We start from the raw sequence: 454,666 nt of genomic DNA on the forward strand, positions 1-454,666 counted from the left end.
GACAGGCACACCTGCATCGTGCCTAGCCAGGGATGCACGAGCGTCCCCGGCCCGGCCGTCTCCAGCGCCGACAGTAGGCGATTGGTTTGATCGATGTAGTCCGCACCGATCAGAAAGGCGTCCAGCGCGATCTCGCGGGTGGCACGGCCCAGGTCCTCCACCCAGGGCATGTCGCGCTGGGGGTATTCATGGACCTGCACGCGACGGCCGGCGCCGAAGTCGGCGCCATTGACCTGGAACGCCACGCCGCGAAAGGATGCCGGATGCAGAGAATCGAAATACTTGGCCATGACAATGATCCTGCGCTATGGCATCAGCAGCGCATGCGCGCTGTAGCCGGCATCGACATTGATCGGCATGGTTCCGCCGCGCACCTGTTCGACGCGTGAGCCTGTGGGCAGGCCGTCGATCTTGATGTTCACCTGGCCCTCCACCTTGGCGGCGCTCGCAGCCGTCCCCAGCAAGGAGGGCCGCTCACCGGCAACCGGGGATGCCATCGCCCCCAGAGGCGTGCCCCGGGAGGGGTTGCCTGGCTCGGGACTCGCCGATCTTTCGTCGCCGCCACCGATACCGAAGGCATGGCCCACGGATTTGGCGGCATCGACCATCCAGCGCAGTTTGTCCGACAGCCAGCGCACGAAATCGCCGAACCAGGCCTTGAGCGGCTCCCAGTGGCCGATGATCGTGTTGGCGATCCAGCCGATCGGTCCCAGGCAGGTGAGGATCAGTTCGGCATGGGCTTTGATCCAGTTCCAGAAGCCGGTGAACCAGCCTTTGACGGTGTCCCAGTTCTCATAGATCAGCCACGCGGCCGAAGCGATGGCGAGGATGATGCCGAGCGGGTTGGCCATCAGCGCCGCGCCTACGGCACGAATGCCCCCGGCGACCAGGCCGAAGGCACCGGACATCAAGCCGCTCATGGAGATGGTGGTGGTCGTCAGCAGCGCCCAGCCCGCGCGCAGGAAGGCGAGCGGTCCGGCCACCAAGCCCGAGGCAGCCAGTCCGGTGCGCATCATGGACAGCAGCGCTGCGTTACTCGCTACATAGGCCTTGGCCGCCATGCCCAGGAACGCCAGGCCCGCGCGCCCGACGGCGGCCACCAATCCACCCAGGGCCATGATGGTCTGGGCATTCATCATCACCGCCAGGCCGATCAGCGCATTGCGCGGTCCGCCGACGAAATCGACCAGTTTGCCTATGCCCTGTCCGAAGGCCAGTACGCTCCTGGCCATGCCGCGCCAGTCGATGCTGGACAGCCAATGTCCGAGGTCCTTGGCCATGCGGCCCACCTCGGCGGACACCAGCTTCTTGTTGGCCGCCATCCAATCGTTGAAGCCATCGAGCAGTGGTTTGATCGCGGGCACCAGGTTTTTGGCGATGGTCATCTGAAAACCCTTGCTGACCATCTCCAGATCGCGCAGCGACTTGGCGAATTCGCGCGATCGGTCGATGTCTTCCTCGTTCATGACGCCCTTGAAGCGCGACATGCGCGCCTGGGCTTCCTCGATGCCTTTGCCGCCGGCTTCCAAGAGTGGCACGATCTCCTGCCACTTCTTGCCGAACAAGGCCATGCCCATGCGCGCACGCACGGCCGGGTTCTCGTTGCGAACGAAGGCGTCGGCCAGCTCGGGCAGGACTTGCATCCCGGTGCGCAGCTGACCGGACGCGTCGCGCATGGCGATGCCCAGGCGGGCAAAGAGCGCAGCCGCTTCCTTGCCCCGGCCGCTGGCGGCGCGTCCCAGCGCGAGGTTGAGCTTGCCCATGGCGCCTTCCATCTGCTCGACGGCGACGCCGTTTTGCTCGGCCACATACTTCATGCGCTGGAACTGCTCGACGCTCATGCCTGCGCGCGTGGCACCGTGGTGCACGGCCTCGCCCAACTCGGCATACGCATGCACGGCGTCCTTGACCTTGGCCAGGCCGAAGCCGGCGGCCAGGCCACCGGCGATCCCGACGGGCAGCCCGAACTTTCCGGCGATACCCGTGGCGCTCTTGCCGATGTCGGTCAGGTATTTGCGCGCAGCCTTGGCGGGCGCCTCGACGGACTTGAGCGCGCCGATCAGGCTTTCCGCATTGGCCGACAGAATGGCTTTGAGTTCGAATCGGTCAGACATGAATCAACCGTCGTGAAGTTGGCGCGCGATGCGTTCGGCCTGCTGGTGCCACAGGTCGAATTCGGCCAGGGTCAGACTCAAGACGTCGCGCGGGGATGTTTTGAAGAACCAGGCGACTTCGAAGACGCGGTCGGCGAACTGCTCATCCGATCCGCCGGCGCACCGTCTTCTCCGAAAAAACCCAGCACCGCCTGCGTCGCACGGCCAAAGTCACCGAGCGACAGCGCCTTGACGCTCGAGAGCGGAACGGCCGCCAGCCGCGCCACGTAATGCGCGACCACGTTCATGCGCACCTCGACGGCGGGGTCCTCCATGCCGTTGCCCGGCAAGAGCCGCATCGGCTGCCCCAGGTCGATCAGATCGGCCGTGGTCGGCTGACGAAGGACCAGGCAATCGATCTCCTCACCATGCGCCATCACCGGCGCGGACAGGGGGATGGTCAGTGCTTGATCGCTCATTGGTTGTTACTCCACTGTCCCTGGCTTCCCGAGAATTCGATCTCGATCGTGCCGTCGATGGGTTTGGCTTTGGGCTCGCCGCGCACGAAGGCGTTGGAGAGCGTGTAGACGACACCGTTGGCAAGTTCGGCCGTCACGGTGAGCGTGGTGTTGGTGCGCAGGGTGTTCACCGGAAAATCCGGCGTGAACAGCGCTACCACCTTGATGTAGGGCTCCAGCGCCGTTTCCTTGTAGCCGGCCGGCCCGGACAGGCCCATGACGGCCTCGCGCTTGAACTCGGTCAACGGGATTTCGATGTCGCCGGAGATCTCGAATTGGGCGCCGTTGACCTTGACGAAACAGATGCCTGCAATGCGTTGAGCCATGTTCTCCTCCTGGTCAGCTGACGATCTGGTTGGCCGGGTACTGCAGGCGGAACTGGTTCAGGACCGCGAACACCCGCAGTTGATTGACGTAGTCCGGCGGGAACAGGACGTTGACCCGGTTCGGATCAGTCGTGTCGCGCTCGACGATCAGGTACTGCTTGAAGGTGTCGAGGTTTTCGACGATGCCCAGGTATTCCATCTGCCCGTAGATCGCGCAGAGCTCGCCCTTGATGACGGCGGGCGTCACGATGGCCTGGCCGGCGGCGAAACGTGTGCCGTCACTGGCCAGCTTGTGCCGGGGATACTTGGATGTGATCACGCCCTTGAGCGCACGAAGCACATAGGCCGAGGTGTGCATGGTTTCCGAGTCAAGGTAGCTCGTGTCCGGCGCGCCGAAGGCGTTCTGCTGATAGGTCGTGATCGCGCGCTCCACGCGCAACTGGCCACCAGAGACGAAGCTCGTCGCGATCCCGAAATTGAGCAGCGCCTGGCGATCTTCGAACAGGAAGCGATTGCCGGCGCGCGGCGCAAGCAGGCCCAGCAGCGGCGTCGTCTGGGTGGGACGCGCCGGATCGGCGGCGATGTCGACCGCGTTGGCACCGCCATAGGCTGCCGCGTATTCCCAGCAGGGATTTGGGCAATCGGCATCGATGGCGGCAACGGTGTGGTGCTGGTCGTTGCGCGTCATGCCGAAGGCGACCAGATCACTGAGCATGCCGCGCAAGGCGGTATAGCCGTGTCCGTAGATCTGCTTGGCGTAGGACCAACGCCCGGTAACGTCGTTGAGCTCCAGTTGCAGGTCATTCAGGGCTTGCGCCTGGCCATAGGGGTGGATGATGAAGTCATAGGGGTCATCGCCCATGCCCGGGATGGCAGTGGCCGCCAGCGTCGGGTCGGTGGACCCCCCGGATAGCGTGGGGCCGGAATAACTCAGCGTCACACCGGCGGGCACGCGCTCACCGGCACTCCACCCCAGGAAAGAGTCGAGGATGGTGATGTCGTTGGCTGTCTGCCCAGCCCACTTGCTGGTGAGCGTGACGACGGCCGAGCCCTCGGCGATCGCCGACATGGGGCGCACGGCGGCGTAGGCATACGCACCCGTCGTTGCGGTCACCGGCAGATCGGGATTGGCGTTGATGTTGCTGACCATGTTGGCGGCGATGCTGGACGGGCTGTCACCCAGCTGGACGCCGACATTCACGCGCTGGCCCGCGATGTAGAGAGCGATGGCGCCTGCAGCATTGGCGAAGCCGTTGATGGTGATCGTGGCGCTGGCGATTGATGCCGCCGGATCGTCCTGCATCGGGATGCACCACAGGTTGCAGGAGCCGGCATCCTGCAGCCGGTAGCTGGCGACCATGCGCGCGAGCATCGAGCCCTGACCGAACAGGGAGAGTGCCGACTTGGGATCGGTGACCAACACCGCCTTGTTCGGTGTCGCGGTCCCGGTGGGCAGCATCTGCCCGATCAGCAGCGCATTGAGCGCCTGGTCGCCCAGGTTGGCCTGGCTGTTGTCCATCTCCGCATAGAACAGCGGTACGCGCAGGTTGGACGGGATGTGCTCGAAGGACACGCCGCTCATGTCGTGCTCCTTGCAGGAGCCGGCGATTCAGGTGCTGCGGCGGTGGCCGGTGCGGATGACGGTGCCGGCGATGCGGCAGGGGGCGACGCTGTCGTTGATGCGGTCTTTGCTGCTTCCGTCGCCGCCGGGGCTGCAGCGGGAGGCGCCTCGCTCAGCGTGATATCGCCCTCATGCAGCCGGCGCTGCCAGTACTGGGTGACCTGGCCGATGTTCTGGCCGGTGGCCGGCAACAGCGTCCTGGTTCCAGGGATGGGGACCGATCGGCCCGGTGTGGGAATGGCATACATGCTTGGCTCCAATGCAAAAAGCCCGCGACGACGCGAGTCGTGGCGGGCGGTCATGAAAATCCGTCGTGGCCTGGGCAGCCAGGTCAGGGAACGGAAATGTCGAACTCGATGCGTCCGTCCGGGCCGTGCGTGCGCGGCGCGCTCACGGTGGCTTGGGCAAAGTCCGCGATGGGGTTGGCCGGGTAATCGGCCGTGGGGTCGAAGATCGGCGTGCCGACATCGACCTCCACGTTGGCGGCCGAGCCCGGCAGCCAATGGCCCTGGGCATCCTGCTCGCCGAAGTCTGGCAAGGCACGCAGTGCCCCCGCCTCCCAGCCATCGGTGGCGCCGATCCACATCTGCGCGCCGAACTCGAACTGGTACCAGAGCCGCGCTCGGTCCATGGCCAGCAGACTGCCGCCCTCATAGAAGATGCCGTTGTAGTCGGTGGCTGGGTTGACCGTGTTGACCGGCCCCGGCACCCAGCCGAGCAAGGCCCGCCAAATCTCTCCCCGAATGGCATGCACGCCCGTGAATGCGGATTGGCCTTTTTCGTCGGCACGGTTGTCCAGCGCGACGATCACGCCGAAGCTGTCGGTCATTTCCTGACCCACGGCATTGAGCGCCTTGGGCTGCTCAGGGCGGTCGTCGAGCGGGATGACGAAGGCGCAGGGCACCGGCAAAGCGGCAGCTTCCTGCACCGGCTTGAATTCGGCGGCGCCGGCCACCCGGCCACTGAACGACGGGCACAGCGCGCGCAGCTGCGCAATGACGAGTTCGAGTTGCATTACCTGGGCACCAGCGCATGACGCAGCGCGTCACGCACCTGTTCGCGGATCTCGCCGCCAAGATTGGCCAGCGCCGCCGTCATGAAGTTGCCGCGCGCCGCGATGTTGCGTTTCGTGCTGCCGTAGAACAGCACCGCCGGATAGTAGAAGCTGCCCGGTATCGCGCGCACGCCCACCTTGATCCAGCCACCCTTGGAGCCCTTGCCGATCACGCCGATGGCGCGGCGCATCGCGCCAGTCACCTCGCCGGGGAACTCTCCAGGCTGGGAGACCACGCGGCGGGAAACCAGGGTGCGCGCTTCCTTGCGCACCGCGGCCGCACCCTTGACCAGCGCTCGGCGCATAGCCTTGCGGTCGTAGTCGATCGTGCGGTGAAACTCGAGCCCGACGTGCAGCTTGATGCCTGCCACCTGGGCTTCTGTACTGTCTCGCTCCATGTTAGACCTCAGGGTGTGGGTGTGCCGGACGTCATCGCGTCGATGGCGCCCAGGTCCTTAGTGGTGATGCGGATGAAGCGGTCCGCATCCTGGAAGTTCTGCGCATCGAGAATGCGATAGCGCCGCGCGCGGTACTCGATGACCCGGTCCTGCGCAAAATACTCGGCTGGCGTCTCGAAGCTGAAGCGCACCCAGAAGAAGTGGGTGGGCTCTTCTCCGGTCGTGACACCCATGCGTGAGGCGATACCGCGCACCGGTTCTACCTTGGCCCAGCGGCTGATGCCGACATCGAAGGTCTGATCGACGTTGAAGCTGGCATTGGGCGCGTCGGTCCAACGGCGAATGACGATGCGGCGGTTGAGCTCCCCGGTATCGGGCAGCATCAGCGCTTCGCTCATAACAGGGCAATCCGGTAGGGATCGAGCAGCGCGTCCACGTAGGGCAGTTTGTCCATGCGCCCGCGTGCGAAGGCGACCTCGCCGCGCTGGTTGTAGAGGCTGTCGACGCGCAGCTTGATCCAGTGCTTGATGCCCTCGGGCACCTGCGTCGAATCGCCATAGCCGGCCACGAACTGCACGTTGACGGCGCCGATTTGTGGCAGCGTTGGCTGCCATATCTGGCCGAAGATCGGTGTGATGCGGGTCAGATCGTCGGTGGACGTCACCACGTAGTTCTGCGGCGGCATCGTGATCTGGTCGAAGTTCATGTCCAGGTAGGTGATGGCTTGCACCGCCTGGACAGGCCCCTTGGCGATCAGGATGGCGTGATCCGGTAGCGAGTACGGCGTGCCCGCCGGAACGCCCATCAGGCTCGGCCCCGGGAACGCATCGAGCACCAGATTCCAGGTGGCCGAGAGCAACTGACGGTTGGTCAGCGTCTCGGCCATCTGCCGCGCAGTGCTGATGAGCGCCAGGATCAGCGCGTCGTCATCCGGGATGTCGACGCGCAGGTGCAGCTTGACCTCGCTAAGCGCCACCGGCTCGGCAATGCCGGTGGTGGCATCGACGGCCGGTGGTGTCACCAGATGGAAGGGCATCAGCCTTGGGCAGCCGGTGCCGGTTGCGCGGCGGGTTGCGAGGCGTCGGCCTGTGCAGTGGGCGCGGTGGCCGGGGCACTGCCGTCAGCCGGTGCCGGTTGCGTGGACGCATCGGGTGCGGCATTCGGTGCGGAACCGTTCGCCGGTGCCGAGTCGGCCGTCGCCGACGTAGCAGCGGGCGGCTGGGCGGCAGTGTCGGCTGACGCAGCGACCGGTGCTGCAGGACTTGCCGGCGCTTGCGTCGCATCGTCCGCGCTCGGTGCGGCGGTATTGCCGTTCGCGTTGTCCGACGCTGGTGTATCGCCGCTCGCCGTGTCCGGTGCCGACGCACTGGCATCCTCCTGCGACGCGTCGTCCGCCTGCGCGGCGCTATCCGCCGGTGCCGTATCGTTGGTCACGGTGGCGTTGGTGTCGGTATCGTCCTCCGACACGACCTCGGCGTAGCCGGCCACGACGTGCGACAGGGTTTCGTCGGTGGCCGGATAGGTCTCGCCCTTGGCGTACTTGACCGACTGCACGCCGGCGCTGTTGACGTGGAAGAAATCGAGGATGTAGCGGATCAGGTTCATGCTGAGGCTCCTATTGAAGGGGTGGTTGAGGGAAAGAATTCAGCCGGCGATCTGCGCGACCGAGGCTGCGTTGAGTGAACTGGCCGGCGCGAAGCGGGCGTTGATGCCCAAGAGCAGGCCGGCGAACTGGCCTGCCCCCTGCTGTGCAACCTGCAGTTGCACGAAGGCGTAGCCGTTGTTGGCGTCGAGTTCCTCGATCGCGCAGTCGATCAGCGCCTGGATGTTGGCGGCGTTGCCGGCGGCGATCGGAGACAACGCCTTTGCTAGGCCATTGACGCCTGTGATCGGCTTGGCGCCGGTGCCGGTCGCGTCCTGCGCCTGCAGCAGCTGCGCGTTCAACGGGCCGTTCGCGTTAGCGCCGGTTTGGATCAGCGCCAGCAGGCGATGGAAGTTGCCGACCGCGATCCAGGCGGTCTGGCCGTTGGAGGCATTGATGGGGCCGGTGCTGCCGAGGATGGCGAACTGCTCCGAGCCCTTGGTGTTGGGAAAGCCCATGGGACGTCCTTCTGTGAGAGTGAAGAAAAATCAGCGCGCGCCGAGCTGGACGAAGGGCGAGAGCGTGGCCGCGCCCTTGGCCGGAGCGACCGCCTGCGCGATCTTGCTTTGCCCGTCCATGCGGAAGGTGGTGCGGAAGGCCACCGCGTCGGCGTCGAAGTACAGATGCATGCTGGTGGCGGTCTGCAGGCCGCCCGCCTTGGTGATCGTGTGGTAGTACTGCAGGTCCACCAGCAGCACATCGCCCTGACTCGAGAACGGTGCCGGGTGCTGCGAGAAGATCACCGGCAGGCCCAGCAGCGTGTTGCGTTGCACCTGCGCGAGCGAACCACCGAGGTTGACCTGGTAGCCGATCGGCATGAAGGCCGGCATGCCGTTCCAGGTGATGCCGTAGAGCGCCGCCTGGACCGACTTGTTGATGATCCACACCCCCTTGTTCTCCGAGCCCGGCATGAAGCGCGACTGCATGTTGAGCAGGTTCGTGAGCGTCAACGTCTGGGTCGGCTGGCCCTGGTCCTTGGGCACGGTAATCACCGCACCGGACTGGAAGGCGCCCAGCGGCACGCCATCGCCCTGGCCGTTGAGGATGGCCTCGTTGGTCTTCCAGCGGATACGCTCGGCGATCTGCTTGGGCAAGTACGACGTGAGCGCGTTGGTGTCCTCCAGAAGTTCGGAGGTGATGGGCACCAAGGCCATGAGCTTCTTGAGGCGCAGGGTGGTCAGGCCCAGTTGCGGCTTGGTCGCCTGCGCGACGGAGGCCTCGCCTTGCCAATAGGCACGCACACCGTTCGATCCCCAAGGCGTGGTCTCGTCCTTCGGGAAGGACATGCTGTTGCCGGAGATCTCGACGTTGTCGGTCATCGGCAGCAGGCCATCCTCGCCCAGCGAGAGCGTGAAGATCTCCTGGGCGAACTGCGGCGGCACGGCAAAGCCGCCGTCCACACCGGCCGATTCGTTCGCCGCCAGGCCGGGGGCGACGGCACCGATCCCGGAGCCGACCAGCAGCCGCTCGTCGACCACGCCACCCGCGCGGCGCGCGATTTCGGCCTGTCGCACCGACTTCAGGAAGTCGCCGACGCTGGCAAAACCGCGCCGGGGATCGAGTTCGCGGTTGTCGCTGACGGAGATGGTGCTCGCGCCTGCCGGCGCACTGGCGGTAGTGGGATTGGGCCGGGCGCCGCCGCTCGATGCCAGCGCCACGGCGACGCTGGCCGAGCGCGCCTCCTCGGTGATCAGCGCCATTTCCCGGTCGATGGCCGCAGACGCCGTCTCGATCTGAGCGCGCAGGGTATCGAAGCGACTGGCCTCTTCGGCCGTGAGATCGCGATTCTCGGCAGCGGCGCCCTCGGTCAAGGCGCGGGCGTCCTTGACCAGATTCGCTTTCCTGGCCTGAAGCTCTCGTAGGTGTTTGCTCATTGCGGGTTCTCCAAATGAAAAAACCCGCGCGGGTGAGCCACCTGAGCGGGTATGAAAAAAGCCGCCGAGGTTTCCCTGGGCGGCTGTTCGTTGGTCCTGCCGAGCATTGCCCGGCAGGCAGAAATCAAATCAAGGCCAGCGTGTTCCTGGCTTGCGTGAGACGGGACGTGGCACGGTTCTGCGCCCGGCCACGCTTCTGCATCATCGAGACCACCTCGTCGAAGGTGGCGATGCCGTCGACCATCTTTTGCGCGAGCGCGGCGTCCGCACCGAGCACACGGCCTTGGCCCATGCCCTCGCGCACACTGGCGATTGGCTGGCCGCGCCCCTTGGCGACGGCTTTCGTAAACGCGCCGTAGTAGTCATCCACGCGCGATTGCATGAAGCCACGCGCCTCCTCGTTCAGCGGCTCGTAGGGGTTGCCCTCGACCTTGTACTTGCCGGCCGAGATCAGCGTGGGCGTCACGCCGTCGGTGGCCAGCGCCTGCGAATAGTCGAAATGCGCCTGCCACACGCCGATGGAGCCGACTTCGCCACCGGGCGTGACGTAGAGCTCGGCGGCGGCACAGCCGATCCAATAGGCCGCACTGGCCGCCAGGCTGTTGGCGATCGCCACCACAGGTTTGGCCGCGCGCGCCGACTGGATCTGATCGGCAAGCTCGGCCACGCCGTAGACACTGCCGCCTGGGCTGTCGATGTCGATCAGGATCTGGCCGACAGTGTCGTCAGCGAGCGCTTGGCGCAAGGCGGCGCCAAACATCTGTGTGCTGGTGGTGCCCGGGCCGGAGACGTCGTCGACCATGTTGCCGCGCTGGGTGACGACGCCATACAGCGGCAGCACCGCGATGCCATTGCCGCCGGCGGACTGTGCCGCTTGGCGTTTGAGTTGGCGTGCATCACGGTCCGCCATCACGCGAGCGAGGATGTCGTCGCCGGCCGGCTCATTTCTGGCCCACCGCCCGAAGACGGCGGTCAGTGCATTCAGCCGCTCCGGCATCAAGGCCCACGGCGTGGCCAGGAACTCGGCCAGCAGCAGTTCACGTTTCATCGTCATCTTCTCTGTCGTTGATCTTGTTGGGCTCTGCGTTGTCGTCGTCCGGCGGCGGCGCCTGGGCCGGTTGCTGGTTGGGACCCGTCGCGCCCATGTTGAGCGCGACCAGCGGCTCGTCCAGTCCTGGCAGCGGCGCGTAGTTCTCCGCCAGGCGCACCTCGTTGCGCGTGAGCGCGCCCATACTGACCATCGCCGAGTAATAGGTCGCCCGGCTGTTGGCATCACCGCGCATCAAGGCGGCGAAGTCGAATTCGCAGTCCAGGCCTTCGTCGTCGAGCATCAGGTCGGCGCGGATGCTGGCCTCCCAGCGCTCGGCCCACGGCCGCATGGTGTAGCGCACGAACTCGATCGACTGCTGCTCGATGTTGTTGTTGGTCGCCCGGTCCAGGTCCGCGATCATGTGCGGCGGCACGCGGAACAGGCGCGCGATGTCTGTGACCTGGAATTTCCTGAGCTCCAGGAACTGCGCCTCCTTGTTGGTGACGCCGACTTCGTGGTATTTCATGCCGGCTTCCAGCACCAGCACTTTGCCGCGATTCATTGCGCCTTGCGCGTTCTGGTAGGACTCGCGGAAGTTGTCGCGGGCGGGCTTGTCCTTGAAGGTGCCTGGATATTCGATCCAGCCACCGGTGGGCTTGGCGTCGTTGGCGAAGAAGCGCGAGCCGTAGTCTTGGGCGGCCAGGGCCAGCCCGAAACTCTCTCGTGCCATCTCGATGGGCGATAGGCCGATCATGCCGTCGGAGGACAGACCCCGCAGGTGCCACACCGCACCGCGCGGCAATATGGTCTGGTTTCCAAAACGGTCGAGGATTCGGTAGCTGTAGTCATCTGCCTGCGTGTTCGAGAGCACCAGGCTCACCCGATCCGGGTGGACCGGAATCAGGTCGGTGATCTCGCCAGCGGCGTTGCTGACGATGCGACAGAACGCATTGCCGCGCAGCGCCAGATGCCCCATCAGCATCTCGCGCCACTCGAACGGGTTCTGGAACCGGTTCGGTCGGATGTGGAACAGCCGGTACAGCCAGTGATCCGTCACTTCGACCTTGCCACCCTTCTTGCCTGGTCGGTACAGGATGAACGGCAGCGACGCCATGCTCTCGGCCAGGATGCGCACGCAGGCGTAGACGGCCGACAGCCGCAGGGCTGTCTCAGATGAGATGCGCGCGCCGCTGGTGGTACGCATCGTGACCGGCTCAAACCAGAACGATCCCCACGGGCTGCGGTCGTCGGAGTCGGCGCTGGGACCGAAGCGGCGGAAGAAATCGGCGAGCCGGCCCATCACAGCACCATCACTTCGTAGCTGCTGTCGATCACGATGCCGTCACCCGGTTTGATCGCGCGCGAGATCGCCATGATCAGGGCGACGATGCCGTCGATCTTGTTCTCCGGGCGCTCCTTCCTCGGGTAGATGTTGTCCTTGGCGTCCAGATGCGCGACCACGTTGCTGGCCATCCACGCCAGCACCGGATCGCCGTCGTGAACGAGCTTCTTCTGCAGCACCAGCGCCTCCAGCGTCTTCATCGGCTCGCTGAAATTGAGCACCGTCGGGCGCACCTCGATCATCGGCAAGCCTTCGGCCAGCATTCGCGTCGACAGCTGCGTGGCCTGGAATGGATCGAAGGCCACGGCTTGCACAGAGAAGCGCGATGCCATGGCGGTCAGGTCGGCCTCGATCCAGCTGAAATCGATGACGTTGCCCGGTGTCACCGTTAGGCGCCCAGTGCGCATCCAGCCGGGATACTGGCTGTTGCCGGCGGCCTGGACCGTGTCCTCCGGCAGGTAGTACTTGCCGAACACCGCGTAGGCATCAGCGATATCCGGATGCTGGAACACCAGCACGAGGGCAGCAATGTCGGTCTTGCTGGCCAGATCCAGGCCGATCCAGCACGGCTGGCCCTCAAAGGCATCCAGGTCCAGCGTGGAGTCGCCACAGGCATCCCAGGCCCGCATGTCCATCCACGCCGTGTCGGCGTTGACCCACTCGTTGAGGTGCTTGGTCTTGAAGTTGTTGATGGCGCTGGGCAATTGCATGGCCTTGGCCTGCAGCGGCCCCAACACCTCCGGACGCACCGAGATGCCCCAGTTGGGATTTGCCTTGATCAGCGCCGGCTCGGTATCCCAGGCGTCGTCGTCATCCAGTCCGTAGATGATTCCGAACTGGGTGTCGTCCTGGATCACCCCGTCGAGTAGCTTGGTGACGAAGGTGCGCACCTCGTAGCAGATGCCGGCGCGGTTGCTGCCGGCGGTCGTGATCACCCAGAGCAGCGAGTTGTCGCGTTTACCGGTACCAGTTTCGACCACGTCGTAGACCGTGCGCGTCTTGTGCGCGTGCAGCTCATCGACGCAGCCGAAATGGATGTTCAGGCCGTCCAGCGTCGAGCCCTCGGCTGACAGCGCCTCGAACTTGGAACCGCTGGCCAGCACATGCATGTTGTGCGCGCCCACGTTCACTGAAAACCGGCTGCGAAAACCGGCGCTGCGCCGTGCCATCGTCTGTGCGTCGCCGAACACGATGCGTGCCTGGTCCCGTGTGGTGGCGAGGCTATACACCTCGGCGCCACCCTCGCCATCGGCGGCCAGCATGTACAGGCCCACAGCCGAGGACAATGTGGACTTGGCATTGCCGCGCGGCACCTCGATGTAGGAGCGCCGAAAGCGCCGCTTACCATCGGACTTCACCCAGCCGAATACGGTGGACAGGATGAATACCTGCCACGGCTCCAGGCTGATCGGTTCGCCGGCCAGCGGCCCCTTGACGTGTGGCAGCCGCTCGATGAAGGCACACAGGTTGTCGGCCGGCTGAAAGGTGCGGCCTTCCTTGTCCTTCAACTTCGGGTTGAAGCGATAAGGACTGGCCTTGCCCGTGTACCGCGCCAGGTCATCCAGTTGACGCTGGCAGGCCCGCTGCACCCAGCGGCAAGCCAGAATTTCTCCGGCGACCACGGCTTCGGCGTAGCGACGGGCGGCGGTGGCGTAGTTCGTGGTTGCCATCAGCCCGCCTACCCAGCGATGTCCGCCCAGGGATCGAGGTCGTCCTCGGCCGCCTCCATGGGCAGCGTGACACGCGAGCGCGAGGCCGGCGTGAAGCCCATCTCGGTCGCCGCCTTGGTCATGATCTGCGCCTGCTTGTTGGCGATGGCCAAGTACGGCGACTGCATCGGCACGCCGGTGTTGGGCGCCTTCACCAGCAATCCCGTCTTGCTGATGCCGGCTTGCGCTTTGCGGTACAGGTCGGCGGCGCAGGCCCACACTTCCAGTACCGACATGTCGAGGCGCTTCAGGAGATGCGGCGGCGCGCATTCCAGCGCGTAGCGCCAGGCGGACTTCGCGCCCTCGCTCATGTACTCGGGCGGCTCGACCAGATCCCCTTGCGGTTTGGGCTCGCGCAGGTTGGTGCGGCACTTCTGCAGCGTTCCCTTGATTTGCTTGACGGTGGTGGGCAGCGGCTTGCGTCCGGCCATGGAAGTCGGGTCCTCGAAGGGGGAGTCCCCCCTGTTTCAATTTGCACGCGAAAAAATTTGACTGGGCGCGCGGTCTTTTGCGATTAGCGCCCAAGGAATTCACCCCCCTACCGGGGAGCATCAAAAGCTGTCGTTGCCGGGCACCCCGGGCTTGGCCACCGGATCACGCGGCTGGCGCGATTCCTGGGCCGTCTTGAGCACGTGGCAGCGGTGGCAGATCGCCTGGCAGTTGTCGGGGTGATCGGTGCCGCCTTGTGACTTGGGCACGACGTGGTCCACCGCTACGGCCGGCGTCAGGCGTCCGGAACGTTTGCACGGCTGGCACAGTCCTTGGTCGCGTCGCATGACGAAGGCGCGCAGCTTCTGCCATTTCGCGCCGTACCCGCGCTGGTGCGCGTTGCGCCGGTCCTGGTACCAGCCAACCTTCTCGCGTTGGTGGTCGGCGCAGTAGCCGGAGCCGTCCTGGACCAGCTTGCCGCAACCGGGGTGGCGACAGGGCGTGGGAGCTTTGCGGGGCATCGAGGGCCAGTTCAAGAAAGAAGCGACGAATGCGGAAACAGTGCTTGGCTTCTCGGCGGAATGAAGCGTTCATACGAACACCATCAACCACCCGAAGGAGTCCAGCGAATGGCCTACACCAGCAACGAATTCACGGTCGACGAGATCGGCTTCATCCAGACCGCGCTGACCAAGGTGCTCGCCGCCGCAGCCCGAGGTGAGATCGACCTCAACCGACTGGCCCGCGAAGAACTCGCATCGCGCGGCCTCGATGACAAAGGCAACTGGGTCGGCTTCGACCGTGCCAAACAAATCCACAACGTCTGAACTTCAGGAGATCGCCATGACCATGCAACTCACTCCCGCCCAGCACGCCATCCTGGCCTACGCCCATCAACACACCGAGGGCAAGATCACCTGGTTCCCGGACCACATCAAAGGCGGCGCGCGCAAGAAGGTGCTCGGCGGACTGTCCAATCGCGCCCTGATCACGAACACGGGCGGCGACTGGTTCATCGCCGCCGAGGGTTACGACGCGCTGGGTGTTCCGCGCAAGGCGCCGGTCAGCGCCAAAGTGATCGACGAAGCCATCGAGCAGGCCAAGCCACGCACCCGGGAGAACAGCAAGCAAGCCCAGGTGATCGCGATGCTCAAGCGACCCGAAGGCGCCACGATCGCGCAGATCTGCGAGGCCACGGGATGGCAGGCGCATACCGTGCGCGGCACCTTTGCCGGCGCCTTCAAGAAGAAGCTCGGCCTGACGATCACATCGACCAAGGAGAGCGGTGGCGAACGGATTTACGCCATCACCGGCTGATCAGCCTCGAGCGTCGGACCGAATTTCGCGCCATCGCTGGCGCGTATCGCTTCTTGCCCGGTGTAGTCCTGCCAGCGGCGCACGATCACGTCGACGTACTTCGGATCGAGTTCGATCAGGCGTGCCCGTCGGCCAGATCTTTCGCAGGCGATCAGCGTCGAGCCGGAACCGCCGAACGGATCGAGCACGATGTCTTTCGTCTTGCTGCTGTTGCGCACCGCGCGTTCGACGAGTTCCACCGGCTTCATGGTCGGGTGCAAGTCGTTCTTGGCTGGCTTCTTGATGTTCCAGACATCGCCCTGATCGCGGGCGCCACACCAGTAGTGATCGGTGCCATCGCGCCAACCGTAGAGAATGGGCTCGTACTGGCGCTGATAGTCGGCGCGGCCGAGGGTGAAGGTGTTCTTGGCCCAGATGATGAAGGTCGACCAACGACCGCCGGCAGAGCGGAAGGCCGATTGCAGGGTGTCGAGTTCGCTGGAACTCATGGCCACGTAGACCGCGCCCTTGGTCACGCCCAAGATGTTCTGACAGGCGGCAAGCAGGAATGCTTCGAAGCCGTCGCCCAGGTTGTCGTTCAGGATCGGACGGTTCTTGCCGCGCAATTTGTCCTTGGCGGTGTTGGCGTAGTTCACGTTGTAGGGTGGATCGGTGAAAGCCATGTCTGGCAATTCGTCACCGAGCAGCAGCTTGTAGTCGTCCGCCTTGGTGGCGTCGCCACACAGCAGCTTGTGATCGCCCAGCAACCACACGTCGCCCGTCTTGGAGATGGGTGTCTCGGGCACCTCCGGCACGGCATCGTCGTCGGCGAGCCCGTCCTTGGTGGCTTCGTCGCCTGCGATCAGCGCTTCCCATTCTTCCGGAGAAAAGCCCGTCAGTCCGAGATCGAAGCCGGCGTCCTTCAATTCGGACAACTCAATGCCCAGCAGTTCGTCTTCCCAGGAGGCGTTCTCGCCGATCTTGTTGTCGGCCAGGATCAGTGCCCGGCGCTGCGTGTCCGTCAGATGATCCAGAGGGACGACCGGCACCTCCGTCATGCCCAGCTTGCGGGCCGCCAGCAGGCGGCCGTGGCCGGCGATCACATTGTTCTTGCCATCGATCAGGATCGGCGCACCCCAACCGAACTCGCGTATGCTGGCGGCGATCTGCGCGACCTGGGCATCCGAGTGCTGCTTGGCATTGCGGGCATACGGGATCAGCGAGTCGATCGATCGGTAGTGGATCTGCAGTGCGCTCATCGGCATCCATAAATGAAAAAACCCGCCGAGAGCGATGCTCCGGGCGGGCTACAAGTCGATTCGATGCGAGACACAGCTCTCGCAACCATAGAGAGAATTTACCCCTGATCGCCGCAAAACGCGACACCCCGGAAAGCGTGCAATCCCATCAAGCGTTAGCAATGGCTGGCGCTCGTCAGCAGCCACCAGCAACTTCACTTAATTTCCCGATGCCAGATGGAGTGCCACGAGATGCAGGGCCATGTCCCATCGTCGTTGTGCCGTGCGCGGTGCACAGCCGAAGCGCTTGGCGATCTCTGACCAGCGATACCGCTCCGCCCGCATCCACACGAGGTGTCGTTGCTCCATCTCCAGACACTGCACCCACCGCATGACCTCCAGCATTCGGTCGACATCGGCAGGGCTCGGCGGAAAACGGACTGGTGCAGGATCGTCGCAGGCCAGGCGTTCGAACTCCGTGCGCACGATCGTCGGCCAGACGTTGAAATAGCCTTGCACCCGCACAGGAGGCAATCGATGTGCAGTGCGTGCAGCCTCGACAAAACGATCTGCCAGTTCATCGATGCTCCATTCAGCCATGGCGATGCTCCTTGTTCCCATACAGGCGGTTGCCAATGCGACGGAGCAGCTCACGCTCGAACCAGTCGAGTCGTGTGTCCTCGGGTGAAATGACGAGGATGTGCTGGTCGAGCCATCCCTCGCGTTTGATCTCTTCGGGATCTCGTCGGGGCTCTGGCACGAGCCGTCCCAGCGGGCTGCGGTACCGAGGTGTGGGGATCTTCATGTCACACCTCCTGTCCATCGTGGTAGATCTGGATGGCCCAGTGCAGGATCGCCAGGGCATCGGCCTCGTTGTCATCCGTAGGCGCATGTCCACGGAGCCGGGCGGCAGCGACCATCTCGTCCTTGCTCGCATTGCCTTTTCCGGTGGCGTGCTTCTTGATCGTGCCGACCGGCACACCCTGGTACGGGATCTGGTGGTGTTCGCACCACGCGGTCAAATGGGCCATGAAGCCGCCGTATGCGTGAGCGGCATCGACGCCGGCATGGCGACGGACCTCTTCGAAGAACACGGCATCCAAACCATCCGCAACCTGCTTGAGTTCGGTGAGCCAGCGTTTGAAGCGGAGGTAGCGCATGCCACCGCCCTCAAAACGCTGCGGCTTGAACCCTTCGGTTCCACTACTGATGTCGCAGTCACGGCACAGCAGCGCCCAACCGGTCTGAGTGCCGAGATCCAGCGCCAAGATCGAGTTGCCGTTCGCCGGCAGATCGACCCCATCCCGACCTCCAGGCAACCCTCCTCGTAAGGTAGAGGGAACTGCTGTTCCCTCTCCTACGTAGTAGGAGGGGGAGTTTTCGCCAACTTGGAATTCCCGGAAAACCCAGCATCCATGCGGGTTTGCTGAAGTTGGCAATTTGGCGGCGCTGCCAACTTGCCAATTTGCCGACAGCTCCGCAACGCGTTGATTTGAAATGGATTGAAGTTGGCAGTCGTTTGCCAACTTGCCGACGTCGGCAAAAAACAGGGGGAAGTTGGCAATGGTTTTGCCAACTTGTCGGTGCGTGTTCATGCGGGCTCCTCAGGATCGTTGATGTCATCTTGGTAAACCCACACCTCGGGGTTCTCGACCGGCAAGGCGGCCCCCGATTGCGGGCATTTGAAGTGGGTGGGCTGTACGGCGAGTTCGCGTAACGGCACTTCGCCGGTGTCTGGATCGGGCTCGCCTGCCACCGAGCGCAGGACCATGCCTTCCACGCAGAGGTAACCGAATTTGGTTCGGGCTGGCGGCAGACCATAGTCCGCTGCATTGCGGAAATACTTGATGTAGCCCTGCGTCGAGAGCGCTGAAAGCCGCTCGCGGATCGTGCGCTCGCCGCCGAGTCCCGCCTTGCCCTCAAAGCCTTCCGCGAACTGATTGGCGGTGTAGCAGTGCCCCTGCGCAGCCTCGTCGAACAAGATCTGCAGGATCGCGTCGCGTTTGCGACGACGTTCGGCATCCAGCCGCTGGCCATACTCCTGCATGACCAATCGCTCGTTGGGTTCGACCTCGCGCCACTCCCCCTGTACCTTGTCCACGTGCTTGAGGGGGATGCCAGGCCCATTGCGCAACTCGAAGATGATTTGCCGTGTCGTGCGCAGTTCGTCAGGCCGGTACAGCAGCATTCCGCTCGAGTAATAGCCGCGCAGACTGCCTGCGCCAGCCAAGGCCTGGAACGGGTCCTCCTCGAGCTGCTTCTTGCCCAGCTTCTTCGTGTGGTGTGCCAGGATCACGCCCGCATCGGGATTCACCGCCTGGCGAAGGCGGTCCACCCGCTGCGAGAGAAAAAACAGCATCGCGCCGTTGTCGTTTTCGCCACCGGCGTCGCCGCCATCGAACACATTGCGGATGGGATCGATGGCGATGATGTCCGGAGGCTCGCCGCCAAACGCATTCGCAATGGCAGGAATCACCTGCGCGAGGCCGGCGTCGTCCAGCACGAGGCGCAGCTGGGGCGTGGCCACGAAGTTTGCGCGGGCATCCAGGAGCCGGCTGGGTGGAATGTGCAGCTCTTTGACCCGTTCGCGCAGGTAGTGGTACTGCACCTCTGCCTGCAGGTAGAACACGCGCAAAGGGCGTGACGGGCGCATGCCGAGAAAGGCGGCACCAGCGGCCATGTGGGTCAGCCACGCTAGCAGGAAGTCGCTCTTGCCAACCTTGGGCGCGCCGCCGAAGACCAGCATTCCGGCCGGCGTCAGCACGCGCGGCGTGATGAGATCGGGCGGCAGCGGCGAATCGTCATCCAGCAGTGCGCCCAGCGTGAACGTCGGCAGCATGGGCAATGCCGCCTTGACCACACGGCGCTCGCCCTGTGCGATGAACCCGCAGCAGTCAAAGCCTTCGGCGACGGCATCAGCCGCGTCCCACTTGTCGGGCTTGTCGGAGGGCGGCACCAGAATGGCTACGGAAGTGCAGCCCGCCGCGACACAAGCGCGTGCGGCGTTCTCGGCGTAGTCCCAGCCTGGCGCGTCGCGGTCGGGCCAGATCAGCACCGCGCGGCCAGCGAGCGGTCGCCAGTCGGTCTTGTCGATGGGCGCCCTGGCCCCGTTCATCGCGGTAGTAGCCGCAATGCCGCTGGCGATCAGCGCATCGGCGCATTTCTCGCCCTCGACCAGCACCACGTCCTGCAGCTTTGAGATTGCCGGCAGGTTGTAGAGCGGGCGCGGATCGGGTGCCCGCCACATCCGGGCGCGCACGTCCCAGGGGCGGTATTCCTTGCCGGTCGGTGGGTCGTAGCGGTACACGCAGGCGATCAGCTCGCCCTCGGGCGTGAGATAGTCCCATTTCGCGGTGTAGGGGCCGAGCTCATCGACAGCAACGGTACGGACCGCGTGAGGAGCAATGGACGGTGCAGGCGGTGCGACACCCAGCCACTGGCGAATCTCCGTGGCAAGACGGGGAAAATCCTGGCGCGTGGACAGCCCATGGGATCGCGCCCACAGGTCGATGACGTCACCCCCGTCGTCGGTCGCGAAGTCCTTCCACAAACCGCGACGAGGACCATCGAGCTCGACGACCAAGCTTTTGCCGGGCGAGCCGTCGGTGTCGCCGACGTAGAACTTGCCGCTCCGGATGCGGCCTTGCGGGAACAGGTAGTGCAAGACGGCTTCGAGCCGATCCAGCAACCCAGTACGCAACGTCTCCGTGTCATTCACGAGTTCATTGCGAGGTTCGGCCGCATCGTTGAAGTCCAGCCACACGATATCGTTCGTCGTCACTTCGTCCCCCAGCAGCGGTCTTGCCAGGAGCACGACTTGCACTCGAAATGGGTAGGGGTCGTCGCATGGCGTGGCAACAGCTCGCCGGCATCGGATGCGGAAATCACCCGGACCGCGCGATCGGACATGCGCTGGGCCAGTCCGCCATCGAATGGCACCAGATCGAACCAGATCTCCTGCGAGTCTTTGTTGATGGCGGTGAACAGCGCGGGGTTGCGCGATATGCCGGGAATGGCGGCTTCCATGTAGGCCTGGTAGACAGCCATCTGCGCCGCGTACACCGGCTTGGATCGGGCGACGCCGAGCTTGACCGTGTCCCGCCAGGACTTGTCGTTCATGGTCTTGCATTCCCACAGCGACGGGCACCGGAGCCCGAGCTCGCGGGGGGCGGCGTTGATCACGCCGTCGACGTGGCCCTGGATGCGCCCGCTCGCCACGGAAAAGCCGAATTGACCTCCACTGGCCTTGCGCGTGTACAGGTCGAAGCCGGCCAACCGCAGCCAGCGAATGGCCAAATCTTCGAGCGCATGCCCGACCTCAAACACGCGCAGGATGCGACCGGGAATTTCGCGGCCGGGATCGACAGGTGTGCGCAGGTACTCGTACTGCAGCGCGCGCTCGCAGGCCACACCCAGCCGCGAAGCGCCGAGGTAGGTACGCGGAGCCTGTCCATCACGATCGCTGGCGAGCGCGGCATCGATGAGAGCGCCGATCTGCTCATGGATCTTGGGACGGTGGTTGAAATCCAACATCAGAACGGCACCCCCCTCGGAGTGGCTTGCCCTTGACGGGCCAGGCGCTCCTCCAGGAAGGCACGATCCTTGGCGGCCATGCGCTCGTGCTCGTCGATCATCTGGTCCTGATAGGCGGTGACGACGACATCGATCAGGGTCAGCACCTCATCCCGGGTGTAGTCCGCCAAGGGTCGCTCCATGCCGATGGAACCGACGTACTCACCCAGCGGCGACAGGCACGCTCGCATGGCCGCCAGCTCCATGTCACTCGGATCGATCATGCGTGCCTCCGTCTTGTTCATCAGCTTGCAGAACGCGTCCTGACAACGCCGCGAACAGAACACCCACTCGCTCGAGTAGCGATTGGGGTCGCCCGGTTTGATCTGAGGGTTGAACCAGCCGTACCCCTTGGCCTTGCGGTAGCAGATCGCGCATTTCAAGCGGCCTCCCGATGGCCGTCGTTGGCCGCTACCACCAGCCGCTGAATCGACGACTTGTTGAACTGGAACGCCAACAGGGCCGATGCCTGATAGCGGGTCATCCCGAAGTCCGCACGCATCTGCTCGGGGAGGTAGCGCAGTTGCTTGTCGGTCGGCGGCTCGTTCAGCCAGCGCCGGGTCTTGTGCGCGGAGTCGGCGGATTCGTGCTCGTTGAGCCAGTCGTCGGCCTTGGCCATGCACACCGTGCGCTCGCCGACGGCCAACAGGTGCGGCCTCAAGTCCTTGCCGCCGCCGACGGCGTGCCAGCGGCCATTGAGAAAGAAGATGCCGCCCCAGGCGCTGAAACCCGTGGCCATCAGCGCGTCGTCATGCCCGAACAGGTCGCACCAGCGGAAGTTGGAGCGCTTGAGCAGATCGATCTCGCTCATGACGAAGTCCGCCAGCACGCCAAGCTCCTGCGGCTCGCGCTCCCACACGTGGCCGCACAGAGGGCACTCCATGCAGGCCAGCGGAACGATGGCGCCGCACTCCGGGCAGTCCTTGGTCGGCGCATCACCGTCGCCCTGATGCCCGTCGAGGCTGATTTCCTGTTCGAGAGATCCATGCATCAAGCTGGCCGTACCGAAGTCCAGCACGATGCAATCGGTCTTGATGACGCCAGGGAACTCCTCGGGGTCCACGGTGCGCAGACCACGGCCGACCATCTGGATGAAGGTGGACTTGTAGGAACTGGGGCGAAGCAGAACGACGCAGCTGGTGGGCGTGTAGTCATAGCCCTCGGTCAGCACCGCGACATTGACCACGACCTGGGCGTACCCAGACTCGTACTCGGCCAGGCGCGCTTTTCGGTCCGCGTCGGACAACTCGCCGTGGACGAGCACGGCGTGTACGCCCGATTCGACAAAGGCATCGCAGACGTTTTGCGCATGGGCGACCGTCGAGCAGAAGACGATGGTCTTGCGCGACGACGCATTCGCCTTCCAGTGCTTGATCACCGCTTCGGTGATCAGCCGCTTGTCGAGAATGGACGCGACCTCGTCCATGTCGAAGTCCATCGCGGTGCGGCGGACGTTGCGCAGTGCGTCCTGCACGCCGACGTCGATCACGAACGTGCGCGGCGGAACGAGGTGCCCGGCGGTGATCATTTCGCCCAAGGTGATCTGGTCTGCCACGTTGGAGAAGACCTCGCGCAGCCCCTTGCCATCACCGCGATTCGGGGTGGCGGTCAGGCCGCAGATGCCAGTCCGAGGATTGCGGGCCAGCACCGTGTCGATGATGGCGCGGTAGGTCGGTGACGAAGCGTGGTGCGCCTCGTCGATCACGAGCAGATCCAAGGTCGGCATCTGGTCGAGGTGCGCCTGGCGCGATAGGGTCTGCACCATCGCGAACGTCGCCTGACCGCGCCAGGACTTCTCGTTGGCATCGAACACGGACGTGCTCATGCCGGGATTGACACGCGAGAACTTGTCGCGGTTCTGACCGGTCAGTTCAGTGCGGTGGGCAAGGATGCAGGCCTTCGCATCGGGCTCGGCCAACACACTGCCGGTGACCGCCGACAGCATGATGGTCTTGCCCGACCCGGTCGGCGCGACAGCCAGCGTGTTCCCGTGCTCATCGAGCGCCGCAAGCGTGCGCTCGACCAGGAGGGATTGGCGGGGACGGAGCATCATGAGCGTGGCCCTCCGTCACTGCGCCCAGCTGGGGCGGCCCGGAACGGGTGCCCGGCCGGTTGCCTGCGCATAGGCGTTGGGGGCGCTGGCAGCGGGGGCCGTAGGTGCTGGCTGGCGCGCACCGCCCATCAGCGCGGCGTAGTCCTTGTGGTCCGGCGTGATGGCGGCCTTGATGACGCTCTTGTCTTGGCCGTTCTGGTCCTTCTCCCAGTCGACCTTGCCCAGGAACTCGATGCCATCCAGATCGGTGAATCCGCCGATGCGGCGCGCGTTCTGTGCAGCAGGACTGTTGTCGCCGGGGTGCACCCCACGCGCCGAGTTGAGAATCGCCTTGACGAAGGTGCGGCCCATGTTGGCCCATTCCGGCCCCTTGGGGCTGTGCAGGCCGATGAGCGACCACATCTTGCGGCGGGCGAACTCGCCGTCCGTCACGACGAACTCGCAGTTCAGGTAGACCGAACCGGTGTTGTCGTTGCGGGTGGCGTAGCCGCCAGTCCAACCCTGGGATGCGTCGTCGAAGCCGCCCGGGCGGATGGTCATGCGAACGCGGACCAAGGTGCCCTTCGGGATCAGGTCGAAGGACGTCTGTTCGGAAGCGGAATTGAAATCGAAATAGGTCATGATCAAGACTCCTGAGTCGAAGTGGATTCGGGGGCGGCGGCTGAATCAGACGCTGAGGCAGACGCTGGATTGGGGCGAGCGAAATCGAGTCGCTCGGTGGCGGGCTTGGCAGGGCCGGCGATCTTTTCCATCAGGCGGCCGAGATGGGGCTCCTCGATGGCATCGAGCCGACCGGAACGGTCCTTGGCCGGGTAGTTCCATGGGTTGAGCGTGTGGCAGACGAATGCGCGGTAGCCGCTGCCGTCGTCGGCCTTGATCTCGGCCAGGGTCACGACCTCGTCGACGATCCCGGGCAGTTCGAGGCCGGTCTTGGAGCCGTCGATCTGTAGCGAGAACACCCGGCGGTTGAAGTCATCCAGGGCCTCGTTCAAGATGCCGACGAACCACACGTTCTTGCGGCGGGTGTGCTGCAAGTGGGTGAGCCAGCCGATCATTTCCTGGCCCATCAAACCGTAGGCGCCACGGCTGTCGGGCTTGCCGGTCTTCTCCGAGTAGGCCTGTGGCTGGCCCTTGCACCACTGCAGGCACAAGCGTCCGGCCACGGTGATCGAATCGACGAAGACGGTCTCGTACTTGTCCAGAGCCGACGGGTCGCCAAAGCGCGCGCAGACTGCATCGAAGTGCGCCTGGCTGTAGGGCTGGTCCTCGCGCAGTGCCGGGTTCGGGCCACCGATGAAGACGGCGAAGTCGCGGCATTCCTGCCATGTCCGAGGGCGGATCGCATCGCCCGCCCAGCCTTCGACGGCGAGATCGCCGGCCTCGAGGTCGAAGAACAGCGTCGCCGTGGGCTTCAAGGTCCACAGCTGCGAGGTCTTGCCGATGCCGCTCTTGCCGACGAGCACGCCCTTGACGCCACGACGCTCGGCGAGACGCTGGTCGGCTGTGATGATGGGCAGGCTCATTTCCGGCCTCCGTCAGCACCCAAGTCGGCGAACGCAGTAGCGACCGTGGTGACGCCCAGGGCACCGCGCTTGCGGGCGAGGTCATAGAGGTCACGCAGACCTTGCAGGCGGCGGTGATGGGCGCGGGACTCTGCCTCCATGCCTTGAATCGCGAAGGCCAGGTCATCGACGGTCGCATCCTCCAAGGGGCGCACCACTTCATCGGCACGGTTGTCAGCGAGCGCCGGGATGCGGATCGTCTCCGGCAGATCCCGCAGGTACATCTCGGACTGCTTGCGCAGCAGATCGAGCAGCGTAGGTTTGGTTTTCATGGGGATCACTCCTGAATCAGCGCAAGGCGGAACCCGGGCTTGCCGGTCTTGAGCGTTCGCGCCGGGGCGAACGCGCTCTTCAGCGTCTCGGGCCAGGCGTTGAACTTGGTCTCGGAGACGCGGTAGCTGATCTCGACGTACTCGGCGGGGTCTTCGCCGTTGGCCGCGATGCGGCGGGTGATGTCGTTGAGCTTTGCTTGATCCCACTCGACCTTCTTGGGCAGGTCGGCAGTGATGCGGACACGGCCGTCATCGAAGTGCACGACGCCGGTGTCCTTGCCGGTCGCCAGACGCAGTTGATGAGCGCGTTGGGCGTACTTGAGATCCAAGGCGCGATCGACGTGCTCGACGATGGCTTTGGCAGCGGCCAGCAGATCGGCCGCATCGTTCTTCAGTTGGAAAAGCGACTCGCCGGATCGCTGGGCGAGTTCACCGGCTGGCGTGGCCAGCACTTGATCGGGTGTGAGGTGGCTCATGCCGCACCTCCCGCTTCGACGCGCTCGGACGTGCTCTTGCGCAGGCTCTCGGACTCGAAGGCTTCGACGTCCTCAAGGCGGTACAGGACACGCCCTTGCAGTTTCAGAAAGACCGGACCGATTCCTTCGGACCGCCAGCGTTCCAGCGTTGCTTCGCTGACGTCCCAACGGTCCGCCAGTTGGCGTTGGTTGAGGTGTTTGACATTCACGATTAGCTCCTTCAGGTGGTTGCGAACTCGTGAATGAATGGTCGAATTCGACGCGTGGGGGCGTCGATCAGCACCATGTGGGGGCCGATGTGGGGGCGCAGGATTTAGGGGGTTCTACTGGTTCCAGAAAGCAAAACACCGCCCGAAGGCGGTGTTTTGGAGTGGCTGTGATAGCTTTGGGTCAGGACAGATTGAACGCGTACTTGCCCTTGGTCGGGTTGGCGATGAACTCGCGCCACTTGTCATTGCCCTTGAACAGGTCTTGCATCTTGAGTCCCTTGCGGTCCTCCTCAGTCCTGCGCGCGGGATAGGCCGCAGCGAGGATCTCGCTGGCATCCAACTCCCAACGGCCCTGCCGTGCCTGCTCGTACATGTAGGCCACGGCGAGTGGCTGGTGCTCGCCCTTGACTGTCCAGGTATCCGTCTTCGTGCGAATCCGCAGGACGCCATTGGCAAATTCGACCGGCAGCGCGCTAGGTTTGATGCCGTCCTCGTTCGAGGTCAGGATGCGCTCAAGGTAGTGCACATCCAGACGCGGCATGGGTGAGTAATCAACCAGTGCATCACGGAGGTAGGCGACGCGGTAATGGCGTGGCGGCCGAACGGTGGGCGGCAGGTCATGGCCAGCACTCAGAATCAAGCCCTGGTCAGGCAGCCTCGTGTCGAGAAGCGACTGGTAGACCTCATCGACGTGGGCGCTCAGCCCACGTACCAGCCACACAGGCGTCAGAGCCGGGCCGATGCGTGCGTCGCCCAGATTCCATAGCTTGCGCTCGATTCTTGGCTTTTGGATGCGCGCGCGGAGAACCTGTGCGATGTTCAGCAGGTCGGCCAACTCATTGAGGAGCCGGTTCGTGTTGACGTCAAACACCGCGACAGCATCCGCGCCGACTCGCTTCATCCGGAAGGTCTCGGGGCACCGGTAACTGTAGAAATTCGGGTCTTCAGTTTCCTGCAGGTCGACATGCGTCCGCTCGTCACCATGAGGCACGGAATAGCTGCCTGAGTAACCAACTCGATCGGACCAGGCCGTCAAGTCCCTCTGGTCCAGCGAGGTGGTCGCGGCCACAGTCCACCCCGGTACGCCGTACAGACGATTGCCATCGGCGTCCAGGATCGGGCTGTCTGACTGTTCAAACAGCACCAGCAGGTCAAGCAACGAGCGCGTCGACAGGCTCTTCGGCGACATCACTGATCTCCTTCACCAACTGCCACTTGGCCAGCAAACGGTCGCACAGCGCCCGGTCCTTTTCACGCTTGGTCTTAATGTTGCACTTGTTGTCCTCGCGCAGGATGACCGCGATCGTGCGCGCGCGCTCTTTGCCTACCTTCTTGATGCGGATCGACAGCTTCGCGTAGTTGAGGTGGTGGTTGCGGAAATCGAACGACAGGGAAATCAGGGATCGGGCGGCGGTGTAGATGTCGTCAACATCCTTGGCCCAGATCTTCACCAGCAAGGACCGATGGTTGGCTGCGGTGTAGCCGAGCTCGATCACCTTGACCGATGCCACGTTCTCGCCGGACAGGTCGAAGGCGCGAGGCGCGGCCAGGCTCTGGTAGTCATACTGCTTCAGCGGAATCTTGTCGCCGCTGATGGGCGACTGCAGCAGCGAATCCGCCACGATCCGTGCCAGCGCCTCGCGGCCGTCGGTGTCTTTGGACAAGACCTCCAGATGGCCGTTGGCTGGCTCATACGTGATGTGAGAGGAGACCGCACGGATCACCTCCTGCGGCACGAGTTCGCTGGCCTGGACGCGATCGATGATCTCGGGCGGGCGGTTGTGATGCACGCTGACCTGGTAAAGATCGACGTCTTCGCCGGTGAGTGTGTCGGGGCGCAGCCGCTTGAAGATCTGGACGGCGACAGTGTCCGCCGCGCAACCAAGGTGCTGAGCGACGGCCTGATGGAATGCCTGCCGCGCTGCCGCGTCGTCCAGCACCGTGAGGTCCTTGGGTGCGACGTAACCGGAATAGCACGACGCGCTCTGGCGGAACACATCGGCCTGACGGGCGTTCAATGCCTCCTCCAACAGTGCAGGCTCGTGGAGGTGAAGCCACAGCGCGCGTTCATATTGGTTCGGGATGGCGGCAAACGCCGCTTTTTCAGCGTCGCCGAAGATGTCCTGACTGATGCCTTCGATGACGTCCTGCCCGGCGCCGTCCGACAGCAGCACGATGCGCTCGGCCACTTCCTCGATCTTTTGGCGCTCGCTCACCGTCAGGGCTGACAGTACCTGCTCCATGACGGCGCGCTGTTCCTGCTTGCCCTGCTTTTTGTCCAGTTCCGGCATGGCCAGACTGAACTCCCCCACCATGAACTCACGGAAGACTGCCGGCGGCAGGTGGCCGAGCAGCTTGGACAGATTTTCAGCATCGTTCATCGACATTCCCCCTTTGCAAGGTTTTGATTGGGTTGGCACCAGCCCAGGCCCCCGTCTTCTTGTTGGGGATTTCAGACCGATAACGTTCGGCGTACCGAACGATTCAGATTATTTCCGGTCGGATAGTGGTTTGTCAAGCAGGTACAGTTTTGTTCGGTGTAGTGGTATCATTTTTGGATTGAAGCAGACGAATGAGGAGAAAACGGTGCCATCCCCCCTGGGCGACAAGATCCGTGCACTGCGCAAGCAGAAAAAGCTCAGCCTTGAACAATTGGCCGAGCTGACCGAGTCCAGCAAGAGCTATATATGGGAGCTGGAAAACAAGGACGATCCGAAGCCGTCGGCCGACAAGATCAGCAAGATCGCGGCGGTGCTTGAGGTCACCACCGAGTTCCTGCTCACGGAGTCCTCGGCCACGCCGGACGAGGCGGTACTCGATGAGGCGTTCTTCCGCAAATTCAAAGCCATGTCCGAGCCGGACAAGAAGAAGATCCGCAAAATCCTCGATGCATGGGAAGACGAATGACAGATGCGAAAAGGCCCATGGCCGAGGCCAACCGCATCTCGAAGATGCTCAACGCGGTGCTGGGCACCGAACGATTTCCGGTGAAGGTCGATGAACTGGCGCTGGAGTATTCGCGCCAGTGTTTTGCCGCCTCGCCGATCGACAAGGTTCAGGGAGAAGACCTGGACGGTTTCGACGGCATGTTGGCGGCCAACAAGTCGCGCTCGAAATGGCTGATCCTCTACAACAGTGCAACAGCCTCGGAAGGTCGGAAGCGTTTCACCATTGCGCACGAGTTTGGACACTACCTCCTGCACCGCCACCAACAGGATCGCTTCGAGTGCGGTGGCGACGACATCGAAACCGGGGACAACAATGGGCGCGACATCGAGGCCGAATCCGACTCGTTCGCCTCGACCCTGTTGATGCCGCTGGATGATTTCCGGCGCCAGGTGGATGGGCAGCCGATCAGCTTCGATCTGCTGGGCCACTGCGCCGATCGCTACGGTGTTTCGCTGACAGCCGCCGCCTTGCGCTGGACCGAAATCGCTCCGAAGCGTGCCGTGTTGGTGGCCAGCCGGGATGATCACATGCTGTGGGCCAAGTCGAACGAGGCGGCACTTCGGTCCGGCGCTTACTTCGCCACCCGCAAGAACACCATCGAGTTGCCTCGCCAGGCGCTGGCACACAGCTACAACGGCTGGGACGCAGGCGATCAACAGACGGGCCGGGCACAGGACTGGTTTCCACGCGAACCTGGCAGCATGCCCGTCACCGAAATGACACGCGTGGCCGGGCAGTACGACTACACGCTGACGCTGCTGCTGATGCCCGACGCCGAATGGCAGCGGCCTCGGCATGATGATGAAGAGGCGGAGGAGGATACCTTCGATCGATTCATCCGCAACGGCCAATACCCTGCGCGATAGATTATGAGCGCGCACAAATGGCAGTTCAGTTCCCGCTTCCGCCGTCACGCCTTCGGCTGGCGATCTGACACGCCGATTCAGCGCATCAAGGAAGCCCTCGCGGAAATCAAGCAGGTCGCGCGCAAGGAGCCGTTGCTCGCTGCCGAGGGCGCCGTGACCCTGCTGGAGAAGCTCTCACCGGCGCTGGAGCAGGTCGACAGCTCGTCGGGCGCCCTGGGCTCGGCGGTCAACAAGGCCATCGAGACCGTGGTGCCGATCATTGCCAAGGCTGATGTCGAAACGCGTGTTCGACAACGTTGGCTCGAACGCCTGTGGCAGGCCCTGCAGGACGACGAGATGCCCTACATCGAATCCCTCGGGGAGCACTGGGGCGAGTTGTGCGTCACGCCGGAAATGGCGCTCGCGTGGGTCGACGAGTTCTTGCCGTTGGTCGAACACGTCTGGAGTCCCCGGTCCGCCGGCCACGGATTCTTCAAGGGGACGAGCGCATGCCTGGCTTCGCTCTACGCCGCCGGTCGCCATGATCAACTGCTCGCGCTGCTGGAGCGCGCGCCCTTCAAGTGGTGGCACGACCGCCAGTGGGGCGTCAAAGCGCTGGCAGCGATGGGGAAGAAAGCGGAGGCGGTTCGATATGCCGAGCAGTCGCGCGGTCTGAACGACCCCGGCTGGCAGATTGCCGAGGCCTGCGAAGCCATCCTGCTGTCATCGGGCATGGCGGAGGATGCGTACCGGCGCTATGCGATCGAAGCCAATCAAGGCACGACCAATCTCGCCACCTTTCGCGCCATCGCCAAAAAATATCCGGGCATTCCGCCGGAACAGATCCTGCGCGATCTGATTGCCAGCACCCCAGGTGCTGAAGGCAAGTGGTTCGCCGCCGCAAAGGATGCCGGCCTGTTCGACGTTGCCATCGAATTGGTCACCCACAGCCCGACCGACCCGCGCACACTGGCTCGCGCGGCCAGGGATTTTGCCGAAAGTCAGCCTGACTTTGCTGTCGCTGCCGGCCTTGCATCACTGCGCTGGATTTCGCTCGGGCACGGCTATGACATCACCGGCCTCGATGTGCTCGACGCCTACTCGGCCGTGATGCAGGCGGCATCAAAGGCCGGGGTGGATGCCCAGCAGGTCAAGGCGCAGATCAGGAACCTGCTGTCGTCCGCGCCCGTGGGCAACCAGTTCATGAAAACGGTTCTGGCCCATCATTTGACGGGCTGATTCGCGCGGCGTTTTCGCAGAGGCCCGCACCAGTACGCCCGCGCCCGAAACTCCCTCATGGTGTCGGTCAGCGTTCGTCCGGAGAATTTCGCTATTCAAGCGAGTTTGACGGAGAGGACCGATACCGATGCATGTAATCAACCAAATACCACCCGGCCGGATGACTCCGGAACAGCGTCGGCGCGAGCTCGCGTCGTTGCTGGCAAATGGGATCGCGCGCCTTCGACTGGCTGACGATCTCCGGTCCGCAGATAGTGCCGAAGATAGCGAAGTTTTACTTGGCTTTCATGGCAACCAGAGCGTTCATTCAGACCCGTCAACAACATAAAAACGGAGTCCTGATGAGCACGACCGTCAAAGTCAACACCGGCACCTTCGCCACGCCACCATCGGTTGCCGCACAGATCGCACGATTGCCCGAGCTGCCCATGTCGGAAATCAAACATCTCTGGCTGCGGCTCTTCGGCGGCGACACGCCCACTCACAACCGCCAGTTTCTCGAACGCCGCATTGCCTACCGCCTGCAGGAGATGGAGTTCCGCAAGGTCGATGCCGGCCTGCTGGAGCGCAACAAGCGCCGGATCGCATCCTTGATCGAGACCGGCAAAGTCAAGAAACGCGATCGCGACTACCGGCCGGCAGCGGGTACCGTGCTCACCCGCGAGTACCAGGGCGTCGAACACCGCGTGATCGTGACCCAGGACGGTCAGTACGACTTCCAAGGCCGGATGTATCCGAGCCTGTCGATGATCGCCCGTGAAATCACCGGAACCAGGTGGTCCGGGCCGCTGTTCTTCGGGCTCAAGGCCCCCGCCACACCCAAGACGAAGGCGAAGAAGGGAGCGCGGCGATGAGCGAAGTTTTGAAGCGCCGCATGCGTTGCGCCGTCTACACCCGCAAGTCCACCGATGAGGGGCTGGACCAGGAATACAACTCCATCGATGCCCAGCGCGATGCCGGCCATGCCTACATCGCCAGCCAACGCGCCGAGGGTTGGATTCCTGTCGCCGATGACTACGACGATCCGGCGTTCTCCGGCGGCAACATGGATCGTCCCGCACTCAAGCGGCTGATGGCGGACATCGAGGCCGGCAAGATCGATGTGGTCGTCATTTACAAGATCGACCGCCTGACACGCAGCCTCGCCGATTTTTCCAAGATGGTCGAGGTGTTCGAGCGCTACGGTGTGTCCTTCGTGTCGGTCACCCAGCAGTTCAACACCACCACGTCGATGGGGCGGCTGATGTTGAACATCCTGCTGTCCTTCGCCCAGTTCGAGCGCGAGGTCACCGGCGAGCGCATCCGCGACAAAATCGCCGCCAGCAAGCGCAAGGGCATGTGGATGGGTGGTGTACCGCCGCTCGGCTACGACGTCGAGAACCGGCGGCTAGTGCCCAACGAACGCGAGGCCAAGCTCATTCGGCACATCTTCCAGCGTTTCGTCGAACTCGGCTCCGGGACGCTGTTGTTCAAGGAGCTGAAGCTGGACGGCGTGACCTCCAAGGCGTGGACCACGCAGGACGGCAAGACCCGCGAAGGCAAGCCGATCGACAAGGGGCTGATCTACAAGCTGCTCAATAACCGCACCTACCTCGGCGAACTGCGCCACAAGGAGCAGTGGTACCAGGCCGAGCACCCGCCCATCATCGACCGCGCGTTGTGGGATCAGGTGCACGCCATCCTGGCTACCAACGGACGGGTGCGCGGCAATGCCACCCGGGCGACTGTGCCGTATCTGCTCAAGGGCATCGTATTCGGCAACGACGGCCGGGCCTTGTCACCGTTTCACACCACCAAGAAGAATGGCCGCCGCTACCGCTATTACGTGCCGCAGCGCGAGAACAAGGAGCACGCGGGCGCATCGGGGCTGCCGCGATTGCCAGCCGCTGAACTCGAATCCGCCGTACTGGACCAGCTGCGCGTTCTGCTGCGGTCGCCGGCTCTCCTGGGCGATGTACTGCCGCGCGCCATCGCACTGGATCCCAGTCTTGACGAAGCAAAAGTAACTGTCGCCATGACGCGCCTGGACGTCATTTGGGATCAACTCTTTCCGGCCGAGCAAACGCGCATCGTCAAGCTGCTGGTTGAGAAGGTGATCGTGTCACCCAACGACCTCGAAGTGCGGCTGCGCGCCAACGGCATCGAGCGCTTGGTGCTTGAACTGCAGCCAACGGGCGTCGCCCAGCCCGAGGAGGCATTGGTATGAGCGAGATCCGCATCCAGAAGACGGGCGAACCCGACGTCATCGAGGCCAGCGATGGCCGACTGACCTTGTCAGTGCCGATCCAGATCAAGCGGCGCAGCGGGCGCAAGCTGGTCACGCTGCCCAATGGCGAAACAACCAAGGCCAGGCCGTGGGATACGGCGGCCACGCCGCTGCAACTGGCGCTGGCCAGAGGCCATCGGTGGCTGGCCATGCTGGAGTCGGGCGAGGCCAAGTCCCTCAAGGAGATCGCCGCTGCTGAAGGGATCGATAACAGCTACGTGAGCCGGATGGTCAACTTGACCACGCTGGCGCCGGACATCGTTGCCGCTATCCTGGACGATGCCATGCCGAACCATGTCACGCTATTTGACTTGGCGGTGGACCCGCCGGCGCTGTGGGAGGAGCAGCGGGAGCAGCTGCGGTCGTGACTTTCTCATTGCAGGTTGGCAGCCGCCCCGCAGCATTTCTTGAACTTTTTCCCACTGCCGCACGGGCAGGGATCATTGCGGCCCACCTTGGATTGCATGGCCTTGGCCACCTCCCGTTGATAGGCGGCATGTCGAAGTGGGAGCCAGAAGGCATGCATGGCCAAAACAGCCTCAGGAATCTGCGACGCGAGCTTCGCGCGCCGAGCCGGGGTCTTGGTGAGTTCGTCCTGATCTGGCCCGAAATCATCTTCACCTAGCAAACCGATCGGACGAAACCAAGCTTGGCCTTCGGGCGTTTCCAACATCGGCTGCCAGGCATTCCAGCTAAGCCTCATGCCTTCGACAAAGCCATAGGCCCAACCTTCGGCTTCTTCGTAATCCTTGCCTCTGTATGCCCTCGTTGCTAAAACCAGATTGATTTCGCATGGGTCGTTTTGCAGTCCGGCGATGATACCGTTGAAGTGGCGCATGACCAAGCCCATGACGTGGTTCAACTGATCGATCGACTCCATCGGTGGCATCATTTCTTCGGTACCCCAAATCTTAGGCAACCACTGTTTTGGGTGGAGGGAGGTCGGCCCTATGGCGATTGCATGCAGGAATCCATCCATCATGTCGATCGTCATGACCTCATCGGTGTCGACGTCGTAACGTAGGAACAGGTCGAGTTCGGTGAACTCGTCATCGGTCAAGGGGGGCGGAATATTCATCGGGCGCATTTGCAATTGCTGGTGATTGTGATGTGGATGTGTGGAACGTACATGAAACCGTTACTCTGACGCCAGTTAGAACGATCAAAGCGATACAAGTCGTTCCTTGAGTTTGGACCAACGGCGTTCCACCTGCTTGCCTTTGACGGCCATGGCCAACGCCTTCTTCTGGCCGACTAGCACGACCAGATTTTTCCCGCGAGTGATGCCGGTGTAGATCAGGTTCCGCTTTAACATCATGAAATGTTGGGTCGATACCGGGATGACCACGACCGGGTATTCCGAGCCCTGTGACTTGTGGATGGTCGTGGCGTAGCACAGCACCAATTCGTCGAGTTCACCAAAGGGATAGATCACGCTGCGGCCGTCAAAGTCGACAACGAGCTCTTCTTCCTCTCGATCAATGCCCGTGACGAATCCGATATCGCCGTTGTACACGTCGCGGTCGTAGTTGTTCTCAATCTGCATGACCTTATCACCGACGCTGAAGGCATAACCGAATTTCTCCACGCTGTTCTCGTTGGGCGGGTTCAGTGCCGCCTGCAACGCCTGGTTGATGCCTCGTGCACCGGTCATGCCCCGATTCATCGGGCACAGCACCTGAATATCGCGCACGGGATCAACGGCATATTTCTTTGGCAAGCGTGTTTTGACCAGGTCGACGACGATCGAGGCAATGGTTTCAGGCTCATCAGCGTGCACAAAATAAAAATCGGATTCCTCTCCTTTTTGAGGAAACGATGGATATACCCCCTGATTAATCTGGTGGGCACTGCGCACAATGCGTGACGACGCGGCTTGCCGAAACACTTCGGTAAGCCGGATGACGGGTACCGCGCCCGAGTCAATCAGGTCTGCCAACACCTGGCCTGGGCCAACCGAGGGAAGTTGATCGACGTCGCCCACCAAGATCACGGCCGAGCGGCTGGCGACTGCTTTGAGCAACTGGTTTGCCAAGGGGACGTCGATCATCGAACATTCGTCCGCGACCAGGAGGTCACAATCCAGCGGGGAATCTTCATTGCGCTTGAACTGGCCTGTCAGCGGATCAATCTCCAGCAAGCGGTGAATGGTCTTGGCTTCCAGGCCCGTCGATTCCGACAGCCGTTTGGCGGCGCGGCCGGTCGGCGCACAAAGCAAGGCCTTCACCTGCTTGGCGCGCATGATGGTCAGGATGGAGTTGACCAACGTCGTTTTGCCAACGCCAGGCCCGCCGGTGATCACTAACAGCTTGGATGCCAGGGCCAGGCGAATGGCGGCCTTCTGACTGTCAGCCAGAGTGATCGCCAACTTGTGTTCGACCCAGGGGATGGCCTTGTCTGCATCAAAATCGGGCCATGGTGGGCTCCCCCTTTTAAGGCGGTCGAGCTGTGTGGCAATCGATTGCTCGGCGTGATACAGCTGGGCGAGGAAGACGCAGGGGGCGCCGTCGACAGTCTCGGAAATCACCACTTCCTGCGCGATTTCCTCGGCAATGGCGGCTTCAATCGCCTGAGCAGGAATGTCCAGCAGCTTGACGGCAAGCTTGACCAATTCTGTGTAAGGCAGGCCGCAGTGTCCCTGCGAGGACGCTTCCGACAACGCGTAGGACACCCCCGCCTGGGCACGCATTGGCGCGTCTTTGGCGATGCCGATTTTCTGCGCAATGGTGTCGGCAGATAAAAACCCGATGCCCCGGATATCGCGCGCCAGCCGGTACGGATTCTCCGATACCACGGCAACGGCGTCCTGCCCGTAGGTTTTAAAAATCCGTACGGCCCGCGAGGTGGAAACACCATGGGCATGCAGGAAGACCATGATTTCGCGCACGATCTTCTGGTCGGCCCATCCGGACGTAATCTTTTTGGCCCGCTTGGCGCCGATACCATCGACTTCAAAGAGACGCTCCGGCGTGCGCTCGATGACGTCAAACACCTCGGCTCCAAACGCCTTGACCAGGCGGCCGGCGTAGATGGGGCCGATCCCCTTGACCATCCCGGAGCCGAGATAGCGTTCAATTCCAGTCAGGGTATTGGGAGGCGAAATTTTAAGGAACACGGCGCGGAATTGCCTGCCGTGCTCTCTGTCTGTGACCCAATTTCCAGAAGCGGAGGCATATTCGCCGGGAGTCACCGTTGGCGTGTAGCCCAGCACGGTGACCAGGTCGCGTTCACCCTTCACTTTCAGCCGTAGAACACAATAGCCGTTCTCACCGTTATGGTAGGTCACCCGCTCGACCAAGCCGGATAGCCGGTCCAGTTCCGTGCCGGAATTGGGAGCATGGTCGGTCATTTATGCATAGCCAATAGTCGTTAGTAATTTTTATGCGGTCACTAACTAACATAGATTGCTGTCGATGCGCACCAGGGCTACGCTACCATTTCCTCTTCAACCATCGTCCCGATCAAATCGGCAAAGATGCGCATCATATTTCGATCCCGCTCGTTCAGTGATTGGTCCGCGCTATAGCTAAAGCAACAGTAGGTACCGTATATTTTTCCGCTCTTTAGCACGATGGGGACACTGAGGTGAGCTCTCACCGGAAGCAATCGTGTTGCCGGGAGACTGAGCGCCTCATCGTTCAAAAACGCGTCAGGCATAATTTCGGGTAGTCTGCCGTCAACCACACGCTGGCAGTAACTCTCTTCCAGGCGATCCGCCCCTCCTGGGGCAATTGGCGGATTTTCCGCTTCGGCATCGACAAAGAGAAATTCCCGTTTGCCATCCGTAAATCGTGAAACGAATGCGACGTCCATGTTCAAATGCGTACGAATGGCTCGCAGCGATTCTTGAATGAAGTCAGGATTTTTTCTGTTCACTTGCGGTTTTACTAAAAAATTCGACAGAGGCGCCCTAATGACCTTTTGAGCAGCACTATCGTGCCTGTTGTCGTGGACGAATCGGAAGGTATTGCGACCGGATCTTTTTGCCTGGTACATGGCTTGGTCGGCTTGTCTGATTAAATCATCCACGCCAAGCGCCTGCCCTTCATACAACGCGATGCCAATGCTCGTTGTAATGTGCAGCCGGTCGCAGTCATTGACCGCAAAGTCGGTGGCCATGCTATCGATGATTTTTCGGGCGATGACACCTGCGCTGTCTTGGCCTGCTTGTTCTTCGGCAATCACCATGAACTCATCGCCACCCAAGCGGGCTACGAAATCGACTTGCCGTACTGCGCGCTTGAGACGCGCTCCGAATTCCTGTAGTACCAGGTCACCTATATCGTGTCCTAAACTATCATTCACACTTTTAAAATGGTCAATGTCCATAAACATGACAGCTACTGGACGTTTCGTACGCTGGACGCGATTCATCGTTTCCTGCAGTCTTTCATACAGAAAGCGTCGATTCGGTAATGACGTCAATGCATCAGTCCTAGCTAATTCTAATAAGGCACTTTCAGTGGCGTAACGTTCCTGTGCGTCGTGCAAAAAAGCAAAGAAGCTTGGCTGAGCGTTCGCCGTATAAACTGAAATGGTCATCTCGACCGAAAACAGGTCGCCTGAGCGACGTTGTGCCTGCAAGGTAACTCGGCGATTCAGCACTTTTTCGGCGCCTGTTGCAAGATAGCGCTCCATGCCTTCTGAGTGCGCTGCGCGCAGGTGCGGAGGGACGATCAGGTCGCCAAGCTTATGGCCAACGGCCTCAGTACGCTTCCAGCCAAAAATTGCCTCGGCTTGGGCATTCCAGTGAGTGATGCATCCGTGCGCATCCATGCCGATGAAGGCATCATGTGAGGTTTCAATGATTACATCGATCAGACCGCCATTTGCCGACGCAGCTTGCCTATTTGTTTTGCTCATCATCAAGTTCCATTTCACAAAAACGCCAATCTCTGCAATCCGTCCCTTCCCAATACCCAAAAACAAACTGCTTGATTCGTCCGCGCGTAAGTCATTGAATTATAATGTCATTGGTGTCACGCGTTGCGGACTTCCAGCGACTTAAATAGGGTTGAGCCGGAGAGAAAAACAGCCTGGAGAGAGAAGAAAGAGGCTCTTAGCGATCATTCCGGCCATGGGATGCAGTCCGCAAACACCCGCGCCAGCCCCCGCGAACACGCGGCGTTTTGCAAAAAAACGCCAACGGAGAGCCGTTGGCGTGGGTGTATTGGTGGAGGCGGCGGGAATCGAACCCGCGTCCGCAAGCACTCTACAGACAGTTCTACATACTTAGCACTATCTTTTAATTTAACCTGGACATCGGGGATGTGCACCCTCTGTACAAGCGAGTTACCTTAAATTTCGGAAGCAACCAAGTAACCCGGTTGAATCCTAGCCTCTGTAAATGACTCTACTTGCCTTGCGGCCCACCCCAGAGGCGAGGTAGTGTAGAGCTAGCAGCGATTAGGCTGCGAGTGCGTACGAGTTATCGTTTGCAGTTATTGATTTCTGGATGTATTTACGAGGTAACCAGTCCTCGGTATGCCCTGTTCTGCTTTGCAACCCACGTCGAAACCAGGTCGCCCCCAGAAAGAGAATGTTCATTGTACCGCAATCGGCCAGTGAACGGAGAGCCCTTGACGCGCCCTCACACCCGATATGGGTGCGAGGTGCGGAGAATCAAGTGATGCTTAACGACCCTGGTTCTGGTTGGCGATCTGGTTGCCCAGCATGCCGCCGCCGATGATGCCGGCGACCGTCGCCAGTTTGCGGCCGTTGCCGCTGCCGACCTGGTTGCCCAGCAGGCCACCCACGACGGCGCCGGTGCCGATGGCGACGTAGTTCGGCTGCGGTGCCGGACGCGGTGCCGGCTCACGATAGACCGGTGCATCGTTCTGGACATAGTTCGTGTGGTGCACGGTGTGGCGCGGAGCCGGTTTTGCCGGGACTTCCCTGATCACGGTTTCCTTGATCACGACCGGGGCCGGCTGGGCGCTTGCGACTGCCGGCTGGGCATAAGCAGCTTGCGTCGGCTGGGCGTAAGCACCTTGTGTCGGCTGGGCGTAAGCACCTTGTGTCGGCTGGGCGTAGGCCGCTTGCGTCGGCTGGGCGTATGTACCTTGCGTCGGCTGGCCGTAAGCGGCCTGCACCGGTTGCATGCCTTGCGGCGCTTCCGCAGCCATCGGCAGGGCGCCGGCCTGGGCCGTCGTGGCACCTGCCTCAGGTGCGCTGTGCGAGCTCGGCAGGAAGCCGGTGATCGCGGCCGTGCCGGCCAGGCTGACGACGATGACGGACACTGCGGCAGCGGCCATCAGCGGGTGGATGCGGGAAGTGGCGGTCTTGATCGTTTCCATGTTATCTGCTCCTGAGACGTTGTTGTCGTATGGCTGTAGATTACCGAGGGGAATTGCGGAGAGATAGACGATTCCCTGTATCAATCGTAAAGATATGTAAATGGCGGGCTGGAACGGTCTAACGAAGAGCGAGAAAGTGGCGGAATATTGCAACTAACCGACCAGCGAGGCCATGGCAGGGCGCAAACAAGACGCGAAATCGACCGGTCCGCGTCACAGCCCATGATCGTGGGCAGGACGCGGACATGGAAACAATGGATTTAAGCGGCCGTTTGCGCCGCCCTGGCCGCGTCGGCCAGCTCGAGCAGCATCTGCAGCAGATCACGCGGCGTATCGAGCTGATAGTCCGCACCCCACGTCGCCGGATCGATGGAGCCACAATAGCCCCAGTTACACGCCACCGTGACCATGCCCGCGGCCCGGCCTGCTTCGATGTCGCGCTGGTCGTCGCCCACGTACCAGCAACGGGTCGGATCGATGTCCAGGCGGCGGGCGGCTTCCAGCAGCGGGGCGGGGTGGGGTTTCGGGTGCGGCGTCGTGTCGCCCGAGATCACGCAGCCCGCGTGCGCCAGGCCGATCATCGGCACGAGCGGATCGGTAAAACGCGCCGGCTTGTTGGTGACGATGCCCCAGGCCATGCCGGCCGCGGCGAGGCCGTCCAGCAGGTCCGTGATGCCGTCGAACAAGGTGCTGTGCACGGCCATGTTGGACTGGTAGCGTTCGAACCATTGCACGCGCAGTTCTTCATAGCCCTCGTCGCCCGGAGCGAGGCCGAAGGCGGCGCCGATCATGCCGCGGGCGCCGGCCGAGGCGGTCGGACGCAGGAGGGCATACGGCGTCAGCTCCAGGCCGCGCTCGGCGCGCATCCAGTTGACGGCGGCCGCGAGGTCGGGGGCGGTGTCGGCCAGGGTGCCGTCGAGGTCGAACAGGACGGCGCGCGGCGCGGGCAGGGCAGAAGAAAATGTCATGAGTCGGTACTTAAAGCGGTTTGCTGCAGGCCATCATGTAGTTGACGTCGGTGTCCTGGTTCAGCGAGTAGATCTTGGTCAGCGGGTTGTACGTCAAGCCCTTCAGCCCGTCGACGATGAGGCCGGCGTCGCGCACGAAGTTCGACAGTTCGGCCGGCGTGATGAATTTGGCATAGTCGTGGGTGCCGCGCGGCAGCATGCGCAGCACGTATTCGGCGCCGACGACGGCGAACAGATACGATTTGACGTTGCGGTTCAGGGTCGAGAAGAACACGCGGCCGCCCGGTTTGACGAGGGTCGCAGCGGCGCGCACGATGGCGGCCGGGTCGGGGACGTGCTCGAGCATTTCCATGCAGGTCACGACGTCGTACTGGCCCGGTTCTTCTGCGGCCATGTCCTCGGCGGCGATCAGTTTATAGCGCACTTCCACGCCCGATTCCAGGCTGTGCAGGTCGGCCACCTTGAGGGCCTTCTTCGACAAATCGATGCCGGTGACCTTGGCGCCCTTGCGCGCCATGGATTCGGCCAGGATGCCGCCGCCGCAGCCGATGTCGATGACGTTCTTGCCGGCCAGCGGCACGCGCGCGTTGATCCATTCCAGGCGCAACGGGTTGATGTCGTGCAGCGGACGGAATTCGGACGTCGGGTCCCACCAGCGGTGGGCCAGTTCACTGAATTTCTGGATCTCTAAGGGATCGGCGTTGGTCGTCGTAGTCATAGGACGGAATGATAGCGGAAATGGGTAGCCGGCACGGATGGGATCGCGAAAAAAAGCGTGTCCACCCAGACATAAAAAAACCCCGCCGAAGCGGGGTTGTTCTGGCGTCCGGCAGGATTACTGCTGCTGGGTGCTGCGGGTACCGACGACTTCGATTTCCACGCGGCGGTTCTTCGCACGGCCGGCGGCGGTCTTGTTGTCGGCGACCGGCTGCTTCTCGCCTTTGCCTTCGGTGTACACGCGGTTTGCTTCCACGCCCTTGCTCTGCAGGTAAGCCTTGACGGCTTCAGCGCGGCGCACGGACAGTTTCTGGTTGTAGGCATCGGTGCCGACCGAGTCGGTGTGGCCGACGGCGATGATGACTTCCAGGTTGATGTCTTTCAGCTTCGTGACCAGGTCATCCAGCGATGCCTTGCCGGCCGGCTTCAGCACGGCTTTGTCGAAGTCGAAGAAGGCGTCGGCCGAGTAGCTCACTTTTTCCGAGGTCGGGACCGGAGCCGGTGCCGCGGCCGGAGCCGGGGCGGCAGGTGCCGGAGCGGCGACCGGCGGCGGCGGCGGTGCGACGCACTTGCCGTTTTCCAGACGCTCGGGTTCCACGCACAGCGGTGCGTCGCAGCCCGGGACCGCGTCGGCCGGGGTCCAGTAGCCGGTGCGCCAGCACAGACCGAAGGGATTACGGGCGATGACACCACGGGCATCCTGCACGTAAGCGCTGTACGGCGTGCGAGCCTGAATATCGGTGGTCAGCGGCGCATACGGCGGCGCACTTTGCGCGGATGCGCTGCCCGCCATCGCGGCCGTAGCTGCGAATACGAGGGTTGCCAATTTATTCATATTATTTCTTCCTTTCGGTAAAATCTTCTAGCAGCGAAACTGCTCAGAGGCAATAAGACGTGAGCATAATAGTAACACTCGAGACAACATGTCAGTTCCGCATTGTGAAACAAGCAATTAACGTCTCGGCCATTTTGCCACATACGCCACATCCGCACGAACCGGCGGCGACCAATTGCCGTGCATGCTATTTGCTGCGTTGTTTCTGCGCAACAAGGTGTCGGCAAGCGCCTGCAAGCTTGACGAATATTTATGACAGGCATGTGTCATTGCGCTAATTGTGCCAGTTTGCTATCGCCTCCGCTTGCGGCCGAAATGCGTTGCTGATAGGTCTGCCGTGATAAAATCATGGGCTTGGAATTTAAATTTTTAGCCTGAAGGCGTCGACCCGCACAATGGATCAATTCGCAAAAGAAACAGTTCCAATTTCACTGGAAGAAGAGATGCGCAAGAGCTACCTCGATTACGCCATGAGCGTGATCGTGGGCCGTGCTCTGCCGGACGTGCGCGACGGTTTGAAGCCCGTGCACCGCCGCGTGCTGTACGCGATGCACGAGATGAACAACGTGTGGAACCGCCCCTACCTGAAGTGCGCGCGCGTGGTCGGCGACACGATGGGTAAATACCACCCGCACGGCGACGCGTCGATCTACGACACCCTGGTCCGCATGGCCCAGGATTTCTCGCTGCGCTACACGCTCGTGGACGGGCAGGGCAACTTCGGTTCGATCGACGGCGACTCCGCCGCGGCGATGCGTTACACCGAGTGCCGCCTGGACAAGATCTCGAACGAACTGCTGGCCGACATCGACAAGGACACCGTCGACTTCCAGCCGAATTATGACGGCAAGGAAAAAGAACCGACGGTCCTGCCGACGCGCATCCCGAACCTGCTGATCAACGGCTCGTCCGGCATCGCGGTCGGCATGGCGACGAACATCCCGCCGCACAACCTGTCGGAAGTGATCAACGGCGCGCTGCACGTCCTCAGGAATCCCGATTGCACGATCGACGAGCTGATCGAGCTGATCCCCGCGCCGGACTTCCCGACGGCCGGCATCATCTACGGCGTCTCGGGCGTGCGCGACGGTTACCGCACGGGCCGCGGCCGCGTCGTGATGCGCGCCAAGACCCACTTCGAGGAATACGGCAAGGACGGCGGCCGCATCGCGATCATCGTCGACGAGCTGCCGTACCAGGTCAACAAGAAATCGCTGCTGGAGCGCATCGCCGAAAACGTGCGCGACAAGAAGCTGGAAGGCATTTCCGATATCCGCGACGAGTCCGACAAGTCGGGCATGCGCGTCGTGATCGAGCTGAAGCGCGGCGAAGTGCCGGAAGTCGTGCTGAACAACCTGTACAAGCAGACCCAGTTGCAGGATACATTCGGCATGAACATGGTGGCGCTTGTCAACGGCCAGCCGAAGCTGCTGAACCTCAAGCAGATGCTGGAGTGCTTCCTGTCGCACCGCCGCGAAGTGGTCACGCGCCGCACCGTGTTCGAACTGCGCAAGGCGCGCGAACGCGGCCACATGCTGGAAGGCTTGGCCGTCGCACTGGCCAACATCGACGACTTCATCGCGATCATCAAGGCCGCGCCGACGCCGCCGGTCGCGAAGACGGAGCTGATGGCGCGCGCCTGGGATTCGTCGCTCGTGCGCGAGATGCTGAACCGCACCGAACTGGGTGCCTCCGGCGGCATCGAGGCGTTCCGTCCGGAGCACCTGCCGAAGCACTACGGCATGCAGACCGACGGCCTGTATAAACTGTCGGACGAGCAGGCCCAGGAAATCCTGCAGATGCGCCTGCAGCGCCTGACGGGCCTGGAGCAGGACAAGATCATCAACGAGTACCGGGACGTGATGCTGCACATCGCCGACCTGCTCGACATCCTGGCCCGCCCGGAGCGCGTCACGCAGATCATCACGGACGAGATGCTGCACGTGAAGTCCGAGTACGCCGACAACGGCAAGGACACGCGCCGTTCCGCGATCGAGCAGAACGCGTCCGACCTGGAAACGGAAGACCTGATCACGCCGCAGGACATGGTCGTCACGCTGTCGCACACGGGCTATATGAAATCGCAGCCGATTTCCGAATACCGCGCGCAGAAGCGCGGCGGCCGCGGCAAGCAGGCGATGGCGACGAAGGACGAGGACTGGATCGACCAGCTGTTCATCGCGAACACGCACGACTACATGCTGTGCTTCAGTAACCGCGGCCGGATGTACTGGCTGAAGGTGTGGGAAGTGCCGCAAGGTTCGCGCAACTCGCGCGGCAAGCCGATCGTGAACATGTTCCCGCTGCAGGACGGCGAGAAGATCACGGTGATCCTGCCGCTGTCGGGCGAGAACTCGACGTTCCCGGAAGACCATTACGTGTTCATGTCGACGAGCCTCGGCACGGTCAAGAAGACGCCGCTGCGCGACTTTTCCAACCCACGCAAGGCCGGCATCATCGCCGTCGACCTGGACGAGGGCGACTTCCTGATCGGCGCGGCGCTGACCGACGGCAAGCACGACGTGATGCTGTTCTCGGACGCCGGCAAGGCCGTGCGCTTCGACGAGAACGACGTGCGTCCGATGGGCCGTACGGCGCGCGGCGTGCGCGGCATGAACTTGGAAGAGGGCCAGAACGTGATCGCGCTGCTGGTCGCCGAGAACGAGCAGCAGTCGGTGCTGACCGCGACCGAGAACGGCTTCGGCAAGCGTACCCCGATCACGGAGTACACGCGCCACGGCCGCGGCACCAAAGGCATGATCGCGATCCAGACGTCGGAACGCAACGGTAAAGTCGTCGCCGCGACGCTGGTCGACCAGACGGACGAGATCATGCTGATCACGACCGGCGGCGTGCTGATCCGCACCCGCGTGGCCGAGATCCGCGAGATGGGCCGCGCCACCCAAGGCGTGACCCTGATCGCGGTGGAAGACGGCACCAAGCTGTCCGGCCTGCAGCGCGTCGTCGAGACCGATCTCGAGGAAACCGAGCTGGAGCCGGCACCGGAATAAGCCGGTTCATGCGCCAAAAAGCCGCCCCGACGCTTGCGTCCTGGCGGCTTTTTTTTAGTCGGAAGCCATCGAGCCGCCACTCCCGCCATGCTGAAGCACAATTCGGAGTCTTGAAGGCATCGCAGCGGGCTTAATAGCCGACTTCGGAAGTCAGTATGGATTCCCGCTTTTGCGGGAACGACGTAGAAATCCGGGCGGTTGAGGATTTTTTGCAAGTTTCGTGCGAAAATCGAGGTCCCCGCATTGTCTATGCCGGAAATGCAAGCCCCCAGCTCCAGCTCTCATCAAGGATATTCGTGAAGAAATCTCTCGCCGCCATCGCCTCCGCCATCATCGTCACCTGTGCCCCCGCCGCGTTTGCCGCGACGCCGGTGCCGTCCGCCGACCCGGCCGTCGTCGCCGCCACCAAGCAGATGATGGCGTCGATGAAGCTGCGCGACGTGATGCTGGCGTCGCTGAAGCAGGCGGACCAGCAGATCCCGGCCCAGATGGCCGCGTCGCTGAACGCGATGATCGACGGCGACGCGACCATGAGTCCCGACGAGAAGGCCGACGCGCGCAAGAAGCTCGAGCACGCGCTGCCGACGCTGACCGCGGAGATGCATTCAACGCTGACCGACCCGGGCCTCGTCGACGACATGCTGGCGGAAATGGTGCCGCTGTACGCCGAAACCTATACGCTGAACGAGATCCGCCAGCTGTCCGCGTTCTACGCGTCGCCGCTGGGTCAGAAGATGCTGGCCAACATGCCGACGCTGATGAGCCGCAGCGTGGAGATCAGCAACCGCCTGATGGTGCCGCGCATCCAGAAGATGATGGCGCAAAGCGCGCAAAGCATCGTCGGCAAGTAAGGAGCAGGCGATGACCCACGTTTATAACTACTCCGCCGGCCCGGCCGTCCTGCCGAAAGAAGTCCTGCGCCAGGCCGCCGAAGAGATGCTGGACTGGCACGGCAGCGGCATGTCCGTGATGGAGATGAGCCACCGCGGCCCCGAATTCATTTCGATCGCGAAGCAGGCCGAAGCCGACCTGCGCGAACTGCTGGCCATCCCGGCCAACTATAAAGTCTTGTTCATGCAGGGCGGCGGCTTGGGCCAGAACGCCATCACGCCGCTGAACATGCTGGGCCGCAAGGCGCAGCCCGCGACCATCGATTTCGTCCACACGGGGTCGTGGTCCGGCAAGTCGATCAAGGAAGCGAAGCGCTATGCGAACGTGAACGTCGCCGCGTCGGGCGAAGCGAGCCGCTTCACGACCGTGCCGCCGCAGGACACGTGGCAGCTGAGCGACAACGCCGCCTACCTGCACCTGTGCACCAACGAGACCATCGACGGCGTCGAGATCGACTTCGTGCCGACGGTGCAGGGCGATACGCCGCTGGTCGTCGACATGTCGTCGCATATCCTGTCGCGCACGATCGACGTGTCGAAGTACGGCGTGATCTTCGCCGGCGCGCAGAAGAACATCGGCCCGGCGGGCCTGACGATCACCATCGTGCGCGAGGACCTGCTCGATCACGCGCTGCCGATCTGCCCGGGCGTGTTCAACTGGCGCGCCGTGGCCGAGGCGGACTCGATGCTGAACACGCCGCCGACGTATGCGATCTATATCGCGGGCCTCGTGTTCGCGCACCTGAAAAAACTGGGCGGCGTGGCCGAGATGGAACGCCGCAACATCGAAAAAGCGCGCCTGCTGTACGCGGCGCTGGACGCCGACGATTTTTACCGGAATCGTGTGGCGCCCGAATATCGCTCGCGCATGAACGTACCGTTCTACCTGCGCGATGAGTCGTTGAACGAACAATTCCTGGCCGGCGCCAAAGCGCGCGGCCTGCTGCAACTGAAGGGCCACAAGTCCGTCGGCGGTATGCGGGCATCGATCTACAACGCGATGCCGATCGAGGGCGTGCAAGCCCTGGTCGATTATTTGAACGAGTTCGCGGGGCGCTGAGGCGCCGCCAACCGTCGTTCCCGCGCAGGCGGGAACCCATGCGGAGCTTCCGAAGGCGGGCTACCAGGCGCGCCGCGATGTTTCCAGGATATCGGCTCCTGCGCCTCAGTATATGGATCCCCGCGAAGGCGCCCGCCAGGGCGGGGATGACGGGCGAACCGAAACCCATGAGCAGACAATGACAGACAAACTCAAACCCCTGCGTGAACAGATCGATGCGATCGACGCGCAAATCCTCGAACTCCTCTCCCGCCGCGGCAAGGTCGCGCAGGAGGTCGGCTACGTCAAGGCCGAGACGAACGCTCCCGTGTTCCGCCCCGAGCGCGAGGCGCAGGTGCTGCGCGGCGTCGCCGAGCGCAATCCCGGTCCGCTGAAAAACCAGGACGTGCAGACGATCTTCCGCGAGATCATGTCGGCCTGCCGCGCGCTGGAAAAGCGCGTGACGGTCGCGTTCCTCGGCCCCACCGGCACGTTCAGCGAGCAGGCGGTGTTCCAGCAGTTCGGCAGCGCCGTCGAAGGCCTGCCGTGCGTGTCGATCGACGAAGTGTTCCGGGCCACCGAGGCCGGCACCGCCGACTACGGCGTCGTCCCCGTCGAGAACTCGTCCGAGGGCGCCATCAACCGCACGCTCGACCTGATGCTCGCGACGACCACCATCATCAGCGGCGAGGTGTCGATCCCCGTGCACCACAGCCTCATGACGAAGACGGGCAGCATGGATGGCGTGAAGGTCGTCTGCGCCCACTCGCAGGCGCTGGCCCAGTGCCAGGTGTGGCTCAACCTGCACCACCCGGGCATCGAGCGCCGCGCCGTCGCGTCGAATGCCGAAGCCGCCGTGCTGGCGAGCCAGGATCCGACCGTCGCCGCGATCGCCAGCGAGATGGCCGGCGAACAGTACAAATTGGGCGTGGTGCAGGCCCACATCCAGGACGACCCGCACAACCGCACGCGCTTCGTGATCATCGGCAGCCAGGCCACGGGCCCGTCCGGCCGTGACCGCACGTCGATCGTGCTGGCCGTGCCGAACAAGGCCGGCGCCGTCTACAGCCTGCTCGCGCCGCTGGCCAAGCACGGCGTGTCGATGACGCGCTTCGAATCGCGGCCCGCGCGCATCGGCACGTGGGAGTACTACTTCTACGTCGACGTCGAAGGCCATATCGCCGATGCCGCCGTCGGCCGTGCGCTCGAAGAGCTCAAGGACAACGCCGCCTTCTTCAAGGTATTGGGGTCGTACCCCGTTGGCCTCTGAGTCACAGAATCATCCTATATAGCCAAGAGAATCCAAGAGAATCCCATGTCGCAATTCGGTCCAGACTACGTCCGCGCCATCGCCCCTTACCAGGCCGGCAAACCCATTTCCGAAGTCGCCCGCGAGTTCGGCCTCGATGAAGCCAATATCGTCAAGCTGGCCTCCAACGAAAACCCGTTCGGCGTTCCCGAATCGGCCAAGGCCGCGATGCTTGCAGCCGCCGCTGAACTCGGCCGCTATCCGGACGCCAACGGTTTCGAGCTGAAAGCCGCGCTGGCCAAGCGCTACGACGTGCCGGCCGACTGGATCACGCTCGGCAACGGCTCCAACGACATCCTCGAGATCGCCGCCCACGCCTTCGTGCAGAAGGGCCAGGCCGTCGTCTATGCGCAGTACTCGTTCGCCGTGTACGCGCTGGCCACGCAAGGCGTCGGCGCGCGCGGCATCGTGGTTCCGGCCAAGAACCACGGCCACGACCTCGAGGCGATGGCGGCCGCCATCGACGCGGACACGCGCCTCGTCTACATCGCCAACCCGAACAACCCGACCGGCACGTTCATCCCGGCAGCCGAGATCGAAGCGTTCCTGGCCAAGGTGCCGGCGTCGGTCGTCGTCGTGCTGGACGAGGCGTACAACGAATATCTGGAACCGAAGGACCAGTTCGAATCGACGCAGTGGGTGCGCAAATACCCGAACCTGATCGTGTCGCGCACGTTCTCGAAAGCGTACGGCCTCGCGGGCCTGCGCGTCGGTTTCGCGATCGCGCAGCCGGCCGTGACGGACCTGATGAACCGCATCCGCCAGCCGTTCAACGTGAACTCGCTGGCGCAGGCGGCCGCTATCGCGGCGCTGAACGATAAGGAATTCCTGCAGAAGGGCTTCGACAACAACCGCGCCGGTTACAAGCAGCTAACAAAGGTGTTCGAGGAACTCGGCCTGGAATACGTCCCGTCGTACGGCAACTTCGTGCTGGTGAAAGTGGGCGACGACGAAGGCGCGGGCGCCCGCGTGAACGTGGCGCTGCTGAAGCAGGGCGTGATCGTGCGTCCGGTCGGCGCGTACGGCCTGCCGCAATGGCTGCGCATCTCGATCGGCCTGCCGGAAGAGAATGCGCGCTTCATCGAGGCGCTCAAGCGAGCGCTCGTCACGACGAGCGCGAGCGCGCAGGGCTGATGTTTACGAAAATTGTCATCGTCGGCGTCGGCCTGATCGGCGGCTCGTTCGCGCTGGGCCTGAAGGCGGCCGGCGCTGCGGGCCACGTGGTGGGCCTGGGACGCTCCGCGCAGGCGCTGGCGCGCGCGCGCGAACTCGGGATCATCGACGAAGCGGCGGCCTCGCCGCAGGACGCCATGCGCGGTGCCGACCTCGTGCTGCTGGCGGCGCCCGTCGCGCAGACGGGGCCGATTCTGGCCTCGTTGCTGCCGTATCTGGAGCCGCAGACGATCGTCACGGATGCCGGCAGCACCAAGTCGGACGTCGTGGCGGCCGCGCGCGCCGCGCTGGGCGACCGCATCGACCAGTTCGTGCCGGGCCACCCGATCGCGGGCCGCGAGTCGAACGGTCCGGACGCCGCGATCCCCGACCTGTACCGCGGCAAGAAGACGGTCCTCGCGCCGCTCGCCGAAAATGCACCGGAAGCGATCGAGCGCGTGGCCGCCGCGTGGCGCACCTGCGGTGCCGTCATCCACATGCTCACGCCGCAGGAACACGACAAGGTGTTCGCCGCCGTCAGCCATCTGCCGCATCTGCTGGCGTATGCGCTCGTCGACGACATCGCCAACAAGCCGCACGCCGATCTGCTGTTCCAATATGCCGCCAGCGGTTTCCGCGACTTCACCCGCATTGCCGGGTCGTCGCCCGAAATGTGGCGCGACATCAGCCTCGCGAACCGCGACGCGCTGCTCGGCGAACTGGATGCCTATCTCGCTCAATTGACACACCTCCGCGCACGGCTCGCCGCCGGCGACGGTGCCGCGCTGGAGGCGACCTACGCCAACGCCCAGCGCGCCCGCCGCGCGTGGAACGAAGCGATCGAAGCCGCGGAAAAACCGCCGGCGCCCGATCAGGAATCAGGAAAATGACACAGTCTAAAATCTATCCCCAGCACATCGACCTCGAACCCGTGATGCGCGTGCAGGGCACCGTACGCCTGCCGGGATCGAAGAGCATCTCCAACCGCACCTTGCTGCTGGCCGCCCTGTCCGAAGGCACGACGACCATCCACGACCTGCTCGCGTCGGACGACACGTCCGTCATGCTGGATGCCCTCAAAAAGCTCGGCATCCGGTGGGAGCAGATCGACGACCGCACGCACGTCGTGCACGGCGCGGGCGGCTTGCTGCCCGTCGGCCAGGCCGACCTGTTCATGGGGAATGCGGGCACCGCGATCCGTCCGCTGACGGCGGCGCTGGCCGTGATCGGCGGCGACTACACCTTGCACGGCGTCGAGCGCATGCACGAGCGTCCGATCGGCGACCTGGTCGACGCGTTGAACGCCGTGGGCGCGAACATCGAATACACGGGCAACCCGGGCTACCCGCCGCTGCACATCCGCGCGGGCAAGGTGCAGCCGGACCGCATCGCCGTGCGCGGCAACGTGTCGAGCCAGTTCCTCACCGCGCTGTTGATGTCCGCGCCGTTGATGGCGGTGTCGCACCCGGTCACGATCGAGGTCGTGGGCGAACTGATTTCGAAGCCGTACATCGAGATCACGCTGAACCTGATGCGCCGCTTCGGCGTGACGGTCGGCCAGGACGGCTGGGCGTCGTTCACCGTGCAGCCGGGCCAGAAGTACCAGAGTCCGGGCAGCATCCACGTCGAGGGCGATGCGTCGTCGGCGTCGTACTTCCTGGCCGCGGGCGCGATCGCCGGCGGTCCGGTGCGCGTGGAAGGCGTCGGCAAGGATTCGATCCAGGGCGACGTGCGCTTCGCCGACGCGCTGGCCGCGATGGGCGCGACGATCACGAAGGGCGACAACTGGATCGAGGCGAAGTCGAACGGCGTCCTGAAAGCCATCGACGCGGACTTCAACCACATTCCGGACGCCGCGATGACGATCGCCGTCGCCGCGCTGTACGCGGACGGCACGAGCCTGCTCCGCAACATCGCCAGCTGGCGCGTGAAGGAGACGGACCGCCTGGCCGCGATGGCGACGGAGCTGCGCAAGGTCGGCGCGACGGTGGAAGAGGGCCCGGACTACCTCCGCGTGACGCCGCCCGACACGCTGTCGCCGGCGACGATCGACACCTACGACGATCACCGGATGGCAATGTGCTTCTCGCTGGCGTCGCTCGATGGCGCGGCGCGGCGCGGCAATGCCATGCGCATCAACGATCCGAAGTGCGTGGCCAAGACGTTTCCGGATTATTTCGAAACATTTTCCGGGATCGCCCAAGACGATTTATCCTGACGGGATCGCGCGGTCGTTAAACGTTGGTTGAACGCGTGGACGACGGAATCGTCCACCCTGCGGTAGGGTGGACGGGTTCCCCGTCCACGCGTTCATATATATATTGTGCACATCGCATAAATCGAAGAATCACATGTCGAACTCGAATATTCCCGTCATTACGATCGACGGCCCGACCGCCTCGGGCAAGGGCACGGTGGCCCACAAGGTCGCCGACCGCCTGGGTTTCCACCTGCTGGATTCCGGGGCGCTGTACCGCCTCACGGCGCTGTCCGCGCTGCGCCGCGGCACCGACATGCGCGACGAGCACGCGCTCGCCAAGGTGGCCGAACACCTGAACGTCCGCTTCAACGGCGACCACATCTACCTGGGCACGGAAGAGGTGAGCAACGCCATCCGCCTCGAGGACGTGGGCAACATGGCGTCGAAGATCGCCGCGCTGCCGGGTGTCCGCCAGGCGTTGTACGCTTTGCAACTGAGCTTCCGCGAGACGCCCGGCCTGGTCGCCGACGGCCGCGATATGGGCACGGTGATCTTTCCTGGCGCGAAGCTGAAGGTGTTCTTGACGGCAAGTGTTGAGGCACGTGCGCAACGCCGGTATAAGCAATTGATTGACAAAGGTTTTTCTGCTAATATGGACGATCTGCTGGCGGATTTGCAGGCCCGCGACGCGCGCGATACGCAGCGCGCCGTGGCGCCGCTGGTGCCGGCAGAAGGGGCGCACATCCTCGATACCTCGCAAATGACGGCTGACGAAGCCGTCGAACAGGTACTTGCCTGGTATGCGCATCCCTGATTAGCAGCAAGCGCCGCGCGAGCGGCGTGTTGGGTGCCCGGGGCCGGTTGCCGCGGGTGTGGTTCAACTTGACCCAGTTCAGATCGCATATGGCCGATCTGCTGGCTAACATCTCAAAACTTATGGCTACTGCAGCAAATCAAGATACCGGTATGGAAAGCTTCGCAGCACTCTTCGAAGAGTCGCTGGCCCGTCAAGACATGCGTTCGGGCGAAGTCATCTCCGCCGAAGTCGTGCGTCTGGATCACAACTTCGTGATCGTCAACGCCGGCCTGAAGTCGGAAGCTTTCATCCCCATCGAAGAATTCAAGAATGACCAGGGCGAACTGGAAGTCAACGTGGGTGACTTCGTTTCCGTGGCCATCGAATCGCTGGAAAACGGTTTCGGCGATACCATCCTGTCGCGCGACAAGGCCAAGCGCCTGGCTTCGTGGCTGGCTCTGGAAAAAGCAATGGAATCGGGCGAAATCGTCACCGGTACCGTGAACGGTAAAGTCAAAGGCGGCCTGACCGTCCTGACCAACGGCATCCGCGCATTCCTGCCGGGTTCGCTGGTCGACACCCGTCCGGTCAAGGACACGACCCCGTTCGAAGGCAAGACCCTGGAATTCAAGGTCATCAAGCTGGACCGCAAGCGTAACAACGTCGTGCTGTCGCGTCGCGCCGTCATCGAAGCATCGATGGGCGAAGAGCGTGCGAAGCTGATGGAAACGCTGAAGGAAGGCACGGTCGTCACCGGCGTCGTCAAGAACATCACCGACTACGGTGCGTTCGTCGACCTGGGCGGCATCGACGGCCTGCTGCACATCACCGACCTGGCATGGCGCCGTGTGCGTCACCCGTCGGAAGTCCTGTCGGTCGGTCAAGAGATCACCGCCAAGGTCCTCAAGTACGATCAGGAAAAGAACCGCGTCTCGCTGGGCGTCAAGCAACTGGGCGACGATCCGTGGACCGGCCTGTCGCGTCGCTACCCGCAAGGCACCCGCCTGTTCGGCAAGGTCACGAACCTGACCGACTACGGTGCGTTCGTGGAAGTCGAGCAGGGCATCGAAGGCCTGGTGCACGTCTCGGAAATGGACTGGACCAACAAGAACGTGGCGCCGAACAAGGTTGTCCAGCTGGGCGACGAAGTCGAAGTCATGGTCCTGGAAATCGACGAAGAGCGTCGCCGTATCTCGCTGGGCATGAAGCAGTGCAAGGCGAATCCGTGGGACGATTTCGGCATGACCCACAAGAAGGGCGACAAGGTCAAAGGTCTGATCAAGTCGATCACCGACTTCGGCGTGTTCATCGGCCTGCCGGGCAACATCGACGGCCTGGTGCACCTGTCCGACCTGTCGTGGACCGAGCCGGGCGAAGAAGCCGTCCGCCGCTTCAAGAAGGGCGACGAGCTGGAAGCCGTCGTGCTGGCGATCGACGTCGAGCGCGAGCGTGTCTCGCTGGGCGTCAAGCAGCTGGAAGGCGACCCGTTCAACACCTTCGCATCGCTGAACGACAAGGGCACCCTGGTCACCGGCACGGTGAAATCGGTTGAGCCGAAAGGCGCCGTGATCGCGCTGAACGACGAAGTCGAAGGCTACCTGCGCGCTTCGGAAATCTCGCGCGACCGCGTGGAAGATGCCGGCACCCACCTGAAAGTGGGCGACAAGGTCGAAGCCCTGGTCATCAACATCGACCGCAAGGCACGCAGCATCCAGCTGTCGATCAAGGCCAAGGACAACGCCGAGACCCAGGAAGCCATGCAGAAGCTGGCTTCGGACAACAGCGCAGCAACCGGCACCACGTCGCTGGGCGCCCTGCTGAAGGCCAAGTTCGACAACAAAGGCTAATCCCTTTCGGAAGCTAAGCAGATGACCAAGTCCGAGCTGATCAACCGCCTCGCCGAGCGCTATTCTCAGCTGGTGGCAAAAGACGCCGAGTTTGCCGTCAAGACCATCCTCGATGCGATGACCAACGCTCTGTCGAGCGGCCAGCGCATCGAGATCCGCGGTTTCGGCAGCTTTGCACTGAACAGCCGGCCGCCCCGCATCGGCCGCAATCCGAAGTCCGGCGACAAGGTGATGGTGCCCGAAAAACGGGTGCCCCACTTCAAACCGGGCAAGCAGTTGCGCGAGCGGGTCGACGCGATGGTCGGGCAGCCGATCATCGAAGACTGAAGCGTCTGCGTCGAGCCGACAAAAACGGCGTCCCTCACGGGCGCCGTTTTTTTTTGTGCCGCGGCAGTGCCGCTGGCAGCCGGACAGTCTTGGGAATAGAATGATCTTGCCATTTCCCCATGAGATGGAAGAATCCGGCGATGAAACAGAAAGAATTACGGCTGGCTATCGTATTCTTCGGCGGCGTGTCGCTGGCCGTCTATCAGCACGGTATCAACCGCGAAATCCTCAACCTGGTGCGCACCTCGAACCTGTACGACCGGGGCCGGACAGGGATGGAAGGCAGCCCGTCGCCGATGCACCGGCACTACCCCGACGAGCCGGAGCGATCGACGGGCGACGTTTATTATCGGTTCCTCGACACGGTCGGCAAGGAACTCGACCTGCACGTGATCGTCGACGTGGTGTCCGGCGCCTCCGCCGGCGCAATGAACGGGGTCGCGCTCAGCCGGGCCCTCGCCCACGATCTCAGCCTGGCGCCCTTGACCGACATGTGGTTGGCCGAGGCGGACATCAGTGAATTGCTGGACGAGCAGGCCAAGGCGAAGCGCTGGAGCAAATGGTTTTTCTGGCCCTTCGTCGGACCGCTGCTGTCCCGGCTCAAGCACGAAGGCCTCATCATCGGCCCCGTCGACGCCGAAATGCGGGAACGGGTGTCGTTATTCCTCCGCTCGCGCTGGTTCAAGCCGCCGCTCGACGGCCGCCGCCTCACGACCCTGATCCTCGACGGCCTCACCATGATGGAGCGTCCGGGCACTGCCGGCGCATCGCTGGTTCCCGCGGGCACGCGATTGGACTTGCTGGTCACGGCGACGGATTTCCGCGGCCTCGACCGCTCGATCTTCATCCACGACCCGCCCGTGCTGACCGAACGCGAACACAGGCGGCCCTTCCATTTCCAGCTCTACCATGAAAAGAGCGGGCATCTGCGCAGCGACTTCGACCTCGACAGCGTGCCGTCGCTCGCATTCGCCGCACGCGCCTCGGCATCGTATCCCGGGGCGTTTCCTCCCGCCCAGATCCGTGAAGTGGATGATCTGTTGGCAAAGCGTCACCGGCCATGGCCCGCGCGTGCGCAATTTATTAAACAGAATTTCGGTGGATATCGCGATCAAAGAAAGGATCCCGAGGACGCCGTGCTGGTCGACGGCAGCATCCTCGACAACAAGCCGATCAAGGCGACCCTGGAGGCGATCCGCGCGCATAGCGCATTCCGCGAGGTCGACCGCCGCCTGATCTTCATCGACCCGCACTCCCAGCTCGACAAGCCGGCGCCGGGCACGGAGGTGCCGGGTTTCTTCGCGACCCTGCGCGGGGCGCTCTCCGACCTGCCGCGCACCGATCCGACCTACAAGGAGCTGGCCGACGTCGGGCGTTACAACAAGCAAGTGCGGCGACTGAAGCAGGCGATCGCCTACGCCCGCCCGCAAGTGGCGAAACTGGTCGACCAGGCCACCGAGGGCAAGTCCAACGGCCGGTTTACCGTGAACGATCTCCGCCACTGGCGCCTCAGCTCGACCAACGCCCTGGCCGCCACGCCGATCGTTTACGATTCCTTCATGCGGACCCTGGTGCTGGAGTCGCTGGATTTTGTCGCTGACCTCATCGCCGGCGCGTGCGGCTTCGCGAGCGAATCGACCGCGACGCACCGGGTGCACGAGGCGGTGGAACTGTGGGCCGCACAACACGCCATCCTGCTTGCGGACTCTTACTACGCAGCGGAAAACGCCTATGAAAACGTCGACATGCCTGCGTTCGCCAAAATGACGATCGACTTCGGCGTCGTGTACAAGAAACGCCGCCTGAATTTCGTGCTGCACGAGATTAACGACCTGTACGACACGGGCGAGGCGGGCGCGGCGGCGGCGGAAGACCTCGATCTCATCAATATCCAAGTCCACAAGCTCATCGATGCAATGTCGATGTACGACGATGCCGGTTTCCTCAGCGAGCGCGCGGTTGCCATGTGCCGCAAGCTCTTCACGCCCCTGACCGCAAGCCGGGTGGACATCGCCCGGTTCGTCGCCGACCGGGACGCGGACTTGACCGCGCTGGTCCGGCGCCTGGGCTTCGAATGCGACCTGGCGGGCAAGAACGATGACGCGGACACGTTGCTGTCGTCGGCGCTGGTGCAGAACCTGGAACCGCGCTACCGGACCGCCATCCTCACCGGGTACCTCGGCTATTTTTATTGGGACGTCATCCTGCACCCCGTCGTCAGCGCGCTGGCGCTGGAAACCGGACCGATCGAAGAGATCCTGGTCGATCGCATCAGCCCCGACGACGCGCTCAGCCTCGCTCCGCCCGGCAACCCGCGCGTCCTCCTGGGCGGGACGTTCGCCGGTTTCGGCGGTTTTCTCAATCGCGCGACGCGGGAAAACGACTACCTGTGGGGCCGGTTGCATGCGGTCGACCGGCTGTTCGACATCCTGGCCAGCACCTTGCCGAGCGCAATCTGGGCCACGATCGACCTTCACGCATTGAAGAAGGCGGGGTTCGAATGCGTGATCGAGGAGGAGGCGCGGCGGTTGCGCCTCGTCCCGGACCTGGTGGGCCGGCTGCGCGACGCCATCGCGGCGTTTTGACTTGCCCATCCCGGCAAAGATGTAACCGCACATTGCATCCCCGATGCCGTTCGTGCAACCCACGTATAATCACGCCGCATGCGCACAACGGCCGGGCTGGCCGTCCTATGAATATCGTTTCAAATATGCGACACTGCGCCTTTGCCGTCTTTCCACTCGGGACCTGCTGATGAAACTCGTCTCCACCATCGTCGGTTGCCTGCTGTTCGTCCTGTTTTTCAGCTTCGCCCTGAAGAACACGCACCAGGTCGACCTGCACTTCTTCCTGAACTACGAGGTGAGGGGGCCGCTGGTGCTGATGCTGCTGGCGTTTTTCATCGCCGGCGCCTTCCTCGGCATCCTGGCCGTGACGCCGACCGTGTTCCGCCACCGCCGCGAAAGCTCGCAGCACAAGCACACGATCCAGGCCCTGCAAAACGCGGCCGGCACCGCCGCCGGCGCACCGCAGCCGGACGGCATCGCGCCGCGCGGCTGAACGAAACTGAGTAATCAATAAGAACAACATATGGAATTTGAAATCTGGTGGCTGCTCGGCATCCCCGTCTTTTTTGCACTTGGCTGGATCGCCGCCCGTGTCGACATCAAGCAACTCGTCTCCGAATCGCGCAGCCTCCCGCGCGGCTATTTCAAGGGCCTGAATTTCCTCCTCAACGAGCAGCCGGACAAGGCGATCGACGCGTTCATCGAGATCGTCAAGCTGGACCCGGAAACGGCCGACATGCACTTCGCGCTCGGCAACCTGTTCCGCCGCCGCGGCGAGACCGAGCGCGCGATCCGCGTCCACCAGAACCTGTTGTCGCGTCCCGACCTGCCGATCGAGCAGCAGGTGCACGCCCAGTACGAACTGGGGATGGACTACCTGAAGGCGGGCCTCCTCGACCGCGCCGAGGAAACGTTCAATCTGCTCGTCGACACGCAATACGGCGTGCAGGCGCGCCGCGCGCTGCTGGAGATCTTCCAGCGCGAAAAGGAATGGCGCCGCGCGATCGCCGCCGCCGAAGGCTTGCAGGAATCGGGCGCCGGCGCCCACCACAAGGAGATCGCCCAGTTTTATTGCGAGCTGGCGCAGGACGCCCTCGTGCACATGCAGTCGGACGAAGCGAAGGCCTTGCTGGACAAGGCCCTGCAGGCCGACCGCAAGAGCGTGCGCGCGACGATGCTGTACGGCGACGCGCTGGTGGCCGAGGGCGATATCGAGGGTGCGCTGAAGACGTGGCGCCGCGTCGAGCAGCAGAGCGTGCCGCACGTGGCCCTCGTCGCCACGCGTCTGATGGACGGCTACCGCAAGGTCGGCCGGCCGCAGGAAGGCGTCAACCTGCTGCGCTCCTACCTGGAAGAAGTGTCGTCGATTGATCTGATCGAGGTTGTCTTCAAGGCCGTCATTGAACTCAACGGCGTCGACGCTGCCAAACAGCTGGTGGTGGAAGAGCTGCGCCGCAATCCGACCCTGCTCGGTCTCGACAAATTGCTGGAAGCGCGCCTGATGGACGCGCCGGCGAACGTCTGGGAAGAGCTGTCGATGGTGAAGAATCTGGTGCACGGATACACGCAGAAACTGGCGCGTTACCAGTGCAGCCACTGTGGTTTCAAGGCGCGCCAGTATTATTGGCAATGCCCGGGGTGCAGCAAGTGGGAGACCTACCCGCCGCGCCGTACCGAAGAACTGAATGTGATGAACTAAGCTAAAGCGAACCATGAAGATTACGATTATCGGCACCGGCTACGTCGGTCTCGTCACCGGCGCGTGCCTGGCGGAACTCGGCAACGACGTCTTTTGCCTCGACGTCGACCAACGCAAGATCGACCTGCTGAACAACGGCGGCATCCCCATCCACGAACCGGGCCTGGAAGAAGTCGTCGCGCGCAACCGCGCGGCCGGCCGCCTGCAGTTCTCGACGGACGTCGCCGCCAGCGTCGCGCACGGCCAGCTGCAGTTCATCGCCGTCGGCACCCCGCCGGACGAAGACGGCTCCGCCGACCTGCAATACGTGCTGGCCGCCGCCCGCAACATCGGCCGCCACATGGACGGCTACAAGGTCATCGTCGACAAGTCCACGGTGCCCGTCGGCACGGCCGACCGCGTCGCCGCCGCGCTGCGCGAAGAGTTGCGTGCGCGCGGCGAGGAGAGCATGGAATTCGCCGTCGTCTCGAATCCCGAATTCCTGAAGGAAGGCGCGGCCGTCGAAGACTTCATGCGTCCGGACCGCATCGTCATCGGCCACGACGACACGCCAGCGGGCCACCGCGCGCGCGACCTCATGAAGCTGCTGTACGCGCCGTTCAACCGCAACCACGAGCGCGTCTACTGGATGGACGTGCGCTCGGCGGAGTTCACGAAATACGCCGCCAACGCGATGCTGGCCACGCGCATCTCGTTCATGAACGAACTGGCGAACCTGGCCGACCAGGTGGGCGCCGACATCGAAGCCGTCCGCCACGGCATCGGTTCCGACCCGCGCATCGGCCACAGCTTCCTGTACGCCGGCGCCGGCTACGGCGGCTCGTGCTTCCCGAAGGATGTGCAGGCGCTCGAGCGCACGGCGCGCCAGTACGACCAGGAACTGTTGATCCTGCGCGCCGTGGAAGCCGTCAACGACCGCCAGAAGCAGGTGCTGGGCCGCAAGGTCGTGCAGCGCTTCGGCGCAGACCTGACGGGCATGAAGTTCGCGGTCTGGGGCCTCGCATTCAAGCCGAACACGGACGATATGCGCGAAGCGCCGTCGCGCGTGCTGCTGAAGGAACTGATCGAGCGCGGTGCCACCGTCGCCGTGCACGACCCGGTCGCGATGGACGAGGCAAAGCGCGTGCTGGCGCTCGACCTGAACGACGCCCAGCTGGCGCGCATCGATTTCAAAAAGACGCCGATGGAAGCGCTGGATGGTGCCGAAGCTCTGGTGATCGTCACCGAATGGAAGGCGTTCCGCAGCCCGGACTTCGAGCAGATCAAGGCGCGCCTCAAGCACCCCGTGATCATCGACGGCCGCAACCTGTTCGAGCCGCCGCTGATGACGGGCCTCGGCATCGAATACCACGGCATCGGCCGCTCCGTCCTGACGGGCAAGTGAGGCGCGCATGACCAGCACCATCGCCAGCCGCCTGCTGCCGACCGACAGCTACCGCCAGGCCGAGGCGCCGCAACTCGACAGCGTGCGCCTGCTCGTCGTGGGCGACGTCATGCTCGACCGCTACTGGTTCGGCGACGTCTCGCGCATTTCGCCGGAAGCGCCGGTGCCCGTCGTGCGCATCGAGCGCCGCGAGGAGCGCCTGGGCGGCGCCGCCAACGTGGCGCGCAACGCGGCGGCCCTGGGCACGCATTGCGGCCTGCTGGGCGTGGTCGGTGCCGACGAGGCGGGCGACCACGTCGAGCGCATCCTGCGCGAATCGAGCATCCACAGCTACCTCAAGCGCGACGAGGCGATCTCCACGATCATCAAGCTGCGCGTGATCGGCCGCCAGCAGCAGATGGTGCGCATCGACTTCGAGGACGCGCCGACGGAAACGACCTTGCGCGACAAGCTCACGCAGTTCAAGGCGCTGCTGCCGGACTACGACGTGATCATCCTGTCCGACTACAACAAGGGCAGCCTGGTCAACGTGGCGGAGATGATCCGCGCCGCGCGCGCGGCCGGCAAGACCGTCATGGTCGACCCGAAAGGCGACGATTTCACGCCGTACGCGGGCGCCACGATGCTCACGCCGAACAAGTCGGAACTCAAGCGCATCGTCGGCAGCTGGAAGACGGAAGACCAGCTGACGGAAAAGGCGCAGCAGCTGCGCACCGACCTGGGCCTGGAAGCGCTGCTGCTGACCCGCTCGGAAGAGGGCATGAGCCTGTACACGGCGAACGAGGTCCTGCACGTCCACGCGGACGCGCGCGAAGTGTTCGACGTCTCCGGCGCCGGCGACACCGTCATCGCGACGATGGCCGCCATGCTGGGGGCCGGCGCGTCGTTGCCGGAAGCGCTGGCGACCGCGAACCGCGCGGGCGGCATCGTCGTCGGCAAGCTGGGCACGGCGACCGTCACCCGCGACGAGTTGTTCGCGCAGCGCCGCAAGGACGACGGCTACGCGTGATTGCGGAATCGCACATCGCGCCGTCAACCCATCGTCACGTCCATCCGTTATGGCAACAGGCGGCCCTCCGCGGCCGCCATCCAAGCCAACGACCAACGCGAATATTAACGGAGAAAACGAGATGATCAAGAAGCTGATGCTTGCAGTCGCCACGCTGGTGGCGTCGATGGGCTTTGCATTCGCCCAGGTGGACGTTAACAAGGCCGACGCCGCCGCGCTGGATTCGGTCAAAGGCGTTGGTCCGGCCATGTCGAAGGCAATCATCGACGAACGCACCAAGGCGGGTCCGTTCAAGGACTGGAGCGATTTCCAGAAGCGCGTGAAAGGCGTGGCCGACAAGCGCGCGACCCAGCTGTCGAAGGCCGGCCTGCAGGTGAACGGGCAATCCAAGGACGGCGCACCCATGGCTGCCGCACCGGCCGAGAAGGCCGCCAAGCCGGCCAAGAGCAGCGCCAAGCCGGCCGACATGAAGGCCAAGCCGGCCGACACGAAAGCCAAGCCCGAGGCCGCCAAGTCGGCGACCTGATCGGCCGCATGCCGCATGAAACCCCGCCGAGCGCGGGGTTTTTCTTTGGCGTACGCGCCGGCACCGACCCCGCCCCGTACGCGCTGCCGCAACTCGGATTAGAATGGCGCTTTCGCGTTCGCAAAAGAGTAAGCAATGGCATACAAGACCATCGAAGACACGATCGGCAATACCCCGCTGGTGCAACTGGTGCGCATCCCCGGGCCGGAAGCGGCGGCCCGCAACAACATCATCCTCGGCAAGCTCGAAGGCAACAACCCGGCGGGTTCCGTGAAGGACCGGGCGGCGATGTCGATGCTGCGCGGGGCCGAGGCGCGCGGCCAGATCAAACCCGGCGACACGCTGATCGAAGCGACGAGCGGCAACACGGGCATCGCGCTGTCGATGGCTGCGGCGATCCGCGGCTACAAGATGGTGCTGGTCATGCCGGACAACCTGTCGGTCGAGCGCCGCCAGAGCATGGCCGCGTACGGCGCCCGCATCATCCTGACGCCGAAGACGGGCGGCATGGAATACGCGCGCGACCTGGCCGAGCAGATGCAGAAGGACGGGCAGGGCATCATCCTCGACCAGTTCGGCAACCAGGACAATCCGCGCGCCCACTACGAGACGACGGGTCCGGAAATCTGGCGCGACACGGAAGGCCGCGTCACCCACTTCGTCAGCGCGATGGGCACCACCGGCACGATCATGGGCGTGTCGCGCTATCTGAAGGAACAGAACGAGGGCGTGCGCATCATCGGCGCGCAGCCGGAAGAAGGATCGTCGATTCCCGGCATCCGCAAATGGCCGGAAGCCTATATGCCGAAGATCTTCGACAAGTCGCGCATCGACCAGGTCGAGAGCGTGACCCAGGCCGCGGCGGAACAGATGGCGCGCCGTCTGGCGGCCGAAGAGGGTATTTTCTGCGGTATTTCCGCAGCCGGCGCCTGCGAAATCGCCTTGCGCATTTCGCAGACGGTCGAGAATGCGACGATCGTGTTCATCGTCTGCGACCGCGGTGATCGTTATTTGTCGACGGGTGTGTTTCCCGCCTGATTGTCGTGTTGCCCGGCGCGGGTTCGCGGCGCTGGGTCTCCCACCCCACGCGATGTGGGTCGAACATGCCTGCTCCGGTGCGGCGGCATCAAAGGCCGCCGTCCGGTCCGACGCGTTGCATTATTGCTCGGCGCCGCTGCCGCCAGCGTCCTTGTCTTTCGGCTTGAACTGCTTGTCGCTGATGCGGAACTTGGCGCGGCGGTCGCCCATCAGGTAACGCAGGTCACGGATCGACAGGTCCGAGACTTCGTGCATGCGGATCAGCAGCGAGGCGCCGACCGGCAGGCGGTGGTGGCGGATTTTCGAGATCACCGGCGGTGCGACTTCCAGAGCGCGCGACAGGGCCGCGTCGTTTTTCAGGCGCAGGTTCTCGATCAGGGTGTCGAGCAGGCGATTCGGGTTGTATTGCAGCAGTTCGTCATTTTCCGAATCGCTGTTCATATCGATACCGACTTGGTTCGTCATGATGTCACTATTCCTATGAGAGTTTGTCAGAGCTCGGGGCGAACTTCCAGGTCCTTGAGGATATGAAAGTTTCTACTAAATTATACAACTAATTTCAAATTTAGTACTCAAGAGCAATAAATTTCGGTGGCTTTCGTTGAGTTCGTTGTCCCATCGCAACAATAGCCGCAATGCAATTCTCTCACAAACTCACCGGAGGGGATAATTGTTTTTTGTTTAAAATTAAGTGTAAAGCAATTATCGATGCGCCGCCGCACGTTTAGGAATTGAATGGTGGAATGACAATTTGAGAGGGGGTATCGAGGAATACCTACAGTTTCCTAGAAGAACTGCAAAACGGAAACCGTGGTACACCCCGGGAGTATAACGTTGTCACGACTGCATTAACTCAGCAGTATTTATGACAAGCTTGTTACAAATTGATACAAATTTGTTGGTTCTGAGCAGCTAAATCCCGCGTGCCAGGCGCACGGCACGGCCCAGTTCCACGACCGACATGGCATAAAAATAACTGCGATTGTATTTCGTGATAGCAAAAAAGTTAGCGTTCGCCACCCAATACTCCGTCGGGTCCGCACCGTTTTGCAAGTCGACGAGACCGTACAGGCGGCCGTCCGGGAGCGCAGTATGCGTCGCGACGCCGGCGCCGTCCAGTTCGGCCGGACGGTAGCGGGCTTCCAGGCCGCCCAGCAGCGGCTGCCAGGCGAGGCTGGGCGCCACGGCGGCCGGGAACACGGCCGGTCCCGTGTTGGTGCGGTCCCAGCCATGCTGGACGAGGAAGTTGGCCACGCTGCCGATCGCATCCGCCGCCGAGCCGCGCAGGTCTACGATGCCGTCGCCGTCGAAATCCACGCCATATTTGAGGATATTGCCCGGCATGAATTGCGGCATGCCGACGGCGCCCGCGAACGAGCCCAGCAGCGAGAACGGGTCGATGTGTTCCTTGCGCGCGAGCAGCAGCGTGTTTTCCAGTTCGCTGCGGAAGAACGCCATGCGCTCGAGCCGGTTCGGCGCTTCCGGGTAGGCGAAGGCGAGGGTGGTCAGCACGTCGACGACGCGGAAGCGGCCGGTATCGCGGCCGTAAATCGTTTCCACGCCAAGGATGCCGACGATGATCTCGGCCGGCACGCCATACGTCGCCTCCGCGCGCGCGAGGGTGGCCGCGTTCTCGCCCCAGAAGCGCACGCCGGCATTGATGCGGATCGGCTCGATGAAGCGGTCGCTGTACGCGCTCCAGTTTTTGGGCTTGCCCGGCGGGGCCGGTTTCACGAGCTGGACGGCGGAGTCGATGAAGCGCGCGTGCCGGATCACGTCCTCGACCTGGGCGCGATCGAAACCGTCGCGGGCGACCATCTCGTCCTCGAAGTCGCGCACGGCCTGCCATTCACTGAAATTGACCGTTTCGCCGTCGTAGTCGATGGCGGGGCGGGCGGCGATGGCGGTCGCGGCTTTGCCGGACTTTTTCGCGGCCTTGGCGGATTTGGCCTTGGCTTTGGCCGTATGGGAATGATGCAGCGAGGATGCGGCGACCGCATCCACCGCTCCCCCGGCGCCGACGGCAAGGGTAAGCAGCAGTGGAACGAAGGATTTCATCGAACTCGGGACAGCAAATCTCTCAGGGTAGACAGGAGGCCGGTGCCCGGACTCTGCGGTCCGTAGCGGTAAGCGCTGTAGCGCCGCAGGAACTCGGTCGCTGCCGCGCTCTGCTCGGGCGTCAGACCGGCGTCGGCAAAGGATCGAGCTTCAATACGGCTGGCGTACGCGGTCGGCCCTTCGTCCGGCGCACGCGGCAGGCCAAGCTGGCCGAGGCGCTGGCACAGGACCGAGTATAGCGCATCGGCAGGATCGGTTTTCTGCCGTAACGAGAATTTTCTGACCAGAAACAACACGAGGCAGAGCATGCCGATCAGCGCCAGGCTTTGCCAATGGGACAATCCTTCTTGCAAGCGTTGCACGAGATTCTGCTGGCGCTGCGGCGTGTAATTCAGCACCCACTGGTTCCAGCCATTGTTGACCGCGCCGAACATGTAACGGATGCGGCCCAGTAGCGAATCCGGATCGGGCTGCAGCAGCCGGCCCAGGCCTTCGAGACCGAACGGCGCCGGGGCCGGCAGCGCCCGCGCGAGGCTGCGCCGGACGCGTTCCGGCGCCACGGCCGCCGTCGGGTCGACGCGCACCCAGCCTTGACGCGGCAGCCAGACTTCGGCCCACGCATGCGCATCGGACTGGCGCACGGTCAGATAGCCGTCGAGCGGATTCAGGTCGCCGCCCTGGTAGCCCGTGACGACGCGCGCCGGCACGCCGGCCGCGCGCATCAGGAACACGAAGGCGCCGGCGTAGTGCTCGCAAAAGCCGGCGCGTGTGCCGTACAGGAAGTCGTCGACGGCGTCCGGCCCCGGCAGCAGCGGCGGCTGCAGGGTGTAGACGAAGCCGCCTTGCGAAAACTCGCGCAGCACGGCCGCCACGCGCCGCGCCGGATCGGGCTCGTTGGCTGTCGCCTGGCCCTCGGCCCGCGCCCGCGGATTGATCCCGTAGGGCAGCGTCAGCCATTGGCCGTCGACGGGCGATGCCTCCGGCTGCAGGTTGTAGTGCACGTAGGAGACGAGGTCGTAGCGCACGCGCTCCGCGATCGGGGCCAGCGTCTGGATCTCCAGCTCGCCGGACAGCGCCACGTCATGGCCCGGCACGGCGGGCAGGGCGCGCGGCATCTCGAGGGCGAACAGCCAGCGCGTGTTCGACGGTTCCAGGGTGACCTGGTAACCGAGCGGTTTGCCGCCCACGGACAGCGACAGCGGCTGCGGGCGCACGTGGCGCGACGGCCGGATGCGGGTCCAGGTGCGGCCGTCGTAGCTGCCCAGCACCGGGCCGCGCCAGTACAGCTGCGGTTGCGGCGGAGGCGCGCCATCGAATTTCACGCGGAACGCGACGTCCTCGGACTGCGCCAGGTTCGACATCTGGCCGGGAGACATCGTGTCCGACAGGCCGCTCCTGGCACTGTGCGCATCGTCCGGCATGCCCCACAGCGGGCCTTCGACGCGGGGGAACAGGACGAATGCCGCGCCCGCCAGCGGCAGCGCCAGGCCCAGCAGTTTGGCGCCCATCCACAGGCGCGTGCGCAGCGGCGGGACCGCGCCCGTCAGCTGGAACGACAGCTGCGTCGCGAGCAGGGCCACGAGCGACACGAGCATCAGCAGCGCCGTCGGGATCGTCTGCGAATAAAAGAAGTTGGTGAGCACGAGGAAATAGCATAGGAACACGACGACGAACAGGTCGCGCCGCGCGTGCATTTCCAGCATCTTGAAGGCGACGAGCAGCACGAGCATGGCGACGCCCGCATCGCGTCCCAACAAGGTGTGATAGCTGTGCAGCACCCCGAACATCGCGGCCGCGGCGATCGGCACGAGGATGACGTTCGACGGCATGCGCCGGCCCAGCAGCGTGACCCCGGCGCGCCAGGCCAGCGTCGCGCCGCACAGCAGGCTTACCCACGGCGGCAGGTGGGCCGCGTGCGGCACCAGTACGAGCAGGCTGCTGGCGATCAGGAGCAGCGTATCCTGCTTGTCGCGTGACAGCGGCGTCATGCCGTGCCCTCCGGCAGACCGTACAGCGCCAACGCGCGCAGGCAGGCCGCCTGGTGCGCCGCGCCGAGGGCGGAATCGTAGCGGATCCGGCCGAGCCGGAACGCGTAGGGCAGGGCGCGCTGCTCCGCCTCCAGGACCCAGCGGGCCATGCGCGCGAGGCGCAGCTCTTCGTCGAGCCGCGGGGGCAGCGCGTCGAAGTCGAGCACGAGCTCGTCGACGGTGCCGCCCTCGAAGTGTTTCGTGACGAGCTGGCCGCCCAGTGCCGGATCGAGGCGCGCGATCTGGCGCCACGCGAGGTAGCGCATCGGGTCGCCCGGCTGGTAGCTGCGCACGCCCGCGAAATCGTCGCTGCCCGTGCTGCCCACGCCGTCGGGGCTGGGGCGCCCGGTCATCGGCAGCGGTGGCGCGTCCTGCTCGGGGAACGGATAGACGAGGGCGCGGCTGTCCGGCTGCCACCAGCTCCAGGCGCGGAACAGGCCCAGCGGGAAGCGCGTGGACAGGCGCACGCGCGGCGGCCGCATCCATCCGCGCGTGCGCGTCGGCGTGCGCAACACCAGCGTCGTGCTGCCGCCGGCCGTCACGTCGACGGCCTGGCGCGGTTCCCGCTCGTGCTCGAAATCGATCCAGACGGCGTAGCGGGGCAGGCGCGTGGGATTCTCGACGCGCAACTCGAACGGCGCGTCCTCGCCGGCGAACACGTCGGGCGCGCGGCCGGGGCTGAGCACGAGGCCGGCCAGGTTGCGCGTCGTCTGCACCATGTCGACGAGGGCGCAGGCGCCGGCGACGAACGTCAGGCCGAAGCCGAGGCCGAGGCTGTAGTTGATGGAACCGACCAGCAGCACGAGCAGCAACGCGCAGAAGCCGAGCCCGGCGCGCGTGGGCAGGATGTAGACGCGCCGCTGGCTCAGCAGCACGCTGCCCGTGTCGCGCGCCGTCGCCTTCGTGCGCCACAGCGCGCGCTTGCGGTGCAGCCAGCGCATCGGCCAACCCTTGGGCCGTGCCATCGCTGGATCGGCAAGTCCGGCCATCAGACCGGGACCGACTTCTGCAACTGCAGCACGAGGTCGCGGCTGGCCATCGCCACGCCCTGCGCGGACCGCAGCGGCCGCAGGCGGTGCGCGCACACGGGGACGAGCAGGGCCTGCACGTCTTCCGGGATCACGTGGTCGCGCCCTTCCAGCGCGGCCCACGCGCGCGCCGCCTGCAGCAGGGCCAGCGTCGCGCGCGGCGACAGCCCTTCCGCGAACAGCTTGCCCGAGCGCGACGCCTGCGCGAGGGCCTGCAAATAGTCGATGAGCTTGTCGGACGCGTGGATCGCGCGCAGCGAGCGCTGGGCATCCATGAGTTCCTCCGGCCGCATCACGGGGGCAATCGACTTGAGCATCGCGCGCCGGTCCTCGCCCATCAGCAGGGCGCGCTCGGCGGCGGGGTCCGGATAGCCCAGCGACAGGCACATCAGGAAGCGGTCGAGCTGCGATTCCGGCAGGGGGAACGTGCCAACCTGGTGCGCGGGATTCTGCGTCGCGATGACGAAGAAGGGTTCCGGCAGCATACGGGTGACGCCGTCGGCCGTGACCTGGCGCTCTTCCATCGCTTCGAGCAGGCCCGACTGCGTCTTGGGCGTGGCGCGGTTGATCTCGTCCGCCAGCAGCACCTGGGTGAAGATCGGTCCCGGGTGAAAGACGAAGCCGTTCTTTTCGCGCTCGTAGACGGAGATGCCGGCCACGTCGGCCGGCAGCAGGTCGCTCGTGAACTGGACGCGGTTGAATTTCAATCCCAGCGCCAGCGCCAGCGCGTGGGCCAGGGTCGTCTTGCCGACGCCGGGCACGTCGTCGATGAGCAGGTGGCCGCCGGCCAGCAGACAGGTCAGGGCGAGGCGGACCTGCTGGTCCTTGCCGACCACGATCTGGCTGACCTGGCGCGCGGCGGCGTGCAATTTGTTGAACATGGATGGCTTCCGATGGTCGTTCAGGGGTGGCGGGGTGCGCAGGCGTGGTAGATTAGCGTGGTTAGCAATCTCGATATGCACTGCGTCAGCGCCTTTCCCGTCGATTCTATGCGAGAACGGAGGGACTTGCGGTACGGATGAGCATTAACCAGCAATCATGAGTACAGCCATTTACAGCCACCCGGACTGTTCCCTGCACGAGATGGGCAGCTGGCATCCCGAAACGCCCGAGCGCCTGCGCGCCATCGAGGACCAGCTGATCCTCGCGCGCCTGGACGGGCTCGTCGAACACGTGAGCGCGCCGCTGGCCGACGAGGCCGACATCCTGCGCAACCACACGCAGGCCGCCCTCGACCTCGTGCGCGACAACCTGCCGGCGGCACCCGGCGCACACTATCCGCTCGACGGCGACACGCTGCTGTGCAAGGACAGTTACCGCGCCGCCCTGCGCGCTGCCGGGGCCGCCGTGGCCGCGACGGACGCCGTCATCGCCGGCACCGTCGACAACGCGTTCTGCGCCGTCCGGCCGCCGGGGCACCACGCGCGGCCGAATGAACCGATGGGCTTCTGCCTCTTCAACAACGTCGCCATCGCCATGCGCCGTGCGCTCGACGTGCACGGTCTCGACCGCGTCGCCGTCATCGACTTCGACGTCCACCACGGCAACGGCACGGCCGAATCGTTCCGCGGCGATCCGCGCGTGCTGATGGCCAGCTTCTTCCAGCACCCGTTTTACCCGTACACCGACCCGGAACCTATCACCGCTACGAGTATCAATGTGCCGGTCCCGGCGTACACTGGTGGCGACGTCGTCCGCAAGCTCGTCGCCGAACAATGGCTGCCCGCGCTGCACGCGTTCCGCCCGCAGATGATCTTCATCTCGGCCGGCTTCGACGCCCACAAGGAAGACGATATGGGCGGCATGGCGCTGGTTGAGGCGGACTACGCGTGGATCACGCACCGGGTCGCCGACATCGCGCGGCAGTACGCGGGCGGACGCATCGTCAGCTGCCTCGAAGGCGGCTATGCGCTGTCGGCGTTGGGACGCAGTGTCGTGGCTCACATCAAAGCCCTCGCGGAACTCGACTGAACCCGCGAACTCGCGCAGCGCAGCAGTATCTAATTTCCACGTTATCGATGAGTGGAGGGATTGATGAGAACGCTGCGTTGCTTTGTGGCGCTATGCCTGCTGGCGTGCGCCGGCCTGGCGTCGGCGACCAATTACACCTTGTGGATCAACGGCCGCAAGGGCGGCGGCGCGGTCGGCAACTACGCCGACTTCGCTTATTGGGGGCCGGCCGCGATGGACGCCGGCGTCAACAAGAAGGCCGTCAACTGGGACGGCCGCAGCAGCATCGCCTCCCAGAGCGGCATCCTGCGCAACGCCCTCGACTGCTTCTGCACGGGCGCCAACTGGTGCTACATCGCCACGCACAGCGCGGGTGACCTGCTCATCGGCTACACGCTCGCGAACTACGGCGGCTCGACGCGCGTGAAGAAGAACGCCCGGCCGAACGCCTCGGGCGTGTGCGGCAACGCCGACGGATCGATGGGGGCCACTGGGCAGACCGGCTGGAACATCAAGTGGATCGCGTCGGCCGCCGGCTCGGGCGGTGGCTCGGAACTCGCGGACATCGGCGCCTGGACCACGTCCGAGCCGCTCGTGCAGGACCTGCGGGTCCGTACCGCACGCGCCATGTACAACCACAACGACACGCGCGGCATCTGGTTCTGGATGTACGCCGGCGCCGACGGCGGCCTGACGTCGGTCTTCCTGCCTGGGCAGGACGATGGGGTCGAGGCCTACCACAGCGCGGGCGCCGTCGCCGGCTCGGCGGGCGGGTCGTATTGCAACCCGCGCGACTGGTTCTGCCATGTGCTGACCCTGGGGCCCGACCCGGCCGAGGGCGGCCATGCCAAGTGGGCCAACCACTGGGTGGCCTTCCGCGACGACGGCGAGAACTACCACCATTACACGGACGGGAACTGGGGCGGCATCGTCGCCGTCATGCGGGCGGCGGTCGCGGTGAACGCGCGTTGAACATGGACGCGCGGGCCATCACTCTGGCTCGCGCGGCAATTGACACACTTGGGGACCCTCTCTACAGTCGACTCGGCCGTAAGCCACGGCGACCTCATCAGTTCGGCACCGGCACGGCGCACGGCGACACCATCCAACGACGACAAGCATGGAGGAGAGGGAGATGACACTGATGCGCTGGCTGACGGCGCTGTGCCTGCTCGGAATTACCGGGTTCGCATCGGCGACGAATTACACGCTGTGGATCAACGGCCGCACGGGCGGCGGCACGATCGGCGACTACAACAGCTTCACGTACTGGGGCCCGTCTTCCACGGCGGCGGGCGTCAACAAGAAGGCCGTCAACTGGGACGGCTACAACACCATCGCATCGCAGAACTACCACATCCGCGACGCCCTCGACTGCTTCTGCACCGGCAGCAACTGGTGCTATATCGCGACCCACAGCGCGGGCGACCTCATGATGGGCTACACGCTCGCGAACTACGGCGGCTCGGCGCGCATGAAGAAGAACGCGGCGCCGAACTCGTCGGGCGTATGCGGCAACAGCGACGGTACGTCGCAGACCGGCTGGAACATCAAATGGGTGCGCGCCGCGTCCGGCGCGGGCGGCGGCTCCGAGCTGGCCGATTACGGATCGTGGGCTACCTCCGACCCGCTGACGCAAGACCTCAAGACGACGACCGCGCGCGCCATGTACAACCACAACGATACGCGCGGCATCTGGTTCTACATGTACGCGGGCGCCAAGGGCACCGCGTATTCCGGCATCCTGCCCGGCCAGGATGACGAAGCCGTCGCGTACCACAGCTCCGGCGGCGTGTCCGGCAGTTCCGGCGGCGCGTACTGCAACCCCAGCGACTGGTTCTGCAACGACCTGACGCTCGGAACTAACGCCAACGAGGGCGGCAGTACGAAGTGGAGTTATCACTCCGTGTCCTTCCGCGACGACGGCGAAGCCTACAACCATTACACGAACGGTAATTGGGAAGGCATCGTGTCCGTCGTGCGCAGTGCGATGGTGAACAGTGCCCTCTAGTCGATCCGGCAAACCGTGGCCGCCGCGCCCGTCCAGCCCGCCCCGGCCGCGCTTGCGGCGGCTGGTGCTGGCGTCGGCGGCCGTCGCCGTCGTGGCCGTCCTCGCGTGGAGCGTCATGGACCACGGCGGCCCCGCGCCCGTCGCAGCAAGCGCGCAGGCACCGGCGTCGCGCGGACCGCAATTCTTCGGCCAGGTCCAGGCCGCCGGCGTGCCGCTGCCGGATGACCGCGCGAGCCGGCGCCGCCAGCTCGTGGAAAACGTGCAGCTGGCCGATCACACGTATTGCAGCTATCGCGCGTCCAGCCAGTATCCGGTCGGCTCGCGCCCGATGGCGGACAATCCCGACCAGAATCGCCCGAACGATCCCGTGGCGTCGATGAACCCGATGCGCCTGGACGGCGGCGGAAGCGAAGGCCGCGTTCTGTTGCAGACGTCGCAGTCGCGCGTCTACATGGCGTCCGGTGAATCGGTGGCGTTCTCGCTGCGCGCCGTCGACGCGGACGGCAAGACGCTGCCGCTCGTGATCACGCGCGCGCTCGCGCAGGGCATCACGTATGGCGGCGCGCGCCAGACGCCGCAAGTGAGCATCCCGTTCGTCGACGACGGTACGGGTGCCGACCCGGTGCCGAACGACGGCGCCTTCGCCGGTGTGCTGGCGCCCGCGCAGACGGGGCTCGCCTCGTTCAACGGCACCATCCGCACCGAAGTGCGCTACAACGTGGGCGGCAAGAGCGGCGTCGTCCAGTTCGACGTCATCTATACGCCCGAACTGCCGGCCGTGTGGGCGGGCGCGCCGCGCGAAGCCGTCGAGGAGGGTTCGCTCGTGTTCCACCTGCCGCTCGAGGTGCGCATGCCGGGCCGCTACATCATCAACGGCCGCGTCGACGACGCCCGCGGCCAGAGCGTCGCGCTGCTGACCTTCAACGACGTGCTCGGGCCCGGCCCGAACGACGTCAGGTTGACACTGTTCGGCAAGCTGCTGCGCGACCAGTCGCCGCCGCCGCCCCTCACCTTGCGCGACGTCGACGGTTACCTGCTCAAGGAAAACACCGACCCCGACCGCGCGCTGGTGCCGCGCCTGCAGGGCAAGGTCTTGACGGCCACGGCCCACTCGCCGAAAAGTTATTCGGATGCGGAATGGCAGAGCGAGGAACGGTCGCGCTACCTGACCGAATTCGGCAAGGACCTGCGCGAAGCGCGCGCCCGCCTGTCCGCGTTCGACCCGACGTCGCCGCCGCCGCCGAGCGAGTGCATGCCGGCAACAAGGTAGGCAGCGGCGCCATCCACGGGTCGACTAGCGTAAAATAGAGGGTTGCACGCAGATATTGAAAGTAAAGCATGTCGATTCAATGGTTCCCAGGCCACATGGCCGCCGCCCGCAAGCAGGCCGCGGAACAGATGGAAAACACCGATGTGGTCATCGAGGTCCTGGATGCCCGCCTGCCGGAGGCGAGCAGCAACCCGATGGTCGAGGAATTGCGCAAGTTCCGCCAGCGCCCCTGCCTCAAGGTGCTGAACAAGACCGACCTCGCCGATCCCGTCGCCACGGCCGCCTGGGCCGCGTGGTATGACGCCCAGGACGGCGTCACCGCTTACCCGATGACGACCAAGAAGCCGTCCGACGTGGCGAAGATCCCGGACCTGTGCAAGGCGCTGGCGCCGCACCGCGGCGTGCCGACGAAGCCGCTGCGCATCATGATCATGGGCATCCCGAACGTGGGCAAGTCGACCCTGATGAACGCGCTGCTCAAGAAGCGCGTGGCGAAAGTCGGCGACGAACCGGCCGTCACGAAGTCCCAGCAAAAGCTTTATCTGGACAAGTTCACGGTGCTGGTCGACACGCCGGGCATGCTGTGGCCCAAGATCGAGATGGAGAGCGACGGCCTGATGCTGGCCGCGAGCCATGCGATCGGCACGAATGCCGTGATCGAGGAAGAGGTCGCGGAGTTCCTGGGCAGCCTGCTGCTGCAGCGCTACCCGCAGCTGTTGACGGCCCGCTACGGCATCAAGACGGACGGCCTGGACGGCTTCGGCGTCATCGAAGGCGTCGCCCAGCGCCGCGCGTTCCGCGTGCGCGGCGGCGACTACGACTACGAAAAGGCGGCGCACGTGCTGCTGCAGGATTACCGCCAGGGCGCGCTGGGCCGCATCAGCCTGGAAACCCCGCAGACCCGCGCGGAAGCCCTGGAACGCCACCGCATCGAGATGGAAGAAAAGGCCCGCATCGCGGCCGAGAAGGCCGCGCGCAAGGCGGAGGAGGCGGCGCGGGGAAAGCGCGGGACTTAAAATCCCCTGCCAACGACAGGCGTAGGGTGGGCATTTGAGGCCGGGGAGCTCAAATGAAACGTGCCCACCGAACGTTTGTGGACCGCCGACGTAAATGGTGGGCTCGGGGAGCCCACCTACGTTAATCAGGCCGCCTCGCCGAACCTGAAACTCGACACCGTCAACGCCCCGAAGAAACTCTCTTCGTGGTACACGCACGCGGCCTTCTCGTTCTCGGCCGCGCCCAGCGCCACCCACAGCGGCACCAGGTGATCCTCGCGCGGATGCGCCATGCGCGCATACGGCGCCTCGCTCCAGCGCAATAACGCCTGCTCGCGGTCGGCCGGCGCCAGTTCCAGCAGCACGTGCTGCAGCCACGTATCGAACGCGTTCGACGCCAGCGCGCCGCCCGGGCCGAACTGTCTCAGGTTGTGGAACGACAGCCCGCTCCCGAGGATCAGCACGCCCTCGTCGCGCAGCGGGGAAAGCAGCCGGCCCGCGGCCAGGTGGACGGCCGGGTCGTAATCGTGGCGGATCGACAGCTGCACGACCGGCATGTCGGCCTCGGGATAGATCGGCGCCAGCATCGAGAACGTGCCGTGGTCGAAGCCGCGTTCCGCGTCGAGGCGGGCCGGCTGGCCGCCATCGTTCAACAGTTGCGCGACCCTTTCCGCCAGCCGCGGCTCGCCCGGCGCCGGGTAGCGGATCCGGTACGTGTGCGGCGGGAAGCCGCCGTAGTCGTAGATCATGCCCGGCGCGGTGCCGGACGATACGGTGAATTCGTCCGTCTCCCAGTGGCTCGTCACCACGAGCACGGCGTTCGGACGCACGCCGATCTGGCGCTTGATGTCGACCAGCGACGCTTCCAGCTCGGCATACGTGGGGCCGTACTGGTCCTTCATCCACGGCCACGGGCCGCCTCCGTGCGAGACGAAATAAGTGGGCAGGCGGGTCGGCATGACGGCTCCTTCGGACGGCGTTCTAAATATTCATGGTAGCCGATCCGCGCCGATCGCGTCGGCGCCGGGTCGGCGCACCAACGCCAGCAACGCGAACAGGCGCGCCGCACGCATCCACCCGAGCACGAGCACCACCAGCTGGGCCAGCACGACGGCGGCGACCGTGCCGGCCGTCCCCAGTGCCGGCACGTGTGCGCGCGCGAACGCGAGCAGCGCGGCAAGCGCGAGTCCGACGGCCGTGACGGCGAGATAGACGCCCAGCAGCGCCAGCGGCCGCCGCGCCAGCAGGCCGCAGCCGCGCCACCACGCGGCGACGGCCGAGGTGCGGCGGCGGTCGGCCGCCAGCACGGCGCGGCCGACATCGACCGTCGCGTGGGCCAGCAGGAGCAGCACGGCCGTGGCGAGCATGGCCAGGTGCGCGGCGCGCTCGGCGTCGGTTTCCAGCAGGGCCGTCTCGGCAGCCTGGCCGGCCAGCCGGTACGCGCCGGCGCCCAGCAGTCCGGCGACGCCGAGTGGCACGCTCGACCACACGAGCATGCGCGCCAGGCGCGGATACTCCTGCGCGCCTGCGGCCAGCAGCGCGCCCATGCCCAGGCGCTGCGGTGCGCGGCTCGCAGCGATCACCATCCCGGACAGCAGCGGCGACAACAGCAGCGTCGACGCGAGCGCGACGAGGCCGCCCTCGCTCAATGCCGGCCCATGGTGCTCGCGCGCGGTGCCCACGATGTCGGCGAACGCGATCATGTCGAGGCGCTCGGCGAGGCGGCCCGCATACACCGAATGATCGAGGCTGGCGGACAGCAGCTCCCACACCGGCAGCGTGGCGACGACGGTAGGCAGCAGCAGGAGGAGGGCCCACCACAGCAGCAGGCGCCATTGCAGCGCGCCCCGCGCCGTGCGCAGCGCGGCGCCCGCGCCGGCGTCGTGCGGCGTCAGGGAACGGGATGCCAACGTCGATTCGGTCGTCATAGGGTCGCGATCAGGGCCAGGAGATAGTCGACGACGGCGGCGAATTCGAAGCCCCAGCGGCGCGACGCGCGCGCGTCCGGTTCGAGGGTGCGGCTGTCGTCGAGCTTGTTCACGTCGAGGTAGTGCAGGCGCTGCGGGTCCAGTTCGGCCGACACGGCCCGCGCGGACTTCGTCCACACGAAACGGTGCCAGCGTTCGTCGGCGTCCCAGTGCGCGGTCTCGCTGCTGCCGTCGGCGAATGTCACGAGCAGCGTCTGCGGGACCGGAGCGCCGAGGCGGCGCATGGTCACCTCCGTGCGGTACGGGTACGGCCCCGTGCCGTCCGGCGCGTGCGGATGCGCTTTTCGCCACTGCGTGCGGGCGGCGTCGATGCGCTTGTCGACATCGGCCTGTTTGTCGTGCATGCCGGGCAGGGGCAGCTGCTCGGTGCTCGAGAGATCGCCGATGCGGTCGTCGACGCGGGTGACCGCGTAGACCTGGCGCGCGAACGCGTCCTCGATGACGGCGCGCCGGCCCGTTACCTCGGCCAGCGTCTCGGCCAGGTCCGCGACGCTCGGGTGGCGGAATTTCCAGCGCCGGTAGTATTCCTTGAACGCGCGCTCCATCGGCGCCTTGCCGATGCGCGCTTCCAGGTCGCGCATCAGGATCGCGGTACGCGTGTAGACGGGACCGATGTCTTGCAGGCGGGACCACGCGTTGGCGCCGGGCGGATCGGCCGGGTCGTTGCGCGGCGTGGCCGTGCGTTCGGCGTCGAAGGTCGGATAGCCGGGCGCGAAGCCGAGGCGGGCCAGCAGCGGCGTCGCGATGAACGCCAGCTGGCCCTGGTCGCGCATCATGCGGTTGTCCCAGTATTCGTTCAGGCCCTCGTCCAGCATCGGCTCTTCGAATTCGTTCGACGCGAGCAGGCCATAAAAATAGCCGTGGCCGAATTCGTGGATCGTGACGAAGGCCAGCGCGAACTGGTTCGCCGTGCGCGCATCGACCGTCCGATAGGCTTCGGCCGTGAAGAACGTCGGGTATTCCATGCCGCCCGCTTCCTCCGCGTTGTAGGGCGGGATCACGACGGTCAGCGTCTTGTACGGGTAGGGGCCCAGCGTGTTCGAGAAATACGTCAGCGATTCCTTCGCCGTCTTCAGCGCGGGCGCCGCGCTGGCGGCGAATTCGGGCGGGTACAGCACCGTCACCGTCACGGGCGGGCTGCCCGGGCCGGTCCACGTGTCGACGAGGGGCTTCGCCGTCTGGCTGTCGGCGGTCCAGGCGAAGTCGTGGACGTCGCCCTGCACGAAGCGCCACGTGCGCAGGCCGCCCTTGTCGACGGGGGCGCCTTGCGGCTCGCCCGTCGCGCCCACCGTGTAGCCGCGCGGGACGGTCAACTTGACGTCGTAGCTGCCGAAGTCCGCGTAGAACTCGGAATTCATGTGGAATTCGTGCACGTTCCAGCGCGGCGCTTGTGCCCCGCGTTCGCCCGGCAGTTCCAGCACGCCGATCTTGGGGAACCATTGGGCGACGAGGTGGAAGGTGCCGAAGTATCCCGTGCGCGCGACGACGCGCGGCAGCTGCGTGAGGAAGTCGATGTCGAACGTGGTCGATTGGCCCGGCGCGACGGCCTGCGGCAGGTCGAAACGCACCACCGTGTGGTCCGTCGCGGGGCCGTTGTCGGGATGGACGAAGGTCCACGGCACATTCGCGCCGCCCTGTGCGACGCGGCTCAGGGCGATGTGGCCCCATGCGTCCTTGATGTCGACGCCGGAGCGGAAGGTGCCGTCGCGCTCGCGCCGCTCCGTGAAGAACGTGCTGCCCGCGCTCTCGAACGCATTCATGTACAGGTGCAGGTAGACGCTCTTCACGGCGACCTTGCTGCGGTTGCGCCATGTGAGCCGTTCGCGGCCCGCGACCGTGTGCTTGACGGGATCGAGCGTGGCGTCGATGTCGTAATGGACGACGCGGTCGGACAAGGTCGGCTCGCGGCCCGTGCGCGGGCCGCCCCAGGCGTCCGGGCTGCTGGGCACGCGCACGGCGGCGGCGTCGGGTGCGGCGAGGGCGATGCCGTCGGACGCCGGCGCGGCGCGCACTGTGCCCGTCAGCAGCAGGGCGGCGGCGATGGCGAAGCGGACACTGAAACGAGGATGCATGCGAGCCCCCTGGCGTGGCTGTAATTTTTGTGCCCACACTATACAGGTTATAATCCCCAGGTTTGGTGCCCGCACGCGCGTCTGCGCGTGCAGTTAAACGGGAAACACGAAGCGCGCGCCTCCGGCGGGTCGCCAACGTGTGCTGCCCCCGCAACGGTAAACAAGCGTCGCCGCATCGGCGACAGGCCGCCCCGATAACCACTGTGCTTGCATAGGAAGGTGGGACGGTCCGTCTTGGAGCCCGGAGACCGGCCAGACAGGGGAAGCCGGTGTCAAACCGCGCTTTTGTGTACGCCGGCGTGCGGGGACGCTTGCCGGCCAAACGAAGATTGAACATCCAATGAATTCTGCCGCCTCCACCCGCGGCGCGCCGGCCGTCAAGCCGATCGCGCTGGCCTGCGCCGTATCCCTGTCCCTGTTTGCCGGCGCCGTTCGCGCCCAGGACGACATCCCGTCGACCGTCGTCATCACCGGTTCCCGTTTTCCCAGTGTCGAAAGCCTGCGTCCGATCGGCGCCACCGTCATCACCCAGGACGACATCCGCCGCGCCGGCGTCAATGACGTGAACAGCGCGATCCGCAAGGTCGGCGGCGTGTTCGGCCGCCAGAGCCTCGATTCGTCGCCCGACTTCGCGCTCGACCTGCGCGGCTTCGGCACCAACAGCGCGCAGAACATGGTGATCATGGTCGACGGCGTGCGCCTGAACGAGAACGAGCTGGCGAACACCGTACTGTCGACGATCCCGATCGACACGGTCGAGCGCATCGAGATCACCCGCGGCGGCGCCAGCGTGCTGTACGGCGAAGGCGCGACCGGAGGCGTCATCCAGATCACCACGCGCCGCGCCGTCGCCGCCGGCATGCACGGTTCCGTGTTTGCGGAAGGCGGTTCGTTCCACGAGCACGACGTGCGTGCGCAGCTGTCGCAGACCGCTGGCGACATCAGTGCCGACATCGCCGTCGCGCGCCAGGGCAGCAACAACTACCGCCGGAACAGCGACTTCGACCAGACGACGGCCTCGCTCAACCTGCAGACCCGCTTCACGGGCGGGCGCGCCGGCATCCACGTCGAGAGCGCGCGCCAGGAGACGCGCCTTCCCGGTTCGCTCACGCTGGCGCAGTTCGACGCCGACCCGCGCCAGGCCTCGACCCCGCAGGACTTCGGCTCGCTGAACACCGACCGCGCGAACGTCTTCGCCGAGTACCGCCTGGGCGCGGTCGACCTGGCGGCCGACCTGTCGCACCGCGAGCGCAACCTGCGGTCGAACTACCTGTCCTTCGGCTCGGCCAATGCGTACGACGGCCGCCAGGACCAGTTCTCGCCGCGTGCCCGCTGGCTGTCCGACGTCGGCGGCATGCTCAACGAACTGGTGGGCGGCCTGGACGTCACGCGCTGGAAGCGCAAGACGACGGCATCGTACTCGAACGCCGATGCGAGCCAGTCGTCGAAAGCGGTATACCTGCGCGACGAGCTGCGCTTCGATCCGGCCCACGACGGCCGCGTCGCCCTCGGCGCGCGCCACGAGAACTTCGACAAGGACGTCGTGGACGCCGTGGCCCACGTCGCGCCGGAAGACCGCTCGCAATCGCAGAACGCGTGGGAAGCGCAGGCCAGCTACCGCGTCCATCCGCTCGTCGAGGTGTTCGCCAAGGCGGGACAGAGCTACCGTGTGGCGAACGTGGACGAGAACGGCTACCGCACCAGCATCGACATCCTGAAGGCGCAGACGTCGCACGACCTGGAATTCGGCACGACCTTGCGCCACGCGCCGGGCGACGACAGCCGTACGTTGACGGCGCGCGTGTTCCGTCATCGCCTGAACAACGAGATCTTCTTCGATCCGACCGCGAACGGCGGCTGGGGTGCGAACACGAACCTCGACCCGACCGAGCGCAAGGGCTTCGAGATCGATGCCGAAGCGCAGCTGGCGGCCGGCTGGCGGGCGGCAGCGCACGTGCAGCACGTGCTGGCCCGCTTCACGGACGGCCCGAACACCGGCCGCGAACTGGTGCTGGTGCCGAAGAACGTGGTGACCGCGCGCCTGGCCTGGGCACCGGGCAATGGCCAGTCGGCCGACGTGGGCGCGCAATGGGTCGACAGCCAGCGCTACGGCAACGACTTCAGCAACAGCTGCGGCGCGCGCATGCCGTCCTACACGACGCTCGACGCGCGTTACGCCGTCAAGTTCGGCGCGTGGGAAGTCGCCGCGACGGGGCTGAACCTGGCGGACCGCCACTACTTCAGCAATGCGTTCGGCTGCAAATCGGGCATCTATCCGAGCGATGGGCGCCAGCTGAAACTGTCGGCACGGTACGACTTTTAAGTCGCAGCTCGCTCCGCCGTCACCGCCGCGAAAGCGGGGATCCATACTGAACAGATCGAAGTGGCTCAGCATGGATGCCCGCTTGCGCGGGAATGACGTGTCAGCGGCATCTGTTGGTTACGACGGTAGCCAATTGCAATAAATAAGCCAGGGCTAAGGCTGGCGAACGAAAAAGTGGTAATCTCGCGATCGTTCGCTTAACCAATCTAGAAGGAAAATTATGCGTTCCCTGCGTTTTGCCCTGCTCGCTACCGCGCTTGCCGCCAGCACCGCTTTCGCTTCGCCGACCGACCCGAAGAGCGGCGTCGAGTACGTGACGCTCGCTCAGCCGCAGCCGGTGCAGGCCACGGGCAAGAAGGTCGAGGTGATCGAGTTCTTCATGTACCACTGCCCGCACTGCAACGCGCTGGAACCGCAGCTCGAACAGTGGGTCAAAAAACAGGGCGGCAACATCCAGTTCAAGCGCGTCCACCTGCCGTTCTCCGGCCCCAACGATCCGGAAGCGCACCTGTACCTCACGCTGGAAGCGATGGGCAAGGCCGAGGAATTCCAGAGCAAGGTGTTCAAGGCCTGGCACGTGGATCACCAGCGCCTGAACACGGACGCCGCGATCATCGATTGGGTGGCCAAGAACGGAATCGACCGCAACAAGTTCCTGGAAGTGTGGAACTCGTTCGGCGTGATGACCAAGCTGCACCGCCTGCCGCAGATCACGACCGATTACAAGGTCGACGGCGTGCCGACCGTCATCATCGACGGCAAGTACCAGACGTCGCCTTCGATCGTCTACAATTCGGTCAAGACCACCAGCGAGCCCGTGTTGTTCCAGGCGACCTTGCAGGTGATGGACGCCCTGGTGGCGAAAGCGGCGAAGTCGAAATAACGCGACATAACGCGAAATCAGCAAAGGTAGAGAAACAGCGCAATGAGTGATGTCGAAGGCAAGATCCTGAGGATGTACGACAAGTCCAAGCCGGACGAGGAACATCTGTTCGACACGAGCAACTGGAACCATCTGGCCTGGTGCCTCGTGGTCGTGCTCGCGGGCCTGGCCTTCTGGCTCGCCATTGCGCTGGTCAATGCCGAAAACCAGCGCAACGCGCTGACGACGAAACAGTGCGTCGATCCCGTGTTCAAAGGCGAGATCGACCAGCGATGCCTGTTGACCGTGCACTCGCGCGAGCACTGGTGGCAGCACCTGTGGTACGGGATGACTCACGTGAAGCCGGAAGCGCCGCCGCCGGTCGGACGTCGATAATTCCTTGCGGAAATGGTAATCTTCAGGCTTTCATGACCTGAAGGATTGCCATGCAGCTCCTGCGTGCCGCCGGCCTCGGCCTGTTGCTGTCCCTGACCGCCTCCCTTGCATCCGCGTCGCCCGCCGTCCCGCAGAACGGCGTCGACTACGCCACGCTCGCCCAGCCGCAGTCCGTACAGGCGAACGGCAAGAAGGTCGAGGTGATCGAGTTCTTCATGTATCACTGCCCGGTGTGCAATGCGCTGGAGCCCTTGTTCGAAGACTGGATCCGGAAACAGGGCGACCGTATCACGGTGCGCCGCATCCACATCCCGTCGACGGGCCCGGCCGATCCGGAAGCGCATCTGTACCTGACGCTGGAAGCGCTGGGTCGGCTCGGCGACATGCACGAAAAAGTATTCAAGGCCGTGCACGTGGACCATATTCGCCTGAACAAGGACGACGCCATCATCGATTGGGTGGCGAAGAACGGCATCGACCGCGCGCAGTTCCTGGACGCGTGGCATTCGTTCGGCGTGACGACGCGCCTGCGCCAGCTGCGCCAGGTCACGGCCAGTTACCAGGTCGAGTCCGCGCCCACGCTGGTCGTCGGCGGGCGCTTCCTGACGAATCCCGGGCTGCTGTCGAACCAGATGCAGGGGCTCGATCGCGAGGCCGTGTTCAAGGCCACGCTGAACGTGGCCGACAAGCTCGTCGACAAGGCGGCGCAACCGAAGTAAGCTCGTTCAACTCGCCAGCACGCCGTCCGGCACGCTGATCACGAAGCGGGCGCCGCCCAGCGTCGACTGCTCGACCTTCAACTGCCCCCCGTGCAGCGTGACCGCCTTGTGCGCGATCGACAGGCCGAGGCCGAAGCCGCCGGTGGCGCGGTCGCGGCTGCGGTCGAGGCGGTAGAACGGCTCGAAGATGCGTTCCCGTTCCTCTTCGGGGATGCCGGGGCCGTCGTCCTCGACGGCGATCTCGATGCGGCAATCGTCGCGCCGCACGCGCAGCGCGACCTCGTGCGCCGCGTACTTCTGCGCATTCCGCAAAAGATTGCCGATGGCGCGGCCCAGCAGGCGGCGGTCGGCGTCCATGCTGCCAAGGCGCTCGCCCAGGTCCACGTGCAGGCGCTGCGGACGCGGATGCAGGCCGTCCGTGCATTCGCGCAGCAGCGGTTCCAGTTCGAACAGGGTGCGCTGCGGGCCTTGTGCATTGTCCAGCTTGCTCATCGACAGCAGCTCATTGACGAGCTCGTTCAACTCGGCCAGATCGCCCTCCATCGCCGTGATCCGCTTGGCTAACGCGGGATCGTCCGCGCGCGCATGCAGCAGTTCCAGCGCGAACTCCAGCCGCGCGATCGGGGTGCGCAATTCGTGCGAGACGGAATGCAGCAGGTTCTTCTGCGCTTCCAATAATCCCTGGATGCGCCCGGCCATTGCGTTGATGCGTTCGGCCAGCGGATAGACGGCATCGGCCGGCTTCAGGTGCGCCCGCGCGGACAATTGCCCGGCGCCGAATTCGTCCGCCACGCGCGACAGCGTCTGCAGCGCCCGCCAGTGCGAGCGCGACCACAGCGCAATCGGCACGAGCAGCGCCAGCGCCACGACGACGTAGCGCACCACTTCCATCGCGAGGGCCTGGCCGAGGTCGATCGGCAGGTTGTATGCGCGGATCGCTTCCTCGTTACTGCCGATGTAGCGGTCGCCGCGCAGGTCGACGCGCCGGAAGAACGCCTTGTGCTGCGGATCCAGCACGACCTCGCCCCGCTCCAGCGCCGCATGCTGGCGGGCGGGCAGGGCGGCGCGCGCCTGGTCCAGCGGAATCAGGTCGAAATGGGCGTCGGACACTTCGCGCACCTTGTTCAGGCGGCCCAGCCACTCGTCGGCCGGGGCGCGGTCCACATATTGTTCGAGCAGGAAGATCTGCGCCGACGCCTGGCGCCGCGCGATGTCGTCGAGCGGGTCGCCGAACAGGCGGGCGAACACGAAATAGATCACGAACGTCGCGGCCGTGATCGACAGCATCACGAGTACGAAAAAACGGAAGAACAGGCGATTCACGCCATCATCCTCCGGACGGGTGGGTTTTTATATTGCTCATATCGAAATTGTATAGGAGCAATGATCTAAAAAACCATTATTTACAAATTGCGGACAAATGCCGGACAGTCCGCGGATGAACTTTCAAGGGGCCCTGCGTACGATGCCATGTATCAGGTTTTCCGTTTGGCCCGCTTGGTGCGCGAGATTGGGCGGGCCTTTTTTTATTCGGGATGCGTGCCGGGCCCACGGCACCGTCGTCTTCCAGGAGAGAGAGAATGAGCATGTTTGGACGGATGATGCCGCCGCTGGGCGCGATCGTCGTCGGCGCGTTGCTGTCCGCCTGCGGCGGCGGGAGTCCGGTGCACGACCGGCAAGCCACGCCGGGGATCGCTGTCGGCGAGCCGGATCCGGCCACCCTCGCGACCGCGTCTTTCATCGACATGGCGCGCACGTCGGGCTGCAACGAGACGCGGAATCGCTTATTCGTCATCGACGGCAAACAAGTGTTCTGGGACCATGCCGGCCGCTGCGCCGATGCGTCTTACGAGCAAGTGCTGTTCGGTAGCAAACCGGAGACCCGCCTGTGCTCGCGCGGCGACACGATCGCCGGCCCCGGGATGTCATGCACGGACGAGAGCGTCCGCGCGCTGTTCGAGACGATCGTCAGGAACGCCGACCAGCCCGACCTGGGCCTGGACAGCGGCCACAAGGTCGAGCAGCTGGCATTCCTGCCGCCGGCCGGCACGACCATCGCCTATGAAACGGTGGCGCGCGCCAATCTGTCGGGCGTGACGGCACGCCAGACCGTCGTCATCAAGGACCAGGCCGCCTGGGACAAGCTGTGGAGCCGGCATGCCGCCGGCCGCACCCCGGCAGCCGCCGCGCCCAAGGTCGATTTCACGCGCAAGATGCTCGTCGCGCTGTTCGCGGGCGAATACGGCAATGCTTGCCACAGCCTCGCCGTCGTCCGCGTGGCGGCCGGCGCCACCAGGCTGGAAATCGAGGCGGACGAGCACGACGTGACGACGGTGGCGGTCTGCGCGCCCGTCGTGAGCCATCCGATGCAGATCGTGGCCGTCGACCGCACGGATGCCGAGGTCGCGGTCAAGCCCGTCACCGTGACGGGCATCCCGTTCCAGACGGCGGATGCGACGAACATGTCGGGCATCCACGCGGCGGGCACCGTCGTCGTCAAGGATGCGCTCACGTGGGCGGGCCTGTGGCGCCAACACGCACCGGGCCGCGCGCTGCCCGCCGTCGACTTCGCGGCGAACATGGTCGTCGGCGTGTTCATGGGCAGCGGCGCCAGCAGCTGCTACACGACGGCCATCGACGGCGTCGCGCGCACGGCCGACAGGATCATCGTGCACGAGCTGCGGTCCGTGCCGGGGCCGGACATCGTGTGCGCGATGTATGTGACGACGCCCGCGCACCTCGTCGTGATTCCGCGCAGCGACCTGCCGGTGGAATTCGCGACGGAAGTGGCAACAAGGTAGGAAAGGATATGGGACGAAGGAAGACAAAGCCGTAGAATGTTGTCTTCCCGAATCTTTCACCCTTGAATATGAACAAGCTTCTCTTCCTTGCGCTGAGCGCCGCCTGCGGCACGACGTGGGCCCAGACGCCGGCGACCAACCCCATGCCCGACGGCAGCCGCGACATGTACGTGGGCCTGGGCGTGCAGTCGGCGCCGCGCTGGGACGGGACGGGAAGCCGCAAGGTATCAGCGTTGCCGGTGCTCCAGGTTCAATGGAGCAACGGCCTTTTTATTTCCGGCATGAGCGCCGGCATGCATCTGTCCAGCAGTCCGATGGTCGAATACGGTCCGCTGCTGGCCGTCCAGCCGGGCCGTGACCGGACCGGGACCGGCCGGACGTTCGACGGCATCGGCAGCGCCGGAACGACCCTGATCGGCCCGGTCCCCGATCCGATCGACAAGCGCAATTCGCGCGGCACCGACCTGGACGGCATGGACAAGATCGGCGCGCGCCTGCAGGGCGGCGTCTTCGCGAACTATTACCTGACGCCGGAGTGGCGCGTGACGAGCAGCCTGCTGTATGGCGCCGGCAACGACCACGACGGGGCCCGCCTCGACCTGGGCGTGCAGCGGCTCGCCGTCGAGCTGGGCGGCAACCACCACGTGTCGCTGTCGGCCGGCGTCACGGCCGTGAACCGCCACTACAACCAGACGTATTTCGGCGTCACCCTGGAGGAGGCCTCGCTCAGCCGCTTTTCGTACTACGAGGCGGGCGGCGGCCTGCAGGACGCGCACGTCGGCGTGCGCTGGAACTGGGCCTGGTCGCCCTCGTGGATGCTGACGTCGAACCTGCAGGCGAAGCGCCTGCTGGGCAGCGCCGCGAACAGCCCGCTCGTGGAGCGGTCCACCAACCTGACGGTCTCGACCGCCATCGCCTACCGGTTCTGATGATGCGCGCATCCCGCCAACTCATCGCTGCTTTCGCCTGGCTGTCCGCGATCGTGCCGACCGGCGCGCGGGCGCAGACGCCGGCGGGCGAATGGGTGAGCTACCGGGATGCGTACCGCGCGATGGTCCAGTTCGAGAAATACGGCGGGCCGAAGAATCTGCTGCAGAGCCAGCTGCAAGTGCAGTCCCGCGATCACGCGGGCCTGGGCGAGGGCGCCCAGCTGACATTGACGGGCAAGACCACGCAGCTGAACCTGACGCTGGATGCCCTGGGCCGCACCGTGTTTCCGCTGCAGAAAGCCGCCTACGACGAGAACGCGGCCCTCGTGCTGAACCGCAAGGGCATGCCGTTCGTGCTGCGCCCGCAGGTGACGATCGCGCCGCGCGCCGACGGTCAGTATGATGCGGCCGACCTGCGCACGGCCTGCGCCCAGGCGCTCGGTTTCGTGCGCTATGTCGACGCGTCGCAGCGCGCGCGCCAGTGCGCCGGCGTGCGCTTCGTGTTCCCGAAGAAGGAATCGGCCGGCGCCCGCCTGCGCCACGCGGACGGCGGCGAACAGGCGCTGCCCGTCACGTCCGGCGCCGCCTTCACGGGCGATCCCGACGAAGGTTTCCCTGTCGTGACCTGGCGCTTCGGCACGAGCGCCGAACGGGTCCAGGTCGTGACCTACAATGCGCCATTGGCTATCGTGCCCATCTTCGAATAAGACCATGCAAGAAAACAGAATCATCCTCGTCACCGGCGCCAGCCGCGGCATCGGCGCCGCCTGCGCGCTGCTGGCCGCGCGACGCGGCTACACGGTCTGCGTGAATTACCGGGACAATGCCGGCGCGGCGGCCGGCGTCGTGCGCGCCATCGAAGCGGCCGGCGGGCAAGCGTTCGCCGTCGCGGCCGACGTTGCCGACGAAGGCGCCGTCGAGCGCCTCTTTGCCGAGATCGATACGCGTTGCGGCCGGCTCGATGCCCTCGTCAACAACGCCGGCATCCTCGCGCGCCAGAGCCGCGTCGAGCACATGAATGCCGAGCGCATCAACCGCATCCTCGCGACCAATGTCACCGGCAGCTTCCTGTGCGCGCGCGAAGCCGTGCGGCGCATGTCGACCCGGCACGGCGGGCGCGGCGGCGCGATCGTCAACGTCTCGTCACGCGCCGGCGTGCTCGGGTCGGCCAACGAATATGTCGATTACGCCGCGTCGAAGGCGGCGGTGGATGCGCTGACGATCGGGCTGTCGAAAGAAGTGGCGGGCGAGGGCATCCGCGTGAACGGCGTGCGGCCGGGCCTGATCGACACGGACATGCACGCCAGCGGCGGCGAGCCGGGCCGCATCCGGCGCCTGCAATCGTCCGTGCCGATGGCGCGCGGCGGGACGGCGGACGAGGTGGCGGCCGCCGTGCTGTGGCTGCTGTCGGACGAGGCGTCGTATGCGACCGGCACGTTCATCGACGTATCGGGTGGGCGCTGAGAAAGGACCGTCGTTCCGGCGTAAGCGGAGTCCATCCGACCGTCGTTCCGGCGGAAGCGGGAGCCCAACCGACCGTCGTTCTCGCGGAAGCGGGAACCCATGCCGACCATCCGAAGCCGGTGCTTCGGAAAGGCCATGGTGCGTTCAACGTACGGCATTCCGTTATCCAGCATGGGCCCTGCCCGCGCGGGGACGACCCTGGTCCTAGTTCCAGGCCGACGGGGAAAAGAGGTAGCCCTCGCCCCACACGGTCTTGATCTTTTCCGACAGATTGTCGTCGAACTTGCGGCGCAGCTTGGAGATGCAGTTGTCGATGCTGCGGTCGAGGCCGTCGAACTCGATGCCGCGCATCTTCTTGAGCAGCTCGTCGCGCGACAGCACGCGCCCGGCGGCCTCCGCCAGCACGAGCAGCAGCTTGTATTCCGTATTGCTGAGGATGCACGGCTGGTCGCGCCACGTGACGCTGCGGTCGCTCGTCATGATGCGCAGCGCGCCGAACTCGAGCACGCGGGAGTCGGTGGACGCCTTCGTCTGCGTGCGGCGCACCAGCGCGCGCAGGCGCGCCAGCAGTACGCGCGGCTGCACGGGCTTGTTGACGAAGTCGTCCGCGCCTTGCTCGAGGCCCGAGACTTCATCGTAGGTGTCCTCGCGCGCCGTGAGGATCAGGATCGGCACGTCGGACACGTCGCGGATCTGGCGGCACACGACCATCCCGTCCATGCCGGGCAGCATGAGGTCGAGCACGACGATGTCGGGCGAGGCCGTCTTGAAGTGCTCCAGCGCGGCGTCGCCCCGCGTCACGAGGTCGACCGCGAATTCGTAGCTGGACAGGTATTCCGTCACCAGTTCCGCCAGGCGCGGATCGTCTTCCACCAACAGTACGCGATACATGATGTTCTCCTTGACCCGGCATTGTATAAGAGCGGGCAACATTGGAGCATGCCTGGTGGATAGTAATGACAAAATCGTACAGTTTCACGACAAACGGCGCCGGCGCACGGCCATGATGCCGCGCCGGTCAGGCGGGCTAGTTTGTAGTCGGAAGATACCCTCGGAGCAGATGAAGCAGGTCGTGCCGTCGGGCGCGCGGCCGCACGCAGGTTCGGCAATGCGAACGTCGTCATGCCGTTGCCTCCATAACGGGTGCCCAGCAGGAAGAGCAGTGCAGTGTTCCGAGCGATAGACGGGATTGTCCGTTGGCCGGGATGCCGACGCCGACGCTGCTGGCGAACAACTTCACTTCACCAAGCATGCATTCGGTACCGCGGCCTGCAAGCAACGCACGGCGAACGATGAAAAATATTGACTTATGGAAATATTTTTCCTAATATGCTTGCCAACGTTTAATGACATTTAACTATGGCTTGCATCCTTTGACGGGCATGCCGATGTCAAAGGCTGCATGAGCGCACTGATCAAAATCCTCGGTAGATACGGTTATCAGATCAACACGGCTGCGGACGGTACGATCAGCGGGGTCACCTTGACCGCCGACGCCGTCGGCAATTTCGATACTGCCGGCAAGTCGACGTCCGGCACGGTACGGCTGGAGCTCTGGCTGACCAAGACGCCGTGGAACCCGGCCACCTCGAATACCGGCTATGAAATCGCAGTCGATCGATTCACCAGCGCCGCGAACGGCAAGCTCGAGGCAGGCCATTATTTCAAGAACGTTGCCGACACGGTCCCGCTGAAAAACCTGCCGCCGCCCGGCACCTATTTCGTGACCCTCGCCGCCGCCGAATACACGGGAGCGAAGCCGGAAACGGACGATGGCTACGTCGTCGACAGTTCGTACGCGTTCACGAATCTCGTGACGGTGGGCAGCGACGGCAGCATTGTTGCGAGCGGGATCACGACACCGAGCCTGAGCGTCGCCTCCCGGAATATCCTCGAAGGCGATGACGGCACGCGCAACATGGTGTTCACGGTCGTGATGTCGCATGCCGTGTCGTACGGCGTGTCGGTGCAGGTCGACACGCGCGGCGAAACGGCCGCGCCCGGCGTCGACTACCAGTCGCAGCATCAGACGCTGACGTTCGCGCCGGGCGCGACGACGGCGACGTTCAGCGTTCCGGTGATCGGTAACACGCGCTTCGAACCGTACCGGGCGTTCGGCGTCGAGCTGACCAACGCAATGAGCGCCACGATCGAGGCGCCGGGGTTCGTCGCGACCGGCACGTCCGGTGGCGCCAGCCCGACCAGCGCCTGGGGCGTGATCCGCGACGACGACATGGCCGCAGGCGCGGCCGCGGGTGCGGTGATACCGACGGATGAGTGGTTCGGGGACCAGTGGTATCTGTTTACGACGAACGTGCCGTACGCATGGGCACACGCGACCGGCAAAGGTATCAAGGTCGCCGTGCTCGACCTGGGCATCGACGCTTCCAATCCGGAGCTGGCGCCGAACGACAAACTGGACCTGGGCCGGATCGCCTTGTCCCTGCTGCCCGGCGGGACCCCGGTCAAGTCGACGGACAACCACGGCACCGAAGTCGCCGGGGTGATCGCCGCCGCCAGGGACGGCCATGGCATCGTCGGCGTCGCCTACGATGCGCAGCTCGTGTCGATCTACACGTCCGACGCGATCAGTGCCCAATACGTGACGGAAATCGCGAATGGCTTCCATTACGCGGCCGGCATGGATGTGCTGAACGATTCCTGGGGGGTCGGTAACCTGCTGATATCCGGAACGAACTGGGCCTTTTACGACAACGCGCGCGATGCCCTGTTCGCGCCCGCATTCGCCGCGCTGCACGATCTCGCCGCGACCGGGCGCAACGGCCTGGGCACGGTCGTCGTGCAGTCGGCGGGCAACGGCTACAACTACGGCGACGATACGAACCTGCACAATTTTCAGAACAGCCGGTACGTCGTCACGGTCGGTGCCGTCAATTACACCGGTGCGTCGTCCTACTTCAGCACGACGGGCGCCTCGATCCTGGTCGCGGCGCCGGGCGGGGCCGGCTACGGCGACTACGCCAGCATCCTGACCACCGACCGCACCGGTGCGGCCGGCGCCACCCCTAACGACCATGTATTCGTCGACGGCACGTCCTTTTCGGCGCCGGTCGTCAGCGGCATCGTGGCGCTGATGCTCGAAGTAAACCCGCACCTGGGCTACCGCGACGTCCAGCAGATCCTCGCCTACACGGCGCGGCAGGTCGGCGCGCCCGACAAATGGGCCTCGAACGGCGCCCATGACTGGAATGGCGGCGGCCTGCAATACGGCGACGCCGTGCAGGCGACCGGCTTCGGCGTCGTCGATGCCCTTGCGGCCGTGCGCCTGGCCGCGACGTGGGAGGGCACGCCGCGCACGTCCGCCAATGTCGTGGACGTGACCGCATCGCAGACCACCGCCGCGGCGATTCCCGACAATACCGGCAAGTTCGCCTACAGTGCCATCGACATCGACAGCAACGTCGTCGTGGAACGCATCGACGTCACGGTCAACATCACGCACCCCTTCATCGGCGACCTCGAAATTGCGCTGATGTCGCCCGGCCATACGACCAGCTACCTGATGTATCGTCCGGCGCAAGGCGCGCTCAGCGCCGTCGGTTCGACCCAGCATGACATCCATTTCACGTTCGACACCGTGCTCGACTGGGGCGAGAGTGCACGGGGCCGCTGGACGCTCGCCGTCATCGACCTCGGCACCGGCAACGTCGGCACCCTGGACAACTGGAGCATCGACATCATCGGCCACCAGCCCACGCAGGACCACACCTTCATCTACACGGCGCAGTACGCGCAGATGGTCGCCGCCGACCCGTCGCGCGGCAACCTGAGCGACCCGGCCGGCGGCACCGACACCATCAATGCCAGCGCGCTCGGCAGCGACGACCGCATCGACCTCTCCGGCGCCACGCCGTCCGTGATCGACGGCGCCAACCTGAGGATCGCACAAGGGACGACGATCCGGAATGCGTACGGCGGCGACGGCAACGACGTGCTGATCGCGAACGCCAAGGGCAGCGTCCTGCACGGCATGGCCGGCAACGACACGCTGACCGGCGGCGCCGGCAACGACACGCTCGACGGCGGCGCCGGCAACGACACGATCGACGGCGGCGCGGGCACCAACACGGCGGTCTACCACGGTGTCGAGGCGAATTACACCATCACGAAGACCGCCACCGGCTTCACGATCACGGACAAGACGGGGTTTGATGGCACCGACCAGGTGACGAACGTGCAGCGCCTGCAGTTTGCCGACACGGCGGTCGGATTCGACGCCGGCGGCCATGGCGGCCAGGCCTTCCGCATCTTCCAGGCCGCGTTCAACCGCGCACCCGACAAGGGCGGCCTGGGCTACTGGATGAATGCGCTGGACCACGGCGTGTCGCTGCTCGACGTGGCCAACGGCTTCATCCACTCGGCGGAATTCAAGGCCCTGTACGGCGACAACCCGACCAATGCCGATCTCGTGAACAAATACTACGCCAACATCCTGCACCGGGCGCCGGACCAGGCGGGTGCCGATTACTGGACCAAGCTGCTCGACCAGCATGTGGTGACCAATGGCGACGTGCTCATGAGCATCAGTGAAAGCGCCGAGAACCAGGCGGCGCTGGTGGGCGTGCTGCAGAACGGTTTCGAGTACACGCCTTACGGCTGAGGAAACGAACACGGCCCGCGCGAGGCGGGCCGTGGTGGTCAAGCCGGGAATCGCTTTACGCGAAGTTCTGGTTCACGAAGTCCCAGTTGACGACGTTCCACCATGCCTCGACGAACTTCGGACGGGCATTGCGGTAGTCGATGTAGTAGGCGTGCTCCCAGACGTCGCAGGTCAGCAGGGCCTTGTTGTCGGTGGTCAGCGGGGTGCCGGCGTTCGACGTGTTGACGATGTCGACGGTGCCGTCCGCCTTCTTGACCAGCCAGGTCCAGCCCGAACCGAAGTTGCCGACGGCCGATTTCTGGAACTCTTCCTTGAACTTGTCGAAGGAACCCCACTTGGCGTTGATCGCATCGGCGACCGGGCCGGTCGGCGCGCCGCCGCCGTTCGGAGTCATGCAGTTCCAGAAGAAGGTGTGGTTCCACACCTGGGCGGAGTTATTGAAAACGCCGCCTTGCGATTTCTTGATGATCTCTTCCAGCGACAGGTTTTCGAACTCGGTGCCCTTGATCAGGTTGTTCAGGTTCGTGACGTAAGCCTGATGGTGCTTGCCGTAGTGGTATTCCAGCGTTTCGGCCGAGATGTGCGGCTGCAGGGCGTCCTTAGCGTACGGCAGTGGGGGCAGGGTATGTTCCATGTCTTGTTCCTTAGTGAGTTGACGGGAGACTTTCGAAGTCTCTGCGGTACAGCAATTCGGGCGCTTATTCTAAACCGGTTAAGCAAACGTTGCAGATATGGCTTTGCATAACCACCATATTGTCGGAAACGTCGAAAAACCTGCTGCGCGTTGCACCTGCGCGTCGCGATGCCCGCCGTACCCGCGTACGGCCGCGCTTCTCAAGCACCATTGCGGCCGCCCGCGACGGTTTTTCGAGGTTCCCTCATTCCAATACATCCTGCACGCCGGCCACGCTGACCTCGGCGCTGCCTTGCGCCAGGCGGATGCGCAGCACGTCGCGCGGCTTGATCTGGCCCGGCGCGTGCAACACTTTGCCCTTCGCATTGCTGACGATCGCATAGCCGCGCTCCAGTGTGCGCTGCGGGTTCAGCAGTTCAAGCTGCGCGGCCAGCGCGTTCAGCGCTTCGCGCCGTGCGCGCAACTGGCTGCCGACGCTCGCCGTCAGGTGGCGCCGGTCCGATTCCAGCCGCGTGCGCAGTCCGCTCCAGTCCGGCCTATGGCGGGCCCAGCGCTGCTGCAGCTGCGCCAGCAGCACGCCGTGACGGTTCACGGGCGCACGCACGGCATGCGTCAGACTGCTGGCCATGGCCAGAAGTTTCAGGCGTTGATGAGCGATCTGGCTGGACGGGCTCAAGAGGCGGCGCGACAGGTTGTCGAGGCCCTGGCTGGCGTCGGACAGGACGCGGTCCATCGCCCGGCGCAGGTCGCCCGCGTCCGCCTGCAGCGACGCGAGCCAGTCGGCCCTGGCCGTCGCGGCCAGCTCGGCGGCGGCGGTCGGCGTGGCGGCGCGCAGGTCGGCGGCGAAATCGGCGATGGTGAAGTCGGTCTCGTGACCCACGCCCGCGATGACGGGCATGCTGCACGCGGCGATCGCGCGCGCGACGGCTTCCTCGTTGAAGCTCCATAAATCCTCGATCGAGCCGCCGCCGCGGCACACGATCAGGACGTCGACTTCGCGCCGGTGCGAGGCGACCGCAATCGCTTCCGCGATCTTTTGCGCAGCCAATTGACCCTGCACGGGCGCCGGATACAGCACGACGCCTACGTGCGGCACGCGCCGCTTGAGCGCGGTCAGCACGTCGCGCAGCGCGGCCGCCTGCGGACTGGTGACGATGCCCACCGTGCGCGCGAACAGGGGCAGGGGCCGCTTGCGGGCTTCGTCGAACAGGCCTTCGGCCCCCAGCTTTTCTTTCAGGCGCATGAAGGCCTCGTACAGCGCGCCCACGCCCGCCCGCCGGATCGCCTCGACGTTGATCTGGTAATCGCCGCGCGCGCCGTACAGCGTGACGAGGGCGCGCACCTCCACCTTGTCGCCCTCGCGCGGGGTGAAACCGGCGTACTGGGCGCGGCCGCGGAACATGACGGCCCGCACCTGCGCCGCATCGTCCTTCAGCGTGAAATACCAGTGGCCGGAAGCGGCCCGCGTGAAATTCGAGATTTCTCCCCCGATCCAGACGAGGGGAAAGGTCCGCTCCAGCAGGCGCGCGACCTGCTGGTTAAGGGCCGTCACGGTCAGTACGGGCGGGGCTGCATAGGCCGGATCGGCATCTTCAGTGGGGAACATAGGGATGAGCTGGGTTGAACTGTCCACAAAAACATGGTTGCGCGAAGCATATTGCACATCTGCGAAAGAACAACAAATAGTTTTTGTAAACGCCTGATTTTTAAAGTAAAACTGCGCTGCTTGATTTCAGTGCAGCAAGCAAATTGCTTTACGGATCAATGGCTTGAGTGCATCTCAGGGCACTTGGCCACAATCTTATCCACAGAATGTGTGTGAAAGTGGACAAACCGGCACTGCCTCCAAATTCAGCGTGCATATGTTTTCCTAAAGCAATCAAACACTTAGGCTACTGTCCCGGCCCTTGCTCACATTGTTTTCCACAGTTTATGTGAACAGATGGGCCCGGCTCGGCGTTGCTGACTGATTCCGCGAGGACGCGACTATAACCCAGGCGCTGTGCGGTCGGTGCCTGCTGTGCACAAGTCCGGCTTGCCTAAAAAATGGGCTTAAAGAAGAATTCTGATTGGAATCAAGGAGTTATGATGCAATGAATGCGTTTGCGCACATCTTTTTCCACAGTTTGTGTGAAAAATTCTGTCCCCCGGTGGGGTGGACTGGACAGGCCCGGGTGCTCAAAAATGAGGCGCAGGAATCTTTTCCTTGTAAATCAATTGCTTAGGGTCTGGTTTGTGCGTTTGCGCACAATTTTGTCCACAAAAAATGTGTAGAAAGAGGGGCCAAACGGCAGCTGTAGTCGAGCGCAATCCTGCTTAATTTTTGGACTCGGAAATTTCCTTGAGTAAAATCAAAGACTTACCTCTGGGAAAGGTGATTTCTCACAAATTTATCCACAGAAATTGTGGGCAACTACATCGGAGAAGAGCACAGGCAAGGATTGAAAAATTTCTTGAGAGAAACGCAATATTGTCCTGCCGCGTTTTTACGCACGGAAAAATATCCTTTAAGAATCAAGGAACTTACCGCCGCCAACTCGCTTTGCGCACACTTTTATCCACAGAAAGTGTGCAGAACTCTACTTGCCGCAAACCGGGCAACACGTTACATTGCGCAACTAACTTGTGACGTTGTTTTTTACTCATTCAGGAGTTCCATTTGCTCGCCATTCTTCAAGCCGCCGGCTGGCCCATCTGGCTGTTGCTGATCGCCTCGATCATCGCCCTGGCCCTGATCATCGAGCGCCTGATCTATTTGCGCCGCGAAAAGATCCTGCCGCGGCAGCTCCTCGATGAAGTGATCCAGGTGTATCGCAGCGGGAAAGTTACTCCGGACATCATCGACAAGCTGCAGACGAATTCCCCGCTCGGCGCCGTGCTGGCCGCCGCGCTGCGCAACGTCGACGCGCCGCGCGACGTGATGAAGGAATCGATCGAGGAAGCGGGCAGGGGCGTCGCCCACGTGCTTGAGCGCTTCCTGACGACGCTCGGCACCATCGCGTCGCTCGCGCCGCTGATGGGCCTGTTCGGCACGGTCGTCGGCATGATCGAGATCTTCGGCGCCCAGAACGCCAGCGGCACCAATCCGGCCCAGCTGGCGCACGGCATCTCCGTGGCGCTGTACAACACCGGCTTCGGCCTGGCGATCGCGATGCCGGCCCTCGTGTTCTATCGCCACTTCCGCGCGCTGGTCGACAGCTTCATCATCGACATGGAGCTGCAGGCCGTGAAATTCGTCGACGTCGTCCACGGTGCCCGCAAATGATCGACTTCCGCCGCGGCCGCAAACGCGAGGATCCGGAAATCAACCTGATCCCGTTCATCGACGTGCTGCTGGTCGTGCTGATCTTCCTCATGGTGACGACGACCTACAGCAAGTTCACGGAGCTGCAGATCACGCTGCCGACGGCCGACGCCGAGAAGGCCGTCGAGAAGCCGTTCGAGATCAACGTCACGGTCGACGCCAAGGGTAACTACACGGTAAACAATGTGCCGGTCGCCTTCCACGGCGTGGCCAGCCTCGCGGACGACCTCAAACGCGCGGCCAGCATCGGCCCGGACGGCCGGCCGCTGGCGGCGCCGGTGAAGGGCCCCGTGATCATCGTCAACGCCGACCAGTTCGCGATGCACCAGATGGTCATCAACGTGCTGGAAGCGGCGCGCATGGCGGGTTATGACAAGCTGACGTTTGCGGCGCAGACGGGCGGGCAGAAGTAAAACGATCGTCGTCCCCGCGCAGGCGGGGATCCAGGTGCTGCATGCGCTAACGATGCGCCGGCAAAATTGGGTCCCCGCCTCCGCGGGGACGACGTTTTTGGGTTAACGCTCTTTTACATGGCATCTTCCCTTGAATCCACCTTGACCCGCGCCTGGCTCCGGCGCGGGCCGCTGGCCATGGCCCTGTGGCCGCTGTCCCTGCTGTTCCGCCTGCTGACCGCGCTGCGCGTGGCCCTGTTCCGGGCCGGTGTCCTGCAGTCCGAACGCCTGCCGGTGCCCGTGATCGTGGTCGGCAATATCTTCATCGGCGGCACCGGCAAGACCCCGCTGACGATCTGGCTGGCGCAGCAGCTGCGCGCGGCCGGCATGCGGCCCGGCGTGATCTCGCGCGGCCACGGCGGGGCTGAGGACGCCCCGCGCGAAGTCCTACCCACGTCGCGCGCCCAGGACGTCGGCGACGAACCCCTGCTGATCGCGGGCCGGGCCGGCTGTCCCGTCGTCGTGGGCCGCCGGCGCGCGCAGGCCGGACGCCGTCTGCTCGCCCTGCATCCGGACGTCGACGTGCTGATCACGGACGACGGCCTGCAGCACTACGCCCTCGCGCGCGACGTCGAGATCGTCCTGTTCGACGGCCGCGGCACGGGTAACGGCTGGACCTTGCCGGCCGGCCCGCTGCGCGAACCGCCGTCGCGCCGGCGCGATTTCACCGTCGTCAACGCGGCGGAGATCACGCCGCAGCTGGCCGCGGCGCTGAAAGGGCGGCCGTGGCAGATGCGCCTCGCGGGCGACCACGCCGAGCGCCTGATGGACGCCAACGAGCGCGTGCCGCTGGCGGCGATACGCGGAAAACGCGTGCTGGCCGCGGCCGGCATCGGCAACCCGGGGCGCTTCTTCGCCATGCTGCGCGCCGCCGGCCTCGATATCGCCGAACTGCCGCTGCCCGACCACCACGACTTCCTCGACGACCCGTTCCGCGCGGTGGTCGCCGATGTCATCCTGGTGACGGAGAAGGATGCAGTAAAATGTCGGCAACTTGAAACAATCAACAACGACCCGCGCCTGTGGGTCGTGCCGGTCGGCGCGCAGATCGATGCCGCGCTGGCCGCCCAAATCGTGGAGAAATGTCGTGGACGCCCGACTGCTTGATATCCTGGTCTGCCCGCTGTGCAAGGGACCGCTCGAATATGACAAGAAAGCGCAGGAATTGATCTGTCGCCCGGACCGCCTCGCGTATCCGATCCGCGACGGCATCCCGATCATGTGGGCCGAAGAGGCGCGCAAGGTCGAGCCCAGCCTGTAATCGCATGAGCTTCGTCGTCATCATCCCCGCCCGCCTGGCGTCGACGCGGCTGCCGAACAAGCCGCTCGCGGACCTGGGCGGCAAACCGATGGTCGTGCGCGTGGCCGAACGCGCGCAGCAATCGGGCGCTTCCCGCATCATCGTCGCCACCGACCATGCCGACATCGCCGCCGCCTGCGCCGCGCACGGCGTGGAGGCCTGCATGACGCGCGCCGACCACCCGTCCGGCACCGACCGCATCGCCGAGGTGGCGCATACGCTGGGCCTGGCGCCGGAGGCCGTCGTCGTCAACCTGCAGGGCGACGAACCGCTGATCGATCCCGCGCTGCTGGCCGCCTGCGCCGCGCGCATTTCGCCGGACGTGCCGATGGCCACCTGCGCCCACCCGCTGTCGGATATGCAGGATGCCTTCAATCCGAACGTCGTAAAGGTCGTGCTGGACAAGGCCGGACGCGCGCTGTATTTCTCGCGCGCCACGATCCCGTGGCACCGCGACGGCTTTACGGCCAGCCGCGAGCAACTGCCGGCCGGCTATGTCCCGCTGCGCCACATCGGTCTGTACGCCTACAGCAATGCCTTCCTGCAGCGCTATCGGCAACTCGAGGCGTCGCCGTTGGAATCCATCGAGGCGCTGGAACAGCTGCGCGTGCTGTGGCATGGCGTGCCCATCGCCGTGCACGTGACGGCCGAGGCGCCCCACGCCGGCGTCGACACGCCGGCCGACCTGGAGCGGGTACGACTTTTCTACACGTCTTGATCTTGATGGAAACTACACTTCAGGCTGCTTGCGCCACGTCAAACGGCTGAGAGATCGCCGGCCGTCAGTGGCGTTTGATGCTGCTTTTGTGGTAAGTTTCGTATGAGTAGCTGGATATGCATCATGCAGTTATCTGTTCCCAACTATAACTGCGTCAAAAAAATTATTAGATATCTTTAGGAATCCTTCATGCGTCTCATTCTGTTAGGAGCCCCCGGCGCCGGTAAAGGCACCCAGGCAAACTTCATCAAAGAAAAATACAACATTCCTCAGATTTCCACCGGCGACATGCTGCGTGCGGCCATCAAGGCCGGCACCGAGCTGGGCCTGGCTGCGAAAAAAGTGATGGATGCTGGCCAGCTGGTGTCGGACGACATCATCATCGGCCTGGTGAAGGAGCGCCTGAAGGAAGCGGATTGCGCCAACGGCTACCTGTTCGACGGCTTCCCGCGCACCATCGCGCAGGCGGATGCCATGAAGGACAGCGGTGTCAAGATCGACTACGTGCTGGAAATCGACGTGCCCGACGAGCTGATCGTCGAGCGCATGAGCGGCCGCCGCACCCATCCGGCCTCGGGCCGCGTGTACCACATCAAGTTCAACCCGCCGAAAGTCGAAGGCAAGGACGACGTCACGGGCGAACCGCTGGTCCAGCGCGACGACGACACGGAAGAAACGGTCAAGAAACGCCTGGCCGTGTACCATAACCAGACCGAAGTCCTCCTCGGCTACTACAACAAGTGGGCGGAATCGGGCCTGCCGGGCGCACCCAAGTATCGCAAGATTTCGGGTGTCGGACCGGTCGAGCAGGTACGGGACGCCGCTTTCGCGGCACTCGCAGGCTGAGCATTCCAGGGCGGCGCAAGCCGCTCTTTTTGGCTCCGGATGACTAATGCCATCCGTCCAGGTTTTTAGATCAAAGTTTTGTCGCACTGTTCGTGCGGCGAATGCAGCAAGGCAGGCCGCTCCAGCGGACATCGCATGACGGCCTTCGACTGTGGTTGTTTGATCGAAGAACGAGGGGGGACGACATGGCATCCGCGCAGCTCATCTTCGCCGTCGCGTGCGGCGTCATCGCGGTATTTTACGGCTTGTGGTCGCGCCGATGGGTCCTGCTTCAGGACCCCGGCAACGGCCGCATGCAGGAAATCTCGCTGGCCATCCAGCAGGGGGCATCCGCCTACCTGGCGCGCCAGTACCGGACCATCGCGATCGTCGGCGTTGTCCTGCTGATCGCCATCTTTCTACTGCTTGGTCCCGCCACCGCGGCCGGCTTCCTGGCCGGCGCGCTGCTGTCCGGGGCCTGCGGCTTCATCGGCATGAACGTCTCCGTGCGCGCCAACGTGCGCACCGCGCAGGCGGCGTCCAAGGGACTCGACGAGGCGCTGAACGTCGCCTTCCGCGGCGGGGCCATCACGGGCATGCTCGTCGTCGGCCTGGGCCTCCTGGGCGTCGCGCTGTTCTACTGGTTCCTCGTCATCCGCGCGGATGCCGCGCTGTCGACGCATGACGTCATCCAGCCGCTCGTCGGACTCGCGTTCGGCGCCTCCTTGATCTCGATCTTCGCGCGCCTGGGCGGCGGCATCTTCACGAAGGGCGCGGACGTCGGCGCCGACCTCGTCGGCAAGGTGGAGGCCGGCATTCCCGAGGACGACCCGCGCAATCCCGCCGTCATCGCCGACAATGTGGGCGACAACGTCGGCGATTGCGCCGGCATGGCGGCCGATTTGTTCGAAACCTATGTCGTCACGCTCGTCGCCACGATGCTCCTCGGCGCGCTGATGCTGCCGGGGATGGGCGGCACCGGGACGGCGTATCCGCTGCTGCTGGGCGGCGTGTCCATCATCGCGTCCATCGTCGGCTGCTCCCTCGTGAAGAACCATCCCGGGCACAAGATCATGTACGCGCTGTACACGGGCCTGTGGTGGTCCGCGGCGCTGTCGCTGATCGGGTTCGCCGTCGTCACGTGGCTCGTCTGGCCGGACGACGCCATGCGCTGGCGCATGCTGGGCTGCGCCACGGTCGGCATCGCGCTCACGGGCCTGATGGTCTATATCACCGAGTACTACACGGCCACGGAATTCAGCCCCGTGCGCCACATCGCCGAAGCGTCGACGACGGGCCACGGCACCAACATCATCGCAGGGCTGGGCGTGTCGATGAAGTCGACGGCCTATCCCGTGCTCGTCGTGTGCGCTGCGATCCTCATCGCGTTCGAGCTGGGCGGCCTGTACGGCATCGCCATCGCCGCCACGGCGATGCTGTCGATGGCCGGCATCATCGTCGCGCTCGATGCCTACGGCCCGATCACGGACAACGCCGGCGGCATCGCCGAGATGAGCGGCATGCCCGACCAGGTGCGCGCCGTCACCGATCCGCTGGATGCGGTCGGCAACACGACGAAGGCGGTCACGAAGGGCTATGCGATCGGTTCGGCGGGCCTGGCCGCGCTCGTGCTGTTCGCCGACTACACGCATGCGCTGGAAGCGCACGGCACGCGCCTTGCGTTCGACCTGTCGAACCCGATGGTGATCGTGGGCTTGTTCATCGGCGGCCTCGTGCCCTACCTGTTCGGGGCGCTGGCGATGGAAGCGGTGGGGCGGGCGGCGGGCGCCGTCGTGATCGAGGTGCGGCGCCAGTTCCGCGACATCGTCGGCATCATGGCGGGCACCGGCAAGCCGGAATACGACAAGGCCGTCGACATGCTCACGGCCTCCGCCATCCGCGAGATGGTGCTGCCGTCGCTGCTGCCCGTGATCGTGCCGATCCTCGTCGGCATGCTGCTGGGGCCGGCGGCGCTGGGCGGCATGCTGATGGGCACGATCGTCACGGGGCTGTTCGTGGCGATCTCGATGACGACGGGCGGCGGCGCCTGGGACAACGCCAAGAAATACATCGAGGACAACCACTACGGCGGCAAGGGCTCCGACGCGCACAAAGCCGCCGTCACGGGCGACACGGTGGGCGATCCGTACAAGGACACGGCGGGGCCGGCCGTGAATCCGCTCATCAAGATCATTAACATCGTGGCGCTGCTACTCGTGCCGCTGCTGCCGGCGGGCGGCTGGCTCGCGGTGTCGGCGCCGCAGGCCTTGTACGCAAAGCCGGCCGCGACGGCGCAAGTGCCGGCTAAGCAGGTTCAGCGTCCCAGCGCTTCGCTGAGCGCGCTTTCCAGCGACGCCCGGTCCGAGTCGCCGCGGTAGCGCAGGCCGTTGATGGTGAAGGTCGGGGTGCGGCTCGCGCCGTCGCGGTGGGCGCGTTCGGCATCCGCCTGTACGCGCGGGCGGTGGCGGCGCTCCAGCATCTCGGCGCGGAAGCGTTCGATGTCGAGGTCCAGGCGCTCCGCCAGCACGGCGAAGTCCTGTTCGTCGCGGACATGGCGCTGCCGGTCGAACAGCAGGTCGTGCATGTCCCAGAACCGCCCCTGGCTGGCGGCGGCTTCGGTCGCTTCCGCCGCCAGCTCGGCCAGCGGGTGCAGGTGCGCCAGCGGCAAGTGGCGGAAGACCAGGCGGATGCCGCCGAAGCGCCCGTCCAGGTCGCGCAGCGCGAGGTGGGCGCGTGCGCTGTACGGGCACTGGAAGTCGGCATATTCGATCACCGTCAGCGCGGCATCCGCCGGGCCGCGCACGTGTTCGTCGTTCCCGATCTCGTCATGTCGTTTCATCGATGTCTCCTGGTCGCGTCATGGGCACCATGATGGCATGGCGCGCGCACTCGTGTAGTAAATTTTCACCCGGCAAGAAGATGGGTGTAAAAACAAAACAGATGGCGACGCGATAGCCTCCGTTGCGGTACAGTAGCGCCATGAGCGGCTTGGTTTATTGAACAAGCTGCGCCAGCTTACTAACCAAATGGAGAAAACCATGACGAGCAATCTCGGAAGAAAGGGCGTGCCCGACGCCCCCGGCCTTGATCCCACCAACGTCCCCCAGGACGGCGTGCAGCAGACCGACGGCGCCGATCGTGCCGAGCTGCAGCGCGCCCTGCTGGTCTACGGCATGGCCGGCGCGCACGGCGCCGACCGCGCACGTGGCGCCATGAACGACACGCGCGGCTGACGACGTAGCGTCAACCACACCAACGGGACCTGCGGGTCCCGTTTTTCATTCAAAAGACGCACATCCGGTCGGCTTCTTCGCGCAGCCAGGGCCGGAAGTCCGGATGCGCGATGGCGATCAGCGCCTGTGCGCGCTGCTTGGCCGACTTGCCCCGTAACTGCGCCACGCCCCATTCCGTGACGACGTAGTTGACGTCGTTCTTGCTCGTGGTGGCGTGCGTGCCGGGCGACAGCGTCGGCACGATGCGCGAGACGGTGCCGTCCTTCGCCGTCGACGGCAGCACGATGAACGATTTGCCGCCGCGCGAGCGGTTCGCGGCGCGCACGAAATCCACCTGGCCGCCCGTGCCGGAATAGGGGAGGTGGCCGATGCTTTCGCTGCCGCACTGGCCGAGCAGGTCGACCTGCAGGCTGGCGTTGATCGACACGAGCTTGTCGTTCTGCCCCGCGATGTACGGGTCGTTGGTGAAATTCGACGGATGCATCTCCAGCATCGGATTGTGGTGCATGAAGTCGTACAGACGGCGCGAACCGAGCGCGAACGTCGCCACCATCTTGCCCGGCATGAGCGTCTTCCTGCGGTTCGTGACGGCGCCGGCTTCCACGAGTTTCAAGATGCCGTCGCCGATCATCTCCGTGTGGATGCCGAGATCGTGCTTGTCGGTCAGCTGCATGACGACGGCGTCCGGAATGCCGCCGTAGCCGATCTGCAAGGTGGAACCGTCCTCGATGTGCTCCGCGACGAGACGGCCGATCGCCTCCTGCACAGGGCCGATGTGCGGCAGGCCCACTTCCATGATCGGGTCTTCGCTTTCGACCAGCGCCGTGACCTGAGAAATGTGCACATGGCACTGGCCGTGCGTGAACGGCACGTGCGGATTCACTTCCAAGATGACGGCGCGCGCCTTCGCCACGGCGGCCATCGTGTAGTCGGTGCCGAGGCTGAGGGCGAAGTGGCCGGAGGTGCTCATCGGCGAGGCCATCGCGAACACGACGTCGGCCGGCATCAGGCCCCGTTCGATCAGCGTCGGGATTTCGGAAAAGTAATTCGGGATGAAATCGCACCAGCCGCCCTGGCCGCCGGCGCGCGACGCGCCGCCGAAGAACAGAGCCGCATGGCGTACGTGCGGCCGGCATTCTTGGGCGAAATAGCCGTACTTGCGCATGGCGAGGATCTGCGCCACCTGGACGTCGTGAAAGCCCCGGCATTCGTCCGACAAGGCGTGCAGCAGGGTGGGCGGTTCGCCGACACCGGTCGGCACGACGATCATGTCGCCGTCGCGCACGTGGTTGAGGGCATCGAAGGCACTGCCGCGTTTGGCGCGGTACATCTCCTGCATCGTCTGCATGGCGTCTCCTATCGTCGTTTTTTTGTGTGAAAAACATGCACCTTGGCAGCTTAACAGCGTGGCGGAGGAAACTGACGCGCACCTGACGCCGGCTTGATGCACAGCGGCGCGCCGGGCGGACGCGGCGCGGCCGATAATGGAACGACAAGGAGCGACGATCATGGGACGATATTTACCGGCGGCCGCGCTGGCCGCTTGCATCGTGCTGGCCTGGCCCTGCATGGCGCAGACGCGCGCGCAGGATGCAGCCACGCAGCGCCAGACCCAACGCACGGACCAGGCGAACCGCGACGCCACCGTGGCCGACGAGGCGGGCACGGCGCAGCCGGCGCGCGCCGCGCAGTCCGATGCGGCCGCCGGCAGGCCTGCGCTGAGCTACGGCCCGGTCTTGAATCCGCGCGGCCAGCAGAACGGCGATGCGGTCCGCAAGGACCCGGCCGAGGTCCGCGACGAGACCGACACGCTGGCCCGCCAGACCCCGCCGCAACAGGCGCGGCAGCCGGAAAAGCAACTAACCGACAAGCGGCGCGAAGAGCTGCGCCGCCGCGCCGCGCGCCGCCACCAGGCTTGGCAGGGGGAGGGGCCGATGGCGCCGCGTCCGCTGCGCGCCGGCGAGACGCCGCCGGCAACGGCCGCCGTGCCGATCCCGCCTCCGCTGCCGGCGCCCCAGCCGACGGTGCCCAGCTCCAGCGTCATCCGCGCCTGCCAGGGCATCGTCTGCACGGACGCGGCCGGCAATACGTTCAACGGCAGCGGCAATGCGGGCGTCGGCAGCGGCGGCCGCGCGTGCGCCCGGACCGGGACCACCGTCCAGTGTTTTTGATGTGCCCGCATGGCGTTTCCGCCGAAAGCCCGCTAAAATCCGCTGGTTGACGTTTACGTAAACGGCAAGGCAATATCCACCAGACCAGCGAAGGGGAGACAAATGCAAATCCAGAATAATGTGTTCATCGTGACGGGCGGCGCTTCGGGCCTGGGTGCGGCCACGGCGCGCGCCATCGTCGAGGCGGGCGGCAAGGTCGTGCTGGCCGACGTCCAGCAGGAAGCGGGCGCGGCGCTTGCCGCCGAACTGGGCAGCGCGGCAAGGTTCGTGAAGTGCGACGTGACGTCGGAGGCGGACGGCCAGGCCGTCGTCGCCGCGGCGCTCGAACTGGGCAGCCTGCGCGGCCTCGTCAACTGCGCCGGCGTCGCGCCGGCCATCAAGACGGTCGGCAAGGACGGCCCGCACCCGCTGGACGCCTTCCAGCGCGCCATCAACATCAACCTCGTCGGCACTTTCAATATGTGCCGCCTGGCCGCGGATGCGATGGGCAAGGAAGACGCGCTGGAGCACGGCGAGCGCGGCGTGATCATCAACACGGCGTCCGTCGCCGCGTTCGACGGCCAGATCGGCCAGGCCGCCTACGGCGCGTCGAAGGCGGGCGTGGCGGGCATGACCTTGCCGATGGCACGCGACCTGTCGCGCAGCGGCATCCGCGTGATGACGATCGCGCCGGGCATCTTCGAGACGCCCATGCTGATGGGCATGCCGCAGGAAGTGCGCGATTCGCTGGGCAAGATGGTGCCGTTCCCGCCGCGCCTCGGCATGCCGCGCGAGTACGCGCACCTGGCCAAGACCATCATCGAAAACGTCATGCTGAACGGCGAGACGATCCGCCTGGATGGCGCGATCCGTATGCAGCCGAAATAAGCAAGGTGAGCGGTTAAGCAATTTCGGGTACGATGCTTCAGGTTTCTGACGCGCGGGCTGCTGCCCCGCGTTCGTCTTCGGGCGCGCGGTCTGTTGCCGCGCGTTTGTCTTCGGGCGCGCGGCCGGCTGCCCCGCGTTTGTCTTCAGGCGCGCGGCCGGCTGCCGCGCGTTTGTTATTTTCGGAGAGTCGTATGAAGTCGAAGTTGCTCGCCCTTGCCCTGGGCGGTGTGTTTACCGCCGCCCTCAACCCCATCGTCGCGTTCGCCCAGGACGCGTCGTCCCTGCAGCGGGCCCCGGAGGCCGCCAGCGACTACACCGAGAAGGCTGGCTGGACCGCCCGCAAATACATGGTGGCGGCCGCCAATCCGCTGGCCGTCGAGGCGGGCTACGAGATGCTGAAGCAGGGCGGGACGGCAATCGACGCGGCGATCGCGACGCAGCTGGCGCTCACGCTCGTCGAGCCGCAATCGTCCGGCATCGGCGGCGGCGCGTTCCTGATGTATTACGACGGCAAGAAGGTGCAGGCCTATGACGGCCGCGAGACGGCGCCGTCGAAGGCGGACGAGCATCTGTTCCAGCATCCGGACGGCACGCCGATGTCGCGCACCGAGGGTATTGTCGGCGGCCGCTCGACGGGCGCGCCGGGCGTGCTGCGCATGCTCGCGCTGGCGCACCGCCAGCATGGCAAGCTGCCGTGGAAGGCCTTGTTCCAGCCGGCGATCCGCCTGTCGGAACAGGGCTTCGCCGTCAGCCCGCGCCTGCACAGCCTGCTCGCCGAGGACCGCTACATCCGCAACGATCCGACGGCGCGCGCCTATTTCTATGCGCCGGACGGCAACCCCTGGCCCGTCGGCCACATCCTCAAGAATCCCGCGCTGGCGCGCACGCTGCACGAACTCGCGGACGGCGGCGCCGAGGTGTTTTATACGGGCCGGATCGCACGCGACATCGAAGCGAAGGTCAAGAGCCATCCGACCAATCCGGGCCTCTTGAGCGCCGCCGACATCGCCGCGTACCAGCCGAAGCTGCGCGAGCCCGTCTGCAACGACTACCGCGCCTACACCGTGTGCGGCATGCCGCCGCCGTCGTCGGGGGGCATCGCCGTGGCGCAGATGCTCGGCATGTTCGAGACACGCGACATGAAAGCGCTGGCGCCGACCAACGGCATCCCGGGCACGGAGGCCGTGCACCTGTTCTCGGAAGTGGGCCGCCTCGCGTACGCGGACCGCGACCGCTACGCCGCCGACACCGATTTCGTCCCGCTGCCCGGCCGCGGCATCTCCGCGCTGCTCGACAAAGGGTATCTGACGCAGCGCGCGGGCCTGGTCAAGGAGCGTTCGATGGGCAAGGCGGAAGCGGGCCGTCCGCCGGGTGTCGAGATGGCGTGGAACTGGGGCCTGGACAATTCGATCGAGGCGCATTCGACGTCGCACATCGTCGCCGTCGATCCGTACGGCGCCGGCCTGTCGATGACGACGAGCGTCGAGGACGCGTTCGGATCGCGCCAGATGGTCGACGGCTTCATCCTCAACAATCAGCTGACGGACTTTTCGTTCGATTCGCGCGACGCCAGCGGTCCGGTCGCCAACCGCGTCGAACCGGGCAAGCGCCCGCGCAGCGCGATGAGCCCGACGATCGTGTTCGACAAGAAGACCGGTAAATTCGTGGAAGCCGTCGGCTCGCCGGGCGGCCCCCTCATCATCAACTATGTGGCGAAGGTCCTCGTCGGCACGCTCGACTGGGGACTCGACATGCAGCAGGCGATCTCCCTGCCCAACTTCGGCAGCCGCAACGGCCCGACCGAGCTGGAGACGGGACGCTTCCCGGCTTCCGAAATCGAGGCGCTCAAGGCGCGCGGGCACACGGTGCGCGTGTTCGACCAGACCTCCGGCCTGCAGGGGATTGCACGGATGGACATCCATGGCGTACCGCTGTGGTTCGGCGGTGCCGATCCCCGCCGCGAAGGCATGGCAAAAGGCGAGTAGGTGGGCATTCGAGGCCGGGGCCTCAAATGACACGTGCCCATGCGTGACGCCGGCACGCCGCATACCCCGCGCGTGCCCATCCTACGCCTCGAATACAACGAACTATCAATGAAGTATTTGTCGAGAAGCTATTTATTCAACGCAAGCCCGGCAGACTTTGCTAATCTTGCCGTGTGGACATTGAACGTAAAACGGGGTTAATCCTCAGCGGAGGCGGCGCGCGCGCGGCTTACCAGGCTGGGGTGATGCAAGCAATCTCCCGCATCCTGGGGGAGGCGGGCTGGCCCGCCGCGCGCAACCCGTTCGAGATCATCTGCGGCACGTCGGCCGGGGCGCTGAACGCCGCCGCGCTGGCCTGCCGCGCGGACGATTTCGGCGACGCCGTCGGCCACCTGGCGCACGTGTGGGAGGGCATCAACGTGGCGCAGGTCTATCGCGCCGATTCGATCGGCGTGCTGCGCTCCGGGGCGCGCTGGCTGTCGTTGCTGTCGTTCGGCTGGATGCTGCGCCAGTGGCATGCGGCGCCACCGACTTCGCTGCTCGACAACACGCCGCTCGTCGGCCTCCTGCACCGCATGCTCGACCTGCCGCGCCTGGACGCGGCGCTGGCCAGCGGGTGCCTGGAGGCGCTGGCCGTCACCGCGTCGTCGTACAGCGGCGGCCAGCACGTCACGTTCTACCAGAGCGAACGCGAGATCGCGCCGTGGAAGCGCCACCAGCGCGTGGCCCTCGCGGGGCAGATCGGCGTCGATCACCTGCTCGCGTCGAGCGCGCTGCCGTTCATCTTCCCGGCCGTGCCTTTGTACCTGGACGGCCACATGGAATTCTGCGGCGACGGCTCGATGCGCCAGCTGGCGCCGATCGCGCCCGCGATCCACCTGGGCGCGCACCGCGTGCTCGTCGTGGGGGCGGGACGCATGAACGAGACCGTGAACCACCTGCCGGCACGCGTGCGTTATCCGAGCGTGGCGCAGATCGCCGGGCACGCGCTGTCGTCGATCTTCCTCGACGGCCTCGCGATGGACATCGAGCGCCTGCAGCGCGTCAACGCGACGCTGGCCATGGTGCCGGACGAGCTGCTCGCCAAGACGCCGCTGCGCCGCATCGAACTGCTCGCCATCGTGCCGTCGGAACGCCTGGACGACATCGCGGCGCGCCACGCGGCCAGCCTGCCGGTGCCCGTGCGCACCTTGCTCGGCGGGATCGGCGCGACCGAGACGCGCGGCGCGGCGCTCGCGTCCTATCTGCTGTTCGAGGGCGGCTACACGCGCGAACTGATGGCATTGGGCCAGCGCGACACCTATGCCCGGCGCCACGATGTACTGGAGTTTTTCGAAGCATGAGACGACGGCTGTTCTCTCTACTTGCGCTGCTGGTGCTTTCGTGGACGTTGTTGTGGCTGGGATGCGCCCAGGCCGCGCCGACGCCGACCCTGCGCTTCGAGCACCTGTCCGTGGACGACGGCCTGGCGCAGGAATCCGTGCTGTCCATCGTCCAGGATCCGGACGGCTTCATGTGGTTCGGCACGCAGTCCGGCCTGTCGCGCTACGACGGCTACCGCTTCACGAATTTCCGCAACGTCGTCGGCGACCCGAAAACGCTCGCCAACAACTGGGTGCGCGTGCTGTACGTCGACCGCAAGGGCCGGCTGTGGATCGGCACGGACGGCGGCCTCGATCGCTACGAACCCGCCACCGGCACGTTCAGTCACTTCCTGCCGGACGAACCGGCCAAGCGGGGCAACGGCAACCGCCACATCCGCGCCATCCTCGATGACGGCAAGGACGGCCTGTGGTTGGCGACGGCGGACGGCTTGCAGCACTTCGACATCGCCAGCGGCCGGTTCGACACGTGGCATCACGTGCCGGGCGTGCCGAACAGCCTCGCGTCGGACAAGCTGACGGCCCTCGCGCGCGGGCGCGACGGCCACCTGTGGATCGGCACCTCGGCGGGCCTGGACAGCCTCGATCCGGAGCGCATGCATTTCCGCCACCACCCGTCGCCGCGCGGCGGCAAGTACGACTTCGTGCAGGCGCTGATGGTCGATGCAGGGCAGGGCCTGTGGGTCGGCAGCATGGGCGGCCTGGAACGCCTGCCGCTCGGCCAGAAGGGCGACGTGCGCACGTTCGGCATCGACGACGGCATGCCGCCCGGCGAGATCAGCGTGTTGTACGAGGATGCCGAACGCCAGGTGTGGGTCGGTTCGCACGACCGCGGCCTGTACCGCTGGCTGCCCGCGCAGGACAAGTTCGAACGGCATCCGCACCGCATCACCGACAGCTACAGCCTGGGCGACAACCAGGTCACGGCGATGTACGGCGACCGCGTGGGCACGTTCTGGGTCGGCACGTGGTATGGCGGCGTGTCGCGCGCGGACATGGGGAGCGGCGGCTTCGCGCGCATCGTGCGCGGCGACGACACGCCGATTTCGCTGGAAGACAACAAGGTGCGGGGCATCGTCGGCGAAGGCGGTGGCAAGCTGTGGCTCGCGACGAACGGCGGCCTGCACCTGTTCGATCCGGGAACGGGCGCGGACCGCGCGTGGCGCCTCGCGCCCGTCGAGGCGGGGCTCTCCGGCGACGCGATGGCGACGTCGGTGGCGCTCGGCCGCGACGGCATCGTGTGGATCGGCACGCGCAACGGCCTGGCGCGCTTCGAGCCGAAAACGGGGAAGATGACGCGCCAGACGCTGTCCGCGGACGACGTCGACGCGAACTATGTGCGCAACGTGCACGTCACGCGCGACGGCACGGTGTGGGCCGCGAGCCGCGGCGGCCTGCACCGCATCGCCCCCGACGGCAAGCAGACCACGTACCAGCACGATCCGGTCGTGGGCGCGAGCCTGGCCGACAACATCGTGCGCCCGATGCTGGAAGACCGCCATGGCCGCTTCTGGATCGGCACGTTCGACGGCCTCGACCTGCTCGACCGCGCGACCGGCAAGTTCCGCCACTTCCGCCACGACCCGGACGATCCGACCAGCATCTCGCACGATGAGGTGCACTATCTGCTGGAGGATCGCAAGGGCGACCTGTGGGTCGGCACGGCCGTGGGCCTGAACCGCATGGTGATCGGCGCCGACGGCACGCCGCGCTTCCAGCGCTACACCGTGCGCGACGGCATGGCCGACGACGTCGTGGCCGCGATGCAGGAAGACCTCGACGGCTTCATCTGGGTGTCGAGTTCAAGCGGCCTGCACCGGCTCGATCCGGCCAGCGGCGCCTGGCGCAACTACAACGCGACGGACGGCACGATCGAAGGCGCCTACTTCGACGCGTCCGCGCTGCGCGTGGCCGACGGCACGCTTTACTTCGGGGGCAACAACGGCATCACGGCGTTCAATCCGCGTGCGCTGCACGACAACCTGATCGCGCCGCGCGCCGTCATCACGGGCCTGCAGATCTTCGGCCAGCCGTGGCAGGACGTTCACCCGGGCATGCTGCCGGGGCCCATCGAACGCCTGTCCGGCATCACGCTCACGCCGCAGGATTCCGTGTTCTCGCTGGAATTCTCGGCGCTGCACTTCGCCGCGCCGAGCCGCAACCGCTTCGCCTACCGCCTGGTCGGCTTCGACCAGGACTGGATCGGCGTCGACGCCGGCAAGCGCTTCGCCACCTACACGAACCTCGATCCAGGGACGTATACCTTCCAGGTGCGGGCCGCGAACAAGGACGGCGTCTGGAGCGATGCGGCCGCCACGCTGGAGATAACGGTCCTGCCGCCGTACTGGAAGACGTGGTGGTTCCGCACCTTGTGCGCGCTGGTCGTGATCGGCTGCGGCTACGGCGCCTACCGCATCCGCGTGGACGTCCTGCGCCGCCAGAAGGCCATGCTGGAACAGCAGGTCAGCGCGCGCACGGAACGCATCGAGCAGCAGAACCGCCTGCTCGAACGCCAGACGGAAGAACTGCGTGAACAGGAACGGCAGGTGCGGCGCCGCACGAACGAGCTGGCGCTCGCCAACGACGCGCTGCAGGAAAACGAGGAGCGGCTGTACCAGGCCAAGCAGCGCGCGGAAGACGCTACGCGCCAGAAGTCCGAATTCCTGGCCAATATGAGCCACGAAATGCGCACGCCGCTGGCCGGCGTGATCGGCATGCTCGGGTTCGCGCTGCGCGACACGGCCTTGCGCGAGTCGACGCGCGAACAGATCCTGCGCGGCCAGGCCAATGCGCAATCGCTGCTGGCGATCATCAACGACCTGCTCGACTTTTCCAAGATCGAGGCGGGCAAGCTGACCATCGAGAACATCGACTTCGTCCTCGACGAGAACATCGGGAACGTGGCCACCCTGTTCGAGGAGCAGGCCGGCGCTCACAGCGTGGGCTTCGGCGTGCAGCTCGCTCCGGACCTGCCGCGCTTCGTCGTGGGCGACCCGACGCGGCTGCGCCAGGTGCTCGTGAACCTCGTCGGCAACGCCTTCAAGTTCACGGAAAGCGGGTCCGTCACCGTGCGCGTCGAGCGCCGTCCCGAAGACCAGTACGACCGCGCGGGGCGCAACATGATCCGCTTTTCGGTGCAAGACACGGGTATCGGCATCGCGCCGGAGGCCTTGCCGCGCCTGTTCCAGAAATTCGAACAGGCCGACGCGACGACGACGCGCCGCTACGGCGGCACGGGCCTGGGCCTGGCGATCTGCCGCCAGCTCGTCGAGCTGATGGGCGGCACGATCGGCGTGGCGAGCACGCCGGGCGTCGGTTCCACGTTCAGCTTCGTGCTGCCGCTGGCGGACGGCGTCGAGCCCCCGGTCGTCGTCGACCAGCCGCGCGCGCCGCACACGCACCGCCTGCGCGTGCTGTGCGCGGAAGACTATCCGACCAACCAGATCATCGTGCGCATGATGCTGGAAGAACTGGGCCACCAGGTCGACGTGGTCGAGAACGGCCTGCTGGCCGTGATGGCCTGCGCGCGCACGCGCTACGACCTGATCCTGATGGACGGCCGCATGCCCGAGATGGACGGCGCGACGGCCACGCGCCTGATCCGCGCCGGCGGCCCGATCGAGTCGCCCGTGCTCGACCAGCACCTGATGATCGTCGCGCTCACCGCCAACGTCAGCGAGGAAGACCGCTCGCGCTACCTGGCGTGCGGCATGGATGCCTTCATCACCAAGCCGATCGACGACGCCCAGCTGCACTACCACATCACGCGCGCCATCGAGCGCCAGCTGCAGCGCGGCATCGAACTCGCGCCGATGCCGGAGCCGGCCGCGCGCACGCCGTCGACGGCCGAACTGGATGCCATGTTCGACGTGCAGACCGGACACGCGGAGCAGGCCGCGGCGGCGCAGAACGCCGGCCGGCGCGCGGGCGACTTCAAGGAACGGCTGCGCAGCGCCTTCCTCGCCGACCTGCCGCGCCGCCGCGCCGAGCTGGATACCGCCCTGGAGCAGGGCGACCGCGACACGGCCGGGCGCGTCCTGCACGGCCTGAAGGGCAGCGCCGGCTACCTGGACGAGTCGCGGCTGCGCGAGGTCTGCGCGGAACTCGAGGGCCTGGCCGACACGGGCCAGCTCGACGCCGTGCGCGCCGGCCTGCCGCGCCTGTTGGACCTGCTGGCCCGCTTCGAGGCCGAAACTGCTTGAATCGTGCGCACCCTGGATATCTGTATAATTTCCATTTAACAATTGCGACACATGGGGCAGGGATGAAGGTATTGATTGTCGACGATGACGTGGTGTCGCGCATGATGCTGATGCACATGATCGACAGCGCGGCCAGCGGCGTGTTCGATGTGCTGGAAGCGGAAGACGGCGCCGACGCCTGGAACCAGCTGGACGGCGGCGCGGACCCGACGATCGTGTTCTGCGACCTGCGCATGCCGCGCGTGTCCGGCATGGAGCTGCTGGCCCGCGTGAAGGCCGACGCACGCTTCGCCGGCCTGCCGTTCGTCCTCGTCTCGGCCGCCGCCGACAGCGCGACGATGGAGCAGGCGCTGAATCTCGGCGCGGCCGGCTACATCGTCAAGCCCTTCGACAGCGCGCGTGTCGGCATGCACCTGACCCCGTTGATGCGCGCGGCCGACGAACAGCCCGCAGCCACGCTGCGCCGCCTCGGCATCGACGCCACGCGCTTGCTGCTGTACCTCGGCGGCCTGCAGCGCCAGCTGGTCAGCGCCGGCACGGATCTCGCCGCGCTGCTGGCGACCAGCCAGATCGATGTCGCACGCGCCTATCTCGCGCGCCTGTGCGAGGGCTGCCGCACGCTCGGCCTGCACGGCGCCGCGGCCGGCTTCGACGCCTTGCGCTCGGCCCCGGACGACGCCGGTCTCGCGCGCGAACTGGAGGCGGCGCACCGTGCCGTCCTGCGTCAGACCGATGCCACCAGGCATCTCGCCATGTGACTTTTTTCCTATTGGAAATAGAGAAAAATTGTCATAAAAATGTTGTAAATCTACCCACCACACGGTGACGGAATCCGGCATACTGATCCTTTGCCGTGGCCGGCATGCAGCAAATCCCAGGCAGAACGGCAACTTTACGGGCGTCCTTTTTGCCCGTACGGACCGCGCCAAGCGCGCGCCGTCCGTCGTGAGCTTGTCATTAAAATAGTCGACTTTGCACGGCAGCGCAGACTGTCGGGATGGAGCATTGACCAGGGATTGCATGAGCGATGACTATGAAGACCACGGTTTCCCCCAGCCTGACTTTTCTTACCGGCGGCGGCCAGATGGCCGCGCGCATCGCCGGCCATGACTGGCGCGCGACGAAGCTCGGCCCCATCGAGGGTTGGCCGGCCGCGCTGCGCACGGCACTGGGCCTGACGCTGAATTCGCGGTTCCCCTCGTTGCTGTGCTGGGGCGCCGAGCTGATCAGTTTCCACAACGACGCCTACACGCCGCTGCTCGGCGACAAGGCCGCGCTGGGCCTGCCGTTCCGCGCGGTCTGGTCGGAAGCGTGGGACACCGTCGGACCGATCGCCATGAAGGCCTATGCCGGCGAAGCCACGTACCACGAGGACGTGCAGGTCGCGCAGCGCTGGTTCACGTTCTCGTACAGTCCCGTGCGCGACGACGACGGCACCGTCGGCGGCATCCTGTGCACGGTCCTCGAGACGACGGACAAGATGCGCGCGCTAGCTAAGCTGCGCCAGAAGGAAGACACGCTGCGCCGCCTGAACGAGGCGCTGGCGCACCAGGTCGCGCCGCACGCGAGCGACCGCGAACGGCTGTGGCGCATCTCGCCCGACGTGATGTGCTCGGCCTCGCTGGCGACGGGACGCTTCCTCTCCGTGAACCCGGCGTTCACCGCGTCCTTCGGCTGGACTGCCGAGGAAGCGACGACGCGTCCGTTCATGGAGATGGTGTATTGGGAAGACCAGGACGACGTGCTGGCGAAGACGCAACTGCTGGCCGCCGGCACGCCGCTCGTCGGCTACGAAATAAGGATCCGGCACAAGGACGGCTCCTACCGCTGGGTGTCCTGGACGATCTCCCCGGAAGGCGAACTGCTGTACGGCGTCGCGCGCGACATCACGGCGGAAAAGCACCAGGCCGACGCGCTGCGCCAGGCCGAGGAAGCGCTGCGCCAGTCGCAGAAGATGGAAGCCGTGGGCCAGCTGACGGGCGGTCTCGCGCACGATTTCAACAATATGCTGGCGGGCGTGACGGGCCATTTGGAACTCATGAAGCTGCGCCTGCGCATGGGGCAGACGGGCGACCTGCCGACGCGCATCGACGCCGCCCTCGGCGTGACGCAGCGCGCGGCCGCGCTCACGCACCGCCTGCTCGCGTTCTCGCGCCGCCAGGCGCTCGACCCGAAGCCGACCAGCGTCAACGCGCTCGTGATGTCGATGACGGACCTGATCGAACGCGCGGCCGGTCCGGCGATCGGCGTGCGCACCCGTCTCGCGGCCGCATTGTGGATGACGCTGTGCGATCCGAACCAGCTCGAGTCCGCCTTATTGAATCTCGCGAACAATGCGCGCGACGCCATGCCGGAAGGCGGCCTGCTCATCATCGAGACGGAGAACGTGACGCTCACGCCCGCCCAGGCGCGCCGCCACGGCGACCTGCGGCCCGGCGAATACGTGCAGGTGAGCGTGCGCGACAACGGGGCCGGCATGGCGCCGGACGTGGTGGCGCGCGCGTTCGACCCGTTCTTCACGACCAAACCGATGGGGCAGGGTACGGGCCTGGGCCTGTCGATGGTGTACGGCTTCGCGCACCAGTCGGGCGGCAACGTGCGCATCGAATCGCGGCCCGGGCAGGGCACGGAAGTGCGCCTGCTGCTGCCGCGCCACCTCGTGGAGACGCCGGCGGCGGAACCCGCGGACGTGGAACCGCCGCTGCAAGCCGGCAGTCGCAAGGGCGTCGTGATGGTCGTCGACGACGAGGCCGACATCCGCGCCGTGATGAGCGAGGTGCTGGAATTGCAGGGCTACACGGTGCTCGTCGCCTGCGACGCCCCGCAGGCGCTGCGCCTGCTGCAGGACACGCGGCCGGACATGCTCGTGACGGACGTCGGACTGCCCAACGGCATGAACGGCCGCCAGCTGGCCGACCACGTGCGCGTGCAATGGCCCCAGCTGCCCGTGCTGATGGTGACGGGTTACGCGGAAAGCACCGTCATGAAAAACGAAAAGCTGCCGGCGCAGATGGAGATCCTGACCAAGCCGTTCGCCATGAATGCGCTCGTGGACAAGGTCGGTAACATGCTGGCGCTGGGCGTCGGTACGGAAACGGGCGCCGAAGCCGCCTGACCGCCGTTTACGTCGACGTGGGGTGGGCGGCCCCGTGCCCACGCGCGGCCTTCGCGCATGGCATACGTCACGCGTGGGCACGTTTCAATCGAGGCCCCCGGCCTCAAATGCCCACCCAACGGGATAGGTTTGTTCGTCAAGCTTATGGGCGATCTCCAGGCCGCCGATGATCTCGCGGCTGATCACATTGCCCGCGATGCGCACCGTCAGCAGATCGCCCAAGCCGGCATCGAAGATGATTTCCGGCGACGTGCGCGAATCGATGCAGTTGACGACGACGGCCATCGGATGCCGCCCGGTACATCGCGGGACGGGAACGCGGCGGCCCGGGCGGGGTACCTGCCGGGCGCACATTGTGGGAGGGACGTGGGTCGAGTACAATAGTCGACTGCCATCGGCAGCGTGTCGCCATAGTACAATGGATAGTACAAGGTCCTCCTAAGACTTAGATGCAGGTTCGATTCCTGCTGGCGACACCACCACACTTCGTACCGACCGATCCCCCTTCGGTACAATGCCTGCTTTCTCACACTTTTACTGATGTCCGCGCACCGATCGTCGTCGCGGCCGCTTACACCATGGCTGTCATTTCCCTCTCTTCCGCGCAACTGGCATTCGGCCACGTCGCGCTGCTCGATCATGCCGATTTTTCGCTGGAAGCCGGCGAGCGCGTCGGACTCATCGGCCGCAACGGCACGGGTAAATCCTCGCTGCTGAAAATCATTTCCGGCCGCTCGAAACTGGACGACGGCCTGCTCGTGATGCAACAGAACGTCAAGATCGCGTACGTCGAGCAGGAGCCCGTGTTCGACCCGGACATGACCGTGTTCGACGCCGTCGCCGCCGGCATGGGCGACCAGCAGGCGATGCTGGCCGAGTACGAGTCGCTGACGGGGCAATTTGGCCAGGGCAATGACGACGCGATCATGGACCGCATGCACGATCTGCAGGCCAAGCTCGATGCGACGGATGCCTGGAACCTCGGCAACAAGGTCGAGACGACGCTGGACCGCCTGGGCCTGGCCGGCGAGGCGAAGATGGGCACCTTGTCGGGCGGTATGCAGAAGCGGGTGGCGCTGGCCGTCGCGCTCGTGTCCGGTCCGGACGTGCTGCTGCTGGACGAACCGACGAACCACCTGGACTTCACGTCGATCCAGTGGCTCGAAGGCCTGCTGCGCGAATTCCGCGGCTCCGTGCTGTTCATCACCCACGACCGCCGCTTCCTCGACAACGTCGCGACGCGCATCGTCGAACTGGACCGCGGGCGTCTGCTCTCGTTCCCCGGCAACTTCAGCAAATACCAGGAGCGCAAGCGCGAACTGCTCGCGATCGAAGAAGTGGAGAACGCCAAGTTCGACAAGGTGCTTGCACAGGAAGAAGTGTGGATCCGCAAGGGCGTGGAAGCGCGCCGCACCCGCAACGAAGGCCGCGTGCGCCGCCTGGAAGACTTGCGCCTGCAGCGCGCCGCGCGCCGCGACCAGCAAGGCCAGGTGCGCATCGATGTCGCGACCGGCGAGCGTTCCGGCAAGATCGTTGCGGAGCTGGAAAACATCTCGAAGAGCTATGGCGACAAGGTGATCGTCAAGGATTTTACGGGCACGATCATGCGCGGCGACAAGGTCGGCCTCATCGGCCCGAACGGGGCCGGCAAGACGACGCTGCTGAAGATCATCCTCGGCGAAGAGACGGTGGACAGCGGCAACGTCAAGCTGGGCACGCGCCTGAACGTCGCCTATTTCGACCAGATGCGCGCGCAGCTGAACGAGGAAGCGACGCTGGCCGACACGATTGCGCCAGGCAGCGACTGGGTCGAGATCAACGGCCAGCGCAAGCACGTGATGAGCTATCTGGGCGACTTCCTGTTCGCGCCGGAGCGCGCGCGTTCGCCCGTGAAATCGCTGTCGGGCGGCGAGCGCAACCGCCTGCTGCTGGCGCGCCTGTTCGCCAAGCCGGCCAACTGCCTCGTGCTGGACGAGCCTACCAACGACCTCGACATCGACACGCTGGAATTGCTGGAAGAACTGTTGACGGATTACAGCGGCACGGTCTTCCTCGTCAGCCACGACCGTACGTTCCTCGACAATGTCGTCACGCAAGTCATCGTGTCCGAAGGGGAGGGAACGTGGCGGGAATTTGTCGGCGGCTACAGCGATTGGGAACGCGTGAAAAGCGCCGCACCGGCCGCGTCGGCGGCAGCACAAAAAGCCGCGCCGGCGAAAGCACAGGATATGTCATCCAGCGCACAGAACGCATCCGGCAAGAAGGTAAAGTTGAGTTACAAGGAGCAGCGAGAGCTGGAAGAACTGCCGCAGCTCATCGCCAGCCTTGAAGACGAGCAGTCGGCCATCACGGCACAGCTGAATGCGCCCGACTTCTACAAGACCAATCCCGCCGACGCGCGCCGCATGAACGCACGTTTCGCGGAAATCGAGGAATTGCTGCTCGACGCCCTGGAGCGTTGGGAGCGCCTCGAAGCGCGCGCGCGGGGAGATTAGCCCATGCGTTAGCCGCGGGCCAGGCGCCCGCTGATGGAGGAACATGACTGAGCATGACGACCGCTACGCCGTGCCCGCCACGGCAGCCATCCCGGCCGACGCTCCCATGTTCAACCGCGCGGCCTGGATCCGCATTCTGCCCTTCGCCGCTTACCTGTTCTTCATCGTCATCGGCGACGTGCTCGAGCGCCTGGGTGTCCGGCAGGACGCCCTGCGCTGGCTGTACCCCGTCAAGATCGCCCTCGTGGCCCTGTTGCTGGCGCTGTTCTGGCGCCGGTATCAAGAACTTTCCCGTTTTCATCTCCGATCGTTGCACGCGCTGATCGCGCTGGCGACGGGCATCGTCGTGCTCGTCCTGTGGATCAGCCTGGACGCCGGCTGGATGCTCGTCGGTTCGCCGTCCGGTTACGATCCGCGCGTCGACGGCCGCGTCGACTGGCTGCTGGTCTCGATCCGCATCGCCGGCGCCGCGCTCGTCGTGCCCGTCATGGAGGAATTGTTTTGGCGTTCTTTCCTGATGCGATGGGTGGACGCCCCTGATTTCGAGTCGGTTGCGCCCTCTCAACTCAGTATCAAAAGCTTCGTCATTACCGTCCTGCTGTTCGGCTTCGAACATAACCTCTGGCTTGCCGGGATCGTTGCGGGCGCAGCCTACAGCCTGCTGTACATGCGTCACCGCAACTTGTGGTCGCCGATCCTGGCGCATGCCGTGACCAATGGCCTGCTTGGCGTGTGGGTGGTTCGAACCGGAAACTGGTCTTACTGGTAAGCCGTCCGGCCTAACTTCAAGAAGATAAAAACCATGTTGACATCCCGCGTACGTCCTCTTGCCCTGTTGCTGTGCTCCCTCTTCGCGCTGCCGGCCGGTGCCGGTCCCAGCGATGCGCTCCACGTGTACGGCGGGGTCGCCTACGGCCACGACGACAACCTGCTGCGCATCCCGGACGGCCAGGCCGCGTTCGACGGCACCCGTGCCGATTCGTGGTGGGAGCGGGAGGCCGGACTGATTTTCGATAAAACCTATAGCCGGCAACGGATTTCCATCGTGGCCAAGCTGTCGAAGTACGACTTCAACCACTTCAAACAGCTCAATTACGATGGCAAGGACTTGCAGGCAACCTGGTTCTGGCAACTCGGCAACCACCTCGAAGGCAGGGTCGGCACGACCTACGAACAGGTGCTGGCGCCGTACACCGATTTCCAGAGCAACGAGCGCAACCTGCGCCGCAGCCGCACCCAGTTCGCGGAGGGCGCGTGGCGTTTCCACTCGTCCTGGCGCGTGCGCACGGGCTTCCAGCGCGACAAATACGACTACGAGCTGTTCGCGCAACGCTACAACAACCGCACGGAGGATGCGAGCGAGGTCGAGCTCGATTATCTGCCGAGCAGCGGCAGCACGGTCGGTCTCGTGGCGCGCCGCGTGAAGGGCAAGTATCCATACCCGCGTCCCGTGGGCCCGTTCCTCCTCAACGACAATTTCACGCAGGACGAGCTGAAGGCGCGCGTGCTGTGGCTGGCCACGGGCTCGACGACCTTCGATGCCCTCGTCGGCTACACGCGGCGCGATCAGCCATCCTTCGGCACGGGCAAGACGAGCGGCGTGGCCGGCAAGATCAAGGCCACCTACCAGCCGCGCGGCAAGATGACCTATAAAGCCGCGGTCTGGCGCGACTTCGCGCCGCTGGAAAGCACGGTGGTGAGCTATACGCTGAACAAGGGCGCCAGCGTCGGCGCGCAGTGGGACGCGACGGCCAAGATCAAGGTGAATGCGGACGCCGTCTACGAACGGCGCAACTACAACGCGCGCGAATCGTTTGCCAGATTGGGCGATATCCGCGATTCCATCCGCACGAGCAGCCTGTCGGCGACGTGGGCGCCGCGGCCGACCGTGCAGGTATCGGCCGGGCTTGCGCATCAGGCGCGCAGCGGGTCGGTCGTGCTCGGCACCGGCAGCTTCAAGTCGAACAGCGTGACGCTGTCGGCCAATGCGCAGTTCTAAATGTGTCTATGACCGTCAATGACATACCACTGATCTCGTTCTTTCAGCGCGTCCTCGATCCGCTGATCATCATGGGCACGCTGTACCTGTCGGCGCTGCTGTTCCATGAACCGTTTTCGGGGTATCTGCTGGTGCTGATGGTGCTGGCCTTCTTCATTTCGTCGGCCGTGTACCAGCACATCGATCCGTACCGCACGTGGCGCAGCGGCCGGATGTGGGCCTATGCGCGCGACACCGTGTTCGGCTGGTGCGTGACCCTGGCCGTGCTGATGTTCCTCGGCTCGTCCAGCGGCCTCAAATACTATTACGACCAGCGCGTGCTGCTGGCCTGGGCCGTCGCCACCCCGCTGATCCTGCTGGGCAGCCACATCGCCGCCCGCGTGACGAACCGGCCCGGCAATACGAGGGAAGTGCGGTCCGTGGTGGTGGTCGGCGTCAACGACGTGGGCCTCAAGTTCGCCGGCATCTGCGACCGCCATCCGAACCTGTTCATGCAGGTGCGCGGCTTCTTCGACGACCGCGACGGCGAGCGCCGGCCGGCCGAACTGCCGCACCCGATGCTGGGCAAGACGGACGAGCTGGCGCAGTACGTGCGCAACAACGGCATCAAGATGATCTTCATCAGCCAGCCGATCTCGGCGCAGCCGCGCATCCGCAAGCTCATCGACGAGTTGCAGGACACCACGGCGTCCGTCTATTTCCTGCCGGACGTCTACATCTTCGACCTGATGCAGGCACGCTTCGACAACGTCGGCGGCATGCCCGTGATCGCGATCTGCGAGACGCCGTTCATGGGCCTGAACAGCATGGTCAAGCGAACCTCCGACATCGTGCTGTCGTGCATCATCCTGCTGCTGCTGGCGCCGCTGATGCTGGCCATCGCCGTGGCCGTCCGGTTGAGTTCGCCCGGTCCCGTCATCTTCCGCCAGCGCCGCTACGGCCTGTATGGCGAAGAAATCATCGTCTACAAATTCCGTTCGATGAAGGTGATGGAGAACGGCAATATCGTCGTGCAGGCGCGCCAGGGGGACGAGCGTGTGACGCCCATCGGCGGCTTCCTGCGCCGCACGTCGCTCGATGAATTGCCGCAGTTTATCAACGTGCTGCAAGGCAGGATGAGCATCGTCGGGCCGCGTCCGCACGCGGTCGCGCACAACGAACAATATCGCAAGCTGATCAAGGGATACATGCTGCGCCATAAGGTCAAACCGGGTATCACCGGTTGGGCGCAGGTCAACGGGTTGCGTGGTGAAACCGCCACGCTGGACAAGATGGAAGCGCGTATCCAGTACGACCTCGACTACCTGCGCAACTGGTCGCTGTGGCTGGACCTGTGGATCATCCTCAAGACGGTCAAAGTGGTGCTGACGCGCGAAAACGCGTTCTGATGTGGGGTCACTTAGGGCCGACTTAAAGAGGCAAATTCAAACGGATCGTCGCTTGCGGCGGCGGATGGGCTGCGTAGAATAATTGATGAGATTGCAATTTTTTATTGACTTTGCATAACATTTCGCCGGGGAAGCAGGCACATGAAAAAAGCGCTGATCACGGGTGTCACCGGGCAGGACGGTTCTTATCTCGCTGAATTGCTGCTCGCCAAAGGCTACGAAGTGCACGGCATCAAGCGGCGCGCCTCGCTGTTCAACACGGAGCGGATCGATCACATCTACCAGGACCCGCACGTCGAAGACAACCACTTCCACCTGCATTACGGCGACCTGTCCGATACGTCGAACCTGAACCGCATCCTGTGCGAAGTCAGGCCCGACGAGGTGTACAACCTGGGGGCCATGAGCCACGTGGCCGTGTCGTTCGAATCGCCGGAATACACGGCCGACGTCGACGCCCTCGGCACCTTGCGCCTGCTGGAAGCGATCCGCTTTCTCGGCCTGGAAAAGACCACGCGGTTCTACCAGGCATCGACCTCGGAACTGTACGGCCTCGTGCAGGAAACGCCGCAGCGCGAGACGACGCCGTTCTACCCGCGCAGTCCGTATGCCGTGGCCAAGCTGTACGCCTACTGGATCACAGTCAATTACCGCGAAGCGTATGGCTTGTATGCCTGCAACGGCATCCTGTTCAACCACGAATCCCCGCGCCGCGGCGAGACATTTGTCACGCGCAAGATCACGCGCGGCCTCGCGAACATTTCGCAGGGCTTGGAGCACCAACTGTTTCTCGGCAACCTCGACGCGCTGCGCGACTGGGGCCACGCGCGCGACTATGTCGAGATGCAATGGCTCATGCTGCAACAGGACGCGCCCGAGGATTACGTGATCGCGACGGGGCGCCAATATTCCGTGCGCCACTTCGTCGACGTGGCCGCGCGCGAGCTGGGCATCGAGATCGCGTGGCAGGGCGAGGGCGTGCACGAACGCGGCGTGATCGCCGCCATTCACGGCGACAAGGCGCCCGGCGTCGTGGTGGGCCAACCGATCGTCGCCGTCGACCCGCAATTCTTCCGTCCGACGGAAGTCGAGACGCTGCTCGGCGATCCGGGCAAGGCACGCCGCCGGCTGGGCTGGGAGCCGCGGACGTCTTTCGAGGCGATGGTGCAGGAAATGGTGGCGCACGACCTCGAGACGGCGCGCCGCCACAAGCTGCTGGCATCGCATGGCTACAACGTTGCAATTTCATTGGAGTGAACGTTGAATACTCAACCCCGCATCTACGTGGCCGGCCATAACGGGCTGGTCGGTTCGGCCATCGTGCGCGTGCTGCGCGCGCAAGGCCACACGAACATCGTCACGCGCAGCCACGCGGAACTGGAATTGACCGATCAGGCCCAGGTCCGCGAGTTCTTCCGCAACGAGCGCATCGACCAGGTCTACCTGGCCGCCGCCAAGGTCGGCGGCATCCACGCGAACAACACGTATCCGGCCGAGTTCATCTACGACAACATGATGGTGCAGGCGAACGTCGTGCACGAAGCGTGGCGGAACGGGGTGAACAAGCTGTTGTTCCTCGGGTCGTCGTGCATCTACCCGCGCCTCGCGCAGCAGCCCATCAAGGAAGAGTATCTGATGAGCGGCATGCTGGAGCCGACCAATGAACCGTATGCGATGGCGAAGATCGCCGGCATCAAGTTGTGCGAAAGCTATAACCGCCAGTACGGCACGGATTACCGCAGCGTGATGCCGACGAATTTGTACGGCCCCGGTGACAACTATCACCCGGAAAACAGCCACGTGATCCCGGCCCTGATGCGGCGCTTCCACGAAGCCAAGGTGAGCGGCGCGCCCGAAGTCGTCATCTGGGGCAGCGGCAAGCCCATGCGCGAATTCCTGTACGTCGACGACATGGCGGAAGCCAGCGTCTACGTGATGAATCTCGACCACGACACGTATGCCGCCAACACCGACCCGATGCATTCGCACATCAACGTGGGCACCGGTGAAGACGTCACGATCGCGGACCTCGCGCGCCTCGTCGGCGAGACGGTCGGCTACCGCGGCCGCATCGGCTTCGACACCACCAAGCCCGACGGTACGCCGCGCAAGCTGCTCGACGTGTCCAAGCTGAAATCCCTCGGCTGGCAGGCACGCACGCCGTTGCCGGAAGGGTTGCGGCGCGCGTACGCGGCCTTCGTCGACCTGATGGCAGCCCAGGAAAAACGGGCCGCGGCATGAGCGCCGCGGCCGGGGCCATACGGCAGAGTGTTAATTGACGAACAGATACCGAGCCGTGCGGCTCCCAGAATGAACGGGCTATAAAAAGAGTTCCACCAGTTTTCATCCATCAGGAAACCAACTTGAACAACAACCACGTGGCTGCCATCATGAAGACATCTTCCCCTACGACTCCCAAGCGCGTGCTGTGCGCCGCGCTGATCCTGGTTGCGGCAACCTTGAGCGCATGCGGCGACAAGGCGAAGGAAAAGAAACCCGGCCAGGCGCTGGCGAGCGTGAACGGGGAAGAGGTCACGGTGCTCCAGCTCAACGAGGAATTGCAGCGCGCCGGCGTCTCGGCCACCCAGCAGGATGCAGCCAGCAAGCAATTGCTGCAGGCGCTGATCGACCGCCAGCTGTTGCAGGAAGCGGCGGAGAAGGAAAACCTCGACCGCGACCCCAAGGTCATGCAGGCGATCGACCGCGCAAAGTCGCTGATCATCGCGCAGGCCTACTTGCAGAAGCGCATCGGCAACGTGGCGAAGCCGACACAGGCGGAAGTCGAGGACTATTTCAACAAGCATCCGGAATTCTTTTCCAACCGTAAGCAGTTCAGCATGAACGAGATCGTGATCTCCGCCAACGACCTGACACCCGAGGTGCGCAGCGCGGCCGACAGCGCGAAGTCGCTGGAAGAGGTCGCGGTGTGGCTGGATGCGCACAAGATCAAGTACGGCCGCAACCAGGTCACGCGCTCGACGGCCGACGTGCCGCCGCAGTTGTCGTCCAAGCTGCTGGGCATGCCCAAGGGCCAGCTCTTCGTCGTCAAGGAAGGTCCGCGCGCAATGTTCATCTCCGTCGCCGACGTCAAGGATGCGCCGGTGAACCTGCAGGTGGCGTCCAGCCAGATCGAACAATTCCTCATGAACCGGAAGAACAAGGAACTGGCCGCCGCCGAGCTGCAGCGCCTGCGTTCCAGCGCCAAGATCGAGTACCTGAACAAATCGATGATGCCCGATCCCAAGGCCGCGCCCCCCAGCGCGGTGGCGAACGCCGATTCCGCAGGGGCGCCCGCGCCGGCCGCCGTCCCTGCGGACAGCGCAACACCGGCCGACAACACATCCGGACCCGACAAGGCAGCGCTCGACCGCGGCGTCGCCGGACTGAAGTAAATCGAATCATTTGACGAACAAGAAGGAGTGAACATGAAACGACTCGTACACTGGATGATTGCGGCAGTCCTGACACTCAGCGCCGGCATGGCGGGCGCGGCGGAAATCCTGCTCGGCCCGGGCGATGTGGTCAAGGCATCGGTCTACGGCAGCCCCGATCTCGCGGTCGAAACCCGTGTCTCGGAAAGCGGCACCATGACCTTCCCGTTGCTGGGCGAAGTGCAGGTCGGTGGCCTGACGACGCAACAGGCGGAAAAGAAAATCGGCAACCTGCTGGAGAAGGGCGGCTACCTCAAGAAGGCCCAGGTCAACCTCCTGATCACCACGCTGGCAAGCCAGCAGGTGTCGGTGCTGGGCCAGGTCAACCGTCCGGGCCGCTATCCGGTCGACGGTCCCCGCAAGGTGCTCGACCTGCTGGCCCTGGCCGGCGGCATCGGCCCGGAAGGTGGCGACATGGTCAGCCTGGTGCGCACCCGCAACGGTGTCACCACGCGCGAAACCATCGACGTCGTCGACATGGTGCGCAAGGGCGAGCTGAACCGCGATTATGAAGTCGCCGGCGGCGACATCATCTTCGTCGAGCGTGCGCCGCGTGCCTACATCACGGGCGAGGTGCAGCGTCCGGGACCGTTCCGCCTGGAGCGCGCGATGACCGTCCAGCAGGCCCTGTCGGCCGGCGGCGGCCTGACGCAGCGTGGCACCCAGCGTGGATTGCGCATCACGCGCCGCGATGCGAACGGTGCCCAGCACACGATCGATGCGAAGGCGGATGACCTCGTGCAGGTGGACGACGTCATCACGGTCAAGGAATCCTGGTTCTGATCCGAGGGGATCTTGATAAACCTGCCGCCGTCGCAGAGCCGGCCTGCGATGCTCCGCGTCGGCGGACCGGCCGCACCGTAAGTACGGCTGCGCTTCTCGGCCAGCCCTGCTTCCGCTCGCTACGGTTTCTCAAGGCCCCGATACGCTGGTGGTGTGCTGAGTTTTCGCTTTAGGTAACGCAGTCCTGGGTTTTTGTTCCACTCCGTTTTAAAGGTTCATCATGAACGTTCACCAATTCCTGCTGATCTTGCTTGCACGAAAGAAGATCATTCTGACGACTCTTTTGGTCACGGTCGCGCTGGCCCTCGGGTTCAGCCTGATCCAGGCCAAGACGTACAAGGCAACGGCATCCGTTCTGTTGAACTACAAAGGCGTGGATCCGCTGACCGGGCTGACGATGCCCGGCCAGCTGCTGCCGGGCTATATGGCCACCCAGATCGACATCATCAGCAGCAAGAACGTGGCGCTGCGGGTCGTCGATGCGCTGCATCTGGCCAATAGCCCGGCCGTCATCGAACAGTTCAGGGATGCGAACGACGGCAAGGGATCGGTGCGCGACTGGCTGGCCGACCTGCTGCTGAAGAAACTCGAGATCGTGCCGTCGCGCGAATCGTCCGTCGTCGAGATCAGTTTCAAGGGCGCCGACCCGCAATTCGCGGCCGCGGTGGCCAATGCGTTCGCCGACGAGTACCAGAAGATCACCGTCCAGCTCAAGACCGACCCGGCCAAGAAGACGGCCGCGTACTTCAACGAGCAGACCAAGCAGTTGCGCGACAACCTCGAAGCGGCGCAGGCCCGCCTGTCCAAGTACCAGCAGGAGAAGGGCATCGTCAGCCTCGACAACAACCGCGTGGACGTCGAACTGGCGCGCCTGAACGAATTGTCGGCCCAGCTCGTCGCCGCGCAGACGGCCGCGATCGAAGGCAATTCGCGCCAGGCCGCCGCCGGTTCGGCGCTGACGTCGCCCGACGTGGCCAACAACGCCCTGATCCAGTCGATGCGGTCCAACGTCGCCCAGGCCGAAGGCAAGTTCGCCGACACGGCCCAGCGCTATGGCCGCAACCACCCGCAATACCAGGCCGCCAAGGCCGAGCTCGACAAAGTCCGCGGCGAACTGAACGCCGCTCTCGGCACCGTGTCGCGCAGCGTCGGCGCGAATGCCCAGGTGCTGCGCCAGCGCGAGGCGGAACTGCGCGAAGCCGTGGCCCAGCAGAAAGCGAAAGTGCTGGAAATGAACCGCGCCCGCGACGAACTGGGCGTGCTGCTGAAAGACCTCGACAGTGCCCAGCGCGCCTTCGATTCCGCGTCGCAGCGCTTCTCGCAGACGCGCATCGAAGCGCAGTCCGAACAATCGGACATCTCGCTGCTGAACCCGGCCGTGCCGCCGACCGAGCCGTCGGGCCCGCGTGTGCTGCTGAACACGCTGGTGGCGTTCCTGCTCGGCACCATCCTCGGCGTCGGCCTGGCCCTGCTGCTGGAACTGCTGAACCGGCCGGTGCGTGCGGCCAGCGACGTCAAGGACATGCTGGGCATCCCCGTGCTCGGCACGATCGAATGGAAATCGCCGCGTGGACGGACGGGCGGTATCCGTTCCCTGATGACGCCGCGCCGCCTGCTCCGTCTCAACTGATCCATGGACTCGAACATGAACTCTCCGATACTCAACACGCTACCCGCGGGCCCGGGACCCGAGACGAGCATGGGCGCGCTCCTGCTCGATTCGGGCAAGCTCAAGCCGGAAGATGCCGAACGCGTACTGCGCATGCAGAAGGAGACCGGCATCCGCTTCGGTGAAGCGGCCGTGCGCCTGGGGCTGGTCAGCGAGGACGATATCCAGCAGGTGCTGGCGCGCCAGTTCTCGTATCCCTATCTGCAGAAGGGGCAGGCCGGCCTGTCGCCGAAACTGCTCGCCGCCTACGATCCGTTCTGTCCGCAAGTCGAAGCGCTGCGCGCCATCCGCAGCCAGCTGATGCTGCGCTGGTTCGCGCGCGGCCGGCGTGCCCTGGCCATCGTCGGCGTCGATCCGGAAGACGGCGCCGCGCTGTTCGCGTCCAATCTGGCGATCGTGTTCTCCCAGCTGGGCGAGCAGACCTTGCTGGTGGACGCGAACCTGCGCGCCCCGCGCCAGCAGGAAGCGTTCGCGCTGAAACCGCGCCAGGGCCTGTCCGACCTGCTGGCCGGCCGCGCCGACCTCGACGTGATCGCGCGCGTGCCCGCGTTCGTCGACCTGTCGATCATGCCGGCCGGTACCATGCCGCCGAACCCGCAGGAATTGCTGGCGCGCGAAGGCTTCCGCAACCTGAACACGCAGCTGGAAAGCCGCTACGACATCGTCCTGTACGACGTGTCGCCGTTCCAGATCGGCATGGATTCCGTCGCCGTGGCGAGCCGCGCCGGCGGTGCCCTGCTGGTGACACGCAAGAACTACACCCGCATTTCGCACATCGGTCGCGCCGCCGAGCAACTCGTCGATGCCGGCTGCGAAGTCCTCGGCTCGGTGGTGATGGAGTTCTGACATGGATACCGGAGTACGCGCCGGCAGAATCCGGCAGCATGCGCCGGACATGCGTGCGCTGCGCGCCGTCCTGCCCGAATGGTGGCCGGTCTTCCTCGGCCTGGCGATCCTGTTCGTTCCCACGTTCTACGACCTGTTCACCGGCCCCTGGGTCGGCGAAGAGCAGGGCCACGGCCCGATCATCTTCGGCCTGGCGCTGTGGCTCATCTACCGCAAATGGCCCGAGGTGCTGGAGGCGACCACGCCCGCCCGTACCAGCTGGACCGGCTGGCCCGTGCTCGCCATCGGACTCGTGGCGCACCTGCTCGGCCGTTCGCAGAACATCCTGATGTTGCAGATCGTGGCGATCATCCTCGTCATGGCGGCCGTGCTGCTCGTCAAGCGCGGCGGCCGCGCGCTCGCCGTGCTGTGGTTCCCGTTCTTCTTCATGCTGTTCATGGTGCCGCTGCCGAGCGAATTCGTGGCGGCCGTGACGATGCCGATGAAGATGGCCGTGTCCTGGGCCACCGAACACCTGCTGTTCGCGTTCGGCTACCCGATCAGCCGCTCGGGCGTGATCCTGCAGATCGGCCAGTACCAGCTGCTCGTGGCCGACGCCTGCGCCGGCCTGCAGACGCTCTTGACGCTGGAAGCGCTGGGCCTGTTCTACCTGAACCTGATGCGCCACCCGTCGGCGTTCCGCAACATCGGCCTGGCCCTGTTCATCGTCCCGATCTCGTTTTCCGCCAACGTGATCCGCGTCGTCGTGCTGACCCTGATCACCTATTACTTCGGCGACGCGGCGGGGCAGGGTTTTCTGCACGGTTTCGCCGGCATGGTCCTGTTCGTCACGGCGCTCGTGCTGATCCTGTCGATCGACTCCGCGCTGCAGTGGTTCATCCGGCGCAGGGAGGCGGCGGCATGAACCGGAAACTCCTCGCCAGCGTGATCCTGGGCGTGGCCATGGCGGGCACGTCCGCACTGACGGGCGCGCTCACGCCGAAGCAGAAGGTGGCGGCCGTCCAGGAGCGCTTCGACCTCGACGCGATGATACCCAAGCGCTTCGGCAACTGGACGGTCGACAACAACGTCGTGCCGCTGACCCCCGACGAGACGCAGAAGGAACTCATCGCCACCTTGTACGACCAGACGCTGGCGCGCACCTACGTCAACGATGCGGGGCAGCGCGTGATGCTGTCGATCGCCTACGGCGGCGACCAGAGCAAGCAGCTGCAACTGCACCTGCCCGAAGTGTGCTACGTGGCGCAGGGCTTCGACATGGTCCAGGACCACAAGGGCGAACTCGCCACGCATTTCGGCAGCGTCCCCGTCAAGCGCCTCGTTGCGCGCCAGAACGCGCGCAATGAACCGATCACGTACTGGGTGACGATCGGCGACAAGGCCGTCATGTCCGGCCTCGGCCAGAAATACCAGCGCTTCCTGTACGGCCTGACCGGCAAGATTCCCGACGGCATGCTCGTGCGCGTGTCGACGATCGAAGCGGACGAGCACAACGCCTACCGCGTGCAGGACCGCTTCGTGAACCAGATGCTGGACGCCATGTCGCCGCGCGACCGCCTGCGCTTGCTGGGCGCGTCCACGAACAAGGGCTGACGTCCATGCAGAACTTTCTCCTGTACTTCTATACCTCGCTGCCGTTCATCGTCGTCGTGCTGCTGGCGGTGCTGGCGGTCGTCGGGATGGGCGTCGGGATGGTGTGGCCGCGCTTTCTCGCCTACGTTTACATTGCGGTATTCTTCTTCCGCAACTCGACGAGCTACGGTTCGCTGGCGACGATGGGTACGCCCGGCGTCTACAGCCGCGGTTCGGGCGTGCTGTTCTTTCCGCTGCTGCTGTGGTGCATGTTCGGTGCGTGGTGCTGCGCGCGCGTGTCGGCCAGCTTTCAACGCTATCCGGCGCCGCCGTGCAATCTGCGGCCGTGGTTCCTCGCCTGGCTCCTGCTGCTGGGGGGCCACGTGGCCGTCGGAATGTTCTCCAACGTCACGCTGGCGGAAGTGCTGGCGCCGTCCGGCTTTTCCAACATCATCTGGATGGCGCCGCTCGTCTCGCTGATGCTGTTGTCGTTCCGCACCCGCGAACACGCGATCGAATTGTCGCGCTTCATCATGCTGGCGGGTCTCGGCCGCGCCATGTTCGGCCTCGCGCGCTGGGCCTTCCTCGGCGGCGACCCGAACAATGTGTATGCGAACATGAACGACATCAAGATCAAGCTGACGTTCTTCGACATCAACGACAGCCTGCTGTGCACGATCGCCTTCGCCATCGCCGCCGTCAACCTGTTCCAGGTGTTCAAGAACAAGCGCTCGCTGTTCTGGACGGCCATCGACTGGGCCACGCTGTGCACGACGGCCGCCTGCATCGTGCTGTCCTACCGCCGCAGCGCGTGGATCGGCTTCGTGCTGGCCTTCCTCATCATCATGATGCGCTTCCCGTTGCAGCGCCGCATCCACATGATGGCGCTTGGCGCGCCGGTGATGGGCGCGGGCCTGCTGTATGCGGCGATCAAGCGCCTGGGCCACACGAAAGGGGCGGGCAGCGGCCTGTCCAGCCTGTTCTACGACATGGAGTCGAAACGCTTCGGCGCCGAGAGCGAGCGCGTGCTCGAACTGAAATATGCGCTGGCCGATTTCATTTCCCATCCGTTCACCGGCATCGGCACATGGGGCCGCTACACCGGCTACCAGCACATTTCATGGCAGACAGGGCAGGACGGCGGCCTGTTCCTGCACAGCGGCGTGCTGCACATCGCCTTGAAAGCCGGCCTGCCCGGGCTGGTCCTGCTGGGCGGGACGATCTGGGTGTTCACCCGTTTCGCGCGGCGTGCGCTGCGCACGTTGCCGCCCGATCTGCTGGGCCTGGCGACGGCCGGCGCCGCGGGCCTCGCGTTCATGCTGCCCGACCTGCTCGTCGGCACGCCATTCCCGCAGGTGCGCACGACGCAGATGCTGGCAATCTGCCTGGCGCTGCCCTATGTGGCGATGGCCGTGGCCAGCGCGCAGCCGGCCGTGCAGCCCGTCGAGACCCGCAAGCGCCGCCACGTCAACCTGGTGCCGGCGCACGTATGAACCTGAGCCTTCTCCGCAACGCCTTTTCGAACCTGCTCGGCGCCGTGATCCCGGCGCTGGTGGCGCTGGGGACCGTGCCGCTCGTCGTCAAGGGCCTGGGCGATGCCAGCTATGGCGTGTATTCGCTCGTGACGGCGATCGTCGGCTATTTCGCCGTCATCGACATCAACGTCACGGCCGGCTCCGTCAAGTTTATCGCGGAATTCAACGCAGACCGAAGCAAGCCCGGCGCCCAGGAGCGCATCGACGAGACCGTGTTCTTCGGCCTGTCCGTGTATTCGCTGCTGGGCATCGTCGGCGGACTCGGCTTGTTTTTCGGCGCGCACTTCTTCGTCACCCGCGTGTTTTCCGTACCGGCCGCGCTCGAGCACGAGGCGGTCTCGACCTTGAAGCTGGCGGCGCTCGGCTTCTTCCTCGGCCAACTGCAGAGCTATCTGCAAAGCGTGCCGCAATCGCTGATGCGCTACGACGTCGCGAGCCGCATCGAGATGCTGTTCGGCACCGGCGTGCCGCTGCTGACGGTGGCGGTGCTGATGCTGGGCTATGGCTTGTTCGAAGTGATCCTGCTGCGCGTGATCACGAGCGCGATCAATTGCGCCGTGCTGTGGCGCTGCATCCGCCGCCTGTTGCCTGAACTGCATTACCGCCGGCCCGGCGCGGCCATCCGCAGGGAACTGCTGGGCTTCTCCGCTTACTCTTTCCTGAGCCGCTTTGCGAGCCTGTCGTATGCGTATGCCGACAAGCTGATCATCGGCGCGCTCGTCGGCGTCACGGGCCTCGCGTACTTCACCGTCGCGTCCACGCTCGCGAACCGTATCCTGAGCCTCACGTACCGGCTGTCCGGCGTGTTCTTTCCGGCCGCGAGCGCGCTGGCCGCGCGAGGCGAGCTCGAGCGTTTGAACCACCTGTACCTGAAAGCCAGCCGTTATGTCGTGTTCATCAACGCATCCGTGCTGGTGCTCGTCGCCGTGTTCGCTTACCAGATCCTGTACTACTGGATGAACCCGCAGTTCGCGCGCGCGGGGCAGGTCGTGCTGGCCGTGATGGCGCTGTCGCAATTCATCGATTCGCTGACGAGCCTGCCGTCGCTGGTGAACGACGGCATGGGGCATCCGCGCTTTTCCGGCATGTTCGCGCTGGTGCGCGCCGTGTTCGGCCTGCTGGTCGTGTACCTGGGCGTGGCCGGCTGGGGCATCGACGGGGCCGCGTGGGGCCATCTGATCGCCTCGGTCCTGCTGACCTGTGCCTTCCTCGTCGCCGTGCACGGCCGCACCGTGCCCGCGCGGCTGGGCGAGCTGGTGCGCAAGGCCTACCTGCCCAGCGTGGCCGGCGTGGCCGTCGTGGCCCTGGTCGCGAACGCGGGCAACCGGCTGTTCGACGGCGGCCCGCTCGATCTGGTGCTGCTCGTGCTGCTGACGGCGGGCCTGCTGCTGGTCTACGGCGGCCTGTTCGTGATCGAGAAGGATGACAAGGACATGGCCTGGACGAGAGTCAAGGGCCTGTTATCGATGAGGAAAGCGGCTTGAAGGTCTTGATGGTTTCGGAAGACTTGCCGGGCACGCAGGTGGGCGGCCTGGGCAAGCATGTCGTGACGCTGTCGAACGCGCTGCTGGAACTCGGGCACGACGTCGATATCATGGGGCGCAGCGACCGCTTCCACGCAGGCAGCGCCGCCGACATCGGCTTCAACGGACGCGTGCTGCCCGGCTTCGATTTTTCCCGGCCGGGCTGGAAGGAAGCGCAATTGGGGTTCTTCAATCCCGTCAAGCGGCCGTGGTTCGCGCGCACCATCGCGCGCGCGCTGCTGCGCGAGGCCGCGAAATACGACGTCGTGCACTACCACGGCCACCTGCCGATGGCGGGGCGCTACGTGCCGCACGACGTCAACTTCGTGCAGACCCGCCACGACCAGGGGAGCGAGTGCATGATCCACCTGCGCTTCAAGCAGGAACACGTGTGCACGACGATGGACCCGCGCGATTGCGCCGCGTGCATCCACCCGACGCCGAACGCGCTGCGGCGCGAAGTGTCCGGGATGGCCGTGCGCCGCTACCGGTCCGAGACGGCGCAGGCGTTCTCGCGCCACAAGACGATCTTCGTGTCCGACTTCCTGCGCCAGGCGTTCCTGCGCGCCGTGCCCGACGCGGATTTGTCGCGGGCGCGCGTGATCCACAACTTCATCCGCTACCCGTATCTCAAGGAACGCGCGGTGCCGCCCGGCGAGGTGAAGGCGGGGCAGATCCTGATCGTCGGCCGCATCGACGCGGGCAAGGGCTTCGGCGAATTCCTGGCGCAGGTCCAGGGCTGGCTGCCCAAGCATGCGCAAGTCGCCATCATCGGCGACGGCCCGCTGCGCGGCCCGCTGGAGAGCCGCTACGCGGGGCCGCAGGTGCGCTTCCTCGGGTGGCTGCCGTACGACGACGTGATCCGCATGTCGGCGCGCAGTCACGTGCTCGTGATCCCGTCCGTGTGGGAAGAGCCGTGCGGCACCACCGTGCTGGAAGCGCTGGCCCTCGGCAAGCAGTGCGTGGCGCTGGCGCGCGGGGGCACGCCGGAACTGGCGGCCTACCAGTATTACGACGGCCAGCTGCAGCTGGCCGAGACCATGCCGCGGCTCGTGGAGCGGCTGGCCCACATCCTGGAACGCGCGCCGGTGACGGTGCCGCTCCCGGATGCCTTCCCGATGGACGTGTTCCATGCCATTCCCCAGATCCTGGACTTCTATCACGAGTGAATGATGAACAAACCGACTTTCTCGATCGTCACCTGCACCTGGAACAGCGCCGCCACGCTGGCCGACACCCTCGCGTCCGTCCAACGCCAGACGTGCCAGGACGTGGAGCACATCTTCGTCGACGGCGGATCCACCGACGGCACCCTGGAGATGATCGCCGCGTACCCGGGCAAGAAGCGCGTGCTGCGCGACGTGGGCGGCGGCATCAGCCGCGCCATGAACCAGGGCATCGAGGCGGCGACGGGCGAATACGTGGCGCACCTGCACTCGGACGATTACTACGCCAGCGACGACGTGCTGGAGACCGTCGCCGCACGCTTTGCGAGCGAGCGCGTCGACTGGGTGTTCGGCACCGTGCAGGTCTTGAAGGACGGCCAGTTGATTCCGCCATACCGCCTGGTGCCGTTCAGTTATCACGCGTTCGCCGCGGGGCGGGCGTCCGTGCCGCATCCGGCCGTCTTCATCCGCCGCAGCGTGTTCGGCCGCGTGGGCATGTTCGACGAAAAGCTCAAGTACGCGATGGACATCGACCTGTGGCTGCGGCTGGGGCGGGTGGCGCGTCCGGCCACCATCGACCGTCCGCTGACGGTGTTCCGCGACCATGCGGGCAGCGTCTCGTCGGCCAACAAGATCAAGGCGCGCCAGGAAGAGTTCCAGGTGCGCCGCCGCTACCTGAACCAGGCGCCGCTCGCCTTCGGCATTTATTGCCTGCGCTACCTCAAGCGCATGCGGGCGCTGCGCGCCGAAGCGCACGCGGGCGCACCGGCCGTCGCGTAATGCGATCGTAATGTTTGTTCAGAATTAATTAATCAACATAATTGTCGAAGTTATTAAAAGGATGGTCAATCGATAAACTTTGCCGAATTGTCCGCACAGTTTTCAAACAGTCTTTTCTGTTAAAAAACGGCTTTTATACACCTGGAAATATTACTGTTGATAAGGGATTCATTCGGGCGTTGGATTTGTATGATGCGCGCGAAAATCTTTGATTTCTAAGGGAATATTTTCCGCAAATAAATTTATTTGCGGTACTATTTCTCCTATCGAACAGCGCTCATTTGATATCGCGGAGCGCTTCAAAGCAATCAGGCCCAGGCGTTCTGCCGACGGGCTGAATCCCTAGTCGTCCAGTTAATATTTCTCGGAGCATTACATGAAATTTCATCGGAAGGGCATCGTCGCCGTTGCTGCACTCTCGTCGCTGCTGGTGTCGTTCAGCGCGCGTGCCGACTGGGCCCAAGCCACCGATCCGCTCGTCGTTCAACCCGCTCCGGCCAACGGTGCGGTGCAGGCGCAGAATCCGCCGGGCTTCGCCTGGGCACGTCATCCTACCGGCGCGGCCAGCTACGAGGTCGAGATCACCCCGGTGGGCGGCTCGCCGGTGAAAGCCACCGTCGACCGCAACTGGTACCTGCCGACCAAGGCGCTGGCACTGGGCAACTACACGTGGCGTGTGCGCCCGGCCGGCTCCACCGAATGGTCGAGCCCGCGTTCCTTCGCGATCACGAGCAGGTCGACCACGTTCGAAGTGCCCGACAACGCCACCCTGCGTTCGCGCATCCTGAACAAGGCGCGTCCCCGTTCGCTGGGCCCGACCTTCACCCCGTACTCGACCTGGAGCACGGCCAAGAAGAACGACCTCGACCCGTACGTCAGCCGCCTGATCAACGAGGTCAAGCTGCAGATGACGGCGCTGCCCGACCTGTCGGACTCGCGCTGGCCGATCGTCATCTCGGCGCCGCTGACGGCGCAGATGGCGGCGCAGCAGACCGACGTGCGCAACCGCATCAACGAATCGACGCGCCAGTTGGAAGCGGCCGCGCTCCTGTGGCGCCTCAAGAAGGATCCGATCTACCTGAACGAAGCGCTCAAGCGTGGTGACCAGCTGGCGTCGCTGAATCCGGCCGGCCCCACCAGCTACGCCAACCAGGACCAGGCCACGCGCCAGATCACGCTGGAACTGATCAAGGGTGCCGACCTGCTGGCCGGCGACCTGGATGCGACCCGCAAGGCCAAATGGCTCGCCGTCGCCAAGACCCGCGCGACCGAGATGTTCAGCAATATCTCGGGCGATAACGGCCGCCTCGACCAGTACCCGTTCGACTCGCACGGCAATACGCTGATGGTCTACATGGCGCTGATCTCGACGCTGGCCCTGGGCGACATCCCGGAAGCGCAGACGTGGTTCGACTTCACGTTCCGCGACTACGTCAACACCCCGTCGCCGTGGTCGGGTTCGGAAGGCGGCTATGCCAACGGCACCGCCTACGCCGAGTACGCGGCCGGCTACATGACGGCCCTGTGGGATCCGATCGTCCAGGCGACCGGCGTGAACATGTACGCCAAGCCGTGGACGCTGGGCTTCCTCGACTTCGCGACCGAATTCACGCCGCCGGGCGCCAAGGTGCACGCCTTCGGCGACGGTTCCGAGACCAAGCCGGATCCGCGCGTGTTCCATGCGTTTGCGAACCGCATGGTGTCGCCGCGCGCGGCGTGGTACGCGGCCAACCTGCAGGGCCTCGAGGATTCGCTGTCCGTCGTCCAGGCGCCGTATCCGATGCCGGTGGCCAGCACCGCGCTGAAAGTCCCGCCGTCGAACTCGGCCTACTATCCGAGCACCGGCTGGGTGGCGATCCACAGCGACATCGGCTCGACGAACCGCACGTCGTTCTTCTTCAAGTCCAGCCCGTACGGCTCGTTCAACCACAGCCACGGCGACCAGAACGGTCTGCTGCTGTCGGTGGCCGGCCAGCCGCTGCTGGTCAAGGCCGGCTGGTATGACTGGTACGGTTCGCCGCTGTGGACCGACTGGTACCACCAGACCAAGTCGCAGAACGCGGTCACGTTCGACGGCGGCAAGGGCCAAGTCGTCTCCGGCTACCGCGAGCAGCTGCAGCACAACGCCCGCGTCACCGGCTTCTCGGCCCAGTCGACCTACGATTATGCCGAAGGCGATGCGACCCCGGCCTACGCCGGCCAGCTGACGATGGCCAAGCGCCAGATCTGGTACCTGCACGACCAGAACTCGATGGTGGTGCGCGACAAGCTGCAAGCCGTGGTGGCGCACACCTACGAGTGGAACTTCCATGCGCCGGTGACGATGACGGTCGAAAGCCCGTCGAGCGTGAAGATCACGGCCGGCGGCCAGTCGGTGTGCGTGCGTGACCTGAACGGCAATGCACCGTTCGCCAAGTGGACCGGTCCGGCGCCCAAGTCCGGCGTGACCGAAGACCACGGCGCGTTCTACCTCAAGAACGACGGCAAGTCGGTGGCCGAGTTCCTCGTGCTGCTGGACGTCGGCTGCCAGCGTCCGACCGTCAAGTTCGCCACGTCGGGCACGACGCGCACCCTCACCGTCGGTACGCAGACCGTGAACCTGAACTAAGCCGGCGTATCGTCGCCAGGGCCTGCCTACCGCCGTGCTACACTCGGCGCGCCGGCGCCAGATCCTCCCCGGGCTCGCGCCCGCGGAGGATTCGTTTTTTTCCGCGCGAGCGGAATTGTTTTTTTGCGCCGACCCCGACGATGACGACACAGGTATTCCTGATCCAAGCCCACAAGGACCTGGACCAGCTCAATGCGCTGGTCGAACAGCTGCGCGACGACGACTTCATCGTGTACGTGAACCTCGACCGCAAATGCGCGCTCGATCCGAACGCGGTGCACCCGTTCGCGCGCCGGATCGAGAACCGTGTCGACGTCCACTGGGGCACGTTCAGCCAGGTGCAGGCCGTGCTCAATTCGCTGGAACAGATCGTGGCCGAGGTGCCCGCGTTCGACAAGGTGATCTTCCTCAGCGCGCAGGATTTTCCACTGCTCTCGAACGCGCGCCTCAAGGCAGCGCTGGCGGAACTGTCCGGCAGCGAACTGCTCGACACGGTCGCCATCGGCACCGGGCCGGGGCAGTGGGCGGCCGGTTTCCGCTACCAGTATTTCCATCGCGGCGAGGGTCCGCCGCTGGCGCGCCTGGCCTGCCGCGTCGCCAACCGCGCGATGCGCGCGACGGGCATCACGCGCCGGCTGCCAGGCGGCATGCGGCCGTACGGCGGCTCGTCGTGGTGGGCGCTGTCGCAGGCATGCGTCCTGGACATCCTCGCGCGCGTCCGACGCGACCCGCGCCTCGTGCGCTTCTTCCGCCGTTGCGCATGTCCGGACGAGATGTTCTTCCAGACGCTCGTGATGAATTCGCCCTTCGCGTCCCGCGTGCTGGGCCAGAACTTCCGCTATGTCCAGTGGCCGGAACACGGCGCGCGCAATCCGAAGATCCTCGACGAGGGCGACTTCGAGCGCATCGCCGCGTCGCGCGCCCATTTCTGCCGCAAGATCGACAGCGCGGCCAGCGCCGGCCTCGTGCCGCGCCTGCTGGCCTTGCGGGCCGCGTAGGGTGGGCGGCCCCGCCCACGCGTAACGTTTGCGTTATGCCGGCTTCCTCGCGGGCACGGGGTGCCCACCCTGCTGGAACAGCAACCGTGCGCGCTGACGAGTAAGTTAGAATCGGTTTTCATGCGTTGTTCATACGACAAGGAATCCATGCGCAGACTGTCTTCGTCCCGTTCCATTCTGTTCGTCGTACGCGACCCGTTGCCGCCGGTCCGGGCCGACGTGCGGACCCTGTTCGGCACCGAGATGCCGCGCTACGGCGTGGCGACCGAACTGGTGGGGCAGGGCGGCAGCGGCGACGCATCGCCCTGGCCGGCCGGCGGCATGCACGTCGTCGGCTCGCTGCGCAGCCGGTTCGCCAGCGTGTGCGCGCCCCTGTGGGACTTGCTGGGCCTCGTGCGTGCGCTGCGCCGCGGCCGCCCGGACTGCATCCAGGTGCGCGACAAGATCGCCAGCGGCGTATTGGGCCGCGCGGCCGCCGCGCTGCTGCGCGTGCCGTTCCTCTACTGGATGTCGTTCCCCATCGTGGAAGGCTTCGAGGTCAGGCGCGACGACATCGCCCGCCATGGCCGCGGTTTGAGATGGATGGGCCATGCGCTGCGCGCGTGGGCGTCGCGCCTGGCGATCTACCGCGTCGTGCTGCCGGGCGCGCGCCACGTGTTCGTGCAGAGCGATGCGATGGCCGACTGGCTCGTCGCGCAAGGGTTCGACCGGGCCCGCATGACGGCGGTGCCGATGGGCGTCGACGCCAGCCTGTTCGACCGCGCCAGCGTGGCGCCCGTGATCGATCCCCGCCTGGACGGCCGCCGCGTCGTGCTCTATCTGGGCCGCATCGCGCGCTCGCGCCGGTCCGACTTCCTGCTCGACGTGGCCGAACTGCTGCGCGCGCAGAAGCCGGACGTGCTGCTCGTGATTGCCGGCGACGCCCCGTCCGACGACGAGATGGCCTGGATGCGCCGCGAGATCGCCCGCCGCAACCTCGACGACCACGTGCTCCTGACGGGCTGGCTGCCCCAGCGCACGGCCCTCGGCTATGCGGTGCGCGCCGAGGTGGGCTTGTCGCCGATCCCGCGCGGCACGCTGTTCGACGTGTCGTCGCCGACGAAGCTGGTCGAATACCTGGCGCTCGGCATCCCCAGCGTCGCCAACGACATTCCCGACCAGAAACTTGTCATCGACGAGAGCGGGGCCGGCCTGTGCGTGCCGATGGAAGCGCAGATGTTCGCCGACGCCGTACTGCGGTTGTTAAATGACGGGGCGCTCGCGGCCGAGTTCGCGTTACGTGGCCCACCGTACGTAAAAAGTCACCGTACTTATGATATTCTGGGCAACAATGTTGCAAAAATTTACAAGAGCATCCTGACGGAACCCTCGTGAGCATGTCGATGTGGACCTACTCGCTGAAGTGCTCGCTGCGCTCGCTCGTACGCGAAGTGGTCCGCAATGTGTGGGGCCGGATCTTCGTGTATCCGGGCCTCGTCGCGAACGAGCGCTCGCGCGCGGCGCTGGCGGCGTATGTCGCGCGGCGGGCCCGCCGGGTCGGCGTGCCGCTCGACGGCGACGGCACGTCGCTGGCCCGGCTGCCGCCCGGCATCCAGATGCTCACGAAGACCGAGGTCCGGCAGCACCCGGAAAAACTCGTGCGGCCACGCGGTCCGGGTTCGTGGATCCGCACGACCATCACGACGAGCGGCACGTCGGGTTCGCCCTTGACCATCGTCCAGTCGCTGGGCAATCTCGTGCGCGAGGAAGGTTTCGTCTACCGCCAGATGCGGTGGATCGGCTGGCGCCACGGCCAGCGGCGCGCCTGGATCCGCGGCGACATCGTCTGCCCCGACCACCCGCCGGACGGCCGCTACTGGTGCCGCGACTGGGTGGGCAATATGCTCATGATGTCCTCGTACCACCTGTCGAACGACACGATCGGCCGCTATATCGATGCACTGGAACGCTTCGATCCCGTCGTGATCCACGCGTACCCGTCGTCGATCGCGGCGCTGGCGGCCTGGCTGAACGCGGCCGACCGCACCTATCGCGGACGCGCGCTGCGCGGCGTGATGACGTCGTCCGAGACGCTCGAGCCGGACGTGCGCGCGGCCGTGGAGCAGGCGTTCGGCGTGCGCGTGTTCGACTGGTATGGCCAGGCCGAGCGCGTGGCGGCCATCGGCACATGCGAGGAAGGGCGTTACCACGTCCTGACCGATTACTCCGGCGTCGCGCTGCTGGAGGCGGAGGGCGGTGCCTGCGAACTGGTCGGCACGTCGCTGAACAATGCCGCGATGCCGCTTGTGCGCTACCGCACCGGCGACACCGTGATCCCGGATGGTGAGCCGTGCCCCTGCGGCCGGGTGTTCCCGACGATCAGGGCGGTGATCGGGCGCCAGGAAAAGATCGTCACCTTGCCGGACGGCCGCATCATCGCGCGCCTCGACCGCATCTTCCAGGGGCACGACCGGCATCTCGTCGAAGGGCAGGTGTTGTACCGCGGCGCGGGAGAGTTCGTGCTGCGCGTCGTGACGGCCGACGGGTTTTCGGACGCGGACGAACGGGCGCTGATCGACAAATTCCTGCTGCGCGTGCCCGGCGTGAAAGTGCGGGTGGAGCGGGTGGACGCGATTCCGCGCGGGCCGAACGGCAAATTCGAATTCATTGCGATCGAAAGCTGAAACGTGCGCACCGCAGCAAAATCATGATGTATTATCGAAATATTGTCCAATTTATAAGGGCGCATACGTTGGAACCACGACAGAAAGCGACGACCGGGGAGGCGCGCGCGTGAAGGCGCCGGCGCCACGGGTCCTGATGGTCGGCACCGCGCTCGAAGGCAGGGGCGGGGTGGCGGCGGTGGTCTCCGTGTTGCGCCGCCATGGACTGTTCGAGCGCGAATCCGTGCGCTACGTGGCCACCCACCGCGAGGGCACGCCGCTCGTGAAAGCGCGCGGCGCGTTGGCCGGCTTCTGGCAGACGCTCGCCGCCTGCGTGAAAGGGCGCCCGGCCGTCGTCCACGTGCACGCGGCGTCGCATGCGAGCTTCCTGCGCAAGTCGGTCGTGCTGCTGATCGCCCGCCTGGCCGGCTGCAAGACCATTTTCCACCTGCACGGCGGCGGATTCCGCACCTTCGCCACGCAGGAATCGGGCGCCTTGCTGCGGCGCTGGATCCGCCACACGCTGGAGGCGAGCTCGCTCGTGATCACGTTGTCCGAAAGCTGGGCGCAGTTCGTGCACACCTTCGCGCCGCGTGCCCGCGTGGCCGTCGTGCCGAATGCCGTGCCGCTGCCCGACCTGCCCGCGCAAGACCAGGCGATTCCCGGCCGCGTGCTGTTCCTCGGCCGGCTCGAAGCGGCCAAGGGCGTCTACGAATTGCTGGAGGCGGGCGCGCGCATCGTGCGCGAAGCGATCGGCCCGAGTCCGCTGCGCCTCGTGTTCGGCGGCGAAGGCGATGCGCAAGGCGTGCGCCGGCGTGCGGCCGAGCTGGGCATCGCGGACCGGATCGAACTGCCGGGCTGGATCGGCCCGGAAGCACGCGATGCCGAATTGCACAAGGCGGCCGTGTTCTGCCTGCCTTCCTACGCGGAAGGCCTGCCGATGTCCATGCTCGAAGCGATGGCGGCGCGCAAGGCCGTCGTCGCGACAAACGTTGGCGGTATTCCGGAAACTCTGCGCGACGGCGACAACGGCCTCTTGGTGCCGCCGCGCGACGAACAGGCGCTTGCCAGAGCGCTTGCACGACTCCTGGGCGACACCGCCCTGCGCGACCGGCTGGCGGAACGTGCGCGCGCAACCATCGAACAACAATACTCAACCGAGGTAGTGTGCGGGCAATTGTCCGCGATCTACCGTGAACTGGCGGGGGCATAATGATGAGTGAAGCGACAGGGATGGTCTGGCTGGTCAACCGATTGCGCTGCATGTCCGTGGCCGAGGTCGGCTACAGGATCCGGCAGGCGGCCGTCACACGCGTGGCGAAACGCGTACGCGCCCGCGCCGCGCCGCCGCTGCCGCGCGCCCGCACGTTCAATCGCGGTGCGCCGGACGTCGGCGCACCGGCCCTGTCGCAAGCGGAACGCGACATGCTGCTGGCCGACGCCGACAGCATCTGCGCCGGCCACGTGGTCCTGTTCGCCAACCGGCGTTTCGATGTCGGCATGCCCCCCGTGTGGAACCGCGATCCGGACACCGGCGTCGTCGGACCGTCCATCTACGCGGGCGATATCGCGATCACGAACCGCGAGCAGGTCGGCGACATCAAGCACGTGTGGGAGCTGAACCGCCACCTGCACCTCGTTCGCCTCGCGCAGGCTTGGACCGCGACGTCCGACGCGGCCTGGCTGCACGCGCTGCACACCCAGTTGCGCAGCTGGCTCGACCAGTGCCCGCCGCTCGTCGGCCCCAACTGGACGAGCTCGCTGGAACTGGGCATCCGCCTCATCAACTGGGGCCTCGTGTGGCAGTTGATCGGGGGCGAGAGCAGCGGCCTGTTCGCGGGCGAGGAGGGACAACGCCTGCGCGCCGACTGGCTCGATTCGATTCATGCCCATTGCACCGCGATCGCGCGGCACCTGTCGCGCCACTCGTCGGCCAACAATCACCTGATCGGCGAACTGGCGGGGCTGTATGTGGGCGCGTCGATCTGGCCGTGCTGGAAAGCGTCCGGCGCGTGGCTGGAACAGGCCCGGCGCGAACTGGAGCACGAGGCGCAGGCGCAGTTCTCGCGCGACGGCGTCAATCGCGAGCAGGCGTTCGCCTACCACGTGTTTTCCAGCGAATTCCTGTTCGTGGCGGGCCTCGTCGGCCAGGCGTGCGATCACCCGTTCTCGCGCGCCTATTGGACGAGCCTGCAGCGCGCGCTGCGTTTTCTCCGTTCCGTGCGCGACGTCAACGGCAATGTGCCAATGGTGGGCGACGCGGACGACGGCATCGTGTTCCGGCTGGATGCGCCCGGCAGCGACCGCGCCGAACAATTGCTGGCGCTGGGCGACGCCGTATTGCGCCGCATGAACCCGAGCCACCCCGGCGTGCGCTGGCTGCTGCACGCGCTGCCCGGCAAGCGGCCGGAAGCGGATCCGCACGAATCGGACACGGGCTGGGCATTCCCGGACGGCGGCTATCTGCTGTTCGGCTCGCACTTCGGCGAGGCCGATGAAATCAAGGGCATGGTCGATTGCGGCCCGCTCGGCTATCTCGGCATCGCCGCGCACGCCCATGCGGACGCGCTCGCGCTGACCCTATCGGTGGGCGGCGAGGAGTGTCTCGTCGATCCGGGCACGTATTCGTACTGGCAGGAACACAAGTGGCGCGATTATTTCCGTGGCACGTCGGCGCACAACACGGTGCGGATCGACGGGCTCGACCAGTCGGTGTCGGGCGGGCGCTTCATGTGGCTGAAAAAGGCGCGGGCCTCCATCGAGCGGATGCCGCAGTCGCCGCACGAATTCGATTTCCGCGGCGCGCACGACGGCTACGAGCGCCTCGCGGATCCGGTGCGGCATATGCGCAGCGTCCGTTACGACGCCGCCAGCGCGACCCTGACCGTGCGCGACGAGATCGCCGCCAAGAAACATCACCAGGTCGAGCTGTTCTGGCATTTCGCGCCCGGCCTGGACACGCGGCTGAACAGTTCCGGCCTGCACGTGCGGGGCAAGCGCTTCGCGCTGCAGATGCATGCGCACGGCGCGGACCTCAAGCTGGAATTGGTGCGCGGCAATGAAAATCCGCCGCTCGGCTGGTATTCGCGCAGCTACGAAAGCCGGCAACCGTGCGACGTTTTAAAGATCAGCACCGTATCGTCCGCCGTCCCGGTCGAGTGCAAGTTTACAATAGCGTTTTTCTAACACCGTTTTTCCAAAACTAACAAAGGGATAGTTTCAAATGCTCATTTATCTGGTCGCAGGTGCCCGTCCCAACTTCATGAAGATCGCGCCGATCGTGCGTGCGCTGCAGGCACGTCCGGATGCACCGGCGTTCAAGATCATCCACACCGGCCAGCACTACGACCGCGAGATGAACGACGTGTTCTTCGAAGAACTCGGCATTCCGCAGCCGGACGTGTTCATGGCCGCCGGCGGCGGCAGCCACGCCCAGCAGACGGCCAAGATCATGATCGGCTTCGAGGAACTGTGCACGGCCACGCGCCCGGACGCCGTGCTCGTCGTCGGCGACGTGAATTCCACGCTGGCGTGCTCGATCGTCGCCAAGAAACTGAACATCCCCGTCGCCCACGTGGAGGCCGGCCTGCGCAGCTTCGACATGGCGATGCCCGAGGAAATCAACCGCCTCGTCACCGACAGCATCTCCGACTGGTTCTTCGTGACGGAACCGTCGGCCGTCGAGCACCTGCGCCGCGAAGGCAAGAAGGATGAAGCGATCCACTACGTCGGCCACGTGATGGTCGACAACGTGTTGTACCAGGCCGACAAACTGGGGCACGCCGACACGTCCGCGTTCGAGACGAGCGCGTGGAAGGCGGCGCGCCAGAACGCGGGGCAGCGCTACGGTGTCGTCACCTTGCACCGCCCCAGCAACGTCGACGACGCGGCCACGTTCACGCGCATCGCCGGCGCGCTGAAGGAGATCGCGACGGAACTTCCGCTGATCTTCCCGGTGCACCCGCGCACCCGCGCCAACCTCGAGAAATTCGGCATCGACCTGGGACCGAACGTCACGCTGGCCGGCCCGCAGGCGTATATGGCGTTCCTGAACCTGTGGAAGGACGCGGCCGTCGTGCTGACGGACAGCGGCGGCCTGCAGGAAGAAACGACGGCGCTGGGCGTGCCGTGCGTGACGATCCGCGAGAACACGGAACGTCCCGTGACCGTGGACGAAGGTTCGAACGTATTGGCCGGCACCGACCCGGCCGCGATCATGCTTGAGGCGCGCAAGATCCTGCGCGGCGAGGGCAAGCAGGGCCGCCGGCCGCACCTGTGGGACGGCCGTGCGGCGGAACGCATCGTGGATGTCCTGACGAAGGAAATCCGCGGGTAACGCTATGGGGTAGACACATGAACGAGCGCATCACGCTGATGGGGTGTTCCATCGACAACCTGACGATGGAAGAGACATTGCAGACGGTCGAGGGCTTCATCCATACGGGAAAGCCCCATCAACACGTGGTGGTCAACGTCGACAAGCTGGTCAAGGCCAGCCGCGATCCGGAACTGCGCCGGATCATCAACGATTGCGCGCTCGTGAATGTCGACGGCATGCCGGTCGTGTGGGCGTCGCGCCTGCTGGGCCGGCCGTTGAAGGAGCGGGTCGCGGGCTGCGACCTGTTCGAGGCGCTGATGCGGCGCGCCGGCGAGAAGGGCTGGCGCGTGTTCCTGCTCGGCGCGAAAGAAGACGTGGTGAGCAAGGTCGCGTCCACGTACCGGAATAAATATCCGGACCTGGTGCTGGCCGGCTACCGCAACGGTTACTGGAAGGGTGAGGCGGAAGAGGCGGACGTGGTCGAACAGATCCGCGCCGCGCGCCCCGACCTGTTGTTCGTGGCGATCAGTTCGCCCAAAAAAGAGCAGTTCCTCGGCCGCTGGCAGGCCGAGATGAAGGTGCCGTTCGCGATGGGCGTGGGCGGGACCTTCGACGTCGCGATCGGACACGTCAAGCGCGCGCCGCTCTGGATGCAGAAGTCCGGGCTGGAATGGTTCTACCGTTTCCTGCAGGAGCCGCGCCGGATGTTCCGCCGATATTTTATCGAGGACATGGCCTTCATCTGGCTGTTCCTCAAAGAGTTGAAGTTGAAGGGCGCTCGATAGCGTCCACGAGGTTGTAGCACACCAAAACACCAAACAGGGATGGCGCGGGCATGGAGCCGGCGCCGACAACATAACGATGCGCGCCGGTTCCGAGAACACGGCGGCAGCAACACTTTTACGAAAGAAGAGCATTCATGAAGATCCTGGTTACTGGCGGCATGGGTTACATCGGTTCGCACACGGTCGTGGAACTGCAAAACGCCGGCCACGAGGTGGTCGTGTACGACAACCTGTACAACGCGGTTCGTTCCGTGCAGGAACGCGTCCAAAGGATCACCGGCAAGCCGTTCGAGTTCGTCGAAGGCGACATCCGCGACCGCGCGGCCATGGAAGCCGTGTTCGGCGCGCACAAGATCGATGCCGTGATCCACTTCGCCGGCCTGAAGGCGGTCGGCGAATCGGTGGCGCAGCCGCTGCGCTACTACGACAACAACGTCTACGGCAGCATCGCGCTGTTCGAGACGATGGCCAAGTTCGGCTGCAAGACCCTCGTGTTCTCGTCGTCGGCCACCGTCTACGGCGATCCGGCCTCGGTGCCGATCAAGGAGGATTTCCCGCTGTCGGCCACCAATCCGTATGGCCGCAGCAAGCTGATGATCGAAGACATCCTGCGCGACGTGTTCAAGGCCGAGCCGGACTGGCGCATCGCACTGCTGCGCTATTTCAACCCGGTCGGCGCCCATGAAAGCGGCCTGATCGGCGAGGAGCCCAACGGCATCCCCAACAACCTGGTGCCGTACATCGCCCAGGTCGCCAGCGGCCAGCGCGAAAAACTGTCCGTGTACGGTGGCGACTATCCGACCCCGGACGGCACCGGCATGCGCGACTACATCCACGTCGTCGACCTGGCCATCGGCCACGTCAAGACGCTCGACAAGCTGGCGAAGGGGGCCGGCCTGCACACGTACAACCTCGGCACCGGCAACGGCAACAGCGTTCTGGAAATGGTGCATGCCTTCGAGAAGGCGTGCGGCAAGCCGATTCCGTACCAGATCGTGGACCGTCGCCCAGGCGACATTGCCAAGTGCTATGCCGACCCGACGAAAGCGCGCGAGGAACTCGGATGGACCGCACAGCGTGACATCGCGCAAATGTGCGCCGATTCCTGGCGCTACCAGACTACCCCAAAATAAACGTATGAGGACCGAACCATGAAAGCGATGATTCTTGCAGCAGGCAAAGGTACGCGCGTACGTCCGCTGACCTACGACCTGCCGAAACCGATGATCCCCGTGCTGGGCAAACCCGTGATGGCTTACCTGATCGAACATTTGCGCAAGCACGGCGTGACCGAGATCATGGTGAACGTCAGCCACCTGCACGAAAAGATCGAGGAATACTTCGGCGAGGGCGAGCAATACGGCGTCCAGATCGGCTATTCCTTCGAAGGCTATACGAAGGAAGACGGCGAAGTCGTCGCGGTGCCGATCGGCTCGGCCGGCGGCATGAAGAAGATCCAGGAATTCGGCGGCTTCTTCGACGACACGACCATCGTCCTGTGCGGCGACGCGCTGATCGACCTCGACCTCAAGGCCGCCCTGGCGGAGCACCGCCGCAAGGGCGCCATGGCGTCGGTCATCACGAAGGAAGTCCCGTGGGACAAGGTGTCGAGCTATGGCGTCGTCGTGACCGACAAGACGGGCCGCATCACCCAGTTCCAGGAAAAGCCCAAGCAGGAAGACGCGCTGTCGAACTTCATCAGCACGGGCATCTACATTTTTGAGCCGGAAGTGATCGACCTGATTCCGTCGGGCGTGGAGTTCGACATCGGTTCCCAGCTGTTCCCGCTGCTGGCCGAAAAGGGCATGCCGTTCTATGCCCAGGGCCGTCCGTTCAACTGGCTGGACATCGGCAGCGTGAGCGATTACTGGGAAGTGCTGCAGAACGTGCTGACGGGCGAGGTCAATCATATGGACGTGCCGGGTATCCAGATCGAGCCCGGCCTGTGGACCGGGCTGAACACGAGCATCGACTGGCGGGGCACGACGATCAAGGGCCCCGTCTACATCGGTTCCGGCGTCAAGATCGAGGCCGGCGCCACGATCATCGGCCCCACGTGGATCGGTCACGGCAGCCATATCTGCGAGGGTGCCGAGGTCGTCCGTAGTGTGCTTTTCGAGTACACTCGCGTGTTGAACGACGTGACATTGCATGAAATGATCGTCTTCAAGGATTACAGCATCGACCGCGCCGGCGAGATGAAACACTCCTCCGAATACAGCTCGTCGGAATGGCTGAACGCGCGCGACCGCCGCCGCAGCCGGCGCAAAGAGCAGGCCGAAGAATCAGATTCGACATTAGAGAAAGCTAACGCATGAAAATTTACCCAGTCATCCTCTCCGGCGGTGCCGGTACCCGCTTGTGGCCGCTGTCGCGGGCCGTCATGCCCAAGCAGCTGCTGCCGCTGGTGACGGACAAGACGATGCTGCAGGAAACGGCGTTGCGGGTCCGCGGCTGGCCGGGGGTGATGGCGCCGCTGATCGTGTGCGGCAACGAGCACCGCTTCCTCGTGGCCGAGCAGATGCGTGACATCGGCATCACGCCGCACGGCATCCTGCTCGAGCCGGCAGGCCGCAACACGGCCCCGGCCGTGGCCGCGGCCGCGCAATTCCTGCTCGCGCAGGACCCGGACGCCGTCATGCTCGTGCTGCCGGCCGACCACGTGATCGAGAAGAACGACGCGTTCCGCCTCGCGGTCGAGCGCGCCGCGGCCCAGGTCGAGCAAGGTGGCCTGGCCACGTTCGGCATCGTGCCCGGCAGCCCGGAAACGGGCTACGGCTACATCCGCCGCGGCGAGCCGCTGCCGGGTTGCGACGACTGCTACAAGATCGACCGCTTCGTCGAGAAGCCCGACCGCAACACGGCCGAAGGCTTCGTCGCCGACGGCGGCTTTTACTGGAACAGCGGCATGTTCATGTTCCGCGCCGACCGCTTCCTGGCCGAAATCGACAAGCACGCGCCGGCGATCGCGCAGGCCGCCGGCGCCGCCGTGCAGGCCGCGTACAGCGACCTCGACTTCTGCCGCCTGGACGAAGCCGCGTTCTCCGCGAGCCCGTCCGATTCGATCGACTACGCCGTGATGGAACACACGCGCGACGGCGTCGTCGTCGCGGCCGACATCGGCTGGAGCGACGTCGGTTCCTGGTCGGCGCTGGCCGACGTGCAAGCCAAGGATGCCAACGGCAACGCGGTGCGCGGCGACGTCTACCTCGACAGCACGAGCAACACGCTCGTGCGCGCCGAGAGCCGCATCGTGGCCGTCGTGGGCGTGAAGGACCTCGTCGTCGTGGAGACGAACGATGCCGTGCTGGTCGCGCACAAGGACCTGGTCCAGCGCGTGAAGAACGTCGTCGACCACCTCAAGGGCAGCGAGCGCACGGAACACCTGGTCCACACGAAGGTGTACCGTCCGTGGGGCTATTACGAGGGCATCGACGCGGGCGAACGCTTCCAGGTCAAGCGCATCTGCGTGAAGCCGGGCGAAAAACTGTCGCTGCAGATGCACCACCACCGCGCCGAGCACTGGATCGTCGTGTCGGGCACGGCGCGCGTCACCTGCGGCGAGAAGGTCACGCTGCTGGCCGAGAACGAATCGACGTACATCCCGATCGGCATGACGCACCGCCTGGAAAACCCGGGCAAGCTGCCGCTGCACCTCATCGAAGTGCAGTCCGGCAGCTACCTCGGCGAGGATGACATCGTCCGTTTCGAAGACGTCTACAAACGCGCGTAAACGTACCTGCCGCGTCCGCATTGAAACCATGCGGACGCGTCTTTTCCGCGAGTCTACAGTGCGGGTGGCCGCGCGCATGCGGCATACAATGCATCGTCAGAACCCATCGGGGAAACATCATGAAGACGATCATTGCGGCCGGCGTCCTGGGCGCGGCCCTGGCCGGCGTCGGCGGCACGGCGGCGGCAGGCGACATCATCGGCGGTTCCGCTCTGCTGGACGCGAGCAGCCACGCCCAGCTGGAACGCTGGCTCGGCGCCGGCGAATTCAACCTCAGCAATGTGTACACCTTGCACCCCGGCGATACGTCGGCCGCCTTCCATGCCGGCGCGGACGGGAAGGGCGCGACCTTCACCCTGTTCGACGTGACGAACGACGCCGGTGCCAGTTTCCTCGTGGGCGGCTACAACCCGCAAAGCTGGGCGTCGAACGAAGGGTGGCACGAGACCCAGCGCGACTGGCAACGCACGGCCTTCCTGTTCAATATGACGACGCCGGCCGTGTACCGCCAGGTGCTGACCGACTACGTGCTGCCGAGCCAGGGCCTGCGCCAGACGTATAACGAGACCGGCTACGGTCCCATCTTCGGCTCCGGGCCCGACCTGTACGTCAACGACGCCTTGACGGCGGCCACGTCGTGGCAACTGAGCTATGGCAATCCGGTGAACGAGGGCCGCAGCATCATCGACGGCACCCTGCACGGCGAGATCGTGAAGCTGAACGCGATCGAAGTGTTCGCGATTTCGCCTGTGCCCGAACCCGGCGCGGCGGCCATGCTGCTGGCCGGCCTCGGCATGGTGGGCGCGGCGGTGCGCAGGCGCAAATTGTAGGGTGGACAGTCGAGGCCAGGGGGCCTCAAACGAAACGTGCCCACGCGGCTGCAACAAACGGCGAACGTCGCGCCTGGGTACGTTCGTATGTGAGGCCACCGGCCACACCTACCCCACCCGACTAAGCGGTTCTTAAGTTGTTTGCCTTGCAAGCTGTGGCATGATGAACGGGAGCTCGACGCTCCCGTTTTTTTTCTACGCCGCCAAGCACATGACCTGGATCCCGAGATTCTGCCTGCCTCTGCTCGTTTGCATCGCCGCCTTCGTCGCGGTACCGGCCCATGCCCAATTCGTCAGCGAATCGCATCTTCAGCCGGATCAACTGGCGATCGTCATCAACGATGCGGAACCGAACAGCGTCAAGGTCGGCGAGTACTACCGCAAGCGGCGCGGCATCCCGGCGGCCAACGTCGTGCACGTGCGCATTCCCGGCAAGCCGCACGAGATCAGCTTTGATCGCTTCGCACAGCTGAAGGAAGAGATCGATGCGCACCTGGGCCCCAACGTGCAGGCGGTGCTGATGGTGTGGACGGCGCCGTACAAGGTCGAGTGCAATTCGATCACGGGCGCCTACACTCTCGGGGTCGATCCCGCCCAGTGCATCAAGACGTGCCTGCCGGGACGGCCGAGTCCTTACTTCAATTCCAGTTCCGCGCGGCCGTACACCGACTTGAAGATCCGGATCTCGATGCTGCTGCCGACGGAATCCGTGGAGCAGGCCAAGGCCTTGATCGACCGCGGGGCCGGGGCGGGCTTCCGCATCGTGCCCGCGAGCGCGTATTTCCTGACGACGTCGGAAAAGCCGCGCAATTCGCGCGCCGCGTTCTTCCCGCCGGCCGGCAAAATCGCGGCCCGCAAGCTGACGACGAAGCCCATACAGGCCGATGTGCTGGAAGGCGAGAAGGACATCATCATCTACGAGACTGGCATGGCCGAGGTCGCCAAACTGGACACCCTCGGCTTCCTGCCCGGTGCGCTGGCGGACCACCTGACGTCGCTGGGCGGCGACCTGCTCGGCGGCGACCAGATGAGTGCCTTGCGCTGGCTGGAAGCGGGCGCGACCGCCAGCTATGGCACGGTGAGCGAGCCTTGCAATCACTGGCAAAAATTCCCGAACTCGACGGTGCTGCTCAAGCACTATGTGCAGGGCAATAGCGCAATCGAAGCCTACTGGAAAAGCGTCGCCTGGCCCACCCAGGGCCTGTTCATCGGCGAACCGCTGGCCGCACCCTACCGCAAACGCTGACCCGTCCTGGATTAGTCCAATCGGGCTAATCCGTGGTCATGATGTTGTCAATCTGTGCATTTAATATGGATTTGTTAAGTGTTGCACGGAAAGGAACCTCGAAAAAACGTCGCAAGCGGCCGCAATGTCGTTTACGAAGCACAGCTGTACGAGTCGTCCCGCCGGTCCGCCGTAGCGGAGCATCAGAACGACAGTGCAACGCGCAGCAGGTTTTTCGATGTTCCTGACAAATCATTTCCCCAATTCCAGGACACCCCATGAAACCTATGCACTCCCCAGGACGCATGACCGTGCTCGCGGCCCTGCTGGCGGCCCTGTCGGCACGCGTGTTCGCCGCGCCCGGCGGCGTCGTCATCAGCCAGGTCTACGGCGGCGGCGGTAACGCCGGCGCCACCTACAAGAACGACTTCATCGAGCTGCTGAACACGGGCGACACGGCCATCACCCTGACCAACTGGAGCGTGCAATACGCGTCGGCCACGGGCACCGCGTGGCAAGTGACGAAGCTGCCGGCGAGCGTGACGCTGGCAGCGGGCCAATACTACCTCGTGCACGAGGCCCTGGGTGGCGGCGGCAGCGTCGCCCTCACGCCGGATGCCAGCGGCACCATCCCGATGAGCGCGACGGCCGGCAAGGTCGCGCTCGTCAACACGACGACGGCGCTGGCGGGCAGCAAGCCGGTCGACAACGTCGTCGACCTCGTCGGCTTCGGCACCACCGCCAGCTATTACGAAGGCTCGGGCCCGACGGCGGCGCCGTCGAACACGCTGGCCGTGCTGCGCAAGAATAACGGCTGCCTGGACAGCAACGACAACAGCAGCGACTTCGTCACGGGCGCGGCAAGCCCACGCAACACGGGCAGCGACCGCGTGTCGTGCAGCGGCGCAGCGCTGCCGCAGCCGATCGTGCTGGCGTGCCCGGGCAGCGTGGGCGTCGACGTGGGCGCGGGCACGACCGCGCCGCTGCAGGCGAGCGATGCCGACAGCCTCGTCAACAGCGCCGTCATCAGCAAGGGCGCCGTCGCCGGCATCAGCCTGACCGGCTTCACGGCCGCCACCTTTGATCACCGCATGGCCACCGCCAACCTCGTCGTCGACGCGAGCCTGCCGGCCGGCACGTATCCGGTCGAGATCACGTTCGCCAACGACGCGAGCCAGAGCGCCAGCTGCACCGTCAACGTGGCCGTCAACGGCATCGTCAAGATCCCGCAGATCCAGGGCAGCGGCCTGACGAGCCCGTACGTGAACACGGTGCAGTCGACCACCGGCGTCATCACGAAGAAGCTGGGCAGCGGCTTCTACATCCAGGATCCCCAGGGCGACGGCGATCCGAACACGTCCGACGCCATCTTCGTGTTCGGCGCGTCCACGGCCGCCAAGGAAGGCGACCTCGTGCGCGTGACGGGCACCGTGACGGAATTCACGCCGAGCGGTGCCAAGCGCTCGTACACGGAACTGAAGGACGTCAGCGCGGTGTCCGTCCTCAGCAGCGGCAACACGATTCAGCCCGTCAACATTGACCTGCCGGCCGAACTGAGCCACTACGAAGGCATGCTCGTGCGCTTCGCCAATCCGCTGACCGTCAACGGCAACAGCTATCTGGGCGACCGCGGCGAGCTCGTGCTGGCCAACGGGCGCCGCGAAACGCCGACGAACCGGTATCGTGCCGGCACGGTGGAAGCGAACGCGCTGATCGCCGCCAACGCGCAAAACATGGTGGTGCTGGACGACGGCATCTTCACGGTGCCGGCGCACATCCCGTACCTGGCAGCCGATAAGACCGTGCGCGCCGGCGACACGGTGACGGACCTCGTCGGCGTGCTCGACTTCGGCGCCATCGGCGGGGGCGGCGGCTGGTACAAGCTGCAGCCGACCGCGACGCCCGTGTTCAGCCGTACGAACGCGCGCGAGGATGCGCCGACCGTGGCCGCCGGCAACGTGCGCGTGGCCAGCGCCAACGTGCTGAACTTCTTCACCACGTTCACGGACGGCACCGACGCCTGGGGCCATACGGGGCAGGGCTGCACCATCGGCTCGTCCGCGCCGTCCAAGAGCAATTGCCGCGGCGCCGACAACATCACCGAGTTCAACCGCCAGCGCGACAAGATCGTCGACGAGCTGAAGGCGATGAACGCCGACGCCGTCGGCCTGATGGAAATCCAGAACAACGGCGACGTCACGGTGGGCTACCTCGTCGACGCGCTGAACCAGGCGATCGGCGCGCCGACGCCGACATATGCGTACGTGGCGAAACCGGCCGCGACGGGCACGGACGCGATCCGCGTCGCGATGATCTATAAACCGGCCGTGCTTGAGCCGGTGGGCGGCGCGCTGTCGGACGGCGACGCCGTCAACAACCGCCCGCCGATGGCCCAGACGTTCAAGGTCAAGGCCAACGGCGCGAAGTTCTCGCTGATCGTCAACCACCTGAAATCGAAGGGCGGCTGCGGCGGCGCGGGCGCCGGCGACACGGACAGCGGCGACGGCCAGGGTTGCTGGAACGCCACCCGCATCCGGCAGGCCCAGCGCCTGTTCAACTATTTCATCCCGACCGTCGTGGCAGCCGCCGGCGACCCGGACGTGCTGGCCGTGGGCGACTTCAACTCGTACGGCCACGAAGACCCGATCGCGTTCCTGACGGACAACGGCATGGTCAACGAACTGGAGCGCTTCGTGCGTCCGAACGGCACCCCGTATTCCTACGTGTTCGACGGCCAGAGCGGCTATCTCGACCATGCGCTGGCCAGCAGTGCGCTGGATCCGCAAGTGGCCGGCGTGAGCGAGTGGCACAACAATGCGGACGAGCCGGACGCGATCGACTACAACCTGGGCGACACGGCCGACGACCCGTACGTGAACAATCCGTTCCGCGCGTCGGACCACGATCCGGTCGTCGTGAGCCTGAACCTGGCGCCGGCCTTCGTCGACGTCACCGGCAGCGTGAAGATCGTGCCGGGCGCACTCGGCTACAACCGCGTCACCGGCAAATTCACCGGCAGCGTGGCGTTCACGAACACGAGCGGCGCGCCGCTGTCAGGCCCGCTGCAATACGTGCCGCAGGGCTTGCCGGCCGGCGTCACGCTCGACAACAAGAGCGGCGACTTCAACGGCGCGCCATATGTGACCCTGCCGGGCAGCGGGCTGGCGGCGGGCGCGACCGTGACCGTGTCGCTGACCTTCACCAACCCGGCCAAGACGAATATCACGTTCACGTCGAAACTGTATGCCGGCACTTTTTAACGATTGATCGAGACACCATGATGAACCTGAAAAACCTGCTCATTTTCCCGCTGTCCCGCGCGCTGCTGGCGCTCTATCTGCTGGCCGGGGCCGCGACCGCGAGCCCGGTCTACCACGTGGCCCTCGACACGGCCGGCACGAGCGGCGACGGCTTCATGCAGATCGACTTCCTGCCGTTCGGCACCACCGACGTGCTGACCGCGACGATCAGCGGCCTCGACGGCGCCTTCACCGGCACGCCCGACCTCGTCAACGTGACGCAGTCGGGCGGCGCGTTCACGTTCAGCAGCGATGCGTTCTCGGAATTCTTCCAGTCGATCCTGCTGGGCGGTACCTTCGGCTTCGACGTGACGTTCGGCGGCGTGCCGGTCAATCCCGGCAGCACCGGCCTGACCGTCAGCCTGCTCGACAGCGCTGGCGGCTATCTGTCGTTCAACGCGGCCCAGATCAGCCTCGTGGCCGGCGAGCCGCCTGCCGTGGTGGTCGATCCCGCGTTTGCTGCCGTGAATCCGGTGCCGGAACCGGCGGATTGGTTGCTGGTTGCCACCGGCTTGATGCTGCTGGGTGCGATGCGACGCCGGCGCGCCTGACCCGTTATTTTGAATCGTCGCTCCCGCGAAAGCGGGAATAGTACCCACTGCACTATTCCCTCCATGCTGAGCGTTTTAAGCCAGCTCAGCATGGGTCCCCGCCGTCGCGGGGACGGGGGTGGTCTTATTTATTCTTTAAACATATGAATTTCAAATAGAAATCATATTGTTCAGCGAAGTTTGCTTGGTGCATATTCGATCCTGTTGTCGCCGAGACAAGGATCTACGATGCGCGCGCATGTCCTCGTGGTCGACCCCGACCCCTTCGTTCGCCAGTTGCTGGAACTGAACCTGACCCGTGCCGGCCATCGCGTCGAGCTGTGCACGGACGCCGAGTCGGCGCTCGGCGCGATCGGCGCCGGCCCGCCCGACATGCTGCTGCTGGAATGGGACTTGCCCGGCCAGTCGGGCGAGGCGCTGATCCGGCGCCTGCACGCGCAGGCGCGCACGCATGACCTGACGATCATCATGGTGTCCGCCCGGACCGGGGAGCACGACAAGATCCTCGCGCTGGAATCCGGCGCCGACGACTATCTCACCAAGCCGTTCAACCCGCGCGAGCTGCTGGCGCGCATGCAGGCCGTGCTGCGCCGGCGCGTGCCGCACGGGGCCGTCGACGCCGTGCAGATGGCGGGCCTGCGCCTCGATCCGCACACGCAGCGCGTCGTGGCCGGGACGCGCCGGGTGGCGCTCGGTCCCGTCGAATTCCGGTTGCTCAATTTCCTGATGCACCATCCGGAGCGCGTGCATACGCGTTCGCAACTGCTGGACCAGGTCTGGGGCCGCCACGCCGTGCTCGACGAGCGCACGGTCGATGCCCACGTGGGGCGCCTGCGTCACGCGCTGCAGCCGAGCGGGCACCAGGAACGCATCGAGACCGTGCGCGGCACCGGCTACCGCTTCGTCGCCTGGTCTTGAGCGTGGACCCCGTCGTCATCCTCAGCCGCCAGGAGCAGGAATACCTGCTGTGCGCCATCGAGTCCGGCTTGCGCGTGGCGAACCGGCGCCAGTTCTTCCTGTGGACCCAGGGCCAGGTGCAGGCGCTGCTGCCGCATCAGGTGCTCGTCGGCCTCGAACTCGGACCGGGCGGGGCGCTGGCGCGGCTGGAATGCGTGCATGGCACCGTGCTGGCGCCGGGCGCGCAGCAGACGTTGACGGATGCGCACGACGGCCTGGCGCTGCGCATCGCGCGCCATTGCGTGCGGGGAGGGAGACTGCCGGTGCTGGCCGATTTCGGCGCGGCCGGGCGGCAGCCGCTGGAGGGCTTGCGCGACGAAGTCGGGCAGATGGGATTCGACAGCGTGCTCGTGCACGGCACCGGACCGACGAGCGGGGGCGGCAGCGTGTTCGTGCTGTTCGGCTTGGCCGCGCGGCCGGACGCGCGCCATGCCTATTTTCTGGAATTGCTGCTGCCGCACCTGCACCTGGCGCTGGAACGGCTGCCGGGTAGCGGCATCGCCGCGGGGGCGGCGCCGGCCCGTCCGCTGAGCGCGCGCGAGGCCGAGATCGTCGGCTGGCTGCGGGCCGGGAAGAGCAATGACGAGATGGGGAAGATCCTCGGGATCAGCGGACTGACCGTCAAGAACCATCTGCAGCGCATCTACCGCACGCTCGGCGTCAGCAACCGGGCGCACGCGCTGGCGCGCTGCATGGATTTGCGGCTGCTGGAGGATGATGCTGTCCAGTAGCCGCCGCGCATCAGGATTGCGGTGCGTCGGCCGCGGCGCGGCGCATCGCTTCGTAGCGGAAGGCTTCGGCGTTTGCATCGATGATGCGCAGGCCTTTGCAGCCGTCGGCCGCGCAATCCGGTGCGGGCGAATTGGCGCTGACCTGTGCGGCGGTTCCGATCATGGCGGCGGTCTGGGTCGGCTGGTCGATCTGGGCGCCACTGCCGCAGGCGGCGAGGAGAACGGTGAGGCTGAGGGCGAAAGCGGTACGGACGGCAGAGATTTTCATGATGTTGGGCAATGCAGAATTCATGGATGAGCTACTGTAGCGTCCGTTTTTCCGCAGCTCAACTTTTTTTTTGTTATTTTCGTGCAAATATTGTCATTTCGAAAGATTTTTCCGTGGAAATGAACGAAGATGAGCGATGATGATAGGAAATATCCTGAGAGAAACTTTAAATGCGCTCAGGAAAAAAAATCGCACAAAAGCTACGCAGCTTTTTCTTCAATTGCACAAAAATCATAAGGGATTCCACACAGTCAACAGGGTATGCTAGTGAGCCCGCACCGCCGCCCCCGGGAATGGGGGAACGATCGTCCTGATGCTGTTCCGGTAAGCAAAACGGCGTTAAAATTTTGTGAGTATGAAATCCGTGTGCGGTGTCTCGACCGACGATCGTGGTGCGGGCCCGAAATGATTTGTCGCCATGACGGGCCCATGGTAGCCTTCACGCAAGGCTTTACATTAGAGCAATAGAGGAGTCGGTTGGATGTATCGTGTGCAGAATCAGGACACCGCCGCGCGGGTCCGCCAAGCCGGTTTTACCCTGCTTGAACTTTTGGTAGTTATCGTTATCATCGGCCTCCTCGCGGCCTATGTCGGGCCCAAGTATTTTTCGCAACTGGGCAAGTCCGAGGTGACCGTCGCCAAGGCGCAGATCGAAGCGTTCGAAAAATCGCTGGACACCTATCGCCTCGACGTCGGCCGCTATCCCACGACCGAGGAAGGCTTGAACGCACTGCTGACGGCCCCGCCCACGGCGGGCGCCAAGTGGAACGGTCCCTACCTCAAGAAAGGTGTCCCGCTCGATCCGTGGGGCCATGCCTACCAATACCGTGCGCCCGGCAGCAAGGGCGAGTACGAAGTCGTCTCGCTCGGCAAGGACGGCCAGCCGGGCGGTGAAGGCGAGAACGCCGACATCAGCTCTCAATAAGCGCTGCGTCTTCGGTTCCCATGCAGTTCGCGGTCCGCACCCTCGCGCCCGACATGCGCATCGCCAGCGTGCTCGTCGACGCCCCGGACGAGGCGGACGCGCGTCGCCAGGTCGAAGCGCGCGGGCTGTTCGTCAGCGCCATCGAACCCGTGCACGCGCCACTGCTGCGCCGCCAGCGCGGCGGCAAGCTGTCGCTCGTCCTGTTCAGCCAGGAGCTGCTCGCGCTGCTGACGGCGGGCCTGGGCATCGTCGAAGGCCTGGAAGCCCTGCTGGAAAAGGAAGCCAGCCCCGCCACGCGGGGCGTGCTGGAACGGCTGCTGGCCGGCCTGCGCGAAGGCAAGCGCCTGTCCAGCGTGATGGCCGCGCAGCCCGCACTGTTCCCGCCGCTGTACGTCGGCATCGTGCGCGCGGCGGAAGGCACGAGCGACCTGCCGCGCGCGCTCGAACGCTATATCGAATACCAGCAGCGTATCGACACGGTGCGCGCCAAGGTCGTCAGCGCCTCGATTTATCCGGCGATCCTGCTGCTCGTGGGTGGCGGCGTGTCGGTTTTCCTGATGTCGTACGTCGTGCCGCGCTTCGCCGAGGTGTACCAGGGCGCGGGCCGCAACCTGCCGTGGATGTCGCGCCTGATGCTCGACTGGGGCCAGTTCGCGGGCCGCCATGCCGGCGCGCTGCTGATCGGATTCGCGGCGACCGTCGCCATCGCCGCGTGGGCGATCCGGCGCACGTTGAAACGGGGCGGCGCCGCGCGCCTGCTGGCGAAACTGCCCGGCATCGGCGAGCGCGCCCGCATCTACGAACTCGCACGCCTGTACCTCACCCTGGGCATGCTGAACGAAGGCGGCATCACGCTCGTGACCGCGATCGACACCGTGCAGGGCATGGTCTCGCCCGGCGTGGCCGGCGGCTTGCGCGCCGCACGGGCCGCGATCGAGGCGGGCCGGCCGCTGTCCGACGCGTTCGAGGCGAACGGGCTCACGACGCCGATCTCGCTGCGCATGCTGCGCGTGGGCGAGCGCACGGGCGCGATGGGCACGATGCTCACGCGCTCCGCCGCGTTCTACGACGGCGAGATCGGGCGCTGGATCGACCGCTTCACGCGTACGTTCGAACCGCTGCTGATGGCGGCCATCGGCCTCGTCGTCGGTGCCATCGTCGTGCTGCTGTACATGCCGATCTTCGACCTGGCCGGAGACATGTCGTGAACGCGCCGGCCATCGTCCTCGATGCGGCCATGCTGACGCGCGCCCGCGCGCAGAGCCGGCAATCGCGCCGTTCGCTGGTCGAGGAACTGCAAGGCCTGTCCGGCCTGGAACCGCGCGAGATCGTGGGCCTGCTCGCGGAGCCGTTCGGTCTCACGGTGATGGAAACGCCGGAGATGTTCGGCCAGCAGCCCGCGTTCGACCTGCTGCCGCTGGCGCAGGCGCTGGCGCGCCACTGCGTCCTGCTGCGCGCCGACGACAAGCGCCTGACGGGCGTGATCGCCGACCCGTTCGACCTGGACCTGCAGACGTGGCTGCAGGCCCAGGCCGGCGCGACGGCGGCAGCGCCGCTGCACCTGCGGCTCGCGCTGCAATCGGACATCCAGGCCTATCTCGGCAAGCACGAGGAATCCGCGCGCGCCGTCGACACGCTCGTCGGCGACAGCGGGGAGGGGCGGCGCGACGGCAAGAGCGCGACCGTGCTGTCGTTCGCGTCCGTGTCGGAAGCCGCGAGCCCCGCCGTCAAGCTCGTGAACTCGACCTTGTACGACGCGCTGAAAGCCGGCGCGTCCGACATCCACCTGGAGAGCACCGCGGGCGGCCTCGCCGTCAAATACCGCGTGGACGGCGTGCTCGATCACGCCGCGTCCGTCGGCGGCATCGAACTGGCGGAGCACATCATCTCGCGCCTGAAAGTGCTGGCGGAACTGGACATCGCCGAGCGCCGCGTCCCGCAGGACGGCAGCTTCCGCGTCGAATCCGCCGGGCGCGACATCGATTTGCGGGTGTCGATCATGCCCAGCATCCACGGCGAGGACGCCGTCATCCGTATCCTCGACAAGCGCGCGATGATCGAGGCCTACGGCTCGCTCACCCTGGAAGCGCTGGGGTTCGACGCGCCGTCGCTGGCGACGCTCCGCATGCTCGCGCAGGAGGCGTACGGCATGCTGCTCGTGACGGGGCCGACGGGTTCCGGCAAGACGACCACGTTGTACGCGGCGCTGACCGAGATCCACAACGGCCGCGAAAAGATCATCACGATCGAGGACCCCGTCGAATACCAGCTGCCCGGCATCCTGCAGATCCCCGTCAACGAAAAGAAGGGCCTGTCGTTCGCGAAGGGCCTGCGTTCGATCCTGCGCCACGATCCGGACAAGATCATGGTGGGCGAGATCCGTGACCGCGAGACGGCGGAGATCGCGGTGCAGTCGGCGCTGACGGGCCACCTCGTGCTGACGACCGTCCACGCGAATAACGTGTTCGACGTGTTCGGGCGCTTCACGCACATGGGGATCGACCCGTACGCGTTCGTATCGGCGCTGAACGGCATCTGGGCGCAGCGCCTGATCCGCATGAACTGTCCGCGCTGCGCGGCGCAGTACACGCCGGGCGAGGCCGAGCTGTCATCCGCCCACCTGACGCGCGACGAAGTGCACGACTACGTCTTCATGCGCGGCGTCGGCTGCGGCGATTGCCGCGGCACCGGCTACAAGGGACGCCGCTCGATCGCCGAGATCCTGACCTTGAACGACGAGATCCGCGAACTGATCGTCGACAAGCAGCCGATCCGCCGCATCAAGGCGGCGGCCGCCGCCAACGGCACGCGCAGCCTGCGTCTCGCGGCGCTGGACCTGGTCAAGCGCGGGGCCACGACGCTTGAGGAAATCCGGAGGGTCACGCTGCATGCTTAGTGCCTTGAAATCGGGGTTCGGCCAGTCGCTGCGCATCGGCATCGCACCGGACGCGCTGGCGCTCGTGCGCACCAGCATCTGGCCGCACGAGCGCGCGCGCCTGCTGGGCCAGGTGGCGGCGTCCGGCAACGATCCGGTTTCGCTGGGCGCGGCCCTCGGCATGCTGCTCGGCGAGCACGACGTGGCCGGCCTGCCGGCGACGGTCGTGCTGTCCGACGATCTCGTGCGCCTGTGGCAGGTGACGCCGCCGGTCGGCGCGACGCGTCTCGCCGACCTGGAAGGGGCGGCCGCGCTGCGGTACCAGGCGCTGTTCGGGGGAAGCCTCGCCGGCTGGACCCTCAGCGCCGACTGGGACGCCGCGCGCCCGTTCCTCGCGGCCGCGCTGCCGCTGGCGCTGCTCGAACAGCTGACGGCGGCGGCGTCCAGCCAGCGTTTCACACTCGTCGAGATCGTGCCGCAATTCGTCGCCGCCATGAACCAGCACCGCCGCGTGCGCCGCGCGGGTGCGTGGTTCGGCGTCGTGCATGGCGGCGTGCTGTCCGTCGCCGCGTTCGACGGCGACTTGCTCGCCGCGGTGCGCACGGCGCCGATCCCCCCTGGCGCGGACCGCGACTGGCTCGAAGGCCACGTGGCGCGCGAGGCGCTGCGCGTGGGCCTGTCGCGTCCCGAGCGCCTGCAGCTGTGCGGCCCGGCGCCGACCGGCTGGGCGAGCAGCGCGGGCCGGCTGAAATTCGCCTGCACGCTGTTCGAGGACGAGACCGATCCGTTGTGGCCCGATTGCGCGCGGCTCGCGCTGACGGGGAGGGCGCCATGAAAAAAGTCCGCATCGATTTCGCGCCGCCCAGCCTCGCCCGCGCGTGGCACCGCACGCCGCGCGGGACGTGGAGCCTGTTGATCGTCGTACTCGGGCTGGCGGGAGCGCTCGGCAGCAGCATCGCGCAATACCGCAGCTTGCAGCGCGTGGAGGCGCAACGCACGGCGCAGGCGGCCCAGGCGCAGGCGCGCGCGGTCGCACGCGCGCCCGTCGCCGCGCCCGTGCGCGCCGTACCGCCCGCGCAGGCCAGCGCCGTGAACGCGTCCGTGCAGCAGCTGAACGTGCCGTGGCGCGGCCTGCACGACGCGGTGCAGGCCGCGACGCCCGCCACCATCGCCCTGCTGGCGCTGGAACCGGACGCGAAGAAGAGCAGCGTGCGCATCACGGCGGAAGCGAAGAACAGCGACGACATGATCGCTTACGTCGAGGCGCTGCAGCACATCGACTGGTTCACCACCGTCCTGCTGGCGCGCCACGAGATCAACGAGCAGGACCCGAACCGGCCGATCCGCTTCCAGGTCGATGCCCAGTGGAGGGCCGCGCCATGAAGACGACCTTCGCATCGCCCATGCTGCGCCTGCGCTTGATGCTGCTGCGCGCGAATCCGATCGTGCTGGCCGCCGCCATCCTGATGCTCGTCTTGACCGGCGGCCTCGCGTGGACGCTGAGGACCGTGTGGACGATGGAACGCGCGCAGGAAGCGTACGCCGCGCAGGCCAGGCAGAAAACGCCGGCCGCCGCGGCGTCCGCACCGGCGCCTGAGCCCGCGCCCGCGCAGGCGCCCGACAACCTGGCCGCGTTCTACGGCGCGCTGGGCGAGCGGGGCGGCGCCGAGCAGCAGGTCAAGACGCTGTTCGGCCTCGCCGCGAAATCCGGCCTCGTGCTGCGCCAGGGCGAGTACAAGGCGGGCCACGACCGCAACGCGCACGTCTACACGTATCAGGTGAACCTGCCCGTGAAAGGCAGTTACCAGGCGATCTGGCAGTTCGCCATGGCGGCGCTGCGCGCGATCCCGTTCGCGTCGCTGGACGAGATCAGCTTCCACCGCGACGCCATCGGCGATGCGACGGTGGAAGCGCGCCTGCGCCTGACCTTGTACCTGCGCGACGGGACGGCGCAGCCATGAGGACAGGACCGATCAAGCCGCGCCACGCCATCCTCGGCCTGGCCCTCGTCGCGGCGGGCCTGCTCGCCGCGTTCGGCGACAAGGCGCCGGCCGGCGGCATCGCCGAACCTGTCGTGCGTCCGGCCGCGCAGGCGGTGCTCGTGCGCACGCCCGCGCCCGCGCCCGCGCGCGCGCCGGTAGCACAGCCGGCCGCCAAGCCCGCGGATGCGGGACAGGCCGTGCTCGCGCTGGTGTCGCGCGACGTGCTGATCGGCGAGCCCGATGCCGCGTTCGGCCAGGGACAGAACGGCGCCGGTCCGTTCACGCACCAGGACTGGACGCCGCCGCCCCCGCCGCCGCAGCAGCAGCCCGCACCGCCGCCACCGCCGCCCACCGCGCCGCCGCTGCCGTTCACCTTCATCGGCAAGTCGGTCGGCGACGGCGTCTGGGAGGTCTACCTGGCCCGCGGCGCCCGCACGTATGTCGTGCGCGACAAGGGAGAGGTGATCGACGGGACGTACCGGGTCGATGCCATCACCCCGCCGGTCCTGACCCTGACTTACCTGCCGCTGAACCAGGTTCAGCAGCTCAATATTGGAGTATTCGATTGATTGCTCGCCCAACTCTGGCCCGCCGCCTGCTCCCGGCCGTACTGGTCATCCTGCTGTCCGGCTGCGCAGCACAAATGGCTTACCGCGAGGGGAACGAGCTCGTGGCGCAGGACAAGGTCGAGGCGGGGCTCGTGAAGTACCAGGAGGCGGTGGCCGCCGATCCGTCCAACGTCCAGTACAAGGCCGCTTACCTGCGGGCGCGCGACGCCGCGACGAACCGCCTGCTGCCGCAGGCCGACCGTGAACTGGCCGACGGCAAACCCGAACTCGCGGTGGCGGATTACCGCCGCGTGCTGGCGATCGATCCTCTCAACGAACGCGCGCGCGCCGGCCTGCGCCAGGTCGACGCGGACCGCCGCCACGGCGTGCTGTTGCAGGAAGCGCAGACCGCGCTGGAACGCAAGGACTACGACGCGGCGAAAACCAAGCTGACCGCGATCCTGACCGAGCGCCCGACCTACGAACCGGCGCGGCAGATGCTGGCCGACGTGAACGAGAAGATCGCGGCCAACTCGCCCGAGGCGGCGCTGGCGGCCGCGTTCCGCGCGCCCATCAGCCTGGAATTCCGCGACGCGCCCATCAAGCAGATCTTCGAAGTGATCGCACGCCACTCGGGCCTGAACTTCCTGTTCGACAAGGACGTCAAGACGGACCAGCGCGCGTCCGTCTTCCTCAAGAACAGCACGGTGGAAGCGGCCGTCTACTATCTCCTGATGACGAACCAGCTGGAACGGCAGGTCATGGACGGCAACACGATCCTGATCTACCCGAACATCGCGGCCAAGCAGAAGGAATACCAGGAGATGACGGTCAAGACCTTCTACCTGGCCAATGCGGACGCCAAGACCGTCGGCAACACCCTGAAGACCATCCTGAAGTCGCGCGACGTCGTGGTGGACGAGAAGCTCAACCTCGTGATCCTGCGCGACAGCCCGGAAGCCGTGAAGCTGGCGTCGCAGCTGGTGGCGCTGCAGGACGTGCCCGAGGCCGAGGTGATGCTCGACGTCGAGGTGCTGGAAGTGCAGCGCAACCGCCTGCTCGACCTGGGCATCGACTGGCCCACGAGCCTCTCGTTCGCGCCGCTGCAGGCGGCGGGCGGCGCCGCGATCACGGTCGACCAGCTGCGCCACCTGAACGGCAGCACGATCGCCGTCGGCGGCGTCTCCGGCGCCGTCACGGCCAGCAAGACGGACGGCGATTCCGACACCCTGGCCGCGCCCCGCATCCGCGTGCGCAACAAGGAAAAGGCCAAGGTCGTCATCGGCGACAAGCTGCCGACCATCACGACGACCATTTCGTCGGGCGTGGGCGGCTTCGCGTCCGAGTCGGTGAACTACGTCGACGTGGGCCTCAAGCTCGACGTCGAGCCGACGATCTACCTGAACAACGAGGTCGGCATCCGCATCTCGCTCGAAGTGAGCAATCTCGTCGACACCGTCACGACGAAGGGCGGCACGACGGCCTACCGCATCGGCACGCGCTCGGCGTCCACGATGCTGCAGCTGAAGGATGGCGAGAACCAGGTGCTGGCGGGCCTGATCAAGAACGAGGACCGTTCCAGCGCCAAGAGGCTGCCCGGCGTGGGCGATTTGCCCATCCTCGGCCGGCTGTTCGGCAGCCAGCAGGACACCCGCAACAAGACCGAGGTCGTGCTGTCGATCACGCCGCACCTGATCCGCAACCTGCAGCGGCCGCCGGCATCGAGTTCCGAATTCAGCGCCGGCACGGAGGCCAGTTTCCGGCGCCGTCCCGACACGACGGCGCGCGCGCCGGTGCAGGTGCCGGCGCAGGGCGCGCGCGCGCAGCCGGGCGCCCAGCCCGCGCGCGCGGCTGCGCCTGCGCAACCCGCGCAGCCGCCGTCCGCCGCCGCGCAGCCGCCGGTGTCGGCGCCGCTGCCGGTGATCGAGGAGGGCAGGATGGTGCCGGCCACCAGCGTCGGCGGCATCGGCACGCTGCCGGCGGCGCCGGCGTCAAGCTCGCCGTCGGAACTGCCGTCCGCGCCCGCGGTCGAGATCACGCCGCTGCCGCAGCCGGAGCCGACGCCCATGCCCCAGCCGGCCAACCAGCCCGTGCCCGCGTCGCAGGCCGCGTTCCCGAACCAGAAATGAAGGCCCGGCGCCCGCGCGGCTTCACCCTGATCGAGCTGCTCGTCACGCTGGCGATCCTGGCCCTGGTCGGGACGCTCGTGGTGCCGACCGCGCAGATCGCGCTGCAGCGGCGCCACGAGCAGGAACTGCGCGTCGCGCTGCGCGAGATCCGCGCCGCCATCGACGCGTACAAGAAGGCCGGCGACGAGGGCCGCGTGGCGCGCGCGGCCGGCGCCAGCGGCTATCCGCCGAAACTGGAGGTGCTGGTCGAGGGCGTGCCGGACCAGCGCAGCCCGAAGAAGGCGAAGATCTATTTTCTGCGCCGTCTGCCACGCGACCCGTTCAACGGCGACGCGGATCTGAAAGATGCCGAGACGTGGGGCAAGCGCAGCTACGCCAGCGAGGCGGACGAACCGAAGGAGGGCGACGACGTCTATGATGTCTACTCGACCTCCGGCAAGGCCGGCCTGAACGGCATCCCTTACAACCGCTGGTGAGCATATGGACAGGACACGCAAGCGGGGCTTCACCCTGATCGAACTGCTGGTCGTGCTGGGCATCGTGGCGCTGCTGCTCACGCTCGCGGTGCCGCGCTTCTTCCCGAAGATCGACAGCACCAAGGAGACCATCCTGGCCGAGAACCTGCGCAATACGCGCGCCGTGATCGACCAGTTCCATGAAGATACCGGGCGCTATCCGGAATCGCTGCAGCAACTCGTCGAGAAAAAATACCTGCCGGCGCTGCCGTTCGATCCGATCGCGGAAAGCGACTCGGCCTGGGTCGTCGTGCCGCCGGAGGAAGGCGACAAGGGCGGCGTCTACACCATCCGCAGCGGCGCGCCGGGCACGGGGCGCAACGGCAAGCCCTATGCGGAGTGGTAAGGCGCTCCGGCGCGAGGGCGGCTTCACCTACCTCGGCCTGATCATCCTCGTGACCGTGATCGGCCTGGTCGGCGCGGCCACGCTGAAAGTCGACGCGCTGCTGCGCCGCGCGCAGGCCGAGAAAGACCTGCTGGAGACCGGCGCCGCGTTCAGCGAAGCGCTGCGCACCTATGCCGAGGCGACGCCCAAGGGCCAGCCGTCGCAGCCGCCGTCGCTGCAGGAGCTGTTGAAGGATCCGCGTTTTCCCGGCGTGCGGCGGCACCTGCGCAAGATCTTCATCGACCCGCTGACGGGCAAGGCCGAGTGGGGCATCGTGTGGGCCAATCCCGGCGACCGGCGCGGCGTGCTGGCCGTGTACAGCCTGTCCAAGGCGAAGCCGCTGAAGGTGGCGAATTTCGACGCGCGCTTTTCCGGCTTCGAGAACAGGCAGCACATCTCGGACTGGAAGTTCGTGGCGACTGGGCAGGGGCTCGTGCAGGGACAGGTGCTGGCGCAAGGGAAGCCCCAGGCGCAGATCCAGCCGTCGCTGTTCCAGCCGCCGTCCGGGGGCGTGCCGGCCGAGCCGCCGTCGCTGTTTCCCGGACGGGGCGCGGCGCAGTCGGATGCGGCGCCGCCCGTGCCGCCGATGCAACCGGCAGACGCGCCGCCGGCCGAGAAGGCCGAGGGCGACGACAGGGATGCGAAGGAGGCGAAGGACGGCGAGCCGGCGCCGCCGTCCGCCGCGGGCGACGGCCGCTAGACCGTCACTTGGCGCGGCGCATGAACTGGCGCGGACGGAAGCCCAGCGCCAGCAGCACGGCGAAATAGACGATGGCGGACACGCCGATGATGAGGAACAGCGCCCCGGCGCGCAGCACCGGGTGGGCGCGCAGCGCGGCCCAGTCGAGCTGCGCCTGGCTGAACCACGCCACGCCGCCCATCAGCGCGACGGCCGCGACCACTTTCAAAAAGAACGGCAGCCAGCCCGCATGCGGCACGTAGATGGCGCGGCGGCGCAGGCCCGTGAACAGGAAGCTGGCATTGATGCAGGCGCCCAGGCCGATCGACAGCGCGAGGCCCGCCACGCCGAGCACCGGCACGAACACCAGGTTCATCAGCTGCGTGGCGACGAGCACGCCGACGGCGATCTTCACCGGCGTGCGGATGTCCTGGCGTGCATAGAAGGCCGGCGCGAGGATCTTGACGAGGATGATGCCGAGCAGGCCGGCCGCATAGGCCATCAGCGGCGCCGTGGCGGCGCTGACGGCGTGCGCGTTGAAGGCGCCGTAGTTGAACAGGGTCGCGATCAGCGGCTCGGCCAGCGCGGCCAGGCCGACGGCCGCCGGGAGGGCGAGCAGGAACGTCAGGCGCAGGCCCCAGTCGAGCAGGGCGGAGTATTCGACGGGGTCGCCGTCCGCGTTCGCCTTCGACAGGCTGGGCAGCAGCACGGTGCCCAGCGCGACGCCCAGCATGCCGGTCGGGAATTCCATCAGCCGGTCCGCGTACTGCAGCACGGAGACGCTGCCGGCGCCCAGGCGCGACGCGATATTCGTGTTGATGAGCAGGCTGATCTGCGCAGCCGACACGGCGAACACGGCCGGCCCCATCTTCTTGAGGATGCGGCGCACGCCGGGATCCGACAGGCCGGCGAAGGGATTCACCGACAGGCGCGGCAGCATGCCGATGCGCTTCAAGGCCGGGATCTGGATGCCGACCTGCAGCACGCCGCCGACCATCACGGCGACGGCCATCGAATAGATCGGCACGTCGAAATACTTCACCATGAACAGCGAAAAGAAGATCGAGGACAGGTTCCACAGCACGGGCGTGAACGCCGGGATCTTGAATTCGCGCCAGGTATTCAGCACGGCGCCGGCCAGCACGACGAACGACATGCACAGGATGTACGGGAACATCAGCCGGGTCATGACGACGCCGGCGTCGAACGCCGGGCCGGTCAGGCCGCTGGCGATGACGTACAGGACGATCGGCGCGCCGATGATGCCGATGAGGCTGGTGACCAATGTCGCCCACACGAGCGTATTGGCCACGTGGTCGACGAGGGTGCGGGTGGCGGCGTCGCCTTGCTGGCTCTTGTACTCGGCCAGGATCGGCACGAACGCTTGCGAGAACGCGCCCTCGCCGAACAGGCGGCGCAGCAGGTTGGGCAGGCGGAACGCGATGTTGAAGGCGTCGGTGTAATCGCTGGCGCCGAAGGCACGGGCAAAGAGGGAATCGCGCAACAGGCCGGTGATACGGGACAGCATCGTCATGCTCGAGATGGCTGCCAGGGTCTTGAGTAGGTTCATAGCCCGCGATTATAGCTGGGCACGCATAAAAGCGAACCAGGATTTGCCCTTCGATGAAACCTTCGCTATAATCGAGGGCTGTATTGAATTCTGTTAGCAGACACTCGTTTGGCAGGCACTGGAATGGGCCGGTTTGAATGTTTGCAAACGCAACTTGACCCCGATTAGGAAATTCCATGGCAAATACCGCACAGGCGCGCAAGCGCGCTCGTCAGGCAGTTAAGCAAAACGCGCACAACTCGGCTCAGCGCTCGACCCTGCGTACCGCAATCAAGGCCGTCCGCAAGGCCATCCAGGCAGGCGACAAGGCCGCTGCCTCGCAAATCTTCCAGCAGTCCGTGTCGACCATCGACAGCATCGCTGACAAGAAAATCATCCACAAGAACAAGGCCGCTCGCCACAAGAGCCGCCTGGCTGCCGCCATCAAGGCCCTGTCGGCTTAATACACCCGACAGCGACGCGCACGCGGCCAAGGCCGCGTTGTCCGCGTGGCGTTATTGAGTCCAGGAGACTCATTAACAAAAACCCGCCTCGACGCAAGTCCGGCGGGTTTTTTGTTGCCTGAAACCGGTGTCAGAGCCCGGGTCAGAGCCCGTTTTTAGGCAACAAAAAAGGCAGCCCGCAGGCTGCCTGGATGCGCTTCGATGCGCTTATTTGCTTGCCGGCTCGGCCGAAGCGGCGTCGGCTGCGGCGGCCTTCTTGGCCTTCTTGTGGTGCTTCTTCATTTTCTTCGCGGGAGCGGCAGGCTGCTCGGCGGCGGCCGATGCGGCCGGAGCGGCTGCGGCCGGGGCCGGAGCCTGGGCGGCGAAAGCGGAAACGGCGAACAGGGAAGCAACCAGGCCAGCGATCAGTTTGGACATTTCGGGTTCCTTTAAAGAAGAAGGTGATCCACAACGGTGAATCTGCTCCCTTAACGGCGCCACAGAGTTGCCGGTTGACAGCTTTTTTGCTCAGCCTACATTAAATTTTGGAAAGGTTGATCTATCGCAAACGCATCAACCCTTGCTCCCAACGGCGGCGGCCGGCACTTCCATCCATTCGCCCGGCATCAAGGGATGCGTCGCCAGCGAGAACGGCCCGATGCTCGAGCGCACCAGGCGCAAGGTCGGCAGCCCGACGGCGGCCGTCATGCGCCGCACCTGGCGGTTTTTCCCTTCCTCGAGCGTGATCGCGACCCAGCTGGTCGGCTTGTCGTGGCGCACGCGGATGGGCGGGTTGCGCGGCCACAGCCAGTCCGGCTCCGCAATCAACGTGGCGCGGCACGGCTTCGTCGTGAAGTCGCCCAGGTCGATCGGGGCTTGCAGGCGATCGAGACTGGCGCGGTCGGCGACGCCTTCCAGCTGCACCAGATAGGTCTTCGCTTCCTTGTGGTCCGGATGGGCGATCTGGTGCTGCAGTCGGCCGTCGTCCGTGAGCAGCATCAAGCCTTCGCTGTCGGCGTCGAGGCGCCCGGCCGGGTAGATGTTCGGGATGTCGAGGTAATCGGCGAGGGTCTCGCGCGCGTCCTCGCGCGAGAACTGGCACAGCACCTGGAAGGGTTTATTGAACAGGATGAGGGACATGGGGGATGGTTTTTGGAGCAAAATAGCGAGCCTGCGGCACGTCGCGATCAATACTGGTGCATAATGTTGTGTCAGTGTTGCGTCTTCGACAAGACCGACGCCACCCATTATTCTAATCGACCGGCCGACGCCCACTCCGGAGAACATGATGGTTCAACATATTAAAGTACCTACCGATGGTCAAAAGATCGCTGTCAACGCAGACTTCACGCTGAACGTCCCCGACCAGCCGGTCATTCCCTATATCGAGGGCGACGGCACCGGCGTCGATATCACGCCCGTGATGCTGAAAGTCGTCGACGCGGCCGTGGCGAAGGCCTACGGCGGCCAGCGCAAGATCGCATGGATGGAAGTGTTTGCCGGCGAGAAGTCGACGCAGGTCTATGGACCGGACGTCTGGCTGCCGACCGAGACGCTGGACGTCGTGCGCGAGTACGTCGTCTCGATCAAGGGCCCGCTGACGACGCCGGTGGGCGGCGGCATCCGCTCGCTGAACGTGGCGCTGCGCCAGGAACTCGACCTGTACGTCTGCCTGCGCCCCGTGCGCTACTTCAACGGCGTACCGTCGCCGCTGCGCGAGCCGCACAAGACGGACATGGTCATCTTCCGCGAGAACTCGGAAGACATCTATGCCGGCATCGAATGGGCCGCCGAGTCGCCCGAGGCGAAGAAGGTCATCGAGTTCCTGACGCGCGAGATGGGCGTGCGCAAGATCCGCTTCCCGGAGACGTCCGCGATCGGTGTCAAGCCGGTGTCGCGCGAAGGCACGGAACGCCTCGTGCGCAAGGCGATCCAGTATGCCGTCGACAACGACAAGCCGTCCGTGACCATTGTCCACAAGGGCAATATCATGAAGTACACGGAAGGCGGTTTCCGCGACTGGGCGGATGCGCTGGCGCAACGCGAATTCGGCGCGGAACTGATCGATGGCGGCCCGTGGTGCAAGTTCAAGAACCCTCGCACGGGCAAGGACATCGTCGTCAAGGATTCGATCGCGGATGCGTTCCTGCAGCAGATCCTGCTGCGTCCGGCCGAATACAGCGTGATCGCCACGCTGAACCTGAACGGCGACTATATCTCCGATGCATTGGCGGCCCAGGTGGGCGGCATCGGCATCGCGCCGGGCGCCAATATGTCGGATTCGGTCGCGATGTTCGAAGCGACGCACGGCACAGCGCCGAAGTATGCGGGCAAGGATTACGTGAACCCCGGTTCGCTGATCCTGTCGGCCGAGATGATGCTGCGCCATATGGGGTGGACGGAAGCCGCCGACCTCATCATCAGTTCGATGGAAAAGGCGATCGCGTCCAAGCGCGTCACCTACGACTTCGCGCGCCTGATGGAAGGCGCGACGCAGGTATCGTGCTCGGGCTTCGGCGAGGTCATGATCGAGAATATGTAAGCAGTTCGATTGACGCACATCAAGCCCCGTCTACGTGCGGGGCTTTTTGTTTCCGTACTAATATAGAGAGAGGGTGGGGTCCGGACGTCGGGCATAAAAAAACCCCGCCGTAGCGGGGCCTTCTGCTTCCGAGGGTGCTTACGCGCCGACGATGTTGGAAGCTTGCTTGCCTTTCGGGCCTTGCGTGACTTCGAATTGGACTTTTTGACCTTCTTTGAGGGTCTTAAAACCGTTCATATTGATTGCGGAGAAGTGCGCGAACAAATCTTCGCCGCCGTCATCAGGGGTGATGAAGCCAAAACCTTTGGAATCATTGAACCACTTAACAGTACCTGTTGCCATAAAATAACCTTCGATTAAAAACGAATCACACGAGCCATAAAAGCAAGAAGCTTCTTGCCCCCTCCTCAGCCTGCTCACTTCTTATCAACAAGTACATAAGTACATGTCAATAACTGCATTGTTGGTGCAATAATCTTGTAAGTCAAGCGGTTTTGAACACGTGTTGTGAAAATTTTCACAATCGCCAAAAATCAACCTCTTGATTTTGGCAATCGGACCGCCATCTGCGCACCAACTGGAAAACGCGTAAGATGGAAAGCAAATGGGATTACCCTGAGCGTTAGTTTCCGCACACACGAAGATCGAAAGCAATTTAGAATACCCCTATGGCAACCAAGCACGATACCGAACAGCTGCTGGAGCGGCAGACAGTCAAGCCACCTCCGTTGTATCAGGTGGCGTTGCTTAATGACGACTACACGCCGATGGAGTTCGTGGTCGCCATCATCCAGGAGTACTTCAACAAGGATCGCGAGACGGCGACGCAGATCATGCTTTCTGTACACCGACATGGCAAAGGGGTGTGCGGCGTGTTTTCCAAAGATATAGCGTGTACCAAAGTGGAGTTTGTATTAACGCATGCGCGCAAGGCAGGCCATCCCCTGCAGTGCGTGATGGAGGAAGTATGATTGCGCAGGAACTTGAAGTATCTCTACACATGGCCTTTGTCGAAGCGCGGCAGGCTCGGCACGAGTTCATCACGGTCGAACACCTGCTGCTGGCGCTGCTCGACAACCCGTCGGCCGCTGAAGTCCTGCGTGCGTGCGCGGTCAATATCGAAGACCTGCGTAAGACCTTGACGAATTTCATCGGCGATAACACTCCGACCGTGCCCGGCACCGGCGAAGTCGACACCCAACCGACGCTGGGCTTCCAGCGCGTAATCCAGCGCGCGATCATGCACGTCCAGTCGGCGTCGAACGGCAAGAAGGAAGTGACGGGCGCGAACGTGCTCGTGGCGATCTTCGGCGAGAAGGACTCGCATGCCGTTTACTACCTGCACCAGCAGGGCGTGACCCGTCTCGACGTGGTCAATTTCATCTCGCACGGCGTGCGCAAGGACCAGCAGATCGACAGCCAGAAGGCGTCGGAAGGCGTGGAAGAAGCGCAGGTCGAAGGCCAGACCAAGGAAAGCCCGCTGGATCAGTTCACCCAGAACTTGAACAAGGCTGCCGCCGATGGCCGTATCGACCCGCTGATCGGACGCGAAGAGGAAGTGGATCGCGTGATCCAGATCCTGTGCCGCCGGCGCAAGAACAATCCGCTGCTCGTGGGCGAGGCCGGCGTCGGCAAGACCGCGATCGCGGAGGGCCTGGCATGGCGCATCGTCCAGGAAGACGTGCCCGAGATCCTGCAGAATGCCGTCGTGTATTCGCTGGACATGGGCGCGTTGCTGGCCGGCACCAAGTACCGCGGCGACTTCGAGCAGCGCCTGAAGGCGGTGTTGAAGCAGCTCAAGGACACGCCGAACGGCATCCTGTTCATCGACGAGATCCACACGATCATCGGCGCCGGTTCGGCATCGGGCGGCACGCTCGACGCGTCGAACCTGCTCAAGCCGGCGCTCGCGAACGGCCAGCTGAAATGCATCGGCGCGACCACGTTCACGGAATTCCGCGGTGTGTTCGAGAAGGATCACGCACTCTCCCGCCGGTTCCAGAAAGTGGACGTGAACGAGCCGTCGATCGAGCAGACCGTGCAGATCCTGCGCGGCCTCAAGTCGCGCTTCGAAGAGCACCACGGCGTGAAGTATTCGGCGTCGGCCCTGTCGACCGCCGCCGAACTCGCCGCGCGCTTCATCAATGACCGTCATCTGCCGGACAAGGCGATCGACGTGATCGACGAAGCGGGTGCCGCTCAGCGCGTGCTGCCGAAGTCGAAGCAGAAGAAGACCATCGGCAAGACCGAGATCGAGGACATCATCGCGAAGATCGCGCGGATTCCACCGCAGACCGTCAACCAGGACGACCGCAGCAAGCTGCAGACCATCGACCGCGACCTGCGCAACGTCGTGTTCGGGCAAGACCCGGCCATCGATGCGCTGTCCTCCGCGATCAAGATGGCGCGTGCCGGCCTCGGCAAGCAGGACAAGCCGATCGGTTCGTTCCTGTTCTCCGGTCCGACCGGCGTCGGCAAGACGGAAGTCGCGAAGCAGCTGGCGTTCATCCTCGGCATCGAGCTGGTGCGCTTCGACATGTCGGAGTACATGGAGCGTCACGCCGTGTCGCGCCTGATCGGTGCGCCGCCGGGCTATGTCGGTTTCGACCAGGGCGGCCTGCTGACGGAAGCCATCACGAAGAAACCGCATGCGGTGCTGCTGCTGGACGAGATCGAGAAGGCCCATCCGGACATCTTCAACATCCTGCTGCAGGTGATGGACCATGGCACGCTGACCGACAACAACGGCCGCAAGGCGGACTTCCGCAACGTGATCATCATCATGACCACGAACGCGGGCGCCGAAAGCCTGACCAAGCGTTCGGTGGGCTTCGTGGATTCGAAGGCGCAGGGCGACGAGATGGCCGACATCAAGCGCATGTTCACGCCGGAGTTCCGCAACCGCCTGGATGCGATCATCAGCTTCCGCGCGCTCGACGAGGACATCATCCTGCGCGTCGTGGACAAGTTCCTGATGCAGCTGGAAGAGCAGCTGCACGAGAAGAAGGTGGAAGCCATCTTCACCGAGAAACTGCGCAAGTTCCTCGCGAAGAAAGGTTTCGATCCGCTGATGGGCGCACGGCCGATGTCGCGCCTCATCCAGGACATGATCCGCAAGGCGCTGGCCGACGAGCTGCTGTTCGGCCGTCTCGTGAACGGCGGCCGCGTCACGGTCGACCTGAACGAGAAGGACGACGTCTTCCTCGAATTCCCGGAAGGCGACGTGCCGCCGCCGCCGGAGCCGGTCGAGACCGTCGAAATCGAATAAGCGATCAGTATCGCTGCACCGAAAGCCCGCCTCGTGCGGGCTTTCTTTTTTGTCATTCACATGTCACAAAAGAATGTGTGGCTGTCACATATAGTCATTTTGTTGTCATATGGCATTTCTATAATCGGTCGCATCCCTCCCATCCGGATACGACCCCATGCGACTCGCACACCTCCACACCGGCACCAAGATCATCGGCGCCTTTGCCGTGGTGTCCCTAGCCATCGTCATCATTTCCATCGTCGCGCTGTGGCGCATGCAGGCCGCCGACGCCATCACGAACGACCTCGTCAACAATAAACTCGCCCGCCAGCAGATGACGGCCGAGTTGCTGGGCTTGACGCGCCTGAACGGTGCGCGGGCCGTGGCCATCGCCCGCAGTGACAGTCTCGAAGCCGCCGACTACTTCCAGAACATGCTCACGCAGGGGGACAAGAACGCGACCGCCCTGGAGTCGAAACTGGGTGCGCTGCCGTCCGTGGCGGAGGAACGCGCGCTGATCGACGCCGTCGCGCAGCGCAAGGCCGCTTACCTGAAAGTACGCCAGCAAGTCTTCCAGGCCAAGGACCTCGGCAAGACGCAGGAAGTCGAACAGTTGGCGGCCGGCGACCTGGCCGCCACCTTCGACGCCTACACCCGCGCCCTCGACGCGCTGCTGGCCTGGCAGACCCGCGAAGCCCACGCGATGGCCGCCACGTCCGCGCAGGCGTTCGCCTTGAGCCGCGTGCTGCTGCCCGCGTTCGGCGCGGCCGCCTTGCTGATCGGTTGCGCGGCCGGCTGGCTGCTCACGCGCAGCATCGTCACGCCGCTGCAGGATGCCGTGGCGCTCGCCGAGCGCGTTGCGAAAGGCGATCTTTCCGCCACCATCGCCCATGACCGCGGCGACGAGATCGGCCGCCTGTTCGATGCACTGAACCATATGACGGGTGGGGTGTCGGCCACCGTCGTCCAAGTGCTCGACAGCGCCAGGATGATCGACGGCGCATCGGCCGAGATCGCGGCCGGCAACCGCGACCTGTCGCACCGGACGGAAGAGCAGGCCCGCAGCCTGCATGCGACCGTGCAGGCGATGGCCGACCTGACCGAGGCGGTCGAACAGAACCACGTCAACGCGCACGACGCCAACGAGCTCGCGCTGGCCGCATCCGGTGTGGCGAAAGAGGGCGCCGGCGCCGTCGAGCAGATGGTCGCGCGCATGGAGACGATCCGCCAGTCGGCCGCGCGCATCGGCGACATCACCGCGATGATCGACGGCATCGCGTTCCAGACGAATATCCTGGCCTTGAATGCGGCCGTCGAGGCGGCGCGCGCCGGCGAGCAGGGACGCGGCTTCGCCGTCGTCGCCGGCGAGGTGCGCAATCTGGCCCAACATTCGGCGGCGGCCGCCAAGGAAATCAAGAACCTCATCGGCGAATCGACGGGCGCCATCGAATCCGGTGCCGGCATCGCCAGCGCGGCGGGCGGCACGATGCGCGAGATCCTCGGCCGCGTGCAGCAGGTGGCCGATCTGCTGCATGCGATCGACGGCGCCAGCTCGGAACAGGCAGCCGGCATCGCCCGCGTGCGCCGCGTCATCGCCGACATGGACGAGGCGACCCAGCAGAATGCCGCCATGGTCGAACAGGCGGCGGCCGCGGCGGCAACGCTGCGCGCGCAGGCGGAGGAGCTGACGGGCGTCGTGTCCACGTTCCGCGTGCGGGGCGACCAGGCGGAACCTCACGTGCTGGTGGCGGAAGACGAGGGCGCGCATGGGCGCGGCCTGGCGCTGCCGGCGCCGGCGTATGCCTGATCAGTCAACGTTTGTTCGACCGTCGTCCCCGGGCAGGCGGGGACCCATGCTGAGTCACGGAAGTCGCTGTCCTGGAAGCATTGCGCGTACTCGGCAGGCCGACTCCGGAAGCCCAGCATGGGCTCCCGCCTGCGCGGGAGCGACGTTCTAACTCAGATCGCCGCCAGCGAACTCAAATCCCCGCCGGCGAACTCAGATCGCCGCCAGCGCCCGCGCCAGATCCGCCCGCTGATCCTCCACGTGCTCGATCCCGACGGATAACCGGATCAACCCGTCTCCGATCCCGAGCCGCGCCCGCTGGTCCGCCGGAATGGTCGCATGCGTCATGATGGCCGGGTGCTCGATCAGGCTCTCGACGCCGCCGAGGCTTTCGGCCAGGGTGAACACCTCGCACTGTTCGAGGAAGCGGCGGGCGCCGGCGAGGTCGGTGTCGAGGTCGATGGAGATGATGCCGCCGTAGCCGTGCATCTGGCGCCGCGCCAGCTCGTGCTGCGGATGCGACGCGAGGCCAGGGTAGTAGACGTGCCGCACTTTCGGCTGGCCTTGCAGCCACTGCGCCAGGTCGAGCGCGTTGCCGTTGCTGCGTTCGACGCGCAACGCCAGCGTCTTGATCCCGCGGAGCACGAGGAAGCTGTCGAACGGGCCCTGGATGGCGCCGACGGCATTCTGGATGAAGCCGAGGCGTTCGCGCCACGCCTGCTGGTGCGGCTGGCCGCCGACGACGGCGATGCCGCCGATGACGTCCGAGTGGCCGTTCATGTACTTGGTCGTCGAGTGCACGACGATGTCGATGCCCAGTTCCAGCGGGCGCTGGTTGACGGGGCTCGCGAACGTGTTGTCGCACACCGTCATCACGCCGCGCTCGCGGCACAGTTGCGCGATCGCGTGCAGGTCGGCGAGCTTAAGCATCGGGTTCGTCGGCGTTTCCACCCACACCATCTTCGTGTCGGGCCGCAGTGCGTTGGCGAGCGCCAGCGGGTCGGTCAGGTCGACGTAGGTGAAGTCGTGCCCGGCGCTCGCGCGGCGCACGCGTTCGAACAGCCGGTACGTGCCGCCGTACATGTCGTCGCCGGCCACGATGTGCGAACCGGCCGGCAGCAGTTCCAGCACGGCCGCGATGGCCGCGAGGCCGGACGCGAACGCGTACGCGGCGCCGCCGCTTTCGATGTCGGCCACGCAGCGTTCCAGCGCCCAGCGCGTGGGGTTGTGCGAGCGGCCGTAGTCCAGGCCCTTGTGCACGCCGGGGCTTTCCTGGGCAAAGGTCGACGTCGCGTAAATGGGCGGCATCACGGCGCCGGTCGTTGGGTCGGGTGCCTGGCCGCCGTGGATGACGCGGGTGGCGATATGGCGTTTATTTGTATCGTCTGAGTGGCTCACGTCAGCGTCCTGCGCAGGTGGTTGAGAAGGTCGAAGCGGGTGATCAGCCCGTAGAAGCGGTCGCCGTCGACGATGACGGCCGTGAGGCCGCGGTCGAGGATGTCGCGCAGCTGTTGCATGCTGGCGGAGGGCGCCAGCGTCTGCAGATCGGACGTCATCGTACCCGAGACGGGGGCCTTGAAGCGCTCGCGCTCACTGGTCACGTGCAAGAGCAGGTCGGATTCGTCGATCAGGCCCACGAGCTTGCCCTTGTCGATGACGGGTAACTGGGCGAGGTCGGCGCTGCGCATGCGGTTGAACGCGGTCAGCAGCGTGTCGGACGGAGACACGGTGATGACTTCGCCGTCGTCGAAGCGGCGGCCGATCAAGTCGCGCAGGTCGCCGGTGCTGGGACGATGCAGCAGACCCTGGTCGACCATCCAGCCGTCGCTGTACACCTTGGTCAGATAGCGCGTGCCGGTGTCGCAGACGAAGGTCACGACGCGCTTGGGCGTCGTCTGCGCCCGGCACCAGCGCAGCGCGGCCGCGAGCAGGGTGCCCGTCGACGAGCCGGCCAGGATGCCTTCCTGGCGCAGCAGCGCGCGCGCCGTGTTGAAGCTTTCCTCGTCCGAGATGGAATACGCCGTTGTGACGCGCGACATGTCGGCGATGGACGGGATGAAGTCCTCGCCGATGCCTTCGACGGCCCAGGAGCCGGAGACGTCGCTGACGTTACCGGTCTTGACGTAGTCGGCCAGGATCGACCCCTGCGGATCGGCCAGCACGAATTCCAGGTCCGGCTGCACGCGCGCGAAAAAGCGCGACAGGCCGGTGAGCGTGCCGGACGAGCCCACGCCCACGACGATGGCATCCAGCTCGTGGCGCATCTGGTCCCAGATCTCGGGCGCGGTGGTGGTCTCGTGCGCGGTCGGGTTCGCGGGATTGTTGAACTGGTCGGCGAACCAGGCGCCGGGGATCTCGCGCGCGATCCGCGCCGCGAGATCCTGGTAGTACTCGGGATGCCCCTTGCCGACGTCGGAACGGGTGAGGTGGATCTCGGCGCCGAGGGCTTTCAGGTGCAGGATTTTTTCGGAGGCCATCTTGTCCGGCACGACGAGCACGACGCGATAGCCCTTGATGCGCGCGACGAGGGCCAGGCCGAGCCCCGTATTGCCGGCCGTCGCTTCGACGACGGTGCCGCCCGGCTGCAGGCGGCCGTCGCGTTCCGCGGCCTCGATCATGGCGCGGCCGACGCGGTCCTTGATGGAGCCGCCGGGGTTCTGGGATTCGAGCTTGAGGAACAGGCGGCAGGGGCCCGTGTCCATGCGGGTGACTTCGACCATCGGGGTGTTGCCGATCAGGGAAAACAGTGCAGCTTGCGACAAGTCTTGCATATTGCCTCCGTGAGAACGGGCCGGCGCGGGCCTTGTGGGCGCGCGTGCGGGAAAGCTGGCACCGATCGGGTACCAGGCCGTAGTAAAAAAATAATAATACGGTTTTTCAGGCGTGTGTGCGTTGGGCCATATTAAAACGGATAGACGCCCCGTCTAAAACGGATATCTCGTCGTTCCCGCGCAAGCGGGAAACCATAATGCGTGTCGGGATTCGGTGCCGTAAAAGGGCTGTAGCGTTTCCAGGAGATTGACTCCGGCGGTTCAGCATGGGTTCCCGCCTTCGCGGGAACGACGTTGTTCTAGGTATCGTTTCGGCTAATTGCCCGCCTTCAATCTCCGCCACAACGTCGTCCGGCTGATCCCCAGGTAGCGCGCGGCCGCGTCGCGCTGGCCGTCGAAGCGCGCCAGCACGTCGGCCACGGTTTCCCGCGCCGGCACGTCGGCCGCGGTTTCCCTCGCCAGCACGTCGGCCACGGTTTCCCGCGCCGGCGCCGGTGCCGCGGCAGGAGGAACGGCAGGCAGCGTGCCCAGTTCCGGTGCCACGGTCAGCAGGAAGGCCGGCGTCAGCGCCTGCAGCGGCTCGGCCGCGAGGAACAGCGCGAGACGTTCCATCAGGTTGCGCAGTTCGCGCACATTGCCTGGCCAGGCATAGGCTTGCAACAGCGGGGCGCACGCCGCGATCTCCGCCGCCAGGTTCGGATGCGGCCGCGCGCTCAGCGCCGCCAGGGCGTTCTTGAGTGCCCATTCGGCCAGCGGCGGGACGTCCGCGCGGCGTTCGCGCAGCGGGGGCAGGGCCAAGCGCAGCACGGCCAGGCGGTAGAACAGGTCGGCGCGGAACCGCCCCTCGCGCACGCGCGCTTCCAGGTCGCAGTGCGTGGCGCTGATCACGCGCACGTCGATGGGCACCGGGCGCGTGCCGCCCACGCGCATCACTTCGCGCTCTTCGAGCACGCGCAACAGGCGCGTCTGCAGCGCGAGCGGCATCTCGCCGATCTCGTCGAGGAACAGGGTGCCGCCGTCGGCCGCCTCGAACAGGCCCGCGTGGCCGCCGCGCCGTGCACCCGTGAACGCGCCTTCCTCGTGGCCGAACAGTTCCGATTCCAGCAGCGACTCGGCGATCGCGCCGCAGTTGACGGCGACGAACGGCCGGTTCGCGCCGCGCCGCGGGCTCTCGCGGTGGATGGCCTGGGCGACGAGTTCCTTGCCGCTGCCCGTTTCGCCCTGGATGAGCACCGTCGCCGGCGAGCGCGCGTACAGCACGACGGTCTGGCGCAGGCGTTCCATCGCGGCCGATTCGCCGCGCAGGTCGGCGAGGCCGCGGCGCGCGCGGCGGCTGTCGGCGGCGGCCACGCGCCGTCCACGGCCGCTTTCGAGCCGGGTCAGACGCGCCATCTCGAGGGCGTCGTCGAACGCGCGCCGGATCGATTCGAGCGAGTACACGAACACGGGCTTGAGGCCCGCTTCCTCGGCCAGGTCGACGATCAGGCCGGCGCCGACGATCACCTCGACGCCGGCCGCCTTCAGTTCGGCGATGCTGGCGCGGGCGTCGTCCTCCGTGACGTAGGTGCGCTGTTCGATGGGGAGGCCGAACGTCGCCGTGAACTCGGCCAGTTCCGCCAGCGGACGCTGGTACTGCACGAGACCCACGCGCGTCGACATGCGCCGCGCGCGTGCCAGGGCCTGCATGACGTCGAAGCCGCTGGCCGTCGCGACGACGACGGGTACCGACACACGGCCCTTGAGGTAGGCCGCATTGGAACCGGCCGCGATCACGACGTCGCAGTGTTCCGTCGCCATGCGCTCGCGGATGTGGCGCGCGGCCTCGTCGAAGCCCAGGTGCAGCGGCTCGATCTGGGCCAGGTGGTCGTATTCGGGGGTGATGTGGCGGAACAGGTCGGACAGGCGCGACACCGACACCGTCCAGATGACGGGCTTGCCGGCGCCCTGGTCCGGCGCGGGCGCGGGGCGGGTGGGGTAACTCATGTTGCAAGTGTAACCGAACTTGCAACCGGCGTTTCAACTCGGTTTCACGCTGAAACGGTTGGGCGCAAACATTTCCGCATGTCGTAAGAATCGGGTAAGGCGGCCCACTTAGGATCGATATCAGCCCGTCAACCTGAACGGCGTATGACTAGAAGAGATGATTGGAGACAAAAGTGGAAGATGAAATTGTCCAGAGGGTCAAAAGCGACCCCAATTACCAGAAGCTCGTCCGGACCCGCTCCCGCTACGGCTGGATGCTGACCTGGGCCGTGATGATCGTGTACTACGGCTTCACCTTGCTGAACGCGTTCGACAAGGAATTCATGGGCTCGAAGATCGGCGCCGGCGTCATGTCCTGGGGCGTGCCGCTCGGCTTGTTCGTGATCCTGTTCACCGTCGTGGTCACGGGCATCTACGTGCGCCGCGCCAACAACGAATTCGACGCGCTGACCGAGGCCATCCAGCGCAACGCCGCCGCCGGCAAGGAAAAGGTACGCGCATGAAGACGACAACCCTCATCCGCAGTGCCGCCGCCGCGGCCCTGCTCGCCGCCACCGGCGCCGTCCTCGCCGCGCCCGACCTGGGCCAGGCCACCAAGCAGCCCACCAACTGGACCGCGATCACGATGTTCGCCGTGTTCGTGATCTTCACCCTGTTCATCACCAAGTGGGCCGCCAAGCGCACCCGCTCGGCCTCCGACTTCTACACGGCCGGCGGCGGCATCACCGGCTTCCAGAACGGCCTGGCGATCGCCGGCGACTACATGTCGGCCGCCTCGTTCCTGGGCATTTCCGCCGCCGTGTTCGCGAACGGCTTCGACGGCCTGATCTATGCGATTGGCTTCCTCGTCGGCTGGCCCGTCATCACGTTCCTGATGGCCGAGCGCCTGCGCAACCTGGGCCGCTTCACGTTCGCCGACGTGGCCGCCTACCGCTTCGCGCAGAAGCCGGTGCGCTCGTTCGCGGCATCGGGGACGCTGGTCACCGTGCTGTTCTACCTGATCGCGCAGATGGTCGGCGCCGGCCAGCTGATCAAGCTGCTGTTCGGCCTGGACTACTGGATCGCCGTCGTCATCGTCGGCGCGCTGATGATGATCTACGTGCTGTTCGGCGGCATGACCGCGACCACCTGGGTGCAGATCATCAAGGCCGTGATGCTGCTGGGCGGCGCCTCGTTCATGGCGTTCTCCGTGCTGGCCATGTACAACTTCAGCCCGGAAGCGCTGTTCGCCAAGGCCGTCGAAGTGCACGCTACCCACGACAAGATCATGGGCCCGGGCGGCTTCATCAAGGACCCGATCTCCGGCATCTCGTTCGGCATGGCGCTGATGTTCGGCACGGCCGGCTTGCCGCACATCCTGATGCGCTTCTTCACGGTCCCGAGCGCCAAGGAAGCGCGCAAGTCCGTGCTGTGGGCCACCACCTGGATCGGCTACTTCTACATCCTGACCTTCATCATCGGCTTCGGCGCGATCGTGCTGGTCGGTACGAACCCGGCGTTCAAGGACGCTGCCGGCAAACTGCTGGGCGGTAACAACATGGCGGCCGTGCACCTCGCGAACGCCGTCGGCGGCGACGTCTTCCTCGGCTTCATCTCGGCCGTGGCCTTCGCGACCATCCTGGCCGTCGTGGCCGGCCTGACCCTGTCCGGCGCCTCGGCCGTGTCGCACGACCTGTACGCCACCGTCATCAAGAAGGGCCAGCCGGCCCCGGGCAGCGAACTGCGCGTGTCGAAGATCACCACGGTCATCCTGGGCATCATCGCCGTGCTGCTGGGTATCGTGTTCGAGAAGATCAACGTGGCCTTCATGGTCTCGCTGGCCTTCGCCATCGCCGCCTCGGCCAACTTCCCGGTGCTGTTCATGTCCGTCCTGTGGAGCAAGTGCACCACCCGCGGCGCGACCGTGGGCGGCTTCCTGGGCCTGGCCACCGCGTTCATCCTGACCGTGCTGTCGAAGTCCGTGTGGGTCGACGTGTTCCATAACGCGTCCGCCATCTTCCCGTACACGTCGCCGGCACTGTTCTCGATGACCGTCGGCTTCGTCGGCATCTGGCTGTTCTCGATCACCGACAACAGCCCGCGTGCCGCGATCGACAAGGCCGGCTTCGAAGCACAGGAAGTGCGTTCGGAGACCGGTATCGGCGCCTCCGGCGCGACGGCACACTGATCGAACCTCGATCCGCGAAACCCGCACGCGCCCGCGTGCGGGTTTTTTCGTTTACGGCGCCACGTCCCCGGCTTTTTCCGCGAACGGCCGCGCGTAACGCACCAGCGAGACCAGCGTCTTGCCCGGCTCCTCGTTGAAGATCTCGTGCGCCGAGTTCTCGAACCAGTTGTTTCGACGGCGCCTTCACCTTCGCGAACCACTCGGCCGCCGCGGACGCCGACACGTTGTAGTCGTGGCGCCCGTTGAAGATGACGATGGGGCAGGAGAAGGTCGTATAGACGCTGAAGTCCTGCGACAGCACGTCCGTCAGCATGCGGCTGCTCGAAAATTCCGTGGCGTCCCAGATCGTGCGCAGGTCGGCGTCCGTATATTCCGGCGCCAGCTTGACGGCATTCGATTCCGCGTCGGAGCCTGTTCTACCGTACACGGCGCCGCCGTAGCGCGCGAGCCATTTGCGCTGCAGGTATAAATCCTTGAGCACGAGCGGCTTGCCCGGCGCGGCATACGGCGCGATCGATGCCAGTTCGCGGATGGCTTCCCGGTTGCCTTCCCGTTGCGCCGCATCCATCGTGAACCGCCAGCCGCGGCGCTCGCTCTCCATGCCGTCGGTGATCTGGCCGATGCCGATGTAGGCGTGCAGCCAATCCGGATGGCGCTGCGCCAGCTGGATGCCGAGCGACGACCCCCACGAGTGGCCGAGCACGAAAATGCGGTCCTTGCCGAATTCCTTGCGCAGAAACGCCACCATCTCTTCGGCATCGAGCAGCATGCGCGCCCGCGTCATCGTCGGCGCCACCTTGGCCGGATCGTTGGCCGTATAGGTCTTGCCGGCGCCGCGCTGGTCCCATTGCACGACCGTGAAATACTCTTCCCAGCCGCGCTGGAAGTACCAGCTCGTCGGCATCGAGACATACCCCGGGCCGCCGTGCAGCATCAGCAGCACGGGGTTGCGCCGGTCCGTGCCGCGCACGCTGATCCACTGTTCGATGCCGCCGATGCGTACCGCGCGTGTCTCTTCGATGCCTTGCGGCGTGACGATGCGGCGCATGTCGGCGATGATGTTGACCGCGTCCGCGCGGCTGTCCGGCCCGGCGGCGCCGGCGAGCGTGGTGATGGACAGGCCGGCCAGCAGCGCGGCGCATAGCCTGGTTGAGCGTTTGAACATGGTTCCCCTTGTCGTGATCGATGCGGTCGCGCGCAGTCTGTTCAATTTCAGAGGATGTGTCAATCGTTTCATCCAATGTTTCATATTGAAACGCCGTGCAACGCGCCGTGGACTGCCGCGCTTGCCCCGTACGCCCAAGTGCTTGAAAATCCAGGCTGTCCGCGCCCGCGAGCGATTGGCACGGTCTTTGCAATGCATGAGCCATATTCATCAGACCCGCTACAGAAAGGTAAGGACATGAGCCAACAATCCGCCGGCGCCAAATTCCGCCAGGCCGTCCAGGAAGAACATCCGCTGCAGGTGATCGGCGCCATCAACGCCAACCATGCGCTGCTGGCCAAGCGGGCCGGCTACCGCGCCATCTACCTGTCCGGCGGCGGCGTCGCGGCCGGATCCCTGGGCTTGCCGGACCTCGGCATCTCGGGCCTCGAAGACGTGCTGATCGACGTGCGCCGCATCACCGACGTGTGCGACCTGCCGCTGCTCGTCGACATCGACACCGGTTTCGGTTCCTCGGCCTTCAACGTCGCGCGCACGGTCCGCTCGCTGATCAAGGCCGGCGCCGGCGCCTGCCACATCGAGGACCAGGTCGGCGCCAAGCGCTGCGGCCACCGTCCCGGCAAGGAGATCGTCAGCCAGGGCGAGATGGTCGACCGCGTGAAGGCCGCCGTCGACGCGCGCACGGACGACCAGTTCGTGATCATGGCGCGTACCGATGCGCTGGCCGTCGAAGGCCTCGACAAGGCCGTGGAACGCGCGGTCGCCTGCGTGGAGGCGGGCGCCGACATGATCTTCCCGGAAGCCATCACGAGCCTGGAGATGTACGCGCAATTCAAGAAGGCGGTCAAGGTGCCGATCCTCGCCAACATCACGGAATTCGGCGCGACGCCGCTGTTCACCGTGGACGAGCTGCGCGGCGCCGACGTCGACATCGTCCTGTACCCGCTGTCCGCGTTCCGCGCAATGAACAAGGCCGCCGAAAACGTCTATGAGGCCATCCGCCGCGACGGCACGCAGAAGAACGTCGTCGACACGATGCAGACCCGCGCCGAACTGTACGAGCGCATCGATTACCACAGCTACGAACAGAAGCTCGACGCGCTGTTCGCCCAGAACAAAGCCAAATAACAAAACGAGGAGACCAAGATGACCGACGTGAAGACCGACACCCCAACCTTCAAACCGAAAAAATCCGTTGCGCTGTCCGGCGTCGCCGCCGGCAATACCGCGCTGTGCTCCGTGGGCCGCTCCGGCAACGACCTGCACTACCGCGGCTACGACATCCTGGACGTCGCCGACAACAGCGAGTTCGAGGAAATCGCCTACCTGCTCGTGCACGGCAAGCTGCCGAACGAGGCGGAACTGCGCGGCTACAAGGCCAAGCTGAAATCGCTGCGCGGCCTGCCGCAGTCGGTGAAAGCGGCGCTGGAGGCGCTGCCGGCCGGCGCGCATCCGATGGACGTGATGCGTACCGGAGTCTCCGTCCTCGGCTGCGTGCTGCCGGAAAAGGACGACCACAACATCGCCGGCGCGCGCGACATCGCCGACCGCCTGATGGCGTCGTTCGGCTCGATGCTGCTGTACTGGTATCACTACAGCCATAACGGCAAGCGTATCGACGTGGAGACCGACGACGACTCGATCGGCGGCCACTTCCTGCATCTGCTGCACGGCACGAAGCCGTCGGACGAGTGGGTCAAGGCGATGCACACGTCGCTGATCCTGTACGCGGAGCACGAGTTCAACGCGTCGACGTTCACCGCGCGCGTCGTCGCCGGCACCGGTTCCGACATCTATTCCGCGATCACGGGCGCGATCGGCGCGCTGCGCGGTCCGAAGCACGGCGGCGCCAACGAAGCCGCGTTCGACATCCAGAAGCGCTACGAGAACGCGGACGAAGCGGAAGCCGACATTCGCAACCGCGTGGCGAACAAGGAAGTCGTCATCGGCTTCGGCCACCCGGTCTACACGATCTCCGACCCGCGCAACAAGGTGATCAAGGAAGTGGCGCGCACGCTGTCGCAAAGCGCGGGCTCGATGAAGATGTTCGACATCGCCGAGCGCCTCGAATCCGTGATGTGGGAAGTCAAAAAGATGTTCCCGAACCTCGACTGGTTCTCGGCCGTGTCGTACCACATGATGGGCGTGCCGACGGCGATGTTCACGCCGCTGTTCGTCATCTCGCGCACGTCGGGCTGGTCGGCCCACGTGATCGAGCAGCGCATCGACAACAAGATCATCCGCCCGAGCGCGAACTACGTCGGGCCGGAAGACCTGCAGTTCGTGCCGCTGGCCGAGCGTAAATAAGAGGCACGAGGCCTTCAGATAAGAGAGACGAGGTCTTCAAATCGTCATTCCCGCTTGCGCGGGAATGACGCCGGGAGGCCGCGGATGATGAGATCGAGACTATGAACAGCCAATATCGCAAACCCCTGCACGGCACCAGCCTGCATTACTTCGACGCGCGCGCCGCCGTCGACGAGATCCAGCCCGGCGCCTGGGACACGCTCCCGTACACCTCGCGCGTGCTGGCCGAAAACCTCGTGCGCCGCTGCGATCCCGTCGCGCTGGTGCCGTCGCTGAAGCAGATCATCGAGCGCCGCCGCGACCTCGATTTCCCGTGGTTCCCCGCGCGCGTCGTCTGCCACGACATCCTCGGCCAGACGGCGCTCGTCGACCTGGCCGGCCTGCGCGACGCGATCGCGCAGGAGGGCGGCAATCCGGCCCTCGTGAATCCGGTGGTGCCGACCCAGCTGGTGGTCGACCACTCGCTGGCCGTCGAATGCGGCGGCTTCGATCCGGACGCTTTTGAAAAGAACCGCGCCATCGAGGACCGCCGCAACGAGGACCGCTTCCATTTCATCGAGTGGACCAAGAAGGCCTTCGAAAACGTCGACGTGATCCCGCCGGGGAACGGCATCCTGCACCAGATCAACCTGGAGCGCATGAGTCCCGTCGTGCAGGTGAAGGATGGCGTGGCGTTCCCCGACACGCTCGTCGGCACCGACTCGCACACGCCGATGGTCGATGCGCTGGGCGTCATCGCCATCGGCGTCGGCGGCCTGGAGGCGGAGAGCGTCATGCTGGGCCGGGCGTCGTACATGCGCCTGCCGGACATCGTCGGCGTCGAGCTGACCGGCAAGCCGGGCCCGGGCATCACCGCGACCGACATCGTGCTGGCGCTGACGGAATTCCTGCGCAAGTCGAAGGTGGTATCAAGCTACCTCGAGTTCCACGGCGAAGGCGCCGCGAACCTGACCTTGGGCGACCGCGCGACGATCTCCAACATGGCACCGGAATACGGCGCCACGGCCGCGATGTTCGCCATCGACGAGCAGACGATCAAATACCTCAAGCTGACGGGCCGTGACGACGACCTCGTGAAGCTGGTCGAGCTGTATGCGAAGGAAACCGGCCTGTGGGCCGACACGCTGAAAAACGCGCAGTACGAGCGCACGCTGCGCTTCGATTTGTCGACCGTCGTGCGCAACATCGCCGGTCCGTCGAATCCGCACAAGCGCGTCGCCACGATGGAGCTGGCGCAGCACGGTATCACGGGGCCAATCGAGAACGAGCCGGGCAAGATGCCGGATGGCGCCGTCATCATCGCCGCCATCACGAGCTGCACGAACACCAACAACCCGCGCAATATGGTGGCCGCGGGCCTTCTCGCGCGCAACGCGAACGCGCGCGGGCTGGCGCGCAAGCCGTGGGTCAAGTCGTCGCTCGCGCCGGGTTCGAAAGCCGTGCCGCTGTACCTCGAAGAAGCGGGGCTGCTGCCGGAACTGGAGAAACTGGGCTTCGGCGTCGTCGCCTTCGCCTGCACGACCTGCAACGGCATGTCCGGCGCGCTGGACCCGGCGATCCAGCAGGAGATCGTCGAGCGCGACTTGTACGCGACGGCGGTCCTGTCGGGCAACCGCAATTTCGACGGCCGCATCCATCCGTATGCGAAGCAGGCGTTCCTCGCGTCGCCCCCGCTGGTCGTCGCGTATGCGATCGCGGGCACGATCCGCTTCGACATCGAGAAGGACGTGCTGGGGTTTGACGCCGCCGGCAATCCGGTGCGCCTCGCCGACATCTGGCCGAGCGACGCGGAGATCGATGCCGTCGTCGAGCGGGCCGTGAAGCCGCAGCAGTTCCGCAAGGTGTACGACATCATGTTCGCGCGCCGCGAAGCCGGCGGCGAAGCCGTCTCGCCGCTGTACGACTGGCGCCCCATGAGCACCTATATCCGCCGTCCGCCGTACTGGGAAGGCGCGCTCGCGGGCGAACGGTCCTTGAAGGGCATGCGGCCGCTGGCGGTCCTGGGCGACAACATCACGACGGACCATTTGTCGCCGTCGAACGCGATCATGCCCGACAGCGCCGCGGGCGAATACCTGGCGAAAATGGGCCTGCCGGAAGAAGACTTCAATTCGTACGCGACGCACCGCGGCGACCACCTGACGGCGCAGCGCGCCACGTTCGCGAATCCGACGCTGAAGAACGAGATGGTGCGCAATGCCGATGGCAGCGTGAAGGCGGGTTCGCTGGCCCGCGTCGAGCCGGACGGCGTCGTTACCCGCATGTGGGAAGCGATCGAGACCTATATGGAACGCAAGCAGCCGCTGATCGTGATCGCCGGCGCGGACTATGGCCAGGGTTCGTCGCGCGACTGGGCGGCGAAGGGCGTGCGGCTGGCGGGCGTGGAAGCCATCGTGGCCGAGGGCTTCGAACGCATCCACCGCACGAACCTCGTCGGCATGGGCGTGCTGCCGCTGGAATTCCAGCCGGGCACGACGCGCCTCACGCTGGGGATCGACGGCACCGAGACGTTCGACGTGGTGGGCGAGCGCACGCCGCGCGCCGTGCTGACGCTGGTCATCCATCGCAAGTCGGGTGACACCGTCGAAGTGCCGGTGACCTGCCGTCTCGACACGGCCGAGGAAGTGTCGATCTACGAGGCGGGCGGGGTGCTGCAGCGGTTTGCGCAGGATTTCCTCGCTTCTTCGAAGGTCGCCGCCTGACATTCGAATTGTTCATCGGGCGTTTGAACGTTCGCACACCAACGAAAGACAAGCATCATGGCCCACGCACCCCAGATCAAAATCCCCGCCGTCTACATGCGCGGCGGCACCAGCAAAGGCGTGTTCTTCCGCCTGCAAGACCTGCCCGAGGCGGCGCAGGTCCCCGGCGAAGCGCGCGACAAGCTGCTGCTGCGCGTGATCGGCAGCCCCGATCCGTACGCCAAGCATATCGACGGCATGGGCGGCGCCACGTCCAGCACGAGCAAGACCGTCATCGTCGCGCCCAGCACGCGGCCCGGCCACGACGTCGACTACCTGTTCGGCCAGGTCGGCATCGATAAACCGTTCATCGACTGGAGCGGCAACTGCGGCAATCTCTCCGCCGCGGTGGGCCCGTATGCCATCGCCAACGGCTTGATCGATCCGGCGCGGATTCCCGAGAACGGCACGGTCACCGTGCGCATCTGGCAGGCCAACATCAACAAGACGATCGTCGCCCACGTGCCGGTCACGAACGGCCAGGTCCAGGAGACGGGCGATTTCGAGCTGGACGGCGTCACGTTCCCGGCCGCCGAGGTCCAGCTGGAATTCATGGACCCCGCCGAGGAGGGCGACGGCGGCGAAGGGGGGGCAAATAAGATGTTCCCGACCGGGAACCTGGTCGACGACCTCGAGGTGCCGGGCGTCGGTACGCTCAAGGCGACGATGATCAATGCCGGCATCCCGACCGTCTTCGTGAACGCCGCCGACATCGGCTACACGGGCACGGAGCTGCAGGACGCCATCAACGGCGATCCGAAGGCGCTGGCGATGTTCGAGACGATCCGCGCGTACGGCGCCATGCGCATGGGCCTGATCGCGCACGTGGAGGAGGCCGCGCGCCGCCAGCACACGCCGAAAGTCGCCTTCGTCGCGCCGCCCGCCGGTTATACGGCGTCGAGCGGCAAGCGGGTCGATGCGGGCGACATCGACCTGCTCGTGCGCGCCCTGTCGATGGGCAAGCTGCATCACGCGATGATGGGCACGGCGGCCGTCGCGATCGGCACGGCGGCCGCGATCCCGGGAACGCTCGTCAGCCTCGCGGCGGGCGGACGGGCGCACGAGGCCGTGCGTTTCGGCCATCCGTCCGGGCTGCTCCGCGTCGGTGCCGAGGCGCGCCAGGAGGGCGGCGACTGGATCGTCACGAAGGCTGTCATGAGCCGGAGCGCACGCGTCTTGATGGAAGGCTGGGTGCGCGTGCCGGGCGACGCGTTCTGAGACCGTTGCTGCGCCGCGTCACCTGCTGAAATTCGTCTTTCCAAACGATAATTTGCGTTAGATCTCGGCTATCATCCACCCAAATTCGACAAAGAGTCCTGTCAAAGGGCCAATACAGGAAGAGGGATGGATCGGGGAACGAGCACACCGGCCTTGGTGGCCGAGGCATTGGCATTGATCGCCGCGCCGGCCTGCGCGTGCGACGGCGAAGGCACGATCTGGGCCGCGAACGCGGCGCTCGTCGAACTGGCCGGCGGCGCGGTCGACGGCCGTCCGCTGGTCTCGCTGTTCTGCGCGCACATGGCGGCGGCGCTGGCGGTCGAGATCCGCCTGTCGCTGGCCGGCGAGCGGCGTTGGGACGCGTTGATCGTACGCGACGGCGAGGAGCGGCCCGTCGAGGTGCGCGCGAAGCCGCTGCCGCCGGGCGCGGGCGTCGCGGGCGCCGTCTTCGTGTTCGGCGACGTGCTCACGTTCGGCGACGGCCAGGCCGCGCTGCGCGGACGCTTGCTGGAGCAGGCCGCGGTGGTCGAGCATGCGCCGGTCGGCATCGCCGTCACGTTGCCCGACCTCGTCAAATCCTGCAATCCGCGCATGGCCGGGATGCTGGGCTATACGCCGGAAGAGCTGGTCAACCACAGTCCCGCCCTGGTCTTCGCCACGCGCGACCAGTACGAAGCGTTCATCGGCGAAGCCGTCGTCGTGCTGACGCGTGGCAGCCTGTTCGAAAAGAGCGAGGTGCCGCTGCGCCACCGCGACGGCAGCACGATCTGGTGCCGCATCCGCGCCAAGGCCGTCGACATGAGCGCGCGCGAGGCGGGCACCGTGTGGATCGTGGAAGACGTCTCGGAAGCGCGGCGGGCGTTCATCGAGATCCAGTCGATCATGACCAATGCCACGATCGGCATCTTCTTCACGCGCGAGCGGACGATCACCCGCTACAACGATTGCTTCGGCGCGATGTTCGGCTACGGGCCGGGCGAGGCGCTCGGCCGGTCGACGCGCGTCCTGTATGCGGACGACGCGGCGTTCGTCGAGATCGGCCAACGCGCATACGGCGTGCTGGGCCTGGGCGGCTCGTTCAAGACCGAGACGGCGATGGTGCACCGGGACGGCACGCCGATGTGGGTCAACCTGATCGGCTATGCCGTCAACCCGGAGGAGCTGGGCACGGGCACGATGATCTGGATGATCGAGGACCGCACGGGCCAGAAGGCGGCCGAGGAATCGCTGCGCAACGCGCTGCTGGAAAACCAGGCGATCCTCGACAACGCCGTGCTGGGCATCGCCGTCGTCGAGAACGGCCGCACCCTGCATTGCAACCGCAAGATGGAAGAGCTGTTCGGCCACCAGGGCGGCAGCATCGAAGGCCTGCCCGTGCGCGAGCTGTATCCCGACGACGCGGGCTGGATGGCCGCGCGCGAACAGACCCTGCGCGATTTCGAGGCGGGGCGCGTGCACATGGCCGAGTATGAACTGGTGCGGCGCGACGGCAAGCGGTTCTGGGCGCGCCTGTCCGGCCGGCCGTTCGACATGGCGGAGCGGGGCGGGCGCAGCGTCTGGCTGATCGACGACGTCACCGCCCAGCGCGAAGCGGCCGACGCCCTGCGCCGTGCGCGCGACGAACTCGAAGTGCGGGTGCAGGAACGCACGGCGGAGCTGCAGGCCGAAATCGTCGAGCGGCGCCAGGCCGAGGCGCGCGTGCACCACATGGCGTACCACGACGCGCTCACGGGCCTGCCGAACCGCGCGCTGCTGTCCGAACGCCTCGACCGCGCCCTGCTGGCGGCGCGCCGCGACGGCCTCAAACTGGCCCTGCTGTTCATCGACCTGGACCGCTTCAAGACGATCAACGATTCGCTCGGCCACCTGACGGGCGACCATCTGTTGAAGGAAGTGGCGCAGCGCCTGTGCCGCGTCGTGCGCGCCAGCGACACCGTCGCGCGCCTCGGCGGCGACGAATTCGTGGTGCTGGTACCGGGCGTGCGCGTGGCCGAGGAGTGCGGCATCGTGGGCGACAAGATCATCGAGGCGTTGGCTGCGCCCGTCGAATTCGAGGGGCGCAGCCTGCACATCTCGCCGTCGATCGGCATCTGCCTGTATCCGGACGACGGCGCGGACGCGACGAGCCTGATGCGCAAGGCCGACGCCGCGATGTATTACGCGAAGGCGGCCGGCCGCAACAACTACCAGTTCTACGCCGAGCCGATGAACGCGGCGGCCGCGCGCCATTTCGAGCTGGAGTCGCGCCTGCGCGGCGCCCTGGTGCGCGAGGAATTCGTGCTGTTCTACCAGCCGATCGTGGGCGTGCAGGACGGCCGCGTGCACGGCCTGGAAGTGCTGTTGCGCTGGCGCCATCCGGAGCAGGGTCTCGTGGCGCCCGACGACTTCATCCCGATCCTGGAAGAGAACGGCCTGATCGTGCCCGTCGGCGAATGGGTGATCCGGCGCGCGTGCGAGCAGGCGATGGCCTGGCAGCGGGCGGGCCTGCCGGCGCTGCCGCTGGCGGTGAACCTGTCGGCGCGCCAGTTCATGCACCGGGGCCTGATCCAATCGATCCGCGACATCGTCGACGACACGGGCATCGATCCGGGCCTGCTCGAATTCGAGATCACCGAGACGGCGCTGATGCAGCACGGCGGCCAGACGCTGGAGACGCTGGGCCAGATCTACCGCATGGGCATCCGCCTGTCGATCGACGACTTCGGCACCGGCTATTCGAGCCTCGCGTACCTGAAGCGCTTCCCGGTCCGCAAGATCAAGATCGACCGCGCGTTCGTGCGCGACCTCGAGTCGAGCAGCGAGGACCAGGCCATCGTCGCGGCCATCATGGCGCTGGCGGGGAGCCTCGGGATGGCCGTCGTGGCGGAGGGCGTCGAGAACGACGCGCAGCTGGCACTGCTGCGCCGGCACGGGTGCCAGTACGCCCAGGGTTACCTGTTCGCGCGGCCGGCCGACGCCGACGCGATGTCGAATCTGTTGGCACGAGGTTCGTAGGGTGGCACTCCTGTGCCCACGCGTCACGCGGCATGTTGCAAAGGTCACGCGCGGGCATATGGTGCCCACCCTACACGGCCGGATTAAACGATGGTCGCGATCACCGGCGTGTGGTCCGACGGCTGCTCCCACTTGCGCGGCTCGCGGTCGATGACGCACGCCTCGCAGCGCTGCGCCAGCGCCGGCGACAGGAGGATGTGGTCGATGCGCAGCCCGCGGTTGCGGCGGAACGCCATCTGGCGGTAGTCCCACCAGCTGTACTGCTTCTCGGGCTGCTCGAACAGCCGGAACGCGTCGACCAGACCGAGGCCGCACAGGTCGCGCAGCGCCTCGCGTTCCAGGTCGGAGCAGTGGATCTGGCCGGCCCACAGTTCGGGGTCGTGCACGTCCCGGTCTTCGGGCGCGATGTTGTAATCGCCCAGGATCGCGAACCGCTCGTGGAGCGCCAGCTCCTCGCCGACCCACTTGCGCAGCGCGGCCAGCCAGCCCATCTTGTAGGCATACTTGTCGGAGCCGACGGCCTGGCCGTTCGGCACATAGGCGCAGATGAAGCGTACGCCGGCGATGGTCGCGGCGATCAGGCGCTGTTGCTCGTCGGGGTAGTGCGGGTTGTTGCGCACGACGTCGGCGATGGGCAGACGCGACAGGATCGCCACGCCGTTGTACGTCTTCTGGCCGCTGAACACGACCTCGTAGCCGGCCGCGTTGATCTCAGCCACGGGAAATTTATCGTCGGTGAGTTTCGTCTCCTGGATGCAGAGCACGTCGACGGGGTTGGCGGCCAACCACTGGAGCAGGTGCGGCAGGCGTACCTTCAGCGAGTTGACGTTCCAAGATGCGATTTTCATTATTTTTCTCTACGTTGAACATGGGCGAACAGCGGAGCAGGCCGTTCATTGAATGTCGATTGGGAAAGTAGAGATTGTACGCTGTCGGCGGCGACGCCGGCTCGGCCGCCGGCGGTTCCAAAATGAAAAAATCGAAATGGATGGAAATTATCCCGTTTCCGCCCCTGGGACCGGCTCCCGTCCCCCCGAACCGGCGTCGCCATGCCGTCGGCGCAAGAATTCCGGCCGTTGCCGCCCTGCGTCGCCGCCAGATCGGCGCTAAACCATGTATCATCCCGGGCCCGTTCATACGGGCCGTGCTCATCCGGCTCATTACCGTTGTTGTTACCCATCATGGCTCCATAAGCCATGACACGATTGTCATTATTTGTGCAGATTGCAACAAACATGTCGTAAAATTATTGTCCATGGAGTAAAAAATCGTAACGACGCTGGAAAGTTGCGCTGAACTGTGACAAGATGTAACAATCACAGCAAGAGAAGCGGCATTTCCGTATTGTCTCCTTCTCGAAAGAAAAAAATTGCAGTAGGCCAACTTACGTTGTACTATTGGCATATTGCTCTGGAACCAAGTATTCGAAAGCATTCCATTGCTTTGATAAATGGTGCCGTGGTCGGTCGAGCGGCCGGCCTTTGGCGGGTGTGTAACGATCGCGGATCCGAGAGCAGGATTTGCACACAGCTTTGTAAAGGACAACAATGCGCCAAGCATTTGAAGCATGGGCCCAACGCGATGGCCACATTGTCCGGCGTCGTGAGGACAAGCCGGAAGAGTACCTCGTGTACGAAACCCAACGCCGCTGGCTGATCTGGCAAGCCGCGCTGGCACACGGCCAGAAGGCTGCGGCCGAGACGCCGCAGAAATTCGCGCCGTCCGACAACCCGCCGCAGAAGATGCCGGCGGACGAGGCGAGCGTGCGTAACCGCGTGCTGAACGAGGTGCTGGACGCGTTCAGCGAGCTCGATGACAACGCCGGTGTCGAAGGCATCGTCAAGGTCATCCAGAACCTCAAGAAGAAGCACCGCGCCGCGGCTGAAGAAAAGGCCTGATGCGCTTCCGCCACTACAAGGGCGGGGTGTACGAGGTGGTCTGCGAGGCCACGCTCGAGGCCGATCACACGGCCGTGGTCGTGTATCGCGGGCAGGACGGCAAGACCTGGGTCCGCCCGCGCGACGCCTTCTACGGATCGGTCGACGTCGATGGCGAGCGCTTGCCGCGCTTTACGCCGATCTCTTGACGCCATCCCGGCGAGCCCGGGATGCGCTTCCCCTCATGTCTTGCCGATTGCCGCCGTAAACGGACAGGTATGCATGATCGGTGAAGCCATGTTCCATCCTTATTTCCGTACCGCCTGCGCACTCGCGCTGTCCGCCGTCCTGGGCGGCTGTGTGACGGCGCCTGCCGAGACCACGCAGCAGCAGCTGGAAGTCCATGCGATTCTCGACCACCGCGAGATGACGGGCGTCGGCTGCGTGCTGTCCAACGCGGCGGGGCGCTGGTTCGTCGTGGCGCCGGGCCGCGTCACGGTCGAGCGCAGCCGCAGCCCCTTGATGATCGATTGCGCGCGCGACGGGGCGGGCAGCGCGCTCGAGGTGACGCAGGCGCATAACACCTCGCTGTTCGACGGCGGACGGCTGATCGGCAGCATCATCGTGCGCGTCGGGGGCAGCCATGCGGATCCCTACGATGGTTCGGGCGTGGCGTACGAGTCGACGCTGACCGTGCTGATGCACCCGGCCACAAGGCCGGAAGCGGTGGCGGATCCGGGCAACGTCGTGTTCTGATCGGCCAATGACACGGGCACTACGTCGTCCCCGCGGAAGCGGGGACCGATACCGAGCTGACTAGGACACCCGGCACGGGCGGGAAGAGCCCGGTGGGCCGTTCCCGCCTGCGCGGGAACGGCGGCGTTGAAGCGCTTACACGCGATTCAACAGGAACGTGGTCAGCAGAGGCACCGGACGGCCGGTCGCACCCTTGGCCGCGCCCGATTTCCAGGCCGTGCCGGCGATGTCCAGGTGAGCCCACGTGTAGTTGCGCGTGAAGTTCTCCAGGAAGCACGCGGCCGTGATCGACGCGCCGCCCGGCGTGCCGATGTTGGCCAGGTCGGCGAAGTTCGATTTCAACTGCTCGTTGTAGTTCTCGCCGATGGGGAAGCGCCACGCGACGTCGCCCGCCTGGCGGCCGGCGTCCAGCAGTTCCTGGGCGAGGGCGTCGTGGGCATCGTCGTGGCGGCTGAACAGGCCCGACGTGTGGTGGCCCAGGGCGACGATGCAGGCGCCCGTAAGCGTGGCGATGTCGACGACGGCGGCCGGCTTGAAGCGCTCGGCGTAGGTCAGCGCGTCGGCCAGGATCAGCCGCCCTTCCGCGTCCGTATTCAGGATCTCGATGGTGGTGCCGTTCATCGCCGTGACGATGTCGCCCGGTTTGGTGGCACGGCCCGACGGCATGTTCTCGCAGGCGGCGACGATGCCGACGACGTTCAGCTTGAGGCCCATCTCGCCGATGGCGCGGAAGGTGCCCAGCACCGAGCCGGCGCCGCACATGTCGTACTTCATCTCGTCCATGTTCGCACCCGGCTTCAGCGAGATGCCGCCCGTGTCGAACGTGATGCCCTTGCCGACGAGGACGACCGGCGCGTCGTTCTTCTTGCCGCCGTTGTGCTTCAGGACGATGAACTTCGGCGGCTCTTCGCTGCCGCGCGTGACGGACAGGAAGCTGCCCATCTTGAGGGCCTCCAGCTGCTTGCGGTCGAGGACTTCGATGTCGAAGCCGTAGTCGCCGGCCAGCTTCTTGGCGGTGTTCGCGAGGTAGGTCGGCGTGCAGACGTTCGGCGACAGGTTGCCCAGTTCCTTCGTCAGGTTCATGCCGTTCACGATGGCCTGCGCCTGCGCCAGCGCGGTCTTGATCTGCGGAGTGGCTTGCGGCACCGCGACGGTCAGCTTGCGCACGCCGGTGGGGGCCGGGTCCTTCTTGCTCTTTTGCGCGTCGGTGCGGAACTCGGCGTCGCCCGCGGCGAGGACGATGCTGTGCAGGGCCCAGTTCAGGTCGCGCGCTTTCACATTCTCCAGCGGGAATGCGATAATGGCATCCTGCGCGCCCAGCGAAGCGAAGGTTTTCAGGGCAGCGGTCACGGCACCGGTAAAGCTTTTCTCGCTGATGGCCTCGTCCGCACCCATGCCGACCAGCAGCACGCGGGCCGCGGTCACGCCCGGAACGCCGCGCAGCAGCAGGGTGGAGCCGGGCTTGCCGGAGATGTCACCCGACTTGACGGCCGCGCTGACGGCGCCGTCCAGATCGAGGGCTTTGGCCGCCTCCGACAGTTTCTTGTTTTCGAACACCGCGACTGCCACACAGCCCGATTTGGCTGCGGCCAGCGTGTTTTTTGTGTCGAATGCTTTTATGCTAAAGTCCATTTGATTCTCCGTTTCGAGTTTTTGACGCGCGTGCTGCCCAAGAAACCCTCGTGATGGCGCCCGCTCGTGACGGTTCCCCGGGGTTCCTTCAAACCAGCAATTATAACTATCGAATGATTTTCCAACGCGCCCTACAGCGTGAATTGGCCAGTGTGGCCGGCGCCACCTTCACGGTCCTGTTTACGATCTTCGTCACCTGGACCCTGATCTCCATCCTCGGCAAGGCCGCGGGGGGCAAGGTCGCCTCGAGCGACGTGCTGGCGCTGATCGGCTTTTCGGTGCTGAATTATCTGCCAACTATCCTCATCCTTACCAGCTTTATCGCGGTCATCGCCACCGTCACGCGCAGCTACCGCGATTCCGAGATGGTCGTATGGTTCGCGTCCGGCCAGTCGCTGCTGCGGTGGGTGGGCCCGGTCCTCGTCTTCGGCCTGCCGCTGGTGGCGCTGGTCGCCGCGCTGTCGTTCATCGCGACGCCGTGGGCCAAGATGAAAAGCACCGAATTCGTCGAGCGCTTCGAGAAGCGCGAAGACCTCAAGCGCGTGTCGCCCGGCCAGTTCCGCGAATCGACGTCGACCAACCGCGTGTTCTTCGTCGAAGGCAGCACGCGCGCATCGACCGTCGTGCAGAACGTGTTCGTGAATTCCGTCGACGAAAGCGGCAGCTCGATCGTCGTCGCGAAGGAAGGCGTGATCGAGCCGGACGGCAAGGGCGGCCAGTACCTCGTATTGAAAAACGGCCGGCGCTATCTGGGCCAGCCGGGACGGGCCGATTTTCAATCGATGGAATTCGAGCGCTACCGCATGCGCATCGCCAGCCAGGTGCCCGTGATGGGCTCCGAGACGCCGGCCGACGCGCTGTCCACGCCGGCCCTGCTGGCGCTGCCGGACAACCGCTTCACGAACGCCGAACTGCTGTACCGGATCTCGGCGCCGATCACGTGCGTCGTGCTGATGCTGCTGGCGATCCCGCTCGGCTTCGTCAACCCGCGCGCCGGCAGTTCCGCGAACCTGATCCTCGCGCTGCTGATTTTTTTCACGTATAGCAATCTGTCGAAACTGTTCGAGGCCAGCGTCAAGCAGGGCAAGATGAGCTTCGGCATCGCGTGGTGGCCGCTGCACGTGTTCGCGCTGCTGGTCGTGGCGGGGCTGTTCGCCTGGCGCCTGAACGTGAACCACCGCTGGCACCCGCTCGCGCTGCTGGGCGCCTTCAAGCGCCGCCGCCTGCTGCGCGCCGGCAGCACCGCCGGCGCCACGCAGGAGGGCGCGCAATGAAGATCCTGCAGCGCTACTTCTTCGTCAACATCGCGCAGGCCGTGGCCTTCGTGCTCGTCGCCTTCCTCGGCCTGATCGCGTTCATGGACCTGACGCAGGAACTGCCCGCGGTGGGCAAGGGCGGCTACATGATCCAGCACGCGATCCTGTACGTCCTGCTGCTCATTCCCGGCCACGTGTACGAGGTGATGCCCGTGGCCGCGCTGATCGGCACCATCTACACGATGGCGCAGTTCGCGCAGAGTTCGGAATTCACGATCATGCGCGCATCGTCCATGTCGACGCAGCAGGCCGGCATCATGCTGGCCAAGATCGGCGTGCTGTTCGTGGCCATCACGTTCCTGTTCGGCGAATTGATCACGCCGCGCACGGCCCCGATCGCGGAACGCGTGCGCCTGTCCGCGAAGGGCGCGACGGTGTCGGCCGAATTCCGCTCGGGCATGTGGACCAAGGACACGATCCACGCGGACGGCGTGAAAGGCCCCGTGACCGGGTCGCGCTTCTTCAACGCGCGCCAGATCCGTCCGGACGGCCAGCTGATCGACGTGCGCCTGTACGAGTTCGACAACGGCATGCGCATGCGCTCCCTGATCACGGCCGCCAGCGCCACGTTCAGCGGCAACAGCACCTGGCGCCTGAAGGACGTCACCGAGACGCTGTTCACGAACAGCCGCGAGCTGCCGGCGCCGGACACGCCCGTCGCGGCCGGCCAGACCATCCAGAGCCGGTTCGGCCAGGACACGGCGTCCGTCTCCACGCGCAAGCTCGCCAGCCTCGATCTCGTGTCCGAGATCACGCCCAAGATCCTGTCCGTGTCGCGGTCCGATCCGGCGCAGATGTCGGCGAACGAGCTGGCCGTGTACACGCGCCACCTGGCCGAAAACCGCCAGGAGACGGAGCGCTTCAAGATCGCGTTCTGGAAAAAGCTGTTCGATCCGCTGTCGATCTTCGTGCTGATGGCGCTCGCGCTGCCGTTCGGCTACCTGCACACGCGCAGCGGCGGCGTGAGCCTCAAGATTTTCATCGGCATCATGATCGGCGTGAGCTTCCTGTTGATTAACTCCTTGTTTTCGCACGTGGGCATGCTGTCGACGTGGCCGGCCTTCGTGACGGCGGCCGCGCCCAGCCTGCTGTTCCTGCTGCTGGCGATCGGCGCCCTGCGCTGGGTGGAAAGACATTGATGGAAAAAGCACTCGTATTGTTCGCCCACGGCGCCCGCGCCGCCGCCTGGGCCGCGCCGTTCCAGCGCCTGCGCGACCTGACCGCCGCGCGCCGTCCGGATTGCGCCGTGTCGCTGGCGTTCCTCGAACTGATGACGCCGAGCCTGCCGGACGAAGTGGGCGCCCAGGTGGCATCGGGCGCGCGCGACGTCACCATCGTCCCCGTGTTCCTGGGGCAGGGCGGCCATCTGCTGCGCGACCTGCCGCTGCTGCTCGACCAGCTGCGCGCCAGCCATCCTCAGGTAACGTTCCGCACGGTGCCGGCCGTCGGCGAAGACCCGGGCGTGCTAGCCGCCATGGCCGCATACTGTGCGGGCGCGGATGTGGCATGCTTGCCAACATAATGCGTTCGTTATCTGTGTTGTCGCGGCTGCATCTATTCATGTCAATTTGATTGACGCGGCGCTAACGATTCGTTGGTTTTCAGTAGTATTGACTGCGGAAAACTAATTTCCTCATTGAATTTTAATTTGCCTTGAGGAATCATATGCGTTTGGAATAACCGATTCCCGACGCCATGACCACTCCCACGACTTCGATCTACGTTCGTCCCGGCTGGGCCAGCTCGGCCTGGACCTATTCCAACGCCAGCGCCGTCTCGTTCGACACGTCGACCGCGCTCGGTCAGACGTTCTCGCGCGGCGACATGCAGTACAGCCAGGACGGCGGCAACACCTGGATCACCTATTCGGCGCCGGCCGACGCCCAGGGCGCGTACGTGGCGACGGCGGGCACGCTGTGGCGCTTCCAGGACAGCCTGGGCAGCGACGCGACGTCGACGGCATCGTTCAATGTGCACTACAAACAGGCGGACGGCACGATCGTCACCGTGGTGGACACCGTCTTCCCGGACAACCAGCCGGTCGGCGCCGTCGGCAGCAGCAACGTCGTGTTCACGACCGCGCATGCGGGCGACGTGGTCGACATCCTCAAGCCGATCGACACCGGCGACCAGACGGGCGGCCGCTGGGTGATCGACAACCAGTCGCAGCCGGGCCTGTTCTCCATCGCCTACAACCCGGCCGTCGACACGAGCGCGCGGCTGGTCGTGGCCGACGCGAGCCAGCTGCCGGCCGACGGCCAGGCGGCCGCGGTCACGGTGCACTACTACGACCGCTACCAGGTCGACAGTAACGGCAATCCGGTCGCGAACACGGGCGTCACGCAGACCCTGACCTATTCCGTGGAAAATGGCGCGACGGGCAGCTTGCCCGGCTCAAGCAACGAAGCGAAGGCCGGCGCCGCCCTGGACGCCTACAGTTCGCATCCTGCCTTGGCCACATTGTCCGGCGGCGGCTTCGTCGCCGTGTGGCAGGGCCCGGATTCCGTCGCCGGCGGCGCGGGCAGCGGCCTGTGGGCCCAGCTGCGCGACGCGGGCGGCAATGCGCAGGGCGCCGCGTTCGCGCTGACGCCGGACGGCGATGCGAAGGTGGAAGGCCATCCGGCCGTGAGCGCGCTGGACGGCGGCCGCTTCGTCGTCGCCTACACGTTGAACGACGGCGGCGCGAACAAGATCGCCTACCGCGTCGTCGATGCCACCGGCAGCGCCGGTGCGGAACACGTGCTGGACGCCGGCACGTCCGGCGACGCGTCCATGCCCACCGTGGCGACGCTCGCCGACGGTTCGTTCGCCATCGGCTGGCGCAGCGGCGCCGCGGTGCACGTGCAGCAGGCCGCGGCGGCGGACGGTGCCCTCGTCGGCGGCCAGCAAGTCTACAGCGCGCTCGGCTCGGCCTACAGCCCGGCGCTGGCAAGCCTCAAGGGCGGCGGCTACGTCGTGTCGTGGGGCGAGATCAACGACGGCAACGTCTACGCCGCATTGAGCCGTGCGCCGGCGTCCGTGTTCGTGGCGAGCGGCGACGGCTACGCGGCCAGCATCACGACGGCCGCGCCGCTGCCGCACGTGACGGCGCTGGCCGACGGCGGCTTCGTCGCCGCGTGGGACAGCTATGCCAACGACCCGCTGGGCTTTGCGAACAGCGACATCTTCTTCCAGCGCTTCGACGCCACCGGCAACAAGGTCGGCGCCGTCACCCAGGCGAACGTGCAGTCGGGCGGAGGGCATTACGACGCCGACGTCGCGGCGCTGTCCGACGGCACGTTCCTGGTCGCCTGGCAGGGCGCCGACGGCGACGGCAACGGCGTGTTCGGCCGCCGCTTCGGCGCGGACGGCACGGCCGTCGACACGCAGGAATTCGCCATCAACCAGCTGCGCAGCGGCGACCAGGCGAGCCCCGGCGTGACGGCGCTCGCGCACGGCGGCTTCGCCGGCGCATGGGTGGATACCCCGGCATCCGGCGGCGCCGCCATCGAGATGCGCATCCTGTCGGGCGGCGCCAGCACGTCGGCCACGACCCAGAGCGGGACGCAGACGGTCACCACGGGCGACGCCCCGGCGCCGGCGGCCCATCCCGTGACGAGCGCCCCGGCCCCCAGCGCGCCCGTGGCCAGCACGCCGGCCGTGAGCGCACCCAGCACGCCGGTCGCAAGCGTACCCGTGGCCGGCACGCCGGTCGCGAGCGCGCCCGTGGCAGGCAGCCCTGCCGTGACGGACCTCGCATTCAGCGGCCTCGGGCAGGCGCTGGCCGCCGTGTCCGGCGAAAGCAAGGTGACGGGGCAGGGCGGCCTCGATACGCTCGTGTATGCGAGCGCGCGCGCCGGCGCCCACATCGTCAACGAGGGCACCACGGTCTCGGTGACGGATGCGGCGGGCAACCACGCGACCCTGTCGAATGTCGAGCGCCTCAAGTTCAGCGACGGCATGGTCGCGCTGGACGTGGACGGCACGGCGGGCGAGGCGTATCGCCTGTACCAGGCCGCGTTCAACCGTGCGCCGGACAAGGCGGGCCTCGGCTACTGGATCGACGCGATGGACAAGGGCATGACCCTCACGCAGGCGGCGGCGGGGTTTGCCGGCAGCGCCGAATTCGCGAGCCTGTACGGCGCGAACACGAACGACACGCAATTCGTGCAGGCGCTGTACCAGAACGTGCTGCACCGCGCAGGCGACAGCGCCGGCGCCGATTTCTGGCAGCATGCGCTGGCGTCGTCCGCGACCCGCGCCGACGTGCTGGCCAATTTCAGCGAGAGCGCGGAAAACCAGACGCAAGTCATCGGCAGCATCCAGAACGGCATCGACTACTTGCACTGGGGCTGAGTCGACTTAAGTTTGTCGCGCATCATGGCCCCTGGCGGCCGCAGGATCGAGACTGCTGCGATGTTCCGCAAGCTCGTCTCCTTGTTCGTCCGCCTGCTGCCCGCACCGCGTGCCTGGGTGGAACTGCGTTGCGCGCGCCGCCTCGACCGCTTGGCGTGCCGCCTGCAGGGCATGCATGTGCGCATCGCCGTCATGCAGCATCACTTGACGGATGGCGATACGAAGACCGGCCCCGCATCCGATGCCGACGGCAGCCTGCGCCGCATGCTGGCGGGCCTGCGGGCCGAACTGGCGCGGATGCGCTGCGACCTCGCGCGCTGGCATGTGCGCGAATGCGGGGGAGAGAGCGGGGTGCGGCTGGCGGCGGCGCTGGCGCGCCTGAACCGGATCGCGGTGGATACGAACGCGGCCGCGCTCAAGCTCGAGGCCGAGCTGGAAGCGCGGGCGCGCTAACCGTCATCCCCGCCATGCTGAGTTGTCGAAGTCGTTGTCCGGACGCCCTACCATGCTTCCCACGTACCGAATTCTGTAGCGCAGCTTGGGGGACAGCCCGGTGGGTTGTTCCCGCCTGCGCGGGAAGGACGGATCATGCAGCCGGATCCACCGTTTGATGCGGCCTCGCCCCCATCGCCTCGCCTATCATGACGAGCACGGGCCCATGGGCCACGTCGAGGCCGTGCGCCAGATCCGACAAGGTCAGGCGGCGCACTCGCTGGTCCGCCCGGCTGCAGTTTTCCACGACGACGACCGGCAAGTCCGGCCGGCGGCCCTCGGCCAGCAGGCGTTCCGCCGTGGCGGCGGCTTCGCGGCCGCCCATGTATTGCACGAGCGTGTCCGTTTCCGGCAGGGCCGGGTGGTCCGGTTGATCGGGGGCCGTGCTGGACGTGAAGAAGGCGACGCTGCGCGCCACGCCGCGCTTGGTCAGCGGCTGCAGGGTCGCGGCGGCGGCGGCGACGGCCGTCGTGATGCCGGGGACGACTTCGACCTCGACGCCCGCTTCCTCGAGCGCGCGGAGTTCCTCGTCGGCGCGGCCGAACAGCATCGGATCGCCGCCCTTCAAACGCACGACGCGCCGGTAGCGACGCGCGCAGTCGACGAGTTTTTCATTGATGACGGTTTGCGCCGTCGAACGCTGGCCGGAGCGCTTGCCGACCGGGATCAGCTCGGCCTGCCGGCAGAGCGCCAGCATCTCCGGAGTGACGAGGGCGTCGTACAGCACGACTTCCGCCTCCCCGAGCAGGCGCGCCCCGCGAACGGTGATGAGATCAGCAGCGCCGGGTCCGGCTCCAATCAAATAAACTTTTCCCAGCGCCGCCATGGATCCCTTTCGTTCGTTACGCGTCAATACGAATCATACCCGCGGCAACGGTCTGATGGGTAACTTCATCGATCAGGATGAAGGCGCCCGTTGCGCGGATCGCATCGTAGGCGTCGGCGGCCAGCGGCTGCTGCACGGTCAGTTCGATCCGGGCGATGTCGTTCAGTTTCAGGCCTTCGGCCGGGTTGTCCACGGTGCGGCGCGTCTGCGTGTTGACGTCCAGGATGGAGTCGATCGCTTTCACCTTGGCCATCGTCTGGCGCGTGCCGTGCTTGATCCAGTACTTGCGGCGCACGTCCAGGGGTTCGTCGGCCATCCAGCACACGTCCGCCTTCACTTGCTTGAGCAGCGTGGCCGGTTGCTCGGCCGGGGCCAGCACGTCGCCGCGCGAGATGTCCACGTACTCATTCAGCGTGATCGTGACCGACTGGCCGGCGACGGCCTGCTGCAGCGGGCCGTCGAACGTGAGGATTTCCTTCACGGTCGCGCTGTGGCCGGACGGCTGCACGACGAGCTTGTCGCCCACCGCCACCTTGCCCGATTCGATGCGGCCCATATAGCCGCGGAAGTCGTTGGCTTCGTGGCCGTTGTGGCGCGCCACCAGCTGCACGGGGAAGCGGAACGGGGCGGCGTGGGTCTCGTCGTACACCGACAGGCCTTCCAGCAGCTCGATCAGGGTCGGGCCTTCGTACCACGGCATGTTGTCGCCGCGTTCGACGACGTTGTCGCCGGCCAGCGCCGACAGCGGGATCGCGGTGATGTCCTTCAGGCCCAGCGTGTCCGCGAACTTGGTGTATTCGGCGACGATGCGGTCGTACACGGTGCGGTCGTAGTCCACGAGGTCCATCTTGTTGACGGCGACGATCACGTGCTCGATCTGCAGCAGCTTGGCGATCGTGGAGTGGCGCTTCGTCTGCACGAGGAGTTCCACGCTGCCGTCGTCACCGAGCTTCACCTTCGACACGTCGACGAGGATGATGACGGCGTCCGCGGTCGACGCGCCCGTCACCATGTTGCGGGTGTACTGCTCGTGGCCCGGCGTATCCGCGATGATGAACTTGCGCTTCGGCGTGGCGAAATAACGGTACGCGACGTCGATCGTGATGCCCTGTTCGCGCTCGGCTTCCAGGCCGTCCGTCAGCAGCGACAGGTCGATCGTGTCGCCCACGGTGCGCTTGTGCTTGGAGCGCGACACGGCGGCCAGCTGGTCGGCGAAGATGCCCTTGCTGTCGAACAGCAGGCGGCCGATCAGCGTGCTCTTGCCGTCGTCGACGGAGCCGGCGGTGATGAAACGCAGCAGACCGGCCTGGCCGCTCTGGTCGTCGTTGTGGTTCAGTTTTTCGTTCAGTGCGTTCATCAGAAATATCCTTGTTTCTTGCGCTTTTCCATCGAGGCTTCCGAGGTCTGGTCGTCCATGCGGGTCGCGCCGCGCTCGGTGATCTGGGTGATGGCCGTCTCGGCGATGATGGCGTCGACGGTCGATGCATCCGACGCGACGGGGCATGTGCAGGAGATGTCGCCCACGGTGCGGAAGCGCACGACGCGCGTCTCGACTTCCTCGCCTTCGCGGGCCGGCGTCAGCGGCGTCAGCGGCACGAGCAGGCCGTTACGCGGGATCACCTGGCGCTCGTGCGCGAAATAGATCGGCGGCAGCGCCAGCTTTTCGCGGGCGATGTATTGCCAGACGTCGAGCTCGGTCCAGTTCGAGATCGGGAACACGCGCATGTTCTCGCCCGGGTGCACGCGGGTGTTATACAGGTCCCACAGTTCCGGACGCTGGGCCTTCGGATCCCACTGGCCGAATTCGTCGCGGAACGAGAAGATACGCTCTTTCGCGCGCGCCTTTTCCTCGTCGCGGCGGGCGCCGCCGATGCAGGCGTCGAAGCCGTATTCGGCGATGGTTTCCAGCAGCGTCACGGCTTGCGCCGCGTTGCGCGAATCCGTCTGCGGATTGCGCAGGCGGACGGTGCCCTTCTTGATCGAGTCCTCGACGGAACCGACGATCAGGCGCTCGCCCAGTTCGGCCACGCGCGCGTCGCGGAACTGGATCACTTCGTCGAAGTTGTGGCCCGTGTCGATGTGCACGAGCGGGAACGGGAATTTACCCGGACGGAAAGCCTTCTCGGCCAGGCGCAGCAGCACCACGGAGTCCTTGCCGCCCGAGAATAGCAGGGCGGGGTTCGAGCATTCGGCCGCGACCTCGCGCAGGATGTGGATGGCTTCGGATTCGAGTGCGTCCAGGTGGCGCGCATTCACGTCACTGAGGGCGAGCGGCGTATCGGAAAAAGTCGTCATGTTTGCTGTGCCTGATGTCTTGTAAGGCCGTATCGGTCATTAAACCGGGGCCACGGATTTGATTCGGATGAGCTTGCCGTCCACGAGGTGCAGGCCGCATTCCTTGGAGTCGGCATTTTCCCACCACCAGCGGCCGGCGCGGACGTCTTCGCCCGGCTGGATCGCGCGGGTGCAGGGTTCGCAGCCGATCGACGGGTAGCCGCGGTCGTGCAGGTCGTTGTACGGCACGTTATTGCCGCGGATGTATTCCCACACGTTCTCTTCGCTCCAGTCGGCCAGCGGATTGAACTTGGCCATGCCGTGCGCCGCGTCGTCTTCCTGCACGGGCAGGTCGCTGCGCGTCGTCGACTGCGCGCGGCGCTGGCCCGTGATCCACGCCTTGTTGCCGGCGAGGGCGCGGCCCAGCGGCTCGACCTTGCGCACGTAGCAGCAGCCCTTGCGCAGCTCGACGCTGTCGTAGAACGCGTTCAGGCCGTTCTTGCTCACGTACTCGTCGACCAGTTCCTGCTTCGGGCGCATCACGACGATGTCGTAGCCGTAATGGGCCTTGACCTTGTCGAACATGGCCAGGGTTTCCTTGTGCAGGCGGCCGGTCTCCAGCGAGAAGATGGTGATCGGCAGGCCGGCCTTCAAGATCAGGTCGGTCAGGACCATGTCCTCGGCCGCCAGGCTGGAAGCGAACACGGCAGGCGAAAAATCGCGCGCAATGCGCTCCAGGATGCCGCGGGTTTCATTCACCCGCGCGTTCAGATCGCTCATGGGTTTCCTTGTTTGCTCGTCAGATGCCGGCGCCGATATCGCTGTGCTCGGGCAGCGCGCCGCGCTGGTGGCGGCGGAACAGCGGCAGTTCATTGTCGACGGATGCCTGGTACGTTTCCGAGAACACCGTCAAGCCTTTCAGCGCGTCGTGGATGTTGCGGTCCTGGCGCGTCGCATAGGCGTTGAAGCCGCAGCGAAGCATCTGGAACAGCTGGTCGCGCAGCACGTCGCCGATCGCGCGCAGCTCGCCCTGGTAGCCGAGGCGCTTGCGCAGGTTGTAGGCGATCGAGTAGCCGCGTCCGTCACTGAATTTCGGGAAGTCGACGGCGACGACGGCGAACTTGTCGAGGTCGTCCTTGACCGTGTGCGCCAGCTCGTCCGATGCGAACCAGATGCCCAGTTCGCGGCGGGCGGCGCGGCCCAGCAGCTGTTCGCGCTGCGCCAGCCAGACCTTGACCGGGACGATGATCTTGCCGGCCGGGACCTCGACGGTTTCCGGGGTGCCGTCTTCGATGAGTTTCAGGACGCTCCAGTCGTCATCCACCACTTCGCGGTGCTTGATGATCTGCTTGTGCGAGTGCAATTCGAAATTAGGCATATTCGTCTTCCCCAACCTTGGCGCCGGCCGGGATCGGCGTGGCATAAACATGTTCCTTGAACGGCGCGACGCCGAGGCGCTGCGCCACGTCGACGAAGCGTTCGCCTTCGACACGGTTCTTCACATACACCTCGAGCAGGCGGCCGATGACTTCCGGCATCTGCGGTGCCGAGAACGACGGGCCGATGATCTTGCCGATGGCCGACTCGTTGCCCTGGGCGCCGCCGATCGACACCTGGTACCACTCGGCGCCGTCCTTGTCCACGCCCAGCACGCCGATATGGCCGACGTGGTGGTGGCCGCAGGCGTTGATGCAGCCCGAGATGTTCAGTTCGATGTCGCCGATGTCGTGCTGGAAGTCCAGGTTGTCGAAACGTTCGGCGATGGCCGCCGCGATCGGGATCGATTTCGCGTTCGCCAGCGAGCAGTAGTCGCCGCCCGGGCACGAGATCATGTCCGTCAGCAGGCCGATGTTCGGCGTCGCGAGGCCGCGCGCCTTGGCCTGTTGCCACACTTCGAACAGTTTGCTTTGCTCGACGTCGGCCAGCACGAGGTTCTGCTCGTGCGTCACGCGCAGTTCGTTGAAGCTGTACTTGTCGGCCAGGTCGGCCACGAAATCCATCTGCTCGGCGGTCGCGTCGCCCGGCGGCACGCCCGTCTTCTTGAGCGACAGCACGACGGACGCATAGCCCGGCACCTTGTGCGGCTTGACGTTGCGCATCAGCCAGTTGGCGAACGCCTTGTTGTCGGCGTGTTCCGCGCGCGGATCGATGTTCGGCAGGGTCAGGTAGGGCTTCGGATTGAACCATTGCGCGACGCGTTCGACTTCCTCGCGGGTCAGGGTTTCCGGACCGTCCTTCAGGTCGGCGAATTCGGCCTCGACCATGCGCGCGAATTCCTCGGCGCCCACGGCCTTCACGAGGATCTTGATGCGGGCCTTGTACTTGTTGTCGCGGCGGCCGAACTGGTTGTACACGCGCATGATCGCTTCCGTGTACGTCAGCAGGTGCTGCCAGGGCACGAATTCGTTGATCACGCTGCCCAGGATCGGCGTACGGCCCAGGCCGCCACCAACCATGAACTTGAAGCCCACTTCGCCGGCCTCGTTGCGCACGGCCGTCAGGCCGATGTCGTGGACGGCGATCGCGGCGCGGTCTTCCACGGCACCATTGATCGCAATCTTGAACTTGCGGGGCAGGGCAATGAATTCGGGGTGGAACGTGCTCCACTGGCGGATGATCTCGGCGTACGGGCGCGCGTCGACGATCTCGTCGGCCGCGACGCCGGCGAATTCGTCCGTCGTGGTGTTACGAATGCAATTGCCCGACGTCTGGATCGCGTGCATCTCGACCGAGGCGAGGTCCGTCAGGATGTCCGGGGTCTGCTCCAGCTCGATCCAGTTGAACTGGATGTTCTGGCGCGTCGTGAAGTGGCCGTAGCCGCGGTCGTACTTGCGGGCGATATGCGCGAACATGCGCATCTGCGCCGTCGACAGCAGGCCGTACGGAACGGCGATGCGCAGCATGTAGGCATGGCGCTGCATGTACAGGCCGTTCTGCAAGCGCAGCGGCAGGAATTCTTCTTCGGTCAGCTCGTCGGCGAGACGGCGCCGTACCTGGTCGCGGTACTGGGCGATGCGTTCACGTACGATGAGATGGTCGTATTGGTCGTAACGGTACATGGGCAAGATTCCTTAGGGGCGGGCCAATCCTGACCCAAACTATCCGGAATATTAATAAAATCCAGCTATATTCCAAACGACGGAGAATTTATTTGCTTATATGAGCCTGCGGTATAAGCATCCTTGTAAAATGCGGGATCGGATTGACAAGATAAGGCAATGAACCTACACCAACTACGTTTCGTGCGCGAAGCGGTCCGCCAAAACTTCAACCTCACCGATGCCGCCAAGGCATTGTTTACGTCGCAACCCGGGGTGTCGAAAGCCATCATCGAACTGGAAGAGGAACTCGGGGTCGATATTTTCACCCGCCACGGCAAGCGCATCCGCGGCCTGACGGAGCCGGGCCGCCTGGTCCTGAGTTCGGTCGAGCTGATCATGCAGGAGATCGACAGCCTCAAGCGCATCGGCAAGGAATACGCCGCCCAGGACAGCGGCAGCTTCACCATCGCCACCACGCACACCCAGGCCCGCTACATGCTGCCCAAGGTCGTGCAGGCGTTCATGCAGCGCTTCCCGAAAGTCAGGTTGTCCTTATTGCAAGGCAATCCGCGCCAGATCGCGGACATGGTCAAGAACGACCAGGCCGATCTCGCCATCGCGACGGAATCCATCGCCGCCGTCGACGGCCTGATCACCTTGCCGTGTTATCAATGGGAACACGTCCTGGTCGTGCCGCACGAGCACCCGCTGACGAAGTCGAAGGCGATTTCGCTGGAAGAGATCGCGGGCTATCCGCTGATCACGTACGACGCCGCGTTCGCCGGCCGCAGCAAGATCGATCACGCGTTCGAATTGCGCAACCTCAAGCCGGACGTCTTGCTGGAAGCCATCGACGCCGACGTCATCAAGACATATGTGGAGCTGGGCATGGGCATCGGCATCATCGCCGGCATGGCCTTCGACCAGGAGCGCGACCGCAACTTGCGCGCGATTCCTGTGGGTCATTTGTTCGGCATGAATGTGTCGCGCGTGGCCGTGAAGCAGGGCGCCTATCTGCGCAGCTACATCTATACTTTTATCGAACTGTTGGCACCCACGCTCAACCGCAAGATGGTCGAATCGGCCATGCGCGGTACCAGCGACAATTACGAGCTTTAAAAAATGAATCGACAACATGATCCGGTCGCGCGCTACTACGCCAGCAGCACGCAGGCTGCCGATGCGGCGCTTTCGCGTGCCGAACGCGCCAACGACTTGTCCAAGGTGCGCGAACGCATCGCGCAACTGGTGCGCGGACAGACCGTGCTGGAACTGGCGTGCGGCACCGGCTACTGGACCGAAGTGATCGCCGCGACGGCCGACAAGGTGCTCGCGACCGACATCCTGGACGAGATGACAGACCGGGCCAAGACCCGCCGTTTCCCAGAGGGCAAGGTCGCGTTCCGCCGCGTGGACGGCCTCGACCTGCCCGACGACCTGGGCACGTTTTCCTGCGTCTTCATCGGCTTCTGGTGGTCGCACCTCAAGCGCGACGAGCAGGACGCATTGCTGGTCCAGCTGCGCGCCCGGCTCGGCCACGACGTCACGCTGATCCTGCTGGACGACGCCTATGTCGAGGGCAGCAGCACCACGATCGCGCGCACGGATGCGCAGGGCAATACGTATGAAATCGTCGCGGCGCCGGACGGCGAGCGGTTCGAGTTGCCGAAGAATTATCCAGCCGACAGTGCGTTACGCAAGCGGCTCGGCGGCGACGTGCGCGAGATCAGGATCGAGCGGTTGACGTATTACTGGATGCTGACCTGCCGGCTGAAGTGACGCGTGGGCTCGGGGAGCCCACCCTACGTGCGCCTCGGTAGGGTGGGCACCCTGTGCCCACGCGAATGAAGCCAATTTAGAACGTGTGACGGATGCCGATGGTGAACGCCGACGGATCCGCACCCAGCGACGTCGCAGCCGGCGTGATGTTGTTCGAACCCGAGTTCAGGCCGAACACGGCCAGACCGTTGTTGTTCAGTTTGGCGTACGACGTGTACAGGTTCGTGCGCTTCGACAGCGAGTAGCTGTAGGCCAGTGCCCAGGCATTGCCCTTGGCGCCGTTCTCGAGCTTGTTCTGCTGCAGGTTGACGTAGAACTTGCCCTGGCCGACCGGGTAGCCGGCGCCCAGGTTGTACTGCTTGAACTTGTTGTTCGCGCCATCCGGATCGGCCGACAGGTAGTTGGCCTTGATCTCCAGGCCGCCGATGTCGGCGAACGTGTAGGCGGCGCCGGCGCCGTATTCCTTGTCGTTGCCCGTGGCGACGCGCTTCAGGGTGTGATAAGCGGCGCCCAGGTACAGGCCGCCCAATTTGTATTCGGCGCCGATGCCCTTCAGGTCACCCGACGGACCGGTGGTCTTTTCGCCGGCCGAGTAGGTCGCCAGCAGGTCGAAGCCATTGAACGAGGCGCTCTTGTAGTTGACCGAGTTCGACAGGCGGCGGGTCACCTTGCCCGAGCCGAAGGCCGACAGGTTGCTGCCGTAGAAGCCCTGGCCGAATTCGTCGGTGGCGGCGGCGACGGTCGCGATCGGCGAGTATTCGCGGCCCAGCGTCACGGTACCGAATGCGCCTTCCAGGCCGACGACGGCGCGGCGCTGGAACAGGCCGGCGGCATCCTGCACGCCGGTGTCGACGGCCAGGCCGGCTTCCAGGTTGAAGATGGCCTTGAGGCCGTTGCCCAGGTCTTCCGAACCGCGGAAGCCGAAGCGGCTGCCCGACTGGTCGCCCGACTGGACGTTGGTGTGGCGGCCTTCCGGACCACCGGCGTCGGCGGATTCGACGGCGGCGTCGACGACACCATACAGCGTCACGTTAGTCTGGGCGGCGGCGAAGAGCGGGGCGGCGGCTACCAGTGCGGCGGCCAGGCGTTTGACTTGCATTCAGGTTTCTCCAATAAGATGTCGACTCAAGCAATTTCATTTGGTCAATTGCTTGATTGGCAGGCATCTTATCGAAGCGATATGTCGATTTGATGACACAGCGAAATGTGGCTGAATTACCACATTTACGATGTCATCAAGATGTGACCGCGTCATTACACGAGATGATCGTGCAGCGGCAGCACGATGTCGATCCGTGTGCCCTGCGGTTCGTCGGCGCCGATCGAGATCTCGCCCTTCATGGCCCAGACCCGCTCGCGCATGCCGATCAGGCCCAGGGATTCCGCCTTTTCCATGTCTTCCGGGCGGATTCCGCGGCCATCGTCGCGGATCGTGATGAGCAGGTCGCTGTTCAGCCGGAACAGATTCATCATGACGCGCGTCGCGTCCGCGTGGCGGGCGATGTTCGTCAGCGCTTCCTGCACGATGCGGAAGATGGCCGTGCTGGCCGCGTCGTCCAGCCGCAGTTCGGCTTCGTCCGCCAGCAGGGTGGTCGGAATGCCGTAGCGCTCGATGAAATCGTCGCGCAGGCCCTGCAGCGCGAAATACAGGCCGCCTTCGTCGAGCGCGCGCGGGCGCAGGTTGGTGGCGATGCGGCGCAGCGACGTGATGGCGGTGAGCAGGTTGTCTTCCATGCCGCGCATCAGGCGCAGGCTCTCGCCCGGCGTGCCGTCGGCCTGCTGCAGCAGGGTGAGGTCCATGCGCAGCGAGGCCAGCAGCTGGCCGAGGTCGTCGTGCAGCTCGCGCGCGATGTGGGTGCGTTCTTCTTCGCGGATCGTCTGCAGGGCGGCGGACAGCTGGCGCAGCTGGTCGTTCGAGCGGCTCAGTTTTTCCTGCACGCGGCGGCGTTCGCTGACGTCGCGCATGACCACCGTATAAAACGGGGCGCCGCCGTTCGCGCGCGACACGGAACCCTCGATGGGGAAGCGTTCGCCATCGATGCGCACGCCCGTGACCGTGTAATCGGTGGCGCGGCGGCCGGCGCGGCCGCTGCCGGGCTGGAAATAATCGACGGGCTCGGCGGCGGCGCCCGCCCCTTCGGCGGGGGCTTCGATGTAATGTCCCAGCGGACTGCCGACCATCCGGTCGACGCTCGTGCCGAACAGCGCCGCCGCGGCCGGGTTGGCCATGACGATGGTGTTCGACTGGTCGGCGGAAATGATGGCTTCGCTGACGTGGTTGACGATTTGACGGCTGGCCTGCACGGTCTCGGACTCCCCTATAATGCGCCGGCCCAGCCAGCAACCGGCCGCGAACCCGGTCAGGAACCAGGCTGCGGACCTGCCGGAAACGCGGTAGCGGCGCGGTCGTTTCATTCGAGAATGCTTGATAGAAAACGATCCGCTGTGCGGGGCCGTCAACTACCTTACCCGCCGTGCAAACTGTTGACTTGACTTACATCTGCTTGAAGAGGTGCAGGAAGCTGCGGCTGACTTCGAGCTTTTCCGTGCGACCCTTGATCAGGACGAGGTGACGGCCGCGGATGTCGCGCGTCACGCCTTCGATGGCGTTGACGTTGACGAGCGTGGCGCGGTGGATCTGCCAGAACAGCGACGGATCGAGCTCTTCGGCCAGGTCGCGCACGGGCTTGCGGATCAGGGCCTCGAATTTCTCGGTCTGGACGCAGGTATATTTCTCGTCGGAACGGAAAAACAGGATTTCCTCGACGGGGATCATGCGCAGGTCCTGGCCGATGCTGGCCTGGATCCATTGCAGGTATTTCGGCTTGGGCGCGGCGATTTTTTCGGCCAGCTGGGACAGCATCGCCGTCACGGTGTCGCTGACGTTGACGGACGCGCTCGCGGCCCGTGCCGGCGTCGTCAGGCGTTCCTTGAGGCGCTCGACTGTGATCTTGAGGCGCTCGGGCTCGGGCGGTTTCAGCACGTAGTCGACGGCGCCGCGCTCGAACGCTTCCACGGCGTACTGGTCGTACGCGGTGACGAACACGACCTGGCTGGCGTCGCCGATGTCGCGCGCCGCTTCCATGCCCGTCTTGCCCGGCATGCGGATGTCGAGGAAGGTCAGATCGGGCTTCAGTTCGTCGACCAGTTGCACGGCCTCGTCGCCATTCTTCGCTTCGCCGACGATTTCCAGCTCCGGCCACACCTGGGACAATCGGGTGCGCAGCAGGTCGCGCATCAGTCTTTCGTCATCGGCAATGATAGCGGTAGGCATGGTCGGATCGGGGCAGTGTCGGGAGTGTCAATTATTCAACGAATTGTCGGCACAAGCAATACCCGGGATGATTACTTGGGTGCAAGCTGGTACGGCACTTCGATCGTGGCGATCACCCCGGTCGGCTGGTTGGCCGCGATATGCAAGTGACCCGCGTCGCCGTGCAGCAGCTTCAGGCGCTCGCGGATGTTGGACAGGCCCAGCCCGGTGCCCTTGCTGGGCATGACGCCGAAGCCGACCCCGTCGTCCGCGACCGTCACGCGCAGCTTGCTGTCGACGACTTCCGCCGTGACGGCCAGGTGGCCGCCCTCGGGCTTACATTCGAGGCCGTGCTTGATCGCGTTCTCGACCATCGACTGCAGCATCATCGGGGGAAACGCCGCGCTGCGCAGGCCTTCCGGCACGTGCAGTTCGACCGTCAGGCGCTCTTCCATGCGCATTTTGAGCAGGTCGAGGTAGGACTTCACCATGTCGACTTCGCGCCCCAGATTCGTGACGAGGTTGTTGTCGCGCATCTGCGGCAGCACGGCGCGCAGGTACTGGATCAGGGTGCGCTGCATGGCGGAGGCGCGCGGCGGATTTGTTTCGATCAAGTGCTCGACGGACGCCAGCGTATTGAACAGGAAGTGCGGCTCCACCTGGGCCTGCATGGCCTGCATCTTGGCTTCGGACAGCTGGCGCTGCATCGATTCGCGCTCGGCGGCAGCCGTGGCCGACTGCATCTCGGCTTCTGCGCGCTTCTTGCCGCCCACGAGGGCCTTGGTGCCGAACAGCGCGAGGATCAACAGCCAGACGAAGCTCGTGAACCAGGTCGACGCCTGCTTGTGGTAGCTGCGCGCCTTGGCCTCGGCCGCGTCGTCGACGGCGGCCTCGATGGCGTTCGACAATTCCTCGCCGATTTGCGGCGGCAGGTCGATGTGGACTTCCTCGCCGTTCGCGCCGCGGATGGTTTTCGTCACCGGATGACCGGTACCGGCCTTGCCCGCGGCCGGCGCGGGCGGGGCAGGTGGCGCCGGCGGCGCCGGGACGGCGGGCTCGGCCGTGCCGACCGCCTTGCTTGCGGCATCGGCCGCTTTTTCCTCGGCGGCGATCCTCGCTTCCTCGGCCTTCGCCTGCGCCGCAACCGCCGCTTTCGCCGCCGCTTCCGCCTTGGCGGCCTCGACTTCCGGATTGATCGTGATCGGGCCGCGCCGGCTGTTCTTGCCGGGATTGATGTGGATGCCGCTGTCGTCGATCGTGACGGTCGGCTCGGGCCGGCGCGCGTGGTGTTCCGTGCGCACGATCTCTTCCTCGCTGCCGGAGAACAATTCGTCCTGCAGGATCTTGCCGGCGACTATCATCAGCGCGGCAAACAGGAAGAATTTCCACCAAGAGAGCTGCGTCACCCACGTGGCGACCGCATCGAAACCGCGGGACAGCGCCGACAGGGTGTTCGAGATGGTTTGCTGGTTGGAACGCCGTGTTTGCATGAAGCTGATCTTTATCAAAAGGTGCGCCGAGTGTAACCGCTGGCACCGTGGCCGACCACGGTTGAGATGATGCAACTTTAGTTCCTGGCCGCGCGGGTTACCACCTGTTTGCGACAGTCTGCATGTTTCAGGCCCTGGAATGCACAGGGGCACGTCGAAAAACCTGCTGCGCGTTACACTGCGGACCGGGCCGCGCAGGCCGGCCGCACTGCTCGTACAGCTGCGCTTCCCGAACGGCATTGCGGCCGCTCGCGGCGGTTTTTCGCGGGGCCCACAGATTGATGATGCCGTGATGACCTATAGAAAAACTGTTAATCGGCAACATTGCGCGGTATGATGAACGACGTCCTGGCTGCGCCAGCCCATGCTTCATACTCGACATGAAAGGGGTTTGCCGATGTCCGCCGTACCTCAGCGTTACCGCCTCGTTACCCGCAGCGATTTCGACGGCCTCGTCTGCGCCGTCCTCCTCAAGCACCTGGACCTGATCGACGAGATCCTGTTCGTCCATCCGAAAGACATGCAAGACGGCAAGATCGCCATCAGCGCGCGCGACATCACGACGAACCTGCCTTACGTTGCCGGCGCACACCTGGCGTTCGACCATCACTTATCGGAAACGATCCGCAATACGGGGCAGCGCGACAACCACGTCATCGACCCGAAGGCGCCGTCCGCCGCGCGTGTCGTCTACGAGCACTATGGGGCGACCCGGTCGTTCCCGGCCGCCTGGCGCGACATGATGGATGCCGTCGACAAGGGCGACGCGGCCCGATTTACGCGCGAGGAAGTGCTCGATCCCCAAGGCTGGAACCTGCTGAATTTCCTGATGGATGCGCGCACGGGGCTGGGCCGCTTCCGCGATTTCCGCATCTCGAATTACCAGCTGATGATGGATCTGATCGATTATTGCCGCCACCACACGATCGACCAGATCATGGCGCTGCCCGACGTGCGGGAGCGCACCCGGCTGTACTTCGAGCACAGCGAGCTGTGCAAGGATCAGATCCGGCGCTGCGCGCAAGTCCACGGCAACCTCGTCGTCCTCGACCTGCGCGAGGAACCCGTGATCTACGCGGGCAACCGCTTCATCATCTATGCGCTGTTCCCGGAGACGAATATCTCGATCCATGTGCTGTGGGGCCTCAAGAACCAGAACACCGTGTTCGCGACGGGCAAGTCGATTCTCAACCGCACGTCGAAGACGAATATCGGCTCCCTGATGCTGGAATACGGTGGCGGCGGGCACGAGAATGCGGGCACGTGCCAGGTGTCCAACGACATGGCGGATGATGTGCTTGGCGCGCTGATCAAGCGGATCACGAGCGAGGGTTAAGTCCGACCACCCGAAACCGTCGTTCCCGCCCTGGCCGGACGCCTTGGCGGGAACCCAAGTACGCCGCACAGTCAATTCGATCCCCGCCTTCGCGGCGAGCCGTTTCCGGCAATGCCGGGAACGGCGGGACATTGCCTCGTCACGCCGGCTGCTGCTCTTCCAGCATGCGCTGCGCCGCCTCGGCCGCCAGCGGCTCGCTGAACCAGATGCCCTGGAATTGGTCGCAGCCATGCGATTCCAGGAAATCCAGCTGGGGCCGGGTTTCCACGGCTTCGGCGACCACTTCCATGTTCAGGTTGTGCCCGATGTCGATCAGGCTCTTGGCCACGGCCTGGCCGCCGTCCGTCAGCGCCTGGACCGTGTGCGACGCCAGCTTGACCTGGCTTGCCGCCAACTGTTGCAGATAGCCGAGATCGCATAGGCCGGCGCCGAAGCCGTCGACGGAGAGGTCGACGCCCAGCGTACGCAATTGCTCGGCCAATTCCTTGCCCAGCGTGGGATTGCGGATCAGGCCGTCGATGCGCAGGTCGAGCTGCAGGCTGCGCGGCGGCAGCCGGTGGCGCGTCAGGCGGTCGGCCAGGCAGGCGAGAAAGCCGGGCTGGCTGTATTCGCGGTACGAGACGTTCACGGTGACAGGGATGTTCTCGAAGCCCGCCGAGCACAGCTGGGCGGCGAACGCGCAAGCCTGGTCGAGCACGCGCTGGCCGATGGGGACGATCACGCCGCTGTCCTCGGCTTCGGCGAGGAAGCGGGCGGGGGCCAGCACGCCCTGGTCCGGATGGCGCCAGCGCAGCAGCGCTTCGAAGCCCGCGACGCGGTTGCCGTCGAACGTGACGCGGGGCTGGTACAGCAGGAACAGCTCGTCCTTGTCGAGCGCGTCGCGCAGCGCCAGTTCGATGCGGTGCTTCGCTTCCGTGGTCGATTTCATGTCGGCCGAGAAGAAGTGGACGTCGTTGCGGCCGGTGCCTTTGCCGTGGTACATCGCGAGGTCGGCCGCGCGCACGAGCTCGGCCGCGGTGCCGCCGTCGTGCGGGTACAGCGACACGCCGACGCTGGCGCCGACGGGGATTTCGCGGTTGTTGAAGGCGACGGGAATCGCGAAGCTCTGGCGCAGGCGCTCGACCATGCGCAAGGTGAACCGCAGCGACGGCTGGTTGGCGAGGATCAGCACGAACTCGTCGCCGGACATGCGCGCCACCGTGTCGCTGTCGCGCACGGACGCCTGCAGCCGGCGCGCCACGACCTTGAGCACGACGTCGCCCGCCTCGTGGCCGAAGGTGTCGTTGATCATCTTGAAGTTGTCGAGGTCGATCAGCACGGTGGCCACGAGCGATTTGTGGCGCTGCGCCAGGTGCAGCGCCTGTTCCAGCCGGTCCCACAGCAGGTTGCGGTTGGCGAGGCCCGTCAGCGCATCGTGGTTGACCTCGTGCTCCAGATGCGCCGTGCGCAGCATGGTGGCGGTGACGTCGGTGAGCACGCCGATGTAGTGCGTGACGACGCCGTGCTCGTCCTGCACGGGCGTGATGCTCAGGTCGTTCCAGAACAGTTCGCCGTCCTTGCGCAGGTTGCGCAGCACGACCTTGGCGCCCACCCGCGCCGCGATCGCTTCGCGCAACTGGGCGCGCTCGATGAGGTCCATGCCGGGCGCGGCCATGAAGCGCGGGTCCATGCCCATGATTTCATCCGCCCGATAGCCCGTGATGCGCTCGAAGGCCGGATTCACGTATTCAATGAGGCTCTGGTCGTTGTCGAGCCGGGTGATCACGATGCCGTTGCTGGCCGCGTGCAGCGCGCGCTCGCGCAGCCGCAACTGCTGTTCGTGCATGCGCCGCTCGGTGATGTCGACGCCCACGCCGAACAGGTATTCGCCGCCGTTGCAGCGCAGCCGCGTGCCGCACAGGAGCATGGGAATGTCGTGTCCGCTGCGCGACACGTAGTCCACCTCCAGCTTGACTTCCTCGCCTTTCGTGAAGATCTGCTCCATGGCCGCGGCCACGGCCGGACGTGCGTCCAGGTCGAGCAGGTCCAGCGCGCGCGTGGCGCCCAGTTCGTCGGGAGTAAGTTCCGTGACCCGCTCGAGGTTATGGTTCCAGAGTACGAAGCGGCCCTCGCGGTTGATCGCATAAAAGGTCCCGGGAAACATGTCGACGACGGCGGACAGCGGCGTGCGCGCCACCCGCTCGGCTTCCGTGCCGCCCCGTTCGCGTCCGGTCGCGACGGCGACGGCGCAGCCGCGCGACTTGCCGTCGGCGTCGTACTGGGGCGCCAGCGTCAGTGTGCCTTCCAGCACGCGCTCGCATGCGCAGAGGTCGACGTGCACCTCGGCGCCTTCGGGCCGGCAGGTGAGGGCGCTCCAGCCGGCGCTCCAGGCGTCGCGTCCGGCCGGCGTGAACAGTGTCATGATGGGACGGCCGAGGACTTGCTCCCCGGTCATGCCGAACAGGGCGGCGCAGCCATCGTTCCAGGCCTGGACGGTGCCGGTTCCGTCGGTGAGGAAGACGCAGCGGCTGGGCGGTTCGGCATCGGTCATGCGGCCCTCCTGGTTTCACGATTGAATCTGTTTGACTTGTGAACAGGTTGTTCGTTCCACGCGGTCCCGAAACGAAAACGGCGCGCCGAGGCGCGCCGTTTTTATGCCGTGGTCAGCCCGTCAGGCCGCCGCTTCCTGGCGCGGCGGCAGCGCGACCTGGTTGTCGACGCTGAACTGGTAATCCTTGAACACGTGTTCCGCCGACAGGATCTGGTAGGTGCCGTCGGACAGCTTGTGCGTCGTGTCCTTGAGGCGGTACGTCGTCGCGCCGCAGGTCCAGCAATTGAAGTTGCGCATATGCGTGCACAGGCAGGTCTTGTCGAACACCTGGATGTTCTTCTGGCCCGGGTTCGCCTGCACTTCGCGGTTGTACGAATTGATGTAGGCGCAATTGCCGGTCGCATCCAGCAAATAGCCGTACGACTCGCAGCCGGGGCGGATGCCCGAGCCGATCGCCGGCGTCTGCTTGAGCATCCGCATCGGATAGCCCGTCGGCGAGACGCCGTTGACGATGATGTCTTCCTCGCTGGCGCGGAAGTATTCCTGCTTGACCGTGTCCGGCAGGCCGCATTCGTGGGTCACGGTGAAGCGGGTCGCCACCTGCACGCCGCCCGCGCCTTTTTCCAGGAACGACACGGCGTCGCTGCCCGTGAAGATGCCGCCGGCCGCGATCAATGGGATGTCGAGCTGCTCGGCCTTCAAGTACGCATGGATCTCGTCCATGATGGTGTGCAGGTCGTAGTCCTTCCAGTCTTCCATGCCGAAGCCCAGGTGGCCGCCGGCCAGCGGCCCTTCGACGATGATATAGTCGGGGTTGCGGTTCAGGCGCGAGACCTTGCGCAGGAACAGTTGCAGCGCACGGACGGACGAGACGATGATGCCCAGCTTGGCGTCGCGGAAGCGGGGATGGTCCTTGATGAGCTCGAACGAGCCCAGGTGCAGGCCGGCCGACATCGTGATGCCGTCGATGCCCGCATCCAGCGCCGCCGACAGACGGGTGCGCAGCGTTTCCTTCGGCGCATTCATCGTCAGCTTTTCCATGCAGTTCACGAAGATGAGGCCATCGCCTTTCTTCGCGGCCATCGTGGCGCCCACGTGCAGACGGGTCGCTTCGGCCAGCCGTTCGAGATCGAACTGGACGACCGACTTGTCCATATTGTTGATGTTGAACTTGTAGAGCTTGGTCTTTTCCTTGACGAAGCTGGTGTCGAATTTGCGGTCCGACACGTCCGGCACCATCGCATCGGAAATGTGGCCGATCCCGCCCAGCCGGGCCGCTTCCAGGGCCAGTTCTGACGTGGAAATGTCCACGCCCATTCCGCCGATCATGATGGGCACGTATTCCTTGTTGCCCAAACGCAGGCGGAAATCATCAACACGTTTCATTGCTATCCTTAGACGACCGGGGACCTCGACCCTGGACTCGACTTGTTGTTATAGGTTGCGCCGGCGACCGGCGTGTTCGCACACCCCGCATTTTACCCCACGCGGGATCGGCCGAGAGGAGCATTTGCCGCACGGTCGTGCGGCTATGCGGCAATGGTGGGGAAGAAACTTAATCGCGGAAGTTGTTGAATTCCAGCGGCAGGTCCTTGACGTCCTTGCGCAGCAGGGCGATGGCTTCCTGCAGCGTGTCGCGGTCCTTGCCCGTCACGCGCACGGTCTCGCCCTGGATCGAGGCCTGCACCTTCATCTTGCTTTCCTTGATGATCTTCGTGATCTTCTTGGCGTCTTCCGTCTCGATGCCGTTGCGCACCTTGAGCACTTGCTTGACCTTGTCGCCGCCGATCTTCTCGATCTTGCCCTCGTCGAGGAAGCGCACGTCGACCTTACGCTTGGTCATCTTGTTCAACAGCACGTCCCGCACCTGGCCGAGCTGGAAGTCGGAATCGCCGAACACGGTGATCTCGCGTTCCTTCTGCTCGACCTTGGCCGAGCTGCCCTTGAAGTCGAAGCGGGTGCCGATTTCCTTGTTGGATTGCTCGACGGCGTTCTTGACTTCGACCATGTCTGCTTCGCAGACGACATCAAACGATGGCATTGTGTTTTTCCTTTTGTCTTGCACGGTGATGAATGCCGATATTGTAACGGAGGGCACGGCGAAAAACCTGCTGCGTGTTGTACCAGCAGCGCAGGCTGCCGTCCGGCGCTGCGCCGCTGCGGCGAACCGGCCGTACTGCCCGTACAGCTGCGCTTCCCGAACCGCATCGCGGCCGCTCGCGACGGTTTTCGGGGTGCCCTGAATAACGCGCGCCCCACTATAATGCGCCAAACATTACCTGCCTCAGCCATGCCAGCCGACCTGCCTTTATCTCTCGACGTTCCCCTCGACGCGTTCAACACCTTCCGCATTCCCGCGCGCGCCAAACGCTATCTGCGGGTGACGGATCCGGCCCAGCTGGCCGTCGTTGCCGGCGATCCCGCGCTGGCCGCGCTGCCGCGCCTCGTGCTCGGCGGGGGCAGCAATCTCTTGATCGCGCACGACGAGGTCGACGCCCTCGTGCTGCATATGGGGTTGCTCGGCAAGGAGATCGTCGGGGAGACGGCGGACGCCATCCTCGTGCGCGCCAGGGCCGGCGAGAACTGGCACGCCTTCGTGGAATGGACCTTGGCCCAGGGCCTGGGCGGCCTGGAGAACATGGCGCTGATCCCGGGCACCGTCGGCGCGTCGCCCATCCAGAACATCGGCGCGTACGGGGCCGAGGTCAAGGACCGTTTTCATTCGCTGACCGTGTTCGATTTCGCCGACGGCTCGACGCGCAACATGGACGCGGCCGCCTGCCGCTTCGCCTACCGCGACAGCGTGTTCAAGCATGCGGAAGGCCGCACCCTCGTCGTGCTGGACGTGACCTTCGCGCTGCCGCGCGCGTGGACACCCAACCTGCGCTACGCGGAACTGGCGCAGGCCGTGCAGGGCATAGCCGCGGCGACGCCGCGCCAGGTCGCGGACGCCGTCATCGCCATCCGCCGCCGCAAGCTGCCTGATCCGGCCGAGATCGGCAACGCCGGCAGCTTCTTCAAGAATCCGGTCGTGCCGCGCGAGCACTGCGCGACGCTGCTGGAAAGCTGGCCCGACCTCGTGCACCACGCGCAGCCGGACGGCAGCGAGAAGCTGGCCGCCGGCTGGCTGATCGACCAGTGCGGCTGGAAAGGCAAAAGCCTGGGACGGGCCGGCGTCTATCCGAAGCAGGCGCTCGTGCTGGTCAACAATGGGGGCGCGACGGGCGCCGAGGTCATGGCGCTCGCGCGCGCGATCCAGGACGACGTCGCGGCCCGCTTCGGCGTGCGCCTTGAGCCGGAGCCCGTGCTGGTCTGACCGTCAGGCTGCCGCGTGCACGCGGTTGCGGCCGCTCCGCTTGGCTTCGTACAGCGCGGCGTCGGCCCACGCGACGAGATCCTCGATGGTCTCGCCGGTGCCGGGCACGATGGCGGCCACGCCCATCGACATCGTGACGAATCCGCAGGGCGCACCCGGATGCGGCAGTGCCAGCTGCTCGAGCCCGGCGCGGCACGCGTCGCCCACGCGCAGGGCACCGGCCAGGTCGGTGTCCGGTAACAGCAGCACGAATTCTTCGCCGCCGTAGCGCGCCGCGAGGTCGGCCGGGCGCTTCAGCTGGCCGGTCAGCACGGCGGCCGTCTTCTTGAGACACAGGTCGCCGGCGGGATGGCCCAGGTGGTCGTTGTACAGCTTGAAGTGGTCGACGTCGCACAGCAGCAGGGCGAGCGGCGAGCCCTGGCGCCGTCCCCGCTGCCATTCCACATGCAAGGCTTCATCGAAACGGCGGCGGTTGGCGATGCCGGTCAGGCCGTCCAGTGCGGCCAGCCGGCGCAATTCTTCGTTCGCGCGCGCCAGTTCTTCCCGGCTCGCGCGCAGCGAGCGCCAGGCCGCGTCGCGCTGCAGGGTGCTGATGTAGCCTTGCGAATGGTGGCGGATGCGCGCCAGGAGTTCCAGCTGGTCGGGCAGCTTGACGAGGTAGTCGTGTGCGCCGATGGCGAACGCGTGCGCCTTCAGCTTCGCTTCCTCGCGCATCGACAGCACGATGACAGGGATGTCGCGCAGGGTGTCGTCGTCCTTGTACGACCGGATCAGCTCGAAGCCGTCGCAACCCTGCATGACGAGGTCCTGCAGGATCACGGTCGGACGGTGCCGCAGGGCGGCGGCGCGGGCCGCATGGGGATCGGTGACGAAATGGAATTCGATGTCGGGATGGCCAGCAAGCATGCGCCGCACGGCTTCGACCACGATGAGCTGGTCGTCGACCAGCAGCACGCGCACGGTATCGTCGGCGTCCCGGGGGGCGAGAGGGATCTGGCTCACTGCGAACATCGGATTAAAGCGTTGACAAGACGGTGTATTGACGTGGGGAGATCATTTTACCCTAATACGGTCGCGATGTTGTCGAGCGGTAAAATTTTTTCTGCGGCGCCCAATTCCGCCGCCGCGCGGGGCATCCCGTACACGGCGCTGCTGGCTTCGTCCTGGGCGATCGTGGCCTGTCCGGCATTGCGCATGGCGAGCAGCCCGGCGGCGCCGTCGCGTCCCATGCCCGTGAGCAGGATGCCGGTGGCGTTGCGGTTCCAGTGCCGCGCCACCGAATGGAAGAACACGTCGATCGACGGCCGGTAGACTTCGTCGCGCGGATGGGCATCATAGACGAGGCGGTGACCGGGCGTCAGGCGCAGGTGGTCATCGCTGGCGGCTACCTGCACGATGCCGCCTTCGACCGTGTCGCCGTCGGCGATCGGCCGGGCGGGGATGCCGGCCTGCTCGCCCAGCCAGCGCGCCAGCTGGGTGGCGAAGGCGGGGTCGATGTGCTGGACGACGACGGCGGCCGTGTCGGACGGTGGGCGCCAGCGCGCCAGCAGCCGCGCCAGCGCGACCGGTCCCCCCGTCGACGCGCCGATCGCGACGAAGCGTGTGATCGCGGCGCCGCCGCCCGGCGCGGGCACTGCCGCCGCGGCGGCCGGCGCCGCGGGTGTCCCCGCGATCAGCTTGGCGATCGTGCGGATCTTCGCAAGCAGGGCGGCCTCGCCCCCCGTGCGGCCCAGCACCACGGGCGTGGCCGTCACGTCGAGCGCGCCGGCGCCGAGCGCGCGGAATACCTGCCCCACATTGTCCTGCGGTGCTGCCGTGACGACGAGGATCGCGCACGGCGCTTCGCGCATGATGCGGCGGGTGGCCTCGACGCCGTCCAGCACCGGCATGGCGAGGTCCATCAGCACGAGGTCGGGCGGCAGGTCGCGGCACAGGCGGACGGCGTCCGCGCCCGTACGGGCCACCCACGCGACCTGGTGCTCGCCGCCCGCCGCCAGTGCGCGGCGCAGCGCTTCGGATGCCGTCGGGCTGTCATTGGCGATGCCTATCCTCATGGCGTTCCTTCTCCGTGGGCCGTGCCGACCAGGTCACGCACGGCGTCGAGCAGGGTGGCGTCGTGGAACGCGCCCTTGGCAAGATAGTAGTCGGCGCCCGCTTCGAGGCCGCGCGCGCGGTCTTCCGGGCGGTCCTTGTACGAGACGATCATCACCGGCACGCGGCGCAGGCGCGGGTCGCGGCGGATGCGCTCGAGGAGGCCGATGCCGTCCAGGCGCGGCATGTCGATGTCGGTGATCACGAGGTCGTAGTCGGCGCCGCGCAGCTGGTTCCAGCCGTCCTCGCCGTCGAGCGCCACGTCGACGTGATAGCCGCGCGCGGCCAGCAGCTTGCGCTGCATCTCGCGCACCGTGAGCGAATCGTCCACGACGAGCACGCGCCGCGTGCCGCCGCTGGCCGCTTGCGCGCCGGGTGCCAGCCGCAGCGCGGCCCCGGCGCCGAGCAGGCGCGCGATGGACTGCAGCAGGTCGGGCACGTCGAGGATCAGCACCGGCGTGCCGTCGTCGAGCAGAGCCGCCGCGGCGATGTCGCGCAGCTTGCCGAACGTCGGCTCGAGCGGCTGCACGGTCAGGCTCTGCTCCCCGCGCACGGCGTCGACGGCGAGTCCGTAGCGTTCGCGTCCCGTGCCGATCACCACCAGCGCCAGGTCCGTCCCGGCGACGGCCTCGCCGAGGCCCAGCACCTGGCCGGCCGCGACGATGCCCAACTGCGCATTCGCCTGCTCGTCCTCGTCGTCGGTCTTGATGTACTGGCGGCCATGCAACGTGAGCACGCTCGCCGCCGGCACGCGCAGCACGCTTTCCACGCGCGCGATCGGCAGCGCATACGCTTCGCCGGCCACGTCCACGACGAGGGCGCGCACGATCGATTGGGTGAGCGGCAGCGTGATCAGGGTACGAAACCCCGCGCCCGGCACGGACTCCGCGCGCACCGTGCCATTCATGCCGCGCACCGTGTCCTGCACGACGTCCAGGCCGACGCCGCGCCCGGACATTTCGTTGGCGCTGTCCTTCAGCGAAAAGGTGGGCAGGAACAGGAATTCCATCAGCTCGGCCCGGGTCAGTACGGGCGCGAACGCGGGTGCCGCGACCTGGCGACGCACGGCGGCCGCGCGGATGCGCTCCGGATCCACGCCGCGGCCGTCGTCCTCGACGACCAGGGACAGCATGCCGCCGCGGTGGCGCGCCTCGAGCCGGATCGTGCCGTGCGCCGGCTTGCCGGCCCCCGTGCGCTCGGCGGGCGGCTCGATGCCGTGGTCGACGGCGTTGCGCAGCAACTGGTTCAGCGGCCCTTCCATGCGCGCGAGCACGGCCCGATCGACGAGCGTGTCGGCGCCCGCGATCTCCACGCGCACGTCCTTGCCGAGACCGCGCGCCAGGTCGCGCACCATGCGGGGCAAGGCGTGCACGCCGTCGGCGAAGCGGCACATGCGCAGCGCCAGCACTTCGTCCGCCATGCGCGCCGACATGGCGAGCGCCCGGCGCTCGTAGGTCTCGGCATCGTCGATCGCGCGGCGCAGGTTCTCGCGCAGCGGCGCGGCTCGTTCGACGACGCGCTGCGCGAGTTCGGCCAGGCGCGCATCGCCCGTCGCGCGGATCGCCTCGTGCAACTGTTCCACCGCCTCGAACACGCCACGCTGGTGGCGTTTGTAGCGCTGCAGGCGGGAGATCCAGGGCCGCAGCTGGCCGGCGTGCAGGCGTGCCTGGCCGGCCAGCGTAAGCAGCTCGTCGCTACCGGCGGGCGGCGACGGCGTGGACGGGCGCGCCGGGGCGGGTGAGGGCGCCGATTCATGGGACTCGGCCGCCGCCGGCACCGGTTCCGCAACCGCGACCGCAACCGGTGCCGGTTCGGTTGCGCCATTCTTGTGCAGATCGCGCAGCGCCGCCAGCATGCGCGACAGGCGGTTGCCATGCGGCTCACGCCCGCCCGGCTCCAACTCCGTCGCCAGCTGCTGCAGCATGTCGACCGCGCCCAGCAGCACGTCGACGCCGCCCGCATCCAAGCGCGCCCGGCCTTCCTGGGCGGCCACCAGCACGTCTTCCACGGCATGCGCGAGGCGCACCGCGGGGTCCAGGCCGACGATCGTGGCCGCGCCCTTGACTGAATGGGCCGCGCGCATCATCGCTTCGAGCACGGACGCGCCGGCCGTATCTTGTTCGAGCTGCAGCAGGCCGTCCGTCAGCACGCGCATCTGCTCGCGCGTCTCCATGCGGAACAGGTCCAGCATCGAGTAGCCGCTCAGGTCTTCGTGATCGATGCTCATCGCAGGAGGGCCTCCAGTTGCGCGCCGAGGCGCGCCGTATCGAGCAGCGCGGCCTCGATGGCATCGTCGGCGACGATGCCGGCGACGAGGGGCGGCGGCGCGTGGTCGACGTTGGCGGCGGGCGGCCGCACGCCGTCTTGCGCATAACGCAGCACGCCGTGGACCTCGTCCACCGGCAGCGCAAAGCGGTGGCCGCCCAGCGCCAGCACGAGCAGGCGCGTGAACGCGTGGCGGCCGGACGGCGGCGGGGCGCCGTCCGTGTCCACGTCCATCAGGCGGGCGAGCGACACGGCCGGCAACAGGCGGCCGCCGACGTTGACGATGCCCAGCAGGGCACCCCGGCTGCGGTGAGGCAGGCGGTGCACGGGCGCCAGCGGCGCCACTTCGGCGGCCAGCGCCATCTGCACCGCCAGCCATTCGCGGCCGACGCGAAACACCATGGCGGCAGCGTCGGTACGGGCGGGCGGCGGTTCGGGACGCGCCAGTTCGCGTGCCCACGCCTCGCGGTAGGCCGCGTCGACGGGACGCTGCAGGTTGCGCTGGGCGGCGCCTGCGTACACGGGGCAGTTGCGGCAATGGACGTGGCGCGCCAGCTCGGGGCAGCTGCGGTCGCCCGCCACGCCGATGCGGCGCCAGCAGGCATCGTCCTTCCACTCCGGGAGAGGCAATTGTTTCATGTGGTCGTGCTCCCGCGGCGGGCGTGGACACGGGCGGCGCGCCGCCGGAAGCCGGCGCCGGCGCTGGCGTCGCCGCGCTGTTCGAGCAGCAAGGCCAGGGCGCACAGGGCCTCATAGTGGTCGGGGTCGAGATAGACGCAGCGCCGCCAGCTGTGCTCCGCGTCCTGCGGCCGGTGCGCGCATTCGGCCGTCAATCCCAGCAGGAACCACGCTTCGGCATCGTCGGCACGCAGCGCCAGCGCGGCGCGGCAGCATTGTTCCGCCTCGGCCAGCCGGCCCGCGTCCGCGTGGCGCTTCGCTTCGGCCAGCAGGTCGCGCGGCGCTGGTGCGCGCGCCGGCACCGCCACCTGCGCGGCCGGACGCGGCACGGCCGGAACGGGGGGCAGCGTCGAGCGCACGGCCGACCGCAAGACGGGCGCGGCGCCGCGGCCCTGCTTGCGCAGCGCCAACGTGTCACGCGGCCCGCCTGGCGCGAAGCCATGGCGGCACAGGGCCGGCGCCTCGGCATGGCCCGCCAGCAGCAGGCCGTCGTCCGCCAGCAGCGCACCGAGGCACGTGGCCGCCCGCGCCTGCGTGGCATCGTCGAAATAGATCAGCAGGTTGCGGCAGATGACGAGGTCGTAAGTGCCTGTCCGGTGCGGATCGACGTCGAACAGGTTTGCCTGTTCGAAGGCGACGTAGGCGCGCGGCACCGCGTCGATCACGCAGGCGTCGCCGTCCTGGGTGAAGAAGCGGACCCGCAGGCCGCGGTCGTCGCCGCGGAACGCGTTGCGCGTGTAGCGGCCGGCACAGGCGCGCGCGATGGCGGCGTGCGACACGTCGAAGGCGTCGATGCGGCACGCATCGGGCGGAACGCCTGCGCGCGCCAGCAGCATGGCCAGCGAATACGGTTCCTCGCCGCCGGCGCAGGGCAGCGACAGCACGCGAACGCACCGCCCCGGCTGCGCCGCCAGGCGCGCCTGCACGAAGCTCAGCGCGGCGTCGAACACGGCGGGGTCGCGCAGGATCCAGGATTCCGGCACCACGACGAGGTCGACGAGGGCGTCGAATTCCGCCGTGCCGGGTTGGGGATCGTAGTCGATCCCTGGGCCGGCATGCCGCATGCGCTCGCGCACCGCCCGTTCGACGGCGGCGACGGACAGGTCCAGGCCGGTGGCGGCGCGCAAGCGGAACGTGAGGTTCATGTTGGGTCCCCCGTACCGAACAGCAGGGATTCGACGTCGGGCGCCAGCAGGCGGTCGGGGTCCAGCAGCTGCAGCATGCCGTCCGCGCCGGGCGCGACCTGGCCGAGCCAGGGCGCGCTTGCCACGCCCGCGTCGACCAGCGGCCCGGCGATGGATGCCACGCCGAGCACGCGCTCGGCCTTGAGGCCCAGGCGGCGCCGACGGCCGCCCGCCCACACCTCGACGAGCAGGATGCGGGTGTCGTAGCGCACGGCGTCGGGCGGCGTGCCGGCCAGGCGCGACAGGTCGATCACGGGCAGCGCTTCGCCGTGCAGGTCGAGCAGGCCGGGCACGAAATGCGGCGCGCCCGGCAGCGCCTTCAGGCGCGCCACGGGCAGCACGCGCAGCACGGCCGCAAGGGGCAGTGCGTAGCGTTCGCCGCCGATGTGGAACACCATCGCTTTCATGGCCGGGCTTACTGGCTGACGGAGAAGTTGGCGACCGACTGCTGCAGGTCCGTGGCCGCGTACTGCAACTGGTACACGGCCTCGCTCGTGGCCTTGAGCGAATCCACGGTCTGCTGGCTGGCGTCGGACAGCTGCGTCATCGTCTCTGTGATCTGCGAGGCGCCCACGGCCTGCGACTGCATCCCCTGCAGCACCAGGTCGAAGCGGGGCGCCAGCTTGGCCACCTGATCCGTCATGCTGGAGAGCTGTTCGGCCACGTGGCGCGCCTCGTCCACGCTGCGGCGTATATCCTCGGTAAATTTGTCCATGCCCATGACGCTGGCCGACACGGCGGACTGCATCTCCTTCAGCATCTGTTCGATGTCCCAGGTCGACACGGACGTCTGGTCGGCCAGGCGCCGGATCTCGCTGGCGACGACGGCAAAACCGCGTCCCGCCTCGCCGGCCTTCTCGGCCTCGATCGCAGCGTTCAGCGACAAGATGTTGGTCTGGTCCGCCACCTTGGTGATGGTCGTGAGCACGCCGTTGATGTTGCTGGCCTTTTCCGACAGCGTCGCGAGCTTGGCGCTGATCGCATCGGTGGCCGCGACCATCTGCTGCATCGACTGGTCCATGCGCCGGAGGTTGTTCTGCGCCTCGGCCGTGGCGGCCGTCGTGTAGTCGGCGACCTCGCCCGCTTCCTCGATCGTGCGCAGCAGCTGCGACGTGTTTGCCGAGATTTCCCGCGTCGTCGACAGCACCTCGACGCTCGTCTGCGCCTGTTCGATGCCCGTCGCCTCCTGCTGGCGGGCGGAGGCGGCGATCTGGGTGGCCGACGTGGTGACCTGGATGCCGGCCCGCTGCACGTTGTTCAGGAGGCTGCGCAGGTTGTCGAACATGGTGGACAGGCCTTCGCCCAGGCGGCCGATGGCATCGCTGCCCGCGATGCCGATCGTGCCCGTCAGGTCGCCGCGCGCGGCCTTCGAGACGACTTCCAGCAGCGCATCGACCTTGGCGCGCAGCGTGTTCGTCGCCGCCATTTCCTTGGCCTGGCTGTCCTCGATGGACTGGGCCATGCGGTTGAATTCCAGCGCCACCTGGCCCAGCTCGTCGCGCGACAGGACCTCGGCGCGGGCGCCGTGCGCGCCGCCGGCAAGCTCGCCGGCCGCCCGCATCAGACTGTCCAGCGGGCGCGAGATGGCGCGCACGAGCAGCGTGGCGATGAGCGCCGCCAGCAGTACGCACACGACGCCGCCCGCGGTCAGCAGCGAATTCATCATCTGGCGCAGGGTGTCGGTGTCTTTCTGGCGCTGGACCAGCAGGCGGTTTTCCTCGGCTTCGATGTCGTCCAGCAGGTCGCGCATGGTGGCCACGGAACTCGTGCCGGCCAATACCACGGCCTCGATTTTTGGTGACATCGTCATCGTGCCCGCCGGGGCCGCGCCGCGGCGCTGTTCGACCTGCGGCATGATCGCCTGGTCCATCCACGTGGAGAGCAATGTGTCGAGCCGGCGCAGGCGCTCTTGCTGCTGGCCGTTGTCGACGGTAAGCGCCTGGGCGCGCTTCAGGTGGGAGCGTGCCGTCGCGTATTCGTTGCGGATCGGCGCGACGAGGGTCTCGTTGCCCGTCAGTAGGTAGCCGCGCGTGGAGGACTGGACCTGCAGCACCGACGTGGAGATGTGGTCGACCTCCAGCAGCACCTCCAGCGTATGGCGGTTCCACTGGTTGGCCTCGGACAGGCGGGCGAAATTGTTATACGCGAGGATCAAGAGGAGCAGGATGATCGCGACGATGGCGCCGAAGCCCGCGATCAGTTTGTTCCTGATGGTCAGATTGTGAAACATGCGCTCTCCAGTAAGTAAGGCTGGCCGGAAATTTCCGGTGCAGTGATGCACGCCGTGCCCGCCGAGGCCGGCTTATTCAGGATAACGCGGCCAAGCCGTGGCGTGCGCGCGCATGCCGGCACTTGTCGTCGCCGATCTGCACTTCGCGGCAAGGTTCGGGCCGCTGTTCGTAGACGCGGCACGCATATCGGCCGCCGGGCTCGCCTTGCAGGGCGGCGCAGCGGGGCATATTCGCATTCGTGCCCGCCATGCAAGCCAGGTGCGCGTTCACCCGCTCCGTGAGGGCAGGCGGCAGGCCGCGCGCATCGCCGTCGGCCCAGTAGAAGGAGACGCGGTAAGTCATGCAGCAGGCGCCGCACGACAGGCAGGGATTCTCGCTGTAGTCGCTCATGGTGTCCGGCAAACGAAACGCGATGGTAGCGCGGCGGCGTCCCGCTGAAAAGATGGCCATCATGAAAAAACCGCCAGTCCTCGCGGACCGGCGGCTCCTTGTATGGCCGTCCGGGCCGGATGTTACTGCCCGCGCTTCTTGCGCGCGTTCGCCGCGATACGCATGCGCAGCGCGTTCAGCTTGATGAAGCCGCCCGCATCCGCCTGGTTGTACGCGCCGCCGTCTTCGTCGAACGTGGCAATGGTCTGGTCGAACAGCGAATCCGTCTTCGAATCGCGCGCGACGACGATGACGTTGCCCTTGTACAACTTGACGCGCACCCAGCCGTTGACGCTCTTCTGCGTGTGGTCGATCAGCGTCTGCAGCGCGACGCGTTCCGGCGCCCACCAGTAGCCGTTATAGATCAGCGACGCGTAGCGCGGCATCAGGTCGTCCTTCAGGTGCGCCACTTCGCGGTCCAGGGTGATCGATTCGATGGCGCGGTGCGCCTTCAGCATGATTGTGCCGCCCGGCGTTTCATAGCAGCCGCGCGACTTCATGCCGACGTAGCGGTTTTCCACCAGGTCCAGGCGGCCGATGCCGTGCTTGCCGCCCAGGCGGTTCAGCTCGGTCAGCACCGCGGCCGGGGTCAGCTGCTTGCCGTTGAGGCCGACGATGTCGCCGTGCTGGAACTCGATGTCCAGGTATTCCGGCTGGTCAGGTGCCGCTTCCGGCGACACGGTCCAGCGCCACATCGATTCCTCGGCTTCCGCGCTCGGGTTTTCCAGGTGGCGGCCTTCGAACGAGATGTGCAGCAGGTTCGCGTCCATCGAGTACGGCGCGCCGCCGTTCTTGTGCTTCATGTCGATCTCGATGCCGGCGTCTTCCGCGTACTTCAGCAGCTTTTCACGCGACAGCAGGTCCCACTCGCGCCACGGGGCGATGATCTTGACGTCCGGCTTCAGCGCGTAGGCGCCCAGCTCGAAGCGGACCTGGTCGTTGCCCTTGCCGGTCGCGCCGTGCGACACGGCGTCGGCGCCGGTTTCGTTCGCGATCTCGATGAGGCGCTTGGCGATCAGCGGACGCGCGATCGACGTGCCCAGCAGGTATTCGCCTTCGTAGACGGTGTTGGCGCGGAACATCGGGAACACGAAGTCGCGCACGAATTCTTCGCGCACGTCGTCGATGTAGATGTTGTCCGGCTTGATGCCGAACTTCAGCGCCTTGGCGCGTGCCGGCTCCAGCTCTTCACCCTGGCCCAGGTCGGCGGTGAAGGTGACGATTTCGCACTTGTAGTTATCCTGCAGCCATTTCAGGATGACGGAGGTATCGAGGCCGCCCGAGTAGGCGAGGACTACTTTTTTAATGTCGCTCATGGAAGTTCCAGTGGTGTCAGATGTGGAGGGGGATGATGGTCAGCCGGCCCGGCCCGGGCCGACGATCAAGCTCAATGGTTGGTGAGGATTTATTTGCCTTCGATGCGTCCGAGCAGCAGGTATTCGATCAGCGCCTTTTGCACGTGCAGGCGGTTCTCGGCCTCATCCCAGACGACGGATTGCGGACCGTCGATGACGCCCGCCGACACTTCCTCGCCGCGGTGCGCGGGCAGGCAGTGCATGAACAGGGCGTCGCCGCTGGCGCGCGCCATCTTCGCCTCGTCGACGATGAAGCCGTCGAACGCTTTCAGGCGCTCGGCGTTTTCCTTTTCGTAGCCCATGCTCGTCCACACGTCCGTGTTCACGAGATGCGCGCCGGCGCACGCGTCCGACGGGTTCTCGAAGAAGGTGTAGTTCTTCGTCGTGACCAGGGCCGGGTCGATGTCGTAGCCCTTCGGTGTCGACACGTTCAGGTGGAAGCCGAACACTTCCGCCGCCTGCAGCCAGGAATACAGCATGTTGTTGGCGTCGCCGATCCAGGCCACCGTCTTGCCGACGATGGAGCCGCGGTGCTCGTAGTACGTGAAGATGTCGGCCAGCACCTGGCACGGGTGGTGTTCATTGGTCAGGCCGTTGATCACCGGCACGCGCGAGTGCGCGGCGAAGCGCTCGATGATGTCCTGGCCGAACGTGCGCACCATGATGATGTCGCACATGCGCGACATGACCTGGCCGGCGTCCTCGACGGGCTCGCCGCGGCCCAGCTGGCTGTCGCGCGTGTTCAGGTAGATCGCGGCGCCGCCCAGCTGGTGCATGCCCGCCTCGAACGACAGGCGCGTGCGCGTGGAATTCTTTTCGAACACCATGACGAGCGTGCGGTCGACGAGCGGATGGTAGATCTCGTAGTTCTTGAACTTGCGCTTGATGACGGTCGCGCGCTCGATCAGGTACTCGAACTCGTCGCGGGTGAAGTCGGAGAACTGCAGGAAGTGCTTGATGTTGGTGGGAGTCGTGCCAGCCATTTTTGTGTCTGAGATACGATAATCTCTTGGATTATAAGCGTTTTTGTTTATCTTCCGGGAAATTCGGACGCACCGACGCCGGAAAAGTTGTCAGTACAACGTCTGCGCCGACTCGTGCAGCAGCTGGGCGTACAGCTCGTGGCGCAGCTTCGCGATCTTGCCGTCCGCGACGGCTTGCAGCACGGCGCACTGCGGTTCGGCCAGGTGGCGGCAGTTGTAGTATTTGCAACCGCCGAGGTAGGGCTTGAACTCGACGAAGGCGCGTTCCAGCATGCCTTCGGTCAGGTGGTACAGCCCGAATTCCTGGAAGCCCGGCGAGTCGATCAGCGTTCCGCCGCCCGGCAGCTTGTACAGGCGCGTAAAAGTCGTCGTGTGCTTGCCCGTATCCAGCGCTTCCGAGATTTCGCGCACGGCGATGTCGGCGTCCGGCACCAGCAGGTTCACGAGCGACGATTTGCCCATGCCCGACTGGCCGATCAGGATCGACGATTGGTCGCGCAGCAGCGGCGTCAAGGTCGCGACGGTTTCCTCGGGATGCGTCTTCGCCGACACCTCGTGCAGCGGATACCCCAGGTTCGTGTACAGGCTCGCGCGTTCGCGCGCACGGGTGAGGTTGGGCTCGAGGTCGACCTTGTTCAGGATGAGGTGGGCGTCCACGCCCGCCGCCTCGCAGGCGACGAGGGCGCGCGACACGAGGTCGTCGGCGAAGCTGGGCTCCGTCGCGATGACGATGAACAGCCGCGTGATGTTCGAGGCCAGGAGCTTGCTCTTGTACTGGTCGGAGCGGTACAGCAGGGTCGTGCGCTCGGCGATCTTTTCGATCACGGCCTGGTCGTTCGACGTGCGCTTCAGGTGGACGATGTCGCCCACCGCGACGTTGGTCTTCTTGCCGCGCGTGACGCACTGGAGGAATTCGCCGTCGACGTCGGCCAGGTAATGACGGCCGTGGGCGGCCACGATGGTGCCCGTCAACTCATTGTTCTTATTTTGTTTGCTCATGCGCCGGCCCGTCCCGCGTACAGCGCGTCCGCCTTGGCTGCGCAAATGAAATCGTTGGCGGACAGGCGGTTGCCGGCCGAGTGGGTCGTCCACGACGCGGTGCAGCGCCGGTAGCCGACGGCGAGGTCAGGGTGGTGGTCTTCGCGGTGGATCATGAAGGCGAGGGCGTTCACGAATTCCATCGTCTCGTGAAAATCGCGGAACACGAATGCGCGTTCGATGCGCGTGCCGTTCACGCGCCAGTCCGGCACCTCGGTCAGCAGCGACTGGATCGCGGCATCGTCCAGCGCGGGCGCGTCGTGCACGCAGTGGCGGTCGATCAGGCTCATGCCGCCCCCGCCAGACGCAGTTGGCGGATGCGCACCGAGGCCGGCGGGTGCGAATCGTAGAACGCGGAGTGGATCGGGTCCGGCGTCAGGGTCGACGCATTGTCTTCGTACATCTTGACGAGGGCGGAGACGAGGTCGCGCGCGTCGCTGTGGCTCGCGGCGAAGGCGTCCGCTTCGAACTCGTGCTTGCGCGACGTGATCGACGTGAGCGGCGAGAACGGGAACGTGAACACCGGCAGCACCAGCGAGAACAGCAGCAGGGCCATCGCATCGTTCGACTGGCCCAGCAGCGGCAGCACGCCGAGGCCCGTGTAGAACCACACCTGCGTCTTGAGCCAGCCCAGCAGGGCGAGGAAGGCGAGCGACAGCGCGAACAGCACGGCGATGCGCTTGATGATGTGCTTCAGCTTGAAGTGGCCCAGTTCGTGCGCCAGCACGGCTTCGATCTCGGCCGGGGCCAGGCGCGACAGCAGGGTGTCGAAGAAGACGATGCGTTTATTCGCACCGAAGCCCGAGAAATACGCGTTGCCGTGGGCGGAGCGCTTGCTGCCGTCCATCACGAACAGGCCCTTGGCCGCGAAGCCGACGCGCGTCATCAGGCCTTCGATGCGGTCCTTCAGCTTCTCGTCCGTGAGCGGGGTGAACTTGTTGAACAGCGGGGCGATGACGGTCGGGTACAACACCATCATCAACAGCTGGAATCCGCTCCACACGAGCCAGGCATACAGCCACCACAGGGCGCCCGTTTTATCCATGAGCGTCAGCACGACCCACAGCAGCGGCAGGCCGATGACGGCGCCCACGAGAGCGCCCTTGACGGCGTCGGCGATCCACAGCTTGAGCGTCATCTTGTTGAAGCCGAAGCGCTCCTCCAGCACGAACTGGCGGTAGTACGAGAACGGCAGGTCGAGCGCACCGGAGACCACGGCGAACGCGACGATCAGCAGGATCTGGTGCACCATACCGGGGCCGGTCACGTGCAGCAGTGCCGTCGACAACGCCTGCAATCCGCCCAGCAGCGTGAAGCCGGTCAGGACGAGCGTGTTCCACAGCGCGGCCCACAGGCCGAAACGGGTCTTCGCGACCGTGTAGTCGGCCGCCTTCTGGTGCGCGGACAGGGGAATCTTTTCGGCGAATTCGGCCGGCACCTGGGCGCGGTGCCGCTGGACGTGGCGGATGTGCCGGCTGGCCAGCCAGTAACGCAGGCCGAGGGTCAGCAGGAGAAAGACGACGAACAAAACCGAAAACGCGGATGAAAGCATGCGGTGCCTGTGAGAAAATCCTATATTTCGGGGTCAGAGCACGGTTTTCATGGTTGTGCTCTGACCCCGCAGATCAAATTCGGGGTCGGAGCACGGTTTTACGGTCGTGCTTTGAGCCCGGCAGATCAAATTCGGGATCGGAGCACGAACCTTACGGTCGTGCTCCGATCCCGCTGATTAAGCTTTTACAGCAAAGAGAGAATTATGTCACAAGCCAACCCCACCGAAGCATCCGCCCCACGCCCGAACGAATTCAACCTGGTCTGGATCGACATGGAAATGACCGGCCTCGATCCGGACAACGACCGCATCATCGAAGTGGCCGCGGTCGTCACGGACGCCAACCTGAACGTGCTGGCCGAAGGTCCCGTGATCGCCGTGCACCAGAGCGACGCGACCTTGGACAAGATGGATGCCTGGAACAAGGGCACGCACGGCCGCTCGGGCCTGATCGACCGCGTCAAGGCGTCGACCATCGACGAAGCCCAGGCCGAGGAGCAACTGATCGCCTTCCTGAAACAGTGGGTGCCGGCCAATAAATCGCCGATGTGCGGCAACTCGATCTGCCAGGACCGCCGCTTCATGGCGCGCGGCATGCCCAAGCTGGAAGCCTTCTTCCACTACCGCAACCTGGACGTGTCGACGCTGAAGGAGCTGTGCCGCCGCTGGAAGCCGGAACTGGCATCCGGCTTCAAGAAGGCGCAGAAGCACACGGCGCTGGCCGACATCATCGAATCCATCGAAGAGCTGCGCTACTACCGCGAGCATTTCATTAAACTGTAAAGCGGCCTGCCGGACCCGGACACGAAGTTGCAATCGTGCATGGGGTTGCCGCGAAGGTATGCGAGAATCGGGCCATGGCTGACATTCTGCGTACCACCGCCGGGCTCGGCGGAGAGAGCGAAGTCCGGCGTCTCTTGCGGGAGCACGACTGGACCACGTCGCCGCTCGGTCCGCCGGACGGCTGGCCGCCCGAACTGGCCACCGCCGTGTCGATGGCCTTCAGTTCCGCGTTCCCGATGTTCATCGCCTGGGGACCGGACCTGCGCTTCCTGTACAACGACGCCTACATCGCCATCCTCGGCGACAAGCATCCGGCCGCGTTCGGCGCGCCGTTCCAGCAAGTGTGGGCCGAGATCTGGCCCGAGCTCGTGCCGATCGTCGACCGCGCGCTGTCGAACAAATCCGCGTATTTCGAAGACCTGCCGTTCACGATGGAGCGCCGCGGTTTTCGCGAGCCCACCTGGTTCACGTTTTCGTATTCCCCGCTGCATGACGGCCACGGCCGCGTCGCCGGCGTGTATTGCACCGTCATCGAAACGACGAACCGCGTGCAGGCCGAGCGCCGCGCCGCGTTCGAACTGACGCTGGCGGACGCGCTGCGCCCGCCCGCCTCCGGCGACGACGCGATCCGCAAGGGCTGCACGTTGCTGGGACTCGAACTCGGCATGGCGCGCGTGCTGTACGGCGAGGTCGACGAGGGCCTGGGCACCTTGTCCGTGGCGCGCGACTGGAGCCGGCCCGGCGTCGCCAGCGTGGCCGGCCACACGTTTTCCATCGAGGCCTTCGGTCCCGAACTGGGGCGCGCGGGCCGCGCCGGCGCGATCCTCGCCTTGGCCGACGTGCGCGCCGACCCGCGCTCGGCCGCCCGCCAGGGCACGTATCTGGCGCTGGGCATCCACGCCTGCCTGGCCGTCCCGCTGCGCAAAGGCGGGCACCTGCACGCCTTCCTCGTGCTGGGCCTCGACCGGCCGCATCCCTGGACCGGGGCGGAAGAAGCGCTGGCGCGCGGCACGGCCGAGCGCATCCGCGCGGCCGTCGACCTGGCGCGCGTGCAGGCGACGCTGCGCGAGGAGCGCGACCGCAGCCGCACGATCATCGACACCATCGCGGAAGGTTTCATGCTGCTCGACCGCGACTGGACCGTGCTGCAGATGAATCCGGCCGGCCAGCGCATCGCGCACCTGGATCCCGACGACATCATCGGGCGCAACCATTGGGACATCTGGCCGGAAGCGATCGACAGCGAGGCCGGGCGCATGTACCGCCGCGTGATGCGCGACCGCGTGGCCGGTACGGCGGAGTACCGCCAGCGGTTGCCGGACGGCGTCGAGATCTGGTGCGAGGTGCGCGCCTATCCCACGGCCGACGGCGGTCTCGTCTCGTTCTTCCGCGACATCACGGAGCGCAGGGCGGCCGAGGACAAGCTGCGCGCGGCCGACCGCCGCAAGGACGAATTCCTCGCGATGCTGGCACACGAATTGCGCAACCCGCTGGCGCCGATCAGCGCCGCCGCCGACCTCCTGCGCATCGGCCGCCTGGACGAGGCGCGGGTGCGCCAGAGCAGCGCCATCATCGGCCGTCAGGTGCGGCACATGACGAGTCTCGTGGACGACCTGCTCGACGTCTCGCGCGTCACGCGCGGGCTGGTGAAGCTCGCGCGCGCGCCCGTGGCGGCGCGCACCATCGTCGACGAGGCGATCGAGCAGGTCCGCCCCATGTTCGAGGCGCGCCGCCAGCACCTCGCCGTCCACATCGCCGATCCGGACGCATTGGTCCTCGGCGACAAGGCGCGCCTCGTGCAGGTGCTCGCGAACCTGCTCAACAACGCGGCCAAGTACACGCCGGAAGACCGCCGCATCGACGTCGCGGCCACGGTCGACGCGGCGGCCGTCGCTACGGCGCGCGGCCGCCTGCATCTGACGGTGCGCGACGAGGGCATCGGCATGGAGCCGGAACTGACGGGCCAGGTGTTCGACCTGTTCACGCAGGCGCAGCGCTCGGTCGACCGCGCGCAGGGTGGCCTGGGGCTCGGGCTCGCGCTCGTCAAGAATCTCGTCGAGCTGCACGGCGGCACGGTCGCGTGCACGAGTCCGGGCCTGGGGCAGGGCAGTACGTTCGAGGTGGCGCTGCCGCTGATGGAACCGGCGCCGCGGCAGTCGTCATCCGGGGACTACGCCGGCACGGGCGGCGTGGTGGCCGGCGGACGGCGTCCGCTGCGCGTGCTCGTGGTGGACGACAACGTCGACGCCGCGGCCACGCTGGGCATGCTGCTGGAAGCGTGCGGCTACCTGGTCGACGTCGAACACGATTCGCACCGGGCGCTCGAGCGCGCGCGCCACCAGCGGCCGGATGTGGCGCTGCTGGACATCGGCCTGCCGGACATGGACGGCAACGAACTCGCGCGCCGTCTGCGCGCGGATGCGCAGACGGGGGCGATCGTGCTGGTGGCCGTCACGGGCTACGGTCAGGAACAGGACCGCCGCGCGGCGTTCGAGGCGGGGTTCGATCACCACCTCGTGAAGCCCGTCGACATGGACGAGCTGGCGGGGTTGCTGGCGGGGATCGAGGCGCAGCGGGACTGACAAATGTCCCGTCATCCCGCGAAAGCGGGAATAGTGCCCCGGCACTATTCTTCCGTACCGAGCTACAGAATCCGGACCGTCAAAGAGACTGTAGCGTCTTAAACGGACCGACTTCGGGACTTCAGCATGGGGAACAAACCGGTTGGCTGTTCCCGCTTTCGCGGGAACGGGAACGACGGTGCTTGTTCAACGCATCTGCGTGTAGTTCACCGGAACCCAGCGATACCCCTTGCCCTGATTGGCCAGATGGCCCAGCCCCGGGAACTGCAGGTGCGCGCCGCCGATCATCCAGCCGTTCTTGGCCGCGTCGTCGAACACTTTCTTGCGCGCCGCGTAGGCCGCCTTCTCGTCGTTGTCGAAGGCGATCGTCACCTGCGGATTGTCGAACTGGACGGCCGCCAGGTGGATCAGGTCGCCGATCAGCACGAGCTTCTGGCCATGGCTTTCCACCGCGTACACCGTGTGGCCCGGCGTGTGGCCGTGCTCGGCGATGGCGGAAACGCCCGGGACCAGTTCGCCGTCCGCGTCGATGGGCTTGAACTTGCCGGCCTCGACGTAGGGGTTGATCGAGGCCATCGCGCCCTTGAAGAAATCTTTCTTGTCGGCCGGCGCCTTGTCCATGTTCGCCTGGCTCAGCCAGAAGTCGGCGTCGGCCTTGCCAGCGCGCACGATCGCGTTCGGGAACACGCGCTTGCCGTTGTTGACGAGGCCGCCGACGTGGTCGCCATGCATATGGGTGATGTAGATCTCGTCGATCTGCTCCGGCTGGTAACCGGCCGCCTTGAGGTTGCTGACGAACTTGCCGACGGTCGGGCCCATCAGGACACCGGCGCCCGTGTCGACCAGCACCAGCTTGCTGCCGGTGTTGATCAGGAAAGCGTTGTCGGAGGTTTCCACAGGCAGCTTGAGGAAATTCTTCGCAATGGCGGCGCGCGTCAGTTCCGGCTTCTGGTGCATGTACTGGTCCATCGGCAGGTCGAAGGTGCCGTCGCTGATCGGCGTGATTTCGATGTCGCCGACCATCACGCGGTAAAAGCCGGGGGCGGGCGTCTTGACCATCGGCGCGGCGGCCTGGGCGGTAAAGGCCGCGGCGGCGAGGGCGGCGGCGAGCAGGGTGTGCTTGATCATGTTCTTGTCCTCGAAAAGAATGACACAACGCGCGGGCGCGGGTTGCTTATCGTACATAATTGTTCAGTATCTCGCTGGGCCTGCTGGCCTTTCCTCAATTTACCTCAATTGCGGCGCACTAAAGGCAGCGTGCGCAAGGTGCGCCGCTCGTGTTCCTCGTCGTGCAGGGTGGCTGTCGCCTTGATCAGGTCGCTGCGGCTGACCACGCCCAGCAGTTGCGCGTTGCCCGACTGCGCCACGACCGGCAGCCGTTCGATGCCATGCACGGCGAGGCGCGTCGCGACGGCGCGGCAGGTTTCGCCCGGCAGCGCGACGAGCGGCGGATTGGCGCCGAACAGCGCGCCGACGCGGGTCGCCGGTGCGTGGCCGTTCAATGTGCCGCGCTCGACCATGCCGACGATGAGGCCGCCACGCGTGACGGGGAAGCCGCGGTGCTTCTGGTCCGGGCCGAAATGCGTGGCCAGCACGTCGCCGATGGTGGCGTCGGCATCGATGTGCACCACGTTCGTGCTCATCACCTCGGCCACGCTGTGGCGTTCGAGTGGGTCGATGCCGTACTCGCGGTAGATGTGGTGGCCGCGGCGGGCGATCTTTTCCGTCAGGATCGAACGGCCCATCGTCAGCACCGTGAAGCCGTAGGCGCCGGCGGACGCGGCCAGCAGCGGCAGCAGGGAGTTGGCGTCGTGCGTGAGTTCGAACGCGAACACGACGGCCATCACGGGTGCGCGCATCATGCCGCCCAGCGTCGCCGCCATGAACACGAGCGGCCACAGCGCGGGATCGGCACCGGGCAGGTACGGGCCCAGCACGGCGCCGAGGCCCGCGCCGAGCATCAGCAACGGGGCCAGCACGCCACCGGACGTGCCGGAGCCGAGCGCGATCAGCCAGATGACGAGTTTCACGGCCAGCAGGGCGACGATGGCGCTTGCGACCATATGGTTGTGCAGCAGATCGCCGATGACGTCGTAGCCGACGCCTAAAGCGCGCGGCTGGAAATAGCCGCCGATGCCGACGGCGAGGCCGCCCAGCGCCGGCCACCACATCCAGTGGAAGGGCAGGCGGTGGAAGGCGTCCTCGACGCGGTACAGCGCCGTCGACATCAGCCACGCCAGCGCGCCGCACGCGATGCCGGCCACCAGGCAGGAGCCGAGGGCGATCGGGCTCACGGGCGCGGTCTGCAGCGGGAACAGGGCGCCGGCGCCGATCGCGAGCGGACGCAGGAAGCCGGCCACGGCGCACGCCGTCGCCACCGGCAGCAGGCTGCGCGGACGCAGTTCGAACAGCAGCAGTTCGACGGCCATCAGCACGGCGGCCACCGGCGTGCCGAACACGGCCGTCATGCCGGACACGGCACCCGCCACGAGCAGCGATTTGCGTTCCCCGCCCGTCAGGTGGAAGTGCTGGGCGATCAGCGAGCCGATGGCGCCGCCCGTCATGATGATCGGGCCCTCGGCGCCGAACGGGCCGCCGCTGCCGATCGCGATGCCGGACGAGAGCGGTTTCAGCACGGCGACCTTCGGGGACATGGCGCTGCGCTTGAACAGGATCGCCTCGATCGCCTCGGGAATGCCGTGGCCGCGGATCGCCTCGGTGCCGTAGCGGGCGATCAGGCCGATGATGAGGCCGCCGATCACGGGGATGACGATGACCCAGGCGCCCAGCGTGTTGTCGGCCGGCGACAGTTCAGAGAACGAGAATTTTCCGTAGAAGAACAAGTCCGTGAAGAAGCGGATCATGGTCAGCAGGACGCGCGCGGCGACCGTGCTGAGTCCGCCGATGAGCGCCGCGAGGGCAACGATGCGCAGCAGGCGGACGTCGCCCGAAAAATCGCGCCGCGGCGTGGAAGGATGGGGGGCAGGTTTCATGTTGTTATACAAGATTGGGAACGGTAAAGACGCCTTGCAAGGCGCGCAGCTCGGCGCGGTGGACGGCGGCGAGGCGCGTCAACAGTGCTTCGCCTTTCGGCAACAGGTGCACCTCGACACGGCGGCGGTCCTCGGCGTTCGTGCGGCGCGCCACGAGCTCGCCGGCTTCGCAGCGCGTGACGAGCGCGACGACGCCGTGCTGCTTGGCCTGCAGCCGTTCGGCCAGCTCGCCCACGGTGGCCCATTCGCGTCCGGAAAACCCCTTGATGTGCAGGAGGAGCAGGTATTGCAGCGGCGTGATGCCTTCCGCCTGCACGGCGTTTTCGGAGAAGCGCTCGTAGCGCCGCATCTGGTAGCGGAATTCCGACAATGCGGCGAAATCCGTCTTGGACAGCGGAGGGGTGTCGTCTTTCACAGGCTGATATGACTCGAGGGCGTTGGCTTTGGGAACCAAATAATATATCATAACGTGATATTTTTTGGCGGCGCCAGCCGTTGCCCGTTTTTTCACAATCGACAGGAAAGAAGTTGGAAAAAAGTCTGGACTGGTTGCGCTCGTTCGTCCCGCAACCCAATACGGTGCCGCGCGGGGAACGCATGCGCGCGGTGGCAGGGGCCCTCGTCGGGCTGTTCGTGACGGCGATCCTCAGCGACATGCTCACGAAGGGCTCCGGCATCGTGCCGTTGACCCTGGTGGCGCCGATGGGCGCATCGGCCGTGCTGTTGTTCTGCGTGCCGGCCAGCCCGCTGGCCCAGCCGTGGTCGGTGATCGGGGGGAATACGATTTCCGCGCTGGTCGGCATCATCTGCGCGAAGGCCGTCGACAATCCGGCGCTGGCGGCACCGCTGGCCGGCGCCTGCGCGATCTTCGTGATGTTCGTGTTGCGCTGCCTGCACCCGCCCAGCGGCGCGGTGGCGCTGACGGCCGTCCTCGGCGGCCCGGCCATCCATGCGGTCGGCTTCAAGTTCGCGTTTCTGCCCGTGTGCCTGAATTCGACCCTGATCGTGCTGGCCGCGCTCGTCTTCAACAACCTGACGGGCCGGCGCTATCCGCACAACCAGAAATCGATCCTGCGCACGGCGCAGAAGGAAGCGCACGCGACGGGCGACCAGCCGCCGATGGCGCGCCTGGGCTTCACGGCCGAGGACCTGGACGCCGTGCTGGCCCGCTACGGCCAGGTGCTGGACGTCAGCCGCGACGACCTGGAAGAGATCCTGCTGCAGACGGAACAACGCGCCTACGCGCGCCGCTTCGGCACCGTGAATTGCGGCGCGATCATGTCGAAGGACGTCGTGACGGCCACCCCGGACATGCCGCTGGCTGAGGCCTGGCGCCTGCTGCGCCACCACAACCTGCACGCGCTGCCCGTGCTGGACGCGTCGCACCGCGTGGCCGGCATCATCGGGCAGGGTGATTTCCTGCACCATGCTGGCCTGGACGATTACCAGACCGTGGGCGAACGCCTGCGCGGCCTGTTCGCCCACGTGCTGGGCGTGCGGCCGGATCGGGCGGCGACGGTGGGGGAGTTGATGTCGACGAAGGTCGCCGTGGTCGAGGCGAACGAACCGATCGCGACGCTCGTGCCCCTGATGAGCAATGTCGGATTCCACCACATTCCCGTGGTGGACGAGCGTGCCGTGTTCCTGGGTGTCGTCAGCCAGTCCGATTTGCTGGCGGCGTTGTTCGAAAGCCGGTTGGCCGAAGCCGCGTAATGTCAACCGGGGTCAGACCCCGATTTTGTGCAATAGCCTTACCGACTTTTCCGCTGAGCTATTAACTAAAACTGGGGTCTGACCCCGGTTTTAGTCATTGGCCCCGCAGCACTTCTTGTACTTTTTCCCACTGCCGCAAGGGCAGTCGTCATTGCGACCGACCTTGGGTTCGTCGCGGCGCACCGTCTCGACGGCGGCCTTGCGGCGTGGCAGCCAGAAGCGGTGGATGCCCGGCAGGTTGGCTTCGATCTCCAGCGCGAGCTTGTGCGCCAGCTTCGGATTCTCGACTTCCGCCAGTTCGCTTTCCTCGATCTCGTCCGCGCCCAGCAGGTAGATCGGGCGCATCAGCGGCGCCGCTTCCGACTCCCAGATCTCGTTCCACGAGCCTGGACGCAGTTCCATGCCTTCCCAGAAACCCCAGCACCACGCTTCCGCGTCGATCAGGGTCTCGCCGTCGATCTCGTGCTCGACGTACAGCGGCTCGAATTCCTTGGGCGCAACTTCGAAGGTGACGAGCACCTCGTTCATGAAGCGCATGATCAGGTTGACGATGCGCTCTTCCTCCTTCGGATTCTTCCACTTGGGCACGGCACCCGCCTCGCCCCACACATGCGGCAGCCACTCGGCCGGCATGATGGTTTCCGGGCCGATCGCGATGGCGGTCAGGTAGCCGTGCAGCGTGTCCATCGTCATCGCGTCGTCGGAGCAGCGATCGGACAGGAGGAAGTTGTCGAGGTCGTCGAATTCTTTTTCGGAGAGGGGCTGGTCGAGTTGCATTGTTGCGTATCCTTGCGTTGAAGGCGCCAGTGTAACGCCTCTCGCCCCCCGGCCGGCGAAAAAATGCGCGTCCCGGTCGCCCGCCTTACAATGGCGGAATGCACAATCCCGACATCCCCGACAGTCATCCCTTCTCGCGGCTCGACCCGCTGATGGTCCTGGACGCCGTCGACAGCGTCGGCCTGCGCGGCGACGGCCGCCTGCTGGCGCTGAACAGTTACGAAAACCGCGTCTACCGCGTCGGCCGCGAAGAGGGCCAGCCCGTCGTCGTCAAGTTCTACCGGCCCGGACGCTGGAGCGACGCCGCCATCCTCGAGGAACACGCGTTCGTGCAGGAGCTGGCCGACCAGGAAGTGCCCGTCGTGCCGGCCGACGTCCTCGACGGCCGCACCCTGCACGAGCACGACGGCTTCCGCTTCGCCGTGTTTCCGAGCCGCGGCGGCCGCGCGCCGGAGTTGTCCGATCCGTCGACACTGGAATGGATCGGCCGCTTCATCGGCCGCATCCACGCGGTGGGCGCGTCGGCAACCTACGCCGAGCGCCCCCGGCTCGACCTCGACACCTTCGGCCGTGAACCGCGCGCCTGGCTCATTGGCCACGGTTTCATTCCGCCCGAGTTGCTGACGGCGTACACGAGCGTGCTCGACCAGGCCCTGGACGGCGTCGCCCGCTGCTATGACCGCGCCGGCGCACTGCCGCTGCTGCGCCTGCACGGCGACTGTCACGTGGGCAATGTGTTGTGGACGGCCGACGGCCCGCACTTCGTCGACTTCGACGACAGCCGCATGGGCCCGGCCGTGCAAGACCTGTGGATGCTGCTGTCGGGCGAGCGCCAGGAGATGGTGCGCCAGCTGGGCGACGTGCTGGCCGGCTATGAGGATTTCTGCGAATTCGACCCGCGCCAGCTGTACCTCGTCGAGGCGCTGCGCACCCTGCGGCTGATCCATTACTCGGCGTGGCTGGCGATGCGCTGGGACGATCCCGCGTTCCCCGCGGCTTTTCCCTGGTTCAATACCCAGCGCTACTGGCAAGACCGTATCCTCGAGTTGCGCGAGCAGGTGGCGCTGATGGACGAGCCGCCTTTGTGGCCGGTCATCTAAACCCGGAATTGGCGTTGTTTCACGATGCAGCTCGGCGTGACACGAAACGGAGCCATGCCGCATAATCTAGACGCGGACTCGTCCGGGCCCGCACGCCACTTGACGAGCCTCCCATGACCGACGCCGACCGCAACGATCCATCTGCACAGAAAGACGACGCCGATTTCACGATCGACCTGATGCCCGCCGCCCAGGACCACGCGGCGCCGCAGGTCGAGCCGCAGCGCGAACATCTGGAACAGCGTGCGATCAAGGAAGGCATCGCGCGCGTGGAGGCGGAGGCGAAGGCCGCGGTGGCGGCCGAGAACCGCGCCCATGCCGAGGCGCGGGCCCGCAGCCTGGCCGAGGAACGCGCGGCTATCGACGCCGAAGCGGCGGCCGCCGCGCTCGCGAACGCGCAGGCGTCGGAAGAAGCGATCGAGGCGAACCGCGACCGCATCGAAACCCTGCGCGCCGCCGCCAAGGCCGCCGCCGAGCGACTCGAAGCGGTCCGCCAGGAGACGGCCGGGCTGCGCGCCCGCGTCGAATCCGACACGCAGATCCGCCTGGCGGCCGAGGCGCGCGCCCGCGCCGAGGAAGACGCCCGCAAGCGCGCGGCCGAACAGGCGCGCATCGACACCGAGATCGCCGCCCGCGCCCAGCGCGACGCCGAGGATCTCGCCATCCACGCCGAGCAGGCACGCCTGCAGGCGGCCGAGCGCGTGGCCGCCGTGCACGCGGCGCGCGAGGAAGTGCACCACAGCGCCAGCGCCGACGCTCGTGTGGCGATCCTCGCGCGCGAACGCGAGCGGGCCGAACGGGCTGCGCGCCAGACGGCCGAAAAGCTGGCGCAGGCGGAGGCGGAAGCACTGGAACTGGCGCAGCAGCGCGAGCGGGCCGACCAGGTCGCGCTGGCGTCCGCGTTCGCGCGCGCGGCCGCGGAGGCGCGCGCGCTCGAGGAAGCGCGGGCCCTCGCGCATATCGAGCAGGAACGCGAAGCCATCGCACTGGCCCAGGTGGAATCGGAACGGACGGCCGCGCAATCGCTGCGCATGCGCCTGCAGACGGAAAAAGAATTGCGCGACGCGGCCATCCACCGCGAGCGCCAGGAACAGATGTCGTTCGAGGCCGCGGCCGCGCGGCGCGAAGCCGAGGCCCGTATCCTGGCCGCGACCCAAGCCCGCATCGAGGCCGACCGCAAGCTGCGCGACGTGGCCATGGCCCGCGCCGCGGCCGAAGAGGAAGAGGCGCAGCAGAGCGAGGCCCGCTTGCACGCCGAGCGCGAAGCGGCCGAACAGGCGCGCCTGCGCGCGGAGGCGGATCGCGCGGCCGTGGTCGCGGCGCAGCGCGATCTCGATGCGCAGCAGCGCGAGCGCCAGCTGGCCGAGGAACGTGCGGCGCTGTCGGAGGCCGCGGCCGCCGCGCGCAGCGCGCAGAACGCCGCGCTCGAGGCCGAAGTGGCCGCGCAGGCCGAACAGACCGAACGCGAACGCGAAGCGGCGCGCCTCGCCGGGCAGCGTGCGGCGCAGGCACGGGAACTGGCCGAGGCCGAACAGGCGCGCGTGCAGGCCGAGCAGGACGCGCTGGCGCGCCAGCAGGCACGCATCGAGGCGGAGCGCGCACTCGCCGCTGCGGCCGAAGCTCGCGCCGCCGCCGAGCAGGAACAGGCGGCGCAACTGGCCGAGCGCGTCGAGACCTTGCAGCGCGAGATCGCCGCGTTGCAGGCCGAAACGGCGGCGCGCCTCGCCGCGGCGGAGCAGGAACACGCCGTGCGTCTGCAGGCCCAGCGCGATATGCTCACGGCGCAGCAGGCCGAGATCGACGCGCGCCTCGCCACCGCGGAGCAGGAGCACGCGGCGCGTCTGCAGGCCCAGCGCGAGCTGCTGTCGGCGCAGCAGGCCGAGATCGACGCCCGCCGCGCCGCCGCGGAACAGGAACACGCGGCCCTGCTGGCCGCGCAGGCCGAGAGCGAGCAGCGCATCGCCGCCGAGCGCCAGGCCGCCATCGACGCGCAGCGGGCCATCACCGAACATGCGGCGCGCCAGGCGGCACACGAACAGGCGATCGCCGACGCCCAGCGCGTCCAGGCGGCCCGCGCGGCGGAACTGGCGCAGGCGCAGGCCGACCGCGCCGCCCACGAACGGCGCCAGCAGCAGCTGACGGAAGAATTGCTGGCGGCGGAACGCGCCGCCGCCGACGCCGCCCACGACGCTTTGCTGCTGCTGGAGCAAAAGCTGACGTCGCAACAGCAGCAGACGGCCGCCGACGTGCGCGCCAACGACGCGGCGGCGGCGCGAATGGCGTCCGAGCGCGCGGCCGTCGCGGCGGCCGAAGCCCGCGCCGCCGCCGAAGCGGAGCGCGCGCAGCTGGCCAAGATGCGCGAGGCGGCCGAACAGGCCGCGGCGCAGGCCGCGCTCGACAAGCGCGACGCCCAGCGCGCGTTACTGGCCAACGCCCAGCTGGCGGCCGAGATGCAGCGCAAGACCGCGCTGGCCACGCAGGAAATGATGGAGGCGAAGAAGCGTCTCGTCGAACTGGAATCCGCGCGCCAGGAAGAGCAGGTGGCGGAACTGGCCGCGCTGCGCGAACAGATCGAGGCGCGCCAGGCCGAGGCCAAGCAGCGCGCCGAATCGGAAGACCTCGCACGCGAAGTGCTGGGCAGGTTCTCGCAGCAGCCGTCGAAGGTGCAGGCGGCGATGCGGCTGGCGGACGCGGTGGCCAAGCAGCGGGCCGACCGGGATCACGAGTAGTCCGACAACGTCGTTCGCGCGACAGCGGGAATCGCGCCCCTGGCGCTATTCCCTCCATGCTGAGCAACAGGATGCGGTAACTTGGAAGCACTGCAGTGTGCTTCGTAGGCCGGCTTCGGACGCTCGGCATGGGTTCCCGCCTTCGCGGGAACGACGCTGCGATCTATTTACGCCTTCGCGTTCCTCTCCAGATACGCCCGATGCCCCGGCATCTTCGCCACCGTCTGCGCGATGAGATCGCGCAGCCCGGCGAAGTGGCCGTGCAGCTGGCGCATGTCGACGTCGTCCGCGAACGGATCGTAGCGCTCCGGCACGACGCCCAGACCCATCAGCATCGCGATGAACGACGGTTCGGCGAAGCCGTCGCGGTCGAGGATCGTGATGCGGCCCGTCGTGCGGAACAATTCGATCTGGTGCGCGAGGGAATCCGGGATCTTCATGTTCGCGCAATAGCGCCAGAACGGCGTGTCGTCGCGCTTCGTCAGCTTGTAGTGCAGGATGATGAAGTCGCGCACGGATTCGTAGCGCGAGCCCATCACGCGGTTGAATTCGGCCGCCAGCTCGGGGCGGAAGTCGCGGTCCGGCCACAATTCGATCAGCTTGCCGACCGCGGTCTCGATCAGGCTGATGCTCGTCGATTCCAGCGGTTCCACGAAGCCCGCCGACAGGCCCACGGCCACGACGTTCTTGACCCACGACTTCTTGCGCCGGCCCGTGACGAAGCGCAGCTGGCGCGGTTCGTCCAGCGCTGCGCCATCGAGGCCGTCGAGCAGGTCCCGGCGCGCCTGCTCGTCCGTCGTGAACGCATTGCTGTACACATGGCCGTTGCCCGTGCGGTGCTGCAGGGGGATGCGCCAGAGCCAGCCCGACCCCTTCGCCGTCGAACGGGTGTACGGCGTGACCGGTTCCACGCGCGCGCACGGGACGGCGAGCGCGCTGTTGCAGGGCAGGTGCTCGCTCCAGTCCTCATAGCCGGCCTTGAGCGTGTCTTCGATCAGCAGGCCGCGGAAGCCCGAGCAGTCGATGAACAGGTCGCCTTCGACCGTGCGGCCGTCGCGCAGGCGCAGGCCCGTCACGAAGCCCGTTTCCGGATGCTGGTCGACGCCCACGATCATGCCTTCGATGCGGGTGGCGCCGCGCGCCGTCGCGTAGTCGCGCAGGTAGGCCGCGTACAGGCCCGCATCGAACTGGAAGCCGAAGGAAAAGGCGTCCGTGACGCCCGGCTGCGTGTTTGCGGGCATCGTGAACTTGTTCTCGCACGCCATCCTGGACGCCACCGACCAGTTTTCCAGCGCGGGCATCTTGTCGAACGCGCGCGCCAGGTGCAGCCAGTGGTGGTGCGGGGACAGGCCGTTGATGGGCGGGCCGAAGTCGCCGAAACCGTGGAAGAAGCGGTTGCCGAGGTGGCCCCAGTCCTGGAAATCGATGCCGAGCTTGAAGGTCGCCTGCGTCTTCTTCATGAAGTCGGCGTTGTCCAGCTGGAGGGCGTTGTTGTAGAAGCGGATCGTGGGCAAGGTCGCTTCGCCGACGCCGATCGTGCCGATCTCGGGCGACTCCACCAGCACGATCTCGCAGCGCTTGCCGAGCCGCTGGGCCAGCGGGGCCGCGGCCATCCAGCCGGCCGTGCCGCCGCCCACGATGACGATGGTGCGGATGGCGTTGTGTTGCATGTGTGTCTCCTGTTTGTTCACAGGAGTGTAGGGCACGGCGGACTACGCGGCAACAGAAATGTTTGCGTATAACATTTCTTGTGGCGCGACGTCACATATTGCTCGGCGACACAGGATTGGAACCGCCGGTGACAGCCTTTTCGACGAAGTATTCCGTCTCACCGAAGCACGAGGTCGGCACGCCGACGTGCTGGGCATAGGTCAGCTGCACGCGCTGTCCCATCGCGGCCTGCAGCTGGCGCACGACGGCCTCGTCGCGGACGGTGAAATTGAAGCGTTCGGGAATCGCGCCCGGCATGCTCGACAGCAGGAGTTCCCCTTCCCACGTCTTGCACAGCCAGCCCTTGCGCGACAGTTTTTGCAGGTAGCCGGCCCGTTCGCCTTCCGAATACGACCAGTGCAGCACGATCCACGTGTACAGGGCGAACAGCGCCACGGCGGCGATGACGACGGAGGCGAGGATGGCGATGGCGCGGCGCGGCAGGGTCTTGGGCATGATGGGTGCGCAAAGAATGGTTGATATCGGACGTGACGAGGCGCGCCCATTCTGAACACAGGCGCGCGGATTGTCAAAACATCACAGGCTTATACGTTCACCCCGAACGAGCGGGCGAGGGGGCCGAGGCCGCCGTTGAAGCCCTGGCCGACGGCGCGGAATTTCCACTCGTTGCCGTAGCGGTAGAGCTCGCCGAAAATCATGGCCGTCTCCGTCGACCTGTCTTCCGACAGGTCGTAGCGGGCGATCTCGCGCTCGCCGTCCGCGTTCAGACAGCGGATGAAGGCGCGCGCCACCTGGCCGAAATTCTGGCGGCGCTGGTCGGCCTCGTGGATGGTGACGGAAAACGCGATTTTCTCGATGTCCGGCGGCACCCGGCTGAGATCGACGAGGAGGCGCTCGTCGTCGCCTTCGCCCTGGCCCGTGCGGTTGTCGCCCGTGTGCTTGACGGAACCGTCGCTGGATTGCAGGTTGTTGTAGAAGATGAAGTCGGCATCGCCGCGCACCTTGCCGTCGCCGCGCAGCAGGAAGGCGCTGGCGTCGAGGTCGAAGGTGGCGCCGTCGGTCGAGCGCGGGTCCCAGCCGAGGCCGATGATGACCTTTTTGAGGTTCGGATCTTCCTTGGACAGGTTGACGTTGCCGCCTTTCTGCAAACTGATCGCCATCTTGCTTCCTTTCGATTGAGGGATGAGGGTTTCAGGTCGCCGATTCCAGCGCTTCGCGTTTCTTGTAGCGGATCGACGACCACAGCGATATCAGGATGAACGCCACGCCGGACAGGCCGGTGAACCATTCGGGAATCTCGTACTCGACGCTGGCGAACATGATCAGGGCCAGGATGCCGATCGCGTAGTGCGCGCCGTGCTCGAGGAAGACGAATTCCTCCAGCGTGCCCTTGTGCACGAGGAACACGGTCAGCGACCGCACGAACATCGCGCCGATGGCGAGGCCGAGCATGATCACGACCACGTCGTTCGTGATCGCGAACGCGCCGATCACGCCGTCGAAGCTGAACGACGCGTCCAGCACTTCCAGGTAGATGAAGCCGCCGAGGCTGCCCTGCGAAATCAGCTTGCCGACGGCCGGATCGGATTCCTCTTCCTCCAGCAGCCCGGAAAACCAGTTCACGCCCACATACACGAGCACGCCGACGACGCCGGCGATCAGCACCGACAGCTTGCGGTCCTGCGCGACGAGGCTCATGCAGCCGAACGCGGCGAGCAGGGTGAGCAGGATGGCGAGGCCTTCCGTGCCGTACTTGCCGATCTTTTCTTCGATCCAGCCCAGCCAGTGGAGTTCCTTTTCTTCGTCGAACAGGAAGTTGAGGAAGACCAGCAGCAGGAACGCGCCGCCGAACGCGGCCACTTCGGCGTGGCGCGACGCCAGGTTGCGGGCATACTCGGCCGGGCTGTCCACCGCCATGTGCCAGACGTCGATGAGACCGAGGCCGGTCGCGACCGACACGATCAGCAGGGGAAACAGCAGGCGCATGCCGAACACGGCGACGACGATGCCGACCGTGAGGAACAGCTTTTGCCAGAACGCGTTCCAGTTGCGCAGGACGGAGGCGTTGACGACCGCGTTGTCGAACGAGAGCGAGATTTCGAGCACGCCCAGCACGGCCGCGATCCACAGGCCTTGCACGAGGCCGGCGGCGCCGCCGTGGGAAAAGCCCCACCAGCCGGCCAATGCCAGCAGGACGGCGGCGACCACGAACGACAACCTGAAATGTTGCATGCACGGCTCCTTATTGACTGAAATACCACACGGCGGATATTAACCCGGTTCCCTCTCTGACGGGCGCATCGGATGTCGTCTTGACAAGCATGGCGACGGCCGCATCGAATTGCTCTCGCGACATGGCATCTGCCATAATGCCGCCCGGCGTCATGCCTCCCGTATTTCAGCCTGAATGGATTTCGCATGGATTTTTCTTATCTGGTCACCCCGGTGCTGACCTGGCTCGTGGTTGGCCCGATCAAGTTCCTCATCAACAGTGCGCGCCAGGGGCGCTGGGCGTTCAACCTCGTCGGCAACGGCGGTTTTCCCAGCAACCACAGCGCCACCGTCACGAGCATGGCGACCCTGATCGCGCTGCGCGAGGGCATCGGCCATCCGGCGTTCGGCGTGGCCGTCACCTTGTGCTTCATCGTGATGATCGATGCAAACAGCCTGCGCCAGCACGTCGGCCGCCAGGCGGCCGCCATCAACCGCCTGGCCGCGGACACGGCCGGCCACAAGACGCTGCGCGAGCGGATGGGGCATACGCTGGTCGAGATCGGTGGCGGCATCGTCACCGGCATCCTGATGGGCAACCTGGTGTATCACCTGTTTGCCAAGTAAATAAATCGGATCGCCGCCTTCGCGCACTGGTGTCCGGAATCATTTCCAACCCGCGCAATTGATTTTCATGGATAGGTAAAAGCCGTCGTTCCCGCGAAGGCGCGAACAGCCCACCGGGCTGTTCCCCATGCAGAAGTGCCGAAGTCAGTCCGTTTAAGAGACTACCGTATCTTTGACGTACAAAATTCTATGGCTCAGCATGGAGGGAATAGTGCCGGGGGCACTATTCCCGCTTTCGCGGGAATGACGTCACTTTTTTCGAAATCTTATTCCGGACGCCAGTGCGCCTGCGCGCGAACGACGGCGTTCGAGTCGGTCGTCGGTCCGCGCAGGCGGGAGCCCCGGTTTGGTCACCGTCACCGTCCACCCGGACGTCCATCTGTCCGTTTTGTCGTGCAATTCATACTCGGCCAAACGCATTTCATCCCGCCTATCTGCAGTTCATCCCATCAAAACCGCGCTTTGCCGAACCGTCAATTGACGGTAAAGACGGCCTCACTGATACTGCCCGCTGGCCTTTTGTCGTCTTATTTTTATACAGGTAACGAGTCCATCTCGGGGGAACCAAGAAATGTTGCGCAAAACTATAATCTTCCTTGCTATTGCCTCCGCACTCAGTGCATGCGGCAAACACGACAGGGACCCGGCCAAGCCCGACGCCGCTACCGCGCAGGCGGACGGCAAGCAGAAGGATGGCAAGGCCGTCCAGCTGCTGGTGGCGCCCGAGGATGTGTTGACCGTGCAGAGCAGCGCGCTCGCGAACGGCCCCGTGATCACGGGCTCGATCCAACCGGAACGCAAGGCCGACTTGCGCGCGGAAGTGTCCGCCGTCGTGCTGCAAGTGCTCAAAGAAAACGGCGATGCGGTCAAGAAAGGCGACGTGCTCGTCAAGCTCGACGAGACGTCCATCCGCGACAGCCTGATGTCGGCCCAGGAAGCGCTGCGCGCGTCCACCCAGGCGTTCGACCAGTCGCAGCGCGCCCTCGAGCGCATGAAGACGCTGCGCCAGTCCGGCATGACCTCGGCCCAGGCCCTGGACGATGCGGAAGTGCGCCGCAACAATGCCCAGAGCGACGTCTCGGCCGCGCGCGCGCGCCTCGTCGCCGCCCAGCAGCAGGTGACCCGCACCGTCGTGCGCGCGCCGTTCGACGGCATCGTATCGGACCGCAAGGTGTCGCCGGGCGACACGGCCGCCGTCGGCAAGGAATTGCTGAAGGTGATCGATCCGACGAGCATGCGCTTCGAAGGCCGGGTATCGGCCGACAAGATCGCCGCCGTCAAGGTCGGTCAGCCCGTCATGTTCCGCGTGAACGGTTATGGCGAGCAAAAGTTCGCCGGCGTCGTGAAGCGCATCGACCCGAGCGCGAACGACGTCACCCGCCAGGTCGAGGTGCTCGTCGGCTTTGCGAACGAAGCCCGTCCGCGCGTGGCCGGCCTGTATGCGGAAGGCCATATCGACGCCGAGCTGACCGACGCGCTGATGCTGCCGGAGTCGGCCCTCGTGCGCGACGGCGACAAGACGTATGCCTGGAAGGTCAAGGGCAATTCACTGGCCAAGGCCGATCTGGCGATAGGCCCGCGCGACCCGCGCACCGGCGGCTTCGAGGTCAAGGGCGGACTGGCCGCGGGCGACACCGTGCTGCGTCATCCGAGCTCCAGCCTGAAGGACGGCCAGAAGGTCGAGCTGACCGCCGCCGCCAGGATGGCCAGCGCCGCCAGCAATCCGGCACCGGCCAAATAAACCGGGGAATCCGTCATGTTCCTTTCCAATTTCAGTGTCAAGAAGCCCATCGCCACGCTCGTGCTGGTCATCGGCATGATGTGCATGGGCCTGCTCGCGCTCAGTAAGCTGCGTGTGAACCAGAACCCGGACGTCGAAATCCCGATCATCGTGGTCACGATTCCGTACCCGGGCGCGTCGCCGGAGACGAGCGAGCGCGAGCTGCTCGACCGGCTCGAAAAGCCGATGCAGGCGATCACCGGCGTCACCGAGATCAACTCGTATGCCAACGAAGGCAGCGCGACGATCGTGTTGCAGTTCGACTTCAAGCGCAACCTGATCGAAGCCTCGGACGACGTGCGCAACGCGATCGCCGGGGTGCGCTACAAGCTGCCGGTCGAGATGCGCGAACCGGTGCTGCGGCGCGTGGACCCGTCGGCCCAGCCGATCATGAACCTGGCGCTGTCGTCCAACACCCTGAGCCATGCCGAGATCTCGCGCCTCGCCGAGGACAAGCTGGCGGACCGCCTGCGCGCCATCGACGGCGTCGCCAACGTGCAGGTCAACGGCTCGCTCAAGCGCGAACTGTCCGTGCTGCTGCACGCGCAAAAGCTGCGTGAATACAATGTGTCGGTCAGCGACGTGACGAGTGCGCTGTCGCGCCAGAACACGAACGCGCCGGTCGGCAAGGTGCGCAGCGAGCTGGACGAGAAGGGCATCCGCCTCGTCGGGCGCATCGAGCATCCGGAAGATTTTTCGCAGGTCGTCGTCAAGCGCAACGGCGACACGATCGTGCGCCTGAACCAGGTCGCGGACGTCAAGGACGGCTTCGCCGACATCGACACCTATTCGATGCGCAGCGGTAAGTCCAACGTCGGCATCTCGATCATCCGCTCGCGCGAAGCGTCGACCGTGGGCATCGCGAAGAAGGTGCGCGCGATGGTCGAGGAGATCAACAAGGAACTGCCGCAAGGCACCAAGCTGGACGTGACGCGCGACGGCGGCGACGAGGCGCAGCGGAGCCTGAACAACGTCATCGAATCGCTGGTGTTCGGCGCCGTCCTGACCATCTTCGTCGTGTACGCGTTCCTGAATTCCTGGCGTTCCACCTTGATCACGGCGCTGTCGCTGCCGACGTCGGTGCTGGCCGCGTTCATCGCCGTGTGGCTGTGCGGCTTCACGCTGAACTTCATGACGCTGCTCGGCCTGTCGCTGGCGATCGGCGTGCTGATCGACGATGCCATCGTGGTGCGCGAAAACATCGTGCGCCACATGGAAAACGGCGCCGACCGCCGCACCGCCGCGCTCGAAGGCACCGCCGAGATCGGCATGGCCGTCGCCTCGACGACGTTCTCGATCATGGCCGTGTTCATTCCGGTCGCGTTCATGCCGGGCATTTCCGGCGAATGGTTCCGCCCGTTCGCGCTGACGGTCGCGTGCTCGGTGATCGTGTCGCTGTTCATCTCGTTCACGCTCGACCCGATGCTGTCGGCCTACTGGGGCGATCCGCCGGGCCACCACCACGCGCCGAAGCGCGGCATCGAAAAATACCTGGCGAAGTTCAACGTCTGGTTCGACCACCAGGCCAACCGCTACGGCCACGTCATCGCCTGGGCGCTGCACCACCGCCGCTGGATGGCGCTGATCGCCGTCGCCAGCCTGGTCGGGGCCCTCATCCTGCACGGCAAGTTCGGCGGCTCGGCCTTCCTGCCCAAGATGGACGCCGGCCAGATCGCGATCGAAGTGCGGACCCCGGCGTCGTCATCGGTCGGCTACGCCAGGATGAAGATGGAAGAGGCCGCCGCGATCGCGCGTACGCTGAAGGAAACGAAGGAAACCAACAGCTCGATCAACTCGGCCGGCGGCCGCATCTACGTCGACATCGGCAAGCGCCGCGAACGCTCGCGCACGGCCGCCGAGATCGCGGTCGAACTGCGCGGGAAGATCGCGCGCCTCGTCGGCGCCGAGTACACGGTCACGGACGATTTGAACGGCAACGGCAAGCCCGTGCAGATCGAGTTCACCGGTCCCGATTCGCGCAAGCTGATGGAACTGACCAATGCGTACATGGACAAGCTGCGCCAGGTGAAGGGCGCCGTCGACGTCACGCTGTCGCAGCAGGATCCGAAGGACGAGCTGCAGATCGAGCTCGACCGCGGCCTGGCGAACATGATGGGCATCTCGGTCGGCGACGCCGCCACCGCGCTGCGCGTCGCGTTCGCCGGCATCGAGGTCGGCGACTGGGTCGACCCGACCGGCGAGACCCGCGACGTGGCCGTGCGCCTGGCGCCGGAAGACCGCCTGGGCTTGGAAAACATCGAACGCCTGCCGATCGCCGTCGCCGGCACCAACACCATGGTCCCGCTCGACCAGATCGCCAAGATCACGATGGGCAAAGGCCCGTCGGCGATCGAGCACAAGGACGGCAAGCGCGTGATCACCGTGTCTGCCAACGTCGAAGGCCGCTCGAACGGCGAGGTGACGGACGAAGCCATGAAGCTGGCCAAGTCGATGGACTTCCCGCCGGGCTACGGCCTGTCGCTGGGCGGCGCCGGCAAGGACCAGGCCGAGGTGTTCACGCAGATGACGATCGCGCTGGTGTCGGGCATCGGCCTGATGTACCTGATCCTCGTGATGCAGTTCGGTTCGTTCACGGCGCCGCTCTCCGTGATGCTGTCGCTGCCGCTGTCGCTGATCGGCGTCGTCCTCGCGCTGATCCTCACGCACGGCACGCTGAACCTGATGAGCTTCATCGGCATCATCATGCTGATGGGCCTCGTGGCGAAGAACGCGATCCTGCTGCTCGACGCCGCCCGCACGCGGGAAGCGGAAGGCATGGACCGCGAGGAAGCGCTGATGGCCGCCGGCCGCGCCCGCCTGCGTCCGATCCTGATGACGACGTTCGCGCTGATCGCCGGCATGTTCCCGGTCGCGCTGGCCCTGGGCGATTCCGGCCAGTTCTACCAGCCGCTCGCGATCGCGATCATCGGCGGCACGATCACGTCGACGATGCTGACCTTGCTGGTCGTCCCGACCTTCTACGACAGCATCGAGATCGCCCGCGACCGCATGGTCGCCAAGTTCCACCGTCGCGCAGCCCGCTTCACCGCGGTGCCGGCGTTCGTGATGACGTTCGTCGAAGCGATCCTGACGCTGGTGATGGTGCGCCTCGTGTTCCGCATGGTCGTGAAGGCAGGCCGCTTCGCCTTCCGCCGCGGCCGCCCGGCGACGGCGTGATCCTTGCCGGCCGCGGCCGGCATCATGTGAAAGGGCCTGCGCGTGCAGGCCCTTTTTTTACGGCAAAGGGCCGTTCAGGGCCCTTTGCCGTTGCCCCATGACGATCAGCGGCCCGAGGTGCCGGTCCCGGACGTGCCGGACGTGCCGGAGGTGCCCGACGTGTCGCTGCCGGTCGTGCCGGACGTGCCCGACGAACCGGAAGAACCTGAAGAACCGGTGCCGGTGCCCGAGGTGCCGGTGCCCGAGGTACCGGTGCCGGTGGTGCCGGTCGTGCCCGTGCCGGTGGTACCGGTGCCCGTTGCGCCGGTGCCGGTCTCGCCCGTGGTGCCTGTCGCGCCGGTGGTACCCGTCGCGCCGGTGGTGCCCGTGCCGGTGGTGCCCGTCGTGCCGCTGGTGCCCGAGCTGCTGCTCGGCGCGGTGGCCGACGTTTCGCCGGTACCGGTCGTGCTGGTGGGTTCACTCTTCTTGCAGGCGGCCAGGCTCGCCATCAGTGCTGCAGCAAACAGAATTTTCGATGCGTTGTTAAGAGCTTTCATTTGTTTTACTCCTCGTTCACGTCTATCGTTTTACCGCCGTCTCCAGGTGAGGCGCTGGAGGGTCGGCGGCAGCTTGCGGTTCCCGATGGGTCTGTCGGCCCAAGCGCGAACCATCAGGGAACCGACGCAATACGCGGCCCCGTGGGGTACGAATCCGACAGTCAGGATTAGACTGGCATGTCGCCGGCCGGTTCGTCGGATTGCACGCCTTTTATAAGAGCCGAACCATCATCGTTCAACCCTCGGTCCACCGGCGAAATGGCCGGATGGTCTAGGCGCCGCGTCGGCGTTGTCGCCGGCGGCTTGTTCGAGCAGGGCGGGAATGCCATCGCACAATTCCCGCGCCAGATAACCCAGTTTGCCAAAGCGTTCGGCCAGGCGTTCGCCCGCGCGCGCATGCAGCGCGACGCCCCAGGTGGCGGCCTGCGCCAGCGTGGCGCCGCGCGCCGCGAGGCCGGCGATGACGCCGGCCAGCACGTCGCCCGATCCGGACGTCGCGAGCCCGACATTGCCGCCCTCGTGCTGCCAGCGCTCGCCGCCGGGCGCCGCGATGACGGTGCGCGCGCCCTTGAGCGCGACGACGGCGTTCCAGCGCCGCGCGGCCTCGAGCGCATGGTGGTCCGGGGCGGCGCCGATCTCGTCTTTCGCAATGCCCGTCAGGTGGGCCATTTCGCCCGCATGCGGCGTCAGGAGGACCGGCACGTCGAAGCGGAACGGCGGATTGCCCGCGGGCGGATGCAGGACCGCGCCCATCGCCTCGGCGTCGAGCAGCACGTTCGTGTCGGTGCCGTCCAGGCGGGGCAGCAGCGCGTGCACGAGGCGGGCCGTCGCGGCTTCGTCGCGCATGCCGGGGCCGATCAGGATGGCGCTGATCTTGTCGGCCAGCGGATCGTGCGCGGCCACGGCTTCGACGGTGAAACCGCCGGCCTCGTTCTCGGCCAGGCCCAGCACGCGCGATTCCGGGATCGCCAGCGCGACCAGCTGGGCCACGCTGCGTCCGGTGGCGATGGTCAGCTTGCCGGCGCCCGCGCGCAGGGTCGCCGTGGCGGCCAGGATCACGGCGCCAGGCATCTCGCGCGAACCGCCGAGCACGAGCACGTGGCCGCGGTCTTCCTTGTCGCCGTCGTTCGAGGGCACGGGCAGCGGCCAGGTGCGCAGCAGGCTGGAATCGACGTCGCGCGGGCGGGCATGGGTATGCAGCGTCATGGGGGCAGGACCTCAGGCTTTGGCGGCGGTGGGCTGGTCTTTGGCGGCCGTGACCGGGGTACCGGTGGCTTCGAGCGGCGCGACGAAATTGACCAGGCGGACAGCCAGCTTGCCGCGCTTGCCCAGCGTGGGATCGAAGGCATAGGAGGTGACCGAGCAGTTCGGCACGTCGCCGGCGCGGTCCTGCGCGAGGATCGTCGCCTCGTCCATCCGCTCCAGCAGGTAGCGGAAGCAATTGACGATGACCTGGTGCGCGACGATCAGCACGCGCTCGCGCGGGTACTCGCGCGTCATCGTGTCGAGGACGCTGCGCAGGCGCAGGATGACGTCGCACCAGCTCTCGCCGCCGGGCGGGCGGAAATAGAACTTGCCGACGTGGTGGCGTTGCTCGTGCAGCTCGGGATATTTCTCGGCGATGCCGCGCACGGTCAGGCGGTCGAGGATGCCGAACTCCTTTTCGCGCAGGCGTTCGTCGGCATGCACGGCCAGCAGCTCGTCGCGGTTTAAGCGCTGCATCAGGATGTTGGCCGTCTCGGCCGCGCGCACGTACGGCGAGTGCAGCACGACGTTCGGCTGGCCGTCGGGCGGCAGCGCGGCGAACCAGCTCGACAATGCCTGCGACTGACGCACGCCCAGCTCGGACAGGGGCACGTCGACGTCGCGTTCGGCGATGTCGATGCGCAGCCCGGCCGCGGCCTCGGCGGCATCGCGCGCGACATTGCCGGCGCTTTGTCCATGCCTGACGAGCCAGATTTCTTGAGGCCACTTCTGATCCATCATCCGACCGTTTGTGATTTTGACATGACGCGATCATAGACGGATTCGGCGGGATTTCCGCGCACGATTCCGGACGAAAATGTGTGCCGAAACGACGTGTAGGCGTGGTCTTACGGCAGCGCGGGAAGCGCGTGAATGCTGAGCGGCGTCATCCCGCCGCGCCGGTCCGGGCTTATGCTGCCCGCGTGACTCACTCATCCGCGGAGATCCCCATGCAGCCCTTGCGTCGTTTTTCATCCCTGTGCGCGGCCGCCGTCCTCATGGTGCCGTTGCTGGCGTTCGCCGCGCCGCTGTACAACGTCACGGTCGTCGCCGGCGCGGGCAGCGCCGCGCGCGATCTCAATAACCTGGGGCAGGTGGTGGGCAGCATGGCGAGCGGCAGCGCCGCGCACGCCTTCCTGTTCAGCAACGGCAGCCTGGCGGACCTCGGCACGCTCGGCGGCCAGTACAGCATGGCGTCGGCGATCAACGATCGCGGGCAGGTGGTCGGCAACGCCGAGCTCGGCGACGGCTGGCTGCGCGGCTTCATCTACGACGGCGGCGCGATGACCGCGCTGCCGGCGACCACCTATACGCTGGCGTACGGCATCAACAATGCCGGCACGGTGACCGGATCGGCGTCCGTGGATGCGCAATACGTCAATCCCCGGCACGCCTTCACCTACGCCAACGGCACCTATACCGATCTCGGCACCTTCCCGTACGGCGACGCCAGTTTCGCCTTCGCCATCAACAACCGCGGCGACGTGGTGGGCGAAGCGGCGACGTCCATGGATGGCGGACCGAATCATCCGGTCAATCCCTTCCTCTATCGCGACGGGGTCATGACGGACCTGGGCAACCTGGGCGGCATCTGGACGGGCGCCACGGCCATCAACGACCATGGGCAGATCGTCGGCTATGCGGGCCTGCCGGCGATCGGCGGCAATCTTTATCCGCAGACCGCGTTCCTGTACGAAAACGGCGTGATGCGCGACCTGGGCGGCCTCGTGTCCGACCCCGACCGGCAATTCGGCAGCACGGCCAAGGGCATCAACAACCTCGGCCAGGTCGTCGGCGCGGCCGGCGTGGGCCTTCCGGGCAACCACGGCTTCCTGTACGACGACGGGACGATGACGGACTTGAACGCGCTGATCGATCCCGCGTCTGGCTGGGTGATCACGGACGCGGCGGCCATCAACGAGGTGCGCCAGATCGCCGCCACGGCCTGCAAGGAAGGCCTGTGCTACGCCGTGCGGCTCGACCTCGTGCCGGCCGTGCCGGAACCGTCCGTATTCATGCTGCTCGCCGGCGGGCTGGCCCTGCTGGGCTGGCGCCGCCGGACGGCGGGGGGCGTCAGGCCACTTGCTCCTCGCTGTCCAGGTTGACCTCGGCGTCGCTGTCGAACACCTTCATGTCGGTCTGGCCGAGCACGCGGCTGGCGAAGGTGCCGGCCGTGATGGACCCGCTGACGTTGAGCGCGGTGCGTCCCATGTCGATCAGCGGCTCGATGGAGATCAAGAGGCCCGCCAGCGCGACGGGCAGATTCAGTGCCGACAGCACGATGAGCGCCGCGAACGTGGCGCCGCCGCCCACGCCGGCCACACCGACGGAACCGATGGTGACGATGCCGACGAGCGGCAGCAGGAAGGCGCTCGTGAACGGATCGATGCCGACGGTCGGCGCGATCATCACGGCCAGCATCGCCGGATAGATGCCGGCACAGCCGTTCTGGCCCATCATCGAGCCGAACGACGCGGCGAAGTTGGCGATGCCTTCCGGCGTGCCGAGGCGCGCGGTCTGCGTCTGCACGCTCATCGGAATGGACCCGGCGGACGTGCGCGACGTGAACGCGAACGCGAGCACGGGGAAGATCTTTTTCACGTAGCGGCCCGGGTTCAGGCCCACGGCCGCGATGATCAGGAGGTGCACGCCGAACATCAGGATCAGCGCGCTGTACGAGGCCATCACGAAGCCGATCAGGTTCAGGATGTCCTGCAGGCTGGAGCTCGCCAGTACCTGGGTGATCAGGGCGAACACGCCGAACGGGGTCAGGCGCAGCACGAGGGTCACCATGCGCATCACGATCACGTGGGCGACGTGGACGAATTCGCTGAATGTTTCGAACACGTCCGGCTTCTTGGCGGCGATGCCCGTGGCCGAGACGCCGATGAAGATCGAGAACAGCACGACGGCGATCGTCGACGTCTTGCGCGCGCCCGTCATGTCGAGAAAAGGGTTTTCCGGGATGAACGACAGGATCAGCGTCGGCAGCGACACGTCCTGCGCGGCCGACAGTTTGCCCTCCAGATAGTGCCCGCGCGCGACTTCGGCCGCGCTCGACGTCAGGCCGACGGCGGAGAGGCCGTACAGCTTGGCCATCAGGATGCCGATCGACGCCGCGATGGCCGTCGTGACCATCAGCGTGCCGATCGTCAGCGCGCTGATCTTGCCGAGCGACGACGCGTCGCGCAGCTTGAGGATGGCCTGGATGATGGAAACCATGATCAGCGGCATGATGATCATCTGCAGCAGCTTGACGTAGCCCGTGCCGACGATGTCGAGGTAGGCGTTCGTCTGCGCGATGACGGGCGAGCCGTTGCCATAGAACGCCGGCAAGGCGGCACCGAGCACCAGCCCCAAGCCGAGGCCCGTGAACACGCGTTTCGTGAAGGACAGGTGGCGCTGCTGCATGACATACAGCAGGCCGCACGCGGCGAGGGCGACGGCCAGGTTCAGGATCAAGGGGAGACTCATGGTGTCCTCGGATTGCGTTGCCTGGACGCCTTATATGCGAACAGGGAATATAAGAATCGCATTCTATATTTAATCATGCGGGTTTGCATGAGGGCCCCCGGCACGTGGAAACGGCCGGTGTTGTGAATTGTTAAATATTGTTGACACTGCAAGCCGAGTTTGCAAGACTCAGCCGTTGTCCTATCGCCGTCTCCCGGGAGAATCCATGGCTGTCCTGCGCCGCGTGCTGTGCCTCGTATTGTTGTGCTGCTGGTCGGGCGCGTGGGCGCAGACCACGGTGTCCGGATTCTCGCCCGAAGGGCAGGTGCGGCGCGTGCGCCAGGCCGTGGCGCGCTTTTCGCAGCCGATGGTGGCGTTCGGCGACCTGCGCGCGGACACGCCGTTCGACGTCGCCTGCGCGGTGCCGGGCAGCGGCCGCTGGGTCGATGCGCAGACGTGGAGCTACGACTTCGAGCGCGACCTGCCGGGCGCCACGAACTGCCGCTTCACGCTCAAGCCGGACGTGCGCGACCTGGCCGGCCAGCCGTTGGCCGGCAAGCGCGCATTCTCCGTCGGCACCGGCGGACCGGCCGTGCTGGCATCCCTGCCGCGCGAAGGCGCGGAAGGCATCGACGAGCAGCAGGCCTTCGTGCTGGCGCTGTCCGCGCCCGCGTCAAGCGACAGCATCCTGAAGCAGGCCTGGTGCCGCGCCGATGGCGTCAGCGAAAAGATCGCCGTGACCCTGTTGCAGGGCGAACAGCGAGTGCAGGCATTGCGCAACGACCGCTGGTTCGCGCAGCGGATCGTCGCCGGGGACAAGGGCGATGACGAGCCGGGCGCGTACACGGACGCGCGGCTGCGCGCGGACGACAAGGCCGGGCGCCTGGCCCGCCTCGTCGTGTTGCAGTGCCGGCGCCTGCTACCCGCGGACACGGAAGTGGCCCTCGTCTGGGGCGCGGGCGTCGCCGCGCCGAACGGCATCGCGACCGACAAGGACCAGACGCTCACGTTTACAACCCGCGCCGACTTCACGGCCCGTTTCAACTGCGAGAAGGTCAACGCGCGCTCCCAGTGCATCCCGTTCCAGCCCATGCGCGTGAACTTCAGCGCGAACGTAGCAGCGGCCGACGCCGCGAAGGTGTATCTGGAAGGACCCGGCGGCAGGCGCTGGCCGGCGCGCCTGGAGAAAGAAGGCGACCGGGTGCCGGACCTCGTCACCCGGGTCAGCGTGCCCGGTCCGTTCCCGGAACAGGCGCGCTTCACCCTGCACCTGCCCGCCGGCCTGCGCGACGATGCGGGCCGGCCCCTCGTCAACGCGGGCCGCTTCCCGCTCGCGGTGCGCACTGGCGAGCAGCCGCCGCTCGTGAAATTCGCGGCGCCGTTCGGCATCATCGAGGCGAACGGCGACCGCCTGCTGCCCGTCACGGTGCGCAATGTCGAGGCGCAGCTGGCCGGCCGCATGCACATGAACGGCACCGCCATGCGGCTGGACGCCAGCCGCGCGGCCGACGTGCTCGCGTGGATGCGCAAGGTGGCCGGCCCGCACGGCGGCCTGAATCCGGGGCAGCCGGAAGGGAATCGGTTGAAGGTGTCGATCTTCAAGGGCGCGCAGCCGGACGCGCTGCAGCGCTTCACCTTGCCGAAGCCGCACGGCCGGCGCGCGTTCGAAGTGATCGGCATCCCGCTGCGCCAGCCCGGCTTCTACGCCGTCGAGCTGGACAGCCCGCGCCTGGGCGCCGCGCTGAACGACGACCGGCGCACGGCTTATGTGCGCAGCGCGGCGCTCGTCACGAATATGGCGGCGCACTTCAAGCTGGGCGCGCAATCGTCGCTCGTGTGGGTGACGTCGCTCGACAAGGGCCAGCCGGTGGCGGGCGCGCGCGTGGAAGTGCGCGATTGCGGCGCGCGGCTGCTGTGGAGCGGCACCAGCGACGCCGCCGGCATCGCGCGCATCCGCCAGGCGCTGCCGCATGCCCGTTGCAAGGACGGCGACATCTATATCGTGACGGCCGCGCGCGGCGACGACTTCACGTTCACCTTGTCCGACTGGCAGCAGGGCATCGAGGCATGGCGCTTCAACCTGCCCACCGGCAGCCGCGACGAGGACAGCCGCATCGTCGCGACCGTGTTCGACCGGACCTTGCTGCGCGCCGGCGAGACCGTCCACATGAAGCACTTCCTGCGCCGCCGCACGCAACAGGGCTTTGCCTTCGTGCGTGCGAAAGACGCTGCGCCGACGGCGGTGCGCGACTGGCGCGCGCAGGAACTGGGCACCGACAAGACGGCGCTGCCCTCGCGCGGGTTTCTCGTCCACCAGGGCAGCGGCGAGAAGGTCGAATTCCCGCTGCGCTGGGATGCGAACGGCGGCGCCGAGAGCGAGTGGGCCATTCCCGCGGAAGCGAAGCTCGGCGTGTACGACGTGCTGATCGGCGGCCAGGTGGCGGGCGACTTCCGCGTCGAGCAATTCCGCGTGCCGACGATGAAGGCCAGGCTGGCGGGACCGGTGCAGCCCGCGGTGGCGCCGCAGGCCGTCGCGCTCGATGCGCAGGTGAGCTATCTGTCCGGCGGCCCGGCCGGTCTGGCGCCCGTCAAGCTGCGCAGCGTCGTGCAGGACACCGGCGTGCAGTTCGCGGCGTACGACGATTTCACGCTGGGCGCGGGCGACGTGCGCGAAGGCGTCGTCGATCAAGACGGTGGCGATGAAGAAGAGGCCGAGCCCGAAGGCACGCCGGGCCAGGACGTCGCACGCACGCAGTCGCTGCAGCTCGACCGCGCCGGCGGCGCGCGCATCGTCGTCGACAAGCTGCCGGCCATCGAGCGTCCGAAAAGCCTGCTGGCCGAACTGTCGTACCAGGACGCGAACGGCGAGACGCTGACGGTCTCCACGCGCGTGCCGCTGTGGCCCGCGGCGTACGTCGTCGGCATCAAGCCGGACGGCTGGCTGCTGCGCCGCGACGCGCTGACGTTCCAGGCGGTCGTGCTGGACGTCACGGGCAAGCCGGTGGCGAATGTGCCGGTGACGGTCGACTTCCTGAAGCGCACGACGTATTCGCACCGGCGCCGCCTGGTCGGCGGTTTCTATGCGTATGAGCACAGCAGCGAGATCAAGCGCGTGGGCGAGGCGTGCAGCGGCACGACGGACGCGCGCGGCCTGCTCGTGTGCGATGCGAAGGCGCCCGCCGACGGCGACTTGATCCTGCGGGCGCGCGCGCAAGACCCGCAACAGCGCGTGGCGGCCACGCATCGCGAAGTCTATGTCGCGGGCATTGATGAGCAGTGGTTCGCGAACGCGGACCACGACCGCATCGACCTGTTGCCGGCGCAAAAGCGCTACGAGCCGGGCGAACAGGCGCGCTTCCAGGTGCGCAGCCCGTTCCGCCGCGCGACCGTGCTCGTGACCGTCGAGCGCGAAGGCATCCTCGACACGTATGTGCGGCACTTGTCCGGGCGTGACCAGACGATCTCGATTCCCGTGAAGGCGAGCTATGCGCCGAACGTGTTCGTCTCGGCCCTCGTCGTGCGCGGACGCGTGGCGGGCGTGCAGCCGACGGCGCTCGTGGACCTCGGCAAGCCCGCCTATAAACTCGGGATCGCGCCCATCCGCGTGGGCTGGCGCGGCCACGAACTCAAGGTCGACGTCGCGGCCGACAAGCCCGTCTACAAGGTGCGCGAGCGGGCGCGGATATCGATTCGCGTGCGCGCGCCGGACGGCACGCACCCGGCGGCCGGCACGGAAGTCGCCGTGGCCGCCGTCGACGCCGGCCTGCTGGAGCTGATGCCGAATACGAGCTGGAACCTGCTCGAGACGATGATGCACGAACGCAGCCTGCAGGTGGAGACGTCGACGGCGCAGATGCAGGTCGTCGGCAAGCGCCACTTCGGCCGCAAGGCGTTCCCGCACGGCGGCGGCGGCGGACGCAGTGCCGGGCGCGAACTGTTCGAAACGCTGCTGCTGTGGAAGGGCAAGGTCGTCCTCGACGCGAACGGCGAAGCGCGCGTCGACGTGCCGCTGAACGATTCGCTCACGTCGTTCCGCGTGGTCGCCGTCGCCAGCAGCGGCGCGGGCCTGTTCGGCACGGGCGGCACGGACATCCGCACGTCGCAGGACCTGATGCTCCTCTCCGGCCTGCCGCCGCAGGTGCGCGAGGGCGACCGCCTGCGCGCGGGCTTCACCTTGCGCAACGCATCGGACCGCCGGCTCGCGGTGCGGCTGGAGGCCGGCGTGACGGCGGACGGCGGCAAGGTGCAGGCGCTGCCGCGTCAGGACGTCGCGTTGGCGCCGGGCGAATCGCGCGAAGTCGGCTGGGACTACACGGTGCCGGCCGGCGCGACGACGCTGGCATGGGATGTGGCCGCATCAAGTAATAACAGCAGCGACGGCGCGAGCGACCGCATGCGCGTCACGCAACAAGTGAATACCGCGGTGCCGGTCCGCACCCTGCAGGCGACGCTCGTGCAGATCGACGGCACGCAGACGATCCCCGTCGAGCGCCCGGCCGATGCGTTGCCGGGCCGCGGCGGCATCCGCACGACATTGCAGGCGCGCCTGGGTGGCGAGCTGCCGGGCGTGCGCGACTACATGGCCGCGTATCCGTACACATGCTTCGAGCAGCGCACGTCGCGCGCCGTGGCGCTGCAGGACACGGCGATGTGGGACAAGGTCGTCGCGACCTTGCCGTCCCACCTCGACGGCGATGGTCTCGTCAAGTATTTCGCGCCGATGGAGCAGGGGAGCGACGTGCTCACGGCCTATGTGCTGTCCGTGACGAACGAGGCCGGCTATCCGATCCCCGACGAGCTGCGCGGCCGCATGGAAGCGGGTCTCGCTGCGTTCGTGGAAGGGAAGATCGTGCGCGGCAGCGGCCGCGCGACGGGCGAGCTGGCCGTGCGCAAGCTGGCCGCGCTGGAAGCGCTGTCGCGCGGCGCGGACGTGCCGCCGGCCATGCTCGACTCGATCGACATCCAGCCTGACCTGTGGCCGACGTCCGCCGTCATCGACTGGTACCTGATCCTCAAGCGCACGGCGGCGCTGCCGCAGCGCGAGGCGCGCCTCGCCCAGGCCGGCCAGATCCTGCGCGCGCGCCTGAGCCTGCAGGGCACGACGCTGGGCTTTTCGACGGAGCGCGCCGACGGCTGGTGGTGGCTCATGACGTCCGCCGACGTCAACGCCAACCGCCTGCTGCTGGCGACGCTGGACGATCCGGCATGGAAGATCGACGCGGGCCGTCTCGCGCGCGGCACCCTCGGCCGCCAGCGGCACGGCCACTGGGACACGACGACGGCCAATGCGTGGGGCACCGTCGCGCTGAAGCGTTTTTCCGAAACCTACGAGCGCGAGCCGGTGACGGGCAATGCGAACCTCGTGCTGGCGGGGGCTCAGGATGCGAAAGGCGTCAGCTGGACCGGGCCGGTGCCGGCCACCGTGCTGCAAGCGTGGCCGCAGGGGCGCGGCACGCTGACGCTGCGCCAGCTCGGCGGCGGCAAGCCGTGGGCGACGGTCCAGAGCCTGGCCGCCGTGCCGCTCACGGCGCCGCTGTCGTCCGGCTACCGCATCGCGCGCACCGTTACGCCGGTGGAGCAGAAGGTCAAGGGCGCGTGGTCGCGGGGCGACGTCTACCGCGTCCACCTCGACATCGATGCGCAGTCCGACATGACGTGGGTCGTCGTCGACGACCCGATCCCGGCCGGCGCCAGCGTGCTTGGGTCGAGCCTCGGCCGCGATTCGCAGATCGCGACGTCCGCCGAACGCCGCACCGGCTGGGCGTGGCCCGCGTTCGAGGAGCGCACGCATGCGGGCTACCGCGCGTACTACGAGTGGCTGCCCAAAGGCCGCTTCACCGTCGAGTACACGGTGCGCCTGAACAACGAGGGCCGCTTCTCGCTGCCGCCCACGCGCGTGGAAGCCATGTACGCGCCGGAGATGTTCGGCGAGCTGCCGAATACGGGCGTGACGGTGCAGTGATGAAAGCGTGGCGGGTGGGGGTTCTCCTGCTGTTCGCGCTGCCGGCGCACGCCGTCGTGCCGACGCCGCAGGATGTGAAAGCCGCGTGGCGCTCGTCCGAGACGACGTTGCTGGGCCGCCACGGCGAGACGATCGCCACGGTCCGCGTGGACATGAAGGCGCGGCGCCTGCCGTGGGTGGCGCTGGAGGACATTTCGCCCACGCTCGGCCGCGCCGTGCTGCAGGCCGAGGACCAGCGCTTCATGGAGCACGGCGGCATCGACTTCCAGGCCGTCGGCAAGGCCGCGTGGGACAACCTGTTCGGCCTGCGCCGCACGCGCGGCGCGTCCACGATCACGATGCAGCTGGCGGGCCTGCTGGACCCGAGACTGGCGCCGCGCTCAACGGGCCGCACGTGGGCGCGCAAGTGGGACCAGGCGCTCGCGGCGCGCGAACTGGAAGCCGGCTGGAACAAGCGCCAGATCCTCGAAGCGTATCTGAACCTGGCCAGCTATCGCGGCGAGCTGCAAGGCATCGGCGCGGCCGCGCGCGGCCTGTTCGGCAAGGCGCCGTCCGGACTGGATGCGGGCGAGGCCGCGATCCTCGCGAGCCTCCTGCGTGCGCCGACGGCGCCCGCGCGGGCAGTCGCGCGCCGCGCATGCGCGCTCGCGCGCGAGCTCGATCCGCGTGCCGATTGCGCGGACATCGAGTGGGAAGTCGACGCCGCTTTCGCCCGGACTGCGGCACCGGACACGGCGACGTCGCTCGCGCGGCGCTTGGGCGGCGGACCGGGCAGCGTCGTGCGCAGCACGCTCGACGCGGGCCTGCAGCGCTTCGCCACCGCCACGCTGCGCCGCCGCCTGGCCGAGCTGGCCGAACGCAATGTGAGCGACGGCGCCCTGATCGTCATCGACAATGCCAGCGGCGAGGTGCTGGCGTACGTCGCGAACGATGGCGCCGGCGAAGTGGATGGCGTGACGGCGCTGCGCCAGGCCGGGTCCACGTTGAAACCGTTCCTGTACGAGCTGGCGCTGGAACGGGGCCAGTTGACGGCTGCGTCGCTGCTGGACGATACGCCCGTCGACATCCCGACCGTCGGCGGCCTGTACGTGCCGCAGAACTACGACCACCAGTACCGCATTGCTGCCAGCGTGCGCACGAGTCTTGCCGGTTCGCTTAACGTGCCTGCCGTGCGCACGCTGATGCTGGCCGGGCTCGAGCGCTTCCACGAGCGCCTGCGCGCCGTCGGCATCACGAGCCTGACCGAGGCGCCCGAATTCTACGGCTGGTCGCTGGCGCTCGGCTCGGGCGACGTCAGCCTGCTGGAACTGGCCAACGCCTACCGCACGCTGGCCAACGGCGGCCTGCAGGATGGCGTGACGTTCGTGCCGCGCGCGCCAGCGCCCAAGCGGCGCGTGCTGGATGCGCGCGCCACGTTCATCGTGGCCGACATCCTGTCCGACCGCGCCGCGCGCAGCACGACGTTCGGCCTCGTCAGCGACCTCGCGACGGGCTTCTGGAGCGCAGTGAAAACGGGCACCAGCAAGGACATGCGCGACAACTGGTGCGTGGGGTTCTCGGACCGCTACACGGTCGGCGTGTGGGTCGGGAATTTCGACGGCCGCTCGATGTGGGACGTATCCGGCGTGGCCGGCGCGGCGCCCGTGTGGCGCGACGTGATGGATTACCTGCACCGCGACCGTCCTGGCAAGCCGCCCGCCGCGCCGCCGGGTGTCGTGCGCCAGACCGTGAAGTTCGTGCCGGCCGTGGAACCGGAGCGCAGCGAATGGTTCGTGCGCGGCACGGAGACGTCCGTCGTCGCCATGCTGCCCCCCGGCAGGCGCGCGCCGCGCATCGTCTATCCGGCCGCGGACAGCATCATCGCGCTCGACCCGGACATCCCGGCGCCGCTGCAGCGCGTGAGCTTCCGTGCCTACGGCGGCGCGGGCTTGCGTTGGGAACTGGATGGCGCAGGTGCCGGCCCGGCCGACCAGGCCGCGACGTGGTCGCCGCTGCCCGGCGAGCACGAACTGAAACTGGTGGGAGAGGATGGCCGGGCGGTCGCCGCCGCCCGGTTCGAGGTGCGCGGCGCAGCGGCGCCCGGTCAGGTCGCTTCGAGTTTTTCGACGAGCAGCGGCGGATCGCCGGACACGTCGAGCTGGAGCGGCGTGAACAGGGGAGAATCGGAGCGGTAGGGCACGCGACCCGACGGCACGTGGCGCGCCGCCGGGTCGAGGTGCAGGTCCTGGTCGTCGAAGAACAGGTGGGCGCGGAACGCCTTGACGACCTTCGCCTTGGGCACGCCGCCCAGGAAGAAGAACTCGTTCACGTACACGCCCCAGTGGCGCAAGGTGTTGATGACCCGCATCTCGGCCGGCGCGCTGCGCGCCGTGACGATGGCGATGCGCACGGGCGACACGTCCGCGCCGAACGGCAGCCTCTCCTGCAGGCGCGCGAGCTTGCGCAGCAGGACCGCGTAGGGGCCGTCCTGCATCGGTTCCTGCTGCTTTTCGTCCTCGATCGTGTGGAAGCGGCCGAGGCCCTCGGTCTTGTACACGAGTTCACTGGAATCGTCGAACAGCACGGCGTCGCCGTCGAAGGCGATGCGGACCTGATCGTCGGGCGGCGCTTCGCCCGCGTGCGGCGGCGGCTTCAGGATCGCGGCGGCGCACGCCTGCGCATCGATCACGCGCTGGGCATCTTCGACATTCGTGGTCAGGAACAGGTCGACGGCGAACGCGTCCAGGTAATCGACGACGGACTGGCCGCCCGTGAACGCGTGACGCGAGATCGGCAAGCCGCGCGAACGGATGTTGTTGAAGACGCGCACGCCGGTCTCCGGGCTGTTGCGCGACATGACGACCACCTCGACGAGCGGCTTCATCTCGGATTGGGCGTAGCGGTTCAGGCCGAGCAGGGCGCGCACGAGGGCCATGCCGGTGCCGTCGCGCAGCGGTTCGTTTTCGCGCTCGAGCATGTAGGTGCGGTATTCCTCCAGCGCGCTCTGGGGATTCTTGACGTATCTGGCTTTGTAGACGGCGTCGGCTTCCGCCAGGTCGAACAGGGCGGTGGCGGAGATGCCGACCACGAGGGTATCGGAAAGGTCGAGGGGCATGGGGGCGGATTCCTTGGTGGCAGGGACGGGGCAGTTCCATCCGGAAATTATCGTGTGCGATGCCAAGGGATGGTTGAGGTCCGACAAGCCGTGAAGGGGCACTGAGCCGGCACAACCCCGTCATGCGATTCGGGTAGCACCATGGCGGCATGACGTCCCCGACTGACCAACTGACGTGCTCCGCCCCTGTCGCCCGCCTGCGCGAGATCCGCGGTCTCGTCCATGCGAACAACCGCTCCTGCCTGCCGGACGAGCTCATCGTCTGCCAGATCTACATGGAATCGCGCTTCGACAAATGCGCCCAGCCCGCGGGCAGCAGCGCGCGCGGCCTGATGCAGTTGCTGAAAGTGGCCAACCGCGAACTGTTCCGGCTCGACAACCTGTGCAAGCCACCGGACCAGCGCTGCGCCGAGCCGGCGCTGTATGCCGAAGCGGATGCGTTCCACGCCAGCCCGGCCTTCATCGACGAAGCGACGAACATCCGGATGGGCACACGCTATCTGCAAGCGTTGATCGACAAGGCCCGGCGCGAGAAACGGGCCGATCCTGTCGCCCAAGCCTATATGGATTATCGCGGCGTACGGAATGGCATCTATTACCGCAAGATCGCGGCGGCGGCGGAACGGCTCACACGCAATCCGGACGACATCGAGGCGCTCTATGCGATGACGGCGTGATCGGGCACGCAAAACAAAAAAGGCGTCACGATCACTCGTAACGCCTTGCTTTGCTACTGCTGAATTCTGGTAGGCCGTGCTGGGCTCGAACCAGCGACCAACGGATTAAAAGTCCGCTGCTCTACCAACTGAGCTAACGACCCGAAAGAAGCAAGATTATAGGGGCGATCTGCGGTCGTGTCAAACGGGTTACTTCAGCGCCGCCAGCCTGTCCTTGGCCGCCTGCGCCGCTGCCGAGTCGGGGAATTTCGACACGAGTTGCTGCAAGGCCTTCTTGGCGTTCTTTTGTCTTTCAGTTCGGTGTAGCTGGACGCGATGTTGAGCATGGCGTCCGGGGCCTTGGCGCTGGTGCCGTAGTTGGTGACGACGGCTTCCTGGGCGACGATCGCGTTCTTGTAGTCGCGCTGGGCGTAGTAGGCGTTGCCGAGCCAGTATTGGGCATTGGCGGCATAGGCCGAGTCGGGGAAGCGGCGGACGAATTCCTGCAGCGCGCCGGCGGCGGCCTTGTAGTCGCCCGATTTGAACAGCTCCATCGCGGCGTCGTAGGTTTTCTTTTCGGACGGCAGGACTTCGGCAGTCTGGCCGTCGATGGTTTCCTGGCGCGGCTCCAGTTTCTTGATGCGGGCGTCGAGGTCGGCGTACAGGTCCTTCTGGTTCTTCTGGGCGTTGGCGATCTCGTTGGCGAGGACCTCGACCTGGCCGCGCAGGCGCGAGATTTCCTGCATGGTCTGCTCGTGCTGGTTCAGCATGTCGACGCCGATCGATTTGTCGGCCTTGGTGTCGAGGCGGGCGTTGATGTCTTGTGCCAGGGCGGCGACCTTCGCGCGCAGGTCCAGGATCGCTTTGCGGGCTTCATCGTCGTCGAGCAGGCCTGCGTTCGCCTGCAGGGGCAGCCAGGCAGTCAGGGCGAGGGCGGCGGCCGCGAGGCGGAACTGGGACAGTTTGATCATCTTTGACTCTTTCTAAACCAAATTAACGGGAACCTCGAAAAACCGTTGCGAGCGGCCGCAATGTCGTCCGAGAAGCGCAGCTGTACGAAGAGTACAGCCGGTCCGCCGTGGCGGAGCATCGCAGGGCTCGCCGTCCGCGACGGCAATGCAACGCGCAGCAGGCTTTCCGGCGTTTCCGGGGAATCCAAATGGAAACGGGGCGGGATGCAGTCTGCACCGCATCCCACCCCGCTGTCAATGTACTGTCCTAGACAGCGGCGACAGCGTCTCGATTATTGATAGACGATGTCGGCGCGGCGGTTTTCAGCCCAGGCAGCTTCGTCGTGGCCGGTGGCCTTCGGCTTTTCCTTGCCCAGCGAGACAGCTTCCATCTGGTTGTCCGACACGCCCAGGGCGGCCATTGCCTTGCGCACGGCTTCGGCGCGCTTCTGGCCCAGGGCCAGGTTGTATTCGGTGCCGCCGCGCTCGTCGGTGTTACCTTGGATCAGGACTTTACGCTGCTTGTTCTTGGTCAGGTAAGCCGAGTGGTTTTCGACGACCGGCTTGCCGTCGTCGCGCACGACGTAGCTGTCGAAGTCGAAGTACACGCTGCGGTTCGCCAGGACGCCTTTCGGGTCGTTCAGCGGATCGACATTGCCGGTCTCGACCGGACGGATTTCACGGTTGTCGACCGGCGGGGTGGCCTGGGCGACCGGCTTTTCTTCAACTTTCGGGGCTTCCTGCAGCTTGGTCGACGAGCATGCCGACAGCAGGGCGGCGGCAGCCACGATGAACGCTACACTTTTTGCATTACGCATGGTTTTTCTCCTGGTCAAAAAATTTTACTTCATAAACGGGCCCCAGCTGGGCTCCCGAATGTTTCCCGCCTGAGTGCTCAAGCGTTGCTTGACGCGCCCATCGACCGACACCACGGCCAGCGCGGTACGACCGCCACCCTTGGTTGCATACATGATGTATTTGCCGTTCGGCGAAAAACTCGGTTCGGTGGCCCCATCGGCCAAGCGTTGTTCCTGGCCGGAAGCCAGGTCCATCGCATACAGAGAAAAACCCCCATCGCGTTGCGAAATCCACGCCAGCGTCTTGCCGTCCGGGGATAAACGAGGGCTGATATTGTAGTTACCGTTGAACGTGACACGGGTTGCCTGCCCGCCGTTCACGTTCATCTTGTAGATTTGCGGACCGCCGCTGCGGTCGCTGGTGAAATAAATGGTCTGGCCATCGGCCGCGAAGCGCGGTTCGGTGTCGATGCCATTGCTGTTCGACACGCGGCGCAGGCCGCTGCCGTCGGCGTTGACGACCCAGATCTGGGTATTGCCGGTCTTCGACAGCGCAAGGGCCAGCTTGGTGCCGTCCGGCGACCAGGCCGGCGCCGAATTGTTACCCTTTTCATTGGCGATGACGGTGCGCTGACCCGTCACCAGGTTCTGCACGTAGATCACGGGCTTGCGCAGTTCGAACGACACGTAGGCGACCTTGGTGCCGTCCGGCGACCACGCCGGCGAGATGATCGGCTCGCGGCCGTGGGCGGCGACCTGTTCGTTTTCGCCGTCCGAATCCGCCACGACGAGCTTGTAGTCGTGTGCGGCCGGGTCCTGCTTCACGTACGTGATGCGGGTCGAGAAAATGCCGCGCACACCGGTCAGTTTTTCGTAGACGTCGTCGGCGATGCGGTGGCCTTCCAGGCGCGTATTGCGCGCGGTGACGGCATCCGACAGTTGCGACAACTGCGACTGCTTGACGGTGTCGAGCAGTTTATAGCGCACCTGGAAACGGCCGTCCGCGAGCCGCTGCACGGAGCCCACGACGAGCGCGTCCGCACCGCTGGCCTTGAACGCGGCCAGGTCGACGTTGGCGGTGTCGGAAATGGCCTGGCGCGCGTCGATGACCTTGAAGACGCCGCTGCGCTCGAGGTCGGCGCGGACGATCGCGGAGACTTGTTCGGGCGCCACCGATTCATCGGCAAACGCCGCGACCGCGACCGGAATCTGGTTGCTGCCCACGCCGGCGATTTCGACTTTCAGCTGGGCATGTGCGGCCACGCCCATCAGGAGGGAGGCCGAAAACAGCAGGGTATGTAGTTTCTTCATGTTTCTCTCAGCAATGGTTAAGGTCGGAACGCGATCATTGCAGATCCTTCATATGGAACTCGATCACGAGGGAACGCTCTACCGTACCATCTTTCTTCTTGGGCAGTGGGGACGATTTGGTGATGCCTTTTTCGACCGCGTCGTCGAACGAAGGCACGCCGCTGCTCTTGATCTTCTTGACCGAAATGATCTCGCCCGTCGGCAGCTGTTCGACGCGGAAGGTGGCCGTCGGATTGCCCGGTTCGTCGAGGCTGCCCGCGTACGACGTATTGCCTTTCACCTTGGCCGTGATGGCCGCGGTATAGCCTTTGTCGATGCGCGGCGCCGTCGATTTCTCGGCCGATCCCGTACTGGTCGGATTGCCGGCCGCGCCGGTGATGCGGCGCATTTCCTCGGCGCGGGCGGCGTCGAGTTTCTTCTGTTCGGCGGCGGCCTTTTTCTTCTTCTCGGCTTCCTCTTTCTTTTTCTTTTCCGCTTCTTCTTTTTTCTTCTGCTCGGCTTCTTTCTTTTCCGCGTCGGCCTTGGCCTTCTTCTCTTCGAGTTCGCGTGCTTTCTTCTCGGCCAGCGCCTTCGCTTTCTTTTCCTCGATACGCTTCTGCTCCGCGAGCTCGCGCTCTTCCTCGAGCTGCTTGCGTTTCAGTTCTTCCTTGCGTTTTTTCTCGCGTTCGAGGGCGATGTCCGGTTGCTTCGGCTGCGGCTGTTCGACGGCGGGCGGCGGCTCCACGGCTTTCGGCGTGGGCTGGGGCGGCGGCGTTTCCGGTTCCGGCTCCGGTGCGGGCGTAGGCGGAGGGGGCGGCGGGGCGGCGGTCTGCGTCCGCACGTCCCAGATTTCCGCCTCGACGGCGACCGGGGCGTTGTTCTGCCAGCTGATGCCGATCCACAGGAAGGCCAGCAACAGGGCGTGTACGCCCACCGCCAGGCCGATGGCCGGCCAGCGGTTCGGCTCAGGCGGCACGCGGTAGGGCGCGCCGTTGCCGATGCTGTTCTGCTTCGTTGCTGACATCAGTTCTTCTTCACTTCGTGGCCAGTCCGACGCGGGTGATGCCCATCTTCTTGGCCTCGGAAATCAGCTGGATCACGTCGTCGTATTTGCTGTCGCGGTCGCCAGCTATCAAGACCGGATAATCCGGATGCGCTTCATGGATGTCGCGCAGGCGCGTGACCAGCGTGGAGCGGCTCGACACGTTTTCCAGCGGTTGCGGATTCTTGCCCGTGACGCCGATCTGCAGCTGGGCGTTTTCCTTGATCGCGATCTGGATGTAGTCGTCCGGCGGCTGCGTGGAACGCTCGGCGCTGGGCAGCTTGATCTCGCTCGGGTTCTGCGTCGGCGGCACCGCCATGAAGATGATGAGCAGCACCAGCATCACGTCGATGTACGGCACGACGTTGATCTCGGACTTGAGCTTGCGACGACTGCCCCGCAGGCTGCTGTTGAAGGCCATGTCGGTTCCTCTTGCGGCGGTCAGCGCGACTGGCGCTGCAGGATGTTCGAGAATTCCTCGACGAAGCTTTCGAAGCGGATCGCGAGGCGGTCGATGTCGTGGGTGAAGCGGTTGTACGCCACCACGGCAGGAATGGCGGCGAACAGGCCGATGGCGGTGGCGATCAGCGCTTCGGCGATGCCCGGCGCGACCGTGGCCAGCGTCGCCTGCTGCACGTTCGCCAGGCCGCGGAACGCGTTCATGATGCCCCAGACGGTGCCGAGCAGGCCGATGTACGGCGACACCGAGCCGACGGAAGCCAGGAAGTTCAGGTGCGTGTCGAGCTGGTCCAGCTCGCGGTGGAACGCGGCGCGCATCGCGCGGCGGGCACCGTCCAGCACGGCGCCGACGTCGAGCGCGTCGCGCGATGCCTGCTTGCCCTTGATGAACTCGCCCATGCCGGCTTCGAAGATGCGGGCCAGCGGGCCGCTCTGGTCGCGTTGGCTGCTGGCGCTCTGGTGCAAGGTGTGCAGGTTGCCGCCGGCCCAGAAGCTGCGCTCGAACTGTTCCGTCTGGCGACGCGCGGCACGGATCGCGAACAGCTTGCGGAAAATATAGGTCCAGCTCATGAGGGAAATCGCGAACAGCAGAGCCATGAGCAACTGCACCAGCACGTGGGCATGGCGGATCAGTTCAATGAATGAGAGGTCTTGGACTGCGTTCATCGGATATATATTTGGGCAAATGAATTGTCAGACGGCACGCATTTTAGCAGCGGCAAGGTCTGGAAGGGAACGGGGACGTAGCGTGACCGCATCGACACAGCCAACTTTTACATCGGCACTGGAGAGCAATGTGTCGCCGCGCCAGGCTTGCTGGGCGAACTGCACGGAGGCGCGGCCGAGCTTTTCGACGTTGAGAGTCAGTCTGACTTCGTCGTCCAGGCGCGCGGATGCGAGATAGTCGACGCTGGCACTGCGCACGACGAAGATGGCGCCTTCCTGGTCGCGCAGGGTTTGCTGATCGATGCCGAGCGAACGCAGCCATTCGGTGCGGGCGCGTTCATAAAACTTCAGGTAATTGGCGTAGTACACGATGCCGCCGGCGTCCGTATCTTCGTAGTAGACCCGAACTGTCCAGGTGAAAACTGAAGGCATTTCAGCTGCCATAAATGAAAATGGGAAATATTTTACGCCATTTCTACCAGCCATATGTGCGCTAGGGTACATATACACGGGTATAACCGGCGGACGGCCCGTTGGCGGAGCCGTCGAAACAGGGCGTGAGCAACCGCCGGCTCATGCCAAGCCAGCAACTGTAGCACTTTTTCATTTCGGATGGCGCCGCTGTTACAAAGCGAAAACAATTCGTTCGCCCGCCGACCGATTGCCGTGATCGAAGTCGACACTTCGGGGTCAGAGCCCGGTTTTGGGAAATTGCCCAAAACCGGGCTCTGACCCCGGATTCAGCTCTGGTTGCGCTTGATGTTGAGGGGGCCGTAGCCCTGGCACGTCGGCATCATCTCGATGTGGTTGATGTTGACGTGCGGCGGCAGCGAGGCGATCCAGTAGGCCGTTTCGGCGATGTCCTCGGCGGTGAGCGGTTGCGTGCCTTCGTAGACCTTCGCGGCGGCGGCGTCGTCCCGCAGGCGCACGTTCGAGAATTCGGTGCCGCCGCACAGGCCCGGCGCGATATTCGTCGCGCGCACGCCCGTGCCGACGAGGTCGGCGCGCAGGTTCAGCGTGAACTGTTCGACGAACGCTTTGGTGGCGCCGTACACGTTGCCGCCCGGGTAAGGGGTGCGGCCGGCCACGGAGCCGATGTTGATGACCAGGCCGCTGCCGCGTTCGACCATCGCGGGCAGCAGGGCGTGCGTCATCGTGACGAGACCCTTGATGTTCGTGGCGATCATCGTTTCCCAGTCTTCCAGCGGGACTTCGTACGCCGGCTTCGTGTTCAGCGCGAGGCCGGCATTATTGATCAGCACGTCGATCTGGCGCCAGGATTGCGGCAGCATCGACAGCGCTTCCTCGATCGACGCCTTGTCGGTGACGTCCATCGCGATCGGCAGGGCCGATTCGCCCAGCTCGCGGGCGAGGGCGTCGAGACGCTCCTTGCGGCGCGCCGCCAGCACCACCTGGTGGCCGTTCTTGACGAAAGTGCGCGCCATGGCGGCGCCGAATCCGGCCGAAGCGCCGGTGATGAAAACGATCATGATGGTTTACCTGGCAAGGTTGCAACCGTGAGATTGTAGCGGAAATGCCCACGCGAAGCAGGGTCGGCAGCGGGGTTGCCAGGGCGTCATCGGTTTCCTTGCCTGCCGGCCGTACAATCCCGTACAATCGGGAGTTCCATTTACATACATCTCACGTAACTGGCGAAAACCGTGCGCTGCCGTCCGATCAGGAGCGATCGGCCTGCCGGTGCGTGGCGAAGGTGGGCACCCACCGGGGAACGTGAGATTTCTCATTGCCGTTCGCCTGGGCAGCCACCGACTGGTACGCGTCTGTATCGCGGATGCCCTGCATTCTCCGGCTCCCGCCCGTTCAGCGCTCACCGTTGCCTGGTTCTCTTAACGATTGGAGTTTTTTCATGTTTGCAAAAGATCACACGCTCGCCAAGGTTGACCCGGATCTGTGGGATGCGATCCAGAAGGAAAACAAGCGCCAGCAGGACCACATCGAGCTGATCGCATCCGAAAACTACACGTCGCCGGCCGTGATGCAGGCCCAGGGCTCGCAGCTGACCAACAAGTACGCCGAAGGCTATCCGGGCAAGCGCTACTACGGCGGCTGCGAATACGTCGACGTCGCCGAGCAACTGGCCATCGACCGCGTCAAGCAGCTGTTCGGCGCCGAAGCCGCGAACGTTCAGCCGAACTCCGGCTCGCAGGCGAACCAGGGCGTGTTCTTCGCCATGCTGAAGCCGGGCGACACGATCATGGGCATGTCGCTGGCCGAAGGCGGCCACCTGACCCACGGCATGGCGCTGAACATGTCGGGCAAGTGGTTCAACGTGATCTCCTACGGCCTGACCGAGCAGGAAGACATCGACTACGAGCAGATGGAACGCCTGGCGCGCGAGCACAAGCCGAAGCTGATCATCGCCGGCGCCTCCGCCTTCGCCCTGCGCATCGACTTCGAGCGCTTCGCCCGCGTCGCCAAGGAAGTCGGCGCGTACTTCATGGTCGACATGGCGCACTACGCCGGCCTGATCGCCGCCGGCGAATACCCGAACCCGGTGCCGCACGCCGACTTCGTCACGTCGACGACGCACAAATCGCTGCGCGGCCCGCGCGGCGGCATCATCCTGATGAAGGCCGAGCACGAGAAGGCCATCAACTCGGCCATCTTCCCGGGCATCCAGGGCGGTCCGCTGATGCATGTGATCGCCGGTAAAGCGGTCGCCTTCAAGGAAGCGCTGTCGCCGGAATTCAAGGCTTACCAGCAGCAGGTCGTCAAGAACGCCAAGGCGCTGGCCGACACGCTGACCGCACGCGGCCTGCGCATCGTCTCGGGTCGTACCGAGTCGCACGTGATGCTCGTCGACCTGCGTTCGAAGGGCCTGACCGGCAAGGAAGCGGAAGCCATCCTGGGCCAGGCACACATGACCTGCAACAAGAACGGCATTCCGAACGACCCGCAGAAACCGTTCGTGACCTCGGGCATCCGCCTGGGCAGCCCGGCGTTCACGACGCGCGGCTTCAAGGAAGAGGACGCCGTCAAGGTCGGCAACCTGATCGCCGACGTGCTGGACAACCCGCACGACGCCGCGACCATCGACCGCGTCAAGGCCGAAGTCAAGAAACTGACCGACAAATACCCGGTCTACGAAGCGTAATGCGATAGCGGGGGCGCCCTTGTGGCGCCCTCTACACTCCCATGAAATGTCCGTTCTGTCAGCATGAAGACACCCAGGTCCTCGATACCCGCGTATCCGAGGAAGGCGACGCCATCCGGCGCCGGCGCCGCTGCGCCGCGTGCGACAAGCGCTTCACCACCTACGAACGCATCGAGCTCTCGATGCCGTTCATCGTCAAGAAGAACGGCAGCCGCACCGAATACGAATCCTCCAAGCTGCGCGGCAGCCTGATGCTTGCGCTGCGCAAGCGTCCCGTGGCGGCCGAAGCCATCGACCGAGCCGTCGCGTCGATCGAAGAAAAACTCCTCACCAGCGGCCGGCGCGAAGTCGACACGGGTCATGTCGGCGAACTGGTGATGCAGGAACTCAAGCGCCTCGACAAGATCGCCTACATCCGCTTCGCCTCCGTCTACAAGAACTTTGAAGACCTGGCCGAGTTCCAGGAAGCGATTGCCGAAGTGGGCCAGCCGCGTAAATAAGCGCGTCCATTTTCCCCATCTTTAGTTGCATCCCTGCGGTTGAGCCAGCACACGGCTCGCCCGGGCTCGACTGTTACCTTGTCAGCTTCGAAAAACGATAAGCTGGAGGTCGTCGATGCGGTCGCTGCCGGGTTCGTCATTGCGCGTGCGCGCCGGGTTCACGCTGGTGGAAGTGCTCGTCGCGCTGTTCGTGGTTGCGGTGGGCATTGCCGGCGCGGCCGCGTTGCAGGCGCTGGCCGTGCGCTCGTCGCGCGATGCCGCGCACCTGGCCGAAGGCACCCGGCTGGCGCGGTCGCTGGCCGAGCGCATGCGCGCGAATCCCCACGCATTGGCGCTGCCCGATGCCGACAATCCCTATCTGCAGCTCGATTACGACGCCGGCAGCGGCGCGCCGACGGCATCCGGGTTGTGCTACGCGGACGCGGCCTGCGACGCGGATGAGCTGGCGCGCTTCGACCTGTACGAGGTGTCGGAAGCGCTGGCGGCCACCTTGCCCGGCGGGCGCATCCGCGTGTGCCGCGATGCCGGACCGCCCGCCTGGTCCTGCGACGCCGGGGACGGGGCGCCGCTGGTCGTCAAGGTCGGATGGCGTGCACCGGGCGAGACGGCGACGGCTGCGCCGAAGGTGATGCTGCCGCTGGCGGGAGCGGCACGATGAGACGGTCCGTCCGCCAAGGCGGCATGATGCTGGCCGAGCTGATGGTGGCGCTGGCCGTCGGCCTGGGCGTCGTGCTGGCGGCCGGGCGCCTGCTCGTGCTGGCGAACGGCGCGTACGCGGCCCAGGTCGAGTCGTCCGCGGTCGACGATGGCGGACGTTTCGCCGTCGACCTCATTGCCCGCGCCGTGCGTCAGGCGGGCGCCGTCGACGTCGCGACACTGGCCGATCCGGCGTCCGATGCCGCGCCGGCGCGCCTGGCCGGGCTGGATGCGCGCACGCTGTCCCGCACGACGCCGGGCCTTTCCGATCCGCTCCCGGCCGCCATCAACGGCAGCGACGTGCTGGCCATCCGTTTTCCCGGCGCGGATGGCGACGCCATCGACTGCGCGGGCTTTCCGGCTGCCGCGGGGGAGGAGGGCTGGAGCATCTTCTACGTGGCGCGCAACGGCGAGGGCGAGGCCGAATTGCGCTGCAAATACCGTGGCGCCGCGCACTGGAGCGCGGACGCGCTGGTGACCGGGGTCGATGGCTTCCAGGTCCTGTACGGCGTGGACACGGACGATCCGCCCGACGGCGTGGCCAATCGCTACCTGAACGCGGCGGCAGTGGATGCGCTCGATGCCGAACTGGCCAGCCTGGGCGAGGCGGAATTCAACCGCCGCACCCACTGGAAGCGCATCGTCGGCGTGCGCGTGGGCCTGCTGCTGCACGGGAGCCGGCCCACGCGCGCGGTGCCCGGCAGCGCGCGCTACGACCTGCTCGGCGCGGGCTATGCGGATGCCGCCGGTGCGGACGATCCCGGCAGTTCGCTGGACGAAGCCCGCATGACGCCCGACCTGCGGCGGCGCGAGCGGCGGCTGTTCACGTTCACGGTCGCGTTGCCGGCGCCGCCATCATGAAGACGCGCCGCTCCGAATCCGGGCTGGCCCTCGTCTGCGCGCTGATGCTGATGCTCGCGGCGATGGTGATTGGCCTGGCCGTCGTGCGCGGCGGCTTCGTCCTGCTGGCTGCCGCGCGCAACGAACGCGACCGCGACGTGGCGTGGGCCGCGGCCGAGGCGGCCTTGCGCGATGCCGAGCACGACATCGCCGGCGCGGCGGATGCGCCACCGGACCGCGCCGCGCATTTCAGCCCGGCGGGGGCAGGCGCCTTCGTCGACGGCTGCGGGCGCGGCGAGGACGATCGCGGCCTGTGCCGGGCCCGGTCGCCGCCCGCGTGGCAGACGCTGGACCTCACGGCCGGGAACAACCCGGCGCTCGTGCCGTACGGCCGCTTTACGGGCGCCACGCTGGCCATCGGCCACGGCGTGCTGCCCGCGCGGCTGCCGGCCTATGTCATCGAGCGGATCGCGCCGCCCGGCGCCACCGCGCGGCAGGGCGGTTTTTATCGCATCACGGCCATCGGCTTCGGGAGCCGGATAGCGACGCGGGTCGTGCTGCAGTCGCTGTACCGCTTGCCGCCGCCGAATGGAAACGCGGACGGACATGAAGGAGGCAATGGCAATGGAAACGCACACGGGGACGGCCATGACGACGGCGACGGCAACCCGACGACCCGGCCGCAACAGCGCCAACTCCCCGCCGGCCGCATCGGCTGGGGCGAAATCGCGAACTGGGCCGAGCTGCACGCACATACCCGGCCATGACATTCGATCCCTTGCACCAAGCCCGGGCTTCACCCTGGTCGAACTGATGATCGTCGTGGCCATCGTCGGCATCCTCGGGGCGCTCGCGTATCCGACCTACGCCGGCTACATCGTGCGCACGCGGCGCACCGAAGGGGAGGTGGCGCTGATCGAAGCCATGCAGCGGCAGGAGCGATATCATGTCCAGCACAACACCTACGTCGCCTTCTCGGCGGACGAGTCCGGTGCGGACGGGTTCACGTGGTGGTCGGGCGCCAATGCGTCCGCCAGTGCCTACGAACTCGATGCGCATGCCTGTCACGGGCGCGACATCGCGGCGTGCGTCGAGATCCGTGCCCGTCCCGGCACGGCCAGGGTCGACGCGCGCTTCCGCGATCCCGACTGCGGCGTGCTGACCCTGGACAGCACCGGACGCCAGGGCGAGCAAGGCACGGGGGCGCGATGTTGGCCGTGACGTGCTGCGGCGCGCGGGCCCGCGGCGTGTCGCTGCCGGAAATGTGCATCGTGCTGGCCGTGGCGGCGTTATCGTTGGCCATCGCCGCGCCCGACCTGCGCGATCTCGTGCGTACCCAGCAGTTGAAGGCGGCAACGGGCGACCTGTTCGCGGCGATCGATCTCGCGCGGGCCCAGGCGCTGGCGCGCGGGCGCCAGATCAAGCTGGTGCCGCTGGATCCTCGCGGCGCCGACTGGCGCCGGGGCTGGCGCGTGGTCGACGAGCACGACGATGGCGAGCCGGCTACGGATGAGCTGATCGCGGAGCATGGTCCGCTGGCGCCCGGCATCGCCGTCGGCTTCGCCTTCACGAATGTCGCACCGCCGTACTATATCGCCTACAATGGCGCGGGGCGCAGTTGCGCCGACGGCAACAGCGCGGCGGCGCGCTGGGGAACGGTGTCGCTGTTTCACGGCGGGCACATCCGCCGTATTAAAATCAATATGCTGGGCCGGGCGCGCGTGTGCGATCCGGCGCGCGATGCGGGTTGCGACGGCGCCGCGGCACCGCAGTGAACAACGTAGCGAGACCGGAAACGAGAGTGCAGATACAGAGCGATACCGACGGCATGGCGCTGGCCCTGGAATGGGCGGCGAAGGGGATGTACATCACCGCGCCCAACCCGCGCATCGGTTGCGTGATCGTGCGCGATGGCGTCGTCATCGGCGCCGGCCACACGCAGCCCGCCGGCCAGGCCCACGCCGAGATCCAGGCGCTGCGCGATGCCCAGGCGCGCGGCAACGACGTGCGCGGCGCCACCGCCTACGTGACGCTGGAGCCGTGCAGCCACTACGGGCGCACGCCGCCGTGCTCGAACGCGCTGATCCAGGCGGGGCTCGGCCGCGTCGTCGCGTCGATGGTCGACCCGAACCCGCTCGTGGCGGGGCGGGGGATGGCGCAGCTGGAAGCGGCCGGGATCGACGTCAGCGCGGGCGTGCTGGCGAAGCAGGCGTACGAACTGAACATCGGCTTCTTTACGCGCATGCGCCATGGCCGGCCGTGGGTGCGCCTCAAGACGGCGGCCAGCCTGGACGGCGTCACGGCATTGGACAACGGCGAAAGCCAGTGGATCACGAGCCAGGAGGCGCGTGCGGATGGCCACGCGTGGCGCGCGCGCGCGAGCGCGATCCTGACCGGCATCGGCACGATCAAGGTCGACAACCCGCAGCTGACCGTGCGCGGCATCGACACGCCGCTGCAGCCGCGCCGCGTGATCGTCGACAGCCGCCTCGACATCGGGACGGGCGCCTGCATCCTGCAGGGCGAGCCGTGCTGGATCGTGGCCGCCGTGCCGCAGCGGGAAAAAGAAGCGGCGCTGCGGGCGATGGGGCATGAGATCATCATGCTGCCGAATCCGTCCGGCAAGGTCGACCTGCCGGCGCTCATGCGCGAGCTGGGCCGGCGCGAGATCAACGAGCTGCATGTCGAGGCCGGTTCCAAGCTGAACGCGTCGCTCGTGCGCGAAGGCTGCGTGGACGAGCTGCTCGTGTACCTGGCGCCCAGCCTCGTCGGTCCGGGACAGGGGATGTTCGCGCTGCCGCCGCTGGCGCGCCTGGCGGACAAGCTGCCGCTGCATTTCCATGGCGTGGCCCAGGTCGGCCCCGACCTGCGCATCATGGCGCGTTTCCGGCCGGACGAAGACCCGAACCGCCACGCCTGACACCGATACAAGTAAAAGCAAAGGAAGAGAGTATGTTCACCGGAATCGTCGCTGCCGTCGGCAGCATCAAATCGGTCACCCCGCTCGCGGACGGCGCGGATGCGGGCGTGCGCCTCGACATCGACGCGGGCGGCCTGCCGCTGGGCGACGTCGCGCTGGGCGACTCGATCGCCATCAACGGCGCCTGCATGACCGTCGTCGAGAAGACGGACAGCGCGTTCGCCGTCGACGTGTCGCGCGAGAGCCTGAACCGCACCGTCGGCCTCGACCAGCCGGGCGAAGTGAACCTGGAAAAGGCGCTGACCTTGGCCGAGCGCCTGGGCGGGCACCTCGTCTCGGGGCACGTGGACGGGCTCGGCGAGGTGCACAGCTTCGAGCAGGTGGGCGAGTCGTGGAAACTCGTCATCGACGCACCGCGTGAGCTGGGCAAATACCTGGCCTATAAAGGTTCCGTCGTCGTGAACGGCGTGTCGCTGACCGTCAACAGCGTCGAGGACATCGATGGCGCGGGTCAAGCGTGCTGCCGCTTCTCGATCAACCTGATCCCGCACACGATCGCCGTCACGACGCTGAAGCACCTGCGCGCCGGCGCCAAGGTCAACCTGGAAATCGACCTCATCGCCCGCTACGTGGAGCGCATGCTCAGCGCAGCCAAAGCCTGACCAGGGATATTTGGCGTAGACTTCCCGCTGGCATTTATTCCAGCGTAGGCGGGGCATTCGCGCGCGTCTTTACGTTGGCATCCACAACGACAACAAGGACGAGACGATGACCCTGGACACTCCCAAGCATGGCAAGACTCTGGCGCGCGGCGCGGCGTTGATCACGCTGCTCGCGGCGGCGGGGTTTGCTTCGGCCGACCCGGCCGGCATCCGCACCTACCGCACGCTCACGATGGCGCCGGGCGGCGACCGTATCGCGGCCGTCGAAGCGGTGGAGGGGGAGGCGAAGACGGGGCCGCGCGTCGTCGTGCGCGACACGGCCACGGGCAAGGTCGCGTCGACGTGGCAAAAGGCCGACTGCGCGCAATGCAAGCTGGAATCGCTGGCCTGGTCGCCGGACCAGAAGACGTTGGCCGCGATCGTCACCGACCCGAAGGCGGGCACGGCCGCCGTCATGCTGTTGCGCGACGGCCGGACGACTCTGCTCATTACCGTGAAAGGCGTCGCCGGCACCGTGCGCTGGTCGCCGGACGGGCGCCAGGTCGCGTTCCTCGCGACGGTCGGCGCGAAAAAGCTGGCGGGCGCCGTCGAAGCGGGCGCGCGCCGGATCGGCGAGATCGGCCTCGCGCAGGAAGAGGACGAGCAGCGCATCGCCATCGTGCCGGTAAGCGGCGGCGCGGGCGGTGGTGATTATCGTCTGGTGTCGCCGGGCGACACCTACATCTACGAATACGACTGGACGCCGGACGGCAAGGGCTTCGTGGTCACGAGCGCGAAGGGCAATGGCGACAACAACTGGTGGATCGCCACGCTGGGCCATGTCGACGCGGTCAGCGGCCGGCTGCGCGTGATCGCGGCGCCGAAGATGCAAATGAACATGCCGCACGTGTCGCCGGACGGCCGCACGGTGGCGTTCATCGGGGGCCTGATGAGCGACTTCGGCTCCGTCGGCGGCGACGTGTATACGGTGCCGCTGGAAGGCGGCGGCGAACCCGTCGACGTGACGCCGGACTACAAGGCCACCTTCAACGGCATCGCGTGGCGCGGCAAGGAATTACTGGCGTCCGTGCTGGCGGGCAGCGACGCCGGCATCGCCGCGATCGACCCGGACGCGCGCGCGACGCGCATGCTGTGGCAAGCGCCGGTGGGCGTGTCGGCCGGCCGCGACGGCCGCTTCGTGTTCAGCGCGGACGGCCGCGTGGCCGCGTCCGTGACGGAAGACTTCGAGCACGCGCCGCGCATCGTCGCGGGACGCCTGCCGGAACTGGTGCCGATCACGCGCGACAACGACGGCTTCGCGCCGCAGGTGGCCGCGCGCAGCGTCGGCTGGACCAACGAGGGGTTCAGCGTACAGGGCTGGCTGGTCGGGCCGCGCAATGTCGACGCGGGCAAAACCTATCCGATGATCGTGCAGGTGCACGGCGGCCCCGCGTCGGCCGTGTCGCCGCGCTACGTGTCCGGCGGCGACAGCGGCAATGCGCTCGTGCGCGACCTGGTGAAGGAAGGCTATTTCGTGTTCATGCCGAACCCGCGCGGCAGCTATGGCCAGGGCGCGGCGTTCACGCGGGCGAACATGCGCGACTTCGGCGGCGGTGACTGGCGCGACATCCTGGCCGGCGTCGACGCGGCCATCGCCCGGGCGCCGATCGACGGCAACCGCCTCGGGCTGATGGGCCATTCCTACGGCGGCTTCATGACGATGTGGGGCGTCACGCACAGCCAGCGCTTCAAGGCCGCCGTGGCCGGCGCCGGCATCGCCAACTGGATCAGCTATTACGGCCAGAACGGCATCGACCAGTGGATGGTGCCTTACTTCGGTGCGACGATGTATGACGATCCCGCGATCTACCGCGCGGCTTCGCCCATCGAATCGATCAAGGCGGCGCGCACGCCGACGCTGATTTATGTGGGGGAGCGCGACGTCGAGTGTCCGCCGGCGCAGTCGTTCGAGTTCTGGCACGCGCTGCGGGCGCTGGGCGTGCCGACCACCTTGCTCGTGTACGACGGCGAGGGCCACGCGTTCCGCAAGCCGGAGAACCAGCGCGATCTGCGCGCGCGCGAGATCGCCTGGTTCAACAAATATCTGTAGGTGGACAGCTTTGCTGTCCTCGCGTTCAACGTTCGCCGGCATGATTCGACGTGTCCCAGGTCGCGTTCAACGTTCGCCGGCGCGAATACGACGTGTCCGGGGTCGCGTATCACCGCGTGGACGGCGAGCCGTCCACCCTACGAACGGGGCTTCTTGTCAGTCGCGTTCCTGGCCTGGGCGGCGGCGGCCTTCGCTTCCGGATTCAACACCACCTGCACATAGTTCTCCGTGTTCAGGTAGCGCTGCGCCGCCCGCTTCACGTCGTCCACGGTCAGGTTCTGCACCTCCTTGTCGAACGTGAGGATGGTGCCGGGGTCCGTGCCTTCCGTCAGCGACGTCTGCAGCGCGGCCAGCCAGTACGTGTTTTCCTGCAGCGACTTGCGGTAGGTCTGCAGCCAGTTCGTCTTGACCTTGTCCAGGTCGGCCTGCGTCGGGCCTTCCGTGCGCATGCGCTCGATCTCGGCGAAGGTCGCGGTCAGCACCTTGTCGACGTTGTCCGGACCGGTCGGCAACTGCACGCCGATCGTGTAGTGGCTGTACGGGATGCGCGTCATCGAGCCTTCCATGCCGCCGCCGTAGATCAGGCCCAGTTTTTCGCGCAGCACGTCGATGATGCGGATATTCATGACTTCCGTCAGCGCGGACAGGCGCAGTTCTTCCAGTTCCGTGACGTCGGTCGGGCCGGTAAAAGTCAGCGACACGGTGCTGCGGTCTTCCGAGCCGCTGTTCACTTCACGCTTGACGACGCCCGACACGGGACGGATGCCGAGGTCGCGGTAGGCGGTCGGGATGTCCGGCGTCGGCAGGCTGCCGAGGTAGGTCGCGAGGAGCGGCTTGATGGCGGCCGGGTCGAAGCTGCCGACGAAGATGAACGTCAGGCCCTTGGCGCTGGAAAAGCGCTGGCGGTAGATGGCGATCGCGCGGTCGAGATCGATCTTCGTGATGTCGTCGGGACGCAGGGCACGCGGTGCGCGCGGGTTATTGTTGTACAGCGTGGCCAGCACGGTGTCGCCGAACAGGGCGCCCGGCTGCGACAGGCGGTTGCGCGCCAGTTCCATCTGCTTGCCGATAAACGATTTATACAGATCCTCGTCGCGGCGCACGCCGGCGAACTTCAGCCACACCATCTGCAGCATCGTCTCGACGTCGGTGGCGCCCGCGGTGCCCGCGACCACGTCCGTGTTGTTGCCCAGGCCCGCGCTGACGGACGCCGCCTTGCCGGCCAAGATCTTGCGCATGTCGAGCGGCGAGAAATCCTTCAAGCCCATCGCGGCGACGATCGTGTCGGCATAGCGGGCGTTGAACATGTCCTTGTCGTCGAACAGGCTCTGGCCGCCGAAGCGGGCGGCGCTCATCAGGACCTGGTCGTTGCGGAACGTCGTCGGCTTGAGGATCACCTTGACGCCGTTCGACAAGGTCAGCCGGGTCAGGCCGAGGCTCTCGTCGCGGCTCTCGTCGACGATCTTGCCGGGCGCCGGCGGGTGCTCCATCAGGTGCGCGGCCACGGCTTTTTCGTCGTGCGCCTGCACGTCGCGCTTTTCCGCGGCCGCGACGGCGGCGAGCAACTGGTCGCCGGTCGGGATGGCCGCGTCGCCGTCGGCCTTGGTCGAGCCCGTGTAGATCACGAGCTTGCCGGAGTCGGCCGGGATGGTTTTGGCCGCATACGCGTTGATCTCGGCCAGCGTGATGCCGGGCACCATGTCTTTCACGTAGCGGTATTCGGCGTCGATGCCGGGGATCGATTCGCCTTCGAGGAAGTTGCGCATCAGTTCGGACGCGTGGACGGCGGAATCGGTCTTGTCGCGCTCGTTCCAGGCGCGCTCGTAGGTGCGCATCATCGTCTTCTTCATGCGGTCCAGCTCGGCCGCCGTGAAGCCGAAGCGGCGCGCCCGCTCGTTCTCTTGCACGAGCGCGTCGATGGCGACGGTGGCGCCGCTCATGCCGAGCGCGGCCATCGCATTGTACGAACGGTAGCGCGGCGTCAGGCGGGAGAGGGCGCTGCTGGCGCCGATGAAGGGCGGTGTCGGCAGCTGCGACAGTTCCTGCAGGCGCTGGTTCAGCATACCGGCGAACAGCGCTTCGATCAGTTGCTCGCGGTAGCCGCGCAGCGTCTCGCGCTCGTGGAAGGCGCGCACCGGGTAGCGGATCAGGATCGATGCCGGGCCCGCTTCCTTGTCGGTGACGACGAGCGCTTCGTTGTCGGTGCGGGGCGGGATCTTCGCGTAGTCGCGCGGGCGCTCGTGGGCCGGGTTCTTGAGACCCGCGAAATGACGGCGGATCAATTGCTCAGCTTTTGCGGGATCGATGTCGCCCACCGCGACGACGGCCATCAGGTCCGGGCGGTACCAGTCGCGGTAGAAGCGGCGCAGGGTGTCCGGCTTGAAGGTGCGGATGACGTCTTCCTGGCCGATCGGCAGGCGGTCGGCATAGCGCGAACCGTTATAAATCTTCGGCATCAGCACTTTCTGCATGCGGTCGCCGGCGCCCTTGCCGAGGCGTGCCTCTTCGAGGATGATGTCGCGCTCCTTGTCGATGTCGGCATCCGTCAGGGTCAGGCCATGCGCCCAGTCTTCCAGCACGAGGAAGGCTTTGTCGAGGTCGTCCTTGCGGTCGGCCGGGACCGGCAGGATGTAGACGGTCTCGTCGAACGACGTGTACGCGTTCAGGTCGGCGCCGAACTTCACGCCGATCGATTGCAGGTACGAGACCAGCTCGTGCTTTTTAAAATGGCGCGAGCCGTTGAAGGCCATGTGCTCGGTGAAGTGGGCCAGGCCCTGCTGGTCGGCGTCCTCGAGGATGGAGCCGGCCTTGACGACGAGGCGCAGTTCCAGCTTGTGCTCGGGCATGCGGTTGCGCTGGATGTAATAGGTCAGGCCGTTGTCGAGCTTGCCGACCTTCACCTGGGCCCCGACCGGCAGCGGATCGTCCAGCTTCAGGGACGCGCCCGGCGCCAGGCCTTGCACCAGCAGGGCGGCGACGAGGAAAGAAATGCGGGCGATTCGGATGAGCATGCGGCGACGTCCTCAGCACGGAAAAAAATCATTCTACCTTGCCCGGCAGGCGCCACACTTGTAAATGAGTATGATGTAACGCACGGCCGGCACGGCGTGTCGTTGTCATTATGCAACGAAACAATGGGTCGAGAGTGGTAGTGGGACTCTAACGTCGACGGCCTGCGGCGGGGATACGGCCGAGGACCGGCAAATCCTTTAAAATAGCGGATTTCCGCACCAGCCGGTCTGCAATCGAGGAATCCCACATGCCCATCTCCACCACCCAGGAAATCGTTGACGAATTGCGCGCCGGGCGCATGGTCATTTTGGTCGACGAGGAAGACCGCGAGAACGAAGGCGACCTGGTGCTCGCCGCCGAACACGTCACGCCCGAGGCCATCAACTTCATGATCCGCCACGCGCGCGGCCTCGTCTGCCTGACCCTGTCCGAGGAGATCTGCGACCGCCTCGAACTGCCGATGATGACGACCCGCAACGGCACGTCGTTCGGCACCAACTTCACCGTCTCGATCGAGGCGGCGGAAGGCGTCACGACGGGCATCTCGGCCGCCGACCGCGCCCGCACCATCCAGGTGGCCGTCGCGAAGGATGCGAAGCCGGAAGATCTCGTCCAGCCGGGCCACATCTTCCCGCTGCGCGCCGTCAAGGGCGGCGTGCTGATGCGCGCCGGTCATACGGAAGCGGGCTGCGACCTGACGGAAATGGCGGGCCTGACCCCGGCGTCCGTCATCTGCGAGATCATCAAGGAAGACGGCACGATGGCGCGCCTGCCGGACCTGCTGGAATTCGCGCAGGAACACGGCCTCAAGATCGGCACCATTGCCGACCTGATCCACTACCGCAGCCAGAACGAGACGCTCGTCGAACGCGTGGCGGAGCGTGCGCTGTCGACCGTGCACGGCGAGTTCAAGCTGGTCGCCTTCCGCGACAAGCCGAGCGGCTCGGCGCACCTGGCCCTCGTGCACGGCGCGCCGCAGGAAGACCGCGAGACGCTCGTGCGCGTGCACCAGCCCGTGTCCATCCTCGACCTGCTGGACAGCACCTCGACGTCGCACTCGTGGAATCTCGCCGCCGCCATGCAGGCCGTGCAGCAGGCGGAAGCGGGCGTCATCGTCCTGCTCGACTGCGCCGAAACGGCCGACGAACTGTTCGCCCAGTTCGAGGACAAGCCGGTGCGCCCGGTCGGCCGTGCGTCCAACCTGGACCTGCGCACGTACGGCATCGGCGCGCAGATCCTGCGCCAGCTCGGCGTGCGCAAGATGAAGCTGCTGGCCAACCCGCGCAAGATGCCGTCCATGGCCGGCTTCGACCTCGAGGTGACGGGCTATTTGGCGAAACCCGGCTGCGAGGTGAGCTCGTAATGAGCAGGCATAACGCGGTACCATTGACCCATTAATTCACGAAACAAAGAGAACAAGAGGCATAGCCATGACGGTAGGAACTTTTGAAAGCAATATGGCAGGTGAAGGCCTGCGCATCGGTATCGTGCAGGCACGTTTCAATGCCGATGTCGGCCATGGCCTGCTGTCGGCATGCCTGGCTGAACTGAAACATCTCGGCGTCGCCGATGAAGACATCCTGCACGTGACCGTCCCGGGCGCGCTGGAAATCCCGCTGGCCCTGCAGAAGATGGCCGAGACGCAGCAATTCGATGCGCTGATCGCGCTGGGCGCCGTCATCCGTGGCGAAACGTACCACTTCGAACTCGTGTCGAACGAGTCGGGCGCCGGCATCACCCGCATCGGCCTGGATTACGGCATGCCGATCGCCAACGCCGTGCTGACCACCGAGAACGACGAGCAGGCGGAAGCCCGCATGGCCGAGAAGGGCACGGACGCGGCACGCGTCGCGGTCGAGATGGCCAACCTGCTGCTGGGCCTCGAAGAGCTGCAGGCCGAAGAAGAGTAAAGAAAAGTAGGATTCACCGAGTAAAACCATGACTGACAAGACTTTGCACGCCAACCCCAACAAGAACCGCACGCCGCGGCACCGCGCGCGCGAGTTTGCGCTCCAGGGGCTGTATCAGTGGCTGCTGAACAATGAGCCGGCCGCTACGGTCATCGCCAACATCCGCAGCGCCCACGGCTTCGACAAGGCCGACGGCGAGTACTTCACGGAGCTGCTGAACGGTGCGATCGCCCAGTCGGTGGAACTGCGCGAGGTGATCGCCCCGACCGTCGACCGTCCGATCGCGGAACTGTCGCCGATCGAACATGCCGTGCTGTTGCTCGGCGCGTACGAGCTGAAGAACCAGATCGAGATCCCGTACCGCGTCGTGATCAACGAAGCGGTGGAGCTGGCCAAGTCGTTCGGCGGTATCGACGGTCACAAGTACGTGAACGGCGTGCTGGACCGTCTGGCCGGCAAGATGCGTCCGGACGAGGTGGCGGCGGACGCGCGGCGCTGAGTCGTTTCCTGCTAGATATATATGAGAAGGCCGTCCCGGGGAACCGGGGCGGCTTTTTTTTGCGCGTTTGCGGCACGCTGCTTAGTTTGCGGCACGCTGCTTAAAAACGTCATTCCCGCCTTCGCGGGAAAGACAGGCCAAAAAAGAAAGCCACCGCCAGCTCTCGCCGACAGTGGCTTTCGACCAGGAAAGGGTAAGACTCAGAGCCCGGCGACCGTCTCGCCGCTCTGGTTGCCGCCGTGGGCCGCGTCGACCGCAGCGTTGTCCGGCTTGGCCGGTGCGCCGACCGACTTCTGGGCCAGCGTCGTGCTCGGCGTCGGTGCGGACGCCGGCGGGAAGTAGATCGGCACGTTCTTGCCGCTCGCGACCTGTTTCAGGCGTTTGTACTCGGTCAGGACCTTGGAGCCGTAGCCCGAGTCGTCATCGGCCGCGCCGGCGCCGACATAGCTCTTCAGGGCGCCTTCGACCGAGCCGGTGCGGTTCACGTAATCCTTCAGGATCAGGGCGCCGACACGGATGTTGGCGACCGGATTCAGGGCAGCCTGCGAGCCGCCGACTTCCTCGAACTTGTCGCTGTGGACCTTGGACATCACCTGCATCAGGCCCTGCGCGCCCATCGGGCTTTCCGCGAACGGATTCAGGCCCGACTCGATGGCCATCACGGCCAGGATCAGCAGGGGGTCCAGCTTGATCTCGTGCGCCGTGCTGTAGGCGGTCGAGACGAGCATGTTGGCGGCGTCGCCGGCCACGCGGTAGCGGCGCGACAGCCAGTCCGTCACGTACTTCTGCTGCCGGGTCGGGCGGTTCTGCGCCTTGTCGTCGCCATTGCCGATTTCGACGGCGTCGGCGCCGTGTGCGGCCACGAGCTGGATCGACGCATTGGCTGCGACCGGCGCGGGTGCGCTCTGGTGCGGGCTCAGGAAATCCGACACCCGTTTCGCAAACTCGGGGCGGCTGTACAGCAGGGCAATCATTGCTACTGCGGAAAGACCGAATACGGTCAAGGTATGTTGCGCGGTGGTCAATACACCACGTGCCGCTTTGATCACGGAAGACCACGTGACTGGCTGGCTGGCCATCTGTTGGACGAGCCTTGCGCTCGTGCCGATGAAGCGATGGATCATCGTCTCTCCTTTGTCGCGGAAAAAGCAGTCCCGGCGCAGCGCGTAAGCGCAGCGTTTGAGCGTACTCATGCCGTGCATCAGAAAACCGTCCGTCGCCGCCCGTAGCGGTCGAGGAACGCCGTCATTGCTTGCTTCAGCTGGGCAGCGCTGCAGTGGAGGCGCCCAGTAGCTAAACAACTGTCTCGGGGTTGGTTGGGCAGACGCCCAGTGAAAACACTCCTAAAATGTCGCTGGGGCCCCGACCCCGTGAAAGAATGAGACCGGCTAGAATCACGTCCTGGACGGGCCTGTCTCACTTGATACGGCGGATTGTAGAAGCTGGTTTATATCAAGTCAATACTAGCACTTTCGAATTCTATAACTTTTATATCTAAAGATTGTCTCCATACTCATCAATTCTTTGCTAAATCAATCACTTGTCGTCGATTTTTAGCGCACCTCAAAAGATGTAAAAAAGAATTAAAAATTCAATGAACTATTCTGACTTACGAGATTTCATTGCTAAGTTGCAAGAAATCGATGACTTCAAGCTCGTATCGGCGCCTATTTCACCCAATCTTGAAATGACGGAGGTGTGCGACCGCACGTTGCGCGCCGGCGGGCCTGCCTTGCTGTTCGAAAAGCCGGTCGGACCCGACGGCAAGCCCTATGCCATCCCCGTGCTGGCCAACCTGTTCGGCACGCCGCGGCGCGTGGCGCTGGGCATGGGGGCGGACGACGTCAGCGAGCTGCGCAAGATCGGCCACGTGCTGGCGCGCCTCAAGGAGCCGGAACCGCCCAAGGGGTTCCGGGACATCATGGACCTCGGCTCGCTCGTCAAGGCCGTGTGGGACATGGCGCCGAAGGAAGTGAAGGGCGCCCCGTGCCAGGAAATCGTCTGGGAAGGCCAGGACGTGGATCTCGCCCGCCTGCCGGTCCAGCATTGCTGGCCGGGCGATGTCGCGCCGCTGATCACCTGGGGTCTCGTCATCACGAAAGGGCCGAACAAGAAGCGCCAGAACCTGGGCATCTACCGCCAGCAGGTGCTGGGGCCGAACAAGGTCATCATGCGCTGGCTCGCGCACCGCGGCGGCGCGCTCGATTTCCGCGAACATTGCATCGCCAATCCCGGCAAGCCGTACCCGGTGGCGGTGGCGCTGGGCGCCGATCCGGCCACGATCCTCGGCGCCGTGACGCCCGTGCCGGACACGCTGTCCGAATACCAGTTCGCCGGGCTGCTGCGCGGCCAGCGGACCGTCCTGACGAAGGCCATCGGCAGCGAGTTGCGGGTGCCGGCGTCGGCCGAGATCGTGCTCGAGGGGCATATCTATCCGGACGAGAGCCATCCGACCGGCTTCGAGCACGCGCTGGAAGGGCCGTACGGCGACCATACCGGCTATTACAACGAGCAGGACTGGTTCCCCGTGTTCACCATCGACCGCATCACGATGCGGCGCGATCCGATCTACCACTCGACCTACACGGGCAAGCCGCCCGACGAGCCGGCCGTGCTGGGCGTGGCGCTGAACGAAGTGTTCGTGCCGCTGCTGCAGAAACAGTTCACGGAGATCACCGACTTCTACCTGCCGCCGGAAGGCTGCAGCTACCGCATGGCCGTCGTGCAGATGAAGAAGCAGTACGCCGGCCACGCCAAGCGCGTGATGTTCGGCGTATGGAGCTTCCTGCGCCAGTTCATGTACACGAAATTCATCGTCGTCGTGGACGAGGACGTCGACGTGCGCGACTGGAAGGAAGTGATCTGGGCCATCACGACGCGCGTGGACCCGACCCGCGACACCGTCATGGTCGACAACACCCCGATCGACTACCTCGACTTCGCGTCGCCGATCAGCGGCCTGGGCAGCAAGATGGGTATCGATGCGACCAATAAATGGCCGGGCGAGACGAACCGCGAGTGGGGCACGCCCATCGTCATGACGCCGGAAGTGAAGGCGCGCGTGGACGGGATCTGGGGCCAGCTCGGCTTGTGATGTCCGATCGATGCAACCGGATGCGCGCGCATTCTATATAGGTATGCGCGCCGCGTCCGCCTCGTGGACCATCGCGGTTTGCCCGCGTGCTTGTTACCGGTTATAATGCGAGCTGGCGGGCCCCTGCGCATTGTGGCATGGTTTACCTGGTCAGGTCGGGAACGAAGCAGCCAAAGCCGTTCACCGCAAGTGCCGCAGATCAGGCTCGCCTACTCCTCATTTCAGTCGTCGATTTCCGCTTCGAGCGGGCGCGCCGACAATTCCACCAGCGGGTTTTCCTTCAGCATATCCTCGTCGAGCTTGAGCCTGACATGGTTCCTGGCATCGCTGGCGTAGCGCTTGTCGCCGTTGGCGGCCTTGATGGTCAGCTGGGCCGGCTTGTCGAATTTGAAGATCACCGACTTCAGCGTGGGCACGAACAGGCTCAGCGTACCGGCGACCTTGCCGATCGCGGCATTGGTCTGGCGGATGGCGCCCATCACGGCTGCGTAGCGCCACTGCGTTGTCTCGGGCAGCACGGCGCCGAGATCGAAACCCATTCGCATCTTTTCGCCCTTGGGCAGGCTTGTCCAGATTTGCGCATCGTGCGCCAGCCACTGCTGGTTGAGCACCATGCGCGCGCGTCCGCTTGCATCGAGCGGCAAGGGCGTCCGGCTGGCACCGTCCACGACGACCAGTCCCGCATCCAGCGGCGAGATCGCCTTGTTCACCGGCACCAGCTTGGCGTACAAGATGACCTTGTCGCGCTCGGCCTGGGGCAGGGCGTCGAACTTGTCCAGCTTGATGGTGTCGACCAGTTTGCGGTACGGGAGCCATTCGCGTTCGGCCGCATGGCCCGGCAACGCGAGCAGCAGGGAAGTCAAGAGCAGCGGCATGCACAGTGAGGTTTTCATTTTTCCTAATTGAAAGAAAAGCATCAGTGTAGGGGAATTCCCGACGAGCGTCTAATGTTGCCGCGCCTAGCCCGGTCTACGGTAAAATCCCGGTATGTCCTATCAAGTCCTCGCCCGCAAATACCGTCCCCGGAACTTTGAAACGCTGGTTGGCCAGGAGCACGTCGTCCGTGCGCTGACCCATGCCTTGCGTACCGGACGGCTGCACCACGCCTATCTGTTCACCGGCACGCGCGGGGTGGGCAAGACCACGCTGTCGCGCATTCTGGCCAAGTCGCTCAACTGCATCGGGCCGGACGGGCAAGGCGGCATCACGGCGGCGCCGTGCGGCCAGTGCGAACCGTGCCGCGCCATCGACGCCGGCCGCTTCGTCGACTACGTCGAGATGGACGCGGCGTCGAACCGCGGCGTCGACGAGATGGCCCAGCTGCTGGAACAGGCGGTCTACGCGCCGAGCAATGCGCGCTTCAAGGTCTATATGATCGACGAGGTGCACATGCTGACGAACCACGCCTTCAACGCGATGCTGAAGACGCTGGAGGAGCCGCCCGAGCACGTGAAATTCATCCTCGCGACGACGGACCCGCAAAAGATTCCCGTGACGGTGCTGTCGCGCTGCCTGCAGTTCAACCTGAAACAGATGCCGCCCGGTCACATCGTGGGCCACCTGGAAAACATCCTCGGCCAGGAAGGCGTGACGTTCGAGCAGCCCGCGCTGCGCCTGCTCGCGCAGGGCGCGCACGGTTCGATGCGCGACGCGTTGTCGCTGACCGACCAGGCCATCGCCTATGCGGCCGGCGCCGTCACGCTCGACGCCGTGCAGGGCATGCTGGGCGCACTCGACCAGTCCTATCTGGTGCGCCTGCTCGACGCGCTGGCCAACGAGGACGGCGCGGATTTGATGGCCGTCGCGGACGAGATGGCCAGCCGCAGCCTGTCGTACAACGGCGCCTTGCAGGACCTGGGCACCTTGCTGCACCGGATCGCATTGGCGCAGACCGTGCCTGTCGCGCTGCCGGACGACTTGCCGGAACTGGCCGACATCCAGCGCCTGGCGACGCAATTCGATCCGCAGGAAGTGCAGCTGTATTACCAGATCGCCGTGCACGGGCGTAACGAGATCGGCCTCGCGCCGGACGAGTACGCGGGTTTCACGATGACCCTGCTGCGCATGCTGGCGTTCCGCCCGGGACAGGGCGGGGCCGAGCAGGCCGCCGCGCCCGCGCCCGCCGCGCTGGCACGATCGATGCCGCAGGCGGCACCGGCGCGCCCGGCCGCTGCGGCCGCCGCGCCGGCGGCCCCGGCCGCGGCTGCGCGTCCGGCGGGACCGGCGCCAGCGGCGCATACGCCCGCACCGGCCGCGTCACCGTCCGCGCAAGGCGGTGCCGGCCGCGCGATGACGTCGGCCCGCGCGGCCCTCGACGCCGCGCTGGAAGCGGCGCGTGCCGGTTCCCGCATGGGCGGCGTGCCGCGACGTCCGGCCCCGGCCGCACCGCCGGCCGCAACACCCGCACCGGCAGTGTCTCCGGCCGTGCCGCCGGCGCCCGGTCCCGGCGCGGTTGCCGGCGCGACGGCCGCGCCTGCGCAGGCGGCCGCTCCGGCGCCGTGGGACGCCTCTCCGCAAAGCACCGCCGCGGCCCAGCCGCAGCCGGCCATGCAGCATCAGCCGGCCCGGGCGCAGGGGCAGGGCAACGGGCAGGCCGTGGCCGAGGACGAGCCGCCGGCCTGGGTCACCGAGTTTTCCGACGACACGGCCGTCGCGATGGACACGCCGGCCGTGGCCGCGCCGCCCGCACCCGCGCGCGTCGCGCAGCCTTCCGCGCCGCCGTACGCCTATGTCATCACGCCCGTGCCTGCCATCGACTGGGACGGCAACTGGCCGGCGCTGGCGGCATCGCTGCCGCTGCGCGGCGTGGCCCAGCAGCTGGCCTTCCAGACCGAACTGGTCGAGTGCGTGGCGGACGGTAGCGCCGCCACGTTCCGCCTGCGCGTGCCCGTCGACACGCTGCGCGCCAGCGGCAACAGCGACAAGCTGTGCGCGGCCCTGCAGGAACGCTTCCCGGCCGTGCGCGTGAACGTCGAGACCGAGATCGCGCCGACCTGGTACACGGCCAGCGCCGAAGCCAAGGTAAGGCGCGAGCGGCTGCAGCGCGAGGCCGAGGCGGCCGTCGATGCCGATCCGTTCGTGCAAGAGATGGCGCGCACGTTCGACGCCTTCGTCGTGCCCGGGTCCGTGCGTCCGATCGCGACCTGAGCCGCGCACGCATATAAACTGTATAAACGATTTATCCGTCCGACTTTTTTGGAGAACGCATCATGATGAAAAACCAGCTCGCAGGCCTGATGAAGCAGGCGCAGGCCATGCAGGACAACATGAAGAAGGCGCAGGAGCAGCTGGCTCAGATCGAAGTCGAAGGGCAGTCCGGCGCGGGCCTCGTGAAAGTCACCATGACCTGCAAGAACGACGTCAAGCGCGTGTCGATCGACCCGTCGCTGCTGGGCGACGACCGCGACATGCTGGAAGACCTGGTCGCCGCCGCGTTCAACGACGCCGTGCGCAAGGCCGAGACGACCGCGCAGGAAAAGATGAGCGGCCTGACCGCCGGCCTGCCGCTGCCGCCGGGCTTCAAGATGCCGTTCTGATGTGCATTGAATGTATATCGTTACGCTGACTTACACGGCGCCGCTCGAGCGCATCGACGCCTACCTCCCGGCGCACCGCGCCTGGCTGGAGGAACAGTATGCGCGCGGGCTGATGCTGATGTCGGGCCGCAAGGAGCCGCGCGACGGCGGCATCCTCATCGCCCACGCCGCCAGCCGCGCCGAGCTCGACGCGGCGCTGCGCGACGATCCGTTCGCGCAGGCCGGCCTCGCGACCTATGCGGTCACCGAGTTCATCCCCACCATGACTGCCGAGGCGCTGGCCGCCTGGCGAGCCGAGTAATCCCGGCGGAGATCACATGTCCAAATCGCTCGACTTCCTCACCGAGGCCTTGCGCCGCCTGCCGGGCGTCGGGCCGAAGTCGGCGCAGCGCATGGCCTTCCATCTGCTGCAGCACGACCGCGAAGGCGCCGCCATGCTGTCGCGCGCGCTGTACCAGGCCGTCGACGCGGTGCACCACTGCGCCATGTGCAATACTTTCTCGGAAACCGAAGTCTGCGACCTGTGCGCGGACGAGCAGCGCGACCGCACGCTGCTGTGCGTCGTCGAGACGCCGGCCGACCAGATGATGATCGAGCAGACCCTGACGTACAAAGGCTTGTACTTCGTGCTGATGGGCCGGCTGTCGCCGCTGGACGGCATCGGCCCCAAGGATCTGCACCTGGAAAAACTGGTGGGGCGTGCCGCCGACGGCCAGGTCAAGGAAGTCGTACTCGCCACCAATTTCACCAACGAGGGCGAAGCGACCGCCCATTACATCAGCGAAATGCTGAAGGCGCGCGGCCTCAAGGTCAGCCGCCTCGCGCGGGGCGTCCCGGTCGGCGGCGAGCTCGAGTATGTGGACGCGGGCACCATCGCGCGCGCCATGCTCGACAGGCGAAGTGCATAATGGGCCTCCCCGAAAAACGGAGCCCGATCCTCGCCGTACACTGAATCCGATTGACAGTGCGCACACGGCGCACCGGCTCCGCTGCTATCGTGGGGATACTTTGATCGGATCCCAAGCATGCACCTCGTCGACATCACGATGTTTTACGCGGCCGAAGGAGGCGGCGTCAGCACCTATCTGAATGCCAAGGCGCACTGGCTGGCAAGGCGCAGCCGCGTCCGGCACACGATCATGAGCTCCAATGTGGAGACGTGCGACCATGCAATCCCCGCGCTCGTCAAGATACCGTCGGCCGGCGTGCCCGGCTTCCACGGCTTTCGCATGCCGCTGTCCGTCGAGGGACCGGCGCGGCTGCTGGAATCCGTCCGGCCCGACGTCGTCGAGGCGGGCGACGCCGGCCATTGCGCCTGGGCCGCGCTGCGCATGCGCAAGCGCTACGACATCCCGGCCGTCGCGTTCTATCATTCCGACCTGCCGCGCCTCGTGCAGCCGCGCTTCGGACGCTGGATCGCGCGCGGCACCTGCCGCTATCTCGCCAACCTGTACCGCCAGTTCGACCTCGTGCTGGCGCCCAGCCGCATCATGGTGCAGCAGCTGGATGCGATCGGCGTGCACGGGGCCGTGCACCAGCCGCTCGGCATCGACAGCAGCGTGTTCCGTCCGCAGCGCCGCGACGACACGCTGCGCGAACACCTGGGCCTGGCGCCGGATGCGCGCCTGCTCGTCTATGCCGGCCGCTTCACGCCGGAAAAGAAGCTGCACGTGCTCATCGAAGCCGTGCGCAAGCTGGGCGACCCTTACCACCTGATCCTCGTCGGCGGCGGTGGCGTGCTGCCGTCCTGCGACCGCGTGACGCACATTCCGTTCCGGCGCGACCAGCGCCAGCTGGCCCGCCTGCTGGCCAGCTGCGACGTCCTCGTGCACCCGGGCGATTGCGAAACGTTCGGCCTCATCGTTCTCGAAGCGATGGCGTGCGGCCTGCCCGTCGTCGCCACGACCAAGGGCGGCGTGGCCGAGCTGATCGACACGGAGACGGGCATCCTGTCCGAGCCGAACGACGTTGGCAGCCTGGCCGGCGCGATCGAAGCCATCTACCAGCGCGACCTGGCGCGCATGGGCCACGCCGCGCGGCGCAAGGCCGTCGAGCGCTACGACTGGAACGAAATCCTCCCGCAAGTGGTGGGCCGCTACGAGGCATTGGTGGGCGGCCATCCCTATGTAGGGCAGGACGTCATCGACGAGGTGATGAATGAACGGGAGCGCATCCGTGTCGCAGACTGACGACCCCGTCGACCAGCGGATGCTGTGCGTGTCGATCCACGACGTGGCGCCCGCGACGTGGGCCGATTGCCTGCGTCTTGTGGAAGCCGTGCGGGCCGTGGCGGACATCCCGCTGACGTGGCTCGTCGTGCCGCACTATCACTTCCGCCCGGAACAGTCGCCGGCCATGGAAGCCTGCTTGAACGTCGCACTGGAACGCGGCGACGAACTGGCGCTGCACGGCTACAGCCACCTCGACACGGAAGCGGGCAGCGGCGGCCTGCGCGCGCGCTTCCTGCGCAACGTCTACACGCGGCGCGAGGGCGAGTTCGCGGCCCTGACGGAAGCGGAAGCGCGGCGCCGCCTGGAACTCGGCCTCGACTGGTTCGCGGCGCGCGGCTGGAGGCCGACCGGGTTCGTGCCGCCGGCGTGGCTGCTGGGCGAGGGCGCGTGGCGGGCCCTGCGCGATTCACCGTTCGCGTACACGACGACGTTCAGCCATTTCCATTGCCTGCCGGGGGCGCAGGACCCTCGAACCGGCCGCGCACCGTCGGCACGTGAACGCGGTAACGCATATCGCCACGAGGTCGACCGTCGGGACGACTATCGCGGCGAGGATGGCGCGGCGATTCAGCATGGCAGCGGTACCATGCAGAACGGTCAGCGGAACCAGTCGCGACAGGACAGCCCGAACAGGCAGTTCGATCGAAGCAACTGGACGGGGCCTGTTGCCCCTGATGGTGCGCCTGCAGCACGCAGCCGGCACGACGACGCGAGCCAGCCGGACGTGCAGCCCCTGCAGGCCCCACATGACCCGCACAACCCGCAGGATACGCACGACCCGCACGATACGCACGACCAGCACGCCCCGCACCGCCCGTTCGCGCGCAACAACCGCCGCGGTACGCACGCCATCCTGTCGCCGTCGCTCGTGTACGCCGCGCGCAACCGCAGTGGGCGCATCCTGTCGCCGCGCGTCGCCGATGCGACGGCGGCCATGCTGGCGCGTTCGCCGCTCGTGCGCTTCAGCCTGCATCCGCCCGATGCGCGCTACCCCGAGCTCGTCCGGCACATTCAGCAGGTGCTGGAACGCCTGCTGGCGCAGCGTGACGCGGTGACGAAAGCCGAGTTTGCGCGTCGGTTTACCGCCGCCGTCACCAGTACGGATCCCACCAGCCCCGCCAGTAGCCCGGACCCCAGCCCGGCCCCCAGCCGTAGTAGCCCGGAGACGGCCCATAGCGCTGCAGATCGTACTTCGTACTGAGGCCGATCACGCAGCTGCGCCAGGCATCCGACTGGGCGGCATAGCCCAGCCGGACGCAGGCCGGTCCATAGATCGCCATCATCCGCTCGACGTCGGCCTGCGCCTGTGCCGCGCGCTCTTGCGGCGTCGCGCACGCGGCCAGCCCCAGCGCGATGCACGCACCCGTCCACCTCCACGCAAGCACCCGAATCATGGTGCCTCCCACGATCAACACGCGCGTCCTGCGCATCTGTCTTCAGCTTAGAAGACCGTGCCCGCCGACCATCGAGTTCGCTCAATCGCGTGAAGGGAACCACGGGCGATATGAATTGTCAGCACTCGCCCGGACATGGAATTTCTGGCAAGATGCGCTTTTTGGGACAGGGTGAGCGGCATGGGACAACGCGGATGGCGGAAGTGGGGGCGGCGAATTGCGGTCGGGGTCGTCGTGCTGCCCGTGCTCGTCGCGGGCGGTGCCTGGATGACCTTGCGCGCCAGCCTGCCCGAACTCGACGGCCAACACCATTCCCCGCTGTTGTCGGCCCCGGTCACGGTGGAGCGCGACGCGAACGGCGTGCCATTGATCAGCGGTGCCAATCGGCTCGACGTCGCCTACGCCACCGGCTTCGTGCACGGGCAGGAGCGCTTTTTCCAGATGGACCTGCTGCGCCGCAGCGCCGCCGGCGAATTGGCCGAGCTGTTCGGTGCCAAGGCCTTGCCGCTCGACCGCGCGCACCGGCTGCACCGCTTCCGCGCCCGCGCCGAACAGGTGCTGCAGCGCATGACGCCGGCCGAGCGCGCGCTGCTGGACCGCTATGCCGCCGGTGTCAATGACGGCCTGAACGGACTGCGTGCGCGCCCATTCGAATATCTGCTGAACCGCGCGACGCCGCGTCCGTGGACGCCCGCCGACTCGCTGCTGGCCGTGTGGGCCATGTACTTCGATTTGCAGGGCAACCAGGAACCGCGCGAACTGGCGCGCGGCTGGCTGGCAGCCCACCTCGATCCGGCCCAGCTGGCGTTCCTGCTGCCGGAAGCGACCCGGTGGGATGCGCCGCTGGATGCGCCCGCCGTCGCGCTGGCCCCAAGCCCGATCCCGGCCACGGCGCCGGCCTGGTGGGGCCGCAAGGATGCCGTGCCCGCGCGCCAGGTGGCCGGCATCGCGTTCACGGATTCGGTCGGCAGCAACAACTACGCCATCGCCGGGACACGGACGGCGAGCGGTGCCGCCATCGTCTCGGACGACATGCACCTGGGCCTGCAGCTGCCGAACACCTGGTACCGCCTCGCGCTGCGCTTCCCGGACGCACAGGGCCGGCCGCGCCGCATCGTCGGCGTTAGCCTGCCGGGGACGCCGCCGGCCGTCATCGTCGGCAGCAACGGCCATGTCGCGTGGGCCTTCACGAACAGTTACGCGGACACGCTCGACCTCGTCCGCCTCGGCAGCGATGCGGATCACCCCGGCCAGGTGCGCCTGCCTTCCGGCTGGGAGACGCCCGTGGCGCACACGGAAGTCCTGCTCGTGAAAGGCGAGCCGGCGCAATCGATGACGGTGCGCGAGACGAGCCTCGGCCCCATCCGCACGGTCGAGGGCACGATGTATGCCGTGCACTGGGTCGCGCATGCGCCCGATGCGCTGAACCTGAACCACTTGAAGCTGGAGTCGTCGGCGAACCTCGACGAAGCGCTGGCCGCGGCGGCGGCGGACGGCATCCCGGCGCAGAACGTCGTCCTCGGCGACGGCCGCGGCGGCATCGCCTGGACCATCGGCGGCGCGCTGCCGCACCGGGCACAGGGCGGCGCCGGTATCCCGCTCGCGTTCGATGCCACCGTGCCCACCTGGGACGGGCTGCTCGCGCCGGACCGGCATCCGCGCGTCGTGAACCCGCCCGGCGGCCAGCTCGTGACCGCGAACAGCCGCCAACTGGCGGGCGACGCGGCGCAGGCGATCGGCGACGGCGGCTTCGATCTCGGCGCGCGCGTCAGTCAGCTGAGCGGGAACGTGCGCCGGCTCGGCGACAAGACGGACGTGCCGGCCGCGTTCCAGGCGTCGATGGACGACCGCGCGCCGTTCATCGCGCTCTGGCGCGCGCGCGCGCTGGCCGCGCTGGATGCCGGCGCGCTCGACAAGCACCCGCAACGCGCCGAATTCCGCCGCCTGCTGGAAACGAGCTGGGACGGCCGCGCCAGCACGGCGTCCGTCGGCTACAGGCTGGCGCGCGAGTTCATGTGGTCGCTGCACGACCTGCTGTTCGCCGGCGTCGATGCGGAGCTGGCGAAGCTCGATCCCAAGGCCAGTATCGTGGTGGCGACGTCGCGCTGGCCGGAGGTCGTCGCGCGCCTGCTGGACGCGCGTCCGGCCGCGTGGCTGCCGTCCGGATACGCCAGCTGGCAGGACCTGCAACTGGCCGCCGTCGACCGCGCCATCGCCGGGCTGACGGAAGACGGCACGCCGCTCGCCCAAGCCACCTGGGGCCGGCGCAACACGGCCGCGATCGCGCATCCGTTCACGATCGCGGTGCCGGCGCTGCGCCGCTGGTTGAGCGTCCCGCCGGACCAGCTGCCGGGCGACGCCAACATGCCGCGCGTGGCCGGACCCAAGTTCGGGCAGTCGGAACGGCTGACGGTGGCGCCGGGGCGCGAGGAAGAAGGCTTGTTCGACATGCCGGGCGGGCAGAGCGGGCATCCGCTGTCGCCGTACTTCCTCAAGGGGCACGAGGATTGGGTGCGTGGGAAGCCGACCCCGTTGTTGCCGGGGGCGGCGGTGCATACGCTGACGTTCACGAAATAAGCGTCGTCCTCGCGAACGCGGGGACCCATGCTGAATTTCCGAAATCGGGTATTTCTGAAGCGCCGCAGTGCTTCAGGAATACGGGGTCCTGAGGTTCAGTATGGGTTCCCGCCTGCGCGGGAACGACGCTATCTGGCCGTCATCGGCACCCATAGCCGCTGCAGCATGCCGGTGACCGCCTCCGCCGGCGCGGGCCGGCCGAGGTAGAAGCCCTGCACGAGGTCGCAACCGTATTCCTCCAGCAGCACGAGCTGTTCGCCCGTCTCGACGCCTTCCGCCACCACGATCATCTTGAGTCCGTGCGCCATCGCGATGATGGCGCGGGTGATCGCGGCGTTTTCGGAATCCTGCGGCAGGCCGCTGATGAAGCTGCGGTCGATCTTCAACGTGCGCACGTCGAAGCGTTTGAGGTAGTTCATCGACGAGTAGCCCGTGCCGAAGTCGTCGATCGACAGGTACACGCCGATGCCGCGCAACTGCTCCAAGGTCGCCAGCGTCGCCTTGGCGTCGTCCATCAGCGTGCCTTCCGTCAGCTCCAGTTCGAGCAGGCGCGGGTCGAGGCCCGTGTCGTGCAGGGCGGACAGCACGATCTGCGACAGGTTCTCGTCCTTGAACTGCTTGGCCGACAGATTCACCGCCATGCGCACGGGCCGCCGCATCAGCTTTTGCCAGTGGCGCGCCTGGTTGCATGCCGTGCGCAGGACCCATTCGCCGATCGGCACGATCAGGCCCGTTTCTTCGGCCAGCGGGATGAATTCGTTGGGCGAGACGACGCCGCGCTCCGCATGGCGCCAGCGCACGAGGGCCTCGACGCCGACGATCTCGGACGAGCGCACGTCGAGCTGCGGTTGATACAGCAGGTACAGCTCGTTGTTCTGCAAGGCCTTGCGCAAGCCGACTTCGAGCCTTACATGGCTCATGATCTGCATCGTCAGCGACGACGAGTACAGCTTGGCGTTGTTCTTGCCGCAGTTCTTCGCGTGGTACATCGCCGTGTCGGCGTACTTGAGCAGCGACGTACAGTCGTCGCCGTCCTCGGGAAAGAGCGAGATGCCGATGCTGGCCGTGACGAAGATCTCGTTGCCCTCGATGAGGAAGGGCCGGCGCATGGCGTCTTTCACGCGATGGGCCACGTTGAGCGCGTACTCGACCCGTTCAAGGTCGGGGATCAGGATCGTGAATTCGTCGCCGCCCAGCCGCGCGAGGTTCGTGCCGGCGCTTTTGGCCGCGTCCGCGCGCGGGAGCAGGTCGCCGCGCGACAGCAGGTCGTTCGGGCGGATCGTCTCGCGCAGGCGGTCCGACACCTGCTTCAACAGCTGGTCGCCGACGTTGTGGCCCAGCGTGTCGTTGATGCGCTTGAAGGCGTCCAGGTCCATGAACAGCACGGCGAATTTCTTGTTGCCGATCTTGGAGCGCTGCAGTTCGCGTTCCAGCATTTCAAGGAAGGCCTGGCGGTTCGGGATGCCGGTCAGGCTGTCGCAATAGGCGAGGCGCCGGATCTGCTCTTCCGCGCGCTTTCTCTCGCTGATGTCGCGCACGAGACCGAGCACTTCGTTCGGGCCGGTGGCGACGAGGCGCGCCTCGAAATGCAGGGCTTCGCCGAAGCGGATCAATTCGTATTCGACCGAACGCACCTGCTGCACGTGCAACGCCATGCCGACCTGTTCGAGCAGGCGTTCGGCGATGTCGCGCGGCAGGACGTCCGTCACGTGGCGGCCGACGATCTGCTCGTCCACGCCGGTGTCGCGCACGCCGCGTCCCGCCCCGTCGTGGCCCGCCTCGTAATCGAGGTAGACGCCGTCGCGCGACATCCGGAAGAACGTGTCGGGGATGGCGGCCAGCACGGCGCGGTTCTGCGCATCGGCGATGCGCAGGCGGACGATGGCGTCGGATGCGCGCAGCACGTACAGCACACGGTGGCCGAGGATGGGCCAGTTGATCGGCTTCGAGACGAAGTCCGTCGCGCCGGCTTCGTAGGCGTTGGTGACGGCCTCCAGGTCGTCGCCGCCGGTGACCATCACGATCGGGACCATCGCGCCGTTCGGCAGGTCGCGGATCGCGCGGCAGGCGTCGAAACCGTCCATCTTCGGCATTTCGACGTCCAGGAGGATGAGGTCGGGCCCGTGCGCGTGCGCGAGGGCCACGGCCTGTTCGCCGTCCGCGGCCTCGATGCCTTCCAGGCCGACGCCGTCCAGCATCTCGAGCATCAATAAGCGCATCACCGGATCGTCGTCGGCGACCAGGACCGTAGCACGCGAATGAGCGCCGCGCTGATGGGTTGGGTGGGCTGGCATGTCAGGTTTCCTTTTCGAGGATGGCGGTGAGCGAATGCCGGACGGCCTGGAACTCCTGTTCCATGTCGGTCAGGATCGCGTCGGCGCCTTCGGCGGTGTCGGCGCGGCCCAGGTGCTCCATCTCCTTGCACAGGGCGGCGAGGGCCTCGGCGCCCACGTTGGCGCTGGCCGATTTGAGGGTGTGCGCGATGCGCCGCACATTGCCCGTATCGAGGTCGTCGATGGCGGAGCGCAACGTGCGCAGCTGCTGCGGCGTGTCGTCGACGTAGGCCGCGATCACCTTTTGCACGAGGGCGTCGCCGCGTTCGCGCGACAGGGCGCGGATCTTGTCCAGCGCGACGCGGTTGATGACGTCGCGCTGGATCACTTCGACGGATGCGCGCGGCAGCCGCGGCGGCTCGTCGTCGTGGTGGACGGTAGCGGCCAGCGGCAGCGCCATCCACCGCCCGATCACGGCCGCGATTTCCTGCTGGCTGAACGGCTTCGACAGATAATCGTCCATGCCGGCCGCGAGGCATGCTTCGCGGTCGCCCTGCAGCGCGTTCGCCGTGATCGCAATGATGGGCAGGACGCGGCCGCGGCCCGCCTCGCGTTCTTCGCGCCGGATCGCGGCCGTCGCGGCGAAGCCGTCCATCACGGGCATCTGGCAGTCCATCAGCACCGCGTCGTACCTGTTCTCATTGCGTTTCTCCTGCACGGCTTGCAGCGCTTCGAAGCCGTTGCGGGCGCAATCCACTTGCAGGTCGAGGCTCTCCAGCATCGCCTTGGCCACTTCGACGTTGACGGGATTGTCCTCAGCCAGCAGCACGCGCCGCGTGCGCGGGCGGCTGACGTCCAGCTGCAGGGGACGCGGCGGTAGGAAGCGCGGCGCGGGCGCCACCTGTCCGCGCGGCGGCGTCGCCAGGCACGCGAACAGATCGGCGGCACGCGCCGGCTTGATCAACTGGTAGGCGACGCCGGCCTCGCGCCGCTGCACGGGGTCCGCCGCCAGCCGTTCGGGGCTGAGCAGCACGAGCCGCGTGGCGCGCGTGGCGGGGCTGGCCTTGATCTGCGCGGCGAGCAGCAGGCCGCTCGTATGGGACAGCTCTATGTCGAGGATCGCCGCGTCGTAAGGCCGGCCGGCGCGCGCCGCCTCGTCCAGACGGGCCAACGCCTCGTCCGCGCTGTCCGCCGCGTCGCATTCGACGTGCCACGTGGCCAGGTGGCGTTCCAGGCCGACGCGGCTCGTCTCCCGTTCGTCGACGACGAGCACGCGCAGGCCGTCGATCGTGTGCTGGTGGTCGCCCGGCGCATCGGGATCGACGCGGCGCTTGTCGAAGGCGACCGTGAACCAGAACACGGAGCCTGGGGTTACAGCGCCTTTTGTCAGGGCGTTCTCGACGCCGATCGAGCCACCCATCAGTTCGACGAGCTGCTTCGAGATCGCGAGCCCGAGGCCCGTGCCGCCATACTTGCGCGTGGTGGAATCGTCGGCCTGCGAGAACGCTTCGAAGATGCGGCTGCGGGCCTCGCGCGAAATGCCGATGCCCGTGTCGTGCACTTCGAAGCGCAGCATCACGGCCTGGTTGTCCTCGCTCGCGATGCGTACCTTGGCGAGGATGCGGCCCTGGTCCGTGAACTTGACCGCGTTGCCGAGCAGGTTGGCCATGATCTGGCGCAGGCGGTTCGGGTCGCCGCAGATGGCCACCGGGATGTCGTTGGCGATGTCGAAGTGGAGCGATATATTCTTCGCTTCGGCCTGGGGCGTGTAGACGGTGTGGATGTCGTCCAGCAGGTCCCACAGATTGAAATTGATGTACTCGACGGTGAGCTTGCCGGCCTCGATCTTGGAAAAGTCCAGGATGTCGTTGATGATCACCAGCAGGTGCTCGCCCGACTGCTTCACGAGCCGCGTGTAATTGCGCTGGGTTTCGGTGAGGTCGGTCCCGAGCAGCATCTCCGTCATCCCGAGCACGCCGTTCATCGGCGTGCGGATCTCGTGGCTCATCGTGGCGAGGAAGGCGCTCTTCGCGCGGCTCGCCGCCTCGGCCGCGTTCTTCGCCTTTTCCAGCTGCTCGGTGCGCACGCTGACCTGGCGTTCCAGTTCGTCGCGGTGATGCGTGAGCGCGGCGCCGCGGCCCTCGACCTGCGCCAGCATGTTGTTGAAGCTGTCGATCAGCACACCCAGCTCGTCGCTGCGGTTGTGGGCGATACGCAGCGTATAGTTCTGGCTGGCCGATACTTTCTGCGCCGCGTTGATCAGCTTCCCGATCGGATCGCCGATGCTGCGCCGCAGCCGGCGCGCCAGCACGAACGCCGTCAGCATCGCGGCGGCCAGCGCGACGGCCATCACGCCCAGCGCGCGGGTGATCTGCAGCCACAGTGGCACGAGGTCGCTCTCGATCATCACGGCGCCCACGGGCGGCAGGGGCTTGCCGTCCGCATCCTTTGTCGCGCCGAGCACGCGGTAGACGCGGAGCATGGGCAGCCACGGCCGGCTGCCGGCGTAGGCGGCCGCGGCGAGGGCGTCCGGTTCGAGGCCGTCCAGCGGGGCGTCCGCGACGGCGGCATCGATGCCGGGCGGATGCCAGGCGGCGAACGGCCGGCCTTTGCGGTCGTACAGCACGGCGGCGCTGAGGTGTTGACGGGCTTCCAGCGCCGCCAGCAACTGCGTGGCCAGGCGGCGGTCGTTGAACTGCACGGCATCGACGGCGCCCTGCGCCAGCACCGCGGCGAGCGCGTCCAGCTCCTGCCGCTCGCCGCGGCGCTGGTCGGCCACGGTCGCCACGGCGAAGACGGCGTAGACGACCAGCAGCGCGCTCGCGGCGGCCTGCAGGCACATCGACGTCAGTTTTCGATTGAGGCTGGAGCGCTCGAGAGTCAGCATGGGTTGACGGATCCGGCGGTCGGCGCTGCGAACGAGCCTGTCGGACAGGCCCACCATGCAAGAAAGCAAATTCTTGCAGGAATTGACTATAGGTGAGGGCTATGACGCGCCGTTTGTGCTGGCGCAAAGTGGCGGGGCAGAGATGCGTCGCCGGAGGAGGGAAGGTATATATAGACGTCGTCCCCGCGGAGGCGGGACCCAATTGTGCATGAGCTGTGGAAACGCATGCAGAAATTGGGTCCCCGCCTGCGCGGGGACGACGAAGGTTTGGCGCTACTTGTTCACGCGGCTAGCTCAGCAACATCCTCCGCGTTTTCCATTACCGTAGCGGGCCTGCTGGCGCTCGCGGAAAAACTCCTCGTAGCTCATGACCGGTTGATCCGGATGGGTCTTTTCCATGTGCGCCACATAGGTGTCGTATTCCGGCAGGCCGACCATCAGGCGCATGCTTTGCCCGAGGTAGCGGCCCGCCTGGGCCAGCGCGCCGAGCATCACTGCACCTCGGCCATCGAGGCGGCAGGCGCCGCGACGTACGGCGTTTCCTGGGCGCTCGGGCGGGCATTCTTGCGCGCGGCCAGCGCCGTGCGGATGCCGTACAGCAGCACCGCGACCACGACGACCATGAAGAAGCCGCACAAGGTGGCGTCGACGTAGTCGTTGAAGATGATGCGGCCCATCTGGTCGAGCGACTTGGCCGGTGCCAGCACCTGGCCCTGGTCGAGCGCGGCCTGGAACTTGTGGGCGTGGGCCATGAAGCCGACCTTGACGTTCGGATCGAAGATCTTGAGCCAGCCGGCCGACAGCGTGCAGATCAGCAGCCAGATGGTCGGCACGATCGAGACCCACGCGTACTGGCCGCGCTTCATCTTGAACAGCACGACGGTGCCCAGCGTGAGCGCGATACCGGCCAGCATCTGGTTGGCGATGCCGAACAGCGGCCACAGCGTGTTGATGCCGCCCAGCGGATCGACGACGCCCTGGTACAGGAAATAGCCCCAGGCGGCCACGCACAGGCCGGTGGCGATCAGGTTCGCGGGCAGCGATTCCGTGCGCTTGAACGACGGCGCGAAGGCGCCCAGCAGGTCCTGCAGCATGAAGCGGCCGGCGCGGGTACCCGCGTCGACGGCGGTCAGGATGAACAGCGCTTCGAACAGGATCGCGAAGTGGTACCAGAACGCCATCATGACCTTGCCGCCGATGACGTTCGACAGGATGTGGGCCATGCCGACGGCCAGCGTCGGGGCGCCGCCGGCGCGCGAGATGATGGTGTGCTCGCCGACGTCCTTGGCGATCTGCGTCAGCTGGTCGGGCGTGATCACGAAGCCCCAGTTCGAGACCGCGGCGGCGGCCGTCTGGGCGGTCGTGCCGATCACGGCGGCCGGGCTGTTCATCGCGAAATAGACGCCCGGATCGATGGTCGACGCGGCGACGAGGGCCATGATGGCGACGAACGATTCCATCAGCATGCCGCCGTAGCCGATGAAGCGGGCATGGCGTTCGTTCTCGATCATCTTGGGCGTGGTGCCCGACGAGATCAGCGCGTGGAAGCCGGACACGGCGCCGCAGGCGATGGTGATGAACAGGAACGGGAACAGCGTGCCGGACCAGGCCGGACCGGTGCCGTCGATGAAGCGGGTGATCGACGGCATCTGCATCATCGGGGCGACGAACACGATGCCCAGCGCGAGGCCGACGATGGTGCCGATCTTGAGGAACGTGGAGAGGTAGTCGCGCGGTGCCAGCAGCAGCCACACGGGGATGACCGACGCCACGAAGCCGTAGCCGATCAGCATCCAGGTCAGCTGCGTGCCGGTGAACGTGAACATCGGGCCCCAGACGGCGGAATCGTGCACGTACTGGCCGCCGACGATGGCGCCGATCAGCAGCACGAAGCCGATCAGCGACACTTCGCCGATGCGCCCGACGCGGATGTAGCGCGAGTAGACGCCCATGAACAGCGCGATCGGGATCGTCGCCATCACGGTGAACGAGCCCCACGGCGAGCCGGTCAGGGCCTTCACGACGATCAGCGCCAGCACGGCCAGGATGATCACCATGATCATGAAGGTGCCGAACAGGGCGATCACGCCGGGGATCTCGCCCATCTCGGACTTGATCAGGTCGCCCAGCGAACGGCCGTCGCGGCGCATCGAGATGAACAGCACCATGAAGTCCTGCACGGCGCCCGCGAACACGACGCCGGCCAGGATCCACAGCATGCCGGGCAGATAGCCCATCTGCGCGGCGAGCACGGGGCCGACGAGCGGACCGGCGCCGGCGATCGCGGCGAAGTGGTGGCCGAACAGCACGTAGCGGTTCGTCGGCACGAAGTCGAGGCCGTCGTTGTACTTGTACGCCGGGGTCTGGCGCTGGGCATCGAGGCCCATCACCTTGTCGGCGATGAACAGGCTGTAGAAGCGGTACGCGATGAGGTAGACGCAGACGGCCGCGATGACGACCCAGACCGCGTTGATGGATTCGCCGCGCTTGAGGGCGACGTAGGCGAGCGAGACGGCGCCCGCGAGCGATAGCGCAGCCCAGCCGAGCTGGCTTGTTAGACGTTTCATGTTGACTCCTCCGATGGATGCGCTGCCCGACCGGTCGATGCCGGCTTGCACGAGTTGCAGCGTGCTTGCAAGTATCTTGCACGGGTCGGCAATCAACAAGCGCATGATTACGCAGCACGCTACGTAGTCCTACGTAGGGTGGGCGGGTTTCCCGCCCGCGCGCTGATAGCTCGCGGCAGCCGGACCGCGCGCGCGAACGGAGCCGCCACGTATCACCGCGTGGACGGCTTGCCGTCCACCCTACAGCTGACCATGCAGCAACGGCTGATCGGTCGTACAATTTCATGTTACGACTATTTCGACGCGCACGGCATGCAATTACGGCAGAAGGTCATCTTTCTCGCGATCGCCCCGCTGATCGTGGCGCTGTGCGTGATCGCCCTGTTCGTCCGGCAACAGGCGATCGCGCTCGCGCACGAGCAGCACGCGACCATCCAGCAGGCCTACCTGGCCAGCAAAGAGGCCGAACTCAGGCACTACGTGGACCTGGCCTCGCACTCGATCGCCCACCTGACGGCATCCGGCCGCAGCGACCCCGCCACGCTGGCGGAGGCCAAGCGCGTGCTGCAAGCGCTCAGCTTCGGCGACGACGGCTATTTCTTCGTCTACGACATGCAGGGCCGCAACCTGATGCATCCGCGCCAGCCCGAGCTGGTCGGACGCGACCTGTGGAACCTGCGCGACCAGTTCGGCGCGCCGACCATCCAGAACATCGTCGCCGTGGCGAAGCAGGGCGGGGGCCTGGTCCGCTACAACTGGGTCAAGCCGTCGACGAACAAACCGGGCCCCAAGCTGGGCTACGTCGTGGCGATCCCGCAATGGGGCTGGATCATGGGCAGCGGCCTGTACCTCGATGACGTGCAGGCCGCGCTCGACCGGGTCGACGCCCAGCAGTCGCTCAACATCCGGACGACGATGTGGTGGATCGCCGGCCTCGCCATCCTGGCCACGCTCGTCATCGGCGGCGCCGGCCTCGCCTTGAACATCAGCGAATCGCGCGTGGCGGACATGAAATTGAAAGCCCTCGCGCAGCGCGTCGTCGATTCGCAGGAACAGGAGCGGGCCCGATTGTCGCGCGATCTGCACGACGGCATCAGCCAGTGGCTCGTGTCGATCAAGCTGCAGATCGAGGCCGGCATCATCCGCATGAAAGGTACGCCGGACCAGCAGCGCCAGGCGCATGCCAGTTTCGAGCGCACGGCGGAAGAGCTGAACAAGGTGCTGGGTGAGGTGCGCCGCATCTCGCACGACCTGCGTCCGACCCTGCTGGACGATCTTGGCCTTGCCGCCGCGCTCGACCATCTGGCGGAAGAATTCTCGCAGCACAGCGGCACGCCCGTGAAGTTTGCCGCGTCGGGCGATGCCGAGCACCTGCCGCAGACCGTCGGCACGGTGCTGTTCCGCATCGCCCAGGAAGCGCTGACGAACATCGAACGCCACGCGGGCGCGCACCGCATCGACCTGTCGCTGCACACCGGCCGCGGGCGCGTGCTGCTCACCATCGCCGACGACGGCGCCGGCTTCGACGCCGAGGGCGTGGCCACCCACCCGCAGCGCGGCATCGGGCTGCGCAACATGATGGAACGGCTGGACGCCATCGGCGGCCACCTCGACATCGCATCGTCGGCCGCCGGCACCACCGTGTGCGCAAGCGTCGAACTGGAGGATTCATGACGACCGGGACCATCCACATCATGCTCGTCGACGACCACCCGCTCGTGCGCGACGGCCTGCGCGCGCGCCTGGAGGCCGTGCCGCATTTCCGCGTGGTGGCCGAAGCGGATTCCGGCGCCGAAGCGCTCGCGCTCGCGGGGACCACGCGCATCGACCTCGTGCTGATGGACATCACCATGCGCGATGGCAGCGGTATCGAGGCGACGGCCCGCCTGTATGCGAACTTCCCGGACATCGCCGTGCTGATCCTGTCCATGCACGACAAGCTCGAATACGTCACGCAAGCCATGCAGGCAGGCGCGCGCGGTTACGTGTTGAAGGACGCGCCGGGCAAGGACATCGTGCTGGCCATCGATACCGTCATGGCCGGCGGCATCTATTACAGCGCCGCGGTGGCCCGTCAGCTGGCGCGGCCGTCGGCGCAGGACAACCAGCTGACGTCGCGCGAACAGGAAGTGCTGCGCCACATCGCCAACGGGGAATCGAACAAGCAGATCGCGCGCGCGCTCGACCTGTCCGTGCGCACCGTCGAAACGCACCGCCTGAACATCAAGCGCAAATTGGGGATCGAAGGGCAGGCCGAGCTGATCAAGTTCGCCGTGCAGCATGGACGGTTCGGCGCTTCCGGGGCGTAAATATATCTGCAAGAACGTATCCCGGGGGAAACAGAAACAGTTGCTTTCCAAAAAAGGGTGCTCTACTATTAGCTGGTTACTATCAATGCATATTCGCTAATGGCCAGCGCCCCGTTCCCGGTGGTTGAAATACGCTCCGTCGCCAACGCGCAGAACGAGTGGGTCGCTCTTTTGCTTGGCACGCCGGGCACGGGCCTCGACGCCGCCGGCTTGCTCGACCTGTTCGGCACGCCGGACCTGCTGGCCGCCATCGCGCCGCTCGATGGCATCGTCCTGCTGGATGATGCGGCCAATCTCACACCGTCCGTCCTGGACGTGCTGCCGCCCAACCGCGTGCTGCTGGCCGTGCGCGCCGGCGCGCTCGCGACGGACGGCACGGCGCGCCGCCTGGCGGAACTGCAGCTGACCGGCTACCGCGTACTGATCGACGGTCCGCTGCCGGAAGGCGTGGCGGCGCCCATCGCGCTGCGCACCGTGGCGCGCGACGCCGGCCTCGACCTGCCGCGCGCCGGCGCGCTGCCCGCGCTGTTCGGACCGCACCTGGCCTACCACGTCGACGACATGGCGTGCTACCGCGCCTGCGAGACCGCCGGCTTTTCCTGGTTCAGCGGCGACTACGCACTGCAGGCCAGCGTGCCCGAAGGCGACGACGGCACGTCGCGCCGCCACATGCTGACGATGCTCGCCCTGCTGGCCCGCGACGCCGATTCGCGCGAGCTGGAAGCGCAGCTCAAACAGGACCCGGCCCTGTCGTACCACCTGCTGAAGCTGGTGAATTCGGCCGCATTCTCCGTCGGCACGCAGATCACGAGCTTCGCCCAGGCGATCAGCCGCCTGGGCCGCCGCCAGCTGCAGCGCTGGCTGCAACTGCTGCTGTACGCGCGCCCGCATCCGGACAGTCCGCCGAACCTGATGCTGCCGATGGCCGCATTGCGCGGCGCGTCGCTGGAGGCGCTGTGCAAGCGCGACGGCGGCGACCGCGACGACCAGGATCTGGCCTTCATGACGGGCGTTTTCTCCCTGCTGGACCGCCTGTTTCAGATGCCGATGGCGGAGGTCGTGCAGGATCTGAATCTGCCCGAGCACGTCGAAGCCGCGCTGCTGTCGCGCGACGGGCAGCTTGGGCAACGGTTGCGGCTGGCCGAAGCGGGCCGGCCCGACCCGGAGACGCTGGAGGAGGCAGGCGTCGACGGACCGGACTGGTGGCAGAGCCAGTTGCACGCCTATCACTGGGCCATCCAGGTAGCTCGCAATGTCTAAGATGCCAGCCGCTGCGCCAATGGATTTCGTGGGCGGCAGCGCTGCCGTCTGCGACGCTGTATTGAAGCTCCGGGGCGATCCCCTGTACGCCGAACTGGGACGCATCGCCGGCGCGCTGCTCGCCAGCCCGCATTGCGCGTTCGTCCCCGAAGGCGTCCTGCATCCGCATCGGGTGGAGGGCGCGCTGCTGCAGGAAGTGCGCGCCGACGGCCAGTGCTTCGGCCGCTACGAGGTCGCCGGCCGCGCCTACAGCGTCGACGACTTGCGCCTGCTCGAAGGCCTCGCTGGTCTCACCGGTTCGCTGATGCAGGTGCACTCGCTGGCCCAGCGCACGACGCACGCCTACGCGCAGGTCGAGGCGCAGCTGGCGCACCAGTCGCAGATCCTCGACCAGATCCACGAATCCGTGCTGACGATGGACCGCATGGGCTACATCACCAGCTGGAACAAGGGCGCCGAGCACCTGTTCGGCTACACGGCGCTGGAAGCCGTCGGCCGCAACATCCTGTTCCTGTACGCGGACGAGGAGCACGATGCCGAGGACGCCTTCGCGGAGCAGGGCGGCCGCATGATGGAAGTGCGGCGCCGGAAGAAATCGGGCGAGGTCTTCTGGGCCAGTTTGTCGCTGTCGCCGCTGTGCGACCTGGAAGACCGCCCGGTCGGCCTGATCGCCTACCTGACCGACATCACCGAACGCAAGCTGGCCGAGGACCGCTTGCATCACCTGGCGTACTACCAGGAGCTGACCGGCCTGCCGAACCGCACGCTGTTCGGCCGCCTCGTCGACCAGGCCCTGATGGTGGCCCAGCGCAACGAATCGACGGCCTGCGTGCTGTACCTGGACCTGAACCGCTTCAAGCTGATCAACGGCACGCTCGGCCGCAAGGTGGGCGACGACCTGCTGCGCCAGGTCGCCGAACGCCTGCGCAACACGCTGCGCGACGAAGACGTCGTGGCGCATTTATCGGGCGACGAATTCGCCGTCGGCCTGTTCGATATCCGCCAGCATTTCGAGGCGACGACGGTCGCGCAAAAGCTGCAAGGCGCGCTGGAAGCCCCTTTCCTCGTGCAGGGCCACGACCTGCGCGTGGGCGCGAGCATCGGCATCGCCGTCTATCCGCAGGACGGCCAGGACGCCGAAACGCTGCTGCGCATGGCCGACATCGCGATGGAGCGCGCCAAGGAACACGCGGAAAACCCGGACCGCAGCGTCGCCTTCTACCGCCTCGACATGAACGAGGGCATGCAGCAGCGCATGCTGATCGAATCCGGCCTGCGCCACGCCCTCGGCAACGGCGAACTGATCCTGCACTACCAGCCGAAATTCGAGATCGGCTCGACCCGTCTGGTGGGCGCCGAAGCCCTCGTGCGTTGGCGACATCCGGTACGCGGCATGGTCCCGCCGATCGAATTCATCCCGCTGGCCGAAAGCACGGGCCTGATCGTGCAGGTGGGCGAATGGGTGCTGGAACAAGCGTGCGCCCAGGCCGCGATCTGGCAACGCGCCGGCCTGCCGCCGTTCCGCCTGGCGGTGAACGTCTCCGCGCGCGAATTCACGCCGTCGCTGCCGGGCCGCGTCGCGGAAACCCTGCGCCGCTACCGCCTGGACGCGCACTGGCTGGAACTGGAGATCACGGAAAGCACGCTGATGCACGACATCGAGCACGTGATCGCCATCATGGACCGCATCAGCGCGCTGGGCGTGGCGTTGTCGCTGGACGATTTCGGCACGGGCTATTCGAGCCTGTCGTACCTGAAGCGCTTCCCGATCGACACGCTCAAGATCGACCGCTCGTTCACGACCGGCATCCCGCAAGACCCGAGCGACTGCGCCATCGCGAGCACCATCATCGGCATGGGGCGCAAGCTGGGGCACCGCGTGATCGCCGAAGGCGTGGAGACCGTGGAGCAGCTGGAGTTCCTGCGCCAGGCCGGGTGCGACGAGGTGCAGGGTTATCTGTACGGGAAGCCGTTGCCGGCGTACGAGTTCGAGAAGAGCTTGCGGGAGAACTGGCTGCTGATGGCGTGCGCGGATGCCGAGGCTGCCGGCGCGGTCGTGTGGTCGCTCAAGTAGCGTTTGCCCGGCCGGTCCGTTTGCTGCCCGTGGGGCAATGATTTATGTATAATGCCGGTTCCTCAGGAAGCGTGGCCGAGTGGTTGAAGGCAGCAGTCTTGAAAACTGCCGACGGGGGAACCCGTTCGTGAGTTCGAATCTCACCGCTTCCGCCAGGAATTAAAAACGCCGCCCCGTTGGGTGGCTTTTTTATTTCCTGGCGAAAGCGAGGAGGGCGTCTGCGCGCCCTCGGTGTGAGATTGGAAGGGCTGCGCTTGCAAGCGCAGGCTCTCTCCGAATCGCCCGTTTGCTGTCCGCAACGCGGTCAGCCTTGCGCGCCGAGGGCGCGCACTGCAGAGCCCGACGAACGCATTGCTTGACAGCTAACTGCCCGCAGGATCGGCGCGAGGTGCGGCACGACAATGGAGTGATTGCGATGGAAAAGCGTGATATCGCCCACGACAGAAACGTCGCGAAGATGGAAAAACAGGATGCCCGCCACGACCGGCGACGGGAAGATGCTCTCATGGCGAAAGGCGACATGAGGGATGCGCAGAAGCTGGACAAGCGCGGCGCCACGAACTCAACGAAGCGAAAATCGCTGGGCGCGACGCCAGCAATGACCGCAACGTCATCGCTATCGAGCGGAAGGACCGCGCGCATGACAAAGCCGTTCTGGCCGACGAACGCGCCGAGCGCAAGGCCGAAGTCGTGAAGCGCGATCACGACGCTGCGCATATCCGTTGATGCCTGCGGGGCGGTTCGTCTGTCGACCTCGTGGTCGGTATTCTTGCCGCCATCGCCTCCCGCATACCAGAGCTATCGGATCCCTGCGGATGCCTTGATCGTCATCCCGGCCGTGAAACGGGCAACGACAACGTTCGTCGACCGCAACGGCTGCGCATCAACTGATCCCCCTCCAGACGCCCACCGGCCGCACGTCGGGCGTCTGCTCGTCCGCGAGTCACTGCACCATTCCTCCCAGCCAAGTAAGGTTCTCGAACACAATTGACCTAACGCAAAACGTAGCCCCGGATCATATGTTTGTAAAAAATTGTAATGTTCAAAATACATTTTTATACATATACTGATCTGAGCCAATTTCTTGGCGGAGACCATTAGCGGTCCCGCAAAACGTTTGCGAGTTCTCGCTACCGGTCTGACTCCCACATCCATTGGAGGAATTCATGCGTTTCGCGACTGACCGTGTTCTGCTTCTCGCGGCATGTGCCGCATCCCTGTTACCCCTCGCCACACACGCAGCGAACGGCAACGCCGCCGTCACAAACGGCGTCGAAGTCACCCCGGCCATTACCCATGACCATTTACCGAGCCTGCGGGGCACCATGCCCAAGCCGGACGATTATGACGGCAGCAAACACACGAAGGAGTGGAAAAAGATTCCGCACATCGACGCCCCGGGCTTCGTGCAGGATGCCGCGACACAGGGCTCGCATGTGACGGGCGCGGCGTCGACCATCGCCGGCATGGGCTTCGATGGCGTCGGCAATGGATTCACGGGGCCGCAAGGCAAGTTCACGGTCAACGCCGCGCCGCCGGACACGACGGGGGCCGTTGGGGCGACTCAATACGTGCAATGGGTCAATTCCTCGTTCGCGGTGTTCGACAAGACCACCGGCGCGGCGGTTTACGGTCCGGTGGCCGGCAATACGCTGTGGTCCGGGTTCGGCGGCCCGTGCGAGACGCAGAACGACGGCGACCCGATCGTGAAGTACGACCGTATCGCCAACCGCTGGGTCATGATGCAGTTCGCGGTGCCGAGCGGCGGTCCGTACTACCAGTGCGTCGCGGTCTCGCAGACGTCGGACGCGACGGGCGGCTGGTACCGCTATGCCTTCCAGTACACGAATTTCCCCGATTATCCGAAGACCGGCGTCTGGCCCGACGCGTATTACGTGACGTTCAACATGTTCAACGGGAATACGTTCGCGGGCGCGCGCCTGTGCGCGTACGACCGCAACAGCATGCTGACCGGTGCCGCGGCGACGCAGCAATGCTTCCAGCTGTCGACCAGCTACGGCGGCGTGCTGCCGGCCGACCTGGACGGCGCCACGCTGCCGCCGTCGGGTGCGCCGAACTATATGTTGAACAAGGGCTCGTCGGCACTGAACTTCTGGAAGATGCACGTCGATTGGACGAACCCGGCCAATTCCACGCTCAGCGCGCCGGTGTCGGTGCCGGTTACGGCGTTCAATGCGGCTTGCAGCGGCGGCACGTGCATTCCGCAGGCAGGCACCGCGCAGCAGCTCGACTCGCTGGCCGACCGTTTGATGTATCGCCTGGCCTATCGCAATTTCGGAACCTACGAATCGTTGGTGGTCAACCATTCGGTCGCCGTCGGCACCACGCGCAAGGATACCTATGCCGCCGTGCGCTGGTATGAGCTGCGCAACCTGACGGCCACGACGCCGACCGTGTACCAGCAATCCACGTATGCGCCGGACTCGACCTTCCGCTGGATGGGCAGCGTCGCGATGGACAAGATGGGCAATATGGCGCTCGGCTACAGCACGTCGAGCTCGACCCTGCACCCGGGCATCCGCTACGCGACCCGCCTGTCGACCGACGCGCTGAATACGTTGTCGAACGAGACGACCATCCTTCAAGGTAACGGTTCCCAGCTGTCGAACCTGAGCCGTTGGGGTGATTATTCGACGATGTCGCTCGACCCCGTCGACGATTGCACGTTCTGGTTCACCAGCGAGTATCTGCCGGCCAACGGCACCTTCAACTGGAGCACGCGCATCGCGTCGTTCAAGATCGCCGGCTGCCAGTAAGTAGCATCCACGGCGCCGTCAGCCCCGCGCGAGCGGCGCCATTCTGTTGAACCACGGCTGCGCTTGCTCCAGTTGCCGCGCCACCTGGAGCAAGCGGTCCTCGCTGCCGAACGGCCCCATGAATTGCACGCCCAGCGGCAGGTCGTCCTCCGTCCAATGCAGTGGCACGCTCATCGACGGCGTCCCGGTCAGATTCGACAACTGCGTGAACGGCACGTAGCGCAGATTATCGGCAGCAATCTTGTCGACAGTCTTGTCGAGCAACCCCAGCCGCGCCAGCCCGCGCAGGATGCCGGTCCCGTGCAGGACGCCCAGCAGGCGCTGCTCGGCCCGCGACGGGTCCCCGGTGCCGTGCGTGATCGGCGGGTAGGCCAGGGTCGGCGTCAGAAACAAGTCGTAGCGGCCAAAGTAATCGCCCAGCGCGCGGGAGAATTCGTTCCAGCGGTTCAGCTCCGTCGTCAGGCGCGTGGCCGAGACGCTGTCGCCCAAGGTCGCGAGGATCCGGTTCATGAGTTCCATGTCGCCGCCGCGCGCGCCCAGTGCCTGCGCGCGGCGAACCATGGCCGGAATCTGGCCGAAATACACGTGCAGATAGCTCCTGGCGAGCGCCGCCCCGTCGATGACCGGCGCCGCTTCCTCGACGCCGTGGCCGAGCTGCGCCAGCAGCCGCACCGTATGCGCGACGGCGCGCACGGCTTCCGGATGCACGTCCGTGCCGAGCGGAGACACCGTCGAATAGCCGATGCGCAGCTTGCCCGGATCGCGCCGCATCAGATCGACGTACGGCGCGGCCGGCGGGGCGATGACGAACGGGGCGCCCGGTTCCGCGCCGTGCAGCACGTCGAGGGCGAGGGCGGAATCGCGCACGCTGCGCGAGATGACGCCTTCGCTGGAGGCGCCGAACCAGACTTCGGCGATGCCCGGTCCAGACGACACCCGCCCGCGCGACGGCCGCAGCGCGAACAGGCCGCAGCACGCGGCCGGGATGCGCAGCGAGCCGCCACCGTCGTTGCCGGCCGCCATCGGCACGATGCCCGCCGCGACGGCCGCCGCGGCGCCGCCGCTCGATCCGCCCGGCGTGCGAGATAGATCCCACGGGTTGTTCGTGCGGCCGAACAGCATGGGGTCGGTGACGCCGCGCGTCGCGAACTCGGGCAGATTCGTCTTGCCGAAGATGACGAGGCCCGCGTCGAGATAGCGCTGCACGACGTGGGCGTGGCGGCTCGGCACGTTGCGCGTCATGCTGCGGCTGCCATAGGTCGTCGGGATGCCGGCGTAATCCTGCACGCCGTCCTTGATGAGAAAGGGGACGCCGGCCAACGGGCCGCGCAACGGTCCGGCGGCCTGGGCGCGTGCCTGCGGCTCCATCAGCCGCACGACGGCGTTTACGCGCCCGTGCACGCGGGCCTGTTGCGCGAGCGCGAGGTCGAGCAGGGCGTGCGGCGTGACGTCGCCGGCGGCCACGCGCGCGGCGAGGGCGGTGGCGTCGTGGGCCAGATAATCGGCGTGGTTCATGGGTCCTTCGTTGTTGTGCTGGCCAGCCGGCCATCTTGTCATGAAGGAATTGTTGCCGCAAGGCCGCGCATGCTACGATCGAAGGAATCCGAAGCCATCCTCTAGCCCATCGTATCGGAATCTGCGACCATGTCCGAAGTCACGCAATTGGTCACGACCATCAAGCGCCAGCTCAAGCTGCAAGGGAAGACGTACCGCGATGTCGCGGGCACGCTGGGCCTGTCGGAGGCGAGCGTCAAGCGCCTGCTGACGTCGGACACGCTCGGCGTCGACCGTCTTATCGACATTAGCAATATGCTCGGTTTTACCTTGGCCGAACTCGCCCAGGAGGCGGCGCTTTCCGGCACCCGGCTGCACACCTTGAGTCCGGCGCAGGAAAAGGAACTCGTGTCCGACACGAAGCTGCTGCTCGTCGCCGCGTGCGCGCTGAACCACTGGACGATGGCGGACATCCTCGCCGTCTACCGCCTCACGGAGGCCGAGTGCCTGCAGAAGCTGCTGCATCTCGACCGCCTGCATCTGATCGCGCTGATGCCGGGCAACCGCATCCGCCTGAACGTGGCGCGCGATTTCGACTGGCTGCCCGACGGCCCCATCCGCCAGTACTTCCGCACCCAGGGCCTGGCCGATTTCCTCGACGGCCGCTTCGACCGGTCCGACGAGACGCTCGCGTTCACGCACGGCATGCTGACGGAGAGCGCGCTCGCGGCCATGCAGGTCGAACTGCGCCGGCTGCGCGCGCGCTTCGCCGAGTTGCACGAGGAAAGCCTGGCGTCGCCGCTGCCCAAGCGGCGCGGCAGCGGGCTGCTGCTGGCGCTGCGCGAATGGGAGCCGGCCGGCTTCACGGCGCTGCGCCGCTGAACAACCCGCGTATATGCATTAATTCGTTCTGGACTTTCTTTCACCTGTCAGATATTGTTTACACGTGAAAGACAAAATGAGACACCTTCAGGGCGATCGCTTGCTGGCCATGCTGGCGGCGCTGGCGAATCCGCACCGGCTGCGCATCGTGGCGGCGCTCGAGACGGGTGGGCGCAATTACGTGAGCCAACTGGCGCGCGAGATCGGGCTGAGCCGGCCATTGCTGCACCTGCACCTGCAAAAGCTGGAAGAGGCGGGGCTCGTCACGAGCAGCCTCGAGCTGTCCAGCGACGGCAAGGCGCTCAAGTATTTTGATGTGGCCGACTTCGGTGTGCTGCTGGCGCCCGCCGCCATCGCCGAAGCGGTCAAGACGTTGAATCCACAAGAGGAAGAGTAGCGGCTGCCATGTCCACCACCGTCTATCTGTTGACGATCTGCTTGCCGCTGGCCACCGTCCTGCTGGTCTTCGGCATGAAGTATTTCGCCATGGTCCAGCAGGCCAGGGCGCGCACGGCCCGCGACGAGGCCGATCGGCGGCTCGCGGACGAGCTCGCGCGCACTCAGGCCGAGACCGTGGCCCAGCTTACCGCGATGAATGCCGCGCTCGCCCGCCTGGATGCGCGCATGGGTGCGGTCGAAAAAGTGTTGAAGGAAGTCGGGTAGGCGTGTTTCAGGTCGAAAGACCAATCACCAACGTTCGAGGAGCCATCATGCGCGAAGTGTCGTTGTTCCGGCTGTACCTGTTGCGGGCGATGTATCTGCTGGTCGTCGTCGGGCTCGGCATGTTCGCCGTGCCGTCCATTCTCCGCCATGCGGGGCAGCGCGAGTTGGCGCAAGGCATCGTCGATGCCATGTTGCTGGCGTTCTGGCTGTTGTGCATCGTCGGACTGCGCTATCCGTTGCGGATGCTGCCCGTGCTGTTGTGGGAACTCGTGTGGAAGGTGCTATGGCTCGCCATGGTCGCCTGGCCGGCATGGCGTGCGGGCACGATGGACGCCGACACTGCGGAAAACGCGTTCAATTGCTCTCTCGTCGTGATCCTGCCGTTCGTGCTGCCTTGGGGCTATCTCGTGCGCCATTACCTGCGCGAACCCGGCGATCCATGGCGGAACGAACGCACCGTGCCCGCCGGCGAGCCGGCACGCACGGTGTTCGAAGGCTGATCGACCGGCGACCCGGCGGCCGGCGGTCCGGCGATCCGGCGATCCGGTCAGCGCTGGCGCGGCGCGTCGATACGATAATCCCAGGCGGCCAGCGTCTGCGGCTTGCCGCCGGGCAGGGTGAAGCGCTGCGCATCGTTCGACACGTTGACCGTCACCTGCACGCTGTTGCCCGACAAGGTGCGGCGGAACGCGAACACCTTGTCGTTGCCCGTGTCAAGCACTTGTACGGCGCCGCCGTACTGGCCGTTCCACAGCGCCGGATTGGCGTGCTTGAGCGCCAGCAGGTGCGTGTAGAAGGGCGCGTACGCGTAATTCTTCCACTGGATCGGGTCCCTCTCGAAGAACTGGATGCGCTTGTCGAGGCCGGACTCCTGGCCGCCGTAGATCAGCGGCATGCCCGGCAAGGTCGCGGCCAGCACGGCCATCGCCTTGAACGCGGGGCCGTACAGTTCGGTGTCGCTGCCGGCCCAGGAATTCTCGTCGTGGTTGCTCGTGAAGCGCATGCGGTAGGCGCCCGGCGGGAACGCTTTCGGCGGGTGTTCGACGAAGCTTGCTAGCGTGCGCGCATCCGCCTTGCCCTTGGCGACGGCCTTGAACAAGTCTTTCGTGTCCCATCCATACGTCATGTCGAAGGCGTGCTCGTGCAGCTCGGGCTTGTCGGCCTCGGCCAGCATGAACACGGGTTTTACGCGGTCGAGCTCGGCGCGCGCCTGGTTCCAGAACGGCGTCGGCACCTTGCCGGCGACGTCGCAGCGGAAGCCGTCGACGTCGGCCTCGCGCACCCAGTACAGCATCGCGTCCGTCATGCCCTTCCACAGGCCGGGCTTGCTCCAGTCGAGGCCGGTCACGTCCGTCCAGTACTCGGGCTCTGCACTGTCCGTGTACGTGACGGGGTAGATCTCGCCCTTGTCATTCTTGAGGTACCAGTCGGCGTGTTCTTGCGTCCACGGGTTGTCGAACGCGGTATGGTTCGCGACCCAGTCGATGATCACGTGCATGCCGAGGCCGTGCGCCTGTTTGACGAGCGCCTTCAGGTCGTCGAGCGTGCCGAACTCCGGATTGACGGCCGTGTAATCGCGCACGGCGTAATAGCTTCCCAACGTGCCCTTGCGATTCTTTTCGCCGATCGGCTGGACCGGCATCAACCACAGGATGTCCACGCCCATCTTCTTGAGGCGCGGCAGGTGTTGCGCGAATGCCTTGAACGTCCCCTCGGGCGTGTATTGCCGGATGTTCACCTCGTAGATGTTGGCGTTGCGCGACCAGCTCACATGCTGCATGGGTGCGACACTTGCCGCCTCCGTGGCCGCAGCGAAGGCGGGCAGGGCGGCGCATAACGCCAGGGAAATTGTAGTCAGGGTACGTCGCATCTGTCTCATCGTTGTCGATATCCTGTAGTTTAGTTACATTGTTGACCGTGCGATTCTAAATCGGAAATCGGACGATGACCAGTCGGTAAAGCCGAAACCTTCAAATTTCCCCACAAATACATACGTCGGAATCCGCCGACAAGACGTCGGGATAAGATGAGAGTAGATTTGTGCGATATTGGACAGATAGGATGGTCCTTAAGCGGATAGTGTTAAGGCGTAGAGAGGACACGCCATGAACAAGGGTTTCGTTGCGTGCGTGATGTTGGGCGGATGTGCGTCGCTCGCATGCGCACAGGATTCGGGAAGCGCTGCCGCCGCGGGCAAGCGCTCGGGATTGGATTACGCCGGCGACACGCCGGGCGGCCATGACATCGCCGTCTTCACGGGACAGCCGAGCCGTGGCAATGGGGCCGCCTGGAATTCGACGCCGCGCCGCACCTACAGCCGCCTCGACGACATCGGCACCCGCCCCGGCAGCGGCGGTTTCACGCTGGGCCACCAGTACAACTTCGAATACCTGGCGCGCCCCGACGTCGGCGACCCGTTCCACGCCGGTACGGCCGGCAAGGCGAGCAATCTCGTCACCCAGAGCGGCAGGCCCGTCGACAGCGGCGTGCGCTACTACAACAGCCAGTTCAAGCACCTGAGCACGGGCGCGTCGTACACCATCGACACGCTCGGCGGCGACCCCATGGCGGACCGCGCCTGGGGCATGACGATCGGCTTCGACTATGGCGCGCTGTCGCTGCGCGTCGCCCACCAGAACCGGCACGTGGCCCAGGTCCATTTGTACGACCTGGCGGGCAATAACATGGATGCCAAGAATTCCCTGATCGCGGCCAATGTCCGCACCCGTTGGGGCACCGCGTATGCCGCTTATTCCGCGAATCGCGGCTGGGGCAGCTCGCCGCTGTACAACCCCGACAATCCGTACGGCGCCGGCGTGGCCAGCACGTCGTCGACGGACAGCCGGGACACCCTCGTCGGCGTCGCCGTCCCGGTGACGCGCTCGACGACCTTCCTCGCGTCGTTCATCCACAAGAACGACCGCGACCTGGCCAACCGCGACGCGAACCAGTTCGCGGTCGGCGCCAGCTATGTCGTCTCGCACAGCACCGACTTCTACGCCGCGGTCTCGCGCACCGTCAACACGAACGGCACCGGCATCTTGATCGGCGGCGCCGCGCGCCCGAGCGGCAGCTCGGCCGTCAACGTCGGCATGCGCCACGCTTTCTAGCGCACGGCTGCCATGCGCTGCGCCGTCGCGCGGCAAAAGCAGGTAGCCTGTCCTCATGATTTTTGCATTATTTTGGAGGCAACATGACTGGCACGAGCACACTTGATCCGGACAACTTTCCGGAAGCACCCGACCGTAGCCTCGGCAAGGGCCACGGCGTCGATTCGCTCGGCCCGAGCGATATCTCGGACACGGGCAGCGACGTCGTCGGCGGCCCCGGTTTCGCAGCGAACCTCGATGACGACCAGAAGCTTGACCTGGACACCGGCACCACGTCCGACAACGAAGCCAGCTACGCCCACGACAGCGCCGGCGCCGATCTGGGCGACCCGAACTTCGAAAGCGACAGCGACTTCGGCGGCACGGGCGAACGGGCGGCCGCGGGCCGCGACCTGATCGCCAAGGATGGCAACGACATCGATACCGACCACATCGAATCGATCCCGAACCTGCCGCTGACGGACGAGGACGTCGACTTCCTCGGCAGCGCGCCGCCGCGGGGGCCGGCGCCGGGCAAATAGTCCGCAGGCGACAACGACGAAGGGCCGGATGGTCGATGCCATCCGGCCCCTGTTTTTTGTAGGGCGGGCACGCGGATCGACGCGACCTGATGGGGGCTCGTTTCATTTGAGGCCCCGGCCTCAAATGCCCACCCTACGGATGGGTGCGTTCGCGCGTATTTCGGTCACGCATGCCGCACCGTGCGCTGCCACGGCTTGCGCGACAATGCCCACGCCGCCAGCAACGCACCGCCCACCAGCACGGTCTTGGCGGGCACCGAGCGCATCTCGAACGATGTGTACGGGCTCCGTTCGACGACGCGATGGTCGCGGTCGTTGCGCTGGCGGAGTTCCTGGGCTGCGTCCGGCGAATGCAGGGCGTCGCGGCGGGCGCTCGAGTTCGGGCGGTCCGATTGCTGCTGGCTGAACATGGTCTTGGTCATGAAGCGGTCGAGCGCGCTCGGCATCAGGTAGCCCGCCAGCGACGTCAGCTTCGAGTGGCCGCCCACGTACACGTCACGCTCCGGCACCTGGGCCGCGTGCACGATGGCTTGCGCCACCAGTTCCGGCGCGTAGTTCGGCGGGGGCAGGTCGGGCTCGTGCTCCATATAGCTCTTGGCGTGGTTCGGGAACGGCGTCGCGATGGCGGACGGCTTGATCACGGTGAGCGAGATGCCCACGTCTTCCTTGTCCAGTTCCATACGCAGCGATTCCGTGAAGGCCTTGACCGCGTGCTTGGACGCCGAGTACGTCCCCTGCAGCGGCACCGAGCGGTCCGACACTTCGCTGCCCAGGTTGATGAGGGCGCCGCCGCCGCGGCCTTTCATCAGCTTGACGGCTTCCAGCGAGCCGTGCACGACGCCCCAGAAATTCGTCTGCATGACCTTGCGCATGTCTTCCAGCGCGATATCCTGGTTCTTGCCGAACACGCTGATGCCCGCGTTGTTGACCCACGTGTCGACGCGGCCGAAGCGTTCCAGCGCGACCCGGCCGATATGCGCGATGTCGGCCGGATTGCCGACGTCGGCCGTGACGGTCGCGACTTCCACGCCGCGCTGGCGCATCTCGTGGGCGAGGGTGTCGAGGGCGTCGGCGTCGCGCGCGGCCAGCACGAGGCTCGCCCCGCCTTCGGCCGCCATGCGCGCCGTGGCGAGGCCGATGCCGCTCGTCGCGCCGGTGATCACCATCACCTGCTCATCCAGTTTTTTGAGTTTGATGGACATGATGCCTCCTTACAGTGCCTGGCGCAGCCGGTTCGCGGACCACGTGCGCATGCCGGGACGGCCCGCGAACTTCCACGCGGCGAACAGCGCGCCGGCGCCCAGCAGCGCGCCCATCACCTTGCCCTTGCGCAGCGACAGCGCGGTGTATGGGCACGTCTCGATCACGTGGTCGGAGATGCCCTGGCGTTCGCGCAGTTCGTGTTGCGGGTCCGGCCCGTGCAGGGCGTCGCGACGGTTCGCCGCGCTGGGGATATTCGTCTGCTGCTGCTTGAACATCGTCGCGCGCAGGTACTTGTCGAGCAGGGCGGGCAGCGCGAAATTGCCGGCCGAGAGCGCCTTGGCCGCGCCGCCGACGAACACGTCGCGCCTGGGATGCTGGGCCGCGTACAGGATGGATGTCGCGACGAGTTCCGGCGCGTAGACCGGCGGCGGCAGGGTCGGTTCCTTGTCCAGGTAATTCTTCGCGTGCGCGACGAACATCGTGTCGACGGCGGCCGGCTTGATGAGCGTGACGGCGATCGGCGCCTTGTCCTTCTCCAGCTCGACGCGCAGCGAATCCGTGAATGCCTTCACGGCGTGTTTCGACGCGGCATAAATGCCTTGCAGGGGAATCGAATGGTCGGACAATTCGCTGCCCAGGTTGATGATGGCGCCGCCGCCGCGCGACTTCATGTGCTTGACGGCTTCCAGCGAGCCGTGCACGACGCCCCAGTAATTGGTGTCGAACAGACGTTGCATGTCCTCCAGGGACACGTCTTCGTTGCGGCCGAAGATCGAGATGCCGGCGTTGTTGACCCAAGTGTCGATGCGGCCGAAGCGTTCCATCGCGGCGTGGCCGATGCGTTCCACGTCGGCCGGGTTGCCGACGTCGGCGGCGACGGTCGCGACTTGCGTGCCGGTGCGGCGCAGCTCGCTCGCCAGCTGGTCGAGCGCGTCGGCGCTGCGGGCCGCGAGGACCAGCTTGGCGCATTGTTCGGCGGCCATGCGCGCCGTCGTGAGGCCGATGCCGCTCGTGGCGCCGGTGATGACCATCACCTGCTCGTTAATCTTGCGTAATTGCACTGACATGAATACTCCTTCGCTCGGGTGGAGAACGGCCGCCACGGTGCGCTGCAAGCGGATCCGCGCGGCCGGTTCGGTGATCGCGAGTTCGTTGCCGGACACGACATTCGTGGCCGCGCAACGGATTTCCAGTCATTTTCAAGTCATTCCTTACAAGATGGCGCTCTGTTCAGGCTTGCAAGGTTGTGATTCGTGGCGCAGCCAGTCGGCAACGGCCAGCACCGCGGCACTTGGCTGCGGATCGGCGCGCATGACCAGGTGGTAGGTATAACCGGGGATGGCCGGCCCGAATGGTTGCACGAGATAACCTGCCGCGATTTCCTCGGCCACCAAAGCCAGGCTCAGCAAGGCAACCCCCTGGCCGGCGACGGCGGCCTGGATGGCATGCCCATCGTCGGAGTACCGGAGCTGTCCGCGCGACGGGTGCCATGCCAGCCCCGTGCGCGCGAACCACGTTTCCCATGTGGGATTGGCGGCGGACGCCTTTTTCCAGTCGAAGTGGATGAGCGGCACGGTTTGCAGGTCCGTGACCGAGCGGACACCCAGCATCGGGTTGGCGACCGGCGCGTACGCGTCGGCGAACATGACCTCCGCCGCGAGACCCGGGTAGGGACCGTTGCCGTAGCGTACCGCGATGTCGACGCCATGTGCATCGAGGTCGACGGTCTCGTTGGACGCGTGCAATTGCAGGTCGATGTCCGGATGCAATGCCTGAAACCGGGCCACCCGCGGCACGAGCCATTTCGCCGTGAAGGCATGGGTCGCGGACACCGTGACCCGGTCCCGCCTGTTCGTCTGCGTGAGCCGTGCCAGCACCGATTCGATGGCATCGAAACCCTGCCGCAGCACGGGATACAGCTGCGCGCCGGCGTCGGTCAGCGTGACCTGCCTGACCTGGCGCACGAACAGCCGCAAGCCCGTGTGGTCTTCGAGGACGCGGATGCGGTGGCTGATCGCCGTCGGCGTCACGGCGAGCTCGTCGGCGGCGCGTTTGAAGCTGCCGTGCCGGGCCGCCGCTTCGAACGCGCGCAGCGACGAGAGGGGCGGCAGCCGGCGCGTCGTCCGCGGGATGGATGGGTGAATTGAAGTCATCTGATGCCTGAGAAACCGTCGTTTGTCCTGGAGTGCGGTGGCAGCGATTATTCCAGACATAAACGACATGGGTGAACTGAGCTCATGCCGTTCCCCATTTTTCGACTTCAGGAGCCAGACATGCTTGAGCGCGTCATCACCCAGCCCGACCCGTATGAACCCTATCTGCTGTCGCAGGGCATCCGGTTCGGCGACCTGCTGTTCATCTCCGGCCAGGCCGGTGCCGGCGACGACGGGCGTATCGTCGACGGCGGCTTTCTTGCGCAGGGCGAACAGGCATTTTCCAACCTGCGGCGCGCGCTGGAAGCGGGCGGGTCGAGCTTGCGCGACGTCATCAAGGTCACCATTTTCGTGACCGACATGGGATATTTCCAGGACGTCGTCGCGCTGCGCAGGAGATTTTTCTCGGCACCTTATCCGGCCGATACGATCGCCGAGATCAAGGCACTCTACGACCCGCGGGCGCTCATCGAGATCGAGGCGATCGCGGCCGTACGCCAGCCGGGAGCCGGCGATGCGTGATAACGGACACGTCGCCAGTCTCTTCGAGCCGCTCGTCCTCGGGCCGTTGACCTTGCCCAACCGCCTGGCAGTCGCGCCGATGACGCGCGTGAGCGCCACGGCCGATGGCCTGCCGACCGCGCGCATGGCCGAGTATTACGCGCAGTTCGCGCAGGGGGGCTTCGGCCTCGTCATCACGGAAGGCGTGTTCACGGACGCGGCGTTCGCGCAGGGGTACCGCCATCAGCCGGGGTTGGCGAACGCGGCGCAGCGCGATGCGTGGCGGCCCATCGTCGAGGGCGTGCAGTCGCGGGGCGGCCGCGTGATCGCGCAACTGATGCATGCCGGCGCGCTGTCGCAGGGCAACCCGTACCGCAGCGGCACCGTCGGCCCGTCGGCCGTGCGGCCAAAGGGCAAGCAGATGACGTTCTATCGCGGGACGGGCGATTACGCCGTGCCCGCCGCGATGACGCAGCAAGACATCGACGCCGCCGTGGCCGGCTTCGCGCAGGCAGCCGCCCGTGCGCGCGAAGCGGGGTTCGATGGCGTCGAGATCCATGGCGCGAACGGTTATTTGCTGGACCAGTTTCTGTCGGAAGGCATCAATCTGCGGGACGACCGCTACGGCGGCGGCATCGACGGCAGGCTGCGCCTGATCGCGGAAATCGCCGGCGCGGTGCGGGCCGCAGTGGGGGCGGGATGCGTCGTCGGCGTGCGCCTGTCGCAGGCCAAGGTCAACGACTTCACCCATCGCTGGCGCGATGAAGACGAAGCGGCCCTCATCTTCCGCGCGGTGGGCGCTCTGGCGGTCGACTACCTGCACACGACCGAACACGAAGCGTGGCGGCCCGCCTTCGACGCGGGGCCGAGCCTGGCCGCGCTGGCGAAGCGCTACGGCGGCAGGCCGGTGCTGGCCAACGGCTCCCTGCACGATCCGGCGCAGGCCGCAGGCATGGTCGGGCGAGGCGGATGCGGTATCGCTGGGCCGCGGCGCGCTCGCGCAGGCGGACTAGCCCCGGCGCGTCAGGCGGGGCGCGCCGCTGGCATCGTTCGATCCGGCCATCCTGGCCCCGCTCGCGGATCTCGAGAACGCCGACCGCTGGCGCGCGCGCGCGGCTTACCTGCCGCCCGGCTGATAGATGCGGTCGAACACCCCGCCGTCCGCGAAGTGCGTTTTCTGCGCCTTCGTCCAGTCGCCGGCGATCTCGGCGATCGTAAACAGCTTGATCGCCGGGAATTGTGCGGCGTACTGCTTGGCATACGGCTCGACAACGGGGCGATAGTAATGCTTCGCGGCGATTTGCTGGCCTTCCGCGCTGTACAGGTATTTCAGGTAGGCCTCGGCCACGGCGCGCGTGCCTCGTTTGTCGACGACCTTGTCGACGACGGCGACGGGCGGTTCCGCGAGGATGCTGACGGACGGCGCCACGACTTCGAATCTGTCCGGACCCAGTTCCTTCACGGCCAGCAGCGCTTCGTTTTCCCATGCGATCAGCACGTCGCCGATGCCTCGTTCCACGAACGTGGTGGTGGCGCCGCGCGCGCCGGAATCGAGCACCGGCACGTTCTTGTACAGCTTCGTCACGTACGCGCGTGCGGACGTTTCCGTCGCGCCCGGCTGGCGCAGCGCATAGCCCCACGCCGCCAGATAATTCCAGCGCGCGCCGCCCGACGTTTTCGGGTTCGGCGTGATCACGGCGACGCCCGGCCTGGCGAGGTCGGCCCAATCGCGGATGTGTTTCGGGTTGCCTTTGCGGACCAGGAAGACGATGGTCGACGCATACGGCGTGCTGCGGTGCTCCAGGCGTTGCTGCCAGTTGTGCGCGATAAGGCCGCGTTCGCTGATAGCATCGATGTCATACGCAAGGGCCAGCGTGACCACGTCGGCCTGCAGGCCGTCGATCACGGAACGGGCCTGCTTGCCCGAGCCGCCGTGCGATTGCCTGACGATGACGTTGTCGCCCGTTTTGACCTTGTACTGGCGCGCGAACGCGGCGTCGATGTCCTGGTACAGCTCACGGGTCGGGTCGTACGACACGTTCAGCAGGGTGATGTCCGCCGCGTGTGCGATGGACTGGCCCAGCGAGGCGACAGCGACGAATCCTGCAACGAAGGCAGCAGCGGCCCTTTTATTGAACATCGTTTTCTTTCGGATGAGGAGCCCACAGGGTAGGCGCCGGCTCAGCGAAAGAAAACGAATTAAAACGATGATGCTTATGAGTTTAATGCGCCTTGGAGAGGATCAGCAGCCAGCGGCGCAGCAGCAGCACTTCCACATGGCCCGGCTCGACGCCGGTATCGCACTCGATGATCGGGTTGACCGGGTAGAAGCGCTTGCGGAAATCGCGCGTCACCAGAATCTCGCGGCGACCAAGGCGCAGCAGGAAAGGCGTCGGAGCGTATTCGAGGCCGAAGGAGCTGTTCAGAGTAGTCATGACGATCCCTTTATCGAGTTAGGTTGCGTTCTTGTGGAGCATTTGTGTTGCTCGAGTGAATACAGGATAGCACAACCACTGTATAAATCTACAGGTACTGTACAAAAAAACAGTTGTTGCATATTTGTGTGGTTTTTTCGCCAATACACCCCATCTGGAGCGGTATGCTGACGACCGCTTCTTCCCGCCTGCGCCGCTTCCTTGCCGCCCGCCTGTCGCCCGAGGGCGAGATGGGGCTGCATCTCACCGTCGGCCTCGCGCTGCTGCTGGCGGCGGCCTGGATCTTCGGCGTCATCGCCGAGGACGTCGTCACGGGCGACACGATCACGCTCGTCGACGTGCGCCTGGCCCGCTGGTTCCACGACCGCGCCACGCCCGGCTTCACGCGTGCGATGCTGTTCGTCACGCACTGGAACAGCATCGCCGGCTCCTGCGTCATGGGCGCGCTGCTGGCCGTGTGGTTCTGGCGCCGCCGTGCGCACTACTGGCTGATTGTCTGCCTCGTCGCGGTGCCCGGTGGCATGGTGTTGAACGTCGCGTTGAAGCACGTGTTCCAGCGTGCCCGCCCCAGCTTCGACGATCCGCTGCTGAGCTTGCTCACCTACAGCTTCCCCAGCGGCCATACTGCCGCGGCCACCGTGTTGTACGGGTTGCTCGCGTGCTATCTCGTGCGCCGCGTCCACGCGTGGCGCGGGCGCGTGGCAATCGTGCTGGCTGCCGTCGCGATGGTGATGCTCGTGGCGCTGTCGCGCATGTATCTCGGCGTGCACTATCTGTCGGACGTGCTGGCCGCGGCGGCGGAAGGCGCGGCGTGGCTGGCGATCTGCATCACGGCCGTCTCCACGTTGCACCGGCGCCGGCTGGCGCGGGGAGAGACTTCATGGAGCGAGCACGCGGCGGAGGACTTGCGATGAAGCCCGTGACCGTGATCGTCAACGCCGGCGCAGGCACCGGGCACGACGAGGCCGCGTGCGATGCGCTGCGAACGCGACTCGCCGACGCCGGGCTGGATGCCGAGCTCGTGCGGGCAGAAGGCGGCGAACCGATGATCGACGCCGCCAGGCGCGCATTGGAGCAGGGCGCGCGCCTCGTCGCGGCGGGCGGTGGCGACGGCACGATCAATGCCGTGGCCTCGGTGATGGTCGACAGCGGCGTGCCGTTCGGCGTGCTGCCGCTCGGGACGCTGAACCACTTCGCCAAGGACCTCGGCATCCCGCTCGACCTCGACGCGGCCGTGCGCAATCTGGCGACGGGCCGGCCGGTGAAGGTCGACGTGGGCGAGGTCAACGGCCGCATCTTCCTCAATAATTCGAGCCTCGGGCTGTATCCGGATATCGTGCGCGACCGCGAAAAGCAGCAGCGCCGCCTCGGCCGCGGCAAGTGGACCGCGGCCGCGTGGGCCGCGCTGGCCGCACTGCGCCGCTATCCGTTCCTGTCGATGCGGCTCGACGTCAACGGCGAACGCCTTGCCCGGCGCACGCCGTTCGTCTTCATCGGCAATAATGCCTACACGATGCAGGGCCTGTCGATCGGCGAACGGGCGCGCCTCGACGAAGGCGTGCTGAGCCTGTACGTGGCCCAGCATCCGACGCGCCTGGGCCTGCTGCGCTTCGCCATCGACGCCTTGTGCGGCCGCCTCGGCGAGGAGCGCAACTTCGACGTGCTGACGGCGCCCGCGTTCGACATCGACACGCACCGCAAGCACCTGCTCGTGGCGACGGACGGCGAGGTCACGGCCATGAGCCCGCCGCTGCGCTACCGGATGCGGCCTGGCGCACTGACCGTGCTCGTGCCGCCGGCGGAGAATGGCAACCATCACAGCTGACGGAAAAGGGAAGCCCATGCGTACACTCGTCCATCTGTCCGACCTGCATTTCGGCCGCGTCGATCCCTTGCTGCTCGATCCGCTGCGCGAACTGGTCCACAAGCTCGCGCCCCATGTCGTCGTCGTCTCGGGCGACCTGACCCAGCGCGCCAAGAGCGAGGAGTTCGAGGAAGCCCGCGCCTGGCTGGATACCTTGCCCGGCCCGCAGATCATCGTGCCGGGCAACCACGACATCTCGCTGTACAACGTGTTCCGCCGGTTCCTGCTGCCGCTCGACCGCTACAAGCGCTACATCACGGACGACCTCGATCCCGTCTACATCGACGACGAGATCGCCGTGCTGGGCGTGAACACGGCGCGCTCGCTCACGTTCAAGGACGGCCGCGTGAACCGGGAACAGGTGGAAAAGATCCGCGCGACCTTGTCGGGTCTCTCGCCCGACGTCACGCGCGTCGTCGTCACGCACCACCCGTTCGACCTGCCGGCGGGCTCGGAAGAGGACGACCTCGTCGACCGCGCGCACATGGCGATGGACGTGTTCGCGGAACTGGGCGTCGACCTGCTGATGGCCGGACACCTGCACATGAGCCACGCGGGCAATACGCAGGCGCGCTACAAGATCAGCGAGTACGCCGCGCTGGTCGTGCAGGCCGGCACGGCGACGTCGACGCGCGGGCGCGGGGAGGTGAACTCGTTCAACGTGATCCGCATCGAGCCGCCGCGCATCGAGGTCGACCGGTATGGCTGGGACAGCGTCCACAACCAGTTCCAGTTGCTCGCCACCGAAAAATTCCTGCGCAGCGGGAACATCTGGGCGGAGGCTGTGGACGGGATGATGGCGGCGGGGATTTGATCCGCCCGTCGTTCCCGCGTAGGCGGGAACCCATACTGAGCGCCAGAAACCGGTAACTCGGAAGCACGCCGGCATTTTCGACGTCCGACTTCGATCGCTCAGCATGGGCTCCCGCGTCCGCGGGAACGACGCCAGGTATCAGATCCAGTACTCGCCGAGCCGCGACATCCACTCCTTGATCCGATCCGACCACGGCCGGTGCCGCCACCGTTCCAAGGTGACCTCCTTCGAATCGCGCAAGTCTTCGTTGAACGCGCTTTCCATCGCGGCGCCGAACGCCGGGTCCATCACGACGACGTTCAGCTCGTAGTTGTGGATGAAGCTGCGCCGGTCGATGTTGGCCGAGCCTATCGTCGACCAGCCCCCGTCGATCACGGCCGTCTTGGCGTGCAGCACGGCGATCTGCAACTCGTAGATGTGCACCCCGCCGGCCAGCAACTGGTCGTAGAACGCCTGGCCCGCGTAGCGGATCAGGCCGTGGTCCGACACCCCCGGCAGCACGAGTTTCACATCGACGCCGCGCCTCGCGGCCGCGATCAGGGCGTCGACGATCTGCTGGTCGGGCACGAAATAGGCCGACGTGATGTGGATCGTTTTCTTCGCCTCGCTGATCGCCACGACGAGCGCCTTGTAGATGTCCGATTCGTGGTCCGGGTCGGACGCGAGCACGCGCACGATCTTGTCGCCGACGGGCACGAGCGTCGGGAAATACTCGGCCGGCGGCAGCTCGCCGCCTTCCTGCTGCACCCACAGGTTGATGAACGACCATTGCAGCGGCGCGACGGCCGGGCCTTCGATCTTGACGTGCGTGTCGCGCCAGCCGACCTTGTTGCCGTCGACCTGGTCCGGCTTCTGGCTCGAGCGGAACAGCGAGCTGTTCGCATACGTGCTGCTGATATTGATCCCGCCCGTGAACGCGACCTTGCCGTCGACGACCATCAGCTTGCGGTGGTTGCGGTTGTTCAGCTCCCATTTGCCGCGCGCCTTGGCCGGGTTCACCGGATTGAAGATCAGCACACGGATGCCGGCCTGGCGCATGCGGTCGAAGAAGGCGACCGGCGTGGCGATGGCGCCCACGGCGTCGACCACCACGTTCACGGCCACGCCCTGGCGCTGTTTTTCGATCAGGACGTCGGCGAACTCGTTGCCGATCTGGTCCTGGTCGAAGATGTACGTCTCCAAGTTGATGGAACTCGTGGCGGCGCGCGCGGCCGCCATCATCTCGCGCATCGTCGCGGGGCCGTCGAACAGCAGGGTGACCTTGTTGCCGGCGATGAGGGGCACGCCCGTCGCCTGTTCTTCCAGCGCCGCCAGCGCCTTCAGGTTGCCGCTCGCATTGGCCCAGCGCCGCGCGACGAGGGCGGACGCCTTGTTGGGCGGCAGCGTACCCTTCGGCGTCGCGATGGTGGGCGTGGCTTTCGCGGGCATGTCCGGCTCGACGTCCGGCAGCGACTTGCACGCGACGACGCCGCAACAGAAGCACAGGGCCAGCAGCCAGGCGAACAAGGGCAGACGGCGCAGGAGTCGGGACGGGGATCTCATTTGAGTCCTCTCGTGTTGGCGGACAGCGGCGCCTCGTCGAGGTCGCGCGGTCCGATGAAGAAATCGAGCGGCCCCGCGCGCAGCCGGCGGCCGAGCGCGCGCAGCAGCTTCAGCCCGTGGTGGAAGCGTACCTTGCGTGCCCGCAGCGCCACCCACAGCGCGAGGCCGAAGCTCACCAGCAGGTTGACCATGCCGATCAGCGCGATGCCCAGGAAGGTGATGGCGATCGTTTCCGGATCGAGTCGCTGGCCGAGACCGACGAAACCGATGGCGAAGTTGGCCGACGAGAACGTCACGTGGCGCACGTCCAGCGGCAGGCCCAGCAGGAATCCGACGGTGGCCGTCGTGCCCATCAGCACGCCGAACACGAAGTTGCCCATCAGGCCGCCGAGGTTGTCCTCGACATAGCGGGCGAAGCGGGCGCGCCGTTCCGCGCCGAGCAGGCGGCGCAGCCAGCGCAGCTGCTCCACCCGCCGGCCCATCCGCGTATATAACGCCTTGTTGTCGTAGTAGCCGGACACGAGCCCGGACACGAACAGCCACACGCCCGCGATGGCCGCGTGCAGCAGCGCCAGCGAGTGCCACGGATGGCTGTCCGCGATCAGGTGCTCGGCCTTCGTGGGGTTGACGAGGTGCGTGCCGAAGATCCAGTACCAGGCGAGGGCGATGAGCCAGGCGACCGGGATGACGGTGGCGAGATTGCCCAGCACGGCGACGATCTGCGTGCGGAACACTTTGTTCACGAGGGCCGCCATGCTGTCGACGTCGACCTGGCGCCGGCCGCTTCCCCGTCCGCCGCCGCGCTGCGCCGTGTCGTGCAATGCGGCGGCGATGCGCGCGGCCGTCATCGCCGGCTGCTTGGTGGCGATGGTGAAGTGCAGCACGTGCACGAGCATGAAGCCGGCCGCGTAGTTGATGCTGTAGAACAGCGCTTCGATGAGGGGGGCCCGGTGCTGGTACGAGATCAGGATTTTGATCAGCGCCATGAAGCCGATGATGATGCCGGCCCCGGCCGACGACGCGAACATGCCGCGCAAGTCCGCGCGCCGTTCGGCGATGTAGTGCTCGCCCGTGCGGCTCGCGTTTTCCGTCACGTTGCGGGCCAGCAGGTCGATGTTGTCGCGCAGCAGGCCACGCACTTCGTACTTCGTGTTGTGCGCCTCGGCCAGTTCCTGCGCGAGGTCGACGGCCGCGGCGCGCCGCAGACTCGTCGGCGGTTCCGACGGCGGCGTCGCCTCGTTCGCCAGCGCTTCCACGTCGACCGTCGGCGCGGACGGCAATTCTCCGCTCGTGTCGACGAGGAACAAGAGCTTCCTCAGGCGGTCGATGCTCTGCGTCAGCGCGACGAGCACATAGGTCAGCGCGACGCTCGTGCCGGAAGCGAGGGCGCCACGGCGGATCTTGAGCACGACGTCCTCGCACTGGTCCAGCATCACGAGCAGGTGGCGCGCATCTTCCATCGTCTCGACTTCGCCCGCCGTCAGGCGGCCGTAGTCGTCGAGGTATTTGTTCGCCTCGATGTTTTGCATGAGGAAGGGCGAGTCCACTTCCTCGATTTCCATGTGGGCGTGGATCAGGCGCGGTTCCAGGCCCAGTGCGCAGACGCGGCAGGACAATGTCCGGATCGCATCGAGCAGGCCGGCCAGCACGACCTGGCGCGCGCGTCCGGGCTCGGCTTCGGGCGCCGCCGCGCCATCCGGCGGCACGGCGTTCGCCACCACGTCGAACAGCTCGAGCCAGTCGGCGTTCGGCACGGCGCGGATCCACTGGTAATCGTCGTCGCGGCACAGGACCTTGTCGAGCGTGTCCGACAGGTACAGTTCGTCGAGCGCGGGCGGCAGGATGCGGTAGGCGATGCGTTTTTTCAACTCGGTGAAAAAGCCGTCGTTCGACAGGATGCCGACGTCGGAATACAGGCTCGTGTGGCGGCGCGTCTCCAGCAAACGGGTCAGGTAGCGGCGCAGCGCCCAGGCCTGGCCGGGATGGCCCTTGAGGAGTTGGATCAGCGTGCGGACCCGGGCGATCGCATAGCCGTGGTCGCGCGCGCGGCGCGGGCGCAACCGGTCGACCAGGTCGACGAGGAGGTCGATGCGGTCGCTGTCCGGATCGAGGCGTTCGAGTATCGGGAGCATGGGAAACATTCGCGGCATGGAAATGTCAGTGTATGCGTGGATACCCTCCGCCACTGTACGCTGACGAACCGAGCCTGCGTTACACTGGTGCTTGACGTCATCACTAGGGGAGCATATGTACCTGACTTACTACAACGGACAATGGGCCGAAGGGAATACGCCGCTGTTCGGCGCGATGGACCACAGCGTGTGGCTGGGTTCGTCCGTTTTCGACGGCGCCCGTGCGTTGCGCGGCCATCTGCCGGACCTGCGCCCGCACCTGGAGCGCGTGATCGCGTCTGCCGAGAAAGTGGGCCTCACCTGCCCGCTGAGCGTGGACGAGATGGAAGCGCTGGTGCGCGACGGCGTCGCGCGTTTTCCCGCCGATGCCGAGCTGTACATCCGCCCGCTCGTGTTCGCGTCCGAAGGATTCCTCATCCCGACGCCGGAAGCGGCCGCCTTCGCGCTGACGCTGTTCGATGCGCCGCTGCCGCCGTTCGCGGGTTTCTCCGCCTGCCTGTCGCCGCTGCGCCGCCCGGAACCGACGATGGCGCCGACGGATGCCAAGGCGTCCGCGCTGTACGCCAACACGGCGCGCGCGCTGCGCGACGCGAAGGCACGGGGCTACGACAACGCCGTCCTGCTGGATGCGGCCGGCAACGTGGCGGAGTTCGCGACGTCGAACCTGTTCGTGGTGACGCATGACGGCGAGGTCGTCACGCCGGCGCTGAACGGCACCTTCCTAGCCGGCATCACGCGCGCCCGCGTGATCGCGTTGCTGGCCGGGGCCGGCGTGAACGTCACGGAGCGCACGGTCAAGCCGGAAGAGCTGGACACGGCCCGCGAAATCTTCAGCACCGGCAACTACGGCAAGGTCACGCCGTGCACGCGCTACGAGTCACGCGAGCTGCCCGCGGGCCCGGTGGCACGGCAGGCGCGCGAGCTGTACCTCGCTTACACCGAAACCACTTAACTCGACAATCCGGGGTCAGAGCCCGGTTTTTGGCAAGGTATCTGTGGCAACGAAAATTCGGGGTCAGAGCACTTTTTGGAGCAAGGTCCGCAGAGTAAGACTTACACACAAGCGGGGCGCGCATCCATTCGCTCGCGCGGCGATCTTGCGAAATCGTTTCCCGCGCTCGTGGGCTGCCGTAGCCTGGCTTCGCGGAGGACATTGATCCAATATGTGTTCTGACCCCGAATTTGAAACAGCGTGCTCTGCCCCCGAAGTTTCCCCTGGACGACCTGAAGCAAAAAAGCCAGGCACGCCGCCTGGTTAAGCGGATCCCGGGTGTACCGCTATTTTGCTCGCGGGACGGGGATCGGACGGATGTTGCCGCAGTCGGCCGACAGCCATTTGCCGGTGACATCCATGTCCACGACCTGGTTGCGCCCCTGTTCTTCGCTCTTGATCTTCATGTGGGCACGGTAGCTCGTGTCGCTGTCCGCCGTGACCTCGCCTTCGCCGCTCACTTTCGGGTTCGTGCAGGTGAACGCGATGCGGCCGCGGGTGGACGATTGCTGGGTGAAGGTCTGCTTGCAGTCACCCTGCTGGACGGGGAATTCCTTGCGTTCGGCCATTTCGCGCGACATGCACAGCTTGGTCTGCAGGGCGCCGCCGGCGCCGATGTCGAGCTGCATGCCGTTTTGCTGCATCATCTTCTGCATCTGCTGGCGCTGCTCGGGCGACATGTTCGCCATGTGCTGCTGCACCGCGGACATCGCCTGCGCAACCTGCGGATCGCTCGACGTGACGTTGTTCGACAGCGACCACAGGCCGGGTTTCATGGTCTGGGCGCCGGCCGGGAGGGCGGCGGTGGCGGCGCTGCAGGCGCAGGCCAGCAGCAAGATTCGGGCAATCGTCTGGTTCATCGTTATGGTTTCCTTTCGCGTATTGTGGCGGCGCCCGGCGTGTCCGGACAGCACCATCGATGGGGGAATCACGACGCCTCGCCGTGCCGCCCCAGCACCTTGCGTTCCAGGTGCATCAGCAGCAGGACGGTCTTGGCGTCGACGATGTCGCCCGTCTCGATCATGGCGAGGGCGTCGTCGAAATCCAGTTCCACCACCTCGATGTCTTCGCCTTCCTCGGGCTTGCCGCCGCCATCGCCCAGGCGGCGCTCGCGCTCGTATTCCGCGATGAACAGGTGGAGGCGTTCCGTGGTCGAGGCCGGACTGGCGTAGAGCTGCAGCGCGCTCTGCACGCGCTCGAGGTCGTAGCCGGTCTCTTCGCGCGCCTCGGCCAGTGCGCGCGTGGCGGGATCGGCGCCGTCCAGCATGCCGGCCGCCGCTTCGAGCAGGAAGCCATCGTGGCCGGCGAGCCGCGCGCCGATGCGGAACTGGCGTGTCAGCACGACGGAGCGGTGGGCGCGGTTGTACAGCAGCACGGCGGCGCCGTCCGCGTTGTCGTAGACCTCGCGCGACTGGACTTGCAGGTCGCCGTCGTGGCGGCGCTGCGCATAGGTGACGTTTTTCAGGGGCAGATAATGGTCCGAGAGGATTTCCTCGCGAACGATGCGCACGGTGTCGCTGGACATGGCATCTCCTGTGGTTGGCCTTGCCCGAGGATACACCGTGCGCCCCGTGAACGGGCGCGCGCGGCGCTCAGCCCTGCTGCGCGGGTTCGCTGACGTAGATCTCGACGCGGCGGTTGCGCGCGCGGCCGGCCGGGTCGTCGTTGGAAGCGACCGGCTCGCGCGCGGCGCGGCCTTCGACCGTGATGCGGGCCGGATTCACGCCGCGCGCCGTCAGGTAGTCGCGCGTGTGGGCGGCGCGGTCCAGCGACAGCGGCTGGTTGATCGCATCCCCGCCCGTGTTGTCCGTGTGGCCGATGATGGTCACGTTGGTGGCCGGATTCTCGTTCAGCGTCTGGGCGAAGCGGTCGAGGATCGGGCGGAAGTTCGGCTTGATGTCGGAGCGGTTCGTGTCGAACGAGACGTCGCTCGGGATATCGAGCTTGAGGCGGTTGTCGGCCGTCTGCGAGACCTGCACGCCCGTGCCGCGCGTCGCCTGTTCCATCGCCTGGCGCTGCTGTTCCATGTGGCGCGACCAGACGTTGCCGGCGACGGCGCCCGCTGCCGCGCCCAGGATCGCGCCGCGCGTGGCCCGGCCGGAACCGCCGCCGCCCGTCGAGGCGCCGAGGATCGCGCCCAGGCCGGCACCGATGCCGGCGCCGGTGGCGGTGCCCCGCTGGGTCTGGTTCATGTCGGCGCAGCCGGTAGCGGCCACGGCGAAGGCGGTGGCGCACAGGGTCGAACGGATCAGGGTGGTTTTCATGGTGGGTCTCCTTCAAAAAAAATATCCGTTTCGTAGTCGCACCCGTAGCAGTGGGCGCGACCGCGAAACGGATCGGTCAGGTCCGCAGGTGACTGCGGCTCGGCACGGCGATGCGTGCCGCTGTGGTTCGTTATATGCCTCGGCCACTGATCAGGCGCACCAGGATCATGATGACGGCCACGACCAGTAGGATATGGATGAAACCGCCGACGGTATAGGAAGTAACCAAACCGAGCAGCCACAGAATGATGAGAATGACGGCAATTGTATAGAGCATGATAGTGTCCTCATGGTTGACGGCAATCGGGGCGCCGTGATTCCAGTATCGAACTAACAAGCTTATCGCTCCGTACGATGCCGTACATTACATCGCGCTTTTTTGTTCCTTGTGCAAGCCCGGGATCCACCCCATGAAGCCGACGAGGCCGAGGAAGCCGATCAGGCAGGTCAACAGGCCGCCCGTGATCAGGAAAAACACGTCCTGCGCCGCCAGGTCCGTTGCCGGCTGTGGTGCCGGGCCCGCGCTGACCAGGCCGAAACCCGTCAAAAGAAGTCCCCAGAGAATGATGCCGATCCATGCCAGGCTGTTCATGTCGCGTCCTTTCGCTTGAGTGTTCTCTGCCGTATGAAGCTGATTCTTATGTGCGCAGGCAAACGGCTCCGTGCGCTAGCACACATTGCGAAAAAGAAAACTTAGTGAGCGATCGTACAAGGTGCAATCGATGCGCGTGGCATAGGATTTATGCGTTGCGCATGGGAACGATACGCGGCTGCACCCGTATTCAACATAGCACGCGGCGGCACAAAACAAAACCGGGGCCGCAGCCCCGGTGTTGTAGCGCCGACATTCCCGTTCAGGCGGAGCGCAGCGTGCCCTTGACAATGCGGACGCGGTCGCCCGTGCGCCACGGCGGCGCGCTGTGCTGGTGGAACGTGCGCAGACTGCCGTCGTCCAGGCGGACCCGGATCTCGTAGCTGACGTCGGCCTTCATATTGCCCTCGACCTGGTTGCCGACGACGGCGCCGCCGACCGCGCCGGCGACGGTGGCCAGTTGCTGGCCATGGCCGCTGCCCACCTGGTGGCCGAGCAGGCCGCCGAGGATGGCGCCGCCGGCCGCGCCCACGCCGCTGCCCTGGGCGCGCGTCTTGATCTCGCGGATCGATTCGATGTTGCCGCAGTTGCCGCACCAGTTGCTGTTGGCCTCGTTCGACGCGATCCTGGTCGATTTATGCGGCCTCGGCGCCGCCACCGGTTCGGCCGGCGCGTACTCGGCGCCGGACGCGGTCGAGCCCTGGCTGCCGCTGTATCCGTACGCGGCGCCGGGCGCCGCATAGGCCTGGGCGCCGGCCGGGGCCGGATACGACTGTGCCGGCGCCGGCACCGGATAAGCGGGCGCAGCCTGAGGCTGGCCGGCGAGGGGCGCGGCCGGTACCGTGGCGGGCGGCAGGGCCGCATAGCCCGGCTGGCCAGGCTGTTGCAGGCCGGCCGACAACGCGGCGCGGTCGGCGTCGCTCAGCTGGCCGCGGTTGCCGCCGGTCGACGACGGCAGCCAGCCCATGATGGCGGCCGTGCCGATGGCGCAGAACAGGATGACCGCGATGGCGGCGGCGATCAGGAGGGGGTGTTGCCTGGCCCGTGCGGGCCCGTTGGAGTGGGTGTTCATGGCGATCCTTTCCGGTGACTGTGAGAACGCAAAAGGCCGTAAGCCCCTGAGTCCGGTACGTTTCCATTGTCCCTGGCAACAACACCCGGTTCCGTGCGTCACCGTACATACTTGCCCTGGTACGGCCGGTACGCTGACTGAAAGTTGTTTGCAAATGTTTCCGAACGGTGTAAATACCGCTGTTTTGTTTTCGAACCTCAGCCACCGTGTGAACCGATGAAGTCCAACCGCGAGGGTCCGATGAATTCAGCCGCTCCACCTGTCGTCGCCGAGCACAATGCCAACCTGCTGCTGGCCGCGCTGCCGGCGCAGGAAATGGCCCGGATGCTCCCCGCGCTCGACCAGGTCAGGGTGGACGTCGGCGCCGTCCTGTGCGAGCCGGGCGACACGCTCCGCCACATCTATTTCCCGCACGACTGCCTGATCTCGCTGATGGCCGTGGCCGAAGGCCGCATGACGCTCGAGGTCGGCCTCATCGGCCGCGAGGGCATGCTCGGCGCCGCGGTCGCCCTCGGCCACGAGACGACGCAGGTCCGCGCCGTCGTCCAGCGCGCGGGCAGCGCCAGCCGCATCGACGCCGACCGCCTGCGCGCCGAATTCGCCCGCAACCCGGCCCTGCAGCGGGTACTGTACCGCTATACGGACTCTCTGCTGGCACAGGCCATCCAGATCGCTGTCTGCAGCCGCTACCACGTGCTGGAAGCGCGGCTGGCCCGTTCGCTGCTCGTCACGCGCGACCGCCTGCAATCGGACAAATTCCACCTGACCCACGAATTCCTCGCCCATGCGCTGGGCGTGCGCCGCGTGGGCGTCACCAAGGCCGCCAGCGCGCTGCAGCAGCAGGGGCTCATCAACTACAGCCGCGGGAATATCGAGATCCTCGATCCGGAACGGCTGGCGGCGGCGGCCTGCACCTGCTACGAGATCGTGCGCGAAGCGGGGGCGGGTGTAGGGGCGCCCGTGCTCGTCTGACTCCTCGTGTCCTGACGTAGTGACGTAGGGTGGGCTCCCCGAGCCCACCGAGCGCATGCGGTCCGCAAACGTTTGGTGGCACGGGTTTCCACCCTACGGCTGCCACCGCCAAACAAAATGCCCCGGCTCGCGGGGCATTTTGCATGGTGCTTCGACTGCGATCAGTGCGTCGTCTTGACCTGGTTGCCGATCACGCCGCCGACGGCTGCGCCGCCGACGGTGCCGACGGTGGAGCCGCCCGTCAGTGCGCCGCCGACGACTGCGCCGGCGCCGGCGCCGATGGCGGTGTTACGGTCTTGCTTCGACATGCCGGCGCAGCCGGTCATGCCCAGGGCCACGGTTGCCAGCGACGCGGTCACGATGATGTGCTTGATAGTTTTCATGATGATCTCCTTAAGGTGGGTTGCTTACGCTTCTTCACGGTTCCAATGCTCATTTGAGGCGCAGTTCATTTCTGACCGATCTGACGCCCCTCACGGTGCGCGCGGCCGCGGCTGCCGCCGCCACTTCGTCCGCCGAGCTCACGAATCCGCTCAGCCGGACGACACCCTGGTCCGTATCGACGTCGATCTCGCTTGCCTTCAGGCTGGCATCGCCGAGGAGGGCCGCTTTCACGCCGGCCGAGATGCCGGCGTCGTCGGTTTGCTGGACGGTTGCCGTCGGGCTGTCCGTCGCGCATCCCGCGATCCCGCACAGTGCCAGGGTCGCCAGCAATGTTGTTGCCGATACCGCCGCCGGGACCTTGCCAATGCCGAATCGTTTCATTACCTCTGCGCTTCCTCGCGATGCCGGCCTGTGTTCGATACGACGCCGGCCTTACCATGACTCCAGATTACATGTGCACCGCATAACGGTCTGTACGACAAATAACACTGTCGTGCACGTCGCAAACCCGCCACACATTGCACTGTTGCCGCGGACGGCCAGTCCTGCGATGCCCGCTGTGCTTTCGTACCGCGGCGCTTCTCGGACAACATTGCTGTCGCTCGCGACGGTTTTCAAGGTGCCATGCTGTCGCGCTCAACGTTTCGCGCTTTGACCGGGCGGCGGCGCGACAGGCTTCGCGCCCGCTTTCGCCAGCAGGGCGTTGCACGGGCTGTCCTTGCCCGGTCCCATGTTGATCAGCGGGAGCAGGGCGGCCGCCGGTGCCGCGACGACGGCAAGTGCCGCCGCCGCGCCGCCTTTCAGCGCCAGCACTTTCTTGTCGAGCGACAGGTCCGGATGCTTGAACGTGCCGCGTACGAAGAACGGCGTGCGCAGCGTGAACACGCGCAGCGCCTTCGTCTCGGGCTTGATGCGCAGGTCCAACTGCTCGGTCGACATATTGACCCAGCCATTGATGTCGACGATCGCGTCGTCCGTGTCGAGTACGAAGGTGTGCGTCTGCGCCACGCCATCCTTCACGCCGAGGTCGGCGGCGAGGCAGTTCAGCTGGACTTCCTTGTCGCCGAACAGTTTGGTGATGATCACGTTGCCGACGTTCAGGCCCGCTTCCTCCAGCAACAGCTTGCTGACGACGCCCTGGCTGATGAGGCCCTTCACTTCGCCGTTCGACTTGGCCAGCATCGCGCCGACGGAATCGCCCGTCGCCGTGAGCTTCGCTTCGCCATAGATCGAGCCGACCGTTGCCTGCATCTTTTCGATCTGCGGGAACAATTCCTTGATGTGGATGTCGCGCGCCTTCACGTCGGCCGTTGCCTTGATCGGTTCGTTCGCGTTACTGCCGTCGAGCTTGATGTTCGAGCTGACGTTGCCGCCGGCCATCGCGAAATCGAGGGGCTGCAGGGTCAACACGCCGTCGTCCATCCGGATATGGCTTTGCAGCTTGCTGAGCGGCAGGTCCTTGTCCTTGACGATGCGGTCGGCGGTAAAACGCACGTCGGCGTCCAGCACCTTCCAGCGCTCCGAATGGAATTTCTCGACGGGCAGCGCCTTGCCTTCCGGCTGCACTTCGGCGACGCCGCGCGCGCGCTTGCTTGCGTTGGAGTCGGCGCCGATCAGCGGGCCCAGGTCGACGAAGCGCAGCTGGTGCGACACGATAGTGCCGGTCAGCTTGTTGCGCGGCTTGCCCGTCGCGAACTCGAGGTGGCCCGCGATGTCGGACTGGCCCACCTTGCCCTTGAACTTGTCGTAGATCCAGCGGCTCTTGTCCTTGCCGATCTCGCCCGTCAGGTGGCCGTCGGTCGAGAACGCGGGCGTCTCCGGCAGCAGGACGCCCGTGAACGGGTACAGCCGCGCCATCGACGGCGCCGCCAGCGTCAGCTTGAGGTCGGTGCCGGCCAGGTGGGCCGGGCGCGTGACCGTGCCTTCGACGGCGATGCGCGTATTGGCCGAGTGGATGTCGGCCTTCACGGGGAACGGTTCGTCCTGGTTGCGCAGCGACAGCACCTTGCCCGCCTTGCCGCCGCCGCCCACGGGCGCGCCGTTGTACTCGCCGCGCAGGGTCCAGGCGATGCCATAGGTCGGGTCGTCCGGGATCGTATCGAGGTCGGCCGTGACGTCGGCCTTGGTGACGGCGTCGATGACGTGCACGACGCCCTTGTTCAGCACGACGCGCTCGAGGTCGAGCGTCCACTTCGATTTTTTCTGTTCCGGCGTGTAGACCCAGTTGTAGTGCGTGGCGTCGGTGCGCAGCAATTCGGCCTGCGGGCCGTCGAAGCGCAGCACGGGCACGTGGATGGTGTGGGTCAGGAGGCCGAACGGATCGAGCGAGAACGAGAACTGGCGCACGCTCGCCATGTCGCGCTGGGGCAGGCCGGCTGGATTGCCCACGTGGACGTCGTCCGCGTACAGGTGCGGCCACGGGATGTAGTCGCGCCACGTGCGCTGGCCTTTCGGTATGCTGTTCGCGGGGCGCTCCCAGTGCACGGCGAGATTGCCGCGGATGGCGAACGGACGATCGATCGCGTCGCTGACCTTGTCGTCGAGCCAGGGTTTGACGCGGTTCCAGTCGAAGGTGAGCAGGATGACGATGGCGATGACGGGAATCGCCACCAGCACGCCGACGATGCCGAGCGTGATCTTGACCGGGCGCGACAGGCGCGCACCGTGCTTGGGCTGTTGGGCTGTCATGGCCTTCCTTCTGTTGTTCTATTGGTGGTTGAGCGCAGATTAACGTAAAGGTCATTCGGTCAATGTGCGGTGCCGCACCGTAGCCCGGCCGCAGGCGGCCCGAGGGGTGTCTATGTGCGCCACCGAACCGATCTCGGCGGGCCAGAGGGTTATAACGTTACCAACACAATCTTACAAACAGGAGTCGCAAGATGGATACGAAATCGATGGACCTGCTGATGCGGGTCGGCGTAGCCGCCGCGGTGCTTTCGCTGGCCGCGTGCGCCAGCCCGGAAAAGACCCCGGCCACGGCTGCCGTCGCGGTTTCGCACAATGCTGTCGAGAATGCCGTATCGGCCGGCGCGCCCGAACTGGCGCCGGCCGAGATCACCGCCGCGCGCGACAAGATGATGCGCGCCAACCAGGCGCTCGCCGCCAAGGATTACAAGACGGCGCGCGAACTGGCGATCCAGGCCCAGGCCGACGCCAAGCTGGCGCAGAGCAAGGCCAATTCGGCCAAGGCGACGGCCGCCGCCGATGCCCTCAACGAAGACTTGCGCGTGCTGCGCCAGGAAGTCGACCGCGCCAATTCCGACCAGCGTTAATCCCAGAAAGGAAGCATCATGAAAATGAATTTCCTGAAGGCTATCGTATTTGCCGGCGCCGTCGCGCTGGCCGGCTGCAGCACCGTTCCGACCACGACGCCCACGCTGGACGAGGCGCGCGCCGATTTCGTCGCGGCCAACAACAACCCGCAGGTCGCGACGTACGCGCCGAACGAGTTCAAGCAGGCCAGCGACGCGCTCGACCAGGCCAACCAGGCCGCGGCCAAGCGCGAGAGCCTGGACACGATCGACCGCCTGGCCTACGTCGCCAAGCAGCGCATCGCCACGGCCCAGGAAGTCGCGAAATCCAAGGCCGCCGAGGCCGAGGTCGCCAACGCGAGCCGCGAGCGCGACCGCGTGCAGCTGGAAGCACGCACCGCCGAGGCCGACCGCGCCAAGCGCGACGCGGCCGCCGCCCAGGCGCAGGCGGCCGCCGCGCAGGCTCAGGCCCAGGATGCCCAGGCCCAGGCCGCGGCAGCCCAGCAGCAGGCCGCCCAGCAGGCCGACCGCGCAGCGCGCCTGGAAGCCCTGCTCGTCGAACTGCATGCGCAGAAGACCGAACGCGGCATGGTCGTCACGATCGGCGACGTGCTGTTCGCCACCGACCGCGCGGAACTGAACGCGAACGGCATGGCGACCGTGCGCAAACTGGCCGAGATCATGATGCAGAACCCCGACCGCACGGTCATGGTCGAAGGATTTACCGACAGCACGGGCAGCGCGGCCCACAACAAGGACCTGTCCGAGCGCCGCGCGGCGTCCGTCGCCCAGGCCCTGGTGAGCCTTGGCGTGCCGCGCGAGCGCATCGGCACGCGCGGCTATGGCGAGGCCTTCCCGGTCGCGCCGAACAACACGGCGGCCAACCGCCAGTTGAACCGCCGCGTGGAAATCGTGCTGTCGAACGCGGGCGCGACGATCCCGCCGCGAGCGGCCCAGCGCTAATGAAAACCCCCCACTGAAAGAGGATAGATTCATGGAACAGAACGCATCCAACCTGGCGCACGGCTTCGACATCGCGGAAATCCGCCGCGCGGCCGCCAATCTCGAGGACGGCGCCGTCACCGAGGGTTACGCGGCCGACCGCGAAGCCGTGATCGCGATGCTCAACGCCGCGCTCGCGACGGAACTGCTGTGCGTGCTGCGCTACAAGCGCCACTACTTCACGGTCAGCGGCCCGAACACCGGCCACATCAAGGCCGAGTTCCTCGAGCATGCGCAACAGGAACAGGACCACGCCGACCGCATCGCCGAGCGCATCGTGCAGCTGAACGGTTCGCCGAACTTCAACCCGGCCACGCTGACCCAGCGCAGCCATGCGGAGTACGACGATTCGGAAGACGTGCAGGCGATGATCCGCGCCGACCTGATCGCCGAGCGCGTGGCGATCGAATCCTACCGCCAGATGATCCAGGCCATCGGCGACAGCGATCCGACGACGAAGATCATGCTGACCGAGATCCTGGCCGTCGAGGAAGAGCACGCCGACGACATGCGCGACCTGCTGGCCTGAACTTTTTACCGACCCACCAATAACAAGGAGTACATCATGCTAGATACCATCAGCCGCGCCAATGGCAGCGCATCGTCCGTGAACGGCGCTGCGAAAGACACGTCCGGCGACATGAAAGCGCTGGTCAAGGATGCCCAGTCGCTGCTGAGCGCCGCCGCTTCCCTCACGGGCAACAAGGCCGACGAGCTGCGCGAGCGCGGCATGGAACTACTCGACCAGGCGCTGGGCAAGGCAGGCAAATACCAGGATCAAGCCATGGTCAAGGGCAAGGAACTGGCGCATACGGCCGATGTCTATGTGAAGGACAACCCATGGCGCACCGTGGCCGTGGCGGCCGGCGTCGGCCTGCTGCTGGGTGTCATTCTGGGCCGCAAATAATAACGGTCGGGGGCAGCCATGGATAACAACGAAACCGTCGTGCATAGCCCCGGCCTCATGGGTGGAATCACGGGCCTGGCCAAGAACCTGTTCGGGCTCGTGGTGTCGCGCGTGGAACTCGCATCGCTCGAGCTGGCGGAAGTGCGCAACCACGTGATCGAACTCGTGGCCATCTTCGCGCTGGCCGCCCTGGCCACATGGTTCGCGCTGGCCTACGGCACAGCCACGATCGTGGCGCTGGCCTGGGACGAAATGGGGTGGAAGATCCTGCTGGTCATGTTCGCCGTGTTCGCCGTGATCACCCTGATCCTCGTGATGAAGGGACTCGCCTTGCTCAAGCAGGGCAAGCTGGCGTTCCCGGAGACCATGAAGGAATTGCGCAACGACCGCGACATGCTCATGTGAGCAGAAAGGATCTCGACCATGGAAAAGACGATCGGCCATCACACGCATGGCTCCCACGAAGAGCGCAAGCGGGCACTGCTGCGTGACGGCGAGTTCTACCGCACGGGTGTGGCCCACGCGCGCGCCCAGATCAAGCACGCGGCGCGTCCCGAAGTGATGCTGCATTCCGTCATCGACCACGCGACCTGGGCATTGCGTGCCCGGGCCGACGCGCTGCTCAAGCCGACCGGCACGAGCATCTCGGTGATGGCGCCGTATGCCCTGACCGTGCTGGGCTTCATCCGCAAGCGCAAGCTCGGCAAGCCGGCGCTGGGCGTCGCCGCCGTCCTGGGCGCGCTCGGTTGGTATTTGCAGCGCAAACGCGCGCAGCAAGTGGCATACTAGGGACAACGCATCCCGATATGTCAGGCGTGGTCCGCACCCCGGACCGCGCCGTTCACGAATATGGTGGGGCTTGAGCGGCGTCGCAATCTTCGATTGGACGCCGTCTTTTTTTGCGCGCCGCGTTCCCATGAAAAAAGCCGGCACGGGCCGGCTTCCTTCAGCAGCGCTCTTGCTCAGTAGCGGTAGACGCGTCCGTCGACGATGCGCACGCGGTTGCCCACGCGCAGGTCGTACACATTGTCCTGGACGACGGTGCGGTATTCGCCATTGTCGAGGCGGATATTGACTGCATACATCTGCTGAGCTTCGCCATTGCGATTGGCCTCCACGCGGTTCCCGATCGCCGCGCCCGCGACGCCGCCGGCCACCGTAGCCGCGGTACGGCCGCCGCCGCTGCCGACCTGGTTACCGGCCAGCGCACCGACGAGGCCGCCGACGATCGCACCGGCGCCACTCGTGCGACCTTCGCCGCTGGTCACCTGGATCGACTCGATCGTGCCGTAGCCGGCCGCAGCGGTGTTGTCGTAGCCGCTGCGGTAGCCGTCGTTGGCGTAATACGGCTGGGACGACTGGCTGGCGCAACCACCGAGGAGCGCACTGGCCGCAACGAGGGCGGCAAGGGTACGAGTAGCTTTCATGACTTATTCTCCTGGCAAAAAATGTAGGACCAGATTACGCAGTCATGTGTAACGGGTCTGTGCGATGACGCACTCACCCTTCAGCCATAAACCGATGCTTTTTCATCATCTCTTTGCCTGTGTTCGTCAGCGAACAGAAAGCGCCGTTACGGCAGAGTAAAACGTTACCAGGGAACCTCGAACAACCGTCGCGAGCGGCAGCAATGCCGTTCGGGAAGCGCAACTGCACGAGCATAGCGGGCATCGCAGGACTCGCCGTCCGCGACGACAGTGCAACGCGCTGCAGGTCTTTCGACGTTTCCGCAAGAAGGTTGAAAAACGTGGCAGACAAGGAGAAGAAAAATGCGCACATCACACGTCATCCTGTTGTTGGGCGCGGCCCTGTTGTGGGCCGCCGGACATGTCCGCGCGGCGACGCCGGAAGCCAAGCTGGCTTACCAGCAGGCGCGCGACGCGGCGGCGGCCGAGTACAAGACGGCGCATGCCCGCTGCGAAGCCATCACGGGTAATCCAAAGGACGTCTGCATCCTCGAAGCGAAGGCGGCGCGCGTGCGTGCCGACGAGGAGGCGCGCGCGAAATACGAAGACACGTTGAAGGCCTATACGCAGGCACGTATGCGCATCGCCGGCGCCAACTACGACCTCGACAAGGCGCGCTGCGCCGGGCTGACGGGCAACGACAAGGACGTGTGCCTGGAACAGGCCAAGGCCCGTCTCGTCGCCGCGCAGGCGGATGCGAAGGCCGACCAGAAAACCATCGAAGCGCGCAACGCGGCGCGCGAGGACAAGCAATCCGCCGCGTATCGCGTCGCACGGGAGAAATGCGATGCCTTCGCGGGCGCCGCGAAGGATCAATGCGTCTCGGCCGCGAAGGCCGAGTTCGGCAAATAAGCGGATAACACCGCACCCCGCTCATGAAGAGCACAACCAGTACCACCACTAACGAGGAGTTCACCATGAACGTCACCAAACGCATCGCCACCGCCATCTTCACCGCCGCCGTCGCCTTCACCGTCGTCGGCTGCTCGTCGAGCCCGACCAAGGAAAGCACCGGCGAGTACATCGACGACGCCGCCATCACGGCGAAGGTCAAGGCTGCGATCTTCAACGAGCCGACCCTGAAGTCGACCGAGATCAATGTCGAGACCTACAAGGGCGACGTGCAGCTGTCGGGCTTCGTGGCCCAGCCGCAAGATGCGCAGAAGGCTGCCGATGTGGCCCGTGGCGTGAAAGGTGTGGCGTCGGTCAAGAACGACATCCGCGTAAAATAAAGCCGGCGGGGGTCCGGGCACTGTCCTGACGGCATAAGCGCCGACCCCAATGGTTGTTCGATCGCCGCCCCATGCGGCATCCGCCCGCCACGACACGGCCCGGCGGATGCCCGCGGCCGGCTGTTTTTTTCAGGCAGGTATCATGCAGCTCGCCCCATCCGGCCCCGCGACGTCCGAGGCATCCGAACCCATCCTTCCGGTTGCCGCGCCGGCCGTGGACATCGACCAGGCGGCGCGCGAGGCCGGCCTCGCCGATCCTGCCGGGGCGCCCACGGGCGAAGAGCTCGGCGCGGCCCACGGCGAACTGCGTCTTCCCGTTCACGTCAATGCGCGCGGCCTCACGCTGGGCGTGATCGCGACCGTCGCCTTCATCTTCGGCCTGCAGTGGGCCAAGAATTTCTTCGTGCCGCTCTTGCTCGGCATCTTCATCGCCTACACCCTGAGCCCCGTCGTGCGCTGGCTGGAACGCTGGCACATCAAGCGCGCCATCGGCGCGACCGTCGTTACGGCCCTGATGCTCGTCGGCATGGCGCTGACGGCGCAGCGGGTGCAGGGCGAGTTCCTCAACATCGTCGACGAACTGCCGACCTTGACCCACAAGGTCACGAAAATCCTCACGGACGGTTCGGACGGGCCGTCGACCATCCAGCAGATGCAGGCCGCCGCGGCCGAGATCGAGCAGGCCGCCGCCAACGCGGGCAGTGCGAAACGGACGGCAGCGCCGCGCCGCGCACCGGTGCCCGCCGCCGCGCAGACCCCCGGCGGCAGCAATTTCCGCGTCATGGACTGGCTGCTGGCCGGTTCCGTCGGGCTCGCCAGTTTCATCTCGCAGGCCACGATGGTCGTGTTCCTCGTGTTCTTTTTGCTGCTCGCCGGCGACACGTTCAAGCGCAAGCTCGTCAAGCTGACCGGGCCGTCGCTGACGCAAAAGAAAGTGACCGTGCACATCCTCGAGGACATCAACACGTCCATCCAGAACTATATGTTCATGCTGCTCGTCACGAACGTGCTGCTGGCGCTGCTGATGTGGGTCGCGCTGCGCCTCATCGGTCTGGAAAACGCGGGCGCCTGGGCGATCTTCGCGGGCGTCGCGCACATCATGCCGTACTTCGGTCCGCTGCTCATCACGTCGGCCACGGGCCTCGTCGCCTTCCTGCAGTTCGAATCGCTGCGCATGGTGATCCTCGTGGCGGGCGCGTCGCTGGCGATCGCGACCCTGGTCGGCATGGTCGTCACCACCTGGATGACGGGCAAGATCGCGAAGATGAACCCGGCCGCCGTCTTCGTCAGCCTGCTGTTCTGGGGCTTTTTGTGGGGCATGTGGGGCTTGCTGCTCGGCGTGCCCGTCGTCGTCGTGATCAAGGTCGTGGCCGAGCGCGTGGAAGGCATGGAAGTCATCGCCGAACTGCTCGGCGAATAGCGGCGCCGTCCCGCGGGCCATCCCGCTCGGGCGCGGCGCCGTAATCGTTCAGTGTACGGGCGACGGGCGCGCGCCAGGCGCGGGGGCACCGGGCACCTCCTTGTCCTTCAGGCTGCCCATCTGCAAGGCGTACTGGCGGGCGAATTCCGCGCCCAGGAAAAAGATCTGCGCCGAGTAATACACCCACAGCAACAGCGCGATCAGCGAGCCGGCCGCGCCGAAGCTGCTTGTCGTGCCGCTGTTGCCGATGTAAAGGCCGATCGCGAATTTGCCCAGCGTGAACAGGATCGCGGTGCCGAGGGCGCCGATGGTCACGTCATGCCACGACAGCTTCACGCGCGGCAGCAGCTTGTAGATCGCGCCGAACATCACGGCGATGACGAGAAAGCTGAATGCCCAGGCCACCCAGCCGAGTATGATCGTTGCCGAATGCCACATGCCGCCCAGGTATTTTTCCAGCACGGACAGCGCGGCCGACACGACCAGCGTGAACATCAGCAGCAGGCCCAGCGTGAGGATCAGGCCGAACGACAGCAGGCGGGTACGCACGGTATCCCACCAGGTGGCGTCTTTCGGCGGCGGCACGTCCCAGATTTCGTCGAGGCTGTCCTTGAGTTCCGCAAACGCGCTCGTTGCGCCGACGAGCAGCAGGCCGGTGGCGATGATCGTCGCCAGCTTGCCGCTTTCCTTGTTGCGGGCACCGGCCAGGATCGCCTGGATGGTTTCCGCCCCCTGTTTGCCGACGAGGCCGCGCAGCTCGTCCAGCAGCTGGCCCTGAGCGGCATCGGTGCCGTAGAAGAAGCCGGCGATCGCGATCACGAGCACGAGAATGGGCGCCAGCGAAAACAGCGTGTAGAAGGCGAGTGCGGCGCCCTTGCTCGACGCCCGGTGGCCCAGCCATTCGGTCACGGCGCAGCGCATGACGTGGACGACCTGGCGGGAGAAGGGGATCCAATTGTGTACTGCCATCGTGTCACCTCCAAAAAGACGAACGCGCCCGTGAAGGCGCGTCCAAGGGCCTTTACGCCCGATACCGGTACGGGGCGTGCGCCCCGCATCGTCGCATTACTGCACGCGGCGCTCGATGGTGATCGGCTCCACTTCCACGCGGCGGTTCGGTGCCAGGCACGCGATCAGCTCCTTGCGCTTCTTCTGATGGCAGTCGGTCACGACCGGGTTCTTCTCACCCTTGCCGTAGGCCTTCAGGCGGCTGCCGTCGACGCCCTTGCTGATCAGGTAATCACGCACGGCGTTGGCGCGGCGCTCCGACAGCTTCTGGTTGTACTTGGCCGAACCCAGGCGGTCGGTGTAGCCGGTGATTTCCACGTTCGTGATCGACGGATCGGCCTGCAGGGCGGCGGCGATGTCGTCCAGCTTAGGCTGCGGCATCGACAAGGTGGCCTTGTCGAAGCCGAACAGTTCGCTGGCCGACAGGGTCACCTTCTCGAACCGTGCCGGCGGCGGCGGCGGAGCGGCCGGTGCCGGTGCCGGGGCCTCGACGACCGGGGCCGGAGCAGGTGCCGGTGCCGGGGCAGGTGCCGGGCGCGGCGGCGGATTGAAGGCGTAGTTCAGGCTGACGGTCGCGTACTTGGTGTTGGCACGCGAGAAGCCGAACTTGTCGTTGTCGCGCAGGTGGGCGCGCACGTCGCGCAGGTCGGCTTGCAGGGACCATTGCTCGTTCATGCTGACCTGGAAGCCGAGGCCGGCCTGGTAGTACGGCGACCAGCCGGACGCGTTACGGATCGGATTGCTCTCGTGGTCGCGCTCGCCGCCCACGCCGACCAGCAGATACGGACGGAAGGTCTTACGCGACAGCATCAGCAGGGCGTCGACACCGACCAGGGTCTGGCGGTAGTTGTAACCGTTGTTGCCATCGACGCGGGCCTGGGTGGCGCCAAACTGGATGTCCCACAGCGGATGCACGGCCTTACCGAACTTCAACCCGCCGCCCCAGTCCTTTTTCGAGACCAGGAAATCATGATCGGGCTTGATGCCGACGACCGTCGGGGCGATATACCACGACGGATTGATGACCTCGGTGGTGTCTTGAGCCAGGGCCGATCCGGCGGCGCACAGGATGGCGGCGGCCAGAGCGATCTTCTTCGTATTATTCACAGGTTAACTCCCATAAGTTGTAAAGGTACTTGACATCGCATGTCTTGCAGTGATGTTGATGTCAAGCTTACAAGTCGGCCGTTTTTCGGGTCAGTGCGTTAGCGCACCTAACGGCCGGTTGTTGTGGCGATTTTACAACGTAGCCATTTATGCCATGATTGCGGTTTGTTTCAGAATGTTACCAACTGCGGGGTAATTGCCACGTACTGCGCGCAACGTCGCCCTTCGTGCAGGTCATTTCATCTCATTACAAGTCCGTCATGTCGCACGGCGAGGTCCCGGCCCGATCGATACCGCTTCGATGTCGCGCTGCGCCCCCGGTTCCCGTTGAGTTCCAGTGATTTGGCGCTCATCAATACAGGACTGGGTTTCTCTTGCTTCGGGGATAAAAATAACTTTCAGAAATTTTTAGAAATGTTGGATGGCGCACAGACCGGGCGTGATGAGGCAGGCAATCTTGTATCCAGTTAAGCGGAACCGGCGTGTTGTCAGATGGTCATACACGAATGCGGCGGTCCGGGCCATACAGAACAAGTCCTTTTCACGGAGTAGACCAATATGCATGCAGCGACTCACCACAATGCGGTACAAGGCGATCTCAACGCGGTGCACACTTCCAGCAACTCTGCACTGATCGAACGCGTCCCACCGCAGCCGACCGAGCGCGCACCGATTTCGCTCGCGCCGATCGAGCGGGTGCGGTCCACGTCGGCCACGCAGCGCCGTATCGAAAACATGCAGAAGCTGATTGGCGAACTGCAAACCCACGAGATGCTGGCCGATGAAATCGCCTGGTTCCTCAAATTCTCGCCGTCGGGCGCCCGCAAATACATCCGCGACCTGCGCGAAGCCGGCGTGATCGAACTGGCCCGCTACATCGAAGGCACCGCCACCTACCTGGGCAAGGCCGTGTACCGCATTTCGCCGGATCCGGATCGCGTCAAGGCCTTCCTGGGCGCCATCTGCCAGCCCAAGCGCGAAGGCGCGGCCCCGCGCAAGGAGCGTCCGGGCCTGCGCGAACAGAGCATGGCCGGCACCGGCCGCCACTTCCACATCCTCGCCGACGACACGCATTACGCGATCCGCGTCAACCGCAGCCCGGTGACCCGCGATCCCCTCGTCGCCGCACTGTTCGGCCCGCCGCCGAGCCAAGTCGCCAAAGAGCGCGCCTGAGCGCGCTGGCGTTGACCGGCGACCGCATGCAGCGGTCGCCGTCAGCTGCGCCACCCCGCCGCGAGGCCGGGTGGCGCTGTTTTTTTTCCAGGTTTCCAATTGAAAAGGCGACAAGCGCGCTCATATGCCGGATGCGGCACCCCGACCGCTTACCCGATCAAGGAGAATCCATGCTGCCGAGTGCCGAATCCCTGGAAGGAAAACCGGTTCCGCAAGTCACGTTCAAGGCGCGCCCGAACGACCAGTGGCGCGACGTGACGACCGATGAGCTGTTCAAGGGCAAGACAGTCGTCGTGTTCGCGTTGCCGGGCGCGTTCACGCCCACCTGTTCCTCGGCACACCTGCCGCGCTATAACGAACTGGCGCCGGCGTTCCGCGAGAACGGCGTCGACGACATCGTCTGCATCGCCGTCAACGACGCCTTCGTCATGCAGTCCTGGCAGGCCGGCCAGGAGGCGGGCAATATCACGATGATCCCCGACGGTAACGGCGATTTCACGGAAGGCATGGGCCTGCTCGTCGACAAGCGCGACCTCGGTTTCGGCAAGCGCTCCTGGCGCTACTCGATGCTCGTCAAGGACGGCATCATCGCCAAGGTCTTCATCGAGCCGGAGAAGGAGGGCGATCCGTTCGAAGTCTCGGACGCCGACACCATGTTGCGCTACATCAATCCGGAGGCGACGCCGCGCGAACCCGTCGTGATGTTCTCCAAGCCGGGCTGCCCGTTTTGCGCGCGCGCCAAGGCCGTGCTCAAGGCGAACGGCGTCGTCTTCACGGACATTCCGCAGAGTGCGACAATCACGACCAGCGTGCTGCGCGCCGTTTCCGGCGCCACCACGTGGCCGCAAGTGTTCATTGGCGGCAAGCTGATCGGCGATGCCGAGGCGGTCGCCGCATATTTTGCGCAGCCGGCCCCGGCCGAAGCCAAATAACACCGGCATCGGGAGATCGCGATGGAAGCCGCTTTCGTCTGCGCCGCGCTGGCGCTCGCTGTGCTGCTGGCCTGGTTCGTGCCGCGCTGGCGCCTGCGGCGCGTGCTGGCGCGTCCGCTGACCCGTGCACAACTCGCCATCATCGAACGCAATGTCGCGCAATACCGCGGCATGTCCGGCGATCTGCGCGCGCAATTGCAGCGTCTGGTCAAGCAGTTCCTGCACCAGAAGACATTCGTCGGCTGCGCCGGGCTCGAGGTGACGGAAGAGATGCGCGTGACGATCGCCGCCCAGGCCTGCCTGCTCCTGCTGAACCGGCCCAGCCGGGTGTATCCCGGCCTGCATGCCGTGCTGGTGTATCCCGGCGCCTTCCTCGTGCCGCGCCGCGAGCAGGATGCGGCCGGCGTGGTCACGGAAACGCGCCAGGACCTGCTGGGCGAATCGTGGGGCGACGGCCGCGTCGTACTGTCCTGGGAACACGTGCGGCGCGCGGGGCTGGCGGCCGAGGGCACGCATAACGTCGTGCTGCACGAATTCGCGCACCAGCTCGACAGCGAATCCGGCAGCAACAACGGCGCGCCCTTCCTCGGCAGTCCGGAGCGCTACCGCAGCTGGTCGGAAACGCTGTCGCGCGATTTCGCGCTGCTGCGGCGCGATGCGTACTGGGGCCAGCGCGACGTGCTCGATCCGTACGGCGCCACGAACCCGGCCGAGTTCTTTGCCGTGGCCACGGAAAGCTTCTTCGAGCAGCCGCACGAGCTGGCGGCGCGCCACCCCGAACTGTATGCGGAGTTCGAAGCGTATTACCGCGTGGATCCGCGCGCCTGGTTCCCCGCGCCCGTCGCGGAACCGGAATCCTACGGCGCGGTCTACGGACAGTGGCGCTAGCGGCTCCACTGCGTGCGCTCGCGTACAGAGCTTGAACCCAGCGGGGGGCATCATGGCCACTACTTTCGTCGCAGGAGGTCATCCATGTCCACGATCATTGCAGGGCACTTCCAGCTGCAGGATGACGTCGAGCGGGCGCGCCGTGCCCTGGTCGACGCCGGGTTTTCGAGCGAACGCATCAGCGGTTTCTACCTGAGCCAGCCGGGCCAGCACGACCTGACGCCGATCGGCGGCGACAACATTCACTCGCCGGGCGCGAAGGAGTCGCCGACGGGCGTTGCCGAAGGCGCGGGCGCCGGTGCGGCCGTAGGCATCATCGCGGGCGCCGCGACGGCACCCGTCACCGGACCACTGGGTCCCGTGGTCGGCGGCCTGCTCGGTGCCCACGTCGGCTCGCTGTTCAGTTTTTCCAAAATGAAAGACGCGGGGGACCGCGAAGAAGGCGGCCGCGTCCCGGTCGAAAACCGTCCGGCCGGCATGCTCGTTGCCGTCGCCTTCGACGATCCGGGTCTGGAGCAGCGCGCCGTCGGCCTGCTGCGCGACCTGGGCGCCCACCACATCGAACGGGCCAAGGGCAATATCGTGGACGGCGACTGGGCCGACTTCGATCCGGCCTCCGTGCCCGACATCATCCACTGACGCCACCCACGGCGGTCGCATGACCTGATCCGCGGGGTCATCGTTTACCTACGCGCGTTTGGCCGGCCCGGCCTTATGCGCGTTTGCGTTTCATCAAGAACGGCTTTGTCCGGCGCCCTAGACTCGGTGCTTCGTGCTGCGCACCCGGCGCGGCAGGTTTGATGACAGGACGATGAAACCATGCACGATAACAAAGTAGCCTTGGTGACTGGAGGAATGGGTGGGCTCGGCACGGCGATCTGCCGGCGCCTGCAGGCGGAGGGGTTCCGCGTGGCGGCAACCTATTCGCCCGGCAATGCCACGCCTGACGCGTGGCTGGCCGCCCAGAGGGACGAAGGATACCGGTTCACGACGTATCGCGTCGACGTGACCGATTACGCCGACTGCGAATGGATGATGCAGAAACTGCTGGCCGAAATGGGCCGGCTGGATGTGCTCGTGAACAATGCCGGCATCACGCGCGACCGCAGCCTGCGCAAGATGACGCTCGACGATTGGCAGGCCGTCCTGCGTGCCGATCTCGACAGCGTGTTCAACATGAGCAAGCAAGCGGTCGAACCGATGATGGCGCAGCGCTGGGGGCGCATCATCAATATCTCGTCCGTCAATGGCCAGCAAGGCGCTTTCGGCCAAGCCAATTACGCAGCGGCCAAGGCCGGCATGCACGGCTTCACGAAGGCGTTGGCGCTGGAAATGGCGCGCCACGGCATCACCGTGAACACGGTGTCGCCCGGCTATCTGCGCACGAAGATGGTCGAGGCCGTGCCCAGTGAAGTGATGAACGGCAAAATCCTGCCGCAAATCCCCATGGGCCGCCTGGGTGAGCCGGACGAGATTGCCGGCCTGGTCGCCTACCTGGTCTCGGAAGACGCCGGTTTCATGACGGGTTCCAACATCGCCATCAACGGCGGACAACACATGTATTGAGCGGTGGCTAGCGCCGTTCGGCCCGCGTCTGGCAATCGATGCACAGGCGGGCCTCCGGCCGGGCCAGCAGGCGCGACGCGCCGATCGGCTGGCCGCATTCCTCGCAGAATCCGTAGGTACCGTCTTCGATTCTTGCCAGGGCCTGGCGCAGCTGGCGCATCTCGGCCGAATGGTGGCCGGCCGCTTCACGCGACAAGTCGTTCAGCAGGCGTACGGTGGCACGGTCCAGCGGCGACGTCTCGACCTCGTCCACAGGCAACTCGCCGGCGTCCTGGTGCGGTTCCTCGACCTGGGACAAGGCCTCGAGGCGCCGTTCGATCATGGTCTTGAGCAGTGCCAGCTGCTCGGGCGTAAGGGGTTCCATGGTCACGCCAGGACAGGGAAGGCGTGACGGAAGGCGCCGGACTCGACGTGCGGATTGACGTTCATGGATGTCCCCTTCGTTCGTGTCATCGGATGCCGCGCGGCGGCAATCCAGTGTAGCGCGGAACGACGGTGATGCCTACCGCCGCATTCAGGCCGAGGCGGCGGGCGCGGCGGGCGCGTTGTCGATGGCGATGACGTCGAGCTGGGTCTTGAGACCCTCGACGGCGGCGAGGATGGGCATAACCTGCCCCGTGCTGGCGGCTGCAGCCAGCCCCAGCAGGCGCGCGACGAGCGTGATGCCGTCGCCGATGCGCGTGATGCGCCGGATCTTGTCGGCGGCGTCTACCGTCAACTGGATCAGGTGCTGCTGCGGCTGGCCCAGCGACGACACGATGCAGGCCGCCGCCTCCGTATACAGCCAGTTGGCGCGCTGGCGCAACTCCATCTCCGCGTTCAGCAGGGCGCGCGCGGCCGCCTGTTCCGATTCCGGCACGTCCTGGCCCTGGCGGCGGATGTCGCGCATCACGCGCGCGTGGATGCCGTCCGCGCAGTCGGTCAGTTTGTCGGCCAGTTCCTCGACCTGGCGCGCCGTCGACAGCGCCTCGGCAGGGCCGGACGGGGCCGGCGTCGGTTTGGGATTCGTCTCGTTTGCCATGGTCTCTCCTCGTGCGCTCAATCGGACAGGGCATCGCGCAGGTTGGTCAGGTCGCGCGCGTAGGCGGCCAGCATCTTGCGGACTTCGTCGCTGTGCAGGTTATTGATGTTTTCGCGCAGTTTCTGGTGGCCCAGGGCGACCTTGGTCAAACCTTGCAAGGCCAAGTCATAGCGTTTGTCGACCATCTTGTATTCCGTCGACTTGTTCAGGTAATGAACCTTGGCCAGGGTCACGAGCATGCGGTCCGATGTCTTGGTGGAAAAGGGAATTTCGACGTCGAAGATGCCGAGCACGGTCTTCTTTTCGTTGTCGTTCGTCTTGGCGTACAGCCGGGTCAGCGCGATCATCGCTTCCAGCAGGACCTGCACGTCGGCGTCGCCGTCGCGCACCATCGTCTCGACGCTGCGGTTCTGGTAGCCGGATGCGATCACCCGCGTCAGCAGCCGCGCGAGGCCTGTATAGGCCGCGACCTGCCGTTGCTGCAAGCCCGATTCCGCATTCGCCTTGAGGCCGCTGCCGAGGTCGTCGATGCGGTCGGAGAGGTCATAACGGGTGTCGCCCGCCAGCACGCTGAGCGTCTGCATGTACAGCACGACGGTCTTCTGGATGCTGAGGAAGTCGCCGTAAACGGCACGCCGGCGCGCATCGTTTTCCTTCGCGATGCGGTCGGCGGCGGGCGACAGATAGGGTTGTTCGCGCTCGTACGTGTCGCGGTAGCGGCGCGACAGCTCGCCGTAGCCGCCCAGGCGGGCCGAGGCGTCGGCGAATTGCCGCACCTCGGCCAGGCTCACCTGGCCGGTACTGGCACAGCCGCCCAGCAATAGGCCGGCGGCAAGAACGAAAAGGGAAAGGCAGCGTCGCAAGTCCATGGGTCCTTTCTGGACGGCAAAAGGCCGGCCGGAAAAGTCCCCATTCTTTCAAACCTGGCGGTGTTTGTTATTGCCAATGCTCAATTCAGAGCCGGTCGCGCCAGCCCAGGCCCGCAACGGTGTCGCCTTGCGGGATGTATTCGCAGCCGACCCAGCCGTCGTAACCCAGTTCGTCCAATGTGCGGAACAGGAAGGGGAAATTGATCTCGCCGGTGCCCGGCTCGTGGCGGCCGGGCACATCGGCCAGTTGGATGTGGCGGATCAGCGGCAGGCGTTCGCGCAAGGTGTGGGCGAGGTCGCCTTCCATGCGCTGCATGTGGTAGATGTCGTATTGCAGGAACAGATTCGGCACGGCCGCTTCCGCGATGATGGCGGCAGCTTGCGCGCTGCGGGTCAGGAAATAACCGGGGATGTCGCGGTCGTTGATCGGTTCGATCAGCAGGGCGATGCCATGCGGGGCCAGCGCGGCGGCGGCGAAGCGGAGGTTGTCGACGAAGGTCGCGTGCGCGCGTTCGGCCGCGACGTTCGGCGGCAGCTTGCCGGCCAGGCAGTGCAGGCGCTTCACGCCCAGGTCGAGCGCGTATTCCAGCGCGAGCTCGACGGTGTCCTGGAATTCGCCGACGCGGCGCGGATCGCAGGCCAGGCCCCGTTCGCCGGCCGCCCAGTCGCCGGCCGGAAAATTATGCAGCGCCAGCTCCAACTGGTAGCGCTGCAGGCGGCCGGCGATCTGCTCGGCGTCGAAGGCATACGGGAACAGGAATTCGACGCCGTCGAAGCCGGCCGCGCGGGCGGCGCCGAAACGTTCCAGGAAGCCGAGCTCGTTGAACATCAGGCTCAGGTTGGCGGCGAAGCGAGGCATGTGAAGTCCTTGGCGATGGGATAACCCGCTATGCTAAACCATCGTGCGGATGGGTGCATCGCGCAACGCGCGCATCGGCGTGAACACCCACGCCAGCAGCGCGGCACCCGCGAGACACAGGCCGGCGCCGCCGAACAGCGTCGTCAACGTCACGCGGCTGGCGATCCATCCGGCCAGCGCGGCCGCGAGGGGCGCCAGGCCCATGAAGATGAACATGAACAGGCTCATCGTGCGGCCCAGCAGTTCGCGCGGCACGCGTTGCTGGATCCACGTGAACACGGCGACCTGCACGACGCCGCCCAGCACGCCGATCACGATGTTGATCAGCATGCTCTGCCAACTGGCGGTGATCATGCCCAGCGGCACGAGCAGCACGCCGGCGATGCCATCGATCAGCAACAATGTCATGCCGAGATTGCCGGCGCGCCGCTTCCCGGCGATCCCGCTCACGGCCATGCCCAGCAGCGCGCCGGCGCCATGCGCACCCATCAGGAGACCCAGCGCGGACGCGCCGTGCAGGCGGCTGCTGGCCAGCAGCGGCAGCGCGACCTGCATCACACCGCCGACCACGCACGCACACAAGCCCCAATAGATGAAGCAGGTGCGCAGCAAGGTGTCGCGCCACACGGCCGCGAGACCGTCCGCGACGGCCCGCAGCACCGGTTGCGGCGCCGGCGGCGTGAACGGGCGCGGCTGGACGTTCGCGAGCGTCCACGCGGACACGGCGAAGCTGACGCAGTCGACGCCGAACGCGAGCGCCAGGCCGCGCATGTGCTGTGGACCGTCGCTGCCGTCGCCGGCGAGCGCGAACAGCAGGCCGGCCAGCAGCGGTCCGGCCAGCATCGTGATCTGGCGCAGCCCCATCATCATGCCGTTCGCGGCTTGCAGGTGTTGCGGCGCGACGGCATGGGGCAGCATCGACGTACCGGCCGGGATGCTGAACGCCGACGCGAGCGACAAGCCCAGTGCCAGCGCGAGCACGACCGGCAGGCGCGCGTGGCCGCTGTAGACGAGGATGGCGAGCACGGCCAGCAGCACGGTGTTGACGTGCTTGGTGAGCATCAGGACCCGCTTGGGCGAGTGGCGGTCGACGAGCGCGCCGCCGAACAGGATCAGGATGGCGCGCGGGATGCCCATCAACGCGACGGCCAGGCCCAGCGCGACGGCGTCGCCCGTCAGCTTGAGCACGAGCCAGGGCAGGGCGATCTGGGTGAACTGGTCGCCGAGGGCGGAGATGGCGCCGCCGCTCATCAGCCAGGTGAAATTGCGGTCGCGCAGCAGTTGGGATCGTTCGTTCATGCCGTCTCCAGGTCGTCGTGCGGACGTGCGCCGATCAGCGGCCGATGCCCGCGATCTGCGCGAGCAGGTCCGACGTCGCCTGCAGCTGCGCGCGCGCCGGGCCGCCCAGCATGGCGCGGCTGACGTTGTCGACGACGGTCGTCGCGTTGGTCACGAGTTCGCTGCCCGTCGGCGTGATCAGCGCGTAGCCGACGCGGGCGTCGCGCGGGTCGCTCTGGCGCGTGACGAGGCCGATCTTTTCCAGCGGCAGCAGCGAGCGCGTCACGCCGGACGCGGTCAGCCCCAGCTTGTCGGCCAGGTCGACGCGGCGCAGGCGTCCGCCCGGCGCGCGCTGCAGGTGCAGCAGCAACTGGTAGTCGGCGAAGCTGATGCCGTGATGGCCGCCCAGGGCGCTGTCGAGCCGGCGCACGAGCGTCGCCCAGGCGCGCGACAGGCGCAGGCAGAATTCGGTGGTGAGGGTATCGGGGGTATCGTCGGTCGAGGTCATGGCGTCTCCGGGTAGTGGACCGTTACTTGATCTGTCAAGTATGGAAATATTTTTAACGGTCCGCAAGTACTTGAGTATGCAAATACCTCGGATGGCCACAAAAAAGCCGGGACGGATCCCGGCTTGGCGTCATGCAGACTGCGGATCAGCGATCGCCGCCGGAGCGGGCCGCTGCCGGACGCGGACCGCGCCCTTGGCCGCGACCGCCGCCGTTGCCACCGTTGCGGTTGCCCGGCTGGGCCGCGCGTGCGCCGCCGCCGTTGCCGCCGCCGTTACCTCCGGTGCGCTGGCCCGCGCCTTGCGCGCGCGGCGCGGCCGCGGCATTGCCGGCGCCGCGGTTGCCGCCCGGACGGCCGCGGCCCGGATGGCCCGGCGCGCCACTGCGCAGCTGGATCGGTTGCGGCTTCGCCGTCGGATCCGGCTCGAAGCCCGGGATCACGTGGCGGGGCAGCGTCTGCTTGATCAGCTTTTCGATGTCCTTGAGCATCTGGTGCTCGTCCACGCAGACCAGCGACACGGCCTCGCCCGTGGCGCCGGCGCGGCCCGTGCGGCCGATGCGGTGGACATAGTCTTCCGGCACGTTCGGCAGGTCGTAGTTGACCACGTGCGGCAGCTGGTCGATGTCGATACCGCGCGCCGCGATGTCGGTGGCGACGAGCGCCGTCAGGCTGCCGTCCTTGAACTCGGCCAGCGCCTTCGTGCGCGCCGACTGGCTCTTGTTGCCGTGGATCGCCATCGCGCCGATGCCGTCCTTGCCGAGCTGCTCGACGAGTTTATTGGCGCCGTGCTTCGTGCGGGTGAACACGAGCACCTGTTTCCAGCCATGCGTCTTGATCAGGTGCGCCAGCATCGGGTGCTTCTTGTCGCGGTCGACCGGGTGGATCTTCTGGGCGATGACTTCGACGGTCGAGTTGCGCGGCGCCACTTCGATCATGGCCGGGTTGTCCAGCAGGCGGTCGGCCAGGCCTTTGATCTCGTCCGAGAACGTGGCCGAGAACAGCAGGTTCTGGCGCTTCGGCGGCAGCACGGCCAGCACTTTGCGGATGTCGTGGATGAAGCCCATGTCCAGCATGCGGTCGGCTTCGTCCAGGATCAGGATCTCGATCTTGTCGAGCTTGATGGTGCCCTGGGACACGTGGTCGAGCAGGCGGCCCGGCGTGGCGACGAGGATGTCGACGCCGCCCGCGAGCAGCTTGATCTGCGGGTGGATGCCGACGCCGCCGAAGATCACGGCCGAGTTCAGGTTCGTGTACTTGGCATAGGTGCGCACGTTTTCCTCGACCTGGGCCGCGAGTTCGCGGGTGGGGGCGAGCACGAGGGCACGGATCGAACGCTTCGAGGTTTTGTTGGTCAATGCGGCGCCCACCTTGTCGGTCGACAAGCGGTGCAGCACGGGCAGCGTGAAGCCGGCGGTCTTGCCGGTGCCGGTCTGGGCGCCCGCGAGCAGGTCACCGCCTTTCATCACGGCAGGGATCGCCTTTGCCTGGATCGGGGTCGGGACGGTATAGCCCGCTTCAGTGACGGCGCGCACGATGGCGTCGGACAGACCGAGAGTATTGAATGACATAGTTTTCTGGTAGGGATCGGCCCGTCGTTCTTGTTTTCATGGAACGCCAGTCCAGCCGATCGGATTACACAACAGGGCGGCCGGTACTGGTGCCGGATCGCCGAGACGTGAACGCAAAACGTGAACGGTCACGCGACATTATAATTAAAAATGTTTCGCTATGGAAATTTTAGCGCGGCCTGTGTCGTTTATGACAGAGCCGGTGGAAGCGGGGGCGGGGCACCTCGTGGGCGCCGGAAGCGTTCTTGACAGGCCGATAACGCCACCTGTGGCGGGAAAGCCGCGCGGCCAGCAAGGCCCGCGGCATTCCCCGGACTTACACGATGCGTATTTTACGCGAAACGGCGGGTGGCCGCTCAGGCGAACGGTTTCAGCAGGGAGACCATGCCGGCGAAGACCTTGGGGCCGGCGGCGATGATGTCACCCTTGTTCAGGTATTCGGACTCGCCGTTGAACTCGCCGACGATGCCGCCCGCCTCGGTCACGAGCAGCGAACCGGCGGCGATGTCCCAGATCTTGAGGTTCTTTTCGAAGTAACCGTCGACGCGGCCGGCGGCCACGTTGGCCAGTTCCAGCGCGGCCGAACCGCTCGAGCGCAGGCCGTGGCAGCGCGGCGCCACGACTTCGTACATGCGCAGGTATTCGGCGAGGTCGCGCGGCTCGGCGCCGTGGCCGGAGCCGATCAGCGCCTTGTTGATACGGTCCGGGTTGCGCACGCGGATGCGCTTGTCGTTCAGGTAGGCGCCGGCGCCCTTGGTGGCGGTGAACAGGTCGTTGCGGACCGGGTCATAGATGACGGCCTGCGTGATCACGCCGCGCTGTTGCAGCGCGATGGAGATGCAGTAGTTGGGGTAGCCGTGCAGGAAGTTGGTGGTGCCGTCGATCGGATCGATGATCCAGACGAATTCGCTCTCGTCGTTCAGGTTCGCGGTGGCGCCCGATTCTTCGCCCAGGATGGCGTGGTCGGGGTAGGCTTTCAGCAAGGTTTCGACGATCGCCTGTTCCGAAGCCTGGTCGACGTCGGTGACGAAGTTGTTGTGGCTCTTTTCGCTGACGGTGATGCGGTCGAGGTCGAAGGATGCGCGGTTGATGACGGTCGCGGCGCGGCGGGCGGCCTTGATGGCCGTATTGAGCATGGGGTGCATAAGCTATCCGTAAAAAATGCTGACGCCCACCGCGCGCGGGCGCCGTGAACGATCTGAACGAGAAATAATTAAAGAGCAAAGCGGTGCCGAAGCCGTTAAAATCGCGAGCTTCTTGCCCGCATTTCAACGCCCGTCACCGCGCGATGGCGTTATTTTAAATGAACCCTACCGAAACTGTCTCTTCTCTTTTCAAACGTCTACGCTTCGTCCTGGTGGAGACCAGCCGCGCCGGCAACGTCGGCTCGGTGGCGCGCGCCCTGAAAACGATGGGATTTTCCGACCTCGTGCTCGTCGCCCCCCGCTGCAACGACCCGCTGTACGACCCGGAAGCGGTGGCCTTCGCCAGCGGCGCCATCGACGTGCTGCAGGGCGCGCGCATCGTCGATTCGATCGGCGAGGCGCTCGACGGCTGCAATTTCGCGGCCGCCGTGTCGGCCCGGCTGCGCGAGTTTTCGCCGCCCGTGTGGGCGCCGCGGGAATTTTCCGCGCACGCGGCCGGCACCGCAGACCTGCGCCCGGCGCTGATCCTCGGCAACGAGCGCTTCGGCCTGCCGAACCAGATCGTCGAGCAGTGCAATGTGCTGATCAACATCCCGGCCAATCCGGACTATTCGTCGCTGAACCTGTCCCAGGCCGCGCAGGTGCTCGCGTACGAGTGCCGCCTGGCGGCGCAGGGCGAGAACCGCACGCAGGAAGGCATCGGCTTCCACGGCGAGGCCGCGAGCGTGGCGCAGATCGAGGGCATGTATGCGCACCTGGAAGAGGCGCTGGTGGCGATCGGCTTCCTGAACGCCACCAACCCGAAAAAGCTGATGCCGCGCCTGAAACGCCTGTTCGCGCGCGCGCAGCTGGAGACGGAAGAGGTCAACATCCTGCGCGGCATTGCGCGCCAGATGCTGAAAACCGCTCCCGCCAACGACGCGGACGCCGGCCACGACTAAAAATTCGGGGTCAGAGCCCTTTTTGAGTCAAGTTCCTTGTGGCATGCCGGTCTTCGATATTCCCGCTGCCGCGGTCGAGTGAACGCCATGCGTGGACAGGAAGCGCGTTCGGGCATCGCGACGGCGCTTGGCGGCGATCTGTCGAAACATTGTCCGAAAAAGTGCTCTGACCCCGGTTTTGGGAAATTTTCCGGCTAGACGGCTTGCTCTAGTCCCGGTTGGTCGCCTGACCTGTTCTTTCGCTTACACTTTGAAAAACACATACAAAGGGTGAGCATGGAGACAACCCGCAGAACCTTCCTGAAGGCCGGCCTGCTGTCGGCCGCGCTGCTGGCCGCGGGCGGCGGCTGGTATCGAACCACGCATCCGGCACCGCCGCGCGGTTTCGTGCTCGACGGCGAGGCGCGCGCCGCGCTCGATGCCATCGTCCCCGCAATCCTGGCCGGTGCCTTGCCGGATGCGCCACAGGACAGGACGCGCGCCATCGCGGCGAGCACCGACCGCGTTCACCAGACCATCCTCGGCCTGCCGCTCGCCGCCCAGCAGGAAGTGCAGGACCTGTTCGGCCTGCTCGCGCTGGCCCCGGCGCGGCGCCTGCTGACCGGTATTCCGCACGGCTGGGCCGATGCGACGGAGGTTGAGGTCGGCGCGTTCCTGCAGGACTGGCGCGTGCATCGCCTCGCGCTGCTGCGCACGGCGTACGCGGCGCTGCACGACCTCGTGCTCGGCGGCTGGTACAGCGATCCGGCGCACTGGGACGCGATCGGCTATCCTGGTCCGCTCAAGGAGCTGGCATGAGCAACGAATCCGTGATTCCCGATCCGATCCGGGCCGGCCTCGCGCGCGGCTGGAAGGTGATCGACGGCGCGCGCGAACAAACAAGCCGCGACCTGTCCGCCGACGTGGTCGTCGTCGGCAGCGGTGCCGGCGGCGGTGTGACGGCGGAGATTCTTGCGCTGTCCGGCCTGTCCGTCATCGTCGTGGAGGAAGGCGCATTGAAATCCTCGCACGATTTCAAGATGCGCGAAGCCGACGCCTACCCCACGCTGTACCAGGAATCGGCCGCGCGCAAGACGCGCGACAAAGGCATCAACATCCTGCAAGGCCGCACGGTGGGCGGCTCGACGACGGTGAATTGGACGTCGAGCTTCCGCACGCCGCCGCCGACGCTCGCGTTCTGGCAGCGGCAGTTCGGCCTCGCGACGTACGGCGAAGCGGCGCTGGCGCCGTGGTTCGCGCTGATGGAGGCCCGCCTGCACGTGGCCGACTGGCCGGGCGCGCCGAACGAAAACAACGATCTGCTGCGGCGCGGCGCCGCCAGGCTCGGCATCCCGACGGGCCTCATCCGCCGCAACGTCAACGGCTGCTGGAATCTCGGCTATTGCGGCATGGGCTGTCCGACGAATGCGAAGCAGTCGATGCTCGTGACGACGATTCCGTCCGCGCTGGACCACGGCGCGACGCTCGTCACGCGCGCCCGCGCCGAACGCCTGCTGCTCAAGGGCGACCAGGTCGACGGCCTCGCCTGCACGCTGCTCGATGCGGGCGGCCTGCACCCGACGGGACACACCTTGCGCGTGCGCGCCCGCCACTACGTGCTGGCCGGCGGCGCCATCAACACGCCGGCGCTGCTGCTGCGCTCGAAGGCGCCGGACCCAAGCCGGCAACTGGGCAAGCGCACGTTCCTGCATCCGACGCTCGTGTCGGCCGCGCTGTTCCCGCAGCGCGTGGACGGCTATGCCGGCGCGCCGCAGACCGTCTATTCGGACCACTTCCTGCACACGCAGGCGATCGACGGCCCGCTCGGCTTCAAGCTGGAAGCGCCGCCGCTGCACCCCGTGCTGCTGGCCACGACCATGCAGGGCTTCGGCCGCGAGCACGCGGAGATGATGCGCCACTTCCCCCATTTGCAGGGCATGCTGGCGCTGCTGCGCGACGGCTTTCACCCCGAGTCGCAGGGCGGCACGGTGGGCCTGCAGGCGGACGGCGCCGCCGTGCTGGACTACCCGCTGAACGACCCGGTCTGGGACGGCGCCCGGCGCGCGCTGCTGACGATGGCCGAGATCCAGTTCGCGGCCGGCGCCAGCGGCGTGCAGGTGGCGCACGAACGGGCGCCACGCTACGCCAGCTGGGACGAGGCGAAGGCGGGCATCGCCGCGCTGCCGTTCGAGCGGCACCTGACGCGCGTCGTGTCGGCCCACGTGATGGGCGGCTGCGCGATGGCGGGCGCGAACCACGCCGGCGTGACGGACCCGGACGGCCGCTACCGGGGCCTCGCGAACGTCTCGGTGCACGACGGCTCGCTGTTCCCGACGTCGATCGGCGCCAATCCGCAGCTGTCGATCTACGGCATCACGGCGCGCCTGGCCAGCGACCTCGCGCAAGCGCTCACGGGACGGCCCGCCGCGCGGCCGCAGGCGCAGGCTTGACGCCATGAAGCCGGCCAGTGCCCGCACCCTGCTGCGCCTCGTGCTGCTCGTGCAGGTGGCCGCGGCGCTGCTGATCGCGTGGGCGCTGGCGCGCCGCGGCTTGCCGGCCTGGGGCGCCCTTGCGGCCGGCGTCGGCATGGTGGCGCTGGTCCGCCTCGTCATCAACATGAACAATTTTGTGATGGCGGCGCGGGCGGCGAGCGACACGCCGCCTGAATACCGCATCGGACCGGCGGCACGACTGCGCATGCTGGCCGAGGAATTCCGGGCCAGCATGCTGGTGACCTCCTGGCACGTGCCGCGCGGCTGCGCGCGCATGACGATTCATCGGGGCAGTCCGCGCGTGCCCGTGCTGCTCGTGCACGGCTACGGCTGCAACAGCGGCTACTGGGCGCATCTGGAACCGCTGCTGGACCGCGAGGGCATCAGCCACGCGAGCATCGACCTGGAACCTGTCGCCGGCAGCATCGACGATTACGCCCCGCTGATCGAGGCGCGCGTGCGCGAGCTGTGCGCCGCGACGGGCGCCGCGCGCATCGCCATCGTCGCGCACAGCATGGGGGGCCTCGCCGCGCGCGCGTGGATGCGCTCGTACGGGACGCCGGCCCACGGCGTGGCGCGCATAGCCAAGCTGATCACGCTCGGCACGCCGCACCACGGCACGGCGCTGGCTCGTTTCGGCCCTGGCGCGAACGCGGCCCAGATGCGCCGGGACAGCGCCTGGCTGCGCGCGCTGGCCGCTGCCGAAACGCAGGATAGCCGCGCGCGCATCGTCTCCATTTACACGCACCACGACAACATCGTCGCCCCGCAGGATTCGAGCGTGCTGCCGGGCGCGCGCAACATCGCGTTCGGCGGCGTGGGGCATGTGGCGCTGGGCAGCAACCCCCGCGTGCTGGCCGAGGTGTTGCACATACTGCGCGAACTGCAGCCGGCGATGGCCTGAGGGTCCGGTCGATGATATCCTTGCAGGTGAGTCCACCCATATTTGTTTCCATGCAACAGAAAGCCCCGCGCCGAACCCGCGAACGCATCCTCGAGCTGTCGCTGCGGCTGTTCAACGAATTCGGCGAGCCGAACATCACTACGACCGTGATCGCCGACGAGATGAACATCTCGCCGGGGAACCTCTATTACCACTTCCGCAACAAGGACGACATCGTGAATTCGATCTTCGTCCAGTTCGAAGCGGAGATCGAGCGCATGCTGACCGTCCCCGCCGGCCGCCGCTCGAACATGGAAGACGTGTGGCTGTACCTGCACCTCATGTTCGAATTGATCTGGAAGTACCGGTTCTTCTATCGCGACCTGAACGACCTCCTGTCGCGCAACCGCAAGCTGGAACTGCACTTCAAGGCGATCCTCGCCCACAAGATCAAGGTCGCGCGCCAGCTGTGCGAAGGCTTGCGCAGCGAAGGGTCGCTGGAAGCGGGCGACGCCCAGATCGGCGCGATGGCGACCAATATGGTCGTCGTCGCCACGTACTGGCTGTCGTACGAATACGTGCGCAACCCGCGCAAGTACAGCGAGCAGCAGGCCATCGCCGACGCGCTGGCGCGCGGCTGCTACCAGGTGCTGTCGATGCTGGGGCCTTATCTGCGCGGCGAGACGCTCGCGCTGTTCCAGCGCCTGTCCGACGATTTCCTCGCCAAACTGCCGCCGGAAGCGCCATGAAATCCATCGCTGTCTATTGCGGCGCCTCGCTGGGCGCCGATCCTGTCTACGCCGACGCCGCGCGCGGCCTGGCCCGCGCCCTCGTCGAGCACAACATCGGCCTCGTCTACGGCGGCGGCAAGGTGGGCCTGATGGGCGTGATCGCCGACGAAGTGCTGCGTCTCGGCGGCGACGCGACGGGCGTGATCCCCAAGCATCTCGTCGAGCGCGAAGTGGGCCACGCCGGCCTCACGCGGCTGTTCGTGGTGAAGGACATGCATGAGCGCAAAGCGATGATGTCCGACCTGGCCGAAGGCTTCATCGCCATGCCGGGCGGGATGGGCACCCTGGAAGAACTGTTCGAGATGGTCACGTGGGCCCAGTTGGGCATCCACGCCAAGCCGATCGGCCTCCTCAACGTGAACGGCTTCTACGACGGTCTGGCGTCGTTCATCGACCATCTCGTCGGCACCGGCTTCGTACGCCCGGCGCACGCGGAACTGATGATCCGCGACGCCGACCCGGACGCGCTGATCCGCCGCCTGCGCGCGCAAGCGCCGGCGGCCGCCTGACTCAGGGCAGCGGCTTCGATCCTTCGGCGCGCACGATTCAGGTGCCGTCGTGCGGAAAGCCCGGGGCAGGTCCGCTTGGCGCGCCATCCCAGCCGCCCGCCATCATCGCCACGGCCGCGAGCAGCGCGCCGTCGCCGGGCAGGTAGACGGGCAAGCCGGTATTCGGGTTGTGCCCGGCGCGCCTGCGTCTCCAGGCCGATGCCGCGCGCGCGGTAGTCGTCGCCGAAGGTCGGCAGGCCCGTCACGTCGGCCGTGAAGCAGAAGCGGCCATTGCCGACGCTGAGCGGCGTCCACGGATCGGGCGCCGTCAGGCGAGGGGCATGGCGCGACGAGGGCCTCGCGGTCGATGCGGCCGGCCGCGCGGGAAGGTAGGGCCGCCGCCAGCATCGGCACGGCGGCGGCGGCGACGGCGGGCGGCATCCGGGCTCCTTGTCGTATGCCGGCCGACGATACCCGCGGCCGGCCTCCCGGTACCGCTCCCGCGATCAGGTTATTGAGCAATTGCGTCCGCGACGGGCCAGGTCGCGCATTCCACGCGATCGCGTCCCGCCGCCTTGGCCCGGTACAGGGCCTTGTCGGCGCGGTTGATGGTGTCGCTGAAGGGCTCGTGGCCCTGGCGCGCGGCGATACCGGCGGAAAAGCTCACGCGCGAGGCCAGGTCGACGCCGGGCACGGCGAGGCCGGCCATGCCGGCGCGGAGGGATTCGATGCGCCCGTGGGCATCAATCAGCGTCGTGGCGGGCAGCAGCACGAGGAATTCCTCGCCGCCCCAGCGCGCCAGCACGTCGCCGTCGCGCAGGCTTGCCCTGAGCTTGTGGGCGACCGCGCGCAGCACGGCGTCGCCGGCCGCGTGGCCGTGGCGGTCGTTGATCTGCTTGAAGAAGTCGATGTCGATCAGGGCGATGCACGCCGGTCCCCGCTCGTCCTCCAGCACCTCGTTCATGTGACGGCGATTCGACACGGACGTCAGTTCGTCCGTGGTGGCGAGCGTGCGGATCGTGACGAGCGCCGCTTCCACGATCTCGCGCCTTTCTTTCAGGCGGGCGCGCAGCTTGTTCATTTCGCCGGTCAGGAACGTCACCGTGAGCGAGCAGCCGGCCATGATGACGAACGTGACGGCTTCCACGTTGGGCGGGTAATGCAGCGGGTCTTGCATCTGGTGCCACCACATCGTGACGCCCATGCCGAGCAGGCCGCACAGCGCGAGCAGCAGGGTCTGGCGCGGACGCAGGGCGAAGGTGCAGAACACGACGACGACCATCAACCCCATCAGGGTGGCGCCGCGCAGCGGTCCGGTGATGGAATATGCCCACATGTTGCAGGTGATGCCGAACAGTCCTTGCAGGCCGGCGAGCGTGTGCGGTCGCAGGCCGAGGCGGGCGTTCGCGCGCACCAGCACGTAGAACGTCGATGCGCCGGATGCGGCATACAGCCCGAGACCGAGCACGCCGGCGTATGGCACCATGCCGATGGTCGATTCCACGGCCAGCAGGGCCACGAACAATGCGTACAGGGTTGCGGTCGCGGCCCAGTAGGTGAGCATGCGGCGCAGTTTCGGATCGGTGCCGACGGCAAGGGTGACGAAACGCGCGCGCAAGTCCATGTAACTCCTTATCCTGGTACGGGTTCGGCACTCCCGAGTCTTCGTTGCTGGGCCTGGGCCTGCAGCATCTCCGTGATGCGCTCGGCCGGCACCGGTGGGCTGAACAGATAGCCCTGCATCTCGTCGCAGTCGTTCGCGCGCAGGAAGTCGCGCTGCTCGACCGTTTCCACGCCCTCGGCGATCACGCGCAGGTGCAGGCGGTGGCCCAGCGAGATCACGGCCAGGGCGATGGCCTGGTCGTCGGAGCTGGAGGCCAGGTCGCGCACGAACGACTTGTCGATCTTGAGCGTCGAGATCGGGAACGATTTTAACGCAGACAGGCTGGAATAGCCGGTGCCGAAATCGTCGATCGACAAGCTCACGCCCATCGCCTTCAGTTCGCGCATGCGTTCCACGGCCTGGTTCATGTCGCGCATCAAGAGGCTTTCCGTCACTTCCAGTTCCAGCGCGGACGGCGGCAGGCCACTGTCGCGCAGGGCGCCGGCGATGCGTTCGACGAGGCGTTTTTCCTCGAACTGACGGGCCGACACGTTCACCGACACCGTGAGCGGATCCAGCCCGGCCGCGCGCCACAACTGCGCCTGGCGGCATGCGGTGCGCACGACCCATTCGCCCAGGCCGACGATCAGGCCCGATTCCTCGGCGAGCCCGATGAAGCGCATCGGCGGCACGATGCCGTGTTCCGGATGGCGCCAGCGGATCAGCGCCTCGACGCCGAACACGCGGCCCGTATGCAGGTCGACCTTGGGCTGGTACAGGAGGTAGAAACGTCCGGCCGGCGCTCCGGCGGCCGGCGCTCCGGCGGCCGGCGATTCCACCACGGGCGGTTCCGCATCCGGGTCGCCCGCCACCTCGTCCGTCAAGGTGGCGTCCAGCGCCATCCGCAGGCCTTCCAGCAGCACGAGCTTTTCCTCGACGCTGGCGTTCATCTCGCGCGTGTAGAACTGGAAGTTGTTGCTGCCCAGGTCCTTGGCGCGGTACATCGCGGCGTCGGCATTCATCATGAGTGTCTTCGGGTCGTCGCCGTCGCGCGGGTACACGACGACGCCCATGCTGCAGCTGACGCGCACGGCCTGGTCGCCGATCTGCACGGGTTCCGTCACCGCCTGGCGGATCTTTTCCAGCACGGGCGTCAACGCCAGCGGGCTCTCGCCGGCGTCCGGCAGCAGGATCACGAATTCGTCGCCGCCCAGGCGGCCGAGCGTGTCGTTGCGGCGCAGGCAGGCCTGCATGCGGCTGCCGACGACCTTCAGCAATTCGTCGCCCGCGTTGTGGCCCAGGCCATCGTTGACGAGCTTGAAGCCGTCCAGGTCGACGAAGGCGAGGGCCAGGTGGCCGCCGTTGCGCTGGGCGTTGCGCACGGCCTGCTCGAGGCGGTCGCGGATCAGGCTGCGGTTCGGCAGGCCCGTCAACTCGTCGTGGTGCGCCATGTGGCGGATGCGGTCCTCGGCCAGCTTGCGCTCGGTGATGTCGCGTACCATCGCCACGGCGCCCCCTTCGACGGGCACGATCTGGCGCTGCAGCCAGCGGCCCGCGGTCGGGCCGGTCGTCGCTTGCCACTCCGCTTCGATGACGCGCTGCTCGGTGACGACCTGCACCAGATGCTCGTACATGCCGTTCGAGCGGTAATAGGGCAGCACGTCGCCCAGAAGCTGGCCGCGCAAGGCCTCGTTGGCCATCCCGGTGAACAGTTCGGCGCGGCTGTTGGAACCCTCGACCAGGAAATCGGCGATGCTGCCGTCCGCACCGGTCACGGCGCGCAGCAGGAAGAAGGCGTCGGGACTCGCTTCCGACGCCGCCGCATAGGTCTGCTGGGCCTGGCGCTCGCGCCGGCGCGCCTTGGCCACCTGCCACGACCACGCGCTGATCATCGCCACGACGGCGACCAGCAGCGAGCTGGCCGCCGTCGCACCCACGAGATAGGTGCCGTAGTGCTGCTCGTACTGCGCCATCTGTTCGCTGGCCGCCAGGCCGACGGCGACCGTGAGCGGAAAGCCCGTGAGGCGGCGCGTGCCGGCGTAGCGCTCGACGCCGTCCGGTCCGAGCGGATGCGGCGCCGCGGCGTCCTCCTTCATGCCGTCGAGCGCGACGGTCTGGCCCCACGACAGGGTGTCGCCGATGCGCACGACGCGCGCGACGCCGTCGCTGCCGACGAGCGCCAGCAGGCCGAGTTCTCCCGCGCGCGAGCGCTCGTACGAGCTGGTGAAATAGCCGGGATCGACTTCGACGATGGCCACCCCGGCGAAGCGGCCGCTGTCGTCGTCGATGCGGCGCGTGAAGTGCAGGTGGGGATCGGGCCGGATCGCGTCGCTGGCGGTCTGGCTGACGAAGACCGTGTTGGTATCGCCGTTCGCGTGGACCGTGAAGTACGGCGCGCGCGATACGTCCTGCGCCGGCGTCGACGGGTTGCTGTCGACGATGCGGCCTTCGCGGTCGGCGATGCTGATCTGGAACACGAGTCCGGGCGGCAGCAGCGCCTGGGTGCGCAGCGCCTGCAGCGCGGCGGTGGGGCCGTTCAGCTGGACCGCGTACTTGATGACCTTGAGCGTCTGGTCGATGCCGTTCAGGTTGCGCGCGACCTGGGCCTCGTACGTGTCGAGCTGCTCGCGCACCGAGTCGTGGGCGGCGGCGACGGCGGCCAGCCGTTCGGTTTCGATGAAGTGGAAGGTGGCCACCCAGATGGCCAGCAGCGGCAGCGTGGCGAACAGCGGCAGCGCGATATGCGTTTCGAGCGCGCGCGACAACCAGCGCGGACGGCGGCGGGAGGTGGAGGCGGCGGCCATCATTGCACCACGAGGACGGCGTGCACGCTGCCGTCGAGCGCGCCCCGTTCGATATAACCGATGGCGCCAAGATCGTCGGCCACCTTGCGCCGCACCGCCGCGCTGTCCGACAGCTCGGCGGGCGGCTGGCCGCGGCCCGTGAACACCATCTTCGACCAGTAAGCTTTCAGCAGGGCCGGCGTCTTGTTCGTCACGCGCGCATAGAACTCGTCGCGCATCGGCGTGCCGAGGCGCAGATCGTACGGCACCGCCTCGGTGCCGTCGGGGAAGCGTGCGGACTGGCCGAGGAAGATCGCGGCCACCTGTTCGGCACGCAGCGCGGCGACCGGATTGCGCGCGGAGACGATCACGACCAGGTCGGCCGCGCAGGCGGGGGCCTCGACGAGACAGGCGAACAGCAGGGCCGACCTCAGGAAGTGGGAATACTTGAGCGTCGCCATGCTAGTACACGAAGTCGAGGGCGACGCTGGCCACGTGGCTCGTGCGCTCCGACTGGAAGCGCGGCGTCGTGTTGATGAACGTTCCGCGCGAGCCGTCGTGCGGCGTGACGCGGTCGTACTGCACCTTCAACGCCATGTTCGTACGCAGGTCCCAGCGCAGGCCGGCCGCCAAGGACGTCTGTTGCGGAATCGTCGACAGGAGGAAGCTCAGGCCGGCGTTCAGCGCGGCCGCCGTCGGCGCCAGCGCCGGGGGAAGGGCGCCGAGCGGCAGGCCCGCGCCCAGCGTGGTCCCTGCGGCCCGCACGCGCGCCCAGGTCGCATACGGCGTAAGCGCGTGCCAGCGCCAGCCGGCGCCGACGTAGGCACTGCGCGTCGCGCCCAGGAAGGAGTGGGTGACCGTGCGGCCCGCTTCGGCCATCACGAACCAGGTACCGGGATCGTAGCTCGCGCCGATATTCGCGAGCATCATGCGCTTGTGGTCCATGGCGTAACGCCGGCTCAGGTCCTGGCCGGCCGGGCCGAACGCGTCGAAGGCGTCGAATATGTCGGAGCCGATGTCGCTTGAGATCTCGGCGCTGAGGACGTTGGCGCGCACGCTCAATGCGCCCCAGTCGCTCGTGTTTGACACGCCGACGCCGCCGCGCCCGTACACGTGCAGGGGCTCGACCAGCGTCACGGCGCTGTGGCCGTAGAAGACCTGCGACGCATTGCGCACCGGGCCCGCGCTCCAGCGCAGGGTGGCGTCGACGCCGTCGCTGCTGGTCACGGGCAGGACGTTATAGCCTTCGACGGGCGGACGCACCCACGGGTACGCATAGCCGACCTTGCGATAGTCCGCCATCAGGAAGACGGGCAGCGCGATGCGGCCGGCGCGCAAGGCCAGTTCGGGCGTCGCCTGGTATTTGACGTTGGCCCATTCGACGCGCGGGCGGTAGGTGTTGTCGAGCCCCTGTTCGCTGACGACCTGCAGCACGGCCGACCAGCGGCGCGCGAGCGTGGCGTCGAGCTGGATGCCGAGGCGGGTGTCGACGTCGGCGCTCCAGCGGCGCGTGGCCCCGGCGCCGCTGGCCTTGAAGACGGACGACGTGTAGTCCGCTTCGCGTTCGCTGGCATGCGCGATGCCCAGCGTGCCGAAGCCGGAGACGCGCCAGTCGGGCGCGCGTGCCGGCTCGTCGTCGGCGCGGGCGCCGCCGGCAAGTCCGAACAGCGAAAGTAACAGGAACTGAGCGAGGCGTTGTTGCTGCATTTGAGTCGACGGACGGGCCGGCCGGGAGCGCCAGGTGCGGAACTCGACTGTAATGCGTGCCTACAAGAAAGTCGACAGGTTTTGCCCCAGGCCGGTTGTTGTTCAAAATCTTGTTGCATTACGGCAACGAGGGATTGCCCCATAACCGGCCACCGCCCAGGTCGAGCAGGGTGAGGTAGAGGCGCACGTCGAACTCGAACTGGTGGTAGTCCGGCTCCATCCAGCAGCACAGTTTATAAAAGGCCTTGTCGTGGTCTTTTTCCTTGAGGTGCGCCAGTTCGTGCACGGCGATCATGCGCAGGAACGCGGGCGGCGCGTCGCGGAACACGGTGCCGATGCGGATCTCGTGCTTGGCCTTCAGGCGGCCGCCCTGCACCCGCGAGATCGCCGTGTGCAGGCCCAGTGCCTGCTGCACGATGCCGATCTTGCTGTCGTAGGCGACCTTCGCGATGGGCTCGGCGTTGCGCAGGTATTCGTCTTTCAGATCCTGGACGTAGCCATACAAGGCCTTGTCGGTGCGGACATCGTGCGCGTCGGGGTAGCGCCGGCGCAGGTGGTCTGCCAGGCGGTCGTCGGCGATCAGGCGCTCGACCTGGGACAGCACGTGCGCGGGATAGGCGCCCAGGTATTTCAGTTGGGATGGCGAGGACATAAGGGCGGCACTCTAGCACGTCCGTGTCCTGGATGCAGAGGATGATGATGGGCGACCGCGCCCGGCACGGCGGCGCGGTCGGCGCTTGCGCGCTTGGTGAGGGGAAGACTCCCCGGACGTCATGACTCCTTGCTGCCCTGGCGGTTGCCGGCTTTCGCGGCTGCTGCGGCGCGGTTGGCCGATTGCCGGCTTTCCCCGCCTTTGCGGCCGATATCCGCCATGTGGGCGCGGTTGCGGCTGACCACTTCCCCGCCTTTCTGGCCCGCCCGGCGCGCTTCCTCCGAATCGAATTCGTGCGCCGTGCCCTTCTGGTGGGCGGCCTGGCCACCCTTGCTGGCGATTTGACGCTGCTGGTTCTGGTCCATCGCAGCGAAACCGCGCTTGGCCGGCTGGCTTTTCTGCTCGCTGCCGCCGGAGTCAGCGGCACCCTTGTTGCCGCCATCCTTGCTTGTCGCCATATCGGTCTCCTTGTGCCTGAACAATCAAAGCGAGCGTCATGGTTGCGCTCGTGAGTTTAGAGAGGCGGGGAGTGAAATGGTTCCGGCGGCATGCGCCTGGTTTTTAGCGGATATCGTCGGCGATCTTGAGCACCAGTTTCCCGAAGTTCTTCCCTTCGAACAGCATCGTCAAGGCGTCGGGAAAATGATCGAGGCCCTCGACGACGTGTTCGCGGCTCTTGATGGCGCCTTCCCGCAGCCATGCGCCGAGGCGTTGCACGCCTTCCGGATAGCGCGGCGCGTAGTCGAAGACCACCATGCCTTCCATGCGCGCCCGGTTCACGAGCAGCGACAGATAATTGGCTGGTCCGCGCACGGGCGTCGTGTTGTTGTACTGCGAGATGGCGCCGCAGATCACGATACGCGCCTTGAGGTTGATGCGCGCCAGCACGGCGTCGAGGATCTCGCCGCCCACATTGTCGAAATAAACGTCCACGCCTTGCGGACAATGTTCCTTGAGACCCGCCGCGACGGGACCGGCCTTGTAGTCGATACAGGCGTCGAAGCCGAGTTCGTCGACGACGTAGCGGCACTTATCCGGTCCGCCGGCGATGCCGACGGCGCGGCACCCGAGCTGCTTCGCCACCTGGCCCACCGTCGCGCCGACGGCGCCCGCCGCCGCCGACACGACGACCGTCTCCCCGGCTTTCGGCTGGCCGATGTCGGTGAGGCCGAAGTATGCCGTCATGCCGGGCATGCCCAGCACGTTCAGCCAGGCCGGCAGCGGCGCGAACGTCGGATCGATCTTCATGGCCGCGGCCGCCTTGGCGTCGACGGGCCCGGTCCAGTACTGCTGCACGCCGAAGGTGCCGGCGAGGTGGTCGCCCACGGCGACGTGCGGCGAGTTCGACGCCTCGACGACGCCGACCCCGCCCGCGCGCATCACCTCGCCGATGGCGACGGGCCGGATATACGATTTACCTTCGTTCATCCAGCCGCGCATGGCCGGGTCGAGCGACAGATACAGCACGCGCACGCGCACCTCGCCGTCGTTGAGGGGAGCGAGCGGTTCCTCCGTCACTTGCCAGTCGGTGGCCTTGGGCAGGCCGACGGGGCGGGCGGCGAGGCGGAATTGTCGGTTTGTGGTCATATGCGTCTCCTGTGAGAACCGGGGTCAGAGCCCGGTTTTTGGCAATTTCTTTAAATCGGGCTCTGACCCCGGTTATGCGACAATGGCCGGGCTCAGTCAACCTCAACCATTCTGAAGTATCTAGCAATGTATCCAGAATATATCCTGACCCTGTCCTGCCTGGACCACCGCGGCATCGTGCTGCGCGTCTCGGGTTTCCTGGCCGAACATGGCTGCAACATCATCGACTCGGCCCAGTTCGGCGATCCGGAATCGAAGCTGTTCTTCATGCGCGTGCATTTCGCGCTGGAAGACGACGCGATGTCCGACGAACTGCTGCGCGCCGGCTTCGGCTCGCTGTGCGCCGACCTGGGCGCGGAAGGCGCGCTGCACGACGCTCGCGTCAAGCCGCGCGTGCTGATCATGGTGTCCAAGATCGGTCACTGCCTCAACGACCTGCTGTTCCGCTACCGCAGCGGCCTGCTGCCGGTGGAGATTCCGGCCATCGTGTCGAACCACATGGACTTCTACCAGCTCGCGGCCAGTTACAATATCCCCTTCCACCACTTGCCGCTCGAGGCCGGTGCCAGCGAATCGGCCAAGCTCGCCCAGGAGGCGCGCATCATCGAATTGCTGGGCACCCACCGTATCGACCTGGTCGTGCTGGCGCGCTACATGCAGATCCTGTCGCCGGGGCTGTGCGAAGCCTTGAAGGGCAGGGCGATCAATATCCACCATTCGTTCCTGCCCAGCTTCAAGGGCGCGCGTCCGTATGCGCAGGCGCACCGCCGCGGCGTGAAGCTGATCGGCGCGACGGCCCACTTCGTCACGGGCGACCTGGACGAAGGCCCGATCATCGAGCAGGACGTCGAGCGCGTCGACCACGCCATGCGCCCGGAACAGCTGACGGCCATCGGCCGCGACGTCGAGAGCGTCGTGCTGGCCCGTGCGGTCAAGTGGTTCGTGGAGCACCGCATCCTGCTGAACGGCGACAAGACCGTCGTGTTCAGCTGACCACTTTAGACTGAAAGACTGGCTTCAATGGCCCTGAAAGCAACGATTTACAAGGCAGACCTGAGCATTGCGGACATGGACCGCAACTATTACCAGGAGCACGCGCTCACGATCGCGCGGCATCCGTCGGAAACCGACGAGCGGGTGATGATCCGCCTGCTCGCCTTCGCCCTGCATGCCGACCCTCTGCTTACCTACGGCAAGGACCTGTTCGACGTCGAGGAGCCGGCACTGTGGCTCAAGGACCTCACGGGTGCCATCGACCTCTGGATCGAGGTGGGCCAGCCCGACGAACGCCGCCTCATGAAGGCGGCCGGCCGCGCCGACCACGTGGTCGTGTACAGCTACAGCGCCACCAGCAACATCTGGTTCAAGGGCCTGGCCAGCAAGCTCGAACGCACGAAGAAAATTTCCATCATCAACATCCCGGCCGAGACCAGCGCCCAGCTGGAGCAGATGGCCCAGCGCTCGATGCAGCTGCAATGCACGATCCAGGACGGCCAGGTGTGGCTGACGGACGGGCAGCAGACCGTGCAGGTCGAGCGCGAGACGCTCATGGCCGAGCGCTGATCCGTTCTTTTTGACTGGACAATTTGTCCGGGGGCGCGTATGCACACGCCGGCGCATACGCGGCTATAATCGGACCATGCCGATCCGTTCGATAACAGTCCGTGTGCGCTTCGTCTGGCTGGCACTGTGCGCCGTGCTGCTGAACGCGCTCGCGCCGACGGTCTCGCATGCGCTGGCCATGAGCCGGCCGGCGATCCCGGTCGACGTCTGCAGTGTCGATGGCGGCGCACCGTTCGCCGCCGCGGCCGCGCTGCTCATGCAGGACGGGCACGGCGACATGAGCCTGGCGGGCGACTGCGGCTACTGCCTCACGCACGCGGGCAGCCACGGCCTGCCGCCACCCGTGCACGCGCCGCTGGCGCTCGTGCACGGCACGGCGCCCCGTCCTTTCCTGTTCCACCACGCGCCCCGTCCGCTGGCTGTCTGGATCGCGGCCGTCCCGCGCGGTCCGCCTGTCTTCGCCTGACTTTTTATTCCGGTGTTCACGCACCGTTTATCCATTTCTGTCAGGTGAAGTCATGTATCGTAAATTCCTTATGCTGGCCGCGGCCAGCCTCGTTACCACGTCCGCGGCATTCGCCCAGGTGACCGTCGGCGATCCGTGGATCCGCGCCACTGTGCCGGCCCAGAAGACGGCCGGCGCCTTCATGCAACTGCGCTCGCCCAAGGCCACGCGCCTCGTCGAGGTCCAGACCCCCGTTGCCGGCCGCGCCGAAGTCCACCAGATGGGCATGGAGGGCCAGACCATGCGCATGCAAAAGGTCGACGGCATCGACCTGCCCGCCGGCCAGACCGTCAACCTGGCGTCCGGCGGCTACCACGTCATGCTGTTCGACCTGAAGCGGCAGCTCAAGGACGGCGAGCAGGTGCCGCTGACCCTGACGTTCGTGGGCGCCGACAAGAAACGCGAGAACGTCACCGTGCAGGTGCCGGTCAAACCGCTGACGTACACCGCGGCACACTGACGGGAGCGCACGATGAAAACATTTCTGTTCGCCGCCTTGTGCGCGGCGCCGCTGGCGCACGCCCATATCACCATCGCCCCGGCCAGCGCGCCGGCCGGTGCCTATCAGACCATCGTGTTCAAGGTCGGCCACGGCTGCGACGGCAGCGCCACGACCGGCATCACGGTGCTTCTGCCTGACGGCGTGACGGCGAAGCCCATGCCCAAGCCGGGCTGGACCATCAACCTCGTCGAAGGCAAGCTCGCGACGCCGCTGCAAATCCACGGCAAGACGATCACGAGCGCCGTGCGCGAGATCGCCTGGCGCGGCGGACCGCTGCCGGATGCGTACTACGACGAATTCACGCTGCAGGCCAAGCTGCCGGACCTGCCTGCCCGCTACGTGTTCAAGGTCGGCCAGCAGTGCGAGAAGGGCCGCACGGACTGGAGCGACGTCGATCCCGCATCGAAGACGCCCGCGCCGGTGCTGGAGGTCATGCCGGCCGCGATGCCGCCGCACCATCACTGAGGTGCGCATGCGACTCAACCATCATCGCCTTGCGCTCGCCGCGCTGGCGTGCCTCGGCACGAACGCGCACGCCGACGACACGCACCTGGAAACCGTGATCGTGACGGGCGGCCGCCCGACCTCGCTGCCCGCGCAGATCCCGACGACGATCGAGGGCATCACGGGTGCCCAGGTCGAGGAACGGATCAACGCGTTCGACAGCGAGGACGCTTTGAAATACCTGCCCAGCCTGAATGTGCGCAAGCGCTACACGGGGGACTACGACCACGCCGTGCTCGCGAGCCGCGCGTCCGGCACGGGCAACAGCGCGCGCTCGCTCGTGTACGCGGACGGCATCCTCTTATCGAACCTGCTCGGCAACGGCGCCGCGTACACGCCGCGCTGGGGTCTCGTCACGCCCGAGGAAATCGAGCGTGTCGACGTGCTCTACGGCCCGTTCGCGGCCGCGTATCCGGGCAATTCGGTCGGCGCCGTCGTCGACTTCCAGACCCGCATGCCGGTAAAGCGCGAAGCCCACGTCAAGCTGTCCGGCTATTCGCAAGGCTTCAAGTTATACCGGACCGATGACCGCTACGACGGCTGGCAGGGCAGCGCGGCGCTGGGCGACCGCAGCGGCGCGTGGTCGTATTGGATCGACGTGTCGCGTCTCGACAGCGATGCCCAGCCGATCGCGTTCGCCAACAAGCTGGTAGCCAGCGGCGTGCCGAACGGTGGTGGCGTTCCCGTGACGGGCGCGGTGGCGGGCCGCAATCCGTCGAACAAGGATTGGTGGCTGATCGGCGCGACAAGCCGGACGCGCACCGTGCAGGACCACGCCAAGTTCAAGCTCGCCTGGGACATCAGCCCGAAGCTCCGCGCCAGCTACACGTTCGGCTGGTGGCGCAACGAGGCGGCGCGCGTGGCCGATTCCTACCTGCGCGATGCGGCCGGCAACCCCGTCACGACGGCCACTCGCGTGAACATCGACGGCCGCGCGTACGACGTCAGGGCGTCCGACTTCGCCCCCAGCCGCGGCACGCTGGAACACGCGATGCACGGCCTGTCGCTCAAGCGGCACAGCCGCGACACGTTCGACTGGGAGATCGCCGCCAGCGTCTACGACTATGCGCGCGACCTCGTGCGCACGCCGACCGTGCTCGTGCCCGACGCCGCCACGAACGGCGCCGGCCAGGTCACGGACATGCACGGCAGCGGCTGGAACACCCTGGCGTTGAAGGGCATCTGGCGGCCGGACGCGGGCGTGCTGGCGGCGCACACGGTCGAATTCGGGCTGCAGTCGGATCACGCGAAGCTGCGCACCCGCGTGTTCGGCACCACGACGGACTGGCTGCATGCGGGCGACGGCAGACAGGTCTCCGTCTTCAACGGCAACACGTGGCTGGAAAGCCTGTATGCGCAGGACAGCTGGCGCATCGCGGACGACTGGCGCGCCACCATGGGCGCCCGCTTCGAACGGTGGCGCGCGTACGGCGGGGAATTGGCGAACGCCGTGCTGGCGGCGCCGCTGCCGTTCCCGGACCGCAGCGAGACGGCATGGTCGCCGAAGGCCGCGCTGTCCTGGCGCGCGAGCCCGGACTGGACCCTGAAGGCGTCGACGGGCCGCGCCGCGCGCAATCCGACGGCGGCCGAGCTGTTCCAGGGGACCATCGTCGGCGATGCGATCGTCAACAGTAATCCTAACCTGAAGGCGGAAAGGTCGTGGACGAGCGAGCTGTCGGCCGAGACGATGAAGGACAGGAGTTCGCTGCGCGTGACGCTGTTCCGCGAGACGACGCGCGACGCGCTGTATTCGCAGCCGCTGCTCGTCGCCGGCGGGACGACCGTGAACACCGTGCAGAACGTGGGACGCATCCGCACGAACGGCCTGGAGGTGTCGGCGCAGGCGGACGACGTCGGGGTGAAGGGGCTGGCTTTGTCGTCCAGCCTGACGTATGCCGATTCCATCATCGCGGAAAACGCGGGCTTTCCGGCAAGCGTGGGCAAGTGGCAGCCGCGCGTGCCGCGCTGGCGCGCGACGATGCTTGCGACGTGGAAGGCGAACGACAAGTGGACCGCGACGCTGGGCGCCCGCTACAGCGGCCGCCAGTACGGGACGCTGGACAACAGCGACCCGAACGGCGATGCCTACATGGGGGTGTCGGATTATCTCGTGGTCGACGCGCGGCTGCGCTATCGTTTTGGCCGCCGGTGGAGCGCGGCGGTCGGCGTCGACAACCTGGGCGACCGCAAGTACTGGGCGTTCCATCCGTACACGCAGCGGACCGTCGTGGCCGAGGTCCGCTGGGACCTGTGATCAGCGCGGGGCGGCGCCCAGGCGGCGGACGTTGCCGGAACCGACGACGGACTTGGTGATCTGCGGATCGCCGTAGTAACTGACGTCGCCCGAGCCGGCCACCGTCAGGCTCAGGCTGTCGCGCACCCACAGCGTCACGTTGCCGGAACCCGCCACGGTGACGCTGGCGTTCTCGGTGCGCACATGGGCCAGGTCGACGGTGCCGGAACCGCCGATCGAGATCGACGTGCTGCGCGCCGTGCCGTCCAGGACTTTCAGGTCGCCGCTGCCGCCGAGGGCGACGTTGACGGATTCGCCCTCGATGCGGTGGACCTTGATGGCGCCCGAGCCGCCCACGTCGAACTTGACGCGGCCGCCGCGCACGACGTCGGCATCGATATTGCCCGAGCCGCCCAGCACGAGACGATCGACGCTGCGCGCCTGCACGAGGACTTTCAGGTTGCGGGTGCGCAGGTTGGTGTTGCGCTTGGCGCGGATCTTCAGCGTGCCGTCCTCGACGACGGTTTCGATCAGCGGCAGCAGGTTGTCGTCCGCGTCGATGGTGAGACCTTCGCGCTCGCCGCCGCTCCTGATCTCGACGTTGCCGGGCAAGGACATCGCGACGCCGTCGAAATGGGCGACGTCGCGCGCCTGGTGCTGGATCTTGCCGCTGCCCTGCACCTGTTCGCTCTTGCCCCAGCTCCAGTCGGCAGCAATGGCCTGCGGGGCGACGGCGATGCAGGCGAGGGCGCAGGCGGCGATGACGATGCGGCGGGTCGGATTGGCGATCATGATGTTCTCCCTGTGTGCGTGGATGTTCTCGATGGCGTCATCGTAAGCGGGAGGCATGCGTCCCGATACCGGTTTGCGACAAACCGCACGAAAACCGGACCGGAATGCGCGCACGTGGAGTGGACTGCAGCATATACCACGTCGTCCCCGCGCGGGCGGGGCCCAAGTATTGCGGGCATCACCACGGAAATCGGGTTCCCGCCAAGGGTGCGCCTAGCCCGGGGACGACGGTTTGTCTTACTTCGGCAAGTCGAATCGCGATCCCGTGACCGTCAGGGCCGTCTTGACCGTTTGCGCATGCCCCGGTTGCCCGCCGCCCAGATAGACCGTGTACGTACCCGGCACGACCTGGCGCGCACCGGCCGCGTCCACCTGCGACAGGGCGCGCGCATCGAGCGCCAGCGTGACGCGCGTGCGCTCGCCGGCTTTCAGGTGTACGCGGCGGAACCCGGCCAGGGTCGGATTGGCGGTGTCGCCCGGCTTGGCCACGTACAGCTGGACGACCTCGTCGCCGTCGCGCTTGCCCGTGTTGGCCACCTCGACGTCGACGTCGACCGGGCTGCCGGCCGCGATCGACGGTGCCGACAGCGTCGGCGTCCCGTAGCGGAACGTCGTGTACGACAGGCCGTGGCCGAACGGGTACAGGACGTCGCCCTTGAAGTAGCGGTAGGTGCGGCCCTCCATGCGGTAGTCGCCGAACGCGGGGAGGCCGTCGACACCCCGGTAGAACGTGACCGGCAGGCGGCCGGCCGGGCTGTAGTCGCCCGCGATCAGGCCAGCGACGGCGTGGCCGCCTTCGCCGCCCGGATACCAGGCCTGGATAATCGCCGGCACGTGCTTGTCGGCCCAGTTGACGGACAGCGCGCTGCCGCTCATCAGCACGAGCACGGTCGGCTTGCCGGCCGCGACGACGCGCTCCAGCAACTGTTCCTGCGCCGCGGGCAGGTCGAGGCTCGTGCGGTCGCCGCCGGCGAATCCCGGTACCTGCAGCTTGAGTTCCTCGCCTTCCAGGTTGGCGGACAGGCCCGCGACATACACGACGAGGTCCGCGCGGCGGGCCAGGTCGACGGCTTCCCGGCCGCCGTCGGCCGGCGTGCTCCACACGAGTTTCTGGTCGCCGCGCGCGCCGCGCTGCACGGCCTCGATCCTGATCGGATAGGCGCGACCCGCCTGCAGCGTCGCCTTGCCGGCTTCGATCGACGGCGAGTCCGTGACGTTCCACGCATCCACGACGAGCTTGCCGTCCAGCCAGACGCGGTAGCCGTTATTGCTCAGGTAGCGCAGGCTGTAGGCGCCCGCGCGCGGCGCTTTCAAATAGCCGGTCCAGCGCGTCGACGCATCATGGGCGCCGTCCTGCCACGCGGCGCGCGCGTTGGATTCCGTCGCCCCGTGCGCGGCGCCCGCGAGGTCCGGGCCGTCGAAGTGTTCGGCCTTGAGGCCGTGCGTGCGGCACGCGGCGTCGACGCACAGGCTCGCATCCGGCACGGGCGGCTCGGCGGGCCCGACAAGGCCCGTGCCCGGCGCGTACAGCACCTTCGCATCCGGGAAGCGCGCGCGGATGCCCGCCAACACGGTCACCGGATGCGACGGCTGGCCGTTGTAGTTGCCGACCAGCGCATCCTCGCTGTCCGCGTTCGGGCCGATGACGGCGATGGTCTTCGGCGTTGTCGTCAAAGGCAACAGGCCGTCGTTCTTCAGCAGCACCATCGCTTCCCTGGCCGTCTTCAGGGCGACGGCGCGGTGGGCCGGCGTGTCGTTGTCGGCAGGCCGGATGGAGGCGTAGGCCCGCGGCGGGTTCGGATCGAGCAGGCCGAGGCGGATGCGGCCCGTGAACAGGCGCACGAGGGCGCGGTCGATGACGGCTTCCTTCAACTCGCCGTGGCGCACGGCGTTCACGATGGGGTCGGCCTCCGTCGTCATCTTGTTGCGGTAGTCGCCGCAGATCAGGTCCATGCCGGCCGTGAACGCGGCGGCGACGGCCTGCTCGGGCGTTTTGGTGTAGTGCAGGCTGTCGTCGCGGTAGATGTTGGCGGCCGCGCCGCAGTCCGACACGACGAAGCCGTTGAAGCCCCAGGCGCGGCGCAGGTGCTGCTCCATCAGGTCGTCGCTGGCGCACGCGGGGATGCCGTTGACGGCGTTGTAGGCGCACATGACGGACGCCACTTTGCCCTCCTTGACCGTGGCGCGGAAGGCGGGCAGGTAGGTGTCTTCCAGGTCGTGCGGGGACGGGTGGACGTCTTCGCGGTGGCGGTTCGATTCCGGCCCGCTGTGCACGGCGAAGTGCTTGGCGGTGGCGATCGTCTTGAATGCCGCCGGATCATCGCCCTGCAGGCCGCGGATGAAGTTGACGGCGATGCGCGACGTCAGGTACGGGTCCTCGCCATACGTCTCCTGGCCGCGGCCCCAGCGCGGATCGCGGAAGATGTTGATGTTGGGCGACCACACGGTGAGGCCGCGGTACCAGTCCGTGCCGCCGTCCGGGCTGCGGGTCGCCATGTATTTGGCGCGGAATTCCGTCGCGATGACGTCGCCCACGTCGTGCATCAGTGGTTCGTCCCACGTGGCCGCCATGCCGACGGCCTGCGGGAACACGGTCGCGTAGCCCGCGCGCGCGACGCCGTGCAGGCCCTCGTTCCACCAGTTGTATCTCGGGATCTTGAGGCGCGGGATCGCGGGCGCGTCATTGCCCAGTTGCGCCGCCTTTTCCTCGAGCGTCATGCGCGCGACGAGGTCTGCGGCCCTGGCTTCGGGCGTCTGCTGGGCCAGCGCGGGCGACGCCGCGCACAGGGCGGCGAATGCGAGCGGGGCGAGCGTGAAGGGGGTGCCGTTCATCGTAGTCTCCTGTTATTGGTTTCCGATGATGCTAACACGAAAATGTCATGCGCTAACAATAGGCCGGAAGACAACGCGTTGTGGCGGCCAAGGCACGCCGGACGCTTGGTGTTAGAAAAATATCTTTCCAGTTGGAATTTTGACAGGATGCCGGTTTTATAATGAAGCATCGCTCATCCGAGCCCGTTTGGCACATCGCAGAATGATGGAATACCACCAGTCCTCGCAGATTCCCACCCTGTCGTATATCGAAAACGAAGACCATCCGGTGTTTGGCACCCTGGTCGAGCAGATCCTGCACCTGCTGAATTCGAAGCTGGTGTTTTCGGACGTCATCATCCACCAGAACAGTCCGCTGATGCTGCGCCAGCCGAAAGGCCTCGTGGCCGTGACGGATTCGCCGATCACGAAGGAAGAGCTGGAAGAGTTCTTCGACGTCATCGAGCCGAACTGGGCCGAGCGCATCGTCGACCGCGCGTTCGACCGCTCGATCGACCTGCACACGGCGCGCATCCGCGCCAACTGCTTCAGCTTCCAGGGCAAGAAGCGCCTCGGCTGCGTGATCCGCCGCTTCCCGAAAGAGCCGCTGGCGCTGGACACCCTCGGCCTGCACGCGGACGAGCGCGAATTCGCGCGCCTGACCAGTGGCCTCGTCTTGATCATCGGCGACACCTGCCAGGGCAAGTCGACGACGATCGCGTCGATGCTCGACGAGATCAACAAGCAGCGCTCGGGCCACATCATCACCATCGAAGACCCGGTCGAGACCTTGATCCCGCAGCGCAAATGCATCATCACGCAGCGCGAGGTGGGCGTGGACGGCGACGTCGAAAGCTATTACCTGGGCGCGCTGGATGCGCTGCGCGAGCGGCCGGATGTGATCGTCATCGGCGAGATCCGCGACGCGCAGACGGCGCAGGAAGCGCTGGCGCTGGCCGAATCGGGCCCGCTCGTGCTCGCGACCTTGCACGCGCGCTCGACGGAACTGGGCCTGCAAAAGATGCTGCGTCTGCTGGGGAACACCGAAGCGCAGGGCCAGGCCCTCGCGCACGCGCTGCGCGGCGTGCTGTGCCAGGCGCTGCTGCCGTCCAAGCAGGGCAACCGCTACCACCTCGCCACGGAATGCCTGACCATCAACCCGGCCGTCGCCGGCATGATCGAGGAGGGCGACCTGGGCGCCATCCGCGCGCACATGAACGCGGGCCGCGGCCCGGGCTGCCACACGATGAACAGCGTGCTGGAGGCGCTGCTGGCGGCGCACAAGGTCGGCGTCGACGACGCGCGCGCCGCGACGACGGACCGGATCGGCTTCGCCGAGATGGTCTGACCGGATCGGGTAGCGCGCGCTATCCGATCGTGTTCATCTCGCTTTCGTCTTCCGTGTAGCGCACCGGCGCCAGGTTGTGCCGGGCGATGAGCTCTTGCACGGTCGCCGGGGCGCCCCGTTCGATCCGTTCGTGCTCGAGGACGTGATCGAGGATCTCCGCTTCGCTGCTGCGCGCGAGCGTGGCGAATTCCAGCGGTTCCTCATTGTTGCGGTACCAGACTCGATAAAGCGGCATGCCAGCCTCCTCGTGATGGATGGTGCCTAGTATGCCAGAGCCGATATTGCGCGCGATTCGCCGCCGGATCAATCCAGCGGCACCGCCCGCCACCGGTTGACTTCCGGCGCCGTCACCGCCGGCGCCGCATTGCCCCAGCTGTTCCTCACATACGTCACGACGGCCGCCACTTCCGCGTCGTCCAGTTGCGGGCTGTGCGGCGGCATCCCGAACGGCCGCGGATTGCCGGCGGTCGCCGGCGGAAAGCCGCCGTTCAGCACGATGCGGATCGCGTTGACGGGATCCGGCATCGTCAGCGCGCCGTTGCCCGCCAACGGCGGGTACGCCGGATTGCCCGCGATGCGGGTTCCGCGCCCGTCGGCGCCGTGGCAATCGGCGCAGTGATGCTCGTACAACTGGCGGCCCGCCTTCATGACGTCCTCGGGCGGCGGCGCGTCGGGAACGCGTGCGGAAGGCGCCGCCGGCAGCGATTTCAGGTAGACCGCCATCGCGCCCGCGTCCGCCTCCGTCAGGTATTGCAGGCTTTGATTCACCACTTCCGCCATCGGCCCGAACACGGCGCCGCGCGGTGCCACGCCGGTGCGCAGCAGTTGGACGATGTGTGCGGGTTCCCAGTTGCCGAGGCCCGCTTCGTGGTCGGCGTCCAGCGCGGGCGCATACCAGCCGATGGCCGGGATGTGGCCGCCGGACAGTCGCGTGCCCGTCGCGCCCAGGCCGTTGCGCGGGCTGTGGCAGGCGGCGCAATGGCCCAGGCCCTCGACGAGGTAGGCGCCGCGGTTCCACGCGGCGCTTCGTGCCGGCTGCGGCGCGTACACGCCCGGCTTGAAGTACAGCAGGCGCCAGCCGGCCAGCACGATCTGCCGGTCGTACGGGAAGCGCAGCGCGTGCGGGCGATTGGCCCGCCGGACCGGCGCGAGGCTGCGCAGATAGGCGTACAGCGCATCGGCGTCGTCGCGCGTGACTTTCGTCGTGTTCGGGTACGGGAACGCGGGATACAGCATGCGGCCGCCCGGCGCGATGCCGTTGTGGAGGGCGCGCCAGAAATCGTCCGCCGTCCAGGCGCCGATGCCCGTCTGTGCGTCCGGCGTGATGTTCGGGGTGTAGACCGTGCCGAACGGCGTCGCGAGCGCGCGTCCGCCCGCGTACGGCGTGTCGCCGCGCGCCGTGTGGCAGGCCATGCAGTCGCCGGCGCGGGCGAGGTAGGCGCCGCGCGCGATGTTGGCTTGCGTCGGCGCCCACGCGTCGCGCGAACGCGCCGGGATGAATTCCGCGCGCGGCCAGGCGAGCGCGACCAGGGCCGCGGCCAGCACGACCAGCACCGCGACGGACCAAAGGACGACGCGCTTCATGGCTCGCTGCCGCAGGCGAGCGGCATCGGGCGGGCGACGTCCGCGGCCGGACTGGCATCGTCCGGCATCGGTTCGCTCGCGAGCCAGCCCGAGACGGCCGCCACGTCCGTCAGCGACAACCGCCCGGCGATGGTCGCCATGCAATCCGGCGCGTGCGCGCGGCGGGTGCCGTTGCGCCACGCCCCGAACTGGGCGTTGATGTAGTCGCGCGGCAGGCCCAGCAAGCCGGGGATCGCGGGCAGGGCACCTGTCAGGCGCTGGCCGTGGCAGGCCATGCACGCCGGCACCTTCAATACCGCGTCGCCGCGCGTGACGAGTGCGCGCCCCCGCTCCAGCTGGTCCGCCGGCAGGCCCGCGCGCGCGAGCACGGGCGCGGGCAGGTGCTGGGTCGAGAAATATGTCGCGATCTCGCGCAGGTAATCGTCCGACAGGTGCTCGACCATATACGTCATCAGCGGATACCGGCGTCGGCCGGCGCTGAAGTTCTGCAACTGGTTGTAGAGGTAGCCGGCCGGCTTGCCCGCGATGCGCGGGTAGTAGCGCGGCCCCGTCGTCGGTGCGGGTAGCGACGGGCTGCCGTGGCACGACGTGCAGGCGGCGACGCGCCGTTCGAGCGTGTCGGGCAGGCCGCGCTCCGGCTGGGCCGATGCCGGCGCCGCGTGCAGCGCGGCGGCAACGAGCAGGGCGGGGCGAAGAACCGGGACGGGCATGGCATTCCTGTGATCGGCGATCTTGCCAACGCCATCATACCGCGCCGTCTTGAATTTCACACAATCTTTTGAAAATGATAACGCCGCCGCTCAGGGCAGGTCCTGGTAGCCGCGCAGATAGGCCAGCAACGCCGCCATGTCGCGGTCGTCGCGGATGCCCCAGAAGCGCATCTTGGTGCCGGGCACCGTCTTGTCGGGATCGCGCAGGAAGGCGGACAGGGTACGCTCGTCCCAGGCGATGCCGGAAGTCTTCATGGCGTCGGAATACGCGAAATCGGGCGTGCTGCCTGCGCGCCGGCCGAACAGGCCGTTCAGCTGCGGGCCGAAGCCGCCGCGTGCGCTCGGGCCGATCTGGTGGCACGATGCGCACGGCTTGAAGACGGTGGCGCCGTCGACGGGGCCGTCATGGCGCGAGCAGCCGGCCAGGGCCAGCGCGAGCAGGATGGCCGGACGCATGTTACGTGCGCGGCTTGGGCTGCGCGGCGCGCATCGGGCCGCCGGCGATGGGCTTGGGCGGCAGCGGCGGCGGCGGGTTCGCGCGCCAGTGGCGGTAGATGCGCAGGGCGACGTGGGCGTCGTCCGCGGCGTACAGGATCTGCTTGTCGGACAGGCGCGGCAGGGCCCAGTTGGTCGTCGTGATCTTGCGCGATTTCTGCAGGCGCTGCCCGAAGAAGCGGGCGACGGCCGTCTTGGCGCCCAGTGCGTTGCGTTCGCCGCGGCGCAGCGCCGTGGACAGGTCGAGCACGTTGTGCGTCTCGATGCCGAGCTTGGCGCGCAGGCGGCGCAGGTCGTCGCCGAGGCCGAAGCCGACCTTCAGGATCGCGGGCGATTCCAGCACGGCGCGCAGGACGTCGATGCCGGGAACGAGCGGCGGCGGCGCGCCATCCGTCGCCGCCGGCTTGGGCATGCCGATCTGGAACAGATAGGCGTGCTCGTCGGTTGCGAGTTGCACGAGGTGCGGGCCGGTCGATTGTTCGCCCTTCTGGAACGTGGGCTTGGATTCGGTGTCGAAGCCGATGGCGTCGGATGCCAGCAGCGCGGTCAGCGCGCCGTCCGCATCCTGGCGCGTGCGCACGAGGCGCACGTCGGCCAGCTTGATGCCTTCGTAAGGCGGGAGGGCGTCCTCGGCCTCGCTCATCCGGCGCGGCCGCTCAGCGTTTGGCGAACTTCGATGCCAGCTGCTGCAGCTTTTCCTGGCGCTTGCGGTCGGCTTCCGCCTGCGCGGCCGCTTCGCGCTCGGCCTTCTTGCGCTCGGCTTCCTTCTTGAAGCGTTCCTGCAGGAGTTCCTTGGCGTGCTGGCGGTGGGTGTCCGTCACTTCGGCGCCCGGGTTGCCGTCCAGGTCGTAGCGCACGGTGGCTTTTTCCATCGCGCGCAGATAGCGCATCGAGCCCGTGTGGATACCCAGGGCGGCACGCATGGTCTTGCGGTTCAGGCCGGGCAGGCGCGCCAGCACCTGCTTGTCGATGCCGATCGCCAGCGGCAGGCAGTCGCGGAAGGCCTTGAATTGCTGTTGCAGCTGCTTGAGCAGGGCGCGCGGGGACTGGGACGCCGCATCGGCGCCCGCGGCCGGGCTGACTTCCGGGGCCGCGGCCTGAGGCGCGCCGTCGCCCGGGGTGGCATCGGGCGTGGCGTGGGTGGCGTTTTCGGTGGCCTCGGGGAGCTCGGCGACAGGACTCATCGTATTCATTGACTTCATGGTAAGAACGGGAAGCGGAAGGATAGCATGGCCGCGCGACGCGCGTGTGCCACTCAGCTATGTAACGGATCGTTTTGTTGACTAATCAACCGCGGATCATGTCGAAAAACCTGCCGCGCGTTGCGGCTTCGGTGTATCAGGATGCTCATCATTTCATGCATGTGCTGCGGCGCGCGGCCGAGAAATCGTGTATGATCCGCCCCTTTCCTTGCGCACGGTTTGCGCCGACGCAGCCAGGGTCTGGAAGTTGAAAAGGAAATATGCGTCTGAGTGATATCCCTTATTGGGTATATCAATTATCGCTAATGATTTCCTTGAGGCATAATGCGTTTGTCTCCTCTATTTCTCTCCTGGAAAATAGATTCAAGCCCGTTGTCTGACGGGCTTTTTTTCGTTCCGACATGCTAAACCGCGATTTCAACCACACTCCGTTCCGCTTGAACCCCTTGAGCGCGCGCGTCGCAGCCCGTCACGGCTGGCCCGGACGACGCCGGCCGGCGGCAGCGGCAGGAGTGCTTGATATCCAGGCTTCCGCCCTAAGCTAGGGCCATCCCGATCATCCACGCCCTCCGGGGTCCGCACTGCGGGCCAGGTGGGTTATTGACTTCGCAGGCGCGCGCCACGCCTCGACTGGAGAAAGTTATATGAAAAACACCGCCAAGACCCTGACACTGACAGCAAAGAAAGCGCCGGCAAAAAGCACGGCCCAGCTGGCCGTGCCCAAGACCGCGACCTCGTATTTCCTCGAAACGGAAGCGGCAGCCAAGGTGACGGTGGTGAAGACCCGTTCGCGCCTGGCGTCGCTGAAGGCGGTCCAGCTCGATGCCGAGCAGGCGCCCCAGTCGCAGCCGGAACAGTTCGACGAGGCGGCCGTCGCTGCCGACGTGCAGACCGCCGCCGAGCCGGTGGAAGCGGTCGCCGCGCCGGTGGAAGCGGCCCCCGCGCCGGTCGCCGCCGTTGCGGCCGATGAATCGGACGACGTCATCCCGACGCCGGCCGCGCCTGCCGCGCCGCCGGTGATCGTCAAGAAGCGCGCGTCGCGCCTGGCCGCGCTGAAGGCCGACACCGCCGCGCCGGCAGCGCCGGCCGTGCCCGCAGCGCCCGCAGCGCCCGAAGCCCCTGTCGAGCAAGCGTTCGAGGCGGCACCGGCCGCGCGCGTCGTGCGTGCCCGCACCGCGCGCCGCATCGAGCCGTCGACCGCCACGACGACGTCAAGCCAGCCGACCGGCACCGTCAGCACGACGACGGACGCCGCCGCGCTGGCCGCCATCGACACGTCGGGCTATCTGCTGCCGCAAGTGAAGGTGCCGGGCCGCCGTGGCCGCAAGCCGAGCGAATTCGTGCCGGAAAACGACGAGATCGCGGCGCTGAACGCCGTCGAGCGCGCCGAACTCAAGGCCGCGTCGAAACTGCGCGAGCGCAAGGCCAAGGGCGGTGCCACCCTGTTCGGCGCCGCCGAAGGCTTCTCGGCCGAGGAACTGGAAAAGCGCCGCCAGCAGCTGAAGAACCTGATCAATATGGGCAAGGAGCGCGGCTACCTGACCCATGCGGAGATCAACGACCACCTGCCGGAAAACATCATCGATCCGGAAGCGATCGAAGGCATCATCGCGACGTTCAACGACATGGGCATCGCCGTGTACGAGCGCGCGCCGGAAGCGGAAATGATGCTGCTGTCGGACGCCGTCGTCACGCCGACCTCGGAGGACGAAGTGGAAGCGGCCGCCGCGACGGCGCTGTCGACCGTCGACTCCGACTTCGGACGCACCACCGACCCCGTCCGCATGTACATGCGCGAGATGGGCGCCGTGTCGCTGCTGACGCGCGAAGGCGAGATCGCCATCGCCAAGCGCATCGAGGACGGCCTGAAGGACATGGTGCAGGCGATCTCCGCGTGCCCGGTGACGATTTCCGAGATCATCGCGCTGTCGCACAAGATCGCCAAGGACGAACTGAAGATCGATGACGTCGTGGACGGCCTGATCGATCCGAACGAAGGCGCCGGCACCAGCGCGCCCGTCACGAGCGCCGCCGACGAGGACGAAGACGAAGAAGACGACGTCGAGGACGAAGAGGACGACGGCGGCGCGGGCGGCAGCGCCGCGGCGGGCTACTCGGCCGAGCAGCTGGCCGCGCTGAAGAAGGGCGCGCTGGACAAGTTTTCCATCATCGAAAAGCAGTTCGACAAGATGGGCCACGCGTTCAAGACGCAGGGCTACGGCTCGCCGGCCTACACGGCGGCGCAGGAAGTGATCTCGTCCGAACTGCTGGGTATCCGCTTCACCGCGAAGGTCGTGGAAAAGCTGTGCGACACCCTGCGCCACCAGATGGACGAAGTGCGTGCCATCGAGCGCGCCGTGCTGGACATCTGCGTGAACCGCTGCGGCATGCCGCGCGCCCACTTCATCAAGGTCTTCCCGGGCAACGAGACGGACCTCCAGTGGGTGCAGCGCGAAGTCGACTGCGCTTATCCGTACAGCGCCGTGTTGAAACGGAACGCGCCGGCCATCCTGGAACTGCAGCAGCGCATGATCGACCTGCAGGCGCGCGTGGCGCTGCCGCTGGCGGACCTGCGCACGATCAACCGCCAGATGGCGGCCGGCGAAAAGCGCGCCCGCACGGCGAAGCGCGAAATGACCGTGGCCAACCTGCGTCTCGTGATCTCGATCGCGAAGAAGTACATCAACCGCGGCCTGCAATTCCTGGACCTGATTCAGGAGGGTAACATCGGCCTGCTGAAGGCCGTCGACAAGTTCGAGTACCGCCGCGGCTATAAATTCTCGACGTACGCGACGTGGTGGATCCGCCAGGCGATCACGCGTTCGATCGCCGACATGGCCCGCACGATCCGCGTGCCGGTGCACATGATCGAGACGATCAACAAGATGAACCGCATCTCGCGCCAGATCATGCAGGAAACGGGTAGCGAGCCGGACATGGCGACCTTGGCCACGAAGATGGAGATGCCGGAATCGAAGGTCCGCGAGATCATGAAGATCGCGAAGGAGCCGATTTCGATGGAAACCCCGATGGGCGAGGACGGCGATTCGCAGCTGGGGGATTTCATCGAGGACAACGCGACGCTGGCCCCGCTGGACGCCGCGCTGCACGCGTCGATGCGCAACGTGATCAAGGAAGTGCTGGATTCGCTGACCCCGCGCGAGGCGAAGGTCCTGCGCATGCGCTACGGCGTCGAGATGTCGAACGACCACACGCTGGAAGAAGTGGGCAAGCAATTCGACGTGACCCGCGAGCGTATCCGCCAGATCGAAGCGAAGGCGATGAGCAAGCTGCGCCAGCCGTCGCGGTCGGACAAGCTGAAGACGTTCCTGCAGAACCAATAATCGTCGTCCCCGCGAACATGGGAACAGCCCACCGGGCTATTTCCATGCTGAGGTCCCGGAGTCGGCTTGTCGGAAGCGACGCGCCGAACTCCGATGCTCGGCATGGATTCCCGCGTCCGCGGGACGTCGTTTTCGGCAATGCCGGGGACGACGGCTCAAAAACCGCGCCGCCCGCCCGGGCCGCGCGGTTTTTTTTCGTCCAGCGGTGCGCCGACCATCCTTGGCATAATGTCGGCATTCGAGTTATCGCCGACATCATGCCGACCCCTATCCGTTTCGCCCCCTGCGCCTGCCTGCTGGCGAGCCTCCTGACGCTGCCGGCCGCCCATGCGGACGACGGCGACATCATCAATCCCGACCGTCCCAACGTCGCCAATTCGAGCCAGGTGGTAGGCGCGCGCCGCGTCCAGCTCGAGACGGGTCTGCAATGGGACCGCCAGCGCGACGACGACGCCCACGTGCGCACGCTCACGACGCCCACCTTGCTGCGCATCGGCCTGTCCGACGCGTTGGAGCTGCGCGTGGAGACGGCCGGCCGCACGATCGCGCACGCCAGCGATCCGGGTACGGGCGCGCATACGGTGAGCGCCGACTGGGCCGACGTTGCTGCCGGCATCAAATGGCATCTCGTCGACGACGAGGGCACGCGGCCGTCCGTCGGGCTGATCGCGGAAGCCGCCCTGCCGACGGGCAGCAAGGCCCTGCGCGGCACGGGCTTCCGGCCCTCGCTGAACGTGCCGGTCGAGTGGGACCTCGGCCATGAATGGTCGTTGGGCCTGATGCCGGGCGTGGGACGCGACAGCGACGACAGCGGCGCGCATTACACGTACGGCGTGTTCGCAGCGTCGCTGGGAAAGGCGTTCAGCGAACGGCTGCACGGCTTCGTCGAACTGGCCGCGCCGCAGATCGCGCGGGCGGCGCATGGGGGGACGCAGGCCGTGTTCGACGCGGGCGCCTCGTGGCTCGTTAATCGGGATTGCCAGCTCGACGCGATGGTCGTGCATGGGTTGAACCGGAATACGCCGGGGATCAGCCTCGCGTTCGGGGTGTCGGTGCGGCGGTAACATCGCCCGTCATCCCCGCAATATAAGCCCGTCATCCCCGCGGACGCGGGGATCGATGCTGAGCGGCTCCGACCAGCTCAGCATGGGTTCCCGCTTTCGCGGGAACGACGGCTTTTGGCATGGATCCCCGTTTGCACGGGGATGACGTGCATGAGCGGCGGGTCAGCCCGTATTGCGCAACCCCGCCGCAACCCCGTTGATCGACAAATGAATCCCCCGATGCACCCGCTCGTCGACCTTCTGCTCGGCCGACAGCGCCCGATGCCGCTGGATCAGCTCCACCTGCAAGTGGTTCAACGGGTCGAGATAGGCGAAGCGGTTCTGGATCGACCGCGCCAGCAGCGGGTTGTTCACGAGGCGTTCCTCCGTGCCCGTGACGAGCGTCAGGCAGTGCAGCGTTTGCGCGTACTCGGCCGAAATGCGCTTGAAGATGCGCTCGCGCAGCGCCGCATCCGGCACCAGTTCCGCATAACGCGAGGCGATGGCGAGGTCGGTCTTGGCCAGCACCATGTCCATGTTCGACAGCAGCGTGGCGAAGAACGGCCAGTGCTGCGCCATCTCGCGCAGCAGCGCCAGGCGCCCCTCGCCGTCGCCGTCCGCGAGCCAGCTGGAGACGGCCGCGCCGAAGCCGAACCAGCCCGGCAGCAGCAGGCGGCACTGGCCCCACGAAAAGCCCCAGGGGATCGCGCGCAGGTCTTCGATGCGGCGCGTCGACTTGCGCGACGCCGGGCGCGAACCCAGGTTCAGTTCCGCGATCTCGGCGATCGGCGTGGCGGCGAAGAAGTAGTCGGTGAAGCCCGGAGTCTCGTACACGAGGTCGCGGTACGCCTTGTACGCGCGCTGCGACAGCTCGGCCATCACGGGCTCGAAGCGCGACAGCCGCTCGACCTGTTCGCGGTCGGCGCCGTGCGGCATCAGGCCCGCCTCCAGGGTCGCGGCGACCAGCAGTTCCAGGTTGCGGCGGCCGATTTCCGGGTTGCTGAACTTCGACGAGATGATCTCGCCCTGTTCCGTCAGGCGGATCTGGCCGTTCACGGTGCCCGGCGGCTGCGCGAGGATGGCGTCGTAGCTCGGACCGCCGCCCCGGCCGACCGTGCCGCCGCGGCCGTGGAACAGGCGGAGCTTGACGTTCGCATCGGCGAACACCTTCACGAGCTTCAACTCGGCTTGGTACAGTTCCCAGTTCGACGTCAGGAAACCGCCGTCCTTGTTCGAGTCCGAATAGCCCAGCATGACTTCCTGCAGGCGGCCCTGGTGTTCGATGACGTCGGACACGATCGGCAGCGCCATCCACTCGCGCATGATGTCGCCGGCGCGCTGGAGGTCGGGAATGGTCTCGAACAGCGGGATCACCATCACGTCGCTCTTCTTCTCCTTGGGACGCAGCAAGCCCGTTTCCTTTTGCAGCAGCAGGACTTCCAGCAGGTCGGACACCGTCTCCGTGTGCGAGATGATGTAGTTGCGGATGGCGCGCGTGCCGTAGCGCTTGCGGATCTCGCGTGCCGTGCGCAGGATCTGCAGCTCGGAATTCGTCACGTCCGAATAGCTTTCGTACGGCGTGTACAACAGGCGCGGCTGGGCCAGTTCGTCCAGCAGCAGTTTTACCTTCGCGTCCTCGTCCAATGCCGCGTAATCGGATTCGACGCCGGCACGGACGAACAGCTCGGCCAGCACTTTCTCGTGCACGTCGGAGCTCTGGCGCATGTCGAGCGAGGCGAGGTGGAAGCCGAAGATGCGCGCCGCGCGTACGAGGCCGTTCAGGCGCGGCACGGCGAGGATGGCGCCGTGGTTCTCGTGTAGCGAATCGACGAGCACCGCTAGGTCCGCGCGGAATTCGGTGGCGTCGCGGTAGGCGTCCGCGTGGCCCACTTCCTTGCGCAGGATGTTCGTGGCGCCCAGCTCGCGCGCCGTCGACGCCAGGCGCGCGTAGATGCCGATCAGCGCGCGGCGGTACGGCTCGTCGCTGCGGTGCGGCGAATGGTCGGGCGACGCGTCGGCCAGGGCCAGCAGCGCCGGGCTCGCGGGCACCAGCAGCGTGGACGGCGACAGTTCCGCGCCCAGCGCGTGCACTTCGTCCAGGTAAAAATCGAAGATGGTCGTCGAGTGGCGCACGAGGGCGCGCTGCATCGTGGCGGCGTTGACGTTCGGGTTGCCGTCGCGGTCGCCGCCGATCCAGCTGCCCATCTGCATGTACGCGGCGTCCTCGAGGCCGTCGGCCCCGATGCCGTAGTGCGCCACGATCTCGTCCTCGACGTCGTCGTACAGGGCCGGCAGCTCGCGCAGGAAGGTCGTGCGGTAGTACGAGAGGGCGTTCTCGATCTCGTCCGCGACCGTCAGCTTCTCGTAGCGCAGCATGCGCGTCTGCCACAACGTGGCGATGCGGGCCTGCAGCAGCTGCAGGTTGCGCGCGCGTTCCTTCGGCGTCAGCGGCAGGTCGCGCTCGGCCAGCAGGCGGGCGATGTCGTGTTCGGCGTCGAGGGTACTCTTTCTCTGGACTTCGGTCGGGTGCGCCGTCAGCACGGGCGCGATCAGCGCGTCGCGCAGGAAGGTCGCGACGGTGTCCTTGGCGACACCCGCATCCTTGAGGCGGGTGAGGGCGTAGGCGACGCTGGACGGCTGCGGTTTCGATCCGGCCAGCAGGTGGGCGCGGCGGCGGCGGATGTGGTGCTGGTCTTCGGCGATGTTCGCCAGGTGCGAGAAGTAGGAAAACGCGCGCACGACGGAGTTCGTCTCTTCGCGCGACAGTTTCGACAGCAGCGTCTTGAGTTCGGTGCCGGCTTCCTGGTCGTCTTCGCGGCGGAAACGCACGGCGGTCTGGCGGATCGTTTCGACGACCTCGAATACGGCTTCGCCTTCCTGGTCGCGCAGCACGTCGCCGAGCAGGCGGCCGAGCAGGCGGATGTCTTCTTTCAGCGGTGCGTCCTTGTCGACGCCGCCGGGCTGTGGTGGGTTGAGTGCAGCAGGATTGTCCATATCGACCATGGTTGAATTGTTGAGACGACAGATACAACGAATCGGTATTACAAATGATTCCTGCGGGTCACGGTGGCGGTTCGCCATGGCCTGCGGGTGGGCCCATGCTAGAATTTATGGTCTCAGGTATGGGCTTAACCGGCGCTGCCCGATCCGGGCGCAACGACAGTGAAAGAATCCGTTTTGAACTCTAACGACACGACGCAGCACGTTCCCGCGCAACTGATTATCGCATCGCGCGAAAGCCGGCTCGCCATGTGGCAGGCCACGCACGTGCGCGACCGGCTCGCAGCATTATATCCGCAGTGCCAAATCGAGATTCTGGGCATGACGACGCGCGGCGACCAGATTCTCGACAAGACGCTGTCGAAGGTCGGCGGCAAGGGCTTGTTCGTGAAGGAGCTCGAAGTGGCGATGGCCGACGGCCGCGCCCACCTCGCCGTGCACTCCCTCAAGGACGTGCCGATGGAATTGCCGGAAGGCTTCGAGCTGGCCGCCATCCTCGAGCGCGAAGACCCGCGCGACGCCTTCGTCTGCAACGATTTCGACAGCCTGGCCGCGCTGCCCGCGGGCAGCATCGTCGGCACCAGCAGCCTGCGCCGCCAGGCCCTGATCGCCGCGCGCTATCCGCAACTCGTGATCAAGCCGCTGCGCGGCAACCTCGACACGCGTCTCGGCAAGCTCGATCGTGGCGACTACGCCGCCATCATCCTCGCCGCCGCCGGCCTCAAGCGCCTGGGCCTCACGCGCCGCATCCGCGCCTATCTGGAACCGGAAGACAGCCTGCCGGCCGCCGGCCAGGGCGCGATGGCGATCGAGATCCTGTCGGGCAACGCCGCCGGCTTCGACGTGCGGGCACTGTTGGCCCCGCTGAACCACATCCACACGGCGCAGGCCGTGCAGGCCGAGCGCAAGGTCTCGAAAGTGTTCGGCGGCAGTTGCCAGGTCCCGCTGGCGGCGCACGCGACGGTCGACGGCGACACGCTGCACCTGCGCGCGATGGTCGCCACGCCGGACGGCCGCCGCAGCGCGTTCGCCGAGGCCAGCGGCCCGGCCGCGCTGCCGGAAGCGGTGGGCGAGCAGGTGGCGCACAAGCTGGCCGCCCTGGACGCCGACGGCATCCTGGCCGAATGCAAGGCGGCAGCCGCCGGCGATGCCTGACACGGTCGTCATCACGCGTCCGCGCCAGCAGGCCGAGCCGCTGGCCCGCGCGGTGGCGGCGCTTGGCCGCACGCCGCTGATCCTGCCGTTGCTGGACATTTCCCCGCTGCCCGACGCGACGCTGCTGCGCGCCGCGCTCGGCAGGCTGTGCGACTATGCGCTGGTCGCGTTCGTGTCGCCGAACGCCGTCGACGCCGCGTTCGCCCACATCGACGACTGGCCGGCCGACGTGGCGCTGGCCGTCGTGGGCGAGGGCAGCCGCGCGGCGCTGGCCCGTCACGGCATCGACGGCGCGCGCTATCGCATCCACGTGCCGCTCGACCCGAGCCGCAGCGATTCCGAACACCTGCTGCAGGCGCTCGACACGGCCGCGCTGGCGGGGTGCCGCGTGCTCGTCGTGCGCGGCGAGACGGGCCGCGAACTGCTGCCGGACGCCTTGCGCGCGGCCGGCATCCACGTCGAGACGGTGGCCGCCTACCGCCGCGCCGTTCCCTGCCTGACGCCCGACCTGGCGGCCTCGCTACGCGCCTTGCTGGATCGTCCGAACGACTGGATCATCACCAGTTCGGAAGCGCTGCGCGGCTTGGTCGCCCTCGTCGAACAGCTTGACGGCGGCGCAAGTGTGGCAAAACTGCAACGGCAACACCTGATCGTTCCGCATGCCCGCATCGCGGAAACGGCGGGTGCACTCGGTTTCACTGCCGTGACGCTCACGGGGTCCGGCGACGAGCGGCTGCTTGCCGCGTTACAATCACGAGCATGAACGAATTGCCCAACAATCCAGAAAAACCAAACATGGGCGGTGCGGTCGTGCCGCCGGAGAGTTACGTCACCCCGGCGCAGGCGCCGGCAGGCGGACCCGGCGAGCCCCGCGTGCCCGAAGGGGCGGGCTTGGCCGGGCTGCTGCAAAAGCCCCAGAACCTCGCCATCATCGCGCTGGCCGTCCTGCTGGCCATCCAGACCTGGTCCACGCACACCCGTTTCAACCGGCTGCGCGAGGACGTCGCGCGCACCTTGCAAAAGGACAATGCCTCGAACGCGGAGACCGCGCAGGCCGTGCGCGAGGCGCAGGAGGCCGCCAAGGAATTGCAGGTGAAGGTCGGCGTGCTGGAAAACCGCCAGACCGAGGCGCAGAGCCAGCAGGCCGCGCTCGAGCAGATGTACCAGGACATCTCGAAAAACCGCGACGAGTGGGCGCTGTCGGAAATCGAGCAGGTGCTGTCCACCGCGAGCCAGCAGCTGCAGCTGGCCGGCAACGTGCAGGGCGCCCTGATCGCGCTGCAGAACGCGGACCGCTCGCTGTCGCGTTCCGACAAGCCGCAATTCATCACGATCCGCCGCGCCATCGCGCGCGACATCGAGAAGCTCAAGGCGCTGCCGTCCGTCGACCAGCCCGGCATCGCGCTGCGTCTCGACAACGTCATTGCGCAGATCGACAACCTGCCCCTGCTGTCCGACGAAAAGCCGGCCGAGCCGATCGCGCCCACGCGGGTGAATCCGGCGGGTGTCGCTACGTCGGGCGCCGCCAAGGCCGCGGCCCCGGCGAATCCGACGCTGGGCCGGCGCTTCGCGGACACCTGGCGCAACTGGAGCCACGAGATGTGGGACGACATCCGCCAGTTGATCCGCGTGCGCACGGTCGACAATCCCGATGCGCTGATGCTGTCGCCGAGCGAATCGTATTTCGTGCGCGAGAACCTCAAATTGCGCCTGCTGAACGCGCGCCTGGCGCTGCTGTCGCGCAACGAGGGCACGTTCCGCGACGACTTGAACACCGCACAGCAGATGCTCGTGAAGTATTTCGACACGAAGGCACGCTCGACCCAGGCCGCGCAGGCATTGCTGCGCCAGGTGCAGGCCAACAACGTCACCATCGACGTGCCCGACCTGTCGGAGAGCCTGAACGCCGTGCGCAATTACAAATCGAAATCTTGAGCGGCGGAACCTGACGATGCGTTTATTACTCTGGTTAGTCGCCCTGATGGCCGCGGCGATCGGCATCGCCGTGACCGCGCGCTTCAATCCCGGCAACGTCGTCTTTTTCTATCCGCCGCACCGGATCGATCTGTCGCTGAACCTGTTCGTCGTGCTGGCGGCCCTGCTGTTCCTTGTCCTGTACCTGCTGGCGCGGGCCGTGCGCGCGACGCTCGACATGCCCGAGCGCGTGGCCGAATACCGGTTCCGCAAGCGCGAGCGCGAAGCCAACCGCGGCCTGCGCGAAGCGTTGAAGGCGCTGTTCGAGGGCCGCTTCGGCCATGCCGAGAAGGCCGCCAAGCGCGCCGCCGACCTGCCCGAAAACGCCGGCCTCGCCGCGCTGATCGCGGCCCGCGCCGCCCATCGCATGCGCGAGCCCGCGCGGCGCGACGCCTGGCTGGCCGGGATCGCGCATGACCAGTCGCTCAAGACGGCGCGCCTGATGACGGTCACGGAACTGCTCGTCGACGACCACAAGCCGGAAGGCGCGCTGGAAGCCGTCGCGGAATTGAACGCCAGCGGCCAGCGCCACATCCATGCGCTGCAATGGGCCATGAAGGCCAACCAGCAGGCGCGCAATTGGCCCGAGGTGCTGCGTCTCGTGCGTACGCTGGACAAGCGCAACGCGCTGCATCCGGCGCTCTCCAGCAGGCTGCGCGAGCTCGCGTACGACGCGCTGCTGTCCGAGGGCGGCCACGATGCCGAGTCGATCCGCCGCGTGTGGAGCACGGTGCCGGGCAGCGACCGCGTCAAGCCGTATATCGCCGCCCGCGCGGCCGCCGCGTTCAATGCGCGCGGCCTGCACGACGAAGCCCGCGGCATCGTCGAGGACGCGCTGAAGGCCGGCTGGGACGAGCGCGTCGTGCGCGCCTATCGCGAGGCGGCCGGCCCGGAGGGCTCCGCCACGTTGCTCGCGCAGATCGAGAATTGCGAGAGCTGGCTGCGCGCCCATCCGAACGATCCGGAACTGGAACTGACCCTGGGCTCGCTGTGCCTGCGCCAGAAGTTGTGGGGCAAGGCCCAGCGCTACCTGGAGGAGGCGCTGTCCGACGCCACCGAACCGCACATGGTGCGCGAAGCCCATCTGAAGCTCGCCCAGTTGCACGAAGCCCTGGGCCAGCGGGAAGAAGCCAACAACCACTACCGGCAGTGCGCGCTGGCGACGGTGCTGTAATCGACATCATGCGTGGTGCGGGAGCTTGCGCGCACGCACGATGACGACCGCCATGTGATCCGGCGTCCCGATATTGTTTTCGACCGGAATGGCGGGCCGGGCCGTGCTGGCCTGGGCGTCCGGCAGGCGGTCGACGACGAGCGACCCGGCGCCGACGACGGCGAGCGTGGTGATGAAGACGGCTTCCATGTGTTTTTGGATGTTCATGCTGTTCCCCTCGATGCTGGTTGCGGTGGCGTGAGCGGCGTTGCTCACGACATCGATACAGCATCGGGCGTGCCAGCCTCGCTCCAGGGCAGGATCGGGCCTGTTTGTCCCTGCCGAGCCGGGGCCCGGGCAACACTGCGCGCGTACCGTGTCGGGTACGGACCAACACGGCGACCCATTCTTCTGCGACCTTGTGCGGCGCACAAGGCCGGGACGATTCGTTATAATCGTTGTTTTATTGTTTCCCCAGCAACCAAGGACTATCCATGAGCCTCAATAACGTCACCGCCGGCCGCGATGTGCCGAACGACTTCAACGTCGTCATCGAAATCCCGATGAACGCCGACCCGATCAAGTACGAAGTGGACAAGGAATCCGGCGCGATCTTCGTCGACCGCTTCATGGGTACCGCCATGCACTATCCGTGCAACTACGGCTACATTCCGAACACGATCGCCGACGACGGCGACCCGTGCGACGTGCTGGTGATCACCCCGTTCGCGCTGATCCCGGGCGTCGTCGTCCGTTGCCGCGCGCTGGGCGTGCTGAAGATGACCGACGAAGCCGGCGGCGATTCGAAGATCCTGGCCGTGCCGGTCGAAAAGATCCTGCCGGTCTACGCGAACCTGCAGAAGGTCGAGGACGTGCAGGAACTGACCCTGCGCCAGATCCAGCACTTCTTCGAGCACTACAAGGACCTGGAAAAGGGCAAGTGGGTCAAGGTCGAAGGCTGGGAAGGTCCGGAAGCGGCCAAGGCCGAGATCCTGGCGGGCGTGAAGAACTTCGAGAGCGGCAAGTAAATCGCCGTGCCGCACGAAAAACGGCTGCCCACGGGCAGCCGTTTTTTTTACTGTGGTATTGGCAACGTTTGTTGTTGTGATGACAATTCTTCGATTTGATCCTCGGAAATGTCATGACGATCTCCACCGTAGTGCCCGAGTAGACCATACCTGGCCGCTGCACGTCTCCATCTCGGCCGACGGCCGCTACGTCGTCTTCGCCAATTTCTTCGCGCTCGAGCAGGCGAACATCGTGGCCGATGCGTCACTCGACGTCTTCCGCGTGGATATCCAGACCGGCCAGCTGCAGATGGTCAGCGGGCCGCATGGAACCGGACTGTCCCGCGGCGACATGCCCGTCATCACGGACGACGGCACGCGCGTCGCCTACCGCAGCTGGGTCGACGGTGCCGACGGCACAAGCCAGACCGGCATCGCCGTCAAGGACATGACCACCGGCACGACGCTCCAGGTCGCAGGCGCGACGGGGTCGACGCCCGTCTATTACGATGACCTGAGCATGTCGAGCGATGGGCGCCTCGTCGCCTACATGACGCGGCCTGCCTACGGCGACACCTTCCAGGAGAGCATCGTCGTGCAGGACGTCCAGACGAAGCGGGTCCTATTCCGGCTGGACAACCTGGACAATGTCCACCAGGTGCAACTGTCCGGCGACGGCAAGTCCTTGCTGGTCAACGACGACGGGCTGCGCATCGTGAACGTCGCGAACGGCACGAGCCAGGCCATCGCGAATGTGCACGATGACAACGGCAACACGGCGGTGTCGATCTCCGCCGACGGGCGCTACGTGTTGTATGCGGCAAACGCCGGCGCGGTCGTGCCGGGCGCGAGCGGCACCGACGTCGCGCTCGTGCGCCTGGACGTTCAGACCGGGGCCGTCAAGGTGGTGCAGCAGGCATCGGGGCCGCCTGGGATCTACATTGGAACCAGGACCTGATGTCACCGGATGGCAGGTTCGTCACGTTCAGCGGCGACCCCGTCAGTCAACAATAGGGTCCGGGCAGCTTGACGACCTTGTTGATGGATCTGGAAACCGGCAGCGTGATCCGGCCGGCGGCCCCCGGCGGCACGCCCCAGGCGCTGAGCAACGGCGCGATCGTCTATGAGGTGTCCAGCGAGACGCATCCGGAGTACATCACGGAAGGTACGCTGAAGATGGCGACGATCGCGGCCGGCGCGGTGCTGACCGGCGGCGACGGCAACGACGTGCTGACGGGAACCGACAGCGCCGACAAGCTGTCGGGCCAGGGTGGCAACGATCGCCTGACCGGCGGGGCGGGCGACGACGTGATCGATGGCGGCGCCGGCGTCGATACCGCCGTCTACGCGGGCCGGCACGACGCCTATGCGATCGCGCCCGCGGGCGCCGGCGCGTGGACGGTGCAGGACAAGACCGGCAACGAAGGCACCGACCGGCTGACGGGCGTCGAGCGCCTGCATTTCGCCGACGTGGACGTGGCCCTGGACGTCGACGGCACGGGCGAAGGCGGCGGAGGACGGCGCCCTGGCGCGCAGGTCCCTGCGTTCGTCGGGCGTCGGGGCGCGCATCTTGCCGGTCAGCGGGTCGCGCACGACGACCATGCCTTCCTCGCCCGCGGCCGTCGCATGCAGCGAGAACGCCGCCAGCAGGAACAGGGCGGTCAGCGTGCCGATGGTGAGCAGTTTTTCCTTGGACATGGCGTTCTCCCGATCAGGGACGCGGCTGGCGGCGCAGCAGAGGGCGCATGCCCAGGCCCAGCGCCAGCATCATCGAGTGCGCCGGTTCCGGCACGGCCGTCACGACCGAGACCGTGTCGAGGCCGATATAGTTCAAGGTATCGGCCGGGCCGAGGTAGCGAAATGCAAAGCGGCCGCTGCCGCTGTCCGCGACGGCGGCCGTGAACTGCTGCCAATCCGTCGGATAGCCGGCCGTGCCGCCGATCGTGGTCAGCAAGGTCGTGAAGCCGGCGACGTCGGTGCCCGTGCCGGACGCGTAGCGCACTTCGAGCAGGTCGTTGAAGCCGGGCAGCGTGTCGTGCCGCGTGTAAAAGCTCAGCACTGTCGTGCCGGACAGGTCGAGCACGGGCGTGATCAGCCAGTTGTCGACGCTGCCGCTGCCGTTCGCGGCGCCGAGGAAGTTGGCGGCGGCATACGCGTCCGGCGCGCCGGCCTGGGCCGGAAACAGGGCACCGTTGCCCTGGAACCAGCCGTTGCCGGCCGGGATGCTGTCATTGACCTGGGCCCATCCGCCCAAGGCCGCCATGTTGTCGAATCCTTCGTTGAGCACTTCGACCCCGGCCGCGCGCGCGCTCGATGCGCCCAGTGCCGCCAGCGCCAGCGCGGCTGTCGTGAACAAGGTGTTTACGGGTTTCATGAAGGCCCTTTCATTCAATATGGATGGGCCCATCTTATGAGTCGGATGGCAACGACTTTTGATTTTTGGCGAACGGATGGGCGGGCTCGGCCAGGTATCGATGGATAGGACGAAAGGGAGCGTGCGGCGGGCACGGCGTGCCCGCCGATGAGTCAGCGTGCGGCGCGGCGCAGCCGCAGCTTGCCGACGATGCCGATGGGGAAGAAGTAGATCGAGAGGATGAACAGCACGCCGAGCCACAGCATCCAGCGGTCGGGATGCAGCGCGGCGGCCAGCAGCGGCACGCCGGACACCATCTCCGATGCCTGGCCCATGAGCATTTTGAGGTAGTTCTGGGCGAGGATGAACAAGGTCGCGCCGACGACCGCGCCATACATGGTGCCCATGCCGCCGACGACGACGATCAGCAGGATGTCCGTCATGACTTCGAAGTCGAGGCTCGTCTTGGGCCCCACGTAGCGCAGCCACAGCGCCATCAGCGCGCCGGCCAGCGCGGCCACGACGGCGCCCAGCACGTTCGCCCAGATGCGGTAGACGACGGTGCGGTAGCCGAGGGCCTCGGCGCGGAATTCGTTTTCGCGGATCGCCTGCAGCACGCGCCCGAACGGCGAATTCACGAGGCGCAGCAGGAACAGGAACAACGCGAGGCTGCCCGCGAACACGAGGTAATACGTGATCAGCTTGCCGTCGACGGCGCGCCCGAACACGTCGTGGTCGACGAGCGTGAACCCGGGCGACAGCAGTTCCGGCACGCCGAACGTGCGGCCGTCCTCGCCGCCCGTGAAGTCCGACAGCTGCGACGCGAGCACGGCGAACGACGACGCCACGGCCAGCGTGATCATCGCGTAGAAGATGGCGCGCACGCGCAGCGCGAACAGGCCGATGATGAACGCGAGGACGACCGTGAGCGCCAGCGCGGCGGCGAGGCCTATCACGATCGCGCCCCACGTCGGCTCGTCCCTGCTGGCCAGCGCGATGCCGACGCCGTAGGCGCCGATGCCGTAGAACATCGTGTGGGCGAACGAGACGATGCCGGTATAGCCCAGCAACAGGTCGTACGAGGCGACCAGCACGATGTAGATGCAGATCGTGGCCGCCGTGTTCAGCGGACGCGCGCCGGAAAACAGGAAGGGCGCGAACAGCAGGCCGAGCACGATGGCGACGAGGATGACGGACAGCAGGCGGCTGCGGGGCAGGTCGCCGGAGAACAGGCGGATCAGCATCAGTGACGTCCTTTCGTGTACAGGCCGGCCGGGCGCCACAGGAGGACCGCGACCATCAGCGCGATGTTCGAGACCAGCGCCACCTTCGGCGCGAGAAAGCCGGCGTAGTTGGCCACGAGGGCGATCAAGAGGGAGCCGATGAAGCAGCCGCCGACCGAGCCGAGGCCGCCGATGATGATGACGACGAAGACCAGCACGATGATCTCGCTCCCCATGTGCGCCACCAGCGTTTCCTTGTACAGGCCCCACATCACGCCGCCCAGCCCGGCCAGCGCCGACCCGGCCGCGAACACGCCGACGAACACGCGGCGGATACGGTAGCCCATGGCTTCGACCATCTCGCCGTTTTCCACGCCGGCGCGGATCAGGAGGCCGATCTTCGTGCGGTTCAGCGTCAGCAGCATCGCCACGAACACGACGAGGCCGACCGCGACGGCCAGCAGCCGGTATTTCTCGATGGCCGCCTCGCCCACGAACACGGCGCCGCGCAACGCGGTCGGCAGCGGCAGGGCGATCTGCTCGGCGCCCCAGATCACGTTGATCAGCTGCTCGGACACGATCATGCCGGCCACCGTGATGAGGATCTGTTTCAGGTGCTGGCCGTACACCGGTTGGATGATGACGCGTTCGAACGCCCAGCCGAGCACGGCCGTCACGGCCATCGCCAGCAGCACGGCGAGGCCCAGCACGCCGAGGTTGGCCAGCAGCGAATCCGCCTCGAGCCAGCCGCGCATGGGCAGCAGCACGAACGTGGCCGTGAATGCGCCGACGGAGACGAACGCGCCGTGGCCGAAGTTCAGCACGCTCATCAGGCCGAACACGAGGGTCAGGCCGCTGGCCATGATGAAGAGCATCATGCCCATCGCGAGGCCGGCCACGGTCAGCGTGATCCAGGTGGGGAAGCTCATGAAGGGCAGCGCCGCCAGCACGACGGCCGGCACGAGCAGCAGCGGGGCGATGTCGCGCCGTGCCGCCGGCAGCGGGGCGTCCGCCTGGGCGAGGGGTAAAGTAGCACTCACGTCGGTGTCCTCATTGATGGGCGTCGAGCGACAGGCCGAGCAGGCGTTGCTGCAAGGCGTCGTCGTGCGCCAGGTCGTGCATCAGGCCCGCGTGGACGACGCGGCCGTCGTCCATCACGCTCACGCTGTCGCCGAGCGTGCGCACGAAGTTGAAATTCTGTTCGACGAGCAGGATGGTCGTGCTCGTGTCCTTGAGGTCGCGGAACGCCGCCATCAGGCTTTGCACGATGGCGGGCGCGAGGCCCTTGGTGGGCTCGTCCACGAGCAGCAGCTTCTTCGGCTCGACGATCGCGCGGGCGATCGCGACCATCTGCTTCTGGCCGCCCGACAGGTTGCCAGCCGGATAGTTCCAGAATTTTTTCAGCGCGGGGAAGAAGCCGCAGATCCAGTCCACACGCGCCGCGTCCAGCGGGCCGTTGCGTGCGGCGAGATACAAATTCTCGCGTACCGTCAGTTCGGAAAACACGGCCATGCTTTCCGGGACGTAGGCGATGCCGGCGCGGGCGATGTCGGGCGTGGACAGCTTCGTGATGTCGCGGCCGTCGAACGTGATCGTCCCGCGGCTCGCCTTCCACAGGCCCATGACGGTGCGCAGCGTGGTCGTCTTGCCGGCGCCGTTGCGGCCCAGCAGCACCGCCAGGCCGCCGCGCGGGACGGCGAGGTCGACGCCCTGCAGGATGTGGTACTGGCCGATGTGGGTGTGGACGCCGGACAGCGTCAGGATGGCTTCGCTCATGGGCAGTTTCGTCCTCAGCGTGTCATGCGGGTTCGGGGGTGCCAAGATAGGCCTCCTGCACGATTTTCGATTGCATCACTTCGGCGGGCTTGCCGTCCGCCACCAGCGTGCCGTTGTGCAGCACGATGATGCGGTCGGCAAGTTGTCGCACGACGTCCATCTTGTGCTCGACAAGCAGCACGGTCTTGTCGCGCTCCGCCTTGACCTGGCGGATCAGGTCGAGCACGACCGGCACCTCGTCCACGCTCATGCCGGCCGTGGGTTCGTCGAACATCAGGATCGAAGGCTCCAGCGCGAGCAGGATCGCCACCTCGAGCTTGCGCTGGTCGCCGTGCGACAGCGTGCCGACCAGGGCGCCGCTTTTTCCGATCATCGCCACGCGCTCCAGGTAGTGCTCGGCGCGCTGGATGACCTCCTTGTGGCCGAACCACAGCGACAGCATGCTCATGCCGATGCCGGCGCGGCTCTGCACGGCCAGCCTCACGTTTTCCAGCACGGTGAGATGTGGGAACAGATTCGTCAGCTGGAACGCGCGCCCCACGCCCAGGCGCGTGCGACGCGCGGGACCGAGACGCGTCACGTCCCGGCCGCGCACGAAGACGCTGCCGGAGGTCGCCGGCAACTGGCCCGACACGAGGTTGAAGTAGGTCGTCTTGCCGGCACCGTTCGGGCCCACGATCACGGTCAGCGTGCCAGGATAGAACTCGGCCGTCACCGCGTTGACGGCCACGTGGCCGCCAAAGCGGATGGTCAGGTCGCGCGTGGCGAGCGAAGGCGTCAAGTTTGGAACTGACATGTCAGCGCTTGTTCCGGATGGGCAGCGGCAGTTCGCTGGCCGGGATCTCGCGCACCAGTTCCAGCAGGTCCCATTCGTTCTTCTGGTCTTTCTTGATGCGGAAGTGATACATCGGCTGCAGCGCCTGGTGGTCTTCCTTGCGGAACGTCATGGTGCCTTTCGGCGTCTCGAACGACATGCCTTCCATCGCCGTCACCATCTGGTCGCCATTCCCCGACGGGACCTTTTGCAAGGCCGCGACGACGGCCGCCGCCGCCGCCATGCCGCCCGCCGTGAACATGTCGGGCGGGACCTTGTAGCGCTTCGTGTGCTCGGCCACGAGCCAGTCGTTCATCTTGTTCTTCGGGAAGCCGTAGTAGTAATTGATGGTGCCTTCCGTGCCGGGGTAGGCCTTCCACGTCTTCATCACGGGCAGGATGTTGCCGCCCGGGGCCAGCGAGATGCCGTAGCGTTCCGGCTTCATGTCCGCGATCTTGTTCATCGGGTTCGGACCCGCCCAGACGATGGCCAGCACGCGCGGCTGCGGCTTGTCCTTCAGGGCGTCGAACAGGCGCTGCGTGGGCGCCGTGAAGTCCGTCGCGGCGGCGGGGGCGTATTCCTCGTGGACGACGGTCGCCTTGCTGCCCGTGGCGGCCAGCGCTTCCTTGCCGGCCTTGATGGCGTCGCGGCCGAACGCGTAGTCCTGCGCGAGGAACGCGACGCTGCCGTTCTTCAGCGTCGATGCCGCCGCCAGCGCGTCCTGCATCGAATTGCGCGCGGTGCGGAAGATGTACTTGTTCCACTTGGCGCCCGTGATCTCGTCGGCCACGGCCGGCTCGACGATCAGCACCTTCTTGTATTCCTTCGCCACCGGCAGCATCGCCAGCGCCGCGCCGGACGACGTGGTGCCGACGGCGATGTCGGCCTTGTCGTCGCCATACGCTTCCGCCAGCAGGGTGCGGGAGAGGTCGGGCTTGCCCTGGTCGTCCTTGACGATCACTTTCAGCTTGCGGCCGTTGATTTCCATCTTGCCGCCGGTGAGGTATTCGAGGCCCAGCATGAAGCCGGTTTCCGTTTCCTTGGCATAGGATTCCAGCTGGCCCGTCTTGCCGGCGATGAGGGCGACCTTCAGGTCCGGGGCGGCCAGGGCGGCGCCGGTGGCCGCCAGGGCGAACGCGGCGAACAGGGCCAGGGGCAGGGGTTTCAGGTGTTTCATCTCGTCTCCTATGGTTCTTGTCAGGGTACTGCGGCCAGGAAGCGCAGGATCGCATCCAGCGCCGCGGGTTCCGTCAGCATCGGCGCGTGGCCCACGTTCGGCACCTCGACGTACGTCATCGTCGGTGCCGCGCGCTGCATCCATGCGGCCTGGCGTTCTTCCAGCAGGTCGGACAATGCGCCGCGCACGAGCAGTACGGGGCGTTCCCGCGTGAGCTTGCGGAACGCCATCCGCAGCGACAGCGACGTCGGTCTGAGTTTACCGGTTTGCAGGGCGATCGCAATGTTCGGATCGTAGCGGGGCGCAAGCCGGCCCGCGGCATCCGGGATAAAGGCGCGACGTGCCCATTTGTCCCATTCGGCGGCGTCGTTGGCCGGGAAGGCACAGGCGTTGATGTCGCGTACGCAGCCGGCGGCGGCCTCCCACGAATCCACGGCGCCGGACTTGCCCGCGTAGGCGGCGATGCGTGCGAGGCCCTTTTCCGAGATCACGGGACCGATGTCGTTCAGCACGGCGGCCGCCACGAGATCGAGGCGCTTCGCCGCCAGCGTCATGGTGATCAGCCCACCCATCGACGTGCCGACGAACACGGCGCGCGCGATGCCCAGGTCGGACGCCAGGCGGGCCACGTCGCCGGCGTAGACGCCGGGCGTGTAGTTGTCGGGGTTCGGGTCGCGCTGCGATTCGCCCCGGCCGCGCACGTCGAGCGCCAGCACGCGGCGTCCCAGCGCGGCGATGCGCGGCGCGAGCTCGTCGAAGTCGGACGCGTTGCGCGTGAGTCCGTGGATGCAGATGACGGGCAGCCGCGCCGGCCCGCCGGCTCCCGCGTAGTCGCGGGCGTGCAGCGACAAGCCATCGTCACTGGTGAAGGTGATGTCGGTGTATGTGGACATGTGACCGTTTATATGGTTGACAGGCGCCTGGGTCGCCTCGGCGGAGAGCCCCGGCGGGGGCTCTCCTTGCGGTCCGGATGGACGATCAGAACTTCACGTTCAGCGTCGCGCGGACGATGCGCGGGTCGCCATAGAAGGCGGTGACGGAGTTGAAGAAGCCGGAGAAGTTATAGCCGGCCACCTTGTAGCGCTTGTCCGTCAGGTTGCGGCCGTGCAGGCCGAACTGGTACTTGCGGTCGGAACTGGTCCAGACCAGGCCCGCGTCCCACAAGCCGAAGCCGCCCTGCGCCAGCGCCAGGTTGCCGGGGATGGTGGCATCCAGGCTGGGCACGCCGGTGGGGCGTGCGATCTCGGTCTGGTAGACCTTGCTCTTGTAGGCGACGCTGTTCATCAGGCTCAGGGTACCGGCGCGTCCCGCCAGCGCCAGCGGCCAGTCGTAGTTCACGGACAGGTTGGCGGCGTTCTTCGGCGTGTTCTGGAATTCCGTGCTGCCCGCGATGTTGACGAGGTTCGCGCCGTTCGCGACATACCACTCCTTGTACTTGGCGTCGATGTGGCTGTACATCGCGCTGACGCTGAGCGCATTGGTCAGGTAGGCGATCATCTCCAGTTCGAGGCCGTCGATCTTGGCCTTGCCGGCGTTCGTCAAGGTGCCGGCGAAGCCGTTCACGTTGCCCTTCGCGTCGAAGGTCGGGATCGAGCCGGGGATCTGCACGTTCTTGTAGTCGGTGTAGAAGACGGCCGCATTCGTCTGCAGGCGGCCGCCGTTCATCGACGACTTGAGGCCCAGCTCGATGGTGCTGACTTCTTCCGGCGCGACACCGCGGCGCTTGGCCAGCGAGGCCGCCGAGTTCGGGCCGCCGGAGGCCGTCAGGTCCATGCGCGGATCGAACATGCCGCCCTTGAAGCCCTTCGAGAAGGTGCTGTAGATATTGTGTTGCGGCGCGACCTTCCAGCCGATGCCGACCTTCGGCGTGAATTTCTTGTCGGTGCGGTCCAGGTCGTCCTTGCCGAGATCCGTGTTCGGCTTGCCGAACGCGACGGCGGACGGATTCCCGAGCAGCGCCGAGCCACCCAGGCCGAGATAGGTCTGCTTGAAGATGCGCGCGCGCCGCTGGTCGTCCGTGTAGCGGCCGCCGACCGTGACGTTGAACGTGTCGGTCAGGCTGTAGCTGGCGTCGGCGAAGGCGGCCCACGTGCGGGTGTCGATGTCGTCGTAGGTCAGCAGCGACAGGCCGCCGGCCGCGTTGTACAGCACGTCGAACTTGTTGAAGGCGTTGGCCTTCATGTAGAACACGCCGGCCACGCCCTGCAGGCGCGAACCGGTGTAGGTCAGCTGGAATTCCTGGCTGGTCTGGTGGTCGCTGTAGATGGCCGGGGCCTCGAACAGCGGCGTCTGCAGCGAATCGAAGTCGATCGGGGCATACGATTCCGACTTGCGGTTGGCGGTGATCGACTTGAACGACAGGGTCGGATCGATGGTGTATTCGAGCAGCAGCGAGGTGCCTTGGTTGATCACCTGCTGCTTGTGGCCGACGACCGAGTACAGGTCGGCGCGCGTGTCGTACAGGCCGGGCAGCGGCTGGAGATTCGCGGGCGCGGGGCCCGGCGTCAGGCGGTAGCCCTGGCGCGGCTGCGAGTCGTCGACCGTGCGGTCGTAGGCGAAGCGCACGAACAGGTCGCTGTTCGGCATGAGTTCCGCGCTGAAGCGGCCGGCCCACAGGTCCTTGTTGTAGTTCTGCTGGCCGGTAAGGACGTTGTGGCCGAAACCGTTGCGGTTGAACGTGGCGAGCGTGCCGCCCACGCGCAGGACGTCCGTCACGGGCGTGCTGGCTTTCACCACCAGGTCGGCCTCGCCATAGGTGCCGAGCGTGGCCTTCGCGTCCAGCATGGGTTTCGGTGCGAGCTTGCGGGTCACGTACTTGACGGCGCCGCCGATCGTGTTGCGGCCGTACAGCGTGCCCTGGGGACCGCGCAGCACTTCGATGCGTTCGAGGTCGTAGATGTCGGTGAGGGCGCCCTGCGGACGCGCCAGGTAGACGTCGTCGAGATAGATGCCGACACCCTGCTCGTAGCCGGCGACCGGGTCTTGCTGGCCGATGCCGCGGATGAAGGCGGTCAGCGTGGTGTTGGTGCCGCGCGAGGTCTTCAGCGTGGTGTTCGGCACCTTGTCGGTGAGGGCGGTGAGGTCGGGGATGGCCTGTTTTTCGAGCTCGGCGCCCGACAGCGCCGTCACGGCGCCCGGCACGTCCTGGATCAATTCGGCGCGGCGGCGGGCCGTCACGACGACCTTGCTGATGTCTTCCTTGGACGACGCGGCGGGGGCGTTGCCGGCGTCGTCCTGGGCATGGGCGGCCCCGATCGTGCTGCCGTACATCGCCATCAACACGGCGACGGACATGACGGAACGGGCGGGGTGCAGTTTCGGCTTGCTAACACGCATTGAATGTCTCCTGATTTTGTTTGGTGTTATGCGTTCAGGTACGTTTCGCATGATCGGAGTGTGCCTCGGATGAATTTGGCTGAAAAGACAACGCCGCGCCCACCGGTTGTGCATTTATGCACAGCCCGGCGGCACCGCCCATCGCGGGCAGCCCCGGAAGGCGCGGCACGTGGCGACGTCCGGAAAACCGGTTTGCTGTGCATACGCAAAAGGTGTTCCGAAAACGTTGCAGCGGCAATGTGCACTGGTGCACAATATGTCATCTTGATATCAAACAACAGGTTCTCGATTAAGCCGCATTGAACGGCGGCCCATGCGTGACGGGTCAACGGGGACCGGGGAGACAAAACATGCACAGCCTGCCGGAATGGACGGACCTGCGGTTTTTCCTGGAGCTGGCGCGCGCCGGCACCCTGTCGGGGGCCTCGCGCCGCCTCGACGTCGAGCACACGACCGTCGCGCGGCGCATCGACCGCCTCGAACAGCAGCTCGGCACGACCCTGTTCGACCGCTCGCGCGAAGGCTACGAGCTGACGGAGATGGGGCAAGCCCTGCTGCCGCATGCCGAGGCGATGGAAGGCGCGGCGCTGGCCGCCACCGAGCAGCTGGGCGGGGCGGAGGTGGCGGCGCACGGCGTCGTGCGCCTGGGCGTGCCGGAAGTGTTCGGGGTGCGCGTCGTGGCGCCCCTGCTCGTGAAACTGTTCGAGGAGCACCCGGACCTGTCGATCGACCTGCTGGCGCTGCCGCGCTTCGCCAACCTGGCCAACCGCGAGGCCGACCTCGGCGTCATGCTCGATCCGCCGACGACGGGCCGCTACATGGTGACGCGGCTCGCGTCGTTCCGCTTCTACCTGTACGCGTCCCCGTCCTACCTCGCCAAGCATCCGCCCATCCGCACGCATGCCGACCTGGAACGCCACGATTTCGTCGACTACGTGCAGGACCGCCTCGCCAGCCGCGAGCTGTCGTACCTGAACGAACTCGGATTCACGCCGCGCCGCCGCCTGTGCTGCTCGGGAATGGGGGCGCAGATCGAGGCGGCGTCGCTGGGCATGGGCCTCATGATGGCGCCGCCGTACGCCGTGCCGGACGACGGCCGCCTCGTGCAGGTCCTGGCCGGCTTTTACGCCGAGCGCTCGTTCTGGCTGGCGGCACCGACCGACCTGTACCGGCTGCGCCGCGTGAAGGTCGTGTGGGACCTGCTGCGCGACCTGGCCGACAACAATCCGAAGTTGTGGTGGGACAACGGCGATCTGGGGAGGGCGGCATGAACGGCATCGTCATCCGCGATTACGAGGAAGCCGACCGCGCCGCCGTCAACGCCGTCGCGCTGGCGGCGTTCGCGCAGTATGCGGGCGACTTCGACGACTGGCCCACGTTCAGCGCGGGCATTGGTCGCATGGCCGACCTGGCCGCGGACGGCGACCTGCTGGTGGCCGAGCATGAAGGTCGCGTCGCCGGGGCCGTCGTGCACGTGGGGCCCGGGCGCCCGCGCAGTGCGATCTTCCCCGCGGACTGGTCGGTGATCCGCATGCTGGTCGTGGCGCCGGAGGCTCGCGGCGGCGGCATCGGGCGCGCGCTCGTCGCGGCCACGCTGGCACGGGCGCGGCGCGCGGAGGCGCCCGCGATCGGCCTGCATACGAGCCCGATCATGGCGTCCGCGCTGCGCATGTACGAGGCCATCGGCTTCGTGCGCGAGCACGACCTGCCTGCGATCCGCGGCGTGCCGTATGCGCGCTACATGCTGCCCGCCGCGGGCATCCCAGCGGCATTGCATAACTGTACTCTTCACGCTTGCCGAAAACTGTAGCCGTGCCGGTACAGCCATCCCGATTATCGTGACGCCGTGCCGCGCAGCTCGCGCGGGCACCGGCGGGCGCGCCGTTCCGCCCTCGTAATCCGGATCGGATCACCCATGACTACCTCGCGTTTCAAGGTCGCGACGCTGCTTGGCGCGGGCTTCGGCATCGCCTGCGCGTTCATCGCCGCCACCATCCTGCTCGGCCTGGGCGAACAGGCCACGCTCAATCGCATCACGGCCGGCATCGCCGACGAACGCTGGCCGTCCGCCGAACTGGCGACCGATGTGCACGTGCGCGTCACCGACATCGCGGTCGCGCTGCGCAATGCCCTGCTGAGCGGCGATGCCGCAGTGCGGCGCGCCCAGACCGACGAGATCGCGCAGCAGCGCCGCGCGATCGATGCCGACCTGGCGCAGCTGCAGCGGCATGGGGGCGCCGGGCTGGAGCGCATCCGCGCGGCCCTCGACGCCTACACGGTCGGGCAGGACCAGCTGCTGGCGCTCGTGCGCGCGGGACGCCAGGCCGAGGCCGTCGCGTACCTGAACAGCGACGTCAAGCCGATGCTGCAGGCCTGCCGCACGGCGCTGGCCGAGCGTACCGGCCACGAAGCGGACCTGATGAACGCGGCCCGCGCCGACGCCGCGCGCGCCTATGCCTCGACGCGCACGAATATGCTGGTCCTGGGCGCGCTGGCGCTGGCCGGCGCCGGCGCCGCGGCCGTGCTGGTGATCCGGCGCCTGCGCCGTGACCTCGGCGGCGAGCCCGACGCGGCCGCGCGGACGGCGGCGCGCATCGCCGATGGCGACCTGACCGGCGCCATTGCACTGCGTCCGGGCGACGTCGGCAGCATGCTGGCCGAGATGGAGCATATGCGCATCCGGCTCGGCCGCCTCGTCGGCCAGGTCCGGCGCGACGGCGACCAGATCGCGGCCGCCTCCGCGCAGATCGCGGCCGGCAACCAGGACCTGTCGGCGCGCACGGAGCGGCAGGCGGCGGGCCTGGAGGAGACGGCCGCCGCCATGGAGCAGCTGCACGCGACGGTCGAACGCAACCGCGACCACGCCGGCCTGGCCGACGACCTCGCGCGCCAGGCCGTGCAGGCGGCGCAGCGCGGCGGCGCCGCCGTCGGCGTGATCAACGAACGGATGGACGGCATCGTGGCCGCCGCGCGGCGCATGGCGGACATCATCGGCTTGATCGACGGGATCGCGTTCCAGACCAATATCCTGGCCCTCAACGCGGCCGTCGAGGCGGCACGCGCGGGCGACGCGGGGCGCGGCTTCGCCGTCGTCGCGGCTGAGGTGCGCCAGCTGGCGCAACGCTCGGCCGCCGCTGCAGGCCAGATCGGCGAATTGATCTCGTCCGCCGCCGCGCAGGCGCATGCCGGTGCCGTGCTCGTACGCGAGACCGGCGCCGCCATGGACGACATCGTCGCGGGCGCCGCCAGGGTCGAGGAGATCATGCGCCAGATCCGCACGTCGAGCGCCGAACAGCATGCCGGCATCGCCGCCTGCAGCCGGGCCGTCGTCGCGATGGAACAGGACACGCAGCAGAACGCCGCCCTGGTCGAACAAGTGGCCGCGGCGGCAGCCGCGCTGCGCGAACAGGCCGACCGGCTGGCGCGCGCGGTCAGCCGATTCCGCGTCGACGACGGCGCAGTGCGCACCGCCGCGCCGGCCCGCCTGCCGCGCCTTGTCGCGGAGGTGGATGCATGAGCGGACGCGAGAACGGGACGGTTCTATCGAAGCGCGGCGGCATCGCGCACGCGCTCGTCGTCGCCGGCCACGGCGGCGCCGGTGCCCATCTGCGGACCTTGCTCCACCGGCTGGACGTGCCCGTCGTCGACGCGGCGTCCGGCGCCCGTGCCGCCCTCGACCTGCTCGCGACGCTCTCTGCCGCGCCCGACATCGTGCTGATCGATGCCGGCGCGGCGGACATGGACATCGCCGACCTGTTGCGGGCGCTGACGCGCACCGGACGCGCGCCGCGCGTGCTGGCGTGGGGCGTCGCCTGCGCGCGCATCCGCGACACGGCCATGCTGCTGGCGGGCGCGCTAGGCCTGTGCGCCGTCGTCGCCTCCGAGCCGCCCTGTGACGCGGAGGCGCTGTGCGCCGCGTTCGATGCCCTGGCATGCCCGCCAGCGTGCTTCGCACCGGCGCGCGCGCCCACGGCCGTACCCGCCATTGGCGCCGACGAGATCCTCGCCGGCCTCGATACGGGCGAGTTCCGCCTGCATTACCAACCCAAGCTGGCGCTGGCCGATGGAAGCCTGAGCGGGGCCGAGGCGCTCGTGCGCTGGCAGCACCCGCGCCACGGCCTGCTGGCGCCGCACGCGTTCATCGGCCGGGCCGAAGACGCCGGCCTGGCCGAACCGTTGACGCTCGCCGTCCTGCGGGCGGCGCTGGCCGACATCCCGCGCCTGCAGGCTGGTGGGCGCCATGTGCCGGTGTCCGTCAACCTGTCGCCGCGCGCGCTGGCGGATGCGCGCATGGCCGGGCGCATTGCCGACACGGTGCGCCGCGCCCGCGTGCCGCCCGCGCTGGTCGCGTTCGAAATCACGGAATACACGGAGATCGCCGATCTCGCCACGGCGCTGCACATCCTTCTGAAACTGCGCCTGCAGGGCCATCACTTGTCGCTGGACGACTACGGCGCGGGCCACGGCTCGATCCTGCAGCTGTCGCGCATCCCGTTCAGCGAATTGAAGATCGACATGCGCCTCGTGCAGGGTGCCTGGATGCGGCCCCACCTCGACCCGTTGCTGCGCCAGGCCGTGGCGGCGGCGCGGGCGCTGGGCATCGCGACGGTGGCCGAAGGCATCGAGACGGACGCCGACTGGGCCTGCATGCGCGACGCCGGCGTCGATCAGGGCCAGGGTTACCTGATCGCCCGCCCGATGCCGGCGCCGGCGCTGGCCGCGTGGCGGCCGTGCCGCGCGCCGCGCTAGCGCAGCAGGAAATCGGGACCGGGTACCGCCTCGCAAGGCAGCGGACGGCCCGCCAGTTCCATGACCGACCGTTCGATCGTCACGCAGATGGCATCCAGCGCCAGCGCGTTGGGCGCGGTGCCGAACGGCTCGCCGATCTCCTGCGCGATGGCTTCCAGCGCGAACAGCGTGTAGGCGACGAGCACCGCGATGGGCGGCGTCGCCGCGCCGATGTTGTGCACGAGGCCGAACGGCAGCAGGAAGCAGTAGGCATAGATGGTCCGGTGCAGCAGCACGCCGTACGGATACGGGATCGGCGTGCCGGCGATGCGCTCGCAGCCGCCCACGGCTTCCGACAGCTTGTCGATCTGGGCCTCGAGCATCCACAGCACGTGGCGGTCCGGCACCGCGCGTTGCGCCATCCGCCGCAAGCCGTCGAGCAGCGCGACGGGGCGATAGGCGCGCGCCGCCAGCGCAGTGGCGTCACAGGGCGGCAGCAGGCGCGCGAGGTCGGCGTGCGGATCGGTGCCGCGCAGCTGGTGGCGCAGCAGGTGGGCGAACGCGGCGAGGCGCAGCGTGACGCCGGCGCGGTCGATCGCGCCGGCCGGGACGTACGCATGCACCTGCGACGCGAGGTTGCGTGCGGCGATCAGCACGCCGCCCCACAGCTGGCGCGCTTCGAGATAGCGCTGGTAGCTGGCATTGTTGCGGAACGCGAGGAAGATGGCGAGGCTGATGCCGAGCAGGGAGAACGGCGCGGTGTCGAGGGGGACGCGTTCGCCGAACACGCTGCCGTGCCCCAGCAGCGCGGCCACGGCGACGACGAGGATCAGCGCCAGCTGGGGCAGGATCGCGGGCAGCACCGACCCGTGCCAGACGAACAGCATGCGCGCCCAGTTGGCGGGCGGGCGGACGATCATTGCGCGCGCGCCGGATGCAGCAGGACGGGAATCGACTTCGACGTCGGCGTGCCCGCGCCGACGGCCACGCTGGCCAGCGGCACGAGCGGATTCGTTTCCGGATAATACGCGCCGACGCAGCCGCGCGGGATGTCGTATTCGACGAGCAGGAAGCCGTCCGCGCGGCGCTCCACGCCGTCGTCCCACACGCTGGTGATGTCGACCCGGTCTCCCGCCTTCAGGCCGAGCATCGCCAGGTCGTCGCGGTGGATGAAGACGACGCGGCGCATGCCGAACACGCCGCGGTAGCGGTCGTCCAGGCCGTAGACGGTGGTGTTGTACTGGTCGTGCGAACGGGTCGTCATCATGGTCAGCAGGCGCTCGCCGTGGAGGGCGCGGGCGCGGTGCACGGCCGTATCGCGGTCGATCGCGTTGACGACGAACTGGGCGCGTGCGCTGGCCGTCTCCCACGCGCGCTCGCGCGACGCCACGCGCAGGTGGAAGCCGCCGGGCCGCGCCACCCGCGCGTTGTAGTCGTAAAAATCGTCGAACACCTTCTCGATGTCGTCGCGGATCAGCGCATAGTTCGCCGCGCGCGCGAGCCAGTCAACCTTGCCGCTGCCCAGCGTGGCGTGGGCCATGCGCGCGACGATGGCGACCTCGGACAGCAGGTTGGGCGAGGCGGGGCGGTTGATGCCGTACGAGATGTGCACCATGCTCATCGAGTCTTCCACCGTCACGCCTTGCGCCACGCCGTTCTGCAGGTCGATCTCGGTGCGGCCCAGCGTCGGCAGGATCAGCGCGTCGCGGCCGTGCACGAGGTGGCTGCGGTTCAGCTTCGTCGACACCTGCACCGTCAGCGCGCAGCGGCGCAGGCCGGCCCATGTCTGCGGCGTGTCGGGCGTGGCGGCGGCGAAGTTGCCGCCCAGGCCGATGAACACGTCGACCCGGCCGTCCACCATCGCCTGGATCGTGGCCACGACGTCGAGCCCGTGGTGGCGCGGCGGGGCGAAATCGAACACCTGGCCCAGGCGGTCGAGGAAGGCCGGCGTCGGGCGCTCCTCGATGCCGACCGTGCGGTCGCCCTGCACGTTGGAGTGGCCGCGCACGGGGCACAGGCCGGCGCCGGGGCGGCCGATATTCCCGCGCATCATCATCAGATTCGACAGCATCTGGACGGCCGCCACCGACTGCTTGTGCTGGGTGAGGCCCATGCCCCAGCAGGCGATCACGCGTTCCGCGTTCGCGTACAGCTGGGCGAGGCGCTCGACGTCCGCGTATCCGACGCCGGATTCCTCCAGCAGCATGGTCCAGTCCTCGGCGCGCAGGTCGGCCGCGAACGCGTCGAAGCCGGTCGTGTGGGCGGCGATGAACGCCGTGTCGAGCACGCGCGGGGTATCCATGACGACGGCCGCGTCGTCCAGTTCCAGCACGCGCTTGGCCACGGCCTTGATGAGCGCGAGGTCGCCGCCGAGGCGCGGCTGCACGAACATGGAGCTGATGCGCGTGCTGCCGTTCGTCAGCATCTCGGCCGGGCTTTGCGGGTCCTGGAAGCGTTCCAGGCCGCGTTCCTTGAGGGGGTTGATCGAGACGATGGCGGCGCCGCGGTGCGCGCATTCGCGCAACAGGCCCATCATGCGCGGGTGGTTCGTGGCCGGGTTCTGGCCGAAGATGAGGATGGCGTCGGCCTCGTCGAAATCGTCCAGCGTGACCGTGCCCTTGCCGATGCCGACCGTGCCGGGCAGGCCGCGGCTCGTCGCCTCGTGGCACATGTTCGAGCAGTCGGGGAAGTTGTTGGTGCCGACCATCCGCACGAACAGCTGGTACAGGAACGCGGCCTCGTTGCTGGCGCGGCCCGACGTGTAGAACGCGGCGCGGTCCGGATCGTCCAGCGCGTGCAGGTGGCGCGCGATCAGGGCGAACGCGTCGTCCCACGCGATGGGGACGTATTTGTCGCTGGCGCGGTCGTACACCATCGGGTCGGTCAGGCGGCCGTGCTGTTCCAGCTCGTAGTCGCTCTGGCGCATGAGTTCCGTCACCGTGTGCCGCGCGAAGAAGTCGGGGCGCACGCGCTTGCTCGTCGCTTCCGCCGCCACGGCCTTGACGCCGTTCTCGCAGAATTCGAACGTCGACGTATGGACGCGGTCCGGCCACGCGCAGCCCGGGCAGTCGAAGCCGTCGGGCTGGTTCTGCGCCAGCAGCGTGCCCACGCTGCGGCCGCCCACGCGCTCGCGGAACAGGTTCAATGCCACGTATTTGAGGGCGCCCCAGCCGCCGGCCGGGTTGGGGTAGGGGGCGATGCGGCCCCCGTTGTCGTTGTCGGCCATGATGCATTCTCCTTTCGCAATGGCGACAGTGTCATGGCTGAGCGGTCCGGCGTGCGGGTACAGTTGCGCGGTCGGAAAAGGAGTACAGTTGGCTGGCCGCATCGCCAACTGTACTGCTGCGCTATACTGGATCGCATGAAGCTCTACGAGTCCCTTGCCGCCGAAGTCGAAGGGCAGGTCGCGCGCGGCGTGCTGCTGGAAGGCGAGAAGCTGCCGTCCGTGCGCCAGGCCAGCCAGCACCGCAAGCTGAGCATCAGCACGGTCCTGCGCGCGTATTCTCTGCTGGAGAGCAAGGGCGTCATCGAGAGCCGTCCGCAGTCCGGCTATTTCGTGCGCGCCCGGCCGCGCCTGGCGCGCCGTCCCGCGACGCCGGCGCCCGCGCTGATCCTGTCGTCCGAGGTGGACGTCAGCCGTCTCGTGCTGTCCACCTTGCGCACGATCCGCAGCCAGGGCGCGGTGCCGCTCGGGTCGCCGTATCCCGATCCCGCGCCTTTTCCCGCCGCGCGCATCAGCCAGTACGCCAACGCCATCGCGCGGCGGCGCCACTGGAGCGTGATGGACGACCTGCCGCCGGGGAATCCGCACCTGATCCGCCAGATCGCGCGCCGCCACATGGAACATGGGCTGGCCGTGGATCCGTCCGAGATCATCGTGACGGTCGGCGCCACCGAGGCGATCAACCTGTGCCTGCAGGCGGTGGCGCGGCCGGGCGACACGGTCGCCGTCGAATCGCCGACGTTCTACGCGATGCTGCACGCGATCGAACGCATGGGCATGCGCGCGCTCGAGGTGCCGACCGACCCGCGCGACGGCATCGACGTGGCCGCGCTGCGCGGCATCCTGACCCGCCAGCGCGTGGCGGCCGTGATGGTGATGCCGAACTTCCAGAATCCGCTCGGTTTCTGCATGCCTGACGTGCGCAAGCGCGAGCTCGTGGCGCTGCTGGCGGACTACGATATCCCGGCCATCGAGAACTGCGTGTACGACGAACTGTATTACGGCGACAGTCATCCGAGCCCGCTCAAGACCTGGGACACGCATGGCCTCGTGCTGCACTGTTCGTCGTTTTCGAAAAGCCTCACGTCGAACTATCGCATCGGCTGGGCGCTGGCGGGACGCTATGCCGCGCAGGTGGAAAAGCTGAAATTCCTGAACACCCTCAGCACGCCGTCGCTGCCGCAACTGGCCATCGCCGACTACCTGCAGAACGACGGCTACGACCGCCACCTGCGCCAGGTGCGCAAGGGCTATACGCAGCGGGCGCGCATGATGGCGGCCGCCGTGCTGCGCTTCTTCCCGGCCGGCACCCGCGTCTCCGAGCCGCAGGGCGGTTATGTGCTGTGGGTCGAGCTGGCGGGGGGCGTCGACGCCATGCGGCTGTACACGCGCGCCCTCGACCACGGGATCACGGTCGGCCCCGGCCACATGTTTTCCGCGCGCGGCAGCTGGGTCAACTGCATCCGGCTCAACTACAGCTATCCGTGGACGGCGGAGACGGAGGAGGCGCTGCGGACGCTGGGCCGGCTCGTCGCGGCGCTGGGCGCTTGACTACCGGCGGAACGGGTTGCGGTCATTGAGCTCATCGATGTAATCGTCGATGCCGCCCGCCTCGCGTTCCAGGAACCGTTCTACGGCATCCGCGAAGGAGGGATGCGCGAGCCAGTGCGCCGACCAGGTCCGCGTCGGCAGGAAGCCGCGTGCCATCTTGTGCTCGCCCTGCGCGCCGCCCTCGAACACCTGGATGCCTTGCTCGATGCAGAATTCCAGCGGCTGGTAGTACGCCGTCTCGAAGTGCAGGCAGGGCACGTGTTCCAGCGCACCCCAGTAGCGGCCGTACAAGGTGGTCGCGTCGTGCACGACGAGGGACGCCGCGATCGGGTGGCCGTCCCGTTCCGCGACCACGAGCAGCAGGTTGTCCGGCATCGTCTTGCCGATGCGGCGGAAGAAGTCCAGGTTCAAATAGGGCTTGGAGAAGTGCTCGGCATAGGTGTTGCGGTAGCAGCGCGTGAAGAAGCGCCACGCTTCGTCGGTGATGTCCGGCCCGCGCACGCGCCGCAACGTCACGCCGGCCTCGCGCACCTTGCGGCGCTCGGCGCGGATGTTCTTGCGCTTCTTTTGTTCGAGGGTCGCGAGGAAGTCGTCGAAGGTCGCATAGCCCGCGTTCATCCAGTGGAACTGCACGCCGCTGCGCAGCAGGAAGCCGGCGTCCGCGAGCTGTTTGGCCTGATCGTCCGGCGGGAACAGCACATGCGTGGACGACACATCGCTCGCTTTCTGTGTGGCGACCAGCACGTCGACGAGCGCCGCCCGCGCCCGCGCGTCGCGCGCGAGCAGGCGCGGGCCGCTGACGGGCGTGAACGGGATCGCGGACAGCAGCTTCGGATAATAGTCGAGTCCATGCTCCTGGTAGGCGTTGGCCCACGCCCAGTCGAACACGTACTCGCCGTACGAATGGCCTTTCACGTACAGGGGCAGGGCGGCCGCCAGCTGCTCATCAGAGTCGTACAGCGCGATGTATTGCGGCTGCCAGCCGGTTTCGGGCGTCGCGCTGCCGGATTCGTGCAGGGCGTGCAGGAACGCGAAGGACAGGAACGGGTTCGGTTCCTGCTGCAGGGCGACGAGGGCGTCCCACTCGGCCTGCCCGATCTCGGACAGAGAAGAAACGATATGCGTGCGATAATTCAAGATGACTTCCGCGAGTTGACTTCCGTGATTGCGATGACTCAGCTGTAACGACCTATGGACAAGCGATTCTTCAACCTGTATTCCCACGATTTCGCGCGCGTGGCCGTCGCCAGCCCGCGCTGCCGCGTCGCCGACCCGGCCTTCAATGCGCAGGAAACGATCCGCCTCGCACGTGAAGCTGCCGATGCGGGCGCCGTGCTGGCAGCCTTCCCCGAACTGGGGCTGTCGGCCTACACCTGCGACGACCTGTTCCACCAGCGCGCGCTGCTCGACGCCGTGCTGGACGCGCTGGCCGACGTGGTCGCGGCATCAAGCACGCTGCCGCTGGCGCTCGTCGTCGGCGCGCCGCTGCGCGTCAACCACGTGCTGTTCAACTGCGCCGTCGTCGTCGCGGGCGGCCGCATCCTGGGCGTGGTCCCGAAAAGCTACCTGCCCAATTATGGCGAATTTTATGAAAGTCGGCAGTTCAGCGCGGCGGACAACGCGGCCGTCGACCGGATTACGCTGCTGGGCCAGGACGTGCCGTTCGGTCCGGAACAGATCTTCGCGCTGGAAAGCCAGCCGCTGTTCCGCTTCCACGTCGAGATCTGCGAAGACGTGTGGGTGCCGATCCCGCCATCGTCGTACGCCGCGCTGGCCGGCGCGACGGTGCTGGTGAACCTGTCGGCGTCGAACGTTGTCGTCGGCAAGAGCGGCTATCGCCACCAGCTCGTGTCGCAGCAGTCGGCGCGTTGCCTGGCCGCGTACCTGTACACCTCGGCCGGACGGGGCGAATCGACGACGGACATGGCGTGGGACGGCCAGTCGCTGATCTACGAAAAGGGCGACCTGCTGGCGGAGTCCGAGCGTTTCCTGGGCGATTCGCACATCATCTTCGGCGATGTCGACCTGGAACGCCTGTCCGTCGACCGTATGCACACGACGACGTTCGCGCAATCCGTGCGCCGCCACGCGCACGAGGTGGAAAAATTCCGCGTGCAGGCGTTCGCCGTGCCGCTGCCGCTCGACCGGGACCTGCCGCTGGCGCGCCTCGTCGAACGCTTTCCTTACGTGCCGGCCGACGGCCGGCGCCGCGATGCGCGCTGCACCGAGGTCTACAACATCCAGGTGCAGGCGCTCGTGCAGCGGCTGCAGTCGTCCGGACACCAGAAGGTCGTCATCGGCATTTCCGGCGGCCTCGATTCGACGCACGCGCTGCTCGTCTGCGCCAAGGCGATGGACAAGCTGAAGCTGCCGCGCACGAACATCCTCGCGTACACGATGCCGGGCTTCGCCACCAGCGAACGGACCTTGCGCCAGGCGCGCGAACTGATGCGCGTCGTCGGCTGCACGGCGCACGAGATCGACATCCGCCCCAGCTGCATCCAGATGCTGAAGGACCTCGGCCACCCGTACGCGGAAGGCGCGGAGCAGTACGACGTCACGTTCGAGAACGTGCAGGCGGGCGAGCGCACGAGCCACTTGTTCCGTCTCGCGAACCACCACCACGCGATCGTGATCGGCACGGGCGATTTGTCCGAGCTGGCGCTGGGCTGGTGCACGTATGGCGTGGGCGACCACATGTCGCACTACAACGTCAACGCGAGCGTGCCCAAGACGCTCATTTCCCACCTCGTGCGCTGGGTCGCGGATACGAAGCAGATTGGAGAAACAGGTTCCGACGTCCTGATCCACGTGCTGGAAACGGAGATCTCGCCGGAACTCGTGCCCGGCAAGCAGGGAACCGGAAAGGAAGAGGGCAAGCCGGCGCAGGTGACGGAAGATTTCATCGGCCCGTACGAACTGCAGGATTTTAATTTGTACTACACGATCCGCTACGGCTTCGGTCCGGCCAAGGTCGCCTTCTTGTCGTGGAGCGCGTGGCGGGACAGAGCGAACGGTCCGTGGCCGGAAGGCGGCAGCCCCGCGCGCAACCAGTACGACCTCGCCGCGATCAAGAAAAACCTGGGCATCTTCCTGTGGCGCTTCTTCAAGACGAGCCAGTTCAAGCGCTCGTGCGTGCCGAACGGGCCGAAGGTCGGCAACGGCGGCTCGCTGTCCCCGCGCGGCGACTGGCGCGCGCCGAGCGATTCGGAAGCGACCGTGTGGATGAACCAGCTGGCGAGGATTCCGGATTGACCGGGCGTCATGCGATAATCCCGGGAAATTGTTAGGAGATGACTATGAAACAGATTACCTGCGTGATCAAGCCGTTCAAGCTGGACGAAGTGCGCGAAGCGCTGGCCGAAGTGAACGTCACCGGCCTGACCGTCACGGAAGTGAAGGGCTTCGGCCGCCAGAAGGGCCACACGGAACTGTACCGCGGCGCCGAATACGTGGTCGACTTCCTGCCCAAGGTGAAGATCGAAGTGGTGGTCGACGACTCCCTGACCGAGCAGGTGGTCGACGCCATCATCAAGGCCGCGCGCACGGGCAAGATCGGCGACGGCAAGATCTTCGTGCAGGACGTGGAGCAGGTGATCCGTATCCGTACGGGCGAGACGGGGCCGGACGCGGTTTGATCGTCGTCCTCGCGAACGCGGAATACTGCCACCGGCACTATTCCCGCCTGCGCGGGAACGACGGGTTTGGGTTTACCTCCCCAGCCTCAGATCGAACTTCCACGTCACCAGCCGGAACACCACGATGAACATCGCGCTGGACCACAGCGCGAAATCGTGCGGGAAGCCGTTCATCCCCAGCAGCAGGAACATCCAGTTGCCGACGAACGCGCAGATGGCGTAGGGCTTGCCGTCCCTGAACACCATCGGCACCTCGTTGCAGACGATGTCGCGCATCACGCCGCCGAAGATCCCCGTGATCACGCCCATCATCGACGCGATGAACAGCGGCATGTGCGCGTCCAGCGCGGACGACACGCCGGCGACGGAAAACAGGCCCAGGCCGACGGCATCGGCGATGACGATCAGCCGTTCCGACACGATCTGGCGCAGCGTCCGGATCAGCGGCGTCGCGACGAGGGCCAGCACGAAGATCAGGATCGCGTACTCCTGATGGATCACCCAGAACAGCGGCCGTTTATCCAGCAGGATGTCGCGCAGCGTGCCGCCGCCGAACGCGGCGATGAACGCGACCGTGAACACGCCCACCACATCCATGCGCTTGCGCCGGGCCTCGATGAAACCGGAGAACGCACCCACCAGGATCGCGACGATTTCGATGACGGTGATGAGGTGCATGCGCGACCGCAGGGCGTCAGGACGCCTGGCGCGGCGCCAGCGGCAGGCGCACGGAGAACACGACGTTGCCGTTCTCGTGGCGGTAGGCGATCTCGCCTTTGTGCTCGCGCACGATCTGCTGCGCGATGTACAGCCCGAGGCCCATGCCCGTGCGGTTGCGCGGATTGTTCAGCGAGCCGCGCTTGAACGGATTGAACAGCGTGGCTTCCGTTTCCGGCGCGATCGGGCTGCCCGCGTTCGCCACGTCCAGCACGGCCTGGCCGTCCTGCGGGGCGAGCCGGATGACGATGGGGTGGTTCGGTTCGCCGTGCTGGCGCGCGTTCGACAGCAGGTTCGAGATCACCTGGCCCAGGCGGCCGCTGTCCGCCAGCACGAACGCCGGCCCGGTCGCGTGCACGTCGTAGACGATGGTCGGGTAGGCGAGGCGCGCTTCCTCGACCATGTCGCAGGCGAGCGCCGCGAGGTCGACCGGCTGCAGGTCGATGCCGAGGGAGAGGCCGCGGTCGATGCGGCTCATGTCCAGCACCTGGCCGATCATGCGCTGCATGCGGTTGCTGGACGACTGGATGCGCTTGCCCAGCGTGCCCTTGTTGCTGCCGCCGTCCGTCCGCTCCAGCACCATGCCGGCCATATTGATCGAGTTGAGCGGGTCGCGCAGGTCGTGGCCCAGCATCGCGAGCAGCTGGGCGCGCGTCGCTTCCGTCTGGGCGCGGCGCGCGTTCGACACGCGCGTGAGTTCCCCGAGCATCATGCGCGCATGCGTGAGGATGCCGTCTTCCCACGGGTGGGCGCGGCCGCGTACGGTTTCATGCCAGGCGTCGAACGAACCGCGTGGCGTCAGGCGCTCGCCCATCGGGCCGGACATGCTCTTGTCCGGCTTGCCGCCCCACGCCACTTCCTCGACCTGTTCCGTGCGCAGCAGCACGCACCAGCCGTCGGTGGGCGGGTCGAACGGGAGGCCGAGCAGGCCCGCCCATTTGCCGAGCAGGGGCCGGACCGCGTCCGGCCATTCCTTCACGCAGCCGTAGGTGAGGATGTCGTTCGCGTCGGCGGGCAGCGCGGCGGCGACGGCTTCGCCCAATGCGCGGTCGATGCCGCGGCACACGACGCGGCCGTACTGGCCGACGATCAGCGCCTGCGCGTGCGCCGACTCCAGCAGCCCGTCGCCGTGCTGCACGAGGGCCTCGAGCGGGTCTTCTTCCAGCAGCAGCGATTCCACGAGGCTCGTGCGCACTTGCGCCGCGTGTTCCACGAGTGCCGCGTCCTCGCGCGCTTCGATACCTTGCACGGTCGACGCGATCACCTGGGCCAGCACGTCGGCCGCCATCCGCACGGAGTAGGGCACGCGCTTGGGTGTCATGTGGTGACACGCGATCAGGCCCCAGAGCCGGTCGCCGACGACGATCGACACGCTCATCGATGCGGCGACGCCCATGTTCTGCAGGTATTCGACGTGGATCGGCGACACGCTGCGCAGCACGGCGAAGCTCATGTCCAGCGGCTCGCTATCGGGCGCGCCTTCGCGCGCCGCCCCCAGCAGCGACACGGGCCGGTAGCCGACGTCGGCGATCATGCGCAGCGTGTTCAGCACGTACAGGCGGCGCGCCTGCGGCGGGATGTCGCCGGCCGGATAGCGCTGGCCGAGATAGGGAACGAGGTCGTCGCGGCGGGCCTCGGCGGCGATGTCGCCCGAGTCGTCGCTGCGGAAGCGGTAGGCCATCACGCGGTCGAAGCCCGTGAATTCGCGTACCTGGCGTACGGCCGTCTCCAGCAGGCCGTCGACGGTGCGCTGGCGGCGCAGGCGGTCGATCGACGAATGCGCCTTGATCGCGAACTGGGCGACTTCGTCCATGCCGACGTCGCGCACTTCGAATTCGACGAGGATGCGGTGCACGTGCGCGTGCACGACGCAGTCGTAGTCGCGCCCATCGATCGTCACCGCGGCGACCATGGCCGGCCCCTCGCCAGCAATCATCGTCGCGCTGCATTCCTGGATCAGTTCCGTGACGGCGTCCGGCAGGCCGAGCGCGCCGAACGGCTGTCCGAGCGCGGGTTCGCGGCCCGTGACGGCGGCGATGTTGGCGCTCCAGCCTTCGACGAGGCCGGCGTCCGACAGGAAGATGAGTGCGCCATGCGGCTGGATCGAGCCGGGGATGTGGATCGGTTCGTCCGCACAGTTCTGCAGATCGACCCGCCGCGGCGCTGCCATCGGTACTGGCGTACTGGACTCCACGCATTCATCCTTATGCTGGCGGCACCACGTCGGTGCTACGGAGCCAACATCTTACCCGTTTCGTCAAACCGTTGCGATTTTTGACAACGAAACGGGACTGCTCAGTCTTCGAGCGCGGGACGCAGCAGGACGATCAGCGCGCCGTTGCCGCCGTCGGCCCGGTTCGCGACGCAGAAGGCGACCACTTCGCGCGTCTGCACGAGCCAGCTGTGGACCATGCCGCGCAGGACGGGTTCGCCGCCGGCCGAGCCATAGCCCACGCCGTGGATGATGCGCACGCAGCGGATGCCGCGCTTGTTGGATTTGCGCAGATACGTGTCGACGTGGCGCCGCGCCTCGTCGCGCGTGAGGCCGTGCAGGTCCAGCTCGTCCTCGACGGGCCAGTGGCGCTTGCGCAGTTTTTTCACGACGTCGGGACCGACGCCGGGTGCCGACCAGCTGAGGGAGGGATCTTCGTCGAGCAGGCCGTCGACGTCGAACTGGTCGGACAGCATCGACTCGCGCAGCACGGCGGCCGTTTCTTCTTCCTGCGTGCGCGGACGCGTCGGCAGCGGCTGGCCACGCGTTTCGAACTCGTGCATCGGCCGCCACACGTAGCGGTCCGATTCGGGCATCTTGACGACGTCCTTCACGGCCGAGCCGAATTCGACGGCGTTCTCGCGCGCGATCCGCTCGCGCTTCTCGCGCTCGGCCTTTTCGATGGCGCGCTGCCTTTCGTCTTCCTTGAGCTTGTCGCGCAAGGATTTCAATTCCGAAAATTGTTTCATAATTGCTATCGCAATTTACTTCGCCTGCCTGCCCCCGGCAAGCAGGCGTTCCCGCCATCGAACTACCTGCAAAAAAATTATTCCAGGGCTTCCAGGTAGCGCTGGGCATCCAGCGCGGCCATGCAGCCCGAGCCCGACGAGGTGATCGCCTGGCGGTACACGTGGTCCTGCACGTCGCCGGCCGCGAACACGCCCGGGACGCTGGTCGCGGTGGCCATGCCTTCGCTGCCGCCGCGGGTCTTGATGTAGCCGTTGTGCATGTCCAGCTGGCCTTCGAAGATGCCCGTGTTCGGCTTGTGGCCGATCGCCACGAACAGGCCGTGGACCTTCAGTTCCTTGGTCGCGCCGCCGTCCGTCGATTTCAGCCGCAGGCCGGTCACGCCGCTCTGGTCGCCCTGGACCTCGTCCAGCGTCTGGTTCAGCTCCAGCACGATCTTGCCCTCGGCGACCTTGCCCATCAGGCGGTCGACGAGGATCGGCTCGGCGCGGAACTTGTCGCGGCGGTGGATCAGCGTGACCTTCGTCGCGATGTTCGACAGGTACAGCGCTTCCTCGACCGCGGTGTTGCCGCCGCCGATCACCGCGACTTCCTGGTTGCGGTAGAAGAACCCGTCGCACGTCGCGCAGGCCGACACGCCTTTGCCCATGAATTCCTGCTCGCTGGGCAGGCCGAGGTATTGGGCCGAGGCGCCGGTGGCGATGATCAGGGCGTCGCAGGTGAATTCGTGCGAATCGCCAATGAGGCGGATCGGCTTTTCATCCAGGTGCGTCGTGTGGATGTGGTCGAACACGATTTCCGTATTGAAGCGCTCGGCATGCTGCAGCAGGCGCTGCATCAGTTCCGGACCCTGGACGCCCAGCGGGTCGCCCGGCCAGTTCTCGACGTCCGTCGTCGTCATCAGCTGACCACCCTGCTCGACACCGGTCACCAGCATCGGACTGAGGTTGGCGCGCGCGGCGTAGACGGCGGCGCTATAACCGGCGGGACCGGAACCGAGGATCAGGACTTTGGCGTGTTTGCGAGTGGTCATGTTGAGTCTTCTATCGGATGATGCCCGGAAAGTGGGGCCGGGCAGTGCGGGAATCAAGAGGCGTTGGAGCCGGGATTATAGTCGATGATGCACACGAGCATGAATCGTGGGGCCTGCGCGGCAATATATCGCTTAGAATGGTCATCTTTGGGGCATTGTTACCCGGCAGTACCGTTTCAAACCGCAATGAGCAAGAATAGTCCATCGACGAGCACGACCTATACTCACAAGCCGAGGCCACCGCGCCAGCCGCTGCCGAACCGGCTCGTGCGCCTGTTGTCGGAGGCGCGCTGGCTGGTCACGGCCGTCGCGCTGTTGTATTTCGTCCTCATTTTGCTCAGTTATAACCGGGCCGATCCGGGCTTCTCGCACGAGAACGTCGTTCCCCACATCGCCAACCTGGGCGGCCGCGCCGGCGCCTGGCTGGCCGATCTATTACTGTTCATCTTCGGCTTTTCCGCCTGGTGGTTGTGCGTCTGCTTCACGCGCGCCGTGTGGCAAGGCTACCGGCGCTTGCATTCGCGGTTCATCGTCCAGGAGGCGCAGCAGGAGCCCGAGCACCAGGGCGAGACACTGGTCCGCTGGATCGGCTTCGTGCTGATGTTCGCGGGCAGCGTCGGCCTCGAATACCTGCGCATGTGGTCATTGAAGGTCGAGCTGCCGCGCGCGGCCGGCGGCGTGCTGGGCCAGCTGATCGGCCATGCCGCCCACAACGCGTTCGGCTTCACGGGCGCGACCCTGCTCCTGCTGCTGCTGTTCGGCCTCGGCTTCTCCTGGTACTTCCAGGTGTCGTGGCTGGCCGTGGCCGAGCGCATCGGCGAGACCGTCGAGACGACGTGGGACTGGTTCCGCCTGCGCTACGAAGACCGCGAAGACCGCCGCTACGGCGAAGTGGCGGCGCACAAGCGCGACGAGGTCGTCGTGCACGAGCGCGCCAAGTACGTGGAAAAACATGCCGGTTCGCCCGTGCGGATCGAGACCCCGCGCTACGACGAGGACGAGCCGCAGGAAGAGGCGCCGCCTGCCGCGCCGGGTTTCCTGGCCAAGATGAAGGCCAAGGTCAAGGCGCGCGGCGAAGCGAAGCTGGCCCGGGCCAAGGCGGAGCCGCGGATCGATGGCGGCGCTGCGCCGGCCGCGCCGATGGCGCCGGAGCCGTCGTTCGACGAACCGCGCGACGAACACGAGCCTGCGCTCGTGCCCACGCCGCGCGCGCCCGCGAAGCCGGCCGCGCCGCCGGCGTCGGCGGCCGCACCGAATCCGTCGCCGATCAAGATCGAACCGCCGATGACCACCGTGCCGCGCTCCGAGCGCGCCGAAAAGGAACGCCAGTCGCACCTGTTCGAAGTCCACGGCGACAGCACGCTGCCGCCGCTGGCGCTGCTGGACGACGCGCCGCCCGCGCAGGAATCCGTCGCCATCGAGACCCTGGAATTCACCAGCCGCCTGATCGAAAAGAAGCTGTCCGACTTCGGCGTCGAGGCGAAGGTCGTGGCCGCGTATCCGGGCCCGGTCGTCACCCGCTACGAGATCGAACCGGCGACGGGCGTGAAGGGCAGCCAGATCGTCAACCTGGCGCGCGACCTGGCGCGTTCGCTGTCGCTGACGTCGATCCGCGTGGTCGAGACGATCCCCGGCAAGAACTACATGGCGCTGGAACTGCCGAACCCGAAGCGCCAGATCGTGCGCCTGACCGAGATCCTCGGCTCGAAAGTCTATGGCGACAGCGCGTCCAGCCTGACGGTCGCGCTGGGCAAGGACATCGCCGGCAAGCCGGTCGTCGCCGACCTCGCGAAGATGCCGCACCTGCTGGTGGCGGGTACGACGGGTTCCGGTAAATCCGTTGGCATCAACGCGACCATCCTGTCGCTGCTGTACAAGGCCGATCCGGCCGACGTGCGCCTGATCCTGATCGACCCGAAAATGCTCGAAATGTCGGTGTACGAAGGCATCCCGCACCTGCTGGCGCCCGTCGTCACCGACATGCGCCAGGCCGGCCACGCGCTGAACTGGGCCGTGAACGAGATGGAGCGCCGTTATAAGCTGATGTCGAAGCTGGGCGTGCGCAACCTGGCCGGCTACAACGGCAAGATCGCGGAAGCCGCGAAGCGCGAGGAACACATCCCGAACCCGTTCTCGCTGACGCCGGACGCGCCGGAGCCGCTGGATAAACTGCCGACGATCGTCATCATCATCGACGAGCTGGCCGACCTGATGATGGTGGTCGGCAAGAAGGTCGAGGAACTGATCGCCCGTATCGCCCAGAAGGCGCGCGCGGCCGGCATCCACCTGATTCTCGCGACGCAGCGTCCGTCCGTGGACGTCATCACGGGCCTGATCAAGGCGAACATCCCGACGCGTATCGCGTTCCAGGTGTCGTCCAAGATCGACTCGCGCACCATCCTCGACCAGATGGGCGCCGAGACGCTGCTGGGCATGGGCGACATGCTGTACATGCCGCCGGGGACCGGCCTGCCGATCCGTGTGCACGGCGCGTTCGTCTCGGACGACGAAGTGCATCGAGTTGTAAAACATCTCCAGTCGACGGGCGAACCGAATTACATTGAGGGTATCCTCGAAGGCGGCGTGGCGGAAGACGGCGGCGGCGCCGACGGCGTGCCGGCGGGCGAAGGCGGCGGCGAGTCCGACGCGATGTACGACCAGGCCGTGGCCGTGGTGCTGAAGAACCGGCGGGCGTCGATCTCGCTCGTGCAGCGCCACCTGCGCATCGGCTACAACCGCGCCGCGCGCCTGCTCGAGCAGATGGAGCAGAGCGGCATCGTGTCGCCGATGCAGTCGAACGGCAACCGGGACATCCTGGTGCCTGCAACGAACGCGGAATGACAATGGTAAAATTGAAAAACATACTGATCGCCACCACCCTGCTGGTCGCGGGCGCGGCCCACGCCAGCGCGCTGGATCAATTCAAATCCTTCGTCGCCGGCACCAAGTCCGCTCGCGGCGAATTCACGCAGACGCAGGTCATGAAATCGGGCAAGCCGGGCAAGACCTCCAGCGGCACCTTCGTGTTTTCCCGCCCCGGCAAGTTCATTTGGACGTACCAGAAGCCGTACGAACAACTGCTGCAGGCCGACGGCGAAACCTTGTACTTGTACGACAAGGACCTGAACCAGGTCACGACGCGCAAGCTGGGCGGTGCGCTGGGCAGCTCGCCGGCCGCGATCCTGTTCGGCAGCAACGACCTGGAAAAGAATTTCACGCTGTCCGAAGCGGGTACGCACGACGGCCTGGAATGGCTGCACGCGACGCCGAAATCCAAGGATACGACGTTCGAGCAGATCGGCATCGGCCTGAAGGATGGCATGCCGCAGGCGATGGAACTGAAGGACAACTTCGGCCAGACCGTGCTGCTGAAATTCACGAGTTTCCAGCGCAACCCGGCGCTCGGCGCGCAGGCGTTCAAGTTCGACGTGCCGAAGGGTGCGGAAGTCGTCAATCAGTAAGCCACTTGCGCTTTCGACGCAAAGGCCATACATAGGCAAGATGAACAATAACAACGCCTTGCGCGCCATGGGAGATGCCCGTGGATGACCTTTTCAAGACCGAACCCGCCGCCCCGCTCGCCGAAGCGCTGCGGCCGAAGACGATCGCCGAGGTGATCGGCCAGAGCCACCTGCTGGGCGAGGGCAAGCCCCTGAACCTCGTGTTCAAGTCGGGCCGGCCCCATTCGATGATCCTGTGGGGCCCGCCGGGCGTCGGCAAGACGACGTTGGCGCGGCTGACGGCGAACGCGTTCGACTGCGAATTCATCGCGCTGTCCGCGGTGTTGTCGGGCGTGAAGGACATCCGCGCCGCCGTCGAACAGGCCGAGCACTATCTCGCGGGCGGCCACCACACGATCCTGTTCATCGACGAGATCCACAGGTTCAATAAATCGCAGCAGGACGCGCTGCTGCCGTTCGTGGAGTCCGGCCTCGTCACCCTGATCGGGGCGACGACGGAAAACCCGTCGTTCGAAGTCAACTCGGCACTGCTGTCGCGCTCGCAGGTGTACGTGCTGAAGGCGCTCACCGACGACGAGATGCGCCAGCTGCTGGAGCGCGCCCGCGCGCAGGGCGGTTTGTCGCACCTGCGGTTCGACGATATCGCCGTGCAGACCTTGATCGGCTACGCGGACGGCGACGCCAGGCGCTTCCTGAACCTGCTGGAGCAGACGAAGACGTCGGCCGAGACGTCGAACACGACGCACATCACGCGCGAATTCGTCGAGAACGCGCTCACGCTGAACGCGCGCCGCTTCGACAAGGGCGGCGACAATTTTTACGACCAGATCTCGGCGCTGCACAAGTCCGTGCGCGGCTCGCATCCGGACGCCGCGCTGTACTGGCTGTGCCGCATGCTGGACGGCGGCGCCGACCCGAAATACCTGTCGCGCCGCATCGTGCGGATGGCGTGGGAAGACATCGGCATCGCCGACCCGCGCGCGATCCAGCTCGCGAACGACGCGGCCGAGACCTTCGAGCGTCTCGGCTCGCCGGAGGGCGAACTGGCGCTGGGCCAGGCGGTCGTCTACCTGGCCATCGCCGCCAAGAGCAATGCCGGCTACAACGCGTTCAATGCGGCGATGGCGTTCGTGCGCAAGGACAAATCGCGCGAAGTGCCCGTCCACCTGCGCAACGCGCCGACGAAGCTCATGAAGGAACTGGGCTACGGCCACGAATACCGTTACGCCCACGACGAGCCGCACGCGTACGCGGCCGGCGAGACCTACCTGCCGGACGGCATGCCCGAGCCGGGCTGGTACCAGCCGGTGCCGCGCGGGATCGAGGCCAAGATCGCGGAAAAGCTGGCCTGGCTGCGCAGCCTGGACGACGACGCCCGCGCCGCCGGCGCGCCGGACTGACTACAGCCCGCGCCGTGGCGGACCGCCCGTGCCGCGGTCGTCGGCAGTGCCACGTGGACTGCGCCGGCGCAGCACCGTCAACTGGCCGTCCGGCTCCAGCCACGCGCGCTTGACCTGGGCGATGTCGTCGACCTCGTGCTCGTGCAGCATCGCGCGCAATTCCTCGTCGCTGATCAATTCGCGGCGCAGCGCGGCGTCCTGCTTGATGCCGTCCTTGATGATGCAGATCGGCGGTGCCAGCGCGAAGCGGCGGAACCACGGGTAGCGGAAACTGAGCCAGTTCAGGGTGTAGTTCCAGCCGATGATGGTGCCGATGAGGGTAAAGCCGTCGACGATGGAAATGTAGTCGCCGGCCATGGCGTTCTGGGCGGCGTCGGCGATGATCACCAGCACGAGCAGGTCGGACAGCCCCAGCGCCCCGGCGTCGCGCCGCACGACGAAGCGGAACAGGCAGAACAGGAAGATGTACGTCAGGGTGCCGCGCACGACGAGTTCGAGCGGCGGCACGCTGAACGTGAACAGCGCTTCCCAGTCGACATCCATGTGGGCCTCCTCGGCATTGGACTGCCGTGCCGGCCAAAAGATCGGCACGCGACCGTGGTTTGCCGCCTGCGACTTGGTACAATTGCGCTTTCGATATCCCACCCTGCGACAATCCCGACATGATAGACATCCAACTCCTCCGCAAAGACATCGACAACGTCGCCGCGCGTCTCGCGAGCCGCAAGTTCCAGCTCGACGTCGCCGGATTCAACGCCCTCGAAGCCGAGCGCAAGGACATCCAGACGCGTACCGAGGAATTGCAGGGCAAGCGCAACTCGCTGTCCAAGCAGATCGGCATGCTGAAAGGCAAGGGCGAAGACACGAGCGCCGTGATGGCCGAAGTGGCCGGCATCGGCGACGAGCTGAAGGCCAACGAAACGGCGCTGGCCCAGGTGCAGGAGAAGCTGGCGCAGTTCATGGCCGCGATCCCGAACCTGCCGCACCCGTCCACGCCGGTGGGGCAGGACGAGTCGGGCAACGTCGAAGTGCGCAAGGTCGGCACGCCGCGCGCCTTCGATTTCGAAGTGAAGGACCACGTCGACATCGGCGGCCCGCTGGGCCTCGATTTCGACACCGCGACCAAGCTGACGGGCTCGCGCTTCGCCGTGATGAAAGGCGGCATCGCCCGCCTGCACCGCGCGCTGGCCCAGTACATGCTGGACACGCACACGGGCCAGCACGGCTACACGGAGTGCTACACGCCGTACATGGTGAACGCGGATTCGCTGCGCGGCACGGGCCAGCTGCCGAAGTTCGAGGAAGACCTGTTCGCCGTGAAAAAGGGCGGCGCGGAAGGCGAGGGCGAAAACTTCTACCTGATCCCGACGTCGGAAGTGTCGCTGACGAACATGGTGCGCGACGAGATCGTGGCGGCCGAATCGCTGCCGATCAAGATCACGGCGCACACCCCGTGCTTCCGCTCGGAGGCGGGCAGCTACGGCCGCGACACCCGCGGCATGATCCGGCAGCACCAGTTCGACAAGGTCGAGCTCGTGCAGATCGCGCACCCGGAACAGTCGTACGACGCACTGGAAGAGATGGTCGGCCAGGCCGAGACGATCCTGAAAAACCTGGGCCTGCCATACCGCGTGATGCAACTGTGCACGGGCGATATGGGCTTTTCCGCCGCAAAAACCTACGACCTGGAAGTGTGGCTGCCGGCACAGAACACGTACCGCGAGATCTCGTCGCTGTCGAACTGCGAAGATTTCCAGGCCCGCCGCATGCAGGCCCGCTTCCGCAACGCCAAGGGCAAGCCGGAACTGCTGCACACGCTGAACGGCTCCGGCCTGGCCGTGGGCCGCACCTTGGTGGCCGTGCTGGAGAACTACCAGCAGGCGGACGGCAGCGTCGTCGTGCCGGAAGTGCTGCGTCCTTACATGGGCGGGGTGGACCGGCTGGCACCGGCTGCTTGAGCAAATAGGTCTTCCGTTTTCGACGGAGGCCGTCTATAATGCGGCCTCACGCGAAACGACCGCGACACGGAGAGGTGGCAGAGTGGTCGAATGTACCTGACTCGAAATCAGGCGTACGGGTGACCGTACCGTGGGTTCGAATCCCACCCTCTCCGCCAAAACAAACAAGGCCCCATCGGGGCCTTTTTTGTTTTGGCGGAGAGGAGGAGGGCGCCTGCGCGCCCTCCGGGTGGGATTCGAAGGGCTGGCCTTGCAAGGCCAGCCCTCTCCGAATCGCCCATTAAGGCCCCATCGGGGCCTTTTTGCTTTTTTGTTTTGGCGGAGAGAGCAGGGCGCCTGCGCGCCCTCCGGGTGGGATTCGAAAGGCTGGCCTTGCAAGGCCAGCCTTTCGAATCGCCCATTCGCCGTCCGCAGCGCGGACGGCCCAGCGCGCCGAGGGTGCGCGCTGCAAAGCCGGCCTGGCTGACACAGGCGCCAGCGATCCTTCAACAATCTGCACGCTGATAACAATTCGCTGCTTGGAAGTATCCGTCAGGCACATAGTCTTTCTATTCTGTAGGTTTATTCGAAATACAGAGGAGACCCATGAAAGCCCTGACCATGCTGTGCGCCCCGTTGCTCGCGACATTGCTCGCGGCATGCGGCGGCAGCGGCGGCGGTGTCGCGCCGTCCGCCGCGGCACCGATTGCAGCCACGCAGCCGCCTGCATCGACTCCCGCACCCGCACCCGCACCCGCACCCGCACCCGCACCCGCACCCGCACCGGCCCCGAGCCCCTACCCGAGCTACAACACGAGTCCCCTCCCGGCCGACATGACGGGCATGTCGCACAACGCCCAGCAGATCGCGGCCTCGATCCGCATCGGCTTCAACATCGGTAACACGATGGAGGCGACCGGCGGCGAAACGGCGTGGGGCAATCCGCTGATCTCGAACGCGCTGATCCAGGCCGTCAAGAACGCCGGCTTCAATGCGATCCGCTTGCCCGTGGCGTGGGACCAGTATGCGGACCAGAAGACGGGGCAAATCAGCGCCGCCTGGCTCAACCGCGTGAAGCAGGTGGTCCAGTACTGCGTGGACAACGACATGGTCGTCCTCGTCAACATCCACTGGGACGGCGGCTGGCTGGAAAAGAACGTCACGCCCGACAAGAAGGATGCCGTGAATGCCAAGCAAAAGGCGTACTGGGAACAGATCGCGACGGCGCTGCGCGATTTCGACGAGCACGTGATGTTCGCCAGCGCCAACGAACCGGACACGAAGGACGCGACGGGCGTCGCGGTCCTGATGAGCTATCACCAGACGTTCGTCGACGCCGTGCGCTCCACCGGCGGCAGGAACGCTTACCGGGTGCTGGTCGTGCAGGGGCCCCAGACCAACATCGACCTGACGGTCAAGTTGATGCCCACGCTGCCGGCCGACAAGGTGGCGGGCCGGCTGATGGCCGAGATCCACTTCTACGACCCGTACAATTTCGCGCTGATGGCAAAAGACGAAAGCTGGGGCAACCAGGCGTATTACTGGGGCGCGGGCAATCACTCGACGACGGACACGGCCCACAACCCGACGTGGGGCGAGGAAGACTACGTCGATGCGCAATTCGCCAGCCTGAAACAGCAATTCGTCGACAAGGGCATCCCCGTCGTGCTCGGCGAATTCGCCGCCATGCGCCGTACGAACCTGACCGGCGACGCCCTGGCGCTGCACCTCAGATCGCGCAATTATTACCACACGTACGTCGTCAAGAAGGCCGTGGCGAACGGCGTGCCGCCGTTCTTCTGGGACATCGGCGCGCCGGACGACCAGTCGGGCAGCATCTTCGACCGCAGGACGACGCTCGTGCGGGGGCAGCAGACGCTGGATGCGCTGATGGCGGGCCTGACAGCGAAATAAACGGGTGCTTGCGATTCTCTTACCCAACGTCTATAATTCGGCCTCACGCGAAACGACCGCGACACGGAGAGGTGGCAGAGTGGTCGAATGTACCTGACTCGAAATCAGGCGTACGGGTGACCGTACCGTGGGTTCGAATCCCACCCTCTCCGCCAGAACAAACAAGGCCCCACCGGGGCCTTTTTTGTTTTGGCGGAGAGCGCAGGGCGCCTGCGCGCCCTGCGCGGTGGGATTCGAAGGGCTGGCCTTGCAAGGCCAGCCCGCTCCGAATCGCCCATCTGCCGTCCGCAAGGCGGACGGCCCCGCACGCCGCGGGCGCGCGCTGCAAAGCCAACCGACACGCAGCAGTATCGGCATCGCCCTTGCTACGCATGGCCGATCCGCAGCACCGGCGCCATCCCGGTCCTGCGATCACCTGGCTGCCGTCCGCCCGCGGACGGCCCCGCGCGCCGCGGGCGCGCGCTGCAAAGCCGGACCGGCCCGCGCCCTTAAACCAGCGCCCGCAACCGCCCGCGCACCATCGCGCTCACGGTCTGCACGGGCTGGTAGCGTCTGTGGCTTTCATGGTCTGGCTCCTCGCGAGGGTTGGGATGGCGGTCATTATGGTGCCGCGCCGCCCCGGCCATGCCCGGTTGCGGCAGCGTTTTGCCCGATCGTCTCAACCGCGCCTGACGGCGTGCAGCCACACCGCCGCGATGCGCTCCACGCGTTCGTAGCCGTCGCAGTCCAGCTGCCCGCCGAAGATGTCCGGATCGAGCTCCTCGTACGACCACGCGTCCGCGTCGGCATCGAGGCGGTCGCGGATGGCGGCGAGGAACGGAT

At 66.2% G+C, this 454,666-nt stretch carries 406 protein-coding genes, 5 tRNA genes, 2 other RNA genes, 4 pseudogenes and 2 riboswitches (2 of these 419 cut by a window edge); of the genes and pseudogenes, 227 read left to right on the forward strand and 190 right to left on the reverse strand.

What is annotated here, in order from left to right; translation table 11 throughout:
* The 18 genes from BVG12_RS27615 to BVG12_RS27700 form a co-directional block, all read right to left on the reverse strand.
* On the reverse strand, positions 1-290 hold the 5' end (the start) of the coding sequence (locus BVG12_RS27615; protein WP_075795193.1) for a DNA circularization protein. Its footprint begins 973 nt before the window's first position; the window shows 290 of its 1,263 coding nt (coding positions 1-290); it begins with the start codon at positions 288-290; its stop codon lies beyond the left edge, outside the window.
* A gap of 15 nt (positions 291-305) precedes the next feature.
* Positions 306-2,114, reverse strand: coding sequence for a phage tail tape measure protein (locus BVG12_RS27620; protein ID WP_075795194.1), 1,809 nt, complete (start codon positions 2,112-2,114; stop codon positions 306-308).
* 77 nt (positions 2,115-2,191) lie between these two features.
* Complete coding sequence (locus tag BVG12_RS27625) at positions 2,192-2,572, reverse strand: phage tail assembly protein (protein ID WP_075795195.1); 381 nt, start codon at positions 2,570-2,572, stop codon at positions 2,192-2,194.
* On the reverse strand, positions 2,569-2,937 hold the full coding sequence (locus BVG12_RS27630; RefSeq protein ID WP_042549277.1) for a phage tail tube protein: 369 nt from the start codon (positions 2,935-2,937) through the stop codon (positions 2,569-2,571). Before BVG12_RS27630 ends, BVG12_RS27625 begins: the two co-directional genes overlap by 4 nt.
* A gap of 13 nt (positions 2,938-2,950) precedes the next feature.
* Positions 2,951-4,519, reverse strand: coding sequence for a phage tail sheath subtilisin-like domain-containing protein (locus BVG12_RS27635; RefSeq protein ID WP_075795196.1), 1,569 nt, complete (start codon positions 4,517-4,519; stop codon positions 2,951-2,953).
* Complete coding sequence (locus tag BVG12_RS35900) at positions 4,516-4,860, reverse strand: DUF2635 domain-containing protein (protein WP_370662818.1); 345 nt, start codon at positions 4,858-4,860, stop codon at positions 4,516-4,518. The genes BVG12_RS27635 and BVG12_RS35900 overlap by 4 nt, the downstream gene beginning before the upstream one ends.
* A 29-nt stretch (positions 4,861-4,889) precedes the next feature.
* Positions 4,890-5,573 carry a phage tail terminator protein gene (locus tag BVG12_RS27645; protein ID WP_075795198.1) on the reverse strand — a complete coding sequence of 228 codons (684 nt, stop codon included), beginning with the start codon at positions 5,571-5,573 and terminating at the stop codon, positions 4,890-4,892.
* The gene (locus tag BVG12_RS27650) at positions 5,573-6,010 is read right to left on the reverse strand and encodes a hypothetical protein (protein WP_156895755.1); all 438 of its coding nucleotides are present in this window, start codon (positions 6,008-6,010) and stop codon (positions 5,573-5,575) included. The genes BVG12_RS27645 and BVG12_RS27650 overlap by 1 nt, the downstream gene beginning before the upstream one ends.
* Before the next feature lie 8 nt (positions 6,011-6,018).
* Positions 6,019-6,408 (reverse strand): phage head completion protein, encoded by a 390-nt coding sequence (locus tag BVG12_RS27655; protein ID WP_075795200.1) that lies wholly within the window; start codon positions 6,406-6,408, stop codon positions 6,019-6,021.
* On the reverse strand, positions 6,405-7,046 hold the full coding sequence (locus tag BVG12_RS27660; RefSeq protein WP_075795201.1) for a head-tail connector protein: 642 nt from the start codon (positions 7,044-7,046) through the stop codon (positions 6,405-6,407). The genes BVG12_RS27655 and BVG12_RS27660 overlap by 4 nt, the downstream gene beginning before the upstream one ends.
* Positions 7,046-7,615, reverse strand: coding sequence for a hypothetical protein (locus BVG12_RS27665; protein ID WP_075795202.1), 570 nt, complete (start codon positions 7,613-7,615; stop codon positions 7,046-7,048). The genes BVG12_RS27660 and BVG12_RS27665 overlap by 1 nt, the downstream gene beginning before the upstream one ends.
* Positions 7,616-7,654: 39 nt before the next feature.
* On the reverse strand, positions 7,655-8,110 hold the full coding sequence (locus BVG12_RS27670) for a hypothetical protein (protein ID WP_075795203.1): 456 nt from the start codon (positions 8,108-8,110) through the stop codon (positions 7,655-7,657).
* A 30-nt stretch (positions 8,111-8,140) separates the two neighbouring features.
* On the reverse strand, positions 8,141-9,526 hold the full coding sequence (locus BVG12_RS27675; RefSeq protein ID WP_075795204.1) for a phage major capsid protein: 1,386 nt from the start codon (positions 9,524-9,526) through the stop codon (positions 8,141-8,143).
* A gap of 124 nt (positions 9,527-9,650) precedes the next feature.
* On the reverse strand, positions 9,651-10,574 hold the full coding sequence (locus BVG12_RS27680) for a S49 family peptidase (protein WP_075796602.1): 924 nt from the start codon (positions 10,572-10,574) through the stop codon (positions 9,651-9,653).
* Positions 10,564-11,856, reverse strand: coding sequence for a phage portal protein (locus BVG12_RS27685; RefSeq protein WP_075795205.1), 1,293 nt, complete (start codon positions 11,854-11,856; stop codon positions 10,564-10,566). Before BVG12_RS27685 ends, BVG12_RS27680 begins: the two co-directional genes overlap by 11 nt.
* A complete protein-coding gene (locus BVG12_RS27690; protein ID WP_075795206.1) occupies positions 11,856-13,568 on the reverse strand; it encodes a terminase large subunit in 1,713 nt (570 codons plus the stop codon). The genes BVG12_RS27685 and BVG12_RS27690 overlap by 1 nt, the downstream gene beginning before the upstream one ends.
* An 8-nt stretch (positions 13,569-13,576) precedes the next feature.
* A complete protein-coding gene (locus BVG12_RS27695) occupies positions 13,577-14,038 on the reverse strand; it encodes a phage terminase small subunit P27 family (protein ID WP_075795207.1) in 462 nt (153 codons plus the stop codon).
* A 120-nt stretch (positions 14,039-14,158) separates the two neighbouring features.
* Entirely contained in the window at positions 14,159-14,557 is a 399-nt protein-coding gene (locus BVG12_RS27700) for an HNH endonuclease (RefSeq protein WP_075795208.1), read from the reverse strand.
* Between the two features lie 108 nt (positions 14,558-14,665).
* On the opposite strand from BVG12_RS27700, the gene BVG12_RS27705 reads away from it, so the two are divergent.
* Together BVG12_RS27705 and BVG12_RS27710 are read left to right on the forward strand one after the other, a co-directional pair.
* The gene (locus tag BVG12_RS27705) at positions 14,666-14,863 is read left to right on the forward strand and encodes a hypothetical protein (protein WP_075795209.1); all 198 of its coding nucleotides are present in this window, start codon (positions 14,666-14,668) and stop codon (positions 14,861-14,863) included.
* A 16-nt stretch (positions 14,864-14,879) separates the two neighbouring features.
* Positions 14,880-15,353 carry a DUF3489 domain-containing protein gene (locus BVG12_RS27710; RefSeq protein WP_075795210.1) on the forward strand — a complete coding sequence of 158 codons (474 nt, stop codon included), beginning with the start codon at positions 14,880-14,882 and terminating at the stop codon, positions 15,351-15,353.
* Here the strand turns inward: BVG12_RS27710 and BVG12_RS27715 are convergent.
* From BVG12_RS27715 to BVG12_RS27785, 15 genes are all read right to left on the reverse strand, one after another.
* Positions 15,335-16,597, reverse strand: a complete 1,263-nt coding sequence (locus tag BVG12_RS27715) for a site-specific DNA-methyltransferase (protein WP_156895756.1) — start codon at positions 16,595-16,597, stop codon at positions 15,335-15,337. The genes BVG12_RS27710 and BVG12_RS27715 overlap by 19 nt on opposite strands.
* 192 nt (positions 16,598-16,789) lie before the next feature.
* A complete protein-coding gene (locus BVG12_RS27720) occupies positions 16,790-17,170 on the reverse strand; it encodes a DUF6362 family protein (RefSeq protein WP_075795212.1) in 381 nt (126 codons plus the stop codon).
* Positions 17,163-17,375, reverse strand: a complete 213-nt coding sequence (locus tag BVG12_RS27725) for a hypothetical protein (RefSeq protein WP_075795213.1) — start codon at positions 17,373-17,375, stop codon at positions 17,163-17,165. Before BVG12_RS27725 ends, BVG12_RS27720 begins: the two co-directional genes overlap by 8 nt.
* 1 nt (position 17,376) lies before the next feature.
* Positions 17,377-17,889: a crossover junction endodeoxyribonuclease RuvC gene (locus BVG12_RS27730; RefSeq protein WP_179966300.1), complete on the reverse strand. Its 513-nt coding sequence runs from the start codon at positions 17,887-17,889 to the stop codon at positions 17,377-17,379.
* A gap of 272 nt (positions 17,890-18,161) precedes the next feature.
* Complete coding sequence (locus tag BVG12_RS27735; protein ID WP_229503735.1) at positions 18,162-20,351, reverse strand: AAA family ATPase; 2,190 nt, start codon at positions 20,349-20,351, stop codon at positions 18,162-18,164.
* Positions 20,348-21,103, reverse strand: a complete 756-nt coding sequence (locus BVG12_RS27740) for a hypothetical protein (protein WP_075795214.1) — start codon at positions 21,101-21,103, stop codon at positions 20,348-20,350. The genes BVG12_RS27735 and BVG12_RS27740 overlap by 4 nt, the downstream gene beginning before the upstream one ends.
* On the reverse strand, positions 21,103-21,525 hold the full coding sequence (locus BVG12_RS27745) for a DUF6511 domain-containing protein (protein WP_075795215.1): 423 nt from the start codon (positions 21,523-21,525) through the stop codon (positions 21,103-21,105). The genes BVG12_RS27740 and BVG12_RS27745 overlap by 1 nt, the downstream gene beginning before the upstream one ends.
* A complete protein-coding gene (locus BVG12_RS27750) occupies positions 21,522-23,195 on the reverse strand; it encodes a DEAD/DEAH box helicase (protein ID WP_075795216.1) in 1,674 nt (557 codons plus the stop codon). The genes BVG12_RS27745 and BVG12_RS27750 overlap by 4 nt, the downstream gene beginning before the upstream one ends.
* Positions 23,196-23,210: 15 nt before the next feature.
* The gene (locus BVG12_RS27755; protein WP_075795217.1) at positions 23,211-23,816 is read right to left on the reverse strand and encodes a hypothetical protein; all 606 of its coding nucleotides are present in this window, start codon (positions 23,814-23,816) and stop codon (positions 23,211-23,213) included.
* Between the two features lie 2 nt (positions 23,817-23,818).
* Positions 23,819-24,718 carry an ATP-binding protein gene (locus BVG12_RS27760; RefSeq protein ID WP_075795218.1) on the reverse strand — a complete coding sequence of 300 codons (900 nt, stop codon included), beginning with the start codon at positions 24,716-24,718 and terminating at the stop codon, positions 23,819-23,821.
* Positions 24,715-25,029: a hypothetical protein gene (locus BVG12_RS27765; RefSeq protein ID WP_075795219.1), complete on the reverse strand. Its 315-nt coding sequence runs from the start codon at positions 25,027-25,029 to the stop codon at positions 24,715-24,717. Before BVG12_RS27765 ends, BVG12_RS27760 begins: the two co-directional genes overlap by 4 nt.
* A 5-nt stretch (positions 25,030-25,034) precedes the next feature.
* Positions 25,035-25,505, reverse strand: a complete 471-nt coding sequence (locus BVG12_RS27770) for a hypothetical protein (protein ID WP_075795220.1) — start codon at positions 25,503-25,505, stop codon at positions 25,035-25,037.
* Entirely contained in the window at positions 25,502-25,714 is a 213-nt protein-coding gene (locus BVG12_RS27775) for a helix-turn-helix domain-containing protein (RefSeq protein ID WP_075795221.1), read from the reverse strand. The genes BVG12_RS27770 and BVG12_RS27775 overlap by 4 nt, the downstream gene beginning before the upstream one ends.
* A 181-nt stretch (positions 25,715-25,895) precedes the next feature.
* A complete protein-coding gene (locus BVG12_RS27780) occupies positions 25,896-26,903 on the reverse strand; it encodes a hypothetical protein (protein WP_075795222.1) in 1,008 nt (335 codons plus the stop codon).
* Positions 26,866-28,095, reverse strand: a complete 1,230-nt coding sequence (locus BVG12_RS27785) for a hypothetical protein (RefSeq protein ID WP_075796605.1) — start codon at positions 28,093-28,095, stop codon at positions 26,866-26,868. The genes BVG12_RS27780 and BVG12_RS27785 overlap by 38 nt, the downstream gene beginning before the upstream one ends.
* Before the next feature lie 205 nt (positions 28,096-28,300).
* Between BVG12_RS27785 and BVG12_RS27790 the strand changes: the two genes are divergently transcribed.
* From BVG12_RS27790 to BVG12_RS27820, 6 genes are all read left to right on the forward strand, one after another.
* Positions 28,301-28,621, forward strand: a complete 321-nt coding sequence (locus BVG12_RS27790; protein ID WP_075795223.1) for a helix-turn-helix domain-containing protein — start codon at positions 28,301-28,303, stop codon at positions 28,619-28,621.
* A gap of 17 nt (positions 28,622-28,638) precedes the next feature.
* Entirely contained in the window at positions 28,639-29,529 is an 891-nt protein-coding gene (locus BVG12_RS27795) for an ImmA/IrrE family metallo-endopeptidase (protein WP_229503736.1), read from the forward strand.
* Between the two features lie 3 nt (positions 29,530-29,532).
* Positions 29,533-30,747, forward strand: a complete 1,215-nt coding sequence (locus BVG12_RS27800; RefSeq protein ID WP_075795225.1) for a hypothetical protein — start codon at positions 29,533-29,535, stop codon at positions 30,745-30,747.
* Between the two features lie 341 nt (positions 30,748-31,088).
* Complete coding sequence (locus tag BVG12_RS27810; protein ID WP_075795227.1) at positions 31,089-31,601, forward strand: DUF2924 domain-containing protein; 513 nt, start codon at positions 31,089-31,091, stop codon at positions 31,599-31,601.
* A complete protein-coding gene (locus BVG12_RS27815) occupies positions 31,598-32,953 on the forward strand; it encodes a recombinase family protein (protein WP_075795228.1) in 1,356 nt (451 codons plus the stop codon). Before BVG12_RS27810 ends, BVG12_RS27815 begins: the two co-directional genes overlap by 4 nt.
* The gene (locus BVG12_RS27820) at positions 32,950-33,381 is read left to right on the forward strand and encodes a ParB/RepB/Spo0J family partition protein (protein WP_075795229.1); all 432 of its coding nucleotides are present in this window, start codon (positions 32,950-32,952) and stop codon (positions 33,379-33,381) included. Before BVG12_RS27815 ends, BVG12_RS27820 begins: the two co-directional genes overlap by 4 nt.
* Before the next feature lie 5 nt (positions 33,382-33,386).
* Here BVG12_RS27820 and BVG12_RS27825 read toward each other — a convergent pair whose 3' ends face one another.
* The 8 genes from BVG12_RS27825 to ompA form a co-directional block, all read right to left on the reverse strand.
* Positions 33,387-34,100, reverse strand: a complete 714-nt coding sequence (locus BVG12_RS27825) for a UPF0149 family protein (protein WP_156895891.1) — start codon at positions 34,098-34,100, stop codon at positions 33,387-33,389.
* A gap of 75 nt (positions 34,101-34,175) precedes the next feature.
* Positions 34,176-36,362, reverse strand: a complete 2,187-nt coding sequence (recD2, locus tag BVG12_RS27830) for an SF1B family DNA helicase RecD2 (RefSeq protein WP_075795231.1) — start codon at positions 36,360-36,362, stop codon at positions 34,176-34,178.
* A gap of 77 nt (positions 36,363-36,439) precedes the next feature.
* Entirely contained in the window at positions 36,440-37,879 is a 1,440-nt protein-coding gene (locus tag BVG12_RS27835; RefSeq protein WP_075795232.1) for a sensor domain-containing protein, read from the reverse strand.
* A gap of 305 nt (positions 37,880-38,184) precedes the next feature.
* Positions 38,185-38,543, reverse strand: a transfer-messenger RNA (tmRNA) gene (ssrA, locus tag BVG12_RS27840).
* A 103-nt stretch (positions 38,544-38,646) separates the two neighbouring features.
* On the reverse strand, positions 38,647-39,309 hold the full coding sequence (locus BVG12_RS35710; RefSeq protein ID WP_075795233.1) for a glycine zipper 2TM domain-containing protein: 663 nt from the start codon (positions 39,307-39,309) through the stop codon (positions 38,647-38,649).
* Positions 39,310-39,569: 260 nt separating this feature from the next.
* On the reverse strand, positions 39,570-40,277 hold the full coding sequence (locus BVG12_RS27850; protein WP_075795234.1) for an HAD family hydrolase: 708 nt from the start codon (positions 40,275-40,277) through the stop codon (positions 39,570-39,572).
* Positions 40,278-40,287: 10 nt separating this feature from the next.
* Positions 40,288-40,995, reverse strand: a complete 708-nt coding sequence (gene ubiG, locus BVG12_RS27855) for a bifunctional 2-polyprenyl-6-hydroxyphenol methylase/3-demethylubiquinol 3-O-methyltransferase UbiG (protein ID WP_075795235.1) — start codon at positions 40,993-40,995, stop codon at positions 40,288-40,290.
* 117 nt (positions 40,996-41,112) lie between these two features.
* Positions 41,113-41,829: an outer membrane protein OmpA gene (ompA, locus tag BVG12_RS27860; RefSeq protein ID WP_075795236.1), complete on the reverse strand. Its 717-nt coding sequence runs from the start codon at positions 41,827-41,829 to the stop codon at positions 41,113-41,115.
* A 395-nt stretch (positions 41,830-42,224) separates the two neighbouring features.
* Between ompA and gyrA the strand changes: the two genes are divergently transcribed.
* The 17 genes from gyrA (at position 42,225) to cysM (ending at position 62,623) form a co-directional block, all read left to right on the forward strand.
* On the forward strand, positions 42,225-44,840 hold the full coding sequence (gene gyrA, locus BVG12_RS27865) for a DNA gyrase subunit A (protein WP_075795237.1): 2,616 nt from the start codon (positions 42,225-42,227) through the stop codon (positions 44,838-44,840).
* 296 nt (positions 44,841-45,136) lie between these two features.
* Positions 45,137-45,691: a DUF2059 domain-containing protein gene (locus BVG12_RS27870; RefSeq protein ID WP_075795238.1), complete on the forward strand. Its 555-nt coding sequence runs from the start codon at positions 45,137-45,139 to the stop codon at positions 45,689-45,691.
* A 10-nt stretch (positions 45,692-45,701) separates the two neighbouring features.
* Positions 45,702-46,790 (forward strand): 3-phosphoserine/phosphohydroxythreonine transaminase, encoded by a 1,089-nt coding sequence (gene serC, locus BVG12_RS27875; RefSeq protein ID WP_075795239.1) that lies wholly within the window; start codon positions 45,702-45,704, stop codon positions 46,788-46,790.
* A 178-nt stretch (positions 46,791-46,968) separates the two neighbouring features.
* A complete protein-coding gene (gene pheA / locus BVG12_RS27880) occupies positions 46,969-48,039 on the forward strand; it encodes a prephenate dehydratase (protein WP_075795240.1) in 1,071 nt (356 codons plus the stop codon).
* Between the two features lie 45 nt (positions 48,040-48,084).
* Positions 48,085-49,212: a histidinol-phosphate transaminase gene (hisC, locus tag BVG12_RS27885; RefSeq protein ID WP_075795241.1), complete on the forward strand. Its 1,128-nt coding sequence runs from the start codon at positions 48,085-48,087 to the stop codon at positions 49,210-49,212.
* The gene (locus BVG12_RS27890; RefSeq protein ID WP_075795242.1) at positions 49,212-50,120 is read left to right on the forward strand and encodes a prephenate dehydrogenase; all 909 of its coding nucleotides are present in this window, start codon (positions 49,212-49,214) and stop codon (positions 50,118-50,120) included. Before hisC ends, BVG12_RS27890 begins: the two co-directional genes overlap by 1 nt.
* Positions 50,117-51,448 (forward strand): 3-phosphoshikimate 1-carboxyvinyltransferase, encoded by a 1,332-nt coding sequence (aroA, locus tag BVG12_RS27895; RefSeq protein WP_075795243.1) that lies wholly within the window; start codon positions 50,117-50,119, stop codon positions 51,446-51,448. Before BVG12_RS27890 ends, aroA begins: the two co-directional genes overlap by 4 nt.
* A gap of 133 nt (positions 51,449-51,581) precedes the next feature.
* Positions 51,582-52,244: a (d)CMP kinase gene (gene cmk / locus BVG12_RS27900; protein WP_075795244.1), complete on the forward strand. Its 663-nt coding sequence runs from the start codon at positions 51,582-51,584 to the stop codon at positions 52,242-52,244.
* Positions 52,245-52,366: 122 nt separating this feature from the next.
* Complete coding sequence (rpsA, locus tag BVG12_RS27905) at positions 52,367-54,073, forward strand: 30S ribosomal protein S1 (protein WP_075795245.1); 1,707 nt, start codon at positions 52,367-52,369, stop codon at positions 54,071-54,073.
* Positions 54,074-54,094: 21 nt separating this feature from the next.
* Positions 54,095-54,400 carry an integration host factor subunit beta gene (locus tag BVG12_RS27910; RefSeq protein WP_075795246.1) on the forward strand — a complete coding sequence of 102 codons (306 nt, stop codon included), beginning with the start codon at positions 54,095-54,097 and terminating at the stop codon, positions 54,398-54,400.
* A 140-nt stretch (positions 54,401-54,540) separates the two neighbouring features.
* Complete coding sequence (locus tag BVG12_RS27915; RefSeq protein WP_075795247.1) at positions 54,541-56,985, forward strand: patatin-like protein; 2,445 nt, start codon at positions 54,541-54,543, stop codon at positions 56,983-56,985.
* Between the two features lie 169 nt (positions 56,986-57,154).
* Entirely contained in the window at positions 57,155-57,460 is a 306-nt protein-coding gene (locus BVG12_RS27920; RefSeq protein WP_075795248.1) for a LapA family protein, read from the forward strand.
* Positions 57,461-57,490: 30 nt separating this feature from the next.
* Positions 57,491-58,666 (forward strand): lipopolysaccharide assembly protein LapB, encoded by a 1,176-nt coding sequence (gene lapB / locus BVG12_RS27925; protein WP_075795249.1) that lies wholly within the window; start codon positions 57,491-57,493, stop codon positions 58,664-58,666.
* Between the two features lie 13 nt (positions 58,667-58,679).
* Positions 58,680-60,050 carry a UDP-glucose dehydrogenase family protein gene (locus BVG12_RS27930; protein ID WP_075795250.1) on the forward strand — a complete coding sequence of 457 codons (1,371 nt, stop codon included), beginning with the start codon at positions 58,680-58,682 and terminating at the stop codon, positions 60,048-60,050.
* A gap of 7 nt (positions 60,051-60,057) precedes the next feature.
* Positions 60,058-61,059, forward strand: a complete 1,002-nt coding sequence (gene rfaE1 / locus BVG12_RS27935; RefSeq protein ID WP_075795251.1) for a D-glycero-beta-D-manno-heptose-7-phosphate kinase — start codon at positions 60,058-60,060, stop codon at positions 61,057-61,059.
* 121 nt (positions 61,060-61,180) lie between these two features.
* Positions 61,181-61,585, forward strand: coding sequence for a ComEA family DNA-binding protein (locus BVG12_RS27940; RefSeq protein WP_075795252.1), 405 nt, complete (start codon positions 61,181-61,183; stop codon positions 61,583-61,585).
* A 135-nt stretch (positions 61,586-61,720) separates the two neighbouring features.
* The gene (cysM, locus tag BVG12_RS27945; protein WP_075795253.1) at positions 61,721-62,623 is read left to right on the forward strand and encodes a cysteine synthase CysM; all 903 of its coding nucleotides are present in this window, start codon (positions 61,721-61,723) and stop codon (positions 62,621-62,623) included.
* A 120-nt stretch (positions 62,624-62,743) separates the two neighbouring features.
* Here the strand turns inward: cysM and BVG12_RS27950 are convergent, their stop codons facing one another.
* The 5 genes from BVG12_RS27950 to BVG12_RS27970 form a co-directional block, all read right to left on the reverse strand.
* A complete protein-coding gene (locus BVG12_RS27950) occupies positions 62,744-63,088 on the reverse strand; it encodes a hypothetical protein (RefSeq protein WP_075795254.1) in 345 nt (114 codons plus the stop codon).
* A 447-nt stretch (positions 63,089-63,535) separates the two neighbouring features.
* A complete protein-coding gene (gene mltB, locus BVG12_RS27955; protein WP_075795255.1) occupies positions 63,536-64,681 on the reverse strand; it encodes a lytic murein transglycosylase B in 1,146 nt (381 codons plus the stop codon).
* The gene (locus BVG12_RS27960) at positions 64,678-66,669 is read right to left on the reverse strand and encodes a transglutaminase TgpA family protein (RefSeq protein ID WP_075795256.1); all 1,992 of its coding nucleotides are present in this window, start codon (positions 66,667-66,669) and stop codon (positions 64,678-64,680) included. The genes mltB and BVG12_RS27960 overlap by 4 nt, the downstream gene beginning before the upstream one ends.
* Positions 66,666-67,673: a DUF58 domain-containing protein gene (locus BVG12_RS27965; RefSeq protein ID WP_307189091.1), complete on the reverse strand. Its 1,008-nt coding sequence runs from the start codon at positions 67,671-67,673 to the stop codon at positions 66,666-66,668. The genes BVG12_RS27960 and BVG12_RS27965 overlap by 4 nt, the downstream gene beginning before the upstream one ends.
* A 23-nt stretch (positions 67,674-67,696) precedes the next feature.
* Positions 67,697-68,617, reverse strand: coding sequence for an AAA family ATPase (locus tag BVG12_RS27970; protein ID WP_075795258.1), 921 nt, complete (start codon positions 68,615-68,617; stop codon positions 67,697-67,699).
* Between the two features lie 157 nt (positions 68,618-68,774).
* On the opposite strand from BVG12_RS27970, the gene BVG12_RS27975 reads away from it, so the two are divergent.
* The 5 genes from BVG12_RS27975 to ylqF all read left to right on the forward strand — a co-directional run bounded on the left by BVG12_RS27975 (position 68,775) and on the right by ylqF (position 73,983).
* Complete coding sequence (locus tag BVG12_RS27975; RefSeq protein ID WP_075795259.1) at positions 68,775-69,707, forward strand: histone deacetylase family protein; 933 nt, start codon at positions 68,775-68,777, stop codon at positions 69,705-69,707.
* Positions 69,708-69,770: 63 nt separating this feature from the next.
* On the forward strand, positions 69,771-70,658 hold the full coding sequence (locus BVG12_RS27980) for a hypothetical protein (protein ID WP_075795260.1): 888 nt from the start codon (positions 69,771-69,773) through the stop codon (positions 70,656-70,658).
* 163 nt (positions 70,659-70,821) lie between these two features.
* Positions 70,822-71,697, forward strand: a complete 876-nt coding sequence (locus tag BVG12_RS27985) for a hypothetical protein (RefSeq protein ID WP_156895757.1) — start codon at positions 70,822-70,824, stop codon at positions 71,695-71,697.
* The gene (locus BVG12_RS27990) at positions 71,687-72,967 is read left to right on the forward strand and encodes a choice-of-anchor X domain-containing protein (protein ID WP_156895758.1); all 1,281 of its coding nucleotides are present in this window, start codon (positions 71,687-71,689) and stop codon (positions 72,965-72,967) included. The genes BVG12_RS27985 and BVG12_RS27990 overlap by 11 nt, the downstream gene beginning before the upstream one ends.
* Before the next feature lie 68 nt (positions 72,968-73,035).
* A complete protein-coding gene (gene ylqF, locus BVG12_RS27995; RefSeq protein ID WP_075795262.1) occupies positions 73,036-73,983 on the forward strand; it encodes a ribosome biogenesis GTPase YlqF in 948 nt (315 codons plus the stop codon).
* 125 nt (positions 73,984-74,108) lie between these two features.
* Here the strand turns inward: ylqF and BVG12_RS28000 are convergent, their stop codons facing one another.
* From BVG12_RS28000 to BVG12_RS28010, 3 genes are read right to left on the reverse strand one after another with little or no spacing between them, the layout of a single operon-like run.
* Positions 74,109-74,921 carry a DODA-type extradiol aromatic ring-opening family dioxygenase gene (locus BVG12_RS28000; protein WP_075795263.1) on the reverse strand — a complete coding sequence of 271 codons (813 nt, stop codon included), beginning with the start codon at positions 74,919-74,921 and terminating at the stop codon, positions 74,109-74,111.
* Positions 74,922-74,951: 30 nt separating this feature from the next.
* A complete protein-coding gene (locus BVG12_RS28005; RefSeq protein WP_075795264.1) occupies positions 74,952-75,890 on the reverse strand; it encodes a hypothetical protein in 939 nt (312 codons plus the stop codon).
* The gene (locus tag BVG12_RS28010) at positions 75,887-78,022 is read right to left on the reverse strand and encodes a M1 family metallopeptidase (RefSeq protein ID WP_075795265.1); all 2,136 of its coding nucleotides are present in this window, start codon (positions 78,020-78,022) and stop codon (positions 75,887-75,889) included. The genes BVG12_RS28005 and BVG12_RS28010 overlap by 4 nt, the downstream gene beginning before the upstream one ends.
* Before the next feature lie 46 nt (positions 78,023-78,068).
* Positions 78,069-78,293: riboswitch (cobalamin riboswitch) on the forward strand.
* A gap of 69 nt (positions 78,294-78,362) precedes the next feature.
* Here BVG12_RS28010 and BVG12_RS28015 point away from each other — a divergent pair.
* The 4 genes from BVG12_RS28015 (at position 78,363) to BVG12_RS28030 (ending at position 82,322) form a co-directional block, all read left to right on the forward strand.
* On the forward strand, positions 78,363-80,345 hold the full coding sequence (locus BVG12_RS28015) for a TonB-dependent receptor (protein ID WP_075795266.1): 1,983 nt from the start codon (positions 78,363-78,365) through the stop codon (positions 80,343-80,345).
* 220 nt (positions 80,346-80,565) lie between these two features.
* A complete protein-coding gene (locus tag BVG12_RS28020; protein ID WP_075795267.1) occupies positions 80,566-81,228 on the forward strand; it encodes a thiol:disulfide interchange protein DsbA/DsbL in 663 nt (220 codons plus the stop codon).
* A 42-nt stretch (positions 81,229-81,270) separates the two neighbouring features.
* Complete coding sequence (locus BVG12_RS28025) at positions 81,271-81,603, forward strand: hypothetical protein (RefSeq protein WP_075795268.1); 333 nt, start codon at positions 81,271-81,273, stop codon at positions 81,601-81,603.
* Positions 81,604-81,653: 50 nt separating this feature from the next.
* Complete coding sequence (locus tag BVG12_RS28030; RefSeq protein WP_075795269.1) at positions 81,654-82,322, forward strand: thiol:disulfide interchange protein DsbA/DsbL; 669 nt, start codon at positions 81,654-81,656, stop codon at positions 82,320-82,322.
* Between the two features lie 6 nt (positions 82,323-82,328).
* On the opposite strand, the gene BVG12_RS28035 is transcribed toward BVG12_RS28030, so the two are convergent.
* Entirely contained in the window at positions 82,329-83,645 is a 1,317-nt protein-coding gene (locus tag BVG12_RS28035) for an ATP-binding protein (RefSeq protein ID WP_075795270.1), read from the reverse strand.
* A 257-nt stretch (positions 83,646-83,902) separates the two neighbouring features.
* On the opposite strand from BVG12_RS28035, the gene BVG12_RS28040 reads away from it, so the two are divergent.
* The 4 genes from BVG12_RS28040 to BVG12_RS28055 all read left to right on the forward strand — a co-directional run bounded on the left by BVG12_RS28040 (position 83,903) and on the right by BVG12_RS28055 (position 87,516).
* Complete coding sequence (locus tag BVG12_RS28040) at positions 83,903-85,123, forward strand: hypothetical protein (RefSeq protein WP_156895759.1); 1,221 nt, start codon at positions 83,903-83,905, stop codon at positions 85,121-85,123.
* A 68-nt stretch (positions 85,124-85,191) separates the two neighbouring features.
* A complete protein-coding gene (locus BVG12_RS28045) occupies positions 85,192-86,052 on the forward strand; it encodes a MipA/OmpV family protein (protein ID WP_075795272.1) in 861 nt (286 codons plus the stop codon).
* A complete protein-coding gene (locus tag BVG12_RS28050; protein ID WP_229503738.1) occupies positions 86,052-86,759 on the forward strand; it encodes a hypothetical protein in 708 nt (235 codons plus the stop codon). Before BVG12_RS28045 ends, BVG12_RS28050 begins: the two co-directional genes overlap by 1 nt.
* Before the next feature lie 4 nt (positions 86,760-86,763).
* On the forward strand, positions 86,764-87,516 hold the full coding sequence (locus BVG12_RS28055; protein WP_075795273.1) for an SDR family oxidoreductase: 753 nt from the start codon (positions 86,764-86,766) through the stop codon (positions 87,514-87,516).
* Between the two features lie 204 nt (positions 87,517-87,720).
* On the opposite strand, the gene BVG12_RS28060 is transcribed toward BVG12_RS28055, so the two are convergent.
* Both BVG12_RS28060 and BVG12_RS35905 read right to left on the reverse strand, forming a co-directional pair.
* Positions 87,721-88,407, reverse strand: a complete 687-nt coding sequence (locus BVG12_RS28060; RefSeq protein ID WP_083685477.1) for a response regulator — start codon at positions 88,405-88,407, stop codon at positions 87,721-87,723.
* A gap of 203 nt (positions 88,408-88,610) precedes the next feature.
* A pseudogene (locus BVG12_RS35905) lies at positions 88,611-88,709 on the reverse strand (tail fiber protein); the annotation flags it as partial.
* Between the two features lie 209 nt (positions 88,710-88,918).
* Between BVG12_RS35905 and BVG12_RS28070 the strand changes: the two are divergent.
* Positions 88,919-92,137, forward strand: a complete 3,219-nt coding sequence (locus BVG12_RS28070) for a S8 family serine peptidase (protein WP_075795275.1) — start codon at positions 88,919-88,921, stop codon at positions 92,135-92,137.
* A 55-nt stretch (positions 92,138-92,192) separates the two neighbouring features.
* Here the strand turns inward: BVG12_RS28070 and sodB are convergent, their stop codons facing one another.
* Together sodB and xseA are read right to left on the reverse strand one after the other, a co-directional pair.
* Positions 92,193-92,771: a superoxide dismutase [Fe] gene (gene sodB / locus BVG12_RS28075; protein ID WP_075795276.1), complete on the reverse strand. Its 579-nt coding sequence runs from the start codon at positions 92,769-92,771 to the stop codon at positions 92,193-92,195.
* A 244-nt stretch (positions 92,772-93,015) separates the two neighbouring features.
* Positions 93,016-94,377, reverse strand: coding sequence for an exodeoxyribonuclease VII large subunit (xseA, locus tag BVG12_RS28080; protein ID WP_075795277.1), 1,362 nt, complete (start codon positions 94,375-94,377; stop codon positions 93,016-93,018).
* A gap of 1,053 nt (positions 94,378-95,430) precedes the next feature.
* Here xseA and BVG12_RS28085 point away from each other — a divergent pair.
* From BVG12_RS28085 to BVG12_RS28115, 7 genes are all read left to right on the forward strand, one after another.
* Complete coding sequence (locus BVG12_RS28085) at positions 95,431-96,036, forward strand: MotA/TolQ/ExbB proton channel family protein (RefSeq protein ID WP_036237285.1); 606 nt, start codon at positions 95,431-95,433, stop codon at positions 96,034-96,036.
* A complete protein-coding gene (locus tag BVG12_RS28090) occupies positions 96,036-96,488 on the forward strand; it encodes an ExbD/TolR family protein (RefSeq protein ID WP_075796608.1) in 453 nt (150 codons plus the stop codon). Before BVG12_RS28085 ends, BVG12_RS28090 begins: the two co-directional genes overlap by 1 nt.
* Positions 96,489-96,605: 117 nt before the next feature.
* Entirely contained in the window at positions 96,606-97,634 is a 1,029-nt protein-coding gene (gene lpxK / locus BVG12_RS28095) for a tetraacyldisaccharide 4'-kinase (protein ID WP_075795278.1), read from the forward strand.
* Positions 97,615-97,788 (forward strand): Trm112 family protein, encoded by a 174-nt coding sequence (locus tag BVG12_RS28100; RefSeq protein WP_075795279.1) that lies wholly within the window; start codon positions 97,615-97,617, stop codon positions 97,786-97,788. Before lpxK ends, BVG12_RS28100 begins: the two co-directional genes overlap by 20 nt.
* A 4-nt stretch (positions 97,789-97,792) precedes the next feature.
* Positions 97,793-98,545 (forward strand): 3-deoxy-manno-octulosonate cytidylyltransferase, encoded by a 753-nt coding sequence (kdsB, locus tag BVG12_RS28105; RefSeq protein ID WP_075795280.1) that lies wholly within the window; start codon positions 97,793-97,795, stop codon positions 98,543-98,545.
* A 189-nt stretch (positions 98,546-98,734) separates the two neighbouring features.
* Positions 98,735-99,391 (forward strand): adenylate kinase, encoded by a 657-nt coding sequence (gene adk, locus BVG12_RS28110; protein WP_075795281.1) that lies wholly within the window; start codon positions 98,735-98,737, stop codon positions 99,389-99,391.
* Between the two features lie 185 nt (positions 99,392-99,576).
* Positions 99,577-101,748 carry a sodium-translocating pyrophosphatase gene (locus BVG12_RS28115; RefSeq protein ID WP_075795282.1) on the forward strand — a complete coding sequence of 724 codons (2,172 nt, stop codon included), beginning with the start codon at positions 99,577-99,579 and terminating at the stop codon, positions 101,746-101,748.
* On the opposite strand, the gene BVG12_RS28120 is transcribed toward BVG12_RS28115, so the two are convergent.
* Positions 101,685-102,209: a DsbA family protein gene (locus BVG12_RS28120; protein WP_075795283.1), complete on the reverse strand. Its 525-nt coding sequence runs from the start codon at positions 102,207-102,209 to the stop codon at positions 101,685-101,687. The two genes, BVG12_RS28115 and BVG12_RS28120, sit on opposite strands and share 64 nt — an antisense overlap.
* Before the next feature lie 199 nt (positions 102,210-102,408).
* Here BVG12_RS28120 and BVG12_RS28125 point away from each other — a divergent pair, with 199 nt between their 5' ends.
* Positions 102,409-102,603 carry a hypothetical protein gene (locus tag BVG12_RS28125; protein WP_075795284.1) on the forward strand — a complete coding sequence of 65 codons (195 nt, stop codon included), beginning with the start codon at positions 102,409-102,411 and terminating at the stop codon, positions 102,601-102,603.
* A 49-nt stretch (positions 102,604-102,652) separates the two neighbouring features.
* Here the strand turns inward: BVG12_RS28125 and BVG12_RS28130 are convergent, their stop codons facing one another.
* Positions 102,653-103,942 (reverse strand): acetyl-CoA hydrolase/transferase family protein, encoded by a 1,290-nt coding sequence (locus BVG12_RS28130; protein WP_218921092.1) that lies wholly within the window; start codon positions 103,940-103,942, stop codon positions 102,653-102,655.
* A 169-nt stretch (positions 103,943-104,111) separates the two neighbouring features.
* On the opposite strand from BVG12_RS28130, the gene BVG12_RS28135 reads away from it, so the two are divergent.
* The 7 genes from BVG12_RS28135 to BVG12_RS28165 all read left to right on the forward strand — a co-directional run bounded on the left by BVG12_RS28135 (position 104,112) and on the right by BVG12_RS28165 (position 116,325).
* On the forward strand, positions 104,112-104,774 hold the full coding sequence (locus tag BVG12_RS28135) for a hypothetical protein (protein WP_075795286.1): 663 nt from the start codon (positions 104,112-104,114) through the stop codon (positions 104,772-104,774).
* Between the two features lie 102 nt (positions 104,775-104,876).
* Positions 104,877-105,641 (forward strand): 3-hydroxyacyl-CoA dehydrogenase, encoded by a 765-nt coding sequence (locus tag BVG12_RS28140; protein ID WP_075795287.1) that lies wholly within the window; start codon positions 104,877-104,879, stop codon positions 105,639-105,641.
* Positions 105,642-105,832: 191 nt separating this feature from the next.
* Positions 105,833-107,626: a gamma-glutamyltransferase gene (gene ggt, locus BVG12_RS28145; protein WP_075795288.1), complete on the forward strand. Its 1,794-nt coding sequence runs from the start codon at positions 105,833-105,835 to the stop codon at positions 107,624-107,626.
* Positions 107,627-107,799: 173 nt separating this feature from the next.
* A complete protein-coding gene (locus tag BVG12_RS28150; RefSeq protein ID WP_075795289.1) occupies positions 107,800-108,969 on the forward strand; it encodes a patatin-like phospholipase family protein in 1,170 nt (389 codons plus the stop codon).
* Positions 108,966-113,210: a hybrid sensor histidine kinase/response regulator gene (locus BVG12_RS28155; RefSeq protein WP_083685482.1), complete on the forward strand. Its 4,245-nt coding sequence runs from the start codon at positions 108,966-108,968 to the stop codon at positions 113,208-113,210. Before BVG12_RS28150 ends, BVG12_RS28155 begins: the two co-directional genes overlap by 4 nt.
* Positions 113,211-113,272: 62 nt before the next feature.
* Positions 113,273-113,968 (forward strand): response regulator transcription factor, encoded by a 696-nt coding sequence (locus BVG12_RS28160; RefSeq protein WP_075795290.1) that lies wholly within the window; start codon positions 113,273-113,275, stop codon positions 113,966-113,968.
* A gap of 275 nt (positions 113,969-114,243) precedes the next feature.
* The gene (locus BVG12_RS28165) at positions 114,244-116,325 is read left to right on the forward strand and encodes a hybrid sensor histidine kinase/response regulator (protein WP_075795291.1); all 2,082 of its coding nucleotides are present in this window, start codon (positions 114,244-114,246) and stop codon (positions 116,323-116,325) included.
* An 84-nt stretch (positions 116,326-116,409) separates the two neighbouring features.
* On the opposite strand, the gene BVG12_RS34320 is transcribed toward BVG12_RS28165, so the two are convergent.
* Positions 116,410-116,610: a carbonic anhydrase gene (locus BVG12_RS34320; RefSeq protein WP_075795292.1), complete on the reverse strand. Its 201-nt coding sequence runs from the start codon at positions 116,608-116,610 to the stop codon at positions 116,410-116,412.
* Positions 116,611-116,729: 119 nt separating this feature from the next.
* Here BVG12_RS34320 and BVG12_RS28175 point away from each other — a divergent pair.
* The 34 genes from BVG12_RS28175 (at position 116,730) to BVG12_RS28340 (ending at position 158,189) form a co-directional block, all read left to right on the forward strand.
* Positions 116,730-116,804: transfer RNA gene (locus BVG12_RS28175), tRNA-Arg, on the forward strand.
* 99 nt (positions 116,805-116,903) lie between these two features.
* A complete protein-coding gene (locus BVG12_RS28180) occupies positions 116,904-118,820 on the forward strand; it encodes an ATP-binding cassette domain-containing protein (RefSeq protein WP_075795293.1) in 1,917 nt (638 codons plus the stop codon).
* A gap of 43 nt (positions 118,821-118,863) precedes the next feature.
* Positions 118,864-119,589, forward strand: coding sequence for a CAAX prenyl protease-related protein (locus BVG12_RS28185; protein WP_083685485.1), 726 nt, complete (start codon positions 118,864-118,866; stop codon positions 119,587-119,589).
* A gap of 33 nt (positions 119,590-119,622) precedes the next feature.
* A complete protein-coding gene (epsL, locus tag BVG12_RS28190) occupies positions 119,623-120,819 on the forward strand; it encodes an XrtB/PEP-CTERM-associated polysaccharide biosynthesis outer membrane protein EpsL (protein ID WP_075795294.1) in 1,197 nt (398 codons plus the stop codon).
* An 8-nt stretch (positions 120,820-120,827) separates the two neighbouring features.
* A complete protein-coding gene (locus BVG12_RS28195) occupies positions 120,828-122,207 on the forward strand; it encodes an undecaprenyl-phosphate glucose phosphotransferase (RefSeq protein WP_075795295.1) in 1,380 nt (459 codons plus the stop codon).
* A 141-nt stretch (positions 122,208-122,348) separates the two neighbouring features.
* Positions 122,349-123,464 carry a GDP-mannose 4,6-dehydratase gene (gene gmd, locus BVG12_RS28200; protein WP_075795296.1) on the forward strand — a complete coding sequence of 372 codons (1,116 nt, stop codon included), beginning with the start codon at positions 122,349-122,351 and terminating at the stop codon, positions 123,462-123,464.
* 3 nt (positions 123,465-123,467) lie between these two features.
* Positions 123,468-124,448, forward strand: coding sequence for a GDP-L-fucose synthase (gene fcl, locus BVG12_RS28205; protein ID WP_075795297.1), 981 nt, complete (start codon positions 123,468-123,470; stop codon positions 124,446-124,448).
* A 122-nt stretch (positions 124,449-124,570) separates the two neighbouring features.
* Positions 124,571-125,599 (forward strand): EpsD family peptidyl-prolyl cis-trans isomerase, encoded by a 1,029-nt coding sequence (locus tag BVG12_RS28210; RefSeq protein ID WP_229503739.1) that lies wholly within the window; start codon positions 124,571-124,573, stop codon positions 125,597-125,599.
* Between the two features lie 33 nt (positions 125,600-125,632).
* Positions 125,633-126,421 carry a polysaccharide export protein EpsE gene (gene epsE / locus BVG12_RS28215; protein WP_075795298.1) on the forward strand — a complete coding sequence of 263 codons (789 nt, stop codon included), beginning with the start codon at positions 125,633-125,635 and terminating at the stop codon, positions 126,419-126,421.
* A 220-nt stretch (positions 126,422-126,641) separates the two neighbouring features.
* Positions 126,642-128,051, forward strand: a complete 1,410-nt coding sequence (gene epsF, locus BVG12_RS28220; protein ID WP_075795299.1) for a chain length determinant protein EpsF — start codon at positions 126,642-126,644, stop codon at positions 128,049-128,051.
* Positions 128,052-128,066: 15 nt separating this feature from the next.
* A complete protein-coding gene (epsG, locus tag BVG12_RS28225) occupies positions 128,067-128,936 on the forward strand; it encodes a chain length determinant protein tyrosine kinase EpsG (protein WP_075795300.1) in 870 nt (289 codons plus the stop codon).
* 1 nt (position 128,937) lies between these two features.
* On the forward strand, positions 128,938-129,840 hold the full coding sequence (xrtB, locus tag BVG12_RS28230; protein WP_075795301.1) for an exosortase B: 903 nt from the start codon (positions 128,938-128,940) through the stop codon (positions 129,838-129,840).
* Complete coding sequence (gene epsI / locus BVG12_RS28235; protein ID WP_075795302.1) at positions 129,837-130,529, forward strand: exosortase-associated protein EpsI, B-type; 693 nt, start codon at positions 129,837-129,839, stop codon at positions 130,527-130,529. Before xrtB ends, epsI begins: the two co-directional genes overlap by 4 nt.
* A 5-nt stretch (positions 130,530-130,534) precedes the next feature.
* The gene (locus tag BVG12_RS28240) at positions 130,535-132,001 is read left to right on the forward strand and encodes an O-antigen ligase family protein (protein ID WP_075795303.1); all 1,467 of its coding nucleotides are present in this window, start codon (positions 130,535-130,537) and stop codon (positions 131,999-132,001) included.
* Positions 131,998-133,527, forward strand: a complete 1,530-nt coding sequence (locus tag BVG12_RS28245) for an oligosaccharide flippase family protein (RefSeq protein ID WP_075795304.1) — start codon at positions 131,998-132,000, stop codon at positions 133,525-133,527. Before BVG12_RS28240 ends, BVG12_RS28245 begins: the two co-directional genes overlap by 4 nt.
* 8 nt (positions 133,528-133,535) lie before the next feature.
* Positions 133,536-134,735 carry a glycosyltransferase family 4 protein gene (locus BVG12_RS28250; RefSeq protein WP_075795305.1) on the forward strand — a complete coding sequence of 400 codons (1,200 nt, stop codon included), beginning with the start codon at positions 133,536-133,538 and terminating at the stop codon, positions 134,733-134,735.
* Positions 134,736-134,738: 3 nt separating this feature from the next.
* Entirely contained in the window at positions 134,739-135,512 is a 774-nt protein-coding gene (locus tag BVG12_RS28255; RefSeq protein ID WP_075796612.1) for a glycosyltransferase family 2 protein, read from the forward strand.
* Positions 135,513-135,888: 376 nt separating this feature from the next.
* The gene (locus BVG12_RS28260) at positions 135,889-138,120 is read left to right on the forward strand and encodes a heparinase II/III domain-containing protein (RefSeq protein WP_075795306.1); all 2,232 of its coding nucleotides are present in this window, start codon (positions 135,889-135,891) and stop codon (positions 138,118-138,120) included.
* A 140-nt stretch (positions 138,121-138,260) separates the two neighbouring features.
* Entirely contained in the window at positions 138,261-139,118 is an 858-nt protein-coding gene (locus BVG12_RS28265; protein ID WP_075795307.1) for a beta-1,6-N-acetylglucosaminyltransferase, read from the forward strand.
* Between the two features lie 147 nt (positions 139,119-139,265).
* A complete protein-coding gene (locus BVG12_RS28270) occupies positions 139,266-140,492 on the forward strand; it encodes a glycosyltransferase (protein WP_075795308.1) in 1,227 nt (408 codons plus the stop codon).
* A 2-nt stretch (positions 140,493-140,494) separates the two neighbouring features.
* Positions 140,495-141,781 carry a phenylacetate--CoA ligase family protein gene (locus tag BVG12_RS28275; protein ID WP_229503941.1) on the forward strand — a complete coding sequence of 429 codons (1,287 nt, stop codon included), beginning with the start codon at positions 140,495-140,497 and terminating at the stop codon, positions 141,779-141,781.
* A 109-nt stretch (positions 141,782-141,890) separates the two neighbouring features.
* Complete coding sequence (locus tag BVG12_RS28280; RefSeq protein ID WP_229503740.1) at positions 141,891-142,973, forward strand: glycosyltransferase family 4 protein; 1,083 nt, start codon at positions 141,891-141,893, stop codon at positions 142,971-142,973.
* Positions 142,973-144,946, forward strand: a complete 1,974-nt coding sequence (locus tag BVG12_RS28285; RefSeq protein ID WP_229503741.1) for a heparinase II/III family protein — start codon at positions 142,973-142,975, stop codon at positions 144,944-144,946. Before BVG12_RS28280 ends, BVG12_RS28285 begins: the two co-directional genes overlap by 1 nt.
* A 37-nt stretch (positions 144,947-144,983) precedes the next feature.
* Positions 144,984-146,096 carry a non-hydrolyzing UDP-N-acetylglucosamine 2-epimerase gene (gene wecB / locus BVG12_RS28290; RefSeq protein ID WP_075795310.1) on the forward strand — a complete coding sequence of 371 codons (1,113 nt, stop codon included), beginning with the start codon at positions 144,984-144,986 and terminating at the stop codon, positions 146,094-146,096.
* Between the two features lie 17 nt (positions 146,097-146,113).
* Positions 146,114-146,863, forward strand: coding sequence for a WecB/TagA/CpsF family glycosyltransferase (locus BVG12_RS28295; protein WP_075795311.1), 750 nt, complete (start codon positions 146,114-146,116; stop codon positions 146,861-146,863).
* Between the two features lie 134 nt (positions 146,864-146,997).
* Entirely contained in the window at positions 146,998-147,996 is a 999-nt protein-coding gene (gene galE, locus BVG12_RS28300; protein WP_075795312.1) for a UDP-glucose 4-epimerase GalE, read from the forward strand.
* Between the two features lie 18 nt (positions 147,997-148,014).
* On the forward strand, positions 148,015-149,181 hold the full coding sequence (locus BVG12_RS28305; protein WP_075795313.1) for a nucleotidyltransferase family protein: 1,167 nt from the start codon (positions 148,015-148,017) through the stop codon (positions 149,179-149,181).
* A complete protein-coding gene (locus BVG12_RS28310) occupies positions 149,178-150,596 on the forward strand; it encodes a mannose-1-phosphate guanylyltransferase/mannose-6-phosphate isomerase (protein WP_075795314.1) in 1,419 nt (472 codons plus the stop codon). Before BVG12_RS28305 ends, BVG12_RS28310 begins: the two co-directional genes overlap by 4 nt.
* Before the next feature lie 119 nt (positions 150,597-150,715).
* Positions 150,716-151,426 carry a PEP_CTERM-anchored TLD domain-containing protein gene (locus BVG12_RS28315; protein WP_075795315.1) on the forward strand — a complete coding sequence of 237 codons (711 nt, stop codon included), beginning with the start codon at positions 150,716-150,718 and terminating at the stop codon, positions 151,424-151,426.
* Positions 151,427-151,637: 211 nt separating this feature from the next.
* A complete protein-coding gene (locus tag BVG12_RS28320) occupies positions 151,638-152,672 on the forward strand; it encodes a TIGR03790 family protein (RefSeq protein ID WP_083685846.1) in 1,035 nt (344 codons plus the stop codon).
* A gap of 257 nt (positions 152,673-152,929) precedes the next feature.
* A complete protein-coding gene (locus BVG12_RS28325) occupies positions 152,930-155,911 on the forward strand; it encodes an ExeM/NucH family extracellular endonuclease (RefSeq protein WP_075795316.1) in 2,982 nt (993 codons plus the stop codon).
* Between the two features lie 17 nt (positions 155,912-155,928).
* Complete coding sequence (locus BVG12_RS28330; RefSeq protein WP_075795317.1) at positions 155,929-156,501, forward strand: NF038129 family PEP-CTERM protein; 573 nt, start codon at positions 155,929-155,931, stop codon at positions 156,499-156,501.
* Positions 156,502-156,729: 228 nt separating this feature from the next.
* Positions 156,730-157,419 carry a winged helix-turn-helix domain-containing protein gene (locus BVG12_RS28335; protein WP_075795318.1) on the forward strand — a complete coding sequence of 230 codons (690 nt, stop codon included), beginning with the start codon at positions 156,730-156,732 and terminating at the stop codon, positions 157,417-157,419.
* Between the two features lie 2 nt (positions 157,420-157,421).
* Positions 157,422-158,189, forward strand: a complete 768-nt coding sequence (locus tag BVG12_RS28340; protein WP_075795319.1) for a LuxR C-terminal-related transcriptional regulator — start codon at positions 157,422-157,424, stop codon at positions 158,187-158,189.
* A gap of 10 nt (positions 158,190-158,199) precedes the next feature.
* Here BVG12_RS28340 and BVG12_RS28345 read toward each other — a convergent pair whose 3' ends face one another.
* Positions 158,200-158,544 carry a hypothetical protein gene (locus BVG12_RS28345; RefSeq protein ID WP_156895760.1) on the reverse strand — a complete coding sequence of 115 codons (345 nt, stop codon included), beginning with the start codon at positions 158,542-158,544 and terminating at the stop codon, positions 158,200-158,202.
* Positions 158,545-158,938: 394 nt separating this feature from the next.
* On the opposite strand from BVG12_RS28345, the gene gspG reads away from it, so the two are divergent.
* From gspG to BVG12_RS28400, 11 genes are read left to right on the forward strand one after another with little or no spacing between them, the layout of a single operon-like run.
* A complete protein-coding gene (gspG, locus tag BVG12_RS28350; RefSeq protein ID WP_075795321.1) occupies positions 158,939-159,382 on the forward strand; it encodes a type II secretion system major pseudopilin GspG in 444 nt (147 codons plus the stop codon).
* A 20-nt stretch (positions 159,383-159,402) separates the two neighbouring features.
* The gene (locus BVG12_RS28355) at positions 159,403-160,590 is read left to right on the forward strand and encodes a type II secretion system F family protein (RefSeq protein WP_075795322.1); all 1,188 of its coding nucleotides are present in this window, start codon (positions 159,403-159,405) and stop codon (positions 160,588-160,590) included.
* A 29-nt stretch (positions 160,591-160,619) separates the two neighbouring features.
* Complete coding sequence (locus BVG12_RS28360; RefSeq protein WP_179966301.1) at positions 160,620-162,278, forward strand: GspE/PulE family protein; 1,659 nt, start codon at positions 160,620-160,622, stop codon at positions 162,276-162,278.
* Positions 162,271-163,092: a hypothetical protein gene (locus BVG12_RS28365; protein WP_156895761.1), complete on the forward strand. Its 822-nt coding sequence runs from the start codon at positions 162,271-162,273 to the stop codon at positions 163,090-163,092. Before BVG12_RS28360 ends, BVG12_RS28365 begins: the two co-directional genes overlap by 8 nt.
* Positions 163,089-163,640 (forward strand): PilN domain-containing protein, encoded by a 552-nt coding sequence (locus BVG12_RS28370; protein WP_075795325.1) that lies wholly within the window; start codon positions 163,089-163,091, stop codon positions 163,638-163,640. Before BVG12_RS28365 ends, BVG12_RS28370 begins: the two co-directional genes overlap by 4 nt.
* Positions 163,637-164,218, forward strand: a complete 582-nt coding sequence (locus BVG12_RS28375; RefSeq protein ID WP_075796616.1) for a hypothetical protein — start codon at positions 163,637-163,639, stop codon at positions 164,216-164,218. Before BVG12_RS28370 ends, BVG12_RS28375 begins: the two co-directional genes overlap by 4 nt.
* Positions 164,215-164,808, forward strand: coding sequence for a hypothetical protein (locus BVG12_RS28380; RefSeq protein ID WP_229503742.1), 594 nt, complete (start codon positions 164,215-164,217; stop codon positions 164,806-164,808). Before BVG12_RS28375 ends, BVG12_RS28380 begins: the two co-directional genes overlap by 4 nt.
* On the forward strand, positions 164,805-166,916 hold the full coding sequence (locus BVG12_RS28385) for a secretin GspD/PilQ domain-containing protein (RefSeq protein WP_307189092.1): 2,112 nt from the start codon (positions 164,805-164,807) through the stop codon (positions 166,914-166,916). Before BVG12_RS28380 ends, BVG12_RS28385 begins: the two co-directional genes overlap by 4 nt.
* Positions 166,913-167,392, forward strand: coding sequence for a type II secretion system protein (locus tag BVG12_RS28390; protein ID WP_075795326.1), 480 nt, complete (start codon positions 166,913-166,915; stop codon positions 167,390-167,392). Before BVG12_RS28385 ends, BVG12_RS28390 begins: the two co-directional genes overlap by 4 nt.
* A 4-nt stretch (positions 167,393-167,396) precedes the next feature.
* Entirely contained in the window at positions 167,397-167,777 is a 381-nt protein-coding gene (locus tag BVG12_RS28395; protein ID WP_075795327.1) for a type II secretion system protein, read from the forward strand.
* Positions 167,764-168,516 carry a type II secretion system protein gene (locus BVG12_RS28400; RefSeq protein ID WP_075795328.1) on the forward strand — a complete coding sequence of 251 codons (753 nt, stop codon included), beginning with the start codon at positions 167,764-167,766 and terminating at the stop codon, positions 168,514-168,516. The genes BVG12_RS28395 and BVG12_RS28400 overlap by 14 nt, the downstream gene beginning before the upstream one ends.
* Positions 168,517-168,520: 4 nt before the next feature.
* On the opposite strand, the gene murJ is transcribed toward BVG12_RS28400, so the two are convergent.
* Positions 168,521-170,065: a murein biosynthesis integral membrane protein MurJ gene (gene murJ, locus BVG12_RS28405; RefSeq protein ID WP_075795329.1), complete on the reverse strand. Its 1,545-nt coding sequence runs from the start codon at positions 170,063-170,065 to the stop codon at positions 168,521-168,523.
* 176 nt (positions 170,066-170,241) lie between these two features.
* On the opposite strand from murJ, the gene rpsT reads away from it, so the two are divergent.
* Positions 170,242-170,508, forward strand: a complete 267-nt coding sequence (rpsT, locus tag BVG12_RS28410; RefSeq protein WP_075795330.1) for a 30S ribosomal protein S20 — start codon at positions 170,242-170,244, stop codon at positions 170,506-170,508.
* Between the two features lie 207 nt (positions 170,509-170,715).
* On the opposite strand, the gene BVG12_RS28415 is transcribed toward rpsT, so the two are convergent.
* Positions 170,716-170,925: a hypothetical protein gene (locus BVG12_RS28415; RefSeq protein ID WP_075795331.1), complete on the reverse strand. Its 210-nt coding sequence runs from the start codon at positions 170,923-170,925 to the stop codon at positions 170,716-170,718.
* 135 nt (positions 170,926-171,060) lie between these two features.
* Positions 171,061-171,627, reverse strand: a complete 567-nt coding sequence (locus BVG12_RS28420; protein ID WP_075795332.1) for a pseudouridine synthase — start codon at positions 171,625-171,627, stop codon at positions 171,061-171,063.
* Positions 171,628-171,775: 148 nt separating this feature from the next.
* Between BVG12_RS28420 and icd the strand changes: the two genes are divergently transcribed.
* Entirely contained in the window at positions 171,776-173,029 is a 1,254-nt protein-coding gene (gene icd / locus BVG12_RS28425; RefSeq protein ID WP_075795333.1) for an NADP-dependent isocitrate dehydrogenase, read from the forward strand.
* Between the two features lie 138 nt (positions 173,030-173,167).
* Here the strand turns inward: icd and cspE are convergent, their stop codons facing one another.
* The gene (gene cspE, locus BVG12_RS28430) at positions 173,168-173,371 is read right to left on the reverse strand and encodes a transcription antiterminator/RNA stability regulator CspE (RefSeq protein WP_036165387.1); all 204 of its coding nucleotides are present in this window, start codon (positions 173,369-173,371) and stop codon (positions 173,168-173,170) included.
* Between the two features lie 326 nt (positions 173,372-173,697).
* On the opposite strand from cspE, the gene clpS reads away from it, so the two are divergent.
* The 3 genes from clpS to BVG12_RS28445 all read left to right on the forward strand — a co-directional run bounded on the left by clpS (position 173,698) and on the right by BVG12_RS28445 (position 178,086).
* Positions 173,698-174,000: an ATP-dependent Clp protease adapter ClpS gene (clpS, locus tag BVG12_RS28435; protein ID WP_027864722.1), complete on the forward strand. Its 303-nt coding sequence runs from the start codon at positions 173,698-173,700 to the stop codon at positions 173,998-174,000.
* Positions 173,997-176,297, forward strand: coding sequence for an ATP-dependent Clp protease ATP-binding subunit ClpA (gene clpA, locus BVG12_RS28440; protein WP_075795334.1), 2,301 nt, complete (start codon positions 173,997-173,999; stop codon positions 176,295-176,297). The genes clpS and clpA overlap by 4 nt, the downstream gene beginning before the upstream one ends.
* A gap of 157 nt (positions 176,298-176,454) precedes the next feature.
* Positions 176,455-178,086, forward strand: a complete 1,632-nt coding sequence (locus tag BVG12_RS28445) for a methyl-accepting chemotaxis protein (protein WP_075795335.1) — start codon at positions 176,455-176,457, stop codon at positions 178,084-178,086.
* Positions 178,087-178,278: 192 nt separating this feature from the next.
* Here BVG12_RS28445 and BVG12_RS28450 read toward each other — a convergent pair whose 3' ends face one another.
* The 3 genes from BVG12_RS28450 to prpR all read right to left on the reverse strand — a co-directional run bounded on the left by BVG12_RS28450 (position 178,279) and on the right by prpR (position 182,819).
* On the reverse strand, positions 178,279-179,463 hold the full coding sequence (locus BVG12_RS28450) for a trans-sulfuration enzyme family protein (RefSeq protein ID WP_075795336.1): 1,185 nt from the start codon (positions 179,461-179,463) through the stop codon (positions 178,279-178,281).
* A complete protein-coding gene (locus BVG12_RS28455; protein WP_075795337.1) occupies positions 179,460-180,836 on the reverse strand; it encodes a pyridoxal-phosphate dependent enzyme in 1,377 nt (458 codons plus the stop codon). Before BVG12_RS28455 ends, BVG12_RS28450 begins: the two co-directional genes overlap by 4 nt.
* Before the next feature lie 315 nt (positions 180,837-181,151).
* Positions 181,152-182,819 (reverse strand): propionate catabolism operon regulatory protein PrpR, encoded by a 1,668-nt coding sequence (gene prpR / locus BVG12_RS28460; RefSeq protein WP_075795338.1) that lies wholly within the window; start codon positions 182,817-182,819, stop codon positions 181,152-181,154.
* Between the two features lie 173 nt (positions 182,820-182,992).
* Here prpR and BVG12_RS28465 point away from each other — a divergent pair, with 173 nt between their 5' ends.
* Positions 182,993-183,322, forward strand: a complete 330-nt coding sequence (locus BVG12_RS28465; RefSeq protein WP_075795339.1) for a DUF485 domain-containing protein — start codon at positions 182,993-182,995, stop codon at positions 183,320-183,322.
* Entirely contained in the window at positions 183,319-184,986 is a 1,668-nt protein-coding gene (locus BVG12_RS28470) for a cation acetate symporter (RefSeq protein ID WP_075795340.1), read from the forward strand. The genes BVG12_RS28465 and BVG12_RS28470 overlap by 4 nt, the downstream gene beginning before the upstream one ends.
* Here BVG12_RS28470 and BVG12_RS28475 read toward each other — a convergent pair.
* Positions 184,883-186,151, reverse strand: coding sequence for an alpha/beta hydrolase (locus tag BVG12_RS28475; RefSeq protein WP_218921034.1), 1,269 nt, complete (start codon positions 186,149-186,151; stop codon positions 184,883-184,885). The genes BVG12_RS28470 and BVG12_RS28475 overlap by 104 nt on opposite strands.
* Before the next feature lie 237 nt (positions 186,152-186,388).
* Here BVG12_RS28475 and prpB point away from each other — a divergent pair, with 237 nt between their 5' ends.
* The 5 genes from prpB to BVG12_RS28505 all read left to right on the forward strand — a co-directional run bounded on the left by prpB (position 186,389) and on the right by BVG12_RS28505 (position 195,411).
* Positions 186,389-187,279, forward strand: coding sequence for a methylisocitrate lyase (gene prpB / locus BVG12_RS28480; RefSeq protein WP_075795341.1), 891 nt, complete (start codon positions 186,389-186,391; stop codon positions 187,277-187,279).
* An 18-nt stretch (positions 187,280-187,297) separates the two neighbouring features.
* Positions 187,298-188,458 carry a bifunctional 2-methylcitrate synthase/citrate synthase gene (prpC, locus tag BVG12_RS28485; protein WP_075795342.1) on the forward strand — a complete coding sequence of 387 codons (1,161 nt, stop codon included), beginning with the start codon at positions 187,298-187,300 and terminating at the stop codon, positions 188,456-188,458.
* Between the two features lie 101 nt (positions 188,459-188,559).
* Positions 188,560-191,160: a Fe/S-dependent 2-methylisocitrate dehydratase AcnD gene (acnD, locus tag BVG12_RS28490; protein WP_075795343.1), complete on the forward strand. Its 2,601-nt coding sequence runs from the start codon at positions 188,560-188,562 to the stop codon at positions 191,158-191,160.
* Between the two features lie 57 nt (positions 191,161-191,217).
* Positions 191,218-192,417 carry a 2-methylaconitate cis-trans isomerase PrpF gene (gene prpF / locus BVG12_RS28495; protein ID WP_075795344.1) on the forward strand — a complete coding sequence of 400 codons (1,200 nt, stop codon included), beginning with the start codon at positions 191,218-191,220 and terminating at the stop codon, positions 192,415-192,417.
* A 126-nt stretch (positions 192,418-192,543) separates the two neighbouring features.
* A complete protein-coding gene (locus tag BVG12_RS28505) occupies positions 192,544-195,411 on the forward strand; it encodes an EAL domain-containing protein (protein ID WP_083685490.1) in 2,868 nt (955 codons plus the stop codon).
* Positions 195,412-195,494: 83 nt separating this feature from the next.
* Here BVG12_RS28505 and xth read toward each other — a convergent pair whose 3' ends face one another.
* Positions 195,495-196,259: an exodeoxyribonuclease III gene (gene xth / locus BVG12_RS28510; protein ID WP_075795345.1), complete on the reverse strand. Its 765-nt coding sequence runs from the start codon at positions 196,257-196,259 to the stop codon at positions 195,495-195,497.
* Entirely contained in the window at positions 196,259-196,648 is a 390-nt protein-coding gene (locus tag BVG12_RS34325) for a hypothetical protein (RefSeq protein ID WP_156895762.1), read from the reverse strand. The genes xth and BVG12_RS34325 overlap by 1 nt, the downstream gene beginning before the upstream one ends.
* Positions 196,649-196,958: 310 nt before the next feature.
* Between BVG12_RS34325 and BVG12_RS28515 the strand changes: the two genes are divergently transcribed.
* The 3 genes from BVG12_RS28515 to BVG12_RS28525 all read left to right on the forward strand — a co-directional run bounded on the left by BVG12_RS28515 (position 196,959) and on the right by BVG12_RS28525 (position 198,044).
* Positions 196,959-197,309, forward strand: coding sequence for a phiTE_015 family protein (locus BVG12_RS28515; RefSeq protein WP_075795346.1), 351 nt, complete (start codon positions 196,959-196,961; stop codon positions 197,307-197,309).
* Entirely contained in the window at positions 197,309-197,497 is a 189-nt protein-coding gene (locus tag BVG12_RS28520; RefSeq protein WP_075795347.1) for a DUF1653 domain-containing protein, read from the forward strand. The genes BVG12_RS28515 and BVG12_RS28520 overlap by 1 nt, the downstream gene beginning before the upstream one ends.
* 73 nt (positions 197,498-197,570) lie before the next feature.
* Entirely contained in the window at positions 197,571-198,044 is a 474-nt protein-coding gene (locus BVG12_RS28525) for a hypothetical protein (protein ID WP_229503743.1), read from the forward strand.
* 135 nt (positions 198,045-198,179) lie between these two features.
* Here the strand turns inward: BVG12_RS28525 and BVG12_RS28530 are convergent, their stop codons facing one another.
* Entirely contained in the window at positions 198,180-199,676 is a 1,497-nt protein-coding gene (locus tag BVG12_RS28530) for a leucyl aminopeptidase (protein WP_075795348.1), read from the reverse strand.
* Between the two features lie 113 nt (positions 199,677-199,789).
* Here BVG12_RS28530 and lptF point away from each other — a divergent pair, with 113 nt between their 5' ends.
* The 5 genes from lptF (at position 199,790) to BVG12_RS28555 (ending at position 205,780) form a co-directional block, all read left to right on the forward strand.
* Positions 199,790-200,950 carry an LPS export ABC transporter permease LptF gene (lptF, locus tag BVG12_RS28535; RefSeq protein ID WP_075795349.1) on the forward strand — a complete coding sequence of 387 codons (1,161 nt, stop codon included), beginning with the start codon at positions 199,790-199,792 and terminating at the stop codon, positions 200,948-200,950.
* Positions 200,947-202,131, forward strand: coding sequence for an LPS export ABC transporter permease LptG (gene lptG, locus BVG12_RS28540; protein ID WP_075795350.1), 1,185 nt, complete (start codon positions 200,947-200,949; stop codon positions 202,129-202,131). The genes lptF and lptG overlap by 4 nt, the downstream gene beginning before the upstream one ends.
* Positions 202,131-202,514: a sirohydrochlorin chelatase gene (locus tag BVG12_RS28545; RefSeq protein ID WP_075795351.1), complete on the forward strand. Its 384-nt coding sequence runs from the start codon at positions 202,131-202,133 to the stop codon at positions 202,512-202,514. Before lptG ends, BVG12_RS28545 begins: the two co-directional genes overlap by 1 nt.
* A gap of 173 nt (positions 202,515-202,687) precedes the next feature.
* Complete coding sequence (locus BVG12_RS28550) at positions 202,688-205,327, forward strand: DUF4214 domain-containing protein (RefSeq protein WP_075795352.1); 2,640 nt, start codon at positions 202,688-202,690, stop codon at positions 205,325-205,327.
* Between the two features lie 60 nt (positions 205,328-205,387).
* A complete protein-coding gene (locus BVG12_RS28555) occupies positions 205,388-205,780 on the forward strand; it encodes a hypothetical protein (protein WP_075795353.1) in 393 nt (130 codons plus the stop codon).
* A gap of 133 nt (positions 205,781-205,913) precedes the next feature.
* Here BVG12_RS28555 and cobA read toward each other — a convergent pair whose 3' ends face one another.
* From cobA to BVG12_RS28585, 6 genes are read right to left on the reverse strand one after another with little or no spacing between them, the layout of a single operon-like run.
* Complete coding sequence (gene cobA / locus BVG12_RS28560; RefSeq protein WP_075795354.1) at positions 205,914-206,645, reverse strand: uroporphyrinogen-III C-methyltransferase; 732 nt, start codon at positions 206,643-206,645, stop codon at positions 205,914-205,916.
* A gap of 16 nt (positions 206,646-206,661) precedes the next feature.
* Entirely contained in the window at positions 206,662-208,002 is a 1,341-nt protein-coding gene (locus tag BVG12_RS28565; RefSeq protein WP_075795355.1) for a sulfate adenylyltransferase subunit 1, read from the reverse strand.
* Entirely contained in the window at positions 208,002-208,940 is a 939-nt protein-coding gene (gene cysD, locus BVG12_RS28570; protein WP_075795356.1) for a sulfate adenylyltransferase subunit CysD, read from the reverse strand. The genes BVG12_RS28565 and cysD overlap by 1 nt, the downstream gene beginning before the upstream one ends.
* A gap of 39 nt (positions 208,941-208,979) precedes the next feature.
* Positions 208,980-209,699, reverse strand: a complete 720-nt coding sequence (locus BVG12_RS28575; RefSeq protein ID WP_229503744.1) for a phosphoadenylyl-sulfate reductase — start codon at positions 209,697-209,699, stop codon at positions 208,980-208,982.
* 19 nt (positions 209,700-209,718) lie between these two features.
* Positions 209,719-210,297 (reverse strand): DUF934 domain-containing protein, encoded by a 579-nt coding sequence (locus BVG12_RS28580; protein ID WP_075795357.1) that lies wholly within the window; start codon positions 210,295-210,297, stop codon positions 209,719-209,721.
* Positions 210,290-211,978, reverse strand: coding sequence for a nitrite/sulfite reductase (locus BVG12_RS28585; protein ID WP_075795358.1), 1,689 nt, complete (start codon positions 211,976-211,978; stop codon positions 210,290-210,292). Before BVG12_RS28585 ends, BVG12_RS28580 begins: the two co-directional genes overlap by 8 nt.
* A gap of 159 nt (positions 211,979-212,137) precedes the next feature.
* Here BVG12_RS28585 and BVG12_RS28590 point away from each other — a divergent pair, with 159 nt between their 5' ends.
* Complete coding sequence (locus BVG12_RS28590) at positions 212,138-213,079, forward strand: CysB family HTH-type transcriptional regulator (protein WP_075795359.1); 942 nt, start codon at positions 212,138-212,140, stop codon at positions 213,077-213,079.
* Positions 213,080-213,082: 3 nt separating this feature from the next.
* Positions 213,083-213,739 carry a class I SAM-dependent methyltransferase gene (locus BVG12_RS28595; protein WP_075795360.1) on the forward strand — a complete coding sequence of 219 codons (657 nt, stop codon included), beginning with the start codon at positions 213,083-213,085 and terminating at the stop codon, positions 213,737-213,739.
* Between the two features lie 76 nt (positions 213,740-213,815).
* Here BVG12_RS28595 and BVG12_RS28600 read toward each other — a convergent pair whose 3' ends face one another.
* The 4 genes from BVG12_RS28600 to BVG12_RS28615 form a co-directional block, all read right to left on the reverse strand.
* The gene (locus BVG12_RS28600; RefSeq protein WP_075795361.1) at positions 213,816-214,838 is read right to left on the reverse strand and encodes a porin; all 1,023 of its coding nucleotides are present in this window, start codon (positions 214,836-214,838) and stop codon (positions 213,816-213,818) included.
* A gap of 155 nt (positions 214,839-214,993) precedes the next feature.
* Positions 214,994-216,154 (reverse strand): PAS domain-containing sensor histidine kinase, encoded by a 1,161-nt coding sequence (locus BVG12_RS28605; protein WP_075795362.1) that lies wholly within the window; start codon positions 216,152-216,154, stop codon positions 214,994-214,996.
* A gap of 79 nt (positions 216,155-216,233) precedes the next feature.
* A complete protein-coding gene (locus BVG12_RS28610; RefSeq protein ID WP_075795363.1) occupies positions 216,234-217,013 on the reverse strand; it encodes a LytR/AlgR family response regulator transcription factor in 780 nt (259 codons plus the stop codon).
* A 71-nt stretch (positions 217,014-217,084) separates the two neighbouring features.
* Positions 217,085-218,482, reverse strand: coding sequence for a sensor histidine kinase (locus tag BVG12_RS28615; protein WP_075795364.1), 1,398 nt, complete (start codon positions 218,480-218,482; stop codon positions 217,085-217,087).
* Between the two features lie 397 nt (positions 218,483-218,879).
* Between BVG12_RS28615 and BVG12_RS28620 the strand changes: the two genes are divergently transcribed.
* On the forward strand, positions 218,880-219,818 hold the full coding sequence (locus BVG12_RS28620) for an exopolyphosphatase (protein WP_075796621.1): 939 nt from the start codon (positions 218,880-218,882) through the stop codon (positions 219,816-219,818).
* Between the two features lie 139 nt (positions 219,819-219,957).
* On the opposite strand, the gene BVG12_RS28625 is transcribed toward BVG12_RS28620, so the two are convergent.
* From BVG12_RS28625 to BVG12_RS28635, 3 genes are all read right to left on the reverse strand, one after another.
* Positions 219,958-222,348, reverse strand: a complete 2,391-nt coding sequence (locus BVG12_RS28625) for a sensor domain-containing protein (protein ID WP_075795365.1) — start codon at positions 222,346-222,348, stop codon at positions 219,958-219,960.
* 120 nt (positions 222,349-222,468) lie between these two features.
* The gene (locus BVG12_RS28630; protein WP_075795366.1) at positions 222,469-223,734 is read right to left on the reverse strand and encodes a nitronate monooxygenase; all 1,266 of its coding nucleotides are present in this window, start codon (positions 223,732-223,734) and stop codon (positions 222,469-222,471) included.
* Positions 223,735-223,903: 169 nt separating this feature from the next.
* Positions 223,904-224,389: a YajQ family cyclic di-GMP-binding protein gene (locus BVG12_RS28635; RefSeq protein WP_075795367.1), complete on the reverse strand. Its 486-nt coding sequence runs from the start codon at positions 224,387-224,389 to the stop codon at positions 223,904-223,906.
* A 249-nt stretch (positions 224,390-224,638) separates the two neighbouring features.
* Between BVG12_RS28635 and murB the strand changes: the two genes are divergently transcribed.
* Positions 224,639-225,664, forward strand: a complete 1,026-nt coding sequence (gene murB, locus BVG12_RS28640) for a UDP-N-acetylmuramate dehydrogenase (RefSeq protein WP_075795368.1) — start codon at positions 224,639-224,641, stop codon at positions 225,662-225,664.
* Positions 225,665-225,667: 3 nt separating this feature from the next.
* Here murB and BVG12_RS28645 read toward each other — a convergent pair whose 3' ends face one another.
* The 13 genes from BVG12_RS28645 to BVG12_RS28705 all read right to left on the reverse strand — a co-directional run bounded on the left by BVG12_RS28645 (position 225,668) and on the right by BVG12_RS28705 (position 239,470).
* Entirely contained in the window at positions 225,668-226,675 is a 1,008-nt protein-coding gene (locus BVG12_RS28645; RefSeq protein WP_075795369.1) for a GGDEF domain-containing response regulator, read from the reverse strand.
* Between the two features lie 47 nt (positions 226,676-226,722).
* A complete protein-coding gene (cheB, locus tag BVG12_RS28650) occupies positions 226,723-227,718 on the reverse strand; it encodes a chemotaxis-specific protein-glutamate methyltransferase CheB (RefSeq protein WP_075795370.1) in 996 nt (331 codons plus the stop codon).
* Complete coding sequence (locus tag BVG12_RS28655) at positions 227,715-229,982, reverse strand: hybrid sensor histidine kinase/response regulator (RefSeq protein WP_075795371.1); 2,268 nt, start codon at positions 229,980-229,982, stop codon at positions 227,715-227,717. The genes cheB and BVG12_RS28655 overlap by 4 nt, the downstream gene beginning before the upstream one ends.
* On the reverse strand, positions 229,979-230,659 hold the full coding sequence (locus BVG12_RS28660) for a chemotaxis protein CheW (RefSeq protein ID WP_075795372.1): 681 nt from the start codon (positions 230,657-230,659) through the stop codon (positions 229,979-229,981). Before BVG12_RS28660 ends, BVG12_RS28655 begins: the two co-directional genes overlap by 4 nt.
* A complete protein-coding gene (locus BVG12_RS28665) occupies positions 230,656-231,843 on the reverse strand; it encodes a CheR family methyltransferase (protein ID WP_075795373.1) in 1,188 nt (395 codons plus the stop codon). Before BVG12_RS28665 ends, BVG12_RS28660 begins: the two co-directional genes overlap by 4 nt.
* The gene (locus tag BVG12_RS28670) at positions 231,840-232,289 is read right to left on the reverse strand and encodes a chemotaxis protein CheW (protein ID WP_075795374.1); all 450 of its coding nucleotides are present in this window, start codon (positions 232,287-232,289) and stop codon (positions 231,840-231,842) included. The genes BVG12_RS28665 and BVG12_RS28670 overlap by 4 nt, the downstream gene beginning before the upstream one ends.
* Positions 232,290-232,297: 8 nt before the next feature.
* Positions 232,298-234,112 (reverse strand): methyl-accepting chemotaxis protein, encoded by a 1,815-nt coding sequence (locus tag BVG12_RS28675; protein WP_075795375.1) that lies wholly within the window; start codon positions 234,110-234,112, stop codon positions 232,298-232,300.
* 76 nt (positions 234,113-234,188) lie between these two features.
* Entirely contained in the window at positions 234,189-234,503 is a 315-nt protein-coding gene (locus BVG12_RS28680) for a YkgJ family cysteine cluster protein (RefSeq protein WP_075796622.1), read from the reverse strand.
* A gap of 122 nt (positions 234,504-234,625) precedes the next feature.
* Positions 234,626-235,858 carry an argininosuccinate synthase gene (locus tag BVG12_RS28685; protein ID WP_075795376.1) on the reverse strand — a complete coding sequence of 411 codons (1,233 nt, stop codon included), beginning with the start codon at positions 235,856-235,858 and terminating at the stop codon, positions 234,626-234,628.
* Positions 235,859-235,947: 89 nt separating this feature from the next.
* Positions 235,948-236,880, reverse strand: coding sequence for an ornithine carbamoyltransferase (gene argF / locus BVG12_RS28690; RefSeq protein WP_075795377.1), 933 nt, complete (start codon positions 236,878-236,880; stop codon positions 235,948-235,950).
* A 90-nt stretch (positions 236,881-236,970) separates the two neighbouring features.
* Complete coding sequence (gene rsgA / locus BVG12_RS28695) at positions 236,971-237,879, reverse strand: ribosome small subunit-dependent GTPase A (RefSeq protein ID WP_075795378.1); 909 nt, start codon at positions 237,877-237,879, stop codon at positions 236,971-236,973.
* Positions 237,876-238,208 carry a 4a-hydroxytetrahydrobiopterin dehydratase gene (locus BVG12_RS28700; RefSeq protein WP_075795379.1) on the reverse strand — a complete coding sequence of 111 codons (333 nt, stop codon included), beginning with the start codon at positions 238,206-238,208 and terminating at the stop codon, positions 237,876-237,878. The genes rsgA and BVG12_RS28700 overlap by 4 nt, the downstream gene beginning before the upstream one ends.
* Entirely contained in the window at positions 238,205-239,470 is a 1,266-nt protein-coding gene (locus BVG12_RS28705; protein WP_075795380.1) for a M48 family metallopeptidase, read from the reverse strand. Before BVG12_RS28705 ends, BVG12_RS28700 begins: the two co-directional genes overlap by 4 nt.
* 204 nt (positions 239,471-239,674) lie before the next feature.
* Here BVG12_RS28705 and orn point away from each other — a divergent pair, with 204 nt between their 5' ends.
* Both orn and BVG12_RS28715 read left to right on the forward strand, forming a co-directional pair.
* A complete protein-coding gene (gene orn / locus BVG12_RS28710; protein ID WP_075795381.1) occupies positions 239,675-240,253 on the forward strand; it encodes an oligoribonuclease in 579 nt (192 codons plus the stop codon).
* A 74-nt stretch (positions 240,254-240,327) separates the two neighbouring features.
* Positions 240,328-242,835 (forward strand): PAS domain-containing protein, encoded by a 2,508-nt coding sequence (locus BVG12_RS28715; RefSeq protein ID WP_075795382.1) that lies wholly within the window; start codon positions 240,328-240,330, stop codon positions 242,833-242,835.
* 186 nt (positions 242,836-243,021) lie between these two features.
* Here the strand turns inward: BVG12_RS28715 and BVG12_RS28720 are convergent, their stop codons facing one another.
* The 3 genes from BVG12_RS28720 to BVG12_RS28730 form a co-directional block, all read right to left on the reverse strand.
* Entirely contained in the window at positions 243,022-243,963 is a 942-nt protein-coding gene (locus BVG12_RS28720; protein WP_075796623.1) for an MBL fold metallo-hydrolase, read from the reverse strand.
* Positions 243,964-244,067: 104 nt separating this feature from the next.
* Positions 244,068-245,828, reverse strand: coding sequence for a chloride channel protein (locus BVG12_RS28725; protein ID WP_075795383.1), 1,761 nt, complete (start codon positions 245,826-245,828; stop codon positions 244,068-244,070).
* Between the two features lie 4 nt (positions 245,829-245,832).
* Entirely contained in the window at positions 245,833-246,177 is a 345-nt protein-coding gene (locus BVG12_RS28730) for a MarR family winged helix-turn-helix transcriptional regulator (RefSeq protein WP_083685848.1), read from the reverse strand.
* Between the two features lie 179 nt (positions 246,178-246,356).
* On the opposite strand from BVG12_RS28730, the gene BVG12_RS28735 reads away from it, so the two are divergent.
* Positions 246,357-247,541 (forward strand): HPP family protein, encoded by a 1,185-nt coding sequence (locus BVG12_RS28735; protein WP_229503746.1) that lies wholly within the window; start codon positions 246,357-246,359, stop codon positions 247,539-247,541.
* Positions 247,542-247,631: 90 nt separating this feature from the next.
* Here BVG12_RS28735 and BVG12_RS28740 read toward each other — a convergent pair whose 3' ends face one another.
* Positions 247,632-248,318: a UPF0149 family protein gene (locus BVG12_RS28740; RefSeq protein WP_075795385.1), complete on the reverse strand. Its 687-nt coding sequence runs from the start codon at positions 248,316-248,318 to the stop codon at positions 247,632-247,634.
* Positions 248,319-248,416: 98 nt separating this feature from the next.
* On the opposite strand from BVG12_RS28740, the gene BVG12_RS28745 reads away from it, so the two are divergent.
* Both BVG12_RS28745 and BVG12_RS28750 read left to right on the forward strand, forming a co-directional pair.
* On the forward strand, positions 248,417-249,418 hold the full coding sequence (locus BVG12_RS28745) for a serine/threonine protein kinase (protein ID WP_075795386.1): 1,002 nt from the start codon (positions 248,417-248,419) through the stop codon (positions 249,416-249,418).
* 113 nt (positions 249,419-249,531) lie between these two features.
* On the forward strand, positions 249,532-252,147 hold the full coding sequence (locus BVG12_RS28750; RefSeq protein WP_075795387.1) for a hypothetical protein: 2,616 nt from the start codon (positions 249,532-249,534) through the stop codon (positions 252,145-252,147).
* A 167-nt stretch (positions 252,148-252,314) separates the two neighbouring features.
* Here BVG12_RS28750 and BVG12_RS28755 read toward each other — a convergent pair whose 3' ends face one another.
* The 4 genes from BVG12_RS28755 to BVG12_RS28770 all read right to left on the reverse strand — a co-directional run bounded on the left by BVG12_RS28755 (position 252,315) and on the right by BVG12_RS28770 (position 256,050).
* Complete coding sequence (locus BVG12_RS28755) at positions 252,315-253,817, reverse strand: tryptophan halogenase family protein (protein ID WP_075795388.1); 1,503 nt, start codon at positions 253,815-253,817, stop codon at positions 252,315-252,317.
* A 91-nt stretch (positions 253,818-253,908) separates the two neighbouring features.
* Complete coding sequence (locus tag BVG12_RS28760) at positions 253,909-254,313, reverse strand: DUF8785 domain-containing protein (protein WP_075795389.1); 405 nt, start codon at positions 254,311-254,313, stop codon at positions 253,909-253,911.
* An 89-nt stretch (positions 254,314-254,402) separates the two neighbouring features.
* Entirely contained in the window at positions 254,403-254,978 is a 576-nt protein-coding gene (locus tag BVG12_RS28765; protein WP_075795390.1) for a TerD family protein, read from the reverse strand.
* A gap of 31 nt (positions 254,979-255,009) precedes the next feature.
* The gene (locus BVG12_RS28770) at positions 255,010-256,050 is read right to left on the reverse strand and encodes a DUF475 domain-containing protein (RefSeq protein ID WP_075795391.1); all 1,041 of its coding nucleotides are present in this window, start codon (positions 256,048-256,050) and stop codon (positions 255,010-255,012) included.
* A gap of 186 nt (positions 256,051-256,236) precedes the next feature.
* Between BVG12_RS28770 and BVG12_RS28775 the strand changes: the two genes are divergently transcribed.
* The 3 genes from BVG12_RS28775 (at position 256,237) to BVG12_RS28785 (ending at position 261,613) form a co-directional block, all read left to right on the forward strand.
* Positions 256,237-256,656, forward strand: a complete 420-nt coding sequence (locus tag BVG12_RS28775) for a divergent PAP2 family protein (protein WP_075795392.1) — start codon at positions 256,237-256,239, stop codon at positions 256,654-256,656.
* Positions 256,657-257,227: 571 nt separating this feature from the next.
* Positions 257,228-258,397, forward strand: coding sequence for an efflux RND transporter periplasmic adaptor subunit (locus tag BVG12_RS28780; RefSeq protein WP_075795393.1), 1,170 nt, complete (start codon positions 257,228-257,230; stop codon positions 258,395-258,397).
* A gap of 15 nt (positions 258,398-258,412) precedes the next feature.
* A complete protein-coding gene (locus tag BVG12_RS28785) occupies positions 258,413-261,613 on the forward strand; it encodes an efflux RND transporter permease subunit (protein WP_075795394.1) in 3,201 nt (1,066 codons plus the stop codon).
* A 104-nt stretch (positions 261,614-261,717) separates the two neighbouring features.
* On the opposite strand, the gene BVG12_RS28790 is transcribed toward BVG12_RS28785, so the two are convergent.
* The 3 genes from BVG12_RS28790 to BVG12_RS28800 form a co-directional block, all read right to left on the reverse strand.
* Positions 261,718-262,149 (reverse strand): hypothetical protein, encoded by a 432-nt coding sequence (locus tag BVG12_RS28790; RefSeq protein WP_169926845.1) that lies wholly within the window; start codon positions 262,147-262,149, stop codon positions 261,718-261,720.
* A gap of 228 nt (positions 262,150-262,377) precedes the next feature.
* Positions 262,378-263,355: an NAD(P)H-hydrate dehydratase gene (locus BVG12_RS28795; protein WP_075795396.1), complete on the reverse strand. Its 978-nt coding sequence runs from the start codon at positions 263,353-263,355 to the stop codon at positions 262,378-262,380.
* Between the two features lie 12 nt (positions 263,356-263,367).
* On the reverse strand, positions 263,368-264,132 hold the full coding sequence (locus tag BVG12_RS28800) for a histidine phosphatase family protein (protein WP_075796625.1): 765 nt from the start codon (positions 264,130-264,132) through the stop codon (positions 263,368-263,370).
* Between the two features lie 212 nt (positions 264,133-264,344).
* On the opposite strand from BVG12_RS28800, the gene BVG12_RS28805 reads away from it, so the two are divergent.
* A complete protein-coding gene (locus BVG12_RS28805; protein WP_083685493.1) occupies positions 264,345-265,499 on the forward strand; it encodes a DUF3466 family protein in 1,155 nt (384 codons plus the stop codon).
* Here the strand turns inward: BVG12_RS28805 and BVG12_RS28810 are convergent.
* Positions 265,468-266,868 (reverse strand): L-cystine transporter, encoded by a 1,401-nt coding sequence (locus BVG12_RS28810; protein ID WP_075795398.1) that lies wholly within the window; start codon positions 266,866-266,868, stop codon positions 265,468-265,470. The genes BVG12_RS28805 and BVG12_RS28810 overlap by 32 nt on opposite strands.
* 205 nt (positions 266,869-267,073) lie before the next feature.
* Here BVG12_RS28810 and BVG12_RS28815 point away from each other — a divergent pair, with 205 nt between their 5' ends.
* Positions 267,074-272,809, forward strand: a complete 5,736-nt coding sequence (locus BVG12_RS28815; RefSeq protein ID WP_075795399.1) for an alpha-2-macroglobulin family protein — start codon at positions 267,074-267,076, stop codon at positions 272,807-272,809.
* On the forward strand, positions 272,809-274,983 hold the full coding sequence (pbpC, locus tag BVG12_RS28820) for a penicillin-binding protein 1C (protein ID WP_075795400.1): 2,175 nt from the start codon (positions 272,809-272,811) through the stop codon (positions 274,981-274,983). The genes BVG12_RS28815 and pbpC overlap by 1 nt, the downstream gene beginning before the upstream one ends.
* Here pbpC and BVG12_RS28825 read toward each other — a convergent pair.
* Positions 274,893-275,903, reverse strand: a complete 1,011-nt coding sequence (locus BVG12_RS28825; protein WP_075795401.1) for a 5'-nucleotidase — start codon at positions 275,901-275,903, stop codon at positions 274,893-274,895. The two genes, pbpC and BVG12_RS28825, sit on opposite strands and share 91 nt — an antisense overlap.
* 149 nt (positions 275,904-276,052) lie before the next feature.
* Here BVG12_RS28825 and BVG12_RS28830 point away from each other — a divergent pair, with 149 nt between their 5' ends.
* Positions 276,053-276,580 carry a lysozyme family protein gene (locus tag BVG12_RS28830; protein ID WP_075795402.1) on the forward strand — a complete coding sequence of 176 codons (528 nt, stop codon included), beginning with the start codon at positions 276,053-276,055 and terminating at the stop codon, positions 276,578-276,580.
* A gap of 67 nt (positions 276,581-276,647) precedes the next feature.
* Here the strand turns inward: BVG12_RS28830 and BVG12_RS28835 are convergent.
* The 9 genes from BVG12_RS28835 to BVG12_RS28875 all read right to left on the reverse strand — a co-directional run bounded on the left by BVG12_RS28835 (position 276,648) and on the right by BVG12_RS28875 (position 283,253).
* A tRNA-Lys gene (locus BVG12_RS28835) sits at positions 276,648-276,723 on the reverse strand.
* A 51-nt stretch (positions 276,724-276,774) separates the two neighbouring features.
* Positions 276,775-277,530 (reverse strand): tol-pal system protein YbgF, encoded by a 756-nt coding sequence (gene ybgF / locus BVG12_RS28840; protein WP_307189093.1) that lies wholly within the window; start codon positions 277,528-277,530, stop codon positions 276,775-276,777.
* Positions 277,531-277,802: 272 nt separating this feature from the next.
* Positions 277,803-278,327 (reverse strand): peptidoglycan-associated lipoprotein Pal, encoded by a 525-nt coding sequence (pal, locus tag BVG12_RS28845; protein WP_075795403.1) that lies wholly within the window; start codon positions 278,325-278,327, stop codon positions 277,803-277,805.
* A 24-nt stretch (positions 278,328-278,351) separates the two neighbouring features.
* Complete coding sequence (tolB, locus tag BVG12_RS28850) at positions 278,352-279,617, reverse strand: Tol-Pal system beta propeller repeat protein TolB (RefSeq protein ID WP_075795404.1); 1,266 nt, start codon at positions 279,615-279,617, stop codon at positions 278,352-278,354.
* 34 nt (positions 279,618-279,651) lie between these two features.
* Complete coding sequence (gene tolA / locus BVG12_RS28855; RefSeq protein WP_075795405.1) at positions 279,652-280,620, reverse strand: cell envelope integrity protein TolA; 969 nt, start codon at positions 280,618-280,620, stop codon at positions 279,652-279,654.
* A gap of 10 nt (positions 280,621-280,630) precedes the next feature.
* Positions 280,631-281,059: a biopolymer transporter ExbD gene (locus BVG12_RS28860; RefSeq protein ID WP_075795406.1), complete on the reverse strand. Its 429-nt coding sequence runs from the start codon at positions 281,057-281,059 to the stop codon at positions 280,631-280,633.
* 20 nt (positions 281,060-281,079) lie between these two features.
* The gene (gene tolQ / locus BVG12_RS28865) at positions 281,080-281,763 is read right to left on the reverse strand and encodes a protein TolQ (RefSeq protein WP_075795407.1); all 684 of its coding nucleotides are present in this window, start codon (positions 281,761-281,763) and stop codon (positions 281,080-281,082) included.
* A gap of 27 nt (positions 281,764-281,790) precedes the next feature.
* Positions 281,791-282,195, reverse strand: a complete 405-nt coding sequence (gene ybgC / locus BVG12_RS28870) for a tol-pal system-associated acyl-CoA thioesterase (RefSeq protein WP_083685495.1) — start codon at positions 282,193-282,195, stop codon at positions 281,791-281,793.
* A 308-nt stretch (positions 282,196-282,503) separates the two neighbouring features.
* Positions 282,504-283,253, reverse strand: coding sequence for an SDR family oxidoreductase (locus BVG12_RS28875; protein ID WP_075795409.1), 750 nt, complete (start codon positions 283,251-283,253; stop codon positions 282,504-282,506).
* A gap of 145 nt (positions 283,254-283,398) precedes the next feature.
* Positions 283,399-283,531: riboswitch (ZMP/ZTP riboswitch) on the forward strand.
* 99 nt (positions 283,532-283,630) lie between these two features.
* Here BVG12_RS28875 and glyA point away from each other — a divergent pair.
* The 10 genes from glyA to BVG12_RS28925 all read left to right on the forward strand — a co-directional run bounded on the left by glyA (position 283,631) and on the right by BVG12_RS28925 (position 292,585).
* On the forward strand, positions 283,631-284,878 hold the full coding sequence (gene glyA / locus BVG12_RS28880; protein WP_075795410.1) for a serine hydroxymethyltransferase: 1,248 nt from the start codon (positions 283,631-283,633) through the stop codon (positions 284,876-284,878).
* Between the two features lie 41 nt (positions 284,879-284,919).
* A complete protein-coding gene (gene nrdR, locus BVG12_RS28885; RefSeq protein WP_075795411.1) occupies positions 284,920-285,378 on the forward strand; it encodes a transcriptional regulator NrdR in 459 nt (152 codons plus the stop codon).
* 115 nt (positions 285,379-285,493) lie between these two features.
* Positions 285,494-286,036, forward strand: coding sequence for a type IV pilus modification protein PilV (gene pilV, locus BVG12_RS28890; RefSeq protein ID WP_075795412.1), 543 nt, complete (start codon positions 285,494-285,496; stop codon positions 286,034-286,036).
* On the forward strand, positions 286,033-286,935 hold the full coding sequence (locus tag BVG12_RS28895) for a PilW family protein (protein ID WP_083685497.1): 903 nt from the start codon (positions 286,033-286,035) through the stop codon (positions 286,933-286,935). Before pilV ends, BVG12_RS28895 begins: the two co-directional genes overlap by 4 nt.
* Positions 286,932-287,681, forward strand: a complete 750-nt coding sequence (locus BVG12_RS28900; RefSeq protein ID WP_075795414.1) for a pilus assembly PilX family protein — start codon at positions 286,932-286,934, stop codon at positions 287,679-287,681. Before BVG12_RS28895 ends, BVG12_RS28900 begins: the two co-directional genes overlap by 4 nt.
* Before the next feature lies 1 nt (position 287,682).
* Positions 287,683-288,135 (forward strand): type IV pilin protein, encoded by a 453-nt coding sequence (locus BVG12_RS35570; RefSeq protein WP_307189128.1) that lies wholly within the window; start codon positions 287,683-287,685, stop codon positions 288,133-288,135.
* A complete protein-coding gene (locus BVG12_RS28910; protein WP_075795415.1) occupies positions 288,123-288,689 on the forward strand; it encodes a GspH/FimT family pseudopilin in 567 nt (188 codons plus the stop codon). Before BVG12_RS35570 ends, BVG12_RS28910 begins: the two co-directional genes overlap by 13 nt.
* A 26-nt stretch (positions 288,690-288,715) precedes the next feature.
* On the forward strand, positions 288,716-289,834 hold the full coding sequence (ribD, locus tag BVG12_RS28915) for a bifunctional diaminohydroxyphosphoribosylaminopyrimidine deaminase/5-amino-6-(5-phosphoribosylamino)uracil reductase RibD (protein ID WP_370662819.1): 1,119 nt from the start codon (positions 288,716-288,718) through the stop codon (positions 289,832-289,834).
* A 32-nt stretch (positions 289,835-289,866) separates the two neighbouring features.
* Positions 289,867-290,496, forward strand: coding sequence for a riboflavin synthase (locus tag BVG12_RS28920; protein ID WP_075795417.1), 630 nt, complete (start codon positions 289,867-289,869; stop codon positions 290,494-290,496).
* A gap of 106 nt (positions 290,497-290,602) precedes the next feature.
* Positions 290,603-292,585: a S9 family peptidase gene (locus BVG12_RS28925; RefSeq protein ID WP_075795418.1), complete on the forward strand. Its 1,983-nt coding sequence runs from the start codon at positions 290,603-290,605 to the stop codon at positions 292,583-292,585.
* A 137-nt stretch (positions 292,586-292,722) separates the two neighbouring features.
* Here BVG12_RS28925 and BVG12_RS28930 read toward each other — a convergent pair whose 3' ends face one another.
* Positions 292,723-295,596, reverse strand: a complete 2,874-nt coding sequence (locus tag BVG12_RS28930) for a M16 family metallopeptidase (protein ID WP_075795419.1) — start codon at positions 295,594-295,596, stop codon at positions 292,723-292,725.
* Between the two features lie 248 nt (positions 295,597-295,844).
* Between BVG12_RS28930 and ribBA the strand changes: the two genes are divergently transcribed.
* The 3 genes from ribBA (at position 295,845) to nusB (ending at position 298,006) form a co-directional block, all read left to right on the forward strand.
* Positions 295,845-296,960 carry a bifunctional 3,4-dihydroxy-2-butanone-4-phosphate synthase/GTP cyclohydrolase II gene (gene ribBA, locus BVG12_RS28935; RefSeq protein WP_075795420.1) on the forward strand — a complete coding sequence of 372 codons (1,116 nt, stop codon included), beginning with the start codon at positions 295,845-295,847 and terminating at the stop codon, positions 296,958-296,960.
* A gap of 67 nt (positions 296,961-297,027) precedes the next feature.
* On the forward strand, positions 297,028-297,507 hold the full coding sequence (gene ribH / locus BVG12_RS28940; RefSeq protein WP_075795421.1) for a 6,7-dimethyl-8-ribityllumazine synthase: 480 nt from the start codon (positions 297,028-297,030) through the stop codon (positions 297,505-297,507).
* A gap of 28 nt (positions 297,508-297,535) precedes the next feature.
* Positions 297,536-298,006: a transcription antitermination factor NusB gene (nusB, locus tag BVG12_RS28945; protein WP_075795422.1), complete on the forward strand. Its 471-nt coding sequence runs from the start codon at positions 297,536-297,538 to the stop codon at positions 298,004-298,006.
* A gap of 200 nt (positions 298,007-298,206) precedes the next feature.
* Here nusB and BVG12_RS28950 read toward each other — a convergent pair whose 3' ends face one another.
* The gene (locus BVG12_RS28950; RefSeq protein ID WP_075796627.1) at positions 298,207-299,130 is read right to left on the reverse strand and encodes a lytic transglycosylase domain-containing protein; all 924 of its coding nucleotides are present in this window, start codon (positions 299,128-299,130) and stop codon (positions 298,207-298,209) included.
* 470 nt (positions 299,131-299,600) lie between these two features.
* Between BVG12_RS28950 and ubiD the strand changes: the two genes are divergently transcribed.
* The gene (ubiD, locus tag BVG12_RS28955; protein ID WP_075795423.1) at positions 299,601-301,100 is read left to right on the forward strand and encodes a 4-hydroxy-3-polyprenylbenzoate decarboxylase; all 1,500 of its coding nucleotides are present in this window, start codon (positions 299,601-299,603) and stop codon (positions 301,098-301,100) included.
* 114 nt (positions 301,101-301,214) lie between these two features.
* An RNA gene (gene ffs, locus BVG12_RS28960) (signal recognition particle sRNA small type) lies at positions 301,215-301,313 on the forward strand.
* 8 nt (positions 301,314-301,321) lie between these two features.
* On the opposite strand, the gene BVG12_RS28965 is transcribed toward ffs, so the two are convergent.
* Positions 301,322-301,993: a hypothetical protein gene (locus tag BVG12_RS28965; protein WP_075795424.1), complete on the reverse strand. Its 672-nt coding sequence runs from the start codon at positions 301,991-301,993 to the stop codon at positions 301,322-301,324.
* 94 nt (positions 301,994-302,087) lie between these two features.
* Here BVG12_RS28965 and BVG12_RS28970 point away from each other — a divergent pair, with 94 nt between their 5' ends.
* The 6 genes from BVG12_RS28970 (at position 302,088) to BVG12_RS35370 (ending at position 308,068) form a co-directional block, all read left to right on the forward strand.
* A complete protein-coding gene (locus BVG12_RS28970; protein ID WP_075795425.1) occupies positions 302,088-304,247 on the forward strand; it encodes a DNA polymerase III subunit gamma/tau in 2,160 nt (719 codons plus the stop codon).
* 62 nt (positions 304,248-304,309) lie between these two features.
* Positions 304,310-304,636, forward strand: coding sequence for a YbaB/EbfC family nucleoid-associated protein (locus BVG12_RS28975; RefSeq protein ID WP_075795426.1), 327 nt, complete (start codon positions 304,310-304,312; stop codon positions 304,634-304,636).
* A gap of 10 nt (positions 304,637-304,646) precedes the next feature.
* Positions 304,647-304,937: a YciI family protein gene (locus BVG12_RS28980; RefSeq protein WP_075795427.1), complete on the forward strand. Its 291-nt coding sequence runs from the start codon at positions 304,647-304,649 to the stop codon at positions 304,935-304,937.
* A 16-nt stretch (positions 304,938-304,953) separates the two neighbouring features.
* The gene (recR, locus tag BVG12_RS28985; protein WP_075795428.1) at positions 304,954-305,544 is read left to right on the forward strand and encodes a recombination mediator RecR; all 591 of its coding nucleotides are present in this window, start codon (positions 304,954-304,956) and stop codon (positions 305,542-305,544) included.
* A 117-nt stretch (positions 305,545-305,661) separates the two neighbouring features.
* The gene (locus tag BVG12_RS28990; RefSeq protein WP_075795429.1) at positions 305,662-306,825 is read left to right on the forward strand and encodes a glycosyltransferase; all 1,164 of its coding nucleotides are present in this window, start codon (positions 305,662-305,664) and stop codon (positions 306,823-306,825) included.
* Positions 306,794-308,068 carry a DUF2334 domain-containing protein gene (locus BVG12_RS35370; protein ID WP_083685500.1) on the forward strand — a complete coding sequence of 425 codons (1,275 nt, stop codon included), beginning with the start codon at positions 306,794-306,796 and terminating at the stop codon, positions 308,066-308,068. Before BVG12_RS28990 ends, BVG12_RS35370 begins: the two co-directional genes overlap by 32 nt.
* Here the strand turns inward: BVG12_RS35370 and BVG12_RS29000 are convergent.
* Positions 307,959-308,261, reverse strand: a complete 303-nt coding sequence (locus BVG12_RS29000; protein WP_075796628.1) for a hypothetical protein — start codon at positions 308,259-308,261, stop codon at positions 307,959-307,961. The genes BVG12_RS35370 and BVG12_RS29000 overlap by 110 nt on opposite strands.
* A gap of 180 nt (positions 308,262-308,441) precedes the next feature.
* On the opposite strand from BVG12_RS29000, the gene BVG12_RS29005 reads away from it, so the two are divergent.
* On the forward strand, positions 308,442-310,838 hold the full coding sequence (locus BVG12_RS29005; RefSeq protein WP_075796629.1) for a penicillin acylase family protein: 2,397 nt from the start codon (positions 308,442-308,444) through the stop codon (positions 310,836-310,838).
* Between the two features lie 128 nt (positions 310,839-310,966).
* On the opposite strand, the gene BVG12_RS29010 is transcribed toward BVG12_RS29005, so the two are convergent.
* The 4 genes from BVG12_RS29010 to BVG12_RS29025 form a co-directional block, all read right to left on the reverse strand.
* On the reverse strand, positions 310,967-313,132 hold the full coding sequence (locus tag BVG12_RS29010; protein ID WP_075795431.1) for a putative bifunctional diguanylate cyclase/phosphodiesterase: 2,166 nt from the start codon (positions 313,130-313,132) through the stop codon (positions 310,967-310,969).
* Position 313,133: 1 nt separating this feature from the next.
* Complete coding sequence (locus tag BVG12_RS29015; protein WP_075796630.1) at positions 313,134-315,998, reverse strand: hybrid sensor histidine kinase/response regulator; 2,865 nt, start codon at positions 315,996-315,998, stop codon at positions 313,134-313,136.
* Between the two features lie 294 nt (positions 315,999-316,292).
* Positions 316,293-316,490, reverse strand: a complete 198-nt coding sequence (locus tag BVG12_RS29020) for a YbdD/YjiX family protein (RefSeq protein ID WP_056127383.1) — start codon at positions 316,488-316,490, stop codon at positions 316,293-316,295.
* Entirely contained in the window at positions 316,490-318,565 is a 2,076-nt protein-coding gene (locus tag BVG12_RS29025; RefSeq protein ID WP_075796631.1) for a carbon starvation CstA family protein, read from the reverse strand. Before BVG12_RS29025 ends, BVG12_RS29020 begins: the two co-directional genes overlap by 1 nt.
* Positions 318,566-318,877: 312 nt before the next feature.
* On the opposite strand from BVG12_RS29025, the gene BVG12_RS29030 reads away from it, so the two are divergent.
* The 7 genes from BVG12_RS29030 (at position 318,878) to BVG12_RS29060 (ending at position 326,985) form a co-directional block, all read left to right on the forward strand.
* On the forward strand, positions 318,878-320,239 hold the full coding sequence (locus BVG12_RS29030) for a cache domain-containing protein (protein WP_075796632.1): 1,362 nt from the start codon (positions 318,878-318,880) through the stop codon (positions 320,237-320,239).
* Positions 320,236-320,874: a response regulator gene (locus BVG12_RS29035; RefSeq protein ID WP_075795432.1), complete on the forward strand. Its 639-nt coding sequence runs from the start codon at positions 320,236-320,238 to the stop codon at positions 320,872-320,874. Before BVG12_RS29030 ends, BVG12_RS29035 begins: the two co-directional genes overlap by 4 nt.
* Positions 320,875-320,973: 99 nt before the next feature.
* A complete protein-coding gene (locus BVG12_RS29040; protein ID WP_075795433.1) occupies positions 320,974-322,134 on the forward strand; it encodes an HDOD domain-containing protein in 1,161 nt (386 codons plus the stop codon).
* 1 nt (position 322,135) lies between these two features.
* Positions 322,136-324,208, forward strand: coding sequence for a putative bifunctional diguanylate cyclase/phosphodiesterase (locus BVG12_RS29045; protein ID WP_083685501.1), 2,073 nt, complete (start codon positions 322,136-322,138; stop codon positions 324,206-324,208).
* 65 nt (positions 324,209-324,273) lie between these two features.
* A tRNA-Ser gene (locus tag BVG12_RS29050) sits at positions 324,274-324,363 on the forward strand.
* A gap of 260 nt (positions 324,364-324,623) precedes the next feature.
* Positions 324,624-324,902, forward strand: coding sequence for a hypothetical protein (locus BVG12_RS29055; RefSeq protein ID WP_075795435.1), 279 nt, complete (start codon positions 324,624-324,626; stop codon positions 324,900-324,902).
* Between the two features lie 472 nt (positions 324,903-325,374).
* Entirely contained in the window at positions 325,375-326,985 is a 1,611-nt protein-coding gene (locus BVG12_RS29060; protein ID WP_075795436.1) for a hypothetical protein, read from the forward strand.
* Positions 326,986-327,003: 18 nt separating this feature from the next.
* Here the strand turns inward: BVG12_RS29060 and BVG12_RS29065 are convergent, their stop codons facing one another.
* Positions 327,004-328,500, reverse strand: a complete 1,497-nt coding sequence (locus tag BVG12_RS29065) for an amidase (protein WP_075795437.1) — start codon at positions 328,498-328,500, stop codon at positions 327,004-327,006.
* 129 nt (positions 328,501-328,629) lie between these two features.
* On the opposite strand from BVG12_RS29065, the gene BVG12_RS29070 reads away from it, so the two are divergent.
* The 4 genes from BVG12_RS29070 (at position 328,630) to BVG12_RS29085 (ending at position 330,524) form a co-directional block, all read left to right on the forward strand.
* A complete protein-coding gene (locus tag BVG12_RS29070; protein ID WP_075795438.1) occupies positions 328,630-329,361 on the forward strand; it encodes a transcriptional regulator in 732 nt (243 codons plus the stop codon).
* Positions 329,362-329,437: 76 nt separating this feature from the next.
* Complete coding sequence (locus tag BVG12_RS29075; protein ID WP_075795439.1) at positions 329,438-329,758, forward strand: ArsR/SmtB family transcription factor; 321 nt, start codon at positions 329,438-329,440, stop codon at positions 329,756-329,758.
* A gap of 8 nt (positions 329,759-329,766) precedes the next feature.
* Positions 329,767-330,024, forward strand: a complete 258-nt coding sequence (locus BVG12_RS29080) for a hypothetical protein (RefSeq protein WP_075795440.1) — start codon at positions 329,767-329,769, stop codon at positions 330,022-330,024.
* A gap of 47 nt (positions 330,025-330,071) precedes the next feature.
* The gene (locus tag BVG12_RS29085) at positions 330,072-330,524 is read left to right on the forward strand and encodes a hypothetical protein (protein ID WP_075795441.1); all 453 of its coding nucleotides are present in this window, start codon (positions 330,072-330,074) and stop codon (positions 330,522-330,524) included.
* Positions 330,525-330,571: 47 nt separating this feature from the next.
* Here the strand turns inward: BVG12_RS29085 and BVG12_RS29090 are convergent, their stop codons facing one another.
* Positions 330,572-331,894 (reverse strand): alpha-amylase family glycosyl hydrolase, encoded by a 1,323-nt coding sequence (locus BVG12_RS29090; RefSeq protein WP_229503747.1) that lies wholly within the window; start codon positions 331,892-331,894, stop codon positions 330,572-330,574.
* A 235-nt stretch (positions 331,895-332,129) separates the two neighbouring features.
* On the opposite strand from BVG12_RS29090, the gene BVG12_RS29095 reads away from it, so the two are divergent.
* Together BVG12_RS29095 and BVG12_RS29100 are read left to right on the forward strand one after the other, a co-directional pair.
* On the forward strand, positions 332,130-333,134 hold the full coding sequence (locus BVG12_RS29095; RefSeq protein WP_075795443.1) for a porin: 1,005 nt from the start codon (positions 332,130-332,132) through the stop codon (positions 333,132-333,134).
* A gap of 83 nt (positions 333,135-333,217) precedes the next feature.
* Positions 333,218-333,655 (forward strand): hypothetical protein, encoded by a 438-nt coding sequence (locus tag BVG12_RS29100; RefSeq protein ID WP_075795444.1) that lies wholly within the window; start codon positions 333,218-333,220, stop codon positions 333,653-333,655.
* Positions 333,656-333,819: 164 nt separating this feature from the next.
* Here BVG12_RS29100 and BVG12_RS29105 read toward each other — a convergent pair whose 3' ends face one another.
* The 3 genes from BVG12_RS29105 to BVG12_RS29115 all read right to left on the reverse strand — a co-directional run bounded on the left by BVG12_RS29105 (position 333,820) and on the right by BVG12_RS29115 (position 337,011).
* Positions 333,820-334,857, reverse strand: coding sequence for an SDR family oxidoreductase (locus BVG12_RS29105; RefSeq protein WP_075795445.1), 1,038 nt, complete (start codon positions 334,855-334,857; stop codon positions 333,820-333,822).
* Between the two features lie 9 nt (positions 334,858-334,866).
* Positions 334,867-335,925 carry an SDR family oxidoreductase gene (locus tag BVG12_RS29110; RefSeq protein ID WP_075796633.1) on the reverse strand — a complete coding sequence of 353 codons (1,059 nt, stop codon included), beginning with the start codon at positions 335,923-335,925 and terminating at the stop codon, positions 334,867-334,869.
* A 144-nt stretch (positions 335,926-336,069) separates the two neighbouring features.
* Positions 336,070-337,011: a LysR substrate-binding domain-containing protein gene (locus tag BVG12_RS29115; protein ID WP_075795446.1), complete on the reverse strand. Its 942-nt coding sequence runs from the start codon at positions 337,009-337,011 to the stop codon at positions 336,070-336,072.
* Positions 337,012-337,131: 120 nt separating this feature from the next.
* Here BVG12_RS29115 and BVG12_RS29120 point away from each other — a divergent pair, with 120 nt between their 5' ends.
* Both BVG12_RS29120 and BVG12_RS29125 read left to right on the forward strand, forming a co-directional pair.
* Positions 337,132-337,533: a RidA family protein gene (locus tag BVG12_RS29120; protein ID WP_075795447.1), complete on the forward strand. Its 402-nt coding sequence runs from the start codon at positions 337,132-337,134 to the stop codon at positions 337,531-337,533.
* Positions 337,526-338,422 (forward strand): annotated as a pseudogene (locus BVG12_RS29125) (oxidoreductase); the annotation flags it as partial. The gene BVG12_RS29120 and the pseudogene BVG12_RS29125, both read left to right, overlap by 8 nt.
* A gap of 207 nt (positions 338,423-338,629) precedes the next feature.
* Here BVG12_RS29125 and BVG12_RS29130 read toward each other — a convergent pair.
* On the reverse strand, positions 338,630-339,652 hold the full coding sequence (locus BVG12_RS29130) for a sulfate ABC transporter substrate-binding protein (RefSeq protein ID WP_083685503.1): 1,023 nt from the start codon (positions 339,650-339,652) through the stop codon (positions 338,630-338,632).
* Positions 339,653-339,734: 82 nt separating this feature from the next.
* Complete coding sequence (locus tag BVG12_RS29135) at positions 339,735-339,947, reverse strand: hypothetical protein (protein WP_075795448.1); 213 nt, start codon at positions 339,945-339,947, stop codon at positions 339,735-339,737.
* Between the two features lie 164 nt (positions 339,948-340,111).
* Between BVG12_RS29135 and BVG12_RS29140 the strand changes: the two genes are divergently transcribed.
* The 3 genes from BVG12_RS29140 to BVG12_RS29150 are packed head-to-tail and all read left to right on the forward strand — an operon-like array spanning position 340,112 to position 342,625.
* Positions 340,112-340,861, forward strand: coding sequence for a phosphatase PAP2 family protein (locus BVG12_RS29140; protein ID WP_075795449.1), 750 nt, complete (start codon positions 340,112-340,114; stop codon positions 340,859-340,861).
* The gene (locus BVG12_RS29145) at positions 340,858-341,772 is read left to right on the forward strand and encodes a diacylglycerol/lipid kinase family protein (RefSeq protein ID WP_075795450.1); all 915 of its coding nucleotides are present in this window, start codon (positions 340,858-340,860) and stop codon (positions 341,770-341,772) included. Before BVG12_RS29140 ends, BVG12_RS29145 begins: the two co-directional genes overlap by 4 nt.
* Before the next feature lie 16 nt (positions 341,773-341,788).
* Positions 341,789-342,625 carry a metallophosphoesterase family protein gene (locus BVG12_RS29150; RefSeq protein ID WP_075795451.1) on the forward strand — a complete coding sequence of 279 codons (837 nt, stop codon included), beginning with the start codon at positions 341,789-341,791 and terminating at the stop codon, positions 342,623-342,625.
* A gap of 138 nt (positions 342,626-342,763) precedes the next feature.
* Here BVG12_RS29150 and cls read toward each other — a convergent pair whose 3' ends face one another.
* Positions 342,764-344,167: a cardiolipin synthase gene (cls, locus tag BVG12_RS29155; RefSeq protein WP_083685505.1), complete on the reverse strand. Its 1,404-nt coding sequence runs from the start codon at positions 344,165-344,167 to the stop codon at positions 342,764-342,766.
* Complete coding sequence (locus BVG12_RS29160; RefSeq protein ID WP_075796636.1) at positions 344,164-346,299, reverse strand: site-specific recombinase; 2,136 nt, start codon at positions 346,297-346,299, stop codon at positions 344,164-344,166. The genes cls and BVG12_RS29160 overlap by 4 nt, the downstream gene beginning before the upstream one ends.
* 115 nt (positions 346,300-346,414) lie before the next feature.
* Between BVG12_RS29160 and BVG12_RS29165 the strand changes: the two genes are divergently transcribed.
* Positions 346,415-347,251, forward strand: coding sequence for a branched-chain amino acid aminotransferase (locus BVG12_RS29165; protein ID WP_075795452.1), 837 nt, complete (start codon positions 346,415-346,417; stop codon positions 347,249-347,251).
* 326 nt (positions 347,252-347,577) lie between these two features.
* On the opposite strand, the gene BVG12_RS29170 is transcribed toward BVG12_RS29165, so the two are convergent.
* The 6 genes from BVG12_RS29170 to BVG12_RS29195 form a co-directional block, all read right to left on the reverse strand.
* The gene (locus tag BVG12_RS29170; protein WP_075795453.1) at positions 347,578-348,150 is read right to left on the reverse strand and encodes a DUF3617 domain-containing protein; all 573 of its coding nucleotides are present in this window, start codon (positions 348,148-348,150) and stop codon (positions 347,578-347,580) included.
* Positions 348,151-348,218: 68 nt separating this feature from the next.
* Positions 348,219-348,815 (reverse strand): NUDIX domain-containing protein, encoded by a 597-nt coding sequence (locus tag BVG12_RS29175; protein WP_075795454.1) that lies wholly within the window; start codon positions 348,813-348,815, stop codon positions 348,219-348,221.
* 67 nt (positions 348,816-348,882) lie between these two features.
* Positions 348,883-349,554, reverse strand: a complete 672-nt coding sequence (locus BVG12_RS29180) for a YiaD family glycine zipper/OmpA-like lipoprotein (protein WP_179966245.1) — start codon at positions 349,552-349,554, stop codon at positions 348,883-348,885.
* Positions 349,555-349,684: 130 nt separating this feature from the next.
* Positions 349,685-349,831 carry a lmo0937 family membrane protein gene (locus tag BVG12_RS29185; RefSeq protein ID WP_105378160.1) on the reverse strand — a complete coding sequence of 49 codons (147 nt, stop codon included), beginning with the start codon at positions 349,829-349,831 and terminating at the stop codon, positions 349,685-349,687.
* Positions 349,832-349,918: 87 nt separating this feature from the next.
* On the reverse strand, positions 349,919-350,146 hold the full coding sequence (locus tag BVG12_RS29190) for a hypothetical protein (protein ID WP_075795456.1): 228 nt from the start codon (positions 350,144-350,146) through the stop codon (positions 349,919-349,921).
* Positions 350,147-350,408: 262 nt separating this feature from the next.
* Positions 350,409-351,218 (reverse strand): glycine zipper 2TM domain-containing protein, encoded by an 810-nt coding sequence (locus BVG12_RS29195; protein WP_075795457.1) that lies wholly within the window; start codon positions 351,216-351,218, stop codon positions 350,409-350,411.
* A gap of 240 nt (positions 351,219-351,458) precedes the next feature.
* On the opposite strand from BVG12_RS29195, the gene BVG12_RS29200 reads away from it, so the two are divergent.
* On the forward strand, positions 351,459-352,190 hold the full coding sequence (locus BVG12_RS29200; RefSeq protein ID WP_075796638.1) for a Crp/Fnr family transcriptional regulator: 732 nt from the start codon (positions 351,459-351,461) through the stop codon (positions 352,188-352,190).
* 161 nt (positions 352,191-352,351) lie between these two features.
* Here the strand turns inward: BVG12_RS29200 and BVG12_RS29205 are convergent, their stop codons facing one another.
* From BVG12_RS29205 to BVG12_RS29215, 3 genes are all read right to left on the reverse strand, one after another.
* A complete protein-coding gene (locus tag BVG12_RS29205) occupies positions 352,352-352,573 on the reverse strand; it encodes a YMGG-like glycine zipper-containing protein (protein WP_075795458.1) in 222 nt (73 codons plus the stop codon).
* 49 nt (positions 352,574-352,622) lie between these two features.
* Positions 352,623-352,955 (reverse strand): BON domain-containing protein, encoded by a 333-nt coding sequence (locus tag BVG12_RS29210; RefSeq protein ID WP_075795459.1) that lies wholly within the window; start codon positions 352,953-352,955, stop codon positions 352,623-352,625.
* A gap of 255 nt (positions 352,956-353,210) precedes the next feature.
* A complete protein-coding gene (locus BVG12_RS29215) occupies positions 353,211-355,262 on the reverse strand; it encodes an AsmA family protein (protein WP_075795460.1) in 2,052 nt (683 codons plus the stop codon).
* A 191-nt stretch (positions 355,263-355,453) separates the two neighbouring features.
* On the opposite strand from BVG12_RS29215, the gene BVG12_RS29220 reads away from it, so the two are divergent.
* From BVG12_RS29220 to BVG12_RS29245, 6 genes are all read left to right on the forward strand, one after another.
* Positions 355,454-355,846 (forward strand): DUF4398 domain-containing protein, encoded by a 393-nt coding sequence (locus tag BVG12_RS29220; protein ID WP_075795461.1) that lies wholly within the window; start codon positions 355,454-355,456, stop codon positions 355,844-355,846.
* Between the two features lie 18 nt (positions 355,847-355,864).
* Positions 355,865-356,788 (forward strand): OmpA family protein, encoded by a 924-nt coding sequence (locus BVG12_RS29225; protein ID WP_075795462.1) that lies wholly within the window; start codon positions 355,865-355,867, stop codon positions 356,786-356,788.
* A gap of 31 nt (positions 356,789-356,819) precedes the next feature.
* Positions 356,820-357,356 carry a ferritin-like domain-containing protein gene (locus BVG12_RS29230; RefSeq protein WP_075795463.1) on the forward strand — a complete coding sequence of 179 codons (537 nt, stop codon included), beginning with the start codon at positions 356,820-356,822 and terminating at the stop codon, positions 357,354-357,356.
* Between the two features lie 111 nt (positions 357,357-357,467).
* Positions 357,468-357,734, forward strand: a complete 267-nt coding sequence (locus BVG12_RS29235) for an ElaB/YgaM/YqjD family protein (protein ID WP_075796639.1) — start codon at positions 357,468-357,470, stop codon at positions 357,732-357,734.
* 18 nt (positions 357,735-357,752) lie between these two features.
* Positions 357,753-358,139, forward strand: coding sequence for a phage holin family protein (locus tag BVG12_RS29240; protein ID WP_075795464.1), 387 nt, complete (start codon positions 357,753-357,755; stop codon positions 358,137-358,139).
* 18 nt (positions 358,140-358,157) lie between these two features.
* Positions 358,158-358,523, forward strand: coding sequence for a hypothetical protein (locus BVG12_RS29245; RefSeq protein WP_075795465.1), 366 nt, complete (start codon positions 358,158-358,160; stop codon positions 358,521-358,523).
* Positions 358,524-358,696: 173 nt separating this feature from the next.
* Here the strand turns inward: BVG12_RS29245 and BVG12_RS29250 are convergent, their stop codons facing one another.
* Together BVG12_RS29250 and BVG12_RS34335 are read right to left on the reverse strand one after the other, a co-directional pair.
* Complete coding sequence (locus tag BVG12_RS29250; RefSeq protein WP_075795466.1) at positions 358,697-359,161, reverse strand: outer membrane lipoprotein; 465 nt, start codon at positions 359,159-359,161, stop codon at positions 358,697-358,699.
* 73 nt (positions 359,162-359,234) lie between these two features.
* Positions 359,235-359,513, reverse strand: a complete 279-nt coding sequence (locus BVG12_RS34335; RefSeq protein ID WP_156895765.1) for a hypothetical protein — start codon at positions 359,511-359,513, stop codon at positions 359,235-359,237.
* Here BVG12_RS34335 and BVG12_RS29255 point away from each other — a divergent pair.
* The 3 genes from BVG12_RS29255 to BVG12_RS29265 all read left to right on the forward strand — a co-directional run bounded on the left by BVG12_RS29255 (position 359,504) and on the right by BVG12_RS29265 (position 361,852).
* On the forward strand, positions 359,504-360,052 hold the full coding sequence (locus tag BVG12_RS29255; protein ID WP_075795467.1) for a hypothetical protein: 549 nt from the start codon (positions 359,504-359,506) through the stop codon (positions 360,050-360,052). The two genes, BVG12_RS34335 and BVG12_RS29255, sit on opposite strands and share 10 nt — an antisense overlap.
* A 65-nt stretch (positions 360,053-360,117) precedes the next feature.
* Positions 360,118-360,432, forward strand: a complete 315-nt coding sequence (locus tag BVG12_RS29260) for a BON domain-containing protein (RefSeq protein WP_075795468.1) — start codon at positions 360,118-360,120, stop codon at positions 360,430-360,432.
* Between the two features lie 142 nt (positions 360,433-360,574).
* A complete protein-coding gene (locus tag BVG12_RS29265; RefSeq protein WP_083685511.1) occupies positions 360,575-361,852 on the forward strand; it encodes an AI-2E family transporter in 1,278 nt (425 codons plus the stop codon).
* A 48-nt stretch (positions 361,853-361,900) separates the two neighbouring features.
* On the opposite strand, the gene BVG12_RS29270 is transcribed toward BVG12_RS29265, so the two are convergent.
* Positions 361,901-362,821, reverse strand: coding sequence for a YihY/virulence factor BrkB family protein (locus BVG12_RS29270; protein WP_075795469.1), 921 nt, complete (start codon positions 362,819-362,821; stop codon positions 361,901-361,903).
* Positions 362,822-362,917: 96 nt separating this feature from the next.
* Positions 362,918-363,967 (reverse strand): OmpA family protein, encoded by a 1,050-nt coding sequence (locus BVG12_RS29275; RefSeq protein ID WP_075795470.1) that lies wholly within the window; start codon positions 363,965-363,967, stop codon positions 362,918-362,920.
* Between the two features lie 558 nt (positions 363,968-364,525).
* Between BVG12_RS29275 and BVG12_RS29280 the strand changes: the two genes are divergently transcribed.
* The 5 genes from BVG12_RS29280 to phbB all read left to right on the forward strand — a co-directional run bounded on the left by BVG12_RS29280 (position 364,526) and on the right by phbB (position 368,526).
* Positions 364,526-365,140, forward strand: a complete 615-nt coding sequence (locus BVG12_RS29280) for a winged helix-turn-helix domain-containing protein (protein WP_075795471.1) — start codon at positions 364,526-364,528, stop codon at positions 365,138-365,140.
* A gap of 170 nt (positions 365,141-365,310) precedes the next feature.
* Positions 365,311-366,072 (forward strand): glutathione peroxidase, encoded by a 762-nt coding sequence (locus BVG12_RS29285; protein WP_075795472.1) that lies wholly within the window; start codon positions 365,311-365,313, stop codon positions 366,070-366,072.
* 21 nt (positions 366,073-366,093) lie between these two features.
* The gene (locus tag BVG12_RS29290) at positions 366,094-366,960 is read left to right on the forward strand and encodes a M90 family metallopeptidase (RefSeq protein ID WP_075795473.1); all 867 of its coding nucleotides are present in this window, start codon (positions 366,094-366,096) and stop codon (positions 366,958-366,960) included.
* An 84-nt stretch (positions 366,961-367,044) separates the two neighbouring features.
* Positions 367,045-367,599 (forward strand): hypothetical protein, encoded by a 555-nt coding sequence (locus tag BVG12_RS29295; protein WP_075795474.1) that lies wholly within the window; start codon positions 367,045-367,047, stop codon positions 367,597-367,599.
* A 180-nt stretch (positions 367,600-367,779) separates the two neighbouring features.
* Entirely contained in the window at positions 367,780-368,526 is a 747-nt protein-coding gene (gene phbB / locus BVG12_RS29300; RefSeq protein ID WP_075795475.1) for an acetoacetyl-CoA reductase, read from the forward strand.
* 7 nt (positions 368,527-368,533) lie between these two features.
* Here phbB and BVG12_RS29305 read toward each other — a convergent pair whose 3' ends face one another.
* From BVG12_RS29305 to BVG12_RS29340, 8 genes are all read right to left on the reverse strand, one after another.
* The gene (locus BVG12_RS29305; RefSeq protein ID WP_075795476.1) at positions 368,534-368,890 is read right to left on the reverse strand and encodes a TraR/DksA family transcriptional regulator; all 357 of its coding nucleotides are present in this window, start codon (positions 368,888-368,890) and stop codon (positions 368,534-368,536) included.
* 150 nt (positions 368,891-369,040) lie between these two features.
* Positions 369,041-369,547: a hypothetical protein gene (locus BVG12_RS29310; RefSeq protein ID WP_229503748.1), complete on the reverse strand. Its 507-nt coding sequence runs from the start codon at positions 369,545-369,547 to the stop codon at positions 369,041-369,043.
* A 17-nt stretch (positions 369,548-369,564) separates the two neighbouring features.
* Positions 369,565-370,416: a hypothetical protein gene (locus tag BVG12_RS29315; protein WP_075795477.1), complete on the reverse strand. Its 852-nt coding sequence runs from the start codon at positions 370,414-370,416 to the stop codon at positions 369,565-369,567.
* A gap of 85 nt (positions 370,417-370,501) precedes the next feature.
* Entirely contained in the window at positions 370,502-371,275 is a 774-nt protein-coding gene (otnI, locus tag BVG12_RS29320) for a 2-oxo-tetronate isomerase (protein WP_075795478.1), read from the reverse strand.
* A gap of 33 nt (positions 371,276-371,308) precedes the next feature.
* On the reverse strand, positions 371,309-372,574 hold the full coding sequence (locus BVG12_RS29325; protein ID WP_075795479.1) for an MFS transporter: 1,266 nt from the start codon (positions 372,572-372,574) through the stop codon (positions 371,309-371,311).
* Positions 372,575-372,608: 34 nt separating this feature from the next.
* Positions 372,609-373,061 carry a MarR family winged helix-turn-helix transcriptional regulator gene (locus BVG12_RS29330; protein ID WP_075795480.1) on the reverse strand — a complete coding sequence of 151 codons (453 nt, stop codon included), beginning with the start codon at positions 373,059-373,061 and terminating at the stop codon, positions 372,609-372,611.
* A gap of 145 nt (positions 373,062-373,206) precedes the next feature.
* A complete protein-coding gene (locus BVG12_RS29335) occupies positions 373,207-374,628 on the reverse strand; it encodes a DEAD/DEAH box helicase (RefSeq protein WP_075795481.1) in 1,422 nt (473 codons plus the stop codon).
* Positions 374,629-374,984: 356 nt separating this feature from the next.
* Positions 374,985-375,764: an inositol monophosphatase family protein gene (locus tag BVG12_RS29340; protein ID WP_075796642.1), complete on the reverse strand. Its 780-nt coding sequence runs from the start codon at positions 375,762-375,764 to the stop codon at positions 374,985-374,987.
* Between the two features lie 167 nt (positions 375,765-375,931).
* Here BVG12_RS29340 and BVG12_RS29345 point away from each other — a divergent pair, with 167 nt between their 5' ends.
* The 6 genes from BVG12_RS29345 to BVG12_RS29370 all read left to right on the forward strand — a co-directional run bounded on the left by BVG12_RS29345 (position 375,932) and on the right by BVG12_RS29370 (position 381,368).
* Entirely contained in the window at positions 375,932-376,714 is a 783-nt protein-coding gene (locus tag BVG12_RS29345; protein ID WP_075795482.1) for an RNA methyltransferase, read from the forward strand.
* Positions 376,715-376,990: 276 nt separating this feature from the next.
* Positions 376,991-377,512, forward strand: a complete 522-nt coding sequence (locus BVG12_RS29350; protein WP_075795483.1) for a hypothetical protein — start codon at positions 376,991-376,993, stop codon at positions 377,510-377,512.
* Positions 377,509-379,143 carry a GMC family oxidoreductase gene (locus BVG12_RS29355; protein ID WP_075795484.1) on the forward strand — a complete coding sequence of 545 codons (1,635 nt, stop codon included), beginning with the start codon at positions 377,509-377,511 and terminating at the stop codon, positions 379,141-379,143. The genes BVG12_RS29350 and BVG12_RS29355 overlap by 4 nt, the downstream gene beginning before the upstream one ends.
* Before the next feature lie 4 nt (positions 379,144-379,147).
* Positions 379,148-380,089 (forward strand): lipase family alpha/beta hydrolase, encoded by a 942-nt coding sequence (locus BVG12_RS29360; RefSeq protein ID WP_075795485.1) that lies wholly within the window; start codon positions 379,148-379,150, stop codon positions 380,087-380,089.
* A gap of 50 nt (positions 380,090-380,139) precedes the next feature.
* Positions 380,140-380,817 carry a TetR/AcrR family transcriptional regulator gene (locus tag BVG12_RS29365; protein WP_075795486.1) on the forward strand — a complete coding sequence of 226 codons (678 nt, stop codon included), beginning with the start codon at positions 380,140-380,142 and terminating at the stop codon, positions 380,815-380,817.
* On the forward strand, positions 380,814-381,368 hold the full coding sequence (locus BVG12_RS29370) for an LOG family protein (RefSeq protein ID WP_075795487.1): 555 nt from the start codon (positions 380,814-380,816) through the stop codon (positions 381,366-381,368). The genes BVG12_RS29365 and BVG12_RS29370 overlap by 4 nt, the downstream gene beginning before the upstream one ends.
* A 490-nt stretch (positions 381,369-381,858) precedes the next feature.
* Here the strand turns inward: BVG12_RS29370 and BVG12_RS35715 are convergent, their stop codons facing one another.
* The 7 genes from BVG12_RS35715 to BVG12_RS29405 form a co-directional block, all read right to left on the reverse strand.
* The gene (locus BVG12_RS35715; protein ID WP_075795488.1) at positions 381,859-382,971 is read right to left on the reverse strand and encodes a diguanylate cyclase; all 1,113 of its coding nucleotides are present in this window, start codon (positions 382,969-382,971) and stop codon (positions 381,859-381,861) included.
* 8 nt (positions 382,972-382,979) lie between these two features.
* Positions 382,980-385,757 (reverse strand): bifunctional diguanylate cyclase/phosphodiesterase, encoded by a 2,778-nt coding sequence (locus BVG12_RS29380; protein WP_075795489.1) that lies wholly within the window; start codon positions 385,755-385,757, stop codon positions 382,980-382,982.
* The gene (locus BVG12_RS29385) at positions 385,754-386,194 is read right to left on the reverse strand and encodes a type 2 periplasmic-binding domain-containing protein (RefSeq protein WP_075795490.1); all 441 of its coding nucleotides are present in this window, start codon (positions 386,192-386,194) and stop codon (positions 385,754-385,756) included. Before BVG12_RS29385 ends, BVG12_RS29380 begins: the two co-directional genes overlap by 4 nt.
* A 1-nt stretch (position 386,195) precedes the next feature.
* Entirely contained in the window at positions 386,196-387,440 is a 1,245-nt protein-coding gene (locus tag BVG12_RS29390) for a hypothetical protein (RefSeq protein ID WP_075795491.1), read from the reverse strand.
* A 118-nt stretch (positions 387,441-387,558) separates the two neighbouring features.
* Positions 387,559-388,092 (reverse strand): M48 metallopeptidase family protein, encoded by a 534-nt coding sequence (locus tag BVG12_RS29395; protein ID WP_075795492.1) that lies wholly within the window; start codon positions 388,090-388,092, stop codon positions 387,559-387,561.
* A 119-nt stretch (positions 388,093-388,211) separates the two neighbouring features.
* Positions 388,212-388,550, reverse strand: a complete 339-nt coding sequence (locus tag BVG12_RS29400; protein WP_075795493.1) for a KGG domain-containing protein — start codon at positions 388,548-388,550, stop codon at positions 388,212-388,214.
* A 103-nt stretch (positions 388,551-388,653) separates the two neighbouring features.
* Positions 388,654-389,679, reverse strand: a complete 1,026-nt coding sequence (locus BVG12_RS29405; RefSeq protein WP_075795494.1) for an NADP-dependent oxidoreductase — start codon at positions 389,677-389,679, stop codon at positions 388,654-388,656.
* Positions 389,680-389,805: 126 nt separating this feature from the next.
* Between BVG12_RS29405 and purU the strand changes: the two genes are divergently transcribed.
* The 6 genes from purU (at position 389,806) to BVG12_RS29435 (ending at position 395,007) form a co-directional block, all read left to right on the forward strand.
* Positions 389,806-390,672 carry a formyltetrahydrofolate deformylase gene (purU, locus tag BVG12_RS29410; RefSeq protein ID WP_075795495.1) on the forward strand — a complete coding sequence of 289 codons (867 nt, stop codon included), beginning with the start codon at positions 389,806-389,808 and terminating at the stop codon, positions 390,670-390,672.
* A gap of 27 nt (positions 390,673-390,699) precedes the next feature.
* The gene (locus BVG12_RS29415) at positions 390,700-391,242 is read left to right on the forward strand and encodes a YaeQ family protein (RefSeq protein WP_075795496.1); all 543 of its coding nucleotides are present in this window, start codon (positions 390,700-390,702) and stop codon (positions 391,240-391,242) included.
* 76 nt (positions 391,243-391,318) lie between these two features.
* On the forward strand, positions 391,319-391,708 hold the full coding sequence (locus BVG12_RS29420; protein WP_075795497.1) for a DUF2946 domain-containing protein: 390 nt from the start codon (positions 391,319-391,321) through the stop codon (positions 391,706-391,708).
* Positions 391,709-391,760: 52 nt separating this feature from the next.
* Complete coding sequence (locus tag BVG12_RS29425) at positions 391,761-392,207, forward strand: copper chaperone PCu(A)C (RefSeq protein ID WP_075795498.1); 447 nt, start codon at positions 391,761-391,763, stop codon at positions 392,205-392,207.
* 12 nt (positions 392,208-392,219) lie between these two features.
* Positions 392,220-392,714 carry a YcnI family copper-binding membrane protein gene (locus tag BVG12_RS29430; protein ID WP_075795499.1) on the forward strand — a complete coding sequence of 165 codons (495 nt, stop codon included), beginning with the start codon at positions 392,220-392,222 and terminating at the stop codon, positions 392,712-392,714.
* A 7-nt stretch (positions 392,715-392,721) separates the two neighbouring features.
* The gene (locus BVG12_RS29435; protein ID WP_075795500.1) at positions 392,722-395,007 is read left to right on the forward strand and encodes a TonB-dependent receptor; all 2,286 of its coding nucleotides are present in this window, start codon (positions 392,722-392,724) and stop codon (positions 395,005-395,007) included.
* Here the strand turns inward: BVG12_RS29435 and BVG12_RS29440 are convergent, their stop codons facing one another.
* Both BVG12_RS29440 and BVG12_RS29445 read right to left on the reverse strand, forming a co-directional pair.
* On the reverse strand, positions 395,008-395,778 hold the full coding sequence (locus tag BVG12_RS29440) for a head GIN domain-containing protein (RefSeq protein ID WP_075795501.1): 771 nt from the start codon (positions 395,776-395,778) through the stop codon (positions 395,008-395,010). It abuts the gene before it with no gap.
* Between the two features lie 237 nt (positions 395,779-396,015).
* Positions 396,016-398,610 (reverse strand): glycoside hydrolase family 3 protein, encoded by a 2,595-nt coding sequence (locus BVG12_RS29445; protein WP_075795502.1) that lies wholly within the window; start codon positions 398,608-398,610, stop codon positions 396,016-396,018.
* A 205-nt stretch (positions 398,611-398,815) separates the two neighbouring features.
* On the opposite strand from BVG12_RS29445, the gene BVG12_RS29450 reads away from it, so the two are divergent.
* Positions 398,816-399,937 carry a type IV pilus twitching motility protein PilT gene (locus BVG12_RS29450; protein WP_075795503.1) on the forward strand — a complete coding sequence of 374 codons (1,122 nt, stop codon included), beginning with the start codon at positions 398,816-398,818 and terminating at the stop codon, positions 399,935-399,937.
* A gap of 19 nt (positions 399,938-399,956) precedes the next feature.
* On the opposite strand, the gene BVG12_RS29455 is transcribed toward BVG12_RS29450, so the two are convergent.
* From BVG12_RS29455 to BVG12_RS29480, 6 genes are all read right to left on the reverse strand, one after another.
* A complete protein-coding gene (locus BVG12_RS29455) occupies positions 399,957-400,172 on the reverse strand; it encodes a hypothetical protein (protein ID WP_075795504.1) in 216 nt (71 codons plus the stop codon).
* 68 nt (positions 400,173-400,240) lie between these two features.
* Positions 400,241-401,521 (reverse strand): cytochrome c, encoded by a 1,281-nt coding sequence (locus BVG12_RS29460; protein ID WP_075795505.1) that lies wholly within the window; start codon positions 401,519-401,521, stop codon positions 400,241-400,243.
* The gene (locus BVG12_RS29465; protein ID WP_075795506.1) at positions 401,518-402,231 is read right to left on the reverse strand and encodes a c-type cytochrome; all 714 of its coding nucleotides are present in this window, start codon (positions 402,229-402,231) and stop codon (positions 401,518-401,520) included. Before BVG12_RS29465 ends, BVG12_RS29460 begins: the two co-directional genes overlap by 4 nt.
* 90 nt (positions 402,232-402,321) lie before the next feature.
* Entirely contained in the window at positions 402,322-402,687 is a 366-nt protein-coding gene (locus tag BVG12_RS29470; protein ID WP_075795507.1) for a c-type cytochrome, read from the reverse strand.
* 1 nt (position 402,688) lies between these two features.
* On the reverse strand, positions 402,689-403,369 hold the full coding sequence (locus BVG12_RS29475; RefSeq protein ID WP_075795508.1) for a 3'-5' exonuclease: 681 nt from the start codon (positions 403,367-403,369) through the stop codon (positions 402,689-402,691).
* 13 nt (positions 403,370-403,382) lie between these two features.
* On the reverse strand, positions 403,383-403,919 hold the full coding sequence (locus tag BVG12_RS29480) for a ProQ/FINO family protein (protein WP_075795509.1): 537 nt from the start codon (positions 403,917-403,919) through the stop codon (positions 403,383-403,385).
* Between the two features lie 653 nt (positions 403,920-404,572).
* Between BVG12_RS29480 and rpoD the strand changes: the two genes are divergently transcribed.
* A complete protein-coding gene (gene rpoD / locus BVG12_RS29485) occupies positions 404,573-407,272 on the forward strand; it encodes an RNA polymerase sigma factor RpoD (RefSeq protein WP_075795510.1) in 2,700 nt (899 codons plus the stop codon).
* A gap of 257 nt (positions 407,273-407,529) precedes the next feature.
* Positions 407,530-408,336, forward strand: coding sequence for a transporter (locus BVG12_RS29490; protein WP_075795511.1), 807 nt, complete (start codon positions 407,530-407,532; stop codon positions 408,334-408,336).
* Between the two features lie 162 nt (positions 408,337-408,498).
* On the opposite strand, the gene ppc is transcribed toward BVG12_RS29490, so the two are convergent.
* Positions 408,499-411,309 carry a phosphoenolpyruvate carboxylase gene (gene ppc / locus BVG12_RS29495; protein ID WP_083685856.1) on the reverse strand — a complete coding sequence of 937 codons (2,811 nt, stop codon included), beginning with the start codon at positions 411,307-411,309 and terminating at the stop codon, positions 408,499-408,501.
* A 183-nt stretch (positions 411,310-411,492) separates the two neighbouring features.
* Between ppc and hemC the strand changes: the two genes are divergently transcribed.
* Genes hemC through BVG12_RS29515 form a run of 4 tightly spaced genes read left to right on the forward strand, consistent with a single transcriptional unit; the run spans position 411,493 to position 415,618 of the window.
* The gene (gene hemC / locus BVG12_RS29500) at positions 411,493-412,470 is read left to right on the forward strand and encodes a hydroxymethylbilane synthase (RefSeq protein ID WP_267877472.1); all 978 of its coding nucleotides are present in this window, start codon (positions 411,493-411,495) and stop codon (positions 412,468-412,470) included.
* Positions 412,463-413,233 carry a uroporphyrinogen-III synthase gene (locus BVG12_RS29505; protein ID WP_075795514.1) on the forward strand — a complete coding sequence of 257 codons (771 nt, stop codon included), beginning with the start codon at positions 412,463-412,465 and terminating at the stop codon, positions 413,231-413,233. Before hemC ends, BVG12_RS29505 begins: the two co-directional genes overlap by 8 nt.
* Complete coding sequence (locus BVG12_RS29510) at positions 413,230-414,405, forward strand: uroporphyrinogen-III C-methyltransferase (protein WP_075795515.1); 1,176 nt, start codon at positions 413,230-413,232, stop codon at positions 414,403-414,405. The genes BVG12_RS29505 and BVG12_RS29510 overlap by 4 nt, the downstream gene beginning before the upstream one ends.
* Before the next feature lie 16 nt (positions 414,406-414,421).
* On the forward strand, positions 414,422-415,618 hold the full coding sequence (locus tag BVG12_RS29515; RefSeq protein WP_075795516.1) for a heme biosynthesis protein HemY: 1,197 nt from the start codon (positions 414,422-414,424) through the stop codon (positions 415,616-415,618).
* A gap of 6 nt (positions 415,619-415,624) precedes the next feature.
* On the opposite strand, the gene BVG12_RS29520 is transcribed toward BVG12_RS29515, so the two are convergent.
* Complete coding sequence (locus BVG12_RS29520) at positions 415,625-415,825, reverse strand: hypothetical protein (protein WP_075795517.1); 201 nt, start codon at positions 415,823-415,825, stop codon at positions 415,625-415,627.
* 266 nt (positions 415,826-416,091) lie between these two features.
* Here BVG12_RS29520 and ppa point away from each other — a divergent pair, with 266 nt between their 5' ends.
* From ppa to BVG12_RS35910, 3 genes and pseudogenes are all read left to right on the forward strand, one after another.
* Positions 416,092-416,625 carry an inorganic diphosphatase gene (ppa, locus tag BVG12_RS29525; RefSeq protein ID WP_075795518.1) on the forward strand — a complete coding sequence of 178 codons (534 nt, stop codon included), beginning with the start codon at positions 416,092-416,094 and terminating at the stop codon, positions 416,623-416,625.
* Between the two features lie 232 nt (positions 416,626-416,857).
* Positions 416,858-417,562: a TolB-like translocation protein gene (locus BVG12_RS29530; RefSeq protein ID WP_075795519.1), complete on the forward strand. Its 705-nt coding sequence runs from the start codon at positions 416,858-416,860 to the stop codon at positions 417,560-417,562.
* Between the two features lie 218 nt (positions 417,563-417,780).
* Positions 417,781-417,894: pseudogene (locus tag BVG12_RS35910) on the forward strand (hypothetical protein); the annotation flags it as partial.
* 210 nt (positions 417,895-418,104) lie between these two features.
* Here BVG12_RS35910 and BVG12_RS35995 read toward each other — a convergent pair.
* The 9 genes and pseudogenes from BVG12_RS35995 to BVG12_RS29575 form a co-directional block, all read right to left on the reverse strand.
* A pseudogene (locus BVG12_RS35995) lies at positions 418,105-418,302 on the reverse strand (post-PEP-CTERM-1 domain-containing protein); the annotation flags it as partial.
* A gap of 13 nt (positions 418,303-418,315) precedes the next feature.
* Positions 418,316-418,978 carry a choice-of-anchor J domain-containing protein gene (locus BVG12_RS35385; protein WP_075795521.1) on the reverse strand — a complete coding sequence of 221 codons (663 nt, stop codon included), beginning with the start codon at positions 418,976-418,978 and terminating at the stop codon, positions 418,316-418,318.
* A gap of 152 nt (positions 418,979-419,130) precedes the next feature.
* Complete coding sequence (locus BVG12_RS29545; RefSeq protein ID WP_179966246.1) at positions 419,131-420,201, reverse strand: branched-chain amino acid ABC transporter permease; 1,071 nt, start codon at positions 420,199-420,201, stop codon at positions 419,131-419,133.
* Positions 420,201-421,220 (reverse strand): branched-chain amino acid ABC transporter permease, encoded by a 1,020-nt coding sequence (locus tag BVG12_RS29550; protein WP_083685515.1) that lies wholly within the window; start codon positions 421,218-421,220, stop codon positions 420,201-420,203. The genes BVG12_RS29545 and BVG12_RS29550 overlap by 1 nt, the downstream gene beginning before the upstream one ends.
* Before the next feature lie 10 nt (positions 421,221-421,230).
* Positions 421,231-421,956, reverse strand: a complete 726-nt coding sequence (locus tag BVG12_RS29555) for an ABC transporter ATP-binding protein (protein ID WP_075795523.1) — start codon at positions 421,954-421,956, stop codon at positions 421,231-421,233.
* A 22-nt stretch (positions 421,957-421,978) separates the two neighbouring features.
* Entirely contained in the window at positions 421,979-422,752 is a 774-nt protein-coding gene (locus BVG12_RS29560) for an ABC transporter ATP-binding protein (protein ID WP_075795524.1), read from the reverse strand.
* A gap of 1 nt (position 422,753) precedes the next feature.
* On the reverse strand, positions 422,754-423,947 hold the full coding sequence (locus BVG12_RS29565; protein WP_075795525.1) for a substrate-binding domain-containing protein: 1,194 nt from the start codon (positions 423,945-423,947) through the stop codon (positions 422,754-422,756).
* A gap of 20 nt (positions 423,948-423,967) precedes the next feature.
* Positions 423,968-424,840 carry an alpha/beta fold hydrolase gene (locus BVG12_RS29570; RefSeq protein WP_075795526.1) on the reverse strand — a complete coding sequence of 291 codons (873 nt, stop codon included), beginning with the start codon at positions 424,838-424,840 and terminating at the stop codon, positions 423,968-423,970.
* 85 nt (positions 424,841-424,925) lie between these two features.
* Complete coding sequence (locus tag BVG12_RS29575) at positions 424,926-427,283, reverse strand: TonB-dependent receptor (protein WP_075795527.1); 2,358 nt, start codon at positions 427,281-427,283, stop codon at positions 424,926-424,928.
* A gap of 350 nt (positions 427,284-427,633) precedes the next feature.
* Here BVG12_RS29575 and BVG12_RS29580 point away from each other — a divergent pair, with 350 nt between their 5' ends.
* From BVG12_RS29580 to BVG12_RS29595, 4 genes are all read left to right on the forward strand, one after another.
* Positions 427,634-428,554 carry a LysR family transcriptional regulator gene (locus tag BVG12_RS29580; RefSeq protein ID WP_075795528.1) on the forward strand — a complete coding sequence of 307 codons (921 nt, stop codon included), beginning with the start codon at positions 427,634-427,636 and terminating at the stop codon, positions 428,552-428,554.
* A complete protein-coding gene (locus tag BVG12_RS29585) occupies positions 428,551-429,093 on the forward strand; it encodes a GNAT family N-acetyltransferase (RefSeq protein WP_075795529.1) in 543 nt (180 codons plus the stop codon). Before BVG12_RS29580 ends, BVG12_RS29585 begins: the two co-directional genes overlap by 4 nt.
* Before the next feature lie 105 nt (positions 429,094-429,198).
* Positions 429,199-430,800 (forward strand): methyl-accepting chemotaxis protein, encoded by a 1,602-nt coding sequence (locus BVG12_RS29590; RefSeq protein ID WP_075795530.1) that lies wholly within the window; start codon positions 429,199-429,201, stop codon positions 430,798-430,800.
* Positions 430,797-432,032, forward strand: coding sequence for an EAL domain-containing response regulator (locus BVG12_RS29595; RefSeq protein WP_075795531.1), 1,236 nt, complete (start codon positions 430,797-430,799; stop codon positions 432,030-432,032). The genes BVG12_RS29590 and BVG12_RS29595 overlap by 4 nt, the downstream gene beginning before the upstream one ends.
* Here BVG12_RS29595 and BVG12_RS29600 read toward each other — a convergent pair.
* Both BVG12_RS29600 and BVG12_RS29605 read right to left on the reverse strand, forming a co-directional pair.
* A complete protein-coding gene (locus BVG12_RS29600) occupies positions 432,029-432,931 on the reverse strand; it encodes a bestrophin family protein (protein ID WP_075795532.1) in 903 nt (300 codons plus the stop codon). The two genes, BVG12_RS29595 and BVG12_RS29600, sit on opposite strands and share 4 nt — an antisense overlap.
* On the reverse strand, positions 432,928-435,237 hold the full coding sequence (locus BVG12_RS29605; RefSeq protein ID WP_075795533.1) for an FdhF/YdeP family oxidoreductase: 2,310 nt from the start codon (positions 435,235-435,237) through the stop codon (positions 432,928-432,930). Before BVG12_RS29605 ends, BVG12_RS29600 begins: the two co-directional genes overlap by 4 nt.
* Before the next feature lie 135 nt (positions 435,238-435,372).
* Between BVG12_RS29605 and BVG12_RS29610 the strand changes: the two genes are divergently transcribed.
* Positions 435,373-436,785: an aminotransferase-like domain-containing protein gene (locus tag BVG12_RS29610; protein WP_075795534.1), complete on the forward strand. Its 1,413-nt coding sequence runs from the start codon at positions 435,373-435,375 to the stop codon at positions 436,783-436,785.
* Here BVG12_RS29610 and BVG12_RS29615 read toward each other — a convergent pair whose 3' ends face one another.
* A complete protein-coding gene (locus BVG12_RS29615; RefSeq protein WP_075795535.1) occupies positions 436,786-437,922 on the reverse strand; it encodes a GNAT family N-acetyltransferase in 1,137 nt (378 codons plus the stop codon). It lies immediately after the preceding gene.
* A gap of 54 nt (positions 437,923-437,976) precedes the next feature.
* On the opposite strand from BVG12_RS29615, the gene BVG12_RS29620 reads away from it, so the two are divergent.
* Both BVG12_RS29620 and BVG12_RS29625 read left to right on the forward strand, forming a co-directional pair.
* A complete protein-coding gene (locus BVG12_RS29620) occupies positions 437,977-440,040 on the forward strand; it encodes an NAD(+) synthase (protein ID WP_075795536.1) in 2,064 nt (687 codons plus the stop codon).
* A gap of 44 nt (positions 440,041-440,084) precedes the next feature.
* Positions 440,085-440,423 carry a P-II family nitrogen regulator gene (locus BVG12_RS29625; protein WP_075795537.1) on the forward strand — a complete coding sequence of 113 codons (339 nt, stop codon included), beginning with the start codon at positions 440,085-440,087 and terminating at the stop codon, positions 440,421-440,423.
* A gap of 72 nt (positions 440,424-440,495) precedes the next feature.
* On the opposite strand, the gene BVG12_RS29630 is transcribed toward BVG12_RS29625, so the two are convergent.
* The 4 genes from BVG12_RS29630 to trxB form a co-directional block, all read right to left on the reverse strand.
* On the reverse strand, positions 440,496-441,101 hold the full coding sequence (locus BVG12_RS29630; protein ID WP_075795538.1) for a trimeric intracellular cation channel family protein: 606 nt from the start codon (positions 441,099-441,101) through the stop codon (positions 440,496-440,498).
* A 16-nt stretch (positions 441,102-441,117) separates the two neighbouring features.
* Entirely contained in the window at positions 441,118-443,310 is a 2,193-nt protein-coding gene (locus BVG12_RS29635; RefSeq protein WP_075795539.1) for an ATP-binding protein, read from the reverse strand.
* Positions 443,311-443,435: 125 nt separating this feature from the next.
* Positions 443,436-444,101: a Smr/MutS family protein gene (locus BVG12_RS29640; protein WP_307189094.1), complete on the reverse strand. Its 666-nt coding sequence runs from the start codon at positions 444,099-444,101 to the stop codon at positions 443,436-443,438.
* A 77-nt stretch (positions 444,102-444,178) separates the two neighbouring features.
* Positions 444,179-445,132 (reverse strand): thioredoxin-disulfide reductase, encoded by a 954-nt coding sequence (gene trxB, locus BVG12_RS29645; RefSeq protein ID WP_075795541.1) that lies wholly within the window; start codon positions 445,130-445,132, stop codon positions 444,179-444,181.
* Between the two features lie 186 nt (positions 445,133-445,318).
* Here trxB and BVG12_RS29650 point away from each other — a divergent pair, with 186 nt between their 5' ends.
* The 3 genes from BVG12_RS29650 (at position 445,319) to BVG12_RS29660 (ending at position 449,993) form a co-directional block, all read left to right on the forward strand.
* Positions 445,319-447,973, forward strand: coding sequence for a DNA translocase FtsK (locus BVG12_RS29650; protein WP_075795542.1), 2,655 nt, complete (start codon positions 445,319-445,321; stop codon positions 447,971-447,973).
* A 2-nt stretch (positions 447,974-447,975) separates the two neighbouring features.
* The gene (gene lolA, locus BVG12_RS29655; RefSeq protein WP_156895766.1) at positions 447,976-448,593 is read left to right on the forward strand and encodes an outer membrane lipoprotein chaperone LolA; all 618 of its coding nucleotides are present in this window, start codon (positions 447,976-447,978) and stop codon (positions 448,591-448,593) included.
* A gap of 80 nt (positions 448,594-448,673) precedes the next feature.
* A complete protein-coding gene (locus BVG12_RS29660) occupies positions 448,674-449,993 on the forward strand; it encodes a replication-associated recombination protein A (protein WP_075796644.1) in 1,320 nt (439 codons plus the stop codon).
* Here the strand turns inward: BVG12_RS29660 and BVG12_RS29665 are convergent, their stop codons facing one another.
* On the reverse strand, positions 449,994-450,536 hold the full coding sequence (locus BVG12_RS29665) for a DUF421 domain-containing protein (protein ID WP_075795544.1): 543 nt from the start codon (positions 450,534-450,536) through the stop codon (positions 449,994-449,996). It lies immediately after the preceding gene.
* A 119-nt stretch (positions 450,537-450,655) separates the two neighbouring features.
* Here BVG12_RS29665 and serS point away from each other — a divergent pair, with 119 nt between their 5' ends.
* From serS to BVG12_RS29685, 4 genes are all read left to right on the forward strand, one after another.
* Positions 450,656-451,951, forward strand: a complete 1,296-nt coding sequence (serS, locus tag BVG12_RS29670) for a serine--tRNA ligase (protein WP_075795545.1) — start codon at positions 450,656-450,658, stop codon at positions 451,949-451,951.
* Between the two features lie 68 nt (positions 451,952-452,019).
* A tRNA-Ser gene (locus BVG12_RS29675) sits at positions 452,020-452,109 on the forward strand.
* Between the two features lie 427 nt (positions 452,110-452,536).
* On the forward strand, positions 452,537-453,844 hold the full coding sequence (locus tag BVG12_RS29680; protein WP_218921035.1) for a glycoside hydrolase family 5 protein: 1,308 nt from the start codon (positions 452,537-452,539) through the stop codon (positions 453,842-453,844).
* 65 nt (positions 453,845-453,909) lie between these two features.
* Positions 453,910-453,999 (forward strand) — tRNA-Ser (locus tag BVG12_RS29685).
* Positions 454,000-454,502: 503 nt separating this feature from the next.
* On the opposite strand, the gene BVG12_RS29690 is transcribed toward BVG12_RS29685, so the two are convergent.
* Positions 454,503-454,666, reverse strand: partial view of a methyltransferase gene (locus tag BVG12_RS29690; RefSeq protein ID WP_075796646.1) — the 3' portion only. It continues 802 nt past the right edge of the window; the window shows 164 of its 966 coding nt (coding positions 803-966); its start codon lies off the right edge, out of view; its stop codon occupies positions 454,503-454,505.

This window comes from Massilia putida (assembly GCF_001941825.1).
In the GTDB taxonomy this organism is placed as follows: Bacteria; Pseudomonadota; Gammaproteobacteria; order Burkholderiales; family Burkholderiaceae_D; genus Telluria; species Telluria putida.

What these genes read in the sequence shown, in the direction of transcription:
- BVG12_RS27620 (WP_075795194.1), bottom strand. Translation starts at nt 2,114, where the DNA reads ATGTCTGACCGATTCGAACTCAAAGCCATTCTGTCGGCCAATGCGGAA.
- BVG12_RS27625 (WP_075795195.1), bottom strand. Translation starts at nt 2,572, where the DNA reads ATGAGCGATCAAGCACTGACCATCCCCCTGTCCGCGCCGGTGATGGCG.
- BVG12_RS27630 (WP_042549277.1), bottom strand. Translation starts at nt 2,937, where the DNA reads ATGGCTCAACGCATTGCAGGCATCTGTTTCGTCAAGGTCAACGGCGCC.
- BVG12_RS27635 (WP_075795196.1), bottom strand. Translation starts at nt 4,519, where the DNA reads ATGAGCGGCGTGTCCTTCGAGCACATCCCGTCCAACCTGCGCGTACCG.
- BVG12_RS35900 (WP_370662818.1), bottom strand. Translation starts at nt 4,860, where the DNA reads ATGACCGCCCGCCACGACTCGCGTCGTCGCGGGCTTTTTGCATTGGAG.
- BVG12_RS27645 (WP_075795198.1), bottom strand. Translation starts at nt 5,573, where the DNA reads ATGCAACTCGAACTCGTCATTGCGCAGCTGCGCGCGCTGTGCCCGTCG.
- BVG12_RS27650 (WP_156895755.1), bottom strand. Translation starts at nt 6,010, where the DNA reads ATGGAGCGAGACAGTACAGAAGCCCAGGTGGCAGGCATCAAGCTGCAC.
- BVG12_RS27655 (WP_075795200.1), bottom strand. Translation starts at nt 6,408, where the DNA reads ATGAGCGAAGCGCTGATGCTGCCCGATACCGGGGAGCTCAACCGCCGC.
- BVG12_RS27660 (WP_075795201.1), bottom strand. Translation starts at nt 7,046, where the DNA reads ATGCCCTTCCATCTGGTGACACCACCGGCCGTCGATGCCACCACCGGC.
- BVG12_RS27665 (WP_075795202.1), bottom strand. Translation starts at nt 7,615, where the DNA reads ATGAACCTGATCCGCTACATCCTCGATTTCTTCCACGTCAACAGCGCC.
- BVG12_RS27670 (WP_075795203.1), bottom strand. Translation starts at nt 8,110, where the DNA reads ATGGGCTTTCCCAACACCAAGGGCTCGGAGCAGTTCGCCATCCTCGGC.
- BVG12_RS27675 (WP_075795204.1), bottom strand. Translation starts at nt 9,526, where the DNA reads ATGAGCAAACACCTACGAGAGCTTCAGGCCAGGAAAGCGAATCTGGTC.
- BVG12_RS27680 (WP_075796602.1), bottom strand. Translation starts at nt 10,574, where the DNA reads ATGAAACGTGAACTGCTGCTGGCCGAGTTCCTGGCCACGCCGTGGGCC.
- BVG12_RS27685 (WP_075795205.1), bottom strand. Translation starts at nt 11,856, where the DNA reads ATGGGCCGGCTCGCCGATTTCTTCCGCCGCTTCGGTCCCAGCGCCGAC.
- BVG12_RS27690 (WP_075795206.1), bottom strand. Translation starts at nt 13,568, where the DNA reads ATGGCAACCACGAACTACGCCACCGCCGCCCGTCGCTACGCCGAAGCC.
- BVG12_RS27695 (WP_075795207.1), bottom strand. Translation starts at nt 14,038, where the DNA reads ATGGCCGGACGCAAGCCGCTGCCCACCACCGTCAAGCAAATCAAGGGA.
- BVG12_RS27700 (WP_075795208.1), bottom strand. Translation starts at nt 14,557, where the DNA reads ATGCCCCGCAAAGCTCCCACGCCCTGTCGCCACCCCGGTTGCGGCAAG.
- BVG12_RS27705 (WP_075795209.1), top strand. Translation starts at nt 14,666, where the DNA reads ATGGCCTACACCAGCAACGAATTCACGGTCGACGAGATCGGCTTCATC.
- BVG12_RS27710 (WP_075795210.1), top strand. Translation starts at nt 14,880, where the DNA reads ATGACCATGCAACTCACTCCCGCCCAGCACGCCATCCTGGCCTACGCC.
- BVG12_RS27715 (WP_156895756.1), bottom strand. Translation starts at nt 16,597, where the DNA reads ATGCCGATGAGCGCACTGCAGATCCACTACCGATCGATCGACTCGCTG.
- BVG12_RS27720 (WP_075795212.1), bottom strand. Translation starts at nt 17,170, where the DNA reads ATGGCTGAATGGAGCATCGATGAACTGGCAGATCGTTTTGTCGAGGCT.
- BVG12_RS27725 (WP_075795213.1), bottom strand. Translation starts at nt 17,375, where the DNA reads ATGAAGATCCCCACACCTCGGTACCGCAGCCCGCTGGGACGGCTCGTG.
- BVG12_RS27740 (WP_075795214.1), bottom strand. Translation starts at nt 21,103, where the DNA reads ATGTTGGATTTCAACCACCGTCCCAAGATCCATGAGCAGATCGGCGCT.
- BVG12_RS27750 (WP_075795216.1), bottom strand. Translation starts at nt 23,195, where the DNA reads ATGATGCTCCGTCCCCGCCAATCCCTCCTGGTCGAGCGCACGCTTGCG.
- BVG12_RS27755 (WP_075795217.1), bottom strand. Translation starts at nt 23,816, where the DNA reads ATGACCTATTTCGATTTCAATTCCGCTTCCGAACAGACGTCCTTCGAC.
- BVG12_RS27760 (WP_075795218.1), bottom strand. Translation starts at nt 24,718, where the DNA reads ATGAGCCTGCCCATCATCACAGCCGACCAGCGTCTCGCCGAGCGTCGT.
- BVG12_RS27765 (WP_075795219.1), bottom strand. Translation starts at nt 25,029, where the DNA reads ATGAAAACCAAACCTACGCTGCTCGATCTGCTGCGCAAGCAGTCCGAG.
- BVG12_RS27770 (WP_075795220.1), bottom strand. Translation starts at nt 25,505, where the DNA reads ATGAGCCACCTCACACCCGATCAAGTGCTGGCCACGCCAGCCGGTGAA.
- BVG12_RS27780 (WP_075795222.1), bottom strand. Translation starts at nt 26,903, where the DNA reads ATGTCGCCGAAGAGCCTGTCGACGCGCTCGTTGCTTGACCTGCTGGTG.
- BVG12_RS27785 (WP_075796605.1), bottom strand. Translation starts at nt 28,095, where the DNA reads ATGAACGATGCTGAAAATCTGTCCAAGCTGCTCGGCCACCTGCCGCCG.
- BVG12_RS27795 (WP_229503736.1), top strand. Translation starts at nt 28,639, where the DNA reads ATGGCCGAGGCCAACCGCATCTCGAAGATGCTCAACGCGGTGCTGGGC.
- BVG12_RS27800 (WP_075795225.1), top strand. Translation starts at nt 29,533, where the DNA reads ATGAGCGCGCACAAATGGCAGTTCAGTTCCCGCTTCCGCCGTCACGCC.
- BVG12_RS27810 (WP_075795227.1), top strand. Translation starts at nt 31,089, where the DNA reads ATGAGCACGACCGTCAAAGTCAACACCGGCACCTTCGCCACGCCACCA.
- BVG12_RS27815 (WP_075795228.1), top strand. Translation starts at nt 31,598, where the DNA reads ATGAGCGAAGTTTTGAAGCGCCGCATGCGTTGCGCCGTCTACACCCGC.
- BVG12_RS27820 (WP_075795229.1), top strand. Translation starts at nt 32,950, where the DNA reads ATGAGCGAGATCCGCATCCAGAAGACGGGCGAACCCGACGTCATCGAG.
- BVG12_RS27825 (WP_156895891.1), bottom strand. Translation starts at nt 34,100, where the DNA reads ATGCGCCCGATGAATATTCCGCCCCCCTTGACCGATGACGAGTTCACC.
- recD2 (WP_075795231.1), bottom strand. Translation starts at nt 36,362, where the DNA reads ATGACCGACCATGCTCCCAATTCCGGCACGGAACTGGACCGGCTATCC.
- BVG12_RS27835 (WP_075795232.1), bottom strand. Translation starts at nt 37,879, where the DNA reads ATGATGAGCAAAACAAATAGGCAAGCTGCGTCGGCAAATGGCGGTCTG.
- BVG12_RS35710 (WP_075795233.1), bottom strand. Translation starts at nt 39,309, where the DNA reads ATGGAAACGATCAAGACCGCCACTTCCCGCATCCACCCGCTGATGGCC.
- BVG12_RS27850 (WP_075795234.1), bottom strand. Translation starts at nt 40,277, where the DNA reads ATGACATTTTCTTCTGCCCTGCCCGCGCCGCGCGCCGTCCTGTTCGAC.
- ubiG (WP_075795235.1), bottom strand. Translation starts at nt 40,995, where the DNA reads ATGACTACGACGACCAACGCCGATCCCTTAGAGATCCAGAAATTCAGT.
- ompA (WP_075795236.1), bottom strand. Translation starts at nt 41,829, where the DNA reads ATGAATAAATTGGCAACCCTCGTATTCGCAGCTACGGCCGCGATGGCG.
- gyrA (WP_075795237.1), top strand. Translation starts at nt 42,225, where the DNA reads ATGGATCAATTCGCAAAAGAAACAGTTCCAATTTCACTGGAAGAAGAG.
- serC (WP_075795239.1), top strand. Translation starts at nt 45,702, where the DNA reads ATGACCCACGTTTATAACTACTCCGCCGGCCCGGCCGTCCTGCCGAAA.
- pheA (WP_075795240.1), top strand. Translation starts at nt 46,969, where the DNA reads ATGACAGACAAACTCAAACCCCTGCGTGAACAGATCGATGCGATCGAC.
- hisC (WP_075795241.1), top strand. Translation starts at nt 48,085, where the DNA reads ATGTCGCAATTCGGTCCAGACTACGTCCGCGCCATCGCCCCTTACCAG.
- BVG12_RS27890 (WP_075795242.1), top strand. Translation starts at nt 49,212, where the DNA reads ATGTTTACGAAAATTGTCATCGTCGGCGTCGGCCTGATCGGCGGCTCG.
- aroA (WP_075795243.1), top strand. Translation starts at nt 50,117, where the DNA reads ATGACACAGTCTAAAATCTATCCCCAGCACATCGACCTCGAACCCGTG.
- cmk (WP_075795244.1), top strand. Translation starts at nt 51,582, where the DNA reads ATGTCGAACTCGAATATTCCCGTCATTACGATCGACGGCCCGACCGCC.
- rpsA (WP_075795245.1), top strand. Translation starts at nt 52,367, where the DNA reads ATGGCTACTGCAGCAAATCAAGATACCGGTATGGAAAGCTTCGCAGCA.
- BVG12_RS27910 (WP_075795246.1), top strand. Translation starts at nt 54,095, where the DNA reads ATGACCAAGTCCGAGCTGATCAACCGCCTCGCCGAGCGCTATTCTCAG.
- BVG12_RS27915 (WP_075795247.1), top strand. Translation starts at nt 54,541, where the DNA reads ATGAAACAGAAAGAATTACGGCTGGCTATCGTATTCTTCGGCGGCGTG.
- BVG12_RS27920 (WP_075795248.1), top strand. Translation starts at nt 57,155, where the DNA reads ATGAAACTCGTCTCCACCATCGTCGGTTGCCTGCTGTTCGTCCTGTTT.
- lapB (WP_075795249.1), top strand. Translation starts at nt 57,491, where the DNA reads ATGGAATTTGAAATCTGGTGGCTGCTCGGCATCCCCGTCTTTTTTGCA.
- BVG12_RS27930 (WP_075795250.1), top strand. Translation starts at nt 58,680, where the DNA reads ATGAAGATTACGATTATCGGCACCGGCTACGTCGGTCTCGTCACCGGC.
- rfaE1 (WP_075795251.1), top strand. Translation starts at nt 60,058, where the DNA reads ATGACCAGCACCATCGCCAGCCGCCTGCTGCCGACCGACAGCTACCGC.
- BVG12_RS27940 (WP_075795252.1), top strand. Translation starts at nt 61,181, where the DNA reads ATGATCAAGAAGCTGATGCTTGCAGTCGCCACGCTGGTGGCGTCGATG.
- cysM (WP_075795253.1), top strand. Translation starts at nt 61,721, where the DNA reads ATGGCATACAAGACCATCGAAGACACGATCGGCAATACCCCGCTGGTG.
- BVG12_RS27950 (WP_075795254.1), bottom strand. Translation starts at nt 63,088, where the DNA reads ATGACGAACCAAGTCGGTATCGATATGAACAGCGATTCGGAAAATGAC.
- mltB (WP_075795255.1), bottom strand. Translation starts at nt 64,681, where the DNA reads ATGAAATCCTTCGTTCCACTGCTGCTTACCCTTGCCGTCGGCGCCGGG.
- BVG12_RS27960 (WP_075795256.1), bottom strand. Translation starts at nt 66,669, where the DNA reads ATGACGCCGCTGTCACGCGACAAGCAGGATACGCTGCTCCTGATCGCC.
- BVG12_RS27965 (WP_307189091.1), bottom strand. Translation starts at nt 67,673, where the DNA reads ATGGCACGGCCCAAGGGTTGGCCGATGCGCTGGCTGCACCGCAAGCGC.
- BVG12_RS27970 (WP_075795258.1), bottom strand. Translation starts at nt 68,617, where the DNA reads ATGTTCAACAAATTGCACGCCGCCGCGCGCCAGGTCAGCCAGATCGTG.
- BVG12_RS27975 (WP_075795259.1), top strand. Translation starts at nt 68,775, where the DNA reads ATGAGTACAGCCATTTACAGCCACCCGGACTGTTCCCTGCACGAGATG.
- BVG12_RS27980 (WP_075795260.1), top strand. Translation starts at nt 69,771, where the DNA reads ATGAGAACGCTGCGTTGCTTTGTGGCGCTATGCCTGCTGGCGTGCGCC.
- BVG12_RS27985 (WP_156895757.1), top strand. Translation starts at nt 70,822, where the DNA reads ATGACACTGATGCGCTGGCTGACGGCGCTGTGCCTGCTCGGAATTACC.
- ylqF (WP_075795262.1), top strand. Translation starts at nt 73,036, where the DNA reads ATGTCGATTCAATGGTTCCCAGGCCACATGGCCGCCGCCCGCAAGCAG.
- BVG12_RS28000 (WP_075795263.1), bottom strand. Translation starts at nt 74,921, where the DNA reads ATGCCGACCCGCCTGCCCACTTATTTCGTCTCGCACGGAGGCGGCCCG.
- BVG12_RS28005 (WP_075795264.1), bottom strand. Translation starts at nt 75,890, where the DNA reads ATGACGACCGAATCGACGTTGGCATCCCGTTCCCTGACGCCGCACGAC.
- BVG12_RS28010 (WP_075795265.1), bottom strand. Translation starts at nt 78,022, where the DNA reads ATGCATCCTCGTTTCAGTGTCCGCTTCGCCATCGCCGCCGCCCTGCTG.
- BVG12_RS28015 (WP_075795266.1), top strand. Translation starts at nt 78,363, where the DNA reads ATGAATTCTGCCGCCTCCACCCGCGGCGCGCCGGCCGTCAAGCCGATC.
- BVG12_RS28020 (WP_075795267.1), top strand. Translation starts at nt 80,566, where the DNA reads ATGCGTTCCCTGCGTTTTGCCCTGCTCGCTACCGCGCTTGCCGCCAGC.
- BVG12_RS28025 (WP_075795268.1), top strand. Translation starts at nt 81,271, where the DNA reads ATGAGTGATGTCGAAGGCAAGATCCTGAGGATGTACGACAAGTCCAAG.
- BVG12_RS28030 (WP_075795269.1), top strand. Translation starts at nt 81,654, where the DNA reads ATGCAGCTCCTGCGTGCCGCCGGCCTCGGCCTGTTGCTGTCCCTGACC.
- BVG12_RS28040 (WP_156895759.1), top strand. Translation starts at nt 83,903, where the DNA reads ATGAGCATGTTTGGACGGATGATGCCGCCGCTGGGCGCGATCGTCGTC.
- BVG12_RS28045 (WP_075795272.1), top strand. Translation starts at nt 85,192, where the DNA reads ATGAACAAGCTTCTCTTCCTTGCGCTGAGCGCCGCCTGCGGCACGACG.
- BVG12_RS28050 (WP_229503738.1), top strand. Translation starts at nt 86,052, where the DNA reads ATGATGCGCGCATCCCGCCAACTCATCGCTGCTTTCGCCTGGCTGTCC.
- BVG12_RS28055 (WP_075795273.1), top strand. Translation starts at nt 86,764, where the DNA reads ATGCAAGAAAACAGAATCATCCTCGTCACCGGCGCCAGCCGCGGCATC.
- BVG12_RS28060 (WP_083685477.1), bottom strand. Translation starts at nt 88,407, where the DNA reads ATGTATCGCGTACTGTTGGTGGAAGACGATCCGCGCCTGGCGGAACTG.
- BVG12_RS28070 (WP_075795275.1), top strand. Translation starts at nt 88,919, where the DNA reads ATGAGCGCACTGATCAAAATCCTCGGTAGATACGGTTATCAGATCAAC.
- sodB (WP_075795276.1), bottom strand. Translation starts at nt 92,771, where the DNA reads ATGGAACATACCCTGCCCCCACTGCCGTACGCTAAGGACGCCCTGCAG.
- xseA (WP_075795277.1), bottom strand. Translation starts at nt 94,377, where the DNA reads ATGTTCCCCACTGAAGATGCCGATCCGGCCTATGCAGCCCCGCCCGTA.
- lpxK (WP_075795278.1), top strand. Translation starts at nt 96,606, where the DNA reads ATGGCATCTTCCCTTGAATCCACCTTGACCCGCGCCTGGCTCCGGCGC.
- kdsB (WP_075795280.1), top strand. Translation starts at nt 97,793, where the DNA reads ATGAGCTTCGTCGTCATCATCCCCGCCCGCCTGGCGTCGACGCGGCTG.
- adk (WP_075795281.1), top strand. Translation starts at nt 98,735, where the DNA reads ATGCGTCTCATTCTGTTAGGAGCCCCCGGCGCCGGTAAAGGCACCCAG.
- BVG12_RS28115 (WP_075795282.1), top strand. Translation starts at nt 99,577, where the DNA reads ATGGCATCCGCGCAGCTCATCTTCGCCGTCGCGTGCGGCGTCATCGCG.
- BVG12_RS28120 (WP_075795283.1), bottom strand. Translation starts at nt 102,209, where the DNA reads ATGAAACGACATGACGAGATCGGGAACGACGAACACGTGCGCGGCCCG.
- BVG12_RS28125 (WP_075795284.1), top strand. Translation starts at nt 102,409, where the DNA reads ATGACGAGCAATCTCGGAAGAAAGGGCGTGCCCGACGCCCCCGGCCTT.
- BVG12_RS28130 (WP_218921092.1), bottom strand. Translation starts at nt 103,942, where the DNA reads ATGCAGGAGATGTACCGCGCCAAACGCGGCAGTGCCTTCGATGCCCTC.
- BVG12_RS28135 (WP_075795286.1), top strand. Translation starts at nt 104,112, where the DNA reads ATGGGACGATATTTACCGGCGGCCGCGCTGGCCGCTTGCATCGTGCTG.
- BVG12_RS28140 (WP_075795287.1), top strand. Translation starts at nt 104,877, where the DNA reads ATGCAAATCCAGAATAATGTGTTCATCGTGACGGGCGGCGCTTCGGGC.
- ggt (WP_075795288.1), top strand. Translation starts at nt 105,833, where the DNA reads ATGAAGTCGAAGTTGCTCGCCCTTGCCCTGGGCGGTGTGTTTACCGCC.
- BVG12_RS28155 (WP_083685482.1), top strand. Translation starts at nt 108,966, where the DNA reads ATGAGACGACGGCTGTTCTCTCTACTTGCGCTGCTGGTGCTTTCGTGG.
- BVG12_RS28160 (WP_075795290.1), top strand. Translation starts at nt 113,273, where the DNA reads ATGAAGGTATTGATTGTCGACGATGACGTGGTGTCGCGCATGATGCTG.
- BVG12_RS28165 (WP_075795291.1), top strand. Translation starts at nt 114,244, where the DNA reads ATGAAGACCACGGTTTCCCCCAGCCTGACTTTTCTTACCGGCGGCGGC.
- BVG12_RS34320 (WP_075795292.1), bottom strand. Translation starts at nt 116,610, where the DNA reads ATGGCCGTCGTCGTCAACTGCATCGATTCGCGCACGTCGCCGGAAATC.
- BVG12_RS28180 (WP_075795293.1), top strand. Translation starts at nt 116,904, where the DNA reads ATGGCTGTCATTTCCCTCTCTTCCGCGCAACTGGCATTCGGCCACGTC.
- BVG12_RS28185 (WP_083685485.1), top strand. Translation starts at nt 118,864, where the DNA reads ATGACTGAGCATGACGACCGCTACGCCGTGCCCGCCACGGCAGCCATC.
- epsL (WP_075795294.1), top strand. Translation starts at nt 119,623, where the DNA reads ATGTTGACATCCCGCGTACGTCCTCTTGCCCTGTTGCTGTGCTCCCTC.
- BVG12_RS28195 (WP_075795295.1), top strand. Translation starts at nt 120,828, where the DNA reads ATGACCGTCAATGACATACCACTGATCTCGTTCTTTCAGCGCGTCCTC.
- gmd (WP_075795296.1), top strand. Translation starts at nt 122,349, where the DNA reads ATGAAAAAAGCGCTGATCACGGGTGTCACCGGGCAGGACGGTTCTTAT.
- epsE (WP_075795298.1), top strand. Translation starts at nt 125,633, where the DNA reads ATGAAACGACTCGTACACTGGATGATTGCGGCAGTCCTGACACTCAGC.
- epsF (WP_075795299.1), top strand. Translation starts at nt 126,642, where the DNA reads ATGAACGTTCACCAATTCCTGCTGATCTTGCTTGCACGAAAGAAGATC.
- epsG (WP_075795300.1), top strand. Translation starts at nt 128,067, where the DNA reads ATGAACTCTCCGATACTCAACACGCTACCCGCGGGCCCGGGACCCGAG.
- xrtB (WP_075795301.1), top strand. Translation starts at nt 128,938, where the DNA reads ATGGATACCGGAGTACGCGCCGGCAGAATCCGGCAGCATGCGCCGGAC.
- epsI (WP_075795302.1), top strand. Translation starts at nt 129,837, where the DNA reads ATGAACCGGAAACTCCTCGCCAGCGTGATCCTGGGCGTGGCCATGGCG.
- BVG12_RS28240 (WP_075795303.1), top strand. Translation starts at nt 130,535, where the DNA reads ATGCAGAACTTTCTCCTGTACTTCTATACCTCGCTGCCGTTCATCGTC.
- BVG12_RS28245 (WP_075795304.1), top strand. Translation starts at nt 131,998, where the DNA reads ATGAACCTGAGCCTTCTCCGCAACGCCTTTTCGAACCTGCTCGGCGCC.
- BVG12_RS28250 (WP_075795305.1), top strand. Translation starts at nt 133,536, where the DNA reads ATGGTTTCGGAAGACTTGCCGGGCACGCAGGTGGGCGGCCTGGGCAAG.
- BVG12_RS28255 (WP_075796612.1), top strand. Translation starts at nt 134,739, where the DNA reads ATGAACAAACCGACTTTCTCGATCGTCACCTGCACCTGGAACAGCGCC.
- BVG12_RS28260 (WP_075795306.1), top strand. Translation starts at nt 135,889, where the DNA reads ATGAAATTTCATCGGAAGGGCATCGTCGCCGTTGCTGCACTCTCGTCG.
- BVG12_RS28265 (WP_075795307.1), top strand. Translation starts at nt 138,261, where the DNA reads ATGACGACACAGGTATTCCTGATCCAAGCCCACAAGGACCTGGACCAG.
- BVG12_RS28270 (WP_075795308.1), top strand. Translation starts at nt 139,266, where the DNA reads ATGCGCAGACTGTCTTCGTCCCGTTCCATTCTGTTCGTCGTACGCGAC.
- BVG12_RS28275 (WP_229503941.1), top strand. Translation starts at nt 140,495, where the DNA reads ATGTCGATGTGGACCTACTCGCTGAAGTGCTCGCTGCGCTCGCTCGTA.
- BVG12_RS28285 (WP_229503741.1), top strand. Translation starts at nt 142,973, where the DNA reads ATGATGAGTGAAGCGACAGGGATGGTCTGGCTGGTCAACCGATTGCGC.
- wecB (WP_075795310.1), top strand. Translation starts at nt 144,984, where the DNA reads ATGCTCATTTATCTGGTCGCAGGTGCCCGTCCCAACTTCATGAAGATC.
- BVG12_RS28295 (WP_075795311.1), top strand. Translation starts at nt 146,114, where the DNA reads ATGAACGAGCGCATCACGCTGATGGGGTGTTCCATCGACAACCTGACG.
- galE (WP_075795312.1), top strand. Translation starts at nt 146,998, where the DNA reads ATGAAGATCCTGGTTACTGGCGGCATGGGTTACATCGGTTCGCACACG.
- BVG12_RS28305 (WP_075795313.1), top strand. Translation starts at nt 148,015, where the DNA reads ATGAAAGCGATGATTCTTGCAGCAGGCAAAGGTACGCGCGTACGTCCG.
- BVG12_RS28310 (WP_075795314.1), top strand. Translation starts at nt 149,178, where the DNA reads ATGAAAATTTACCCAGTCATCCTCTCCGGCGGTGCCGGTACCCGCTTG.
- BVG12_RS28315 (WP_075795315.1), top strand. Translation starts at nt 150,716, where the DNA reads ATGAAGACGATCATTGCGGCCGGCGTCCTGGGCGCGGCCCTGGCCGGC.
- BVG12_RS28320 (WP_083685846.1), top strand. Translation starts at nt 151,638, where the DNA reads ATGACCTGGATCCCGAGATTCTGCCTGCCTCTGCTCGTTTGCATCGCC.
- BVG12_RS28325 (WP_075795316.1), top strand. Translation starts at nt 152,930, where the DNA reads ATGAAACCTATGCACTCCCCAGGACGCATGACCGTGCTCGCGGCCCTG.
- BVG12_RS28330 (WP_075795317.1), top strand. Translation starts at nt 155,929, where the DNA reads ATGATGAACCTGAAAAACCTGCTCATTTTCCCGCTGTCCCGCGCGCTG.
- BVG12_RS28335 (WP_075795318.1), top strand. Translation starts at nt 156,730, where the DNA reads ATGCGCGCGCATGTCCTCGTGGTCGACCCCGACCCCTTCGTTCGCCAG.
- gspG (WP_075795321.1), top strand. Translation starts at nt 158,939, where the DNA reads ATGTATCGTGTGCAGAATCAGGACACCGCCGCGCGGGTCCGCCAAGCC.
- BVG12_RS28355 (WP_075795322.1), top strand. Translation starts at nt 159,403, where the DNA reads ATGCAGTTCGCGGTCCGCACCCTCGCGCCCGACATGCGCATCGCCAGC.
- BVG12_RS28360 (WP_179966301.1), top strand. Translation starts at nt 160,620, where the DNA reads ATGCTGACGCGCGCCCGCGCGCAGAGCCGGCAATCGCGCCGTTCGCTG.
- BVG12_RS28365 (WP_156895761.1), top strand. Translation starts at nt 162,271, where the DNA reads ATGCTTAGTGCCTTGAAATCGGGGTTCGGCCAGTCGCTGCGCATCGGC.
- BVG12_RS28370 (WP_075795325.1), top strand. Translation starts at nt 163,089, where the DNA reads ATGAAAAAAGTCCGCATCGATTTCGCGCCGCCCAGCCTCGCCCGCGCG.
- BVG12_RS28375 (WP_075796616.1), top strand. Translation starts at nt 163,637, where the DNA reads ATGAAGACGACCTTCGCATCGCCCATGCTGCGCCTGCGCTTGATGCTG.
- BVG12_RS28380 (WP_229503742.1), top strand. Translation starts at nt 164,215, where the DNA reads ATGAGGACAGGACCGATCAAGCCGCGCCACGCCATCCTCGGCCTGGCC.
- BVG12_RS28390 (WP_075795326.1), top strand. Translation starts at nt 166,913, where the DNA reads ATGAAGGCCCGGCGCCCGCGCGGCTTCACCCTGATCGAGCTGCTCGTC.
- BVG12_RS28395 (WP_075795327.1), top strand. Translation starts at nt 167,397, where the DNA reads ATGGACAGGACACGCAAGCGGGGCTTCACCCTGATCGAACTGCTGGTC.
- BVG12_RS28400 (WP_075795328.1), top strand. Translation starts at nt 167,764, where the DNA reads ATGCGGAGTGGTAAGGCGCTCCGGCGCGAGGGCGGCTTCACCTACCTC.
- murJ (WP_075795329.1), bottom strand. Translation starts at nt 170,065, where the DNA reads ATGAACCTACTCAAGACCCTGGCAGCCATCTCGAGCATGACGATGCTG.
- rpsT (WP_075795330.1), top strand. Translation starts at nt 170,242, where the DNA reads ATGGCAAATACCGCACAGGCGCGCAAGCGCGCTCGTCAGGCAGTTAAG.
- BVG12_RS28415 (WP_075795331.1), bottom strand. Translation starts at nt 170,925, where the DNA reads ATGTCCAAACTGATCGCTGGCCTGGTTGCTTCCCTGTTCGCCGTTTCC.
- BVG12_RS28420 (WP_075795332.1), bottom strand. Translation starts at nt 171,627, where the DNA reads ATGTCCCTCATCCTGTTCAATAAACCCTTCCAGGTGCTGTGCCAGTTC.
- icd (WP_075795333.1), top strand. Translation starts at nt 171,776, where the DNA reads ATGGTTCAACATATTAAAGTACCTACCGATGGTCAAAAGATCGCTGTC.
- cspE (WP_036165387.1), bottom strand. Translation starts at nt 173,371, where the DNA reads ATGGCAACAGGTACTGTTAAGTGGTTCAATGATTCCAAAGGTTTTGGC.
- clpS (WP_027864722.1), top strand. Translation starts at nt 173,698, where the DNA reads ATGGCAACCAAGCACGATACCGAACAGCTGCTGGAGCGGCAGACAGTC.
- clpA (WP_075795334.1), top strand. Translation starts at nt 173,997, where the DNA reads ATGATTGCGCAGGAACTTGAAGTATCTCTACACATGGCCTTTGTCGAA.
- BVG12_RS28445 (WP_075795335.1), top strand. Translation starts at nt 176,455, where the DNA reads ATGCGACTCGCACACCTCCACACCGGCACCAAGATCATCGGCGCCTTT.
- BVG12_RS28455 (WP_075795337.1), bottom strand. Translation starts at nt 180,836, where the DNA reads ATGCAAGACTTGTCGCAAGCTGCACTGTTTTCCCTGATCGGCAACACC.
- prpR (WP_075795338.1), bottom strand. Translation starts at nt 182,819, where the DNA reads ATGAGTTACCCCACCCGCCCCGCGCCCGCGCCGGACCAGGGCGCCGGC.
- BVG12_RS28470 (WP_075795340.1), top strand. Translation starts at nt 183,319, where the DNA reads ATGAAGACGACAACCCTCATCCGCAGTGCCGCCGCCGCGGCCCTGCTC.
- BVG12_RS28475 (WP_218921034.1), bottom strand. Translation starts at nt 186,151, where the DNA reads ATGTTCAAACGCTCAACCAGGCTATGCGCCGCGCTGCTGGCCGGCCTG.
- prpB (WP_075795341.1), top strand. Translation starts at nt 186,389, where the DNA reads ATGAGCCAACAATCCGCCGGCGCCAAATTCCGCCAGGCCGTCCAGGAA.
- prpC (WP_075795342.1), top strand. Translation starts at nt 187,298, where the DNA reads ATGACCGACGTGAAGACCGACACCCCAACCTTCAAACCGAAAAAATCC.
- acnD (WP_075795343.1), top strand. Translation starts at nt 188,560, where the DNA reads ATGAACAGCCAATATCGCAAACCCCTGCACGGCACCAGCCTGCATTAC.
- prpF (WP_075795344.1), top strand. Translation starts at nt 191,218, where the DNA reads ATGGCCCACGCACCCCAGATCAAAATCCCCGCCGTCTACATGCGCGGC.
- BVG12_RS28505 (WP_083685490.1), top strand. Translation starts at nt 192,544, where the DNA reads ATGGATCGGGGAACGAGCACACCGGCCTTGGTGGCCGAGGCATTGGCA.
- xth (WP_075795345.1), bottom strand. Translation starts at nt 196,259, where the DNA reads ATGAAAATCGCATCTTGGAACGTCAACTCGCTGAAGGTACGCCTGCCG.
- BVG12_RS34325 (WP_156895762.1), bottom strand. Translation starts at nt 196,648, where the DNA reads ATGTTTGTTGCAATCTGCACAAATAATGACAATCGTGTCATGGCTTAT.
- BVG12_RS28515 (WP_075795346.1), top strand. Translation starts at nt 196,959, where the DNA reads ATGCGCCAAGCATTTGAAGCATGGGCCCAACGCGATGGCCACATTGTC.
- BVG12_RS28520 (WP_075795347.1), top strand. Translation starts at nt 197,309, where the DNA reads ATGCGCTTCCGCCACTACAAGGGCGGGGTGTACGAGGTGGTCTGCGAG.
- BVG12_RS28525 (WP_229503743.1), top strand. Translation starts at nt 197,571, where the DNA reads ATGATCGGTGAAGCCATGTTCCATCCTTATTTCCGTACCGCCTGCGCA.
- BVG12_RS28530 (WP_075795348.1), bottom strand. Translation starts at nt 199,676, where the DNA reads ATGGACTTTAGCATAAAAGCATTCGACACAAAAAACACGCTGGCCGCA.
- lptF (WP_075795349.1), top strand. Translation starts at nt 199,790, where the DNA reads ATGATTTTCCAACGCGCCCTACAGCGTGAATTGGCCAGTGTGGCCGGC.
- lptG (WP_075795350.1), top strand. Translation starts at nt 200,947, where the DNA reads ATGAAGATCCTGCAGCGCTACTTCTTCGTCAACATCGCGCAGGCCGTG.
- BVG12_RS28545 (WP_075795351.1), top strand. Translation starts at nt 202,131, where the DNA reads ATGGAAAAAGCACTCGTATTGTTCGCCCACGGCGCCCGCGCCGCCGCC.
- BVG12_RS28550 (WP_075795352.1), top strand. Translation starts at nt 202,688, where the DNA reads ATGACCACTCCCACGACTTCGATCTACGTTCGTCCCGGCTGGGCCAGC.
- BVG12_RS28555 (WP_075795353.1), top strand. Translation starts at nt 205,388, where the DNA reads ATGTTCCGCAAGCTCGTCTCCTTGTTCGTCCGCCTGCTGCCCGCACCG.
- cobA (WP_075795354.1), bottom strand. Translation starts at nt 206,645, where the DNA reads ATGGCGGCGCTGGGAAAAGTTTATTTGATTGGAGCCGGACCCGGCGCT.
- BVG12_RS28565 (WP_075795355.1), bottom strand. Translation starts at nt 208,002, where the DNA reads ATGAACGCACTGAACGAAAAACTGAACCACAACGACGACCAGAGCGGC.
- cysD (WP_075795356.1), bottom strand. Translation starts at nt 208,940, where the DNA reads ATGACGACTTTTTCCGATACGCCGCTCGCCCTCAGTGACGTGAATGCG.
- BVG12_RS28575 (WP_229503744.1), bottom strand. Translation starts at nt 209,699, where the DNA reads ATGAGCGATCTGAACGCGCGGGTGAATGAAACCCGCGGCATCCTGGAG.
- BVG12_RS28580 (WP_075795357.1), bottom strand. Translation starts at nt 210,297, where the DNA reads ATGCCTAATTTCGAATTGCACTCGCACAAGCAGATCATCAAGCACCGC.
- BVG12_RS28585 (WP_075795358.1), bottom strand. Translation starts at nt 211,978, where the DNA reads ATGTACCGTTACGACCAATACGACCATCTCATCGTACGTGAACGCATC.
- BVG12_RS28590 (WP_075795359.1), top strand. Translation starts at nt 212,138, where the DNA reads ATGAACCTACACCAACTACGTTTCGTGCGCGAAGCGGTCCGCCAAAAC.
- BVG12_RS28595 (WP_075795360.1), top strand. Translation starts at nt 213,083, where the DNA reads ATGAATCGACAACATGATCCGGTCGCGCGCTACTACGCCAGCAGCACG.
- BVG12_RS28600 (WP_075795361.1), bottom strand. Translation starts at nt 214,838, where the DNA reads ATGCAAGTCAAACGCCTGGCCGCCGCACTGGTAGCCGCCGCCCCGCTC.
- BVG12_RS28605 (WP_075795362.1), bottom strand. Translation starts at nt 216,154, where the DNA reads ATGAAACGACCGCGCCGCTACCGCGTTTCCGGCAGGTCCGCAGCCTGG.
- BVG12_RS28610 (WP_075795363.1), bottom strand. Translation starts at nt 217,013, where the DNA reads ATGCCTACCGCTATCATTGCCGATGACGAAAGACTGATGCGCGACCTG.
- BVG12_RS28615 (WP_075795364.1), bottom strand. Translation starts at nt 218,482, where the DNA reads ATGCAAACACGGCGTTCCAACCAGCAAACCATCTCGAACACCCTGTCG.
- BVG12_RS28620 (WP_075796621.1), top strand. Translation starts at nt 218,880, where the DNA reads ATGTCCGCCGTACCTCAGCGTTACCGCCTCGTTACCCGCAGCGATTTC.
- BVG12_RS28625 (WP_075795365.1), bottom strand. Translation starts at nt 222,348, where the DNA reads ATGACCGATGCCGAACCGCCCAGCCGCTGCGTCTTCCTCACCGACGGA.
- BVG12_RS28630 (WP_075795366.1), bottom strand. Translation starts at nt 223,734, where the DNA reads ATGAAACGTGTTGATGATTTCCGCCTGCGTTTGGGCAACAAGGAATAC.
- BVG12_RS28635 (WP_075795367.1), bottom strand. Translation starts at nt 224,389, where the DNA reads ATGCCATCGTTTGATGTCGTCTGCGAAGCAGACATGGTCGAAGTCAAG.
- murB (WP_075795368.1), top strand. Translation starts at nt 224,639, where the DNA reads ATGCCAGCCGACCTGCCTTTATCTCTCGACGTTCCCCTCGACGCGTTC.
- BVG12_RS28645 (WP_075795369.1), bottom strand. Translation starts at nt 226,675, where the DNA reads ATGTTCGCAGTGAGCCAGATCCCTCTCGCCCCCCGGGACGCCGACGAT.
- cheB (WP_075795370.1), bottom strand. Translation starts at nt 227,718, where the DNA reads ATGAGGATAGGCATCGCCAATGACAGCCCGACGGCATCCGAAGCGCTG.
- BVG12_RS28655 (WP_075795371.1), bottom strand. Translation starts at nt 229,982, where the DNA reads ATGAGCATCGATCACGAAGACCTGAGCGGCTACTCGATGCTGGACCTG.
- BVG12_RS28660 (WP_075795372.1), bottom strand. Translation starts at nt 230,659, where the DNA reads ATGAAACAATTGCCTCTCCCGGAGTGGAAGGACGATGCCTGCTGGCGC.
- BVG12_RS28665 (WP_075795373.1), bottom strand. Translation starts at nt 231,843, where the DNA reads ATGAACCTCACGTTCCGCTTGCGCGCCGCCACCGGCCTGGACCTGTCC.
- BVG12_RS28670 (WP_075795374.1), bottom strand. Translation starts at nt 232,289, where the DNA reads ATGAAAGCGATGGTGTTCCACATCGGCGGCGAACGCTACGCACTGCCC.
- BVG12_RS28675 (WP_075795375.1), bottom strand. Translation starts at nt 234,112, where the DNA reads ATGTTTCACAATCTGACCATCAGGAACAAACTGATCGCGGGCTTCGGC.
- BVG12_RS28680 (WP_075796622.1), bottom strand. Translation starts at nt 234,503, where the DNA reads ATGAGCGACTACAGCGAGAATCCCTGCCTGTCGTGCGGCGCCTGCTGC.
- BVG12_RS28685 (WP_075795376.1), bottom strand. Translation starts at nt 235,858, where the DNA reads ATGAGCGACATTAAAAAAGTAGTCCTCGCCTACTCGGGCGGCCTCGAT.
- argF (WP_075795377.1), bottom strand. Translation starts at nt 236,880, where the DNA reads ATGGCTGGCACGACTCCCACCAACATCAAGCACTTCCTGCAGTTCTCC.
- rsgA (WP_075795378.1), bottom strand. Translation starts at nt 237,879, where the DNA reads ATGAGCAAACAAAATAAGAACAATGAGTTGACGGGCACCATCGTGGCC.
- BVG12_RS28700 (WP_075795379.1), bottom strand. Translation starts at nt 238,208, where the DNA reads ATGAGCCTGATCGACCGCCACTGCGTGCACGACGCGCCCGCGCTGGAC.
- BVG12_RS28705 (WP_075795380.1), bottom strand. Translation starts at nt 239,470, where the DNA reads ATGCTTTCATCCGCGTTTTCGGTTTTGTTCGTCGTCTTTCTCCTGCTG.
- orn (WP_075795381.1), top strand. Translation starts at nt 239,675, where the DNA reads ATGTCACAAGCCAACCCCACCGAAGCATCCGCCCCACGCCCGAACGAA.
- BVG12_RS28715 (WP_075795382.1), top strand. Translation starts at nt 240,328, where the DNA reads ATGGCTGACATTCTGCGTACCACCGCCGGGCTCGGCGGAGAGAGCGAA.
- BVG12_RS28720 (WP_075796623.1), bottom strand. Translation starts at nt 243,963, where the DNA reads ATGATCAAGCACACCCTGCTCGCCGCCGCCCTCGCCGCCGCGGCCTTT.
- BVG12_RS28725 (WP_075795383.1), bottom strand. Translation starts at nt 245,828, where the DNA reads ATGAAACCTGCCCCCCATCCTTCCACGCCGCGGCGCGATTTTTCGGGC.
- BVG12_RS28730 (WP_083685848.1), bottom strand. Translation starts at nt 246,177, where the DNA reads ATGCGGCGCTACGAGCGCTTCTCCGAAAACGCCGTGCAGGCGGAAGGC.
- BVG12_RS28740 (WP_075795385.1), bottom strand. Translation starts at nt 248,318, where the DNA reads ATGCAACTCGACCAGCCCCTCTCCGAAAAAGAATTCGACGACCTCGAC.
- BVG12_RS28745 (WP_075795386.1), top strand. Translation starts at nt 248,417, where the DNA reads ATGCACAATCCCGACATCCCCGACAGTCATCCCTTCTCGCGGCTCGAC.
- BVG12_RS28750 (WP_075795387.1), top strand. Translation starts at nt 249,532, where the DNA reads ATGACCGACGCCGACCGCAACGATCCATCTGCACAGAAAGACGACGCC.
- BVG12_RS28755 (WP_075795388.1), bottom strand. Translation starts at nt 253,817, where the DNA reads ATGCAACACAACGCCATCCGCACCATCGTCATCGTGGGCGGCGGCACG.
- BVG12_RS28760 (WP_075795389.1), bottom strand. Translation starts at nt 254,313, where the DNA reads ATGCCCAAGACCCTGCCGCGCCGCGCCATCGCCATCCTCGCCTCCGTC.
- BVG12_RS28765 (WP_075795390.1), bottom strand. Translation starts at nt 254,978, where the DNA reads ATGGCGATCAGTTTGCAGAAAGGCGGCAACGTCAACCTGTCCAAGGAA.
- BVG12_RS28770 (WP_075795391.1), bottom strand. Translation starts at nt 256,050, where the DNA reads ATGCAACATTTCAGGTTGTCGTTCGTGGTCGCCGCCGTCCTGCTGGCA.
- BVG12_RS28775 (WP_075795392.1), top strand. Translation starts at nt 256,237, where the DNA reads ATGGATTTTTCTTATCTGGTCACCCCGGTGCTGACCTGGCTCGTGGTT.
- BVG12_RS28780 (WP_075795393.1), top strand. Translation starts at nt 257,228, where the DNA reads ATGTTGCGCAAAACTATAATCTTCCTTGCTATTGCCTCCGCACTCAGT.
- BVG12_RS28785 (WP_075795394.1), top strand. Translation starts at nt 258,413, where the DNA reads ATGTTCCTTTCCAATTTCAGTGTCAAGAAGCCCATCGCCACGCTCGTG.
- BVG12_RS28790 (WP_169926845.1), bottom strand. Translation starts at nt 262,149, where the DNA reads ATGAAAGCTCTTAACAACGCATCGAAAATTCTGTTTGCTGCAGCACTG.
- BVG12_RS28795 (WP_075795396.1), bottom strand. Translation starts at nt 263,355, where the DNA reads ATGACGCTGCATACCCATGCCCGCCCGCGCGACGTCGATTCCAGCCTG.
- BVG12_RS28800 (WP_075796625.1), bottom strand. Translation starts at nt 264,132, where the DNA reads ATGGATCAGAAGTGGCCTCAAGAAATCTGGCTCGTCAGGCATGGACAA.
- BVG12_RS28805 (WP_083685493.1), top strand. Translation starts at nt 264,345, where the DNA reads ATGCAGCCCTTGCGTCGTTTTTCATCCCTGTGCGCGGCCGCCGTCCTC.
- BVG12_RS28810 (WP_075795398.1), bottom strand. Translation starts at nt 266,868, where the DNA reads ATGAGTCTCCCCTTGATCCTGAACCTGGCCGTCGCCCTCGCCGCGTGC.
- BVG12_RS28815 (WP_075795399.1), top strand. Translation starts at nt 267,074, where the DNA reads ATGGCTGTCCTGCGCCGCGTGCTGTGCCTCGTATTGTTGTGCTGCTGG.
- pbpC (WP_075795400.1), top strand. Translation starts at nt 272,809, where the DNA reads ATGAAAGCGTGGCGGGTGGGGGTTCTCCTGCTGTTCGCGCTGCCGGCG.
- BVG12_RS28825 (WP_075795401.1), bottom strand. Translation starts at nt 275,903, where the DNA reads ATGCCCCTCGACCTTTCCGATACCCTCGTGGTCGGCATCTCCGCCACC.
- BVG12_RS28830 (WP_075795402.1), top strand. Translation starts at nt 276,053, where the DNA reads ATGACGTCCCCGACTGACCAACTGACGTGCTCCGCCCCTGTCGCCCGC.
- ybgF (WP_307189093.1), bottom strand. Translation starts at nt 277,530, where the DNA reads ATGATCAAACTGTCCCAGTTCCGCCTCGCGGCCGCCGCCCTCGCCCTG.
- pal (WP_075795403.1), bottom strand. Translation starts at nt 278,327, where the DNA reads ATGCGTAATGCAAAAAGTGTAGCGTTCATCGTGGCTGCCGCCGCCCTG.
- tolB (WP_075795404.1), bottom strand. Translation starts at nt 279,617, where the DNA reads ATGAAGAAACTACATACCCTGCTGTTTTCGGCCTCCCTCCTGATGGGC.
- tolA (WP_075795405.1), bottom strand. Translation starts at nt 280,620, where the DNA reads ATGTCAGCAACGAAGCAGAACAGCATCGGCAACGGCGCGCCCTACCGC.
- BVG12_RS28860 (WP_075795406.1), bottom strand. Translation starts at nt 281,059, where the DNA reads ATGGCCTTCAACAGCAGCCTGCGGGGCAGTCGTCGCAAGCTCAAGTCC.
- tolQ (WP_075795407.1), bottom strand. Translation starts at nt 281,763, where the DNA reads ATGAACGCAGTCCAAGACCTCTCATTCATTGAACTGATCCGCCATGCC.
- ybgC (WP_083685495.1), bottom strand. Translation starts at nt 282,195, where the DNA reads ATGCCTTCAGTTTTCACCTGGACAGTTCGGGTCTACTACGAAGATACG.
- BVG12_RS28875 (WP_075795409.1), bottom strand. Translation starts at nt 283,253, where the DNA reads ATGATCGTTTTCATCACCGGCGCTTCGGCCGGATTCGGCGCCGCCATG.
- glyA (WP_075795410.1), top strand. Translation starts at nt 283,631, where the DNA reads ATGTTTGCAAAAGATCACACGCTCGCCAAGGTTGACCCGGATCTGTGG.
- nrdR (WP_075795411.1), top strand. Translation starts at nt 284,920, where the DNA reads ATGAAATGTCCGTTCTGTCAGCATGAAGACACCCAGGTCCTCGATACC.
- pilV (WP_075795412.1), top strand. Translation starts at nt 285,494, where the DNA reads ATGCGGTCGCTGCCGGGTTCGTCATTGCGCGTGCGCGCCGGGTTCACG.
- BVG12_RS28895 (WP_083685497.1), top strand. Translation starts at nt 286,033, where the DNA reads ATGAGACGGTCCGTCCGCCAAGGCGGCATGATGCTGGCCGAGCTGATG.
- BVG12_RS28900 (WP_075795414.1), top strand. Translation starts at nt 286,932, where the DNA reads ATGAAGACGCGCCGCTCCGAATCCGGGCTGGCCCTCGTCTGCGCGCTG.
- BVG12_RS28910 (WP_075795415.1), top strand. Translation starts at nt 288,123, where the DNA reads ATGTTGGCCGTGACGTGCTGCGGCGCGCGGGCCCGCGGCGTGTCGCTG.
- BVG12_RS28920 (WP_075795417.1), top strand. Translation starts at nt 289,867, where the DNA reads ATGTTCACCGGAATCGTCGCTGCCGTCGGCAGCATCAAATCGGTCACC.
- BVG12_RS28925 (WP_075795418.1), top strand. Translation starts at nt 290,603, where the DNA reads ATGACCCTGGACACTCCCAAGCATGGCAAGACTCTGGCGCGCGGCGCG.
- BVG12_RS28930 (WP_075795419.1), bottom strand. Translation starts at nt 295,596, where the DNA reads ATGCTCATCCGAATCGCCCGCATTTCTTTCCTCGTCGCCGCCCTGCTG.
- ribBA (WP_075795420.1), top strand. Translation starts at nt 295,845, where the DNA reads ATGCCCATCTCCACCACCCAGGAAATCGTTGACGAATTGCGCGCCGGG.
- ribH (WP_075795421.1), top strand. Translation starts at nt 297,028, where the DNA reads ATGACGGTAGGAACTTTTGAAAGCAATATGGCAGGTGAAGGCCTGCGC.
- nusB (WP_075795422.1), top strand. Translation starts at nt 297,536, where the DNA reads ATGACTGACAAGACTTTGCACGCCAACCCCAACAAGAACCGCACGCCG.
- BVG12_RS28950 (WP_075796627.1), bottom strand. Translation starts at nt 299,130, where the DNA reads ATGATCCATCGCTTCATCGGCACGAGCGCAAGGCTCGTCCAACAGATG.
- ubiD (WP_075795423.1), top strand. Translation starts at nt 299,601, where the DNA reads ATGAACTATTCTGACTTACGAGATTTCATTGCTAAGTTGCAAGAAATC.
- BVG12_RS28965 (WP_075795424.1), bottom strand. Translation starts at nt 301,993, where the DNA reads ATGAAAACCTCACTGTGCATGCCGCTGCTCTTGACTTCCCTGCTGCTC.
- BVG12_RS28970 (WP_075795425.1), top strand. Translation starts at nt 302,088, where the DNA reads ATGTCCTATCAAGTCCTCGCCCGCAAATACCGTCCCCGGAACTTTGAA.
- BVG12_RS28975 (WP_075795426.1), top strand. Translation starts at nt 304,310, where the DNA reads ATGATGAAAAACCAGCTCGCAGGCCTGATGAAGCAGGCGCAGGCCATG.
- BVG12_RS28980 (WP_075795427.1), top strand. Translation starts at nt 304,647, where the DNA reads ATGTATATCGTTACGCTGACTTACACGGCGCCGCTCGAGCGCATCGAC.
- recR (WP_075795428.1), top strand. Translation starts at nt 304,954, where the DNA reads ATGTCCAAATCGCTCGACTTCCTCACCGAGGCCTTGCGCCGCCTGCCG.
- BVG12_RS28990 (WP_075795429.1), top strand. Translation starts at nt 305,662, where the DNA reads ATGCACCTCGTCGACATCACGATGTTTTACGCGGCCGAAGGAGGCGGC.
- BVG12_RS35370 (WP_083685500.1), top strand. Translation starts at nt 306,794, where the DNA reads ATGAACGGGAGCGCATCCGTGTCGCAGACTGACGACCCCGTCGACCAG.
- BVG12_RS29000 (WP_075796628.1), bottom strand. Translation starts at nt 308,261, where the DNA reads ATGATTCGGGTGCTTGCGTGGAGGTGGACGGGTGCGTGCATCGCGCTG.
- BVG12_RS29005 (WP_075796629.1), top strand. Translation starts at nt 308,442, where the DNA reads ATGGGACAACGCGGATGGCGGAAGTGGGGGCGGCGAATTGCGGTCGGG.
- BVG12_RS29010 (WP_075795431.1), bottom strand. Translation starts at nt 313,132, where the DNA reads ATGCCAGCCCACCCAACCCATCAGCGCGGCGCTCATTCGCGTGCTACG.
- BVG12_RS29015 (WP_075796630.1), bottom strand. Translation starts at nt 315,998, where the DNA reads ATGCTGACTCTCGAGCGCTCCAGCCTCAATCGAAAACTGACGTCGATG.
- BVG12_RS29020 (WP_056127383.1), bottom strand. Translation starts at nt 316,490, where the DNA reads ATGCTCGGCGCGCTGGCCCAGGCGGGCCGCTACCTCGGGCAAAGCATG.
- BVG12_RS29025 (WP_075796631.1), bottom strand. Translation starts at nt 318,565, where the DNA reads ATGAAACGTCTAACAAGCCAGCTCGGCTGGGCTGCGCTATCGCTCGCG.
- BVG12_RS29030 (WP_075796632.1), top strand. Translation starts at nt 318,878, where the DNA reads ATGCAATTACGGCAGAAGGTCATCTTTCTCGCGATCGCCCCGCTGATC.
- BVG12_RS29035 (WP_075795432.1), top strand. Translation starts at nt 320,236, where the DNA reads ATGACGACCGGGACCATCCACATCATGCTCGTCGACGACCACCCGCTC.
- BVG12_RS29040 (WP_075795433.1), top strand. Translation starts at nt 320,974, where the DNA reads ATGGCCAGCGCCCCGTTCCCGGTGGTTGAAATACGCTCCGTCGCCAAC.
- BVG12_RS29045 (WP_083685501.1), top strand. Translation starts at nt 322,136, where the DNA reads ATGCCAGCCGCTGCGCCAATGGATTTCGTGGGCGGCAGCGCTGCCGTC.
- BVG12_RS29055 (WP_075795435.1), top strand. Translation starts at nt 324,624, where the DNA reads ATGGAAAAGCGTGATATCGCCCACGACAGAAACGTCGCGAAGATGGAA.
- BVG12_RS29060 (WP_075795436.1), top strand. Translation starts at nt 325,375, where the DNA reads ATGCGTTTCGCGACTGACCGTGTTCTGCTTCTCGCGGCATGTGCCGCA.
- BVG12_RS29065 (WP_075795437.1), bottom strand. Translation starts at nt 328,500, where the DNA reads ATGAACCACGCCGATTATCTGGCCCACGACGCCACCGCCCTCGCCGCG.
- BVG12_RS29070 (WP_075795438.1), top strand. Translation starts at nt 328,630, where the DNA reads ATGTCCGAAGTCACGCAATTGGTCACGACCATCAAGCGCCAGCTCAAG.
- BVG12_RS29075 (WP_075795439.1), top strand. Translation starts at nt 329,438, where the DNA reads ATGAGACACCTTCAGGGCGATCGCTTGCTGGCCATGCTGGCGGCGCTG.
- BVG12_RS29080 (WP_075795440.1), top strand. Translation starts at nt 329,767, where the DNA reads ATGTCCACCACCGTCTATCTGTTGACGATCTGCTTGCCGCTGGCCACC.
- BVG12_RS29085 (WP_075795441.1), top strand. Translation starts at nt 330,072, where the DNA reads ATGCGCGAAGTGTCGTTGTTCCGGCTGTACCTGTTGCGGGCGATGTAT.
- BVG12_RS29090 (WP_229503747.1), bottom strand. Translation starts at nt 331,894, where the DNA reads ATGCGACGTACCCTGACTACAATTTCCCTGGCGTTATGCGCCGCCCTG.
- BVG12_RS29095 (WP_075795443.1), top strand. Translation starts at nt 332,130, where the DNA reads ATGAACAAGGGTTTCGTTGCGTGCGTGATGTTGGGCGGATGTGCGTCG.
- BVG12_RS29100 (WP_075795444.1), top strand. Translation starts at nt 333,218, where the DNA reads ATGACTGGCACGAGCACACTTGATCCGGACAACTTTCCGGAAGCACCC.
- BVG12_RS29105 (WP_075795445.1), bottom strand. Translation starts at nt 334,857, where the DNA reads ATGTCCATCAAACTCAAAAAACTGGATGAGCAGGTGATGGTGATCACC.
- BVG12_RS29110 (WP_075796633.1), bottom strand. Translation starts at nt 335,925, where the DNA reads ATGTCAGTGCAATTACGCAAGATTAACGAGCAGGTGATGGTCATCACC.
- BVG12_RS29115 (WP_075795446.1), bottom strand. Translation starts at nt 337,011, where the DNA reads ATGACTTCAATTCACCCATCCATCCCGCGGACGACGCGCCGGCTGCCG.
- BVG12_RS29120 (WP_075795447.1), top strand. Translation starts at nt 337,132, where the DNA reads ATGCTTGAGCGCGTCATCACCCAGCCCGACCCGTATGAACCCTATCTG.
- BVG12_RS29130 (WP_083685503.1), bottom strand. Translation starts at nt 339,652, where the DNA reads ATGTTCAATAAAAGGGCCGCTGCTGCCTTCGTTGCAGGATTCGTCGCT.
- BVG12_RS29135 (WP_075795448.1), bottom strand. Translation starts at nt 339,947, where the DNA reads ATGACTACTCTGAACAGCTCCTTCGGCCTCGAATACGCTCCGACGCCT.
- BVG12_RS29140 (WP_075795449.1), top strand. Translation starts at nt 340,112, where the DNA reads ATGCTGACGACCGCTTCTTCCCGCCTGCGCCGCTTCCTTGCCGCCCGC.
- BVG12_RS29145 (WP_075795450.1), top strand. Translation starts at nt 340,858, where the DNA reads ATGAAGCCCGTGACCGTGATCGTCAACGCCGGCGCAGGCACCGGGCAC.
- BVG12_RS29150 (WP_075795451.1), top strand. Translation starts at nt 341,789, where the DNA reads ATGCGTACACTCGTCCATCTGTCCGACCTGCATTTCGGCCGCGTCGAT.
- cls (WP_083685505.1), bottom strand. Translation starts at nt 344,167, where the DNA reads ATGAGATCCCCGTCCCGACTCCTGCGCCGTCTGCCCTTGTTCGCCTGG.
- BVG12_RS29160 (WP_075796636.1), bottom strand. Translation starts at nt 346,299, where the DNA reads ATGCTCCCGATACTCGAACGCCTCGATCCGGACAGCGACCGCATCGAC.
- BVG12_RS29165 (WP_075795452.1), top strand. Translation starts at nt 346,415, where the DNA reads ATGTACCTGACTTACTACAACGGACAATGGGCCGAAGGGAATACGCCG.
- BVG12_RS29170 (WP_075795453.1), bottom strand. Translation starts at nt 348,150, where the DNA reads ATGAACCAGACGATTGCCCGAATCTTGCTGCTGGCCTGCGCCTGCAGC.
- BVG12_RS29175 (WP_075795454.1), bottom strand. Translation starts at nt 348,815, where the DNA reads ATGTCCAGCGACACCGTGCGCATCGTTCGCGAGGAAATCCTCTCGGAC.
- BVG12_RS29180 (WP_179966245.1), bottom strand. Translation starts at nt 349,554, where the DNA reads ATGAAAACCACCCTGATCCGTTCGACCCTGTGCGCCACCGCCTTCGCC.
- BVG12_RS29185 (WP_105378160.1), bottom strand. Translation starts at nt 349,831, where the DNA reads ATGCTCTATACAATTGCCGTCATTCTCATCATTCTGTGGCTGCTCGGT.
- BVG12_RS29190 (WP_075795456.1), bottom strand. Translation starts at nt 350,146, where the DNA reads ATGAACAGCCTGGCATGGATCGGCATCATTCTCTGGGGACTTCTTTTG.
- BVG12_RS29195 (WP_075795457.1), bottom strand. Translation starts at nt 351,218, where the DNA reads ATGAACACCCACTCCAACGGGCCCGCACGGGCCAGGCAACACCCCCTC.
- BVG12_RS29200 (WP_075796638.1), top strand. Translation starts at nt 351,459, where the DNA reads ATGAATTCAGCCGCTCCACCTGTCGTCGCCGAGCACAATGCCAACCTG.
- BVG12_RS29205 (WP_075795458.1), bottom strand. Translation starts at nt 352,573, where the DNA reads ATGAAAACTATCAAGCACATCATCGTGACCGCGTCGCTGGCAACCGTG.
- BVG12_RS29210 (WP_075795459.1), bottom strand. Translation starts at nt 352,955, where the DNA reads ATGAAACGATTCGGCATTGGCAAGGTCCCGGCGGCGGTATCGGCAACA.
- BVG12_RS29215 (WP_075795460.1), bottom strand. Translation starts at nt 355,262, where the DNA reads ATGACAGCCCAACAGCCCAAGCACGGTGCGCGCCTGTCGCGCCCGGTC.
- BVG12_RS29220 (WP_075795461.1), top strand. Translation starts at nt 355,454, where the DNA reads ATGGATACGAAATCGATGGACCTGCTGATGCGGGTCGGCGTAGCCGCC.
- BVG12_RS29225 (WP_075795462.1), top strand. Translation starts at nt 355,865, where the DNA reads ATGAAAATGAATTTCCTGAAGGCTATCGTATTTGCCGGCGCCGTCGCG.
- BVG12_RS29230 (WP_075795463.1), top strand. Translation starts at nt 356,820, where the DNA reads ATGGAACAGAACGCATCCAACCTGGCGCACGGCTTCGACATCGCGGAA.
- BVG12_RS29235 (WP_075796639.1), top strand. Translation starts at nt 357,468, where the DNA reads ATGAAAGCGCTGGTCAAGGATGCCCAGTCGCTGCTGAGCGCCGCCGCT.
- BVG12_RS29240 (WP_075795464.1), top strand. Translation starts at nt 357,753, where the DNA reads ATGGATAACAACGAAACCGTCGTGCATAGCCCCGGCCTCATGGGTGGA.
- BVG12_RS29245 (WP_075795465.1), top strand. Translation starts at nt 358,158, where the DNA reads ATGGAAAAGACGATCGGCCATCACACGCATGGCTCCCACGAAGAGCGC.
- BVG12_RS29250 (WP_075795466.1), bottom strand. Translation starts at nt 359,161, where the DNA reads ATGAAAGCTACTCGTACCCTTGCCGCCCTCGTTGCGGCCAGTGCGCTC.
- BVG12_RS29255 (WP_075795467.1), top strand. Translation starts at nt 359,504, where the DNA reads ATGCGCACATCACACGTCATCCTGTTGTTGGGCGCGGCCCTGTTGTGG.
- BVG12_RS34335 (WP_156895765.1), bottom strand. Translation starts at nt 359,513, where the DNA reads ATGTGCGCATTTTTCTTCTCCTTGTCTGCCACGTTTTTCAACCTTCTT.
- BVG12_RS29260 (WP_075795468.1), top strand. Translation starts at nt 360,118, where the DNA reads ATGAACGTCACCAAACGCATCGCCACCGCCATCTTCACCGCCGCCGTC.
- BVG12_RS29265 (WP_083685511.1), top strand. Translation starts at nt 360,575, where the DNA reads ATGCAGCTCGCCCCATCCGGCCCCGCGACGTCCGAGGCATCCGAACCC.
- BVG12_RS29270 (WP_075795469.1), bottom strand. Translation starts at nt 362,821, where the DNA reads ATGGCAGTACACAATTGGATCCCCTTCTCCCGCCAGGTCGTCCACGTC.
- BVG12_RS29280 (WP_075795471.1), top strand. Translation starts at nt 364,526, where the DNA reads ATGCATGCAGCGACTCACCACAATGCGGTACAAGGCGATCTCAACGCG.
- BVG12_RS29285 (WP_075795472.1), top strand. Translation starts at nt 365,311, where the DNA reads ATGCTGCCGAGTGCCGAATCCCTGGAAGGAAAACCGGTTCCGCAAGTC.
- BVG12_RS29290 (WP_075795473.1), top strand. Translation starts at nt 366,094, where the DNA reads ATGGAAGCCGCTTTCGTCTGCGCCGCGCTGGCGCTCGCTGTGCTGCTG.
- BVG12_RS29295 (WP_075795474.1), top strand. Translation starts at nt 367,045, where the DNA reads ATGTCCACGATCATTGCAGGGCACTTCCAGCTGCAGGATGACGTCGAG.
- phbB (WP_075795475.1), top strand. Translation starts at nt 367,780, where the DNA reads ATGCACGATAACAAAGTAGCCTTGGTGACTGGAGGAATGGGTGGGCTC.
- BVG12_RS29305 (WP_075795476.1), bottom strand. Translation starts at nt 368,890, where the DNA reads ATGGAACCCCTTACGCCCGAGCAGCTGGCACTGCTCAAGACCATGATC.
- BVG12_RS29310 (WP_229503748.1), bottom strand. Translation starts at nt 369,547, where the DNA reads ATGGCAAACGAGACGAATCCCAAACCGACGCCGGCCCCGTCCGGCCCT.
- BVG12_RS29315 (WP_075795477.1), bottom strand. Translation starts at nt 370,416, where the DNA reads ATGGACTTGCGACGCTGCCTTTCCCTTTTCGTTCTTGCCGCCGGCCTA.
- otnI (WP_075795478.1), bottom strand. Translation starts at nt 371,275, where the DNA reads ATGCCTCGCTTCGCCGCCAACCTGAGCCTGATGTTCAACGAGCTCGGC.
- BVG12_RS29325 (WP_075795479.1), bottom strand. Translation starts at nt 372,574, where the DNA reads ATGAACGAACGATCCCAACTGCTGCGCGACCGCAATTTCACCTGGCTG.
- BVG12_RS29330 (WP_075795480.1), bottom strand. Translation starts at nt 373,061, where the DNA reads ATGACCTCGACCGACGATACCCCCGATACCCTCACCACCGAATTCTGC.
- BVG12_RS29335 (WP_075795481.1), bottom strand. Translation starts at nt 374,628, where the DNA reads ATGTCATTCAATACTCTCGGTCTGTCCGACGCCATCGTGCGCGCCGTC.
- BVG12_RS29340 (WP_075796642.1), bottom strand. Translation starts at nt 375,764, where the DNA reads ATGCTCAATACGGCCATCAAGGCCGCCCGCCGCGCCGCGACCGTCATC.
- BVG12_RS29345 (WP_075795482.1), top strand. Translation starts at nt 375,932, where the DNA reads ATGAACCCTACCGAAACTGTCTCTTCTCTTTTCAAACGTCTACGCTTC.
- BVG12_RS29350 (WP_075795483.1), top strand. Translation starts at nt 376,991, where the DNA reads ATGGAGACAACCCGCAGAACCTTCCTGAAGGCCGGCCTGCTGTCGGCC.
- BVG12_RS29355 (WP_075795484.1), top strand. Translation starts at nt 377,509, where the DNA reads ATGAGCAACGAATCCGTGATTCCCGATCCGATCCGGGCCGGCCTCGCG.
- BVG12_RS29360 (WP_075795485.1), top strand. Translation starts at nt 379,148, where the DNA reads ATGAAGCCGGCCAGTGCCCGCACCCTGCTGCGCCTCGTGCTGCTCGTG.
- BVG12_RS29365 (WP_075795486.1), top strand. Translation starts at nt 380,140, where the DNA reads ATGCAACAGAAAGCCCCGCGCCGAACCCGCGAACGCATCCTCGAGCTG.
- BVG12_RS29370 (WP_075795487.1), top strand. Translation starts at nt 380,814, where the DNA reads ATGAAATCCATCGCTGTCTATTGCGGCGCCTCGCTGGGCGCCGATCCT.
- BVG12_RS35715 (WP_075795488.1), bottom strand. Translation starts at nt 382,971, where the DNA reads ATGGACTTGCGCGCGCGTTTCGTCACCCTTGCCGTCGGCACCGATCCG.
- BVG12_RS29380 (WP_075795489.1), bottom strand. Translation starts at nt 385,757, where the DNA reads ATGATGGCCGCCGCCTCCACCTCCCGCCGCCGTCCGCGCTGGTTGTCG.
- BVG12_RS29385 (WP_075795490.1), bottom strand. Translation starts at nt 386,194, where the DNA reads ATGGCGACGCTCAAGTATTCCCACTTCCTGAGGTCGGCCCTGCTGTTC.
- BVG12_RS29390 (WP_075795491.1), bottom strand. Translation starts at nt 387,440, where the DNA reads ATGCAGCAACAACGCCTCGCTCAGTTCCTGTTACTTTCGCTGTTCGGA.
- BVG12_RS29395 (WP_075795492.1), bottom strand. Translation starts at nt 388,092, where the DNA reads ATGTCCTCGCCATCCCAACTGAAATACCTGGGCGCCTATCCCGCGCAC.
- BVG12_RS29400 (WP_075795493.1), bottom strand. Translation starts at nt 388,550, where the DNA reads ATGGCGACAAGCAAGGATGGCGGCAACAAGGGTGCCGCTGACTCCGGC.
- BVG12_RS29405 (WP_075795494.1), bottom strand. Translation starts at nt 389,679, where the DNA reads ATGACCACAAACCGACAATTCCGCCTCGCCGCCCGCCCCGTCGGCCTG.
- purU (WP_075795495.1), top strand. Translation starts at nt 389,806, where the DNA reads ATGTATCCAGAATATATCCTGACCCTGTCCTGCCTGGACCACCGCGGC.
- BVG12_RS29415 (WP_075795496.1), top strand. Translation starts at nt 390,700, where the DNA reads ATGGCCCTGAAAGCAACGATTTACAAGGCAGACCTGAGCATTGCGGAC.
- BVG12_RS29420 (WP_075795497.1), top strand. Translation starts at nt 391,319, where the DNA reads ATGCCGATCCGTTCGATAACAGTCCGTGTGCGCTTCGTCTGGCTGGCA.
- BVG12_RS29425 (WP_075795498.1), top strand. Translation starts at nt 391,761, where the DNA reads ATGTATCGTAAATTCCTTATGCTGGCCGCGGCCAGCCTCGTTACCACG.
- BVG12_RS29430 (WP_075795499.1), top strand. Translation starts at nt 392,220, where the DNA reads ATGAAAACATTTCTGTTCGCCGCCTTGTGCGCGGCGCCGCTGGCGCAC.
- BVG12_RS29435 (WP_075795500.1), top strand. Translation starts at nt 392,722, where the DNA reads ATGCGACTCAACCATCATCGCCTTGCGCTCGCCGCGCTGGCGTGCCTC.
- BVG12_RS29440 (WP_075795501.1), bottom strand. Translation starts at nt 395,778, where the DNA reads ATGATCGCCAATCCGACCCGCCGCATCGTCATCGCCGCCTGCGCCCTC.
- BVG12_RS29445 (WP_075795502.1), bottom strand. Translation starts at nt 398,610, where the DNA reads ATGAACGGCACCCCCTTCACGCTCGCCCCGCTCGCATTCGCCGCCCTG.
- BVG12_RS29450 (WP_075795503.1), top strand. Translation starts at nt 398,816, where the DNA reads ATGGAATACCACCAGTCCTCGCAGATTCCCACCCTGTCGTATATCGAA.
- BVG12_RS29455 (WP_075795504.1), bottom strand. Translation starts at nt 400,172, where the DNA reads ATGCCGCTTTATCGAGTCTGGTACCGCAACAATGAGGAACCGCTGGAA.
- BVG12_RS29460 (WP_075795505.1), bottom strand. Translation starts at nt 401,521, where the DNA reads ATGAAGCGCGTCGTCCTTTGGTCCGTCGCGGTGCTGGTCGTGCTGGCC.
- BVG12_RS29465 (WP_075795506.1), bottom strand. Translation starts at nt 402,231, where the DNA reads ATGCCCGTCCCGGTTCTTCGCCCCGCCCTGCTCGTTGCCGCCGCGCTG.
- BVG12_RS29470 (WP_075795507.1), bottom strand. Translation starts at nt 402,687, where the DNA reads ATGCGTCCGGCCATCCTGCTCGCGCTGGCCCTGGCCGGCTGCTCGCGC.
- BVG12_RS29475 (WP_075795508.1), bottom strand. Translation starts at nt 403,369, where the DNA reads ATGAGCGAGGCCGAGGACGCCCTCCCGCCTTACGAAGGCATCAAGCTG.
- BVG12_RS29480 (WP_075795509.1), bottom strand. Translation starts at nt 403,919, where the DNA reads ATGAATACGATGAGTCCTGTCGCCGAGCTCCCCGAGGCCACCGAAAAC.
- rpoD (WP_075795510.1), top strand. Translation starts at nt 404,573, where the DNA reads ATGAAAAACACCGCCAAGACCCTGACACTGACAGCAAAGAAAGCGCCG.
- BVG12_RS29490 (WP_075795511.1), top strand. Translation starts at nt 407,530, where the DNA reads ATGCCGACCCCTATCCGTTTCGCCCCCTGCGCCTGCCTGCTGGCGAGC.
- ppc (WP_083685856.1), bottom strand. Translation starts at nt 411,309, where the DNA reads ATGGACAATCCTGCTGCACTCAACCCACCACAGCCCGGCGGCGTCGAC.
- BVG12_RS29505 (WP_075795514.1), top strand. Translation starts at nt 412,463, where the DNA reads ATGCCTGACACGGTCGTCATCACGCGTCCGCGCCAGCAGGCCGAGCCG.
- BVG12_RS29510 (WP_075795515.1), top strand. Translation starts at nt 413,230, where the DNA reads ATGAACGAATTGCCCAACAATCCAGAAAAACCAAACATGGGCGGTGCG.
- BVG12_RS29515 (WP_075795516.1), top strand. Translation starts at nt 414,422, where the DNA reads ATGCGTTTATTACTCTGGTTAGTCGCCCTGATGGCCGCGGCGATCGGC.
- BVG12_RS29520 (WP_075795517.1), bottom strand. Translation starts at nt 415,825, where the DNA reads ATGAACATCCAAAAACACATGGAAGCCGTCTTCATCACCACGCTCGCC.
- ppa (WP_075795518.1), top strand. Translation starts at nt 416,092, where the DNA reads ATGAGCCTCAATAACGTCACCGCCGGCCGCGATGTGCCGAACGACTTC.
- BVG12_RS35385 (WP_075795521.1), bottom strand. Translation starts at nt 418,978, where the DNA reads ATGAAACCCGTAAACACCTTGTTCACGACAGCCGCGCTGGCGCTGGCG.
- BVG12_RS29545 (WP_179966246.1), bottom strand. Translation starts at nt 420,201, where the DNA reads ATGCTGATCCGCCTGTTCTCCGGCGACCTGCCCCGCAGCCGCCTGCTG.
- BVG12_RS29555 (WP_075795523.1), bottom strand. Translation starts at nt 421,956, where the DNA reads ATGAGCGAAGCCATCCTGACGCTGTCCGGCGTCCACACCCACATCGGC.
- BVG12_RS29560 (WP_075795524.1), bottom strand. Translation starts at nt 422,752, where the DNA reads ATGTCAGTTCCAAACTTGACGCCTTCGCTCGCCACGCGCGACCTGACC.
- BVG12_RS29565 (WP_075795525.1), bottom strand. Translation starts at nt 423,947, where the DNA reads ATGAAACACCTGAAACCCCTGCCCCTGGCCCTGTTCGCCGCGTTCGCC.
- BVG12_RS29570 (WP_075795526.1), bottom strand. Translation starts at nt 424,840, where the DNA reads ATGTCCACATACACCGACATCACCTTCACCAGTGACGATGGCTTGTCG.
- BVG12_RS29575 (WP_075795527.1), bottom strand. Translation starts at nt 427,283, where the DNA reads ATGCGTGTTAGCAAGCCGAAACTGCACCCCGCCCGTTCCGTCATGTCC.
- BVG12_RS29580 (WP_075795528.1), top strand. Translation starts at nt 427,634, where the DNA reads ATGCACAGCCTGCCGGAATGGACGGACCTGCGGTTTTTCCTGGAGCTG.
- BVG12_RS29585 (WP_075795529.1), top strand. Translation starts at nt 428,551, where the DNA reads ATGAACGGCATCGTCATCCGCGATTACGAGGAAGCCGACCGCGCCGCC.
- BVG12_RS29590 (WP_075795530.1), top strand. Translation starts at nt 429,199, where the DNA reads ATGACTACCTCGCGTTTCAAGGTCGCGACGCTGCTTGGCGCGGGCTTC.
- BVG12_RS29595 (WP_075795531.1), top strand. Translation starts at nt 430,797, where the DNA reads ATGAGCGGACGCGAGAACGGGACGGTTCTATCGAAGCGCGGCGGCATC.
- BVG12_RS29600 (WP_075795532.1), bottom strand. Translation starts at nt 432,931, where the DNA reads ATGATCGTCCGCCCGCCCGCCAACTGGGCGCGCATGCTGTTCGTCTGG.
- BVG12_RS29605 (WP_075795533.1), bottom strand. Translation starts at nt 435,237, where the DNA reads ATGGCCGACAACGACAACGGGGGCCGCATCGCCCCCTACCCCAACCCG.
- BVG12_RS29610 (WP_075795534.1), top strand. Translation starts at nt 435,373, where the DNA reads ATGAAGCTCTACGAGTCCCTTGCCGCCGAAGTCGAAGGGCAGGTCGCG.
- BVG12_RS29620 (WP_075795536.1), top strand. Translation starts at nt 437,977, where the DNA reads ATGGACAAGCGATTCTTCAACCTGTATTCCCACGATTTCGCGCGCGTG.
- BVG12_RS29625 (WP_075795537.1), top strand. Translation starts at nt 440,085, where the DNA reads ATGAAACAGATTACCTGCGTGATCAAGCCGTTCAAGCTGGACGAAGTG.
- BVG12_RS29630 (WP_075795538.1), bottom strand. Translation starts at nt 441,101, where the DNA reads ATGCACCTCATCACCGTCATCGAAATCGTCGCGATCCTGGTGGGTGCG.
- BVG12_RS29635 (WP_075795539.1), bottom strand. Translation starts at nt 443,310, where the DNA reads ATGGCAGCGCCGCGGCGGGTCGATCTGCAGAACTGTGCGGACGAACCG.
- BVG12_RS29640 (WP_307189094.1), bottom strand. Translation starts at nt 444,101, where the DNA reads ATGAAACAATTTTCGGAATTGAAATCCTTGCGCGACAAGCTCAAGGAA.
- trxB (WP_075795541.1), bottom strand. Translation starts at nt 445,132, where the DNA reads ATGACCACTCGCAAACACGCCAAAGTCCTGATCCTCGGTTCCGGTCCC.
- BVG12_RS29650 (WP_075795542.1), top strand. Translation starts at nt 445,319, where the DNA reads ATGAGCAAGAATAGTCCATCGACGAGCACGACCTATACTCACAAGCCG.
- lolA (WP_156895766.1), top strand. Translation starts at nt 447,976, where the DNA reads ATGGTAAAATTGAAAAACATACTGATCGCCACCACCCTGCTGGTCGCG.
- BVG12_RS29665 (WP_075795544.1), bottom strand. Translation starts at nt 450,536, where the DNA reads ATGGATGTCGACTGGGAAGCGCTGTTCACGTTCAGCGTGCCGCCGCTC.
- serS (WP_075795545.1), top strand. Translation starts at nt 450,656, where the DNA reads ATGATAGACATCCAACTCCTCCGCAAAGACATCGACAACGTCGCCGCG.
- BVG12_RS29680 (WP_218921035.1), top strand. Translation starts at nt 452,537, where the DNA reads ATGAAAGCCCTGACCATGCTGTGCGCCCCGTTGCTCGCGACATTGCTC.